This is a genomic window from Alteromonas sp. MTD1 (genome assembly GCF_042848195.1).
In the GTDB taxonomy this organism is placed as follows: Bacteria; Pseudomonadota; Gammaproteobacteria; order Enterobacterales; family Alteromonadaceae; genus Alteromonas.
The window spans coordinates 1-461,373 of the sequence record NZ_BTGG01000001.1 but is presented as its reverse complement, the minus strand read 5'-3'; the positions used below and the strand labels follow the sequence as shown (position 1 = coordinate 461,373).

General features: G+C 43.5%; 392 protein-coding genes, 9 tRNA genes and 1 pseudogene (1 of these 402 only partly in view). 209 read left to right on the top strand and 193 right to left on the bottom strand.

The window, feature by feature from the left end; genetic code table 11:
* Window positions 1–1,291 carry the 5' portion of a DUF3413 domain-containing protein gene (locus ACGHAV_RS02010; protein WP_390375713.1) on the bottom strand. 257 nt of this gene lie to the left of the window's left edge, so 1,291 of the gene's 1,548 nt are visible here — the first part of the coding sequence; its start codon is at window positions 1,289–1,291; the stop codon falls past the left edge of the window.
* Window positions 1,292–1,300: 9 nt separating this feature from the next.
* Entirely contained in the window at window positions 1,301–1,519 is a 219-nt protein-coding gene (locus tag ACGHAV_RS02005) for a DUF1414 domain-containing protein (RefSeq protein ID WP_390375710.1), read from the bottom strand.
* 159 nt (window positions 1,520–1,678) lie between these two features.
* On the opposite strand from ACGHAV_RS02005, the gene yejK reads away from it, so the two are divergent.
* The 3 genes from yejK (at window position 1,679) to ACGHAV_RS01990 (ending at window position 4,748) form a co-directional block, all read left to right on the top strand.
* A complete protein-coding gene (gene yejK, locus ACGHAV_RS02000) occupies window positions 1,679–2,785 on the top strand; it encodes a nucleoid-associated protein YejK (protein ID WP_390375707.1) in 1,107 nt (368 codons plus the stop codon).
* Window positions 2,786–2,851: 66 nt separating this feature from the next.
* Entirely contained in the window at window positions 2,852–3,727 is an 876-nt protein-coding gene (locus tag ACGHAV_RS01995; protein ID WP_390375704.1) for a 6-carboxytetrahydropterin synthase, read from the top strand.
* Window positions 3,728–3,932: 205 nt separating this feature from the next.
* Window positions 3,933–4,748: a M23 family metallopeptidase gene (locus ACGHAV_RS01990; protein ID WP_390376040.1), complete on the top strand. Its 816-nt coding sequence runs from the start codon at window positions 3,933–3,935 to the stop codon at window positions 4,746–4,748.
* Window positions 4,749–4,935: 187 nt separating this feature from the next.
* Here ACGHAV_RS01990 and ACGHAV_RS01985 read toward each other — a convergent pair whose 3' ends face one another.
* Entirely contained in the window at window positions 4,936–6,768 is a 1,833-nt protein-coding gene (locus tag ACGHAV_RS01985; RefSeq protein ID WP_390375701.1) for a M61 family metallopeptidase, read from the bottom strand.
* A gap of 227 nt (window positions 6,769–6,995) precedes the next feature.
* Between ACGHAV_RS01985 and ACGHAV_RS01980 the strand changes: the two genes are divergently transcribed.
* From ACGHAV_RS01980 to ACGHAV_RS01965, 4 genes are all read left to right on the top strand, one after another.
* Window positions 6,996–7,679: a PilZ domain-containing protein gene (locus ACGHAV_RS01980; protein ID WP_390375698.1), complete on the top strand. Its 684-nt coding sequence runs from the start codon at window positions 6,996–6,998 to the stop codon at window positions 7,677–7,679.
* Between the two features lie 60 nt (window positions 7,680–7,739).
* Entirely contained in the window at window positions 7,740–8,201 is a 462-nt protein-coding gene (locus tag ACGHAV_RS01975) for a DUF962 domain-containing protein (RefSeq protein ID WP_390375695.1), read from the top strand.
* A 143-nt stretch (window positions 8,202–8,344) separates the two neighbouring features.
* Complete coding sequence (locus ACGHAV_RS01970; RefSeq protein ID WP_390375692.1) at window positions 8,345–9,418, top strand: sensor histidine kinase; 1,074 nt, start codon at window positions 8,345–8,347, stop codon at window positions 9,416–9,418.
* On the top strand, window positions 9,419–10,246 hold the full coding sequence (locus tag ACGHAV_RS01965) for a LytTR family DNA-binding domain-containing protein (RefSeq protein ID WP_334014226.1): 828 nt from the start codon (window positions 9,419–9,421) through the stop codon (window positions 10,244–10,246). It abuts the gene before it with no gap.
* Window positions 10,247–10,324: 78 nt separating this feature from the next.
* Here the strand turns inward: ACGHAV_RS01965 and ACGHAV_RS01960 are convergent, their stop codons facing one another.
* Window positions 10,325–11,320, bottom strand: a complete 996-nt coding sequence (locus tag ACGHAV_RS01960) for an ATP-dependent 6-phosphofructokinase (protein WP_390375689.1) — start codon at window positions 11,318–11,320, stop codon at window positions 10,325–10,327.
* 214 nt (window positions 11,321–11,534) lie between these two features.
* Here ACGHAV_RS01960 and ACGHAV_RS01955 point away from each other — a divergent pair, with 214 nt between their 5' ends.
* Entirely contained in the window at window positions 11,535–12,377 is an 843-nt protein-coding gene (locus tag ACGHAV_RS01955) for a DUF6279 family lipoprotein (protein WP_390375686.1), read from the top strand.
* 208 nt (window positions 12,378–12,585) lie between these two features.
* Here ACGHAV_RS01955 and ACGHAV_RS01950 read toward each other — a convergent pair whose 3' ends face one another.
* On the bottom strand, window positions 12,586–14,226 hold the full coding sequence (locus ACGHAV_RS01950) for a response regulator (protein ID WP_390375683.1): 1,641 nt from the start codon (window positions 14,224–14,226) through the stop codon (window positions 12,586–12,588).
* Window positions 14,227–14,355: 129 nt separating this feature from the next.
* On the opposite strand from ACGHAV_RS01950, the gene ACGHAV_RS01945 reads away from it, so the two are divergent.
* From ACGHAV_RS01945 to ACGHAV_RS01935, 3 genes are all read left to right on the top strand, one after another.
* Window positions 14,356–14,886 carry a hypothetical protein gene (locus tag ACGHAV_RS01945; RefSeq protein ID WP_390375680.1) on the top strand — a complete coding sequence of 177 codons (531 nt, stop codon included), beginning with the start codon at window positions 14,356–14,358 and terminating at the stop codon, window positions 14,884–14,886.
* A gap of 136 nt (window positions 14,887–15,022) precedes the next feature.
* Complete coding sequence (locus ACGHAV_RS01940) at window positions 15,023–16,018, top strand: rhodanese-related sulfurtransferase (protein WP_390375677.1); 996 nt, start codon at window positions 15,023–15,025, stop codon at window positions 16,016–16,018.
* Window positions 16,019–16,077: 59 nt separating this feature from the next.
* Window positions 16,078–16,320 carry an EF-hand domain-containing protein gene (locus tag ACGHAV_RS01935; protein WP_390375673.1) on the top strand — a complete coding sequence of 81 codons (243 nt, stop codon included), beginning with the start codon at window positions 16,078–16,080 and terminating at the stop codon, window positions 16,318–16,320.
* A 103-nt stretch (window positions 16,321–16,423) separates the two neighbouring features.
* Here the strand turns inward: ACGHAV_RS01935 and ACGHAV_RS01930 are convergent, their stop codons facing one another.
* The 3 genes from ACGHAV_RS01930 to ACGHAV_RS01920 form a co-directional block, all read right to left on the bottom strand.
* A complete protein-coding gene (locus tag ACGHAV_RS01930) occupies window positions 16,424–17,755 on the bottom strand; it encodes a DEAD/DEAH box helicase (RefSeq protein WP_390375670.1) in 1,332 nt (443 codons plus the stop codon).
* A gap of 108 nt (window positions 17,756–17,863) precedes the next feature.
* Window positions 17,864–18,517, bottom strand: a complete 654-nt coding sequence (locus ACGHAV_RS01925; RefSeq protein ID WP_390375667.1) for a CoA transferase subunit B — start codon at window positions 18,515–18,517, stop codon at window positions 17,864–17,866.
* A complete protein-coding gene (locus tag ACGHAV_RS01920) occupies window positions 18,517–19,224 on the bottom strand; it encodes a CoA transferase subunit A (RefSeq protein ID WP_390375664.1) in 708 nt (235 codons plus the stop codon). Before ACGHAV_RS01920 ends, ACGHAV_RS01925 begins: the two co-directional genes overlap by 1 nt.
* A 103-nt stretch (window positions 19,225–19,327) precedes the next feature.
* Between ACGHAV_RS01920 and ACGHAV_RS01915 the strand changes: the two genes are divergently transcribed.
* Window positions 19,328–20,215, top strand: coding sequence for a LysR family transcriptional regulator (locus ACGHAV_RS01915; protein ID WP_390375661.1), 888 nt, complete (start codon window positions 19,328–19,330; stop codon window positions 20,213–20,215).
* Between the two features lie 154 nt (window positions 20,216–20,369).
* Here the strand turns inward: ACGHAV_RS01915 and ACGHAV_RS01910 are convergent, their stop codons facing one another.
* Entirely contained in the window at window positions 20,370–21,131 is a 762-nt protein-coding gene (locus ACGHAV_RS01910; protein WP_390375658.1) for a hypothetical protein, read from the bottom strand.
* Window positions 21,132–21,225: 94 nt separating this feature from the next.
* Window positions 21,226–21,927 (bottom strand): sensor histidine kinase, encoded by a 702-nt coding sequence (locus ACGHAV_RS01905; protein ID WP_390375655.1) that lies wholly within the window; start codon window positions 21,925–21,927, stop codon window positions 21,226–21,228.
* 205 nt (window positions 21,928–22,132) lie between these two features.
* On the opposite strand from ACGHAV_RS01905, the gene cysB reads away from it, so the two are divergent.
* On the top strand, window positions 22,133–23,107 hold the full coding sequence (gene cysB / locus ACGHAV_RS01900) for an HTH-type transcriptional regulator CysB (RefSeq protein WP_334014213.1): 975 nt from the start codon (window positions 22,133–22,135) through the stop codon (window positions 23,105–23,107).
* A gap of 74 nt (window positions 23,108–23,181) precedes the next feature.
* On the opposite strand, the gene ACGHAV_RS01895 is transcribed toward cysB, so the two are convergent.
* The 3 genes from ACGHAV_RS01895 to pabB all read right to left on the bottom strand — a co-directional run bounded on the left by ACGHAV_RS01895 (window position 23,182) and on the right by pabB (window position 26,804).
* Window positions 23,182–24,555, bottom strand: a complete 1,374-nt coding sequence (locus ACGHAV_RS01895) for an L-serine ammonia-lyase (RefSeq protein ID WP_390376037.1) — start codon at window positions 24,553–24,555, stop codon at window positions 23,182–23,184.
* A 222-nt stretch (window positions 24,556–24,777) separates the two neighbouring features.
* Window positions 24,778–25,350 carry a CoA pyrophosphatase gene (locus tag ACGHAV_RS01890; protein ID WP_390375652.1) on the bottom strand — a complete coding sequence of 191 codons (573 nt, stop codon included), beginning with the start codon at window positions 25,348–25,350 and terminating at the stop codon, window positions 24,778–24,780.
* 5 nt (window positions 25,351–25,355) lie between these two features.
* Window positions 25,356–26,804 carry an aminodeoxychorismate synthase component I gene (gene pabB / locus ACGHAV_RS01885; protein ID WP_390375648.1) on the bottom strand — a complete coding sequence of 483 codons (1,449 nt, stop codon included), beginning with the start codon at window positions 26,802–26,804 and terminating at the stop codon, window positions 25,356–25,358.
* A gap of 214 nt (window positions 26,805–27,018) precedes the next feature.
* Here pabB and ACGHAV_RS01880 point away from each other — a divergent pair, with 214 nt between their 5' ends.
* On the top strand, window positions 27,019–28,548 hold the full coding sequence (locus tag ACGHAV_RS01880; protein ID WP_390375645.1) for a fumarate hydratase: 1,530 nt from the start codon (window positions 27,019–27,021) through the stop codon (window positions 28,546–28,548).
* Between the two features lie 238 nt (window positions 28,549–28,786).
* On the top strand, window positions 28,787–30,079 hold the full coding sequence (rmuC, locus tag ACGHAV_RS01875; RefSeq protein WP_390376034.1) for a DNA recombination protein RmuC: 1,293 nt from the start codon (window positions 28,787–28,789) through the stop codon (window positions 30,077–30,079).
* A 103-nt stretch (window positions 30,080–30,182) separates the two neighbouring features.
* On the opposite strand, the gene ACGHAV_RS01870 is transcribed toward rmuC, so the two are convergent.
* Complete coding sequence (locus ACGHAV_RS01870) at window positions 30,183–33,599, bottom strand: S8 family serine peptidase (protein ID WP_390375642.1); 3,417 nt, start codon at window positions 33,597–33,599, stop codon at window positions 30,183–30,185.
* A 520-nt stretch (window positions 33,600–34,119) separates the two neighbouring features.
* Here ACGHAV_RS01870 and ACGHAV_RS01865 point away from each other — a divergent pair.
* The 28 genes from ACGHAV_RS01865 (at window position 34,120) to rmf (ending at window position 74,140) form a co-directional block, all read left to right on the top strand.
* Window positions 34,120–35,307, top strand: coding sequence for a thiamine pyrophosphate-dependent dehydrogenase E1 component subunit alpha (locus ACGHAV_RS01865; RefSeq protein ID WP_390375639.1), 1,188 nt, complete (start codon window positions 34,120–34,122; stop codon window positions 35,305–35,307).
* A complete protein-coding gene (locus ACGHAV_RS01860; RefSeq protein WP_334014205.1) occupies window positions 35,307–36,284 on the top strand; it encodes an alpha-ketoacid dehydrogenase subunit beta in 978 nt (325 codons plus the stop codon). Before ACGHAV_RS01865 ends, ACGHAV_RS01860 begins: the two co-directional genes overlap by 1 nt.
* Window positions 36,285–36,301: 17 nt before the next feature.
* On the top strand, window positions 36,302–37,990 hold the full coding sequence (locus ACGHAV_RS01855) for a dihydrolipoyllysine-residue acetyltransferase (protein ID WP_390375636.1): 1,689 nt from the start codon (window positions 36,302–36,304) through the stop codon (window positions 37,988–37,990).
* A gap of 130 nt (window positions 37,991–38,120) precedes the next feature.
* Window positions 38,121–38,972, top strand: coding sequence for a 23S rRNA (adenine(2030)-N(6))-methyltransferase RlmJ (locus ACGHAV_RS01850; protein ID WP_390375633.1), 852 nt, complete (start codon window positions 38,121–38,123; stop codon window positions 38,970–38,972).
* Between the two features lie 3 nt (window positions 38,973–38,975).
* A complete protein-coding gene (locus tag ACGHAV_RS01845) occupies window positions 38,976–40,826 on the top strand; it encodes a protein kinase (RefSeq protein WP_390375630.1) in 1,851 nt (616 codons plus the stop codon).
* A 4-nt stretch (window positions 40,827–40,830) separates the two neighbouring features.
* On the top strand, window positions 40,831–41,688 hold the full coding sequence (tesB, locus tag ACGHAV_RS01840; RefSeq protein ID WP_390375627.1) for an acyl-CoA thioesterase II: 858 nt from the start codon (window positions 40,831–40,833) through the stop codon (window positions 41,686–41,688).
* Window positions 41,689–41,768: 80 nt separating this feature from the next.
* Window positions 41,769–42,287, top strand: a complete 519-nt coding sequence (locus tag ACGHAV_RS01835; RefSeq protein ID WP_390375624.1) for a gamma carbonic anhydrase family protein — start codon at window positions 41,769–41,771, stop codon at window positions 42,285–42,287.
* Window positions 42,288–42,763: 476 nt separating this feature from the next.
* Window positions 42,764–43,885 carry an alanine--glyoxylate aminotransferase family protein gene (locus ACGHAV_RS01830; protein WP_334014199.1) on the top strand — a complete coding sequence of 374 codons (1,122 nt, stop codon included), beginning with the start codon at window positions 42,764–42,766 and terminating at the stop codon, window positions 43,883–43,885.
* Window positions 43,886–44,174: 289 nt separating this feature from the next.
* Window positions 44,175–44,885, top strand: a complete 711-nt coding sequence (locus ACGHAV_RS01825) for an SIMPL domain-containing protein (RefSeq protein ID WP_390375620.1) — start codon at window positions 44,175–44,177, stop codon at window positions 44,883–44,885.
* Window positions 44,886–44,898: 13 nt separating this feature from the next.
* Window positions 44,899–45,354 carry a GAF domain-containing protein gene (locus ACGHAV_RS01820; protein ID WP_390375617.1) on the top strand — a complete coding sequence of 152 codons (456 nt, stop codon included), beginning with the start codon at window positions 44,899–44,901 and terminating at the stop codon, window positions 45,352–45,354.
* 6 nt (window positions 45,355–45,360) lie between these two features.
* Complete coding sequence (locus ACGHAV_RS01815; protein WP_334014196.1) at window positions 45,361–45,651, top strand: hypothetical protein; 291 nt, start codon at window positions 45,361–45,363, stop codon at window positions 45,649–45,651.
* Between the two features lie 16 nt (window positions 45,652–45,667).
* The gene (gene proQ / locus ACGHAV_RS01810; protein WP_390375614.1) at window positions 45,668–46,336 is read left to right on the top strand and encodes an RNA chaperone ProQ; all 669 of its coding nucleotides are present in this window, start codon (window positions 45,668–45,670) and stop codon (window positions 46,334–46,336) included.
* Window positions 46,337–46,338: 2 nt separating this feature from the next.
* Window positions 46,339–48,381, top strand: a complete 2,043-nt coding sequence (gene prc / locus ACGHAV_RS01805) for a carboxy terminal-processing peptidase (RefSeq protein WP_390375611.1) — start codon at window positions 46,339–46,341, stop codon at window positions 48,379–48,381.
* Window positions 48,382–48,474: 93 nt separating this feature from the next.
* Window positions 48,475–49,809 (top strand): sodium-dependent transporter, encoded by a 1,335-nt coding sequence (locus tag ACGHAV_RS01800; RefSeq protein WP_390375608.1) that lies wholly within the window; start codon window positions 48,475–48,477, stop codon window positions 49,807–49,809.
* A 38-nt stretch (window positions 49,810–49,847) separates the two neighbouring features.
* Entirely contained in the window at window positions 49,848–51,323 is a 1,476-nt protein-coding gene (gene nhaC, locus ACGHAV_RS01795) for a Na+/H+ antiporter NhaC (protein ID WP_390375605.1), read from the top strand.
* A 60-nt stretch (window positions 51,324–51,383) separates the two neighbouring features.
* The gene (gene pepN / locus ACGHAV_RS01790) at window positions 51,384–54,002 is read left to right on the top strand and encodes an aminopeptidase N (protein WP_390375602.1); all 2,619 of its coding nucleotides are present in this window, start codon (window positions 51,384–51,386) and stop codon (window positions 54,000–54,002) included.
* Window positions 53,989–54,231 (top strand): DUF2835 family protein, encoded by a 243-nt coding sequence (locus ACGHAV_RS01785; RefSeq protein ID WP_334014190.1) that lies wholly within the window; start codon window positions 53,989–53,991, stop codon window positions 54,229–54,231. The genes pepN and ACGHAV_RS01785 overlap by 14 nt, the downstream gene beginning before the upstream one ends.
* Before the next feature lie 319 nt (window positions 54,232–54,550).
* Window positions 54,551–56,614, top strand: a complete 2,064-nt coding sequence (locus ACGHAV_RS01780) for a DUF1302 domain-containing protein (RefSeq protein WP_390375599.1) — start codon at window positions 54,551–54,553, stop codon at window positions 56,612–56,614.
* A 12-nt stretch (window positions 56,615–56,626) separates the two neighbouring features.
* On the top strand, window positions 56,627–57,994 hold the full coding sequence (locus tag ACGHAV_RS01775) for a DUF1329 domain-containing protein (RefSeq protein WP_390375596.1): 1,368 nt from the start codon (window positions 56,627–56,629) through the stop codon (window positions 57,992–57,994).
* Between the two features lie 78 nt (window positions 57,995–58,072).
* Entirely contained in the window at window positions 58,073–59,119 is a 1,047-nt protein-coding gene (locus ACGHAV_RS01770) for a WD40/YVTN/BNR-like repeat-containing protein (protein WP_390375593.1), read from the top strand.
* A 15-nt stretch (window positions 59,120–59,134) separates the two neighbouring features.
* Window positions 59,135–61,453, top strand: coding sequence for an RND family transporter (locus ACGHAV_RS01765; protein ID WP_390375590.1), 2,319 nt, complete (start codon window positions 59,135–59,137; stop codon window positions 61,451–61,453).
* A 176-nt stretch (window positions 61,454–61,629) separates the two neighbouring features.
* A complete protein-coding gene (locus ACGHAV_RS01760; protein WP_390375587.1) occupies window positions 61,630–66,468 on the top strand; it encodes an NAD-glutamate dehydrogenase in 4,839 nt (1,612 codons plus the stop codon).
* A gap of 72 nt (window positions 66,469–66,540) precedes the next feature.
* On the top strand, window positions 66,541–67,548 hold the full coding sequence (pyrD, locus tag ACGHAV_RS01755) for a quinone-dependent dihydroorotate dehydrogenase (protein ID WP_334014184.1): 1,008 nt from the start codon (window positions 66,541–66,543) through the stop codon (window positions 67,546–67,548).
* An 89-nt stretch (window positions 67,549–67,637) separates the two neighbouring features.
* Window positions 67,638–69,734 (top strand): bifunctional 23S rRNA (guanine(2069)-N(7))-methyltransferase RlmK/23S rRNA (guanine(2445)-N(2))-methyltransferase RlmL, encoded by a 2,097-nt coding sequence (rlmKL, locus tag ACGHAV_RS01750; RefSeq protein ID WP_390375584.1) that lies wholly within the window; start codon window positions 67,638–67,640, stop codon window positions 69,732–69,734.
* The gene (locus ACGHAV_RS01745) at window positions 69,731–69,964 is read left to right on the top strand and encodes a glutaredoxin family protein (protein ID WP_390375581.1); all 234 of its coding nucleotides are present in this window, start codon (window positions 69,731–69,733) and stop codon (window positions 69,962–69,964) included. The genes rlmKL and ACGHAV_RS01745 overlap by 4 nt, the downstream gene beginning before the upstream one ends.
* Window positions 69,961–71,901, top strand: coding sequence for an ABC transporter ATP-binding protein (locus tag ACGHAV_RS01740; RefSeq protein ID WP_390375578.1), 1,941 nt, complete (start codon window positions 69,961–69,963; stop codon window positions 71,899–71,901). Before ACGHAV_RS01745 ends, ACGHAV_RS01740 begins: the two co-directional genes overlap by 4 nt.
* A gap of 12 nt (window positions 71,902–71,913) precedes the next feature.
* Window positions 71,914–73,671 carry a DUF3466 family protein gene (locus ACGHAV_RS01735; RefSeq protein WP_390375575.1) on the top strand — a complete coding sequence of 586 codons (1,758 nt, stop codon included), beginning with the start codon at window positions 71,914–71,916 and terminating at the stop codon, window positions 73,669–73,671.
* A gap of 292 nt (window positions 73,672–73,963) precedes the next feature.
* Window positions 73,964–74,140, top strand: coding sequence for a ribosome modulation factor (gene rmf, locus ACGHAV_RS01730; protein ID WP_015067275.1), 177 nt, complete (start codon window positions 73,964–73,966; stop codon window positions 74,138–74,140).
* Window positions 74,141–74,220: 80 nt separating this feature from the next.
* On the opposite strand, the gene fabA is transcribed toward rmf, so the two are convergent.
* The gene (gene fabA, locus ACGHAV_RS01725) at window positions 74,221–74,739 is read right to left on the bottom strand and encodes a 3-hydroxyacyl-[acyl-carrier-protein] dehydratase FabA (protein WP_390375570.1); all 519 of its coding nucleotides are present in this window, start codon (window positions 74,737–74,739) and stop codon (window positions 74,221–74,223) included.
* 133 nt (window positions 74,740–74,872) lie between these two features.
* On the opposite strand from fabA, the gene ACGHAV_RS01720 reads away from it, so the two are divergent.
* The gene (locus ACGHAV_RS01720; protein ID WP_390375568.1) at window positions 74,873–75,160 is read left to right on the top strand and encodes a hypothetical protein; all 288 of its coding nucleotides are present in this window, start codon (window positions 74,873–74,875) and stop codon (window positions 75,158–75,160) included.
* A 55-nt stretch (window positions 75,161–75,215) separates the two neighbouring features.
* Here ACGHAV_RS01720 and ACGHAV_RS01715 read toward each other — a convergent pair whose 3' ends face one another.
* Window positions 75,216–76,826, bottom strand: a complete 1,611-nt coding sequence (locus ACGHAV_RS01715; protein WP_390375565.1) for a deoxyribodipyrimidine photo-lyase/cryptochrome family protein — start codon at window positions 76,824–76,826, stop codon at window positions 75,216–75,218.
* 12 nt (window positions 76,827–76,838) lie between these two features.
* Window positions 76,839–78,146, bottom strand: coding sequence for a DASH family cryptochrome (locus tag ACGHAV_RS01710; protein ID WP_390375562.1), 1,308 nt, complete (start codon window positions 78,144–78,146; stop codon window positions 76,839–76,841).
* Between the two features lie 110 nt (window positions 78,147–78,256).
* Between ACGHAV_RS01710 and ACGHAV_RS01705 the strand changes: the two genes are divergently transcribed.
* The 7 genes from ACGHAV_RS01705 to ACGHAV_RS01675 all read left to right on the top strand — a co-directional run bounded on the left by ACGHAV_RS01705 (window position 78,257) and on the right by ACGHAV_RS01675 (window position 87,659).
* Entirely contained in the window at window positions 78,257–79,687 is a 1,431-nt protein-coding gene (locus tag ACGHAV_RS01705) for a cryptochrome/photolyase family protein (RefSeq protein ID WP_390375559.1), read from the top strand.
* 3 nt (window positions 79,688–79,690) lie between these two features.
* A complete protein-coding gene (locus ACGHAV_RS01700; protein ID WP_390375556.1) occupies window positions 79,691–81,229 on the top strand; it encodes a cryptochrome/photolyase family protein in 1,539 nt (512 codons plus the stop codon).
* Complete coding sequence (locus ACGHAV_RS01695) at window positions 81,216–81,353, top strand: DUF2256 domain-containing protein (protein WP_390375553.1); 138 nt, start codon at window positions 81,216–81,218, stop codon at window positions 81,351–81,353. The genes ACGHAV_RS01700 and ACGHAV_RS01695 overlap by 14 nt, the downstream gene beginning before the upstream one ends.
* A 161-nt stretch (window positions 81,354–81,514) precedes the next feature.
* Window positions 81,515–82,522 carry a putative oxygenase MesX gene (locus ACGHAV_RS01690; RefSeq protein ID WP_390375550.1) on the top strand — a complete coding sequence of 336 codons (1,008 nt, stop codon included), beginning with the start codon at window positions 81,515–81,517 and terminating at the stop codon, window positions 82,520–82,522.
* 36 nt (window positions 82,523–82,558) lie between these two features.
* On the top strand, window positions 82,559–83,590 hold the full coding sequence (locus ACGHAV_RS01685) for a methionine synthase (RefSeq protein WP_390375547.1): 1,032 nt from the start codon (window positions 82,559–82,561) through the stop codon (window positions 83,588–83,590).
* Window positions 83,591–83,661: 71 nt separating this feature from the next.
* Window positions 83,662–84,999, top strand: coding sequence for a DUF2254 domain-containing protein (locus tag ACGHAV_RS01680; protein ID WP_390375544.1), 1,338 nt, complete (start codon window positions 83,662–83,664; stop codon window positions 84,997–84,999).
* 1,496 nt (window positions 85,000–86,495) lie between these two features.
* Entirely contained in the window at window positions 86,496–87,659 is a 1,164-nt protein-coding gene (locus tag ACGHAV_RS01675; protein WP_390375542.1) for a tyrosine-type recombinase/integrase, read from the top strand.
* Window positions 87,660–87,716: 57 nt separating this feature from the next.
* Here ACGHAV_RS01675 and ACGHAV_RS01670 read toward each other — a convergent pair whose 3' ends face one another.
* Window positions 87,717–88,076, bottom strand: a complete 360-nt coding sequence (locus ACGHAV_RS01670) for a diacylglycerol kinase (protein WP_334015839.1) — start codon at window positions 88,074–88,076, stop codon at window positions 87,717–87,719.
* Between the two features lie 135 nt (window positions 88,077–88,211).
* On the opposite strand from ACGHAV_RS01670, the gene ACGHAV_RS01665 reads away from it, so the two are divergent.
* The 4 genes from ACGHAV_RS01665 (at window position 88,212) to bfr (ACGHAV_RS01650) (ending at window position 91,608) form a co-directional block, all read left to right on the top strand.
* Window positions 88,212–88,682 (top strand): c-type cytochrome, encoded by a 471-nt coding sequence (locus tag ACGHAV_RS01665; protein WP_390375538.1) that lies wholly within the window; start codon window positions 88,212–88,214, stop codon window positions 88,680–88,682.
* A gap of 253 nt (window positions 88,683–88,935) precedes the next feature.
* Window positions 88,936–90,525 (top strand): cation:proton antiporter, encoded by a 1,590-nt coding sequence (locus ACGHAV_RS01660; RefSeq protein WP_390375535.1) that lies wholly within the window; start codon window positions 88,936–88,938, stop codon window positions 90,523–90,525.
* 139 nt (window positions 90,526–90,664) lie between these two features.
* Window positions 90,665–91,141: a bacterioferritin gene (gene bfr / locus ACGHAV_RS01655; protein ID WP_390375532.1), complete on the top strand. Its 477-nt coding sequence runs from the start codon at window positions 90,665–90,667 to the stop codon at window positions 91,139–91,141.
* On the top strand, window positions 91,141–91,608 hold the full coding sequence (bfr, locus tag ACGHAV_RS01650) for a bacterioferritin (protein ID WP_014979359.1): 468 nt from the start codon (window positions 91,141–91,143) through the stop codon (window positions 91,606–91,608). Before bfr (ACGHAV_RS01655) ends, bfr (ACGHAV_RS01650) begins: the two co-directional genes overlap by 1 nt.
* Window positions 91,609–91,690: 82 nt before the next feature.
* Here bfr (ACGHAV_RS01650) and ACGHAV_RS01645 read toward each other — a convergent pair whose 3' ends face one another.
* On the bottom strand, window positions 91,691–92,092 hold the full coding sequence (locus ACGHAV_RS01645; protein WP_390375529.1) for a hypothetical protein: 402 nt from the start codon (window positions 92,090–92,092) through the stop codon (window positions 91,691–91,693).
* 306 nt (window positions 92,093–92,398) lie between these two features.
* Here ACGHAV_RS01645 and ccoN point away from each other — a divergent pair, with 306 nt between their 5' ends.
* The 12 genes from ccoN to ACGHAV_RS01585 all read left to right on the top strand — a co-directional run bounded on the left by ccoN (window position 92,399) and on the right by ACGHAV_RS01585 (window position 103,555).
* The gene (gene ccoN / locus ACGHAV_RS01640) at window positions 92,399–93,832 is read left to right on the top strand and encodes a cytochrome-c oxidase, cbb3-type subunit I (RefSeq protein ID WP_334015844.1); all 1,434 of its coding nucleotides are present in this window, start codon (window positions 92,399–92,401) and stop codon (window positions 93,830–93,832) included.
* Window positions 93,833–93,847: 15 nt separating this feature from the next.
* Window positions 93,848–94,453 carry a cytochrome-c oxidase, cbb3-type subunit II gene (ccoO, locus tag ACGHAV_RS01635; RefSeq protein WP_334015845.1) on the top strand — a complete coding sequence of 202 codons (606 nt, stop codon included), beginning with the start codon at window positions 93,848–93,850 and terminating at the stop codon, window positions 94,451–94,453.
* 1 nt (window position 94,454) lies between these two features.
* Window positions 94,455–94,616: a cbb3-type cytochrome c oxidase subunit 3 gene (locus ACGHAV_RS01630; protein WP_334015846.1), complete on the top strand. Its 162-nt coding sequence runs from the start codon at window positions 94,455–94,457 to the stop codon at window positions 94,614–94,616.
* A 16-nt stretch (window positions 94,617–94,632) separates the two neighbouring features.
* Window positions 94,633–95,586: a cytochrome-c oxidase, cbb3-type subunit III gene (gene ccoP, locus ACGHAV_RS01625; RefSeq protein WP_334015847.1), complete on the top strand. Its 954-nt coding sequence runs from the start codon at window positions 94,633–94,635 to the stop codon at window positions 95,584–95,586.
* 175 nt (window positions 95,587–95,761) lie between these two features.
* Window positions 95,762–96,241 (top strand): FixH family protein, encoded by a 480-nt coding sequence (locus ACGHAV_RS01620; RefSeq protein WP_390375523.1) that lies wholly within the window; start codon window positions 95,762–95,764, stop codon window positions 96,239–96,241.
* Window positions 96,241–98,682, top strand: a complete 2,442-nt coding sequence (locus ACGHAV_RS01615) for a heavy metal translocating P-type ATPase (RefSeq protein WP_390375520.1) — start codon at window positions 96,241–96,243, stop codon at window positions 98,680–98,682. The genes ACGHAV_RS01620 and ACGHAV_RS01615 overlap by 1 nt, the downstream gene beginning before the upstream one ends.
* Window position 98,683: 1 nt before the next feature.
* Complete coding sequence (ccoS, locus tag ACGHAV_RS01610) at window positions 98,684–98,938, top strand: cbb3-type cytochrome oxidase assembly protein CcoS (RefSeq protein WP_390375517.1); 255 nt, start codon at window positions 98,684–98,686, stop codon at window positions 98,936–98,938.
* A 2-nt stretch (window positions 98,939–98,940) separates the two neighbouring features.
* Complete coding sequence (locus ACGHAV_RS01605) at window positions 98,941–99,600, top strand: sulfite exporter TauE/SafE family protein (protein WP_390375514.1); 660 nt, start codon at window positions 98,941–98,943, stop codon at window positions 99,598–99,600.
* A 49-nt stretch (window positions 99,601–99,649) separates the two neighbouring features.
* Window positions 99,650–100,390, top strand: a complete 741-nt coding sequence (gene fnr, locus ACGHAV_RS01600) for a fumarate/nitrate reduction transcriptional regulator Fnr (RefSeq protein WP_390375511.1) — start codon at window positions 99,650–99,652, stop codon at window positions 100,388–100,390.
* Window positions 100,391–100,527: 137 nt separating this feature from the next.
* Entirely contained in the window at window positions 100,528–101,451 is a 924-nt protein-coding gene (gene uspE, locus ACGHAV_RS01595) for a universal stress protein UspE (protein ID WP_390375508.1), read from the top strand.
* Window positions 101,452–101,566: 115 nt separating this feature from the next.
* Window positions 101,567–102,526: a tRNA 2-thiocytidine(32) synthetase TtcA gene (ttcA, locus tag ACGHAV_RS01590; protein ID WP_390375505.1), complete on the top strand. Its 960-nt coding sequence runs from the start codon at window positions 101,567–101,569 to the stop codon at window positions 102,524–102,526.
* A complete protein-coding gene (locus tag ACGHAV_RS01585; protein WP_390375502.1) occupies window positions 102,527–103,555 on the top strand; it encodes a patatin-like phospholipase family protein in 1,029 nt (342 codons plus the stop codon).
* Here ACGHAV_RS01585 and ACGHAV_RS01580 read toward each other — a convergent pair.
* From ACGHAV_RS01580 to ACGHAV_RS01550, 7 genes are all read right to left on the bottom strand, one after another.
* Window positions 103,547–104,191: a DUF2987 domain-containing protein gene (locus ACGHAV_RS01580; RefSeq protein WP_390375499.1), complete on the bottom strand. Its 645-nt coding sequence runs from the start codon at window positions 104,189–104,191 to the stop codon at window positions 103,547–103,549. The two genes, ACGHAV_RS01585 and ACGHAV_RS01580, sit on opposite strands and share 9 nt — an antisense overlap.
* On the bottom strand, window positions 104,188–104,979 hold the full coding sequence (locus tag ACGHAV_RS01575; RefSeq protein ID WP_390376031.1) for a glucosaminidase domain-containing protein: 792 nt from the start codon (window positions 104,977–104,979) through the stop codon (window positions 104,188–104,190). Before ACGHAV_RS01575 ends, ACGHAV_RS01580 begins: the two co-directional genes overlap by 4 nt.
* A complete protein-coding gene (locus ACGHAV_RS01570) occupies window positions 104,972–105,703 on the bottom strand; it encodes a stress protein (RefSeq protein WP_390375496.1) in 732 nt (243 codons plus the stop codon). Before ACGHAV_RS01570 ends, ACGHAV_RS01575 begins: the two co-directional genes overlap by 8 nt.
* 87 nt (window positions 105,704–105,790) lie before the next feature.
* Window positions 105,791–106,417 carry a LysE family translocator gene (locus tag ACGHAV_RS01565; RefSeq protein WP_390375493.1) on the bottom strand — a complete coding sequence of 209 codons (627 nt, stop codon included), beginning with the start codon at window positions 106,415–106,417 and terminating at the stop codon, window positions 105,791–105,793.
* Between the two features lie 9 nt (window positions 106,418–106,426).
* On the bottom strand, window positions 106,427–107,191 hold the full coding sequence (gene cobB / locus ACGHAV_RS01560; protein WP_390375490.1) for a Sir2 family NAD+-dependent deacetylase: 765 nt from the start codon (window positions 107,189–107,191) through the stop codon (window positions 106,427–106,429).
* 107 nt (window positions 107,192–107,298) lie between these two features.
* The gene (locus ACGHAV_RS01555; RefSeq protein ID WP_390375488.1) at window positions 107,299–108,132 is read right to left on the bottom strand and encodes a sulfurtransferase; all 834 of its coding nucleotides are present in this window, start codon (window positions 108,130–108,132) and stop codon (window positions 107,299–107,301) included.
* Window positions 108,133–108,240: 108 nt separating this feature from the next.
* Window positions 108,241–108,933 carry a tRNA-uridine aminocarboxypropyltransferase gene (locus tag ACGHAV_RS01550; RefSeq protein ID WP_390376028.1) on the bottom strand — a complete coding sequence of 231 codons (693 nt, stop codon included), beginning with the start codon at window positions 108,931–108,933 and terminating at the stop codon, window positions 108,241–108,243.
* 155 nt (window positions 108,934–109,088) lie between these two features.
* Here ACGHAV_RS01550 and ACGHAV_RS01545 point away from each other — a divergent pair, with 155 nt between their 5' ends.
* On the top strand, window positions 109,089–110,204 hold the full coding sequence (locus tag ACGHAV_RS01545) for an EAL domain-containing protein (RefSeq protein ID WP_390375485.1): 1,116 nt from the start codon (window positions 109,089–109,091) through the stop codon (window positions 110,202–110,204).
* 116 nt (window positions 110,205–110,320) lie between these two features.
* On the opposite strand, the gene ACGHAV_RS01540 is transcribed toward ACGHAV_RS01545, so the two are convergent.
* The 11 genes from ACGHAV_RS01540 to ACGHAV_RS01490 form a co-directional block, all read right to left on the bottom strand.
* Window positions 110,321–110,407 (bottom strand) — tRNA-Leu (locus tag ACGHAV_RS01540).
* A 60-nt stretch (window positions 110,408–110,467) separates the two neighbouring features.
* A tRNA-Cys gene (locus tag ACGHAV_RS01535) sits at window positions 110,468–110,541 on the bottom strand.
* Between the two features lie 39 nt (window positions 110,542–110,580).
* Window positions 110,581–110,656 (bottom strand) — tRNA-Gly (locus ACGHAV_RS01530).
* A gap of 163 nt (window positions 110,657–110,819) precedes the next feature.
* Complete coding sequence (gene pgsA, locus ACGHAV_RS01525) at window positions 110,820–111,398, bottom strand: CDP-diacylglycerol--glycerol-3-phosphate 3-phosphatidyltransferase (RefSeq protein WP_390375482.1); 579 nt, start codon at window positions 111,396–111,398, stop codon at window positions 110,820–110,822.
* Between the two features lie 112 nt (window positions 111,399–111,510).
* Window positions 111,511–113,328 (bottom strand): excinuclease ABC subunit UvrC, encoded by a 1,818-nt coding sequence (gene uvrC, locus ACGHAV_RS01520; protein ID WP_390375479.1) that lies wholly within the window; start codon window positions 113,326–113,328, stop codon window positions 111,511–111,513.
* A 17-nt stretch (window positions 113,329–113,345) separates the two neighbouring features.
* Entirely contained in the window at window positions 113,346–113,990 is a 645-nt protein-coding gene (gene uvrY, locus ACGHAV_RS01515) for a UvrY/SirA/GacA family response regulator transcription factor (RefSeq protein WP_390375476.1), read from the bottom strand.
* 190 nt (window positions 113,991–114,180) lie between these two features.
* Window positions 114,181–114,909 carry a pirin family protein gene (locus tag ACGHAV_RS01510; protein WP_390375473.1) on the bottom strand — a complete coding sequence of 243 codons (729 nt, stop codon included), beginning with the start codon at window positions 114,907–114,909 and terminating at the stop codon, window positions 114,181–114,183.
* 130 nt (window positions 114,910–115,039) lie between these two features.
* On the bottom strand, window positions 115,040–116,329 hold the full coding sequence (locus ACGHAV_RS01505) for an aminotransferase class I/II-fold pyridoxal phosphate-dependent enzyme (RefSeq protein ID WP_390375471.1): 1,290 nt from the start codon (window positions 116,327–116,329) through the stop codon (window positions 115,040–115,042).
* 5 nt (window positions 116,330–116,334) lie between these two features.
* Complete coding sequence (gene ovoA, locus ACGHAV_RS01500; protein WP_390375467.1) at window positions 116,335–118,455, bottom strand: 5-histidylcysteine sulfoxide synthase; 2,121 nt, start codon at window positions 118,453–118,455, stop codon at window positions 116,335–116,337.
* Between the two features lie 453 nt (window positions 118,456–118,908).
* Window positions 118,909–119,000 (bottom strand) — tRNA-Ser (locus ACGHAV_RS01495).
* A 206-nt stretch (window positions 119,001–119,206) separates the two neighbouring features.
* Complete coding sequence (locus ACGHAV_RS01490; protein WP_390375464.1) at window positions 119,207–119,653, bottom strand: DoxX family protein; 447 nt, start codon at window positions 119,651–119,653, stop codon at window positions 119,207–119,209.
* A gap of 154 nt (window positions 119,654–119,807) precedes the next feature.
* Here ACGHAV_RS01490 and ACGHAV_RS01485 point away from each other — a divergent pair, with 154 nt between their 5' ends.
* Window positions 119,808–120,710, top strand: a complete 903-nt coding sequence (locus ACGHAV_RS01485) for a LysR family transcriptional regulator (protein WP_390375461.1) — start codon at window positions 119,808–119,810, stop codon at window positions 120,708–120,710.
* Between the two features lie 9 nt (window positions 120,711–120,719).
* Here ACGHAV_RS01485 and ACGHAV_RS01480 read toward each other — a convergent pair whose 3' ends face one another.
* The 3 genes from ACGHAV_RS01480 to ACGHAV_RS01470 all read right to left on the bottom strand — a co-directional run bounded on the left by ACGHAV_RS01480 (window position 120,720) and on the right by ACGHAV_RS01470 (window position 122,817).
* Window positions 120,720–121,781, bottom strand: a complete 1,062-nt coding sequence (locus ACGHAV_RS01480; RefSeq protein ID WP_390375459.1) for a hypothetical protein — start codon at window positions 121,779–121,781, stop codon at window positions 120,720–120,722.
* Between the two features lie 128 nt (window positions 121,782–121,909).
* Complete coding sequence (locus ACGHAV_RS01475; protein WP_390375456.1) at window positions 121,910–122,359, bottom strand: hypothetical protein; 450 nt, start codon at window positions 122,357–122,359, stop codon at window positions 121,910–121,912.
* A gap of 366 nt (window positions 122,360–122,725) precedes the next feature.
* Window positions 122,726–122,817: transfer RNA gene (locus ACGHAV_RS01470), tRNA-Ser, on the bottom strand.
* A 236-nt stretch (window positions 122,818–123,053) separates the two neighbouring features.
* Here ACGHAV_RS01470 and ACGHAV_RS01465 point away from each other — a divergent pair.
* From ACGHAV_RS01465 to ACGHAV_RS01445, 5 genes are read left to right on the top strand one after another with little or no spacing between them, the layout of a single operon-like run.
* The gene (locus tag ACGHAV_RS01465) at window positions 123,054–123,719 is read left to right on the top strand and encodes a Bax inhibitor-1/YccA family protein (protein WP_334015879.1); all 666 of its coding nucleotides are present in this window, start codon (window positions 123,054–123,056) and stop codon (window positions 123,717–123,719) included.
* 54 nt (window positions 123,720–123,773) lie between these two features.
* The gene (tusD, locus tag ACGHAV_RS01460; RefSeq protein ID WP_390375454.1) at window positions 123,774–124,163 is read left to right on the top strand and encodes a sulfurtransferase complex subunit TusD; all 390 of its coding nucleotides are present in this window, start codon (window positions 123,774–123,776) and stop codon (window positions 124,161–124,163) included.
* A complete protein-coding gene (locus ACGHAV_RS01455; RefSeq protein WP_390375451.1) occupies window positions 124,163–124,531 on the top strand; it encodes a DsrE family protein in 369 nt (122 codons plus the stop codon). Before tusD ends, ACGHAV_RS01455 begins: the two co-directional genes overlap by 1 nt.
* On the top strand, window positions 124,531–124,845 hold the full coding sequence (locus ACGHAV_RS01450) for a DsrH/TusB family sulfur metabolism protein (protein WP_390375448.1): 315 nt from the start codon (window positions 124,531–124,533) through the stop codon (window positions 124,843–124,845). Before ACGHAV_RS01455 ends, ACGHAV_RS01450 begins: the two co-directional genes overlap by 1 nt.
* Complete coding sequence (locus ACGHAV_RS01445) at window positions 124,845–125,192, top strand: TusE/DsrC/DsvC family sulfur relay protein (RefSeq protein ID WP_390375445.1); 348 nt, start codon at window positions 124,845–124,847, stop codon at window positions 125,190–125,192. Before ACGHAV_RS01450 ends, ACGHAV_RS01445 begins: the two co-directional genes overlap by 1 nt.
* A gap of 56 nt (window positions 125,193–125,248) precedes the next feature.
* Here ACGHAV_RS01445 and ACGHAV_RS01440 read toward each other — a convergent pair whose 3' ends face one another.
* The 9 genes from ACGHAV_RS01440 to lrp form a co-directional block, all read right to left on the bottom strand.
* On the bottom strand, window positions 125,249–125,956 hold the full coding sequence (locus ACGHAV_RS01440; protein WP_390375442.1) for an SOS response-associated peptidase family protein: 708 nt from the start codon (window positions 125,954–125,956) through the stop codon (window positions 125,249–125,251).
* A 91-nt stretch (window positions 125,957–126,047) separates the two neighbouring features.
* Window positions 126,048–126,383 carry a hypothetical protein gene (locus tag ACGHAV_RS01435; protein WP_390375439.1) on the bottom strand — a complete coding sequence of 112 codons (336 nt, stop codon included), beginning with the start codon at window positions 126,381–126,383 and terminating at the stop codon, window positions 126,048–126,050.
* 204 nt (window positions 126,384–126,587) lie between these two features.
* Window positions 126,588–127,040: an energy transducer TonB gene (locus tag ACGHAV_RS01430; RefSeq protein WP_390375436.1), complete on the bottom strand. Its 453-nt coding sequence runs from the start codon at window positions 127,038–127,040 to the stop codon at window positions 126,588–126,590.
* Window positions 127,041–127,236: 196 nt separating this feature from the next.
* Window positions 127,237–128,532 carry a serine--tRNA ligase gene (gene serS / locus ACGHAV_RS01425; protein WP_390375433.1) on the bottom strand — a complete coding sequence of 432 codons (1,296 nt, stop codon included), beginning with the start codon at window positions 128,530–128,532 and terminating at the stop codon, window positions 127,237–127,239.
* Window positions 128,533–128,542: 10 nt separating this feature from the next.
* Entirely contained in the window at window positions 128,543–128,926 is a 384-nt protein-coding gene (gene crcB, locus ACGHAV_RS01420; protein ID WP_390375430.1) for a fluoride efflux transporter CrcB, read from the bottom strand.
* An 82-nt stretch (window positions 128,927–129,008) separates the two neighbouring features.
* Window positions 129,009–130,316, bottom strand: a complete 1,308-nt coding sequence (locus ACGHAV_RS01415) for a replication-associated recombination protein A (RefSeq protein ID WP_390375427.1) — start codon at window positions 130,314–130,316, stop codon at window positions 129,009–129,011.
* Entirely contained in the window at window positions 130,303–131,055 is a 753-nt protein-coding gene (gene lolA / locus ACGHAV_RS01410; protein WP_390375424.1) for an outer membrane lipoprotein chaperone LolA, read from the bottom strand. Before lolA ends, ACGHAV_RS01415 begins: the two co-directional genes overlap by 14 nt.
* A gap of 16 nt (window positions 131,056–131,071) precedes the next feature.
* Window positions 131,072–133,933 (bottom strand): DNA translocase FtsK 4TM domain-containing protein, encoded by a 2,862-nt coding sequence (locus ACGHAV_RS01405; RefSeq protein ID WP_390375421.1) that lies wholly within the window; start codon window positions 133,931–133,933, stop codon window positions 131,072–131,074.
* 245 nt (window positions 133,934–134,178) lie between these two features.
* On the bottom strand, window positions 134,179–134,664 hold the full coding sequence (gene lrp / locus ACGHAV_RS01400; RefSeq protein WP_131093305.1) for a leucine-responsive transcriptional regulator Lrp: 486 nt from the start codon (window positions 134,662–134,664) through the stop codon (window positions 134,179–134,181).
* 174 nt (window positions 134,665–134,838) lie between these two features.
* On the opposite strand from lrp, the gene ald reads away from it, so the two are divergent.
* Window positions 134,839–135,972 (top strand): alanine dehydrogenase, encoded by a 1,134-nt coding sequence (gene ald / locus ACGHAV_RS01395; protein WP_390375417.1) that lies wholly within the window; start codon window positions 134,839–134,841, stop codon window positions 135,970–135,972.
* 200 nt (window positions 135,973–136,172) lie between these two features.
* Here the strand turns inward: ald and pyrF are convergent, their stop codons facing one another.
* From pyrF to gyrA, 10 genes are all read right to left on the bottom strand, one after another.
* Window positions 136,173–136,865 (bottom strand): orotidine-5'-phosphate decarboxylase, encoded by a 693-nt coding sequence (pyrF, locus tag ACGHAV_RS01390; protein ID WP_390375414.1) that lies wholly within the window; start codon window positions 136,863–136,865, stop codon window positions 136,173–136,175.
* Between the two features lie 6 nt (window positions 136,866–136,871).
* Window positions 136,872–138,041: a lipopolysaccharide assembly protein LapB gene (gene lapB / locus ACGHAV_RS01385; RefSeq protein WP_390375411.1), complete on the bottom strand. Its 1,170-nt coding sequence runs from the start codon at window positions 138,039–138,041 to the stop codon at window positions 136,872–136,874.
* Window positions 138,041–138,298, bottom strand: coding sequence for a LapA family protein (locus ACGHAV_RS01380; RefSeq protein WP_334015897.1), 258 nt, complete (start codon window positions 138,296–138,298; stop codon window positions 138,041–138,043). Before ACGHAV_RS01380 ends, lapB begins: the two co-directional genes overlap by 1 nt.
* Before the next feature lie 141 nt (window positions 138,299–138,439).
* Complete coding sequence (locus ACGHAV_RS01375) at window positions 138,440–140,782, bottom strand: PilZ domain-containing protein (protein WP_390375408.1); 2,343 nt, start codon at window positions 140,780–140,782, stop codon at window positions 138,440–138,442.
* 210 nt (window positions 140,783–140,992) lie between these two features.
* On the bottom strand, window positions 140,993–141,280 hold the full coding sequence (gene ihfB / locus ACGHAV_RS01370) for an integration host factor subunit beta (RefSeq protein WP_131093311.1): 288 nt from the start codon (window positions 141,278–141,280) through the stop codon (window positions 140,993–140,995).
* 76 nt (window positions 141,281–141,356) lie between these two features.
* On the bottom strand, window positions 141,357–143,027 hold the full coding sequence (gene rpsA, locus ACGHAV_RS01365) for a 30S ribosomal protein S1 (RefSeq protein ID WP_159624680.1): 1,671 nt from the start codon (window positions 143,025–143,027) through the stop codon (window positions 141,357–141,359).
* A gap of 118 nt (window positions 143,028–143,145) precedes the next feature.
* A complete protein-coding gene (gene cmk / locus ACGHAV_RS01360) occupies window positions 143,146–143,817 on the bottom strand; it encodes a (d)CMP kinase (RefSeq protein WP_390375403.1) in 672 nt (223 codons plus the stop codon).
* 158 nt (window positions 143,818–143,975) lie between these two features.
* The gene (gene aroA / locus ACGHAV_RS01355; RefSeq protein ID WP_390375400.1) at window positions 143,976–145,259 is read right to left on the bottom strand and encodes a 3-phosphoshikimate 1-carboxyvinyltransferase; all 1,284 of its coding nucleotides are present in this window, start codon (window positions 145,257–145,259) and stop codon (window positions 143,976–143,978) included.
* 2 nt (window positions 145,260–145,261) lie between these two features.
* Window positions 145,262–146,347 (bottom strand): 3-phosphoserine/phosphohydroxythreonine transaminase, encoded by a 1,086-nt coding sequence (serC, locus tag ACGHAV_RS01350; RefSeq protein WP_390375397.1) that lies wholly within the window; start codon window positions 146,345–146,347, stop codon window positions 145,262–145,264.
* Window positions 146,348–146,443: 96 nt separating this feature from the next.
* Window positions 146,444–149,158: a DNA topoisomerase (ATP-hydrolyzing) subunit A gene (gene gyrA / locus ACGHAV_RS01345; protein WP_390375394.1), complete on the bottom strand. Its 2,715-nt coding sequence runs from the start codon at window positions 149,156–149,158 to the stop codon at window positions 146,444–146,446.
* A gap of 303 nt (window positions 149,159–149,461) precedes the next feature.
* Here gyrA and ubiG point away from each other — a divergent pair, with 303 nt between their 5' ends.
* From ubiG to yfaE, 4 genes are all read left to right on the top strand, one after another.
* Window positions 149,462–150,166: a bifunctional 2-polyprenyl-6-hydroxyphenol methylase/3-demethylubiquinol 3-O-methyltransferase UbiG gene (gene ubiG, locus ACGHAV_RS01340; RefSeq protein WP_390375391.1), complete on the top strand. Its 705-nt coding sequence runs from the start codon at window positions 149,462–149,464 to the stop codon at window positions 150,164–150,166.
* Window positions 150,167–150,770: 604 nt separating this feature from the next.
* Window positions 150,771–153,092 carry a class 1a ribonucleoside-diphosphate reductase subunit alpha gene (gene nrdA / locus ACGHAV_RS01335; protein ID WP_390375388.1) on the top strand — a complete coding sequence of 774 codons (2,322 nt, stop codon included), beginning with the start codon at window positions 150,771–150,773 and terminating at the stop codon, window positions 153,090–153,092.
* Window positions 153,093–153,215: 123 nt separating this feature from the next.
* The gene (gene nrdB / locus ACGHAV_RS01330; protein WP_390375385.1) at window positions 153,216–154,346 is read left to right on the top strand and encodes a class Ia ribonucleoside-diphosphate reductase subunit beta; all 1,131 of its coding nucleotides are present in this window, start codon (window positions 153,216–153,218) and stop codon (window positions 154,344–154,346) included.
* A 12-nt stretch (window positions 154,347–154,358) separates the two neighbouring features.
* Window positions 154,359–154,631 carry a class I ribonucleotide reductase maintenance protein YfaE gene (gene yfaE / locus ACGHAV_RS01325; RefSeq protein WP_334015906.1) on the top strand — a complete coding sequence of 91 codons (273 nt, stop codon included), beginning with the start codon at window positions 154,359–154,361 and terminating at the stop codon, window positions 154,629–154,631.
* A gap of 60 nt (window positions 154,632–154,691) precedes the next feature.
* Here the strand turns inward: yfaE and ACGHAV_RS01320 are convergent, their stop codons facing one another.
* Both ACGHAV_RS01320 and ACGHAV_RS01315 read right to left on the bottom strand, forming a co-directional pair.
* On the bottom strand, window positions 154,692–155,156 hold the full coding sequence (locus tag ACGHAV_RS01320; RefSeq protein ID WP_390375381.1) for a hypothetical protein: 465 nt from the start codon (window positions 155,154–155,156) through the stop codon (window positions 154,692–154,694).
* Window positions 155,157–155,382: 226 nt separating this feature from the next.
* Entirely contained in the window at window positions 155,383–156,414 is a 1,032-nt protein-coding gene (locus ACGHAV_RS01315; protein WP_390375379.1) for a helix-turn-helix domain-containing protein, read from the bottom strand.
* A gap of 120 nt (window positions 156,415–156,534) precedes the next feature.
* On the opposite strand from ACGHAV_RS01315, the gene ACGHAV_RS01310 reads away from it, so the two are divergent.
* Window positions 156,535–157,662 carry an alkane 1-monooxygenase gene (locus tag ACGHAV_RS01310; RefSeq protein WP_390375376.1) on the top strand — a complete coding sequence of 376 codons (1,128 nt, stop codon included), beginning with the start codon at window positions 156,535–156,537 and terminating at the stop codon, window positions 157,660–157,662.
* Window positions 157,663–157,769: 107 nt separating this feature from the next.
* Window positions 157,770–158,867 carry an NADH:flavin oxidoreductase gene (locus tag ACGHAV_RS01305; RefSeq protein WP_390375373.1) on the top strand — a complete coding sequence of 366 codons (1,098 nt, stop codon included), beginning with the start codon at window positions 157,770–157,772 and terminating at the stop codon, window positions 158,865–158,867.
* A 149-nt stretch (window positions 158,868–159,016) separates the two neighbouring features.
* On the opposite strand, the pseudogene ACGHAV_RS01300 reads toward ACGHAV_RS01305, so the two are convergent.
* From ACGHAV_RS01300 to dapA, 5 genes and pseudogenes are all read right to left on the bottom strand, one after another.
* A pseudogene (locus tag ACGHAV_RS01300) lies at window positions 159,017–159,309 on the bottom strand (EAL domain-containing protein); the annotation flags it as partial.
* An 84-nt stretch (window positions 159,310–159,393) separates the two neighbouring features.
* Complete coding sequence (locus tag ACGHAV_RS01295) at window positions 159,394–160,290, bottom strand: DMT family transporter (RefSeq protein ID WP_390375370.1); 897 nt, start codon at window positions 160,288–160,290, stop codon at window positions 159,394–159,396.
* 133 nt (window positions 160,291–160,423) lie between these two features.
* The gene (gene purC, locus ACGHAV_RS01290) at window positions 160,424–161,137 is read right to left on the bottom strand and encodes a phosphoribosylaminoimidazolesuccinocarboxamide synthase (RefSeq protein WP_334015912.1); all 714 of its coding nucleotides are present in this window, start codon (window positions 161,135–161,137) and stop codon (window positions 160,424–160,426) included.
* 12 nt (window positions 161,138–161,149) lie between these two features.
* Window positions 161,150–162,253, bottom strand: coding sequence for an outer membrane protein assembly factor BamC (bamC, locus tag ACGHAV_RS01285; protein WP_390375367.1), 1,104 nt, complete (start codon window positions 162,251–162,253; stop codon window positions 161,150–161,152).
* Between the two features lie 12 nt (window positions 162,254–162,265).
* Window positions 162,266–163,150 (bottom strand): 4-hydroxy-tetrahydrodipicolinate synthase, encoded by an 885-nt coding sequence (gene dapA, locus ACGHAV_RS01280; RefSeq protein ID WP_390375364.1) that lies wholly within the window; start codon window positions 163,148–163,150, stop codon window positions 162,266–162,268.
* A gap of 178 nt (window positions 163,151–163,328) precedes the next feature.
* On the opposite strand from dapA, the gene ACGHAV_RS01275 reads away from it, so the two are divergent.
* The 5 genes from ACGHAV_RS01275 (at window position 163,329) to ACGHAV_RS01255 (ending at window position 172,110) form a co-directional block, all read left to right on the top strand.
* Entirely contained in the window at window positions 163,329–163,892 is a 564-nt protein-coding gene (locus ACGHAV_RS01275; protein ID WP_390375361.1) for a glycine cleavage system protein R, read from the top strand.
* Window positions 163,870–164,337 carry a thioredoxin-dependent thiol peroxidase gene (gene bcp, locus ACGHAV_RS01270; protein WP_334015916.1) on the top strand — a complete coding sequence of 156 codons (468 nt, stop codon included), beginning with the start codon at window positions 163,870–163,872 and terminating at the stop codon, window positions 164,335–164,337. Before ACGHAV_RS01275 ends, bcp begins: the two co-directional genes overlap by 23 nt.
* 211 nt (window positions 164,338–164,548) lie before the next feature.
* Window positions 164,549–167,911 (top strand): family 16 glycosylhydrolase, encoded by a 3,363-nt coding sequence (locus tag ACGHAV_RS01265; protein WP_390375357.1) that lies wholly within the window; start codon window positions 164,549–164,551, stop codon window positions 167,909–167,911.
* An 11-nt stretch (window positions 167,912–167,922) separates the two neighbouring features.
* Window positions 167,923–170,664: a TonB-dependent receptor gene (locus ACGHAV_RS01260; RefSeq protein WP_390375354.1), complete on the top strand. Its 2,742-nt coding sequence runs from the start codon at window positions 167,923–167,925 to the stop codon at window positions 170,662–170,664.
* Between the two features lie 180 nt (window positions 170,665–170,844).
* Complete coding sequence (locus ACGHAV_RS01255; RefSeq protein WP_390375352.1) at window positions 170,845–172,110, top strand: hypothetical protein; 1,266 nt, start codon at window positions 170,845–170,847, stop codon at window positions 172,108–172,110.
* Between the two features lie 147 nt (window positions 172,111–172,257).
* Here the strand turns inward: ACGHAV_RS01255 and ACGHAV_RS01250 are convergent, their stop codons facing one another.
* A complete protein-coding gene (locus tag ACGHAV_RS01250) occupies window positions 172,258–173,331 on the bottom strand; it encodes an AI-2E family transporter (protein ID WP_390375349.1) in 1,074 nt (357 codons plus the stop codon).
* 304 nt (window positions 173,332–173,635) lie between these two features.
* On the opposite strand from ACGHAV_RS01250, the gene ACGHAV_RS01245 reads away from it, so the two are divergent.
* Window positions 173,636–175,099 (top strand): M48 family metalloprotease, encoded by a 1,464-nt coding sequence (locus ACGHAV_RS01245; protein WP_390375347.1) that lies wholly within the window; start codon window positions 173,636–173,638, stop codon window positions 175,097–175,099.
* A 103-nt stretch (window positions 175,100–175,202) separates the two neighbouring features.
* Here the strand turns inward: ACGHAV_RS01245 and ACGHAV_RS01240 are convergent, their stop codons facing one another.
* Window positions 175,203–175,688, bottom strand: coding sequence for a TlpA family protein disulfide reductase (locus tag ACGHAV_RS01240; protein ID WP_390375344.1), 486 nt, complete (start codon window positions 175,686–175,688; stop codon window positions 175,203–175,205).
* Between the two features lie 268 nt (window positions 175,689–175,956).
* Here ACGHAV_RS01240 and arsC point away from each other — a divergent pair, with 268 nt between their 5' ends.
* The 4 genes from arsC to ACGHAV_RS01220 are packed head-to-tail and all read left to right on the top strand — an operon-like array spanning window position 175,957 to window position 179,306.
* Window positions 175,957–176,310 (top strand): arsenate reductase (glutaredoxin), encoded by a 354-nt coding sequence (arsC, locus tag ACGHAV_RS01235; protein WP_390375341.1) that lies wholly within the window; start codon window positions 175,957–175,959, stop codon window positions 176,308–176,310.
* Window positions 176,310–176,936 carry an NAD(P)H:quinone oxidoreductase gene (gene wrbA / locus ACGHAV_RS01230; RefSeq protein WP_390375339.1) on the top strand — a complete coding sequence of 209 codons (627 nt, stop codon included), beginning with the start codon at window positions 176,310–176,312 and terminating at the stop codon, window positions 176,934–176,936. The genes arsC and wrbA overlap by 1 nt, the downstream gene beginning before the upstream one ends.
* A 10-nt stretch (window positions 176,937–176,946) precedes the next feature.
* Window positions 176,947–177,378, top strand: a complete 432-nt coding sequence (locus ACGHAV_RS01225) for a DUF2069 domain-containing protein (RefSeq protein WP_390375337.1) — start codon at window positions 176,947–176,949, stop codon at window positions 177,376–177,378.
* Window positions 177,379–177,380: 2 nt separating this feature from the next.
* The gene (locus ACGHAV_RS01220) at window positions 177,381–179,306 is read left to right on the top strand and encodes a hypothetical protein (protein ID WP_390375334.1); all 1,926 of its coding nucleotides are present in this window, start codon (window positions 177,381–177,383) and stop codon (window positions 179,304–179,306) included.
* 34 nt (window positions 179,307–179,340) lie between these two features.
* On the opposite strand, the gene hda is transcribed toward ACGHAV_RS01220, so the two are convergent.
* Both hda and ACGHAV_RS01210 read right to left on the bottom strand, forming a co-directional pair.
* Entirely contained in the window at window positions 179,341–180,078 is a 738-nt protein-coding gene (gene hda, locus ACGHAV_RS01215; RefSeq protein WP_390375331.1) for a DnaA regulatory inactivator Hda, read from the bottom strand.
* A gap of 6 nt (window positions 180,079–180,084) precedes the next feature.
* A complete protein-coding gene (locus ACGHAV_RS01210) occupies window positions 180,085–181,554 on the bottom strand; it encodes a DUF2066 domain-containing protein (protein ID WP_390375328.1) in 1,470 nt (489 codons plus the stop codon).
* Window positions 181,555–181,930: 376 nt separating this feature from the next.
* Between ACGHAV_RS01210 and purM the strand changes: the two genes are divergently transcribed.
* From purM to ACGHAV_RS01185, 5 genes are all read left to right on the top strand, one after another.
* A complete protein-coding gene (gene purM / locus ACGHAV_RS01205; RefSeq protein WP_390375325.1) occupies window positions 181,931–182,971 on the top strand; it encodes a phosphoribosylformylglycinamidine cyclo-ligase in 1,041 nt (346 codons plus the stop codon).
* The gene (purN, locus tag ACGHAV_RS01200; protein WP_390375322.1) at window positions 182,968–183,618 is read left to right on the top strand and encodes a phosphoribosylglycinamide formyltransferase; all 651 of its coding nucleotides are present in this window, start codon (window positions 182,968–182,970) and stop codon (window positions 183,616–183,618) included. Before purM ends, purN begins: the two co-directional genes overlap by 4 nt.
* Entirely contained in the window at window positions 183,578–184,321 is a 744-nt protein-coding gene (locus tag ACGHAV_RS01195) for a DUF3108 domain-containing protein (RefSeq protein WP_390375320.1), read from the top strand. Before purN ends, ACGHAV_RS01195 begins: the two co-directional genes overlap by 41 nt.
* 433 nt (window positions 184,322–184,754) lie before the next feature.
* Window positions 184,755–187,220, top strand: a complete 2,466-nt coding sequence (gene fadE, locus ACGHAV_RS01190; protein WP_390375317.1) for an acyl-CoA dehydrogenase FadE — start codon at window positions 184,755–184,757, stop codon at window positions 187,218–187,220.
* A 79-nt stretch (window positions 187,221–187,299) separates the two neighbouring features.
* A complete protein-coding gene (locus ACGHAV_RS01185) occupies window positions 187,300–187,911 on the top strand; it encodes a CAP domain-containing protein (protein ID WP_390375314.1) in 612 nt (203 codons plus the stop codon).
* A 35-nt stretch (window positions 187,912–187,946) separates the two neighbouring features.
* Here ACGHAV_RS01185 and ACGHAV_RS01180 read toward each other — a convergent pair whose 3' ends face one another.
* The gene (locus ACGHAV_RS01180) at window positions 187,947–188,582 is read right to left on the bottom strand and encodes a response regulator (protein ID WP_390375311.1); all 636 of its coding nucleotides are present in this window, start codon (window positions 188,580–188,582) and stop codon (window positions 187,947–187,949) included.
* 174 nt (window positions 188,583–188,756) lie between these two features.
* On the opposite strand from ACGHAV_RS01180, the gene cmoA reads away from it, so the two are divergent.
* The 10 genes from cmoA to ACGHAV_RS01130 all read left to right on the top strand — a co-directional run bounded on the left by cmoA (window position 188,757) and on the right by ACGHAV_RS01130 (window position 199,871).
* A complete protein-coding gene (gene cmoA, locus ACGHAV_RS01175; protein ID WP_390375308.1) occupies window positions 188,757–189,488 on the top strand; it encodes a carboxy-S-adenosyl-L-methionine synthase CmoA in 732 nt (243 codons plus the stop codon).
* A 74-nt stretch (window positions 189,489–189,562) separates the two neighbouring features.
* The gene (gene cmoB / locus ACGHAV_RS01170; RefSeq protein ID WP_390375305.1) at window positions 189,563–190,561 is read left to right on the top strand and encodes a tRNA 5-methoxyuridine(34)/uridine 5-oxyacetic acid(34) synthase CmoB; all 999 of its coding nucleotides are present in this window, start codon (window positions 189,563–189,565) and stop codon (window positions 190,559–190,561) included.
* A gap of 95 nt (window positions 190,562–190,656) precedes the next feature.
* Window positions 190,657–191,529, top strand: coding sequence for a kinase (locus ACGHAV_RS01165; RefSeq protein ID WP_390375302.1), 873 nt, complete (start codon window positions 190,657–190,659; stop codon window positions 191,527–191,529).
* Window positions 191,526–192,335, top strand: a complete 810-nt coding sequence (locus tag ACGHAV_RS01160; protein WP_390375299.1) for an HAD-IIB family hydrolase — start codon at window positions 191,526–191,528, stop codon at window positions 192,333–192,335. Before ACGHAV_RS01165 ends, ACGHAV_RS01160 begins: the two co-directional genes overlap by 4 nt.
* Window positions 192,336–192,347: 12 nt before the next feature.
* Window positions 192,348–193,571 carry a glycosyl transferase gene (locus tag ACGHAV_RS01155; RefSeq protein ID WP_334015942.1) on the top strand — a complete coding sequence of 408 codons (1,224 nt, stop codon included), beginning with the start codon at window positions 192,348–192,350 and terminating at the stop codon, window positions 193,569–193,571.
* A gap of 5 nt (window positions 193,572–193,576) precedes the next feature.
* A complete protein-coding gene (locus ACGHAV_RS01150) occupies window positions 193,577–195,334 on the top strand; it encodes a sugar phosphorylase (protein ID WP_390375296.1) in 1,758 nt (585 codons plus the stop codon).
* A 118-nt stretch (window positions 195,335–195,452) separates the two neighbouring features.
* A complete protein-coding gene (locus ACGHAV_RS01145) occupies window positions 195,453–196,136 on the top strand; it encodes a phosphoglycolate phosphatase (RefSeq protein ID WP_390375293.1) in 684 nt (227 codons plus the stop codon).
* 297 nt (window positions 196,137–196,433) lie between these two features.
* Window positions 196,434–196,940 carry an outer membrane beta-barrel protein gene (locus tag ACGHAV_RS01140; protein ID WP_390375290.1) on the top strand — a complete coding sequence of 169 codons (507 nt, stop codon included), beginning with the start codon at window positions 196,434–196,436 and terminating at the stop codon, window positions 196,938–196,940.
* Window positions 196,941–197,195: 255 nt separating this feature from the next.
* Window positions 197,196–198,407 carry a gephyrin-like molybdotransferase Glp gene (glp, locus tag ACGHAV_RS01135; RefSeq protein ID WP_390375287.1) on the top strand — a complete coding sequence of 404 codons (1,212 nt, stop codon included), beginning with the start codon at window positions 197,196–197,198 and terminating at the stop codon, window positions 198,405–198,407.
* A gap of 99 nt (window positions 198,408–198,506) precedes the next feature.
* Window positions 198,507–199,871 carry an MATE family efflux transporter gene (locus ACGHAV_RS01130; protein WP_390375280.1) on the top strand — a complete coding sequence of 455 codons (1,365 nt, stop codon included), beginning with the start codon at window positions 198,507–198,509 and terminating at the stop codon, window positions 199,869–199,871.
* 103 nt (window positions 199,872–199,974) lie between these two features.
* Here ACGHAV_RS01130 and ACGHAV_RS01125 read toward each other — a convergent pair whose 3' ends face one another.
* The 3 genes from ACGHAV_RS01125 to ACGHAV_RS01115 are packed head-to-tail and all read right to left on the bottom strand — an operon-like array spanning window position 199,975 to window position 202,689.
* Window positions 199,975–200,664, bottom strand: coding sequence for an NTP transferase domain-containing protein (locus ACGHAV_RS01125; protein WP_390375277.1), 690 nt, complete (start codon window positions 200,662–200,664; stop codon window positions 199,975–199,977).
* A gap of 7 nt (window positions 200,665–200,671) precedes the next feature.
* Window positions 200,672–201,853 carry a hypothetical protein gene (locus ACGHAV_RS01120; RefSeq protein WP_334015950.1) on the bottom strand — a complete coding sequence of 394 codons (1,182 nt, stop codon included), beginning with the start codon at window positions 201,851–201,853 and terminating at the stop codon, window positions 200,672–200,674.
* Complete coding sequence (locus ACGHAV_RS01115) at window positions 201,853–202,689, bottom strand: MoxR family ATPase (RefSeq protein WP_334015951.1); 837 nt, start codon at window positions 202,687–202,689, stop codon at window positions 201,853–201,855. The genes ACGHAV_RS01120 and ACGHAV_RS01115 overlap by 1 nt, the downstream gene beginning before the upstream one ends.
* Window positions 202,690–202,902: 213 nt before the next feature.
* Here ACGHAV_RS01115 and cysK point away from each other — a divergent pair, with 213 nt between their 5' ends.
* The 12 genes from cysK (at window position 202,903) to ACGHAV_RS01055 (ending at window position 211,292) form a co-directional block, all read left to right on the top strand.
* A complete protein-coding gene (cysK, locus tag ACGHAV_RS01110; RefSeq protein ID WP_390375274.1) occupies window positions 202,903–203,868 on the top strand; it encodes a cysteine synthase A in 966 nt (321 codons plus the stop codon).
* Window positions 203,869–204,159: 291 nt separating this feature from the next.
* The gene (locus ACGHAV_RS01105; protein ID WP_334015953.1) at window positions 204,160–204,612 is read left to right on the top strand and encodes a hypothetical protein; all 453 of its coding nucleotides are present in this window, start codon (window positions 204,160–204,162) and stop codon (window positions 204,610–204,612) included.
* A gap of 154 nt (window positions 204,613–204,766) precedes the next feature.
* On the top strand, window positions 204,767–205,075 hold the full coding sequence (locus tag ACGHAV_RS01100; protein ID WP_390375271.1) for a hypothetical protein: 309 nt from the start codon (window positions 204,767–204,769) through the stop codon (window positions 205,073–205,075).
* Window positions 205,076–205,725: 650 nt separating this feature from the next.
* Window positions 205,726–205,998 (top strand): hypothetical protein, encoded by a 273-nt coding sequence (locus ACGHAV_RS01095; protein ID WP_390375268.1) that lies wholly within the window; start codon window positions 205,726–205,728, stop codon window positions 205,996–205,998.
* Window positions 205,999–206,134: 136 nt separating this feature from the next.
* The gene (locus ACGHAV_RS01090) at window positions 206,135–206,503 is read left to right on the top strand and encodes a hypothetical protein (RefSeq protein WP_390375265.1); all 369 of its coding nucleotides are present in this window, start codon (window positions 206,135–206,137) and stop codon (window positions 206,501–206,503) included.
* A 161-nt stretch (window positions 206,504–206,664) separates the two neighbouring features.
* Window positions 206,665–207,978: a serine hydrolase domain-containing protein gene (locus tag ACGHAV_RS01085; RefSeq protein WP_390375262.1), complete on the top strand. Its 1,314-nt coding sequence runs from the start codon at window positions 206,665–206,667 to the stop codon at window positions 207,976–207,978.
* Between the two features lie 85 nt (window positions 207,979–208,063).
* Complete coding sequence (locus tag ACGHAV_RS01080; protein ID WP_390375259.1) at window positions 208,064–208,309, top strand: DUF2164 domain-containing protein; 246 nt, start codon at window positions 208,064–208,066, stop codon at window positions 208,307–208,309.
* A 206-nt stretch (window positions 208,310–208,515) separates the two neighbouring features.
* Entirely contained in the window at window positions 208,516–209,097 is a 582-nt protein-coding gene (locus ACGHAV_RS01075; RefSeq protein WP_390375258.1) for a hypothetical protein, read from the top strand.
* An 18-nt stretch (window positions 209,098–209,115) separates the two neighbouring features.
* Window positions 209,116–209,496 carry a VOC family protein gene (locus ACGHAV_RS01070; protein WP_334015259.1) on the top strand — a complete coding sequence of 127 codons (381 nt, stop codon included), beginning with the start codon at window positions 209,116–209,118 and terminating at the stop codon, window positions 209,494–209,496.
* Between the two features lie 131 nt (window positions 209,497–209,627).
* Window positions 209,628–210,107, top strand: coding sequence for a DUF6438 domain-containing protein (locus tag ACGHAV_RS01065; RefSeq protein WP_390375256.1), 480 nt, complete (start codon window positions 209,628–209,630; stop codon window positions 210,105–210,107).
* Between the two features lie 97 nt (window positions 210,108–210,204).
* Window positions 210,205–210,684 carry a hypothetical protein gene (locus ACGHAV_RS01060; RefSeq protein WP_390375253.1) on the top strand — a complete coding sequence of 160 codons (480 nt, stop codon included), beginning with the start codon at window positions 210,205–210,207 and terminating at the stop codon, window positions 210,682–210,684.
* A gap of 149 nt (window positions 210,685–210,833) precedes the next feature.
* Window positions 210,834–211,292, top strand: coding sequence for a hypothetical protein (locus tag ACGHAV_RS01055; RefSeq protein WP_390375250.1), 459 nt, complete (start codon window positions 210,834–210,836; stop codon window positions 211,290–211,292).
* Between the two features lie 82 nt (window positions 211,293–211,374).
* On the opposite strand, the gene ggt is transcribed toward ACGHAV_RS01055, so the two are convergent.
* Both ggt and ACGHAV_RS01045 read right to left on the bottom strand, forming a co-directional pair.
* Complete coding sequence (gene ggt / locus ACGHAV_RS01050; RefSeq protein ID WP_390376026.1) at window positions 211,375–213,135, bottom strand: gamma-glutamyltransferase; 1,761 nt, start codon at window positions 213,133–213,135, stop codon at window positions 211,375–211,377.
* A gap of 10 nt (window positions 213,136–213,145) precedes the next feature.
* Complete coding sequence (locus tag ACGHAV_RS01045) at window positions 213,146–213,910, bottom strand: enoyl-CoA hydratase (protein ID WP_390375247.1); 765 nt, start codon at window positions 213,908–213,910, stop codon at window positions 213,146–213,148.
* Window positions 213,911–214,020: 110 nt separating this feature from the next.
* Between ACGHAV_RS01045 and rrtA the strand changes: the two genes are divergently transcribed.
* Complete coding sequence (gene rrtA, locus ACGHAV_RS01040; protein WP_390375244.1) at window positions 214,021–214,605, top strand: rhombosortase; 585 nt, start codon at window positions 214,021–214,023, stop codon at window positions 214,603–214,605.
* A gap of 62 nt (window positions 214,606–214,667) precedes the next feature.
* Here the strand turns inward: rrtA and ACGHAV_RS01035 are convergent, their stop codons facing one another.
* Window positions 214,668–217,163 (bottom strand): prolyl oligopeptidase family serine peptidase, encoded by a 2,496-nt coding sequence (locus ACGHAV_RS01035; RefSeq protein ID WP_390375241.1) that lies wholly within the window; start codon window positions 217,161–217,163, stop codon window positions 214,668–214,670.
* Window positions 217,164–217,353: 190 nt separating this feature from the next.
* Here ACGHAV_RS01035 and ACGHAV_RS01030 point away from each other — a divergent pair, with 190 nt between their 5' ends.
* Window positions 217,354–217,908 carry a glutathione peroxidase gene (locus ACGHAV_RS01030; RefSeq protein WP_390375238.1) on the top strand — a complete coding sequence of 185 codons (555 nt, stop codon included), beginning with the start codon at window positions 217,354–217,356 and terminating at the stop codon, window positions 217,906–217,908.
* Window positions 217,909–218,031: 123 nt separating this feature from the next.
* Here ACGHAV_RS01030 and ACGHAV_RS01025 read toward each other — a convergent pair whose 3' ends face one another.
* Window positions 218,032–218,631, bottom strand: a complete 600-nt coding sequence (locus ACGHAV_RS01025) for an FMN-dependent NADH-azoreductase (protein WP_390375235.1) — start codon at window positions 218,629–218,631, stop codon at window positions 218,032–218,034.
* Between the two features lie 255 nt (window positions 218,632–218,886).
* Between ACGHAV_RS01025 and ACGHAV_RS01020 the strand changes: the two genes are divergently transcribed.
* Entirely contained in the window at window positions 218,887–221,358 is a 2,472-nt protein-coding gene (locus tag ACGHAV_RS01020; protein ID WP_390375232.1) for a CHRD domain-containing protein, read from the top strand.
* 143 nt (window positions 221,359–221,501) lie between these two features.
* Here the strand turns inward: ACGHAV_RS01020 and ACGHAV_RS01015 are convergent, their stop codons facing one another.
* Window positions 221,502–222,743, bottom strand: a complete 1,242-nt coding sequence (locus ACGHAV_RS01015; protein WP_334015249.1) for a cystathionine gamma-synthase family protein — start codon at window positions 222,741–222,743, stop codon at window positions 221,502–221,504.
* Between the two features lie 88 nt (window positions 222,744–222,831).
* Entirely contained in the window at window positions 222,832–223,479 is a 648-nt protein-coding gene (locus tag ACGHAV_RS01010) for a 1-acyl-sn-glycerol-3-phosphate acyltransferase (protein WP_390375230.1), read from the bottom strand.
* Window positions 223,480–223,744: 265 nt separating this feature from the next.
* On the opposite strand from ACGHAV_RS01010, the gene ACGHAV_RS01005 reads away from it, so the two are divergent.
* The 3 genes from ACGHAV_RS01005 (at window position 223,745) to ACGHAV_RS00995 (ending at window position 228,442) form a co-directional block, all read left to right on the top strand.
* Window positions 223,745–224,554, top strand: a complete 810-nt coding sequence (locus ACGHAV_RS01005) for an NRDE family protein (RefSeq protein ID WP_390375227.1) — start codon at window positions 223,745–223,747, stop codon at window positions 224,552–224,554.
* Window positions 224,555–224,838: 284 nt separating this feature from the next.
* Window positions 224,839–227,004: a S46 family peptidase gene (locus ACGHAV_RS01000; protein ID WP_390375224.1), complete on the top strand. Its 2,166-nt coding sequence runs from the start codon at window positions 224,839–224,841 to the stop codon at window positions 227,002–227,004.
* 247 nt (window positions 227,005–227,251) lie between these two features.
* Window positions 227,252–228,442 carry an amino acid aminotransferase gene (locus ACGHAV_RS00995; RefSeq protein WP_334015245.1) on the top strand — a complete coding sequence of 397 codons (1,191 nt, stop codon included), beginning with the start codon at window positions 227,252–227,254 and terminating at the stop codon, window positions 228,440–228,442.
* Between the two features lie 79 nt (window positions 228,443–228,521).
* Here the strand turns inward: ACGHAV_RS00995 and ACGHAV_RS00990 are convergent, their stop codons facing one another.
* The 5 genes from ACGHAV_RS00990 to ACGHAV_RS00970 all read right to left on the bottom strand — a co-directional run bounded on the left by ACGHAV_RS00990 (window position 228,522) and on the right by ACGHAV_RS00970 (window position 234,264).
* Window positions 228,522–230,084 (bottom strand): hypothetical protein, encoded by a 1,563-nt coding sequence (locus ACGHAV_RS00990; protein ID WP_390375221.1) that lies wholly within the window; start codon window positions 230,082–230,084, stop codon window positions 228,522–228,524.
* 236 nt (window positions 230,085–230,320) lie between these two features.
* Entirely contained in the window at window positions 230,321–230,785 is a 465-nt protein-coding gene (locus ACGHAV_RS00985; protein WP_390375218.1) for a YaiI/YqxD family protein, read from the bottom strand.
* Window positions 230,786–230,813: 28 nt separating this feature from the next.
* Window positions 230,814–231,575 (bottom strand): SDR family oxidoreductase, encoded by a 762-nt coding sequence (locus ACGHAV_RS00980; protein WP_334015242.1) that lies wholly within the window; start codon window positions 231,573–231,575, stop codon window positions 230,814–230,816.
* Between the two features lie 30 nt (window positions 231,576–231,605).
* On the bottom strand, window positions 231,606–232,373 hold the full coding sequence (locus tag ACGHAV_RS00975) for an SDR family NAD(P)-dependent oxidoreductase (protein WP_390375215.1): 768 nt from the start codon (window positions 232,371–232,373) through the stop codon (window positions 231,606–231,608).
* 88 nt (window positions 232,374–232,461) lie between these two features.
* The gene (locus ACGHAV_RS00970) at window positions 232,462–234,264 is read right to left on the bottom strand and encodes an acyl-CoA dehydrogenase (protein ID WP_390375212.1); all 1,803 of its coding nucleotides are present in this window, start codon (window positions 234,262–234,264) and stop codon (window positions 232,462–232,464) included.
* A gap of 137 nt (window positions 234,265–234,401) precedes the next feature.
* On the opposite strand from ACGHAV_RS00970, the gene ACGHAV_RS00965 reads away from it, so the two are divergent.
* Together ACGHAV_RS00965 and ACGHAV_RS00960 are read left to right on the top strand one after the other, a co-directional pair.
* Window positions 234,402–235,394: a GlxA family transcriptional regulator gene (locus ACGHAV_RS00965; protein WP_390375209.1), complete on the top strand. Its 993-nt coding sequence runs from the start codon at window positions 234,402–234,404 to the stop codon at window positions 235,392–235,394.
* A gap of 234 nt (window positions 235,395–235,628) precedes the next feature.
* A complete protein-coding gene (locus tag ACGHAV_RS00960) occupies window positions 235,629–237,905 on the top strand; it encodes a TonB-dependent receptor (RefSeq protein WP_390375206.1) in 2,277 nt (758 codons plus the stop codon).
* A gap of 77 nt (window positions 237,906–237,982) precedes the next feature.
* Here the strand turns inward: ACGHAV_RS00960 and ACGHAV_RS00955 are convergent, their stop codons facing one another.
* From ACGHAV_RS00955 to ACGHAV_RS00940, 4 genes are all read right to left on the bottom strand, one after another.
* Window positions 237,983–238,339 carry a hypothetical protein gene (locus ACGHAV_RS00955; RefSeq protein WP_390375203.1) on the bottom strand — a complete coding sequence of 119 codons (357 nt, stop codon included), beginning with the start codon at window positions 238,337–238,339 and terminating at the stop codon, window positions 237,983–237,985.
* A gap of 162 nt (window positions 238,340–238,501) precedes the next feature.
* The gene (locus tag ACGHAV_RS00950) at window positions 238,502–240,658 is read right to left on the bottom strand and encodes a prolyl oligopeptidase family protein (RefSeq protein ID WP_390375200.1); all 2,157 of its coding nucleotides are present in this window, start codon (window positions 240,656–240,658) and stop codon (window positions 238,502–238,504) included.
* Window positions 240,659–240,705: 47 nt separating this feature from the next.
* Window positions 240,706–243,840 (bottom strand): efflux RND transporter permease subunit, encoded by a 3,135-nt coding sequence (locus tag ACGHAV_RS00945; protein ID WP_390375198.1) that lies wholly within the window; start codon window positions 243,838–243,840, stop codon window positions 240,706–240,708.
* A complete protein-coding gene (locus ACGHAV_RS00940; RefSeq protein WP_390375195.1) occupies window positions 243,841–245,067 on the bottom strand; it encodes an efflux RND transporter periplasmic adaptor subunit in 1,227 nt (408 codons plus the stop codon).
* Window positions 245,068–245,525: 458 nt separating this feature from the next.
* On the opposite strand from ACGHAV_RS00940, the gene ACGHAV_RS00935 reads away from it, so the two are divergent.
* The gene (locus ACGHAV_RS00935) at window positions 245,526–245,834 is read left to right on the top strand and encodes an isoamylase early set domain-containing protein (RefSeq protein WP_390375192.1); all 309 of its coding nucleotides are present in this window, start codon (window positions 245,526–245,528) and stop codon (window positions 245,832–245,834) included.
* A gap of 152 nt (window positions 245,835–245,986) precedes the next feature.
* On the opposite strand, the gene ACGHAV_RS00930 is transcribed toward ACGHAV_RS00935, so the two are convergent.
* Both ACGHAV_RS00930 and ACGHAV_RS00925 read right to left on the bottom strand, forming a co-directional pair.
* Complete coding sequence (locus ACGHAV_RS00930) at window positions 245,987–246,913, bottom strand: electron transfer flavoprotein subunit alpha/FixB family protein (RefSeq protein WP_390375189.1); 927 nt, start codon at window positions 246,911–246,913, stop codon at window positions 245,987–245,989.
* The gene (locus ACGHAV_RS00925) at window positions 246,910–247,662 is read right to left on the bottom strand and encodes an electron transfer flavoprotein subunit beta/FixA family protein (RefSeq protein WP_390375186.1); all 753 of its coding nucleotides are present in this window, start codon (window positions 247,660–247,662) and stop codon (window positions 246,910–246,912) included. Before ACGHAV_RS00925 ends, ACGHAV_RS00930 begins: the two co-directional genes overlap by 4 nt.
* A 370-nt stretch (window positions 247,663–248,032) precedes the next feature.
* Here ACGHAV_RS00925 and ACGHAV_RS00920 point away from each other — a divergent pair, with 370 nt between their 5' ends.
* The 5 genes from ACGHAV_RS00920 (at window position 248,033) to fldA (ending at window position 251,976) form a co-directional block, all read left to right on the top strand.
* Window positions 248,033–249,682 carry an electron transfer flavoprotein-ubiquinone oxidoreductase gene (locus ACGHAV_RS00920; protein WP_390375183.1) on the top strand — a complete coding sequence of 550 codons (1,650 nt, stop codon included), beginning with the start codon at window positions 248,033–248,035 and terminating at the stop codon, window positions 249,680–249,682.
* Window positions 249,683–249,797: 115 nt separating this feature from the next.
* Complete coding sequence (locus ACGHAV_RS00915) at window positions 249,798–250,196, top strand: H-NS family nucleoid-associated regulatory protein (RefSeq protein ID WP_390375180.1); 399 nt, start codon at window positions 249,798–249,800, stop codon at window positions 250,194–250,196.
* A 76-nt stretch (window positions 250,197–250,272) separates the two neighbouring features.
* Window positions 250,273–251,046, top strand: coding sequence for an alpha/beta fold hydrolase (locus ACGHAV_RS00910; protein WP_390375177.1), 774 nt, complete (start codon window positions 250,273–250,275; stop codon window positions 251,044–251,046).
* A 160-nt stretch (window positions 251,047–251,206) separates the two neighbouring features.
* Complete coding sequence (locus ACGHAV_RS00905; RefSeq protein ID WP_334015225.1) at window positions 251,207–251,425, top strand: DUF2788 domain-containing protein; 219 nt, start codon at window positions 251,207–251,209, stop codon at window positions 251,423–251,425.
* A gap of 26 nt (window positions 251,426–251,451) precedes the next feature.
* Window positions 251,452–251,976 carry a flavodoxin FldA gene (gene fldA, locus ACGHAV_RS00900; RefSeq protein ID WP_334015224.1) on the top strand — a complete coding sequence of 175 codons (525 nt, stop codon included), beginning with the start codon at window positions 251,452–251,454 and terminating at the stop codon, window positions 251,974–251,976.
* Window positions 251,977–252,043: 67 nt separating this feature from the next.
* On the opposite strand, the gene ACGHAV_RS00895 is transcribed toward fldA, so the two are convergent.
* Complete coding sequence (locus ACGHAV_RS00895; RefSeq protein ID WP_390375174.1) at window positions 252,044–254,050, bottom strand: methyl-accepting chemotaxis protein; 2,007 nt, start codon at window positions 254,048–254,050, stop codon at window positions 252,044–252,046.
* Window positions 254,051–254,404: 354 nt separating this feature from the next.
* Here ACGHAV_RS00895 and fur point away from each other — a divergent pair, with 354 nt between their 5' ends.
* The gene (fur, locus tag ACGHAV_RS00890) at window positions 254,405–254,833 is read left to right on the top strand and encodes a ferric iron uptake transcriptional regulator (protein WP_334015222.1); all 429 of its coding nucleotides are present in this window, start codon (window positions 254,405–254,407) and stop codon (window positions 254,831–254,833) included.
* A gap of 136 nt (window positions 254,834–254,969) precedes the next feature.
* On the opposite strand, the gene ACGHAV_RS00885 is transcribed toward fur, so the two are convergent.
* The 4 genes from ACGHAV_RS00885 to ACGHAV_RS00870 all read right to left on the bottom strand — a co-directional run bounded on the left by ACGHAV_RS00885 (window position 254,970) and on the right by ACGHAV_RS00870 (window position 258,347).
* Window positions 254,970–255,836 (bottom strand): D-amino acid aminotransferase, encoded by an 867-nt coding sequence (locus ACGHAV_RS00885; RefSeq protein ID WP_390375171.1) that lies wholly within the window; start codon window positions 255,834–255,836, stop codon window positions 254,970–254,972.
* A complete protein-coding gene (locus ACGHAV_RS00880) occupies window positions 255,833–256,783 on the bottom strand; it encodes a biotin-dependent carboxyltransferase family protein (protein WP_390375168.1) in 951 nt (316 codons plus the stop codon). Before ACGHAV_RS00880 ends, ACGHAV_RS00885 begins: the two co-directional genes overlap by 4 nt.
* A complete protein-coding gene (locus ACGHAV_RS00875; RefSeq protein ID WP_390375165.1) occupies window positions 256,773–257,522 on the bottom strand; it encodes an allophanate hydrolase subunit 1 in 750 nt (249 codons plus the stop codon). Before ACGHAV_RS00875 ends, ACGHAV_RS00880 begins: the two co-directional genes overlap by 11 nt.
* Before the next feature lie 90 nt (window positions 257,523–257,612).
* On the bottom strand, window positions 257,613–258,347 hold the full coding sequence (locus ACGHAV_RS00870; RefSeq protein ID WP_390375162.1) for a 5-oxoprolinase subunit PxpA: 735 nt from the start codon (window positions 258,345–258,347) through the stop codon (window positions 257,613–257,615).
* 65 nt (window positions 258,348–258,412) lie between these two features.
* On the opposite strand from ACGHAV_RS00870, the gene ACGHAV_RS00865 reads away from it, so the two are divergent.
* The 5 genes from ACGHAV_RS00865 to ACGHAV_RS00845 all read left to right on the top strand — a co-directional run bounded on the left by ACGHAV_RS00865 (window position 258,413) and on the right by ACGHAV_RS00845 (window position 267,574).
* A complete protein-coding gene (locus ACGHAV_RS00865) occupies window positions 258,413–259,306 on the top strand; it encodes a S1 RNA-binding domain-containing protein (RefSeq protein WP_390375159.1) in 894 nt (297 codons plus the stop codon).
* Window positions 259,307–259,333: 27 nt separating this feature from the next.
* Window positions 259,334–259,726: an OsmC family protein gene (locus ACGHAV_RS00860; protein ID WP_390375156.1), complete on the top strand. Its 393-nt coding sequence runs from the start codon at window positions 259,334–259,336 to the stop codon at window positions 259,724–259,726.
* Between the two features lie 214 nt (window positions 259,727–259,940).
* Window positions 259,941–261,041 (top strand): efflux RND transporter periplasmic adaptor subunit, encoded by a 1,101-nt coding sequence (locus tag ACGHAV_RS00855; RefSeq protein WP_334015215.1) that lies wholly within the window; start codon window positions 259,941–259,943, stop codon window positions 261,039–261,041.
* A gap of 24 nt (window positions 261,042–261,065) precedes the next feature.
* Entirely contained in the window at window positions 261,066–264,479 is a 3,414-nt protein-coding gene (locus ACGHAV_RS00850) for an efflux RND transporter permease subunit (protein WP_390375153.1), read from the top strand.
* 29 nt (window positions 264,480–264,508) lie between these two features.
* Window positions 264,509–267,574, top strand: coding sequence for an efflux RND transporter permease subunit (locus ACGHAV_RS00845; RefSeq protein WP_390376023.1), 3,066 nt, complete (start codon window positions 264,509–264,511; stop codon window positions 267,572–267,574).
* A 97-nt stretch (window positions 267,575–267,671) separates the two neighbouring features.
* On the opposite strand, the gene ACGHAV_RS00840 is transcribed toward ACGHAV_RS00845, so the two are convergent.
* Window positions 267,672–268,001: a hypothetical protein gene (locus tag ACGHAV_RS00840; RefSeq protein ID WP_390375150.1), complete on the bottom strand. Its 330-nt coding sequence runs from the start codon at window positions 267,999–268,001 to the stop codon at window positions 267,672–267,674.
* Between the two features lie 420 nt (window positions 268,002–268,421).
* Window positions 268,422–269,216, bottom strand: coding sequence for a DUF2189 domain-containing protein (locus ACGHAV_RS00835; protein WP_334015211.1), 795 nt, complete (start codon window positions 269,214–269,216; stop codon window positions 268,422–268,424).
* Window positions 269,217–269,488: 272 nt separating this feature from the next.
* Here ACGHAV_RS00835 and ACGHAV_RS00830 point away from each other — a divergent pair, with 272 nt between their 5' ends.
* The 5 genes from ACGHAV_RS00830 (at window position 269,489) to ACGHAV_RS00810 (ending at window position 274,720) form a co-directional block, all read left to right on the top strand.
* Complete coding sequence (locus ACGHAV_RS00830) at window positions 269,489–270,709, top strand: pyridoxal phosphate-dependent aminotransferase (RefSeq protein WP_334015210.1); 1,221 nt, start codon at window positions 269,489–269,491, stop codon at window positions 270,707–270,709.
* A 1-nt stretch (window position 270,710) separates the two neighbouring features.
* Window positions 270,711–271,310: a 5'-deoxynucleotidase gene (gene yfbR, locus ACGHAV_RS00825; RefSeq protein WP_390375146.1), complete on the top strand. Its 600-nt coding sequence runs from the start codon at window positions 270,711–270,713 to the stop codon at window positions 271,308–271,310.
* Window positions 271,311–271,327: 17 nt separating this feature from the next.
* A complete protein-coding gene (locus ACGHAV_RS00820; RefSeq protein WP_390375143.1) occupies window positions 271,328–272,671 on the top strand; it encodes an anti-phage deoxyguanosine triphosphatase in 1,344 nt (447 codons plus the stop codon).
* Window positions 272,672–272,932: 261 nt separating this feature from the next.
* Window positions 272,933–273,940, top strand: a complete 1,008-nt coding sequence (msrP, locus tag ACGHAV_RS00815; protein ID WP_390375140.1) for a protein-methionine-sulfoxide reductase catalytic subunit MsrP — start codon at window positions 272,933–272,935, stop codon at window positions 273,938–273,940.
* A 108-nt stretch (window positions 273,941–274,048) separates the two neighbouring features.
* Window positions 274,049–274,720 (top strand): sulfite oxidase heme-binding subunit YedZ, encoded by a 672-nt coding sequence (locus ACGHAV_RS00810; RefSeq protein ID WP_390375137.1) that lies wholly within the window; start codon window positions 274,049–274,051, stop codon window positions 274,718–274,720.
* On the opposite strand, the gene ACGHAV_RS00805 is transcribed toward ACGHAV_RS00810, so the two are convergent.
* On the bottom strand, window positions 274,717–275,148 hold the full coding sequence (locus ACGHAV_RS00805; RefSeq protein WP_390375134.1) for a YqaA family protein: 432 nt from the start codon (window positions 275,146–275,148) through the stop codon (window positions 274,717–274,719). The genes ACGHAV_RS00810 and ACGHAV_RS00805 overlap by 4 nt on opposite strands.
* Before the next feature lie 285 nt (window positions 275,149–275,433).
* Between ACGHAV_RS00805 and ACGHAV_RS00800 the strand changes: the two genes are divergently transcribed.
* Complete coding sequence (locus ACGHAV_RS00800) at window positions 275,434–275,847, top strand: deoxyguanosinetriphosphate triphosphohydrolase (protein WP_390375131.1); 414 nt, start codon at window positions 275,434–275,436, stop codon at window positions 275,845–275,847.
* Window positions 275,848–276,072: 225 nt separating this feature from the next.
* Window positions 276,073–276,444, top strand: a complete 372-nt coding sequence (locus ACGHAV_RS00795) for a YchJ family protein (RefSeq protein WP_390375128.1) — start codon at window positions 276,073–276,075, stop codon at window positions 276,442–276,444.
* A gap of 130 nt (window positions 276,445–276,574) precedes the next feature.
* On the opposite strand, the gene ACGHAV_RS00790 is transcribed toward ACGHAV_RS00795, so the two are convergent.
* Entirely contained in the window at window positions 276,575–276,934 is a 360-nt protein-coding gene (locus tag ACGHAV_RS00790; RefSeq protein WP_334015202.1) for a DUF4870 domain-containing protein, read from the bottom strand.
* Window positions 276,935–277,515: 581 nt separating this feature from the next.
* Here ACGHAV_RS00790 and ACGHAV_RS00785 point away from each other — a divergent pair.
* Together ACGHAV_RS00785 and ACGHAV_RS00780 are read left to right on the top strand one after the other, a co-directional pair.
* The gene (locus ACGHAV_RS00785; RefSeq protein ID WP_390375125.1) at window positions 277,516–279,339 is read left to right on the top strand and encodes a M2 family metallopeptidase; all 1,824 of its coding nucleotides are present in this window, start codon (window positions 277,516–277,518) and stop codon (window positions 279,337–279,339) included.
* A gap of 225 nt (window positions 279,340–279,564) precedes the next feature.
* Entirely contained in the window at window positions 279,565–280,197 is a 633-nt protein-coding gene (locus tag ACGHAV_RS00780; protein WP_390375122.1) for an SDR family oxidoreductase, read from the top strand.
* 89 nt (window positions 280,198–280,286) lie between these two features.
* On the opposite strand, the gene ACGHAV_RS00775 is transcribed toward ACGHAV_RS00780, so the two are convergent.
* From ACGHAV_RS00775 to yceD, 14 genes are all read right to left on the bottom strand, one after another.
* Entirely contained in the window at window positions 280,287–280,844 is a 558-nt protein-coding gene (locus ACGHAV_RS00775) for a pyridoxamine 5'-phosphate oxidase family protein (protein ID WP_390375119.1), read from the bottom strand.
* Between the two features lie 26 nt (window positions 280,845–280,870).
* Window positions 280,871–281,650, bottom strand: a complete 780-nt coding sequence (locus ACGHAV_RS00770) for a TatD family hydrolase (RefSeq protein ID WP_390375116.1) — start codon at window positions 281,648–281,650, stop codon at window positions 280,871–280,873.
* 47 nt (window positions 281,651–281,697) lie between these two features.
* Window positions 281,698–282,597: a DNA polymerase III subunit delta' gene (gene holB / locus ACGHAV_RS00765; protein ID WP_390375113.1), complete on the bottom strand. Its 900-nt coding sequence runs from the start codon at window positions 282,595–282,597 to the stop codon at window positions 281,698–281,700.
* Complete coding sequence (tmk, locus tag ACGHAV_RS00760; protein WP_390375110.1) at window positions 282,581–283,219, bottom strand: dTMP kinase; 639 nt, start codon at window positions 283,217–283,219, stop codon at window positions 282,581–282,583. The genes holB and tmk overlap by 17 nt, the downstream gene beginning before the upstream one ends.
* Window positions 283,220–283,294: 75 nt before the next feature.
* Window positions 283,295–284,311, bottom strand: a complete 1,017-nt coding sequence (mltG, locus tag ACGHAV_RS00755) for an endolytic transglycosylase MltG (RefSeq protein WP_390375107.1) — start codon at window positions 284,309–284,311, stop codon at window positions 283,295–283,297.
* Window positions 284,311–285,228, bottom strand: coding sequence for an aminodeoxychorismate lyase (gene pabC / locus ACGHAV_RS00750; protein WP_390375104.1), 918 nt, complete (start codon window positions 285,226–285,228; stop codon window positions 284,311–284,313). The genes mltG and pabC overlap by 1 nt, the downstream gene beginning before the upstream one ends.
* 110 nt (window positions 285,229–285,338) lie before the next feature.
* The gene (gene fabF / locus ACGHAV_RS00745) at window positions 285,339–286,577 is read right to left on the bottom strand and encodes a beta-ketoacyl-ACP synthase II (protein WP_390375101.1); all 1,239 of its coding nucleotides are present in this window, start codon (window positions 286,575–286,577) and stop codon (window positions 285,339–285,341) included.
* 79 nt (window positions 286,578–286,656) lie between these two features.
* Complete coding sequence (gene acpP / locus ACGHAV_RS00740) at window positions 286,657–286,896, bottom strand: acyl carrier protein (RefSeq protein WP_334015192.1); 240 nt, start codon at window positions 286,894–286,896, stop codon at window positions 286,657–286,659.
* Window positions 286,897–287,095: 199 nt separating this feature from the next.
* The gene (gene fabG / locus ACGHAV_RS00735; RefSeq protein ID WP_390375097.1) at window positions 287,096–287,836 is read right to left on the bottom strand and encodes a 3-oxoacyl-ACP reductase FabG; all 741 of its coding nucleotides are present in this window, start codon (window positions 287,834–287,836) and stop codon (window positions 287,096–287,098) included.
* Between the two features lie 12 nt (window positions 287,837–287,848).
* Window positions 287,849–288,775 carry an ACP S-malonyltransferase gene (gene fabD / locus ACGHAV_RS00730; RefSeq protein WP_390375094.1) on the bottom strand — a complete coding sequence of 309 codons (927 nt, stop codon included), beginning with the start codon at window positions 288,773–288,775 and terminating at the stop codon, window positions 287,849–287,851.
* A 62-nt stretch (window positions 288,776–288,837) separates the two neighbouring features.
* The gene (locus tag ACGHAV_RS00725; protein WP_334015189.1) at window positions 288,838–289,803 is read right to left on the bottom strand and encodes a beta-ketoacyl-ACP synthase III; all 966 of its coding nucleotides are present in this window, start codon (window positions 289,801–289,803) and stop codon (window positions 288,838–288,840) included.
* The gene (plsX, locus tag ACGHAV_RS00720) at window positions 289,800–290,825 is read right to left on the bottom strand and encodes a phosphate acyltransferase PlsX (protein WP_390375090.1); all 1,026 of its coding nucleotides are present in this window, start codon (window positions 290,823–290,825) and stop codon (window positions 289,800–289,802) included. The genes ACGHAV_RS00725 and plsX overlap by 4 nt, the downstream gene beginning before the upstream one ends.
* A gap of 15 nt (window positions 290,826–290,840) precedes the next feature.
* Window positions 290,841–291,011 (bottom strand): 50S ribosomal protein L32, encoded by a 171-nt coding sequence (gene rpmF, locus ACGHAV_RS00715; RefSeq protein WP_012518206.1) that lies wholly within the window; start codon window positions 291,009–291,011, stop codon window positions 290,841–290,843.
* 3 nt (window positions 291,012–291,014) lie between these two features.
* The gene (yceD, locus tag ACGHAV_RS00710; protein WP_390375085.1) at window positions 291,015–291,548 is read right to left on the bottom strand and encodes a 23S rRNA accumulation protein YceD; all 534 of its coding nucleotides are present in this window, start codon (window positions 291,546–291,548) and stop codon (window positions 291,015–291,017) included.
* A gap of 153 nt (window positions 291,549–291,701) precedes the next feature.
* Here yceD and ACGHAV_RS00705 point away from each other — a divergent pair, with 153 nt between their 5' ends.
* Window positions 291,702–292,322 carry a Maf family protein gene (locus tag ACGHAV_RS00705; RefSeq protein WP_390375082.1) on the top strand — a complete coding sequence of 207 codons (621 nt, stop codon included), beginning with the start codon at window positions 291,702–291,704 and terminating at the stop codon, window positions 292,320–292,322.
* 91 nt (window positions 292,323–292,413) lie between these two features.
* Here ACGHAV_RS00705 and ACGHAV_RS00700 read toward each other — a convergent pair whose 3' ends face one another.
* Both ACGHAV_RS00700 and rluC read right to left on the bottom strand, forming a co-directional pair.
* A complete protein-coding gene (locus ACGHAV_RS00700) occupies window positions 292,414–293,103 on the bottom strand; it encodes an HAD family hydrolase (RefSeq protein WP_390375079.1) in 690 nt (229 codons plus the stop codon).
* A 2-nt stretch (window positions 293,104–293,105) separates the two neighbouring features.
* Entirely contained in the window at window positions 293,106–294,047 is a 942-nt protein-coding gene (rluC, locus tag ACGHAV_RS00695) for a 23S rRNA pseudouridine(955/2504/2580) synthase RluC (protein WP_390375076.1), read from the bottom strand.
* 804 nt (window positions 294,048–294,851) lie between these two features.
* On the opposite strand from rluC, the gene rne reads away from it, so the two are divergent.
* The 4 genes from rne (at window position 294,852) to ACGHAV_RS00675 (ending at window position 301,803) form a co-directional block, all read left to right on the top strand.
* Window positions 294,852–298,187 (top strand): ribonuclease E, encoded by a 3,336-nt coding sequence (gene rne, locus ACGHAV_RS00690; RefSeq protein WP_390375073.1) that lies wholly within the window; start codon window positions 294,852–294,854, stop codon window positions 298,185–298,187.
* Window positions 298,188–298,310: 123 nt separating this feature from the next.
* Entirely contained in the window at window positions 298,311–299,384 is a 1,074-nt protein-coding gene (locus ACGHAV_RS00685) for an oxidoreductase family protein (protein WP_390375070.1), read from the top strand.
* 111 nt (window positions 299,385–299,495) lie between these two features.
* Window positions 299,496–301,055: an ATP-binding protein gene (locus tag ACGHAV_RS00680; RefSeq protein WP_390375067.1), complete on the top strand. Its 1,560-nt coding sequence runs from the start codon at window positions 299,496–299,498 to the stop codon at window positions 301,053–301,055.
* A 58-nt stretch (window positions 301,056–301,113) separates the two neighbouring features.
* Entirely contained in the window at window positions 301,114–301,803 is a 690-nt protein-coding gene (locus ACGHAV_RS00675) for a response regulator transcription factor (RefSeq protein WP_390375064.1), read from the top strand.
* 203 nt (window positions 301,804–302,006) lie between these two features.
* Here the strand turns inward: ACGHAV_RS00675 and ACGHAV_RS00670 are convergent, their stop codons facing one another.
* Window positions 302,007–302,459, bottom strand: coding sequence for a GNAT family N-acetyltransferase (locus ACGHAV_RS00670; RefSeq protein ID WP_390375061.1), 453 nt, complete (start codon window positions 302,457–302,459; stop codon window positions 302,007–302,009).
* 573 nt (window positions 302,460–303,032) lie between these two features.
* Between ACGHAV_RS00670 and ACGHAV_RS00665 the strand changes: the two genes are divergently transcribed.
* Window positions 303,033–305,618, top strand: coding sequence for an ExeM/NucH family extracellular endonuclease (locus tag ACGHAV_RS00665; RefSeq protein ID WP_390375057.1), 2,586 nt, complete (start codon window positions 303,033–303,035; stop codon window positions 305,616–305,618).
* Window positions 305,619–305,802: 184 nt separating this feature from the next.
* Here the strand turns inward: ACGHAV_RS00665 and ACGHAV_RS00660 are convergent, their stop codons facing one another.
* From ACGHAV_RS00660 to ACGHAV_RS00640, 5 genes are all read right to left on the bottom strand, one after another.
* Window positions 305,803–308,040 carry an ATP-binding protein gene (locus tag ACGHAV_RS00660; protein ID WP_390375054.1) on the bottom strand — a complete coding sequence of 746 codons (2,238 nt, stop codon included), beginning with the start codon at window positions 308,038–308,040 and terminating at the stop codon, window positions 305,803–305,805.
* Window positions 308,041–308,050: 10 nt separating this feature from the next.
* Window positions 308,051–309,718 carry an aromatic amino acid ammonia-lyase gene (locus tag ACGHAV_RS00655; protein WP_390375051.1) on the bottom strand — a complete coding sequence of 556 codons (1,668 nt, stop codon included), beginning with the start codon at window positions 309,716–309,718 and terminating at the stop codon, window positions 308,051–308,053.
* A 26-nt stretch (window positions 309,719–309,744) separates the two neighbouring features.
* Window positions 309,745–311,031 (bottom strand): methyl-accepting chemotaxis protein, encoded by a 1,287-nt coding sequence (locus ACGHAV_RS00650; RefSeq protein ID WP_390375049.1) that lies wholly within the window; start codon window positions 311,029–311,031, stop codon window positions 309,745–309,747.
* Window positions 311,032–311,095: 64 nt separating this feature from the next.
* Window positions 311,096–311,443: a PAS domain-containing protein gene (locus ACGHAV_RS00645; RefSeq protein ID WP_390375046.1), complete on the bottom strand. Its 348-nt coding sequence runs from the start codon at window positions 311,441–311,443 to the stop codon at window positions 311,096–311,098.
* 17 nt (window positions 311,444–311,460) lie between these two features.
* Window positions 311,461–312,198 (bottom strand): hypothetical protein, encoded by a 738-nt coding sequence (locus tag ACGHAV_RS00640; protein ID WP_390375043.1) that lies wholly within the window; start codon window positions 312,196–312,198, stop codon window positions 311,461–311,463.
* A 164-nt stretch (window positions 312,199–312,362) separates the two neighbouring features.
* Here ACGHAV_RS00640 and ACGHAV_RS00635 point away from each other — a divergent pair, with 164 nt between their 5' ends.
* Window positions 312,363–313,535: an AMP-binding protein gene (locus ACGHAV_RS00635; protein ID WP_390375040.1), complete on the top strand. Its 1,173-nt coding sequence runs from the start codon at window positions 312,363–312,365 to the stop codon at window positions 313,533–313,535.
* On the opposite strand, the gene ACGHAV_RS00630 is transcribed toward ACGHAV_RS00635, so the two are convergent.
* From ACGHAV_RS00630 to ACGHAV_RS00620, 3 genes are all read right to left on the bottom strand, one after another.
* Entirely contained in the window at window positions 313,524–314,213 is a 690-nt protein-coding gene (locus ACGHAV_RS00630) for a response regulator transcription factor (RefSeq protein ID WP_390375037.1), read from the bottom strand. The two genes, ACGHAV_RS00635 and ACGHAV_RS00630, sit on opposite strands and share 12 nt — an antisense overlap.
* Window positions 314,214–314,433: 220 nt before the next feature.
* The gene (locus ACGHAV_RS00625; RefSeq protein ID WP_390375034.1) at window positions 314,434–315,051 is read right to left on the bottom strand and encodes a peptidoglycan DD-metalloendopeptidase family protein; all 618 of its coding nucleotides are present in this window, start codon (window positions 315,049–315,051) and stop codon (window positions 314,434–314,436) included.
* A 347-nt stretch (window positions 315,052–315,398) separates the two neighbouring features.
* On the bottom strand, window positions 315,399–316,700 hold the full coding sequence (locus ACGHAV_RS00620) for a GGDEF domain-containing protein (protein WP_390375031.1): 1,302 nt from the start codon (window positions 316,698–316,700) through the stop codon (window positions 315,399–315,401).
* A gap of 427 nt (window positions 316,701–317,127) precedes the next feature.
* On the opposite strand from ACGHAV_RS00620, the gene ACGHAV_RS00615 reads away from it, so the two are divergent.
* Window positions 317,128–317,592: a hypothetical protein gene (locus ACGHAV_RS00615; protein WP_334015176.1), complete on the top strand. Its 465-nt coding sequence runs from the start codon at window positions 317,128–317,130 to the stop codon at window positions 317,590–317,592.
* Window positions 317,593–317,666: 74 nt separating this feature from the next.
* On the opposite strand, the gene ACGHAV_RS00610 is transcribed toward ACGHAV_RS00615, so the two are convergent.
* From ACGHAV_RS00610 to topA, 3 genes are all read right to left on the bottom strand, one after another.
* On the bottom strand, window positions 317,667–318,224 hold the full coding sequence (locus ACGHAV_RS00610; RefSeq protein ID WP_390375028.1) for a GNAT family N-acetyltransferase: 558 nt from the start codon (window positions 318,222–318,224) through the stop codon (window positions 317,667–317,669).
* Between the two features lie 17 nt (window positions 318,225–318,241).
* Window positions 318,242–318,793, bottom strand: coding sequence for a DUF2058 domain-containing protein (locus ACGHAV_RS00605; RefSeq protein ID WP_390375025.1), 552 nt, complete (start codon window positions 318,791–318,793; stop codon window positions 318,242–318,244).
* Window positions 318,794–318,961: 168 nt separating this feature from the next.
* Window positions 318,962–321,622 (bottom strand): type I DNA topoisomerase, encoded by a 2,661-nt coding sequence (topA, locus tag ACGHAV_RS00600; protein WP_390375023.1) that lies wholly within the window; start codon window positions 321,620–321,622, stop codon window positions 318,962–318,964.
* 361 nt (window positions 321,623–321,983) lie between these two features.
* On the opposite strand from topA, the gene astB reads away from it, so the two are divergent.
* On the top strand, window positions 321,984–323,324 hold the full coding sequence (gene astB, locus ACGHAV_RS00595) for an N-succinylarginine dihydrolase (RefSeq protein ID WP_334015172.1): 1,341 nt from the start codon (window positions 321,984–321,986) through the stop codon (window positions 323,322–323,324).
* 107 nt (window positions 323,325–323,431) lie between these two features.
* Here the strand turns inward: astB and ACGHAV_RS00590 are convergent, their stop codons facing one another.
* The gene (locus ACGHAV_RS00590) at window positions 323,432–325,978 is read right to left on the bottom strand and encodes a beta strand repeat-containing protein (protein ID WP_390375019.1); all 2,547 of its coding nucleotides are present in this window, start codon (window positions 325,976–325,978) and stop codon (window positions 323,432–323,434) included.
* A 115-nt stretch (window positions 325,979–326,093) separates the two neighbouring features.
* On the opposite strand from ACGHAV_RS00590, the gene ACGHAV_RS00585 reads away from it, so the two are divergent.
* Window positions 326,094–327,440: a dicarboxylate/amino acid:cation symporter gene (locus ACGHAV_RS00585; RefSeq protein WP_390375016.1), complete on the top strand. Its 1,347-nt coding sequence runs from the start codon at window positions 326,094–326,096 to the stop codon at window positions 327,438–327,440.
* A gap of 135 nt (window positions 327,441–327,575) precedes the next feature.
* On the opposite strand, the gene ACGHAV_RS00580 is transcribed toward ACGHAV_RS00585, so the two are convergent.
* The 9 genes from ACGHAV_RS00580 to dnaQ form a co-directional block, all read right to left on the bottom strand.
* Window positions 327,576–328,802 (bottom strand): lipoprotein-releasing ABC transporter permease subunit, encoded by a 1,227-nt coding sequence (locus tag ACGHAV_RS00580; protein ID WP_390375013.1) that lies wholly within the window; start codon window positions 328,800–328,802, stop codon window positions 327,576–327,578.
* Window positions 328,802–329,527 carry a lipoprotein-releasing ABC transporter ATP-binding protein LolD gene (gene lolD, locus ACGHAV_RS00575; protein ID WP_390375010.1) on the bottom strand — a complete coding sequence of 242 codons (726 nt, stop codon included), beginning with the start codon at window positions 329,525–329,527 and terminating at the stop codon, window positions 328,802–328,804. Before lolD ends, ACGHAV_RS00580 begins: the two co-directional genes overlap by 1 nt.
* Window positions 329,528–329,613: 86 nt before the next feature.
* Window positions 329,614–331,176, bottom strand: a complete 1,563-nt coding sequence (locus tag ACGHAV_RS00570; RefSeq protein ID WP_390375007.1) for an EAL domain-containing protein — start codon at window positions 331,174–331,176, stop codon at window positions 329,614–329,616.
* Window positions 331,177–331,329: 153 nt separating this feature from the next.
* Window positions 331,330–331,406, bottom strand: a tRNA-Asp gene (locus ACGHAV_RS00565).
* 31 nt (window positions 331,407–331,437) lie between these two features.
* Window positions 331,438–331,514 (bottom strand) — tRNA-Asp (locus ACGHAV_RS00560).
* Between the two features lie 30 nt (window positions 331,515–331,544).
* Window positions 331,545–331,621 (bottom strand) — tRNA-Asp (locus ACGHAV_RS00555).
* Window positions 331,622–331,650: 29 nt separating this feature from the next.
* Window positions 331,651–331,727: transfer RNA gene (locus ACGHAV_RS00550), tRNA-Asp, on the bottom strand.
* 237 nt (window positions 331,728–331,964) lie between these two features.
* The gene (locus ACGHAV_RS00545; protein ID WP_390375004.1) at window positions 331,965–333,461 is read right to left on the bottom strand and encodes a TIGR03503 family protein; all 1,497 of its coding nucleotides are present in this window, start codon (window positions 333,459–333,461) and stop codon (window positions 331,965–331,967) included.
* Window positions 333,462–333,544: 83 nt separating this feature from the next.
* Window positions 333,545–334,264, bottom strand: coding sequence for a DNA polymerase III subunit epsilon (gene dnaQ / locus ACGHAV_RS00540; RefSeq protein ID WP_390375001.1), 720 nt, complete (start codon window positions 334,262–334,264; stop codon window positions 333,545–333,547).
* Between the two features lie 93 nt (window positions 334,265–334,357).
* On the opposite strand from dnaQ, the gene rnhA reads away from it, so the two are divergent.
* A complete protein-coding gene (gene rnhA / locus ACGHAV_RS00535; RefSeq protein WP_390374998.1) occupies window positions 334,358–334,825 on the top strand; it encodes a ribonuclease HI in 468 nt (155 codons plus the stop codon).
* A 67-nt stretch (window positions 334,826–334,892) separates the two neighbouring features.
* On the opposite strand, the gene ACGHAV_RS00530 is transcribed toward rnhA, so the two are convergent.
* Entirely contained in the window at window positions 334,893–335,870 is a 978-nt protein-coding gene (locus ACGHAV_RS00530) for an NAD(P)H-quinone oxidoreductase (RefSeq protein WP_390374995.1), read from the bottom strand.
* Window positions 335,871–336,105: 235 nt separating this feature from the next.
* On the opposite strand from ACGHAV_RS00530, the gene ACGHAV_RS00525 reads away from it, so the two are divergent.
* Window positions 336,106–337,299 (top strand): class I SAM-dependent rRNA methyltransferase, encoded by a 1,194-nt coding sequence (locus ACGHAV_RS00525; RefSeq protein ID WP_390374992.1) that lies wholly within the window; start codon window positions 336,106–336,108, stop codon window positions 337,297–337,299.
* A 74-nt stretch (window positions 337,300–337,373) separates the two neighbouring features.
* Here ACGHAV_RS00525 and ACGHAV_RS00520 read toward each other — a convergent pair whose 3' ends face one another.
* From ACGHAV_RS00520 to ACGHAV_RS00490, 7 genes are all read right to left on the bottom strand, one after another.
* A complete protein-coding gene (locus ACGHAV_RS00520) occupies window positions 337,374–337,610 on the bottom strand; it encodes a DUF2061 domain-containing protein (RefSeq protein ID WP_390374989.1) in 237 nt (78 codons plus the stop codon).
* A gap of 296 nt (window positions 337,611–337,906) precedes the next feature.
* Window positions 337,907–338,209, bottom strand: a complete 303-nt coding sequence (locus ACGHAV_RS00515; RefSeq protein ID WP_334015155.1) for a PilZ domain-containing protein — start codon at window positions 338,207–338,209, stop codon at window positions 337,907–337,909.
* 236 nt (window positions 338,210–338,445) lie between these two features.
* Window positions 338,446–342,441, bottom strand: a complete 3,996-nt coding sequence (hrpA, locus tag ACGHAV_RS00510; protein WP_390374986.1) for an ATP-dependent RNA helicase HrpA — start codon at window positions 342,439–342,441, stop codon at window positions 338,446–338,448.
* A gap of 122 nt (window positions 342,442–342,563) precedes the next feature.
* The gene (locus ACGHAV_RS00505; RefSeq protein WP_390374983.1) at window positions 342,564–343,895 is read right to left on the bottom strand and encodes a Na+/H+ antiporter NhaC family protein; all 1,332 of its coding nucleotides are present in this window, start codon (window positions 343,893–343,895) and stop codon (window positions 342,564–342,566) included.
* Window positions 343,896–344,132: 237 nt separating this feature from the next.
* A complete protein-coding gene (locus ACGHAV_RS00500) occupies window positions 344,133–344,552 on the bottom strand; it encodes a CBS domain-containing protein (RefSeq protein WP_334015151.1) in 420 nt (139 codons plus the stop codon).
* Between the two features lie 170 nt (window positions 344,553–344,722).
* A complete protein-coding gene (locus ACGHAV_RS00495) occupies window positions 344,723–345,715 on the bottom strand; it encodes an isoaspartyl peptidase/L-asparaginase family protein (protein ID WP_390376020.1) in 993 nt (330 codons plus the stop codon).
* Window positions 345,716–345,868: 153 nt separating this feature from the next.
* On the bottom strand, window positions 345,869–349,507 hold the full coding sequence (locus ACGHAV_RS00490; protein WP_390374980.1) for an ATP-binding protein: 3,639 nt from the start codon (window positions 349,505–349,507) through the stop codon (window positions 345,869–345,871).
* Between the two features lie 183 nt (window positions 349,508–349,690).
* On the opposite strand from ACGHAV_RS00490, the gene sbcB reads away from it, so the two are divergent.
* Window positions 349,691–351,121, top strand: coding sequence for an exodeoxyribonuclease I (sbcB, locus tag ACGHAV_RS00485; RefSeq protein ID WP_390374977.1), 1,431 nt, complete (start codon window positions 349,691–349,693; stop codon window positions 351,119–351,121).
* Window positions 351,122–351,265: 144 nt separating this feature from the next.
* The gene (locus tag ACGHAV_RS00480) at window positions 351,266–352,921 is read left to right on the top strand and encodes a DUF342 domain-containing protein (protein WP_390374974.1); all 1,656 of its coding nucleotides are present in this window, start codon (window positions 351,266–351,268) and stop codon (window positions 352,919–352,921) included.
* Between the two features lie 65 nt (window positions 352,922–352,986).
* Here ACGHAV_RS00480 and ACGHAV_RS00475 read toward each other — a convergent pair whose 3' ends face one another.
* From ACGHAV_RS00475 to ACGHAV_RS00460, 4 genes are all read right to left on the bottom strand, one after another.
* On the bottom strand, window positions 352,987–354,378 hold the full coding sequence (locus tag ACGHAV_RS00475; RefSeq protein ID WP_390374971.1) for a diguanylate cyclase: 1,392 nt from the start codon (window positions 354,376–354,378) through the stop codon (window positions 352,987–352,989).
* 153 nt (window positions 354,379–354,531) lie between these two features.
* Window positions 354,532–355,767, bottom strand: a complete 1,236-nt coding sequence (gene kynU, locus ACGHAV_RS00470; protein WP_390376017.1) for a kynureninase — start codon at window positions 355,765–355,767, stop codon at window positions 354,532–354,534.
* Window positions 355,757–356,677: an alpha/beta fold hydrolase gene (locus tag ACGHAV_RS00465; protein ID WP_390374968.1), complete on the bottom strand. Its 921-nt coding sequence runs from the start codon at window positions 356,675–356,677 to the stop codon at window positions 355,757–355,759. Before ACGHAV_RS00465 ends, kynU begins: the two co-directional genes overlap by 11 nt.
* Window positions 356,678–356,812: 135 nt before the next feature.
* Window positions 356,813–357,988, bottom strand: a complete 1,176-nt coding sequence (locus ACGHAV_RS00460; protein ID WP_390374965.1) for a thiolase family protein — start codon at window positions 357,986–357,988, stop codon at window positions 356,813–356,815.
* Window positions 357,989–358,394: 406 nt separating this feature from the next.
* Here ACGHAV_RS00460 and ACGHAV_RS00455 point away from each other — a divergent pair, with 406 nt between their 5' ends.
* From ACGHAV_RS00455 to ACGHAV_RS00430, 6 genes are all read left to right on the top strand, one after another.
* The gene (locus ACGHAV_RS00455; RefSeq protein WP_334015145.1) at window positions 358,395–358,802 is read left to right on the top strand and encodes a MerR family DNA-binding transcriptional regulator; all 408 of its coding nucleotides are present in this window, start codon (window positions 358,395–358,397) and stop codon (window positions 358,800–358,802) included.
* A complete protein-coding gene (locus ACGHAV_RS00450; protein ID WP_390374962.1) occupies window positions 358,799–359,968 on the top strand; it encodes an isovaleryl-CoA dehydrogenase in 1,170 nt (389 codons plus the stop codon). Before ACGHAV_RS00455 ends, ACGHAV_RS00450 begins: the two co-directional genes overlap by 4 nt.
* 147 nt (window positions 359,969–360,115) lie before the next feature.
* Window positions 360,116–361,723: a carboxyl transferase domain-containing protein gene (locus tag ACGHAV_RS00445; RefSeq protein ID WP_390374959.1), complete on the top strand. Its 1,608-nt coding sequence runs from the start codon at window positions 360,116–360,118 to the stop codon at window positions 361,721–361,723.
* A gap of 11 nt (window positions 361,724–361,734) precedes the next feature.
* Window positions 361,735–362,553 carry an enoyl-CoA hydratase/isomerase family protein gene (locus ACGHAV_RS00440; protein WP_390374956.1) on the top strand — a complete coding sequence of 273 codons (819 nt, stop codon included), beginning with the start codon at window positions 361,735–361,737 and terminating at the stop codon, window positions 362,551–362,553.
* 1 nt (window position 362,554) lies between these two features.
* On the top strand, window positions 362,555–364,600 hold the full coding sequence (locus ACGHAV_RS00435) for an acetyl/propionyl/methylcrotonyl-CoA carboxylase subunit alpha (protein ID WP_390374953.1): 2,046 nt from the start codon (window positions 362,555–362,557) through the stop codon (window positions 364,598–364,600).
* A 2-nt stretch (window positions 364,601–364,602) separates the two neighbouring features.
* Window positions 364,603–365,502 (top strand): hydroxymethylglutaryl-CoA lyase, encoded by a 900-nt coding sequence (locus ACGHAV_RS00430; protein WP_390374951.1) that lies wholly within the window; start codon window positions 364,603–364,605, stop codon window positions 365,500–365,502.
* A 105-nt stretch (window positions 365,503–365,607) separates the two neighbouring features.
* On the opposite strand, the gene ACGHAV_RS00425 is transcribed toward ACGHAV_RS00430, so the two are convergent.
* The 3 genes from ACGHAV_RS00425 to ACGHAV_RS00415 all read right to left on the bottom strand — a co-directional run bounded on the left by ACGHAV_RS00425 (window position 365,608) and on the right by ACGHAV_RS00415 (window position 368,498).
* Window positions 365,608–366,768 (bottom strand): MFS transporter, encoded by a 1,161-nt coding sequence (locus tag ACGHAV_RS00425; protein ID WP_390374948.1) that lies wholly within the window; start codon window positions 366,766–366,768, stop codon window positions 365,608–365,610.
* 122 nt (window positions 366,769–366,890) lie between these two features.
* Window positions 366,891–367,424, bottom strand: a complete 534-nt coding sequence (locus ACGHAV_RS00420; protein WP_390374945.1) for an SRPBCC family protein — start codon at window positions 367,422–367,424, stop codon at window positions 366,891–366,893.
* Window positions 367,425–367,463: 39 nt separating this feature from the next.
* Window positions 367,464–368,498, bottom strand: a complete 1,035-nt coding sequence (locus tag ACGHAV_RS00415; protein ID WP_390374942.1) for a nucleoside hydrolase — start codon at window positions 368,496–368,498, stop codon at window positions 367,464–367,466.
* Between the two features lie 251 nt (window positions 368,499–368,749).
* Between ACGHAV_RS00415 and glgC the strand changes: the two genes are divergently transcribed.
* Complete coding sequence (gene glgC / locus ACGHAV_RS00410; RefSeq protein ID WP_390374939.1) at window positions 368,750–370,030, top strand: glucose-1-phosphate adenylyltransferase; 1,281 nt, start codon at window positions 368,750–368,752, stop codon at window positions 370,028–370,030.
* 2 nt (window positions 370,031–370,032) lie between these two features.
* Here glgC and ACGHAV_RS00405 read toward each other — a convergent pair whose 3' ends face one another.
* On the bottom strand, window positions 370,033–370,839 hold the full coding sequence (locus ACGHAV_RS00405) for an alpha/beta fold hydrolase (RefSeq protein WP_390374936.1): 807 nt from the start codon (window positions 370,837–370,839) through the stop codon (window positions 370,033–370,035).
* A 77-nt stretch (window positions 370,840–370,916) separates the two neighbouring features.
* Window positions 370,917–372,242 (bottom strand): spinster family MFS transporter, encoded by a 1,326-nt coding sequence (locus ACGHAV_RS00400; protein WP_390374933.1) that lies wholly within the window; start codon window positions 372,240–372,242, stop codon window positions 370,917–370,919.
* Window positions 372,243–372,411: 169 nt separating this feature from the next.
* Here ACGHAV_RS00400 and ACGHAV_RS00395 point away from each other — a divergent pair, with 169 nt between their 5' ends.
* On the top strand, window positions 372,412–373,227 hold the full coding sequence (locus ACGHAV_RS00395) for an acyl-CoA thioesterase (protein ID WP_390374931.1): 816 nt from the start codon (window positions 372,412–372,414) through the stop codon (window positions 373,225–373,227).
* An 84-nt stretch (window positions 373,228–373,311) separates the two neighbouring features.
* Here ACGHAV_RS00395 and ACGHAV_RS00390 read toward each other — a convergent pair whose 3' ends face one another.
* Window positions 373,312–374,157 carry an HDOD domain-containing protein gene (locus ACGHAV_RS00390; RefSeq protein ID WP_390374928.1) on the bottom strand — a complete coding sequence of 282 codons (846 nt, stop codon included), beginning with the start codon at window positions 374,155–374,157 and terminating at the stop codon, window positions 373,312–373,314.
* Between the two features lie 595 nt (window positions 374,158–374,752).
* On the opposite strand from ACGHAV_RS00390, the gene ACGHAV_RS00385 reads away from it, so the two are divergent.
* Window positions 374,753–376,096, top strand: a complete 1,344-nt coding sequence (locus tag ACGHAV_RS00385) for a glycosyltransferase (protein WP_390374925.1) — start codon at window positions 374,753–374,755, stop codon at window positions 376,094–376,096.
* Window positions 376,097–376,112: 16 nt separating this feature from the next.
* On the opposite strand, the gene ACGHAV_RS00380 is transcribed toward ACGHAV_RS00385, so the two are convergent.
* Together ACGHAV_RS00380 and ACGHAV_RS00375 are read right to left on the bottom strand one after the other, a co-directional pair.
* Complete coding sequence (locus tag ACGHAV_RS00380; RefSeq protein WP_390374922.1) at window positions 376,113–376,511, bottom strand: SufE family protein; 399 nt, start codon at window positions 376,509–376,511, stop codon at window positions 376,113–376,115.
* 42 nt (window positions 376,512–376,553) lie between these two features.
* Entirely contained in the window at window positions 376,554–376,949 is a 396-nt protein-coding gene (locus tag ACGHAV_RS00375) for a DUF2750 domain-containing protein (protein WP_390374919.1), read from the bottom strand.
* A 247-nt stretch (window positions 376,950–377,196) separates the two neighbouring features.
* Here ACGHAV_RS00375 and ACGHAV_RS00370 point away from each other — a divergent pair, with 247 nt between their 5' ends.
* The 3 genes from ACGHAV_RS00370 (at window position 377,197) to ACGHAV_RS00360 (ending at window position 379,555) form a co-directional block, all read left to right on the top strand.
* The gene (locus ACGHAV_RS00370; protein WP_390374917.1) at window positions 377,197–377,829 is read left to right on the top strand and encodes a biliverdin-producing heme oxygenase; all 633 of its coding nucleotides are present in this window, start codon (window positions 377,197–377,199) and stop codon (window positions 377,827–377,829) included.
* A gap of 204 nt (window positions 377,830–378,033) precedes the next feature.
* Window positions 378,034–378,843, top strand: a complete 810-nt coding sequence (gene xthA, locus ACGHAV_RS00365) for an exodeoxyribonuclease III (protein WP_390374914.1) — start codon at window positions 378,034–378,036, stop codon at window positions 378,841–378,843.
* Window positions 378,844–378,913: 70 nt separating this feature from the next.
* The gene (locus tag ACGHAV_RS00360) at window positions 378,914–379,555 is read left to right on the top strand and encodes an energy-coupling factor ABC transporter permease (RefSeq protein WP_390374911.1); all 642 of its coding nucleotides are present in this window, start codon (window positions 378,914–378,916) and stop codon (window positions 379,553–379,555) included.
* A gap of 119 nt (window positions 379,556–379,674) precedes the next feature.
* Here ACGHAV_RS00360 and ACGHAV_RS00355 read toward each other — a convergent pair whose 3' ends face one another.
* Together ACGHAV_RS00355 and ACGHAV_RS00350 are read right to left on the bottom strand one after the other, a co-directional pair.
* Entirely contained in the window at window positions 379,675–380,238 is a 564-nt protein-coding gene (locus tag ACGHAV_RS00355; protein WP_334015125.1) for a phosphoribosyltransferase family protein, read from the bottom strand.
* 77 nt (window positions 380,239–380,315) lie between these two features.
* Window positions 380,316–381,551 (bottom strand): lipoprotein-releasing ABC transporter permease subunit, encoded by a 1,236-nt coding sequence (locus ACGHAV_RS00350; protein WP_390374907.1) that lies wholly within the window; start codon window positions 381,549–381,551, stop codon window positions 380,316–380,318.
* Window positions 381,552–381,704: 153 nt separating this feature from the next.
* On the opposite strand from ACGHAV_RS00350, the gene ACGHAV_RS00345 reads away from it, so the two are divergent.
* From ACGHAV_RS00345 to ACGHAV_RS00330, 4 genes are all read left to right on the top strand, one after another.
* Entirely contained in the window at window positions 381,705–382,304 is a 600-nt protein-coding gene (locus tag ACGHAV_RS00345) for a PilZ domain-containing protein (protein WP_390374904.1), read from the top strand.
* A 67-nt stretch (window positions 382,305–382,371) separates the two neighbouring features.
* Window positions 382,372–385,875, top strand: coding sequence for a transcription-repair coupling factor (gene mfd, locus ACGHAV_RS00340; protein ID WP_390374901.1), 3,504 nt, complete (start codon window positions 382,372–382,374; stop codon window positions 385,873–385,875).
* 1 nt (window position 385,876) lies between these two features.
* Window positions 385,877–387,745, top strand: a complete 1,869-nt coding sequence (locus tag ACGHAV_RS00335; protein ID WP_390374898.1) for a CsiV family protein — start codon at window positions 385,877–385,879, stop codon at window positions 387,743–387,745.
* Window positions 387,746–387,759: 14 nt separating this feature from the next.
* The gene (locus ACGHAV_RS00330) at window positions 387,760–388,275 is read left to right on the top strand and encodes a cob(I)yrinic acid a,c-diamide adenosyltransferase (RefSeq protein ID WP_334015120.1); all 516 of its coding nucleotides are present in this window, start codon (window positions 387,760–387,762) and stop codon (window positions 388,273–388,275) included.
* 103 nt (window positions 388,276–388,378) lie between these two features.
* On the opposite strand, the gene nagZ is transcribed toward ACGHAV_RS00330, so the two are convergent.
* Window positions 388,379–389,392 carry a beta-N-acetylhexosaminidase gene (gene nagZ / locus ACGHAV_RS00325; RefSeq protein ID WP_390376015.1) on the bottom strand — a complete coding sequence of 338 codons (1,014 nt, stop codon included), beginning with the start codon at window positions 389,390–389,392 and terminating at the stop codon, window positions 388,379–388,381.
* Window positions 389,393–389,490: 98 nt separating this feature from the next.
* Here nagZ and ACGHAV_RS00320 point away from each other — a divergent pair, with 98 nt between their 5' ends.
* Both ACGHAV_RS00320 and ybaK read left to right on the top strand, forming a co-directional pair.
* A complete protein-coding gene (locus ACGHAV_RS00320) occupies window positions 389,491–391,797 on the top strand; it encodes a penicillin acylase family protein (RefSeq protein ID WP_390374893.1) in 2,307 nt (768 codons plus the stop codon).
* Window positions 391,794–392,261 carry a Cys-tRNA(Pro) deacylase gene (gene ybaK, locus ACGHAV_RS00315; protein WP_390374890.1) on the top strand — a complete coding sequence of 156 codons (468 nt, stop codon included), beginning with the start codon at window positions 391,794–391,796 and terminating at the stop codon, window positions 392,259–392,261. Before ACGHAV_RS00320 ends, ybaK begins: the two co-directional genes overlap by 4 nt.
* Before the next feature lie 13 nt (window positions 392,262–392,274).
* Here ybaK and ACGHAV_RS00310 read toward each other — a convergent pair whose 3' ends face one another.
* The 8 genes from ACGHAV_RS00310 to thrS all read right to left on the bottom strand — a co-directional run bounded on the left by ACGHAV_RS00310 (window position 392,275) and on the right by thrS (window position 400,154).
* Window positions 392,275–392,823 (bottom strand): hypothetical protein, encoded by a 549-nt coding sequence (locus ACGHAV_RS00310; RefSeq protein ID WP_390374887.1) that lies wholly within the window; start codon window positions 392,821–392,823, stop codon window positions 392,275–392,277.
* A 108-nt stretch (window positions 392,824–392,931) separates the two neighbouring features.
* Window positions 392,932–393,231 carry an integration host factor subunit alpha gene (ihfA, locus tag ACGHAV_RS00305; RefSeq protein WP_131094149.1) on the bottom strand — a complete coding sequence of 100 codons (300 nt, stop codon included), beginning with the start codon at window positions 393,229–393,231 and terminating at the stop codon, window positions 392,932–392,934.
* A 3-nt stretch (window positions 393,232–393,234) separates the two neighbouring features.
* Window positions 393,235–395,622 carry a phenylalanine--tRNA ligase subunit beta gene (gene pheT / locus ACGHAV_RS00300; RefSeq protein ID WP_390374883.1) on the bottom strand — a complete coding sequence of 796 codons (2,388 nt, stop codon included), beginning with the start codon at window positions 395,620–395,622 and terminating at the stop codon, window positions 393,235–393,237.
* A 13-nt stretch (window positions 395,623–395,635) separates the two neighbouring features.
* Complete coding sequence (gene pheS, locus ACGHAV_RS00295) at window positions 395,636–396,616, bottom strand: phenylalanine--tRNA ligase subunit alpha (RefSeq protein WP_390376012.1); 981 nt, start codon at window positions 396,614–396,616, stop codon at window positions 395,636–395,638.
* Window positions 396,617–396,886: 270 nt separating this feature from the next.
* Window positions 396,887–397,243: a 50S ribosomal protein L20 gene (gene rplT, locus ACGHAV_RS00290; RefSeq protein ID WP_070174515.1), complete on the bottom strand. Its 357-nt coding sequence runs from the start codon at window positions 397,241–397,243 to the stop codon at window positions 396,887–396,889.
* 18 nt (window positions 397,244–397,261) lie between these two features.
* On the bottom strand, window positions 397,262–397,459 hold the full coding sequence (gene rpmI / locus ACGHAV_RS00285) for a 50S ribosomal protein L35 (RefSeq protein ID WP_012518091.1): 198 nt from the start codon (window positions 397,457–397,459) through the stop codon (window positions 397,262–397,264).
* Between the two features lie 118 nt (window positions 397,460–397,577).
* Entirely contained in the window at window positions 397,578–398,117 is a 540-nt protein-coding gene (gene infC / locus ACGHAV_RS00280) for a translation initiation factor IF-3 (protein WP_390376009.1), read from the bottom strand.
* Between the two features lie 120 nt (window positions 398,118–398,237).
* Window positions 398,238–400,154 carry a threonine--tRNA ligase gene (thrS, locus tag ACGHAV_RS00275; protein ID WP_390374875.1) on the bottom strand — a complete coding sequence of 639 codons (1,917 nt, stop codon included), beginning with the start codon at window positions 400,152–400,154 and terminating at the stop codon, window positions 398,238–398,240.
* A 490-nt stretch (window positions 400,155–400,644) separates the two neighbouring features.
* On the opposite strand from thrS, the gene ACGHAV_RS00270 reads away from it, so the two are divergent.
* The 3 genes from ACGHAV_RS00270 to ACGHAV_RS00260 are packed head-to-tail and all read left to right on the top strand — an operon-like array spanning window position 400,645 to window position 403,434.
* On the top strand, window positions 400,645–401,532 hold the full coding sequence (locus tag ACGHAV_RS00270) for a fructosamine kinase family protein (protein ID WP_390374872.1): 888 nt from the start codon (window positions 400,645–400,647) through the stop codon (window positions 401,530–401,532).
* 58 nt (window positions 401,533–401,590) lie between these two features.
* Window positions 401,591–402,340 carry a pteridine reductase gene (locus tag ACGHAV_RS00265; protein WP_390374869.1) on the top strand — a complete coding sequence of 250 codons (750 nt, stop codon included), beginning with the start codon at window positions 401,591–401,593 and terminating at the stop codon, window positions 402,338–402,340.
* Window positions 402,341–402,372: 32 nt separating this feature from the next.
* Window positions 402,373–403,434 (top strand): DUF3080 family protein, encoded by a 1,062-nt coding sequence (locus tag ACGHAV_RS00260; RefSeq protein ID WP_390374866.1) that lies wholly within the window; start codon window positions 402,373–402,375, stop codon window positions 403,432–403,434.
* Here ACGHAV_RS00260 and ACGHAV_RS00255 read toward each other — a convergent pair.
* Together ACGHAV_RS00255 and ACGHAV_RS00250 are read right to left on the bottom strand one after the other, a co-directional pair.
* The gene (locus ACGHAV_RS00255; RefSeq protein WP_390374863.1) at window positions 403,431–404,615 is read right to left on the bottom strand and encodes a mechanosensitive ion channel family protein; all 1,185 of its coding nucleotides are present in this window, start codon (window positions 404,613–404,615) and stop codon (window positions 403,431–403,433) included. The genes ACGHAV_RS00260 and ACGHAV_RS00255 overlap by 4 nt on opposite strands.
* Before the next feature lie 143 nt (window positions 404,616–404,758).
* On the bottom strand, window positions 404,759–405,385 hold the full coding sequence (locus tag ACGHAV_RS00250) for a CPBP family intramembrane glutamic endopeptidase (RefSeq protein ID WP_390374860.1): 627 nt from the start codon (window positions 405,383–405,385) through the stop codon (window positions 404,759–404,761).
* Window positions 405,386–405,735: 350 nt separating this feature from the next.
* On the opposite strand from ACGHAV_RS00250, the gene ACGHAV_RS00245 reads away from it, so the two are divergent.
* The 8 genes from ACGHAV_RS00245 (at window position 405,736) to ACGHAV_RS00210 (ending at window position 416,455) form a co-directional block, all read left to right on the top strand.
* Window positions 405,736–406,569 carry a MurR/RpiR family transcriptional regulator gene (locus ACGHAV_RS00245; RefSeq protein WP_390374857.1) on the top strand — a complete coding sequence of 278 codons (834 nt, stop codon included), beginning with the start codon at window positions 405,736–405,738 and terminating at the stop codon, window positions 406,567–406,569.
* A 163-nt stretch (window positions 406,570–406,732) separates the two neighbouring features.
* Complete coding sequence (locus ACGHAV_RS00240) at window positions 406,733–407,953, top strand: amidase (protein WP_390374854.1); 1,221 nt, start codon at window positions 406,733–406,735, stop codon at window positions 407,951–407,953.
* Between the two features lie 122 nt (window positions 407,954–408,075).
* Window positions 408,076–409,653 (top strand): gamma-glutamyltransferase family protein, encoded by a 1,578-nt coding sequence (locus ACGHAV_RS00235; RefSeq protein ID WP_390374851.1) that lies wholly within the window; start codon window positions 408,076–408,078, stop codon window positions 409,651–409,653.
* A gap of 36 nt (window positions 409,654–409,689) precedes the next feature.
* Window positions 409,690–410,508: a sulfite exporter TauE/SafE family protein gene (locus tag ACGHAV_RS00230; RefSeq protein WP_390374848.1), complete on the top strand. Its 819-nt coding sequence runs from the start codon at window positions 409,690–409,692 to the stop codon at window positions 410,506–410,508.
* A 9-nt stretch (window positions 410,509–410,517) separates the two neighbouring features.
* Complete coding sequence (locus ACGHAV_RS00225) at window positions 410,518–411,768, top strand: pyridoxal-phosphate-dependent aminotransferase family protein (RefSeq protein ID WP_390374846.1); 1,251 nt, start codon at window positions 410,518–410,520, stop codon at window positions 411,766–411,768.
* The gene (locus tag ACGHAV_RS00220; protein ID WP_390374843.1) at window positions 411,761–412,996 is read left to right on the top strand and encodes an allantoate amidohydrolase; all 1,236 of its coding nucleotides are present in this window, start codon (window positions 411,761–411,763) and stop codon (window positions 412,994–412,996) included. Before ACGHAV_RS00225 ends, ACGHAV_RS00220 begins: the two co-directional genes overlap by 8 nt.
* 114 nt (window positions 412,997–413,110) lie before the next feature.
* Window positions 413,111–413,476, top strand: coding sequence for a cupin domain-containing protein (locus ACGHAV_RS00215; RefSeq protein WP_390374840.1), 366 nt, complete (start codon window positions 413,111–413,113; stop codon window positions 413,474–413,476).
* Window positions 413,477–414,031: 555 nt separating this feature from the next.
* On the top strand, window positions 414,032–416,455 hold the full coding sequence (locus ACGHAV_RS00210) for a TonB-dependent siderophore receptor (RefSeq protein WP_390374837.1): 2,424 nt from the start codon (window positions 414,032–414,034) through the stop codon (window positions 416,453–416,455).
* 114 nt (window positions 416,456–416,569) lie between these two features.
* Here ACGHAV_RS00210 and ACGHAV_RS00205 read toward each other — a convergent pair whose 3' ends face one another.
* The 3 genes from ACGHAV_RS00205 to ACGHAV_RS00195 all read right to left on the bottom strand — a co-directional run bounded on the left by ACGHAV_RS00205 (window position 416,570) and on the right by ACGHAV_RS00195 (window position 421,648).
* Window positions 416,570–418,198 carry an ATP-binding protein gene (locus ACGHAV_RS00205; protein ID WP_390374835.1) on the bottom strand — a complete coding sequence of 543 codons (1,629 nt, stop codon included), beginning with the start codon at window positions 418,196–418,198 and terminating at the stop codon, window positions 416,570–416,572.
* A 122-nt stretch (window positions 418,199–418,320) separates the two neighbouring features.
* Window positions 418,321–419,241, bottom strand: a complete 921-nt coding sequence (locus tag ACGHAV_RS00200; protein ID WP_390374832.1) for a diguanylate cyclase — start codon at window positions 419,239–419,241, stop codon at window positions 418,321–418,323.
* A gap of 301 nt (window positions 419,242–419,542) precedes the next feature.
* Window positions 419,543–421,648, bottom strand: coding sequence for an EAL domain-containing protein (locus ACGHAV_RS00195; protein ID WP_390374830.1), 2,106 nt, complete (start codon window positions 421,646–421,648; stop codon window positions 419,543–419,545).
* A gap of 180 nt (window positions 421,649–421,828) precedes the next feature.
* Here ACGHAV_RS00195 and ACGHAV_RS00190 point away from each other — a divergent pair, with 180 nt between their 5' ends.
* On the top strand, window positions 421,829–422,206 hold the full coding sequence (locus tag ACGHAV_RS00190) for an Hpt domain-containing protein (RefSeq protein ID WP_390374827.1): 378 nt from the start codon (window positions 421,829–421,831) through the stop codon (window positions 422,204–422,206).
* Between the two features lie 49 nt (window positions 422,207–422,255).
* Here ACGHAV_RS00190 and ACGHAV_RS00185 read toward each other — a convergent pair whose 3' ends face one another.
* Window positions 422,256–423,254 (bottom strand): adenosine deaminase, encoded by a 999-nt coding sequence (locus ACGHAV_RS00185; RefSeq protein ID WP_390374824.1) that lies wholly within the window; start codon window positions 423,252–423,254, stop codon window positions 422,256–422,258.
* Between the two features lie 303 nt (window positions 423,255–423,557).
* Here ACGHAV_RS00185 and ACGHAV_RS00180 point away from each other — a divergent pair, with 303 nt between their 5' ends.
* Window positions 423,558–424,889 (top strand): NCS2 family permease, encoded by a 1,332-nt coding sequence (locus ACGHAV_RS00180; RefSeq protein ID WP_390374821.1) that lies wholly within the window; start codon window positions 423,558–423,560, stop codon window positions 424,887–424,889.
* Window positions 424,890–424,968: 79 nt separating this feature from the next.
* Here the strand turns inward: ACGHAV_RS00180 and bamE are convergent, their stop codons facing one another.
* From bamE to ACGHAV_RS00165, 3 genes are read right to left on the bottom strand one after another with little or no spacing between them, the layout of a single operon-like run.
* On the bottom strand, window positions 424,969–425,226 hold the full coding sequence (gene bamE, locus ACGHAV_RS00175) for an outer membrane protein assembly factor BamE (protein ID WP_390374818.1): 258 nt from the start codon (window positions 425,224–425,226) through the stop codon (window positions 424,969–424,971).
* 34 nt (window positions 425,227–425,260) lie between these two features.
* Entirely contained in the window at window positions 425,261–426,178 is a 918-nt protein-coding gene (puuE, locus tag ACGHAV_RS00170; RefSeq protein ID WP_390374815.1) for an allantoinase PuuE, read from the bottom strand.
* Entirely contained in the window at window positions 426,168–426,824 is a 657-nt protein-coding gene (locus ACGHAV_RS00165; RefSeq protein WP_334015087.1) for a TetR/AcrR family transcriptional regulator, read from the bottom strand. The genes puuE and ACGHAV_RS00165 overlap by 11 nt, the downstream gene beginning before the upstream one ends.
* 518 nt (window positions 426,825–427,342) lie before the next feature.
* On the opposite strand from ACGHAV_RS00165, the gene xdhA reads away from it, so the two are divergent.
* Genes xdhA through ACGHAV_RS00130 form a run of 7 tightly spaced genes read left to right on the top strand, consistent with a single transcriptional unit; the run spans window position 427,343 to window position 435,624 of the window.
* Window positions 427,343–428,824, top strand: a complete 1,482-nt coding sequence (gene xdhA / locus ACGHAV_RS00160) for a xanthine dehydrogenase small subunit (RefSeq protein WP_390374811.1) — start codon at window positions 427,343–427,345, stop codon at window positions 428,822–428,824.
* On the top strand, window positions 428,817–431,213 hold the full coding sequence (xdhB, locus tag ACGHAV_RS00155) for a xanthine dehydrogenase molybdopterin binding subunit (protein WP_390374808.1): 2,397 nt from the start codon (window positions 428,817–428,819) through the stop codon (window positions 431,211–431,213). The genes xdhA and xdhB overlap by 8 nt, the downstream gene beginning before the upstream one ends.
* Before the next feature lie 9 nt (window positions 431,214–431,222).
* Entirely contained in the window at window positions 431,223–432,176 is a 954-nt protein-coding gene (xdhC, locus tag ACGHAV_RS00150; RefSeq protein WP_390374805.1) for a xanthine dehydrogenase accessory protein XdhC, read from the top strand.
* A complete protein-coding gene (gene uraD, locus ACGHAV_RS00145) occupies window positions 432,163–432,672 on the top strand; it encodes a 2-oxo-4-hydroxy-4-carboxy-5-ureidoimidazoline decarboxylase (RefSeq protein ID WP_390374802.1) in 510 nt (169 codons plus the stop codon). The genes xdhC and uraD overlap by 14 nt, the downstream gene beginning before the upstream one ends.
* Window positions 432,673–432,710: 38 nt before the next feature.
* The gene (gene uraH / locus ACGHAV_RS00140) at window positions 432,711–433,043 is read left to right on the top strand and encodes a hydroxyisourate hydrolase (protein ID WP_390374799.1); all 333 of its coding nucleotides are present in this window, start codon (window positions 432,711–432,713) and stop codon (window positions 433,041–433,043) included.
* 5 nt (window positions 433,044–433,048) lie between these two features.
* Window positions 433,049–434,338, top strand: coding sequence for a guanine deaminase (gene guaD / locus ACGHAV_RS00135; RefSeq protein WP_390374796.1), 1,290 nt, complete (start codon window positions 433,049–433,051; stop codon window positions 434,336–434,338).
* A gap of 47 nt (window positions 434,339–434,385) precedes the next feature.
* Window positions 434,386–435,624 carry a urate hydroxylase PuuD gene (locus ACGHAV_RS00130; protein ID WP_390374793.1) on the top strand — a complete coding sequence of 413 codons (1,239 nt, stop codon included), beginning with the start codon at window positions 434,386–434,388 and terminating at the stop codon, window positions 435,622–435,624.
* A gap of 83 nt (window positions 435,625–435,707) precedes the next feature.
* Here the strand turns inward: ACGHAV_RS00130 and ACGHAV_RS00125 are convergent, their stop codons facing one another.
* The gene (locus ACGHAV_RS00125; RefSeq protein ID WP_390374790.1) at window positions 435,708–436,064 is read right to left on the bottom strand and encodes a winged helix-turn-helix transcriptional regulator; all 357 of its coding nucleotides are present in this window, start codon (window positions 436,062–436,064) and stop codon (window positions 435,708–435,710) included.
* A 169-nt stretch (window positions 436,065–436,233) separates the two neighbouring features.
* The gene (locus ACGHAV_RS00120; protein WP_390374787.1) at window positions 436,234–436,728 is read right to left on the bottom strand and encodes an acyloxyacyl hydrolase; all 495 of its coding nucleotides are present in this window, start codon (window positions 436,726–436,728) and stop codon (window positions 436,234–436,236) included.
* 190 nt (window positions 436,729–436,918) lie between these two features.
* Here ACGHAV_RS00120 and ACGHAV_RS00115 point away from each other — a divergent pair, with 190 nt between their 5' ends.
* The 4 genes from ACGHAV_RS00115 (at window position 436,919) to ACGHAV_RS00100 (ending at window position 443,862) form a co-directional block, all read left to right on the top strand.
* Window positions 436,919–437,545, top strand: a complete 627-nt coding sequence (locus ACGHAV_RS00115; protein WP_390374784.1) for an NAD(P)H-dependent oxidoreductase — start codon at window positions 436,919–436,921, stop codon at window positions 437,543–437,545.
* 1 nt (window position 437,546) lies between these two features.
* A complete protein-coding gene (locus tag ACGHAV_RS00110; protein ID WP_390374781.1) occupies window positions 437,547–439,484 on the top strand; it encodes a monovalent cation:proton antiporter-2 (CPA2) family protein in 1,938 nt (645 codons plus the stop codon).
* Between the two features lie 194 nt (window positions 439,485–439,678).
* Complete coding sequence (locus tag ACGHAV_RS00105; RefSeq protein WP_390374778.1) at window positions 439,679–440,806, top strand: efflux RND transporter periplasmic adaptor subunit; 1,128 nt, start codon at window positions 439,679–439,681, stop codon at window positions 440,804–440,806.
* Between the two features lie 2 nt (window positions 440,807–440,808).
* On the top strand, window positions 440,809–443,862 hold the full coding sequence (locus ACGHAV_RS00100) for an efflux RND transporter permease subunit (protein WP_390374775.1): 3,054 nt from the start codon (window positions 440,809–440,811) through the stop codon (window positions 443,860–443,862).
* An 88-nt stretch (window positions 443,863–443,950) separates the two neighbouring features.
* On the opposite strand, the gene ACGHAV_RS00095 is transcribed toward ACGHAV_RS00100, so the two are convergent.
* Complete coding sequence (locus ACGHAV_RS00095; protein WP_390374772.1) at window positions 443,951–444,484, bottom strand: peroxiredoxin family protein; 534 nt, start codon at window positions 444,482–444,484, stop codon at window positions 443,951–443,953.
* 366 nt (window positions 444,485–444,850) lie between these two features.
* Here ACGHAV_RS00095 and ACGHAV_RS00090 point away from each other — a divergent pair, with 366 nt between their 5' ends.
* The 4 genes from ACGHAV_RS00090 (at window position 444,851) to ACGHAV_RS00075 (ending at window position 452,030) form a co-directional block, all read left to right on the top strand.
* A complete protein-coding gene (locus tag ACGHAV_RS00090) occupies window positions 444,851–445,249 on the top strand; it encodes an MBL fold metallo-hydrolase (protein ID WP_390374769.1) in 399 nt (132 codons plus the stop codon).
* A 554-nt stretch (window positions 445,250–445,803) separates the two neighbouring features.
* Entirely contained in the window at window positions 445,804–446,385 is a 582-nt protein-coding gene (locus tag ACGHAV_RS00085) for a hypothetical protein (RefSeq protein WP_390374766.1), read from the top strand.
* 5 nt (window positions 446,386–446,390) lie between these two features.
* The gene (locus tag ACGHAV_RS00080; RefSeq protein ID WP_390374763.1) at window positions 446,391–448,877 is read left to right on the top strand and encodes a hypothetical protein; all 2,487 of its coding nucleotides are present in this window, start codon (window positions 446,391–446,393) and stop codon (window positions 448,875–448,877) included.
* A gap of 3 nt (window positions 448,878–448,880) precedes the next feature.
* Window positions 448,881–452,030 carry a tyrosine-type recombinase/integrase gene (locus tag ACGHAV_RS00075; RefSeq protein WP_390374761.1) on the top strand — a complete coding sequence of 1,050 codons (3,150 nt, stop codon included), beginning with the start codon at window positions 448,881–448,883 and terminating at the stop codon, window positions 452,028–452,030.
* Between the two features lie 21 nt (window positions 452,031–452,051).
* Here the strand turns inward: ACGHAV_RS00075 and ACGHAV_RS00070 are convergent, their stop codons facing one another.
* The 6 genes from ACGHAV_RS00070 to ACGHAV_RS00045 form a co-directional block, all read right to left on the bottom strand.
* Window positions 452,052–452,519, bottom strand: a complete 468-nt coding sequence (locus ACGHAV_RS00070) for a hypothetical protein (RefSeq protein WP_390374758.1) — start codon at window positions 452,517–452,519, stop codon at window positions 452,052–452,054.
* Between the two features lie 35 nt (window positions 452,520–452,554).
* Window positions 452,555–452,869, bottom strand: a complete 315-nt coding sequence (locus tag ACGHAV_RS00065; protein WP_390374755.1) for a hypothetical protein — start codon at window positions 452,867–452,869, stop codon at window positions 452,555–452,557.
* Window positions 452,870–453,255: 386 nt separating this feature from the next.
* On the bottom strand, window positions 453,256–453,423 hold the full coding sequence (locus tag ACGHAV_RS00060; RefSeq protein WP_390374752.1) for a hypothetical protein: 168 nt from the start codon (window positions 453,421–453,423) through the stop codon (window positions 453,256–453,258).
* An 86-nt stretch (window positions 453,424–453,509) separates the two neighbouring features.
* Window positions 453,510–454,361: an HD domain-containing protein gene (locus tag ACGHAV_RS00055; RefSeq protein ID WP_390374749.1), complete on the bottom strand. Its 852-nt coding sequence runs from the start codon at window positions 454,359–454,361 to the stop codon at window positions 453,510–453,512.
* A gap of 73 nt (window positions 454,362–454,434) precedes the next feature.
* Window positions 454,435–455,655 carry an Arm DNA-binding domain-containing protein gene (locus tag ACGHAV_RS00050; protein WP_390374746.1) on the bottom strand — a complete coding sequence of 407 codons (1,221 nt, stop codon included), beginning with the start codon at window positions 455,653–455,655 and terminating at the stop codon, window positions 454,435–454,437.
* Window positions 455,648–455,884 (bottom strand): hypothetical protein, encoded by a 237-nt coding sequence (locus ACGHAV_RS00045; RefSeq protein WP_390374743.1) that lies wholly within the window; start codon window positions 455,882–455,884, stop codon window positions 455,648–455,650. The genes ACGHAV_RS00050 and ACGHAV_RS00045 overlap by 8 nt, the downstream gene beginning before the upstream one ends.
* Before the next feature lie 99 nt (window positions 455,885–455,983).
* Here ACGHAV_RS00045 and ACGHAV_RS00040 point away from each other — a divergent pair, with 99 nt between their 5' ends.
* Window positions 455,984–456,205 carry a helix-turn-helix transcriptional regulator gene (locus ACGHAV_RS00040; RefSeq protein ID WP_014978923.1) on the top strand — a complete coding sequence of 74 codons (222 nt, stop codon included), beginning with the start codon at window positions 455,984–455,986 and terminating at the stop codon, window positions 456,203–456,205.
* Between the two features lie 438 nt (window positions 456,206–456,643).
* Window positions 456,644–457,897 (top strand): hypothetical protein, encoded by a 1,254-nt coding sequence (locus ACGHAV_RS00035; protein ID WP_390374740.1) that lies wholly within the window; start codon window positions 456,644–456,646, stop codon window positions 457,895–457,897.
* Between the two features lie 346 nt (window positions 457,898–458,243).
* Here ACGHAV_RS00035 and ACGHAV_RS00030 read toward each other — a convergent pair whose 3' ends face one another.
* The 6 genes from ACGHAV_RS00030 to ACGHAV_RS00005 form a co-directional block, all read right to left on the bottom strand.
* Window positions 458,244–458,555 (bottom strand): hypothetical protein, encoded by a 312-nt coding sequence (locus tag ACGHAV_RS00030; RefSeq protein WP_159495500.1) that lies wholly within the window; start codon window positions 458,553–458,555, stop codon window positions 458,244–458,246.
* 117 nt (window positions 458,556–458,672) lie between these two features.
* On the bottom strand, window positions 458,673–459,077 hold the full coding sequence (locus tag ACGHAV_RS00025) for a hypothetical protein (RefSeq protein ID WP_390374737.1): 405 nt from the start codon (window positions 459,075–459,077) through the stop codon (window positions 458,673–458,675).
* 122 nt (window positions 459,078–459,199) lie between these two features.
* Window positions 459,200–459,619, bottom strand: coding sequence for a hypothetical protein (locus ACGHAV_RS00020; RefSeq protein WP_390374734.1), 420 nt, complete (start codon window positions 459,617–459,619; stop codon window positions 459,200–459,202).
* 123 nt (window positions 459,620–459,742) lie between these two features.
* A complete protein-coding gene (locus tag ACGHAV_RS00015) occupies window positions 459,743–460,141 on the bottom strand; it encodes a hypothetical protein (protein ID WP_390374731.1) in 399 nt (132 codons plus the stop codon).
* A gap of 131 nt (window positions 460,142–460,272) precedes the next feature.
* The gene (locus tag ACGHAV_RS00010; RefSeq protein ID WP_390374728.1) at window positions 460,273–460,587 is read right to left on the bottom strand and encodes a hypothetical protein; all 315 of its coding nucleotides are present in this window, start codon (window positions 460,585–460,587) and stop codon (window positions 460,273–460,275) included.
* A gap of 174 nt (window positions 460,588–460,761) precedes the next feature.
* Window positions 460,762–461,373: hypothetical protein (locus ACGHAV_RS00005; RefSeq protein ID WP_390374725.1), on the bottom strand; the 612-nt coding region annotated here is incomplete at its 5' end.

Sequence of the window (461,373 nt, the reverse complement as noted above, 5' to 3'; positions counted from 1 at the left end):
TCAATATAGTAGGTGCAAGATCTTCACTGCTGGCTAAATTGCCTTTCAATGGCAAGGTGCTAAATAGCGCGCCTTTTCCGTTTGGTTCGCCAAATCCCGTGGCAACAATAACATCGTGCTTGCGCTCTAATGCGCTATCCAAGTAGTTGTTTACTTTGTTATGCGGCAAGAACGCGATGTGTAACCCTTGATGATTATTTGAAAGAGGCTGTTGATATCCTGAAAGCTGCGCAAGTGGCAGGGTATCTTCGCTATGAATAGACACCGGCATACCTGAACCGAGCGGAAGTGCAAGCATAACGGGGCGTTTATTGACTAGCGCTTCTTCATAAATTTCAGGTACCCCAAATAGGGTTGTTGTCATTAGACCGCGTAAACTACTTGCAGTGGAGTAGTAGTTGCCAACACGATTGAGGTTCTCCTTATCAAAAAGCGCTTCATTCTCAAGGGCGCCTTTCATTAGGCCAGAAGTGTCTGAACTTGTTTGAACAATAACCGTAACGTTTTTGCTTGTTTCAATTGAGCAATAAACAGGCTCAGCCGGATAAGTAATACTATGAATATCAGGGTTGAACTGAAGCTGTTTGCGTTCCTCATAAGCCGCTAGGTCAAGCAAACCGTAGCGCGACATAGTGGTTTTTGCTGTGGCCGGATATGACAGAGGAAACATGTTATCTTGTTTGATAATAGGTTGATATAACCCTGCATCAGCCCACACGTGAATAGCGTGGCTAGTTACAAAACAACTTACGAAAAACGTTGCTACAGGCACGCCAATTTTGTGTTTTGTGAACCGGTCTACCCGTTTCCATATTGCATTGGCCAGCACTAATTGGAAGCCAAGCCAAACAATGAACAGCAAAAGTAAGAACGCCCATTGCTGCCAGCCTTCTATAGCCATTTGCGATTGCGCTTCGTCTCGCAATAAATCCGCGGCGTGAAAACTAAAGTGAAACCCGGTTCGGTTGAAAAGCAGCGCATCGAATGCCAACAGTGCTAACCCAACGGCGGCAATCACTGATGCGCTGGCTTTAATTACGCTGGGATTATTTACTAAATAACACAGCGGAAGGATAAAAATAACAAAGCCGAAAAACGTCATAAAACTGATATGACCAAACCAGTTTGCTAGCAAATACAGTGTTCCCACACCTGTTCCCGGCAATGGGGAGGAGAAAACAAAAATTGACGCGATAACAATCGCGATAATAATGTTTGCCAGTGCAAACCAGTGGCCCCAGTTAACGAGTTTAGTAACGCGCTGACGTCGTGGAGATTCGGCTAGTATCATAACGACGACCTAGCTACTTTTTATGCTTTTCTTTAGCACATCGGCAAACTGAGTTGCCATTGCTTCGCGGTTTTCCGGACTTACTTGGGTATTAAGAATATGGGTGATAACGTTACCTAATACCATAAGAGAAAGGTCACGATTTGCGCCGCCTTCTTCAAGGGTTAGGATAACTTTATTCATTAGCGCTTCGAATTCGTCGTTGGTGTAACGGCTTTGTTGGGGCATTGCCACGCCTCTTTTTTATGATTTCTTTGATAAAAAGAATGGTTTTACTCGTAAAATGATTATAATCGTTGTTCGATTGAGTACAATCATTCATTCTAAAATCCCGCGATTCTTTGAATATTTCTGACATTTTTTAAGCAACAGGACACCCGATCATCTATGAGTGCACTGATTCATCACTTTGTTGTACATCGTTTAATCGTAAACAAAGACGAAAAAATAGAAGCCATTCCTCGTGAAAACTGCCTAGCGGTTACACCAGAGATAGAACTTCTTGCCCACCAAATTAATCACAGTTTCAATACAAAGCCAGGCAAGGGTGTAGGGCATTTTGTTAATGAAGTTGCACGCACAACTGAAGTTGAAAATGAAGACGGTGAAACATCAAAACAGGAAAGTATTCAAGATGTATCTGAATTTGCTGTTGGACTTAAACAGTATATGGAAGTGCAAAAAGCCGCTGGTGATAACGTAGAAGAAGCGTTTCACGCATTTTCTGTTTCTGCAGCAAATCGACTGGTAAAAACGCTTGCAGACACAGGTACGGTAGAGACCGGTTTTCTTATTTTTACTCAGTATGAATACCTCGCTACGCAGTATCTTATGATTACGTTATTAAACACGCGCTCGCATGTGGAGGTAACTAACTCACTAGACTTGTCTGCACGAGAGCATCTTGATTTAGCTAAAATGCAGTTGGCAGTACGTTTCGACTTAACACAGTGGGAAGTGCAGCCAGAACAGCAGCGCTACGTTAGCTTTATTAAGGGTAGAATGGGGCGAAAAGTGTCTGACTTCTTTATGCAGTTTGTTGGCTGCGAAGAATTAGTGGACGTCAAGCAACAAAATAAACAGCTTATATCTACTGTTGATGCGTATCTTGCAAGTGAGTCACTCGACCCGCAAGAGCAGCACCGGCATCGCGAACAAGTAAAAAGCTATTTCAAAGAACAAATTGATGCGGGCGAAAGTTTGTCGGTTGACGAATTAGCTAATCGTTTACCAAGCAACGAGGAAACCAGTGCAAACTTTACGGCGTTTACGCAAACGCTTGAGGTTCCATTAGAAAAAGAGATTCAGCCAGACCCAGCTGCGCTAAAACAGTTGGCTAAATTCACGGGACAAGGTGGTGGTGTGTCTATAAGTTTTGAGCGAAAACTTATGGGCGAACGCGTGTTTTACGATCCAGCAACAGACACGTTGACGATAAGAGGAATTCCACCCAACTTGAAAGATCAGTTAAATCGTCAATCTTCGATGGACTAATGACTGCGCGACCTCAATAAAAAACGTATACTAGCAAACAGAATAGAAACTCGATTCAAGGGTGTTATGCAATTATTTGTAAATGATTTGACAGTGATGGACTTCTCTTACCTGTGTCCGAAACGCGGCATGGTAGGTGAAAGCTGGATTGTCGATGTAATTTTGGACGGTGAGCTTAACGAAGAGAGCATGGTTCAAGACTTCGGTCACGTGAAGAAAAACCTGAAACGGTTAATTGACGAATACGTAGACCACAAGCTTCTGGTACCTGCCGATTATGCAGGCGCAGAAGTTTTACATGATGAACAAAGCGAACAAGTTGAAGTGCGTTTCAACTGTACAGATGGCAGAAGCATTATGCTGCACTGCCCGGCAGAGGCTTACGCCTTTGTCTATTCAGATACAATAGACATGAATTCTGTGGGCGTTTACTTAAAAGAAGTGTTAGCAACTCATTTGCCTGAAAATGTTGATAACCTTACCTTGTCACTTCGCGAAGAAGTTATAAACACGCCATTTTACCATTACACGCACGGGCTAAAGAAGCATGATGGTAATTGTCAGCGTATAGCGCACGGCCATCGCTCAAAAATCGATATTATTATTGATGGTAAACCCAACCTTGAAGAGCAGGCCTATTGGGCAAAGCGTTGGGAAGATATCTATATTGCGACAAAAGAAGACGAAATTGCATACAGCGATAGGCTGCTTAAAGGTGTGGTGGCGAACCCAGAAGAATACTTCTGCTTTGCGTATGAGTCGTCTCAGGGCTATTTTGAACTATTAATGCCAAAGTCTGACTGTGAAGTAATTGAAACAGACTCCACCGTGGAATGTTTAGCACAGTATCTTCTTGATGAGCAAAAGAAACGCACGCCAGATGGCATTTGCCAGGTTATTGCTTATGAAGGTGTAGGTAAAGGGGCGATGGTTTCTCGATAGGCTCGACAGTGCAAATACTTGCTTAAATGCTAACAGTTAGCGGTATACGGTTGCGGGTATTAAGGTAAGTGCGGCCATACAGGTAATAGTTTAAGTGTGGTTAAAAATGGATGTTGATATGCAGGTTACAAATACATTAGTTACTGGCAAAACGAACAAACGTGCTTACGTAACAATAGGCATTATTGTTTCATGCTTGTTCTGTATGCCTACTGCTGTTGCCAAAGACAATGCCTTTGCTAACACCCAGCAAAAAGCAGAAAGCCCGCTTACGCTTAATGGTGTGCTTACACAAGGTGCACTGGTTAGAGGGCAGGTACCTGTTGGCGCAAACGTTACACTTAACGAAAAGCCTGTGCTTGTGAATGCAGCAGGCAAATTTGTTATAGGTTTTGAACGCGAAGCACCACTCAACCATAAGTTGTCAGTCACGTTATCTTCTGGTGAAGTGTTTGTACGCGAAATTACCCTTAAAAAGCGTGATTATGACATACAACGCATAGACGGTCTTGAGCAAAAAATGGTTACTCCACCTGCTGAAGTAACTGCCCGAATTAAACAAGACAACATCAACGTTGCCAAAGCGCGTAGCGGCAATAGCAATTTAGATGCGCTGTTTACACGCTTTGAGTGGCCGGCTAAAGGCCCTATTACTGGTGTGTATGGAAGCCAGCGTATTTTAAATGGTGTGCCTAAATGGCCACATTATGGCGTTGATGTTGGCGCCCCAACGGGTACACCTGTGTTTGCTCCAGTGGATGGTGTGGTAACCCTCGCCGACGATTTATACTACTCGGGCAATACGCTGATACTCGATCACGGAATGCGCGTGTTTTCTACCTTCCTGCACTTAGATACGATTACCGTAAACGTGGGAGACGCAGTAAACCAAGGTGATCAAATTGGCACTATTGGGTCAACAGGGCGTTCCACTGGGCCGCATTTAGACTGGCGAATAAACTTAGGCAAGGTAAGGCTAGATCCGCAGACCGTGGTGTCAGGTACACCAGACGAAGGTTGATTTAAGCAGTGCAAGTACGGGGCGGCATACAGAGATAGCCGAATAAACATGGCGTCTGTGCGTATTATATAAAACGGATATTTGGATAGGTAAACATTAGTTAAGATAGCAAAGACCACTAGGCAAAGATCGCATGGATTAAAAAGGCAGACATGAGGCTGATATGCCTGCCTTCATGGTATATAACCTAGTTTACATTAAGCCATTCTTTCATTTTTGCCTCGTCAGTTATGGTGAAAAACGCCATATCTTTTCGTGCTTTAATTACTGGCAGCGCAAGCGAAAGTAATTTCCCATCTCTAATGACAGACAATGTCACTTCGTCACTTATTGCACTATCAAGTAGTCGCTGTAATTTTGCCTGATTTACTACGTTGCCATCCATGGCAATAATGACATCATTCAGCAGCAAACCTGACTGCATTGCTGCTAGACCTTCAAACACCTGAGCTACTGTTACACCCAAAGAAGCGGGTTTCACCGTCGCGCCCAGTTGATTTACAATTTGAGGCTTTGTCGAAAGCCCACCTTTATCTTCCGCAGTCGTTCGCGCACGGGTTTCATACTCAGCGCCAATGAGCGGCATCAGCGCTTCAAGTGCCACATCTTCTGTGCCGTAAACAACTGCGTTAAGGTATTCAGACACATCAATATTGAAGTGCGCTTTGCATAGCATTTGAATAACGTCGTCAGGGGTACCGCTTTCTGCGATACCATAATGTTGCCACAGCAGCTGCATAACGTTATCTAGGCTTACTTCGCCCGCGCTTTTTTGGCGAAGTAAAATATCTAAACCAAGCGCAACAATGCCGCCTTTTGTGTAGTAACTCACAATGTTGTTTGTCGCACTTGCATCTTGTTTATAAAACTTTGTCCACGCATTAAAACTACTTTCAGCCGCACTTTGTTTCATTCGACCTGCGTTTTGAAGCAGCCGTGAGACGTTTTGCGCAACAATGTCTAAATACTTTTGTGGTGCAATTACACCACTTCTCGCCAGCGTAACATCGTCATAAAAGCTGGTGAAACCTTCGTATATCCAGAGCTGATTGGTATAGGTTTCCTTCGACAAGTCAGGGTTAACCATCACCTCGGGTTTAATTCGCTTCACGTGCCATGTATGAAAGAATTCATGGCTGCAAAGGCTCAAGAATGTTATGTAACTGTCGGTCTTTTCATTGCTTTCGCCGATAAGTGGTAAATCATACCTAGGGTATAGCAATGCGGTTGAGTGTTTGTGCTCTAAGCCGCCAAATCCGTTATCCGCAAGCAATGTCATAAACAAATAACTATCAATAGGGTGCGGTGCGCCAAATAGGTCCAGATGATGCTTACAAATGGGGGCTAAATCGTCAGCAATTCTTGCGTAGTCAATATTATTATTACCAGAGAACAATAGTGTGAAAGACACGCCATTTACTTCAAAGGCGTAGGTATCAGCAATGCCAATAAATAGAGGGTGGTCGATAAAGTCGTCGTAGTTATCGCAACGGTAATGCCATGTTCGATTCTCTGACGCTTCCTTGTACTGGTTAGGCGTGTTTTGTGAGTCATCTCGCGCAATAGGCATTGACGTGTAGCTTTGCCATTCAGATAAATGCGCATCATCCTGAGGAACAGAAACGGCTAGCGAGTGAGGTAGCTGTTCAAATGACGACACTTGTAAAAACGCGCTAGTTCCATTGATAAACGCATATTCATGATTTATGAATGCACTGCGTATTGATAAGTCATTCGCATAAACGATGTAGGTAACAACGCAGGCTTCACCACTTGTATGCAATAGCCACGTTTGCTTGTCTTTCTGTTCGATAGTCAACGGTTGATGATTGTGCTCTGTAAAGGCAGAGATTGAGACAATACTTTTAGCAAAATCACGAACCATGTAACTGCCTGGGATCCAGCTTGGTAATGATAATAGCAACGTATCATTTTGGTGAGCAGGAATAGAAAGCGACACTGAAAATTCATGGGCGCGCCAGTTAGATAAACAAAGCGCATAATGAAGTGATAAAGACATGAGTACCCAAAGAAAAAACGGTTAAACAGATGTAGTTAATACTACAACACCGTAGACTTTAGCGCTTGCTTATTGGTGCTTTTTTTATATTTCACCGAAACTGTATTTTTGAAGGTTTTGTCAGGAAATAAAAAACAGGTTACATTGGCACTATAAGTATTCAGAACAAAAATAATACGCAGCAAACCTTGCTGCCGATAACAAATAGCTGCTGATAAAAAATAATAATGACTGAAAATATAGAAAGTAATGTGTTAAACGCACAGGGAATCGCTGCATTACGAACGCTTATTCCTGGCAATATTGTCGATTTACAAATTTCAATGCCAGCAGCGCCAAAACGCGTCAAAACAGAATATGTGGGCATGTTGATAGATGAGTGTCTTATGTTCCATATACCCACCAGTGCGAAGTGGATAACGGTGAGAGACGCACTAACGATAGGGAATGATGTGGTTGTTCGCTCTGTGCTTGAAGGTGATACTGGGCAGGTCATTGCTTTTCGAGTCAAAGTGCTAAAGCTTATTTCCAACCCTACAGGCATTCTTATCGCTAGCTTCCCTAAAAAAATAGAAAGCATTGGTCTTCGTTCAGTTAAAAGAAGTCAGTTAGGCGTGTCTATTGATATTACTTGTGAAGCGCTTCCCGACGAAGAGGGAGTAGCTGGCATCATTGTGGACTTGTCTGCTAAGGGATGTAAAGTTGCGCTACAAAGCAAAGCAGAACTACCCGTGTTGGAAGACGATACTGCGGTAGATATAGCGTACTCTTTAGATGGAAAAGAAGTAAAATTAGCAGCAGTAGTTAAAAATTACCGTATAGAAAAAGACTTTGCTTATTATGGTTTAGCGTTTAATTGTGATGAAAAGCTTATAAAAACATTGCTTTCAAGGCACACACTTTTAACGTGAATACGTTTGCAAAACAATAATAAAAGATAACGATAAAAATACCGGCAGGAGAAAAGTAAAATGAGAACAATCGACAAACTGCTTATTCAATATGGCGAAAGTCATCAAAACAAAACGAACGTTGTTATTCATGCTATCGCAGTGCCGAGCATTTATCTTGTTACGCTAGGGTTGATATGGTGTTTGCCGGTGCCTTCATTTCTGTCTCAGTTCGATGTAACGTGGGCTCACGTACTTGCTATTCCCGTGTTGTACTATTATTTCCTCTTGTCTGGCCCAGTGGGTGCGGCTATGACCCTGCTAACCATTGCATGTTTTGGCGTTATTAAACTGCTTGTAAATGCTGGCATAACGGTATGGGTATTTTGCTTAGCGCTTTTTGTTGTTATGTGGGTATTGCAGTTCATTGGTCATAAAATCGAAGGTAAGAAACCGTCTTTTTTTGACGATTTGAGGTTTTTATTAATTGGTCCTGTGTGGTGGTGGGCCCACTGGCTTAAACGAATGAAAATTAGTTACTAATTAACTGATTAACTACACACAAAACACGTGGTTTAAGATATAAATTTACTGCGACCAGACGCATAAGAGGCACGACCAAGGTGCTTGGGTTCACACATCGCTGGCGTATAATCAAACAATTAGTTTTTTAAATTGGTATTCATGTGAGTCGCTTTCAGCGCGTAATAGAAAGTAATGAGCGTTTATTCTGGACTCTGCACAGCGCAGGGTGGGCCGGTTTCGCAATTATTTATTATATCGGTTCTTTTCTACATGACGTGCGTCCTATTTGGGTGTTTATCATTCTTCTTAATGCGTACGCAGGTTGGCTCTTAACCATTCCTCTTAGGTATATTTACCGGTGGGCACGAAAGCAATCACCGCTCAATATGCTGATTATTGTTATCGTGTCTTGCTACCTTATTGCGCTTGTATGGGCAGTGGTTAAAAACATTAATTATTGGGAAATATATAAGCACGGCTACCGTCCAGACGAGTGGTACATGTATTTCACAAATACCATTAACTCACTCATTATGGTGGGTTGTTGGAGCGGTGTTTATTTTGGTATTAAAAACTTCCAAATGCTTCAGAAAGAGAAGCAAAATGCGCTCAAAGCAAGCACCATGGCGCACCAAGCGCATATCAAGATGCTGCGTTACCAGCTTAACCCTCATTTTCTGTTTAATACGCTAAATGCTATTTCAACGCTGATTTTGCTTAAAGAAAATGATACTGCCGAAGCAATGGTGTCGAGGCTAAGTGACTTTTTACGCTACTCTTTAGATAACGACCCAATTAAAAGGGTGCCACTTGGTCAGGAAATTAAAGCGCTAAGGCTTTACTTAGAAATTGAAAAGGTAAGGTTTGACGACAGGCTTGAGGTGTCTTGGGACATTGACGAGCAATGTGAAAGTGCGCTTGTGCCGAGCATGATTTTGCAACCTATCATTGAAAACGCAATTAAACACGCCATTTCAAAAATGGAGAACGGCGGTAAGATTAATATTACTGCGCGTACGTTCGGTAACGATTTATTGATGGATGTGGCTGACAATGGCCCAGGTGCTGATATAAAAGATGGGCAGCTTAGCCGTGAAAACGGCGTAGGCCTGGCAAACATCAAGGAGCGTTTGCAGTCGCTCTATCATCGTAACTTTGCATTTTCGATAGAACATAATGAGCCATCAGGGGTGCGAGTAAGAATTCGTATTCCTTATGACGTTAAGGACGCATAAATGAGTAAGCAAGTGATCAAAACCATCGTTGTTGACGATGAGCCTTTAGCGAGAAGAGGATTAAGAGCAAGACTTGAGCGTCATGAGGATGTGCAGGTTGTTACTGAATGTCAAAATGGACTTGAGGCGGTAAGTGCCATATCGCAACATCGCCCAGACCTCGTTTTTCTTGATATTCAAATGCCGGGTTTAAATGGCTTTCAAGTAATTCACAAACTCCGTGAGCTAAAACAGCCTATTCCAATGATAGTGTTTGTTACCGCGTACGATAGCTATGCGATAAAAGCATTCGACGTTCATGCGCTAGACTACTTATTAAAGCCTGCAGATGACGAAAGACTTAAAGCGGCGTTAGATAAGGTACGTGAATACTTCGCTACTCAGCATCAAGATGAGCAATCGCAAAAATTAGTAAGTTTAGTTGCGGAACTCACAGGTGATGACTGTGAAGAAATACTGCGAAAGTTAGCAAATGGTGAGCCTGTTGAGACAAACCCTTATCCAGACGTGCTTGCAATAAAAGACGGTTCAGAGGTTACTCGCGTAAATGTACAAGATATACAGTGGATTGACGCTGCAGGCGATTACATGTGTGTTCATGCACTAGATGGCATGCACATAATGCGCAAAACCATGAAAGAGCTAGAGCAAGAGCTCAACCCCCAGTTTTTTGTAAGGGTACACCGTTCTGCTATAGCGAATATTCGTTTTGTAAAAAAATTAGTGAGCCATATTAGCGGTGAGTATCATCTTATATTACAAAATGATACCGAGCTAAAGGTAAGCCGTAGTCACCGAGATAAAGTAAAAGCGGCGATGAAAATGTAGAAAGGGCGCCTGAGGCGCCTTTTTTATGCGTAGTGGTAAGCAATAAAGCTAGTCGTAAATACTATGAGTGTGAACCCGCTAATCATAACGAGCATTCATTAATGAGCGAATTATGTCTACTTGCGCTGGATTTAGCGGCTTGTTCTGCCAACAGGTATCTAAAGGCACTACAACGGGAAGCTTATTCACTTCACCAACCATAATATTGGTATTCTCGCTGCCAATTAACGATACCGCATAAGCGCCTAGATGTGTTGCAAGTAACCTGTCTTCGCTTACGGGTGAACCTCCACGCTGAACATGTCCCAAGGTAACAGGCCTTACATCCTCAATACCTTTTGCATTAAGGGCTGTCGATAACGCGTTCAGTCCGCCTGGCCATACATTTTCTGCTACAACCACAATAAAGCTGACAGTGCCTTTCAGCGCTCGCTGGGCCTTAATCTGACAAATAATATTGTTTAGCTCATGTTCACAGCCTTCGAATAGCTCAGGAAGCAATACGTAGTCTGCGGCAGAAGAGAGCGCTGCATTTAAAGCAAGAAAGCCTGCATGACGCCCCATTACTTCTACCAAAAAAACGCGTTCAAATGCGTCAGCGGTATCGCGCACCTTGTCGATAGAACTCATAGCAGTGTCTATAGCGGTGTAATAGCCAATGGTGGCATCGGTACCGTTGATATCGTTGTCAATTGTGCCCGGAATACCAATGGTTTGTCCGGACCAAAAAGTACTCAAATGCTTTAGCCCTCGAAAAGAGCCGTCCCCACCTATTACTATGAGTGTGTCTATAGCGAGTTTAGATAAGTTTTCTGCGCTTTTTTGTGCGCCATCGTCTGTTTCAAACGTTTTGCACCGTGCACTGTGTAAAATAGTGCCTCCCTGTTGAATGAGGTTGTGTGTTGTATCAAACGAAAGTGATATATATTCCTGATTTACTAGCCCGTTGTATCCGTGAAGATATCCATACAGTTTATGGCCCGCTTTTTGGCATGCGATGATGACAGCCCTTATACAAGCGTTCATACCCGGTGCATCACCACCAGATGTTAAAATAGCAATACGCTTCGACACAATGAATCCTTTTATGAAAGCCTAAAACACGCCCATCTGTTTAAAGTAGATTATCGGTAAAACTTGGTAAAGTGCTATTGTTAAAACTTTTTTTGCACTTTTCACTACTATGATGTCTATAAGAAGGTACCGCTACGTTTTTATTGTTTGATGGTGCAAGCCACCGTTATTTTATGTCCAATTACAATGGTCTTTTACTTTGGGAATACGTTCTATGCGAGTGATTTTTGCTTTAGCTGCTTTGTTGTTTCTGTCTTCGTGCAGCTCCAAATTTGCCTATGACAATATTAACTGGTGGGTATATTGGTATTTAGACGACTACATAGAACTTAATAGCGAGCAAGAGGCACAATTTGACGACTATTTAGATAGCTGGCTTCAATGGCACAAAACCTCGGAATTGGTGCGATATAAAGCGCAACTTGAACAGATGAAACAGCAAGTTACAAATGACGAACTGAACTACACACAAGTAACAACGCATTTCGAACAAGCTAAAGCACATTGGGCAAGAGTGAGGAATGAAGTTAGTCCCGAATTAATAAAAATGGCCAAAAATCTAAGCGATGAGCAAGTTGTCACGCTGTTCGCCGCGTTAGAAAAAGAGAATAAGGAAGAAGAGGAAGAGCTTGCTTCTATTAAAGAAGATTCCGCAGAAGCGCGTAATGAAAAACGAATTGAAAGGATGGAAGAGAACGTTAGTGCGCGTATTGGAAAGTTGTCTAATGAACAAAAGCAAATTATTGCGACTTACGCTGACCAATTCGTACCTACCATGGAAGAGTGGATTGCCTACAGGAGAAATATTCAAAATGCTGCCAGACGGCTTTTTGTGGCAAGGCATGTAGATCCCGATTTTGAAGATAAGCTACTCGAGTTGATGAGTAAGCCAGAGACCTATCGAAGTAAAGCATTTAATGAAGCAAGTGAGCATAACACCAAAACTATGGCAACCATGATTGCCGAAGTCGCTTCAACGTTATCGACTAAACAAAAGGAAACGTTGATTGAAAATATTGATGAGTTTATTGAGACTATAGAGAACTTCCAACAATAAATTGAGCATGAAAGGTCTTAAGCGCAATGTCATGTTTCAAAGCGTGGCTTCCAAAGCGTGGCTTCCAAAGCGTGGCTTCCAAAGCGTGGCTTCCAAAGCGTGGCTTCCAAAGCGCAGTTTTTATAGCGAGACCGTCAATATGGATTTAAAAAGCGGTACCTAGATAAAGGCCTTACTTCGTAGGACTTACGCTGGGATTAGAAATTAACTAGAAACCAATAAATTTTGATAGCTCGTCTCGCAGGCTATCGTACTTTTCTTTGTAAGGTGGTTTAAGCGTCATGTCATCGATAAGTTTGAATAGGCGCTTACACTCGGTTACCACTTCTGCATCGGCGGCATTTGCCTTTTTAGCCAGCTGTAATAAACATTGAAGTAAGTTAAGCGCCACGCCAGTATTTACAGGTGCAAAACCTTGCGCAAGTGCGAAAGACGCTTTTGCGCGCTCATAATCTTCATTTTGATAATGTTCAATACCTTCGCGGTTAAACTGCTGATAACTGGCAAGGTTTTTCTCTGTTAGCGCTTCGTGTTTTGCCAGCATTGATTCACTGTTTTGATCTAGCTTTTCGCCTCTAGACTTTAAGAGTTTGGCAAGTTCTACTGCATCATCAAACTCACCAAGGGTATACATTACATTAAGGCTGTCAGGTATATACGCGGTTGGAAGTTCAGCATATTTTTCGTCTAGATCACGCTGTGACGCATCAAGGTGGCGTTTTGCATCAATGAGCTTACCGTCAATCGCGCTTACCCTGGCATTGATGATTTTACCGAAAATGTCGACATCAAACTCTCTGTCCATTCTTTGAAGGTGGTCATCAAACTTTCCTCGTTGCAATGTAAGCAGTGCTTCTTGTTGGAATTTGTTCTTCTGTTTCTTATCTTCTGTATGCTCAGCAACGTCTAAAAGGCTTCTTATCATGCCGCACCAAAACAAACTGTTTTTGTAAACAGATCGTTTGGAAAGATTCCATATAGCCTGGCTAGACTCTGCGGCTAAATGAAAATCAGCGGTTTCACGCGCAATATTGCAAGCGTCTATATGTCGCTGCAACGAAAAAGGAGAAAGCCTTATCGCTTCTTTGATATCTTCTATGGCAGTTTGTTCCTGATGTTGCGCAAGGTGAGCGTGAGCAAGAATGTCATGTGCATCTGCATTGAATCGGTTTTGCTTTAAAATACGCTTTGCCACGTTTATTGCATTATCGAACTGCTTTAACTTCAAATAGGTTTTACCTAAGGCAACATAAGCCCACAGCACAGGTTTACCGTCTGTGTACCCTTCTAAGATGTCTAGTGCCGCTTTAGGGTTCTTCGTCTGCCAATAAAGCTCAACCAATAATTGCTCACAGTGACCTTTATAATGAGAAGGCTCGCTTAACTGAGTTTTCAGGTGTTCAATTGCCTCGGTTATTTCTTGCTTATCTATAAGTTTGTAGGCATAGAGCAAGAACTGGCGTTTTTTCCATGCTCTCGTAATACGGGTCTTAAGCTGTATTTGTGAGAAGGGTTTTATTAAAAAGTCGTCGGGTCGTTTATCAATGGAGCCAAGCACAATTGGTCTAGCGCTATCGGCGCTTATTAGAATAAACACGGTGGCAGGAGAGATTAATTTACTGACACGCAGTTCTTCAACAAGCTCATAGCCATTTTTATTATCAGCACCTAAATGCAGGTCAGAAATAACGATGTCGAACTTGTGCCGCTTACACAAAGAGATTGCCTGTTCGGCAGAAGATTTTGTGACGACATCGGTTGCTCCCATTGACTGCATGAGACCTTTGAGTAACAAAAGGAAAGGGCGCTGGTCTTCCACAATCAACACTTGTTTGTTACCTAATTGCATTTCCATTCCGTGAGCAAGCTGAACATCTGTGACTATGATTATAGATTAGTTCAAGAAGAGCAACGAGAAAGTTAAGAAATACATTATCTTGCCGATAAGAAATTATAGTAAACCGGTGTGAAGTTAGGCATGAGTACTGAAGCTACTCACAATATGAACAATAAACCTATAGACCCCAGTATTAATTGGGAGTCGAACGGTGTTCTTGCGAGAGCAGCCCATCAAGGGGCAGTATTTTCACTGTATCTTGCGATGCACGCTACCTCGGTAGCTGAACCAATTCGAATAAACACAAGCGCTTCAAAAGAGGAAGATGTTACAACGCGTGCGTTGCAATCCTTAAACTATTATCGCCGGCCGGGTATAGCCGCTCAGGAGGCCGATTGGACTGCCATGTCAACGCTCGGGAACCTAATGGCAACCGACATGGAAAATGCATTATTGTTTCAAGCCATGTACCCACAACCTTTGGCTCAGACCAATGATGCGCTTCGCCTTGATGACGATGTGGTAAACAATACTACGCTAGCGGCACAAAAGCGTTTACAGGCGAAATATCGTAGTACCATGGATGAAGACAACACGATGATTTATGACGTTATTAATTCTGTTGAAGAGCACACAGATCTATTTAAAGAAATTGAGCAGCAGTTTGCGTAAGATCAATTAATCATCTCGTTCGAACCCAATTCCCCCTAAAAGTTAAGTTCCCATTAGACCTTTTTTACATCATCTGGTATATTCGCGCCGCATTTTGCACTGGTCTTACGCTCCAATCAGCAAAGGTTAAAAAATTATGTCTAAATATATTGTTTGCGCAATGTACAAATTTGTTGCGCTTGAAAATTACAAAGAAATGCGTCAGCCGCTGTTAGAAGCTATGGAATCTAATGGCATTAAAGGCACGCTATTACTTGCCCACGAAGGTATTAACGGAACCGTTTCTGGTAGTCGCGAAGGCATTGATGCGCTGCTTACCTACCTTAACGATGATGTTCGCATCAATCCTATTTCTTACAAAGAATCACTTCACAACGAACAGCCGTTCTACCGCACCAAGGTAAAGCTTAAGAAAGAGATTGTAACCATGGGTGTAGAGGGAATAGACCCTCGAAAGACCGTTGGTACTTACGTTAAACCAAAAGACTGGAACGCATTAATTAGCGATCCAGACGTTACGGTTATCGATACTCGAAATGGTTATGAGATTGAAATTGGTACATTTAAAAACGCCATTGATCCTAAGACTGACACGTTCCGCGAATTTCCAGAATACGTGGCGAAAGAGCTAAATCCTGAGAAAAACAAAAAAGTGGCCATGTTTTGTACCGGTGGTATTCGCTGTGAAAAATCTACTGCTTACTTGAAGGAGCAGGGGTTTGAAGAGGTTTATCATTTAGAAGGCGGTATCCTGCAGTACTTAGAAGACGTACCAAAAGAGGAGTCGATGTGGGAAGGTGATTGCTTCGTTTTCGATAATCGCGTTGCGGTAAACCACGATTTGGAAAAAAGCCACTACGAACAGTGTTATGCCTGTCGCTTACCTATTACTGAAGAAGATAAGCAAAGCGACAAATACGAGCCTGGTGTCAGCTGCCCGCATTGTTTTGGAACACATACAGAAGCGCAGTTAGAGCGATTCAGAGAGCGTGAAAAGCAAGTAAATCTTGCTAAAGCAAGACAGCAAGAACACGTTGGAACTGAAGCGCGCTTAACCATGGAACAAAAACGCCAAGAAAAAGCGGAAGCTCAACGTTTACGCGCACTTAAGGCAAAAGAAAATCAGGCATAGACAGGCTGATTGAAGGGCGTTACACTCTTATTCATTGCAGTTGAATTTAAGGAATGAGAGTGAGCACTCAACTTTCAGAATCAAAAATCGAAGAGATTAAAAAAGATTTTAGTTTCTTTGACAAAGATGGAAATGGTCAAATCGATCTGCCTGAGTTTATTGAGCTATTAACCGTTATCGCTCCGAAGACGAAAGCAAGCCATGTACAGGAAGGCTTTAAACTTATCGACAGTAATGACGATGGTTTTATCGACTTCGAAGAGTTTCTTGCTTGGTGGCAAGAGTGCTGGTGGGAATATTAAATACATAGCGAATGTTGATAGACACATAAAGAAAAAGCGAGCATTTGCTCGCTTTTTTGTATCTGTTGCTTATACCAATTCAAATTAGCATTCGCTTAAAGAGCTATTCTTCATCATCAAGCGCATTGTTATCTTTTCTTGGCTTACGTTTAACCGGCACCATTCCTATATCCTCTCCCGTCATCGTATTTACACGTTTTTTAACGGGGGCTTTCACGGGCTTAGCAACACGCTTTTTACCAGACGCTTTGCCAGATTGTGTAGCTTTTTTCTTTTTAGGTGCAAAACCTTTGAATTCAGCCGGAATGTCTGGGTGTGCAGTGCACTCTAAAGCGTATTGCAGGTGGTTCTTTAAACCCTCAAAACTTTTCCAGTCACGCGGGCCTATTAACGAAAACGCTTCGCCTTTCTGTCCCGCGCGTCCAGTACGGCCAATGCGGTGTATATATTCATCCGCGTTCTTGGGTAAGTCGAAGTTAACTACTAACCCCACTTTTGATAAATCTAAACCGCGCGATGCAAGGTCAGTGGTAACAAGAATACTTTGCTGCCCACGGGCGAAACTGCTCATAATTGCTGCACGTTGGTTTTGAGGTAGGTCTCCACGAAGCGCAATTGCCTCAAGGTGCTCTTCGTTCAACATATCTGCAATACGGTTTGTGTCTTCACGGGTTGCCGTGAAAACAATCGCTTGGTTAAAGTCACGCTTTTTCAGTTCGGCGCGCAGAATGTTGTCTTTACTGTCTACGTTGTCAGCAAAATAACAACGCTGTTCAATATCACCATGCTCGGCAGTGGCATCGCCTACAGAAACGCGTACAGCGCTTTTTGTAAGCTGAGTAGTCATGTGCTTAAGCTCTATATTATCCAAAGTCGCTGAAAACAGCATTGTTTGACGCTTACGATGATCGGCGTAATCGTTAATCATCTTAAGCTGAGCAGCGAAGCCTAAATCAAGCATACGGTCGGCTTCATCAAAAATAAGAAGCTCTAGGCCATTTAGGTAGACACTTTTGTCCAGAAGATGGTCGGCCACTCGGCCAGCAGTGCCTACGATAATATGCGGGTTTCTTCTCAGGGCTTTCACCTGATCGTTATAGTTTTCACCACCAACAACCAACGAACACGTTAAGTTAAGGCCAGAGCAAAGCGATTTTGTTTCTAAAAATACCTGCTTTGCAAGTTCACGGGTTGGAGCCAAGATAAGTGCGCGAGGATCTTGACGGCTTAGCGCTTTTTGCGACATTAAGCGGTGTATGGCTGGCACTAGAAAAGCAAACGTCTTACCTGAGCCTGTTTTAGAAGACGCAATAATGTCTTTACCCTGAATAGCGGGCAGCATAGTGCGCTCTTGAATTTCTGTTAGCGTTGAAATGTTCTTGGTTTCAAGCTTCGAAATAATCTTATGATGAACAGGTAAATCGGTAACTAGCAAAGGGGTGCCTCACGGGAATCTAAAGTCGGCGCATTATCCCTTAATGATAGTCATAATGAAAGGAGAGGGCATGATATCGCCCTCTTTTTTATTGTTTAAAATGGCTTGTTAGAACTGCATTTCTGGTACGTCACCAGATACGATAAGTTTTCCCGCCGTTTTTTCCTGAATTTCTTCAACGCTAACGCCTGGCGCACGTTCTTGAAGTACGAAAGCACCATTCTCTACACTCAATACTGCCAAGTCGGTAATAATTCGCGTGATACAGTTTACGCCTGTCAGTGGTAATGTACATTCAGGTAAAAGCTTTGAATTACCGTGTTTGTCAGTGTGTGTCATGGTCACGATAATATTTTTCGCACCAGCTACTAAGTCCATTGCGCCGCCCATGCCTTTAACCAATTTACCTGGGATCATCCACGATGCGATATTTCCTGACACATCTACTTCAAAGGCGCCCAATACCGTGAAATCAACATGACCACCGCGGATCATTGCAAAACTTTCGGCACTGTTAAAAATAGATGCTCCAGTAATGGCAGTTACTGTTTCTTTGCCAGCATTAATCATATCAGCGTCAACTTCTTCTTCGGTTGGGTATCGCCCCATACCTAAAAGGCCATTTTCTGACTGCAGCATTACGCTTATGTCATCTGGCACATAGTTCGCAGCCAAGGTAGGGATACCAATACCTAGATTTACATAATCACCGTCTTTAAATTCTTGTGCAACGCGCATGGCAATTTGATCACGAGTTAACATTATACGGTCTCCTTACTAACTACACGTCTTTCAATACGCTTTTCAAAGTTACCTTTTATAACGCGATTAACATAAATTCCCGGCGTATGAATTTCACTTGGATTCAATGAGCCAGCTTCAACAATCTCTTCTGCTTCAACGACGGTTATCTTACCTGCAGTTGCCGCCATTGGGTTGAAGTTCTGCGCGGTGTGACGATAGATGCAGTTACCGTAAGTATCTGCCTTCCATGCTTTAACTATCGCAAAGTCGCCGGTAATAGCATGCTCTAAAATGTAGGGGCGTCCGTCGAACTCTTTTACTTCTTTGCCTTCACCAACAGGTGTGCCGTAACCTGTCGCTGTGTAGAAAGCTGGTATACCAGCACCACCTGCACGCATTTTTTCGGCAAGTGTACCTTGTGGAGTAAGTTCAACTTCAAGTTCTCCATCAAGCAGTTGCTTCTCAAACAAGGCGTTCTCGCCTACATAAGAAGACACCATTTTCTTGATTTGCTTATCTTCAAGCAATAAACCTAAACCGAAGCCGTCAACACCACAGTTATTAGACACAACGGTAAGTTCTCTTACTGCCATTGCTTTCACTTGGCTAATAAGTCCTTCTGGAATACCACACAGCCCAAAACCACCAGCAATTATCGTCATGCCGTCTGTTAAGCCAGCCATCGCTTCGTCGTAGTTTTGCACTACTTTGTTAAAACCCGCCATTAAAACGCTCCATACATGAATGTTAATAACAAGTATCAACATTGTTGCGTGTTATGTAAAATCGAATTAATCTAATTATTAATAAATATTTTTTATCAATCTTATGGAAGTATCCTACAAACAATTAAAGGCGTTCATAGAAGTCGCTACGTCATCCACTTTTGCAGAGGCGGCGAACAATCTTCACGTTACACAGCCTGCATTGTCTTCTGCAATAAAAAAACTTGAACAACAAGTGGGCGGCCGACTATTTAATAGAGATACACGAAATGTAGGTTTAACCCCAGAAGGGGAAGTGTTGTTTCCAAATGCGCTGCGGTTAGTGCGAGATTGGGATAATACATTTAATGACATTCAGAACTTATTTGCCCTTAAAAAAGGGCATTTAACCATTTGTGCCATGCCATCGTTTGCCGAGTCTCACCTGCCCGCGCTATTAAGCACATTCCATAATCAAGCGCCCAATATCAATCTAAGGGTTATTGATATTGTGATGGAGCAGGTGATAAACGAAGTGGCAACCGGGCGCTGTGAGCTTGGCATTTCGTTTGAGCCCGAGCGCACTGATGGACTCATATTTGAAAGTTTATTTGAAGATCAGTTCGTTTTAGTGGTTAACGACGAACACGAATTGGCTGAAAATGAAATATGTCATTGGCAAGACTGTCTTGCTTATCCATTGGTGATGATGAACAGAGGTTCTGCCGTGCGGCAATGGACAGAGACTAAATTGGCTTCTTATGGCGCGCTAAATATTGTGGCTGAAACTGGACAGTTAGCGACGCTGGGAAAACTTATAAAGCACGGAATGGGTATTTCAATAATGCCCTCGATATGTGGAGATCACATGAAAACATTGGGGTTAATTCCAATTGAAGTAAATAGCGACCCTTTAATTAAGCAGATTGGCCTAATAAGAAATGCCCGTAAGGGCCTTTCAGTACCGGCACAGACATTGTGGGACTTGATAGTAAAAAGATATACAGAATGAACTAACGGGATATTTGCTTTTCACACCCGCTTTCAATAGGAGCGGGGTTTGATGAACAATAATACGCAAAAGATGAAGGTCTGATAAAGATTATTACACCGATGTAGGGTTTCATAAATAACAGACCTCGATGTTAGCATTGGTCAGACCTATGCTACCACTTCTTCTTAGGCGCAAACAATTCGTCCAACTCGTCTCTTTCTTCTTCTTGTTTCTTAGCTCTGTCTTGAGCGTTAACGTTTTTCAAATTACTCTGAATTTCATTTAGCCACTCATTTAGTTGAGCAAGTTTGGTGGATGAGTAATCGTCTTGAGTGTTTTGGTTTTCCAACGCAATTTTAGCTTTTTCAAAATACTGTCTGGCAGAGCCCAGCATATTTGTTTGAAGCGCTGCACGACCGCGTTTGATAAGCGTTTCCACGTTAACTTTAACCTGTAAGCGTTCTAATTGTTTATCTTCATCTAGAAATACTTTTGAATCAATTTGACCTTTGCTGTGCTCAGAGCGAAGTATGATACGAAGCTTTTTCACTGCCTGAATGTATTGAATAATCATTTTGTCGTTGTCAGGTAATGTGAATTCAGAAGGCGCGCTAGAGTCATCTGAAAGTGCAGCTGCAGCAGCTTGTTCAGTATTATTGATACGATTTTTAAGTTCTGATGTACCTGCGTATTCGTTCATTACCCTAAGCGCGTTAAGCGCTCTATTATGAAGGACCCCAATTAAACGGGATGATACAGGCATGTTAACGGTAGCGGCTATAACGCTTTCAGTTTCATCAACCACACCACGCTGCTTTGCAAGTTCGGTTCGACGTTCAGCTTCCTGCTTCTGTCTATGTTGCTGAACAGCATTAATAAAAATGGCTGCAATCAGCAAAGCGACGATTAATATTATTATAATGGCGTAAGACATTCGTGTGTTTCCGTCAGTTCTTTGTAGCTTTTGTGTTGCAGTAAGCGCGAAGGTACTGCTTTATTTATAGAGTTCTTATAGTTATCGGTCAATATTACGGTATTTTTACTTGAAATACACTCCCGCCAAGTTCGCCACCATTAGACAATTCTATACTACCGTATCTTTCATGCTGTGAATGAGCGCTGGCTATTAGCTTGGCAAAGAACAGCCCAAGTCCGGTGCGTCCCTGACTTAATTCAAAATCCGCTAATTCATCATGGCTTTTATTGAGCATGCTGTCTGGGTAACCAGGACCGTCGTCTTCAATACTAAGTGCTAAATAGCCATCAACCGATTCAGCACTAATTTTTATTATAGAGGTGCCATAACGCATTGCGTTAATAATGACATCGTTCACCAAAATAAATACGAGCTCACTGTCTAAATACCAGCTTAAATCGTCGTCAATTTCAATGTCTAGGCGAATACCTTTTTGGTCCATGTACAACGCATTTGAACCAATAATGTCTTCAATTAAGTCCTTAATAAAACACTCGTCAACAGTAATGGGCAATCGTTCTAGTTCAGCGCGATAAAGCGATAGTATTTGTACTAAGTTGGTGTTTAAGCGCGTGGCTTCATAATGCACACTGGCTACCTGATTCCGTGCTTGTTCGTTCTCAGGATCGAGTGTTTGGCTTAAATTCTCAATCGACTGGATAAGCAGAAATAAAGAATTCTTCATATCGTGCACGGCAGCCGCAAGCACTGTGGAGAAATCGATGGTAGAAGTTGCGTGAGTATTATCGTCCATTTGCTCTTACTAATCGAATAAAATGTTGCCATATCATAATGAACAATAATTGTAGAAAAGGCGATGTAAACGAGTAAAAAATAGCAATAAATTGCTGTTTTTTCCGCAAAGTTTGTTTTTTCGTAATATACGAACGCAAAAAAGTGTAGTTTTGGTTATAAGAAACGATTACAGTATAACCACAGTGCAAGAATTGGTATTTACAATGAAACTACAGCAACTTCGTTATATCGTAGAAGTTCTAAATAATAATTTGAATGTCTCTGCAACCGCAGAAAGTCTTTATACATCTCAGCCAGGAATTAGCAAACAAGTAAGAATGCTTGAAGATGAGCTTGGCGTTCAAATTTTTGGTCGTAGTGGAAAACATCTAACGCATGTGACAGACGCGGGTAACGACGTTATAAATATTGCTCGCGAAATACTGGCTAAAGTAGAGAGCATTAAAGCCGTTGCTCGCGAGCATACCTTGCCAGACCAAGGCAAGCTGAATATTGCAACTACACATACGCAGGCGCGTTACGCGTTACCTGATGTTATACAGGGTTTTATGAATAAATACCCCAAAGTGTCTTTGCACATGCATCAAGGTACACCTTCTCAAATCAGTGACTTAGCCGCTAAAGGCGAGGCAGATTTTGCCATTGCCACAGAAGCGCTGCATCTGTACAACGACCTTGTAATGTTGCCGTGCTATCACTGGAATAGAAGCGTGATTGTTAATAAAGACCATCCGCTTTCCAAAAAGGGAACAATAGACATCAGCGATATCGCAAAATATCCATTGGTTACCTATGTATTTGGATTCACGGGTCGCTCTGAATTAGACCAAGCATTTGAGAGAGCGGGTTTAACACCTAAAATTGTGTTCACAGCAACCGACGCAGATGTGATCAAAACTTATGTTCGCTTAGGCGTGGGCATTGGCGTTATCGCTTCAATGGCGGTAAGTGAAGAACTGGACGACGATTTAGTTAAAATAGACGCCAGCCACTTGTTCGATTACAGCACTACGAAAATAGGATTCAGAAAAGGCTCGTTTTTACGTAGCTATATGTATGACTTTATCGAACGATTCGCGCCTCATTTAACCAAAGACAAAGTTGAAAAAGCCATGATGTTGAAAAACAACGATGAAGTTGAAAAGATGTTTAAGGGCGTTACATTACCAGTTAAATAGCGTTTTATTTGAGTGTGCTAAATGAAAAAAAGGGGCATTTGCCCCTTTTTTGTTGCCTCATTAACCTAATAGCATCAACATTCGATGATGTTAACTGCAAGACCGCCTCGTGCGGTTTCTTTGTATTTTGTTTTCATATCGTTACCTGTGTCGCGCATGGTTTTAATAACCTTGTCTAACGATACTTTTTGTTCACCCGTGCCACGTAACGCTAAACGAGATGCGTTAATAGCTTTAATTGCGCCCATGGCGTTTCGCTCGATACAAGGCACCTGCACCAAACCACCTACTGGATCGCAGGTTAAACCTAGGTTGTGCTCCATACCAATTTCAGCTGCATTTTCAACAGAGGCTGCGGTACCGCCCATAATTTCTGCTAAAGCGCCAGCGGCCATAGAGCAGGCAACTCCCACTTCACCTTGACAGCCCACTTCTGCACCAGAGATAGACGCGTTCTCTTTATACAGAATGCCAATTGCTCCCGCCGTTAACAAAAAGCGGCTAGCGACTTCTTCATCTACTGGACGAATGAATTTGTCAACGTATTGTAATACCGCAGGGATGATTCCTGCAGCACCGTTGGTAGGTGCGGTAACAACGCGACCGCCAGCTGCATTTTCTTCATTTACAGCCAATGCAAAAAGGTTAACCCAGTCCATGGTTTGCATGGGGTCTGTGGTGTGTTCGGTTTGCAAACGGCGATATAATCCAGGTGCTCTTCTAACAACTTTTAGTCCGCCAGGCAATATTCCTTCGCTTTCAATACCACGCTGAATACAGGCCTTCATAACCAGCCAAATATTGTGAAGCTCTTGCTTTACTTCATGTTTTGGGCGAAATGTAGATTCATTGCGCAGCATAAGTGAGCTAACACTTAAACCGTTAGTTTTACATAAGTTAAGAAGGTCACCAGCGGTTTTAAAAGGGTAAGGCACTGCAGCTTGAAGTGTAGCAGCGTGCGCCTTACTAGCATCGAAATCTTGGTCTTTAATAATAAAGCCACCACCAATGCTATAGTAGGTTTGCTCTGCTAATAGTTCGCCATTACCATAGGCAAAAAAGGTGAGGGCATTAGCATGCTTAGGCAAGGTTCTACGACGATGAAACACAATGGCATTTTTATTTGGGAAGCTGACTTCTTTCGTACCGTTAAGTGCAAGCGTCTCAGAATTTCTAATATTTTCTAAAACACTGTCGATACTATCCACATCTACTGTATCTGGCATTTCACCTAATAAACCTAGAATAACGGCTTTTCCTGTACCATGGCCGATACCAGTTTGACCAAGCGAGCCAAATAGCTCTACTTTCACACTATCAATTTTTTCGAACAACGCGTCTTGTTGTGCCAATTCACCGACAAACTCCGCACCGGCTTTCATAGGGCCCACAGTATGTGAGCTTGAGGGGCCAATGCCCACGCTGAACATATCAAATACGCTGATCATAAACTCTTCATTGTTAAACAAAGTTAATGGGATGATCATGCATCCACAAGGTAATAACTACAATAAAGAAAAGCTAATAGCGTGATTAGTTTTGCTAATAGCCTGTAAACAAATATTTATAGTCAACCTGATGCTTTATAGTTCTCTCGCTATAAACAGTCCAACACCAGCAATCACGAAAGGTAGTAGGAAAGGTAAAGGAAGACTAGTGCAAGGGATAGCTTATGGATGAATGTGATGAGATAAGTTGCGCAGCATGGCTGCAGTAGCGCCCCATATCATACGCTCTTTATAGGGGATGAAATATATTGGAAATGACTGATTTCCGCGATGGGTAGTGTGAATTAAATGATTTTTTCTATTCAAAAGATGATTAAGCGGCACTTCAAACGCACTTTCCACCTCATTTTTATCAATCACTGGCGTAAAATTAGGGTCAACAAAACCCACAACAGGCGCAATCTCGTAACCGCTTATTGTACGATAGCGGGGTAACATACCAACGATATCTACGTTTTGTGGCGGTAACCCTATTTCTTCATCAGCCTCGCGTAGCGCTGCATCAAAATAGCCTTTATCGGTCTCATCAACGGCGCCGCCAGGAAAGCTTATTTGCCCAGCATGGTGTTTGAGGTGATGTGCACGCTCGGTAAGTAGCACCTTAAGTTTATCTCCGTAATCAACCAGCGGAATTAATACCGCAGCAGGCCGGCCAGTTTTACGCAGAGGAAAATCTGGCTCTATCTTAGGCTGTCGTATATGTTGAAATTGAGAGATAAATTCAAATCTGGTCACGAAATCTACTTATTTAATGCAGTTAACACAGGCACTATCTTGGAGACTTTATCCAAGGTTTCTTGGTATTCGTCGTCAGCTCTTGAGTCTAACACAATGCCTCCACCGGCCCAGCAGTGAAGTGTATTGTTTTCAGCAAGTACGGTTCTTATACAAATGCTCGAGTCCATATCTTCTCTAAAACCCATATAGAAAATACTGCCGCAATAGATATTACGTCGGTGTGGCTCTAACTCGTCAATGACTTCCATTGCTCGAATTTTAGGAGCACCTGTTATAGAACCACCAGGAAAGGCCGATGCCAACAGCGTAAGCGGAGATGTTCCTTCTTCTAACTCGCCTACAACTGTGCTAACAAGGTGATGAACCGCTTTATAGCTTTCAAGCGCAAACAATGCAGGAACTTCAACGCTGTGTGCTTTACAGTGCTTCGAAATATCGTTTCTTAACAAATCCACAATCATTAGATTTTCAGCGCGATCTTTTTCAGCATTTAACAGACTCGACGCGCTTTGGGCGTCTTTAACGCTGTCTTTATAACGCGGTCGCGTACCCTTGATAGGTTTGGTTTCTACCTTACCATTTTTTACGCGCAAAAAGCGCTCCGGTGAAATGGATGCAACACAGCCTAGCGGGGTGCGGAAAAACGCAGAAAATGGTGCTGAGTTCTGGTTGCGTAATTCACAGTATGCTTCCCATACGTCACCTTCAAAACGCGCAGAAAAGCGTTGTGCCATGTTCACTTGATAGCAATCACCTGCCTTTAAATAATGGTGAATTTTGTCGATACATTCAGTGTATTGTGGCTTAGACAGGTTTGAAGAAAAAGGCGACGTTAACTTAAATTGAATGGAATCTTGCTCACCATTTGAGATGCCATCGGAACTATTTTCAATAAAGTGAGGGTACTTACTTCCATCACAAGAACAATAGTAGAAAGTGCCCGTTTGAGTATCTTCTATAATGGAATAGAGATAAAGCCCCACAGCAAAGTCGGGCGTTTCATAATCGTCTTTCGCCACGCTTGGCAAAGTTTCATAAAATCGACCAGCGTCATAACCTGCCATACCTGCGACACCGATTATAAACGGCAAACCATCTATGTTTTGTTCACTAATAATTCTTGTATTAGCTACTTTGCTGTGAAGATACTTTCTTGTCGCTTCAAAAGGCGTTTCTGGTACACATTTGGTGCCGTTTTCGTCGTTTAAATAAACATTACCTTTTGATGCTGTAACGGTCATTGAAGGCGCAAAAGCCATGATATTATATCGGCCATCACTTTGTTGAGAACCAGATGTATCTAGCAATAGTGACCAAGGGTGATGAGCAATGCGCTTAAAAATAGAGTTAAATACTAAAGAGCGCTCTAAGGATTCTGAATGTACAAGTTTACTCAGTGTGGCATCGGATAATGGGGTCACACGAACTTGTAAAGAAGCAGCTGTTGTCATAGGTCTGTTTTACTATACTTTTACTGTATATTACGTAAATTCTTGTCGTAAATTGCGTTGAATAAGTGTTTACATCGCCGCCGCGCCATAACGACTATAAGTTATTGTTGTGTATTACTTGTTAGTTTTTACATGGTGCGACGTTAAGAGATGCGCTAGTATACGCTTTTTTAGCGAGCTAAGACCACGAAAGCCAAATAAAAAAGAGGATGTCATGACCGTTATCCGTCAACAAGACTTCATTGACAGCATTGAAGATGCCCTGCAATTTATATCCTACTATCACCCACTAGACTACGTTAAAGCAGTTGAAGAGGCGTACAATAAAGAAGAAAGCCAAGCCGCAAAAGATGCGATGGCTCAAATCCTTATCAACTCTCGTATGTCAGCTGAGGGCAAACGTCCACTTTGCCAAGATACGGGCATTGTCACCTGCTTTGTTAAAGTAGGCATGGGCGTGACATGGGACAAAACAGATATGACTGTACAGGAGATGGTAGATGAAGGTACTCGTAGAGCCTATACCAATCCTGATAACCCGTTGCGTGCATCTATAGTTGCTGATCCAGCAGGCGCGCGCACCAATACAAAAGACAACACACCGTCTGTTGTGCATATTGACATGGTAGCGGGCGAGAAAATTGAAGTCATGATCGCGGCAAAAGGCGGCGGTTCAGAAAACAAATCTAAGATGGTAATGCTGAACCCTAGCGATGACATTGCTGATTGGGTGGTAAAAACACTCCCTACAATGGGCGCGGGTTGGTGTCCACCGGGTATGTTGGGTATAGGTATTGGCGGTACTGCGGAAAAAGCAGCAGTATTGGCAAAAGAGAGCCTAATGGACCCTGTAGATATTCAAGAACTTATTGAGCGTGGCCCGCAAACTACCGATGAAAAACTGCGTTTAGAAATTTTTGAGCGTGTAAACAAGCTAGGTATTGGCGCACAAGGCCTTGGCGGGTTAACTACCGTAGTTGACGTAAAAATAATGTCGCTACCTACTCACGCAGCTTCTAAACCTGTTGCGATGATCCCCAACTGTGCCGCAACGCGCCATGCACACTTCTACCTTGATGGTTCTGGCCCAGCAGAGCTAACGCCACCAAAATTAGAAGACTGGCCGGAAGTGACATGGGAAGTAAGTGAAAACACGCGCCGTGTGAATCTTGATGAAGTAACTAAAGAAGATATTCAAGAGTGGAAGGTGGGCGAGACTGTATTGCTATCTGGTAAGATGCTTACTGGTCGTGATGCTGCACACAAACGCATTCAAACTATGATGGATAACGGTGAAGGCCTTCCAGAGGGTGTAGACTTAACAAACCGCTTTATCTACTACGTAGGCCCAGTTGATGCTGTTGGCGATGAAGTTGTAGGCCCAGCAGGTCCAACAACAGCTACACGTATGGATAAGTTCACCGACTTGATGCTTGAGAAGACAGGCTTAATTGGCATGATTGGTAAAGCTGAGCGTGGACCGGCAACGGTAGATTCCATTGCTAAACACAAGGCAGTATACCTAATGGCTGTTGGTGGCGCCGCTTACCTTGTATCGAAAGCCATCAAAAAATCGCGCGTCGTTGCATTCGAAGACTTGGGTATGGAAGCCATTTATGAATTTGAAGTGGAAGATATGCCGGTTACGGTTGCTGTAGACAGTACTGGTGCAAACGCACATAAAACTGGCCCAGCTATTTGGAAGGCGAAGATTGAAGATTTAGACAAGTCACTTTCTAAATAATAGCCATATTGCTTTTTAAGGGCAGAGGCGTTTAGTTAATCGCTAACTGCTATTTAGCTAAATAACAAAAACAGGTACCAAGAGTACCTGTTTTTATTTGTGAATTTTGTTTATAGTGCTGTATAAAATAACAGTAAGATTCTGCGCTATGAATTTTGACGATATCCCCAGCTATTTCTCTTTAATTGCACTTGGCGGTGCAGCCTCACTCACAATAACGGCAGCAGTGTGCTGGCGAATGCGAAACTTACAAAAGGAAGTGTCAAACCTTCATCTGCAATACACTAATCTGCAAGCATCACACTCTGAATTAATGCAAGAAAACGCAGTATTACAAGTAAGCCATGAAACACTGCATTCAATGAAAAACGAGAATCAATCATTACAACAACAACTAAATGAACAACGAATCATTGTTGCACGCACGCAAGCACAAAACGATGCGCAGCAAAAGCGCATTGAAGCGCTTCATGAAGCGCATGAAGACAAATTGGCTACAATGGCGGCGTCAGAACAGCGTTTACAAACACAATTTGAAAACTTAGCGAATAAAATTTTCGAAGAAAAGCAGCAGCGCTATACCCAACAAACGAAAAACAATATCGAAGCGGTGTTGGCACCATTCAAAAACGAATTAGAAGGATTCAAAAAGCAAATATCAGATCAGCATATACGGGAAGGGCAAGAGCGCGCTTCACTTAAAACAGAAATATTGGGTTTAAAAGCACTCAATCAGAAGATTACAGAAGAGGCTGCAGCCCTCACTAATGCACTAAAAGGTGACAATAAAAAGCAAGGCAACTGGGGCGAAGTAGTTTTAGAACGTATTTTACAAGAATCTGGCCTTCGAAAGGGCCATGAATATGAAACCCAAGTTTCGGTTACCGCCGAACACGGTAAACGGCTACAACCTGATGTTGTTGTTCATTTACCTAATGAAAAAGACGTAATAATAGATTCAAAAGTAAGTTTGGCGGCTTACGAGCGATTTTATAACTGTGAAGATGAAGTAGAGCGCAGCCTGCATCTAGCACAACACGTAGCTTCGATTAAAGGCCATATAAAGGGGTTAGGCGCAAAAGACTATCAATCGTTGAAGGGGTTAAAGACGCTAGACTATGTGCTTTTATTTATTCCTATTGAGCCTGCATTTATGTTGGCTATTGAAGAAGAGCCTAACCTAGTATCGCTTGCGTTAAATCACAATATCATGCTTGTTAGCCCTACTAATTTGTTAGTGGCTCTTCGCACAATCAACAACATCTGGCAGTACGAATATCAAAATCAGAACGCGCAACACATTGCAGAACATGCCGCAAAACTTTACGACAAATTCGTCGGCTTCGTTAATGATATGGAGAGAGTAGGTAAGTCATTAGATAGTGCACAGGTTAGCTTCGATAGTGCAATGGGTAAGCTATCTTCAGGTCGAGGCAATATAGTGCGGCAGATTGAGCGATTTAGAGAATTAGGTGTACAGCCAAACAAGAAGCTTCCTGACAGTGTTAACGCAAATTTAAGTGATGAGTAGGCAGTTCCTCTAATAACACTAATAAATAACAGAAATTAGAAATCAAAAAAGGCCGCTTTCGCGGCCTTTTTAAATATTCTAAATTACTTTACTAACTACGTTATTAACGCTTAACACGTCTACGTAGGAATGCTACTGGAGCAAGAAGTAGTGCAATCCAACCCATAGAACCACCAGAGCTACGACGTGGCTCAACTGGCTCAGCTGGTGCAGGCTGTTCGCTTGCTTCATCAGCTAGGTTGTTTACAGATACTGTTACTTCAGCTGCTTCAGATACGTTACCAGTAGTATCGATAGCAACAACTTCCATTGTTACTGACTCGAAACCAGCGTCGAAATCTAGAAGTGCAGAGTTTGCAACAGTGATTTCACCAGCACGCGATACTGAGAACGCGTTTGAAGTAGAAGACTGTACAAAGATTTCAGATACTGGGCTAGTTACGCCATCAGCGTCTGTAGCAGTGATTGTACCAACTACGGTACCGTCTGCTGCGTTCTCGTCTACGTCAAATGCTTGCGCTTCAATTGTTGGAGCGTTTCCGCCGTCACGAGCAATGCTAGATACTACAGCGCCGCTTTCACCTAGGAATGCAAAGCCACCAGTACCTACACCATTCAGAACACCAACTTCACCTGGTGCAAGAGATGCTACAGGCTCGCCAGCAGCGTTTGTTACAGTAGGTGTAGAAAGTAGTGGGAACGAGTAGTTAGTTACTACTAGGTCTTCATCCCATGCTACTGAAGGGAAGAAGTCAAACGCGCTATTTTCAACACGGAACGCAACGTTTGCAGTCGCATTACCAAGGTCAGCAATAGTAAGACCTAAATCTTCAATACAGCTAACCATTGATAGAACGTTACTGCCTGGCTCGTGAATAGTTCCAAATAGTGAACCAGAAAGTGCGTCAAATGGACGGGTGAATGTTACTACCGCTGTAGAGTCACGGCCGAACGCAGACTCATTTAGTGTTTGCGCAGTAAAGTCAAATACACCATCGCCATCAGCATCTACGTCCATGAACCAACCTAACTGGTGAAGTGAGGCAATTGGGTCACGCATTGTGATATTTGTGAATACAATCGCACCTTCAGCACACGTTTCAGTTGGAACACTGATGTACTCTAGTGATGTGTTCACGATGTCGAAAGTTTTATCTTCGTCAACGCCGCTATCAACCATTAGAGGTACCATTGCTGTACCAAAGTCGGTTACACCAGTGTTTGTTACAGTACGAACAACGCCGTCTTCAGTAATTTCGCTACCGATAGTTACCGAGCCGTACGCTTTAGGTAGTACGTGGTATACCAGGTGCATTGAAACATCGTTGCTATCAGTAAGCATTAGAGCACCGTCAAACTCAACGTTTGTAAGTGCAGCAGTGCCGTCAGCAGCTGACTCGTCACCCGTTAGATTCCACTCAGGAAGTTTCGCTGGGTCGATAGTTGCTGTTACGTCGAATGTTACTGTCTGACCAGCTGGAACTGTTACTGAAGAAGGATAGTCCATAGTAAGCGCTTCAGTTGCAGCATCATCAGCAAAGCGCGCTACGTCTGAAAGCGTGTAGGTTTTCGCTTCGTTTGAGAAGTTTTTAACCGTTACTGTTTTAGTGATAGACGATTCTTCGCTTAGACCTAGAAGACCAAACGCAAGTGCTGCTTGCTTAGTTGCGCTATCCCAAGCTGCAGTTGTTGATTGTGACGCTTTTTCTACGTCAACAAGACCTGCACCGATGTAGCTGATTGGCGCAAGTTCTGCTTCAGGGTTAACTGAACGCGCTTCCATTGTTACATCAAGGTTAGCGTTGTTCATTAGCGTTGCTTTAAGTTCGAACGCGTTACGACCTGGGAATACTTCAGCAAGCATAGACATTGCACCAGCCGTGATTGGGCTAGAGAATGAAGTACCGCTAATTGGAGAAGTACCGTCACCTGTGCCAACAGCAGCAGTGTCAATCGCCGTACCTGGTGCAGTAATTTCCGGCTTAAGTAAACCGTCAACTGAAGGACCACGTGAAGTAAAGGTTGCAATTGCACCATCTTTCACGACTAGCTCAGAAGCGAATGCATACGTTGCCGTGTCAGCTTCGATAGCAGTTTTAAGAACCGCACCGTCTTCGTTTGAGATCATAACTGAGTTGATAGTGATCTCTGACGCTGGTGAGCCGCCCATAGTGATAACGCCTGCGCCTGGCTGGTTGTTAGCAACAACAACAAAGTCAGCGCCTGCTGCTTGTGCGTTAAGTACTTTAGTGGTGAAGGCACAACCACCGCGGTCGATTAACGCAATAGAATCAGTAAGGTCTGTGGTGTATGCAGCACAGCCCGTAGCGTTTGTGTCTGCTTCCGCATAGATGATTGGCGTAGTGCTATCTACAGAAAACTCCGGCTCAGGGTTAAAACCTGCTGCTGCAGCAATAATTGCTTGATCACCAAGGGTCGCTGATACTTCTGCAGATTCAACCGTGGGGTGCGTCATCGCACCTACAGAAAGTGCGTTAGTTGTGGTACTTGGACCACCAACGATGAAAGGAGTCGGGCCATCGTTACCTGCAGAGATTGCTACAACAACGCCTAGCTCAACAGCTTTGTCGATAAGCTCTGCCACAGCGCCACCACGATTTGTACCGAAATCGCCACCTAGTGACATGTTAATTACGTCTACACGGTCAGAAATGTCGCCGTCACCATTAGGATCCATTGAAGCTTCAAGACCTGCAAGCTGCGCAGCACCTGGGCAAGACTGGTCACATACTGTGTATGCATAAACTTCCGCGTCTGGAGCAACACCTAACACTGAGTGCGCAACGTGCGTACCGTGGTTATTATTGTCCATTGGATCAGGGTCGCCGTTAAAGAAGTCGAAACCACCAATAACCTGACCGATTGGCCATGCTGGCGTATCTGCTAAATCAGCAGTCGCTTCTGCATAGGCTTCAGCTGTACCTGGGCCGCCTACCGCAGCGTGCGTGTAGTCTAGGCCTGAATCTAGGATAGCTACGCGAGTACCCATACCGCTAGCAACGTTTGCTGTAACAAGGCCGCTTGCTTTGATGTATTCCGCGCTGTCTGCGATGTGAAGTTTAGAGTTGAACACTGGAAGAACGCTTTCAACACCGCTTAATTTTTGAATTTCAGCAACTGCAGTTGAAGAACCGTCAATTACTAAACCAGCAACAAGGTTTTTAGTTCTTGATGTAACTGTTACGTCAAGTCCTAGCGATTCAATTTGCTGTTGAAGAAGGTCAAGACCTGCGTCTGTATCTAGCGTAACATCTGAGTTTGAACCTACAGATGAAAGGCCTTGCTCTTTCATTAAGGCAACTTCTGCGCGAGAAAGTGCCGTGTCACCTTTCGCCTTCACTAACCAAGTTGTGCCTTGAGTCTCAAGCGCTGAGCTTTCAACCGTTGCATTTTTAACTTGTGATTGTAGAAGGGTATTTAGATTTACTCTGTCTGATGCAGCAACCGAAGTTGCAGATAGTGCCATCATTATAGAGGCGCTAAGAATTGTTTTTTTCATAATTATTCTCGTGTGAATAGTTCCCTGGAACCCAACGATTTTGATTCGTATACACAAAGGTCATTCGCCTTTTCTCTCGTGCACACTACCGTCGGTGTATCTATATCTAGCACACTTTGTTTCGATTTGTAACGGGTATTTCTGAAATAAACAATTTACACATTTTGTTACATTTATACATTCTGTTTAATTTGAAACAGCAGCAAAAAGCAGGGCGTATTTTGTTTAAAATGTAGTCTTTCAGTGTGAAAAGCGGTCAATTGTCACAAGGTTATCTACACTAATTTACCTGCATTTAAAGTTGTTAACGAAAACGCCCATCCTACTTCGTTATCATAAAATTTACATAAGTTTTACTTTATTAGGATGGATGTCCTCTTTATTGTCTCTTGTTGAAATTTTTACTCTCTTTGCCAATCAAAAAATTACACCAATAAAAAAGACGCTCCTTCTCAGAGTCTACTAGCATAGTAAATATTGTAACTGTCGATTTTTAACCCTCATTTTTAAGGGGAAGCGTGTGGAAAACAGAAACCATTTGGCCTCAGTAAAAACAACAAACAAGGTCGAAATCATTTCTAATGGCGTGGTTGATATACCAATGCTACAAGTGCTTACTGCTGAAGGTGGTGTTGCCGAAGACGCGGTAGAACCAGAACTAACGCAAGAAGAAGCATTAAAAATTTATAATACTATGGAGTACATCCGTGTACTCGACGAGCGTATGGTGGGTGCGCAGCGCCAAGGAAGAATCAGTTTTTATCTTGCAAGCACAGGCGAGGAGGCAGCGTCTGTTGCTAGCGCGGCGGCGTTGACTATGGACGATATGGTTATGTCGCAGTATCGCGAGCAAGGTGCATTGGCATACCGCGGATACACAACTGAACAGTTCATGAACCAAATGTTTAGTAATAAAGCCGACCCAAATAAAGGGCGCCAAATGCCCATTCACTATGGCGATAAACCATTAAACTTCATGACAATCTCGTCGCCACTGGGCACACAGATTCCACAGGCGTCAGGTTATGCCTACGGACAAAAGATGTCTGGCAAAGACGTCGTTACTATTTGCTATTTTGGTGAAGGTGCCGCATCTGAAGGCGATTTTCATGCTGGTCTGAATATGGCAGCTGTGCTGAAGTGTCCAGTAATATTTTTCTGTAGAAACAATGGTTATGCCATTTCGACACCTGCAGAGGAACAGTTTGCTGGTGACGGTATCGCTTCACGCGGTCTTGGATATGGTATTAAGACAATTCGCGTTGATGGTAATGATGCGTTAGCGATTTACGCAGCCACTAAAGAAGCCCGCCGTATAGCCATAGAAGAAAAATGCCCAGTGTTAATAGAGGCTATGACCTATCGATTAGCGGCTCATTCTACATCTGACGACCCTACAGGCTATCGTTCAAGAGAAGAGGAAGATAAATGGCGCGCAAAAGACCCTATTGCGAGAATGGCAAAATGGCTCGAAAGCAAAGGCTGGTTTGATGAAAAAGAAAACCAAGCTCGCGTTGAAAAGGCGCGTCAAGACGTTTTAGCCGCAATGAAAAGCTGCGAGAAAACCGACGTTTGTGATGTTGATGACATTGTTGAAGATGTTTACGACACGCCGCCTTGGCATTTAAAAGAGCAGCTTAATGAATTAAAAGCGCATATTAAAAAGTACCCTCAGATGTACCCTAAAACAGCAGGGAGAGTGAAGTAATGGCTAAAATGAATTTATTGCAGGCGATAAATAATGCGCTAATCACCGCTATGACCGAAGACGAAAAGGTAATGGTGTTTGGTGAAGACGTGGGGCATTTTGGCGGTGTATTCCGCGCGACTAGCCATTTACAAGAAAAGTTTGGTAAAGCGCGTTGCTTTAACACGCCGCTAACGGAGCAAGGCATTATAGGCTTTGCAAATGGTTTAGCGTCGCAAGGCTCAGTGCCGGTAGCTGAAATTCAGTTCGGTGACTATATCTTCCCTGCTTTCGATCAAATTGTGAATGAAACTGCAAAATGGCGCTACCGTTCGGGTGGGCAATTCGATGTAGGCACTCTTACTATAAGAACACCATACGGTGGTGGAATAGCGGGCGGACATTATCACAGTCAGTCGCCAGAAGCGTTTTTCGCTCATTGCCCTGGGCTTAAAATTGTTATGCCGCGCGACCCTTACCAAGCGAAAGGCCTACTTCTTGCGTCTATTCGTGACAAAAACCCCGTATTATTCATGGAACCCAAACGCTTGTATCGAGCGTCTGTTGCTGATGTACCAGAAGAAGATTATGAACTTCCACTTGGAAAAGCAGACGTTGTTCAAGAAGGTAGCGATATAACCTTGTTAGGTTGGGGCGCACAGATAGAAATCCTTCAAAAGGCAGCGGCTATGGCACTGGAAGATGGCGTATCGTGTGAAATCATCGATCTTCGCAGCATACTTCCTTGGGACGTTGAGGCCGTAATGGCATCTGTTATGAAAACAGGCCGTTTGCTTATTAACCACGAAGCGCCGTTAACAGGTGGCTTCGCGAGTGAAATTGCAGCATCAATACAGGAGCGTTGTTTCTTGTACTTAGAAGCGCCCATTGCCCGTGTTTGTGGCCTTGATACGCCTTACCCATTAGCGCATGAGAAAGAATACATGCCTGATGAAACAAAAACGTACGAAGCCATTAAACGTACACTGCACTACTAAAGTTGGGAGGAAGAATAATGACAATTGAATTTATTTTGCCCGACATCGGTGAAGGGATTGTTGAGTGCGAGTTATTGGAATGGTTGGTTGTAGAAGGCGAGCACATTGAAGAAGACCAGCCCGTAGCTGAGGTAATGACCGACAAGGCTACAGTGCAGATCCCGGCTATGCACGCCGGTATTGTAAAAAAGCTTCACTATGCTGTTGGAGAAATTGCTAAAGTTCACGAGCCACTATTTGCAATGCAACCTGATGATGCTGAAGGTGCGTCCGACAATCAGGACAGTGTTAACGAGCCAAGTGAAGACGCTTCAAATACGATTTCAGACTTAAACGCCAATCTTCCGCAAAGTGAATCTGCGCAAGGAGTTGTCGAAGACTTTATTTTGCCTGATATCGGTGAAGGCATTGTTGAATGCGAAATCGTTAAATGGAACGTGAGCGAAGGCGAACAAATAGAAGAAGATCAGGCGGTTGTTGAAGTAATGACCGATAAAGCGGTAGTTGAGATTCCTGCTAAAAATGCTGGTGTTGTACACAAGCTTTACCACGCACAAGGAGACATTGCTAAAGTACATACTCCGTTATTTGCACTTTTAGTTGCGGGTGAAGGCTCTGGTGCAGATTCGAATCAAGAAATACAAGGTGCTGCATCTAACGCTGAATCTACTCAAACTGGTGAATCGAAAGGCCAACAGAGTACCTCGTCTAAAGCCAACCCAACAGCAGACATTACGCCGTCTAAATTCAAAGAGGGTGACTACGAGCCACCCGTTGTTATTGAGGGCAAAGTGTTAGCTAGCCCTGCGGTACGACGTGTTGCGCGAGAGCATAATATTGATTTGTCAGGCGTAACTGGTTCGGGTAAAAAAGGGCGCATTCTTAAAGCCGATGTTATCTCGCTTAATGCTAATAATAGTAACGCCAAGGCTAAAGAACTTAACGAAACTTCTACTGCAACTGCACAGGGCAGTACGATAACGCCAACTAGCACATCTGGTGGTGTACGCGTTGAAAAAGTACGTGGTATTCAGGCTGCTATGGCTAAACAAATGTCGGCTTCTGTTTACACTATTCCTCACTTCACAGTAAGCGATGAAGTGGTTATGGATAACTTGATGACGCTAAGAAAAATGCTTAAGCCAGAGTTTGAAGCAAAAGCTATCAAACTCAGCTTTATGCCATTTTTCGTTAAAGCACTTTCATTAGCCTTAACAGAATTCCCTGTTATTAATAGTCAGCTAAATGATGATGCAAGCGAATTGACCTATTTTGATGATCACAATATAGGGTTCGCCGTTGACTCTAAAATCGGCCTGTTAGTGCCTAATATCAAAGGTGTTCAAAACCTGTCATTACTTGATATTGCCTTGCAGATGCAGGAAATCATCAATCAAGCGCGAGAAGGTCGCATTGCAGGCGAGCACCTTAAAGGCGGCACTATAAGTATTTCTAATATCGGTGCAATTGGCGGCATTACAGCCACGCCTGTCATCAATAAACCAGAAGCTGCAATAGTGGCGCTAGGTAAGACGCAGAAACTTCCTCGTTTTGACGAGCAGGGCAATGTGTTTGCACAGCATATTATGGCGGTTAACTGGTCTGGGGATCACCGTATTATCGACGGTGCTACAATGGTTAAGTTTAACAACCTATGGATGAGCTACTTAACCCAGCCTGAAAAAATGCTTATGCACTTAAAGTAATGCTTAACAGCTAAAAGCAAGAAAAAGGTTGATGTTAAAAGCATCAACCTTTTTTTGTTTAATGTACCTACGTTAAAGATAAGGTTATCATTAGTGTATTAAGGTGATATTCGACAAACATAGAGGCTTCGTGCTTAGCTATCAACATGCATTTCACGCTGGAAACCATGCAGATGTGGTAAAACATTTGTGCTGGATGGGCGTACTAAATTCTTTAAAAAAGAAAGATAAACCCTTCACACTCTACGACTCTCATGCAGGTGCAGGGACGTATAACTTAAAAGACGACATGTCGGCAAAAAACCAAGAATTTTTAACCGGTATCTCGGCGTTGGCCAATGTCACTCCTTCCGCTGATTTATTGCGTGAATATCTAGCGCTCTGCAACACCTTTATGTCAGAAAACTGTTACCCCGGTTCGCCTGCGATTAGTGCAGCTGAAAAGCGTTCTGATGATGTGCTTCACCTGATGGAATTACATCCAGCTGAGCACAGTAAGCTTGAGCAAAATATCAAGGCGTTACGCGTAAAAAATGTTTGCGTACATAAACGGGACGGGTATGAGGGACTTCGTGCACTGACGCCACCAAAGCCCAATAGGGGGGCTATTTTAATAGATCCACCCTATGAACGTGCTTCGGAATATAATGATGTGCTAAAAGGCGTTAAGGATGTGTTTAAGCGATGGCAACAGGCGCAAATAGTGGTGTGGTATCCACTTCTATCTGCGCGAGCCGGCGCAAAACACGGTGCCAGTGAAAAAATGCTTGAGCAGCTAACTGAACTAGGGCGTCCTTGCTTCAAAGCCGAAATTTGCATTGCTGAAAATGAACATGATGCGGGTATGTATGGTTCTGGAGTGCTGGTGATAAATCCGCCATGGCAATTAGACCAGCAATTATCTTGTGCGCTACTAGAAGCTGTTAAGCATATGGGACCAGTGGCTTCAACAAACCTTACATGGCTTAATAAAGACGCGTAACTTATGTCACAGCTTAAAGGCCTAAAGCACTTCTACATTCCAGATGAGCAATCAATTTATCTGCTATCACATGCTGATGCTAAAAAGCTTAAAGACTGGGTAAATTTGTGTAAATCACAGCTAGAGGGTCTGGGCTATACCGCTATTTCATTGTTAGGCAAGGGCGCTTTTGGCTTCGCGTTCGCTGGCACAGCACCTGACGGCCGTGAGCGGGTGTTTAAGTTTTCCAGAATAACGCTGCCACAACACGTCCAAGACCGCTTAGAAGAAGAAGCTTTCATGCTCTCTCATGTTGAGCACGAGCATGTTCCAATGTTTATTGAGTATCAGCAAATACGAAAGCAGTCTATTTTAGTAATGGAACGAGCGCCTGGGGATGACCTTGAGAAAGTAAGCCTAAGGCAAGGACCACTTCCGCCGCGCATCATTGTTAAAATAGCCGTGCAGGTTGGTGAGCTTTTATCTACATTCAGGCGTCATACGGACCACGGTGAAATTAAGCCAATAGTGCACGGCGACATTAAGCCATCTAATCTTGTGTGGGATGAGAGCAGCGAAACCATTAGTCTTATCGATTGGGGATCATCGGTATTCGCGCAAACCGATATCGATGGTCAGTACGTCGGCAACAATGTGATGGACTTGATGTCTGGCGAACTTCATCAAACCAATGCGCGTCTTGGCGATGTTTATTTTATTGGTGAGGAACAATTAAATGGTGCGTTATCAAGCCCTCGGTTTGATGAACAAGGTTTAGCGAGTACCTTATATGCATTGGCTTCTGGACAGTCTTGCCGTTATGGAAGTCGTGTGATTACACCATCTTCTCTGGGATTACCTAAAATGTTGGCGAATATTTTAGAGTATATGTTAAGTGAAGATCCTAAACAAAGGCGTCAAGGTGGAGATTACTTTTTCAACCACTTGCATGTGCTTAAGAACATGGTGTTTATCCAAGATACCGCTGTAACTTACACGCCATTAATTCCTACGTGGCTTTCAAAAAGTGACGAGCAAATTGAAACCGTAGTTTATAGTTCTCGTAAATCGTATTTACGCCAGCAGGCTATTTTGGGCCAGCAAGATGCTGACGAACTTCGTTATATCGATGATGCTCAATTTGACAGATACTATAAGAATTATCTGCAAGGCATGGGAGATACTGAAAAAGCATTTGTGTCTGCAATAAGTCGTTTGGGACGATACCCTGTTGTGGGCGGAATGGCTGTTCGATGGGAGCCGGAAGGTATCTATGTTGATTCATCACTGAACCTGTATGATGAAAGTGTAAAAGCAGCATTCGAACTTGCGGTCAATAATGTGATTAATTTAGCGAGGGCAATTCACAAGCCTGCCGTTTTTAAATGCTGTATGTTCAATGCTAAAAATACGCTGCATATAGAAAGAGAGAGTGAAGAGCACTCCTTTACACCCGATCAATCGCTATCAATTCGATACGAGCTTTCGAAGGTATCTGCCCAAAAAGATGACAGCAGAACGCACTCTTATTTTGAAGATGGTGATGATCCAGACGAATTGCTAAAACTACCGGATGAGATTATTGAAACCATTAAGCAACTCAATGCAATTCATCACACAGGTTGTATTATTTTCGAAGCGTTACCTAAACACCTAAAAATACATAACTATTATACTTTGCTAGATCATAGCCAAGAGCAACGTTTTACAAACTTACTAGCAAAACTGGTAAAACAGATTCCGCTAATTGATGGACTGGGGATTTCAGGTTTCATGAAACTGCCTTATAAAGACACTCGCTTTTTCGAGCATAAGGCAAAACTACCTGAGAAATATTATCCTAGAAACCCTAAAGCGGTTAAAGAAGAGAACTAAATTAATGTCTGAGATAAAACTATCATCACTATTTGAGCTAGAAACCGTTGAGGCTGGTATTTATCGTGGTCAAAGTTGGGATTTAGGCTTTAGGGCCTTATTTGGCGGACAGGTACTGGGACAAGCCCTCGCAGCCGCTTATGAAACCGTAGAAAAAGACCGCGTCGCACATTCATTTCACACATATTTTCTTCTACCGGGCGATGCAAAAAAGCCTGTTGTTTATGACGTTGAAATTGTTCGCGATGGACGAAGTTTCTCTGCACGACGTATAAAAGCGATACAGAACGGTCGTAATATTTTCTATATGACGGCGTCGTTTCAAGTTCCCGATGCAGGAATGGAACATCAGTCACCCACAATGCCAGATGTGCCACCGCCTGAAGAAGTGCAATCCGATATTGAGTTTTATCAAGCGCACTTTGATAAAATCGCGCGCCCTATGCGCGAAGCGCTTAGTTATCATGAACCTGTAGACATACGTACCGTAGATGCGGCTAACTCTTACCAGCCGGTAAAAAGAGAGCCAACACGGTATATATGGATGAAAGCGAGAGACACACTTGAAGGCGGCCTATCGGTGCACCAAGCAGCGCTAGCGTATGCATCAGATTATCATTTTTTGAGTACCTCTTTACAGCCGCACGGTGTGGCAGTAACCGATAAATCTCTGCGTATTGCGACCATTGACCATGCTATGTGGTTTCATCGCCCGGTAAATATGAACGAGTGGCTATTATACGCTATGGAAAGCCCATTTAGCGGTGGTTCAAGAGGGTTGGTAAGAGGGCAGATCTTTAATCAAAAAGGTGAGCTTGTTGCTTCAACTACGCAAGAAGGTTTAATGCGAAAAGTTGATTAAGTGTATGCTGTTGTCAGAGCACAGATAAGTATTAAATCCGTTGAGCAAAGAGATATAAAAACAAACTAAAAGGAACCCCCATGATTTATCAATTGGATGAGTTAAAACCAACTGTAGCCGATGATGTGTTTGTTGCTCCTGGCGCTCACATAATTGGAAATGTAGAGTTAAAGCAAGGTTCAAGTGTTTGGTTTAACAGCGTTCTTCGTGGCGATATGGATAAACTTACTATTGGCGAAAGCACCAATATTCAAGATGGTAGCGTGCTTCACACTGACGCTGGAATTCCTCTCACTATTGGTAAGGGCGTTACCGTGGGTCACAAAGTTATGTTACACGGATGTTCAATAGGCGATTATTCTTTAATAGGAATAAACGCTGTTGTACTTAACGGTGCAAAAATTGGAAGATTTTGCATTATCGGTGCTAACGCATTGATAACCGAAAACATGGAAGTACCAGATTACAGCGTAGTGATGGGTTCGCCAGGAAAAGTGGTAAAGACGTTAGACGAGAGCGTGGAACCGAAACTGAAGGGATCGGCAGCGCATTACGTTGAGAATGCAAAGCGTTATAAAAAGTCATTGAGCGCTATATAAAACGGCTTGAAAACACTTGGCGCTACATAAAAAATGCCCAGAACAAACGTTCCGGGCCTAGGGGAATGGCTCATTGCTGAGCCGTGCGCTAACTTTTACAGGGAGAGTTTAAATAAAATATTTCAAACGGACAATGAGTATAGATTACATTTGTACGTTTTATAAACAAATTGGCGCTTTATTTTAAAATATTTGTTTGTTTGTTAGCCCTCTGGATAAAATACACTCTATTTTTCAATGTAGTACGCCCTGGTCTTACCAGTTTCTTTTCCTATTTTCAAGCCACTTTTGCAGTGCACAAATTACGCACTGATTGTTCACAATTTATCCACTGTTATGCTGAAAATACATTCCTCACATTACATTCATAATGTTTATGTTCGCTACAAACGGTTGTACAACATGTTTAACAACGTACTATGTGGTCAATAACAAATACCTATCAATGAATTTTGTAAAACTGATGAGGATGGATTATGCAATCGCTTTCAACTTTTATTCCGCCTGAACGCACTTTAATGGGACCAGGGCCATCCGATGTAAATCCTCGCATTTTAAATGCCATGGCAAGACCAACACTTGGTCACTTAGATCCACTTTTCATTCAATTAATGGATGAAACAAAGTCGTTACTGCAATATGCCTTCAAAACAGAAAATGCCTTAACGATGCCTATTTCCGCGCCGGGTTCAGCGGGAATGGAAGCTTGTTTTGTAAACTTAGTAGAGCCAGGCGACAAAGTACTTGTTTGTATAAACGGTGTATTTGGTTTGCGTATGGTTGAAAACGTCGAGCGTTGTGGCGGTGAAGCCATTACTGTTTCAAACGAGTGGGGAACGCAAACCGACCTCAATGCCGTTGAAGATATATTGAAAGCGCATCCCGATATCAAGGTTTTAGCGTTCGTTCACGCTGAAACGTCAACCGGTGTGCGCAATGAAGCGAAGTTGCTTTGCCAACTTGCGAAGCAATACAACTGCTTAACCATTGTTGATGCCGTTACCTCGCTTGGCGGTATAGAACTTGACGTTGACGGTTGGGAAATTGACGCAATTTATTCGGGCTCTCAAAAATGTTTGAGTTGTGTTCCCGGCATCTCGCCCGTTTCGTTTAGCGACAAAGCAGTGAACGTAATACAAAACAGAAAAACTAAAGTACAAAGCTGGTTTCTAGACATGAACCTTATCGTGGGCTATTGGGGTAAGGGTGCAAAACGCGCTTATCACCACACTGCGCCGGTAAACAGTATGTATGCTATGTATGAGTCGCTACTTATTCTTAAAGAGGAAGGGCTTGAAAATGCATGGCAACGCCACGCAGATGGACATGCAAAACTTGCAGCGGGCCTTGAGGACCTTGGGTTGGAATTAACCGTTGATAGCGATTACCGACTTCCTCAATTGAACGTTGTAAAAATTCCAGATGGTGTGGATGACGCAAGCGTTAGAAAACAGTTGCTAGAAGACTTTAACTTAGAAATTGGCGCTGGCTTAGGTGAACATGCAGGAAAAGTTTGGAGGATAGGTCTTATGGGTTACGCATGTAAGCCTCGAAACATCGACCATTGTCTTGCCGCTCTTAGACAGGTTTTGCGTTGATACGGTAGCTCGTTAACGCGAATAACTGTGCTTAACGAGCGTTGATTTTATTTAAAAAAGACTAGTCTTGTTGGCTAGTCTTTTTTGATTGACCTTAAAATAAGACCACTCAACGTAAAAACCTTACGTTTGATTAGAAAAACATTACTCTCTTCCTACGTTGTAACGCTCTGTATTACGTCGCTGCTAACTCTTTTGTAAGGTAACCTTAAACTACATTGTTCACTTAATATTCATATTTCTTGTGCAAAATAAAACGGCAATTAAACGTCAAAAAAGGAATGAATTTATGGCTTCAATTTACACTCGTCAGCACGTTTTAGAACAGTTTAAACGCTGTATTTCTATAGTAATAATGACTTTTACATCGTTTGCTTCTTTTGCGAATGATGCGGTTATCAATGTTCAAGGTATTGGTAAAATACACTCAACCCCAAACGCTTATTCAGTAACCTTTATCGTTGAAGAACAAGGCGCAACGGTGTCTAAGCTTAATCAACAAGTCACCGCAGAACTGAACAGCATTGTGAATTTTTTATTATCACAGGGTATTGCAGAGCAAAACATACAAAGCATGCAGGTTCGGCTAAACCCTAGATACAACAATACGCCTAAAGGGCGCATACAGGAGGGGTTCGTGTTAACGAGAGAAATAGCCATCACATCCCTTGATATTGAAAACTATGATGCCGTAATAGACGGCGCGTTAAAACGTGGTGTAGATCGCATTCAACAATTTGAATTTATTTCAGTGAACGATGAAAACGCTTATCAGAAAGCATTAATACTGGCAGTGAAGGATGCAAAGCATCGTGCACAGCTACTTTCAAAAGAATTATCGGTGGAAATAGGCGAAGTGGTTGCAATATCTGAAACAGGTGGCAATATGCCCGTTCCAATCATGCGCGCCGAAGCTTTTGCCAGCGATACATCCGTATCGTTACCAGGACTTAAAACCACAGAAGCGCGTGTTAACGTAACTTTTAAGCTTGTTCAATAGCAGGAAAAAACGTTTGAAAGAACAACTCTACAACCAGTTGATTAGCCAAGCTGAAAGCTTGGTTTCTGGCGAGCGAGATCTCATCGCTAATATGGCGAACATTAGCGCTTTATTGTTCAATAATCTTGAATCGGTTAATTGGGCGGGTTTCTACTTGTTCAAAGAAGAGCAGCTGGTTCTTGGACCATTTCAAGGTCAGCCAGCCTGCATCCGAATACCAATAGGTAAAGGCGTATGCGGAACTAGTGCCGAAACACGCACAGTTCAGCGCATTGCTGACGTACACCAGTTTGCAGGTCATATCGCTTGTGACGCGGCGTCTAACTCGGAAATTGTTATTCCCCTTGTTCTTAATGACCAGTTAATCGGTGTGCTTGATATCGATAGCCCTGAATTTGATAGGTTTGATGAAGAAGATGAAAAGGGGCTAATTAAAATCGCACATGCCTTAGTTGAATCACAGCGGTAATAAGCCATGAAATCGAGTGTAGACATTCATGTTGTCCTATCAACGTTTGAAGATATGGAAGACTTTCACGATGACCCAGACGAGGCATCTGAACGTTTAAACTTTATTCTTCACGCAATATACGACACCGCAGATGAAGATATTGAAACGCAGCGATTAGAACAAATTTTGCACCATGCTTGGGAATCTTGGCAACAAGACAAGCATTTATTAGAAATAGATGACGACGAATTGCTTGATTGGGTTGACCACACGCTGGCAACTTGGGATGATGAAAGCAACGAAGAAATCTCCTAAATAATTTAGAAAGTTAATGGAATCACCAGAGAAGTTTACTAATAGTAAGGAAGTTATTGCTTTCCTTGCACATACCTTTCCTCAATGTTTTAGTGTTGAAGGCGAGGCCCGTCCACTCAAGATTGGAATTTTTCAAGATCTTGCAGAGCGCTTAGCTGATGACGAACGTGTAAGTAAAACGTTATTACGTTCTACGCTACGTCATTATACGAATAGCTGGCGTTATCTATACAGCGTTAAGGAAGGCGCCAACCGCGTCGATTTAGACGGTGTTGAAGGCGACGCTATCGAAAAAGAGCATGCAGACCACGCTCAGCAGCAGCTTGAAGAAAGTAAAGCTAAAGCAGCTGAAAAGCGAAAGGCAAAGCAAGCTCAACAGCCAAAGCGAAAAGAAAAACGTCAATTTAATCGCCCAAAAGGTGAAAAAGTCGGAAATTCGGACCAAGCTGATAGTAAGCGCGGAACTAAACCGAAAAATAACAGACCAAACAATATACCACCTGCGAAATTAACAGAGTGTGATTTACAGCAAGGCACGCAAGTTACCGTTAAGCTTGGTAAGGCGCCCATGCCAGCAGTAATAACAGAAGTTGCGAAAGACGGTATTCATGTTCAGCTAGATTCAGGCATGGTGGTTAAAGTAAACGCAGACGCTTTACGTTTGGCTCGCACCAAGAGGTCGTAAATATGAGAGACATCCTTCGAATTTCCATTGCTAGTGCATTTCTTTCTGTGGGTGTTGGCGCAGGGGCAGTAACTTCTGCACCTGACGTTGACGAATTACCTATATTACAACAAGAGTCGCAGCACAGTGTTGCTGCAAAGCGTGTTAGCGCGCTTTTTACTCGAGCGCACTATAAGGAAATATCGTTGGATGACGCACTCTCTGCACGTGTTTACCAACGTTTTATCGAATCTCTTGACCACAACAAGCAGATTTTACTTTTATCTGATGTCGTGAGCTTTGAGAAATACCGCACGCTATTTGATGATGCTTTGAGCAAAGGCAATTTGTCGGTGGCGTACGATATGTACAACGTAAGTGCCAAGCGCCGTATTGAGCGCTACGAATTCGCCTTAGGCGTGCTAGAAAAAGGCCCGTTTGATTTTGAAAAAGAGGGCGATAAGTTCTACTACGATCGCGAAGATGCTGAATGGCCTACTACGAAGGCTGAGCTTGATGAGATTTGGCGCCAGCGCGTCAAGTACGATGCGCTAAATTTGATTTTGGCGGATAAGACCTGGGAAGAAGCGAAAGAGCTTCTAACAAAGCGTTACATTCGCGCTATCAAACGTACCACTCAAGCTAAAAGCGAAGATGTGTTTCAAACGGCAATGAATGCGTTCGCACGTACTATTGAAGCGCACACTAGCTACTTATCACCTCGCAACGCTGAACGGTTTCAAATGGATATGAATTTGTCATTTGAAGGCATTGGCGCAGTTTTGCAAAGCGAAGATGATTTCACTATTATCAAAAGTGTTGTGCCGGGTGGCCCCGCCGATGAGTCTGGTGCTATAAAACCAGAAGATAAGATCATCGGTGTTGCACAAGACGACGAAGAATTTGTAGACGTTATTGGCTGGCGTTTAGACGAAGTTGTAGAGCTAATTAAAGGCCCTAAAGGAAGTACAGTTCGTCTTCAAGTTCAAAAAGGCGCATCTGACGCGAAAACAACATCGGTTGTAAGCCTAACAAGAGATAAAATTAAATTAGAAGACAGAGCTGCAAAGTCTGAAGTTTATACGCCAGAAACAGGCCCTAATGCTGGTGAGCCGCTAGGCGTTATTACCATTCCAAGCTTCTACAATAACTTAAGCGCAGATGTAGCAAAAGAAATAGAAAGTCTTAAAGCGCAAAATGTGAAAGGCGTAATTGTCGATTTGCGCGGTAATGGTGGTGGTTCGCTTACAGAGGCGACCTTGCTTACCGGCCTTTTCATTGAAAAGGGCCCAGTTGTTCAAATACGCTATGGGCAGACAAAGGTGAGTGTAAATCGCGATACCGACGGTGAAGTTGCTTATGATGGACCACTGACTGTATTAGTCGACAGATACAGCGCTTCGGCTTCAGAGATTTTTGCGGCTGCGATGCAGGACTATAATCGCGCTTTAATTATCGGAGAGCAAACCTTCGGTAAGGGTACTGTGCAGCAGCATCGTGGATTAGGAAAAATCTATGACTTGTACGACAACCCACTGGGCAGTGTTCAGTTCACGATTGCTAAATTCTATCGTATTAACGGTGGCAGTACCCAGCATAAAGGGGTTATCCCTGATATTTTATACCCGTCCGCGGTTGAACCGTCAGAGTGGGGCGAGAGCCAGGCAGAGAATGCTCTTCCTTGGGATAGCATAAACCGTGCGAACTATACGACATTTGCTGACGGTACTGCTGCGCTAGATGTTTTAACAGCAAAGCATAACAAGCGCATTATGCAAGATCCTGAGTTTTCTTATATCTATGAAGATATTGAAGAGTACAAAGAGAACAAAGATAAGAACTACATCTCGTTAGTTAAGTCCGAGCGAGAAGCAGACAAGAAAGAGGCTGAAGAGAGAGCGTTGATGCGTGCTAACGAACGTTTACAGCGAATGGGCCTTGAATCAGTTGCATCATTGGACGACCTACCAGAAGATATGGAAGAATTAGACCCATTCTTAGATGAAGCAGCCAATATTACATTCGATATGATTGGAACGGGCCGCTACGCTATCACGAGAAATTAAACGATATTAAAGAAGGGCTGGTCTGTGGCCAGCCCTTTTTTTGTGTCTACAAATAAAACAAAACGACTAAAAGAATAATAAAAGGGAAATAACATGGCTATCAGAGGCGAATTTTCCTCTCGAATAGGATTTGTACTGGCCGCAGCTGGTTCAGCAGTGGGTCTAGGCAACATTTGGGGCTTTCCAACGAAGGTAGCAAGTAACGGCGGCGCTGCTTTCGTACTTGTCTATTTACTCCTCGCTTTCGTTCTAGCTTACCCTGTACTAATGGCTGAGTTAATCATAGGCCGTAGCACGCGTTCTAATATGGTTGACGCACTAGGTAAAATATCAGGTAGCTTTATTGGAAGAGCAACCGGCCTATGGGGCTGCGTTACTGTGTCGCTAATTTTAGCTTTCTACGCCATTGTTGGTGGCTGGATGCTGGTTTATTTTGCTGACGCGGCGGTAAGCCTTGTCGGATTGGAATCTGCAAGCGATTGGCTGCTCACCTCGTCGGTTACGCGTAACGTAGTATTTTGTCTGTTATTCATGGGGTTAACCGCATTTATCGTTGTAGGCGGTGTGAAGTCGGGTATCGAAAAGTGGTCAGTTAGACTAATGCCTACGCTGGTCATTCTTATTCTTGCACTGATTGTTTATGTGAGCTTGCAACCAGGTGCGGTTGAAGGATGGAGCGCGTATCTTGTTCCAGATTTCTCAAGAGTATTAGATCCAGAGTTGCTTATTAACGCCATGGGTCAAGCGTTCTTTTCTATGTCGTTAGGTGTAGGCACCATGTTGGTGTATGGCTCTTACCTTAGTAAAAATGAAAACCTTCCAACAATCGGTGCATCCGTTGCGTTAGTCGATATAGGTGTTGCGGTTATCGCAGGCATGTTGATTATTCCTGCAATGTACGTGGCATTGAACAATGGCGTAGAAATTTTCACGCCAGAGGGGGCGCTGATCCAAGGTGACACGCTTATATTTAAAGTGCTTCCGGCGCTATTTGATACTATCGGAACCGTTGGCCTGTTCGTTGCCTTTACATTCTTTGCGCTTATGGCAATTGCAGCCGTAACATCTTCTATTTCTATGCTAGAAGTACCCGTGGCCTACATGGTAGAAAGCAAAGGATTAAAGCGTAAAAAAGCAGTAGTGTTAATGGCCTCTATCATTTTTGCGCTTAGTTGTATCATCATCTTCAACTTTGAAACCTTGTTCGGTTTTGTCATTGCGTTAACCACGGAATACAGCCAACCGTTACTTGGTTTAGTGCTATGTATTTTCGCCGGCTGGGTATGGCGTAGAGACGCGATACTCGATGAACTAAAAGAAGGTAATGAGTACGCTGAGCACAGTATTTTTTGGAAAATCTGGCCTTGGTACGTACGTTTTGTTTGCCCCGTCGTTATCGCAGTAATGTTTTATCGTTCAGTTTTTTAAGCACTCAAAGTCAAAGCTAAGGTTTTAAAATAATAATAATGTCGAATCAAGAATTAAAAACGCCATCGTTACTTGATGCAATGCTACCTATCGTCGCCCTTGTGATTATGATGGGTAGTGCGGTTTATTTGTTTGAAGACAACTCGTCTTACGGCCCTAATCAAATTGCGCTATTACTCGCAATGGGAATAGCCGCCATTGTCGGTATGAAAAACGGCTACCGTTGGAAAACGATTGAAAAGGGCATTGTAGACGGTATTTCAATGTCGTTAGGGGCATGTCTAATCCTTCTTGCAGTGGGCTCGCTTATTGGCACATGGATGCTAGCGGGTACAGTACCAACGCTAATCTACTTTGGTCTTGAATTATTAAATCCGTCATTTTTCTACGCCGCAGCGTGCTTAATATGTGCCGTAGTGGCAATGAGTATTGGTAGTTCGTGGACTACCGCCGCAACAGTTGGTGTTGCGTTAATGGGCGTAGCTGCGGGTATGGAAATGTCGGCTGCAATTACTGCCGGTGCGGTAGTCTCTGGTGCCTATTTTGGCGATAAAATATCACCATTGTCGGAGACCACAAACTTAGCACCTGCCGTTGCGGGTACTGACCTTTTCGAGCACATTCGTTACATGCTTTGGACTACAATACCAAGCTTCGTTATAGCGCTTGTTTTGTTTACTTTTCTTGGCTTCAGCGAAGTGGGCGATGCCAAAGCACAGCGTATTGAAGAAATGCAGGCGCTTTTAAATACCTCTTTTGATTTGGGGTGGCATCTACTTGTCCCACTTGTTGTTTTACTCACACTTGCTATTAAAAAAATGCCTGCGTTCCCTGCAGTGTTTATTGGTGCGCTGTTAGGTGGTGTTTGGGCTGTGGTTTTTCAGTGGGATGTGGTTGTCGCAATGGCAAGTACAGATGACGCTGAAAACATCGGTGCACTGAAGGTTGTGTGGACAGCGTTGTTTGACGGTGTAAGCTTTTCTACACCAGATGAGAACTTAAATAGCCTACTGTCACGTGGCGGTATGTCGTCAATGCTGAATACCATTTGGCTGATAATATGTGCTATGTCTTTCGGCGCAGTACTTGAACGTGTTGGGCTGTTAAAACGCGCTGTATCTGCAATCTTGCTAGGCGCGAAGTCTGCTGGTGATATGGTAAGCAGAACGATTTTAACGTGCTTTGGAACCAACTTAGTAACGGCAGATCAGTATATTTCTATTGTTATGCCAGGGCGTATGTACAAGGAAGAGTTTAAAAAACGCGGCCTTGATCAGCTAAATCTTTCTCGAAGCTTGGAAGATGGTGGTACGTTAACATCACCTCTTATTCCCTGGAATACCTGTGGCGCATACATGCACAGTGTTTTACTTGTTAATCCGTTTGATTACATATTTTATGCTTTCTTCAACGTTATCAATCCGATCCTTGCGATTATCTATGCGTATCTAGGTATTAAAATATTGCGTCTTACGCCGCCGAAAGTTACTACAACAGGTGAAGATAAAATCTAACACTTTCTAAGCTAGCAGTACTTTGGCTGCTAGCTCGTAGGCTTTCTTTTAGGAGATTCTATGTCACTTCAAGCAAAGCGCAGGGCGGATTATCAGCCGCCTGCTTTTTCAATTTCAACGGTTACACTTCACGTTACACTTCACCCTACAGAAACAAAAGTAGTCAGTGAACTCACCATTAAGCGCGAGGGTGAACATCAATTGCCCCTAGTCTTAGATGGTGACAGTCTTGTTCTAAATGCCGTAAGTATTGATGACAACGAGTTAGGTAAGAACCCAGCTTCAGATCAGTATTACGAACAAACTGCAATTAGCCTTATCGTAAATTCACCGCTAAATAGTTATAAATTAAAAATTGTTACCACTATCGCGCCAGAAAACAACAAAGCGCTAGAAGGCCTTTATCTCTCTGGCGGTGCTTACTGCACACAATGTGAGGCAGAAGGTTTTAGACGAATTACCTACTTTATGGACAGGCCAGATGTACTGTCTGTTTACACGGTCACTGTAGTCGCTCAAAATTCAATACCCATGTTGTTGTCTAACGGGAACCCTATAGACAAGGGCGCGACAGACAATGGCCAGCACTTTGTTACATGGCACGACCCTCATCCAAAGCCTTGTTATTTATTTGCGCTAGTAGCCGGCGATTTCGATCTACTTAGTGATACCTATAAAACAAAAAGCGGCAAAGACGTTGCCTTAGAGCTGTACGTAGATAAAGGTAAGGCATCCCAGGGGTACTTCGCCTTAGAGTCACTAAAGCGCGCAATGAAGTGGGACGAAGATGTATTTGGTTTAGAATACGACCTCGACATTTATATGATTGTTGCTGTCGACTTTTTCAATATGGGCGCCATGGAGAACAAAGGCCTAAACGTATTCAATAGCAAATTTGTTTTGGCCGACCAAGATAGTGCTACAGACGATGACTTTTTCAATGTTGAATCGGTTATTGCGCACGAGTACTTTCATAACTGGACAGGAAACAGGGTTACGTGCCGTGATTGGTTCCAGTTAAGCTTGAAAGAGGGGTTGACGGTATTCAGGGACCAGCAGTTCAGTGCAGATATGACGTCTGCGTTGAGTAACCGTATTAAGCATGTGCGCGTTATGCGAGAGCATCAGTTCGCTGAAGATGCGAGTGCGATGAGCCATCCTATTCGCCCTGAAGAAGTTATCGAGATGAATAACTTCTACACGGTTACCGTGTACGATAAAGGCGCTGAGGTTATCCGAATGTTTCATACTTTGCTTGGGCCTGAACGCTTTAGAGCTGGTATGGATGAATACTTTAAGCGTCACGATGGCCAAGCGGTTACTTGTGACGACTTTGTATCTGCGATGCAGTCTGCAACAGATTTGGATTTAACACAGTTTTCTCTATGGTATAGTCAGTCAGGAACGCCCGTAATTAGCGTTGAGCATTTAGATGATGGTAAGGGTAATCACACAATTACTCTTCGTCAGCATACGCCGAAAACGTCAGATCAAAACGACAAACAACCGCTTTATATGCCTATAAACATCGAGATAATTGATGAGCAAGGCAACAAGTATGAAGACGAGCAGGGCACAATTACTGATGGTATGGTTATTCTAGACTCGGAAACTTTATCACTTCAAGTGAAGGCAAAAACTGCAGAATCAAAAATCACCCCTGTTGTTTTAGGTAATTTCTCGGCGCCAGCCAAAGTTGAAAACACGCTAGATATTGACTCGTTACTAACAGTATTTAAGTATTCGAATGACGCGTTTAATCGCTGGGATGCTATGCAGGGCATTTATGATAAATGCATAGGTCAATTAGAGTTAGACCCTACCAGCGTTATAGACACTGCAGTGTGGGATGGTATTAAGCATGCGCTTACCTTGGAAAGCAAAAACCTTGAGCTTTTGGGTGAGTGTTTGGTAATACCTTCATTTGAAACACTTTGTCAAAGCCGTAATAATGTTGATGTTCACAGCTTACTTGAAGCAAGACGTGCGTTTTGCAGTCAGTTTGCCACTGTATTAGAGACTGAGTTGCTGGTTATTCTAGAACAGATACCACAAGGTACGTACCAATACGAACAGGCGGCAATACAAGGTCGTAGATGCAAAAACGTTGTATTAGGCCATTTGGCTAGACTGCCGCAACATGCAGATAAGCTAACAGCGCAGTTTGAAACCGCAGATAACATGACTGATACGCTAGGGGCATTGAGCGCCTCGCAATACAGCGATAAAAGTGTATTCGAAAAACTCATGGCAGCGTTTGAACAAAAATGGAACCACAATCCATTAGTACTAGATAAATGGTTTGCGCTGCACGCTACTCAGCCTTCAGAAAATATCTTCGCCACAATTACCATGTTGTGCGAACACCCTCAATTTACTATGAGCAACCCTAATAGGGTTCGGGCGGTAATGGGGAGTTTCGCATTTTATAATGCAGAGAAGTTCCATGCGCTAGACGGTAGTGGCTATAAGTTTATTACAGACTACTTACTAAAGCTCGATAGCGTGAACCCTCAGGTAGCAGCGCGCATAGTGACACCACTTACACAGTGGCAGGGGTATTCAGAAGCACATCAAGTGTTAATGAAAGAACAACTTGGAAGGCTGTTAAATCATAAAGGGCTTAGTAAAGACGTGTTCGAAAAAGTAAGTAAAAGTCTTGCTTATGATAAACATTAGTAGTTCTGACACTGTTTATTACTTTTCAATCAACGTGCCTTACAATGAATGTGAGGCACTATATTCTCCCGCAGTTCCTAGCGTGGTAATGCAGAGCGAATCTGGATTAAATATTCAGGTGCCTACCAGTCGTTTAAGACAGTTTGTGACATCTTTGGGAGTGAAAGGCCGTTATCGCATGATTGTTGATGCCAATAAGAAAATTAAAGCGTTCGAAAAGCTTCGGTAGGCTTTTCTGAAATGTGCAGCGAACATGCTTCTAAGTGTCGCCATTTGAGTAGATTTTTTGCGCAAATTAAGTGGTCCTTTTCCACTTTTACTATTGCTTGTTTTTTGGTCTTTTTGGGGCAATTTTTTACATAGCAATATAAATCGTTTTTATACTGACGATAAACCATTAACTATCTGATACCACTAATGTTGTAAAAATTGTTAACTGGTAGGATTAGTTCTTGCGGTTCTTGCAAAATGATGTAATGATTTTGTTAATCGTTATGGTTGGTCATGATGTCACGTATACAATCGCGTCGACTTGGGAGTATAAAAATATGAAAAACAGGCCTAGCGCTTTTAAATTGTCACCAGTTGCAGCGGGAATTATCTCGTTAGCAGGTGCTGCCGCAGTACCTGCACACGCTGCAAATTGGCAGGTTGGTGATGTAAGCATTACATTAGATTCAACGTTCACACTTGCAACCAGTATTCGTACCGAAGCAAGAGATTACGATCTTATCGGTAACAGTAACCATCCTCAATTTGACTGGACTGGTTATCACGCTGCTTTCAATCCAATCTATTCGAGCGCTGATGTATGGGCGCTGGCCGACGGTGGTTATTCGACCAACGGTGATTTAGGTAACCTAGCTCATGATCCAGGTGAAGCATTCGCAACACAAGTTTCAGGCACGCATGAACTAGACATCAATTTTGGTGACTATGGTTTCTTTGCACGTGGTTTTTGGTTCTACGATTTTGAACAAATGGATGGTGACCGCCCATACTCGAACCCAATCACAGGCAATCAGTACGACCTTTGTCAAGATCCTGAAGCAGAAGACCTTCTGTGTACTGACGTACGACTTTACGATGCATTCTTCTACGGCGACTGGTGGATTGGTGATAAACCTTTAACACTACGTGTAGGCCGTCAGGTGATCAGTTGGGGTGAAAGTACTTTTATCCAGCACGGTATTAACACTACAAACCCTGTAGACGTTACACGTGCCCGTGCACCGGGTGCAGAACTTCGTGAAGTATTCCTTCCTGTAGGTATGGTTTACGCGTCTTTAGGCTTAACTGACACAGTTAGCATTTCTGGCTACTACCAATATGAATGGCAAGAAAGCTGGCTACCAGTATCAGGCAGTTACTTTGCCGGTAATGACTTTGCAGGTGAGGGCGGTCAACGCCAGAACATCCAGTTAGGTTTTAGTGGTAACCCTGATATCGACCTAGAACACTTACTGTCTGCACTTAATGGCTACGGCGACGCACTTCGTGCGGGCGCTAACGCAGCAGATATCTCTCAAGCTTACCTTGCTTATCCAACAAAAGTTGCTGTTCGTGGATTCGCTGATGAAGTGCGCAACGACGCTGACGACCAAGGCCAGTATGGTCTTCGTCTTACGTGGTTTGCTGAAGATTTGAACGAAACTGAGTTTAGTTTCTATCACATTAACTATCATAGCCAACGTCCACTTATTTCAGGTATTACGTCAGATTTCACCCAAGCGGGTATTGGTGCAGACCTTGCATTTATGGCTGCTAATGAAATAACGCGTGATAACATCACAGACCTTCGTGCGTTTACTAAGTCTGAGTTTTTCTTCCCAGAAGATATCAAGCTTTACGGCATGAGCTTTAACACCAATATTGGTACAACGGCACTTGCAGGTGAATTTGCTTACCGTGTAGACGAGCCTCTTCAAATTGATGATGTTGAGCTGCTTTACATGGGTATGCCTGAGCAGCTTGCTAATGCTGGTCTTCGCCCTGACCTTGCAGGCATCTCTCAACTAAACAATATTGGTAGAGCTGTAGGTCCTGGTGAAACTGCTGAAGGTTTTATTTTCTCTGACACCTATCAAATCCAATTTACTGCTTCACACGTGTTCGGTCCTAAGTTTGGTGCCGATAACTTTGTGTTGTTAGGTGAAGCGGGTTATGTAAACATTGTGGATATGCCAGACCCTGAAATTCTGCGTCTAAATGCGCCAGGTACAGCACGTACTCCTTCACTAGAACCTACGCCTAGTGGTAATAACCGTGAAGGTCTACACATTGGTTTGTCTGACGGTCCAGAGACAAATCCATTTGCTACTGACGACGCATGGGGCTACCGTTTACTTGCAGTTGCAGATTACAACTCAATCTTTGCAGGTATGAACCTTCGTGTTCGCGGAACGTTCTCTCATGATGTTGAAGGTACAACACCAGATCCATTGTTCCTTTTCACTGAAGATGTTAAGTCTGCAGCACTGTCGTTCACGTTTGACTACTTAAGCAAGTGGTCTGCAACGGCTTCTTACAGTGCATTCTGGGGCGGCATTGGTACTACTAATGCACTGGCCGACAGAGACTTCGTTTCATTTAACATCAAATACGCAATCTAAAGAGTGGTAATCATGATTAGAAAAATAGGAATTATTGCCGCAGCACTTTCTCTTGCATTGTCAGGCACGAGTGCGCTAGCAAAAGTATCAGAAGCAGAGGCCAATAAGTTAGGTGGCGCTCTTACTCCTCTTGGTGCAGAAAAAGCAGGTAACGCTGACGGAAGTATTCCGGCTTGGACAGGGGGTATTACCTCTGCGCCAGCGGGGTACACTGTGGGCGACCACCACCAAGACCCTTACCCAGAAGACAAAGTGTTGTTTGAAATTACAGCGCAAAACTATAAAGAGTATGCTGATTATCTTTCAGAAGGTCAGATTAAGCTTTTTGAGGCTTACCCTGATACGTTCCGTATGCCTGTATACCCAACGCGTCGTTCTGCATCTAACCCACAATCTATTTACGATGCCACTAAAGTAAATGCAATGAATGCTGAACTTTTAGATGACGGTAACGGTATCAAAGGTGCGGTGTTGGGTATTCCATTCCCAATTCCACAGAATGGTCTTGAAGCTATTTGGAACCACATTTTGCGCTATCGCGGCGAAGCGGTACAGCGTAACGGTGGACAAGCTGCGGTTACTACCGGTGGCGACTACAACGTTATTGGTTTCGACGAGCAGCTGCTTATCAAATACGCAGAAGAAGGTGCAACACCAGAAAAGCTGACTGACGAAAACGTGTTATTCATGTTTAAGCAGAAAGTGACAAAGCCTGCACGTTTAGCAGGTACTGCACTGCTTGTTCATGAAACAGTAGACCAAGTAAAAGAGCCACGTAAAGCATGGACATATAACACCGGTCAGCGTCGTGTTCGTCTAGCACCAAACATTGCATACGATACTCCAGGAACTGCGGCTGATGGCCTGCGTACTACTGATGATTTCGATATGTTTAATGGTTCTCCAAACCGTTATAACTGGGAGCTGAAAGGCAAGAAAGAAATGTATGTTGCATACAATAACTATAAACTGCATTCAGATAATGCAAAGTATGCTGACATTCTTACGCCTAACCATGTTAACCCAGACCTGACGCGTTGGGAAAAACACCGTGTATGGGTAGTTGAGGCAACACTTAAGGAAGGTTTCCGTCATATTTATCAAAAACGCGTGTTCTTTATTGATGAGGACAGCTGGCAAATCCAAGTTGCTGATATGTATGATAACCGTGGCGAACTTTATCGAGTTGGTGTAGCTTACGGGGTGAACTACTATGAAGTTCCAACTCAGTGGTCTACGCTTGATACATACCACGACTTAAACTCTCGTCGTTATTTGGCAATTGGCCTTGATAACGAAGAGGAGATGTATGACTTCACTGTACGTCCAAGAGACGTTGAGTTTACGCCTCAGGCGTTGCGACGTGAAGGTATGCGCTAATCGCCTAAACAACAAACGGTTGGCAAATGCCAACCGTTTTTGTATACAGACCAATATTAATAGGGGGAATGGTTACTTATGAGAAAAACCATTGCAGCGTGCATTGCCGCTAGTTTTGCAGTGAATTGTTCAATTACTGCAACTGCCGAAGAAGCATTTATGGCACCTTTGGTTGAGCAATCTGTTCTGTTGGACATAGACGCTGATGAATTTGTTGTTATTGTTGGTGAGCGAGGCCATGTACTAGTTTCACAAGACGGAAAAGCTTTTACTCAAAAGCGTGTACCAACACAATCTACACTTACTGCGACTACCGTGGTTGGTGATAAAATTTGGGCGGTGGGTCACGATGCCGTCATTCTTCATTCTTCAGACAAGGGCGAAACCTGGACTATTCAAAATTTCCAGCCTGATCTTCAACGCCCATTTCTAGACGTTTTATTCTTTGATGACATGCACGGTGTTGCTACGGGTGCATATGGTTTGTTCTATAGAACTGTTGATGGCGGCGAAAATTGGACTGCAGAGCGTCATGCTAGCTTGTTAGATCCATACGACCGTGAGTACTTAGAAGATATTAGGGAAGAGAACGAAGAGTTCTATCAGCAAGAGCTTGAATCTATTTTGCCTCACTTGAATCGTATTACGTTAGAAGGTGATACGCTTTACCTAGCCGGTGAAGCTGGTTTGCTGGCACGAAGTGATAATTTAGGTGAGTCTTGGGAGCGATATTCTGTTGATTACACGGGCTCCTTCTTCGATATTAAGCCGTTAGACGATTCAACTGTTATGGCTGTTGGACTGCGCGGAAACATTTTTGTTAGCCGCGATGAAGGCGAATGGGAATACGTTAATACGTGTTCATCAAGTACGCTTAATTCTATTTTGATTGGTTCTGAGTCAAAGGTTTTTGCGCTTGGTAATAATGGAATGATGGTAAGTGCAACACGTCCATTGCCAACGAGTATGCGTGACCCATATGCCAACCCCGCAGATTGCGAGGCAGATGATGGTATTAAGGTAACTCAGGTTGCAGATAAAGCCGCGTTGCTCAATGCAACGATGTTCAATGGTTCAAGCATTGCCGTTACCGCTAATGGCATTAAAACGTTGACGCTTAAATAAGGCAGTATAAGAACAATGACACAGTTTCTAGAAAAACTTGTCTTCGGTAACCGAATATTGGTTGTGGCTATTTTTGCCCTTGCAACGGTGTTTTTAGGTTATCAAGCATCTCAAATGCGTCTTGACGCAGGTTTTGAAAAAAACATTCCACTTAATCACGAGTATATGAAAACGTATATTGAACATCGTCAGGACTTTGGTGGTGCGAATAATATACTTGTTTCGGTTTGTGATAAAAACGGCGATATTTACAACCAGAATTTCTTCGACACATTAAAAAATGTGCACGATCAACTTTTCTTTATTAACGGTGTAAACCGTTCTCTGGTTATCTCTTTATTCTCTCCGTCTACACGTTTCACTGAAATCGTAGAAGGTGGCTTTGCTGGCGGTCCAGTAATACCAGCCGATTTCAATTCTTCTAGCCCAAAGGCGCTAGAGCTTGTGGCGGCAAACGTTGAAAAAGCAAATATTGTTGGTCGTCAAGTTTCAAGTGACTACAGCTGTGCAATGGTTACAGCACAATTACTTGATATCGACCCGCAAACGGGCGAGCCATTAAACACTCTTAAGTTAGCGGCTGAGCTTGAAGAGCAGTTGCGCGGCCAATACGAAAACGACCAAACGTCTATTCACATTATTGGTTTCGCAAAAATGATTGGTGATGTGGCTGACGGTGCAAAAGACGTATTGGTGTTCTTTGCCATTGCTATCGCAATTACTGCAGTAATGGTGTACTTCTTCTCGCGTAGCATCATGCTTACCTTGCTACCGCTTCTGTGCTCAATCATTGCGGTTATCTGGCAGTTAGGCCTGCTTACGTCTATTGGCTTTGGCATGGACCCTATGTCTATCTTAGTACCATTTTTGGTATTTGCTATTGGTGTGAGCCACGGCGTACAGATGATCAATGCCGTTGAAAAACAAGCGGTGACAGGCATAGGTGCCAAGCGAGCTTCCATGGCTGCATTCAGAAACTTGCTTGTACCGGGCGGTATTGCACTACTTTCTGATACCGTAGGTTTTATGACGCTACTGGTTATCGATATCGGCATTATTCGCGAGCTTGCTATTACTGCGAGTATGGGGGTTGCAGTTATTATTTTAACAAACTTGCTATTGCTTCCCGTGCTTATGAGCTTCCTTAAGCTTGACCAAAAGTACGTAGAAAAATTTGCCGGTAAGGAAAACGCAAATGCAAAGTTCTGGGAACTTATTGCATCGTGTTCAAATAAAAAGCCTGCAGCGGTAATTCTTATCATCACGGCAGCGCTTTTTGTGTTTGGTCACTTCCAAGCGCAGAACATGAAAATTGGCGATTTGCATGCAGGTGCGCCGGCACTTCACGAAACTTCTCGATACAACCAAGACACTTTCTTGATTACAGATAAGTACGAGGTCACCGTTGATTATATTTCAATACTTGTTGAGACCACGTCTGAAGCATGTACGTCTCACCCTGTAATGAAAGCTATGGATGATTTCCAATGGAAAATGGAAAATGTTGACGGCGTACAGTCAGCAGTTTCGTTGGCTTCAGTAGCTAAAATTGTGAATGCGGGTTATAACGAAGGGAATGTTAAATGGCAGGTGTTACCTCGCAATCAGCAAACATTGGTTCAAGCTATTTCACGCATTCCAACATCATCAGGTTTGCTTAATGGTGATTGTTCAGTGATGCCTATCATCCTATTCATGGAAGATCACAAAGCAGAAACTATTTCTCGTGTTGTGGACGCGGTGAAAGAATATCGCAGTGAATACGAAACTGATGATATGAAGTTTAGCTTAGCATCTGGCCCTGTTGGCGTAATGGCCGCTACCAATGAAGCTGTAAGTGCAGCTCAACACCCAATGATGCTTTACGTATTCGGTGCAGTTATTGCGCTTTGCTTAATCAGCTTCCGCTCGGTACGCGCTACGTTAGTGGTTGTTATTCCGCTCTATGTGGTATCTGTACTTGCGCAGGCGCTAATGACTTATCTTCAAATTGGACTTACCGTATCAACGTTACCGGTTATCGCACTGGGCGTGGGTATAGGCGTAGACTATGGTATCTATATCCTATCTACTAAGAGCTCAATGTTGAAGCAGGGAGCAACAGTACAGGAAGCGTATTTTGCTGCATTGAAGGAACGTGGAAGCGCAGTGTTGTTTACCGGTATTACGCTAGCAATTGGCGTAAGTACATGGGTATTCTCATCGCTTAAGTTCCAGATGGACATGGGCATCTTGCTTACCTTTATGTTCGTTGTGAATATGCTTGGTGCAATAATTGTACTGCCTGCGTTGGCTAGACTGCTATGGTGGAATAGAAACGACCCTAGTGCGTAAATTATTTTTGCATAGCTAAGCACAAAAAAGGGCCCTTTGGCCCTTTTTTTTATGCGTTTTCTGCATACTTATCTATCCTGTTAAAATAAGGTTAAAATTAGGCTTTCAATAGTGCCATTTATTAGGGAAAATAATGTAGTACTCGGCACTTACGACATTTAATAAAAGGTTAACAAATGACAGTCACCTCACAGCGACACTCAGTACTGCTAGATAACGTATTTGCACTTATCGACAAAAAAGTAGATACCAAGCAGAAGTCTCTTGTGCAGCAATTCGGACGTCTGTTGTATAAAAACATTTCAAGCGACGATTTAGAAAATCGAAACGACAGCGACCTCTATGGTGCAACACTAAGTCTTTGGAATGGCTTAGCGAAATTCGATAATGCATCACCTTACATTCGCGTTTTTAACCCTGAAATCGCAAAGCATGGCTGGCATTCTAGCCACACAATTGTAGAAATCATTGTGACTGATATGCCGTTTTTGGTTGATTCAGTACGCATGCTTCTAAACCGTTTAAATATTACTGCGCATCTTTTCCTTCACAGCCCTATTGGCATTAAGCGTGACGATGCTAATAAAGTGCAAGCATTTGCTGAGCAAGGAAAAGCAGTTGATGGCGCCAAAAAAGAAACGGTTATCTTTATTGAAGTAGACCGACAAACTTCTAAAAAAGACATAGACGGTTTAACAAAAGAATTATTCTCTGTGGTGGATGAAGTATCACTTGCGGTTCAAGACTGGCAGGGCATGACCACAACACTGCAGGATGTCATAAAAAGTAGCAGTAAGTATAATTGGCCTGCATCTGCAGACATGAAAAAGCAGACTAAAGCATACTTAGAGTGGTTAAGCGATCATAACTTTACCATGATGGGGTATCGCTACTATGAAGTGAAAGCCGTTGAAGGTGATCACAGATGGATCCCGAAAAATGAAACCAGCTTAGGTTTGCTGAAAAACTCAGTGAATGACCGCGAACGCCTGTTGTCGAAGCTACCTGCATCGGCAAGAGCAGAAGCGTTAAGCAAAAACCCACTTATTCTAACTAAAACCAACACACGTGCTCGCGTGCACCGTCCAGCGTACATGGACTATGTTGGCGTTAAAGTGTTTAATAAAGAAGGCCAGGTAGTTGGCGAGCATCGCTTCTTGGGTTTGTACTCTGCCTCGTTCTATAACAACAGCGTGACTCAGCTTCCTATTTTGCGTGAAAAAATAAATCGTATTTGTGAGCTTTCAGGCTTTGAGAAGGGCACACATGCGCATAAAGCATTCGCTAATATCATTGAAACCTATCCGCGCGACGAGCTGCTGCAAACGCCTGCCGAAGAGTTAGCGCAAATTGTTATGGGTATTTTTCAAATGCAGGAGCGTGGTATTTCACGCTTGTTCATTCGTAAAGATACGTTTGGTCGCTTCTTCTCTTGTATGGTATTTGTGCCGAGAGAGCGCTATAACACACAGCTTCGTAAAGAAACCCAAGCACTTTTGAAAGCCTCACTAGGCGCGACAGAAGAAGTAGAGTTTACTACTTTCTTCTCAGAATCTGTGTATGCACGCACGCACTACATAGCTCGAGTTAACGATAACAACGCGGAATTCGATGTGAAGGAAATAGAACAAAATATTATCGAGCTTACCAAAACGTGGAATGACAGACTAGCTGCGTCAATCTCAGCTGCTCACGGTGAAGCATCAGGAAAGGCACTAGAACGCAAATACAACAATGCATTTTCACGCAGCTATATGGAGCACAACCTTCCGTCAGCGGCATTGGTGGACATCGACAAATTAGAAATGCTAGACGATAACCACACACTTGATATGCTGTTTTATCGTCCACAAGAAGAAGATGCTGACAGCCAAATTGTGAAGCTCAAGCTTTTCCATAGAGCAGAGCCAATTCACTTGTCTGATGTGCTGCCAATGCTTGAGAACTTTGGGTTACGCGTAATCGACGAGAGCCCTTATAAAATCACGTGTTCAGAGGGCGAGCGTAACTGGGTGATGGATTTCACTATGCTGCATAAAAGTGGCCAGCATTTTGACATGGAAAATGCCCAAATACTGTTCCAAGACGCGTTTGCTAAAGTGTGGTACAAAACGTTAGAGGACGACGCATTTAACCGCCTTATTCTTGGCGCTAATATGACAGGGCGTAAAGTTACTGTGCTTCGTGCTTATGCAAAATATATGCGTCAAACAGGTAGCTCTTTTAGCCGTGACTACATCGCTAACACGCTTTCTAACTACCCAGATATCGCGCGTTTATTGGTTGAGTTTTTCGACCAGCGTTTCAATCCTAAAAAGAAACGAAACGAGAAAAAAGAAGAAACGATTTTAGACACTATCAAAGCGCAGCTTGATAACGTAAGCAACTTGGATGATGACCGTATTATTCGTCGTTACTTAGACATGATGTCGGCTACGCTTCGCACTAACTTCTATCAACCAGACGACGCCGGTAATGAGAAGTCTTATGTATCGTTTAAAATGATGCCTGAACTTATTCCAGAGATGCCGTTGCCGCTGCCGAAATTTGAAATTTTCGTATACAGCCCGCGTGTGGAAGGTGTTCACCTTCGAGGTGGTAAAGTAGCGCGAGGTGGCTTACGTTGGTCTGATCGCCAAGAAGACTTCCGTACTGAAGTTTTAGGCTTGGTAAAAGCACAGCAAGTTAAAAATACCGTAATTGTACCCGTTGGTGCAAAAGGTGGTTTTGTATGTAAAAACTTGCCAGTAGGTCAAGGACGCGAGGCAATACAAGCAGAAGGTCAAGCGTGCTACCGTACCTTCATTACTAGCTTGTTAGATATTACCGACAATATCGTTAATGGCGAAATAGTACCGCCAAAAGACGTTGTGCGTCTTGACGATGATGACCCTTACTTGGTTGTAGCAGCAGATAAAGGAACGGCTACGTTCTCTGATATTGCTAATGGCATTGCCGAAGAATTCGGTTTCTGGCTTGGTGACGCATTCGCATCTGGCGGTAGTATTGGTTATGACCATAAGAAAATGGGAATTACAGCACGCGGTGGCTGGGAATCGGTTAAACGTCATTTCCGTGAAATTGGTATTAATTGTCAAACCACAGATTTTACTGCTGTTGGTGTAGGCGATATGGCCGGCGACGTATTTGGAAATGGTATGTTGCTTTCTGAGCACACGCGATTGATTTCTGCGTTTAACCATTTACATATATTCTTCGACCCAAGCCCAGATGCTGCGGCTAGCTACAAAGAACGTAAGCGTTTGTTTGAAAACCCAAGCCTAAGCTGGGAAGACTACGACGCTAAGTTAATTTCTAAGGGCGGTGGTATTTTCAGTCGTTCGGCTAAGTCAATTAAGCTTACGCCTGAAATGAAAAAATGGTTGGGTACGCGCCAGTTAACCATGACGCCAAATGAGCTAATTCACAACATTCTTAAAATGCCTGTAGACCTATTATGGAACGGCGGTATTGGAACGTACATTAAGAGTAAGAAAGAGTCTCATTCTGAAGTTGGCGATCGTGCAAACGACGATTTACGCGTAAATGGCCGTGATGTTCAGGCTAAAATTGTGGGCGAGGGCGGTAACCTAGGCCTTACTCAATTAGGCCGTATTGAATACGCTTCTAACGGCGGTCGCGTTAACACTGATTTTATTGATAACGTTGGCGGCGTTGATTGCTCTGATAACGAAGTAAATATTAAGATTCTACTTAATAGTCTTGTTAATGACGGCGAACTCACGCTTAAACAGCGCAATAAGCTTTTATACGATATGACTGACGATGTATCACGTATCGTATTGAAAGATTGCTATCGCCAAACGCAGTCTATTTCAATTACTGAGCTTGCGGGTGTTAAACAACTTAAAGAGCAACTGCGTTTTATTCACGGCTTAGAGCGTGAAGGCCAGTTAAACAGGGAATTAGAGTTCATCCCAAGTGACGATGAAATTTCAGACCGCGTTGCCAGCGATCAGGGCCTAACGCGTCCAGAATTAAGCGTTCTTATCGCCTATGGAAAGATGGTGCTAAAAGACGCGCTTAATATCCCTGAAATAACAGATAACCCTTACCACGGTAAGCTACTTGTAGAGGCATTCCCTGAAGTGCTTCGCACCAAGTTTAAAGATCACATGCAGCAGCACCCTCTGCGCAGTGAAATTATTGCTACAAAGTTAACCAATAACATGGTTAACGACATGGGCCTTAATTTCGTGTTCAGAATGCAGGAAGAAACTGGTGCAAGTGTGAGTGAAATTGCCGAAGCTTATGCCATCGTTCACGGCATCTTCAACATGAAAACACTGTGGGAGCGCATTGAAGAGCTAGATAACGTAATTCCGGCTAAACTTCAGCTTCGCATGCTAGACGAGGCTCGCCGAATTATGCGAAGAGCAGCTCGTTGGTACATTCGCCACGGCAACAAGGCGCAGTCTATTGAAGAAGCCATTGTGAGCTATCGTGGTACCTTTGATACGCTGTCTAAAAACTTGCAGCACTATTTAGTACAGAACGAATATGCGCAGCTTGAAGCCGCTACGCAGAAATACATTAACGAAGGCGTACCACAAGATATCGCTTATCAAGTGGCAAGCTTCTCGAACATGTTCTCAAGTTTCGACCTAGCGCAGATTGTTGAAACTGACAAGCATGATACTGACGTAGTAGCGAAGCTTTACTATCAATTGGGCTCTAAACTTGAGTTACACTGGTTCTTAGATCAAATTAATAACCAAGCAGTAAGCAACCATTGGCAAGCACTTGCACGTGCGTCATATCGTGAAGAGTTAGATTGGCAACAGCGTTCAATTACCGCTAATTTACTGCAATCGCGAAGCGATATTAACGATCCTAATCAGATTTTAGACGAGTGGATAGAGAGTAATCAGGTACTACTTAAGCGCTGGTATCATATGATGTCAGAGTTTAAAACCAGCACGACACACGAATTTGCGAAATTTTCTGTCGCTTTACGTGAATTGATGCTTTTAAGCGTGAAGTCTAACCATTAGAATACACGCACCTTAATGATTTAAGCCCTGTTCATCAGGGCTTTTTTATATTAGCGAGCGTAATTCAAAGCCATGCAATCACTAGTGCAAAAACTCTTACTTCAGTGTGAGCCCGAAAAAAGTCACGATTTCACCATTAATTGGTTAAATAAGACCCAACATACCCCGCTGAAATGGATGTACAGCACACCAACGTTGAAAAAACCGGTAACCGTAGCTGGAATGACATTTGATAATCCAGTAGGTCTAGCGGCAGGTTTAGACAAAAACGGTGATTGTATAGATGCGTTTGCAAGCATGGGCTTTGGCTTCGTAGAAATTGGTACTGTTACACCTAGACCACAGGCAGGAAACCCAAAGCCAAGGTTGTTCAGACTTCCAGAAAAGCAAGCTATCATTAATCGTATGGGCTTTAACAACAAAGGGGTAGACCACCTTGTTGAGCAAGTGAAGCGCGCGCAATTTAGAGGCCCTATCGGTATCAATATTGGCAAAAATAAAGATACCGAAGAAAGTAAGGCGCTGGAAGATTACCTTATTTGTTTGAACAAGGTATATCCGTACGCAAGCTATATTACAATAAACATTTCTTCTCCTAACACACCTGGGCTTCGCAATCTTCAATATGGTGAAGCATTAGATAAGCTGCTCGCTGGCCTTAAAGCTGCACAAGAGACACTTACACAAACGCACAGTAAATATGTGCCGTTGTTTATTAAGATTGCTCCTGATTTAAGTGATGTTGAAATTGAAAGCATTGCTCAATCTTTGATTAAGTCTGAAATGGACGGTGTTATTGCCACCAATACAACCTTGTCGAGAGACGCGGTACAAGGCCTTCAGCATGCTGAAGAAATGGGCGGTTTGAGTGGTTCAGTTATGACTCAAATGAGCCTAGATGTAACACGTAAGTTGGCAAATGCACTAGATAGAGCTATGCCGATTATTGGCGTAGGCGGCATTGATTCGCCAGAGGCAGCGCAAGCACGCCTAGACGCAGGAGCATCCTTAGTACAGGTTTATTCAGCGTTTATCTATCAAGGCCCATCTCTCGTTAAACGCATTGTAAACGCGTTATAATACAAACGAAGCACATTGTTGAGTGCACGGTTTAACCGCATATCTTTTACGCAATTGAAATCGTGCACTCAAGTCAAACAGGTAATTAAATGAATACAATTCTGGTAACTACCAGTCGCGGTCTTGATGAACTGCTAAAAAGCGAAGTACTTTCGCTATGCCCCCATGCCGACATTAAACAGGGTCCGGGAACACTTCAATTTGAGGGCACAAAAGAAGATGCTTATAAAATTTGCCTTTGGTCAAGACTGGCAAACCGCGTTATATGGGTGTTAGCTACAGGCAAAGCGGGTGACGCACAAGCACTGTATAACACAGCAATGAGCGTAGACTGGCAAATGCAGATGGATTCAAGACACACGTTGTCAGTGCAGTTTATCGGCACCAACTTTGCCATTAAAAACACGCAATTTGGCGCGGTTCGCGTGAAAGACGCTATTGTTGATTCATTTGTAGAACAGGGCTTAGCCAGACCATCGGTTGAGCGCAAGGCACCTGATATTTCTGTTTATGCAAGACTGCACAGAGATAACGTCATCATAGGTATCGATTTGGCTGGCGCCAGTTTGCACCAGCGTGCCTATCGTCAACAAACCGGTGACGCGCCATTAAAAGAACATATCGCCAGTGCCATGCTTATGCGAAGCGGTTGGACGGAAAATACAAGTGCGCCATTAGTCGACCTTATGTGTGGCTCGGGTACCATTGCTATTGAAGCGGCCTATATTGCGCGAAACATCGCACCGGGTATTAAGCGAAGCTATTGGGGCTTTACCAAATGGCTAGGCCATGAAAGCGGTATTTGGGATAACCTTATTGAACACGCTATTTCTGTGCAAAAGCCAGAATGTGGTGGCATTTATGCTGGCGACTTTAGTCGGAAAATGGTGGCAATAGCCAAAGCTAACGCCGATTTTGCTGGTGTGTTTAACGACATTTCATTTAGTCAACAAGACGCTACAAAGTCTTCACCGCCGGTATCTACCCCTGGCTATGTGGTATCAAACCCGCCCTATGGTGAACGCCTAGGTGAGCTTACGTCGCTTATCCCACTATTTAGCGACTGGGGTAAACGCTTTAAAGAAGCGTGGAAAGGCTGGCATGTATCGTTATTAAGCAGTAACCGTGATCTTTTGCGCGTATTAAAACTTCGCGCTACAAAAGACTACGCCATGAATAACGGTAAGCTGGAATGTCGTTTAGCAAACTATGTGCTAGACGAACAAAATACGATTCAGTTTAGCGAAGATGCTGGTAATCATGAGTTTGCCAATCGTTTGAAGAAAAACCTCAAACGAATGAAAGGCTGGATAAAGAAAGCCAATACAAACTGCTACCGTATTTATGATGCCGACCTACCAGACTACAATGTTGCTGTAGACCGCTACGGCGATTGGCTAGTGGTACAAGAATATGCGCCACCTAAAACGGTATCAGAAGATAAGGCGCGCAAACGTCTTCAAGAAGTGCTTTTGCATTTACCTGCTGTAACTGGCGTGTCTCCAAAGCACATTGCACTTAAAGTACGTAGTCAGCAAAAAGGCAGCAAGCAGTACGAGAAAATCAATCAGTCTGGCGACATGATGGAAGTGCATGAAAACGGAGCTCGCTTCCTTGTTAACCTTACTGACTACCTCGATACCGGCTTATTTTTAGACCACCGTAATACACGACAAAAAGTCATGGAAATGTCAGCAGGTAAAGACGTTCTGAACTTGTTTTCGTATACCGGCAGTGTGTCGGTATTTGCCGCAAAAGGTGGCGCAAAATCAGTGACAACGGTAGATATGTCAAATACCTATCTAGAATGGGCGAAAAAGAACGTTGCACTTAACAAACTAAGCGGTCCACACGCTTTCATACAAGCCGACTGCACTACGTGGATGAACACCCACAAAGGCGTGTATGACCTTATTTTTATAGACCCACCGTCGTTCTCTAATTCTAAGCGTATGCAAAACACGTGGGACGTTCAGCGGGATCACGTAAAAATGCTGACAGACGCTAAACGTTGTTTAAAAGACGGAGGGGTTATCATCTTCTCTAATAACAAACGCGGCTTTAAATTGGATGAAGACAATGTGTCTGCGCTAGGTCTATCTGTAGAGAATGTGACAAATGAGACCATTCCAGAAGATTTCGCACGTAAAGGCAAAATTCATCAGTGTTGGATATTGCGCGCATGAAGCTATTCTTTTATACCGGGCCGCAGTGCAGTTTATGTGACTTAGCCGATGAAGAGCTTAAGGCTACGACGCACTATGCAACGCTTCAGATAGAGAAAGTAAATATTAGGAACAGCACCGACCTATATCATCTATATGGTGCTCGTATACCTGTGCTGAAGCGCGAAGATAATAATAAAGAGATTGGTTGGCCATTTTCATCTGCCGACCTTGAGGAGTTTCTTCAGTGAGTATTTTGCAGTTAAAAAACATCACTGTTATTTATGGAAATCCGCCGCTTTTAGACGGCGTTGAGTTAGTCGTTCAGCCGAAAGAGCGAGTTTGCTTGGTAGGGCGTAACGGCAGTGGTAAAAGTACGTTAATGAAAGTCATTGCTGGCGACATTATTGCTGACGATGGCCAAAGAATCATTGAAAGCAACACCGTTGTTGCACGTTTAGAACAAGACCCGCCTCAAACCACTGACGTAACGTTATTCGATTACGTAGCGGAAGGTTTGTCAGACGTTGGTGAAACGCTAAAAGCTTACTTTCACCAAACACGTCTCGTTGGTGAAGATCCAAGCGAAGCGAATTTAAACAAACTGCAGCGTTTACAAGAAACACTGGAAGCGCGCGATGCGTGGCAGTTTGAACAGCAAATTGAGCAAACGCTTACCATGCTAAAACTTGACCCAGATATTTCGTTATCTACGTTGTCGGGTGGTTGGCGTCGAAAAGCCGCTTTAGCACGGGCACTGGTTCGCTCTCCAGACTTGTTGTTATTAGACGAACCAACAAACCACCTTGATATTGAAATGATTCGTTGGCTTGAATCTAGCCTAAGTAATTACAAAGGCGCCATTGTGTTTGTAAGCCACGACCGAGCATTTATTCGTGCAATGGCCACGCGTATTGTTGACTTAGATAGAGGCACAGTTACTAGCTATCCTGGAAACTACGAAACATACCTAGAGAAAAAGCAACACGACCTAGAAGTAGAAGCGAGTCAAAATGCAGAGTTTGATAAAAAGCTGGCTCAAGAAGAAGTATGGATACGTCAAGGCATTAAGGCACGTCGAACGCGTAACGAAGGACGCGTACGAGCACTCAAGAAACTTCGTGAAGAGCGTAAAGCAAGACGTGCCGTGCAAGGAAGTGCTGTAGTCAATCAGCATCAAGCTGCACGCTCTGGCAAAATGGTGTTCGAGGTTAAAGACTTAAGCTACAGCATTGAAGGGAAACCTATAGTTAAAGGCCTAAATCTAAACGTTCTGCGTGGAGATAAACTGGCATTAATTGGTCCTAACGGTAGTGGGAAAAGTACGCTAATTAAACTTCTTCTGGGTGAATTGACGCCAGACAACGGTAACTGTAAGCAGGGTACTAATCTTGAAGTAGCTTACTTTGACCAGCATCGTCACGGTTTAGACCTAGAAAAAACCGTTATTGATGCAGTGGGTGATGGCAAGCGTGATTTAATGGTTAACGGCCACCCAAGACACGTAATCAGTTACTTACAAGACTACCTTTTCACGCCCGAGCGTGTAAACGCGCCCGTAAAATCGTTATCTGGCGGTGAGAAAAACCGTTTAATGCTGGCCAAGCTTATGCTGAAGCCTAGTAACGTACTTGTACTCGATGAGCCAACAAACGACCTTGATGTAGAAACGCTTGAAATGCTTGAAACGTTACTAAATGAGTACACAGGCACCGTGTTATTGGTTAGCCACGATAGGGAATTTGTTGATAACGTGGCCAATAGTTCTGTTGTGTTCGAGGGCAATGGCTTACTGCGAGAGTTTATTGGGGGTTTCACAGACGTAGAAAACTGGTATAAAGAGCAAACTGAAAAGCGTCTACAAATTGAAAAAGAAGAAAAAGCCAAGGTAAAGAATGAAACTAATTTAGCTTCGAACAGTCCTAGTGCTAAGTCTTCTTCTCGTAAGACGAAAAAGCTATCATACAAAGATCAACGTGAACTAGAATCGCTGCCTCAAGAGTTAGAACGCCTTGAAGCTGAACTAGAGGCAATGCAAGAGCAGGTGAATGATCCTGACTTCTTCAAACAAGACAGCGAAACTACGGCCAAAGCGTTAAGTGACTTGGCTGACAAAGAAGAATTACTTTCCCAGAAATATGCGCGCTGGGATGAACTAGAAAGTATGCTGGAAGATAATCAGCAGTAAATAGGATTTTTAATGAAACGAACTCAGCTTGCCGCCGCCGTTCTGTTGGCAACAGGTAGTGTTTCGGCGTTTGCCGCGACCTATTCAGTAACACCTCTTCCGTTACAGGATACCGCTAGAAATAACTTTGGCCGTTCAATTGATGATGCAGGTCAAATGCTTTCGGTTGTTCAATTGGAATACAACCCGCCTATAGATGTTGAGCAGCTTGAAAACGACACAACGTTTTTTGCGGATATAGGTGAAAACCTAGAGAACGAAGATGATGTAAGAAACGGTATATTTAGTGACGTCGATTACACTGCGATTGTAAACTTTTTACTTTCTTCTCCAAACCGAATCACTGGTCAAAAAATCGCTGAGTTCCGCACGTTTAAGGCAGATACACAAGACGCATCTGTAGTACCGGGCCTTGACCAGGTATCAGAAGAGTTTGGTGAATTCACTCGTTCAGTAGAATCAATTGGTCGCGACAGTTTAAACGGTAATTTTGTTGTTGGTGATTCAACGGGTTTCGTTGTTTTAGACCCTTACGAAAATGAAAACGGCGACACGGTAAATTATACCTACCCTGAATCAGGACAGCAGGCGTTTGTTCAGGTGTCTGGTGAAACCAAAATCTTGCCACCTGTAGACGATACTGCAACTGGATTTGCTTCTGCGCGTGCCATCAATTCAAATTTACAAGTTGCTGGTTTTAGTACGGTATCGTTTCAAGATGACGTACCTAATGCCGTAGAGTCTTGCGGTGTTGAAGAAGAACGTGGTGATGTACCATTCGGGCGTTGTTTATTTACCGTTTATAATGGCGACTTCGCAGTTCCACGCATATCGCAAGCGTTTGCAAATACAAGCACGAATTTTCTTCCTGGCTATGTGCTTTTATCAGAAATAAATGCAACTGTTTGGCAACTAGATGCTACTGGCGACGTGATCAGTACTGAAACATACCCACTGTTATTCGAGCCTGAAGAAGAACAAACTGGGCACTTCTATACTTATGCGTATGATATAAATAACCAAGGCATTGCGGTTGGTGAAGGGCTTACGGGCGATGCGGTAAGAGTTGCAAGACCAAATGCGCAAGCCCTTTTAGAAAGTGAACGTGTAGCCACAGTATTTAGAGACGGTGAAACCGTAGAGCTTCTACCTCGTGATGAGAACCTGTTAAGCCAAGCCATTAGCATTAACGACAATAACTGGGTAACAGGTGCAGTGCTGCGTGAAACCAGTGGTGTAGCGCGTTCGCGTTTGTTTGCTTACAACTTAGATACGCAAGAGCAACGCTACCCAGATGGATTTTTTAGAAGTGCAGGCGTAACTGCTAACGCTATTAACAACAACAATATTGTTGTTGGTTTGGCTGATATTGATGCAACAAGTGATACTCAGCGCGAAACCGCAGCGTTTATGTATAACATCGATACTGAAGAGTTCCTTGATTTAAATGCACTTGTATCATGTGACAACACGTTCGAGTTGCTAGAAGCTGTCGATATTAACGATAACAACGAAATAATCGCTAATGCGCGCATCAGAACCACCAGTAAGTACGTAACAGGTAACGACATCATCAACGATGCGGGAGAAACTGAAGAAGTTAACACTATCGTAGCTGTGAAACTTTCTCCAATTCCTAACGGTGAAGTTGAAGAATGTGAAGTCCCTGAAGATGAATTGCCCTACGAGCGACAGGGTGCCTCTACGGGTTGGTATGCGCTACTAGGCATGTTTGGTGCAATGCTCTTTAGAAGACGCATTAAAAAGTAGAAACCCGCTACCCAACAAATAAAAAGCTGCATGCCCGTGCAGCTTTTTTTATGCCTAAACTTAGTAAAAATTGAAACATTTATGCATAAAAAATGTAACATTAATTTCATCGAAACTTCATTTATTTAAAGATTGTCAAGCTTTTTAATTCAAAATTTCTCTTGAACCAATTCAGCAATTGCACTATCAAAGAAAGGTACGCAATAACTTTTCCGGCACTATCGGCAAAAAAGATGTAGAGCGCTCGAGAAAATTATTTGTTGTACATTCAACAAACGAAAGAGGCTAATCAATGAAAAGACAAAAAAGAGATAAACTGACACGCGCACATGCTAAAGGCTATCAAGCTGGTATCAGCGGTCGTGCTAAGGAAAATTGTCCATTTCAGCAAAACGATGCACGTTCACAGTGGTTAGGTGGGTGGCGTGAGGCAGTAGAAGATAGGCACTTAGGTTTAAGTGTTAAATAATACTTTCTCTTTTAGAACTGATTATGCAAAAGGAAAAGCCCCTGAAAAGGGGCTTTTTTCATTGTTTCACACGTCTACAATTAAAAGTTTGAAGTGTCTTGGAATAAACCTACTTTTAGATCTTTAGCCACGTATATTTCTCTGCCGTCAACCTCAACGATGCCATCGGCCATGCCCATAAATAATTTTCGTTTAATTACGCGCTTCATGGTGATTTTGTACGTAACTTTCTTGGCAGTTGGAAGAATTTGACCAGTGAATTTCACTTCACCCACACCTAACGCTCTACCTTTGCCCGGACCTCCGCTCCAACCTAAGAAGAAGCCGACGAGTTGCCACATTGCGTCAAGGCCCAAGCAACCAGGCATTACTGGATCGCCGGGGAAGTGGCAATCAAAAAACCACAAATCAGGGGTTATATCTAACTCGGCAACAATTTCACCCTTACCGTGTTCACCACCGTCTTCGGTAATTGAAACCACGCGGTCCATCATTAACATGTTTGGTGCAGGTAACTGACTGTTCCCAGGACCAAACATTTCACCGCGGCTACACGCAAGTAAATCGTCTCTACTAAAACTATTTTTCTTCTCTGACATTCCCAACTCATTGTTGTATGTTAAACCTCGATGTTAATTTAGCGAACAGTTGTAAGCTAAACAACTCTGAACAGTCATTTTTCTGAAGAAAAACGCGTGTTAAACTAAAGTAATTCAAAAATGTGTGAAAACGATGACAGAAAAAACGGAAAACAAGCGCGCAGTCAAAAGCGTTGCAGAAAAAGCAAAAGCCAATGCTGATAAGCAAAAGCGGTTTAGGGAGCGTCAGAAAGAAGCTGGTAAAAAGCTGGTTCGCGGCTATGTCTCGCCAGAGGCGAAAGCCTGTTATGACGAAATAAGAGACAAAACCGGTTGGACTGACAGTGAAGCCATGTCTAACGCCATGCGCCTTATGTATGCGGCGTACAAGTGCGGACAAATCAAGCTGTTAAATGAATGGCTGAGAAAAAACAATCGCTAGGTAAGTAGCACGGGCATCGAAATTAAATATAAACGAATTAAATACCTGCCTGTAATTAGCCTGTTTTCTTCTTAAGCCATCCACGACTAGGACTGCTTTGCATTGTATGGCGTTTTATTATTCGCTTTGCTTCAGCAATAACGTCATCGCGGTCTCGGTAATCCCACAGTCGTTTTGCTGTTAGCTTACTGTTTGCCGCAATATCAACTATTGGCACAAAATAATCCCGCTCTAAATCAAAGTCTAGCATCATCGCTTCAAGGGGCGGCAGTGTATGCGGTGCGTGAACTGCATCGTCTGGAAGGTGCGCAAGTTCCGGCACCCACTTCTTTATAAATGTACCATTAGGATCTAGCTTCATTGACTGCGTTTGAGGGTTGTATAACCTAACCGTATGGATGCCAGTTACGCTTGCCTGCATCTGAATTTGCGGATAATGAATGCCGGGTTCAAAATCTAAAAACTGAGACGCCAAATAATGTGCAGCGCGAAGCCAGTGTACATTTAAATGATGACATAAAAAGCTGGTAACCATAGCGCGCATTCTGAAGTTTATATAACCCGTTTCTGCCAAAGCTCGCATGCATGCATCAACAAGCGGGTAGCCAGTTTTGCCTTTTTTCCAGTGGTAAAAACGCCTGGTAGCTTCAGGTCCATCAATAAATGGAAACCGAGAGTACGCTTCGTTCATTGCTCGCCATTCAATACTGTGTTCGCTTTCAAATTTTTGAATGAAATGACAGTGCCAATGAAGACGCGACGTAAGCGCCGATATAGCGCGCAACCACTGTGTTTTATCTTTACCGTTTTCGCGCTTAATAGTCGCTCGCTGTTTCTGTACTAAATGATATACCTGTTTAATCGACATATTGCCCCATGCTAGGTAAGGGCTAAGTCTAGTACAGGCCTGCCTTGCTGCGTGTGGTTTAGATATGTGTTTATGGTAGTGTTTGCCGCGTTCTTCAAAAAAGTGCTTTAGGGTATGCCACGCTCTGCGCTCACCACCAATTTGCATTGCAGGTTTTTTAATTAACTGTTTTGTAGGCTGTTCATCTGATGAGCGCTGGCTAGCTTCAATATTTGAAAGCTTAGTACTCCAATCATACTCAATAGCCACCGCTTCAAATGTAGACGCGCGTTTATTTAATGGCGTATTTTTCCAATTTACCCAATTTGCATCAGTAATAGGAATATCAAAGGTAGGAGCATTAAAGTGCGCTTCCCAATTGTTCTGCCAATGTCGACGAGAAGGAAGCCCTCTAAGCACGGCGCCGTGTTGGGCTTCTTCAAACACTATGCCTTTGTCTGCCAAATATTGTTTAACAGCCATATCTCGCTTGTATGTAACAAGTAGGCCTATTTCTTCATAACTTCTTATTGCACTAATAGAATACTGCTGCTCAATAGCGTTTAAAGCATCAAGCACTTCACAGTGAAGCTGCAGTATTTCTATATCTGTTGGTAGTTGGTTATTGATATCGTTTAAGCTTTCACCGACGAAGCGCCAATGGCGTTCGTCCATGTGAGGGTCTTCAATTACCGAGGGCTCCCAACAGTAAAGCAAAACAATGCGTTCATTGTTGTTATATGCGGTAAAAAGTGGTTCGTGATCACGAAGCCTAAGGTCTCGCTTTAACCAAATAACAGTAATGCTTTCTTTTTGCATAGGTGTATCGCGCTACAACCACTTATCTCGAAATTTACCTTTAGGGTCGTAGGTATCAGTCTGCTTTTGCAAATTGAACTGACGGTGACCTCTAGGGTCGCTACCAACACCAGCTAAATACAACCAATTTCCCCAATTGCTACCTACATCATAGTCTATCAATTGGTGCTCAAACCATGCTGCGCCATAGCGCCAATCCTGCTTAAGCTCGTGTACGAAACAACTTGCTACCAGCTGACGACCGCGGTTTGACATATAGCCAGTTTCGCGAAGTTGACGCATACATGCATCTACAATAGGGTAGCCGGTTTCACCATTACACCATTTAGTAAACGTACGTTGGTCGTGACGTGTGTTTGGTAAACGCTGCTGAATACCGTCAAATTTAAACCACTTCGCCCCGTACTTGCGTTGCAGCCAATGAAAGAACTCACGCCACAATAGTTCAAAATAAATCCAATAGGTGGAATCGTTCTTTTCAACGGTTTCCTCAAACTTATACACTTGCTGCATAACTTCACGAGGGGAAATATTTCCATGTGCCAACCAAGGAGAAAGCTTAGTGCTGTGACGCCATGTGTCTAACGCATTTCGTGTTTCCTTGTACGTTGCTGCGCTGCGCCATGAAAATAGATACGTATCAAGATGTGTGAGTGCAGCAGTTTCACCACCCACAAAACCGTCTTCTTTCGGTGTAGGCAGTGTACCTTTTAATTCGTAAATGAATTCTTCCGGTATCATCGGAGCAAAGTGTGGCTTAAGCTCAGTGTAAGTTGCGGCAGGGCTTTGCGGCTCAAGAAACTTTTCTACTTTGCGCCTAAACGGACTGAACACATCTGGCATGTCGTTTATTGAAAATGGAACGTCTTCTTCGTTAAACAACGTAAGGGCATCTTCTTCAATAAATGTAATATTAGGGTGGGCGTTTTTAACGGCGTTTACTTCGGCTATTTCGTCATAGCCTGCATGCTTGTTTACGGCCACGTGGGTAAAGTCATTATTTGCCAGTAGCGTTGTTAAACATTTAATGGTATCACCCTTAAGTACAACTAATTCTTGCCCTGAATCAGCTAGGCGCAATTTTAAATCATGCAAAGACTCAACAATAAACTGATGACGGTGCTCACCGGTTTTCTTAAAACCGAATGGCGTTGAAACATAATGTTTATCATTAAGTACGTAGACAAACGTGATTTCATCCACGCTGTCACAAAGCACGTTTATTGCACGTTGATCATGCAGGCGAAGGTCGTGTCTAAACCAGAATAGACCGCGGCTGTTGCTAATCTTGTCTGCCTGTTTAACCGTTTGTTTTGTCATAGTGTTTGCCAGATAACTTTTATTATAATTTCGTAATCCCGATCACGCGTTAATGCGTATTACACCGATACGTAAAGAATTAATAATTAGTGCAATTTTAAGGTAATAAAGTGACCGTACCCGTAAGCATAATGTGGTTCAGACAAGATCTGCGCGTTAAAGATAACCCTGCGCTTAATGCAGCGTGTGATATGGGCAAAATTATCCCAATTTACATTTATGATGATCAAGCACCCGACGGTCGAAAGTTAGGCGGAGCAAGTAAATGGTGGCTGCATCATTCACTTACATCATTGAATGAGCGTTTAAATGGCCATTTACAAATACTCAAAGGTGATCCAAAAGAAATTCTTCCTGCTTTAATGGAAGCGACAGGCGCAAAGTCTATTTTTTGGAATCGCTGCTACGAGCCATGGCAAATAAACCGCGACAAACACATTAAAAAGTCGCTGGTTCAGGAAGGTTTTGAAGCAACTAGCTGCAATGGCAGCCTGTTGTGGGAACCCATGAAGGTATTGAAAAAAGACGGAACGCCGTATCGCGTATTCACACCGTATTACCGCAAAGGCTGTCTACAAGTAGATGAGCCTCGTTACCCTAAGGCGCCGCCAGCACGCATAACCTATGCTGACGATATGTCGCAGTGTGACTCTATTGAGCTAGACGACTTGGCACTATTGCCCACCATTTCTTGGGATACCACTATTAGCGAAATGTGGAAGCCCGGAGAAGAAGGCGCTGCTGATAACTTGGCAACATTTATAGAAAATGCTGCTCGCAATTATAAAGAAGACAGAGATATACCGTCTGTTAAGGGCACATCGCGTCTATCGCCACATTTACACTTTGGCGAAGTGTCGCCTAATCAAGTGTGGTATGCCATAAAAGACAAGTTTGGTAATACTAAAGATAAAAGTATTGATACCTATTTAAGTGAACTTGGCTGGCGAGAATTCAGCTATTACTTGCTGTACCATTTTCCAACGCTACCGAATAAAAACTTTAACGATAAGTTTGATAAGTTCCCATGGCGCACCGACGCGAAGGCACTTAAAGCATGGCAACGCGGCAACACGGGTATTCCTATTGTTGATGCAGGCATGCGCGAGTTATGGCAAACGGGATATATGCACAATCGCGTTCGAATGATTGTGGGTTCATTTTTAGTGAAGAATTTGTTGCTCAGCTGGCATGAAGGTGAACGCTGGTTTTGGGACACTCTGTTAGATGCAGATTTGGCCAGTAATAGTGCTAGTTGGCAGTGGGTAGCTGGCTCGGGTGCAGATGCGTCGCCGTACTTCAGAATTTTCAATCCTATTCTACAGGGCGAAAAATTCGATAAGAAAGGCAACTATGTACGTAAATTTTGTCCAGAGCTTAAAAACCTTCCTGATAAGTACATCCACAAGCCGTGGGAAACCCCAGGTGTTATAGCTAAAGATGCTGGATTGGAGCTTGGTAAAACCTATCCCCAGCCAATTGTTGACCTTAAAAAATCAAGGCAACGAGCGTTAGACGCGTTTCAAGAGATAAAAGAGTAGGGTATGGCTGCACTTATTTTAGTTCTTGGCGATCAGTTAACCGCAACGCTACCAGCCATTTCTGACGCTAATAAATCGACAGACACGATATTAATGGCGGAAGTGCGTGAGGAAGCAACTTACGTAAAGCACCATAAGAAGAAAATTGCGTTTCTATTTAGTGCCATGCGCCATTTTGCCAAATCACTTCGCGACGATGGTTACCGCGTTGACTATATAAAATACGACGATGTAGATAACGCCGGTAGCCTATTTGATGAAGTAAAACGTGCCCTTGAAACAGGGCGCTTTGATGAGGTTGTATGCACAATGCCAGGTGAGCATCGCCTCCTTAAAAGCATGCAGCAGTGGCAAAGTGTGTTAAATACGCCTGTTTCGATAAAAGAAGACAATCGCTTTTTGTCGACTCCTGACGAGTTTAGTGAGTGGGCTAATGGTAAAAAACAGCTTCGAATGGAATTCTTTTACCGAGAAATGCGCCGCAAGCATAATGTGCTGATGGACGGGAAAAACCCTATTGGTGGTAAATGGAATTACGATGCTCAAAACCGTGAGTCTATGGATGCTACGCATCAAGTGCCTAAACACAGTAGTTTTGAAACCGATGAAATAACGAAGGAAGTGTTAGCGCTTGTTGAGGAAAACTTCAGCGATCACTTTGGTGAACTTGATGGTTTCTACTTTGCGGTAACTCGGGAAAATGCGCTTAAGGTTCTTGATACCTTTATCGATGAGCGACTCGAAAACTTTGGTCAGTATCAAGATGCTATGGTTGAAGGGAAGCCTTGGATGTATCACTCGCACATTGGCTTTTACTTAAACTGCGGGTTATTAACGCCTAAAGAGGCGATAGAAGCAGCAGAGCAGGCGTATCATGCCGGACAAGTACCGCTTAATTCTGCAGAAGGTTTTATTCGACAAATATTGGGCTGGCGTGAATACGTTAGAGGCTTTTACTGGCACTTTATGCCTAACTTAAAAACCGACAACTATTTCAATAATACACGCTCGCTTCCTTCGTTTTTCTGGGATGCGCAAACCAATATGAACTGTATGCGCCAGTGTATTAAGGAAACTCAGCAAAATGCCTATGCACACCACATACAGCGTTTAATGGTAATTGGTAACTTTAGCTTGTTAACAGAACTTAGCCCTGAAGAAGTACAGGCGTGGTATTTACTTGTGTATGCCGACGCTTATGAGTGGGTAGAGTTACCAAATGTAGCTGGCATGATCCTTTATAGCGATGGCGGTAACTTAGCCAGTAAACCCTATGTTGCTAGCGGTAGCTACATCAACAAGATGAGTAATTACTGCAAAAACTGCGGCTATCAAGTATCGAAAAAAACAGGGCCTAAAGCGTGTCCGTTTAACTACTTGTATTGGCATTTCATTGATAAGCAGCGAGATAAACTGAGTAATAATCACCGTATGGCGATGATCTACAAAACCTACGGCCGCATGAAAGAAGAAAACATTGATGCGATGAAACAGGATGCAGCCGCATTTTTAACTAAGCTGTCGAAAAATGAAGAAGTCTAATTTGCCGACAAAAGTCTGTCCGGTTTGCGACCGCCCGTTTACCTGGCGTAAAAAGTGGGAGCGTGACTGGGAGAACGTTAAGTACTGCTCGAAACGTTGTGCATCTAATAAAAATAATACCTAGCTTACGTTGATGTTAATCAGTGGCATGACACCTGTTGTGCCACTTAGCGTTGAACTTAGTAAAACCATGAATCCCACTCATAGTTTGATGAATTTATACCATTTATTTTCATAACCAAAGTTGCGTATAACTGATGCCATTGTCACTAATGAGTAACTGTTATGCACCAAGACATCTCGTTTAAGATTACACGGACTGCGTTTAACGAACACTATTGTGTTGCTCCAAATACACGAATCACTACCAATTTTGCTAATTTAGCGCGTGGTCCATACAAGGAAGAAAACATTCGAAATACCCTTGATATGATAAGTAACCGCTGTAATTCACTTGCGCACTGGGATAATTCAAATAAAAACCGTTACTCGGTAACGTTAGAGATTGTCAGTGTATTTATTAATAGCGGATTAGATTGCAGCCTTGACTCCCTAGGCGAAAACGATGACGGACTGCCAAACATTGAAATGCTACAAACTAAAATTGTAGATGCAGACACGGGTGATGTTATAGACGGTATTGTTGGGAATAATTTCTCGTCATACGTCAGGGATTACGATTTTAGTGTTGTTTTAAAACGCTTTAATGAAGGAAAAGAGACCTTCCAAGTTCCATCGAACTTTGGGGACTTTCACGGCACGCTGTTTAAACACTTTGTTGAATCATCGGCATATAAAGCTGAATTTTGTAAGACGCCGGTAATTTGTTTATCGGTTTCAGATAATAAAACGTACACCCGAATAAATAATTCACATCCCATATTGGGGGCTGAATATGCGCCCTGCGGTACTTCACTAACGGAGCAATACTTTGCAAAAATGGGGTTACGTATTCGGTACTTTATGCCAAACAATAGTGCAGCACCATTAGCATTCTACTTTTATGGTGACTTGTTAAACGATTACTCAAACATAGAGTTGATTGCCACAATTAGCACCATGGAGACCTTCCAGAAAATCTACCGTCCAGAGATTTATAACGCGAACTCTAGCGCTGGTACGTGCTTTAAACCAAGCCTTTTTAATAAAGATTACTCCTATACACATGTTAAATACGACCGAGAAGAGCGCGCTTCATTGGCCGTAGAGCAAGGCAAGTATATTGAGACCATGTTTATTAAGCCCTATAAGGCAATGCTTGAACAAACACTTACCCATCAAAATAATTACTAACGCTAATTTCTAACGAGAAAAATATAAGGCCCCTTAATGAATACGCTGATTCCTACTTGTATAGCGGGTAGCTTACCTAAACCTATTTGGCTGGCAGAACCGGAAACCTTATGGTCGCCGTGGAAGTTAGCTAACAAAGCCCTAGAACAAGGCAAGCAAGATGCCTTGAAATTGGCGCTTCACGATCAAAAAAACGCTGGTTTAGACATCATTTGTGACGGTGAACAAACAAGGCAACATTTTGTAACTACCTTTATTGAACAATTGAACGGTGTTGATTGTGAAAACAAGAAAACAATGAGAATTCGAAATCGCTATGATGCACAAGTGCCCGTGATTGTAGGCCCAATTAGCCTTTCACATTTTGTTTTTGAAAAAGATGCATTGTTTTTACGTAGTCAAACAGATGCCCCCATAAAGTGGGCGCTTCCAGGGCCACTCACTATGGTCGATACACTTTGTGACGAATACTATGGTTGTAAAAAGACGCTAGCAAACGAATTCGCAAAAATATTAAACAAAGAAGCCAGAGCACTCGAAGCTGCTGGCGTAGATGTTATTCAGTTTGACGAGCCTGCATTTAACGTTTTTCCAGATGAGGTAAACGAATGGGGCGTTGACGCGCTAGAAACCGCCATAGATGGATTAACCTGTAAAACGGCAGTTCATATTTGCTACGGCTACGGTATTAAGGCAAATAATGATTGGAAAAAATCATTAGGCACTCAATGGAGACAGTACGAATTAATCTTTCCGAAAATTAAAGCCTCTAACATAAGTGCGGTTTCGCTAGAGTGCCATAATTCCCACGTGCCCTTGTCGCTTATTTCTCTACTAGAAGGAAAAGAGATAATGGTAGGTGCAATAGATGTGGCGAACGACTCTATTGAATCGCCAGAAGAGGTTGCAGAAACACTAAGACAAGCACTAGCGTATGTGGCACCTGACAAACTCATAGCATGCACTAACTGCGGAATGGCACCAATGGCAGCCGACGTCGCACGTAAAAAACTTGCTGCTTTAACCGCGGGTGTACGCATTATTAGAGACGAGCTACATGCTACTTAAACAACTAGCAACATAAACAAAAAACGAGCATCGACCGTAGTAACCTTACCTTAAATGGAAAGAGTTATAGAATGGAAACGCCAATTACTGTCGATAAATTTCGTTTTTTACTGTATCGACTTAAAGAAAAGCTATGGATTAAACCACTTTTGCTCTGTGTGCTGTCTATTGCCTGTGTGTTTGCAGCCAAGGCTGCTGATAGCTTTATAGATTCGAAACACATACCCAATATTAACGCTAAATCGGTTGAAACACTTTTATCGATAATGGCGTCAACCATGATGGTTATCGCAACATTTTCAGCTGGCACTATGGTTAATGCCTATAGCTCTGCAGGCCATTCAACTACACCGAGAAGTTTAAGTCTGATCATCTCAGACGACGTGTCTCAGTATGCGCTATCAGTATTTGTTGGCGCATTCATCTACAGTGCGGTTGCTATTACAGCAATGCATCTCGCATTTTTTGATACTGCTGGCGTTTTTATTCTTTTTTGTCTTACATGCACGGTTTTTATCGTAGTTATATTAACCTTTATCAGATGGGTAGACAGCGTGGCGCGCTTAGGGCGTGTAGAGTCAACAGTGCTGAAAGTAGAACAAGCGACAAAACGCGCAATTGAACATCGCATTAATACGCCATACCTAGGCGCAATACCACAGCACGATGCAGCAGTGCAGGGCAGTCATGCCATTTATACCGACGAAGTAGGGTACATACAACTTGTCGACATCGCTAGACTCCAACAGCTATGTGAAAAAGAAGACTTATTCATTAACTTGAATATGTTACCTGGTGAGTTTGTAACACCAGAAAAGCCTGTTGGTTTCGCTACGGAAGCCGGTTTTGATAAGGAAATATTGTGCGCTATTAGCATTAATCCTATGCGTTCGTTCGAGGCAGACCCAAGATATGGGTTTATCGTTTTAGCAGAAATAGCGTCTAGAGCCTTGTCGCCCGCTGTAAATGACCACGGCACAGCCATTAAAATTATCACAAGCATTACCAGGCTATTGTTACTTTGGCATTCGACAAAACGTGTAAATAAAACTGATAGCCAAAATAATAGCCATAAGTTAAACAGTGCAACTGATTTTACAAATGAAAAGATGATTAAAAACAGTCACGAGCCTAAATATAATCGTGTGTCTGTACCTGAATTATTAATTAATGACATTTTTGATGACGCATTTACTAGTATTTCAAGAGACAGTAATAACAATATTGAAGTGGCAATAAGAATTCAAAAGTCTTTAATAACGCTATCTAAATGCTTTGAACATGTTAATAGAGATTTTTACAGGGCCGCGGTTAAGTTTCAAAAAGAAACATTTGATAGATGCTTTGAAAACTTAAATTTCGAGAAAGATAAAGAAAGGCTTAATTTAGTTTTCGAACAATCAAAGTAAATATAAAAACAAAACTTTAATAAAAGTTTTCAATTAACCAATACTTATAGTTGATAGAGATATTAATCAATTATTTTCAGTAATAAGAATTCTGAGTTAAGTCATGAACTCAATTTAACTCCTTAAAGTATTCTCAAATGCCAAAGAGCATCTTGATAACACCATTTCTCTATATTTAGCAGTTCGAGCGCTACGTAAAATCTGAATCGTTTTGCGAGGTCTAATACGTCAGATTTTACGTAGCGCGACATTTGAAAACTCCACTTAAAAATACTTTTTGGAAATATCGCAGCGATAATAAAGCTCAACTAGTCATAGAGATTGACTAAGTTAGTGCTGTAGTAAACTTGAGCGCAAGTTTTTTCACGCACTGTGCTGAGCCAACAAAAGGCGCTAGAGGCAAAATAGTCTGTAAGCAATCACAGTCAACAAGGTAAGCAAAAAGGCTGACATCTGCGCCCTAATATCACCAATACATAATTACTCATAATGTATATTATGTTAAATTAGATATGGGAAATGACTGGATAAGTGATGTGGTAACCACGATAGCACCCCGTTCTCCTGCTCTTATTAATAATGTTGTAGATTGTTAACGTAGTTCGTAAACACCACGTAAGCTTTTAAAGCGTGTCTGTATAGATGTTTAATGAAATTGAAAAGCCACCATGAAGGCATTGAGAGATTATGTGAGCACAAAACTCTTAAGTGTTGTAAGTGTTATTTATAAATTTATAAGCAGGCCTCTAAAAGTATTTTATACAAGATGCCCGTAACATTAAGTGATTGTTTCAAGCTAATTAGCAAAACGTTATTTGCTTTCAATTTCAGACTGAAATCTCTATCTTATTGCTTCATGGTCATAGTTTTGACCCATCCAGATATATAAAGAAGTACGATTAAGCGTTTTGCAATTAATATGAGGCTTTTAGGCATACGTTATTTTAAAGAGTGACTTTAAATCGAGATTGCTTACTTTCCCTTAAATGGAAGCTAATTAATTTAGCTCCAATAAAAATACGAATGTAAGTGGCTTAAAAGCCTCACCTTATAGATAGCAGTGTCTGTCGCAAATACGATGAATTTAATGATGTGAGATGCAATTACTGGTGGTTTTCAATGGGCTATGTAGGCTAAAAGAAGCGTAAATCTTATTATTTTATTTCGCGCTTCTACGTAAAATCTAGTGGGTAATGCCTGGTATTCTTTGTCAGATTTCACGTAGCGCACGATTTTCGAAACGCAAAAATATACGCCGTTTTTGGAATAAATTGGCATATAACGCTTATTGGTCGACATTACTCAAAATACATGTATTAATATACAGTAACTTCTGTCTAGGGTATTATTGGAAGGATAACGAACCTGTAGTCACCAGTTCTTGAGTTTACTGATGTTTTCAGTAAGTCATGCAAGCCTGTCGGCCAAAGTTCACGCATGATAATTACAGTTATCATGCGTGAATTGGTTAAATATACAGTAACTTATAGATTTAAATGGATTCGTTCCACTCAGTTAACGTAATGCCAAATAACACTAAAGTATCTCTCATTTACCAGCCCGGTGCTATAGAATCCGCTTCTATGAATGCAAATGTAACAACAACTCATCAGCAGACTGATGAAGAGTTTCTATCACTTAATACAGCTAAGGAACGCACCAACACATATTACAAAGACATATTCTCTAAACTGCCAAAGAACACACAGCGTGCATATTTAAGTGACTATAACGAATTTGGATTGTTTTGTGCGCAATATGGCTATCAGGGTTTTACTAACGACTTTGCGTCAAACGAGCAATGTATCAAGCATTATGTAGAAGTACTATGCCAATCTCCCCTAGCCTATCGCACTATTAAGCGTCGATTGTCAGCGTTAAGCAAATATCTTGGTATAGCGAGTTTACCGAACCCGATTATCCGCTCGGCTTATCTGCGAGACTTCATACGACTATCGCTGGTAGAAAATAAAAAATACAGTATCTCAAGTCATCAAGCGGTTCCATTAACCATTGAAATGCTAGACAGTATTAACAATGCGGTTATCCCAGACTCGCTATTGGAATTACGCGACCTTGCAATCATCAACATTATGTTTGATGCATTGCTGAGGGCGGATGAAGTGGTTCGAGTTTGCCTTGAACATCTGTCTAGGCGTAATAATACATTATTAGTCGTCTCGTCAAAAAGCGACCAAGCAGGCCAAGGACAATACCGTTTTGTATCTGACAGCACACTGTCGATGATTCAAGAGTTTATTGATGAAGCCAATTTAACCCCGTCTTCTAAACAACCAAGGGCTATTGATGATCCTCGCCGTATATCGAAAGGCATTTTGTTTCGTCGTGTGTCGAATCATAAAAACGCATTATTGCCCTTTGACGAATCTGTATCTGAATATTCTGCTAACGTTTTAGATTATTCTAGTATTTATCGAATATGGAAACGCATTGCTTTACGTGCAGGAATTTCTGAGAACATAACGCCGCATAGTGGCAGAGTTGGTGGTGCAGTATCGCTGGCCGAAGATGGAGCAACGTTGCCTGAACTTCAATTAGCTGGAGGCTGGAACTCGCCAGAAATGCCAGGCCACTATACCAAGCAAGCCAATGTAAAACGCGGTGGAATGGCTAAACTTTCACAAAGACACAAACGTTAAAGCGCGATTTGTAACGCATGCAGTTATGCGTAACTTCAATAGTTACTTATCGCATAACTAGAATAGTAAAATCGTTAGCCAAGTAACTGTTGCTAATACTAAACTTACGAAAACGGCTGCAGAGCCGATGTCTTTTGCTCTCCCAATTAAAACGTGTATGTCAGTAGATACGTGGTCGCAAAGTTTTTCAACTGCAGTGTTTAGTAACTCTGTAATTAATACTATAAACAACGTCATAATAAGTAGTATTCGTTCTACATTACTTACTTCAAGCCATAGCGCTAGTGGAATTAGTACAAGCATTGCAAAAAACTCTTGTCTTATCGCAGCCTCACTTTTAAATGCAGCGCGTAGTCCATTCAATGAATAATGAGTGGCGTATAAAATGCGTAGCAATCCTGTGCGTTTCTCTATCATTTGTTGTTTTGCCTTTCCCATATTTGTGAAAACAAGTGCATACAAGTTTGAAATTACCTATTTTGAAAATAGTAACTTGCCGTTACAGCGATATGACGATTAAATTAATTTGTATGTTTTTGTGTGGGAATTGAAATGAAAAACTGCATTGTTCTGTTATTGGTATTCTTTGTGTTTTCCTGTGACGTTGAAACTTCGTCATCGAAAGGCTTCAGTTTGCCAACGGGCAACACTGAAAATGGCAAAGCGGTTTTTCATAAATATAGATGTACAGACTGTCACTATATTGAAGGTGAAAAACTAAACGCTACCAACAACTATCTAACGGTTAAACCCATTATGTTAGGAGGTACGGAAGGAAACGTAAAAACATATGGCGAGTTAGTAACGAGCATTATTAACCCCTCGCATAAAATAGCACCACGTTACCCCGCTAGCTTTACAAGTAACGAAGGTGTATCTCAGATGCGAGTTATAAACGACGAACTCACTGTTGCAGAACTTATCGACCTAGTAGCCTATTTGCAAGCGCAGTATAGGGTAGAACCCTACAGAACCAGCGATTATCGTCTTTATAAATTGAGAGCAAGAAACGAGAAGAGTTAATCATATCATGTTGTTTTATATATGATTAGCACTTTAATCTTCGTTGTTTTCACATATGCTAAAGGGTTATGTGTAACCAACGTTCGCGGTAAGTATGTTCAACAAATCGCTAATAACGCACCTTTTGGCGCTATTCTCTATGTCCAATATCGTCTGTAGCGTGCTAATCTTCTAACATAATCAATAGTCTGCCCTGTACTACTTTATTTTTCACCCGCGTAGTTAATAGGGCTCATGCAATAAAAGGTTTTACATGGAGTATGCATTTCTTCTTTTCGCATTTGTTTGTGGATTAACAGTAAAGATAATTGGCATCCCGCCCCTTGTTGGTTATTTGATAGCAGGGTTTCTGCTAAATCTTTTTGGCTACAAATTAACCGATGACCTTACTGAAATAGCAAACTTGGGTATCACCATTATGCTATTCACTATTGGTTTAAAACTAAATATAAGAGATTTGAGTAAACGTGAAGTTTGGGCTGGAAGCGTTTCACATACGCTTATTTGGGTAGGCGTTATTACATGTGCTGTTTATGGTGTTGCTGCTATAGCTTCACAATACGTTGAAGGTCTTACTTGGGAAACCGCTGCGCTTATCGCCTTTGCCTTAAGCTTCAGCAGCACAGTGTGTGTTGTAAAGGTGTTGGAAGAAAGTGGTGAAAGTAAAACTCGTCACGGTCGTCTAGCTATTGGCATACTGGTAATGCAAGACGTGTTCGCGGTAGTGTTTTTGGTCGCAGCTACTGGAAAATTGCCTTCAGTTTGGGCGTTGGGTCTGCTTGGGCTTGTTCCTGCTATGCCGCTTATCAGCAAGATGATTAACAAATCTGGGCATGGCGAACTTCTTCCTCTTACAGGGTTTATTTTAGCGCTTGGCGGGTATCACCTATTTGAGTTGGTAAATGTAAAGGGCGATTTAGGTGCACTAATTTTCGGAATGATGTTGGCACAACATGAAAAAGCTTCTGAACTTGCAAAGTCCCTTTTGAGTTTTAAAGACCTATTCCTTATTGGTTTTTTCTTAACAATAGGGCTGACCGCCCTTCCCAACTTCACAATGATATTACTCTCAGTCGTCTTCTGTATTTTTATTCCAATAAAGGCCGCGCTATTTTTTGGTCTTTTTACGTCGCTTCGACTTCGTGGCAGGACCGCTTATTTAAGCAGCCTTGTTTTATCTAACTATAGCGAGTTTGGTCTAATCGTTGGTGCGCTTGCCGTTTCACTGGGGTTACTCGCGGACTCTTGGTTAGTGGTAATTGCACTTTCAGTGTCTATCTCTTTTGTTATAACCAGTGTTTTATATAGAACGTCTCATGCGCAATATCATCGTTACAACGATATCATTAAACGTTATGAAAAATCGGTACGTCTAAAAGAAGATGTTTACCCTACTCTACAAAATGCGGAGTTTTTAGTGCTTGGGATGGGCCGTGTTGGTAGAGGTGCTTTTAACGCGCTTTCTAATTTAAGTGACGTTAACGTTTGGGGTATGGATGCCGATCGTACAAAAGTAAAAGAACTCGCGTCTGAAGGCTTTAACGTTATCTGCGGAGACGGAGAGGATGTAGATTTATGGGAAAACCTAGATATAGACAATGTGCAAATGGTATTACTGGCGCTACCATCTATCCAAGACTCGGTGAATATTACGCGTCAACTCAAAAACGCGGGTTATAAAGGCAAGGTTGCCGCAATTGCTCGTTATGAAGATGAGGTGTCTTATTTATATGAAAATCATGTAGATAAAGTGTTCAATTTCTTTACCGAAGCTGGTTTAGGTTTTGCTGAAGAGAGTCTAGCCTATGCGCAGTCTCAAGAATTACATCAACAGCAAGCATAAGAGAAATGCAGTTCTAAATGCGAACAATGGTTGAATTGAGATTCGTTATCGTTTGTAAATGTATGTTTTATAAAGAATTTTTGACTTTTTGCGTGAGTGGGGCTACACTTCGCTGAAATACTAGAAAAGGGTTTTCACTATGCAAGGTGACAAACAAGTAATTGCAAAGTTAAACGAAGTACTAACATGTGAACTTACTTCGATAAATCAATACTTTCTGCATGCTCGTATGTTTAAAAATTGGGGCTTCTCTGAGTTAAACGAGAAAAACTACAAGAAGTCAATTAAAGACATGAAGCAAGCTGATGATTTGATTGAGCGCATTTTATTTCTAGAAGGGTTACCTAACCTACAAGCACTAGGCAAGCTTTACATCGGTGAAGACACGGTAGAGATGCTCGCTTGCGATGCTCGATTTGAAAAAGAGCAGCTACCACTTCTTCGCGAAGCCATTGCATTGTGTGAAGAAAAACAAGACTACGTGTCGAGAGATTTACTTGAGAATATTCTTGAGTACGAAGAAGAGCACTTAGACTGGATAGAAACGCAAGAATATCAAATTGACGCGATGGGTATTGAGAACTACCTGCAAGCACAAGTTATGGGAGACGACTAATGAAAGGCAATCAAGCTATCATTAATGGGTTGAACGAGCTACTTTCATATGAACTAGCAGCAATGGATCAGTATTTTATCCATTCACAAATGTACCTCGATTGGGGTCTCAACAAACTCTATGAGCGTATTGACCATGAATTTGATGACGAGCGCGGTCATGCCACCAAGCTTATTGAGCGTATGCTGTTCTTAGAGGGTACGCCTGATATGACAAAGCGCACTGGCTTTAAAGTAGGCAAAGACGTGCCTGAAATGCTTGAAAGCGATTTACGCGTTGAGTATGAGGTTGATGCAAAACTTCGTGAAGTTATTGCGCTGTGCGAAACAGAAAAAGACTATGTTACTCGCGATATGCTAATTGTCTTGTTAGACGATACAGAGATGGACCACGCTCACTGGCTTGAGCAACAATTGGGTCTTATCAAGCGTTTAGGGTTACAAAATTACCTTCAATCGCAAATGTAATAGTAATGATGTTGAGAAAAGGACCAGCGCTTTAGCTGGTCTTTTTTTATGTGTAATTTGTGTGCCTAACGCTATCAATGCTTTATTGTTGGGTAACGAAATAAAGATAAGCAGGTGATTCCTCTGAAGCAATGTTTAGCCGTAGCTGCCAGCGCATAACAGGTTCACTGCAACTTCCTAGCATAAACCAACCTGACCATTTACCCTGCGGCCCCTGCTCGAGTAGCACTGGAATTTTTCCCATATACATATTAACACCCTCTATCCAGGCACTTTCCACTACATGATTTGGCGGAATTGAAAATGTGACAGTGACCGACTCTTCAGCAACGGGCTTGTCAGAAAAGTGAGCAATGGCTATGTCATTACCGATTAAGAATTCGCAAGTTTCATTGACAAACGTGCAGCTATTACCTATTCCATTACTTACATTTGTCTCGTCAAACGCAGTTTGCTGAAATTTATGTGCAAGAAAAACGCACACTGTTACAACCACAATTGCTAACAGTGGAAGCTGAGAATGTAAAAATTTTGATCGTTTACTGTTATGGTTAATTAGCATTTCTTAAATTTTATGTATTTCTTCATTGACGGAGATCAAGCTTAAGTAGTTTATGGTATCTTTTTGTAACTAAAAACTTTATCATCCGCGTACCAACTGGCTTGGAGACAATAATTATTACTCTTTCCGGGCTCGGTGTGAAGCGTAATCTCTTGCTGATACACGTCTCGACCGCACTATTTTGGCAGTTGGATACCATAGTTCATTTGAAGTGGAAGATTCATTAAAATGAGTGAAATAAGCCAAGCACAACCTAACTACAATTATAAAGTGGTTAGGCAATTTACCATCATGACCATAGTCTGGGGTATCATTGGTATGGGCCTAGGGGTATTTATTGCTGCGCAATTATTTGCACCTATGCTTAACTTTGACACACCATGGCTAACATTTTCACGTTTGCGTCCGTTGCACACTAATGCCGTAATTTTTGCCTTCGGCGGCTGTGCGCTATTTGCAACGTCGTACTACATCGTTCAGCGTACCTGCCAGGTAAGACTGTTCAGTGACAAACTTGCCGCGTTTACCTTCTGGGGCTGGCAGGCCGTTATTGTTTTAGCTGTAATCACCCTTCCAATGGGTTTAACAAGCTCTAAAGAATACGCTGAATTAGAGTGGCCAATTGATATTCTTTTGGCACTGGTCTGGATCGCTTATATCATCAATTTCTTCGGAACCCTCGTTATCCGTAAGGTTTCGCACATCTATGTTGCGAACTGGTTCTTGGGCGCGTTTATGCTTACCGTTGCAGTTCTGCACATTGGTAACAGCATGGCTATTCCGGTATCTTTCACTAAGTCGTATTCATTGTATGCAGGCGCCGTAGACGCCATGATGCAGTGGTGGTATGGCCACAATGCGGTAGGTTTCTTCTTAACTGCAGGCTTCTTAGGCATGATGTACTACTTTGTACCTAAGCAAGCTGGTCGCCCAGTTTACTCTTACAGACTGTCTATTGTTCACTTCTGGGCACTTATCTCTCTGTATATTTGGGCTGGTCCTCACCACCTTCACTACACTGCCCTACCTGACTGGACTCAGTCACTTGGTATGGTGATGTCTATTATCTTATTCGTTCCATCTTGGGGCGGTATGATTAACGGTATTATGACGCTATCAGGTGCGTGGCATAAGCTTCGTACAGACCCTGTATTGCGCTTCCTTATTGTTTCATTGTCTTTCTATGGTATGTCTACCTTTGAAGGTCCAATGATGGCAATTAAAACCGTTAACGCACTATCTCACTACACAGACTGGACCATCGGTCACGTTCACTCTGGTGCACTAGGTTGGGTTGCAATGGTATCAATCGGGTCGATTTACCACCTAATCCCAATTCTGTTCGGTCAGCCGGCTATGTACAGCACTAGATTGGTTAACGTGCACTTCTGGTTTGCAACCATTGGCGTTGTGCTTTACATCGTTGCAATGTGGATGTCTGGTGTACTTCAAGGTCTAATGTGGCGCGCAGTTAACGCTGACGGTACGCTTACTTACAGCTTTGTAGAGTCACTGGAAGCGTCTAAACCGTTCTACGTAGTTCGTTTCATTGGTGGTTGTTTCGTTGTGGCTGGTATGCTTGTAATGGCATACAACACATGGAAGACCGTTCGTGCCCCTAAAGGTAGTATCGCTGCAGAGCCAGCGACTCAGCCAGCGTAGTTAAGGAGCAGAATAATGAAAAATGCACACGAGTTAATTGAAAAAAATGTCGGCCTACTTACCGTTCTTATCCTAGTAGCGATAAGCTTCGGCGCCATGGTTCAAATTACGCCGTTGATGTTTCAACAGCAAACGATGGAACCTGTAACTGGCCTACGTCCATACACTGCACTTGAGCTGGAAGGTCGTGACATCTACATCCGTGAAGGTTGCGTTGGTTGTCACAGCCAAATGATCCGTCCATTCCGCGCAGAAACTGAGCGTTATGGTCACTACAGCGTTGCTGGCGAATCAGTATGGGAGCACCCTTTCCTATGGGGTTCTAAGCGTACTGGTCCTGACCTAGCACGTGTTGGTGGTCGTTACAGTGACGAGTGGCACCGTGTTCACCTGCTAAATCCTCGTAACGTAGTACCTGAGTCGAACATGCCAGGTTTCCCTTGGCTTGCGGAAAACACGCTTAACGGCGAGTTAACAGGCGAAAAAATGGAAGTATTCCGTGGATTCGGCGTTCCGTACACCGACGAAGATATCGCGGGCGCGAAAGCCGCAGTACAGGGTAAAACAGAAATGCAAGCCCTTATTGCTTACCTTCAATCTCTTGGCACACATTTGAAATAATATGGACCAAGGAATAGTAGGCAGCATTTTTACTGTCATCGTCTTTGTTAGCTTCATCGGTATTGTGTGGTGGGCGTTTAGCAGCCGTAACAAGAAAAAATTCGATGAAGCTGCAAACCTAGTGTTTGCAGACGAAGAAAAAGAAAAATCAAAAGAAGATTAGCAGGAGTCTTAAACTCATGAGTATGTTTTGGACAATTTGGATTTCAGTGATAACTCTAGGGTTAATCATTGGTTGCTACTTCCTTCTACGCTGGTGCCTTTCTAATAAGACAGGTGTAGCTGAAGGCGAGTCAATGGGACACGAGTTTGATGGTATCGAGGAACTGAATAACCAGCTTCCCCGTTGGTGGACAATCATGTTCTACATTACCATCGTTTGGGGCTTCTTATACCTAGCTCTGTATCCTGGTTTAGGTGCTTACGAAGGTTTATTAGGTTGGAGAAGTTCAAACCAGAATATTCAGTCGTTAGAAGAGTCTCTTCAAGCGCGTATTGAAGCGAAAGAGCAAGGTAAATTGGTTGAGTATGACCGCGAGCTAGACTTTGCGGCAGAAAAATTTGACCCAATTTTCGAAGCTTATGCGGCAGTACCTGTAGAAGAACTGGCAAAAGACCCGGAAGCAAATAAAGTAGGACAGCGTTTATTCCTACAAAATTGCTCTCAGTGTCACGGCTCTGATGCACGTGGTCAAAACGGCGGCTTCCCTAACCTTACCGACGACGATTGGTTGTACGGTGGCTCAGGCGCGAAAATTGTTGAAACCCTTCAACTTGGTCGTAAAGCAGCCATGCCTGCGTGGTTAGATGCGATGGGTGAAGACGGCATCGACGAAGTAGTAAACTACGTACTAAGCCTAAGCGGTCGCGATGTAGACCCTCAGCTTGCAAAAGCGGGTAAAGCGCGTTTTGCAGCTTGTGCAGCATGTCACGGTATGGACGGTAAAGGTAACCAAATGCTTGGTGCGCCTAACCTAACAGATAACATCTGGCTATACGGCGGCAGCCACAGAGCGGTTACAGAAACGCTAACATACGGCAGAAACGGCGTAATGCCATCATTTAAGAAGACCTTAGGTGATGACAAGATTCACGTTGTAGCAGCTTATGTATACAGCCTTTCAAATGATTAATGATCTAAATCATTAAAATGACGCGAAAGCCCCGTTACCACGGGGCTTTTTTTATGAGAAAATACAAGCCAGTAAGTATCGTGTGTTAACCCTACTCTAGTGTATTTATGCTAAATCTTGTGAATCAAGATTTGCCATAAAAACGTTAATGCAGTAACTACGAGATTTCATATACATGAACAGACCTTGGTATAAAGAATTCTGGCCCTGGTTTTTAATTGCCGTTCCAGTAGCCACCCTTATTATGGGCGGCGTGCTTTTAAATTTGGCCATCTCTACTGAAGACAGCCTTGTGATAGACGACTATTACAAAGAAGGTAAAGCAATCAACGCGAGTCTAGACAAGGAAGCTGTGGCTAAGCGCCTTAATATAACAACAGACTTAACAATCAACGATGGCAGTATTGCGCTTGAGTTTCATTCTGGTATTCCAAAAGAAGGCAATGCGGTAAAGCTTAATTTCTATCATGTTACATTGGAAGAACGCGATGTAAGCGTATTGCTTTCACGCGATGCCAACGGAATTTATCGTGGGTTTGTTGAGCAAAACCTAGATGGAAAGTGGCGCGTTTCTCTAACGCCTTTTGACGAAAACTGGAAAATTCAAAACACGTTGGTGTTACCACAACCTGGTGCTATAAAGTTCAACCCATAATGTCACATAAAGATTGCTACCACTGCGGCCTGCCTGTTGCTAACAGTGACATAGGTCAGTTTCAAACCGTTGTACTAGGCCAACAAAGAGACATGTGCTGTCCCGGTTGCCTAGCCGTGTCTGAGGCTATCGTAAACAACGGGCTTGAAGACTATTACCAATTCAGAACAGAGCCGGCCAAAAAGTCAGATGATGGCATTTTAACCAAACTCGATAAGCTAGCGTTGTTCGACGACCCTGCTCTACAAGAAGAGTTCGTTTTTGATGAGGGCAAACACAAGCAAATTCAGCTGACGCTTGAAGGAATTACTTGTGCAGCATGTGGTTGGCTTATTGAGAAGCAGCTGTCTAAGGTTGGTGGCATCAAACAGGTTGCGGTAAATGTTCAAGAACGTCGAGCGTTAATTACGTGGTCTGAGCTTGAAATAAAGCTCAGTCAAATTCTTTCAACCTTAAAACGCATTGGCTACGAAGGAAGCCCGTTTCAACCTGATGAGCATGAGGCTAGCTATAAACGAGAGCAGAAAACCTTTTTAAAAAAATTAGGTTTGGCTGGCATCATGACCATGCAGGTGATGATGTTAATGACTGGTCTGTACTTTGACTGGTTTGGTGCCATCGAGCTAGAAACTAAGCAATATTTCCATTGGGTAGCGTTAACACTCACCACGCCTGTAGTATTGTATTCTGGAAGCACCTTTTATTTAGGTGCTGTAAAAGCGATAAGCGCTAGAACGGTGAATATGGATGTGCCGGTAACCATAGCGGTATTCGGTACCTATTTGGCAGGCATACGCTCTACCCTTTTAGAGCGCGGTGACGTGTATTTTGAAACTATTTGCATGTTTATATTCCTGTTGCTTCTTAGTCGCTTTTTAGAACACAGAAGTAGACATAGAGCCGCACAAATATCAGCAAATATGATGCAGCATGTGCCGGTATCAGCAAGTAAACTGCTTACCGATGGTACAATTACCGATGTGCTAGCAAAGCGCTTAGTTGTTGGCGATGTAGTGTTAGTAAAGCCGGGCGAGACCATCCCCATTGACGGTCAGGTTTTAGAAGGTCGCGCATCGGTTGACGAGTCTATGCTAACGGGCGAGTTTAATCCTGTATCGAAGTCACAAAACAGCGTTGTATACGGCGGTACTGTTTGCCAAGACGGTAGTTTAACAATATCAGTAACCAAAACACTAAAGCATGCGCTGGTTAATGAAATAGTTCGCCTTCAATCGAGCGCAATGGCCAGTAAACCTAAAGCGGCACAGCTTGCCGATAACTTTTCTCGATATTTTGTCGTCGCCGTACTCGTAATCTCAGCTTGCACCTATGGATACTGGTCCTTGCAAGGCAGTACAGAGGCTTTTTGGATTACGATATCTGTGTTGGTGGCTACATGCCCTTGTGCTTTAGGCCTTGCCACTCCTTCCGCATTGACCTGTGCAATGGCTAAACTTAATCGACAAGGTATTTTACTTAAACGTGCAGACGCGTTAGAGCAGGTAACCAGCATAACGACTATTGCTCTTGATAAAACAGGTACATTAACGAAGGGCAAGTTCACACTGGCTCAAACCTGGTTTGCTGAAGGTGTGGATGCACAAACTATGTTGGCCCTTGCCAAAGCGTTAGAATCTCGTTCAGAACACCCTATAGCAAGTGCCTTTTTAAAGTCCACTTCACCTAAAACTAGTAGTGAAAAGAACGCCAAGCAAGCACCTGATGATCAAGCTGAAGCATTTACAGTTAGCCAATTTGAAGTAACCCCTGGCGGCGGAATTGCTGGGGTGATTAATGAAGCAAAATGTTTAATGGGTACGGCTTTATTTTGCGATGTAGCGCCGCAAAATGTGAACATCGATGCTAATGTGTTTTTAACGGTAAACGGTCAACTGTTGGCTGCTTTTGTAGTGAATGACAGCCTTCGTGAAGATACGCAAGAAACACTTAACGTACTGTCACAATCTCATGAGCTAGTCGTGTTAAGCGGTGACACACAAGACAATGTAAATACACTCACGCATTCGTTACCCATTACTAAATCACTTGGCGGGCTTACGCCTGACAAAAAATACAATGCGGTAGTCGAAATGCAGCGTCAGGGTAAAAAAGTGATGATGATGGGTGACGGTATTAACGACGCTCCTGTACTTGCCAGTGCAGATGTTGCTATAGCTGTTGGCAACGCAACCGATGTAGCAAAAACTGCCGCCGACGTTATTTTGCTGGGCGATCAACTTTTGTCTGTGCCTCAGCTTATTGAAACCGCACACAAAGTGAAACAAAAGATTCGACAAAACATCGGCTGGGCTGTTGGCTACAACGTATTAGTTCTGCCGTTTGCAGTTACTGGGCTTTTATCACCCTGGATGGCCGTTGTGGGTATGTCGTTAAGCAGTATTATTGTTGTAACCAATTCAACGCGGCTTTTAGGCAAATAGAATGAGCATAATTTACGTCCTTATCCCCATTGCTATCATTATCGTTGCGTTGGCAATTGTTATTTTTTTCTGGGCTGTAAAATCTAATCAATTTGAAGATTTAGATCGTCAAGGTTACAGTATTTTGTTTGATGACGACCTTCCACCTGAAGAGAAAAAACTCGCTGAGCAGCGAAAAGCCTTGCAGCGTAAAGAAGAAAAACAAAACATGGGTAGCGCAAACCAAGAAACAGTAAATAAAGAATCGAAGCGCTAAATATGGAAGGTATTAACTATCTATCTGCGTTTCTCATTGGTCTTGCCGGCGGTGTGCACTGCGTTGGAATGTGTGGCGGTATCGTAGCCGCGCTAAGAATGGTTTCCCCAAAAGATGCTAACCCACTTCCCTATACACTTGCCTATAACTTGGGGCGCATATTTAGCTATACCGTTGCAGGTGCGCTTACCGGTGCAATTGGTCACATGGCGTCTGAATTTATTCCTTTGGCAAATTATGTTCTTACGCTGTTAAGCGGTATTATGCTGTTGTTATTAGCGTGCTATCTAGGAAAGTGGTGGACTGTTTTAACCGCACTAGAATCGTTTGGTAAAGGTTTGTTTTCTAAGCTTCAACCTGTTTCTAAAAAGTTTCTTCCTTTTAAATCACCAATGCATGCCATTCCTTACGGTATTATTTGGGGCTGGCTACCTTGTGGCCTTGTTTATTCTACACTTACGTGGTCTTTAGCCGCAGGTAATGCGTTGCAAGGTGCGGCGTTAATGCTGTTTTTTGGGTTGGGTACCTTACCAACATTGTTGGCCGCCAGCGCGGGTAGCCAGCTTCTGCTACGTGGTTCTCAACATACTGTTACCCGACAAGTCATTGCGGTGTTAATGGCTTTATATTCAGTGCTTTTGATTTATCGGGCAATCCTTTAAAGCTTGCGGTATTATTGGCAAATAACCATAACTATTGTGAGGTCTTGTCATGAGCGCAGGAAGCCAGTTTTCAATTCACTGTCAGAACTGTAGTTTTAGCCATTTGTGTTTACCTGTGGCACTGAATAAAACTGAAATTGAATCTTTAGATGACATTATCGAGCGTAAAAAGCCCCTTCACAAAGGTGATATATTAATTAGTACGGGCGATACATTTCGCTCTTTATTTGCTGTGCGCACGGGTTCTTTTAAGTCTTTTCTAACCAATAACGAAGGCGAGGAACAGATCACCGGCTTCCATTTTCCAGGCGATATCATAGGCTTTGATGCGCTGCGAGAGAATAAACACCAAAGCTATACACAAGCGCTGGAAACGGCAATGGTATGTGAACTCCCCTACGAAACTCTTGATGAAATGTCGGTGCAATTCCCGAAACTAAGACATCAAATATTAAGCTTTATGAGTGCTGAAATTAAACAAGATCACGACATGATCATGCTACTTAATAAGCGTACAGCAGAAGAGCGTTTGTTGTATTTTATCTCTCATCTATCACAACGTTTCGAAGAGCGTGGTTTCTCACATCGTGAATTCCATCTAACGATGACACGAAACGAAATTGGAAATTATTTAGGGCTTACCATAGAAACAATTAGTCGTTTACTTAGTCGTTTTCAGAAAGAAGATATTATTAAGGTAGACGGCAGACTTATTACTATCAAGAACTTTGACCGCTTAAACGAGAAACTAGAGGCTTTAAACGGTCCCAGTATTGTGTGCAACGGCTAGGCCTGCACTATATAACTTGTGCACAAGCTCGCTACCCACTAACTTTTGAATTAGCAAAATATTGATCTAGTTCAACTTTCGTTTTCGAGTTTGTCGTTTACACTAAACATATATGGTTCGTTTTAACGGGACATCACATGATTGAGTGTAGACATATTTTAGCGATTGTTGATACTGAACGAGACAGCCAGCCTGCGTTAAGCCGGGCGTTTGAACTAGCCGCAAAGACAGGCGCTTCGGTTACTGCTATGTTAGTGGTGTACGACCTTTCTTACGACATGACCACAATGTTAAGCGGCGATGAGCGTGAGTCAATGCGCGACGCGGTTACCAATGAACAAGCTAAGTGGTTAAAGAACCACTTGAATGCTTTAGGGTTCCAAGAAGCCGATATCGTGGTGGAGTGGAATAATCGCGCGTACGAATCAATTATTTCCTATACGCTAAACGACAAAGTTGACCTTGTTGTAAAAGCCACAAAGCGACATGACGACTTGGTGTCTGTGTTGTTTACGCCAACTGATTGGCATTTAATGCGTAAGTGCCCCTGCCCTGTGTTATTAGTAAAAGACCACGACTGGCCAGAAAACGGCGAGATAATCGCTGCAGTTAACGTGGGTAGTGAAGACAACGAACACGCTGCCTTAAATGATAAAATTACACTTATCGCAAACGATTACGCCACGTTACTCAAAGGCAATGTGAATTTAGTTAATAGCTATCCAACCACTCCGCTTAATGTTGCAATTGAAGTGCCAGAGTTCGACCCTGAGAACTATCACAATGCGGTTAAGGATCACCACAACAAAGAGATGCAGGCACACGCGCTTAAATATGGTGTTCCCGATGAAAAATGTATCGTGAAAGAGGGACTCCCTGAAAAAGTGATACCGCAAGTTGCCAAAGACATTGATGCAGAGCTTGTAATAATTGGTACTGTGGGGCGCGTAGGCATATCTGCGGCATTAATAGGAAACACTGCGGAACACGTTATTGATGAACTCAATTGTGACGTTTTAGCTATAAAGCCAGATGGTTTTGTTTCACCACTAGCAAAATAAAAAAGTAAGTAGCGTTTTACCACGCTATGTCCATAAATTAACGTCAGCAAACATGGTTTCGAAAACACGCTTTATTGTATAATGGCGTTTTTAGAACGAAACAAGCAAGTTAATTATGAGTTTAGGCACAAACAGTGCTAGTGCTAACGATGCGGTATCAAACGCAGCACAAAGCAAGCAAAAGTATAATTTCAACAAACTTCAGAAGCGACTTCGCCGTAACGTGGGTAAAGCCATTGGCGATTTTGGCATGATTGAAAACAACGATAAAGTAATGGTGTGTTTATCTGGCGGTAAAGACAGCTACACCATGCTTGATATTTTACTTTTCCTTAAGAAAATTGCGCCTATTCATTTTGACATCGTAGCGGTAAACCTTGACCAAAAACAGCCAGGTTTTCCAGAGCACATATTGCCAGAATACCTTGATAGCATTGGTGTGGACTACAAAATTGTAGAAGAAGACACGTACTCTATAGTTAAAGACAAAATTCCAGAGGGAAAGACAACGTGCTCTTTGTGTTCAAGGCTGCGCCGAGGCATTTTATATCGAACTGCGAAGGAATTAGGCGCAACTAAAATTGCCCTAGGTCATCACAGAGACGACATGCTAGAAACCTTCTTTTTGAACATGTTCCATGGTGGCAAGCTTAAATCAATGCCGCCTAAACTTGTGAGTGACAATGGCGAGCACATTGTAATTCGTCCCCTTGCCTACTGCAGCGAAAAGGACATCGAGAAGTACTCTCAGGCCGTCGAGTTTCCAATTATTCCATGTAACTTATGTGGAAGTCAGGAAAACTTGCAGCGTCAGAATATAAAAGCGATGCTACAAGATTGGAATCGACGCTTTCCTGGGAGAATTGAGTCAATGTTTAGAGCGCTTCAAAACGTAGCGCCCTCGCACTTAATCGACAGTAATCTTCATGACTTCAAATCAATTACTACTCAGGATGGCCCTGTAGAAGATGGCGACATTGGGTTTGATGAACCGTCTTTTACTGATATCAATAATGCCGAAATGGTTGATACCGATAACTCCATTGAAGTCGTCAACATCATGGAAACCAAATAGATGAAAATAGGACTTGCGTTAGGCGCAGGCGCAGCGCGCGGTTGGACCCACATAGGTATAATTGAAGCACTCGAAAAACTTGGCGTACGCATCGACGTTGTAGCCGGTTGTTCAATTGGTGCGTACGTAGGTGCTGCTTACGCAAGTGGTAGGCTTGAAGAGTTAAAAGAATGGGCGTGTTCACTAAGCGATTGGCAGGTACTTGCACTCATGGGTGTAGGCCTGCGTCGTGGTGGTATTGCTAGCGGCCAGAAAGTGTTTGATAAGCTTGCAGCAGATTTTTGTGTAGAGACTTATGAAGCAATGCAAAAGCCGTTTGCGTCTGTTGCTACAGACCTATACACCGGCCGAGAAGTTGTTTTCAACTCCGGCCCCATAGGCGACACTATTCAGGCATCCTGTGCTATTCCGGCGTTATTTAGCCCTGTAGCACATGGTGATAGATGGCTTGTGGACGGTGCAGTAGTTAACCCTGTACCTGTAAATTTATGTCGACAATTAGGCGCAGACTTTGTTATTGCCGTTAACTTAAACGCTGATTTTAGGCCCATGCGCTTAGAAAAACTACGCAACGATCATGAAGAAAATCAACGAAAAACGGAAGACTTCTTTACTAAAAGTCAAAACGTACTACGTCAATGGTTTTCCCCCGATTCGAAAGACGATAAGAATGAAGTCGATGACGATCAAAAACTTATCGAAAACGAAGTGGAAGGTGTAGAAAAAACAGAGGGCTCTGTGGCGTCTGATGTAATTGAAAAAATTGAAGAAGAAGTAAAAGAAGTGCCAGCAAAAGCCAGTAAGCGCAATCCACCTGGGATCATGAGCGTTATGAGTTCTTCGTTAGAAATATTGCAGGCACGAGTTACTCGCTCACGTTTGGCCGGTGACCCACCTGATATCCTTATCGAGCCCCAGCTTACTGATGTTGGAATAATGGAGTTTCATAGGGCTCAGGAGCTCTGCGCAAAAGGTGAAGAAACTATTTCACGATTGGCAGAGCAAATACGCTATCAGTTATCAACTTGATGCCATAGCCGTAATGCGAAGCGGCGCACGGGGTAATGTTAAACCCTTCGCTTCGCTTATCCACTGCTGCTCTAGCTGAAGTACACCATTATTTATTTGTACGCCCTGTGGCGTAATGAAATCTAAGTTTTTGTCGTCGAATTGAATCATTAGGCCTTTAACAGACGGCATAAGGAACGACAGGAAGCTACCCATTTCATTAAAGAACGCTGCGTATTGTTCATACAGAAAAGTTAGCTCTTCCTGTGAATAGTATTGCTTTAGATACTCGGCCTTCGTTTCAAGCTGGACTGACATATCACATACATTCGCCGCTTCTTTCAAATCTATTCGAACAAGTGCATTGGCTAGCTTAAGGGCTTTTTCAGTGGGCACGGTAAAACGCCCTTCATTGCTTACCTCTAGAGGTAACGTTTGTTTATCAGTCACTATTTCAGCGTTGTTTATACCACATAGACGCCCTTCTCCAACCCTTACAAAACCAAATGCAAATTGAAGCGCTTGTGTATCCTCGTTATCTAACTTTTTAACATGGCTATAGAAACGGCTGTACTCTACGTCGATAGTTTCAGCATGTGCGGTTAAGCTGGTTAGGCCAGTCAGCGATGACACTAGTAATAAAGCTGCACGTATCATTCGGTTAAAAACTCCTCGTTAAATCGAATCATGGTTTGAAGCTCTTCCACATAAGCGGCTCCTCGCTCTGAATAATTCATTAGCCCTTCAGCAAGCGCAACGCCCGTAATAGGTATTTGATTAGCGCGTAATCTGCCGCGAATTTCCCGTAAGTCTTCATAAGCATCGTGTCGGTTTATATTTCGCATATAGGTATACGTTGCGCGTGAAACATTTTCAAACTTCGCCACCTCGTGAGATGCACCATCGCTACGTCTACTCGGTACAAACCCACAACCTTTAGAAAAACACCATAGGCCAAAGAAGTTGTATCCTTTACGTGCGAACCGGCTAGTGCCCCATGCAGACTCATTTGCAGCCTGCACTAATACAAGTTCAACAGGAAGAATATCGACTTTCAGCATAAGTGCTTCTAACTTTTTTTGAAGCGGCTGCTTTGCTTTAACTCTATACTCGTTTTCCAACCACGTTAAGCGCTCGATATCGTCGTCGGTCAGTGACTCGTTTACCAGGACTTTTCGGTAAAGTGTTTGAATATAATGGCGGAGAGTGAGCAAATAGGCGTTTTGTTTTTCAACCTCTGGACGAAGATAATTGAAAAACGCTGCCTTCTTTTCTTTTACATTAGTGTAAACCGAAAAGTCAGGCACAGGTTTATGGGCCTCAACTGTTTTCGGTACCTCTAAAATATCGAGCTCTTGGTCGGTAAAAATAATGGCATTAATTACGATAACCGCTAAAACACCTAGCGTGATTAAAACGATTTTTGACGTTTCTCTTTTATGCATCAAATCGAGACTCATTGACATCATTAATTGGTGCTTCCTTGCCTCCCTCTTGCTCGCCAATAAGTTCTTGATATAGCAAACCCATAACACTGAAATAAAAAGGCAATACCCAGATCAATGAAAAACCAAGTGTAAGCGGCGCGGTAAGAAAAAGCAGGAACAGTACGCCGTAAACTGCTGCAATTTGCGTCCAGTAAGCATTAAAAACTCGGCAAGATAGAATAATAGCGCTTATTGGTGTGAGCTTTCTATCTGCTACCAGCATTAATGAAAATGACGATGCAAGATAAAAATACAGCCCTGGAATGATAAGTAACACCAGCCCTAACTGAACAAGGATACTGTTTACTAACTGCGTAAGGGCGAGTAAGAAAAGCAACGGAAAAAAGCTGAAAACAGTGAATACCGATGTTTTCTGCGCTCTCGCGTTCATTACCCCCATCATGTAGAGACCCGTTACAAGTGGAGATACAATACATATCGCGATGATTTCAATAATCGATTGATGCTGAAACACATACGTGCCGTCATTATTCACCGTAATATAAGGCTGTGCCAATAGCCCTATGACGACAAAGGTTAAAAACAATACGACGCTGCCTTGAAGTAATGCACTGTAATTTAGTTTCGTTAAGGATGCGGCGTTAGACAGTATTTGCTTAACATTAAAATTGTATTGTCTGTTAAGTGTTTGCTGCAGTTTATCTTTTTGTACGTCGTTCACTCGCTACTCTTTATGTTACTTTCCGCTAAATCGGCACAATTATAACAATTAACGTCATCGAATGCTTGCATGGCGGTAACTAGCAATCTAACCAATAATTAATTTAGACGCCAAGCCAACAAGAAGAACGCCCATTGCACGGTCAAGCCAATACCCCTTTCTACCCAACAACTCCGCAACTCTACTGGTGCTTAGCAAATACGAAAGAAAGCAAAACCATAATCCTGTTGCGAGCGCAAGGTAGATTCCATAGCCCAGTTTAACAGTAAACGGTGTATCGACGCTGATTATGGCGGTAAACAGTGTAAGAAAAAACAGTGTTGCTTTTGGGTTTAATCCGTTAGTAAGAAACCCCATCCACAATGCTTTTGTAGGTGAAATTTCCGGTAAAGCTTTAGCATCTACATCCACATCAGAACGCTTAGGAGGCCCGCTTCGAAGTGCACCAAAAGCTAGGTAAAGAAGATACGCGGCAGCGCAGTAACTAAAGGTTTGGAATAGCCATGGCGTAGTAGCAATTACAACGCTTAAACCAACAAGTGAATAGATAACGTGCAACAGTATTGCCGCTCCAATGCCTACACTGGTATACATGGCAATTTTTCGCCCATAAGACACACTATTTCGCACAACTATTGCAAAGTCGGGGCCCGGACTTGCTACAGCAACTAAGTGCACTATTGCGATAGTTAGAAATTCATTTAAATACGGCATATCAACCCTTTATAAACCAGCGGTGCTGTTTATTATTTTCTCTACAAGCGCTGGCACTTCAGCACTAGCTAACCCTGTTATAGATTCATCAAAAAGTGCATTGGTTGCACTTGGCGCTAAGTTCACTTCTATCGTGTATGCGCCAGCGTCTTGTGCTACCTGCACGAATCCAGCAGCCGGATATACGTTTCCAGACGTACCTATGGCAATAAAAATATCTGCGTTAGATAAAGCATCATATATATCATCCATGTAAAGCGGCATCTCACCAAACCAAACAATATCAGGGCGCAGCGTTTTACCACCACAGCATGGGCAAGGTGTGTTCTCATCAAATGAATCACACCAAATAAAGGTCTTTTCTGACCGTGAACAACGTGCAGAAAGCAGTTCACCATGCATATGCAGTACTCTGTTACTCCCGCCCTGCTCGTGCAGGTTATCAACATTTTGCGTAACGAGTAATAAGTTGTCTTGAAATGCTTGCTCTAGCTTTGCGAGTGCCTTGTGGGCCTCATTTGCTTTTACAGAAGCAGACTGAAGCTGTTCCCTTCTTGCATTGTAAAAACGGTAAACTAACGCAGGATTTTCAACGAACGCCTCTGGAGTGGCCACCTCTTCGACTCTGTGGTTTTCCCACAGGCCATCGTTGTCACGAAATGTCTTAATGCCAGATTCCGCTGAAATTCCTGCACCTGTAAGAACAACTATTTTAGGAAGTGTGTTGCGCAGTTGGTTTTTAAACGGGTTAATAAACGTAGCATTATCACTCATTTGCGCTTCTCGTTGACATACTTTCTTTGCGCAATAGTGTAACGCTATCAAGCGCTTCCACCTACCTTTTTAGCTGATGTTTTTACTCTGTAACTGCTACTGCGAAACTAATACTGGGTGGTTACAACGGGATATTGCAAGTCTGCTCCCCATTCTGACCATGAACCATCATAAACGGAAATCTGAGTAGCGCCGCACATTACAGCCGCAATACCTACGATACATGCTGTAACACCAGACCCGCAGGTGCAAATAATAGGTTTTGTTAAGTCGATACTGTGCTGCTTAAAAGTATCATAGAGTTTATCGACTTCTTTCAAATGGCCGTTATTAAGCAACTCCATAAAAGGCAGGTTGAGTGCACCAGGCATATGCCCGGAACGCACACCTTGGCGCGGCTCACTTACTTCACCATTAAATCGCGGGCGACTTCTTGCATCTACAAGCTGGGTATCTGTTTTAAGTACGTTTGAAACAGTTTGTGCGTTTACAAACCAGCCTGTTCGAGCATACCCATGATAAGTAAGCTTTCCATACTGTTGTTGTTCTGCTGTGGGAAGCCCAGCAGCCTCCCACGCCTTTTGCCCGCCATCAAGAATATAAATTTCCTGATGTCCGATAGCTTTAAGCATCCACCATACACGTGGTGCACTGAACATTCCCCTTGTATCGTAAACAACAACTGGAGTGTTTTCAGTTATGCCTTGCTTGCCTAAATACAGTGATAATGTTTCAACATCGGGCATGCTGTGAGGATAACCCGTTGCATGGTCGCTGCCTTCACCGTCTAAATCAAAATCGACAGATGCAGGCAGTACCATGGCATTCCTTGCATCTGGTGTGTTTGTTATAGGGTCATCCATTACCGCACGGAGTAATGTTACGGGGCGTTCCTGCATCATTCGTGCTACATCACTTACTTTGATCAACGGAGACGTCATTACTCACTCGCAATTTTATTGTTAACGTAATCAAAATAGTGGATGTAAATCAGGTGTTTCGCAAATAAAAGTGCGTTTAAATGCATATACCGCTGAAAAATAACTCAACTAACAGTCATTTTTTACTTGTGAGGCAGCAAAATCTAATTTGTCTCTTAAGTGCGGTTTACCTTTTAAATACTCACGTCGAAATATGCTGAAATATTGAGCTAAAGCCTGCGCACCGTCAGTCTCGCCAGCCATATCTAACACGCTTATCCCCACTTCGGCTGTGCAATGTTGAAAAGCATGGGTTGATTCACGCAGCAGGTAATCCGAAGACACTTCCGGACTTACTCCAAGTACAGGTAAGCGCTGAAGATAAGGACTTTTTACGAACATTTTTTTAGCTTCTCGCCATGTCCCATCCAGAAAAATAAACAAAGGCTTCTTGTTTGTCTTTCTTTCAACGTTGTTTATGCAGCGTTCAGGCTGTGCATATTCATGAGGGAATACGACAATAGGCTCATAATTGCTGTTGTTTAAAAGAGATAATACTTGTGGATGTGGTTGTGTCCGCTGCCATAAAAACGCGTAGTTCTCAGACACCACATCAGCAATAAGGCGGCCTGTATTAGTTGGCTTATAGTATTCGCCTTTGTACATCAAAAAAAGTACAGCAACATCGGTACTCGGCGTTGGTACATAACTGCAAATACAGTTGCTTAACGGTAGCAGACACGTTTCACAACGCTTTACTTTACTTCCCCTTGCATGAAAGGGTCTTTCTGCTTTATTTAACTCTTCCAAGCGAAGAGACATGACTGAATTCAAGGGCGTAAACTTTTGCTTCATTTAAAATGCGAAAAGTATCACAGTTTGAAGCTTAGCCCTAACTTTATAGGGTAACAGCCTGTGCTAATCCGAGTTTCAAGTAATAGCGTATAACCATTACCTTAAATAAGGAGTTGCCTGCCATGTATTGTGCCGATTGCGAATCTGTTGACGATTATTTTTTTGATACCACCTACTTTTGGATCTTTGTTCCTACAGTAGAAACATTTGGTAAAGTAGCTGGCCTTTGCGGCTCAATGCAACTCAACGCGCAGCAGGAATCGTCGCACTGCATATCTTGTTCAGTAAGTAGTTCGCAAATACAACATTTTTTAACATCATTAAATGGCGCTCTTGAGAGTAAAGAATTAGAAAACACCAAGGTAACAACTACCGAGACTAGCACGTCTCCTACCATAGATGAAATGGGGCGCATGACAACACTAGCAATATTGTTTAATCGATTTCAGGCGAAATGGTTAGTTGAAAGTGTTGAAGAAGAGCGCTATGAAAGCTGGTTTCAACCAATTGTGCGTGTAGAAGATAAATCAATTTTTGCTCACGAAGGGCTATTTAGAGTGCGCGACGACCACGGGTCTATAGTGCCTCCAGCGCTGGCGTTTAAACTAGCCGAGAAATCCGATTTATTGTTTTCTCTCGACCTTGTAGCTAGGCGCTCGGCGGTAGAATGTGCCGCTAAGGCAAAACTAGGCGGCAAACTGTTCATTAATTTTAATCCTTCAAGCATTTACGACCCTTCCTACTGTTTACGCGCTACAGCATCAAGCATTAACGAGATTGGTATAAAACCAGAAGACGTTGTGTTTGAAGTTACTGAAACGCACCGTGCAACAGACATAAACCACCTTAAGGGTATTCTCGCTTTCTACAGAAATGCGGGCTTTCAAGTAGCATTAGACGATATTGGTTCGGGTTGGTCAGGCTTAAACTTATTACAAACGTTGCGCCCTGATTACGTAAAAATTGATATGGAGTTAGTACGAAATGTACATATCGATGAATACAAACAAAATATTGTCACTAACTTAGTGCGTATCGCGAAGGCGAACGACATTGAAGTGATAGCCGAGGGCATAGAAGTTGAAGAAGAAGCACAGTGGTTAACAAACGCGAGGGCCGACTATCTACAAGGCTATCTATATGGCAAACCTAAAGCCTATGAAGCAGAATTATCTGGTGATGATCAACAAAAAATTGATGAGTCTTTGAAGCCGTTAGATAACGCTGCGAACGTTTGACGTAAACTTTCTGAGTAATCGCGTTAACCAGTACCAGTAATGATATTATCAAATAACAGGGAAAGTCATTTTCGATACGGAAAAACACTACATCTTTGTGTTCTGGAAAAAGTAAATGGTGCCCGGGGCCGGACTTGAACCGGCACGCTGTTACCAGCGAGGGATTTTAAATCCCTTGTGTCTACCAATTTCACCACCCGGGCATCGGGTTGCTTTTCAGCAAAGGTGTCAGGTGTAGAACCTGATGCTGCGTTGCAGCTTTATGGAGGCGGAACCCGGAGTCGAACCGAGATAGACGGATTTGCAATCCGCTGCATAGCCATTCTGCCATTCCGCCAGTGTGCGACTGGCGCGTGATTAAGCATCCTCTAAAGATTGGAGCGGGAAACGAGATTCGAACTCGCGACCCCGACCTTGGCAAGGTCGTGCTCTACCAACTGAGCTATTCCCGCATGCCTTAATCTTACATTTCGTTTCGGTGATGTCCTCTCGAAATGTGTGGTGCATTCTACCTACCCAATCAAAACTGTCAATACGAAAAAACGTTTAAATTGAGATAAATGCGGCTTTTCATGATCGTTTGCTAATTTTTTATTCACATTGATTAATGCGCGATCAATTAGTTGACGATACCCCGCCTTTTAAATGAGGCCATGCTGCTTTTGAATAAACAATCATTGACCAAATTGACAGCACCGCAGCGATATAAAGTAAAATATATCCAAGCGTTACCCAATAAATTGGAAAGCCCATAAAGGTTTCTAAACCCGACAACAACCCAATTAAGGCCAACATTTGAGCAGTTGTTTTTGCTTTACCGATAAATGAAACCTGAACGGCGTCTCTTACACCGTTTGAACCCATCCACTCTCGTAAAGCAGACACATAAATTTCACGAACAAGCAGCGCTATTGAAGGAAGCGTTATCCAAAGCGTTGCATAACTATGCGTAATCATTAAAAGCGCTGCACCAACGATAAGCTTGTCGGCTACTGGATCTAAAAATGCACCAAAGGGAGTTGATTGTTGAAGCTTTCTTGCTAAATAACCATCAAACCAATCTGTGATTGCTGCAAGCCAGAAAATAAAAGCACCCGCCTCGTGCGCCCACTTCCAATCTAGAAAATAAACAACTACAAAAACGGGAATAAGGATTACTCTGAATAAAGTAATACAATTTGGAACAGTCCACATAAAAAATACGTCTCAATATCTTGCCGCTTTGGGCGTTTAGCGCTGCTATACAGCTATTATTCTGGTAACACATTACCTTAAAACACAACGTAATGCTTGTAACAGCCAATATTTAGTTGTGAAGATGGTCGTAAATTGTTTCCGCTAAGTCTTGGCTAATGCCAGGTACGCTGGCAATTTCATCTTTGCTTGCCTTCTTAAGACCTTGTAGACCGCCCATGAATTTAAGAAGCTGCTGACGACGCTTAGCGCCAATACCCGGAATACTTTCAAGGCTTGATGTGGTTTTCACTTTCTGGCGTCTATTTCTGTGCCCAGTAATAGCAAAACGGTGTGACTCATCGCGAATGTGTTGCACTAGATGAAGACCAGGTGCATGGCTGTCCATCGACACCACGTCGTGGTTTCCAGCCAGAATCAGTGTTTCTAATCCCGCTTTTCTTGTTACCCCTTTTGCTACGCCAAGCAACATCGGCTTTTTATCGTGTGGCCAATCTTCAAAAAATGCTTCAGCCTGAGCAAGCTGCCCTTTACCGCCATCTATAATTAACAGGTCAGGAATTTTTTGTACTTCTTTAACGCTTTTGTATCTACGCTTCAATGCTTGCGCCATTGCAGCGTAGTCGTCACCAGGGGTTATTCCCTCAATATTGTAACGGCGATAATCGCTTTTAAGTGGCCCTTCTCTATTAAATACTACGCAAGATGCCACCGTTTGCTGACCCGACGTATGACTAATGTCGAAACATTCCATGCGTTGAAGTGGCTTATCGACTTCCAATGCTTCTTCTAGACTCAAATAGCGCGCAAAAACTGATTTTTGCTGGCTATACTGTGCATCAAGGGCATTAACTGCATTTGCCTGTGCCAGCTGCAGATACTTTCTTTTCTCTTCACGTGCACCTTTAAAAAAGGCAACTTTGTGGCCGGCTTCACTTGAAAGTAGTTCTATGATGGCGTCCTGATCGCTGAGATCATTAGCCAGCACAATTTGTTTAGGTATAACTTTATTGCCTGCTAAGTAAAACTGCAGGAAGAAAGACTCGAAAACTTCTTGTTCGTCAGCTGTGTTTGGGACCTTGGGGAAAAATGCCTTACTGCCTAATAGCTGGCCATCACGTATAAACATCACTTGAATACACGCCATATTGCCTTTAAATGCAAACCCAAACACATCCATTTCGTCTTGCGTACCGGCAACCCATTGACGCTCTTGTACTTTACGCAAGGCGTTAATCTGATCACGATAGCGGGCGGCGGCTTCGAAGTTGAGGGCTTCGCTTGCCTTCTCCATTTTTTCAACAAGGCTACCAATTACTTGCTGATTTTTGCCCTTTAAAAATAATCGGGCAAAATTTACCTGTTCTTTATATTCTTCGTCTGACACATAACCATCAACGCAAGGCGCACTGCATCGCTGCATTTGATATTGTAAACAAGGTCGACTGCGGGCACGGTAGTAGCTATCTTCGCATTGCCTTACTGGAAATATCCGCTGCATAGAGCGCAAACTCTCACGCACAGACCATGCACTAGGATACGGGCCAAAATATTCGCCCTTTTTCTTTTGCGGGCCTCGGTGAAAAGACAGTCTTGGGTGCTGGTGGTCTGATATAAAGATAAAGGGGTACGACTTGTCGTCGCGCATCACTACGTTATAACGCGGCTTGTACTTCTTTATAAAGTTGTTTTCTAGCAAAAACGCTTCTGTTTCGCTGTTAACCACAGTGACATCCATCTGATGTATTTGGCTAACCAAGGAGCGTGTCTTTGCGTTGTCTACGTTTGTGCGAAAATAACTAGAAACACGCTTCTTTAAATTTTTTGCCTTTCCTACATATATGACTTCATCCTGTAAGTTATACATTCGGTAAACACCAGGTTGTGAAGTAAGATTCTTTAGGAAAGCAGCTGAATCAAAGGCTGGCATAGTCGAATTGAATTTAACTACAGTAGATTGGGGTCAATAAGCTTATGGCGAAGCGCCAAATGCGTTAGTTCAACGTCAGAGGTTACTCCTAGCTTGTCGAACATTCTATAGCGATAGGTGTTTACCGTTTTCGCTGAAATACTAAGCTCATTGGCGATGTCTTTAACGTTTTGCCCTTTTGTAAGGCGTTGTGCTATGTTCAACTCGCGGCTTGATAAGTCATCAAACGGGTTGTCATTACTGGGTGACAGCTTACCTACCGCAATATTATTAGCGACTTCACTATCAATATACTTTTGGCCGCCAAATACTTTATGGATAGCCATAATGACTTCCTCTGGCTCAGCATCTTTCGTAAGAAATCCGAAGGCGCCAGCTTCCATTACCTGTAAAGGTATTGGGCTTTCCTTATGCATAGAGACACAAATAACCCGCGTATTTTCCGACATACGCACAATTTTCTTTGTTGCCTCTAAGCCACCAATGCCTGGCATGTTAACGTCCATGAGTACCACATCTGGTGCGTTTTTTCGGCACAACTGTACAGCGTCCTCACCATTCTTTGCCTCAGCAATAATGGTAAAGTCACTCACATCTTCCAGAATTCGGCGTATCCCTGTTCTGACCAAGTCATGATCATCTGCTAGGATTATTTTTATCACTCTAGTATCTCACTGACATCTATAAAAACCACAAGTAGTATTCCAGCGTTATTAGTTTTTTTAAGCTTTAAGCAAAAGTCCCTAATACGCAGCATAAATACCACGGTAAAGTTATAATAACACGTCAATTGATTTCGTGAAGTGAAGATACACATTTTGTAATAAATAATTGAATTTATGAACATTTAGCCTAACTTGGCAAATCAAACCACAATGCTACAAACGGTTCATTACCAACAACTTTTACCGTCTCGTGCTCGTAAATTCCAACACCATCACCTGGGTTTACTGAAATGGCTTCAATTTCACTGGTTAGCATTACGCTCGCAGTACCGCTTACTACGTGTAAATAGCCTTTTCTGCCCTCAGTAACCTGTTCAATGTGTTCATCTTTATTTAGCTGAATGCGGGTAATAGATGCATCTTGCTTTATGGTAAGCGATTCATTGCTGCCATCTTGACTCACAAGAAGCTCTTTAGCACCAGAAGCTTCGCCTGTTTGCGTACTATTTCCAAACGCACGCTGAGAGTACTGTGGCTCGCCTCCCTTCTCACTCGGTACTATCCAAATTTGCAGAAAGTTGACGGCCTCGTCTTTTGAAGGGTTGAACTCAGAGTGCATAATGCCTTTCCCTGCACTCATCACTTGAATGTCACCCGCTGGCACAATGTATTCATTGCCCGTACTGTCTTTATGCTTCAAAGCGCCGCTTACCACATAAGAAATAATCTCCATGTCACGGTGCCCATGGGTTTCAAAGCCCCTGCCTGGTGCAACAATGTCATCATTAATTACCCGCAACACAGAGAAACCCATGTGTTTCGGATCGTAGTAATGACCAAACGAAAAACTGTGTTTGCTGCGCAACCAGCCAAAATCAACGGCACCGCGTGAATTTGCTTGTCTTAAATATACCATTGCTAACTCCAAAAAAATGTTTGTCTCAGCGTTGCTGAAAACTTTAGTATGAAGTCATTATAAGACCTACAAAGCAGAACTAAATGCCAAAAATTTTGAAGATACGTTCGATTAATTAGAATTTATTTACTTAGCAGAAACAGATGCGATTCAATGCGCGCTCAATAGTTTCAGGTGAACATGCAAGATTAAGACGTATAAAGTCAGGGCTGCCGAAAGCACTGCCATCGCTACCTATAACGCCATTTTTTACGCAGTCGTTGAAGGTACCTACCGTCCTTGTAAACCCAGTACTACTTGTATCATTGCCTTTAAACTGTGGCGTTATTGACGAAATTGATAACCATAGAAAGTAGCCTGCTGCGCCCATGGTATAGGTGGCTTTTAGTTTGTGGTGGTAAAAAAAAGCATTAACAAAGTTTCGGTTAAACTCAATAGCTGCAAGTACTTGTTCTAACCATTTGCTAGATGCTTTATAAGCAAAAATAAGTGCCAATTTACTTAAATGACTCGCATAAAGATGCCTTCGATTTAAGGCTCGCTGTAAAGCTTCACGCTTTGCCTCATCTGAAACAATGGCATACGACGCCCCCGGTACGCTAGCCAAGTTAAAGGTTTTTGATGCGCTATTGATGTGAATTAAGATTGGAGAACATAGTAGCCCTCTAGCAGCGCCAAAAAGCGGCACGCATGATGGCGCCACATGGGGTAAGAACCCGAAGTCACTGTGAACTTCATCAACGATTAAAAGAATATTATGGCGTTCACAGAAGCGTATAATTTCAGCCTGATTTTCACTATCAAGCACAGTTCCCGTTGGGTTATTTGGGTGACATAGCAAAAAAGCTTTTGCATCAGTATCAAGTAAAGCAGTATCAATGGTCTCAATATGGCTCGAGTTAGCTGCTTTGTTTTCTGATAAAGGTAACTCTATCGATATTGGCTGTAGTTCGTTCGATTCAATAATATCTTGAAGAGGCGGATAGCCGGGCGACAAGTGCATAACCTTATCGCCCTTGCTACAAAAAGTGCGCAATACGGTGTCTATTGCGCCTATTGTGCTTACCGCATCAACAACATGTTCTGGTAACACAGCACTCGTTATCTGCGAAGGCAACTGCACATTTTGCTGTGAATGCCAATCGGCGACAGCCTGCCCTATATCACAGTCTTGGTAACCATATTCACTCACTATATGTTGCTGCAATAACGCCATAACCTCTTCTGGAGGGCGAATGTTCATATCGGCAATCCACATAGCAATGGCATCACTAGGTGCTTGGGGAAACCTTTTGCGTACGCCTGCGTATTTCAACCGTGAAGCACTTTGCTCGCCTAACTCATCACTGTCCCATAGCGATGAGTAACTATCAGCCTCTTTCTTGTATGCTTCTAAAACGGGTGTCGCGTTGATATCCATTAGCCTTACAATTGGTTTTTTCTAAACACGTTAAATTCAGAGAGTGTATGTTGGTATTTCCGTTTGGTCTCGCGAATGACAAAAGGTATTTCGACAGGCGCATTTACACGACTAAACTGGCCGCTTAAAGCGTTCTCTAGTGCCTGTGTGGAACTCAGTGTCTCCCCATTTTCATCTTTGTAACCGCCTAACCACTCGCTGCGTTCAGTGTAGTCTTCCAACCATGTGAATGGACTAGCTATAATCAACAGCCCTCCTTCATTAAGTCGTTCACTAATATCTGAAAGCACCTTCCTTGGGCTATAAACACGGTCTATTAAGTTACCCATAAAGATAAGATCGTAACCGGTAAATTGTGGCTTTAAGTTACATGCGTCACCTTGAGCGAAGTGCACCTTATCTGCAACATCCGCTAAACATAGCGAATTAAGTTTTCTCGACTTAAACGAGGTAAGCTCACCCTCTTCAATCAAGTGGTAGCGAATTTCACCACGTTCCTGCATATCAAAAGCGGTTTTAACAAACCGTGCCGAGAAATCGATACCATCAACGCTTTCAAAATACTTCGCCAACTCAAAAGTGGAACGCCCAACTGCACAGCCGAGATCTAACGCCTTATTTGTATTTATTCCGGCACGCGTTGCCATTTCAATGCAAAATGCAGCGCTTGCTTTGGCAAAATTTGGAACGCCATGGTACTCGTCGCCGTAATGGAATTCGCTATACTGCGATACTTGTGTGTCGCTTTCATAGTCGAAGTCATTCACTTTTACCATGCTGTCGCTTTGCACGTAACGAAATCCCGCGTGCTGAAAAAAATGTCTTCTGAAAGCATAGCGACTATTTTTCGTTGCTTCATTACCTGTAGATATCCAACTCCCACCCTTGATTAAGTTGTGCTTATTGTCAAAGGTGGGCGTGGTAAAGTCGTCGTATAAAGGGTGAACCTTAAACCCATCAAAAGGATAAATAGGCGTCTCTGTCCATTGCCACACATTTCCGACTACATCAAAGAATTCACCTGACTCGTTAATATTCACAGGTTCACTAGATGCATATTTACCCAGCCCAATATTAAAACCGTCGCTATAGACTTCTTCAATAACGCCCGCATGCTCTCGCATGGCAAACCATTCGTTCTCGGTGGGTAAGCGAATAGACAAGCCGCTCTCTTTACTCTTGTAGTTACAAAACGCTTTAGCTTCGTGATAATTTACGTCTACCGGCCAGTCTAATGGAAGAGCTATTTCCTGCAGCATGCTGCGGTATTTGTAACCCTCGTCGGTCTTAACCCAAAAAACAGGGTGACGAGCTTTTGTGTACTCTCGCCATTCGTTGCCTTCTTTCTCCCAGTATTCAGCGTTGGTATAACCTCCGTCTTTCACAAACGCGAGAAACTCACCATTGCTTACAAGAAAACGAGACGCCTTAAATGAAGCAACTTGCTGTTTAAGTTCTCCATACTCGTTATCCCAGCCGTAATAGCTATCTTCGGTTGTTTTATTGCTGGTTATTTCTGCAGCAGGCACCGTCATTAGCGCATTGATCGGTATGGCAGTCTCATCTGTTTCGAACTGTGTGCAAGCAGGCCAATCTTCATTGGGTTTAATTGATGAAAGCGGCAATTGTCTTATTAGTACTGACGACGTTTCTAGATGAATTCTCTCGTGCTCAATTCCCATAATGATTGGCCACATGGGGTTTTCCCAATCAATAGGCATTGAAAACGATAATGTATCAATTAAATCACACATTAACGTTCTAACTTGGTCACGGTAGCGTCTTACTTCATCAACTGTTGGCCAATCGTAATTTTCGTCATTCAAGTCGTCCCAGCTCATTTCGTCTACGCCAATTGCGAATAACGATTCGAACTTAGGGTTTATGCGTTCGTTGATAATTTTGGCTAAAACAAGTTTGTTGATGAAAAATGTCGCTGTGTGGCCGAAATAAAAGATGAGTGGATGACGCAGTTTTTCAGGTCTTTCGTAAAAAGCGCTATCAGATGCAAGGCAAGAAAATAACGATTCATAAGTATTAAACGAGTCTAAAAAGTAGGCTTTAATTTCCTTTCTTTTTTGCTCAACAGTGCCATTTCGAAGGTGAAGCGTGGACATTGATTGCATACTATCCTCTTATATTTTTATTACTGCAGAACACCACGCGCCGGAAAAATAGTGTATACGCGCTTTAGTAAAGCAAAAGTGTAACGACGAGCAGCAAATCTAATTTGTTGTATCAAGGTTTTATGACGAATGCGCGACAACAAATGATTTCTTATTGGAATGAACCATAGTTACCAGATAAAGAAAGGATGAGATCAGTTTTTATTTCATCAAAACGGAGACTTTTGAAAAGGCATAAAAAAACCCGCAACAATGTGCGGGTTTCTTGAATATGGCGGAGAGTGAGGGATTCACTCGCGCCTTCCTTGGCGCTCGCCCTTCGGGCAGCCTTCGGCTGTGCAAAACGGCTATCGTGCCGTTTTGTCGAACAACGGGGTTTCTCACCCTCACTCATAAACGTATTTTATTTAGTGCATAAAAAAAACCCGCAACAATGTGCGGGCTTCTTGAATATGGCGGAGAGTGAGGGATTCGAACCCCCGGTGGGTTTGACCCCACGTCTGATTTCAAGTCAGGTGCATTAAACCGGGCTCTGCCAACTCTCCGTAAGTTGCTGCGTATAATAATGATTTAATTATTTCTGTAAAGCACTAATTTCAATAAAATTAATCAACTGCTGAATCACTAACCAAAATGTTTAAATTTTAGCAAAATAAGACAAAAATCAATCTAATACTTAGCGTTACTTCCACTTGCAAAGAAAAAAGAGCAAAGGCTTCCGCCCTGCTCTTTTCCATTTTATTGTGTTTAATTAAGAAAGTTTATTTGCAATAGCACTGTCTACTGAATATTTACCACCACCTTGTATCGCCAATGCAACATTTACAGCAAGTAAAGTAAGGGCAAATTCGTAGCCGTTGTTACTCATGAACAAACCGTTACTAAAATGAACGCTGAAAATAGCAATAATCATGGTAAATGCGCTTACGATAGCAGCCGGTCTTGTTAGAAAACCCAACAGTAAAGCAATGCCGCCAAAAAACTCTGCGCTACCTGCAAGGAGGGCTATTAGAAAACCTGGTGCAAGGCCAATGCTTTCCATCCACTGCCCTGTTCCCTCAAGACCGTAACCACCAAACCATGCGAATAACTTTTGTGAACCATGTGCAGTAAGGATGATACCTACTGGAATACGAAGCATAATGTTGGCGATGCTGTTATTCGTAGTAAAAATATTTTTCAATAATTGCTTGTTCATTGTCATTTCCTCAATATAAATAAAGTGTTTGTCGTTTCAAATCTCGTCGTTGCTAGGTGTTAGTCAACGTTATGGGTACATAATAGACATCGCCTTAATTTTGATAAAGATGTGCTATATTGAATTATTAACAACAAATCATTGATAATAGAGAATGGATCGATTAGCACTTCTAAAAACATTTTGTATTGTGGTGCGTGAAGGTAGTTTCACACGCGCGGCTGAGCGTCTCGATACGTCGAATCAACTAGTGAGCAAATATGTTGCGCAACTAGAGAAAGAACTAGATGTGCGGTTGTTTAATAGGACAACACGGAAAATACACCTTACTGAGGCGGGGCAACAGTGCTTTGAGCATGCAAAGCATATCTTAGAAAGTGTAGAAGATATGGAGGGGCAACTAGGGCTTTTAAATACATCTGCCAAAGGTGTATTGCGTGTCAGTGCGCCCGTGTCGTTTTCAACGTTACACCTTTCCACTTGTCTTGGTGCATTTCAGCAAAAACATCCACATGTTTCAGTAAACTTGCAGCTAAACGATAGAAAAGTGGATGTTATAGATGAAGGGTTTGACGTAGCAATAAGAGCTGGACAATTGAATAGTTCTTCTTTCATAGCAAAGAGGATCGCAACAATTAAACTTGTGCTTTGTGCGTCACCGGAATATTTAGAGAAGAATGGCGTTCCAACGCATCCGAATGACCTAAATCCGGAACATTATTTGGAATATAGCTATATCAATTATGACGATGAAACATCAGAGTTAATTCCGGTACTTAAAACCAGCTCTCAGCGCTACAAACCACGCCTTACTGTCAATAATGGTGAAATACTTACCGACGTTGCAAAAATGGGACTAGGCTATGTGCTACAACCTACATTTATTGCCGGAAGAGCACTAAAGAATAAAGAGCTCATCAGTATTCTTAATGATCATACACCACCCTCTATTGGCCTATATGCCGTTTACCCACACCGAAAATTGATTTCTAACAAACTACGCGTTTTTATTGACTTCCTTTCTGAATATTTTGCTGATACACATTCTTGGGAATAGATTAAAATGTTACATGTTTTCTAAGGCATCAACACAGACTTTATCACTCACTGGGCACAATCCGCCTACCAGCTTCTTTTGAGACGGATGTACTGATCTATTGGTAATATGAGAGACATAATCTGCCAGTAGCTCTTCATCGAATAAAGCCACAAGTTCCTCATGTTCTAAATGATAATAAACGTTCAACGAAACATCATCGCGGTTAAACAATTTATCATTGTAAATCTGCGCAGCATTAACAACATCATCGCTCATAGAGGCATACATGAAAATAGGCATTGGTTTGCCAGTGTTCAGCTTATGCATTATGTCTAGGTCGTTTCGCGTAATACCACTTCGTTTGAGTACAATCTCTGCTGCATTATCAATATTATCTTGAGAGACAAATAAACGTATCAATCGGTTTGCGCTATATAATTTAAATATAGCATTTAAAGAATAATCGAAATTAATCATTGGAGCGATAAGGTGCAATGTCGCATTGTTCACTTGCGTAGAGAGTTCAGTTGCTGCAACAGCCCCCATAGAAACACCCACAATATGAGTGCGACGGGCGTTTCGTTTTTCAATTAATGCTTTCAACGGCTCTACGTAATTAAGACCAAACGAAAAGGAATCTTCTGCATCTGGATTTGGCGCAACAAATACCTGCGCTCCGGTTATTCTTTGTAACCACAGCGCTTTAAAAGTCAGTAATTTGGGGTCTAGCATGTAGCCTGGTAGAACAACAATAATATCGTCCTGTAGTACTTGCGTATGCAAAGGCTCGGTTTTGTTGTTTTTAAACTTCCAAACTTTTTGGGTGTCGGTTGTATTGAGTTTAAAGGAAAGCGAGAGTTTTTTTGCTTTTATAAAATCGTTTTTTGAATCGTCTGCTGCAAAAGAGGTAACCTGAATGCATCGGTTATCGTCGCTACACACTTGCTCAGAGGTGAGCACTTTGTTGAGGTCACTTTCAATTCGTTTTAAGCCAGGGTTCATTACCTGCTTTGCGATAAACGAGGCACAGCCGCCGCTTAAAAAGCAGATAACCAATACAACCACGTAAGAAAATACACGTGCTTTCACCAGAACCTTAACGATTATTTTTATTATAGGCTCATATTAAGCACGATTATACAAATTAGTAAACGATGCCGCACAGCTTTGTAGTTTTGAAAAACTGTTTTAAACGTAAACCAAAAGTCACGGAGAGTTTAAAAAGCGCCGTCATCGGTGGTTGCCCAAACGTTAAACAATTGCTGATATGTTGGATACTCGTTCAACATCTTCCGCGTTTTTTGAGCGTGAATAGGTGTTACTTGATTTAACCAAAACCTAGTCTCATCAACATAGTTTAACCCCTTGGCAATTTTCATAATTGTATTAGCCATTTCAAGCGCAAGACCGCCACATTCTTTCGTACCAAGGAATTTACTATCGAAAGTGCCTTTCTGTTCTGGGGGAAAGCGCGATAGCTCAGACATTAGCTTCGAATGAATGCTGGAAAACAGCGTTATCGGCCTAATAGGTTCTCCCAATGGATAACGGCAAGCCAAAAGGGATAATTCAGCTTCATTAAACGATTGGTCTACTGGGCACCAAAACCCAGTTTCAAAACCCTCGTGAAGAAATAAATTTCGGTCTGCATGTAGTGTTTTGTCCATGACAACCCTCGAAGAAAGAAGAATACAAGCGTTACGTTAAAAACGTTGATAAAAAAATATGTTATGAAAAGCCAAAACACAGGAATTGCGTGTTTTAGTTAAAATTAGCAGGAAATTGGGAGTCTTCAAATTATGCGGGGTAGAACAACAAAAAAAACCCGCAACAATGTGCGGGTTTCTTGAATGTGGCGGAGAGTGAGGGATTCACTCGCGCCTTCCATGGCGCTCTCCCTGCGGGCAGCCTTTGGCTGTGCAAAACGGCTATCGTGCCGTTTTGTCGAACAACGGGGCTTCTCACCCTCACTCAAAGTAGTATTTTGTTTAGTGCATAAAAAAACCCGCAACAGTGTGCGGGTTTCTTGAATGTGGCGGAGAGTGAGGGATTCGAACCCCCGGTGGGTTTGACCCCACGTCTGATTTCAAGTCAGGTGCATTAAACCGGGCTCTGCCAACTCTCCTCAAGTGCTGCGTATCTTAATGATATTTTTATGACTGTAAAGCATAAATTTAAAAAAGTTGTTTAAGTGCCGAGAATTCAAACAAATACGTTATTTATTGGTCAATCCGGGTCTAATTATGTGCAAGTAACACCATTTTCATCTGAAAGCACTTGAAAATGGGAACTAAAAGCCATACAACATACACTAAATAAAAGAACCATTTCGGTCATATATAAGTCCTATTGGAGGAAACAATGGATCAACGTTCGATGTATTCAAGTGCATCTCAACCATCGGTATTGCAAACAAACAAGGTTTTGCGCAATACCTACATGCTGCTTGCGATGACACTGGCGTTTAGTGCGGTTTGTGCTGGTATAGCTATGGCAGTAGGCATCTCTCCTATGATGTCACTAGGTATGACCATTGGCGCTTTCATCACTTTGTTTGTCGTACAGAAGAAAGCTGACTCAGCGTCAGGTATCTACTGGGTATTTGCATTTACTGGCTTAATGGGTGCTTCCTTAGGTTACACGCTTAACTTCTACCTTGGCGTAGCAGGCCCTGGTCTTATCATGGAAGCGCTTGGTGCCACAGCGTTGGTATTCTTTGCACTTTCTGGTTATGCACTAACTACGAAGAAAGATTTCTCTTTCATGGGCGGCTTTTTAGTTGTGGGTCTTGTGGTTGTGCTTGTGGCGGCTATAGCGAACATATTCTTCGCGGTACCTGCAGTAAGCCTAGCAATTAGCGCTGCTATTGTGTTCATCATGTCAGGTTTTATCCTGTTTGATACCAGCAGAATTATTCACGGCGGTGAAACTAACTACATTCGTGCTACAGTTTCGCTATACTTGAACATCTACAACTTGTTCACGTCAATCCTACACCTACTGGGTGCATTTGGTGGCGACGATTAATTCGCGATTAAGGTTTTAAAATAAACACCCCTTAACCGGGGTGTTTTTGTTTGTATGGCAGAATTTTCAATACTTATTACTTCGTCACCTTTTAATGGTGACAGCGCTGTGCGCGCACTAGCGTTTATTAATGGCGTAATTGCTAACGGCGATAAAGTAAACAACATATTCTTTTATGGTGATGGCGTATATCACGCAAATTCGCTCATGCTTGATACGGGTGACGCCTTTAGTGCATATCGAGCGTGGTCGAAGCTTTCTTCCGAACACAATGTAGCGCTTTTGGTATGTATTACAGCCGCTGTTAAAAGGGGCATTGTTAGTCAGCAAGAAGCTGATGACAATGGCATTGGCTTTGTCAATCTTAAAGCTCCTTTTGAGCAAGCTGGTTTAGGTGAATTTTTTACCTCGCTTCACAGTTGCACTAACTTGGTACAATTTTAATGGCTTTGATTTTGATAAGGTTAACGCAACCTCCCTACTCTAATGCGTTAACGCAAGATGGAGTAGACTTCGCTTTAGCTGCAACCAATTATGGCCATGACGTTAAAGTACTGTTTGAAGACCTTGCCTTACTTCAGTTAGTAAAAACAGCGTCGGTGAAAGGCCTAAAAAATAACAGTAAGCGTTTAGCATCAATGCCGCTTTTCGATATCGACGATTGCTATGCATGTAAAACCAGTGCTGAAGCCATTCGACTCCACGAATCACTTCAAAACACCAGTGTTATTGATGAGTTAGATTGCAAATGGTTAGCAGCATCCGAGAAACTTGCGCTTATTAAAAGTGCCGACCATGTAGTAACGTTCTAATGTTAATCTCAATTTCTCACGCAAGGCTTTCTGAATCTCACAAAGATGTACTCGCAGCATCATGCTCTGCAAATGAAGCTGTGGCAATTGTATTCAGTGGCGATGGCGTCTATTCATTGCAGCCAAACGAAAACATAATCGAAAAGTGTTTATCAATAAGCACAGAAGAAACAACAGAGTGCGATCTACGCTTTTACGCTGTTGCAGAGGACGTGTTTTCACGTGGCGTCAATGTAGACCAAAACTTAACTCAAATTACCAATCAAGAGCTTGCTGCGCTTGCGGCTGCGCATAAACAATGGGTAACGCTTTAATGACACAAGATACGTTTAGCTTCACGTATAACGGCCAAAATATCGCTACAGACAAGGCAGGCTACTTACTTGACCATACACAGTGGGAAGAGGGTATGGTGGAGTTACTTGCGCGCGAGGAAAATATAGAAATGACAGACGCACACTGGGAAGTGGTTCGCTTTGTACGTGCTTTCTATGAAGAGTATGAAACTAGCCCAGCAATACGCGCGCTAGTAAAAGCAATGGCCAACAAATACGGTCCTGAAAAAGGTAACAGCCGGTACCTTCAGCGACTGTTTAAGCGTGGACCAGCTAAACAAGCCACAAAACTAGCAGGGCTTCCAAAGCCTGCCAAGTGCCTATAGCCCTTCTATTTTAGCTTCCGTGCGAGTTAGGTAAACGAAATATCGTTACGCATAACTCATGCTTTATCCGTAGCGCTAAGTATTTCTGAACTACTCGTAGGCTCTGCACCTTTAAATGTTTTCACCTGTGTTATTCGCAGGTCTGTATACAGCTTTGGAGTCGCTAATAGTTGTTCAACCTCATAGTTCATGTCGTTTTGCAGCCAAGCATTAATCATGTCTTTGTTGTGCGGTAAAAAACATGGAATTGACTTCTCGTGATATTTGCTAAAGCCATCAATGGGCGGACGAGTAACCACTGCGCAAGAATACGCTCCATTGCTGAAAATTCGGTAAACTGCACCAAGTAAGAGCACGCCGCATTCGGGCTGCATCAAATAATGAGACTTTCCCTTGCCACTTCGCGAAGGGTTTGACTCACCTATTGCCGTTGCCACCACAATTCCCCTACGGTGATAAATGGCTTTTTTCCAATATGGGCTATCTATATTGCGTGCATTGAACGTGGTACGTTCACCTATTTCAAGGGTTTCGCCATTAGGCTTTGCGTCAAACCACCACGAGGCATCAATTCCTTTCGAATGGTTTACGATTAAATTGGTAATACGCTTGGTGGCAACTCTTCCAAAAGCCGGATAAAAGTTTATAACGTTGCTTTGATTCGCTTCGTCTTTAAAAAGGGGAATGGTGTGCTGCAGCCCTACTTCTTCTAGCAATGCGATAACAGCTGGCGAGTCAGTAACGCGCTGAATAAAGCCACACATGGCTCACTCCCTAAATACGCTATATACAAAGGAAACAATTCAAAAGGCTCAGTTCAAAAGACATGTTTCGTATTTTATGCTTCTATTGCTTTTATGCCCTTATCACTACTCGCCAGTTCTTGATGCTTGATCCGTGTTTGGCGGTTAAATCAGACACCCAATGAGTTGTGATAGCTAAATTCTTTTCAAACAAAAAGCTATTTACACGAAGCCTAACTACACACGCATTCTCGTTGGGCAAAGGTTTTACTAGTATATAGGTACCTGGTGCTACTTGTTCAATATCCGTCAAAAGCGCAGTAGTTCCAGATCCGCCTTTTAGTTCAATTTGATATTCAATCGTATGAAAACCGTGAATATCTATGCCAGAGCTGGACAACAGTGAGACCTTTGCCAACATATTCTCAGTATTTACGGTATCTTGCATTGGATTATAATGCCTATAAAAAAGACGTTTTCGTTGTGCCGATTCTGGGCTAGTTTGTGTTTGAGTATTTAATCACACATCATTACACACCAGTACAGAAATGAACCCAATCGCTACTAAAGAAGCGTGTCATTCTGCGTATCTGTTGTGCAATTCAACTTCAGCAAACATAGCTCATTACTAAAAGCGCATGAGGCGATGGTTCTAAAATTTACAATGCTCTTTGGCTTTCGCGGCGTTTCTTGAGCCCACCAATTTGAAGTTTAAAGGCACTGTAGTTAACACAGGCGTACGCTCTTTATTATCTGATGTTGGTGACCAACGCCACTTATGTAAGGCCAACACTGCTTTGTCATCGAATACCCCTTCAGGATAAGACATCGCTATTTTATAACCTGTCGCTCGACCATTGTTGTCTATTCTTACCTGAACATCTACACAACCGGACAGCGCTTTACGTCTTGCTGTAGCCGGAAATTGGGGTTGAGAGTGTTGCACAAGTTTCCAATAGTCACTTAAAGCCTGAGCGCTGTCCGCTTTGGTTAAATCAATATAGTCACTGCCCAGTGGCTCTTTGACCTGTGCCTCTTTGGCATTTGAGTAAATTGTTAACGTTGATAAAGCTATCGCAGTGGTTATTGAGATAAATGTTTTCATAGTTACATCCTAGTAGTAATAGCGAAGAGCAAAGGCGTTACTTATTGAATTCGCCGTCCTAATTTCTCTTTGAAAAAATATCAAAAGCTAATCTTTTTAAGTGTTTCGGGCTATATCTAGCTAACCAAATAAAAGATATGAACAAAAAGAAAAGCCCAACATATTCTGTTGGGCTTTAACAATAATGCATCTAACGTTACGACGCGCTGATAACTTCTTGACCGTTCATATACGGTACTAGCGCTTTCGGTACGGTAACACTTCCATCGGCTTGCTGGTTATTTTCTAGAATAGCAACAAGCGTTCGACCTACAGCAAGCCCTGAACCATTCAGTGTATGAAGAAGCTCTGGCTTATTCGTTTCAGGGTTACGGAAGCGTGCCTGCATACGACGCGCTTGGAAATCTAGCATGTTTGAACATGAAGAAATCTCGCGGTATGTATTTTGCGCAGGAAGCCATACTTCTAAATCGTAGGTTTTACATGCGCCGAAGCCCATATCACCGGTGCATAAAAGCACTTTACGATAAGGTAATTCTAGTTTTTGTAGAATAACCTCAGCGTGACCCGTTAACGCTTCTAATGCATCGAAGCTATCTTCAGGTTTCACTAATTGCACAAGTTCAACTTTATCAAACTGGTGCTGGCGTATAAGTCCTCGTGTGTCTCTGCCGTACGAACCCGCTTCAGAGCGGAAACAAGGCGTGTGTGCAGTCATTTTCACAGGTAGCGACTTTGCATCAAGAATTTCGTTTCGCGCAATGTTGGTTAAAGGTACTTCTGCAGTTGGAATTAGGCTTAGTCCCTGTCCTTCCTCGGTCGCAGGCTTAGTGTGGAATAGATCTTCTCCAAATTTCGGTAATTGACCAGTTCCATACAAGCTGTCTGCATTTACTAAATAAGGCACGTACATTTCTTGGTAGCCGTGCTCTTGTGTATGCGTGTCTAGCATAAATTGCGCAATGGCGCGGTTCAAACGTGCGATATCACCACGCATCACCACAAAGCGGCTGCCAGTTAGCTTGCTTGCCGTAGCGAAATCGAGTCCATTATTTAACCCTTCCGCAACGTCCACATGATCTTTTACTTCAAAGTCGAATGTGCGTGGCTCACCCCAGCGCGAAATCTCAACATTGTGATCTTCATTTTCACCTTCCGGCACAGACTCGTCTGGCAAATTGGGAATACCTTGTGTGAAAGCATTGATTTCTTCTAGCAGTTCGCTTAGCTCTGCTTTCGCTGCATCTAGTTCGTCGCCAAGCTTTCCAACTTCAGCTAATAAAGGTGCTATGTCTTCACCTTGCGCTTTAGCTTTACCTATGGACTTACTTCGTACATTACGTTCGTTTTGCAGATCCTGTGTTCTGGACTGAAGTGTTTTTCTTTTTTCTTCAAGCGAACTGAAAGCTGCTACGTCGAGGTTAAAACCACGGGCAGCCAATCGCTTGGCTGTTTGTTCTATATCGCTTCGCAAACACTTTGGATCTAACATGTGTTTCTAATTATCCTTTCACTAATTCAATCGCCAACCACCCAGCCAATAGGCAGGCGCCAACGTTAAGAAATACATTTGCAATGGCACGTTGCCAAAGCCCATTTTCTAATAAAGTTAACGTTTCAACTGAGAACGTTGAGAATGTTGTAAACGCACCTAACAAGCCAACACCCAATAAAGCACGGTAGGGAGAGTCAGATAAGTCATTTCGCTCTATAAATCCGTATAGTATGGCTAAAGCAAACGACCCTACAACGTTCACGGCTAGTGTACCAAACGGTAGATGTTTTCCAAATAAGGAATCCACTGAAGTCGTAACAAAATACCGTAAACAAGCCCCCGTTGCGCCGCCAATGGCAATAAAACAGTACAAAGCTAGTCCTTGAGGCAACGTGGCACTCCTATTATTGAATTATTATTCGTTGAATGAGGTGTTTTAAACGTTTTCAGCAAATACATGCTGAAACGTTACTTTAACGTTTATTAGTGCTTTGCGCATTAAGTGTGTCTAGGTAATCTCGTTTGGCTTTTAGTGCTTTTTCAAGACCACGCTCGTTTGGAAAGTAAAAGCGCGTTCCTGACAAACTTTCTGGAAAATACGTTTCGCCAGCAGCAAACGCGTTTGCTTCGTTATGCGCATAGCGGTAACCGTCGCCATGACCTAACTCTTTCATTAATTCAGTAGGTGCGTTGCGTAAATGTAACGGTACTGGTGCATCGGCAGTTTTTCTCGCCAATGCTTTAGCGTCGTTGAAAGCCATATAAACTGCGTTGCTCTTTGCAGCTAATGCACAATAAACCGCAGCCTGTGCAATAGCGCGCTCACCCTCTGCAGGCCCAACGCGGTGAAATGTATCCCATGCATTGATGCAAAGCTGCATTGCTCTTGGGTCGGCATTGCCAATATCTTCTGATGCGATGGCAAGTAAACGCCTTCCAACATACAGCGCATCACCGCCGCCATCTAAAATTCTGGCATACCAATACAATGCTGCATCGGGGTCGGAACCCCTAACCGATTTATGAAATGCCGATATCAAATCATAAAAGGTGTCGCCTTTATTATCGTAGCTAGCAACCTTTTGTCCCACAGCCTGCTCTATGTCACCCACTGAAATTTCGCTGTCGCTGGTAAAGTCTGCTGATAGCTCTAGGTAAGTAAGCAAACGTCGTGCGTCACCGCCACTAAGCTCAACCAACGCGCCTTTTGCATTCTCTGCAATACTTAGCTTGCGTTCGCCCAAGCCATTTTTATCATCAGTTAACGCCCTATCAACCAGTTCAAACAACGCTTGCTGTTCTAGCGGCTTTAGCACATAAACTCGCACTCTTGATAGCAGTGCATTGTTAAGCTCAAACGAAGGGTTTTCGGTGGTGGCGCCAATAAACGTTACTACGCCCGACTCAACAAATGGAAGAAACGCGTCCTGCTGACTTTTGTTAAAGCGGTGAACCTCATCAACAAATAATAAGGTTTGCTGATTATATCGTGCGTTATCTTCTGCTTTATCCATAGCAGCACGAATGTCTTTTACACCACTTGTCACCGCTGAAATTCGTATAACGTTGGCGTTAGTGTAATGGGCAATTAGTTCAGCTAACGTTGTTTTACCCGTGCCTGGCGGGCCCCACAAAATCATGGAGTGACAGTGCCCTGCCTCAAGCATTTTCCTTAATGGTTTGTCGCTGCCGAGTAAATGCGATTGACCGCTATATTGCTCAATTGTAGTAGGACGCATGCGCGCCGCTAAGGGCGCAAAGCTTTTATTAACGTTGGTCATCTACAATAAAGCTGTCAGGCACGTCTACTGCGAATGTATCAGCCGCTAACATAAAGCGCGTTTCAACATTGTCGAATACTAAGGTACTAATTTGCTGCTGAGTATCTAACATATTTAGTGCTGCTAAGTTACCCAGTGAATTAAACGTTAGCGTTAGTGTTTCAATTTGGCCGCCGGCCTCATTAGGAGTCACCTGAAAACTTCTCAACGCTTCGTTTTCTACAGAGACATTTAGCTCTGTTATAGAAAACTTTCTCCACGTTGCATCATCACTGGCAGTCAGCAAGACAATTGGGTTGTCTTTAATTGCACTTTTTTGCGAAAGCACGGTGACTTGTTCTACAAATGTGTCTACGTTCCACACCGCTTCGCCATCAGCAATTAGCAAGGTTTCATCAGGAAACGTCGTTTCCCATCTAAGTTTGTTAGGGCGCGTCATCGTTAAAACGCCCTGAGCTTCGTGCACTACGTTTTGTTGTGCGTCTACCACGGTTTGATTAAACGTAGCACGGTACTGCTTCATGTCAGCAAGCAGTGCTTTCAACGCATCCTTAGCAGAGACAAGTGCGCCACTGTGGTGATCTTCGTGAGATAAGTGTTTCTCTGTTTGTTGGCTGTCTTCCTTGGTAACCAAATGTTTGCTTTCCGTTAGCTCGATTTCGTTCGTTTGCGCATTCACGTAAGTGAGGCTAGAGTTTGAAATTAGGCTTACTAAAAAAATCGAAACTGCTTTTTTCATTTAATGCTTCCGGTGATTAATCCTTGTGAGGGGGCGGCGCAAGAACTTCTCTATTACCGTTATGTCCCTGTGCACTTACGACACCACTCATTTCCATTTGTTCAACTAGGCGAGCGGCTCTGTTGTAACCAATTCTAAATTTACGCTGAACACTACTTACGCTCGCGCGTCGAGTTTCGGTAACAAACGCAACGGCTTCATCATAAAACGCATCAAACTCTTGGTCTTCGCCTTCCGGTTGTTCGCCAGGCAGCAATACTTCGGCTGTCGCCTCACCGTTAAGAATTTCATCAATGTAATCGGGCTTACCGCGTTTCTGCCAATCGGCAACAACGGCATGCACTTCATGGTCGTCAACAAACGCACCATGAACCCTTGTAGGTACAGGGCTTCCTGGCGGAAGATATAGCATATCACCCATACCAAGTAGGGTTTCGGCACCCTGTTGATCTAATATCGTTCTTGAATCAATTTTACTTGAAACCTGGAACGCACAACGCGTTGGTATATTGGCTTTAATAAGGCCGGTAATAACGTCTACAGACGGACGCTGTGTAGCAAGAATAAGGTGAATGCCTGCTGCTCGTGCCTTCTGAGCGATACGGGCAATAAGCTCTTCAACCTTTTTACCAACAATCATCATCATGTCAGCAAATTCGTCTACTACAACAACAATAGCGGGTAGTTTTTCGAGATCTGGCGCCTCAGCGTCCATACTCTCTTCATTTTTCCATAAAGGGTCTTTTATAGGGGTGCCATTGGAAATAGCTTCAGTCACTTTCGCATTGTAGCCCTTTAAGTTACGCACACCTAAAGCACTCATAAGACGATAGCGGCGCTCCATTTCACCAACGCACCAGCGAAGCGCGTTGGCCGCTTCTTTCATGTCTGTTACAACTTCAGCAAGAAGATGAGGAATACCTTCGTATACCGACAGTTCAAGCATTTTAGGGTCAATCATAATCATGCGAACGTCTTCGGGCGTGCTTTTGTATAGCAAGCTCAAAATCATTACGTTCACACCAACAGATTTCCCCGAACCTGTTGTACCCGCCACAAGTAAATGAGGCATTTTGGCAAGGTCTACTACAACTGGTTTACCTGAAATATCAGCGCCAAGTACCATCGTAAGCGGTGATTTGTTTGACTGGAATGTATCGCAGCTAATAACTTCGCTTAAACGCACCATTTCACGTTTTTTGTTTGGAAGCTCAAGGCCGATAACAGATTTGCCAGGTATAACCTCAACCACGCGCACTGATATCGCCGACATTGCACGGGCCAAGTCTTTTGAAAGACCGGTGATTTTGCTTACCTTTACCCCTGGGGCTAAGTCTAATTCAAAACGCGTTATTACCGGGCCGGGGTAAACACCAACAACCGTGGCTTCTATATTAAAGTCGGCGAGCTTTTCTTCAACAAGGCGTGAAATACCCTCTATTTCTTCAGGTGTTAACGGGTTTTCATGCTTATCGGCACGCTCTAGCAAGTCAAAAGAAGGCATAGGCGGAAGATTCGGGTCGATCTCCCCTGCCCTCGCTGCCACCGGTTTAGCGCCTAGCGCCGCAGGTTCAAAACTTTGAGGCGTTGGAGTCTGCTGAGGCACAGCGTTGTCGCTCGAAGAGTGTGGCGCTAAAGTATTTGAGGCGTCTGCTACATCGTTTGCATTTTCAGTGGCTTGGCTATCAGAATGAATAGTCGGTTTATTGCCGGTTTCGTAAGGTAAATCTTCATCGAACGAATCGAGTTCATCAAAATTAATAGACGGGCCGTTATTAGATGAGTTTTGCATTGAAGATACGGTATCTTCCTCAACTTCATCATCACTGCGCTTCTCATCAGCACTTTTATTAAGGCCCACTTTATCTTTAATTGACTCACGCATGCCTGAGAATGAAAACGGCGCTTTCGATGCACTTGATTTCTCGGGTACTACATCCGCGTTGTCACTTGCAGGCTCTTCATATGAGTACAGCGCTGCTCCTGAGATGTTAGCTTCTGAGGTGCTAGCTCCTGACACGTTAGTATCGTCTAATCCAAATGTAGGTTCGCTCCTTTCCCTACTAGGCATGCTATAGCCATCAACATTCTCATTATGTATTGATGCGTGACTTTTAACAATTGAATCAAGTTCACTGTGATTGATGTTATCGTCACTCGACTGCTTTTTACTGTTCTCACTGTCACTCTCAAATCCGGGCTCTGCTCGCATAGTTGTGATATCAAGCTCGGACGGAGTTGGTTGTGTCGATTTGTCGCCTAAAGATAGCTTAGGCATGTCTAAGGCTAATAAGCGCTGTGGAGCAGTAATGGTTTTTTGTCCAAGCCATAGCGTAATCTCGCCTAGCCTGTCGATAATGGTAAGCCAACTTACGCCAGTAAGTAGCGTAAACCCTGTGCAAAAGAAACATAGCAGCAGTAAAATTGTGCCGGCAGTGTTGAAATATGGCACTAGCGCAGAGCTAATGACGTCACCAACAAAACCGCCTGCTGAAAAATTGAAAATATCGTCGAAATTAATGCTGGCGATACCGGTAGCACCCAGTGCCATGAGTAAACCACCAACTATGCGAAGTCCAATCGTTAAATAATCAAACTCGTCCAGTTCCTTTATATGTTGAAATAAAAACCAGCCAAGAAATGCAGCGCCAAAAGGCAGTAAATACGCTAGATAGCCAAAGGAAAAAAGTAATAAATCGGCACACCAGGCGCCAGTAGCCCCCACCCAGTTGTGTACGTCAAGTTGCAAGCCTGCCTGACTCCAGCCAGGGTCGCCAGGATGAAAAGATGCTAGTGCCAGCAATAAAAAGAAGGCGAAAACACAGGCCATAATCATGCCTGCTTCCCACACTCGCTGAACTCCTGTTAATCGCGCCATAACCCTAAAAAACCTTCAAAATGCGTCATTTTTCTATCTTGGTCTGACACTAACTGTAAAAGCCGCAAAAAACTTAGCGAATTTTTTGCATTATTTACGTGCTTAACCAAATGTACTTTTATAATTATTCTAAGCGGCTTTGTTGAAAGCCAAATGATTAGTAAACCCGGTATCCATGGGAAATAACTAAACACTGTATTTTTGCACAGCCTACCATAAAATTGCGTCTTTGAGCCATGCTTTCGTTACTTCAAATTAATCCTTAAAGACGACGTACTTTTTACTTCCTCCATCACTACATAAGTTCGAGATTCGCTTACACCGGGTAAGCGTAGCAAAGTATCACCGAGTAATTTTCGATAACTTCCCATATCTGCTACACGAGCCTTTAAAAGAAAATCAAAATCACCCGAAACCAGATGACATTCTTGTATATCGTCATGGAGTTTTACTGCAGCAGAAAATTCTGCAAATATATCTACTGAAGTTTTGGTTAGCGTTATCTCAACGAAAACAAGCATAGCAGCACCCAGTTTTTCAGGGTCTACTACCGCATGGTAGCCCTTTATATAACCTTGGCTTTCCAAACGCTTAACCCTCTCTAGACAAGGGCTGGGGCTTAACCCTACTTCTTTGGCAAGCTCAACGTTTGATATACGTCCGTTTTTCTGTAGTTGAACCAGTATATTTCTGTCTATTCGGTCAAGGTGTTTGGGGGTTTTTACTAGCATACAATATTTTTCCAATTCCTATTTAAACAAAATTATATTCTACAAATGCTTTTTCTTCAGCAGATAGTTCTATTTTTATTGTCGTATACTCGCCACACTTAAAAACCCTTGTTGTTATAAACATTATATCCATTCGAGCCATCAAGAAGCTCACGCAATAATAGAGGATCACGTATGTTAGTTGGTGTACCAAAAGAAATTAAGAACCATGAGTACCGTGTAGGCTTAACGCCGGCTGCGGTTAAAGAGTTTGTTACCCATGGTCACAATGTACTGGTAGAAACAAAAGCAGGCGATGCCATTGGTTTCACCGACGAGATGTATATCGAAGCAGGCGCATCGATAGCGCCAAACGCAGAGCAAGTATTTGCCGAAGCGGAAATGATTGTAAAAGTAAAAGAGCCTCAGCCTAATGAGTGCAAAATGCTTCGTAAAGGCCAAACACTTTATACTTACCTTCACCTTGCGCCAGATCCTACGCAAACAAAACTTCTTGTTGAGTCGGGTGCAACCTGTATTGCTTATGAAACCGTAACTGACGATCGCGGCGGCCTTCCTCTTTTAGCCCCTATGAGTGAAGTAGCAGGACGTATGTCTGTACAAGCTGGCGCACATTATCTTGAAAAAGCCCACGGCGGAAGCGGTACCTTACTTGGTGGTGTTCCAGGTGTTGCGCCAGGTAAAGTGTTGGTTGTCGGTGGTGGTGTTGTAGGTATTAACGCTGCAAAAATGGCACTAGGTTTAGGTGCTGACGTTACCATTCTTGACCGTTCACTACCTCGTTTACGTCAACTTGACGATATCTTCAACGGCCAAGTTAAAACCGTTTACTCTACAGTTGATGCTATTGAGCACTACTCTTCGAAAGCTGACCTTGTAGTTGGTGCTGTACTTATTCCAGGCGCTGCAGCTCCTAAGCTGTTAACGCGCGAGCACATTGCAGCAATGAAGCCAGGCTCTGTATTGGTTGACGTAGCCATCGACCAAGGCGGTTGTTTTGAAACATCAAAAGCAACAACACACCAAGACCCTGTGTACATGGTGGACGATGTTGTTCATTATTGCGTAGCCAACATGCCAGGCGGCGTTGCTCGCACATCAACAATGGCACTGAACAACGCTACACTTCCTTTTGGTCTGGCACTAGCTAACAAAGGCCCAGCAAAAGCAATGCTTGAAGACAAGCATTTATTGAACGGTCTTAACGTGCATGAAGGTAAAGTAACCTACAAAGCAGTTGTTGATGCGTTGGGCGAGGAATTAGGCCTAACCTACACGCCAGCAGAAGTTGCGCTTAAAGGCGAATAACTTTTATATAGCGGTGTAGTTTACACCGCGCTTGAGGGCCTGATATTTTTTCTTTCAGGTCTTTGAACAATATAAAGCTCGGCATGGATACCCATAGCCGAGCTTTTTTTTGCTATCTAGAGTGTATTTGTGGGCGAGATCTTATGTACAGAAGGCTGAGTATTACCCTATGCTGTTAAACCCCGCTCTAGCCGCTTTGGCTAGATAGATGCATTTACTGCTTTTAGCACCGCAATTGGATCATCAGCTTTTGTAATTGGACGGCCCATCACCAAATAGCTCACACCAGCACGCATAGCGTCTGGTGGCGTCATAACGCGTTTTTGGTCTCCGACGTCTGCACCTATTGGGCGAATTCCTGGCGTTACCAGTAAGAAGTCATCGTTGTATTTAGTGCGCAGCACCCCAGCTTCTTGTGCAGAACATACAATGCCATCAAGGCCTGCTTTGTGAGTTAATTCAGCTAGTCGTAATACCTGCTCTTGTGGCGTAACACCACTTATTACGCCTGATAACTGCTCTTCATCCATACTGGTAAGCACAGTAACTGCAATAAGCTTTGTTGAAGGGTTTGTGCTATTTGCTATCGCAGCTTTAGCTGCTTCCATCATGGGCACGCCGCCAGAGGCATGAACATTTACCATCCATACGCCTAATTCTGCAGCTGCTTTACACGCTTTAGCAACGGTATTTGGGATATCGTGAAACTTAAGGTCTAGGAAAACATCAAAACCTTTTTCAACGAGCACTCGAACAAAGTCAGGACCAAATAAGGTGAACATTTCCTTGCCCACTTTCAACCGACACAAAGTAGCGTCTAGTTTATCGACAAACGCTAGCGCAGTGTCTTTGTTGTCATAGTCTAGTGCAACAATCACTTTAGGGTCTTGCATGTAAAATTACTCTCCGTCTAGCCCTTTGATAGGTTTAACTGTGCCCCACTTTTTACAGCTAGGGCATAGCCAATATAATTTTCTTCCCGAGAAACCACAGCTGTGGCAGCGATATTTAGGACGCTGCAGCATTTGCTTTTCAACAAGTTCTTTCAATAAACGTAAGCTGTCTGCCGTCGTTTTGTCTTCCAACTGATCGATATACAAGCCCATTAAGGTTTTAAAACCTCGCATTGTAGGGCGTTTTCTTAGCTGCTCGAGTAGATATTCTGCCGCTTGTGCTGTGTCACCACGTTTAAGCAATACATCTACCATCGCTAAATATGAGGTAGCACATTCTTGCCAATGAGCATCTAAGTTCTTCTGAAATGCTTCCCAGTTACCGGTTTCTTCAGCAATCTTTTCAAGGCTTGGCACAGCTTCACTGAACCAGTTAATATCTCGTTCCGCCACTTGCGTAAAATACGCATCGGCATCGGTAAAGCGGCTCTGGTCTAGCGCTATCTCACCTAACATAAGCCACGGTCTCACCGCATGCTCGTCGGCATTTACCGCCTTTTGTAAAAGTGTTAGTGCAGCGCCTTGGCTGTCATTTTTAAGCTCAACCACAGCTTGCTCACAATAAAAGTGCGCTAGACGCTCACATACGTCATCGTTGTCGCCGTGGCACTGTACCATACGCTCGGCAAGTTCAATGGCGCGTTCCCACTCTTTAGTGGTTTGATAAATGCTAAATAATTGTTGCTGTGCCACTAAATAATGCTTTTCACTATTAAGTAGTTGCAGAAATGCATTTTCAGCGCGCTCTAGAAAGCCTGCTTGCGTGTAGTCGTGCCCAAGTTCGCGTAGTGCGTTTTCTCGTTGTGCAGGTTGCAATTCTTCCCTGCTTACTAAGTTTTGATGCACTTTGATAGCGCGGTCTATCTCGCCGCGATGTCGAAAGAAGCTGCCCATAGCGATGTGGGTTTCCACCGTATCACTATTTACATTGATCATTTTTATAAGGGTATCAACGGCTTTATCGGGCTGGTCTGATAATAGAAAATTAAGGCCTTTGTAATAGTGCTTGGAAAGAATACTCGACTGCTTTCTCTGTGCTTGTCTTACACTATTTCGGCCCATTATCCAGCCGTAACCTGCAGCAACAGGTAAAAGGAGAAACAGCAGTTCGAGCATTATCGATTATTTTCCAAGCTCTGTAATTTTGACTGTGCGGTAAGAAGCTGTACTCGTAGACGCAACCAACTTACCAGCATGAGAAGTACGCCTATTCCAACACCAATCGACAGGGTAATTGCTATTAGTGTAGACACACGCAAGTTTGCCTGCGCAATAAGATAGTTTACGGTAATGAGAGTTTCATTTTGAGAGCCAATGACAAATGCAAAAGTCAAAAGCACCAAAATAAGTAAAAATGCTAGGATCCCTTTCAACACTAACGCCTTCTTTATTTATTTAGCGTTAAGAATAGCAAAATGGTAAAAGAGTTAACACAAAAAGCGTGAGCCAAAATGTAACTTGTTTTGGCATAAAGAATTGATACTTAGCTAAAACACCGCGTTTTCTAGTAAAGATTACGCAACCACGCTTACATCGACAGTCGCTTCTGGCGCTTTTCCAATTAAATTGTCTATTACCAAGTCATGATGCAACGCAGACATATTGGTCAGAAAAATACAGTGAGTATAACCAGCTTGCATAGCTTCTAATTTTTCATACATCGCTTTGTTTAGCTTCGACAACTGCGCTAATCGTTTTTTAGTAAGTGGCGTAGCCGCACCATGACATCTAACAGCGCTAATGTCGGTGGCACTGAGTTGAATTTTGTCGTTAACAAGCTGGTCCCTAATTTGTAATCGTAATTTAGAGTACAGAAAGTCTTTTTCGTTGATAAACACAAGTCTACTGTCGCTTTTACGGACGCAGTGCACGACCAAACTGTTGTTGGTCGTTTCTTTGAACATTTCCTCTAGTAATCTAGATTTCGGTTTAGCTTGGCCTTTATCAGCAAAAAAACCGTGAAGTGGAATCACGCGTTGGGTCCGGGAAAACGGATATAAATCGTCAGATGTTTCGCTTTGGTAAACCGTTTTAAGTCTGTCTAACGTGTGTCGATTCATCACGCATAGCACCGATAAAGATGGCATATGTCGTACTGCTAATTCCCAAATATAACGGTGAGTTGCCCGCTGAAGCCGAGCAATATCTCGAGTTTTAAAATGAGCGCTTTGTTTTTCAATCATAGAGTCTACGCTTGCACTTACCTTACTAATCCGCGCTTCCTCTAAAAGGCAAAGTCGTACAACGCCGGTTTCTGCGTTAAAGTCTATCACCTTGTATTTTTCGTTTTTAAGTTTGAGCTCTGGCACTGAAACCCGCACATCTTTTTGTATGACACTGTGCGGCTTTACAATAATCTTCATTCCTTTGGCAGATAAGTCCGACACTTGCGCTTCTAGTGTCGATAACAAACCTGTACGAACTGTTGCGGGCTTATCGAGTAAGTAGCGTGTTTCAGAGCGTCTATCTAAAGCCTCTTCCATCACAAAATCTATATGCCACGCTTTGCCTGAGGCTCTAATTGAACGTGAAAGAGGCTTGAAATCGCATTTTGAAGACAACGTAAGGTTGGATAAATAACAGGTTACGTCTTTGCAGTACATTACATGAGAAATGTCTTTTAACGATTCGAAATCATTGGCGCTTATATCGTGGATAGCGAAAGCCCTACGTTTGTCCTCATTACTGATATTGTCTAAACGACAGTGTATACAAGTGAAGTTACCGCCCTTTACCAGTAAATAAACTAGCGCATTTAATTGTGCGAGCTTAAGTAATTGCCGGTGTGTCGCGACAACTTGAACTTCGCCCTGTTTGGTTTTTATTGTGCCGCAGAAAACAAACGCCTCTCTATACCGCTGAAGCTCTTTTGAAAGTACTTCAAACATTGGCTTTTCACGTAAACAACTAAGCAGATGTTTTGCATCGTTAAACCCCGTATTACCTTTTGTAAAAAGACCAATTACAGGTTTAAATAACGACTTATGAGGTGCTAGGAAAACAGGAAGCCATGGACTATTTTCTAGTATGCGATCGCGTTCTAAATCTTGCATAGCCCGCTCTATTTCTAAATCTAGCTGCAGCGGCTGTTTATAAGCAGTAAGAGAAATATAACGCTTTAAATTCGAAATAAAGGCTGAGTCTACATTATCCTCAAATTGGAAGTGCGATTCATACTTGCCTAACTCTTTATTGTATTTAATGCCAGATAACGTTAACGAAACTTCCGTTGCTTCCTTAGTCAGGCCAACTATTTCAGGAAGCATAAACGTAATAGTTTCACCCGTATTTACGTTTGGTGGACGTTTAGTTTCAAGGGCTAACCCTTTAAACGATAGTGCGCTGATTGCACAATTTCTACCATTTTCAAATTCTGCAGAAGACACTGAAAAATTGGGCCTAATGGCAATATCGTCGCCAAATTCAATGTCTGAAAACGATTGGCTTTCTACGTTAAACGCATCAACCACTTTTTGAAACTGCTCTTTTTTAATTTGCGTTTGATAAAACGATGAATTCATTACCGACTCGAACACACCAACAGTGTAACGGTCTCGGTAAAGGGCTGTTTCGTTTTTAAGAATTTGTGCGCCGACTTTGTCTAAGCGCATTTGCACACCGAAGTGCTTAAACTTCATTACGGGAAAACGTGCAAAAGCGGAATTATCAGCAGGCGCATCAGTCAAAGACGTTAATCTAATAACTTCTTCTCTTACAACTTTGCGCACGCTACTGGGTAATCGTTTTGAAAACTTGTTTATGCCTTCTAACAACTTGTTCTGTTGTTCGTAGGGTATTAACGCACGTATAAGCGGCTGATATTGTTTTATTATTGCTTTTTCGTCGCCGGAGGACATTATTGTTCTAGGTATTAATTCTTATTATCTGAATAATATATAACCGAATTTGAATGTGGGTCAACAACTTATCGCTACTAAAGTATAAGGAGAATGTAATATATAACAATTAGGTCGTTGCGTGGAATATTAGAACACAAGGCAACGATTACTTTGCGTTAACTACTAGCAAGTAAAAAAAAGCCGCTATAAAGCGGCTTTTCCAAATCTTTAAGCGATTGACGCGTCTACACGTTCGCGTAATTCTTTCCCTGGCTTGAAGTGCGGTACATATTTACCGTCTAACTTCACTGTTTCACCTGTCTTCGGATTTCTCCCAACACGCGGAGCGCGGTAGTGAAGAGAGAAACTACCAAAACCTCTAATTTCAATACGCTCACCCTTTTGAAGAGTTTGCGCCATTTGCTCTAGAAGCTCTTTGATTGCTAGTTCAAGTTCTTTCGCTGGAATGTGACGCGCTTCATCCGCGAGCCGTTCAATTAATTCAGACTTGGTCATGCTTAACCTCGTTGTCAATATTATTGTTCAAACAGCTATCGCGAATTGGGTGTACATATGCACACCCACAAAAGCATTATTCGCCTTTAGCAGCTTTAAATGCTTCTGCCATCGCGTTAGCGAAACCAACATCTTCTTGTTGGTTAACTTTATCGATAGCTTCTTTTTCGTCGGCCTGATCTTTCGCTTTAACAGATAGGTTAACAGTGCGGTTCTTACGGTCAACGCCCATGAACTTCGCTTCAATGCTATCACCAACGCTTGCTACTTCAGTTGCGTCTTCAACACGCTCTACAGCAAGATCTGCAACGCGGATGTAGCCGTCAACTTCTTCAGCTAGGTTGACAGTAACGCCTTTCGCATCAACTGCTGTTACTGTACCAGTAACGATAGCACCTTTCTTGTTATCTGTCAGATACTTGTTGAAAGGATCTTCTTCGATTTGCTTAACGCCTAGAGAGATACGCTCACGCTCTGGGTCGACTTGTAGTACAACTGCAGAGATTTCGTCGCCTTTCTTGTAGTCGCGAACCGCGTCTTCACCAGACTTGTTCCAGCTGATGTCAGAAAGGTGAACTAGACCGTCGATACCGCCGTCAAGACCGATGAAGATACCGAAGTCAGTGATTGACTTGATCTTACCAGACACTTTGTCACCTTTTTCGTGTGACTCAGCAAATGTTTCCCAAGGGTTAGCAATGCACTGCTTAAGACCTAGAGAAATACGACGACGCTCTTCGTCAATTTCAAGAACCATTACATCTACAGTGTCACCTAGGTTAACAACTTTAGATGGGTGGATGTTCTTGTTAGTCCAATCCATTTCAGAAACGTGTACAAGACCTTCAACGCCGTCTTCGATTTCAACGAAGCAACCGTAATCAGTAAGGTTAGTAACCTGACCGTTGATCTTAGTACCTTCTGGGTAACGAGACGCAATTTCTTGCCATGGATCGTTGCCCATTTGCTTCATACCAAGAGAAACACGCTGCTTCTCTTTGTCGAACTTAAGTACTTTAACGTTGATTTCGTCACCAACATTTACGATTTCGCTTGGGTGCTTAACGCGCTTCCAAGCCATATCAGTAATGTGTAGTAGACCGTCTACGCCACCAAGGTCAACGAACGCACCGTAGTCGGTAAGGTTCTTAACGATACCCTTGATTTCGTGACCTTCTTCAAGGTTAGCAAGAAGTGATTCACGCTCTTGGCTGCTTTCAGCTTCGATAACTGCACGACGAGAAACAACAACGTTGTTACGCTTAGCGTCAAGCTTGATAACTTTAAACTCAAGCTCTTTGCCTTCAAGGTGAGTAGTGTCACGTACTGGACGTACGTCAACAAGTGAACCAGGAAGGAACGCACGTACACTGTTAACTTCAACAGTGAAACCGCCTTTAACTTTACCGTTGATAACGCCCTTAATGGTAACTTTATCTTCGTAAGCTTTTTCCAGCTCAACCCACGCTTCGTGACGCTTCGCTTTTTCGCGAGATAGGATAGTTTCACCGAAACCATCTTCAACTGCATCTAGTGCTACGTCTACTTCGTCACCGATAGCGATTTCTAGTTCGCCTTCAGCGTTTTTAAATTGGTCTGCTGGGATAGCACTTTCTGATTTCAAGCCCGCATCAACAAGAACGATGTCTTTATCGATAGAAACAACAGTACCTTTTACAATTGAACCAGGACGTGTTTCTAGTTCTTGTAAGCTTTCTTCAAAAAGTTGTGCAAAATTTTCAGTCATAAGTCTCAAATAACTTTTAAGTTGATATCCACGCTTCTTATCCGGATAACGAGGGGTTATTAAAATTAGTCGCCACTTCCTGTAGCAACACTGCTTTGGATGCGATCAGCTCTCGTCTTTACAGGCGTGAGGAAATAATATCCATCGCTTTTTCAAAGACTTGGTCAATATCCAAGTCTGTCGAATCAATAATTACAGCATCTTCTGCCGGTACCAAAGGAGCAACCGCACGCTGTGTATCACGCTCATCTCTTGCTTTGATATCGGTTAAAAGGCACGCAATATTAACATCCATGCCCTTTGCTTTCAACTGGCTATAACGTCGCTCAGCACGCGCTTCAGCGCTAGCCGTAAGGAAAATTTTCACCGGTGCTTCTGGAAACACTACTGTGCCCATATCGCGACCGTCTGCAACAAGCCCTGGTTCTTGTTGAAATGCTCTTTGGCGACGAAGTAGCGCTTCGCGTACACGTGGTAGTGCAGCTACTTTAGACGCAACGGCACCCACCTCTTCAGTGCGAATATCGTCTGTAACATCTTCGCCTTCAAGAATAATGCGCGTAGTATCTTCATTCGTCTCGAAACTTACATCAAGACCGGTTGCCAGTGGAACAACACATTCTTCATCATCACACGGAAGGTCGTGGTGTAGCGCAGCTACTGCTAAAACGCGGTAAATTGCGCCGCTATCTAGAAAGTGCCACCCTAGTTTCTTCGCTAATAAGCTACTTAACGTACCTTTACCAGCACCACTAGGACCGTCAACCGTGACTACGGGTGTGGAATGCATACCTGCTCCATCAATTATTTACTTAAAAAAACGCGCGCAATTATACGCTTTAGTACAAGATAAGCAATGCCACCTAACTGAGGCGGCATTGATATGTTTAGGCAAGTAACGAATTTATTTTGCGCATATTGGCTCACGTCAGTGTACCAAAGCGTTTTTTATGCAGAATAAAGGGTTCTAAAACGCGTAAAATAATCTGGAAATGTTTTACGTGTGCAGCCTGGGTCATTAATAGTTACTGGCGTATCGCTTAATGCCACAAGCGAAAAGCACATAGCAATTCGATGATCGTTGTACGTATCTATCTCTGCATGATGTAGTTGGTCAGTGGGCCAAACTGTAATGTAGTCGTGCCCTTCTTCAACTTTCGCACCTAGCTTTTGAAGTTCTGTCGCCATGGCATTTAGTCGGTCTGTTTCTTTAACTCGCCAATTATAAATATTGGTCATTGTCGTTGGACCTTCGGCAAATAAGGCGGTAGTAGCAATGGTCATTGCAGCATCAGGAATGTGGTTCATATCCATATTCACGCCTTTAAGCGGAGCACCAGTCACTTCAACATATTCGTCATGCCACACCACTTTTGCGCCCATCGCTTCAAGCACATCAGCAAAACGAATATCACCTTGTATGCTGTTTTGGCCAATTCCGGTTACGCGTACCGTGCCACCTTTAATAGCGCCAGCTGCAAGGAAGTAAGAAGCAGATGACGCGTCGCCTTCTACCATAAATTTACCTGGCGCAACGTATTTCGACTCGCCTGATATCGTAAATGTTTGGTAGTTATCGTTATCAACCGATACACCAAATTTAGCCATGGTGTCTAACGTGATATCGATGTAGGGCTTAGAAACAAGTTCGCCTTTAATGCGAATAACAACATCACCTGTGAAAAGTGGTGCAGCCATTAGCAGTGCTGTCAAAAATTGACTTGAAACGCTACCGTCAACCGACATCTCGCCGCCGCTTAATGTTCTTCCTTTAATATGCAGAGGTGGATAACCATCGTTCTTCATATAGGTTACATCAGCATTTGCTTCTCGAAGTGCATCTACCAAATCGCCAATTGGGCGTTCTTCCATGCGCGGCTCACCAGTAAGCACTGCGTCCACATTACTTGCTGCTAATGCTGCACATAGCGGTCGCATCGCCGTTCCGGCGTTTCCAAGAAAAAGTTCAACAGGATTGGTTACTTCAAAAGCACCACCATTCCCCTGTACTTTACAACGTGTTTTATCGTCATTAAGCGTGTAAGCAATACCTAGCTTGGTTAGCGCGTTTAGCATGTGTGAAATGTCATCGCTGTCTAACAAGTTAGTTAGTTCTGTTTCACCTTCTGCAAGTGCTGCAAGCAATAAGGCACGGTTAGATAAACTTTTTGAACCAGGTACATTGACCTCGCCCGACACACTTGAAATCGGGTCTAATGTTAACTGCTCCATCTTTATCCATTCACTCTTTCAAATTCACGCATAAACTCAACTAGCGCAACAATGCCATCTACTGGCATTGCATTATAAATACTGGCACGCATGCCCCCTACCGAACGGTGCCCTTTTAATGCAAGTAAACCCGCTGCTTCAGACTCTTGTAGAAACAGTTTATCAAGCTCAGGGTTGGCTAAATGAAATGGCACATTCATTTTTGAACGGTTGTCAGGGTGCACCTTACTCGAATAAAAATCGGAACTATCGATAGCTGAATACAAGAGCGCTGCTTTTTCTTGATTACGCTTGGCCATTGCTTCTACACCGCCCATATCTTTGAGCCACTCAAAGACTAAGCCAGCTAGATACCAGGAAAACGTAGGAGGCGTGTTGTACATAGAATCTGACTTCGCTGCCAGCGCATAGTCGAATATTGATGGCGTTTCCTTGCGAGCCTTACCTACTAAGTCTTCACGCACAATAACGACCGACAAACCACTTGGGCCAATATTTTTTTGTGCGCCAGCGTAGATGACGCCGTGCTTAGCAACGTCAATAGGTTGTGACAGGATAGTTGAAGACATGTCTGACACAATAGGCACATTGCCAGCGTCTGGAAGCCAGTCAAACGCAATTCCATCAACTGTCTCGTTTGGACAGAAATGGTAATAGGCAGCAGATTGGTCAATGTCTTCTATTGAAGGATTAGCAACATATTGCAGCCCTCCTTTTTCAGACACATTTCCCACGACAACCGCGTTATTATATTTGTTGGCTTCTTCAACAGCGCCTTTCGACCATGAGCCACTTACAAGGTGTAAGCTTTTGTCGTTGCTGTTCGATAAATTAAGAGGAACAGCTGCGAATTGTCCTCGACCACCACCATGAGTAAATAAAACGTGGTAATTAGAGGGAACAGACAGTAAGTCTCGAAGGTCTTGCTCTGCCTTTGCTGCTATTTCAATGAAGTCTTTGCCGCGATGACTTACTTCCATTACAGAGCAGCCAAGGTCGCGCCAGTTTGTGAATTCAGATTGGGCCTTCAGCATGACTTCTTTTGGAAGCATTGCCGGGCCAGCACAAAAATTAAAAACCTCTTTCATTGCGTGTTTCAACACCTGTAAAAAATAACAAGCGGCAAAAGCCGCTTGTTTGAAAGAACACTGATAATGCGCATGGACTATGCCTGCGCGTCATCCCTACTCTTCTGTCGTTGAGCTATCACCGTCTTCTGCGGTGTTTTCTTGCTCTTGAACAGCAGTTTCTGCTTGTTCTGGCGCATCTTCAGAAATAATTGGGTTACCGTCTTCATCAAGCTCTTGTAACTCTTCTACTTCTTCAATACGTTGTAACCCTACAACGTGCTCACCTTCTACAGTACGTATTAAGCGAACACCCTGTGTGTTACGGCCTACAACTGACACTTCGCCTACACGGGTACGAACCAGTGTGCCTTGGTCACTAATAAGCATAATTTCGTTGGTTTCATCTACCTGAACAGCACCAACCACTTTGCCGTTTCGCTCAGATACCTTAATTGACACAACACCTTGAGTTGCGCGGCTCTTCGCTGGGTAATCTTCTAGTGGTGTACGCTTACCGAAACCGTTTTCGGTTGCGGTAAGAATAGGTCCATCGCCCTTCGGTACAATAAGCGAAACTACTTTTTGACCATCTTGCAGACGAATACCGCGAACACCTGTTGCTGTTCTGCCCATTGGACGCAGCGCAAGCAGTTCTTCACCTGTTTCTGGGTCGCGTTTTACTTCACCAGTTTCACTGTCGCGAAGCTTTTCGTTGAAACGAACCACTTTACCTGCGTCAGAGAACAACATGATGTCGTCATCACCATGGGTAATATCAACGCCAATTAACTCATCACCCTCGTTTAGGTTTACGGCAATAATACCGCTTGAACGAGGACGAGAGTATAGGCTTAGATCAGTCTTTTTCACTGTACCGTTTGCCGTTGCCATTAACACAAACTTACCTTCTTCAAATTCTTTGATTGGAAGAATGGCAGTAATACGTTCATTTTCTTCAAGCGGCAAAATGTTAACGATAGGACGTCCACGTGCATTTCTGCTTGCAAACGGCAATTGATACACTTTTAACCAATACAAACGACCGCGGGTAGAGAAACACAGAATGTGATCGTGAGTGTTTGCGACTAGCAGCTTTTCAATGAAATCTTCGTCTTTCATCTTCGTTGCTGACTTACCACGCCCACCACGGCGCTGTGCTTCATAATCGGTTAGTTTTTGATATTTAACATATCCTTCGCGAGAAAGCGTAACTACAACGTCTTCTTGCTCAATCAAATCTTCAATATCAATATCGTGACTTGCCGCAGTGATTTCAGTACGACGTCCGTCACCAAATTCATCGCGTACTTTTTCAAGTTCTTCTTGAATTACTTCCATCAAACGCTCAGGGCTGTTTAAGATATGAAGAAGTTCAGCGATGATTTCTAGAAGTTGTTTATATTCTTCTAGAATCTTTTCGTGCTCTAGACCCGTTAGTTTGTGAAGGCGTAGGTCAAGAATAGCCTGTGCTTGCTGCTCAGTAAGGTAATATTTGCCATCGCGAATACCAAACTCTGGCATTAACCAGTCTGGACGCGCGGCGTCATCACCTGCGCGCTCAAGCATTTGCGCTACGTCACCTAAGTCCCAACCCTGTGCAACAAGTGATTTCTTCGCATCAGCCGGGCTTTGCGATGCTTTTATCAACTCGATAATTGGGTCGATGTTTGCGAGTGCAATTGCCAAACCTTCAAGGATGTGAGCACGGTCGCGCGCTTTACGTAATTCAAATACGGTACGACGAGTAACCACTTCACGACGGTGAAGGATAAACGCTTCAAGCGTTTCTTTAAGGTTAAATACCTTTGGCTGACCGTTATCAAGCGCAACCATGTTAATACCGAATACCGTCTGAAGCTGGGTATTGGCATATAAGTGGTTAAGTAGAACCTCTGCAGACTCGTTTCGCTTAACTTCGATAACAATACGCATACCGTCTTTATCAGACTCGTCACGTAGTGCAGACACACCCTCGATACGCTTCTCTTTAACAAGTTCGGCGATCTTTTCGATAAGACGTGCTTTGTTTACCTGATAAGGGATCTCGTTAACGACAATAGTTTCTTTGCCGTTAGCATCTGTTTCAATCTCCGCTTTGGCGCGCAGATAAATTTTTCCACGACCCGTACGGTACGCATCTTCAATACCCTTGCGGCCACTTATCATTGCTGCGGTTGGGAAATCTGGGCCAGGAATGTGCGTCATCAAGTCGTCAATGGTAATTGAAGGGTCCTGAATAAGCGCAACACACCCATTAATGACTTCTGTAAGGTTATGCGGCGGTATATTGGTTGCCATACCTACCGCGATACCAGATGAACCATTAACAAGAAGGTTTGGAACTTTGGTAGGCAATACCTCAGGAATATGCTCTGTACCGTCATAGTTGGGCACAAAGTCGACTGTTTCTTTGTCTAAATCCGCAAGTAGCTCGTGCGCGATTTTTGCCATACGTACTTCGGTGTAACGCATTGCAGCTGCCGAGTCGCCATCGACTGATCCAAAGTTACCCTGGCCGTCAACTAGCATATAGCGAAGCGAGAATGGCTGCGCCATACGTACAATAGTGTCGTAAACTGCTGAATCACCATGAGGGTGATATTTACCGATTACATCGCCTACCACACGGGCAGACTTTTTGTATGGCTTGTTGAAGTCGTTTTTTAACTCGTTCATTGCAAACAGTACACGGCGGTGCACTGGTTTTAAACCATCTCTAACGTCGGGCAATGCTCGCCCGACAATAACGCTCATCGCGTAATCAAGGTATGAGTTCTTTAACTCTTCCTCAATATTAACGGGGAGGATTTCTTTAGCGTTATCAGACATAAACTGCTTAATCCCTTTATCTTGATTTGTTCTGCGTTTCCCTTGCAGCCACTTTACATGAACTGTTAAAGCGGCTCATAGGCGCGCACTGTTATTATTATGTGGGTCATAATCGTGTCTCGAGTGTACCACTTGATGACAGATTTATGTAGCGCTTAATTACGCATATTAATACACAAAAATGCAAGCGATTATTTTTCATTCAGACAGCGCGTAAAAAAGCATAGATTTGACCAAAAACAGTGAAATACATCCGCAAATTGCGATATGTTAAAAGGAGAAAAATTAAGGACTGTTTTATCCATGTCGAATGTAGATCAACAAGAAATTAGCAAATTCTCTGAACTGGCCTCGCGTTGGTGGGATCCAGAAGGTGAATTTAAGCCTCTGCACCTTATTAACCCACTGCGCTTAGATTTTATAAACCAACACAGCGGCGGCCTTTTCGAAAAGAAGGTATTAGATATTGGCTGTGGTGGCGGCATTCTTGCTGAATCGATGGCAAAGGCAGGCGCAAAGGTAACTGGGCTTGATATGGCCGAAGCATCGTTAGAAGTGGCCAAGCTACATGGTTTAGAGTCTGGCGTTAAAGTTGAGTACGTATGTGCTACTGCTGAAGAGTTTGCTGCGAAACATAAAGGGTCATTTGACGTAGTGACATGCATGGAGATGTTAGAGCACGTTCCAGATCCAGCGTCGGTAGTTCGCGCCTGTGCAGAATTAGTGAAGCCCGGCGGCCATGTATTCTTTTCTACCCTTAATAGAAATATTAAGTCTTACTTGATGGGGATCGTTGGCGCAGAATATGTATTAAAGCTTGTGCCAAAAGGAACACATGATCATTCAAAATTCATCAAGCCATCTGAGCTCATGTCGATGACGGATCAGGCAGGATTGCTTCCTCGCGATATGACGGGTTTACATATGGACCCTATCTCGCAAGGTTTTTACTTGTCATCAAGTAACGTTGATGTGAATTACCTACTATATACAGTATCGCAAGAATAATTTAACACTACATATTGGGTTGCGGCGATAATTTAAACACCATATATCGTGTTTTTATAAAAACTCGTTTCTAAGAATAAATTAATTTTTTTCTGAATCATGTAACGAAAAATGCTTGCATTCCCTTTGTTTTACGCTTTTAGAAAGCTAAAAAGTTAGTTGTTACTAACGTAAATTTCATGCCAATTTGAGTGCTTGAAATACCACCAGATATTGGGTTGCATTCGAGACGAAACCTCACTATCTTGTGTTTAATCCAGACAGCGATCCCACAGTTCAAATCAGCAATTTTCTGATACGTCTAACTTGGGATCACACAGATCGCGTAGTGATACGCCACTCTTTATCACTGGATAAAATTACGAAACGAATTTAAGTAGCAATACAAAAGTAGTCTTCACGCAAAGCCTCATTATCTAGAAGGTAAATAGGCAAAGGTAAGGCCGCTTCAGTGTGGGTTGTTTTCAGGCGCTTTACGCATGTTTTATCAAGGACTGCGCTTAGATTACTCTGAACAAAAACGCACACAAACGAACACAAATTAAAAAATTAAAATGGGCAAAAAGCCCACGCTTCAAGCGCTAACAGACAAACGGCCAGTAACATGAACAACAATCTATTCGTCACCAAACGCAACGGTGAAAAAGAGTCAATCGACTTGGAGAAAATCCATAAAGTCGTCACATGGGCAGCAAAAGGACTTAAAAACGTCTCAGTTTCTCAAGTTGAAATCAAAGCTCAAATCCAGTTTTTTGATGGCATTAACACTAGCGAAATTCATGAAACGCTAATTAAGTCAGCGGCAGACCTAATCTCTACCGACGCACCGGATTATCAATATTTGGCTGCACGTTTGGCTATTTTCCATCTTCGTAAGAAAGCCTACGGTCAGTTCGAGCCGCCAGCGCTTTTCGATCACGTCGCTAAGATGGTAGATGCTGGCAAATATGACAATCACCTTCTAGAAGACTACACACCTGAAGAATTCGCCGAAATGGACAGCTACATTGACCATTGGCGCGATATGAACTTCAGCTACGCGGCCGTTAAGCAGCTTGAAGGTAAGTACCTTGTTCAAAACCGCGTTACCGGTGAAATATATGAAAGTGCACAGTTCCTTTATATTCTTGTAGCGGCGTGCCTTTTCGCGAATTATGACAAAGCTGTGCGAATGGACTACATTCGTCGTTTTTACGATGCAGCATCTACGTTCAAGCTGTCTTTACCTACGCCTATTATGGCTGGCGTACGTACTCCAACACGTCAGTTTAGCTCTTGCGTACTTATCGAGACCGGTGACAGCCTAGACTCAATCAACGCGTCAGCGAGCGCGATTGTAAAATACGTAAGTCAGCGTGCTGGTATTGGTGTTAACGCGGGCCGCATTCGCGCGTTAGGTAGCCCTATTCGTGGCGGCGAAGCTTTCCACACCGGCTGTATACCTTTTTACAAGTATTTCCAAACTGCGGTTAAGAGCTGTTCACAAGGCGGTGTTCGTGGTGGCGCTGCTACCCTGTTCTATCCAATTTGGCACATGGAAGTTGAATCACTTCTGGTACTTAAAAACAACCGTGGTGTAGAAGAGAACCGCGTTCGTCACCTAGACTACGGTGTTCAGTTCAACAAGCTAATGTATCAGCGCATGATGAAGGATGGCTACATCTCATTGTTTAGCCCTTCTGACGTTCCTGGATTGTACGATGCGTTCTTCGCTGACCAAGATAAGTTCGAAGAACTGTACGTCAAGTATGAAAATGACGACAGCATTCGCAAAAAACAAATAAAAGCGATGGAGCTTTTCAGCTTGTTTATGCAGGAGCGTGCAAGTACAGGTCGTATTTATCTTCAAAACGTTGACCACTGTAATACGCACAGCCCGTTCAACCCAGAAGTTGCACCAGTTCGTCAAAGTAACCTTTGTCTTGAAATTGCGCTACCTACTAAGCCACTTCAACACGTAAACGACGAAAACGGTGAAATTGCATTATGTACCCTGTCTGCATTTAACTTAGGCGCTATCGAATCGTTAGACGAATTTGAAGAGCTTGCAGACCTAGCCGTACGTGCTCTTGATAACTTGTTAGATTACCAAGACTACCCTGTGCCAGCTGCATACAATGCAACGATGGGCAGACGTACATTAGGTGTAGGCGTAATTAACTTTGCTTACTACCTTGCGAAAAATGGCGTTAAATATTCTGACCACAGCGCGAACGGTCTTGTTCACCGCACGTTTGAAGCTATGCAGTATTATCTGCTGAAGGCGTCGAACAACTTAGCTAAAGAGAAAGGCGCATGTCCGAAGTTTAACGAAACTACGTATTCTCAAGGTATAATGCCAATCGACAGCTACAAGAAAGATCTTGATAGCGTGTGTAACGAGCCGCTACATTACGATTGGGATACACTTCGTGAAGAAGTGAAAACGCACGGATTGCGTAACTCTACACTGTCAGCGTTGATGCCGTCTGAAACGTCGTCACAAATTTCTAACGCAACAAACGGTATTGAGCCGCCTCGTGGCTTTATCAGTATCAAGTCAAGTAAAGACGGTGTACTTAAGCAAGTAGTACCTGAGTACGAAACGCTTAAAGACCAATACGAACTACTTTGGGACATTCCATCTAACGACGGGTACCTTCAGCTTGTTGGTATTATGCAGAAGTTTATTGACCAAACTATCTCTGCAAACACAAATTACGACCCAAGTCGTTACGAAGGTAATAAGGTACCTATGAAGCTTCTTCTTAAAGACCTTCTTACTACGTACAAACTTGGCGTTAAAACCCTTTATTACCATAACACTCGTGACGGTGCATCAGACACATCTGCGCTAGATGCCAAAGCGAATGTGCCTTTACCTCGCCAAGAAGAGGTGGTAGTAGAGGAAGATGATGATTGTGCAGGCGGTGCGTGTAAAATATAACAATAGCACGCACTACCCTGTCTGATAACAAGCGCATTACAATGCGTTTGTTATCAAAGAAGTATTGCAGCAAGAACACAAATAATAACACGCGTTAATCATTAAGTTTTTAGTTAGGCCATCATGAAATACACTACGTTTAATCAGCAAAGTACAAATCCATTGGTTGAGCCAATGTTTTTCGGTAATCCGGTAAACGTTGCCCGTTACGACCAACAAAAGCATGCCATTTTCGAAAAGCTTATTGAGAAACAAATAAGCTTCTTTTGGCGTCCAGAGGAAGTTGACGTGTCTCGTGACCGCGTGGACTTTCAAAAACTCACCGATCCTGAAAAGCATATTTTCATCTCAAACTTAAAATATCAAACCCTGCTTGATTCGGTCCAAGGCCGCAGCCCAAACATTGCGTTCTTACCAATCATCTCACTGCCAGAGCTTGAAACTTGGGTTGAGACTTGGTCGTTCTTCGAAACCATTCACTCGCGTTCATACACGCACATTTTGCGTAATCTCTTTTCAGATCCGAGTGAAATTTTTGAAGACATTGTAGTTAACGATGAAATTAAGCGCCGTGCAGCCGACATTTCGAAATACTACGACGACCTAATATTTGCTACACAGCTTTGGCAAACTCAAGGTGAAGGCGTTCACACTGTGAACGGCTCTACTTACACCGTGAACATGTACGAACTTAAGAAAAAGCTCTTCCTATGCATGAACTCGGTAAACGCGCTTGAAGCGATTCGTTTTTACGTTTCTTTCGCCTGCACATTCGCATTTGCAGAGCGCAAGTTGATGGAAGGTAACTCGAAAATTATTCGTCTAATTGCACGTGACGAAAACCTTCACCTTTCCTCAACACAGCACATTCTTAACCTGTGGGCAAAAAGCAAAGACGACCCAGATATGGCGCAAATCGCTGAAGAATGTAAAGACGAGGCACGTGATATCTTTTTGAACGCTGTTGAACAAGAAAAACAGTGGGCCGACTACTTGTTCCAAAGTGGTTCAATGATTGGACTTAATAAAGAGATCCTTTGCCAATATGTTGAATATATTGCTAATCAACGAATGACTGCAATTGGTCTAGACGCACCGTTCGATGTTAGCAGCAACCCACTTCCATGGATGAACAACTACCTTAACTCTGACAATGTACAAGTTGCACCGCAAGAGTCTGAGATTAGTTCATACTTAGTAGGTCAAATTGATTCTGCGGTGAGTGAAGACGATTTTGCTGACTTTGAACTGTAATTCTACAGTTCGATGAGCAACCCGCCAAACAGGCTTCGCATCGACATTGTCGATGTGGGGCCTATTGAAGCCCCTGCCGATAAAACAATTCTAACTGCACTTGAAGCAGCAGATGTCCATATTCACTACCATTGCCGTGAAGGCTTTTGTGGTGCGTGCAGGACCAAGCTAATTGAGGGCGAAGTAGAATACACTACCGATCCTCTGGCCTTTATCGATGACGATGAAATACTGCCTTGCTGTTGTGTAGCAAAGTGCCCATTGAAGATCAAAGTGCCGCTGTAAGCCAGTATTCTTTTTAATCGACTAAAAGGTTACGATTAACACTAGAAACCGCATACTGTGCTATTGATCAATCTCTTCAACAACGTCTTTGCTTTTGCGCATTTTAGTCTTTAATTCTCTCTCATATTCGCGCTTTTCTTTAGCCGCTTCACGCTTTTGCTTTTCCCACGCTCTTTTTTCTTCACGCTCGTTTTTTCGCGCTTCTTTTAACATCTCACGTTTTTCTTTTGCCGCTTCACGCTTCGATTCTCGTTCTTGTTTAGCGAATTCTCGCTGTAACTCTCTTTGCTCTTTAGCTGCATCGCGTTCAAGCTCAGCTTCTTTTTTTGACATGTCACGAAGCAAGTCGCGCTTCTCTTTTGCAAGTTCACGCTCTTTCTCTGCTAGAGCTTTTCGTTTCTCTTTGATAACTGTCTCTTTATCCTTGAGTCTTTCATTTACAACACTTTCATTTTCCTGAGAAAGTAACGGGTTAGAGAACGCTACGGCAATAATTAATAAACTTGCTGATGTTAAGCTTTTCATCTTCATTTTCCTTTTAACGTAGGTACTGTTTTGCCATGTTTTCTTAGGCAGAAAAACAGTGTCTAGTTGGTCAATGCCGCCATTGCTTCATGCAAACATTGCCACTCCCAGCTGAGCAAAAAACACACTCTACACTTACCTTAAAGCAACGGTAGATAACGTTCAACAATGGTAAATGCTTGTTACAGATTATGAATGGAGATAAAAGCCTTACACGCTTTGACTTTCACTGAAAAGAAGATGGTGTTGAACCAAACCATTTTATAAACGCACGCCTGAAGTTAGACGGGTCGGCGTACCCAAGGATATCGGCAGTTTGCTGTACGCTTAACCTTTTAATGTGCAGTAGTTCATAGGCTCGCAGCATTAGAAAGGTGTCTCGCTCCTTTTTAAAACTTGTGTGTTCTGCCTCCAGTTGACGATGTAATGTACGCTTACTCATATTCATGGCGCTCGCAGCGTCATCTAATATAGGCATACCATGACATTCATTTTCAAGGTAACGCTTAAGTTTGTGCGAAAGACTATTTCCTAAAATACGCTCTTTATCCGCCTCACATAACTGCACTGCATACTGATAACTTACTGGGTCGCTTCCTATTAACGGTCTGTTCGCGTTTTCTGCATCAACAATTACGCCGCATAAAGGCTGCTGAAACTTACAGTCAAAGTTTGCCGTGATGTCTCTGCTTGTTTCATCAGTGTGTTTTGAATAATCGAACAGTAAACCTTTAATAATAGGCGGGTTACCAGCCTGAGTGATACCGTTATGTAAATTGATGAAGGCAGCTGTTAATACATCGATAAAAAAACAATGAGTTTCATCTTTCCAAAAACGGTCGATAACGTTAACGGTAATAAGGTTGCCATGTTCAATGACATTAAGTGATACGTACGGAATTAGCACGTTAATAAAGCGCTGAACTAACCTAATAATGCCCATTCCTGAATCACAGTTCATAACGGCTAAGCCAAAAGAGCCATGGTGTATAGGCTGCAGCGCACTTCCCAGCAACATGCCTGGGGAGCAAACATTTTTTTGCGTTACAATATGCGTAATAAGTCTGCTAAAAACCGGCGCGGGAACCCTAACGTTTAACGACGTATAGTCAGGCATATTAAGCCCTAACTCAGTAAAACACTCGCTTAGACACACCCCCTGCTTAGCAAGCACATTACTAAACTGCATAATATAAAATGTTGGAACGTCGTGAGTAGTACTCTTCATTACTTCGCCAACTTCATAATTTCTTATCATGCCAGCCTAAATCAGTTACTCGCAATTGGCAATAAATGACCGCACTTTGTCAATTAATACGCTCTTATATCTTCTTGCTTTATTTCACACTAAAGAAAAACAAAAAATGAGGATAAAGCCATGTTGCATTATATAAAGTTCTTCAATTTTTATTTTACTGTCTCACTTGGGCTAGTGTCTATTTGGCTAGGAGGAATGTACATTGTTTACGGTTATGCATTGTATCTCGCCTTTTATATCATTGGTGATGCTGTACTTGGTGACGATGTGTCAGAGCCTCCATTGCTTAACGATACGCTGCTGCGCTATATGCTTTACAGTGCACTGCCCTTAAGTACTGTGATTTATCTGTCTGGATTATGGTTAGTATTGCCGAATGACAGTGCTTTATGGCATTGGCTGTCTCCTTACCTTCCTACCTTGTTGATTAAAGCGAAAAAGGTAACTACGTGGTGGCAAATAGCCGTAGCCGTTCCATTTTTAGGGCTCATGTTAGGCGGTGTTGCCACCGTTGTAGCGCATGAGTTAGTGCATAAGATAGGTAACCCAGTGTCGGTGACTTTTGGGCGCTGGCTACTTGCTTTTAGTTTTGATGCTAACTTTTCAGTGGAGCATGTTTACAACCATCATATTAAAGTTGCCACCGCTGATGACCCTGCTACCGCACCACGAGGAAGAGACGTTTACAGCCATTTTGTGAAGGCGTTTATTGGTACACAAAAAGCCGGCTGGCAAATAGAAAAGAAACGACTCAAAAGAAAAGCGTTACCGGTTTTGAGCTGGCGAAATGCCTGTATACGCGGATGGTTAATGAGCGTAACGCTACTAGGTAGTGCATATTTGTTAGCCGGTATTGCAGGTGTGCTAATGTTTGTTGCCCTAGGGCTTACTGCAAAATTCACATTGGAAATTGTTAACTATATGGAGCACTACGGCTTAGTTCGTCACCCAAAGCAGCCGGTTAGACCACGTCATTCTTGGAATTCTAATCGACGCGTAAGTTGCTGGACGATGTTTAATTTACCACGACATAGTCATCACCATGCACAAGGTGCTGTTCCGTTTGTGAAACTTAAAGCCCTACCCGATTCTCCTGAAATGATTGGTGGTTACATATCGACTATGGGCATAGCGTTAATCCCCCCGCTTTGGTTTCGTATTATGAAGAAGAAGCTTGCCCATTGGGATGAACATTATGCTAATGAAGAAGAGCGCAAAATAATTGCTCAGCTAAACAATAAAAATTAGCTGTATATCTGCGTTTGGTTATAACTCACTATTAGTAATTGAAAATTGACTGGCTGTAACCATAACTTACACTGATGAAAATTTGTTTAAACACTAGTGGAGTTTTTATGCCAAAGGCCAGTCTTTTCTCGCGCTTTGCCTGTAACAGCCTTGAATTAAGTAATCGTATTGTAATGGCGCCTATGACACGCCAATTTTCACCCAACGGCATACCAACAGCTGACGTTGCAGCGTATTACAAGCGCCGTGCACAAGGTGGTACGGGCCTAATTATCACTGAAGGCACTACAATAAACGATGCAGTAGCCACGATGGATGCAAATATTCCCCAGTTTCATGGCAAAGAAGCTCTTGCAGGTTGGGAGAAAGTTGTTGGCGAAGTGCATGCCGCTGGCGGGAAAATTATGCCACAGTTATGGCACGTAGGTATGGCTCGCGTTGCTGAAAAAGCCCCTCATCCAGAATTGCCCAGCGCAGGGCCTTCAGGGCTCTTCAAACCAGGCAAGCAAGGTGCCGAGCCTATGACACAGCAACATATAGAATCAGTCATTGCTGCCTTCGCGCAGGCTGCAGCAGACGCAAAAGCCATTGGTATGGATGGTGTAGAGATACATGGTGCTCATGGTTATCTTATCGACCAATTTTTCTGGGAAGGCACGAACCAGCGTACAGACAGTTGGGGCGGCAATATGGAAAACAGGGGTCGTTTTGCTGTTGAGATTGTTAAGGCAATTCGAAGTGCCACATCGCCTGATTTCCCCATCGTACTGCGTTACTCTCAGTGGAAACAGCAAGACTACACGGCAAGACTTGCATCAACGCCTAAAGAACTTGAAGCATTTTTGCAGCCGCTTAGTGATGCTGGCGTCGATATCTTCCATTGCTCGCAGCGTCGTTACTGGGAAAGTGAATTTGAAGATAGTAATTTAAACCTTGCTGGATGGACTAAGAAACTTACAGGCAAGCCTACAATTACCGTTGGTTCTGTGGGGTTAAACGATGACTTCTTTGGCGCCTTTAAGGGGCAAGATTCAAGCACACGCTCTATTGATGATTTACTTGAGCGACTAGACTCGCAAGAATTTGATCTTGTGGCCGTCGGACGAGCCCTGTTACAAGACCCTGAATGGGTAAACAAAATTAAAGAGGAACGTACAGATGAACTTCAAACGTATTCAGCAAGTTCACTTGCCACGTTGTCTTAATCCGCTTTTTGCGCCCTTGTTGAAGTTATTAGCAATTAAAATGTTTGAATAAATATTCTGCTGACAATGCTATCGCTCTTAAAATCTCAACTGCAGCGGCATTGTCGGCGTTATTTCAGCAAGCAAGTGCATGTTAAGACAATTTTTCACTACTTGTTGTAACGCTCTAAATACGTCTCAAAATTCGCTTTGCTTAACGGCTTGGAAAACAGATAGCCCTGTCCGTAGTCACACCCCATATATTTAGCTGCTCTTTGGTCTCAATGCCTTCGGCAACCACCTTGATTCCCAGCTCCTTAGCCATGACAATAATGGCCTCACTCAGCACCTTATCGTTGCTCGCTTCTGTCATGGAATGCACAAAGCTTCTATCTATTTTTAAAATATCGGTGGGAAATTTCTTGAGGTAAGAAATAGAAGAATGGGGTCGTCTAGCTTCATCCTTTATAGTCGCCTTTCACGTTGAAAATCAAAGCTAAAACCAGCAGTGAGTTATAAGTAAATGAGTTACCACATTTGGCTAATATTAACGAATGTGAAAGCTTTTCCGCTCCTTTTCTCTTGCTGTGTAAATTCCAAAAATTGTTAAAGCACATGACATTGTGACTAATAAGGTTAAAGGCTCGTTTAAAAACAGTATACCCATGGCAATAGCGATGACTGGGACTGAAAGCTGCACTAGCGCTGCGGTGGTAGCTCGAATATTGGGAAGACAGTGGTACCACAAAACATAACCACAAGCAGATGCAAACGCACCGGATAATAAGGCATACAAAATGCCTGCAGTATCAATATTAAGGTTAGAGCCTATCGTTCCGGTTTGTATCAACACTATGTTAACTAAAAGCGCAGCAAACGCCAGTAACGTACCGATAACGAAATTCCCGGTAGTAGATATAACGGGGGCATTACTCTTTTTACCATGTAACGTGTAAAAGCCCCATGCCATCCCTGAAAGCACCATTATTGTTGCAGCGCTAATGGAAGGTGTTGTTGCACTTGGCAGTAAAAGCATTAACACACCAGCGAAGGCCATGATAAAACCAAGAGACTGTCGCAAACTTAAGCGCTCTTTGTTCAGCAAACCAGCGCTTATCATGGTTAATTGCACCGTTCCAAAAAGAATAAGTGCACCAGTACCGGTGGATAGTGACACATAGGCAATGGAAAAGCATAACGCATATAGAAATAATGAAATGCCTCCTTTAACACTGGTGGTACTAAAGATGGAACGATACGTAATAGGTGTCTTAGAAACTCGCCTCAGACTGCTCAAGAGTAGAAGCGTGACCGCACCAAAACATAAGCGAAGCGTTGTAAAACTGACTGGATCGATACTTGTTGAAGACAGCGCCAGGCGGCAGAACAATGAATTTGCTGCAAATGCAACCATTGCTGTAGCTATCCAAAAAAAAAGCGCCATAGTTTGTGTTCCAACCTCGGTTCCGTTATTGATGTACCAGTAACAAAAAGAGGACCTCGAAGGTCCTCTTTTTATTTCATTTCATATGAAAATTTAATTAACGCGCCAGACTTTTTCAAAGCGCCAAGCTTGATTAAAGCGAGAGCCCCAAACGCTCTGCCACTTCAATATAGGTCTCAACAACAGAACCTAGCCCTTGTCTAAAACGGTCTTTATCCATTTTCTTGCGAGTTTCTTTATCCCATAAACGACAACCATCAGGGGTAAATTCATCACCAAGTACAATGTTGCCGTCTTTATCAACGCCAAATTCAAGCTTGTAATCAACTAGCAGCATACCTGCTTCGTCGAAAAGTGCTTTAAGTACCGCGTTAACTTTAAACGTCAGCGCTTTCATTTCGGCAATTTGTGCTTCTGTAGCCCAACCAAATGAAAGAATATGATAATCATTTACCATGGGGTCATGAAGCGCATCGTTTTTCAGGAAAAACTCGAAAATAGGCGGATTAAGCTCTTTGCCCTCTTCCACACCAAGTCTGCGAACTAAAGAGCCAGCAGATAGATTTCTCACTACGCACTCAACAGGGATCATGTCGAGTTTTTTAACTAAAGACTCAGTATCAGAAACAAGCGCTTCAACTTGCGTTGCAATGCCAGCTTCCTCAAGTTTTGTCATAATAAAGTGATTAAACTTATTGTTTACCTCACCCTTGCGCTCTAGCTGCTCAATTTTCTCTCCATCAAAGGCAGAAGTGTCGTTTCTGAAGTGAAGGATTAGCTTGTCGCTATCATCAGTGTAATAAACAGTTTTTGCTTTACCACGGTAAAGCTCGTCGCGTTTTTCCATTCTCAGTCTCAGTTATATATCAAGGTTATCTTCTGACATGACCTCAGCAAAGCTACTGTATAGGTCGGAAACCTGATTTGCTTCAAACGGCTTACTCTCGTTATTCATAAAAGTAATAGACGTGCGTTCAGCACCCGCTCTTGCAACTTTCAAACGATAGTCCCCTTTTTTCAGTAGTTCTTTATCGCTTGAGAATAAACCGCCCCACCAGCTGTCTTCGCCACCATTATAAGAAACAAACAGCAGGCCGTTCGATTTATCTAAATCTTTAACATCAAAACCAAGTTTTCTTAATACTAACAAGGTACGCGGCCATGCCACATCGTATTTAGCACCCACGATGTACGCGGCATCGCCATCGGCATTGAAGCCCAACTCAGTACTTAAGCCTTGACGAATCTGGGCAATTCTACGTGTTTTTTCTAGTTGAATTTGATATTCATAATGGCCGATAACCTGATTTAACACATCAACTTCTTCGCGACGCTCTTGAAGTTCATCTACCTCGGCAATTACGTCATTGCCAAGCGTCTGCATATAATCTTTTAAATCAACGGTTAATGCTGCACTTCGACCGTGAGGTTTTACATCAAGCTTGAATTCAAAACGGCGGCCAATTTCGCTCTCATCGTCAATAACGCTATACCAAGGCCCTTCAATCTCTTGCGTGATAATCATCCAGTCGGTAATTAGCACTTTATTTTCTGGACTAAAGCTGTCTACGCCAATGCCCTTTTCATCAAGGAAGCTTAGCAGCGAATTCCATATTGCTTGGCTGAGTGGCTGGCTGTCATCAACTTGGTCGAACCAAATTGTCGCTGAGCTCTTGCCCTCTTCCACGTGCGAACCTGTAACCAAAGGCAAAACCAGTGATGGAGACCTTACAGGAAGCGATTTTCCGACCAACTCTGGGTTTGCACCTTTACCTAATTCTGGAAGCGCAAACTCGCGAGACGTTTTTGGTGTATCTAACCCTTCGGGTACTTTTAGTTCTTGTTGTTGCTTAGTTTTAAGATATTCAAAACTACCCGATGCAGCTTTTCTATCTGCTTTGCTTGCACAACCTGCAAGAGCAACCATGGCCACTGAACCTGCTATAGCCAGCGTTCTTTTCATTTCGTTTCCTTCTTAGCCAGAAATCAATGCGTATTTTTTTAGTAGTTCTTCGATACGTTTTTGGCTTGTTAGTTCCGGTAAAACCATCGGTAATCGCATAACAGCGCTTTCCATCATGCCCATTTTATACAATGCCCATTTCGGCATTACTGGGTTTGGTTCAATAAATAGCTCACTGTGCAATAACGCTATGGTGGCATCGACATCACGACATCTCGTGAAGTCTTTATTCAACGCAGCTTCGCACATTTGAGCAATTGCTTTAGGCGTAATATTGGCGGTAACAGAAATAACCCCATGACCACCTTCACACATAAACTCGCAGCTTGAACCATCGTCTCCACTTAGCAGAACAAAGTCTTCTGGCACCAGTGGCTGCGTTTGTTTTAAACGAGCAATATCACCCGTTGCGTCTTTTAAACCAACGATGTTTTTATGAGTAGCAAGCTCAGCAACCGTTTCAGGGAGCATGTCTGCCACAGTACGTCCGGGTACATTGTATAGAATAACGGGAAGGTCACTGGCGTTAGCAATTGCGTTAAAGTGCGCAACCATGCCAGCTTGTTGAGGCTTATTGTAATAAGGTACAACACTTAGAAAACCGTCTACGCCCACCGCGCCAAGCTGTTCAGTAAGGAATATTGCTTCGGCAGTGGAATTTGCGCCACTTCCTGCAATGACTGGGATAGCGCCTGATGCCATTGCAACGGTTTCTCTAACCACGTCTACGTGCTCATCAAAAGGTAGTGTTGCAGATTCGCCAGTGGTACCGACAGAAACTATGCCGTGTGTACCCTGCTCAACATGAAATTTGACAAGTTTCTCTAGAGACTTGTAATCAATATCGCCGTTTTCGAACATCGGCGTGACGAGTGCTACGTAACTACCAGTAAACATAATCTCTCCGCAAAATGTGAGCGCACATGTTAATTATGTATATGGGTAAACACAAGCGATAGCGCCAGTAAAATGATAAGTATTTGACAATAACTTCTCCAATCACTCGAAAAAGGCGCTGACTTCTAAAAAAGCTCTGTGCTAACATCCTGTCATTATTAGCTTTGAAGTGAACCAAATGTCTAAACAACAACTGATTGTTACTATTCTTGGCACAGACAAAAGCGGCATTCTAAGCGAAATTGCCACCACGGTCTCTGAAGCCCAATGTAACATCCTAGACAGTAGGCAAGCCATTTACGGTAAAGAGTTCTCGCTTACTATGATTATTGAAGGTACACAAAGTGCTATCACAAAAGCAGAATGTATTCTTCCTGCTGTTTTTCAACGCTTAGACCTGCTGTCTATGATGAAACGAACCAGCCATCACGAGAAACAGAATTTAGAACACCTGTTTAGTGTGGAATTTAGTGGAGAAGATGCCGCCGGTCTTATAAAGGCAGTAACAGGTTTTTTTGCACAACGCCATGCCACGATAAGTGCATTTCGCCAACGCACTTTTAAAGACATAACTACCGGTAAAGACAGTATGCGCTGTAAATTCGTAGTGTCGCTGCCAGCCTCAGATAATTTAGATGCGCTTGAACCTGATCTCATTAACCTGTTTGACACGTTAAACGTGACAGGCAAAGTAATAGATAAACAAAAAAAGGATCCAAATGAAAACGCTACAAGCTGGTGATAAAGCACCACAATTCTCATTACAAAACCAAGATGATGAAACCGTATCGTTAGTTGACTTTGCTGGTAAGAAAGTACTTGTGTACTTTTATCCGAAAGCAATGACGCCAGGATGTACAGTTCAAGCCCAAGGGCTTCGCGACGTAAATAATGAGTTAGCAGCCAAGAACGTGGTTGTTTTGGGTATTAGCCCTGATGCAGTGAAGCGTCTGCCAAAGTTTATTGAAAAAGAGAACTTAAATTTTACCCTGCTATCAGATGAAGACCATTCAGTTGCCGACGCTTTCGGCGTTTGGGGTCCGAAAAAGTTTATGGGTAAAGAATACGACGGCATTCATCGCCTAACATTCCTTATTGATGAAGAAGGAAACATAGAGCACGTATTCAACAAGTTTAAGACCAAAGATCATCACATTGTTGTATTGGACTATTTAAACAACCAATAACACATCATGTTCCAGCGCCCCTTGTAAAAACGGGGCGTTTCACCTCATGCCCATTAATAACATTTAATTAACACTCAAGCGCTTTCTTTTTTACAGAATTTAGCTATACGTTAAGTCAGCGTATCCTAAAAACATCTTAATCATCAGTCTGTTTACTAGCTTCTGGATACTGCTGCAAACATCTACAATACTGTAAATATGAGAAAAGCGAATGAGCACACTTAAATCTCAGTTCAAAGCGGCTTGCATTGTAAGCGCTATCATTTCATTAACAGCTTGCCAAAACGATGACGAAGCCATTGGTGGCTCATTAGAAAATCCTCCCCCGCCAACATCTGCAAACTACGAGTTAGTATGGGCCGATGAGTTTGATGGCGATAGCATTGATGTTACTCGCTGGGAGATACAGGAGGGCGATGGGTCCTCGGAAGGCCTACCTCCGGGATGGGGAAACAATGAATTACAATATTATACGGCTGATAACCTTGCCGTAGAAAACGGCGCGTTGGTTATTGAAGCACGCGTTGGCGATTCACCAGATCCAAATTTTGACTTTACATCAGGAAGAATGCGAACCCAAGGTTTATTTGATTTCACCTATGGTCGAATAGAAGCAAGCATTCAAGTACCTGAAGGGCTGGGGCTATGGGCAGCTTTTTGGACGCTTGGTAGCGACCCGTCTCCGTTCGGAGAATGGGCTGCACGAGGCGAAATCGATGTGATGGAATCGTTCGGGCAGAGTACACCTTTTATTGCCGGTACGGCACACTTCGGTCAACGATTTCCACTAAATGTGAGCGCTAGCAAGACCGTTGACATCGACCCAACTGACGGCTTTCATCAATATGCCGTTGAATGGGACTCTCAACGAATAAGATGGTTCGTTGATGGTACACATTATTTTACCGTTAGCCGCGATACTTACTGGAACTACTACTATAAAAATATCACGGAAGGGTTTGTGAATGGCGCAGACGATGCCCCTTTTAACGAAAACCAACACCTTATTGTTAATTTAGCTGTCGGTGGAAATCCTGCTGGAACACCAAACCCGAACGATGCTGACGTTTTTCCTGGTCAAATGTTAGTCGACTATATTCGCGTCTATCAATGTCCACTGCCACCAACGACGGATGGACTTGGGTGTGAAAATAGTATCGATCAAGTCGACCCCTTCATCATCACTCAAGGAGGAGACGGTACACCTCCCCCTCAAGAAGTAGCAATAAACACATTTACCTTATACGACGATGCGCCGGGCATACTTTACCAAGGTACAAACAGCGAACGTCCGCTTGGTATTGGTGTGTTTGACAACGAAGGTGCGCTGACAGTAGCACAAGTAGAAGCGTCAGATACATCTCGTGGTACCGTTATTGAAATAACCACGACTGGTGGCGGGAACATTCAAATAAACGATCCAGAAGGTAATACTTTTTCATTATTTGGTATGGGACGGGCTGATGATGATGCCTTCTTTGGTGGTGAACTCTCTTTTGACGTCTATGTAGAAAGTGCGCAAACGCAGGCTACCGCACTACAAGTAGCCGTAGACAGTGGTTTTCCTGACGTTGGCTTTATCCAAGTGCCATTAGCCGATATAGCACAAGATGAATGGGTGTCCGTTTCGCTTCCTCTAAGCGATGTCATTCAAAGTAACATTGGTGCATTTGGTGGAGCGCCTCTGAATATCGAAGAAGTGGTTAACCTGATAGTGTTTGAGCCTGTGGGTGGCGCAGCCACCATGCGTTTCGATAATATTTCATTATCATGTGGATCACCACAATCTGAGCCTTGTGGCATCGTACAAATTACCACTGTTCCACAAAATGTATTCATTGACGAAGTAGATCCATTTTGGACATTTGGTATTGGTGCCGTAGACAGTGGTTCTAATTTTGAAACATACACAGACGGATCCAATCCGGATGGTGAGAACAAAATTGAATGGGAAATAGTGACCAGTGAGGACGCTGCACGTGATCAAGTAATCGATATTGTTTTCAACGGAGATGGAGAGTCAGGCGTCTGGTTTATCGCTACCGACCCACAAAACTTAGCGGGCTATAACAATGGTGCCGTTGTCTTTGATTTGTTCGTTTCAGATTTTGGTAGTGACACTAACACGATAACCATGCAAATTGACTGCGTGTTCCCCTGCACTAGCGGACCACAAGATTTGGGGCGTCCAGCTGACGGTGAGTGGCAAGAAATTGAAATACCTCTCGCACAGTTAATCAATTCAGGGCTCAATACTACGACGGTAAGCGCGGGGTTAGTTATGTCGGTTACCGACGTAAATGCCACAACAACGTTTACTATCGACAATGTCAGGTGGGAACCGTTCACTGACATAGTTGAAGAAGAAGTACTACCGCTTAATTTCTACGCTGATTTTGAAGGTGTTGACCCAAGTGCCAGTGCGCTCGGTAATAATTGGCTAAGTTTTGGTACCGTATTTACGGCAGATGGAAGCTTTGTGTATAACTACGGTGCGCCATTTGGTACGCCTCTTAATAGTAACAGTTTTGCTAACATAACCGTTGGACAAGGAAGTGCAGCACAAGGTGAGCAACAGCTTGTGCTATTCAACGACTATAACAACCCTGACCATGGTAACGGGCTGTTTATTGAGGCGGCAACATTCCAGCAAGTCACACTAACAACCGATGATGTAGGTACCTACACCTTCAGTTTCGATGCGCGTGTTCCAAACGAAAACGCCATAAGCGACCCTACTATCGCAACGGCGTATGTTCAGACACTTGACCCTAATAACGGCTTTTCAACTACAGCTCGCGTTGAGATTGATTTGTCGATGCTAAACAGCACTGATTGGCAAAACTACGCAATCGATTTCGAAGTTACCGAAGCGATGCAGGGTCAGTTGTTAGAATTTGGCTTCACAAATCGAACAACAAACTTTGCGCCTTCGGCAATTATTGTAGATAACGTTGGTTTCAGCCCTGCCCAAGTGGGTGTGTTTTATGAATCAGACTTTGAATCTGGAAACGCCGCAGGAACGGAAATTGGCGATGGCTGGTTAAGCTTTGCTGCCGTGTTTAATGCTGGCAATTTTGCTTATAGCTATGGACCCTTCCCTGCGCCAAACAATACAGGTGGCTTCACAAGCTACGCCACAGGGGAAGCAGGAGATGCGCAAGGTGCTCAGTATTTGAACGTTTTCAGCGACTACAATAATGGCGATCATGCAAATGGCCTTGTGATAGAAGCTGCGAGTTTTCAGGAAGTGGTATTTAGCGCGTCTGATGCAGGAAACTATGTATTTGCCTTCGATGCTAAGGCCCCCTCTGATGGCGGTATCGCGCCACCTACAACTGCATATGCTTATATTCGCGTACTTGACCCCAATAACGGTTTCGCCTCCAGCTTAGATGTGCGGGTTGATATGAGCTCGGTTAGCAATACGGAATGGGCGCGCTTTAGTGTAGAGGCGACACTGGATGAAAGCCTTGACGGCCAAATCCTTCAGTTTGGTTTTTCTAACTCAGCAACGAGTTATAACCCTAGCGGTGTCTTTTACGACAACGTGAATTTCTCCATTGTTGAGTAAGGAGCTTCTAAATGACACGTGTAAACAAAAATAACCATATACAAAATAAACAAAGATTCATGGCTTCTCGTTTAAACAATAAGCTAGGACGCTATGCATTGTTGTCGCTATTAGCTTTCGGTAACGTTTCAGCCTATGGCCAAGAGGCGAATGAAGAGACTGAAAAAGATGAGTCAGACGTAGAGCGCATAGTAGTCACCGTTGAACGTCGTTCTCAAGATATTCAAGATTTGGGCGGTACCGCTTTTGCGTTTTCAGGTGAAGAGCTTAAGTCGCAAGGTATTCAAGACATTACTGATATCGCTGAGTCAATTCCTGGACTGGAAATTGGGAACAATCAGGGAAATGTTGAGGTTTGGATCCGTGGTATCGGTAGCTCAAACAACACAGAATTAGGCGACCCAGCGGCAGCTACACACCTTGATGGCGTTTATATACCAAGGCCCTCTGGTATCGGCTCTGCGTTTTTCGATATTTCGCGGGTTGAAGTAAACGTAGGGCCGCAAGGTACGCTTCGCGGCCGTAATGCTACAGCGGGCTCTGTCAATATCATTCCGTGGCGTCCAGCCATTGGTCAGTGGAACGGTAGCGCGGAAATTGAGTTTGGTAATTACAACCATCGTACGGTTACCGGAGCGCTCAACATCCCTGTTAATGATGAACTGGCATTTCGCGTAGCGGGCATAAAGACAGACCATGATTCTTATTACAACGATGTAGGCCCTTTGGACCTTGAATTAGCGGAAGCGGCTGATAACTTGGGCCTTCGTTTTCAAGCGTTATATGAACCGAATAAGGATTTAAGTATTTACGTTTCTTATGACTTTGCTCGCGAACAAGGCACAGGTTATACAGGCACAAATTACGCACTGCCGCTGGGTTTAGGCATTGACCCTGATACTATCGATGACCCTCGCGATGTTGTTGGTCGTGGATTCAGCCCAATACAAGACACCATTCATGACGGGTTTAAAATTGAAATTACCTACGACCTTGGTGATGTAAAACTAGAGTACAACGGAAGTTATCGTGATTTAATTTATGATTATCAGGCCGCAACGCCTTTGTCACCTGATTTCCCGGGCGTATTTGATGCCCTTGCGCCATTAGATCAGGCTCTTGATGATTTCTCTCGCTTTCAGTTTTTGACAGACTCTGAGTCGGTGATACACGAATTGCGTTTGCTATCGGACGATGACGCAAGCCGATTAACCTATACCGCAGGCATCTTTCTTTTTGATGAGCGACAACAAACGTTTCTTGCATCAGCGGGAGATCGCGGAGGTTTCTTCCAAGGTGCAGAGTTTAATCAGCCAAATACAGACACCGACTCGTTTTCCATTTATGGCGATGCAACCTATGAGTTTAGTGCCGATACACGCTTAACAATGGGCTTACGTTTTACAAAAGACACTAAAACACGCCAAGGCGTGAACGCTAGATATGCATTTGCACTGGGTGGTTTTGACGTAAACACTGGTAACCCTTTTGGTTGTTGTATGGGCGCGCGCATCGGAACCGAAGGTTTCCAATTCGCAGGTTTCGGAAGGTCTATTTATGACCCTGACCAAGACGGCGATGGAAACGTGTCAGACGATGAGTTCTTGGCCTTCTATTTTGACGGTATTGCTCAGTTTGGTGACAGAGATACGCTTGACGATATCTTCGCCAACGGAATCACGCCTGGTGGTTCAGAAAATCGCCCCGAGTGCAGCGACAGCGACGTTACCGACAATCTAATTTGTAACCAAGATGGCACCCACTCTTTTGCTGTCCCCATTTCTCCTAATAATTCAATTACCGTTCAAGATGGTCGTATAGATAATGAGTTTGTTGATTGGCGTATCCGGTTAGAACACGACCTTAATAACGACCAACTAGTTTATGGTTTAATTGCAACAGGACACAAATCGGGTGGATTCAACGATACCTTCAGCGACCCAACTACAGGGCTCACACTAGCACCAACGTATGATGAAGAAAGCGTGACCTTATTTGAAATAGGTTCAAAAAACGAGTTCGATTTAGGCGAAGTACCAACTACGTTTAACGTCTCGGCTTTTTATAACGATTACCGGGATCAGGTTTTCACCAACCTGCTTTCGGTTGAACAAGCACTCGAGTTCAATTCAGGCGCACCCGTTGACCCATTGGACGCAACGCCTGGTGCATTGGTGGTATCATTTAGCTTCAACGCTGCTGACTCTGCTATTTACGGTATGCAGTTTGATGGTAAATTTGAACTGCCATACGATATCAACTTCAATTGGACAGCACTTTGGCTAGAAGCTGAAATTGAAAATAGCGACGAAATCCAAGATTCACGCTTTCAAGCCGACGTAGCGCCGGACGAAGCAGTATTCCAGTCGATTGATGGTAACCGCTTGCCGCGAACGCCGCGCTTTCAACTTAACGCGTCCTTAAGTCAAATTTTTGATGTGGGCAGCGGCACACTGGATTACGTTATTTCAACCGGTTGGCGAGATTCTCAATTTTTGACCATCTTTAACAGTATTGACTATCAGAACCCTGATAACCCTCGTAGAAGATTAGACGACTCGGTTGATCCTTACTGGACGGTTGATGCTGGTATGGGCTATACCCATGGAGACGGTGCATTACGTATAGAAGCATTTGCGAATAATCTATTCGATGAAGTCCGCACGGCGGCTACTATCATCACTCAATTTGATAATACTCGCTTCTTCACGCGCCCTAGAACTTTTGGGGTACGCTTACGTTACACCTACTAAAAATAAGTATCGCTACCGACATACGCATACGTTATTAGGCAAGTGTAAAATGACGAGTAAACACCGCAAAAGAATTCTGCTGCGGTGTTTTTTTAAGCTGCAAATTAAGGAGTTTTAGTGTTTGTTCTTATAATTTCGATTTTACGCAATGTAGCTTGGCTCCCAGCAGCAATATTACTAATGAGCTTTTTTGGTTTACACGTTTCGTATGCAACTGCGGCTCCTGTTCACGTTGAAATAAAAAAAGATGTGAGCGGCAATTACTCATTAGTGCGTGATGGCAAACCTTATGTAGTAAAAGGTGCAGGTGTAGATGGTGCAGATTTATCCGTTCTTGCTGCGCACGGTGCGAACTCTATTCGCACCTGGTCTATTGACGGTGGCGCAATACCGGCACAGGAGTTGCTCGACAAAGCACTTTCACTGGGGATGACCGTATCGTTAGGCATCGACTTTGCCAGAGAGCGACATGGTTTTGATTATAATGATGATAAAGCCATTGCAGCACAGTTAGAAAAAGTTAAAGCGGATGTACTTAAGTACAAAGACCACCCAGCACTGTTATCTTGGTTTATAGGCAACGAACTGAATTTCGATTTTACCAATCCGAAGGTTTACGATGCAGTGAACGACGCTGCAAAGCTTATCAAATCGATAGACCCCCACCACCCTACCACCACAACCATTGCAGGGTTTGACAAAAAAGCGCTAAAGGCAATTCAACAACGAGCACCAGATCTCGACTTCGTTAGCTTTCAACTGTATGCCGATGTTGTAAATTTACCCAAGTACATTAGAAAATTTGGTTACGAAGGGCCCTACATGATTACCGAGTGGGGTGCTGTTGGTCACTGGGAGGTATTTAAAACCAAATGGGGTGCACCTGTTGAAACAACGAGTTCAGAAAAAGCCAGTAATTACGCAAAAAGCTATGTAAAAGCCATTGAGCCTGAAGGTAAACAGCTTATCGGAAACTACGTGTTTCTATGGGGACAGAAGCAAGAGCGTACCGGTACATGGTACGGCATGTTTTTAGACTCTGGCGAGCGCACAGAAGCTATAGACGTTATGCATTATGTATGGCGAGGAAGTTGGCCGGCTAATCGTTCGCCCAGGGTTAGCCCTATTGCGCTTGATGAAAAGGTGGCTTTTGACAATGTCTATTTATTTTCAGGCGACAGCTATGAGGCAACAATTAACGCAGTAGATCCCGACAATGACGAACTGCAATTTCGCTGGGAAGTACGAAAAGAGTCCACTGCCACAGAAGTTGGAGGCGACCAAGAGGCGATTCCGCCTGTAGTCGAGGGATTAATTAAAAATGCGGGAAAGCAAACGATTACACTTACCGCGCCACAGGACGCTGGCGCTTACCGACTGTATGCCTATGTGTATGATGGAAAGGGAAACGCTGCGCATGCTAACTTCCCCTTTTTTGTGAAATAAACCTTTAGGTCTTTGTTAAATATCGCTATTAGCCTGCTATTAACGATTCAACAAATAGATTGTGCGTGTTCAGATGCAGATGAACCGGTTTTATAACGTTTCATCTGCAGCATGTATTTTAAGATTTGTTGATTACGCGCTCTTTTCTTACTCACTCTCTTCGGGCGCAGGTAACGGGTTAGAAGACCATGCGGTTATAACGGCCTTTACCAAGGTTGCAAGCGGAATTGCAAAGAACACGCCCCAAAAGCCCCACAGGCCGCCAAAAACCAATACTGCTATTATGATGTAAAGCGGATGCAAACTAACTGCTTCTGAAAACAATAATGGCACTAACAGGTTTCCGTCTAACGCCTGAATGATGCCGTAAGCTATCATTAGATACCAAAACTCTGGCGTTATTCCCCATTGGAACATGGCCACTACCGCCACAGGAATAGTGACCACAGCAGCACCAATGTAAGGAATAAGCACTGAAAACCCTACTAACACGCCAAGTAAAATGGCGTATCGTAAATCCATTAATACAAACGTTACGCAGCTTACGGCACCCACAATAACTATTTCGATGACCTTTCCACGTATGTAGTTAGCAATTTGGGCATTCATTTCATGCCCCACCTGCGTAATAAGGCGTCGTTCTTTCGGTAAAAGGCGCGATATGCTGTCTAAGAAAAACAGCTTGTCTTTGAGCATGAAGAACACCATAAGGGGAACCAAAATAACATACACTAGCAGCGCCGCCACGTTAGCAATATTGCTAAAAGAGGCAGATATAAGCGTCTCGCCTACTTCTACTAATTTGTCGTTAAGGCCTTCCATCATTTGGTGTATTTGGTATACCTGAACGTAGTCAGGGTATTTGTCTGGCAGCGTTAAAATCCACTCTTGTGCTTTCTGCCAAATAAGCGGCGTCTCTTGAATTAAATTAACGCTTTGCTTTGAAACAATGGGAACCAAGCCAATTAAGGTTAAAATAGTAACGGTAATAAAGCCTAGCAACACCACGCCGCAGGAAAGTGTGCGACTTACCCCGACGTTTACCAACCGCGTAACAGGCCAATCCAGTAGATAAGCGATAACTGCGGCAACTAATACCGGCATAATAAGCTCGCCCCACAGCAGTAGTACTGCAGTGGAAAGCAAAATAAGGATAAGCAGCATTGCTGCATCAGGATCGGAAAATTTGCGTCGGTACCAACGACCAAAAACGCTAATCATAAAAACGCCCAGAAATTACGAAGAATAGGACACGCATCATAGTTGATTGCCCTAGTGATTAGCAACATGCAGTGTGTAAGATTCTATTAAAATCAAACTGGTATGATGTTTTGAACGTAAGCTAAATACGAACGCTAAATACGATAAACTCGCTTGGTAGTACGACAATTCGATAGTGCCTCGCTGGTATAAGCGTTACATGTGGTGCATTATGCTGTAGTTCATTTGGAAGAAATTGAAACTGTTTAGTAACTTAATGCTCTAAGTAGTGAGAAAGTTAACAATATAAATAAATAGTAGGTACATGATAAAAACGCTTTCTGCATCTCTAGCCGCCTTTTCCTTTGCGCTCACTATGAGCTTGGCTGCCGTCGCACAAGATGCCAATTACAGCAATAAAAATGCATTACCCGAAATAGGTGTGGTAGCGTCTGATGCCATATCCCTTGATAAAGAAATGATTGTTGGTGATGCTGTCATGCGACAAATGCGCGGACAGAGCCCTGTTATTTCAGATCCTGTACTCGATGAATACCTACAAGATTTAGGTAACCGTTTGGTGCTGCATGCCGACAATGCAAAGTTCCCTTTCGAGTTTTTCTGGGTAAACAATGACGCCATTAACGCATTTGCGTTTTTCGGCGGTCACATCGGTGTACATACGGGCCTAATGCGCCGCGCCAATAATGAAAGTGAATTGGCTTCGGTGCTTGCTCACGAAGTATCACACGTTACCCAACGTCACATCGCAAGACGTATGCAGGCGCAACAACGTTCATCACCTCTAGCACTGGCATCGTTAATTGGCGGTATTTTAATTGCTATGGCAAACCCAGAAGCGGGTATCGCCGCTATGCAAGCGGGAAGCGCAGCTAATGCTCAAATGCAAATAGACTATACTCGCTCTAACGAGCAAGAGGCCGACCGTATTGGTATTGCCATGCTGGCACGCGCAGGTTTCGACCCTGCTGGTGCAGCGAGCTTCTTTTCCACAATGGCAGAAGAATACCGCATGGTATCAAGGCCTCCTGCAAGGCTGTTAACTCACCCTTTAACCGAGACCCGTATTGCCGATGCGCGAAGTCGAGCTGCTGATTACCCAAGAATGTTCCTTCCTGTCAATAAGCAGTTTGAACTTGCAAAGGCGCGCATTAAAGCACGCTATTCCTTTGAAGACGATTACGCCGTGGAATATTTCAAAGCATCCGTTGACCAAAGCGTACAGCGGAGTAAAGAAGCATCGATGTACGGTTTAGCGTTGGCGTATATGCGTGTAGATGAAATTGAAAAAGCAAAAGCAATAATGGACAAATTGTTGGCAAGCGACAAAAGCAACTTGTTTTATTTAGACGCCATGACCGACATTTATATTTCAATGGGCCAGCCACTTAATGCGGTGAAAATGCTGTCGCCTCATATCGCACACAATCCACGCAACCAAGTATTGGCACTTAATCACGCCAACGCGTTAATCAGTGCGCAAAAATATGACGATGCCATTTCGTTATTAAAAGACTTCTTGTTGGTTAAGAAAGACTATCAAATAGCGCATCAACTTATGAGTGAGGCATACCAAAAAGCACAGCGTTTCTCTCAGATGCATCAAAGTAAGGCTGAAGTTTATGCTCTTTACGGTGCTTACAACCGCGCTGTAGATGAACTTCAATATGCTTATAATTTTGCAGGTGACGACCACCTTCAAAAGCAGCGAATTCGAGCGCGAATAAAGCAGTTTAGAGATCAAGAAGAGCGACTAGAAAGGTTGTAGCGTCAGAACTGTAAATGAGAAGGTCGAAGTGAAAGAAAACCGACCTCGCTTCGCTAAAGCAGCAGATTGCTTTTGAAATTAACCAAACTCAAAAACGCCAGAATTAGCTGGCGTTTTTTAATTTAGCTAAACGTTCTTTTAGCATACCTGCAGAAACCTCACCTAAAACAGTATCTACCACCTTCCCTGATGGCCCAATAATAAACGTTGCGGGTAAATAAGGCGGCTTTTCCATCGGTAGCTGTGTATTAGGTTCAGATACAATCAATGGTAACTCGATGGAAAAACGCATTTTCATTTCCTGCATTTGTTCAAGGGTTTGTGCATCGTAATTAATCGCAAACAAATGGGTGTTAGCAGGCAATTGTTGGCTTAAGGCATTAAGTTCCGGCATCTCTCGTAAACACGGCGCACACCATGGCGCAAAGTAATTAACAATAACCCAACTATCGTCAAGGTCGGCCCAGCGGTATGTTGAATTGTCTAACGTTTTAAAATCGTACTGCGTACTTTTGTAGGCAAAAAAACCTGCAGCAGCTGAAACGACGAGAAGTAGAGCAACACTTATTCCCTTAACAAACGTGTTCATGATTTTTGGTCTCACTTTTTATATTGTTCTGACTATAGCTTTATTGTGCTTTGATTCTTTTTTATCGTTTTAACAACGATACTGCCAGATAGATACAAAGTTTCACAGCCGTTTTAACCTCAATTGTTTTAGGAACAATTAACATTGTATTTTTCTATCAGAAAATAAGCTAATAACACGGTATACTGTTTTTAAATCAAAGCCAAACCACCGTTTTTGCCTAAAAAATTGTGCGTAAAATAAAAGAATTACAAAACGAGAAAGCGATATGACAACCATCACAATTCTACACAACCCACGTTGCTCAAAAAGCCGTCAAACCTTAGCCTTACTTGAAGAGAACGGCGTTAAACCAGACGTTGTAGAGTACCTTAAAACGCCATTGGCCAAGCACGAGCTTCAGGATTTGTTTAAAAAACTTAACCTTGAAACGGTTCGTGACATGATGCGTATAAAAGAGGCGGAATATAAGGAAGCCAATTTAGGTGATAAAGACGTGACTAACGATATGCTGTTTGAGGCAATGGTAGAAACACCAAAGCTAATTGAACGCCCAGTTGTAATTAATGGAAACAAAGCCAAGATTGGCCGCCCACCAGAAGCCGTATTGGACATTATTTAGTGAAACCTGTTCTTATTGTTTATTACAGCCGCAACGGCAGTACCAAGCGACTGGCCGATGCCATAGCACAAGGCGTTACATCAGAAGATGTACCCGTCATTGTGCGCACTGTTCCTGCAATTTCATCAAACATAAATGAAGACACAAACGAAGAGTTCACTACACAAGCGCAGCCAAGCTCAAATGATGCACCTTTTGTAACACCTAAAGAGTTGGCAGATTGCTGCGCTTTGGCGCTAGGAAGCCCAACGCGTTTTGGAAACATGGCCGCGCCTGTAAAACATTTCTTAGACAGCACCAGCAATTTATGGCTTAAAGGCGCGTTAATAGACAAGCCTGCGTGTGTTTTTACGTCTTCGTCATCGATGCACGGCGGACAGGAATCGACGTTGCTTTCAATGATGCTACCGCTTATTCATCACGGCATGGTGTTTTGTGGTCTTCCCTACAGTGAACCTGAGTTACACAATACTACAACGGGTGGAAGCCCGTATGGCGTTACCCATGTAGCACACCAAAATATGACCACGCCTAACCAATTAAGCGATGACGAAAAAGCACTGTGTTTTGCCCAGGGCAAGCGCCTAGCAACACTTGCTAAAAAACTATCTTCAACCTCTTCCTAGGAGTTCTATTATGGCGTCTGATACGCGTTTTTTTCGTTATCTAGCACTTGCTAGCCACACTCTACTTATTGTTTGGGTCACATTGTGGCAATTCACATTTACTAAAGATCATACTTATTCGGTAACCTTCATTGCATTGTTTTACGTGTTACCACTATTGTTACCGTATTGGGGCGTACTGAAAGGTAAGCCTTATACCCATGCGTGGGCTAATTTTGTGGTGTTGTTTTACTTAATACATGGTTGTACAGTGGTATACGCTGTTCCAAATGAACGTTGGTACGCCGTTGTGGAAATACTACTGTGCACCGGCATGTTCGTTGGATGTAGCGCCTTCGCCCGTAAACGCGGACGTGAATTAGGCCTAGGCCTTAAAAAGCTCAAGGAAGAGATGAAAGAAGAGAAGGCTCTTTTTGAGGGTAAAAATAACTCTGAGGGATAATTATGAAGTACTGGCTATTACCTGTTTCTGTTTGTTTAGTGGCTGCTTGCGGCGGTTCTGGTTCTGATTCTGAAATACCGGCAACACCACCAGATCCCACCATTCCCGCAGGACTTACCATCTCAGGTAACACCAGTGCACAAGTCGGCGACGCCGTAGACTTCGCTGTCGCTGCCCCTCGTGGTCGAAGTATTACGTCTATTGATTGGCAAGTTACGGGGGTAAATCAACAGCCTTTAGGTGCGCATACGCAAGCCATAGGCTTTGATGTAACGGCCTCTGGTAATGCTACTATTGAAGTTCAAGCAACATTCGATAACGGCGAAACACTGTCAGACTCTCTCTCCCTTGCTATTTCAGAGAATTCTAGCCCTGTAGCTACCGTGCGCCTAGGGCACGAAGCCGTTGAAGGAGGCAGGGTTTCACTGCGTGTAGATACCGCTTATGCAGAAGGGCTTGAAATAAGTGACATTGATTGGCAACAAGTGGGTGGACCCAACGTAAGTAGTTTCGAATACAATGACGGTGACTATTCAAACAGCGTGTTCTTCCAAGCACCACTTGTAAGCGCAGACAGCATTATTACTATGCAAGCTACTGTTCGTTTTTCTAACGGAGAGTCTGCCGTTGATACCGCACAAGTCGTTGTAAAAGACACTGAAATAGACGAAGGCGGTTTTTTCGTCGATAACGACTCTGCTATACCGGAAACGGTAACCACACACATGCAGCCATATAATCCTAATAGCCCCTATGCTTCAGCATTGCGTAATTGTGTGTATAACAATGTGGTTAAAGACAGCTGTCAGTTTTCTACTTTGCCACTGATTGGCCAAGTAACTGAAAACCCTACCGTACAGGATGTCTTAGATAGAACATACGTTTCGCATCCTTGGATGGGTGACGCTTTCAAACATTTTTTGGAAACCTCAGCAACGCAAGACGATATGCTTAAGCTGCTAAGAGCAACTACTGCTGTGGTCATTTCTTATGACATACGCCCTTCATTCTATTGGGTTGCAACCGGCGCTATCTATCTTGATGCTGGTAGTTTGTGGCGCACACCTGAAGAGCGCGACACATTGAATACTCGCCCAGACTATCGAAGTGGTTTTGGCAACGACTTAAACTTCTCCACGTCATGGCGCTATGTTAAAAACGGCGAGTATTACTACCCTGTTATCACAACGGGTAATGCCAGCGAAAGGCTGTCTAGAACTGACAGTGAACTTGAGGCGTCGCTAGGCTATCTGCTTTATCATGAACTGGCCCATGCTAATGACTTTTTTGATCACACCGAATGGGGCGAGTTGGCGATGAATGAAAGCCCTTTATCGTCTTACAATGACTCAAATCCGCTAAGTACAGGTCTTGATAATGCAATGCCGCTTACATCGTCTGAATTGCACGCATTGGCCGATGTTAGATATAGTGGCGCGCAGTCTTCGGCGACACAGCGCAGTTATACCGCTTCACAAGTAGCCAACTGGTTTGAAGAAGACGGTGCAGTAACTTTCTATGCCTATTCAACCGAACGTGAAGACCTAGCCACCTTGTTCGAACGATTCATGATGCTTTACCGTTTAGGCGCAAGTGCCGATGTTGGGGTATTCTCAAGAGAAAATATCGATGACGAAAGCTTTGTTATTACATGGGGACAGCGTGACCGTATAAACGATAGCAACCTAACTATGCGCTTAGAGTACGTCGCCAGTAGAATTTTACCGAATTTGAATATACCGGCTATTCAAGCGCAGCTTCCAGAACCAGTCGAGTTACCGGCTGGTGTTAATTGGAGAGAATTGGCAAGCTTTAATGCCCAGAGCGGTTCTGATATTCAAATACCTCTACAGGCGCCTTCTTCTAATGCTATTGGCGTAATGACAATGGAAGATGAGCTTAGACAAGTTCAAGGTTTACGTCACTAATTTGTGGGGTTAGGCATCAGCTTAACCCACGGTCTCAGCTTAACCCGAGTTCTCGCTTAACCATTGCTACTGATAAACGTTTTTGTTCTTGTAACGAGCGCGTGTCTAACCTTGCTAGCAGTGACATAAGACTTTTTAAATCTCGCTCACTGTGATGAAACAGAAACTGCAAAGCTTGGTTTGACAACGTTAGGCCCCGTTCCTGGGCTCGCAGACTCACCGCCTCCTCTCTGCCTGCATCATCTAATTGGTTAACATGATAAATCACCCCCCACGCAAGCCTAGAACGCAAGTCGGGAAGCACAAAAGCAGGGTTAGATGGCCCCAAATGACTGGTGCACAGCACCAATGCACGTTGCGTTTCAATAACGCGATTAAGCAGGTCGAACAATGCCTCTTCCCATTGCGGTTCGCCCGCAATAGCGTGCACGTTATCCAATGCAATGACTGATAGCTCTTCAAGCCCTTCGAAAATATCTAACGACCAGGCTTTGTAATCGTTTAAGTTAAGATATAGGTGGCTAACGCCCTTTTGTGCTAATTGGTGACAGGTAGCAAACAACAAATGGCTTTTACCCGTGGCAGTGCTACCTAGTAGTGTTACCAATGGCAGTTTTAATGAAGCAAGCTGCCCAAGCGTTTTTGTATCACGCCAGTTAGGCAACGCCTGAACTACCAAATTAAGCACGGCTACCACCTCTTCGTTGCCTGTGGCAACAAAGCTGTCAAAGTTCTCATCAACGGGTAGCGTAACCGGCAAAGGTAGCTGCATTAGATTTTATTGGCTCCAGTAAAAATTTAAGGCTTCCACTTTTTGACCATAGGCATCGGTTACCTGCTTCATTGCAGACTCTAGACGCAATGCGTTCAAAAAGTCATCAACGGTACCTAAAAGTGTTACCGAAAATGTGGCAACAGTACCTTGCTGCTGAGTTAGCGTTGCACTTTCAACTACGCTTAAATTGTTAAGGTATTTATTTGCCTTAGCATAGCTATTAATGGTGCCTACATTGGCTACGGAAATACTAATAACTTCTCGGTCAGCGGCTTCAATTCCCACCACAGCGTATAGCGATGAAAGGTAATTTGAATAGGCATCTACTAATTCAGCGGCAAGCGCTTCAGACGAGTCACCATATATACTGCCATAGCTAACGTTACTTTTTCCTATAAACACCCAATCAAGTGCATAGTCTCCTTCCTCTGCACGTTTCGCATGAGCTTCGAATTCATCCATGGTAAAAGGCGCTGTAGCAGTTTCAACTTCATTGCTCTCAACATCATTTATCTCGTCAATTGATCCCGTCTCGTCTATACCACTTGTGTCGCCCATTACGTTTACTGACGTAACATCGTTCTCAGCGTTGACCTCTTCCTCTACATTAGCGTTATCAGAAAGTGCGCCAAACGCGCTCTCTTGATTTTTATCAGCAGCCATATTCGCGATATTCGCATCGGCGATACCTGTTTCTTGGTTACCCATAGCATCTTCAAGCGTTTCTATGGTTCCAGACGGCACAGGGTTTTCTGGTAACTCTGGAATGGCACTGGCATCGTTCTTATAAATACGAGCACCAATAATATTGTCGGTAGCGTAGCGAGAAGATGCCAACTTGAGCGGCTCAACAAAACGCCCCCACACATCAAACGAGGTAATATTTACGCTGTCTGTTAAATCCATTAGCGGCAAGCTAAGTGGAACACCACGCTCTTTTGCCGTTGCTTGCAACGTGTCTTTCAGCACACTGGGAGACGTTTCATCTAGAATTGTGCGCGATGCATTGCCCTGCTCTTCGGCAATCCAAACCAAAGTTTCAGGACGCACAGCCCCCCAAAGCGGCAGCATTTCTCTCTGCAGTAAACTTGAAAGCTTTGCTTGATCGAAGTCTGCTATATAAAACGTCTTACCGTCTTGAAAACCAAAGCGGTAAGACCGTAAATAAGATTGCGGAGAAGAAAGCGCAGCGCGAACACCGGGGTTTGTTAGTACGTCAGCGCTACCAGATAGCTTTACGATAACTTGTCGAAGTGCCTGCTTAAGCGCGCTCTGTTGAGTACGTTGGCTTTGGTCGTCCACCTGAATTTGTGCTTCATTAACAATGATACGCTGCGTAGCACTTACCAATGGCGCATAAATAACCGATGCACACATAACGGTAGCAATAGCGGCTTTAAAAAGCCTAATGCTTTTATTTAAAAGTACCGTATTGTTTAAGTAGCGATGTTCTTTTTTCGTTGCCTTAATCATTGCTTTAATTATTGCCTTTTGGCTTGCCTTTGTAAGTGACGACCCTGTAACACTCGATGTTCCATTCCTACTTAATATCAAATCCTTACTCTCTCTTGCTGTAAAGGCAGAAACCTTATGAATAAGCGTACGTTGCAGTGACGACTTTTCACTATTCTCTTTTATATTGACCCGAATTTCACCCATAAATTGCAAAAGATTAGCACGCTAGCCTTATCAAATTTCTAAACAGCACTGCGCGCATATTGGTGTGGTATTAAGCAAAAAAGCAAAATAGCGCTGTAAAAACCGAACAAAAAAACCGCTACAAATTGGACTTGTGGCAATGAACTGGTAGAATCCGCGTTTTTCTACCTCTTAGTGCCAGGGCCCAACCGTGAGCGAAAATAAAACCTCTTTAAGTTACAAAGATGCAGGCGTAGATATCGACGCTGGAAATCAACTTGTTGAACGTATTAAATCTGTGACCAAGAAAACTCACAGACCAGAAGTAAAAGGTAATTTAGGGGGCTTCGGTGCACTATGCGAGCTACCAACTAAATACAAAAAGCCGCTGTTAGTATCGGGTACTGATGGTGTAGGCACTAAACTTCGCGTTGCGATGGATGCTAACCGTCACGACGGCGTTGGTATTGACCTTGTTGCAATGTGCGTAAACGATTTGATAGTACAAGGCGCAGAGCCACTATTCTTCCTAGACTACTACGCAACTGGCAAGTTAGATGTTGACGTAGCCGCGTCGGTTGTCACAGGCATAGGCGCAGGCTGCGAACAAGCTGGTTGTGCACTGATTGGCGGTGAAACCGCTGAAATGCCAGGTATGTATCACGATGGCGACTACGACATCGCAGGCTTCTGTGTTGGTGTTGTAGAAGCTGATAAGGTTATCGACGGAACGAACGTAAAACCAGGACAAAAATTAATTGCGCTGGGTTCATCAGGTCCTCATTCAAATGGTTACTCGCTTGTTCGCAAAATTATCGAAGTTAGTGGCGCCGACGTAAACGCAGAACTTAACGGCCAACCTATTATTGACCAACTACTTGCACCAACACGCATTTACGTAAAGTCGGTTCTAGCATTGCTTGAAGAAGTTCAAGTTAGCGCGATTTCTCACATTACAGGCGGTGGTTTTTGGGAAAACATTCCTCGTGTACTTCCAGAAGACGCAAAAGTGGTTATTGATGAGTCTACTTGGGAGTGGCCAGCTATCTTTTCTTGGTTACAGGAAAACGGCAACGTAACACGCCATGAAATGTATCGCACATTTAACTGTGGTGTGGGCTTGGTTATTGTTGTTGATGACGCAGACGTAGACAACGCCCTTGGCATTCTTAAAGCGCATGGTGAAAATGCATGGGTAATAGGTGACATTGAGGCCAAAAACGGCGACGAACAAGTAGAGATTAACGCGTGAGTCACACTCCAACCAAAATATGTGTGCTAATTTCGGGCAATGGTAGCAATTTACAAGCTATCATTGACGAAGTTGCCGCCAAACGCCTAAATGCCACTATTACTGGGGTTATCAGTAATCGACCTGGTGCCTATGGTTTAGAACGTGCAAGTCAAGCTGGTATTGAATCGGTTTGCTTAGATCATACAACGTTTGAAGATCGCGATAGCTACGATAGTGCCTTGAAAGCACAAATTGAGGCTTTCGGTGCCGATTGTGTTGTACTTGCTGGCTTTATGCGAATTCTAACGCCAGAATTTGTAAACCATTTTTCTGGAAAATTAGTGAACATTCATCCATCTTTGTTGCCGAAGTATAAAGGATTGAATACGCATCAGCGCGCTATCGACAATGGTGACAAGGAACACGGCGTTAGCGTGCACTTTGTAACACCAGAACTGGATGGTGGCCCGGTTATTATTCAAAGTCGCGTACCGGTATTTGAAGATGATTCGGCCAGCGATCTTGCGGAGCGTGTTCAGGAACAAGAGCGTCGTATTTATCCGCTAGTGCTGTCTTGGTTTAGTGCCGGCAGACTTATGATGCGAAACAATAAGGCTGTTTTAGATGATCAAGAACTTCCAGAATCAGGTTATGCGAGCGAGTAAACTACTCGCCGCAGGTACTGTTTGCGCGCTGTGGTTTTCAACGGGCGCGCAGGCACAATCTGACAATTCATTTACCCTCACTCCCTACAAAGCATCTTACACTGCATATAAATGGGGTGATGATGTAGGTGAAGCGCATATAGAGCTATCAGAATTAAGCGACAATCAGTACTCGCTTCTCTACACCTCTAAAGTGTCTAAGTTTTTCCTCTCAGATAAGCGCAGTGAGCATTCAATATTCACGCTAAATGATTCTACAGTAGTGCCTTCACAGTACTTTTATAATCGCTCAGGTACAGGGCCAGACAAAGAGCTTATTGTTACCTTTGGTCAGCAAGGCGGCGAAAAAATTGTGGTTGAAAATGGCGACATCTATAATTGGAACGGCGAATTCGACAACCAAATTTACCGTTTAGATTTAGCCAAACAGTTAGCAAAGGGCGTTACTGAATTAGACTACAGCTTTGTGAACTACCGTGGCGAGCTCCGTAATTACGGCGTAAAGGTAATTGAAACGGAAACTCTTACCCTTCCCTATGGAAAGCTGGACGCGGTTAAAGTGAAGTTAATACGCGATTCAAAAAAGCGCGAAACCTATGCGTGGTTTGCCCCCTCACTTGACTATGCCCTAGTTCGGTTACAGCAGTTCAAGGATGGTGACGAACAAGGCGATATTAAGCTTAAGTCGTTTCAACCCGAATAAGCGAATAATAAACACTCTGTTTTAAAGCATATTCAAATACGCTCAAGGCCGATGCGAAGTCGGTCAAGTCGTTAGACCGCTCAGGGCTGTTGGCGCTGCGCAAGACAGTTAAACTCGCTAAAGGCTTTTGCTTTCAGCGAGTTTTTTTGTTGTGAAAACTTGCCATTTGTTATAGACAAAATTTGTATAACATTCAGCGTAGTATCGCTTTGGCTAATCTATATCTATCACTCATGACTATACTTAGAAGGCCTGCTTATTATTAACGCAATGATTAATGCATTATTCATGTAAAAATCTTGATCTTTGCGCTATTAAATAATAGGTTTACTGCATGCTGGTCAGACCATGATTTGAGCTTACAAGTGTTTGTTCAAACACACGAAATACAAGGCTATCAGCGTAATGTTCAACGCCTTTTCAGGAGTGAAGTATGGCAGATTTTATATGGTTTTTACTGGTTGTTGTTACGCTAGCTATCGCTAGTTATCAACGTACCAGTTTGGTAACAGCAGTTGCCATGGGCGCAGGTGTCATGATTCTAGGCACCCTTTTCGGCGACATCGGCCTTTTAGGCTGGGTTGTTTTCCTTGCTTTAACACTTCCATTTACCTTGTCGAACATCAGACAACAGCACATTTCTACCAAGCTGCTAGCGTTTTACCGCAGTGTAATGCCTGAAATGTCTAGCACCGAACAAGAAGCTATTGATGCAGGTACTGTTTGGTGGGATGGCGATATTTTTAGCGGTAAGCCAGACTGGGACAAGTTACACCGTATCCCTAAAGGAAGATTAACGGCAGAAGAACAAGCGTTTCTTGATGGTCCTTGTGAGGAAGTGTGCTCAATGGTTAACGAGTGGCAAGTTAACCACCAAGATGCCGACCTTTCACCTGAAGTGTGGCAATACCTCAAAGAACACAAGTTCTTTGCCATGATCATTAAGAAAGAATATGGCGGCCTAGAGTTTTCAGCTTATGCACAGTCTCGTGTATTGCAGAAACTAGCAGGCGTTAGTGCAGTACTTTCAAGCACCGTTGGTGTTCCTAACTCATTAGGCCCAGGTGAATTACTACAGCACTATGGTACTAAAGAGCAGCAAGATCATTACTTGCCGCGTTTGGCAGCTGGAGAAGAAATTCCGTGTTTTGCACTTACTGGTCCTGAAGCAGGCTCAGATGCTGGTGCAATCCCTGACGTGGGCGTTGTGTGTAAAGGCGAATGGAACGGCGAAGAAGTGCTAGGCATGCGCCTTACATTTAACAAGCGTTATATTACCCTTGCACCCGTTGCTACAGTTATTGGTCTTGCGTTTAAACTACAAGACCCAGAGGGCCTACTTGGCGATAATAAAGAGCCTGGTATTACCTGTGCACTGATTCCACGCGATACAAAAGGCCTTGAAATTGGTCGTCGCCACTTCCCGCTTAATACACCATTCCAAAATGGTCCTATTAATGGTAAAGACATTTTTGTTCCAATCGACTACATCATCGGTGGACCGAAAATGGCAGGACGTGGCTGGCGTATGCTGATGGAGTGCTTGTCAGTTGGTCGCTGCATTACTCTTCCATCTTCAGCTGCAGGTGGTGCAAAATCAGTATCACTTGCAACCGGTGCCTATGCACGTATTCGCCGTCAGTTCCGTATGCCTGTGGGCCATATGGAAGGTGTTGAAGAAATGCTAGCGCGTATTGGTGGTAACGCTTATCTAATGGATGGCGTAACACGCTTTTCAACTGTCGGTGTTGATTTGGGTGAGAAACCATCGGTTATCTCAGCCATCTGTAAATACCACCTTACCGAGAAAATGCGTCAAGTCATCAACGACTCGATGGACGTTCACGGTGGTAAAGGCGTAATGCTTGGGCCAAACAACTATTTGGGCCGCGGTTATCAAGGCGTACCAATTTCAATTACCGTTGAGGGTGCAAATATCCTAACGCGTAACATGATGATTTTTGGTCAAGGTGCAATGCGTTGCCACCCGTTCGTGCTTAAAGAAATCCAAGCGGCGTCTATTGAAGACAGAAAAGAAGCACTAAAAGCGTTTGATAAAGCGGTATTTGGCCACATTGGCTTTGCCGTATCGAACACAGTACGCAGCATTTGGTTCTCGTTAACTAACGGCGCGTTTAGTAATGCACCATTTACCGACGAAACATCGCGCTACTACAAGCTGTTACAAGGTTACAGTGCGAACCTAGCATTGCTAACCGATGTTTCTATGGGTGTGTTAGGTGGCGACCTTAAGCGTCGCGAGCGTTTGTCTGCACGTCTAGGTGATATCCTAAGTGGTCTATATCTAGGTAGTACTACATTGAAGCGTTTCGACGAAGAAGGCCGTTTGAAGGAAGATTTACCGTTGCTTCATTGGGCGATGCAAACTACCCTTCACGATATTGAAACCGCTATCGACGATTTCCTAGCGAACTTCCCGAATAAGGCAGTAGGCACAGCAATGCGCGTTATGGTAATGCCGTTTGGCCGTCGAATTGGCAAGCCATCTGACAAAATCGAGCATGCTATCGCACAAATGCTTCAAACGCCTTCTTCTGCGCGTAGTCGTTTAGGTTATGGTCAGTATCTAGCTCGCACAGAAGGCAGCTTGATGGGTGATTTAGAGCAGACGCTTGATGATGTAATCGCGTGCGAACCCATCTTCGAACGTATTTGCAGCCATAAGAAAGCTAAATTGCCATTTACACGTCTTGACGTGTTGGCCGATGAAGCACTTGCTGATGGCGTAATTAACGAAGAAGAAGCTAGCTTAATGCGCAAGACCGAAGCCGGTCGCCTGCGCACTATCAACGTGGATGATTTTGACCACGAGGAATTGGTAGCTCAAGTTAATTCAACCAGCAAAGCCACTAAAAAACGAGGTGGTAAAGCTGCGTAATTTAACTCACTCTATAAAGGGTCGCATTCGCGGCCCTTTATTTTTATATTCCTCGCTTTGCACTGTTTTATTCACTGCTATGTTTAGCAACTCGGCATTAGCTGAAGCGACAACATTCGACTGTGGAAACTCAGAACAAGCAAAAGCACTAGCTAACTTAATCGCAACCGATAAAAACCAACAGCGCCCAATTCTTGTTTGCCACCCTACTTTGGTAAAGCTTGCCGAAGAAAAAGCAAAAGATATGGCATCGCGCGGTTTGGTTTCACACTTTTTGGGCGGCAGTCCAAATAGCCGCATTCGTGATGCAGGCCTTGTGCTTCCAGATTACTACGGCGATGCTATGAGTAATCAGGTAGAAGCATTGGCAGGTGGTTATATCAATGCGGAAGATGTGTGGTATGCACTGCAAACGTCAACAAGCCACCGTCAACATTTATTGGCTGAAGTGCCTTTTTATCAGGAACAAGACCAAATTGGTGTAGGCTTTTACAAAGACTACAGTACTCCCCATGTGGAATACTGGGCAGTTTATTTAACTAAGCTTGAAAGCGATACTGATATAGCGCCAGAAGACAGCACTATAAAGTTGGTTCGTAAATCGAAGAAGTTTGATGAAATACCCGACAAAGGGCTTGGCATTGTGACAAAAGACGGCGAAGTTATCTTAAAAACAAAAAAACCGGATTAATATCCGGTTTTTTTAACGTAAAAAGGTGTTTATTTCTAGCTTAGCTGAAGCTTGTCCATTAACAGTACTGCTTGCGTACGCGTGTTAATTTCAAGTTTACGCAGAATAGCGCTTATGTGAGCCTTTATCGTTGCTTCAGTCACATTCATTTCGTGCGCTATTTGTTTATTCATTAAGCCTGCGCGAAGATATGACAACACTTGAATTTGCTTTGGCGTAAGCTCTTGGAAACGCTTGAGTAGCACCTTAAGTTCGTCGTCAACTTTTTCAAGTTCTTCTTCCATGCCTTCAGGTAGCCACTTTTTACCTGCAATAATATCAACAATGGCTTGTGCCATTTCACGCGTTGCAGATACTTTCGGGATAAAGCCTTGTGCACCTAGGCTCATTACCTGTGCAACAACTTCAACACTATCGCTACCCGATATCACGCCCACTGGGATATTTGGGAATTGCTCGCGCAGAGTAATTAAGCCGTTGAAATACTCACCACCCGGCATGTTTAGGTCAAGAAGCACTAATTCTACGCCGTCGAACTCATTAAGTATTGTGATTGCCGCGTCAAGACTACCCGCTTCAAGTATCTGCGCGTTCTCAAAATAGGGTTCTAAAGCGCCACTTAACGCTTCGCGAAACAATGGGTGATCGTCTGCTACTAGAATTCTTGTCATTAGCGTTACTGCTTCCTTTTCTTGTTCAATCTATAGGGTAATACTTTCGGCTAATTTCTAAAAGCCCTTATGCTACAAAAATAGCGTAAATATCAACAAAATTAGTGTTTTCGATTGGCATTTATATTTCAAACGGTAAAATTGCGCACCAATTAAGTAAATCTAAGGTTTATTGTGAAGAAACACGACAATATTTATGCAAACCCGCTCAATAAAGTAGCTGACTTTAAATTTGACGAGTCTGTGGTAGACGTGTTTCCGGATATGATTCAGCGTTCAGTACCGGGATATGAGTCTATCATCCATACTATTGGTGAAGTAGCTAAAACCGTTGTGACTAATAACTCAAAGGTATATGACTTGGGTTGTTCGTTAGGGGCCGCGAGTTTATCGGTAGCAAGAGCCACACAAGATAAACAATGTGAAATTATTGGCGTTGATAGCTCTGAAGCCATGGTTGAGCGTTGTAAACGCGTGGTTCAGGCCTTCACCCTCCCCAACCCAATAACCATCACTAAAGCTATGGCTCAGGATATCGCCATAGAAAATGCGTCGATGGTTATTATGAATTTCACCTTACAATTTATCCCACCAGCAGACAGAGAAGCGCTGCTTCATAAGATATACCAAGGTTTGAACCCAGGCGGTATTTTATTGTTGTCAGAAAAAATTAGGCACCCCACTATTGCGGGCAATGAGCTGTTAATTGACCTTCATCACCAGTTTAAACGTGACAATGGTTACAGTGAGCTTGAAGTTAGCCAAAAACGTGCTGCACTTGAAAAAGTCATGCTTACCGACACCTTTAGCGACCATGAAACGCGCTTGAAAAGTGCAGGTTTCGACGATGTGGTTATGTGGTTTAAGTGCTACAACTTCACATCTATGGTGGCAATTAAAGCCTAGCGCCTAATATTGCAGCGAAAATATCGCAGCGCAGATATTTCTGCGAACATGCGCAAAGCAAATACGAGATTAATATGAGTAAACTTGAACAAACGTGGCTAAACGACTGCTACAAGTCGTTGCTCGACAGCCCACTGTCACATTGGTTACAAACTTTACCCGCGCTAATGGATTCATGGCAGCGAACCGGCAAACACGGTGAGTTTGATAAGTGGTGCCGACTGCTAAATAAATTGCCGTCAACTACGCCTTCTAGTGTTGATTTATCGTCTTCTGTCACCGCTGGTTCAAGTGACGACATAGATGAATATACGTCTAAACAAATCGAGGGGCTACTGAAGCAATTCATGCCTTGGCGTAAAGGCCCATACCACATCCATGGCATTCATATCGATACAGAATGGCGTTCAGATTGGAAATGGGATCGCGTAGTACCACACATTTCTTCGCTTAAAGACAGAAGTGTTTTAGACGTTGGCTGTGGAAGCGGCTATCACATGTGGAGAATGCTGGGCGAAGGGGCTTCCAACGTTATCGGCATCGATCCAACACAGCTTTTCCTTATTCAATTCCATGCAGTTAAACACTTTATGCAGCACCAAGGCGTTAGGCGTGATGATATTCATTTCTTACCTTTGGGTATTGAAGACATGCAACCTTTAAAAGCCTTCGATACTGTATTTTCTATGGGTGTACTGTATCACCGTAAAGATCCGATGGCCTTTTTAACTCAGTTGAAAGACCAATTAAGAAAAGGCGGCGAACTCATTCTAGAAACATTGGTTGTTGATGGTGATGAAAATACCGTGCTAATGGCCGGTGAACGTTATGCTCAAATGCGCAATGTGTGGTTTTTGCCTAGCACTGCGGCGCTAACTGTATGGCTGTCTAGGTTAGGCTTCGAGAATATTCGCGTGGTAGATGTTAATCATACGACGCTTGATGAGCAACGTTCAACACAATGGATGGACACGCAGTCTTTGAAAGATTTTCTCATGCCGGAAGATATTACGCGCACCATAGAAGGTTACCCTGCACCACAACGAGCCGTAATAGTGGCCAACAAAAAGTAAAAACGGGCGTTTCTAACAAACCGTTTCTTATGGCACAAATGTTGTAACCCTAATCTGCTAGAGTGTAAGTATTCTGCATTGATTAGGGTGACAACATGGATATACATGGCTTTTTAGCCGTACAGCAATTGCCAAATAGCTACGCAGCAATTGCACAAAAATGGTTCACTCCACTTTGCGATAGGCTACTTAAGCACCAAGAAGGTGCAAAATCCCCGCTTATTGTTGGCATTAATGGATGCCAAGGTTCGGGTAAATCAACCCTTACCAGCTTTATCGACGCCTATCTTTCATCGGTTCATAATAAGAACGTTGTTTCTTTATCTATTGACGACTTCTATCTAGATCAGTCAGACCGTAATGAACTCGCCAATAAAGTGCATCCACTTTTAAAAACACGTGGTGTTCCCGGCACTCACGACATTACCCTTGCCCTAAACACGTTTAGACAGCTTAAAGCGGGCGAAACAACACAGTTGCCGCGCTTTAATAAAGCAACTGACAACCCTTTTCCTAAAGCCCAATGGCCTGTAATAGAGATAGTTCCAGATTTTATTATTCTTGAGGGGTGGTGTGTTGGTGTAAGCGCTGAAGACACTGCCTCGTTGAAAAGCCCTATTAACGAACTTGAAGAAATTGAAGACTCAGAAGCTACGTGGCGCACTTTCGTAAACGAAGCCATTAGCGATCAATATCAAGCGTTGTTTAATCAAATAGACTATCGCGTAATGCTAAAAGCCCCATCATTTGATTGCGTTTACAAGTGGCGTTTAGAACAAGAACACAAATTAGCAAAGTCGGCAGCGTCTGACAGCAAAGGCGTAATGAGTGATGATGAAGTGGCAAACTTTGTGCAGCATTATCAGCGTATTACCGAGTTTGCGTTGCGCACGATGCCCGATAAATGCGACACCGTATTCACGCTTGATTCAAGCAGAAGTATTATTGAACAGGACGTACGTAAATGAATAAAACGCTTGTTTTCACCGACATGGACGGCACGCTGCTAGACCACCATACCTACTCTTTTGAAGCTGCGAAACCTGCCTTAAATGCACTTGAGTCTGAGTCTATCCCCGTAATCCCTACCACCAGTAAAACGTTTGCTGAATTGCAGCCGCTACGAGAACGTATTGGCTTAGATGGCCCGTTCATTGTAGAGAACGGTGCAGCTATTTTCATTCCTCACGGCTTTTTTAAGCAAAAACCCAGTGGCACTGTGTGGGTAGACGGTTACTGGTGCAAAGCCTTTATTTCGAACAAAAACTATTGGATTAAGCTTCTAGAAAAAATAGGAAGTGAGTTCGACGGAAAGTTTACGCAATTCTCAAAGATGTCTCTTGAAGAAATTCAAGATAGCACTGGCTTAGATGAAAAGTCGGCATCATTGGCTGCCAAACGTCAATTTGGTGAGCCAGTGTTATGGCTTGGCACTGAAGACGAAAAAAAGCGCTTTTTAAACGCTATCACTGAACGCGGCGCATTCCCCTTAGAGGGTGGCCGCTTTATTCATATTTCTGGTAATTGCGACAAGGGTCAAGCACTTAAATGGTTGGCGAGCGAATACCAAAAGCAACACGTTACCAAGGTGAAAACAGTGGCCTTAGGTGACGGTAAAAACGATATTGCCATGCTAGAAGCGGCACATATCCCTATACGAATTCTTTCACCGGTAAATCCTCCACCAGCGGTTCAAAAAGAAGAGGTTTATACCAGCACCCTCACCGGCCCTGAAGGCTGGAACGAAATGCTTACTCAACTATTATCTCTATGATCAGGAGGACACATGGCTGATTTTTATCAAAATGGTGTGGTTACTACGTTACATAACTTGGCTCGACGTCCTACCGAGGAACTAGAAGCAGAACTTCTTCAATTTTCGAAAAAACGTCCAATGGCACTTATTCTGCCATCGCTTTTTTCTGAACTTGAAGGCGATGCTTTACCGCATATTGTGCAGGAGCTCACTGAAGTCCCCTACTTGTCTGAAATTGTGATTGGCCTAGATCGCGCGTCAAAAGACCAATACAAACACGCTCTGAAATTTTTTGGAAAATTGCCGCAGCACCACCGCGTGTTGTGGAATGACGGGCCGCGATTAAAAGCATTGGATGAAGAACTCCAAGCACAAGGCTTAGCGCCAAAAGAATTGGGTAAAGGCCGAAACGTCTGGTATTGCATGGGTTATGTGTTAGCGTCTAATCGCGCCGAATCGGTTGCGCTGCACGACTGCGACATTGTGACTTACGAAAAAGACTTACTTGCTAAGCTTATTTATCCAGTAGCAAACCCACAGTTTAACTATGAATTCTGTAAAGGGTATTACGCACGTGTTGCCAACGGAAAAATTAACGGTCGTGTGTCTCGTTTGCTTGTTACTCCTTTACTGCGCGCACTTAAACGCATCATGGGCGACAACGAGTATTTAGAATTTATGGACAGCTTCCGTTATCCGCTTGCGGGTGAGTTCTCGTTTAGACGTGACGTACTCAACGATATTCGCATTCCAAGTGACTGGGGCTTAGAAATTGGCGTACTGTCGGAAATGCACCGCAACTACTCACATAATCGCCTATGCCAGGCTGATATCTGCGATATTTATGATCACAAGCATCAGGACCTTTCGCTAAATAACGATCAGGGCGGTTTATCAAAGATGTCTATCGACATCACAAAAGCTATTTTTAGAAAACTCGCGACGCAAGGCTATACCTTTAGCAACGAAATGTTCCGCTCAATTAAAGCCACATACTTCCGTATTGCGCTAGACTTTATAGAAACCTATCACAACGACGCAGTAATGAACGGCTTGTCTTTGGACATTCACAGCGAAGAAAAAGCGGTAGAAATGTTTGCCAGCAACATTATGAAAGCGGGTCAAAACTTCTTAGAGAACCCGATGGAGACCCCGTTTATTCCTAGTTGGAACCGTGTAACAAGCGCTGTACCAGATATTCTTGAGCGCTTGGTTGAAGCGGTTGAAGCCGATACTGCTGAATTTATGGAGTAAGTTATATGGCGTGGACACTCCTCCATGACAAGGTAAAAAACCATTTAGAAAGTATTTATGCTGATGTAGCGTTAAGCGTGTCTTACGACGCGCTTGCTACTGAGTTAATGCACACCATTGGTTTAAAAGAAGAAAGTGATATCGCTTCTCCGCAGTCTCACCATAACTACTGGGATGAAGACGATATTGTCATGATCACCTATGGCGATAGCGTAATTTCAGAAGGCGAAAAGCCGTTAGTAACGCTAAATCGTTTTTTGCACCGTTATTGCAAAAACACCGTTAATAATGTGCATATTTTGCCGTTCTTCCCTTACAGTTCTGACGATGGTTTTTCCGTTATCGACTACTCTACCGTAAACGAAGCGTTAGGGTCGTGGGATGACATTGAAGCCATCTCGAAAGATTACGGCCTTATGGCAGATCTTGTTATTAACCACTGTTCTGCACGAAGCGTTTGGTTTGATAACTTTATTAAAGGAGAAGGTCCCGGCTCAGACTTTTTCTTCACAGCCTCACCTGATGACGATTTGTCGATGGTTACACGCCCACGCGTATCGCCATTACTGCGCGAGACCAAAACGGCTGATGGTACCAAGCATGTGTGGTGTACATTCAGCCATGACCAAGTAGATTTTGATTTTAGAAACCCCAAGGTACTGCTGGCCTTCGTTGATATCATTCGTCTCTACATTGATAAGGGCTCGAAGCTATTTCGTTTAGATGCGGTGGCGTTTCTATGGAAAATCATTGGAACGAATTGTATTAATTTAGCGCAAACCCACGAAGTTATTCGTTTACTGCGTACGCTTATAGAGCATGTTGACCCTAGTATTATCATCATTACTGAAACCAACATTCCTAACAGAGAAAACCTAACCTATTTTGGCAACGCAAACGAAGCGCATGCCATTTACAATTTCTCTTTGCCTCCGCTGTTGGTAAATACCTTGGTAACGGGCGACTGTACCTACCTTAAAAGTTGGATGATGAGCATGCCACCTGCACAAAACGGCACGGCTTATTTTAACTTTATTGCATCGCATGACGGTATAGGCTTGCGTCCAGCGGAAGGGTTACTAGATGATGATGAAATATCAGAGCTGGTACATACCATGCAAAGTTTTGGTGGCAAAATTTCTTGGCGAGCGTCGGATCATGGCCAGCAAAAACCATATGAAATAAACATTACCTTGTTTGATGCACTTCAAGGCACAACGAAAGGCCCAGACAAGTATCAGGTAGACCGCTTTATATGCGCTCATGCCATTATGTTAGGCATGGAAGGTATTCCTGGTTTATATATTCACAGCTTGTTGGGTACGTCGAACGATTATGAAAAAGTGGCTAATACAGGCCAAAACCGCTCGATAAACCGTCGTAGATGGGACTTAAGCGAGCTTGAAGCCTTGCTAGATTCGCCATATTCGCAGCACCATAAAGTGCTGACGCGTGTGTCGCAGTTAATTCGGATACGTAAAGCACAGCCAGCATTTCACCCTAATGCCACGCAGTTTACACTGCAGCTTGGCACTACGATATTTGGTTATTGGCGACAAAGCTTGGATAGAAAACAGAGCATTTTTTGTGTAAGCAACATTTCTGATGAAGAGCAAACCATTGCACTTACCGACATCAATTTGATTGGAACTGATAATTGGATAGATCTAATCACACGTGATGAACTTTGTTTGTCGGATAGCGCGTTAACGCTTAAGCCCTATCAAGTACTGTGGATCAGTAATCAGGACTTTGAGAAATAGAGCAAGTAGCAACGAAAGTAGCAACGAATATTAATAGCTCAATGCCGCGGTACTGATACCGCGGCATGTGTTACATTCATATCAATCAAAGTATTTTCTGATTTTAATTAATCGCTTTATGACAGCCATCACCACTCTACTTTTCGACTTAGACGGAACACTAATAGACTCAGTACCCGACCTTGCACTGGCGCTGAACAATACGCTTCAAGACAATGGGCTACCCACCTACTCTGAAAGCACCGTAAGGAACTGGGTTGGCAATGGTGCCCGCGTACTGCTGCAGCGAGGCTTAAGTGGCAGCACCAAAATCAGTGACAACATTGCGGCGCAAAACAGTTATGTCGATACCTTACTAGTCCAGTTTCTAGCCCATTACAATAAAACCGTTTGTAGCGCATCAACACTGTATGACGGCGTACACCAAACCTTAATCACATTAAAAGAGAGTGGTTATACCCTAGGCTTGGTAACCAACAAACCGCAAGACTTCATTCAACCAATATTAACCCACTACTTACTGGATAACGTGTTTGGTGTAACTGTTGGGGGCGATACTCTAAAACAGAAAAAGCCTGATGCCGCACCGCTATTGTATGCTTGTGAAAAGCTAAACGCAGAGCCACAAAATTGCGTGATGGTGGGCGATTCAAAAAATGACATATTGGCCGCAAAAGCTGCCAATATGAGAAGCATTGGCTTAACTTATGGCTACAACTACGGCGAAGATATAGGCCTGAGCGAGCCCCGATGGGTTTGCAACCACTTCAACGACATTTTAGACGTCTTAAAAACAAATTAACGCGGAAACAAGCTTCGAAAAATAGAGTGCGCCATAAGTAGAGAGTGCGTAAACAGCTAACGTTTTAATATGTAAAAACAATTAGTTACAAATTATAAGGATAACTCTACTGTTTTCAGCGCAATGTATATTGCGTACGCAATCGTTTTTTAAGTACTATCCTCGGCAGAAGATTGGATGCTACTGGCTCAAAGGATTGACGTCGCCTAACCCCTAGATACGCTGTCGTTCCCTCCTGAATTGCCTAAGCCAAACCTTCTAATGTAAAAAACAACATTGCATCAACAAGGATTTGAAATGTTCAAAAAAGCAATATTATCAGCTGCGCTTCTTACTGTTTCTATGTCAGCTTCTGCTAACTGGGAATTTGGCATTGGTTACACTAACGTTTCTGATGACGATGGTGACATTGATATTAGCCTAGGCGGTATCGTTGCCTCTGCTGGTTATCAATATCAAGTTAACGATAGCTTTCAACTAGTACCTGAAGTACGTATTGGTACTGGCGTAAGCGACGATACCGTATTTGGTGTTGACGTAGAGCTAGACTCTTTTTATGCGGTATCGCTTCGCGGTGAATACAGCCTTGCAGACAACATGTACGTTTACATTGTTCCGTCTTACGGCAAACTAGAGCTTACTGCAAGCGCTAATGGGTTCTCTGAATCTTCAGATAGCGACTGGGAATTCGGCCTTGGTGGCGGCTTTGGCTTCATGGTTACTGAAACGACTTCAGTAGAAGTGTCTTACGAAACATTCGATGACGCTGACGTACTAAGCATTGGCGCAAAATTCGCGTTCTAAGAAACGCATTTAGCATGCTTTAATAGTGAGGAGGCCCACACGCCTTCTCACTTATTCATTCATTAGCCTATTCCCTAGTTCTGCACTTTACACTTTGCATGGCACCCAGTTTCCATATTAGCACTTTCCATATTAGCCACCTGAAACGCTGTAGCCTTCCTTAATTAAGCATACAATTGTGCATATTAACCTTTGGTATAGCACCGACTTTTTCGGTAATATCCTGCTGAATTTTATTGCCTTTAGGGAGTTGGTATGACGTCAAAATGGCTTTCACTTGAAGAAGCATTAGCAAAAGCACTTAATGCAGCAACACCTATAGTTGAAACCGAAGAAGTAAGCCTATTTGAAGCTAATGGCCGAGTTTTAGCGCAAGATGCCATAGCCACGCTTGATGTACCTCCTTGGGATAACTCTGCTATGGATGGTTTTGCCGTTAACAGCAGTGACGTAGAAGATGGCACCACGCTTAACATACAAGGCGTTATTACCGCAGGAATGGAAGCGGCTACACCACTTGCGCCCCACAGTGCATTTAAAATAATGACTGGCGCCCCAGTACCGCCTAACGCCGATGCTGTAGTAATGATTGAAAACACTGCAACTGATGGTGACAGCGTAAAAATACAACAGCTGCCCAAATTAGGTGAAAACATACGCCGGAAAGCCAACGATATTGCTGTTAATGACGTGCTAATAAAACAAGGTACGAAACTGAAGGCCGAGCATCTAATGCTGCTTTCATCTCAGGGAACAAGCTCGGTTAAAGTATTTAGAAAATTGAAAGTGGGCATAGTGGCTACAGGTTCAGAATTAGCAGAGCCAGGACAGGAACGCTTAGCCACACAAATATTTGAGTCTAACCGTGTTGGCGTTAGCAGTATTTTACACAACGAAAACGTTGAAATTATCGATTTCGGCATTGTTGAAGATAACGAGGCATCTCTTCGAGCCCTATTTACCAAAGCTAGTGCTAGCGTTGATGTAATGGTAAGTAGCGGTGGTGTGTCGGTAGGTGATGCTGACTACGTGAAAGACATTATTAGTGAGCTAGGCAATATCGACTTTTGGAAGATAGCGGTTAAGCCCGGCAAACCTTTCGCGCTAGGCAGCATAAACAATACTCTTTTTTGTGGTTTACCTGGCAACCCAGTGTCTTCGTTTGTAACAGCAAAGCTATTAGTTGTGCCCATCATTAAAAAAATGCAGGGCCAGACAGGCGACGCAGCGCCACTTTTCGTTAATGCTAAAATTACTCGAGACATAAAACGCAGAGCCGGCCGACGCGACTTTCAGCGCGCAACTATGACCAAAGACGATAGTGGTGAATGGCATGTTACCCCCCTTAAAACACAAAGTTCTGGGGTTATGACATCCATTACTGCTGCGAATTGTTTAATGGTAATACACGAGTCGATAAGCACGCTTAATGAAGGTGACATAGTACCTGTAATGCCACTTTACTAACCAAAGAGGGTTACGCGTACCCCTGACAATGATTATATTGCCGTATTTTTAGCATATTCAATCGCTGTACTTTTTGCAGAATTTTAGAGAACACCAACAGTGAATAAAAAACGCTTCCTTTTGGAAGGTAGAGACATCATTAAACTAGCGTGGCCATTACTTGTAGCGCAAATAACCCAGATGCTAATGGGAGTAAGCGACACCATTATGGCTGGGCGTTACAGTGCCACCGACATGGCAGCAGTGGCGTTGGGCTTTAGCATTACTGTACCACTTTTATGTTTTATTCAAGGTATAGCGCTAGCATTACCGCCTATCATCTCTAGACTGCAAGGAAATAAAAACATTGCAGGTATCGCCGATGCCTCGCAACAGGCTGGCTACTTAGTGTTTTTTGTCGGCGTGGTAATTACAGCGCTGCTACCCTTTACTGAAAGCATTGTATCGCTGTTTCCAATGGCGCCTGAACTTTACAGTATTACCGTAGACTATGTGGTTTACGTGTTACTTGCTATGCCAGGCTTTGCTTTATACCAATGGCTGCGCAATTACTGCGAAGGCTTGGGTAAAACCAAGCCAACAATGATCATTACGGTTATAGGCTTGCTAGCAAACGTTGTAGGCAACTACCTGTTTATTTACGGTGCTGGCCCAATACCCGCAATGGGTGGCGCGGGTTGTGGTGTAGCCACAGCCATTGTTATTTACACTATGCTTATCGCCACGTTTGTATATGTACGTATGGCACCTTCCCTAAAACAATACAACTTGTTTGGAAAACGCTACACGCCAAACCTAAGCACCATTAACCGCACCTTCAAAATGGGCTTGCCCATAGCAATGACCATTTTGTTCGAAGTAACCCTGTTTTCTGTGGTGGCGTTGTTGCTGGCACCGTTTGGCGCAAATACTGTTGCCGCACATCAGGTAGCACTTAACTTTTCTGCGCTAATGTTTATGTTTCCAATGAGTATTGGTATGGCGGCGGCTATTCGTATTGGGTATCGCATTGGTCAAAATAATTCACGACAAGCCAAAATTGCAGCGCGCATGGCTATTCTTATCGGCTTTTGCACAGCAGCATGCACCGCCACATTCACTCTGTTAGCCAAGGCATTTATTATTGGCTTATATACGAGTGATGAAGCCGTGTATACGCTGGCGAATGCGTTGCTTATTTATGCGGCGCTATTCCAGCTGTCTGACGCAGTGCAAGTGATATCAGCCAATGCACTTCGCGGTTACAAAGACACTACAGCCATGTTTATTATTACCTTCATTTCGTATTGGCTTATTGGTTTACCTACAGGCGTTATTTTGGGAAGAACCAGTTGGGTTACCGCAGAACCTATGGCCGCAGCGGGTTTTTGGATTGGGTTTATTGTGGGGCTGAGTGCTGCTGCCGTAATGTTAGGCGCAAGGTTGCTTTATATTCAGCGCCCGGGCGCTGTTTTGCGCGCGTAGGCGATTAGAATAACGCTGGGAATGCTGTTTGGCGTAAAAAAGTGCCAAAGCTCTAATTGAGGCGCTGCTAGTACAACTGAGAGTACAGCTTTTAGTAAAGCTGTTAATACAACGAAACCCAGTCTTGTGGTGTGTCTATATCAAACTCTGCGTTTGGTATAGGCACTGCCGTTAACTTACCTGCCTTTTTGTACTCCATAATTACAGGTTTTGCGCCTATATCTCCTGAAATTGCCATTAAGTCGTCAAACGCATCTGCTGGAAATATGGCTGGCACCGTTAGCTTGGTTTTACCTTCATTTAGCCATTCACTGCAAACCACGTGAGATGGATTTGCTTTAGATGCTTCAATAAGCTCACGCAGATCGTAAGAACTTACTTTAGGTAAATCAGCAAGGGTAATAAGTATATGGCTTGGTACAGCTTCACTATGCGTAAGTGCCACGCTGTGCTTATCTTCAATATCCACTAGCGGCTTACCTGCAGCTAAATAGCTTACCCCTTCGCGAATACTCGCAGCAATGCCCTCTTGCCAATTGGTGTTGGTTATCACTGAAACAGGTAAATGGCTAAGCGCGTCGCGCACACTTTTATCCCACTTTCCGGTTATTACCAGCATTTCAATGTGGCTTTGCACACTTGCAGTATCGTCGCTTAACGCGTTCTTGAGTTGGTATGCGCTATAGGTTACAAGCGATGTGTTTGCAATTGGATGTTGTGATAGTAGCTTATTGCCAGCAAAACGAGCGCTTTGCCCGCCTGCTAGCAATAAACCAGCTAATTTATAATTCATCTGTAGCTCATCGGCTTCGGCTTAAGCCTTTAATGGCGTCGGTTAACCCTTCTAACGTTAGCCCATACATTCTGTCTTCCATAATCTCGCGAATAATTTTAATAGACGAATAATACGGCCAGTAGTTTTCAGGTTGCGGGTTAAGCCAAACGGCATTATTAAAGTGATTAAGCAAACGCTGCATCCACACACTGCCTGGCTCTTCATTCCAATGCTCTACGCTACCGCCCGGATAAGTAATTTCATATGGCCCCATAGTGGCGTCACCTACAAATATTACTTTATAGTCTTTTCCGTAGCGATGAATGATATCCCAAATAGGAATGCGCTCTTTGTTGCGACGCTGGTTGTCTTTCCACACCTCTTCGTACACACAGTTATGAAAGTAAAAATACTCTAAATATTTAAACTCCGACTGCACCGCTGAAAAAAGCTCTTGTGTGCTTTTCACGTGAGGATCCATAGACCCACCCACATCAAAAAACATCAACACCTTTACCGCATTATGACGTTCAGGTGCCATGTGAATATCCAGCAAACCGCCCTTCTTCGCCGTTTCACCAATGGTGGTAGGCACGTCAAGCTGCTCGCTGGCACCGGTGCGGGCAAACTTTCTTAGTTTACGCAGCGCCACCTTTATGTTTCGCGTACCAAGCTCTACATCAGAACTTAAGTTTTTAAATTCGCGTTTATCCCATACCTTGGCCGCTGAAAACTTGCGGTTTCCTTTTTGACCAATACGCACGCCTTCGGGGTTATCGCCATACGCTCCAAACGGTGAAGTGCCGCCAGTACCTATCCATTTATTTCCACCTTGATGACGCTTTTCTTGTTCTTCCAAGCGCTTTTTCAACGTTTCCATCAGCTCTTCAAGGCCGCCCGCTTTGCGTAGTGCTTCTCGCTCTTCAGGGCTTAGGTTTTTCTCTATTTCCTTACGCAGCCATTCTTCAGGAATATCTTTACCAAATAAATCAACCGACTCTACGCCTTCAAAATACTCGGCAAATGCCCTATCGAACTTGTCGTACTGGGTTTCGTCCTTAACCATAATGGTGCGCGCTAGGCTGTAGAAAGCCTCGATGTCGGCGTACACCACATGCTTTTCCAAAGCTCTGAGCAAATCAAGCAACTCGCGAAGCGTGGTTTTAACCTGATATTTTCGTAGCGTGAAAAAGAACTGAATAAGCATTAGCGACGCGCCATAAAGACCAGTTTCTCAAACAAGTGAATGTCTTGCTCGTTCTTAAGTAATGCGCCATACAGTGGAGGGATAGCTGCTTTACCGTCTTTTGAATGAAGAGCCTCTGGTGGAATGTCTTCTGCTACAAGAAGCTTCAGCCAGTCGATAAGCTCAGACGTAGACGGCTTTTTCTTTAACCCTGGTACATCGCGCAACTCGAAAAACGCTTTAAGCGCTTCATCAAGCAGCTTTTTCTTCAGATCTGGGAAATGCACGTTAACAATTTCCTGCATCTCTTCTGGGTTCGGGAACTGAATATAGTGGAAGAAACAGCGGCGCAAGAATGCATCTGGAAGTTCTTTTTCATTATTCGACGTAATAATAACGATAGGACGCTGCTTTGCGACAACACGCTCTTGTGTTTCGTACACAAAGAATTCCATCTTATCTAGCTCTAGAAGCAGGTCGTTTGGAAACTCAATGTCGGCTTTGTCTATTTCATCAATCAGCAGCACTGGACGTTTTTCTGCGCTAAATGCTTCCCACAGCTTCCCTTTAACAATGTAGTTGCCAATGTCGTGCACGCGATCATCGCCAAGCTGCGAGTCACGCAAACGCGATACCGCGTCATATTCGTACAAACCCTGCTGCGCTTTGGTAGTTGACTTAATGTGCCACTGAATAAGCTCGGTGCCTAAACTTTCTGCTAGCTCCTCGGCCAACATAGTTTTACCAGTGCCTGGCTCGCCCTTGATTAACAGCGGGCGCTCTAGCGTAATGGCGGCGTTTACCGCTAATTGTAAGTCTTTGGTTGCGATGTAATTAGACGTGCCACTAAAAGCCATTGATGTCGTACTCCGTATAATTCTTCGTCTTCATGTATTTTAACAATAACATATAGCTAAAAAACACTTTGCATTTTCACGATTGGGACCAATGATATAGGGGTATGACGAAATCCCCTAATTCACGCTATGAATTATTAATTTTATAAAGGTCGTACAGATCACGACAGAACGGGGTTTCCTAGAAATTCAGGAACGAGGTAAGGATTAAAAATGAACGTATTTGACGACAATTCCCTTGCTATTGGCCGCACGCCACTAGTAAAACTTAATCGCGTAACTTCAGGTAACGTGTACGCAAAAATTGAATCGCGCAACCCAAGTTTCAGCGTAAAGTGCCGTATTGGCGCAAACATGATTTGGGATGCTGAAAAGCGCGGTGTCCTTACCAAAGGTAAAGAAATTGTAGAGCCTACTAGCGGTAACACCGGTATTGCCCTTGCGTTTGTTGCAGCTTCACGCGGCTACAAGCTAACGCTAACCATGCCTAGCAGCATGAGTTTAGAGCGCCGTAAACTGCTTAAAGCGCTGGGTGCAAACTTAGTACTTACCGAAGCGCCTAAAGGCATGAAAGGTGCAGTAGCGGCGGCACAAGAAATTGTGAACTCTGACCCAGAAAAATACGTGCTGCTTCAGCAGTTCGACAACCCAGCAAACCCAGCTATTCACGAAAAAACTACTGGCCCAGAAATTTGGGAAGACACAGACGGCAAAGTAGACGCATTCGTAGCCGGTGTTGGTACGGGCGGTACAATTACTGGTGTTAGCCGTTACCTTAAGAACACTAAAGGTAAAGCTATTACGTCTATTGCAGTAGAGCCGACTGACTCGCCAGTAATTACGCAAGCATTAGCGGGTGAAGAACTAACGCCTGGCCCTCACAAAATTCAGGGTATTGGTGCAGGCTTTATTCCTGGCAACTTAGACCTAGACCTTATTGACGAAGTTGAGCAAGTTACCAACGAAGAATGTATGGAAATGGCACGCAAGCTAATGACCGACGAAGGTATTCTTGCGGGTATTTCATCTGGTGCAGCAGTAGTTGCAGCTAAGCGTTTTGCTGAGCGCCCAGAAAACAAAGACAAAATTGTTGTAGTACTTCTAGCAAGTGGTACAGAGCGTTACCTTAGTAGCCCACTGTTTGCTGGTGCGTTCGACGACCAAGAAGAAGTGCAGTAAGCATTTTTTAAAAGGATTGAAAGCGAGGCTTAGGCCTCGCTTTTTTGTTTCTGTAATCGAATAAATCGCACTGTTTATTTATACAAACCAGCGCTATTTTTCAAAGCGAAAAAATAAAAAAGATAATTTCCGTATTTTACTTTCCATGTTTGCCCAATTTCTTGTAAGGCGTTGATATGGATTTATTTACGTGAGAAAGTGAAAAGATTATTTTAGTGATATATGGAATTAGTCCGCGTTTTAAACAGGATTTTTTCCGTACAATAAATTGTTAGGTAACTAGGGAAGGTCATGCGTAAATATCTTGTGTTGATTTTAATGTTTCAATCATTTTGCTCATACGCCTTAGATGGTTGTTTCGATATGCAGGGCTTTGTAGTTAAGGCAGGTGAAAAAAACTCTCTTGGGATAGAAGCATTAGTGTCATGTGGTCGTTTGACCGATCTATGTGATTTATATATCAGAGTTCCTTCGCAATATGATACAGCAGCGATTATTTACGATCTTAAAGATACTGAAGATTCAGAGCTATATATTCCGACACCTGTCTACAACTGGGATGAAGAATATGCAAAGAAAGAGTATCGCTCACCTAGTGATATAGTTTCTTTTTTAAGCCCCAAATTTCACGGTGTCCATATTCAAATTAAAAAAGATTACGCAGTGCATTCTACTCTCTATTTAACTGAGGCAAATGGTTGTGAATTTATAGATGTTGAAAACTTGTCAGGTTGGTTTAAATAGTTACCTAACAAGTTAATCAATAAGGACATAAAATCATAGGCTTGCCGCGAGGCGGCAGTGTAGCCTATAATTTTCTGCCTATTATTAAAGCGTTATGGCTTCAAATCAGCTCGGGAGTCTAATGTAAAAGAGAGCTGCAATAATGGAGAATTAGATGTTTAAAAAAGGAATTTTGTTTGCAGTTAGTTTATGCGCTTTATCTGGGTGCAATCAGCAGAATATAGCAATAGATCAAGAAAGCCTCTGTGAGGTCAAGGGATGGCAAAAAGATGTTACAGCTGCTTCATGTGAAGTCGGCCAAAAGGTTGTATATCTTCCAAGCTCCTTCGGTAATGAACAGCTTCCTATTATATTTGCAGCTGTGAATTGTGATCACCGATTTAGCATTGCGCTCACAAAAGGCGGAGTATCCTGCATTTATTCTCCTCTTAAGTCAGACTCGCAGGAAAATACTGCAAACTAAGCCTTACAAACCAAGTAAGTGGGACAATAACACGTGGGCTCCCGTCACTTCGTTCCGTATTTTAGCCCACATATTATTGCCCCTTCTTGGGGGGGAGGCATTCAAAGGAAAAGTATGCGACGGAACGTGGTAGAAAAAATTGGACAATGGCAGATTTCCTTAACAAGAAATGCGCACATGTTTAGTCACGAGCTTAAACTTAAAAATAAGAACTTAGAGTTAACGCTCCCTTGTGAAGACCTCGCGATATCTCCGAAGACAATTGGTGTGTGGCTTAATTCAGTAGATACATCAGAAGAAATAAAGAACGAAATAACCAATCTTCTTTTAAAGTGGTCAAAAAAACTGAATGTTCCTTTTAGGATCTATGTTGAAAAAGACGACTTTCGCGCTAATTAGCATCATGCCTCACAACCAAATAAACTCGTTCCCGTTGGTTACTGGGACGCATACATGTGGGCTGCTTCAAATTTTAGCCCACACGCATGCTCCCTTATTTAAGGGTTAGCGATACAAGGAGTTCCATGAGCAATCCACAAAAAACTTGGTAAGAGTATTACGCTAAAATCAAAAATAAAAAAATAGATGGCGCGACTCAACTCTGGAATGCTGTTGTAGGCTCTGGAGCAAATGATAAGACGTTATTTGCGATGGATTTTTGTCATTTTGGTGATGTTCCATCAAAATTAAACGAGTTGGCTAAACAACTCAGTAAAAATTATGAAGTTGAGATTAGTGAAACTGACGAAAAGGGATATCAATTACTTACTGGTACAACTCGACCTTATGGTAATGAATTGAGTGGAGAAGATTTCATCAACTGGGTATCTTTTATGTGTGACGTTGCCCAGTCTTATAGTTGCGTATTTTCAGAGTTTTCATTGGAAAATACAGAAATTGGCTTGATTTGGTCTAACTCATAGTTTGAATCGGGCAAGTATAGCTAACGAAAATCTGTAGCCGTTAGCAAGCTCACTGGGACAATAACACTTGGGCTCAGTCGCTATGCTACACATTTTAGCCAAACATTATCAGCCACTTAACAGGGTGTTATACCCCATGAAAAAACTAACTTTTCTTGTTTTATTGTGCTCAGTATTTGAGGCGCTTGCCTGTCAGCAACCGCCAAATCAAACCGAGCAGGATTTTGTCAGCTGGAAATCTCAAGTATTTGATAACCGTAAAGACAATGGCACTTCTATAATATTGGATATAGCTTTCCCCATAGAGTTTAATGAGTATCAATTCACCAGTGTCAGGCTCTTCAAAGGAAATGGTGTCGGATCAAATGAATTTATACTCCCAATTAGTACCACCGATGAGGCAACCGTAAGCGCTATGGTTGGCAAAGAGCAAATAGAGGAATTGTCATTTGCTGTTACCTATTCAGACTGCGGTTACATTTTTCACTATAAAATTAGTCAGTAAGCTAGCAATGGGGTATAACAAAAAATAATTTAGTAGGCTTAAAGCGCATTAGGAAGCATATACGTAGGGCCGCTTCGCTTCTATGCCCTACACGCCTGCGCCTCTTCTTTAAAAGTTGTATGCAAGACTAGGCCGTCATCAGTAAAGAAATGGGGATAACTATGAGACTCAAGGCGTTATTTTTCACATTGCTGCTAGGCAACTTAAGCTACGCAAGCGGTCAATCATCAAATAGCTTAAATGCTGAAGACTCGAACCCAGTGAAAATGAATTGGATGGTCGGATTTCCACCGCCGGCAGATAAACTCATCATGCAGCCAGAGTCTGATTTTTTTAGTTTTCCTAAATTGAGGTGGACCGTTTGCCACATTAGAGAGCTGATGCCCACTAAACAAGTAAGCAGAGGCATCGGTTCTCCAAAGCTTTTTACCTACGCAAAAGACAAAAATATCGATTCAATTACGTTCACGCCGCTTAATAGTGGCGGTGAAATGACATGGGCTGAATCTTTATCTGAAAATTACACAGACGGTATTCTTATACTGCACAAGGGTCAGATTGTTTACGAAGAGTACTTTGGTTGCCTTAGTGAAACAGGTAAACACGCTGCTATGTCGATGACCAAGTCTCTTACAGGGCTATTGGCAGAAATACTCGTCGCTGAAGGAAGGCTTAAAAAAAACGCCAAGGTCTCCTCTATCATCCCTGAGCTCAAGAATAGTGCATTCGGAAGTGCGACAGTCCTCCAAGTTATGGATATGACAACAGCGCTTGATTACAGTGAAGATTATTCTGATCCTAATGCCGATATATGGCTTTATTCTAAAGCGGCAAATCCTCTACCGAAACCAAAAGATTACAAGGGCCCGAACGGCTATCTGGAGTACCTTCAAACTGTTGAAAAAAGTGGGGATCACGGAGAAGCATTTGGATACAAAACCATTAATACTGACGCACTTGGCTGGATTATTGCCAGAGTTACAGGTAAAGACGTAGCACAACTTCTGTCTGAACGTATCTGGAGAAAGATAGGAGCAGAGCAGGATGGTTATATGACCGTAGACGCTAAAGGAATGCCGTTCGCAGGCGGAGGACTCAGCGCAAGCCTGCGCGACCTTGGGCGTATTGGAGAATTAATGCTTAATAGAGGCAAGTTCAACGGGCAGCAACTTTTTTCTGAAAAGGTTGTTGAGAACATATTAGCCGGTGGTGACCAAGCTGCTTTCGCCAAAGCCGGATATAACACGCTTCCTGGTGGCAGCTATAAAAGCATGTGGTGGGTTTTTCACAATGATCATGGTGCCATAGCGGCTCGGGGTGTCCATGGCCAAACGATTTACATAGATCCAACCGCCGAAATGGTTATTGTTCGGTACTCGTCTTTTCCTACTGCGAAAAACGCAAAAATCGACCCTACGTCGTTGCCTGCATATCAAGCCGTAGCCGAATACCTAATAGAAAAGAAGCTAAAATAGCAAGGACCAACAAGTTGTTGCACGGGAACACATACTAGAAAATTACACAGCGCAAAACTATTCACCAAAAAGGAAATTGAACTCAATGTCTACAATCGACTTCACAAGCAAAGAAAAAGAAGCAATGGTTGAAAAGTTGCAAGCGTATTTTGAGAAAGAGTTAGATCAAGACCTAGGGCAGTTTGATGCTGAGTTTTTGCTAGATTTTGTTTCTAAAGAGTTGGGTGCATACTTTTACAATAGAGGGCTGCATGATGCCAGAGCAGTTCTTGAAAATAAGTTAAGCACAATTGACGAAGACCTATATGCAATTGAAAAAGAAACAAACTAACGCAGCACACATACGAATAGCATGTTGCAGGTGATGAAAAACTATTTTTGGCAGCAATAATTAGCGCTTTCCAAATAATGCCTTGGAAGTAATAACTTAATCAGACGTTCATAACTCATAAACCAAGCCCTCAATATCTTTTGGTTCCCCTTACCTTTTTAATCGTTTATGGTTACTAAGCTGCTATTACCTATAAGGAAATTTCAATGAAACACATGGCTGTTGTACCTTTATTTATTGCCCTTTTAACCGGTTGCAAAACTACCGAAAACCTCGCTCCTGTCTCTCAAATTGCGCCTGGTGTTGCGAAAGAAGGCTCTTTAGCGAACGAAACGCTAGCAGCAGACACAAAAGCCAGATTAGAAGAAGTTATTAACAGCGCTATAGATAGCAGCGAATTATTAAAATTTGTTATACAGCAACCGGTTGGCGAGGTAGGTTCTCGCGCTTGGCGTGAAATGTGGATTGTAAAATCGTCGAAAAGTACGTCTCAGTTTTTAATCACGTTTACAGAATCGGGCCTAGACGCCGCTAATTTTGAGATAAAACCAATGGGCAGCGATAGTAAAGATGCTCCCTGCCCTGCAAACAAAGCGCAGTTTCCCATTGGCATTACAACATCAGAGCAGGTTTTACGCTGCATGGGGAAACCACAGCATGAAAATTATAACCCTGACGGTCGCTTTGTTTACCTATACGAAAGCAAACAGAATTTAATTCTTACCTATCTTTTTAGCCCGGATAAAAAACTTCTAAAAATTGTGGGTTATGAAAAAACCGACCGCTAAAGTAGAGAAAACGCAATAATGGAAATGAATCAAGTAACACTTCCAGTAAAGAACATGGATACTGCTGTAAAGTTCTATTTAACACTGGGCTTTACGCAAATAGTAGATACTCCCCACTATGCAAGGTTTTCATGCCCAAAGGGCAACTCAACTTTTTCGCTTGCCCTTGATGAAGGTGATTACAGCAATGGCGCTGTAATTTACTTTGAAACTGAAAAGCTCGACTCACTGGTAGATGAACTTGTGCAAAAAGGCGTAGTGTTCGAACAACAGCCTACTGAACAACGTTATTTGTGGAAGGAAGCGATTTTAAAAGACCCATCTGGAAACAAAATAAAACTATTCTGGGCTGGTGAAAACAGATTGTCTCCACCGTGGAAAGTGAATAAGCGTGCATAACCTTTATTGGCAAAACGCGTAGCTGTACACGTTTACCTTTGATCATATAGTGCTGAATACAAGTGCATTTAACCCCTTTAATTTATAAGACGCGTTGTACTTACGAAACATATCAATTAAAGGAAAGCGCAGTGAAGGCATTAATAGCTACTTTTCTTCTTTTAGTTACAAGCACCACCACGCAAGTGAATTCGACCGACGTATTTACCTTTACCAAAACGTATTGTTTTGGCACCTGCCCTGCTTTTGAAGTAAATGTATTCGCAGACGGGGTTATAAGCTTTCATGGCCAAGCTTATACCCAAAAAGAAGGCGTTTATAGGCTTCCAAATAACCCAGAGCTGTTTAACCGTATTGTGCAGCAACTTGATGAACATAGCTTTACTCAATTTCTCGACCATTACGGATGGGGTGAAGACGAAGAGGAAAGCCCATGCAAAGAGTTATGGACTGACGCATCTAGCACTGTTATCACGCTGCAATTTGCTAATACAAAGAAGACGGTATATCACTATCATGGTTGTATTGGGTTTGAACGGGAGGATGAGCTTTTTCAGTTAGAAAAGTTATTGTTTGAAATGATTGGTTTAAAAGACTATGTGGGCACCTAGCAGTGTGCTTTAGCAGGCGTTTTTAGACTTAAGGTGTAGACTTAGTCTTTAAAAAACAGCACTATGGCATTTTCAGGCTAGTTATTTAAGGACAAATATGAAAACGCTCAGCTCACTTGCCCTTGCATTATTTATTGCGGGTTGCGCATCAACCGCGAAGAACGACACCACAAAATACAGCACTGCCACGGTATCTAACGTTCAGTCAGAAGAAATAGACAACTTAAGCAATTGCGAACACGAATTTAAAGTTACGTTCGACTATGCCATTGAAGATTACGAAGCCGGCGTAAACAAATACACATGCTCTGTTCAATTTGCGAATACTGACGGTACGTCAACCACCAAATTTGTTGGAGGCCGTTACCCATGCCGTTTAGACAGCGCACAAGGTACAGTAACGGTAGAATGGCCATCACCACTCGACAAAGACGTGATCCTTACTAAAAAAGAAGCATTAAAACTTAAGGTTCCTATCGAATACTTTGTAGCCGTGCACCAAAAGTCGGGGCGCTATAGTACGAAAATTATCGGCAAATCTGCGTCCATGCTAAGCCAAGCGAACGTTATGCGTTAATTTCACCCATGAACTTGCACCTACAAGTATAATTGTCCACTATTTAAGCACGCAGTTTTAGCTTGCGTTGAAAATGACGGAAGCTACAAAGTTTGGCTATACATTGCTTGTGGTGCATGGTTTCTATTTTTGTATAAAAGGTTATTACAATGACAACACGTATGAAGTGCGCTTTATTTGGCCTTCTCACCCTTTTCTTCCTTGGTGGGTGTCAGGAGAAAGAAGAAGGGCTTGGACGCTTTGGAATGCTAGACGACAGCACTCCCGAATACACCGCCGTTGCGTTTTTACGCGGTATATACGAAGACGACAATTTAGATTTTGCTAAAACCCTAGCAAGTAAAAAAATGAAGCGCATTCTTACTCGATATCACACCAACGGTAACGTACAACGTCATTTACTTAATTTGAAGTACGACACTGTTACAATTACTCCACAAAGCGCGGGCTCTGTAGGACGAAGTGAGTTCGCAGATAAATCGACTGTAACTATATTTTTAAGCGGTATGTATAACAATAATAAAGTAGAAGACCTTCGAAGCCTTAATTTGATAAAAGAGGGCGGCGATTGGAAGGTTAACGAAATTGAAGCTGATACTTACTTATAGAAAATAATAGTTTCTAAAAAGCAAATCGCCGCCATGTTAAACAACTAATCTTTGGCGGCGATTTAAACATTCATTTCTATTACTAACGCCCTACTGCAACACCTTCCCTTCTTGGGTCGGCGCCACCAACTAGCTTGCCAGATTTGAACTGAATACCGTGCAGCCCGCTGTTCAAGTCTACGACTTTCACACTGTGACCAAGTGCTTTAAGCGGCGCTTCTAAATCTGCAATAGGCGTGCCTCTTTCAAGTGCAGTATAATCATTTCTATTGGTAATTTTAGGCAGGTTTATTGCCTGCTGAATATCCAAGTTAAAGTCTAAAACGCCAATAAGTGTTTGCGCCACATAACTGACTATTCTAGAGCCGCCAGGCGAGCCTACTACTAGCTCTAAGTTACCGTTTTTGTCGAACACCATTGTTGGGCTCATTGCGCTGCGTGGGCGTTTACCAGGCTCAACTCGGTTTGGTACAGGAAAGCGGTTAGCCGTTGGCGTAAACGAAAAGTCGGTTAATTGGTTGTTTAGTAAGAAGCCCTCTACCATGATACCCGAGCCAAACATAAACTCGATACTGGTGGTCATAGAGATAGCGTTGCCTTCTTTGTCTACAATAGACACATGTGAAGTGTTAGGCAGCTCCATCGAACTACCTAAAGCAACATTTGCGTCAGCGTAAGGGTTACCGGCTCTTGCCCTGCGCCATGATTTATCAATGCCAATCTCTTGTGCGCGGCGCTCTAGATAGGCTTTGTTGATCATTGCCGCGAACGGCAGGTTAGTGAAATCACTGTCGGCAATATATTTTTCTCTATCCGCATAAGAACGTGCGCTGGCCTGCGTGTATAAATGCGCAAATTCAACAGAGTTAGGTTCATATTGACTTAGGTTAAACTCTTCCAACATTTTGAGTATTTGAAACACATTAACACCACCAGAGCTTGGCGGGGGCATGCCACAAATGCGTTTGTCGTGATACGTGCCACACACCGGGTCACGCTTTATGGGCTCGTAATTTGCCAGGTCTTCTAACGTTAGACTACCAGGGTTGATCTCGGCGGTATTTACGGCTTCAACAATTTTCTTTGCCACTTCGCCTTTTAATAAATAGTCACTGCCTTGCTCGGCTATACCTTTGAGGGTTTTTGCTAATTTTTTATTTTTCTTGTTTACACCTTCTTGCAAAGGTTGTCCTGCTGGAAAGAAGTATACCGAGCTTGATGTAAAGTTTTTAAGCCCTGGGTGATAGTCTAATGCCACCAGCTTGGCCAAGCGGGGGGATACGGTAAAGCCTTCCTCAGCCGTTTTAATTGCGTCGTCAAACAGCGTGTTCCAAGGCAGTTTTCCAAATTCGCTTTGCGCCATCTCCAAGGCTTTTACGGCACCCGGAACGCCTACAGACTTACCGCCCACTACCGCGTCAATCCAGCGCATGGGCTTGTTGCCCTGGATAAACCAATGCGCATTCACCGACGCAGGCGCCGTTTCTCGCCCGTCGAAGGTGTGAAGCACCTTATTTTTGTTATCCCAATACAAAATGAAAGCACCGCCACCAATACCTGACGACTGAGGCTCTACTAAAGAAAGCATAGCCTGAACGGCCACTGCGGCGTCTATTGCGCTACCGCCTTTCTCTATAACGTTTTTACCGGCCCACGATGCGTAAGGATTTGCCGCAACCACCATGTATTCTTTGGCTTCAAACGCTTTCTTCTCGTTATATCCCGTTGCGGCCTCTGGCTCCCCTACTTCTCGCGCTTGCTTTGCATTTACGTTAAACGCGAAACACGCTGAAAGTGCAAGAGATACAATTGAAGCTCGCAACAAAACACTGGGTCTCAAAATAGGTTTCCTTTTACTTAAATTTTTCTGGATTAATTGGGCGCTTTTTCAAAAACGCGTCAAACGCTTCCTGTGCCGCAGGCGCACTTAACGCCTCAAGAAATATGTCGAACTCTTCGCTCATTTGTTGATTAATGCGATCGTTTTCACCTTTCAACAAGGCTTTTGTTTGGCGAAGCGAAAATGCTGGCTTAGCCACTAGCTTAGCAACTGTTGTCGATACTACCGAATCGATTTCGGTCTCATCTACAATTTTAGTAAGCATGCCAAATTGATAAGCATCGTTTGCAGAAAACGGTTCACCTAACATTAACCATTCCGACGCTTTAATGTGCCCTACCATTCTAGGCAAAAGATAACTTGATGCATATTCGGGAACAAGCCCTAGGTTGATGAATGGTAGTACAAATCGGGTGTCTGATGTAGCGTAAACAAAATCACAGTGTAACAATAACGTGGTACCAATGCCTACAGCCATACCGTGTACTTGCGCTATAACAGGCAGTTCAGTTGCCGCTAGTGCGCGCATGAAAGCAGACGTTTCAGGCACGTTTGCGTATTCACTTTGCTTAGCGAAATCGCTAATGTCGTTGCCGGCAGTAAAACAATCGCCCTCACCTTTAATAACTATGGCTTTGGTGCTGCCATCGTTTTTAACACTTAAAATGGCGTGCGCCATATCTTGGTACATATCGCGGGTAAGTGCATTTTTCTTATCAGCGCGATTAATGGTAATAGTTAAACACTGATCTTCAATGTGAGCATTGATGTGAGACATAGTGAGTCCTTTTTTCAATCGTTATTCTATTAGGCTTACTTAAGTTTCCACCCCTGTGTCATTTCTGTATCATAGCGACCAAATTTGAAAATAAACAATAACTAACACTGATGATATCACTGCCGTTTTCGCTGAAGTACAGTGCTGGACCGTTAATAATTGCGCTGTGCGCAGTAATCGCTTTTTTCTTCGAACCGTTATCGGGTAATTATCTTGCATACGACCGCTATGCTATTCAAGGTCTTGAAACGTGGCGTGTAGTAACAGGTAACGTGGTGCACACCAATGGTTATCACCTACTGTTAAACTTAGCGGGGTTATTGCTGTTATGGGCGTTGCATGGTGACCACTACCGCATAGGTATGTTCTTAAAAGTGTTTGTTTGGTGCTGTATTGGAACCAGCGCAGGTCTTTATTTTTTCGCACCCGATTTAATTTGGTATGCAGGGCTTTCAGGTGCCTTACATGGCATTTTTTCTTGGGGCGCCTGCATGGATATAAAAGAAAAGATGAAGTCGGGCTGGTTACTGCTGATAGGGCTTGCCATTAAAGTAGGATACGAGCAAGTAGATGGAAGTAGCCAACAGGTAGCAAATTTAATTGATGCAAAAGTTGCAGTAGATGCGCATTTGTTTGGTGCACTAAGCGGCATTATTATTTTCTTGCTCATGTACGCAACGGCCAAGCGAGGCTAAGAAGAATGTAAAAAGCCCAAGCATTTGCTTGGGCTTTTTCGTTTTTATTTAATGCGTATTACTTACAGATTTTCTTCGAATAACTTGTAAATACGACGATATTCGTCAAGCCACGAACTTGGCTGAACAAAGCCGTGTGGTTCAACGGGATAGATTGCCGTTTCAAAGTTTTCTTTCTCAAGCTCAATCAAGCGCTGTACTAGGCGCACTGTATCGTGGAAGAAAACATTATCATCAACCATTGGCGCATTAATTAGCAGTGGTTTTTTTAGGCCTTCTGCAAAATAAATTGGCGAGCTTCGCTCGTAAGCAATCGGGTCGATACTTGGCGTATTCAAAATGTTCGCTGTGTAAGGCGTATTGTAATGTGCCCAATCGGTAACAGGACGAAGTGCCGCGCCAGCTGCAAATAAATCAGGTGCAGTAAACATAGACATGAAGGTTAGGAAACCACCGTAAGAACCCCCATAGGTACCTATACGATTGCGATCAACGTTGGCATTGTTTACTAAATAGTTAACGCCATCGCGCAGATCTTGTACTTCAGGCGTGCCCATCTGACGATAAATAGCGGTTCTCCAATCGCGGCCATAGCCTGCGCTTGCACGATAATCCATATCCATAACCACATAACCCTGCTGCACTAGCATGCTGTGGAACATGTACTCTCTGAAGTAACCCGACCACCCCATATGTGCATTTTGCAGATAACCAGCGCCGTGGTTGAATACTACGGCTTTGTTTGGCGTGCTGCTGTCATAGTTTTCCGGCAAATATACGCGTGCATATATAGGCGCATCGGTATGAGAAGATTCAATGGCAACAATTTGTGGTACAGCCCATGGTAATGCATTAAACGCCTCACTAGTGCTATTAGTAATTTGTTTCGCCGTTTCGTCTGGGGTTGCCGATTTAACAAATAACTCAGCTGGCTTATTTACTTTGCTGTGGCTAAGAAGCAGATGGTTCTCATCAGGGCTAAGCACATAATCGGTAATGCCGTTTAGATCGGTCATAGTGTCGATAGTGTTATCTGAAAGATCAGCTCGATAAATTTCGTACAGTCCCGGATGCTCCATATTCGCTTTGAAGTAAATATGGCTGTCATCAGACGTAAGCGTTAAATCGTCAACAATATAGTTACCGCTTGTTAGCGCCACAGGCGCCTCGCCAGGCTTTTGAATGTATAAATGCGCATAACCACTATGCTCAGACTGGTAATAAAGTGTTTCGCTGTTATTTAACCAATCAAACGCATTAAAACGGTAGTTTACCCACGCGTCATCATGCAAACGGTGCTGGTTTTCCAAGGTTTTAGACGCTAAATCTACTGTCGCTATCCATCGGTCTTTGTTGTCCCAGGCCTCTAGCATTATGGCAACCGCTTCGCCGTTTTTGTGCCAACGAATAGACGGCTTCGTCCAATACCAGCTTTGCAACAGCGTAATAGGTCGCGGAAGACGGTTAACCTCGTAGGTTTCGCCGTTTGCTTTCGCATTTTCAGTTTTCACGTTTGCCAAAACGTCGTCGTTATAGCCTGGCAAATTAAAGTATTTAAGTTCGCTTTTTTCGCCGGTTTCAAGGTTAAGCAGCCACAATTCATGATTCACTGGCTCGGCATCGGCTACACGCTGACGTACTGGCTTAGCCGCTATACGACTGTCTTCTTGAATATAATGCGGCATGATGTCGGAATCATCGCGCGTTGCCTTGTTCTCAGTTGTTGCAATAACGGCGAAATTACCTTTAGGCGACACGCTAATGCCCGCTAAACGGTGGCTTTTTTCGAAATAAAACGGTGTGGGTGCTACGCTGTTATTCGCCTTAGCTAGCTCATCGATTGCATTTTGGCGGTCTTGTCTGTTCTTACGCTGTAGCACAATGTACTGAATAAGCGTTTGCTGTTCTTCTGCTATGTAATCCTCAGCGGGTTTTACTGCTTCAGGCTTATCGGCAAACTCCCAGCGAAGTAACTCTTCTCTGCTGCCATTCTCCAAATTAATAGCAACAACTTTGCTGCCACTAAACGCCATAAGACGGCCATCGGTCATAAATGAAAGACTTGAAAGTGTATTACCGCCACGCGTTAACTGAACCGTGTCGCCATTGGTAAATTGCACATATACGCTGTCTTCAAATGAATAGGCTACCACACCGTCGTTGCGCACTACTCGCTCGTCAAAGCGGTATTTGTGAAGATCAGAAAGAGGCGCTTTAACAGCATTTTCTGGGCTGCTTACGTCGGCAATGTATACATCCGACAATGCGCTGTCTTCACGCTCACGCTCGAAAACGATTTTATCTGAATTAACTGACCACCCCATATTGGTAGGCAATGCACCAATCCACTGAGGATCTGCCATTATCTGTTTTAGTGTGATTTCACCTGTAGCTGTTAAAGAGTTTTCCGGTAAAGCAACAACAGGCATAACCGTTGATTGTTCTACTTGAGCGCTGGTGCTTTTTGTTTGTGTGTTTGTGTCACTGGCCGTGCTCGCACAGCCCCCTAGCGCAACCGTAACACTAGCGGCAATAAGTAAAGAAGCGTATTTTTTCATTATTTTCTATCGTTTTATATCTATCCCATCGACATTATACGCAGAGCGAAAGGGATTTAGCCAACGTTCGTCGATAGTGTTTGTGAACCAAACGTATTCAAAACGCGTTATTGCCTAATCAACATAAAAATGATGTCTCACATGTTGTAGCAAAACAATGATAAACAACACCATATAGAAGGTAACAATAATGAAAGTCAGAGGATTATTTGCGTTAACAGCGCTATCGTTTGCTTTGTTCAGTGCACCAAGCATGGCAAACGAATGCCCTAGCGTGCTGAAATTTATGAAACGAAAACTCAATTCACAAGAAACAGTGAATTTGTGTGATGAATATGCAGGAAAAACGCTTCTTATAGTTAATACGGCCAGCTACTGTGGGTTCACGCCTCAGTTTGAAGGCTTAGAAACACTGTATAGCGACTATAAAGACAAAGACTTTGTAGTGTTAGGCTTTCCGTCTCACGACTTTAACCAAGAAGATAACGATGAAGGTAAAACCGCAGAGCTTTGCGAGCTAACCTATGGCGTCAAATTCCCCATGTTCGAACCAACGTCGGTAAAAGGTGATGATGCTGACCCCATGTACCGCATGTTGAAGGCCGCTACAGGAAAAGCACCGTCTTGGAATTTCAATAAGTACCTAATTGATAGCACTGGTACCAAAATTACTCACTACCCAAGCTCGACAAAACCAACAGACGCAGCTTTTATTGCAGATGTTGAAGCTCTGCTGTACGAATAAAGCACACATAAAAAAGCCCCGCGTTTTTACGCGGGGCAATCAAGCACACTCAACTTGGAACACACTAATTAGCAAAAACGCATTTCCGAGGTTTTCACTAACCGTATTTATTTAGGGTATGTGTTATGCAGATAGTTCAATAATTTTTTCACTTGCTGCAGCAAATGCTGTTTTCGCTTGCTCTTCACCCATTGCCAACCCCTCTGCATAAACAAATTTTACGTCAGAGATACCTACGAAGCCCAAGAAATGCTGAAGAAACGGTGATTGCGTATCAAAGTCTGTTCCTGCATACACGCCGCCTCGCGCCGCAAATACTGTGGCAGATTTATTTTCTAGTAAGCCTACTGGGCCATTCTCTGTGTACTTAAACGTAATGCCAGCGCGAGCAATACGATCGAAATACGCTTTTAAGCTAGAGGGAACGCCAAAGTTGTACATTGGCACTGCAAGTACCAATTCATCGGCTTGCTTAACCGCTTCAACAATATCGTCAGAGCGTTTCGCCAACGCGTGTTGTGCGTCGGTTCTTTCGTCGGCCGGTGTCATCCAAGACTGCATTTCTTCACTAGATAAATGCGGAAGGTCAAGTTTAGACAGGTCGACGCGTTTTACGGTTACGTCATGATTCTTTTCAAGTGTTGCAAGGTATTCGTTTGCTAGTTTTGAAGAGTTACCTTGTTCGCCATTTAGGCTTGAGAAAATTGCTAGTACTGTTTTCATAATTCGCTCCGTAGTTTGACACGAGTAATTGTTATGACTCTATGTTAGTGCAACGGGCCAGAATAAAAATATCAAAAATGTACCGCAACCATTCTACTTAATAGAATGAAATACGAGTGAAAGACTTATTAGATGTTTATAAAGTGTTACTTATTTGGAAATATTACATTGAAGTAATGTTGCAAGGAGTTTGATCTCCTCATACTTAAGTCGCGTAATCGAGTTTGCCACAACACAATTATGAGGATAAAAGATATGAGAAGGACCAAGACGCTCCTTGCATGTTCCATATTACCATTATTTTTAATCGGCTGCTCGGATGACGACGATGATAACGTTGTACAGCCTACTCCAGAGCCAGATCCAACGTTCGCAAACGTTCGTGTTGTACACGCTTCATCTGACGCTCCCCTTGTTACAATTACAGCGAATGACGCAGTACTTAACGATTTAGAAAATGTTGACTACCAAACCGCTTCAGCGCGTTTTGAAGTGGTAACAGGTAGTTACGACATTGGCGTTACGGGAATACTTCCAGGCGATGATGCTGAAGTACTTCAGGCTGATTTAACGCTAGAAGAAGACATTAACTATGACATTTTCGCTGTAGGTAACGTGGGCGATGAATCGCTGGAGTTGCTAACGGTTACAAGTTCAGAAACAGCGGTTGACGCGGGCAATGCGCAGGTACAAATCGTTCACGCAGCGTCAATGGCGCCAACGGTAGACATTTACGTTACCGCGCCAGACACTGACATTACAGCAGAGCAGCCTCTGGTTACAGCAGAGTTTAAAGATTTCACAGACTTACTACAGGTACCTGCGGGTGACTACCAAATTCGTATAACGCCAGCCGGTGAGACAACAGTGGTATACGATTCGGGTACGGTAAACCTTGCGGATGGTGCTGACCTATTGATTGCGGCAACAAATAATGTAGGTACTGGTGACTCGCCAGTAACCTTACTTGCAGCCGATGGAACTGAGAGTTTCAAAGTATGGGATGCAGACGCTACTGCCGATATTCGTGTTGTGCACGGCATTAGTGATGCACCTGCAGTCGACGTTATAGCAAATAACGAAGTATTGTTGGTTGATGGAATTCAATTCCCTCGTACCACAGATTACTTGTCGGTAGCGCCAGGCGACTATTTAATCGATGTTGTGGCTGATGCCGACAACAGTGTTGTGGCAGTTGATGACGCCGAACTAACATTAGAAGTTGGTATGTCGTACACCGCTATTGCAAATAACACGTTGGCTATGGCAGAGTTAGATGCGTTAGCAGACAACACTCGCGCAGTTGCTACCGAAGCACGCGTTCGTATTGTTCACGCTTCACCTTCAGCAGGTAATGTAGACATTTACGTTACAGCAGATGGAGAGATTGATGCTGTGGACCCAGCGTTTGCAGACATTGCATACTCGACGGAAGATTTGGTAGAGACTGGCTACGTAAGCTTAGCTGAAGGCGACTATGTTGTAACCGTTACGCCTACAGGTACAAAAACTGCAGCCATTGAAACAGGTGTACTGTCGTTAGAAAACGGCGAAATCTACACTGCTATTGCGTTAGACGGCGCAATGGAAGGCGACCTACCACAACTAGCACTGCTTGACGGTCTTGCTCCACCACCACCAGCATTTAATGCAGACATGACTTACAACGTAAGCCTAAGCGGTTCGCAGGAAGTGCCTGCCGTTGACACCATGTCTACTGCTACTGCAGTGGTTGAAATTGACGAAGATCTACCGGCATTTAGCGTATCTGTTGATGTTTCAGGGTTAACTGACGTAACAGGCGTACACGTACACGATGGTGGTATTGGTATGAATGGCCCAGTTGCCTTCCCATTAACTGACGCAGGCAATGGTACATACGTACTGGCTGAAACAAATATTTCACCAAGTAATTTTGAGGCACTTACCAATGGTGAGTGGTACTTAAATGTACATACCGAAGCTAACCCAAGCGGTGAAGTACGCGGTCAAATTGTACCAGACACTACAGCAGTTGTAACATTTGGCTTAAGCGGAAGCCAGTCTGTACCAGCGGTAACGACTATGGCTTCAGGCTCGGGTTATGCATTGTTTGATACAACCAATAACTCTGTGTCGCTTGTTGCAGTAACCACTATTGAAAACGCCACGATGGCGCACATACATAGCGGCTTTGCCGGCGAAACAGGTGGTGTTGTTGTTACACTTACTGAAAGTATGATGACAGCAGGCACGTGGATGACAGATGGCTATGTTATGTTAGATGAAGCAACCGCAACGCAGCTTCTCTCTGGTGGTCATTACGTTAACATTCACACAGAAGCTAATCCAAGTGGTGAAATACGCGGCCAAATTACACCAGATAACATTCAGGTGTACGGCATTATTGCAAGTGGTGCACAAGAAGTACCAGCAGTAGCTACAGACGCAACTGGTGCGGGCGCATTTACATTGAATACCACAACAGGTGCGTTATCGGGCGCAGTAACCATTTCGGGAATGACTGCCACAATGGCGCATATTCACGAAGGTGCAGCAGGCGAAAATGGTCCTGTGTTGTTAGGCCTAGGTGAAGGTTCAACTAACGTTTGGTCAGTACCTATGAGCACAACACTTACCGCGGAACAAATGGCAACCATGGCGGCTGGTGGCCTCTACACCAACTTCCATTCAACGGCATTCCCAAGCGGTGAGATTAGAGGCCAAATTACTCTTGGCTTTGAATAACCGCTGACTATACATTCTAGTATTGAAGTGAATTAAAAAAGGGGCGAAAGCCCCTTTTTTGTTGTCTGATACGTTTAACACGTTCTGCAACTGCTTTTCACCATCACCTTTACGCTTTTAGCCTTAAATAAGCCGACAGTATTTTACAAGGTAGACAGTGCGTGCTCGAAATCAGCAATTAAGTCTTGTGTATCTTCTATCCCTACCGACAGCCTGATCATATTCTCAGAGATACCCATATTTTCGCGCTCTTCAGCAGTATTCTCGAAATAAATTGTGGGCGCAACAGGAAGTGCTAATGTTCTGTTATCGCCTAAATGAGTAGCACATATAACCAGTTTCATTTCGTTTAAAAATTTAACTGGGCACGCGCCTTCTATTAAATCGAAACTGAGAATGGCGCCATAACCACCTTGAAGGTGCTCACGCGCTGTAAAATGCTGTGGATGATCTGCCAAGCCCGGATAATAAACATTGGCAACCGCATTGTTATTATCTAGGAATGTGGCTAGCTGCATTGCGTTATATTGATTACGAGACATACGTAAATCGAGTGTTTCCATACCAAGCGCAATGGCTGTCGCTGCATTTGGCGACAGTGTTGCACCCAAGTCGCGTAATCCTTTCTTTTTAATTTGGGTAAGGCCCCACTGAGCCTTGTCTTCAACCTGATACACTGGCTTTATATTATCAAAGCCCTGCCAGTTGAAATTACCCGTATCAACTACTGCTCCACCCAGCACGTTGCCATGCCCTGCGATGTATTTAGTTAGCGAGCAAAATACTAGTGACGCCTTCACAGACTTAGCAAAAAACAGTGGCGGCGGTGTCATGGTGTTGTCTACCATAAACAGAATGTTCTTTTCTTCACAGAATTGACCAATGCCACGAAGGTCTGCAACTTGCGTAACTGGGTTTGCCACAGTTTCGGTGTAAACGCCTTTAGTGTTGGGCTGAAAAGCGTGTTTCACTTCTTCAATATCGGTTACGTCGGTAAATGTTACCTGAACGCCGAAGTCTTTTAAGGTTTCGAAAAAGCTGCGCGTATTACCGAACAAAAACTGACTCACCACAAGGTGATCGCCTGCTTTTACTAGCGCAAAAATGGCGCTGCTAATGGCAGCCATTCCGGTAGCAAAACAAAGTGCTCCTACACCACCTTCCAAATCGTTTAACATGTTTTGTAACGCAGATACAGACGGCGAAGAGGAACGCGAATAAACGTGCGCCGCTTTCTTTCCTTGAAACGCATCAATAATGCCTTGTGCATCTGAAAATTCGAAAAGCACTGAGTTTGAAGTACTGCTATGAACGCCACCATGCTCTGGGGCGTTAAGCATACGATCGGCATGTACTTGTCGGGTTGTGAATCCCATTTTTGTCACGGGTGAAGCTCCGATTAATAAGTAGGCAACACGCATTTACGAGAAGCGATTTAAAAGCCCTCTACATTAAAGGTGTGGGCAAACGCATCTAACGCTGTGTTATGCAGTTTTCTGGATATTTTGCGCAAACATTATCATAAAACCCATAAATAGTTTGCATTTGTTCGTCTATGTTAGTCACTTTATGAATAATTGGACCAAGCACAATGGCTTTCTTTTTATAATCTATGCCAATGGTTTGAATAGGTATTTCAGCCTCGCGAGCAATGTGCATAAAACCGGTTTTCCATGGATAAATAGGGCTGCGCGTGCCCTCTGGTGCTAACGCTAATATTAAGTCGTCGGCATGCTTAATTTGCGTGGCAATGGTAGTAACCACACCGTGTGCTTTGCTGCGCTCAATAGGTATACCACCTAGCCGGCGCACTATTGAACCTAACGGTGGCGTAAAAATGGTGTGTTTTCCAAAGAAATTTAGGTTTAGGCGAAAAGAAAACACCACAAATAGCCCAATGAAAAAATCCCAGTTAGACGTATGAGGCGCTACTGCCAAAATGGCTTTTCGGCTATTAATAAATTCACCTTCTACGCCCCACCCTCTTTTTTCCAAAAGCCATGACGCAAATCGCGATAACCACATTGGCCATTTACGAGACACATTATTGCCGATAGTTACCTGTGACAATGAGCGTCGTTGAACATTCTGATTCGCGCTGTAATTTGAAGGGGTTGTCATTGTTATTATTCTCTTACTACTAAAATGCGCGTATAGCACAGCTAAAAGAACTGCATTGACGCTAAAACTGAAAGAAATTCTACTTATGAATTTACGATGAAGTGATAATAATAAAACCGCGCCCACAAGGCCACCAATAACAAACCATTAACATATTTTTTGCCCAAGGATGCTATTCTACGAGAAAACCACGGCGTGCTGCTTTTAACAAAAGTCTTCCGCCGTTTGTCTTGTGCTTTTTATAACACCACCTTTAAGAGTGACTATGTGCATACTGTTTATTGCTAACAATATTCGAGAAGACTACTCCCTTATTATCGCAGCTAACAGAGATGAGTTTCACGCGCGTCCCACCGCACCATCACAGTTTTGGGATGAATACCCTAATTTATTAGCTGGCCGTGATTTGGAAGCAAAAGGCACTTGGATGGGAGTTACGCGTAACGGAAAAATAGCAGCTCTTACAAATGTGCGACAGCCAGACAACATCAAGCAAAACGCGGTCTCGCGAGGAGAGTTGGCAGTAAACTGGTTAGCAAGCACTTCTGATTACGGTGCATCGGCACACGCCACCAGGTTACACGCCACAACATTAGAGGCCACGCGCGAGCAATATAATGGTTACAACCTAGTTTTTGGCCAAGTTACCGAACAAGGCACGGGCAATTTGAGTGTGTATAACAACGCAAACAATACTCTGCATACTATTGAAGACGGCGTAATTGGTTTATCGAATGCCGACATCGTAACGCCATGGCCAAAAGTAACCCAGGGCGTTAATGCCCTAACAGATTACACTAGAAACTCGGCTACGATTCACACTGAAGCACTGTTTGCAATTTTACGCCAAGACAACAAGGCCGCGGATGAAGTGTTACCCAATACCGGCATTGGATATGAATGGGAAAAAGCACTTTCCTCAATTTTTATACAAACCCCTGAGTATGGAACCCGCACTTCTACCCTTTTACTGGTTGATAACAACAAGCAAGTAAGATGGTTAGAACGCCAATTCTCTGTATCTGGGGACACAGTGGATACACGCGAGTATGCATTTCGTATTGGTGATGTCTGATTTTCGCTGACACCACGCGCTTTTTTAGTAATTTAAAAGTGAAGTGTTTACATTTGCTAACACAGGTTAGTGTTGTTTTTGCAAGAAAGCTTAGATTCGTTTACGCATTAGTGTTACAAAATAACACTACATTTAGCAAATACCTTAAAAAATACCTTAAGGAAATATTTTGAGAGCACACGTTGAAAGCATACGCTACAAACAAACACGTATAGCTTCAACCAACGCTTTCAACAGCTAATAATAAAAACGTAAGAATAAACGACAGTTAAAAAGGATAATCAATGTCTAAGATAAGTATATTGTGTTTATCAGCGGCGCTTTTAGGTAGCGCGCTGCACGTTGAAGCAAAGGAAGGCATGTTCACGCCTGAACAGCTCCCCTCTATTGCTGGCGACTTAAAAAAGACAGGTCTTGCTATTCCAGCAAATAGCATTAACGACCTTACCGCATTTCCTATGGGCGCCATTGTCTCATTAGGCGGCTGCTCCGCTTCATTTGTTTCTGACAAAGGGCTAGCGGTAACCAATCACCACTGCGCTCGCGGTTCGGTACAGTACAACAGCACACCAGAAAATAATTATTTAAAAGATGGTTTTCTTGCCAAGAAAATTGGTGAAGAGCTGCCAGCAGCGCCGGGAACAAGAATGTTTGTTACCGTAGATTTTGCAGACGTAACCGACAAGGTGACAGGCACTATCGACAGCGCCATTCAAGGCCGTGAACGCTACGACCTAATAGAAGCAAACCGCAAAGCCTTAATTGCAGAGTGTGAGTCTGAAGCTGGCTTTCGTTGCTCTGTGCCGTCGTTTTTCCAAGGTCTTGAATACAAGCTTATAAAGCAAATGGAAATTCGCGATGTGCGTATTGCCTATGCACCTGCCGACTCAATTGGCAAATACGGTGGCGATATAGACAACTGGATGTGGCCAAGACACACTGGCGACTTCTCATTTTATCGCGCTTACGTAGGTCAAGACGGTAAACCTGCCGACTTCAGTGAAGACAACGTGCCTTATAAACCAGAGCATTTCTTGAAAGTCTCAGCAGCAGGTTTGAAAGACGGCGATTTCGTTATGGCTGCAGGCTACCCAGGCTCAACAAATCGTTATGCTCGCTTATCGCAAGTGGAATACACGTTTGATTGGCTTTACCCAACTTACCTAACGCTAGTTGACGAGTGGATTGACACTATTGAAAACGCCTCTGAAGAAGGCAGCGACGCTCGTATTAAGTATGAAGCGTTACTAGCCGGTTTGAATAACTTTCACAAGAATACGTTAGGTCAGTTGTCAGGTGCCAAGCGTGTAGGTCTAGTACCACGCCGTGCCCAGCGCGAAGAGCAACTATCAGCGTGGCTTGAAAAGAACGACAAACAAGCACTTAAAACGGCGCTTGCTGAGCTAGACGCGGTTAGCGTTGAGCAAATGCAAATGAACAAGCAAAACTTTTGGTACAACAACCTAAGTCGTGCTCAGCTTCTATCGTCTGCACAAACCCTTTATCGCAATGCAATTGAACGCGAAAAGCCTGATGCGAAAAGAGAATCGGGGTACCAAGAGCGCGATCAAATTCGATTAAAAGAAAGTGTAGAGCGTATTGAGCGCCGCTTCGAGCCTTCGGTAGACATGGCTGTGTGGCACAAAATGATTAGCATGTACCTTCAGCAGCCTGAAGAGAATCGCGTAGCCGCTTTTGACAAAGCAGTAGGCATTACCAGCGACACCAGCAGCGAAGAACTTAAATCACTGCTATCAGCGTTTTATGCTAATACCACACTGACCGACACAGAAACGCGACTAAAACTGCTTAGCGCAAGCCGTGAAGATTTTGAGAAGAGTGAAGACCCATTCATTCAGCTAGCGGTAGCGCTTTTTGATACTGAGATGGCCATTGAAGACAAACGCAAAGCACTAAGTGGCCAAGCCGCAGCGCTTCGACCTCAGTACATGCAGGCAATTATTGAATGGCAGAAGTCGATGGGAAGCCTAGCGTACCCTGACGCCAACAGTACGCTTCGCGTAACTTATGGCAATGTAATGGGTGGTTCGCCTAAAGACGGGCTTATTTACGAGCCGTTCACGCGCTTAGAAGGTATAACAGAAAAGGATACTGGCGAAACGCCATTCGATTCACCGAAAAAGCAACTAACGCTTATCAATGACAAACAATACGGCCCTTATAAACTAGATGCTATTAACAGCGTACCTGTAAATTTCCTTACCGATTTAGACTCGACCGGTGGCAATTCAGGATCGGCTACGCTAAATGCAAACGCTGAGCTTATTGGCCTACTGTTTGACGGTACGTTTGAAAGCGTAAACTCAGACTGGGATTTCGACCCTAAAACCACCCGCACAATTCATGTAGACAGTCGCTATATGCTTTGGGTGATGGAATACGTAGATGGCGCTAACAATCTTATTGAAGAAATGACGATTGTTAAATAACACCACGGCACTCAAAGTGTGATTAAGTTTGTATAACGTTTAAAAGGCCATGTTTTTACGTGGCCTTTTTTATACCTGAAGCTTACACATAAATTTCTAATTGACGGCATTTTTGAAATAGCGCTTTCGTTTACAGCTTTACAAACAGATTAATTGAAATATTTTCAACCATTAGGGGTCGTTTTTTCTACCATCAATGGCATAATGCCAGCCTGCTAATATTTGCATACCAACGTGAGGACATATCGTGTTTGAAGTATTACCCCATCTTGCCCCAGATCCAATTCTTGGCCTTTCAGCCTCTTATCGCGAAGACACCAACCCAAATAAGATTGATTTAGGTGTTGGCGTTTATAAGGATGAGCAAGGTAATACCCCTATTCTTACTAGTGTTGCAAAAGCACAAAAGGTGCTTTTAGATTCAGAGAAAAGCAAAACCTACATTACGCCACAGGGAAATCAAGGTTTCATCGACGGCATGCTTGCACTGCTTTTAGGTAAAAGCAGCCCAGTACTACTTGCCGATCGTGTTGCCGCTGTTCAAGCACCAGGTGGTTGCGGTGCCCTGCGTATACTTTCAGAATTACTTGCGCGTTGTAACGACAACGCAAAAGTGTGGGTGAGCGATCCTACATGGGCAAACCATATTCCACTTATCGGCTCTGCAGGCCTTACTATTGAAACCTACCCCTACTTCGATAAAGCGTCTGCCAGCATTCGCTTCGATGCGATGATGGACACGCTACGTAAAGTAGAGAAAGGCGATATAGTGTTACTTCACGGCTGCTGTCATAACCCAACGGGTGCTGATTTAACTAACGCACAATGGGATGAAGTGCTTGAAGTCGCGAAAGAGCGTGAGTTCTTACCTTTCATCGACGTTGCTTACCTAGGCTTCGGTGAAGGTTTAGATGAAGATGCTTACGGCATGCGTCTATTAGTTGAAAACCTACCAGAGGTTATCGTAGCGGCTTCATGTTCGAAAAACTTTGGCCTATATCGTGAACGTGTAGGACTGGCAGCTATTATTACAGCTGACTCTGAAACCCGTAAAATTGCACAAGGTCAAATTCAGTCTATTGCACGTGGTATCTATTCTATGCCACCAAGCTATGGCGGCGCATTGGTAGACATCATCTTAGCTGATGAAGCCTTGAACAACGAATGGGTAACGGAAGTAAACGATATGCGTAACCGCATGAAGTCTCTACGTGCCATGTTAGTTCAAAACCTTCATGACAATGGCTCGCCTAAAGACTTTAGCTTCGTAAACGAACAAAAAGGCATGTTCTCGTTCTTGTGCATTACACCAGAACAAGTACGTGAAGTACGTGAAAAACACAGCGTATACTTTGTCGATTCAAGCCGTGTAAACATTGCGGGTATCAATCAGCAGAACGTTGAGACGCTTGCAAAAGCACTAGTGTCGGTGCTGTAACACATCAACAGTTTCAACCGCCTGCCACCGTAGGCGGTTTATGAAAACGCACAAAAAAGCCGCTTTAACAGCGGCTTTTTTAATATGAGTCTGGATTATAAGCGCCGTTGTATCGGCGAATTTCATCTCGTTTCCAAAACTCTATAGACGGTACTTGAGTTTCCCAAACGTCTGTTGCGTTCCATGTATATTCTTTTCGATAACGCGCTTCCAGAAACTCTCTATCGAAATGGCTTTCTCGTCGACTTTCAGCAAAAAACAAATTACTTGCTTTCGATATAACCACTTCGGCGTGACTTAAAAACTGTATTTGTCTGCGCGTTATGATTTTACAAATAGGCTCGTCCACATTCTCTGGAAACAGCGAAGACACAATGGCTTTCTCTATTTCACCTGAATCTTTTTGAACAACATAAAGCCCTGACCCCAGTGGAAAACGCCCTACCATTTTACAAAAAGCATTGATGTAGTCGTTTCTGTAGCGATTGGCTGACGCTCCGTCGCTCAGTACATCGTAAGCTTGATAAATTTGCTGATAATCAAACTCTTCTTTAGTAGACAACACAAAAGATGCGTAAGTCATGGGAATACGCAGTAAGTCACCTAATTCGCTTCGCGGTGTATTCAGCATTCTCAAAAGCTTGAGCATAAAAGCAAGCTGCCGCTTTTCATGCTCTTCAAACGCCGCTTTTTGTTCTTTGTTGTTAAAGGGCATTGATGGAATGCCTATGCCTAATCGTAAATAGTCATTCGTTTTACGCTCAATTATCGACAGCAGTTTTATGCGATCATCGTTATCAAGCTTACGATAACGATCATCACCTAAAAGCGCGTTGGCTTCTGGGCTATTCATCCCAATTGACTGCAGTAGCGCAGCTTTAGCAATAGGCTTTAACACGTTTTCACGATACGCCATTTTCATATCAGCTGGCATTGACTTAACATCTCTTGCACTATTTGCGCTGCTGCTAACTTTGTCCGCCATCAGGCTGAAGGTTTCACCATCTGGAAAAATACGGGCAATCTCGTTGCTAAGAAATGGGTCGTCGAAGTGTTTGGTTTTACGCAACTCGTCAAAGAGCGCAATAACTAACGCAGTTACGTAAATAGGTTTGCATCGTTCGTTTCGTACATGACGTACTTTTTCTTGGGGCGATGGCGTTGAAAGCGCAATAGTGCCTAAAAACTGACTAAAAATACGCTCGCCATTTAGCAAATTAAGCATGTAGTCGGTTAAATTGTCGACGTGTTCGTAACGCCTGTTGCGCTCTCGCCGAATTTTTTCTTCTAAGGCCCTTAGTTCGTTATCGCTGGATGCTTGCTGAGCGACAAGGCGGGCAATATAACGCTGTGTTGAGGGTTGGCCCTTTATGCTGGGGTACTTCCCTTTTTCTTTTCGGTAGTTTTCAATGACTTCAATTTGATCTTGGTATGTTTTTACTTTGCGTTTTAGAACAGATAGCGTTCTATGATCGTTTTGATAGTCTTCAAAGAAGTGCGCAGCGTCTTTTACTAGTTCTTGATAGCTTTGGCGATAGTCCGTGATTTTCCGTGATATCTCGCTCACCATGACGGGAATTTGAGAAAGCTTCTCTTCAGCCCATCCATGCTTTTTAGGTTTTGTCTTGCTATCAATTAGCATTGTTCCCACACTTCTTTTTATCACTGACTTTTTAACGGGTCAGCTGTCATTATTTTTTAGCTAGTCGACGCAACGAAAGAGAAAACCTCTTTTTACCCAATCCTATTGGCGTAAATCTTTATCGGCGTAAATCTATATTGGCTTAGTTGCATTAATAGTTATATTGAGAATAAACAGAACACGCTTACTAATCAACTTAACAGACGCTGGTCGGTACACCTGTTAAAACGGTTGCGTCACTGCCGTTTTTTTGCATTAAGCCCCTGCGTTAATAATCTATCGAGCGCATTCGCAAAATTTTGCTTATCTCGCTGTGAAAATGCCTTTGGTCCACCAGTATGCTCACCACTAGAGCGCATGGTATCCATAAAATCTCTCATAGTGAGGGCTGCACGAATTGATGACTTGTCAAACTCATCGCCACGTGTGTTAAGTGCAAGCGCGTTTTTACCTAGCACATCAGATGCCAACGGAATATCAGAAGTAATAACAAGATCGCCAGCCTCACACTTCTCAACAATATAATCGTCGGCAGCATCGAAGCCTGATGGCACTAGAGTTAGTGTTATGTGTTTGTCTGGTGGTACAGACATAGAATGGTTAGCCACCAAAGACAAAGGCAACCCGGTACGTCGGGCTGCCTTAAACAAAATATCTTTGATAACGGCTGGGCATGCGTCAGCATCTACCCATATATGCATGTTGTGCTCTCGTAAACGTTATATCTATTTACGCAAGCATACCACCATCTACCACTACTGTCGTGCCAGTAGTGTAGCTTGAAGCATCTGAAACTAGGTACAGTACCGTTCCTGCCATCTCGTCAGGGTCGGCAACACGGCCCAGTGGAATAACCTTAAGTGCGTGTTTTAAAATCTGCTCGTTAGTGGTTAGTGCAGAAGCGAACTTTGTATCGGTTAGCCCAGGTAAAAGCGCATTGACGCGAATGTTTAACTTACCGCACTCTTTAGCAAACGATTTGGTCATGCTGATAACCGCTGCTTTTGTAATGGAGTAGATACCCTGCATATCGCCAGGTGTAACACCGTTTACCGACGCCGTATTTAAGATAACGCCACCGCCCTGCTCTTTCATTATTTTGCCAGCTTCAATAGACATAAAGAAGTAACCGCGAATATTCACATCTACTGTTTTGTTATAAGCACCTAAATCGGTATCAAGGATATGCCCAAAGAATGGGTTAGCCGCCGCGTTGTTTACTAGAATGTCTAGTTTTCCAAAATCGCGCTTGATGGTTTCAAACGTTGCCGTAATTTGCTCCATCTCTCCTACATGGCACGCAAGCGCAGTTGCCTTTCCACCTGCGTCGCGAATAGAAGAGGCAACCGCTTCACAACCATCAATCTTACGGCTCGATACAATTACGTGAGCGCCGTATTGTGCCAGTAGGCGCGCAATTGACTCACCAATTCCGCGGCTAGCGCCTGTTACTAAAGCCACTTTACCTGTTAAATCAAATAACTCTTTCATGTACGTTTCCTTTGCTTTTTGTTGTTGGCTTTAGGCCAGCATACCACCGTCAAGTACCACCGATTGACCCGTCATAAATGATGACTCGTCGCTACATAACCACGCAATGGCATTGGCAATTTCCTCTGGTTTTCCTAAGCGCTTCATTGGGTTTGCACCTACTAGGCCTTTTTGACCACGTTCGTCTAACTTTGAAAGTACGCCCTGTACCATTGGCGTATCGACAAAACTTGGACATACCGCATTAACACGTATGTTTGCTCGCGCATATTCCACTGCTGCCGATTTTGTTAAGCCAATAACACCATGCTTAGACGCACTGTAAGCACTAATCATGGGAGCTGAGCGTAAACCAGCCACTGAAGCTATATTGATAATATGGCCTCCGCCCGTTGCCGTCATGTGCTTTAGCGCATTTTTCATGCAATACCACACACCCGCTAGATTCACCTGAATGTTTTTCATAAACATAGCATCGTCTACTTCAGTGAGCGGTGCTGGGAAATGGTCTATGCCCGCGTTATTGATGATGACATCAATTTTTTCTGAGTGTGATAGCGCAGTGGTAAACATGGCTTTTACTTGTTCTGGGTCGGTTACATCTACACCAACAGAATAACCTTTACCGCCTGCTTGCTGGATATCAGCAACCACACGTTTTGCATTCTCTTCATTAAGGTCAGCCACACCAACAAGGGCACCGCGTTTTGCTAAAATGAGTGCAGATGCTGCCCCAATACCGGAACCACCGCCGGTGATCACAATATGTTTTCCATTTACGTTTGCTGCTTCGTTCATTGTTATTGCTCCGTTTTAAACAGCGTTGCGTTGTTGTTCGTTACTTATGTATCTGTAAAAAATAAGTGGCTCTGAAAACAGGTCGCACTTAAAAGTAACTTGCTTTAACGTCGTTGCAGGTCGCGTCGTTTGAAGTTAATACTTCAATATCACGAGAGACCAGCGGAAGTTCCCAATTTAAAAAGTATTCTGCTGCTGCAAGTTTACCCTCATAAAAATCAGCGTCCTGTGGGCTGTTATTAGTAACCAGCGCTTGCTCTGCCACATTGGCCTGGCGAAGCCATATCCAGCTCACGACACAACTTGAGAATATGTTTAAGAAGCAGCTTGCATTCGTTAACAAAACTGATTGATTACTAGAGCGTAAATCTCCCGCAGCTTGTTGAATAAGTGCGCCCAATTTGTCTAGGTAAGGCTTTAACTTTCCGGCCAGTGCTTGTGCGCGCGGGGTTTCTGCCCGTTTCATGTCAGCTGTAACGCGTGACAGCAATACCTGTAGGCCTTTACCGTCATGCTGCCATAGCTTACGGCCAAGTAAGTCCAGCGCTTGAATACCATTAGTACCTTCATGTATTGGGTTAAGGCGATTGTCGCGCCAGCACTGTTCAACCGGATATTCTCTTGTATATCCAGCACCACCTAAAATTTGAATAGCTAGGTCGTTGGCTTTAGGGCCAAATTCCGATGGCCAGGCTTTGAATACCGGCGTTAACAAATCAAGTAGTTGTGATAATTCAGTACGTTTGCTTTCGTCAGTCTCTGTTTCAAGCTCGTCAATTAACATGCTGCCATACAAACACAGCGACATACCGCCTTCACAATATGCTTTTTGTGCTAACAACATACGACGCACGTCACCATGATTAATAATAGGCGTTGGGTCGTCTTCCGGCGCTAAGTTAGGCGCTGCACGGCCTTGGGTGCGATCTTTAGCATAGTCTAACGAGTAGCGATAACCGCGGTAGCCTATCATTGCGGCACCGTATCCAACGCCAATGCGCGCTTCGTTCATCATCATAAACATATAGCGCAAACCTTGGTGAGGCTCGCCTATGAGATAACCATGACAATCGCCATTTTCACCAAACGTCAACGCAGTTGAAGTCGTACCGCGATAACCCATTTTGTGAATTAGACCTGCTAGCGTTACGTCGTTACGAGCGCCTGGGTTGCCTTCAGCATCTAATCGGTATTTAGGCACAGCAAAAAGGCTTATGCCTTTAACACCGGCTGGACCACCAGGAATTTTCGCTAAAACTAAATGAACGATATTGTCTGACAGTTCATGCTCACCGCCCGAAATATATATTTTACTGCCTTTTAAGCGATAAGTGCCGTCGTCTTGCAAGCGCGCAGATGTGCGAATATCGGCAAGCGATGAGCCAGCATGAGGCTCAGTAAGCGCCATGGTGCCGGTAAAATCACCCGTTAGCATTTTCGCTAGAAACGCATCTTTAATATCGCTTGAGGCAAAATGCTTAATAACGTTAGCGGCTGCCGCAGTGAGAAATGGATAAGCTGTTGTAGACGGGTTAGCTGCTAAAAAATAGCCCGCACAAGCATTCATAACGGTAACCGGAAGCTGCATACCACCGTCTTCAAAGTCAAAATGACCCGCAATAAAACCCGATTCACGATACGTGTCGAACGCTATTTTAACGTCGTCAATCATCGATACTTTTTGGCCATCAAAGGTAGGCTCGTTTTTATCGGCAACGGCATTGTGGGGAAGAAACAGTTCTTCAGCCATTTTTTCAGCCATATCAATGACGGCGTTAAAGGTTTCTGTATTGTGCTCTTCAAAGCGTGTCTTGTTGCATAATTCAGCTGTGTTCAATACTTCATAAAGCTGGAATTGCATTTCACGACGGGGAATGAGTTGATCTGCCATGGTGTCCTCCACGATTTCTTGTTAACACATTGTGGCATATCCGTTACACTCGCTTTATTGTCATTAATGACACAATAATGGTGAAAACCGACACCTATAACTTTTACTTATTTCAAAAAATAAATGTAATTACTTATATGAATGAAAATCCATTTGTCGTCACTGTGTTAGGGTTTGATCAAGCATTAGCATCAGCCATTACAGGCGCGCTAGATGTATTCGCTTTTGCCGGTGTAAGTTGGCAGCGAATTCACCAACAGCCCGCCGAACCAAAGTTTAAAGTGCAATTAGCCTCCCCCCATGGGCAGCCAATACGTTGTTCAAATCAGGTTTTACTAACACCGCATATAGCAATAGAGGATGTATCACACACAGATATACTGCTTATTCCAACCATTGGTGGTGACATAGATACTGTGTTGCATGAGATGGCCTCACATCTTGTGCACATTAAACGTCTACATAAAATGAATGCAGATATTGCTGCCAACTGTACGGGCACATTTTTGCTAGCTAAAACAGGGTTACTTGATGAAAAAGCGGCGACTACGCATTGGGGTTATGCCGATAAGTTTGAATCTCTGTTTCCTTCAGTGCACTTACAGCCTGACAAAATGGTAACCGAACAGAATGCGATTTACTGCGCAGGCGGCGGTATGGCGTGGATAGATCTCTCTATATTGCTTATAGAGCGTTATTGCGGTCATCAAGTGGCGAGTGACACGGCAAAGTCGCATGTCCTTGATGCATCAAGAACGAATCAGAATATTTACGCCAGCAGTCGCCAACGACACTTTCACTCAGACAATGAAATTAAAAATGTTCAAGCATTCTTAGAAGAAAAGGTAAGTGAAAAACTGCCGCTTTCGTTTATAGCGAAGCATCATAATATGACAGAGCGCACGTTACTTAGACGTTTTAAAAGTGCATGTGACATAACACCACGACAATATCTACAGAACCTTCGAATTGAAAAAGCTCGGAAACTGCTTGAGACCACTAACAGTTCAATTGAAAAGATTGTTGCTGCAGTTGGCTATGAAGATATGAGCTCTTTCACTCGACTATTTAAGAAACAAACTGGACTCTCTCCTTCTCAATATCGCGCCAAGTTTAACCGAGTTAAATAGCATTCAAACGTTAACTTAAGGTGAAAAATACATCAAAAACTTGTTCATATGGTCAAGACCATTGCGTACTTTTAAAGGGCTGGTGAGGAAAAGCGGTGAAAAGCGAGCAAAATGATCATAATTTTGCGGTATTTATCTTTTACATTGTGTAAAATCGCGGCCCAAGCATGTATCACGTTTTTATATGCGATAAACACTACAAAAGTAAAAACCTAAAAACATCTTGGTGGAAACATGAGAACACATAAAATCGCCACGCTAGCGCTTGCCGTTAGTGCTGCGTTCAGCTCATCAGTTCTTGCACAAGAGGCCGCAACAACAGAAAAAAAAGAAGCCTCACTAGAACAAATTACCGTAACTGCGCAAAAGCGTACTCAGTCAATTCAGGAAGTTCCTATTTCTGTTGCGACACTTAGCGGTGAAAAATTCGAAAGCCTTTTCTCTGGCGGTGAAGATATTCTAGCTTTAGCGGTACGTGTACCAGGCCTATATGCAGAATCATCAAACGGTCGTGTTGCTCCACGTTTCTACATTCGTGGTCTAGGTAACACCGACTTCGACCTTGCAGCTTCTCAGCCTGTTTCTATTATCATGGACGAAGTGGTTATGGAAAACGTTGTACTAAAAAGCTTCCCGCTTTTCGACGTACAACAAGTAGAAGTACTTCGTGGCCCACAAGGTACACTTTTCGGTCGTAACACCACAGCGGGTATCATTAAATTCGATACTGTTAAACCTACTCAAGATCTTGAAGGCTACGCGAAAGCTGGCTTCGGTTCATTCGGTACTATGAACTTCGAAGGCGCAATCAGCGGCGGTCTTACTGACGAGCTTTCTGCACGTTTATCTGTGCTTTCTCAAGAGCGTGACGACTACATCGACAACGCCTTCACTGGTGAAGACGATGCGATTGGTGGTTATGATGAAAAAGCATTCCGTTTACAGCTTCTTTGGGAGCCATCGGCAGATTTCTCTGCACTACTAAATGTTCATGGCCGTGATCTTGAAGGTACTGCTTCAATTTTCCGTGCTAACGTGTTCGATAAAGGTAGTAACGACCTAAACGCGAACTATGATCGTGAAACAGTATTCTATGATGGCGACCTTCAAGGCGACGGCATCGACAACAACCCTCAGGAATACGACGGTTTCGGTACTTCACTGAAACTAGAATACGACATGGATGAAGTAACGTTTACGTCAATCTCTGCGCTTGAAACTGCAGAAGGCTCGAGCTTAGGTGATATCGACGGTGGCTTTAACCGCCCTGACGGTACTTCTGGTCCAGGCTTCATTCCTTTCTCAGCGGTAACTCAAGATCGCCTAAACGACTTAGAGCAGTACACGCAGGAATTCCGCCTATCAAGCAACACGCGTGACGCAATGAACTGGCAGGTTGGTGCGTTTTACTACGATGCATCTTTCAACGTAACCAGTGTTGACGGTTTCTTCGGTGCGACCACTGTATTCCACGAAAACCAAACGTGGGCACTATTTGGTCAAAGCTCTTACCAAGTTAACGACAAGCTAAACATTACTGGTGGTATTCGCTATACACACGACTCTAAGAGCCTTGTGGTTGGCGAACAGAACGTTGATGGTTTTGCTCTAGTTATCGGCGCAGCGCAAGTCCAAGAATACGACGACATTGACGTTGATGACGGTCAAGCAAGCTACGAGCTAAGTGCAAATTATCGTTTAACTGACGATATGTCTTTATTCGCTCGTTACGCAAACGGTTTCCGTGCTCAAACTATTCAGGGCCGTGACGTAGCATTTGAAGGCGCGCCTTCAGTAGCTGACGCAGAAACTATTAACTCGTTTGAAGTTGGCTTTAAGTCTGACCTTCTTGACGACACGTTACGTTTAAACGCAGCGGCATTCTTCTACACAGTTGACGATATGCAGTTCTCTGCAATTGGTGGTGGCAACAACTTTACTGCGCTTGTAAACGCAGATAAAGGTGAAGCGTATGGTTTCGAAGTAGACGCGCAATGGCTTGCTACTGATGAACTTACGTTCACAGCAGGTTACAGCTACAACCACACTGAAATTAAAGACGATACGCTAACTGTATCTCCTTGTGGTACAAACCCTGGTTTCGATTTCACAGGTAACTGTACAGTAACCGACCCTCGTCCAGATGGCTTTAACGCGCTAATCGACGGTAACCCGTTCCCTCAAGCGCCTGAGTCAATTTTCAACTTCACCGCACGTTACACTGTTCCAATGGGTGATGACGGTGAGTTCTTCGTATTTACAGATTGGGCTTTCCAAGGCGAAACCAACATCTTCCTTTACGAAGCAGTTGAATTTACTACTGACAACAACTTTGAAGGTGGTCTACGTATTGGTTACGAAAACTTCGCGCACAACTACACTGTAGCGCTATTTGGTCGTAACATTACAAACGAAGACAACGTAAAAGGTGCAATCGACTTCAACAACCTAACAGGTATTGTAAACGAGCCTCGTGTTTGGGGTGTTGAGTTTAAGTACACATACTACTAAGCACAAAAATTACTTAGCCGTTTTAAAAGCGGCTAATGCATCTAAAAACGGTATCGCTTTTGGCGATGCCGTTTTTTTTATGCCGCTAAATGCATATCGTGCTGGGTTGCTTGCACTAATTGCTGAAGCTTTCGGCAAACCTGCACCCAACGGCTCACTTTCTGATAATACACCTGCTCAATCAACACCCCTTTTTCATCAAATAAGAAGCTTGCTAGCTTGCCCTTATTACCCGGCATATAAAAATGATGCACAGTAAAGTTTTGTGATAATGGCGCGTACGCCACTTTCTGATACATACAAAATGGCAGCATATTTGCCCGGCTATCACCACCGGTTAGCCGCGCCCTTTTTTGAAACTGGTCGTAGCCCTCCTCGCCCATAATTCCATGTTTAGCAAGAAGCTGGTCGACTGCTTTAATACCTGTTTGCATTGATAGTCTCCTACCTAAGAAATGAAGTCTGAAAATCAGACTCATCATTAGATTTAAAATAAACCATACTGATATTTATACAGTATATTGTTATTTGTTTAAAATGCAAACAAAAAAGCCGCTTTAATAAGCGGCTTCATTTTCAAGTACAGAATTACAACGTTATAAGGCTGTTTCTAAAAACGCCCATTGATCGGCGTAGCCTTCAATTCGCATCCATGTAGGTGTTCCTGCTCCGTGGCCTGCACGTGTTTCAACACGCAGCAACACGGGGTTGTTACAACCCTGATGAGCTTGCAACTGCGCCGCAAACTTGTAGCTATGCCAAGGCACTACTCTATCGTCGTGATCCCCAGTGGTAACTAATGTTGCTGGATAACAAGTGCCTTGCTTAGTATTGTGTAGCGGAGAATAAGCGTACAATGCTTCGAATTCTTCAGCATTTTCACTTAAGCCATAGTCAGAAGACCATGCTCTCGCGTTAGCGCTTGGCGTGTGATAGCGAAGCATATCAAGCACACCTACAGCAGGTAACGCTGCTGCAAAAAGGTCTGGTCGCTGTGTAAGTGCTGCACCTACTAACAAACCACCGTTAGAGCCCCCTTGTATGCCAAGCTTTTCAGGGGCAGTGTAACCTTGCTCAATTAGGTACTCAGCGCCAGCAATAAAATCGTCAAACACATTTTGCTTATCTAGCTTAGTGCCAGCCTTATGCCACTGCTGTCCATATTCACCACCACCACGTAAATTAGCAATGGCAAGTACGTTGCCCTGCTCTACCCACACCATTCTAGACACTGAATAATTTGGCAGTAGCGAAATATTAAAACCACCGTACCCATAAAGCAGCGTTTTATTGGTTCCGTCTAGCTTCAAACCTTTTTTGTGCACAATGAACATAGGCACTTTTGTGCCATCTTTACTGGTATAGAATACTTGCTTGGTTTCGTATTTGTCGTAATTAAGCCCAGTATTTATCGTTTTGAACAACGTTGACTCACCGGTTTCAACGTCGTATTTAAATACCTGACCAGGGTTTGTGAAGCCTGTTAGTTTGTAGAATGTGGTTGTTGCAGACTCGCCGCCTACAAAGCCACTCACGTTGCCGATATCTGAAAAAGCTATCTCGTCTACCTGCTTACCAGAAAGATCAAACACTCGGACTTGCGCCTTAACGTCTTCTAGGTATTGTGCAAATAACTTTTCACCCATCAGCGAAACACTGCGTAGCGTATTGGATGTACTGTCGATTATCAGTGTCTCACCTTTAACTTCACCATCAAATGCGACTTTTATAACTTTACCCGTAGGCGCGTTTGCAGTTGATGTGAAAAACAAGCTATCGCCACTCTCGCCAATAAGGTTGTATCTACCATCCCATTTATCGAAGATAGGGACTACCGTTGCAGTTTCATCTTCCAACGACTTTGCGTAAACCCCATTGGCTTGGTATCCCTCGAACACAGAAATTAGCAGTGTTTTTCCATCTTGAATAACCGATGCATAAGGGTTCCACGTTGGCTTATCGTCAAACGCAAAAACCATCTTGTCTTCGCTTTGCACTGTGCCTAGTTTATGAAAGTAAATAGAAACGGTTTGGCTATCGTCATATTCCCCTGATGCATTTAGCGGATATCGCGAATAGAAAAAACCACTTTCATCGGGAAGCCACGCTACATTAGTAAACTTAATGCCTTCTATCACATCTGAAAGATCATTTTTCGTTTTTGTATCTCGAATATGGATGGTTTTCCAGTCGGTACCACCGTCAGACAGAAGATAAGCTAAGTAAGACGCATTCGGGCTGACTTCTGATGATGCCATCGACACAGTGCCATCTTCACTTAGGGTGTTTGGGTCGATAAGTACCTCTGCTTCGCCGTTTACACCATTTGCCATATACAGCACATACTGATTTTGAAGACCGTTGTTATAGCTATAAAAAAGCGTGTTTTTCACCATATAGGGGGTTGAGTACTTCTCGTAGTCCCATAATGCTGTAAGCCTTTCTTTGTACATTTCTCTTGAAGGTAACGACGCTAAATAAGGGCGTGCTAGCGTATTTTGCGCTCCCACCCAGCTCTTTATTTCTTCGCCTTCGCCCTCTAACCAACGATAAGGGTCTGATACCGCTTTACCGTGGTAATCATCTACTTGGGAAACTGTTCTTGTCTGCGGATATTGTGAAACATTTGGCAGTGCTGTCTCGTTAGTTACACTCGCTTGGTTTGTCAGCGTATCATTTTGTGAAGCAGTACACGCCAACATTAGCGATACACTTACTCCAACAAACAGCCCCTGTAATAATCTCTTCTTCATCTGTCATCCTTAAAAGCAAAATGCCGGTATGAACCGGCATTTTCTATTTAGTTTTCCGTTGCTAATTGTGCTTTTTCTCTTCCTTTGAACACATTTTTCAAATCGTTCAAAATGAGATACAACGCAGGTACTAGCAGCAATGTAATAATAGTGGCAAACAAAATACCGAATGCCAACGATATTGCCATAGGTATTACAATTTGTGCTTGAAGGCTTTTTTCAAACACAATTGGCATTAGGCCCATAAAGGTTGTTAACGACGTTAGGATAATGGCTCTGAAGCGCTGAGTACCGGCGCTTATTGCAGCTTCCATTAACGAAAAACCTTCTTTTCGTGCACGGTTAACAAAATCGACCATTATCAGGCTGTCGTTAACTACAACACCAGACAATGCAATAATGCCGCAAATTGACAATACACTGACGGCCATGCCAAGTACTAGGTGCCCAATGATTGCACCAACAATACCAAATGGGATAACCGACATAATTATGAACGGTTGGCTGTAAGATTTAAGCGGAATGGCCAGTAGTGTATAAATGGCAAATAGCGCGAACAACAGCCCCTTCATTAGACTTAGCATGGCATCAGCTTGCTCTTTACTATTTCCTTGCAGTTGGAACGCAACGTTTGGATAGCGTTCAAGCAAATCTGGCATTAGTTTATCAATCACATCATTGGTGACTTCTGACGGATCCATAAGGGCTTTATCTACTGCAGCCGTAACAGTAACAGAACGTTTACCATCTACGCGAATGATTGAATCGAACCCTTGTCCTACTGTAAAAGTAGCAACCTGCTCGAAAGGTATTTCTTGTCCATTTGGCGCGCGCACTCGCATATTTTCTAAGTGCTCAATCGAGCTTCGCTCTGCACGTGGGTAACGAACCATTACCTTTATTTCTTCGTCGTCGCGCTGAATACGCTGAACTTCAGCACCATAAAAACCAAAGCGTACCTGTTGCCCTAACTGCTGCAGCGTAATGCCTAGTGCATCGGCTTGAGGTTTCAACGCTAGCTGAATTTCTTCACTGCCACCTGAGAAGGTATCGTTAATATCTGTAACACCTTCGTAAGCGTCTAGCGCTTCTTTAAGTTCGTCGCTTATCGCTCGTAGCGCCTTAATGTCGCTTGAGCTAAATTCAAAACTTAAGTCTGAGCCGCCACCGGGACCACCAGGAGAATTGATATTGAACGACTTAACACCTGGAATTTCAGGTAGCTCTTCACGCCACATATCTTGAATTTCAAAATCGGTAAGCGTACGCGTTTCTCCTTTGGTAAGCTCAGCAAAAATCTCGCCGCCAAGGTTGCCATTATCAAATGCGATAGCGTGCTTAATAACGCGCTCTCCGGTATCCTGGGCTACTTTTTCATCCATTCTGTGCATGGCTTCACGCAACGTGTTTAACACGCTATCGCGTTGTTCAAGTGAAGAGCCTGGCTCTAACTCAAAACTGGCAACCATAAAGTCGCTAGGAATGCTTGGGAAGAAAACGAAACGAACAATACCGCCACCAAATAAGCCAATAGTTATTATCAGCATAGCTAAGAACGTGGCCACTGTGGTGTAGCGATTACGGATAGCTTTCTCTAAAAATGGTGCGTATTTATTATGAATAAAGCTTTTTATGCCTTCACTGAAGAAGTCACGAAACTTTTGAAACCCGTTAGCTTTAGCCGGATCATATGGCTTCAAATTCATATGCACTAAGTGTGCAGGAAGAATAAGCTTCGACTCGATAAGCGAGAACACAAGACACACGATTACCACCATGCCGATGGTTTTCCATATGATACCAAATGGGCCAGACACCATTAGCATTGGCGAAAACGCGGCAATGGTGGTGAGTACACCAAACGTAGCTGGCATAGCCACCTTTTTTACGCCTGCAATTACGTTATCGGTACTGTGGCCTTTTTTATCAATCTCAGAATATGCCGACTCCCCCATAATGATGGCGTCATCTACCACAATACCCAGTACAAGGATAAACGCGAACAGAGAAAGCATGTTGATTGATACACCAATCATATCGAGGGGCATAACCAACAACGTACCGAGGAAACACACCGGTAGGCCCACAATTACCCAAAATGCCAGTTTAATTTTTAAGAACAACGACAGTACTAAAAATACCAGTAACGCACCGAAGAACATGTTTTCTAACATCATGTTCAGTCGGTCGGCTAGGTAGAATGAGCTATCGCCCCATGTGTCAGCGCTTATATGGGCTGGGAACTCGGCTTTTTTAGTATCAATGTAGTTGTTAACTTGTTCAGAGATTTCTAATGCGTTCTGATCGCCTACCGCCTGAACCCGTAGGCTAACAGCCGGCTTGTCATCGAAAAGTGCGTATTGATCGTTTTCAATAAAGCCGTCGTTAATGTATGCAACATCGCCTAACGTAACGCGCGTGCCGTTCGCATTAGTAAGCAATACAATTTGAGAAAAGTCCCACCCTGTATAAGCCTGCCCTTTGGTACGTAAAAGAATATCACCGTTCTCTGTGCGAATAGAGCCGCCCGGCAAGTCAACGCTGGTTTGGCTTAAGCGCATTACCACATCGGCAAACGTTAAGTTGTACTTTTGTAGGTCAACTTCCGAGAGTTCTACTGAAATTTCGTAGTCGCGAGCACCTACTACTTGAACACTCGATATGCCAGGCAAGTTGGCAATGTCGTCGCGTAAATCTTTGGCAAACTCTTTAAGTTCTCTTTCTGAAGCATCGCCATAGACAGAGAGCCAAATAACGTCTTGTTGTATTTTTTGTCTATAGACAACTGTTTTTTCGGTGTCAGCAGGAAAACTGGGAATGGCGTCAACCTGAACCTTTACCTCATCAAGAAGAGACTGTACATCGTAGTCTTCCTCTACTTGAATAGACACCGTTCCCATGCCTTCTACAGCGCGAGAACTTAACTGCTTTATGCCTTCAAGGTCTTTCACAGCCTCTTCAATTTTTAGCAGAACGCCTTCTTCCACCTCCTGAGGAGCCGCACCAAGGTATGGCACACGAACATTGATAACGTCGAATTCAAAATTCGGAAATACTTGCTTTTGAATGCTGAACGCACCAAACAAGCCACCTACAATGAGTAGCCACATTAACAAGTTTGCGGCAACATTATTGCGCGCAAACCACGCAATAAGGCCTTTTTGTGTGTCTATTTGACTCATTTAGCGGCCCCCGCCAGTAGCATTGCTTTCTATCGCTTCGTCATCACCTTCTGACGTTGTTTCTTCAGAAGCGACAGGCTCATCACCCGGTAAACGCACTTTCATGCCGTTATAGGGGTTAGGTACAGCACTTGTAACCACCAAGCTCCCTTCTTCAATACCACTGCGAATAAACACCTCTTTGGCCGTGGTGCGCGCAACTTCAACTGGCTTAATTTCAATTTCACGGTTTTCGTTAACCGTTAATACGGTATTGTCCAGACGCAAAATGCTGCGTGGTAACACCATTAGCGCTTCATTTTGGCGCGATGTAATTTCAGCTTCTACAAACTGACCGAAACGAATAGGTGCACTGTGGCTGCCTTTCATATTGTAAGGGTCTTTTACTTCAACAATGGCATAAACCACACGGCTTCCCGTATCTAATACACCTTCTGAACGGACTAACTTTCCTTCCCAGCGGCGCGTTAACCCACCTACGGACGCTTTGAGTGATACAGGCGCGCCATCAGTTGATTGGCTAGCAATATTGACAAACATTAAGTCGCTGTCGGTTATTGGAAGGCGTACTTCAGCAGTATCTGTTGAATAAACGGTACCTATAGCGGCTCCCATAGTAACGAATTGTCCTAAATCGATATTTCGTTCAACGACAATACCGTTATAAGGCGCAGTTATCTGAGTACGCGCTAAGTTTCTTTTTGCTCGCTCTAATTTGGCTTCTGCGGCTTTTACGTTGGCTTGCTCCTTTGCTAACTGAGGTTTACGAAGACCTAACTCAGGAGGGGCCACACTATTAACTGAACGCCATTCTTGTTCTGCTACTTTGCCGCGCGCTATCTCTTCTTGCAAAGCCGCTTGGGCTTGCGCCAGTTCCGCTTCTGCTAACTTTAAATCTGTTTTGTAGTCGTCCTGTTCTAAGGTGGCTAACACATCACCTTTTTTGAAGGTTCCGCCAGCAATGAAACTGTCTGACAAACTCACCACCTGGCCACTTACTTGTGCACTTAGCGCGGTTTTGTTACGCGGTACTACGTTGCCTTGAGACTTTACAATAAAACTCACTTGTTCAGATTGGATCTCTTTGGCATCAACAAGGAAGGCAGGTATTTCAACAGGCACTTGTTCTGGTGGCTTTCGGGAACTTACTAGTACAACTGCTATAGCAAGACCGACAAGGATTATGACGAGCGGAAGACCACTTTTCACCAAGATGGAGTTTTTCATTTACTATCCCTAGGAACACGCAGCGTACTAATGCCAAAAACTTCGCAAAGATATATTCTGCAAAGCTTTTAAGAAAATGAACTGCATGAGAATTAATTTATTATTGTTACAACACTAGTTTACTGACTTTATTGCTTAAGTGCTCACTGAAGTTTGTTAAATTTTGTGTATATTTTTCAAGTTCGCAAGCAATCGAACTTTACCATTTTTCTTTTATAACTATTGGTAAAGCCAACGGTATAAAGTGTACGACACTAATATAAAAAAATATCAAAAGAATAAAAAGTAAGATTGATAAATATGCGGTTATCGATGATTATTTGATCACTCATTGATGATGAGTTAACCACTGGTTGTTTTTTATTGTAAGCGGCAATGCAAATTCAGTATGCCCTTTACAGTATTAACGCAGTAGCCTGTGATTTTGAGAGTTTGTAAAAATGAAGGGAAAACACATTATGAGTCTTAAAAAGCAATACCTTAAATCGAAACCGTTATGCAAGGTTACATTCAAGTTAGATGCACAGGCAGCACAACATGCACAGAAGGCCGTTTTATGCGGCGATTTCACAGACTGGGATGCGCAGCCGCTTGATATGAAACGTCTAAAAAGCGGTGATTTCACGCTAACCGTTAACCTTGAGAAAGACAACGAATATCAATTTCGCTATTTACTTGACGATGAAAAATGGGAAAACGATTGGGAAGCAGATGCATACATTCCCTCGCCAGTCAGCGTTGAAGACAACTCTGTAGTGCGTGTTTAATAACGCATCACAACTAATTTTAAAGTACTTTAATAATAATTCTCATAACACTTCCCTACGCGCACATTGATGTAGCAATGCAATGTGCTAAGAAAGCTAAAAAAGCGCATAAAAAAGGCTGCCAATCGGCAGCCTTTTTAGTATAGAACTTGTTACAGTGTGCCTTCAAGCTCTGGTAACACGTCGAAAAGATCACCTACCAAGCCGTAATCGGCTACTTGGAAAATAGGTGCTTCTTCGTCTTTGTTAATAGCAACAATAACTTTTGAGTCTTTCATACCTGCAAGATGCTGAATAGCGCCTGAGATACCCACTGCAATGTAAAGCTGAGGTGCAACAATTTTACCTGTTTGCCCCACTTGCATATCGTTAGGTACGAAACCGGCATCAACCGCCGCACGCGATGCACCAATAGCAGCGCCTAACTTGTCGGCGATACCTTCAAGTAGTTTGAAGTTGTCGCCGTTTTGCATACCGCGACCACCGGAAATTACTACTTCTGCCGCAGTAAGTTCAGGACGCTCTGATTCTGTAAGCTCCGCTGATACAAAGTCAGACTTTTCACTGCCTTTAACCACGTCAATGGCAGTCACTTCTGCACTTCCACCTGTAGCAGCGGCGTCAAATGACGCTGCGCGAACGGTGATAACTTTCTTCATATCAGACGATTGAACTGTTGCAATCGCATTACCAGCATAGATTGGGCGAACAAAAGTATCTTCGCTTTCTACACCGATAATGTCAGAGATTTGCGCAACATCTAACAATGCCGCTACGCGAGGCATAAAGTTTTTACCTGTCGTTGTTGCCGCTGCAACAACATGGCTGTAATCACTAGCTAGTTCTACCACTAAGTCAGCCGTATTTTCAGCTAACTGGTGCTTATAAGCAGCGTTATCTGCAACGATAACTTTTGCTACGCCGTCAATTTGCGCTGCGGCTTCAGCAACTGCTTGGCAACCCTCACCAGCAACTAGTACATGAATGTCGCCACCCATTTTTTGTGCTGCGTTTACAAGCTTATGCGTTTCAGTTTTTAAGCTTGCGTTATCGTGTTCTGCATATACGAGTACGCTCATGAGATCACCTTTGCTTCATTTTTTAACTTGTCTACTAACTCAGCAACGTCTGCTACCTTAATACCACCCTCACGCTGTGGTGGAGGCGTTACTTTTAGTACTTTAACGTTTGACTCAAGCGCTACGCCAAAATCAGCAGCAGATTTAACATCAAGCGGCTTACGCTTCGCCTTCATAATGTTTGGCAAAGATGCATAACGTGGCTCGTTCAATCGAAGGTCTGTTGTTACTACTGCAGGAAGAGACAGAGCAACCGTTTGAAGACCGCCGTCGATTTCACGGGTCACGTTCACTTTTTCGCCATCAACTACAACTTCAGAAGCGAATGTGCCTTGAGGCATACCTGTAAGTGCAGCAAGCATTTGACCTGTTTGGTTATTGTCAGAGTCGATGCTCTGCTTACCAAGAATAACCAGCTGAGGTTGTTCTTCTTCAACTACTTTTGTTAAAAGCTTTGCCACTTGAAGTGAATCAAGGTTTTGGTCGGTATCAATTTGAATACCACGATCAGCACCTAGGGCTAGTGCTGTACGAATTTGTTCTTGGCAGCTTTTATCACCAATTGAAACAACAACGATTTCTGTGGCTACGCCTTTCTCTTTAAGTCGAACCGCTTCTTCAACTGCAATTTCGCAGAAAGGGTTAATTGCCATTTTCGCATTGGTAAGGTCGACGCCAGATTCATCGGCCTTCACTCTTACCTTCACGTTGTAGTCGATCGCGCGTTTGACCGGTACGAGTATTTTCATATTTACCTCAATTGTTGAGTTCGTCGGTGTCTATTACGTTTTACTAATAATTAACTATTAATAATTAAAAACGTTTTACTTCACCACGCTTTTTGAAACTTTAACAATGTACTTTACGTTAAAAAGGAACCGTGGAATGAACGTTTTATATAGGCTAGCTTTAAAACGGCATTAACACCACGTTCACGAGCATATATAATGCATCGACAGTTAACGTTAACGTAAACTGCTCTGCAATGTACTTACTGTTGACGTAAACGTCAACCTGCATTACCTTTCAGAGCGACAATTAATTTACATGTTTTTGACACATCGCATTATTTGTTTCATCAATAGTGCACTATAAAAATACGAACATAAGGAGCCTCCCGTGGAACGAGAATCGATGGAGTTTGACGTAGTCATCGTCGGTGCCGGCCCAGCTGGATTATCAACTGCTTGCAAGCTTATGCAGCTTGCTAATGAAAAAGACCAAGAACTCATGGTTTGCGTGGTCGAAAAAGGCTCCGAAGTAGGTGCACATATTCTTTCAGGCGCCGTGTTTGAACCACGTGCGTTGAACGAGCTGTTCCCAGACTGGAAAGAAAAAGGCGCACCGCTTAACACGCCAGTTACCGAAGATCATATATATCTTCTTAAAGATGAAACAAATGCTAAAAAGCTACCGAATGGCATAACGCCTAAAACCATGCATAACGATGGTAATTATATCGTGTCGATGGGCAACGTTACGCGTTGGTTAGCCGAGCAAGCCGAGCAACTGGGTGTAGAGGTATTCCCAGGTTTTGCTGCTTCTGAAGTTATTTACAACGAAGACGGTAGTGTGGGCGGTGTACTTACGGGTGATATGGGCGTTGGCGAAAACGGTGAGCCTAAAGATGGTTACATGCCTGGTATGGAACTTCGTGCCAAGTACACCGTGTTTGCAGAAGGTTGTCGCGGCCACCTTGGAAAAGAGCTTATTTCTCACTTCGAGTTAGACAAAGAAAGCTCTCCTCAACACTATGCAATTGGCTTTAAAGAGATTTGGGACATCGACCCAGCTAAACATCAGCCAGGCCTTGTTGTACACAGCGCTGGATGGCCATTAGATGATGCTACAGGCGGAAGCTACCTTTATCACGCCGAAGACAACCAAGTATTTGTGGGTTTAATTGTAGACCTTAACTACGACAACCCATACTTGAGCCCCTTCGATGAGTTCCAACGCTTAAAACATCACCCAGTGATGAAGCAGTATCTTGAAGGCGGTAAACGCGTTTCTTACGGTGCACGCGCAATTGCTAAAGGCGGCTTTAACTCTTTGCCTAAAATGACATTCCCGGGCGGCCTATTAGTAGGTTGCGACGCTGGTACGCTGAACTTTGCAAAGATAAAGGGTAACCACACCGCAATGAAGTCGGGCATGCTAGCGGCAGAGAGTATTTTTGAAGCCATCAGCGAAAACGCTGAAGCGCCAACGAAAGACCTTACAAGCTTTACAGAGAAGTTTAAATCTTCATGGCTTTACGATGAGCTTTTCCGCTCGCGTAATTTTGGCCCTGCTATTCATAAATTGGGTAATTTCTGGGGCGGTGCATTTAATACATTAGAGCAAAACTTCTTCAATGGTAATTTGTTCTTTACCATGAAAGATGAGCACAAAGACCACGCTCAACTTAAAGAAGCGAAAGATGTCACTGAAATTAACTACCCTAAACCAGATGGTATTCTGAGCTTTGACAAGCTTTCATCGGTATTTTTATCGAACACCAACCACGAAGAAGACCAGCCTTGTCACTTAAAGCTAAAGGACCCATCAATTCCGTTGCAGGTAAACTTGCCTAAGTATGCCGAACCTGCACAGCGCTACTGTCCTGCAGGCGTTTATGAGGTAATTGAGGAGGAAGGTGAAAAACGCTTCCAAATTAATGCACAAAACTGTGTGCATTGTAAAACCTGCGATATAAAAGATCCTAGCCAAAATATTCGATGGGTAGTACCTGAAGGTGCTGGCGGTCCTAATTATCCAAACATGTAATAGTTTATTTTGCTATTCAACTTATAAAATTTAAAAGCGGGCGTTGCCCGCTTTTTTTTTGTGCTACTTTTAATTACTATTATTTAAGATAAGTACAACGTATTAAGGTTAATGAATGAGTGACTTTACCGATATTTTAACCCATGGAAGACGTTTACAAGGTGCTGTTAAGGAATTAAGCCTTGAAGAACTTGAAGCTGTTCAAGAAAAACTAGGCAGTATTATTGAAAAAAGAAAGGAAAAAGCACTGGCGCTTGAAAAAGCAGAACAAGAAAAAAGAGAAATGCTTGCTTCTATTCAAAAGCAAATGGAAGAAGCTGGACTTAATGTTGAAGACCTTCAGGCGCTTACCAGTGAAAAAAGTAAGAAAACAGGCAAGAAACGCCCAGTGAAATACACGCTCACTGACACCGAAGGTAACACACATTCATGGACCGGTATTGGACGAATGCCTCGTGTTTATAAGGACGCACTTGATAGCGGTAAGGCATTAGAAGACTTCGCTGTAAATTAATACATTCTTTTCTTTTTTAATAAGGTCTGTCTTACAGGCCTTATTTTATTTATACGCCAATTAACGCGAGTAAATAGTGAATTTAAATTACAAACTTTCTAAAAGTGACGATACACACCCTTGGCTAATTTTAATTCATGGGCTTTTTGGAAATGCCGACAATTTAGCGGGTATAAAGCGTCATTTTGAATCTTCTTACAATATCGTATCGTTTGATTTGCCCGACCATGGTGAATCACCATGGACAGATGGTTTCAATGTTAAGGAAGCTGCTGAAGCCATTTCGAACATTTTAAAAACGCTCAATATAAGTAAAACCGCAGTTCTTGGGCATTCGTTAGGTGGAAAAGTGGCTATGGCATTAGCACTTAACCACCCTCACCTTGTGTCACATTTAATTGTTGCTGATATTGCCCCAGTATCTTACCAGCATAGCCATCAAGCGGTCTTTGACGGGCTAGATGCGGTGCCATTAGCAAATATAAGCAGTAGAAAAGATGCTGAAACCGCCATGCGAGAGCACATAAAAGAGCCTGGCGTTAGACAGTTCTTACTTAAAAGCCTTTACCAAAATGAAGAAGGAACATGGGCTTGGCGCTTTAATGTTGCGGGTTTAAAAAGTAGTTATGGGCATATTATTGATTGGGAACAAAGTTCTCAGCAGTTTGACGGTGTAACCTTGTTTATTAAGGGAGCATTATCTGATTACATTACATCAGCACACCGTGAAGACATTGCGCGTTATTTTCCGAAGGCGAAAGCACATGTTATTGAAGGTACCGGCCACTGGCTTCACGCTGAAAAGCCTGCAGCATTTAACGCGATTGTTGAACGCACTTTAGCCAAATAATGTGAACCGGCGTTGGTTAAGCAGTATTTTTAGTGTGAACCACGCAGTGTAGCTTGTAAAAATGAGAAACCGTTCTATTACATAATTTTGAACGTTTTGTTCTCTGACACCTGCGCATACTGTGATATAGTTGCGCCAGATTTTTTTAAGTAATAACACTATGCTTGCAGAAAACTACGAACTGATTGAGTCCATTATGTTGTACGGCGGTTTATTTACGCTGTTTTTATTAATGGGCTTTGCTGTTCACGATGTATTACGAAAGAATGATGTACCGCTTATCGGAAAAGTGGTGACTTATGGCGTGCTTGGACTAGGCGCACTAGGCTTTCTTGCGAAAGGCATCATCGAATGGTTCTGGCTAAGCACTGGCGTTTAATTAGTAACGATTAATAGAGGTTAGATATGGCAAGCGTTGGCCTATTTTTCGGAAGTGACACGGGTAACACCGAACATGTTGCGAAAATGATCCAGAAGGAATTGGGTAAACAGCTAATTGATGTGAAAGACATTGCCAAGAGCAGTAAAGAAGACATCGCAGATTTCGACTTACTTATTTTCGGCATTCCTACATGGTACTACGGTGAAGCACAATGTGACTGGGACGACTTTTTCCCAGAACTTGAGCAAATTGACTTTGAAGACAAGCTTGTAGCTATTTTCGGTTGTGGTGACCAAGAAGATTACGCAGAGTACTTCCTTGATGCTATGGGCATGGTACGTGACATTGTAGAAGCTAAAGGCGCTATTTTAGTGGGCCAGTGGTCTACTGAAGGTTACGACTTTGAAGCGTCAAAAGGCATGGCTGACGACAACCATTTTGTGGGTCTTGGTATCGATGAAGACCGCCAGCCAGAATTAACTGAATCACGCGTAAAAGCATGGTGTAAGCAAATTCACGACGAGCTTTGCCTTGCTGAATTAGCGTAAAGTAAACACGCATTAAAAAACCGCTCTAAGAGCGGTTTTTTTGTTTTTGTTAATTGGTGATTAGCGTTTATAGCTGAAAACGCTCAACCGCTTTTCGCAAACTTTCTGTTTGTGCATCCAGCATCATGGTTGATTCGTTAGATTGCCTTGTACTTTCAGCGCTCGCATCAGCTAAATCTACGATTCTGTTCAAACTTTCTGCTACATCACCTAACAGCACATCTTGTTGCTGTGTATCGGCAACAATGTGATCGTTAATGTCACTTAAACGTTGAATTATAGTGCGAACATTCTCTACCTGCTCAGATACGTTCTGTGTAAGTTGAACACCCTCTTGCGCTTGCTCCCTGCCCGCTTTAATGGCTTTTACTGCCTCTGCGGCATCTTTTTGCAAGTTGCCAATCATTTGTTCAATTTCTTCAGTAGAGTCGTGGGTTCTATTTGCTAACGTTCTTACTTCATCAGCTACCACAGCAAAACCTCTACCCTGCTCGCCAGCTCGCGCCGCTTCAATCGCTGCGTTAAGTGCTAGCAAATTAGTTTGTTCGGCAATGGTCTTAATAACATCTAGAATACTGCCTATGTTGCGTGAATTTTCATCTAAGCGACCAATAATTTGCGCAGAAGTGTCGGCCTGTTTTGCCTGCGCCTCAACCTGTTGGCGATTGCGTTCGACCAAATGCCCAATATCGGTGCTTTGCTGTGTAATGTCTTTGAGCGCATGCATGGCGTCATCTATTTGCGCCAAGTTACTACGGCTCTTATCCTGCACGTCCTTGGTGTTGCTTGACGTTATCGTTACCTGTTCGCGTTGCTTGTCAACTTCGGCAAGACTCTTATCACCTAACTCAACGCTTTCTTTTGTAATTTCAATAAGACGCTTTTCTTGTTCAAGTATGTTACCAACCAGCTCTCTCAAGCTCTCGGTTAGGCTGTTTACTTTAGCTGATAGCGCAGAGAACTCGTCTTTACCCTCTTCTGAAAGTCGTGTACTCAGGTCACCCTTACTTAATAATGACAGCCCCTTGTTAATTCTTCCAAGTGGTTTAGAGATACTGCGAGTTACAATAACTGCTAGCGCAATAGCAGCCACCAAGCCAACAACAGCCACAATTAGATTGCGTACAAGGTTTGCCTGTACCGATTCAAGTATGGCGTTTTGTCCGTCCAATGACTGTTTTTGCACCGTGTCGAACAAAGTGTTTATATCAGCAAGTGCAGTAGATAAAGCGGTTTTAGCGCTTTTCTGTGATTTCGCAGCACTCTCTATTTGTGCTAGCTTTTCTTTTTGCAGTGCCACCAGCCCTGCGCTGCCGTTTATGGCTTCTAATAACAAGTCGTACTGTTCGTTGAACGCACTCACTGTGCCGCCGTCATCAACACCTGACGCTAGACGATTAACGTAGTCTTTGTCTACTTGAAGGTTGCTTAGCTGATATGAAAGGTCTTCGATGATATTTGCACTTTGGTCTGCGCTACTCGACTCTGCAAGCTCTACAAACGAGTCGTTCATTGTCAGCAGTTTATTGTCGATGGCAGTACCAGCACCAATAAGGGTTTCAATACTTGGATTAGAACCCTCAAGATAAGACAGGTCGAGCATGAGCGCGCTGGCTTCATCAGCGAACATAAGCACTTTCTCAAGTTGCGCGGCAAGTTCTTGCTCTATTTGCATGCGCTTTGAAATAGCGTCGTACATATCGTTCGAGTGACTGACGTACGTCGAGCTTACCTCAATGGCTTTTGCAGCGGTGGCATTCGACGCCATCAACGATTTTAATTTGGCAAGGTCGTTTGAAAACACAGAAGACAATTCGTCAAAGGTGGTTTTATTCGACGTCAGCTCTTGACGGTTTTCTACGTGATACCCGTTTGCAGTAATAACCGACAGAGAGAGTATTTCTGTTTTTACTTTTACCATGCTGGTTTGCACAGGCATTTTTTGTTCAACAACATCAAGTGCGGAATCTTTAATACCACTGAGGCCAAAATAAGAAAGAATACTAGTGAGTAATAAGAGGCAACCAAAAAGGCCAAAACCTAATGTGATTTTATTTATTATTGTTAACTGCATGGGCATTCCACCGATAAAACATGCCAAAATATAAGGATCATAGTTCCCTTTTTAAGTTTAGTTTAACAGGATGTTAATTCAATGCACCAAAAGTTTAATTTCCACTGCATATTTGTTAGTCTAATCCAGCACTTACACACTGGTCAGGCCACGTAACACAAGGGCTTTGAAACAGTTAGTCAAATTTTTACCCAACTAGTAAGCATATCGGCATTCTGCGGATAATGTTGAGACAAAAAATTGGGATGCATAATTTTTCATCGCTAATCGAAAGATTCCACGGTTTTGCTTTTAAATTGTTTTAACTTACCTATAATAACCAAAAATATTTTCATGAGTTCTTAGTGGGTTGTAATGGATCAAAATAAAGAATTGAAAAAAGCAGGGCTTAAAGTCACTCTGCCTCGCCTAAAAATCTTACAAATTCTGCAAGAGCCAGAAAACCAGCATATTAGCGCGGAAGATGTTTACAAAATTCTTATCGAGCAAGGTGAAGAAATTGGTCTTGCGACAGTTTACCGCGTATTAAACCAATTTGATGATGCAGGTATTTTGAATCGCCATCACTTTGAAGGCGGTAAATCTGTTTTTGAAATAAGCCACAAAGATCATCACGACCATTTGGTATGCTTAAAGTGCGGAAAAGTGATTGAATTTGAAGATGAGATCATTGAAGAACGTCAAGAGTTGATGGCCAAAAAGCATAACATGAAGCTTACTCATCACAGCCTTTACTTATACGGCGAGTGCACTGACGATAACTGCGACAGCGCCGCAGACTAAGTACAGTAAAACGTAACATGCGCGAGTTAGCTTGTTAATGCTCAGGAAACGCTAGCTTCGCATAGAACAATGAGAACCTTAAAAATAAAAGCCTGCAATGTTAGCAGGCTTTTTTGTTTTTATAGATTGTGGCTAGTTATGCATCAAACTTATAAGCATGATAGGCGCGAATTGCTTTTTCCCATACTGGGCCAACAATGCCCTCTCCTATTTGCTTGCCATCTACTTCGGTAACCGCAGCGACCTCTTTACTTGATGATGTTAGCCATACCTCATCAGCATTAAGTAAATCCTCCTTCGAGAACCAGTCCTCTTCTACATCAAGCCCAGCGTTTTTAAATGCCGTAATGGCAATTGCCCGCGTTATACCGGGCAACAGTTGGTGGTTTAAGGGTGGTGTCGTAATAACATTGTCTTTTACCATAAACACGTTACAGGCACTGGCTTCAGTAATCATTCCATCACTGTTAAACAGGATTGTTTCATTAACACCTGCGTCGGCACCCGCTTGAAAATGCATTACGTTGCCAAGTAGAGATGTTGATTTGATATGGCAACGCTGCCATCGTTTGTCTTCTTCCAGCGCTACTTTTAACGCTTTTGCACTTTGTTTGTCTGTAGGTTGCGGTGGCGCAATTTCAAAAGCAAAACCAAATACGGTTGGCGTAACCCCTGTTGGATAAGCGTGATAACGCTTTACATCAGCGCCGCGGCTTACATGAAAGTAAATACCAATATTACCTGTTGAAAAATGTGTGCTGTTTTTCGAAACAAGCTTATCGAGTATTTCCCGCCATTGTCCTGGCGTATATGGGTTGTCTATATTTATCGCGCTAAGACCCTCTGACATTCGAGTCGTGTGGCCTTTAAAACCTACAGGGTTACCGTCGTATGTAGGTACAACTTCATAGATGCCGTCGCCAAACAAAAAACCTCTGTCCATGGGCGAAATTTTTGCCTCAGCTAACGGCATGAATTCACCATTTAAAAATGCGATTGTCATAACATCTCTCCTTGTAACTGACGCATTCTACTTGTCGCCAGTAAACATTGTGCTCGTGCTGCTTCATTGTTTTGAAACGCAAAATGTATTTTTTCACCCGGTACCGCTTGCGCTAACCTGTTTATATCTATCGGGTTCACACACCCAAGTTTAGGATATCCACCCAGCGTTTGGCGGTCGCGCATCATAACAATTGGTTGGCCATCTGGTGGTACTTGAACCGCACCTAAATGCACGGCTTCTGAACGCATTGTGTCAATTGATGAGCGAATATCTGGCCCATTCAAACGATACCCCATACGATCGATAGACGATGTAACCGTATATTCGCTACTAACAAATAATTGTTGAGCAACGTTGCTAAACCTATCTATTTGGTAACCAGGAATGACGTTTATAGGAATTTCTAGGTTGTATTTAGGCCTTAATGCGTGGTGTAGTTTTCGCAACCGTTTGCGCTCGATATTCAGCAATGAGTTTTGCTTTATTTCAAATACGTGGCCATGCTGCAATGGTTGCCCATTTCCATTTAAACCGCCAAGCCCTTCCCTCATCACCGTACTTGCACTGCCTACTATGTCCGGCACTTGCCATTTACCGCTTATCGCCAGATACGCTTTACAGCCAAGTGTAGCGCTGCCTACGCTTACTTCATCAAAAGCATTCAGTAAAACGGTGGTATAGTGTGGCCGATGCTCTCCGTTTACTGTTAATGTGACATCTCGCCCGGTCGCCGCTATGGCACATGCTTCAGTTACTTGCAGACTTATATTGCCCATAACCTCAAGACACGGCGTATTGTCCATGTTGAAGGCTAAAAAGTTAGCCCAATTATATGCCAATTCATCCATAGGTCCCGACTGACAAAAACCATCTTTTTGTCTACCTACTCGACCGCCGTCAATGATTAGGCTAAGTAAGCCCTTGTTGGTAATTTCAACCTTCATTGTACGCTTTAAATTCCTCTTCAGAGATGGCTACAAACCTTACCTTATCTCCCGATGTTAAACATGATGTGCTGCCATGTACGTCATGTGTCACCATATCTAGCGGCGTTAAACCCAATAAATTCCACCCACCAGGCGATTCGCTAGGGTACACCGCTGTTTGTCTATCGGCGATAGCTACAGCGCCTTTTGGTACGCGTTTTCTGGGCGTGCCTAACCGTGGGCACTGAAGCTTAGTTGGTATCTCGCCCATGTAAGCAAACCCAGGGGCAAAACCAACGGCGTACACTCTGTAAATAACACTCGTGTGTTGCTCGATAATGTCGTCGATGGACAACCCCGTTTGTTTGCTCACTACGCTAAGGTCACTGGCATTTGGTGCGCCATACCAGACGGGTATCAGCTTTGTGTCTGATGAATCTTCATTAGCAATGGTAGCCTGTGCACCTTTATCCAAACTTAAGTGCACACTTTCTATCTGCAAACCTTCAAGGGCTTTATAAACACCATGGCTGTCTATAAGCTCATAATTAAAAACAATCAATAAGCTGTCGTAAGACGGAACACACTCAATTAGCCATGACCATTGTGATGGAAACTGTTTATTGCCATTTTCAATTGCAGTCAACCACCTTATGCAAGCGTGGTTTGCCTCATCAAGCGTTGCACCATCGAAATACAGAATGAGTGCGTCAATTCCCGCATAGGCAATATGCTTTACATCGCCAAACGCTTTCATCTAGTTTCCTTGGTAATTATGTTTTTTATGTGGCAACGATATTGAAATGTGATTGATTTATTTGGTTTCAAAAACAACGTTCTGACACCCCTAGTCAATGAATTGTCTTATTTGTTTTGCTATTTCAACGGCACCTAATGTATCGCCATGTACACACAGCGAATGCGCATTTACGGAAAGCGTATTGCCCGACGCTGTGGTTACTGTGCCTGTTTCGATTAGCTGTTTCGCTTGATCAAGTGCTTGAGACTCAGTTAAAACCGCACCATCAACTAATCTAGATTGTAGTAAACCTTCATCGGTGTAACGTCTGTCAGCAAAAGCTTCAAAATATAGAGAAAGCCCCAAATCATTAGCCATGCGTTGGTATTGCTCGTTATTGGCAGTTGCTTGAATCATTAGCCCTAATGGCGACGCGGCTTTGCTCATTGCACTTACACTATTCATCACTGCTTCCATAACGTCGATGTTTTTCATCATATCGTTATATAGCGCGCCATGGGGTTTTACATAGGTTACCTGTGTATCGCAGATACCAGCCATTCCCTGAAGCGCAGATACTTGATATTGAATGATGGCGATAAGCTCATTTGCGGGTATCGACATACTGCGTCTACCAAACCCCTGTAAATCTGGGTACGCTGGGTGTGCACCAATGGTAACGTTGTTTGCTTTTGCTAGTGCAATTGCGCGCTTCATCACTAACGGGTCGCCAGCATGAAACCCACACGCAATATTGGCTTGGTCAATTTGTGCCATAATTGTATCTTCAACAGGCATTGACCACACGCCATAGCTTTCACCTAAATCGCAATTTAACTTCATAATGGTTTAGCTCTTAGCCCTGTTTTAGTATCATGTTACCTGTTCTTTTTAAAAAGTCAGTGATAATGATAAATATCGGAAAAATTAATACATTACGCGTAGTGGCCGAGTACCCATTTGGTTACGCTTTAGCGCCTTTACTTGATAGCGAAGCAAACGATGACGGCGTTTATGAGGCTATTGAAGATGCGGACCAGCAAACCGTAACACTTGCCATTGATGAAGTTGAAACGCCGCTTACAGAGGGCCAAGAGCTTAGCGTATTTGTTACCACTGACCAGCGCGGAGAACTTTACGCTACTTTCAAGAAGCCGCTTATTCAGGTTGGAGAAACAAAGGTACTGAAAGCAGTATCGGCAACCAATTTCGGCGCGTTTTTTGACTGGGGTTTAGAGACTGATCTCCTTATTCCTAACGACTACCAAGCACAGCCGGTGAACGCCGGAATGTACTATGTAGTGCACGCCTTTTTCGACGAGAAAACACAGCGCGTTCTGGGTGCTACCAAACTTCATTACTTCTTGAAAGAAAACAGTGCTTACTTGAATGAAGGTGATACCGTTGATTGCTTGGTATACGCGAAAACAGACTTGGGCTTTAAGGTGGTTATTAATGAAAAAAGCTTAGGTCTCATTTTTCATAGCGATGCATTTAAACCACTTAAAGTTGGTCACGCCACTGAAGGCGTTATTAAAACCATTCGCGAAGACGGCAAAGTAGATGTAGCACTTCAGCGTGTAGACAAAGGTGGCCGTGACGCACTACAGCAAGCAATATTAGAAGACTTAGAAGCACACGGTGGTATTTCAACGCTAACTGACAAAAGTGCCCCAGAGGCCATTTACACCCACTTTAATGTGAGTAAAGCCGCTTACAAAAAAGCCATTGGTGCGCTGTATAAACAAAAGAAAATAACGCTTAGCCCCGACGCTATTCGTTTGAACAAAGATAATGCTTAACAAGCCACGTAATTATTAGGATTTAAGATGAAAGCAAACGTTTCTTGGGATAAAGATCTGTCGTTTACTGGCACTACCGACAGCGGTTATAAAACGGTGATGGACGGTAACGGTAATGCGATATCACCCATGGAATCTGTACTTGTAGCAGCAGGCGCTTGCTCGAGCGTTGACGTTGTCGACATTTTGAAAAAAGGCCGTTTTGACATAACACACTGCGACTGTGAACTAGAAGCAAAACGTGCAGAAGAGCCACCAAGAGTTTTTACTGAAATTCACGCGCACTATAAAGTTACTGGTGAAGGCATTACCGAGAAAGCGCTAGCACGAGCGGTTCAACTGTCTGCCGAAAAATATTGTTCGGTAATGCTAATGCTAGAAGGCAAAGTAAAGATCACCACCAGCTACGAGCTAGTTTAACTACTACTTTGGTGTAATAAACCTTAGTTTAGTAATAATTGCTAATGAATAGTGAAAAAAGCCAACGCCTGACGTTGGCTTTTTTGCATTTACGCTTTGTTACACATGTAATCCATTGATAAATAACACTTTTAACATTGGTTAACATCTTTGGCATGTTAGCTGCTGTTTATGGTCAATAATATATAACGACGACAACGTTAGGGTTTTGACCATGGAAACAAACAACCGCTCTTCACTCGCTTTTTCTAAACCAACTTTGCGTTTACTACTTGGTAGTAGCATTGTTGCCCTTTCACTTTCAATAACGGCTTGTTCAGACGCAGATGCAGTAGATGCTGAAGCAAATAAACAAGAAGAAGTGGTTTTCGCCATACCGGTTGAAACACAAAGCATTACCACAGGCGATATAACGTCTACTTACGACACCACCGCTATTTTAGAAGCGCGTGAAGAAGCATTTGTTGTAGCGCGTGCCTCGGGCATTATTGAAGAGATCTTCGTTGAAGAAGGTGACTACGTTGAAAAAGGTCAAGCTCTTGCTCAGCTTGATAAACGTCGCTACGAATTAAACTTGTCGAAAGCGCTTGCTGATTTAACCGGCATAGAAAGTGAACTAGACAAAGTGAATAAAGTTTATTCGAAGAAACTCATTAGTGACGACACGTACGATAAATTAAAAGCCCAATACGAATCGGCGAAAGCATCTGTTCGCCTTGCTGAACTAGATTTAAAAGAAACGACTATTACCGCGCCTATTAGCGGTTATGTTGCCTCTCGTAATGCAAAGGTAGGTAACCTTACCGAGTCGTTCCAGCGTGAGAGAATGTTTCATATTGTTCAGCAGCGCAATTTACAAGGTGTGGTTTACTTACCTGAAAATGAATTACGCAATGTTTCCGTGGGTCAATCTGCTTCACTTACAGTTGCAGCACTTGGCGATTTAACAATTGCTGCTAACGTTGAGCGTATAAGCCCGGTTATTGATGCAACCACCGGTACCTTCAAAGTTACGCTTAAAGTACCTAATGAAAACAATTCGCTTAAAGCTGGCATGTTTACCGATGTATCACTTGAGTATGCCACGCATGCCAATGCCACACTGTTACCTAGAAGAGCCTTAGTGACTATAGACAACAGTCACAGCGTGTTTGTAGTAGACAACGGAAAAGTGCGAAAAGTAAACATTGATACCGGCTTTGAAAATAACGACGTAGTAGAAGTAGTAAATGGGCTTCAAGGAAACGAGGAAGTGGTTACTGCAGGACACCAAAACCTAAAAGACAGCGCCCCTGTTGAAGTAGTTAACAGCTAAGCACGCTTTAAAAGGAGTTTTATTATGCGCATTGTCGATATAGCAGTCAAACGACCTGTAGCAGTAAGCATGTTCACCTTTGCGGTACTGTTGTTCGGTATGGTGTCGTTAGGCAGATTGTCCGTAAACCTATTACCCGATTTGTCTTATCCCACGCTTACTATTCGTACCGATTACGATGGCGCGGCACCAGCTGAAATTGAACAGCTTGTATCTAAGCCCATTGAAGAAGCCATTGGTGTGGTAAAAGGCGTGCGAAAAGTTACGTCGACCTCACGAGCAGGCCAGTCTGATGTGGTACTGTCTTTCGCTTGGGGAACAGACATGGACTTCGCCAGCCTTGAAGTTCGAGAGAAGCTAGACGTACTTCAGCTTCCGCTTGATATTGAAAAGCCACGCTTACTTCGCTTTAACCCAAGTTTAGACCCCGTTATTAAACTTGGATTAACCGCACAAACTGAAAGCGCAACCTTGCCTGTTGCTGAAATGAAACGCCTTCGTTTGTATGCAGAGCAACAAGTTAAACGTGCGCTTGAATCGGTAGAGGGCGTTGCCGCAGTGCGTGTAGGTGGTGGCTTAGAAAACGAAATTCACATCCTTATCGACCAGCAAAAAGCCAGTCAGCTATCAATTCCTATTACCACCATTATCGACCGCGTCAGTGCTGAAAACATTAATGCTGCAGGTGGTCGTATTGATAACGCAGCTCAAGCGTTTTTGGTGCGTACACTCAACCAATTTGAAAGCCTAAGCGATATTGAAAATTTATACATCGGCCGATTTGAAGGACGTAACATTCAGCTGAAAGACGTAGCGAACGTTGAAAGTGCGTACAAAGACCGCGATGTTGTTACCCGCTTTAACGGGTTTGAAGGCGTTGAAATTGCTATCTATAAAGAAGGCGATGCTAACGCCGTTAGTGTGGCAGAAAAAGTAGCCAACCGTTTAAACGAAGTGCAAAACAACTTGCCCAGCAACTACACGCTTAGTGAAATTTATGACCAAAGTGTTTTCATAAAACAGGCCATTGATAATGTTAAGTCGGCTGCTGTAATGGGCGGAATACTCGCCATGCTGGTGCTGTATTTATTCCTAAAAGATTTTTGGGCTACGGTTATCATTTCAGTCTCTATCCCTGTCTCTGTTATTGCCACTTTCAACCTCATGTACGCTAACGACATCAGCTTGAATATGATGAGTCTTGGCGGCATTGCCCTAGCGGTTGGTTTGTTAGTAGATAACAGCATTGTGGTTTTAGAAAACATTGATAGACATAAAAAGCACAAGCAAGCACTTAACGTTGATGATGCTGACGCACTAGCGGCAAGCCAGGGAACTAAAGAAGTGTCAGGCGCCATTGTTGCCAGTACCCTTACGACTATGGCGGTATTTGTGCCACTTATATTCGTGGAAGGCATTGCGGGGCAGCTGTTTCGCGATCAGGCACTTACCGTATCATTTGCGCTAGCTGCATCACTCGTTGTCGCGCTAACCCTCATTCCTGCAATGGCACACAAAAAGAAAAAGCAGCAGCTTGATCATGAAGACGTTTTTACTACTGACGCACCACAGCCACCTACCTCAACACTGGGTAAAGTAGCTTATTACTTAACCTGGCCTGTAAGAATGGTATTCAAGTTTGTTTTTGTATTTCTTCCTGCGGCCTTGGTAACACTGGTTATTGGTGCATGGCATGTTGCCAGCAAATGTTTAAATGTAGTGTTTAAACCAGTACTTTGGCTGTTTAATAAAGCGTTTGATGTATTGGCAGTAGGTTATGAAAAGCTTCTAAAAATAAGCCTAATAGCGCGAGTTTTGGTAATCGGTGTTGCCGTTGCGTTATCGGCTGGTGCCGTTACCTTAATACCTAAATTAGGCATGGAGCTAATACCCACATTATCGCAAGGTGAGTTTACTGTAGAAGTTACTTTACCTGCTGGCTCACCGTTGTCTCGTACCGATGCCATCATAAACGAGTTAGCTGCGGTTGCAGTTATGCCCATTTCTATTGTTGCGCCTACAAATTCTTCATCAGTAGAAGGCAGTGCTAAAAGCGATGCAAATAGCAACAATACACAAGTGCTTCGCACGTACACTATGTCAGGTACAGGCAGCTTAATAAGTGCGGCGCCTAATCAAGGTGGCGATCATTGGGGCAAGCTTAATATTGTTATGAAGCCTGGCGCTTCAGAACAAGACATGAACAATGTTAAAACAGCGCTTCGCGATCACTTAGCACTTAAACCTCAGGTTCAGGCTACATTTTCAGAGCCTGAATTGTTCAGCTTTGCTTCACCAATTCAAGTTGAAGTGTCTGGATACGACTTAAATCAGCTTCAGCAATACGGCGACGCTATTGCTACAAAGCTAGCCAGCTATCCTAATTTCGCAGATGTAACCACCAGCATTCGCGATGGTAACCCAGAGCTTAAGATTGCGTTTCATCATGCCAAACTTGCGCGACTAGAATTAGACGCTGCTACCGTGTCTGAGCTTATTGCCGCCAAAGTTGGTGGTCGCGTGGCGACACAGTACAGCGTTGAAGATCGCAAAGTAGATGTTCTTGTCAGAACGTTTGAAAATCAGCGCAACAACATAGCCAGCGTACGTGCCATTGTTGTAAACCCAGGTTCAGCGCAGCCTATTCCACTAAGCGCCGTAGCTGATGTGTACATGAGCGTTGGGCCAAGTGAAATAACCCGTGTGGGTCAACAGCGTGTAGCACTTGTTTCTGCAAACCTTGCTCAAGGCAAGCTTGATGAGGCCGTGGCGGTAGCAAACAAAGTGTTAAATGAAACTCAGCTCCCTCTTTCACTAAATGCTTCAGTGACAGGGCAAAGCGAAGATATGCAAAACAGTTTCCGCTCTCTACAGTTTGCATTGGCACTGGCGGTATTTATGGTTTACTTGGTGATGGCATCTCAGTTCGAGTCATTGCTTCACCCGTTACTTATATTGTTTGCTGTGCCGCTTGCCGGAGCCGGCAGCGTATACGGATTGTGGCTTACAGGTACACCGTTAAACGTGGTGGTGTTTATTGGCTTAATCATGCTGTGCGGCATAGTAGTAAATAATGCCATTGTACTGGTAGACCGTATAAATCAACTGCGTCGTCAAGGCATGGAAAAACAGTTGGCGATTATCGATGCCGCTAAAACACGATTACGCCCTATTGTAATGACTACGCTCACCACTATTTTGGGTCTGCTTCCCATGGCATTTGGTTTGGGTGAAGGTGCTGAAATACGTACACCAATGGCCATAACGGTGATTTACGGCCTACTGTTTGCCAGTTTACTAACGCTTATCTTACTTCCTGTGTTGTACAGTTTGTTCGACACAAAAAACATGTCGCTAACTGCTGATGCGAAAAACCAAGTAAAAGATGATGCGCAGCTAAGCAATAACAAGTCACTTCAAGAAGGAGGCGCAGTATGAGCTCGCCTTCCTCAAACAACACGCAAAGCATGACAAAAATAGCAGGTATTGGGGCATCGCTAGCGCGCTTTGCCCTTAATAAACCGGTTACAGTAAGTATGCTGTTCCTTTCAATGCTGCTATTTGGCATTGTGTCAGGGCGCTTGTTACCGCTAGAGAAATTTCCAGGCATTGATATTCCGGAAATGGTGGTACAAATTCCCTACCCCGACGCCACACCAGTTGAAATAGAAACCATGATAACGCGCCCTGTTGAAGAGGCTGTGGCTACCATGTCGGGCATAAAAAGGCTTCGCGCACGCTCTTATGACAACATGGCCGAAGTGATTGTTGAGTTTGATTGGGACGAAAACCTAAAAGCCAAAAGCATTGAAGCGCGCGAGAAAATTGATGCAATACGCCATACACTGCCTGACGATATCGAGCGCATCATGGTGTATAAATTTAACACCAATGATATGCCTATTTTTCAGCTGCGCGTGTCAAGCGATAGAGATCTGTCCAATGCTTATGACCTGCTGGAGCGCAACTTAAAGCGCCCGCTTGAACGCGTTGCCGGGGTGTCGAAAGTAGAGCTATACGGCACCATGAAGCGCCAAATCACTATTCGTTTAGATCCGCAGAAAATGGCGGCCTATCAAATAGACGGCACGCGTCTTGAGCAACAGCTTCAAAGTGCTAACTTTTCGCTTACTGCGGGTTATATGTATAACAACGGTGAAAAGGTACTAGTGAACCCTACTGGTGAGTTTACTGACGTTAATGACTTTAAAAACATGTGGGTAACGCGCAGTGTAAGATTATCAGACATTGCATCGGTAACTTACGAATTACCAGAGCGTAACGAAGGAAGACATTTAGACCGTACTTTCGCCGTTGGATTTAATGTATTCCGTGAGTCTGGTAGCAACCTGGTAGAAGTCTCTAACGCTGTAATGAAGGTAATTGAAAAGGCAAAAGAAGACCCAGAGTTTAACGGTATTAGCTTATTTGTGATGGACGACACAGCAAAAAGCGTAACGTCTTCTTTAAGCGACTTGCTTAATGCTGGATTGCTTGGCGCACTGCTGTCGGTTATCGTGCTTTACTTATTCTTACGCCAGCTAACTACTACGCTTATTGTTGTGCTGTCGGTTCCTTTTTCTATCTGTATCACGCTGGGTATTATGTATTTGCTTGGCTATACGCTGAATATTTTATCACTTATGGGCTTAATGCTTGCCGTGGGCATGCTAGTTGATAATGCAGTGGTAATTACTGAAAGCGTGTTTCAAGAGCGCCAGCAAAATAGCAACGTTAAAAGCGCTACGCAAATTGGCGTAAACAAAGTAAGCCTAGCGGTAATTGCAGGTACAGCGACCACCGCTATTGTGTTCTTGCCCAACATTATTGGTGTAAAAATTGATGTCACCATTTTTCTTGAACATGTGGCTGTTGCTATCTGCATTTCGCTATTCGCTTCACTGTTTATTGCCAAAACGCTTATTCCATTGCTCACTACTAAAGTAGCTATCCCTGTGGTAAAAACACCAAAAGCACCCGGCTACATTCGTGGCTTTGGCAAAGCACTTGGTTGGATGTTAAAGCACCAAGGCAAAACCTGTTTTATTGCCCTATTAATCTTATTGTCTACAGCCATTCCTATGCAGGTTGTTACATCAAATGACGAGGGTAATAACAACCAAGAGCGTATTTGGCTTAATTATCACGTAACGCAGAATTTTACGTTGGATGAAGTAGAAAAAACGGTTGATAAGATGGAAGCCTATTTATATGAGAACCAGTCGCGCTTTCATATTAAACAGGTTTATACCTACTTTACGGCGGGACATGCAGTTAGTGGTATTACATTAAACGACGAACTTCCCGTACCAGTAAGTAAAATAAAAGAAGATATACGCGAAAACATGCCGTCGTTTGTGCGTGCTCGCCCTTCCTTTGAATGGGATAGCGGTAACGGTGGTGGCGTTCGTGTTACGTTACTTGGAGAGTCATCAGACACCCTTTTAGATATTTCTGAGCAAATTGTCCCCATTCTCGCCAGTATTGAAGGCTTAGAAGATGTAAAAGCTGATACGGGCTCGACACGTGATGAAGTTCAGATCCGAATAGACAGAGAGAAAGCGAATAGATTCGGCATTCAAGTAAATGACGTTGCCAAGTTAATAGCTACTGCGCTACGTGGCAGTAACCTTCGTACGTTTCGCTATGGCGATGCAGGAGAAGTCGATGTACAGCTTAAGTTTGGCAGCGATGTACAGGCATCTTTAAACGCACTTAAAAATATCAATATTGGTTTCTCTCAAGGTCAATCGGTTAGCTTGAGCATGATTGCTGACTTTTCGGTTAAGCCTCAACTTTCACAAATAAACCGTAATTACCGCCAAACTGCGTTGGCGATAGGCGCCAATCTAGAAGGTGAAACAACGACAGAACAAGCTCGTGAACGTATTGAAAAGGCACTAGAGAACATTGCGTTGCCAACAGGCTATAAGTGGACACTAGATGGCAGTTTCTCTCGTCAAAACGAAGCAAACGCCGTAATGCAAATGAATATGCTGCTAGCCATTTGTATGATTTACGTTGTTATGGCTGCCTTGTTTGAGTCTTTGGTACTGCCTACGTCGGTAATTACTTCACTGCTGTTTTCATTTACTGGCGTATTTTGGGCGTTTATGGTTACCGGCACACCAATGTCGATTATGGGCATGATAGGCATGCTAATACTCATGGGTATTGTGGTGAATAACGGTATTGTTCTAGTAGATAGAATTAACCAACTGGTAAACGAAGGTTTGTCGCTTTACGAAGCGGTATTAGAAGGCTGCATTACCCGTATTCGCCCCATTCTGATGACTGTTGCAACCACAGTGCTAGGCCTTATACCGCTAGCAATGGGCAGTACGCGCATTGGTGGAGATGGCCCTCCCTACTCGCCTATGGCTATTGCTATTATTGGTGGCCTTGTATTTTCAACACTCACAAGCCTGTTTTTAGTGCCATTGGCCTACGTGTTATTGCTTAAGCTTCGTTTTAAAACACAGCGTTTGTTTAAAACCAGTAAAGCACGGGTTAATCGCTGGGTAAAAGTTTAGTCATATCGTAAGTAACAGCTAAATATAAGCGGGAAGCGACGCAATACTAGTGTGTGTTCGCCTCCCGCTTTTTTTGTTGTTAACTTTGCACTAATCATTAACTGCGAGACGTCAGGTATTCAAGTACTGCTGTAGCATCACGCTCTACAGAGAACTCTATAAGACTACTTCCATTACAAGTTAGCCCTTCTTCGGCGGTAACCATTCGAAGCACTTCACGCTGACTTGCACCAATGCGACCAACATTTCTGGATAAACTTGAACGCAGTACTTTAATGTCATCATTAATTACAGCTTTACAAAAGCCTGCAAACTGGGTTTCACCTACAAAGCGCACGCCTTGCTCAGATACAGCTGCGAAAGCTTGGCTAGATGCAATAGAAACCGTTAGCACTGTTGCAGATAAAATTGTGGTTAATCGTTTCATGATATCTTCCTCGTTGTGTCTTCCTAATAACTAAGAAAAAATGGTTGTGGCAAACTCATTAGTGATGCACACAACTTTTTAAGTAGGTCTGAATAAGCCCTACGTAACTCGTTGGGTGCATATTAGTTATGGAACAAAACGCGGCGCTTTATTGTTTAATCTTTGTACAGAGGTGGTAAACAGTAGGTAAATCAGGATGTTACAAAACCTTTAACTAATTAAACGTCTGAATTAATTGAAGTTTTGTAAACTCTATATTGCAAAAGTAGATATAAAAACGGCTTTTTATATAAAACAAATATAATACTAAAGACTAAAAAGGCTCCCAAAGGAGCCTTAAAACTGTAATTTTAACAAAATAATTAACACACTAAGCTTGAAAAACGCGTATTCAAACCCTCAATATGTAATTAAACTTCCTTATTCGTACTTACGCTCACGCTTCGTTTCTATCGCATCAATGTAAGCATGCCATGACGCATAGCCAATAATGGGCATAAGAACGATAAAACCAACAAAGCCAGTGATAAAGCCAATAGCAACGGTAGTAAATATAATTGCGCCCCAAATAAGCATAGGCACCTTATTAACCCAAACCGCATTCACGCTGGTAAGCACAGCCGTTGCTAAATCTACTTTTCGTTCCATTAGTATAGGCTGAGTAAAAGCTGTAACGAACAGCATAGCAACCGTGAAGACAGCGCCAACAATAGTGCCAAGCGTTAGGAATGGAAGAAGACTTTCCAAATCTGTGTCGATATACGGTGGATAAAGTGCATGTATAATGGAAGCAACTCTTAACCAGAATATCATCATCACCATCAGCAATAGCGCAAAGCCCCATTCATTGGTAGCGTTGCGACGCATTGCGCGCAAAGAATGGCGAAGCGTGGGTTTATGCCCCTTTTCCATTTCCCAGCTTACATCATATAGACCCGCAGCCAAGAACGGACCAACAAGCATAAAGCAAACAATGGCGGGCAATATAACAAGGTGCCACCCTGTCATCGCAACAAGATACATCACAAACCAAGGTATTACAGCAAACAAAACGCCGTAGAAAACGGTTAACCCCGGTGCGCGCATGGCATCACGTAATGCAAGAGACAACCATTTTATAGGGTCTCCAATATCTAATTCTTTACATGGTATAACTCTAGCAATTCCGCTTTGCGTAATCGCGTTTTCAGGAGTTTCTTTAAAATGGTGCGACATATATTAATCACCTCTGCCTGTTAGCTAGCCTATTACTGGCGTATTTTTTGTACACGCCTTACTACTACGATAGGCGCAGAATGAAAAGTTCACAAGTCATTAACATTATTTTTATTCTTAAGGCCAAATCGAAAGCTTTATCACCTTTATCGTGCAAAAAACAAACATTCAACAAAAAATACGCACATATCTTCCCCTAAATGGCTAAATTGACATCGCATAGTGATGCGCTTTGCGATAATCTCAGGGTATGTAAATCAACCAGATAGACCATGAAACCAGTATCACGCTCACACAAGTTAGATAACGTTTGTTATGACATACGCGGTCCTATAGCTGAACAAGCTAGGAAAATGGAAGACGAAGGGCATAGGATCCTTAAACTGAATATTGGCAACCCTGCCCCATTTGGTTTTGAAGCCCCCGACGATATCGTTAAAGACGTCATACATAACCTTCCCACATCTCAAGGGTATTCTGACTCAACCGGTATTTACGCCGCCCGTGTGGCGGTAATGCAGTACTATCAACAGCGTAATATTAAAAATATCCGCGTAGACGATGTGTACATAGGAAATGGTGTGTCTGAACTCATTATGATGGCCATGCAGGCGCTGCTTAATCATGGTGATGAGGTGCTTATTCCAAGCCCTGACTATCCGTTGTGGACAGCTGCGGTAAGCCTTTCCTCAGGTTCACCAGTTCATTACCGCTGTGACGAGCAAGCGGGCTGGTTCCCAGATATCGACGATATTAAAAGTAAAATTACGAGTAAAACTCGCGCCATTGTGCTGATTAACCCTAATAACCCCACGGGCGCGGTTTACGATGAGGCATTGCTACAGGAAATAGTAGAAATTGCTCGCCAACACGGCTTGGTGGTTTTCAGTGACGAAATTTACGATAAAATTTTGTACGACGGTGCAAAACATACCAGCATTGCATCGTTAGCAGATGACGTGTTTTTTGTGACGTTCGGCGGGTTGAGCAAGAACTACCGTGTTGCAGGCTTTCGTTCGGGTTGGTTAGTTGTAAGCGGAAACAAGCGTTTAGCATCAGACTACATAGAAGGTTTAAATATTTTGTCGTCTATGCGTATGTGCGCCAACGTGCCCTGTCAAAGCGCAATTCAAACCGCGCTGGGTGGCTATCAAAGTATTGATGACTTGGTAAAAGAAAACGGACGATTACGTATTCAGCGAGACGTCACAACCGATATGCTTAATGGCATAGACGGCATACACTGCGTTAAACCTCAAGGGGCCATGTACTGCTTCGCCCGTGTAGATGAAAAGAAATTCAACATACATAACGACGAACAGATGGTGTTAGACCTGTTACGTTCTGAGAAAATACTGCTTGTTCACGGCCGTGCTTTTAATTTGAACGAAGGTATTTATTTTCGCTTAGTGTTTTTACCACACAGCGACATTTTAGTGCCCGCACTTCATCGTATAGGCAACTTCTTTAGACATTATAAGCAAGGGGCATAGTGTGTCTGATAGAAGTCATTTTTTTGCGCACTTAGCACGACTGAAGCTTATAAATCGTTGGCCGCTAATGCACAATGTGCGAACAGAGAACGTACAAGAGCATAGCCTTCAAGTAGCGATGGTAGCCCACGCTCTTGCCTTGATTAAAAACAAATTCTTTAATGGCACGTTAAACCCCGACCGTATTGCTACTATGGCCATGTTTCATGATGTATCAGAAGTATTAACGGGCGATTTGCCAACTCCCGTTAAGTACTTTAATCCAGCCATTAAAGAAGAATATAAAAAGATAGAAAAAATAGCGGAAAACAAGCTTATTGAAATGGCGCCAGAAGCGTTTCGCGAAGACTACGCCGCGTTAATCGATCACCACTACCACAGTGAAGAAGAAGCATTCATAGTAAAAGCCGCTGATGTGCTATGTGCTTACTTAAAAACCCTTGAAGAGCTTGCAGCTGGTAATCAGGAGTTTAAGCTTGCTAAAAAGCGTTTAGATAAAATTCTTAAAGACTACCATTCTGACGAGGTAGATTATTTCTTAACGCGCTACGTACCAAGCTTCTCGCTAAGCTTAGATGAAATAACCCTTGATGAGATGTAAAAGCGAAGGACTGAATTGTGACTGCATCAAAATGGGAACAAGCTCTACAGGAAAGACGTTTACCACGCAGTGAAAATCGCGATGGCGATCACCGCAACCCATATCAACGTGACAAAGCAAGGGTTTTGCACAGTGCAGCCTTTCGCCGGCTACAGGCAAAAACACAGGTGCTTGGTGTAGGGCTGAGTGATTTTTATAGAACCCGGCTAACTCACTCGTTGGAAGCAGCTCAAATAGGTACAGGTATAACCGCACAACTTTGTGGTAAGTTTCCGGATGTAGCTGAAACGCTCGCCCTAGATGCAACGCTTATTGAAACACTTTGCCTAGCCCACGACATTGGTCACCCTCCCTTTGGACATGGTGGCGAGATTGCACTGCATTATATGATGCACAGTCATGGAGGCTTTGAAGGCAACGGACAAACGTTTCGTATTATCTCGAAATTAGAGCCCTACACAGCAGAGCACGGCATGAATTTATGTCGTCGCAGTGTGCTAGGGCTTGTGAAATATCCTAATTTCTTAGACACATTACACGGCAATATGGCAATGCCAGCGCGCCCTGCCTCGCTTCGACAAGTCAAAGCTGATGAATGGCATCCTCCGAAGGGTATTTTTCGTTGTGATGAACCCTTGTTTGATTGGATTCTAGCGCCGTTTAGCCACAATGATAAACAGCGATTTATGCAGTTTAATGCAAAGCAAAACGGCCACAGTAAAACCCAGTTTAAATCGTTCGATTGCTCAATTATGGAATTGTCTGACGACATTGCCTACGGCATTCACGACCTAGAAGATGCTATTGTAATGGACATGGTTCACAAGCATCATTTTGTAGACGATGTAACGCTTCCAATTAAGGCCCTTGATGTACCATGGCTCTCGAAAAATATTGAAGCACTTACCAACAAACTTTTTAGTTCGCAACATCACGAAAGAAAAAACGCAATAGGCGCGTTGGTGAACAGTTTTATAACCGCTATTGAAATTCAAGGCGTAGATGGCTTCGAGCATCCATTGCTTGCGTTTAATGCCACCATGCCACACCACTTTGCAGAAGCTCTTGAGCTGTTCAAGCGATTTGTGTTTAGAAAAGTCATTCGTCGTCCAGACGTACAACTGCTTGAATACAAGGGCCAGTTAGTGGTTATGGAACTGTTTGAAGCGTTCGCCTCTGACCCCGCTCGATTGCTGCCAGAGAACACGCAAGTTCGCTGGCGTAATGAACAAGATGCTGGAAACGGCATGCGCGTACTCGCCGACTACATCTCAGGTATGACCGACGAGTTCGCAACACGACTGTATGCAAGTATCTTTTCACCTAAACAAGGCGGTATTCAAGACGGCTTTCATATGTAAAAGCAGGCGGTTTACCTTTCTAGACTAGTCAAAGACGCTCTTTTACTCTGACTACCCCACACTTTCTTGTGCTGTAAGTCAAAAACACTGATTTAATTGAAAGTAAAAACGTTTTTACAAGGTCTTATAACTCATAGAAGCAACATTAGCATCGACCCAATATGCCGTTATTTTCGTAATTAGCTTAAACGCTATAAATGAATGCACCTCGTAACGGCCTGCAGCAGGTTCGCAAGTGATGAGAAGTAAGGAAGGTAAAACATGCCCAAGCCCTATAAACCCTCGGTAAATCTGAATGAAAGCCACGTAACTGATGAAAACGTGTACATGAATAGACGCAAGTTACTTAAGTCTATGGGGTTTGTTGGGGCTTCAACGTTGCTTGCCAAGTCAGCGAATGCTGCTGGCTGGTTTTGGGAAGATGAAAAAGAAAAAGCCGCGTTTTCTGGTCAACCTTTATCGTTCTCAACGCCACCTGAATATCAGATAAACGAAACGCGAACACCTGAAAGCAAGGTTACTACTTACAACAACTTTTATGAGTTTGGCACGTCTAAAGATGCGCCAGCTAAAAATGCGTCCGACTTTCAAACCAAGCCTTGGCAGCTGAAAGTGGATGGATTGGTAAAAAAGCCCTTCGTTATCGATCACGATGCCCTACTTTCACGTTTTCCACTTGAAGAGCGCATCTATCGACTTCGCTGCGTAGAAGCCTGGTCAATGGTTGTACCTTGGGTTGGTTTTGAGCTTGCAGCACTTATAAAGCAAGCAGACCCGCTTATGTCAGCAAAATATGTGGCTTTTGAAACCTTATACGATCCAGAACAAATGCCAGGGCAACGCAGCCGATTTATGGGTGGCGGCATTGACTACCCCTATATTGAAGGGCTTCGCATTGACGAAGCAATGCATCCGCTTACGTTAATGTCTGTTGGCCTGTATGGTAAAACACTACCTCCACAGAACGGCGCACCAATACGTCTTGTAGTACCTTGGAAATACGGTTTTAAGAGTATTAAATCTGTTGTTCGCATTCGTCTTACAGACAAAGAGCCGCCAACAACATGGAGAAGGCTTGCAGCAAATGAATATGGTTTTTACGCCAATGTAAATCCAAACGTTGACCACCCTAGATGGAGCCAAGCAAGTGAACGTCGAATAACTACGGGTGGTCTTCTTGCACGTAATCGCATAGATACACAAATGTTCAACGGCTATAGCGAGGTAGCTAGCCTGTATGCAGGAATGGATTTGTCTCGATTCTATTAGTCTTTTAATAAATGTTGTTTAAATGACTAAGATATAAAATCTGTCTAACTTAATTGCATTAACGTTATGGATTATCCAATTCGTATTAATGCAATTTTCAGGAGCAGTATGCCTGTTTTCAAAAAACCTTTTAGAATGTCGGTATGGCAGAGACGTAGCACAAAAGCTGCCGTTCATTTTTTTGCCTTGGGCTATATTGTGTGGCTTTTCTTTGCCGGCATAACCGACAATCTTGGCCCCGACCCCGTAGACACATTAATAAATGAAACGGGAATATGGGCAATCTATTTTTTATTAGCCACACTAACGCTTAGCCCTCTAGCAAAATGGTTACCAAGTCCAGAGCCCATTCAGTTTAGGCGACTCATTGGCATTTACGCCTTCGTGTATGCCTGTGCACATTTGAGCACTTATTTATTGTTTGAACTTCAATTAGACATGTCGCTTATAGCAAGCGAGCTGGTAAGTCGCCCGTATATTATTGTAGGTATGTTTGCACTGCTGCTTTTACTTGCGCTAACGCTAACGTCATTTAAGTGCATACAGCGAAAAATGGGAAAGCAATGGCAAAAGCTGCACAATACCATTTACCTTATTCTTCCTCTCACGCTTCTGCACTTCAGCTGGTCTCAAAAAACCTTTTGGCAAGAGCCTATTTGGTATTGGCTTTTGGGTTTACAGGTTATGTGGCCTCGTTTGACGGCATATATTAAAAAGCGAAAACATCATAAAGAAAGAGCGAAAGAAAGAGAGCGAAAGAAGGAAGCAGCCGTAGTTTAAGAAAGAAAATAAACCAGCGCGGCATAACGCGCTGTTTTTCCAACGGCCACGCATAAAAGAAAAAACCAGAAGTTAGAGCGTAAAACGCTAGCAACCAACGTTATTGGATCGCCAATAACAGGTACCCAACAAAGCAGTAGGCTCCACTTACCCCATCGCGCAAAATAATGCTCAGCTTTGCTGAACGATGTATCGCTTATTCTTAACCATTTTGACGCAAGATGCTTTCCGTAACGAAAACCCAATAAATAATTTAAAAGCGCGCCCAGCACATTACCTATTGATGCAGATGTAAGAAGAAGAAATGGCGTTAGACCATTGCTTAATAATGTGACTAAAACAATTTCAGAACTAAACGGCAAAATGGTTGCTGCTAAAAAAGCAGCTAAGAACATGCCCACATACCCGAGCGTTACAAAACTAATCAATTAGCACTCTCTCATCATTAATAGCTACTTTCTCACATACCCATACTGTGCACGTATGTCAGTAATAGAACAAACGCAGTTAATTTTAAGATGTTTGAATATCTAAAGACAGCTAAGTACAAAATAAAAACGCAAATATATTAATAAGTTACCAAAAAAAACTTTGATGTGTTCAAAAAAAATGCAACGAAGTACTTGCAAAAACTACCATCCGGTAATACTGTATACCCATACACACTGTATAGATAAACAGTTAATAGAAAAACCTGTATAAAGAGTATTGCCATGAACACATCATCAGTTTCTCGATTTAATGCACTACGCACTTCGGTTTCAAATGTTGTACAGCTTCCTCTTCCTTTTGAAGGGTTCCCTAGAGATGGCCAAGGCCGAAACGGCAAAAGCCAAGAAGGAAGAGGTTGGAATTATTTGTTAGCAAACTCAGTGTCGTTCTCGAAGGATGTAAACCATGCAATCCGCATACAGAAACCTGAAAAAGAGAAAGTGCCTCAGTGGATCAGTAAGCTTATCACCGGTGGTCAGTGTAAAACGTTATATGTTGAGAATATCGATCTTGATTTACAGCCAACAGACAGCGAAATGATTAGAAAGCTATGTGAGCTTTACTCAGTAAGTTTAGTTAACGTTCGCGTTGATGCAGGCGAACAACAGCAAGATGTTGCTGTTGGGCCTTGGTAAGTAAAGCACCAACATTTTATAGCTTTACTTTTCGCTGTAATCTTTGGTTTAAGACGTTTTGAAAACAGTTGGGTAGCACCACATACCGCTTTATACTATTAGTCAGTTTATCTAAACCTAATGGTATAAAGTATGCGCTGTTATTGTTGCTCATCTCTCCCGTACGAGAAATGTTGTGAGCCATATTTAACTGGTAAGTCTCTCCCCTCTTCTGCCGAACAACTTATGCGTTCACGGTTTTCTGCTTATGCAACGGCAAACTTTGACTACATATTAAAAACCTATTCGAAAGACAAACAGCAGTCGTTAAGTACTGACGCATTAAAAAGCAGTGCCGAAGGCGCAACATGGTTTGCGCTTCAAATAAATGCAACACCCTCTGAAGATACAGTTGAATTTACTGCTTACTATTTTGAAAACAAAGCAATGTATCAACTCCATGAGTCTTCTCGTTTTATAAAAGAAGACGGCGCATGGCGTTACCATGATGGCGAATTATTTGATGACTGCGGAAAAGTGAAATACGGGCGTAATCTACCCTGTGTATGTGGCAGCACTAAGAAATTCAAACAGTGTTGCGCGACCAAAGCACGTTAGAGACTAAACACACTTACTAAATATTGAAGAAAACTCATTTAGCCGCCTGAATAAAGGGCGGCTAAATAATGACGGTATTAACACGTCTGGTTAGCAAGCTGCTAATGTTTATGGGTGTAGCGCGGGCAGTCTAAGACTTGAAAAACGTGATACTAAGTGGATAAACCCATAATTCATCGTTATTAGCTTTCATTGCCGCTACAATTGCGAATATCAAGTTAAGCAAACCTAAAATGGCAAAGCCGATAAAGCCAATAAGTACAAACGCCAGCACTGTGCAAATAATTGAATAAACAACAAGGCTTAATATCCAATTTGCTGTTACGCGCCCGTGCTGATTTATACGTTCACTTTGGTCTTTATTCACCACCCACATCACTATAGGTAGTATAAGCCCCAAACCAGGAGCAATGATGCTAGCAAGTTGGCTTAAGTGAATAACTGTACAGTATGTACGCTCGTTCATTCCCCAATACATGTTGTTTTCCATTTTTGTTAATCCTTTATAAGTGCAAAATGCACATTACTTGTGGAAGTTGTTTTATCCAAACTATTTTGTACCACTTTAAATATAAACATGCATTATTTAGCGCTCTCACTTCTTCGTTTAATTGGGAATAAACGCAGCCAAAATGCCGCTTCAAAAACAATACCCAAAAGCACAAATACAAAAGCACCAGATGCAAAGCCTCTGCTGTAACAGGCAATAGCTATAGCTAGAAAAACTAATGCTAAGAGACACCGAAGGAAGGTTTTCATTAAAATATCCTTTTCGAAAATTATTGGTGTGACGCGTTGCTAAAGCCCAACATTGTAAAAGTGCAATAACAAAGCGCTTAGTTGATATTTATATGAGCGCAATAATTCAATAACCAACCCATTGTTTCTACCTTCTTGCCCGCTTAGTTTGTAACACTTTGTTTATCATTTCTTCATTGCTTGTTCAGCTTTACGCCATTTAGCAGTAACAGCACGTGATTTTGTTTACAAATGTCCAATACCGTCTCACAATGAATCTGACATGTCTCTGTGTATACATCGCAGTAAAACCAGAATAACGAAGGACAAACAATGATTAAGCATAAACGCACGCTACTTGCTGCTCTTGTAAGCGTTTCACTTTTGGGTTGTAACGAAACCTCCAAAGAAGCGCCAGTTACTGCACCAACACTTACCGCAGCAGATGCTGAAGCATTCTTAGACAACGCACAGCGCGATATTGAAAAAATGCAGGTTCCTGCCGCTCATGCTGCTTGGAGCTATGCTACAAACATCAATTACGACACTGCAGCCGTAAGCGCCTACTTTAATGAAGTGCTATCAACCAAAGTAGCCAAACTGTCGAAAGAAGCGGCTAAATTTAATGACGTTGAAGTAGATGCAGATACGCGTCGTCAATTGGATCTATTAAAAAATGGCTTAACTATGCCACCGCCAGCAGACGCAGCTAAAGCCGAGCGTTTAGCAAAAATAGGTTCAGATTTAAGCGCAATGTATGGCTCGGGTGAGTATTGTCGAGAAGACGGCACCTGCAAAAGCTTAGTAGAGATGAGTGGCGAAATGGCCACAGTGCGTGATGCAGATTTGCTTCTAGAATATTGGAAAGGTTGGCGAGAGGTGTCTAAACCAATGGCGCCTCTATATGCAGAGCAAGTGTCACTTGCCAACGAAGGCGCTGCTGAGCTTGGGTTTGCTAATGTGAGCGAACTTTGGCGCGGTAAATACGACATGCCTGCGGAAGAATTCCCTAAAGAGCTTGATCGTTTATGGTCTCAAGTAGAGCCTTTTTACGAGTCACTACACTGTCATGTACGCGCAAAGCTTGGTGAGCACTATGGCGAAGATGTAGTTCCACAAGATAAGCCAATTCCTGCGCACTTGCTAGGCAATATGTGGGCGCAAACTTGGGGTAATGTTTACGACATTGTGAAGCCTCAGCAAGAAATGAAAGTACCAGATGTGACAGCTGCATTGAATGCACAGGGCTACGATGAAGTTGCTATGGTTAAACAGGCGGAATCATTTTTCTCTTCTCTAGGTTTTGAAGAACTACCTGAAACATTTTGGGAACGCTCAATGTTTCAAAAACCGGAAGGTAGAGACGTACAGTGTCATGCATCAGCGTGGGACCTAGATGACAAGGACGACCTTCGCATCAAAATGTGTATCCAAAAAACTGGCGAAGAGTTTAACGTTATTCACCACGAACTTGGTCACAACTACTATCAACGCGCATACAAAGACCAACCACTGCTGTACAGAGGCTCAGCGAATGACGGTTTCCACGAAGCCATTGGCGACACAATTGCCCTTTCAATTACGCCAAAATATTTGAAGCAAATTGGCTTGATTGACGAGATACCAGACGCATCAAACGATATCGGTATGTTGATGCAGGTAGCGCTTGATAAAATTGCCTTTATTCCATTTGGTCTAATGGTTGATCAGTGGCGCTGGAAAGTACTTGCAGGTGAAGTATCGCCAGAACAGTACAATGATTTATGGTGGGAACTACGAGAAAAGTATCAAGGTGTAATGGCGCCAGTAACACGCGATGCTGATGCTTTCGACCCAGGTGCAAAATACCACGTTCCTGCGAATGTACCGTATACGCGTTACTTCCTTGCGCATATTCTTCAATTCCAATTCCACAAAGCACTTTGTGATATTGCTGGTGATGAGGGCCCGCTTAACCGCTGCTCTATCTATGGTAGTGAAGAAGCGGGTAAAGCGCTGAACGACATGCTTGAAATGGGCATGAGCCAGCCATGGCAAAATGCACTAGAAACGCTTACAGGTTCACCTGAAATGGATGCAAGCACAATTGCAGCTTACTTTGCTCCGCTTAAATCTTGGTTAGACGAACAAAATGCTACACGTCAATGTGGCTGGTAGTTGGCTGAGGCTGGTAGACGGCTACAATAGCTAAAACAAAGATAAGTTTAAAAACCTCGCTCTGGCGAGGTTTTTTTATTTTGTATCCCTAGTTTTTCGTATTTGTTAGCGGCGTTGCAGGTTTATGTCATCGAGCGAGACAATCGACATTTCATCGCAAAGTTTGATCGAATTAGCTTGTGCGCCATAACAATGGGTACATACAAATACAAGGAGGATAGAATTATGGCCAACGTACTTGTCATTGGCGCATCAGGTCAAATTGGTAAACAGGCTACAGGTAAACTGCTAGAGGCAGGTCACCATGTAAAAGCACCTGTAAGATCACCAGATAAACTTAGTGATATCAATGATGCAAATCTCACCGTGATAGAACAAGACTTAGAAGAAGACTTTTCATCGCACTTCAACAATATCGATGTGGTTGTCTTTACTGCAGGTTCTGGCGGGAATACAGGCGCTGATAAAACCATTATGATAGACCTATGGGCTGCGCGAAATGCAATTAACTATGCGAAAGAAGCAAAGGTGCCAAAATTTGTAATGGTTAGCTCTATTGGGGCTGATGATCCAGATGCTATTGAATCACCCATTAAGCCTTATCTCGTTGCTAAGCATATGGCAGACGAGCACTTAATTAATAGTGGTTTACACCATATCATTCTGCGCCCCGGCACACTTTTAAACGAACCGGGTACTCACTTAGTCAGCACTGAAATGCCAACTAATAGAAGTGATGCGGTTATACCTCGTGAAGACGTGGCAACGGCCATTGTAGAAAGTGTTAATCATGCTGGTAGTGAAAACATTGTGACACACTTATTTAAAGGCGCTACACCAATATCAAATGCGTTCTAACGTTGCTCGTTTCACTTACTAAGAAAAAAGAAAGCCCCTCTTCAGGGGCTTTCTTTTAGCTATGCAACTGTTTTTTAGTGGCGTGAGCATTAGGGAATGAGTGCCTGACACACCCAATTACCTTCGCTATTTTTCTCATGCCATTCTCTATTTTGAGGGTTACCGCGCAAATACAAGTAATCGACGGTTTCTATGGCAAGTAAGATCACGCAGAAGTGTTCCGGCGCATGTTTGAAATCGCCTTCAACTTGAAGCGCTGCGGAATCATGTCTTGGTGTTCCAGGCTCACCCCAAAAGAACTGTTTTTTTCCAGCGTCTGACAATTTATTCCACTGTTCGCGAACAAGCGTTTCGTCCTGTTGCGCCGTTAACACTGTGGCATTACATGTAAAACGATACTGCTCTCGCGTTTTCGAAAAGTACCAACACACCTGTGCTTGAGGGCGTTTTAATAGTTGTTGATATTTCTCAGAACGTGTATCGGATATCACGACAAGCTCGTTATTGTCTGTCAAACCCCGAAAAACCACGGTACGGCAATGGGGAAACCCGCTTTCATCCACACTAGCTAACTGCACATAGCGGCTTTCAGGCATGCTGCGCGTTTGATGTAAACTTTTAGTCAGTCCTTGTCTCCACTGCGGCATAGCGCGTCCCCTTCAGTATGTTGCTTCTATGCCGCTTGCTTTTTAGCAAGCGAGAACAAGTCGTAAAAGTTTTTAGTGGTTATTTGAGCAAGCTCTTTTACCGATACACCTTTTAGCTCAGCAATAAATTCTGCTACTTCCACTACGTAACCAGGTTGATTCTGTTTGCCCCTATGCGGCACTGGTGCAAGCCACGGCGAATCAGTTTCAATAAGCAAACGTTCAAGAGGGATAGCTTTCACTACGTCGCGCAGTTCATCCGCCGAGTTGAACGTAACAATACCTGATATTGAAATGTAGAAGTCCATTTCAATAGCAGCTTGTGCCATTTCTAGTGACTCGGTAAAACAGTGAAGCACCCCTTTGGTATGCGGTGCCTTATGCTCTTTTAGTAAGTTAATAGTGTCGTCACGTGCATCACGCGTGTGTATTATTAACGGCTTATTTGTTTCATTTGCCACTTTAATATGGTCAACAAACGACGTCAGCTGAACAGCCTTGCTCTCTGGGCTGTAAAAATAGTCTAATCCGGTTTCACCTATTGCAACCACTTCGTCTTGCTGTGCTTTCTCTAACAGCTCTTCATATGAACATGCATCGTCTTGATGAAGAGGATGAACACCACACGACACAGACACATCAGGGAAGTGTTTAACGGTTTCCAGCATACTGTCGTAATCGTTTACTGAAACACAAACACATAGAAAGTGTTCAACGCCTCGTGTGCGGGCAAAATCTAATGTTTCTGCAAGCACCTCAGGGCCCTGCTTTAAGCGGTCTAAATGACAATGAGAATCTACGAACAAAATGTACCTTTACTAATAACTTGATGCTAGTGGGTGAAAATAAAACACTAGCGTTGGAATTGTTTTAATAACCCAAACAACACCATAGACTTGTTAACACCTGGGTGTTGAAGCGTTTTTACCGCCTCTATACACGCTGAATAACGCGTAAAGTCGCTGGGTTGTTGTTTTTGAATATAATCTTGTTGCGCAATTTGTTGGCACCATTGTGCAACTTGAATAGCGCTATCCTGCCACTTATTGGCTAACGTTTGTGCCTGAAAATCTGGCGAGCCGGCTAACAACGCTTGAAAACCGTCAGTGAAATCTCGGTAACTGAAGTCATCACCGCCCTTCAACGCTTCTTCAACTCTTAAAGGCGCACCACCATAAGCCTTTAATAAAGCTTCACTGGCATCTTCTACGCCCTTTGAGGCCAAGTAGTTCACACTTTCCTGTGTAGACGGTAACGCCAGAATGTGCTTTTCACAGCGGCTCAGAATGGTGGGCATAAGCTTATTCATACTGTCGGTAATAAGCACTAAATACGTATTGTCTGTAGGCTCTTCCAAGGTTTTGAGTAACGCGTTTGCCGCCGCTTCAGTCATGGTATGAGCGTCGGGAATTAGCAACACTTTGTTCCCGCTCATTTGCGCTGTACCGGAAAGTTTCGCTATGCCTTCACGAATTTTATCAACGCCTAGCTGCTTCTCGCTTTCTAAAATATGAAAATCAGGGTGATTTCCTGCCTGGCGCAAATGACAACTTTGGCAAGCTTCGCACGGTCCGTTAACACTTGGCTGTTTGCAAAGTAAAGTAAAACTGAGCGACTGCGCCAATTGGTATTTTCCTATTCCACGCGGACCGCTTAATAACAAGCCATGATGAAGCTTTGCGTCTAGGTATCGCTGCATAAGCCCCGTGTATATGTTAGAAAACCAAGGCAACATATTACGCAGTTGCCTCATTTTGGCTGCTTAAATACAACGTAATCTCATCTAAAACCGCTTTGTGTACGCTTTGCATATCTTGCATTGCACTTACTACTTTTATGCTGTCGTCTTGGCCTGCAAGTTCTAAATATCGCTCGCGGGTTCTCTCAAAAAATGCCAAACCAGCCTGCTCTATACGGTCTAACTCACCGCGGCCGCGCGCTCGCTCTAGCCCCACCGCGGGTTCAACATCAAGGTAAATCGTTAAATCGGGTTTGAACCCATTTAAGGCAATATCGCTTATGGCACGCATTGTTTGGGCACTTACTCCCCTGCCACCACCTTGGTAGGCTTGAGACGACAAGTCATGTCTATCGCCTACAACCCAAGCACCATTATCAAGCGCAGGTAAAATACGGTTGGTAAGCAGTTGAACACGGGCCGCATACATAAGAAGTAATTCGGTTTCTTCTGCCACATTTTCGTTCCAATCGTGTTTAACACAATCGCGAATGGCTTCTGCCATAGGTGTACCACCAGGCTCTCTGGTTTGCTCTACCTGCTTTCCTGCTGCTCGTAGTGTCTCTTTAATTAGGCCGATAACAGAACTTTTGCCTGCGCCTTCAAGACCTTCAACTACAATAAATTTTCCGCGCATAATAATTCTTTGTTCTCAATAATACGTAATAGTTCGCGATAACACGGTTTTGCCACAATATTATCGTGGTCTTCGCTAGCGTTTTAGCTGGTATTTTCTCACAGCTGCGTTGTGTGCTTCCAGTGTTGTCGAAAATTGGTGGCTGCCGTCGCCTTTGGCAACGAAATACACCTCATCTGTATCCAGCGGTTGTAAAGCTGCCTTTATCGCCGCTTTACCCGCCATAGCAATAGGCGTGGGCGGAAGACCTTTTATAACATAGGTATTGTAGGGCGTTGGCGTGCGTAGGTGCTTACGGGTAATATTACCATCGAAATTATCGCCAATACCGTAGATAACTGTAGGGTCGGTTTGTAGTCTCATATTGCTATTAAGCCGGTTTACAAACACCCCAGCTATGCGACTTCTTTCTTCAGGCACAGCGGTTTCTTTTTCAATAATACTGGCCAGAATAAGCGCTTCGTAAGGCGTGTTTATTGGTAAATCAAGGGCACGTTGCTGCCACTGCTCATCAACGAAAGCGATAAGCGCTTCATGCGCTCGAGCCAACACAGCGCTGGCTTTGGTATTGTTAGTGAAGAAATACGTATCGGCTAAATACAAACCTTCATTGTGCTTAATCGCTTGGCAACACCAATCGGCGTTTGTATTTGTGGTTTGGCGTAGTGTCTTGTCATCTATATCAAACTGGATGTTATTGTGTGCTTTTAACGTTTCTAACCACTGTTTGAGTGTGAGCCCCTCTACTAAACTAACACTGAACAAGTGTTCCTCGCCTTTGGTAAAGCGTGTAAACACGTCCACTAGGGAATCTCCTGGCGCAAGTGCATAGGTGCCTGACTTTACCGATGTGTCTGTGGCAAAAAACTTAAGCCACACTTTTGCAACCATTGGTGGTATGTCTGAATAAGCTTTGTTGCGCAATTGTTTTACCGTGCGATAGGCATTACTGCCTTGCTCAATAACAAACAAAGACTCAGATTGTATCGACAGCGGAGCGTTTACTATTTTAGACAAATAGATCACAGCACATGCTGTACCCAATGCACTGGTAAAGACAAAGCCTAAAACCAGAAATAGAAATCGTTTCATTAAAGCGTCCTTGCCTGTTTATTCGCGTGTAACAGTTTATTTAAATATTCTATTTCGGCGTGCTCTATAGCATAACTCACGGTGGTGCTATCGTGAAATGTCACCGAACTAACGGGCATAATACCCATTAATGCATTGGTAATAACTACAGCCTGAGCCGCTTTTAGGTGCTCTAGTGAATATTCGCCTACATTCAACGTTACATTGTCGTTTAACAAGCCTTGTACCAAGCATTGTCTTACCACACCGTTCACACCACTTCCTTTCAAAGACGGTGTGTACCATGCCCCATTTGCAAAAAAGAAAAGGTTTCCCGCGCTGGCCTCAATAAGGTTTTCGTTGGTATCACAAACAATAGCGTCGTCAGCGCCTGCTTCTTCAACTTCTCGCTTAATAAGCACTTGTTCAAGCCGGTTCATGTGTTTAATACCCGCAAGGACAGGCTGAATTGCTAACGCTGTATTTGCACTAATAGCGTTGATACCTCGCTGCCGCATAGCGTCATAATGTTTCGGGTAGGCATGCACCGACAAGCGTACTAAAGAAGGTTGGGATTGATCACGGGCATAGCCTCTACCCGCTTCGCCACCTGAAATATGCACTTTTAACACGTATTGACCATTATCTTGATGTTCATTTTTATCAGCATCATTTTCATGAACATCGTTTGTATGGTCATCGGCGTTTTGTCTAATCTTTTCGCGCTGTTCGGCAATAAAAGCAATTATTGCGCTTTGCAAGCGCTCTATGTCTATGTGGATACCTAGTGCAGAAGTGTCGTAAGACAGCCTTGAAAGATGCCAAGGCAAAAGCTCGGGAGTGTGGTTTAAAACTCGAATTGTAGTAAAAACGCCATCACCATAATTATATGCTCTGTCACTTTGCAAAATGGGCGCGTCGCTGCTGACTATTTTCACTACCTAATAAAAAACCATACTAATCACAATGATTTTGAGTATACCAAGTTGCACGATGCAAACAAGAAAGGCAGCGAATTCGCTGCCTTTCTAATCAATTTAATGGCTTTTTACAGACGCTTGAATATAAGCGACCCGTTAGTGCCACCAAAACCAAACGAATTACAAAGCGCGTATTCTTCGCTAAACGGTTTAGCTTTGTTTGCAACAAAGTCTAAGTCGCAGCCTTCGCCTGGCTCGTCTAAGTTAATTGTTGGCGGTGCCATTTTGTCTCGTAACGCCAAAATGGTAAATATTGCTTCAACAGAACCTGCAGCACCTAAAAGGTGACCTGTCATCGACTTAGTAGAGCTAACGAGTAGCTTGTAAGCGTGCTCGTTAAATACGCGTTTTACCGCAGCAACTTCAGCTACATCACCTGCTGGAGTGGAAGTGCCATGGGCGTTTACATAACCAATATCAGTGGCATTTAGCTGCGCGTCATTAATAGCATTTTGCATAGACGCTGCCGCACCTTCGCCATCTTCTGGTGGTGAAGTCATATGGTACGCGTCGCCACTCATGCCAAAACCAACAAGCTCAGCATAAATGGTAGCACCACGTGCTTTTGCAGCTTCATACTCTTCTAGCATTACCACGCCAGCGCCCTCGCCCATAACAAAACCATCACGGTCTTTGTCCCATGGACGGCTTGCTGCCTGCGGATCATCATTTCTTGATGACAACGCACGCGCAGCGGCAAAGCCTGCAATACCTAAAGGAGTAATTGATGCCTCTGCACCGCCAGCTAGCATGGCGTCTGCATCGCCATAAGCGATGGTACGCGCAGCAATACCAATATTGTGAACGCCAGTAGTACATGCTGTAACTACATTTAAGTTAGGGCCTTTCAAACCTTCCATGATAGAAAGAAAGCCTGAAATCATATTGGTAATGGTAGATGGTACGAAGAAAGGAGAAACCCTTTTGGGGCCACTGTTCATCAGTTTGGTGTGATTTTGTTCAATCTGTTCTAACCCACCAATACCCGAACCTATGGCCAGTCCAACGCGGTGTGCGTTGTCAGGGGTAACGGTTAAACCAGAATCGGCCAGCGCTTGCTTACCAGCGGCAATACCCAACTGGATAAAGCGATCCATTTTCTTGGTTTCTTTCTTTTCGATATATTCCTGCGGGTCAAAGTCGTTAATCTGACCTGCGAAACGGGTTGAATAGTTACTGCAATCGAAGTGAGTGATTTCACCAATGCCGCTCTCGCCTGCGAGCAATTTGCGCCATGTGTCTTCGCTATTAAGACCCAATGGTGAAAGCATTCCAAGACCAGTAACCACTACGCGACGTTTTGTCACAAAAAGCCCTCGCTTTGGAACTAAGGTAGGAGAAACAAAAACGGCTCTGTAGTAGAGCCGTTTTGTCGCTAATTAAGACTTATGCGTCTTTGTTAGCGTTGATGTAGTCAATTGCAGATTGAACTGTAGTAATTTTTTCTGCTTCTTCGTCAGGAATCTCAGTATCGAATTCTTCTTCCAAAGCCATTACTAGCTCAACTGTGTCAAGTGAATCAGCGCCTAAATCGTCAACGAATGAAGCTTCTGCTTTTACTTCTTCTTCTTTCACGCCAAGTTGTTCAATGATAATTTTCTTAACGCGATCTTCAATGTTACTCATAATTCTAGGTTTCCCTTAAACGTCACTAGATAATAAAGTTGCCGCTAGTTTATTTTGCAAGGTGAGCCCTTGCAAGCTCCAGTTTAAACAAATTTTCTGGTCAAACCAGCGACGTTCCAAATTCGTAAAATACTATTTTTACATCCAAGTTCGGGTAAATACCACCCCAAACTAAGGAAAATTCGCAATTTTTGCGAATTTAACCCATATACATTCCACCATTTACATGGATAGTTTCGCCTGTAATATAGGCAGCACCACTGCTCACTAAAAAGGCAACAGTGGCCGCAATTTCATCAGGTTCGCCCAAACGGTTAGCCGGGATATCTTTGAAAATGGCTTCGCGTTGGTCGTCTGACAGTGCTTTTGTCATGTCAGTATCGATAAAACCTGGTGCAACAACGTTAATGGTAATGCCGCGTGATGCTACTTCACGAGCCATAGATTTAGAAAAACCAATAACCCCTGCTTTTGCAGCAGCGTAATTAGCCTGACCAGCGTTACCGGCACTTCCTACAACTGAACCAATATTTACGATACGGCCAAAGCGCTTCTTCATCATTCCACGAAGTACTGCTTTTGAAAGGGTAAAAATTGATGTTAGGTTTGTGTCGATAATACTTTGCCACTCGTCATCTTTCATACGCATTAGCAAATTATCGCGGGTGATACCGGCATTATTTACCAAAATATCAATAGCACCAAATTCATCAGTGATAACTTTAACAGCGTTATCTACGCTGTCTTTGTCAGTAACGTTAAGCGCTAAGCCTTTTCCACCAAACTCGCTAAGATAGCTGCTAATTGCGTCTGCGCCATTTTCACTTGTTGCGGTACCAACGACTGTCGCACCTTGCTGTGCAAGCTGTGTCGCGATAGCTTTACCGATACCACGACTCGCGCCTGTGACAAGCGCAATTTTACCGTCTAATTGACTCATTGCGTTTCCTTATTATTTTAGTGCTTCCACACCCTCAGGTGTATTGACTGCAAGAGACTCTAAGCCCTTATTTATACGTTTATTAAGCCCCGTTAATACTTTGCCTGGGCCTATTTCAATAACACGTTCAACCCCAGCTGCCGCCAAGTACTCAACAGTGCGAGTCCATTGAACTGGACAATAAAGTTGTCTTACTAACGCATTCTTAATTGCGTCGCCTTGTGTCTCAATGGTCACATCGACATTATTAACGATGTTGATTGCAGGTTCGTGAACATTTAAAGAAGATAGCGCTTCTTCTAGCTTGTCTGCAGCAGGGCGCATTAATTCACAGTGCGACGGAACACTTACCGCTAGCGGCAATGCTCGCTTAGCACCAGCCTCTTTACATGCATTGGCAGCTTGCTCTGCAGCGTGTTTTTCACCGGCAATTACCACTTGTCCAGGTGAGTTAAAATTCACTGGAGCAACCACGTCGCCAGTTGCAATGGCTGTTTGTTGGCATATATCTGCTATAGCAGCATCGTCTAGGCCAATAATGGCGTACATGGCACCTGCTCCGGCTGGAACAGCTTCTTGCATGTATTTTCCGCGTGCTTCAACCAACTTAATTGCGTCGGCAAAGTCCATTGCGCCACCACATACCAAAGCAGAGTATTCACCCAAGCTATGGCCTGCTAAATAGCTTACTTCAATACCGTTTTCACGAATAACGCGCCAAATGGCCACACTTGCCGCAAGTAATGCAGGTTGCGTGATATGCGTTTCATTAATCTTACCCTCAGCATCGTTTTGAACGAGTTCCCAAAGGTCATAGCCCAATGCGTCTGACGCTTCTTTAAACGTCGCTTCTATAACAGGAGAGCTTTCTGCCAGCTCTTTTAGCATGCCCACACTTTGTGAGCCCTGCCCTGGAAATACACAGGCTGTCTTCGTCATGTAGATTCCTTATTATTTTTAATTGTTTTCTAGAAACAAAAGAACCAGTAGGTAAAGTTGTATCAGTAGCGCACCAGTGCTGATGCCCACGCAAATCCACCGCCAAAGGCTTCTAGTAATAAATGCTGTCCGCGTTGTATTCTGCCGTCGCGAATAGCCGTATCTAACGCAGTTGGCACGGTTGCGGCAGACGTATTGCCATACTGCTCTAGTGTCATTACCACTTGATCTAATGACATATTAAGCTTTTTCGCGGTAGCTTTAATAATTCTAAAGTTTGCTTGGTGTGGTACTAACCAGTCAAGATCAGATTTTTGCATTCCGTTAGCGGCCAAGGTTTCTTCAACCACTTCCGACAGCTTGGTAACAGCCACTTTGAACACTTCGTTGCCGCGCATTACGCCCCAGTTTTCGTGTACTGACTGTTCATCACCTCGGGTTGGATTACCTACGTATAACAAGTCGCCGTGCGACCCTGATGCATTGATATGCGTGGATAAAATTCCAGGCTCGTCACTGGCTTCTATGATGGTAGCGCCCGCGCCGTCACCGAATAAAATGACCATGGTACGATCTTCAGGGTTAACCAAGCGACTTAAGCAATCGGTACCAACAACAAGAATACGCTTTGCCATGCCAGACTTAATGTATTGGTCGGCCACGCTTAGCGCATAACAATAACCGGCACATGCCGCAGCAACATCAAATGCAGGGATGCCGTCTATATCTAAAATACGTTGAATTTCGCATGCTGTGCTGGGAAGCGCATAGCGACCACTCGTGGTTGCGCACACAATCATGTCGATAGATTTCGGGTCGATGCCAGCCATCTCGATGGCTTTTTTACTGGCTTCTGCACCCATGGTAGCAGCGGTTTCGTCTGCTCCAATAATGCGTCGTTCTTTAATCCCCGTACGATCAGTGATCCACTCATCACTGGTATCTACCATTACTTCTAAATCGGCGTTTGTACGTACTTCACTGGGATAATAGCTACCTGTTCCTATAAAGCGTGAATATTTGCTCAAAGCTGCTCCAACAATACCGTTTCTATCTTTGTTTTTATCTTTTCCGGTAAATGCATTTTCGCTTCTTTCATTGCTTGCACTATGGCGTAATAAAAGGCGTCTTTTTGTGCATTTCCATGACTCTTGATAACAATGCCGCGCAATCCTATCAGACTCGCACCGTTATACTGGTCGGGGTTCACGCTGTTATAGATAGATTTCAGTAATGGGAAAGCAATTTTCGCGAGTAATCGCGTGTAGAAATTTTTTTGTGACTGGCGTTTTACCTCGTTTATCACGAGTTTCGCTAAACCTTCACTAGACTTAAGCGCCACATTTCCAGTGAAGCCATCAGTAACAACCACATCGGCGTGGTCGGTGAAAATATCATCACCTTCAACATATCCAATGTAATTAATACCTGGCGCGTCTTTAAATAGCTGGTCGGCAGATTTTACCTGCGCATTTCCTTTTATGTCTTCTTCACCAACGTTAAGCAGTGCTACTCGTGGCGATGCAATGCCCGCAACTTCTTGTGCAAGTACCGAGCCCATCACGCCATATTGAAACAATATTTCAGGCGTACAGTTAACATTAGCACCAAGGTCGAGCAGGAAGACATTATGATGGCCTGTTGTTGGCATCATATTAATAAGCGCTGGTCTATCAATACCTGAAAGTGTTTTCAGTAAATAGAAAGACAGCGTAAGCAGCGCACCGGTATTCCCTGCGCTTACACATGCATTGGCATCGCCACTTTCAACAAGTTCGATAACCCGGCGCATGGAAGAATCTTTTTTGTGTCTTAATGCTGATGTAGGTGCTTCGCCCATTTCCACTACTTGCGAGCAATGGTTAACAATAACGCGGCTACGCTCTGTTTCGGTTAGGCATTGAATTCCAGCATTAATAATTTGTTCATCGCCACAAAGTGTAAAATTCACATCGGGATGAAGTTGGATAGCCTTGATGGCTGCAGATAGGATAACAGGGGGACCATGATCGCCCCCCATGATATCTAACGCGATGGTTAGTGTAGACAAAATGTAGTCGCCGACTTAAGCGCCGATTACCTTCTTGCCTTTGTAATAACCGTCAGCGGTCACGTGGTGACGACGGTGAGTTTCGCCCGACGTTGAATCGACAGACAAAGTCGCGCCTGTCAATGCATCGTGTGAGCGACGCATACCGCGCTTAGAACGCGTTTTACGATTTTGTTGTACTGCCATAACTTACTCCTGGTCTCGCTTAAGTTCTTTCAAAACCGCGAAAGGGTTTTGTCGCTCCTGTTCCGGTTCAATCTTTCCAAACGACATATCGTCTTGCTTCACTGTACACTCCGACTCTGCATGAAGGGGCACAATTGGCAATGATAATAGTAGCTCGTCTTCAAAAATTTGAAGCAGATTAACTTCTCCGTGGTCGTTGACCTCTACCGGCTCATAAGCCTCGGGAATGATGTCGTCGCTTTCCTGTTCTTCTCCCTGCACTGGAGTAAAACAGAATTCCGCTTCCACGGGGTATTCAAGTTCACCATTACACCTTTGACAGATAAGTGTTACCTGCGTGGCTAAGTGGCCGTGAAAGACAGTAAGACCCTGCGCGTCTTTTTCGAACTGTACTTCTGCGTCCACATAATCACTGCATCGGACAACTGCCTCGCTCAATCGTTCCATATCTTTAGACGCAATCACGCCCCGATAGTCGGAACGTTTCATGGCACTTTTAGTCGGTTCAACCGAATGAGGGAGTTTCACTTTCTGCATAGGGCGCGCATGATATAGCGTCAACCCCTTTGTGTCAAAGCAAAATTACGTTTAAACAGCGAATAAAACACTGTTCGTCAAAGGTAGTGATAATGTAACATTGCCCTATAAATGCAGAACCTGCAACATATTGATTTTCTAAAAGGAGTTCTCGTGACTACTCTTGTGCTTGCATCCTCTTCTCAATATCGAAAAAAGCTGTTAGCGAATATAGGCATAAACGTTGAGACTCACGCACCAGAAATTGATGAAACCCCCATGGTCAATGAGCAGCCTACCGCCCTTTCTTTGCGTCTTGCACAGCAAAAAGCTGAAAAAGTGGCACGTGAGCTAGGTGACGCCGCTAAGAACTGTATTATTATTGGCAGCGATCAGGTAGCACTTGTCGAAACTGAAAACGGCCCACGTTTACTGGGTAAACCAGGTTCTGAAGAAAACGCTGTCGCACAACTCAAAATGTGTCAGGGGAAGCAAGTCTCTTTTTATACCGCACTTTGCCTTCATCATGTCGCTAGTGGTAAAACAGTGAGCCAAGTTGATGAAACTCGTGTTTTCTTTCGTTATAACAGTGATGAAGCGCTGGGTGCCTATGTAAGGAAAGAAAAACCGCTAGATTGTGCAGGAAGTTTTAAAAGCGAAGGAATGGGTGTATTACTTTTCGATAAAATCGAAAGTCGTGATCCAAATAGTTTAGTTGGGTTACCCGTTATGTTGCTTAACGACCTTTTATCGACCCATTTCGATGTTGATTTACTGATGTTAGCTGTTAGCTAGTTGCTAAAAAACGAATAGCTTCAGGTGCGGTGCAATTAATATACTGAAACGGGCGTGATGGACTGGCATGGCAAGCGAAATACCTGCAGCACTAATCAAATAGAGCTGCTTGTAGTTCTTTAATCGAGTGGACCAGCGCAACTGGCTCTAGCGCTTCTAAGTGCACTTGAGCATGCACACCGTACGACACCCCTATTCTATCCATGCCAATAGTTTTGGCCATTTGCATGTCGTAGGTGGTGTCACCAATCATTACTGCATCGCTTGCTTCGAACCCCAGTTCATCGAGCAGTTGCAATAACATATCGGGCGATGGTTTCGATTGTGCTTCATCAGCGGTACGTGACGCACTAAAAAAGGCTCCGGTGTTTGTCTGTTTCCAAGCCCGATCTAGCCCTCTTCGTGCTTTGCCTGTCGCAACGGCTAGCGTGCAGCCAGCAGTTTTCAAACTACTAAGTAGTTTCTCAACATCAGGAAACAATGGGCAAGGTGTTACATCAACGCTAACAAATGCCTCTTTATAGGCTTGAACCAAACGGTCTCCAAGTTCAGAGTCAGTAATCGAGAAGAGCTGCATAATCGCCGGCTTTAGGCTAATACCAATAATATGCCCTACTTCTTCATAAGTGGGTATTGGCATATCACATTGCTTTGCTGCAAGTTGCATGCAGTTCACAATTTTATCGGCAGAATCCATCAACGTGCCGTCCCAATCAAATATAACCAGTTTGTATCGGGGTGATTTATTAGCCGCAAAAACGCTATTTTGACCTAACTGCATAATTATAATGCGCTCAAGGTTTTTGACAGCGCGTCATCAAGAGGTGCCGAAAAGGTAACACGCTCTTCAGTTGCAGGATGAAGTAATGAAATACTACGTGCATGCAGAAACAGCCTGTTTAACCCTTTGCCCTGCATTGCACTATCGAATTCAGTATCGCCATATTTTGGGTCGCAGGCTATCGGATGCCCTGCATGGAGGCAGTGTACTCGAATTTGATGCGTTCGGCCTGTAATCGGAGAAGCCTCCACAAGCGTTGCCCCATCGAATCGTTCGAGAATACGGTAGCGCGTTTCAGAGGGTTTGCCATCGTCACTTACACTCACCATTCGCTCGCCAGATTGCAAAACATTCTTGCGCAAAGGCGCTTTCACTTTAAAACGGTTTTCAGGCCAATCACCCGCTACCAGCGCATTATAACGCTTGTCCATTTTACCTGTGCGAAGCTGCTCGTGCATATGACGAAGCGCTGAGCGCTTTTTAGCGATAAGGATACAGCCAGAGGTGTCTCTATCTAGCCGGTGCACCAGTTCCATAAACTTAGCATCAGGACGAAGTGCACGAAGCCCTTCAATTAAGCCAAAACTTAAACCGCTACCACCGTGAACAGCCATACCAGAAGGTTTGTTAATAACCAGAATACGGTCGTCTTCGAACAAAATGTGCGACTCGAGCGCCGCAATTTTTGCTAGTTTCGGTGAAGGTGCTGGGGCGCCTTCCGACACTCTTACAGGCGGAATTCTTACGAGATCGTCAGCTTGTAACTTGTATTCAGGTTTTACCCTGCCTTTATTTACGCGTACTTCGCCTTTTCGCAAAATACGGTAAATCATACTTTTCGGTACACCTTTTAACTGAGTACGTAGAAAATTATCTATTCTTTGGCCTGCTAAGTCGGCCTCTATCGTTACAAAACGAACTTTTTGGGGAGCTTCATCTTTCATGCGCGCATTATACCCAATGCTAATTCCGCAATATACATAAAGTTTAAAAATGAGGAAAAATGATTGTTTAGCGGCATTTTTTAAACAAGCATTGTGTTTTTGCGTGGTTTAAAATAATTATTATTGAATATTTCCGTGACTCTCCTTGCTTAAATTCGGTATTTGATGCCATAATTATCGCCGTTTTTTACACGAAAATTTTCAGGTAGCAATAAGGGCCAAGAACGGTACAAAAACCAAAAGGCCAGTTACGTGAGTTGCATCGTGAAAAAACAGCAAGACCGATTAAACAACCCGCATGGTTATGCGCTAGTTGTAAGATGCTTGTAAATGAAAAAAGCGTGATTTAGATGTCGGTGGCATCAGCAATGAAAAACATTTTCATACCGACCGAGCTAGAGAGGCAACGACTACACTGCCGTAATAAAGCTGAATCACTGCTTGCGAACATAAAATAAGTTTGCCGTTTAGCTAACAGAATTAAATGACAATCAAGCGAAAGATAGTTTCGTTTGTAACAATGAATACAGTAACAAGGGCTTGTCGCTCCCGACATCCTAAACGCAGTGTGACATTGGCTTTTCGTATACTAGAGCGCAGCAGTAATTGCGCCAGCATACTCAGCCTAAGCGCTTACTAAGCAATCATCAGCAAAGCGCTGGTTTAAGTAGCAAAGTCACCCACCAAGGATAATGCGACGTTACAACAAGGTCCCCGTCCAGCCGTGAGGTTGCGCGGTGAGGGTTTGCACATGTCACTTTAATTTTGTGTCTTAACGGCTGTACTAAAACAGAGTTAGATACAATGAAAAGAATGTTAATTAATGCAACTCAGCAAGAAGAGTTGCGTGTTGCCCTTGTTGATGGGCAGCGACTGTACGATTTAGATATTGAAAGCCCAGGACACGAGCAAAAGAAAGCCAATATCTACAAAGGCAAAATAACCCGCGTAGAACCTAGTTTAGAAGCTGCTTTTGTTGACTACGGCGCAGAGCGTCATGGTTTCCTACCCCTCAAAGAAATTGCCCGCACCTACTTCCCCAAAGGTTACAAATTCGAAGGCCGCCCAAACATCAAAGATGTGATTAAAGAAGGCCAAGAAGTTATTGTTCAAATCGACAAAGAAGAACGTGGCCAGAAAGGCGCCGCACTTACTACGTTCTTATCGCTAGCAGGTAGTTACCTTGTATTGATGCCAAACAACCCTCGCGCAGGCGGAATCTCACGCAGAATCGAAGGCGATGAGCGCACAGAACTTAAAGAGTCACTAAGCAAATTAGACCTTCCTGACGGTATGGGTTTGATTGTTCGTACTGCGGGCGTTGGGAAGTCGTACGAAGAGTTAGAGTGGGATTTAAAAGTTCTACTTAAACATTGGGAAGCCATTTCTGAGGTTGCAGAACAGCGCGAAGCGCCGTTCTTAATTCACCAAGAAAGTAACGTCATTGTTCGTGCAATTCGTGACTATCTACGTCGTGATATTGGTGAAATCCTTATCGATAAAACGAGCATTTATGAGCAAGCACTTCAGCACATTCAGCTAGTGCGCCCAGACTTTGCTAACCGCGTAAAATTATACCGCGGTGAAGTGCCTTTGTTCAGCCATTATCAAATTGAAAGTCAGATTGAGTCTGCGTTCCAACGTGAAGTTCGTCTTCCATCGGGTGGATCAATTGTTATCGATCCTACAGAAGCACTTACCTCTATTGATATCAACTCTGCCCGTGCTACCAAAGGTGGCGATATTGAAGAGACTGCGCTCAACACCAACCTTGAAGCTGCTGACGAAATTGCACGTCAATTGCGTTTACGCGACTTAGGTGGCTTGGTAGTTATCGACTTTATTGACATGACGCCTGTTCGCCACCAGCGCGAAGTTGAAAACAGAATGAAAGACGCGGTAAGAAGCGACCGTGCACGCGTTCAGCTAGGCCGTATCTCTCGCTTTGGTCTTCTTGAGATGTCACGCCAGCGCTTGAGACCTTCTTTGGGTGAGTCTGCACACATTGTATGCCCTCGCTGTTCTGGTCATGGCACCATTCGCGGTACGGAGTCTTTAGCACTGTCTATTCTTCGTATTCTTGAAGAAGAGAGCATTAAAGAAAACACTGGGCAGATTGAAGCGCAGCTTCCAGTGCCAGTTGCAACTTATCTTCTCAACGAGAAGCGTAAATCAATTCAGCTTCTAGAAAAACGCCACGGTGTTGACTTACTATTAATTCCTAACGCAAACCTTGATACACCTCACTACCAAGTGCTTCGTCGTCGTCCAGATGACGTGGTATCAGAAGCAAGTTATGACGTTGAATTGATGCCAGCAGTTGAGGCAGAAACAGAAACCACAACTACAGCACCTGTTAAGCGTGAAGAGCCTGCACTAAAAGGTTTAGTGGCACCAACAGCAGCACCAGTGGTAGCGCCTAAAGAAGAAAAGGTACAGGCGGAAGATGGCCCTTCTCTGTTTGCGCGAATTGGCAAGTGGTTTAGCGACTTATTGAGCTCTGAAAGCGAAGAAGACAACAAGCAAAGCAAAAAGAAACAGTCTAATAACCGTGGCAAAAATGCACGCAATCGCAACAACGACGACCGTCGCCGTAAGCCTCGCAATAAGAACAATCGCCGTAATAATCAGTCTTCACAAGGTAAAGACGGTGAGCAGCAAGACAACCGTAAGTCACGCAACGAACAACGTTCTGAGCAAGATGACAAGCGTAATAACAGAGGCCGTAAGCAGCGTAACAAGCCTCAACAGCAACGCGATGAACAGCAAAAGCCAAAGCACGAAAGTAATGATAACGAACAGCAGGAAAACCAAACGCAGAAGAAACGCGAGGTTGCTGAGCGTAGAAAACGTCGTGACAAACGTCGCAGTGTTCGTGTTAAGAAAGACGAAAACGGTCAAACTGTAACCGAGCAGCCGCAGCAAAAGCCAAAGGCTTCGGAAGCGAAAAAAGAGGTTCAGAAAGGCCAAGCGCAAGAAGCGTCAAAGCCTGAAGATCAAAACAACGTAAAAACCGAAGTTGCAGTAGAAAAGGCAGCAGAAAACAAAGCTACTAAACCTGATGCTACAAATGTAGTTGAAGCAAACGAAGCACCTGCACAAACAGCTGATGTACAAAATGCTACAGAAGCTAATGTGAAAGAGGCAGACGTTACCTCAGTTGAGTCTTCTGCTATTAACACAACTAACGCAGACGTTGCTGATGCTACAGATGCTAACGATGACGCAGCGAAAGCTGATGACGAAAACGGTCAAAAGCGTGAAGGTCGCGGTCGCTCGCGTCGTTCTCCACGTCACGTAAGAGCTGCAGGCCAACGCCGTAAGAAAGAAGCACAACAGGGTGACAGCGCCGACGTTGCGCAAACTCAAGCAGAGCAACCAGGGCTACTTGAACCTGCGACAGGAGAAAGTAAAGAGGTAGACAATACAACGTCTAGCAACAATGCTCCTGTTGTTGAAGAAACTCAGGCAACTGAACCGGGCAAGCTTGAAGCAGCACCTGCTAAAGAAGCTGCTGAGAAAGAAGCCGAGCAAGTAGCTAAGAAGGTAGCGCCGAAAGCAGCTAACGTTGAAGTTGTTCAAGATGAGCTTCAATTTGATGCTCCTGAGAGCGATTCAAGCGAAAGCACCAGTGATGAAAGCTCAGATGACGTTACAGCTCAGCCAGATGTAGAAAGCGCTGCTGATGTACCTGCTAATGAAGATGTAAATACAGCACCTGAAGTGGAAACCGAGGCATCATCGCAAAACGATGTGAAGCCAGAGCAAGTTGAGATTAACTTATCTGAACAAGCATCGGAAGAAGCTGTAAAGGCAGAAGACACGGCAACACAGCAAGAAGTTAAAGAAGATGGCATTTCAGAAGCGCCTGCTACTGAAAAGACTTCTGCACAGACTTTTGCAACACCTGCTGGTGATATTAACTCAGCGCTTGCAGCAAGCGGTAAAGGCAAACGTCGCGCTTCACACCCTATGGCTCTGCCAGTTGAAGTTAACGATACGTTTGTTGATGTTGCGCTTACTGCCAAAAGCGATGAAGCTCGACCTGCTTTAGTAGTATCAGGTAAAACAGCTGCTATTGCTAAAGCTACGTCGAAAGCGTCGGCGCCAACTACACTTCCGACAAGTGTAGATAGCTAAAAGCCAAAGTAACGCTAAAAAAACGCCAAAACTTGAAAAGCCGCTTAACAGCGGCTTTTTTATTTGGGCATGATCCGTCAGTATATCCAGTGAACTGTACGGGGCGTAAGTAGGAGTTATTCAATGCGTGTTCAACAGCAGCATATAGACTGGCTTAAGAGGCTATGCAACGTAAACGTAACGTCTACAACGTTAATTCAAACGTTGTGGAGTGGTTACGGAGAATGTTTTAGAGCAACATTAGAACACTCTTCTGCACAAACATCACAGCTTAAGCTGCCTACCGCTGTGGTAGTAAAGTGTGCCAGCCCAGCCAATGCCACTAGCCATCCTAGAGGATGGAATAACAACACAGGTCACCAGCGTAAGTTGCAGTCTTTTATTATAGAGAAGGCATTTTATAAATACCTACAGCCACTTACTTCACCACAATGCTATGTGCCAAAGCATGTGGCTAGCGAATCTAAAAACGGAAACACAATGCTTGTTATGGAAGACCTAGCAACCATTGGTTTTTCTCATTGCGCATCGTCACTGTCTATTACGCAATCTGAAACCGTACTGCAATGGCTAGCTGCCTTTCATGCGCAATTTCTTGTTAAGCGTGATGCAATACACAAAAATGAGGTAGAAGTGTGGCAACAAGGCACCTATTGGCACTTAGCAACAAGAATGGATGAACTTGCTGCCATGCCCGACTGCGAACTAAAACATAAAGCGCACGAACTAGATAAAGCGTTGAATAATTGTAGTTATCAAACACTCGTGCATGGTGATGCAAAGGTTGCCAACTTCTGCTTTACCGAGAATTTTGAAAACTGCGCTGCCGTCGATTTTCAATATGTTGGTTATGGTGTAGGCATAAAAGATGTGGCTTACTTTTTGGGCAGCGCACTAACAACCGATGAACAAACAACCTATTTGACACACCTATTAACGATATACTTTGAAACATTGAAAAACGCACTTCGCACCCGTAACACGCAATTGGAAAACCAGTCCCCTTCAACGCCAACGCCCTACCCAGTTTCGGTATTCTCTGAAAACGAAATAGCGGAAATCGAAAGACAATGGCGTGGGTTATTTAGTTTTGCTTGCGCTGATTTTCACCGATTTTTATCGGGTTGGAGCCCCGGGCATTGGAAAATAGACCGCTTACTTCAAGAGCAAACTGCTACCGCACTTGCACAAATGTAATGCGACAGTGTAGAAACTTACACAATTCCAAGTACAAAGAGTTGCATAACGTGCACTTTTCGCCGGCATTACACGTATTTAATATATTCTTTATGCCGTTACGTAATGTTTATGTACAAACGCAAGTTATACCTATTTGGTCTGCTATCCACTTTTATTCTACTTATTGCTCTTGCCAGCGCAGCCGTTTCTGCTCATCTAACGCGGGCAAACCTTAAACAAAGTCAGCTTGCACAATCGCTTCTTTCAGAGCACCAGCAGCTCTCTAGTATCTCGTACCGCCTGTTTAAACAGTTAACCGATGAGCTTATTTTTGGCAAAAATGCTAATCAGGCCAAAGTTCGAAACAAGCAACAGCAAATACAACAATCTCTTGTGCGTATAAAACAGTTCGAACTTGCCCAACGCGAAGCGCTTGGTATTGAAGCTACACAAGGCAGCGTAGAAGATACTGACGAGCTTGAGGCATTAATTGCCGAGATTGTAAACGAGTTTAGAGCCATTGCGCAAAGTAACGATTCAGCACCACTGTATGAACAACAACGTTTGCAAACGTTGCTTGAATCGACGATTGATAATCAGTTTAGAGAAGCAATTAACTCGGCAGTAACTCGTCAAACCCGCGTGGTGTCGGGGATTAACGCAAGTATTGAAACCCTTAATACCAGTATTGTGTGGTTTACTATTTGCCTTGGCATTATCACCTGCCCGTTTATTTTGCTTGGCTGTTATTGGCTGTTTAACTCTCTTTATCAACCTTTAACGGTAATAAGAACAGGCACAGATGCCATTGCATCAGGCAATTATGACTACCGGCTTCCAGAGACCTTGGACGATGAGTTTACCGACTTAGTGAAGGCGTTAAATTCTATGATCACAAGGCTGGCTGAACACGAAGACAAAGCCGATGCCTACAGAAAACAACTTGAGTTTGAAGTAGAAACTAGAACACGAGCGCTCAAAGAGGCCAACAGTAAACTCACGCAAATTGATGCTAAACGACGCCAATTTATGGCAGACGTAAGTCACGAGCTAAGAACACCGCTAACCATTATACGCGGCGAAGCACAGGTAACGTTAAGACAGCGTTCAGCAACTAACGAAATTTACCAAGAGACGTTAGAAACGGTGCTAGAACAAGCCATTAACCTAAGCAAACTTGTTGATGACCTATTGCTTTTAGCGCGTGCAGAAATGCACGAGTTTACGCTCGACCTTTCAAAAACAAATCTGCAAAGCCTGTTAGAACAGCAAACCTCAACATGGCAAAAAGTCACTAAGCCCAGAGAATTTAAACTTGAATGGGCAGTGAATCGCAACGTGCATGTATTTATCGATGAAGGACGCCTTTTACAAACTCTCACTATTCTTATTGAAAATGCGCACAAGTATTCTCACGAAGGACAGCCTATTACGCTAAAAGTGAGTTCAAATAACGACTGGGTTACGCTTTCTGTTATCGATATTGGCGATGGTATTTCATCTGGCGACCTAGAGCACGTATTTGAACGCTTTGTACGACTTAAACGAAAAGGTGATGGAATGGGGCTTGGGCTATCCATTGCTAAAGCCATTGCTGAGGCCCATGGCGGAAAGCTTGAAGCACGCTCCACCTTAGGAAAAGGCTCTGAATTTATGCTTGCTATTAAAGCATCGCCAGACAGTGAATAAACAAAAAGAAATACCCTTTTATAGTTATTGAAAAAATTTTAAAGAAGAGACACAAGTAATGAAAATCCTGATTGCCGACGATGAAGCCCCTTTATTGCGATTTTTATCCAGAGGGTTAAGTGCAGAAGGCTATGAATGTGTGGAAGAAAGTGCGTTACATAACCTTGTTACTCGTATAAAACAAGAAGCACCGGCTATTGCTGTGCTCGACCGCATGTTTGGTGACGAGGATAGCGTAGAACTACTTTCGACAATTAAAGCTATGCCTAACGCACCTATGGTGCTTTTACTTACCGCCGTAGACGAAGTAAAAGAACGGGTTCACGGTTTAAAGTTAGGTGCTGACGACTATCTTTGTAAACCTTTTGATTTTGATGAATTATTGGCGCGTATAACTGCATTGAGCAGGCGTGCCAATGTAATGGTTGAAGCTCCGACGTTACAAATAGGCCCTTTGAAAATTGACGAGGAGTCTCGAATTGCCATGCTGAACAATGAAGAGCTTACACTGACCAAGCTTGAGTATGACATGCTTTATTATTTTGCAGAAAACGCTGAAAAAGTATTGTCACGCGAGCGTATTTTAAGCCGTGTTTGGCGCAGCCACAGCGATCCACTTACCAATGTTGTCGATGTCTATATTAGCCGACTCCGCCAAAAGCTGAGTAGCGCAGATGATATAGCCATTGAAACGTTGAGAGGTAATGGTTACCGACTAAGTACAAAAAAAGCCCAGACTAGCAATTAGCCTGGGCGTCGTGCGTTAGGTGCAAAATAATATATGCTAATTCAAAGTTGTTACAGTACATTAGCAAGGAGTGTCTGAAGCACTGTACCTTTGGACCCAACACGAAGGAACACACTGGGTAGCATCTCGGTAACCGCTTGAAATACTACGCACTTAAACTGGCTATGACTTGTCACCTACATTAAAGGAACATTAACACAGCATTAAACTGCGCGTTTCATATCGATATGAGGAATACCGTCCTCTAAGTACATCTGCGATTTACTCACAAAACCAAACCCTTCGTAAAACCGCTTTAGATACTCTTGTGCGCCTATTTCAATGGCATGTGTTGGCCAAATGCTTTCGCAATGAGAAATTGCCTCAGCCATTAATAGTTTTCCCATACCACTTCCGCGGTGGTCTTCTTTCGTGGCCACACGCCCTATGCTTGCAGAGGGGTAACTTACACCTGGGGCAAGTAAGCGCGCGCACGCCACAAGAGTGTCGCCTTTAAAACCCATAAGATGTCGAGATTCGGCGTGACGATCTTTCTCGTCCAATTCTGGGTATGCACAGTTTTGCTCCACAACAAACACGTCCACACGCAGCTTCAACAGCTCGAAAAGCTCATTTGTCGTTAACTCTTTAAATTGCTTTGCCTGCCAAGAAATCATGCTTGCCCACACTTAAAATATTAGTACTACAAAGAGTATGGGATATTGCCAAAGCTATTGCTTAATTCAAGTTTTGTTTTAGTTAAAACACAGCTGAACACTTCTACCCTTTTACACATGGACTAGTTCAAAAAATTTTTAAACCCCTTTAGAAGTAGTTAAACGTTATTGGGGAATAATAAAAAAGATTCAGGAAGACGATATAAGAAATTGCTGAAAAGCAATATAGAACAAGTAGTTGATAATTAACAATAGCTCATGACTGCGCCGAAAAAAACGAACAGATGCACGAACGTAGCCAATAACATTACTTAATACCTTTAATTGCTTCTATTAGGAGTTAAAGGTTTAAGTAAACTTACCTATCAAATGCAAGCGATTGAAATATAAAGCATATTCAAAAAACAGCTTGAATAAGGTTAAGGAATATCTATCCGTTAAAAACCCCTTTAATGTGATCATGGCAATGCGAAAAATTGCGCTTCACACTTACACACTGTTTTGCCATTAGTGCAAAGGCAGTAGTGATAATGATGTGAATGAAAATAATGAAAACTACAAAGGGAAAATGACGTGAAAACATCATTAACTGTATTATCTGCAGGAATTATCGCTGCACTTTCTTCAACTGCAATCCAAGCTAACGATTTAGTTATCAGTGGTGTTATTGATGGCCCGTTAAGTGGGGGTGTTCCAAAAGCGGTTGAACTTTTCGTGGTCAACGACATAGCAGATTTATCTACCTATGGTCTTGGTTCTGCAAACAACGGTGGCGGCACTGACGGTGAAGAGTTCACTTTCCCGGCTGGTACTTCTGCAACCGCTGGCACCTATATTTATGTGGCATCGGAAATTGATGGCTTTACTGCATTCTTCGGTTCAGCCCCAGATTACGATACATCATCAATGGGTATTAATGGCGATGACGCAGTTGAGCTATTTAAAGATGGCAACGTTATTGACACCTTTGGCGACATCAACACAGACGGAAGCGGTACCGCATGGGAATACCTCGACGGTTGGGCGTATCGCACGTCAGGTCAAACTGCAAATGGTGGCAGTTTCGATGCGTCTAACTGGACGTACAGTGGTGTTAACGCACTTGATGGTTCGAGCACAAACGCAGGCGCAACAACGCCCTTCCCAACAGGCACGTTTACCACCGAAGGTGGTGGTGAGGTAGTAGAAGTTCCTGAGGAGCCTGTTGTAGAGCTTGGCGTATGTGGTGATGACGCCACACTCATAAGCGCTATTCAAGGCAACGAAAGCAGCTCTGCTGAAGTTGGCAACAATGTTATTATCGAGGCTATCGTTACGGGCACTCGTGCAGGCGGCTTCTTCGTACAGGAAGAAACATCAGATTACGATGCAGACGACTCCACCTCTGAAGGCCTTTTCGTACAAGGTAGCGTTGAAGTTGAGACCGGTAATGCTGTGCGCCTTTATGGTGAAGTAGAAGAAAACTACGGTATGACAACTCTTGCTATGGACAGTGATGTAGCTGCACTTGATTGTGGCACCGCAGACGCCGTATCGGCAGTTGAGCTCTCTATGCCCTATCAGCTTGACCTAGAAACGGTTGAAGGCATGGTTGTGAGTGTTACAGATGCAACGGTAACAAGCACAAACAATCTGTGGCGTTTTGGTGAAGTAGTTGTTAGCGATACTATTAAACGTCAACCAAGCGACGTAGCAGCTCCACTTTCTGAGGCGTACGTGGCGGCTGAAGAAGCGAGCGAGACTAGCCTTCTGACAATTGAAGACAACAGCAGCTCTCAATACCCAGACGCACTAAATTATTTCCCTAATTTTAGCTATGCCAACGCTATCCGTATTGGTGATTCTGTTTCTGCATCTGGCCCGTTAAACTACAGTTTTGGTACTTTCAGAATTAACCCTAGCGACATTATTGAAGTAACCTCTACTCGTGAAGCTAACCCTGTTGTTACAGAGGGCAACCTATCAATTGCAACGTTCAACGTCCTTAACTACTTTAATGGCGAAGTAGATACAAATGGTGAGGTGACATTCGATTTTGATGGCAATCGTGGTGCACGTAATGCTGCAGCCTTCGATTTGCAACAAGGCCGTATTGTTGAAGCAATCGTTAACCTAAATGCCGATGTTGTCGGTTTAATGGAAATCGAAAACGATGGTTTCGGTGAAGATAGTGCAATTCAATCTCTTGTTAATGCTATCAATGCTGAACTTGGTGAAACAGAGCAGTACTCATTTATTGCAACCAGTGATAACAGTGAAATTGGAACAGATGCCATTACCGTTGGCTTGTTGTTCAAGGCTTCAGTAGTAACGCCAGAAAATGATGCTATAGTTGTGGCCATGCCAGAACAGCAGCTTGAAGAAGATAGATTGGCACGCATGCGTCCAAGCCTTCTTCAATCGTTTGTACACATTGAAAGCGGTAAATCGTTTCTTGTTGCGGTAAATCACTTTAAATCCAAGGGTGGTAAATGCGCTGAAGACGCTGCAGAGTCACCTTCAGAGATCACTACTATTCAAGGTAGCTGTAATGCCCTTCGTGTATCAGCTGCTATTACGCTTGGCAATGCGTTAAACGATGAAACGTTACCGGAGCGCAAGATTATCTTGGGCGACTTAAACGCTTACAGTGCTGAAGATCCTGTAGCTGTGCTTACTGACTACTCGCCAGAGTCTCGCGGCTACACCATCACAACAGCGATTAACACAGGTATGGACGAAGGTTCATCAGTGGAAATCGGTTCTGGTTTTGGCTATCACAACTTAGCTGAAGAATTCGATGCAGAAGGTTTTTCATATTGGTTCCATGGTACTCAGCAGGTAGGTAGTTTAGATCACGTATTGGCAAGTGACGCCATGCTTGCAGACGCCATTGACGGTACACACTGGAATATCAACTCAGTTGAAGCCTACCAGCTGCAATACGACCAAGCGCTTCGTTTTTACGCAGATGAAGACGGCTATGCCTTTACTGACGTGGGGCCGTTTAGAAGCTCAGACCACGACCCATTCATTGCTACCTTCGATTTACAAGCTGACGTTGTTGAAGAGGATGACGTGCCAAGTGACGATAGCTCGGGTGGAGCAATGGGAGGAATTCTTGCTCTGCTAGCTGCAGTGGTTGGCTTTCGTCGTCGCGCTAGTACTGCTAAAAAATAAGAAGTAAAAGTATCAAGCACACGAACACTTAGTGTGCTTATTCCACAAAAAAGCTGCCCTCGTAAGGGCAGCTTTTTTATTAATAGTCGAGAATCTAACTATGCGTTAATACCAGAAGCGCTTTATTTAGGAATCGGGTTAAGTCTGAGCTGTGCTCAATACTCAGCGAATAAGTTGTTCTTTGCTAATTAAAGGGTTTATCGATACCCGTGAATACCTGTGCAATATCTGCTCGAGTTAATGGCTTTTTTAAAATCCCTTTTGCTAGTGTAGAAATCCGATTCGCACTATCCTCGTTAATTGAAAATACATCACCTGTCATGATGTATTTTCTAGCACTAGGGGCGAGGTTTCGATGCTTTATAGACTGCAGTAGATGCAAGCCATCAAGAATAGGCATTTTAATATCTGTCAATATGACATCAAACTTATCGTCATCCTCTGATAAGATGCGCAGGGCGTCGGCGCCGTTATCTACAAACGTACAGTTCCCCCCCATTGCTTCAATCAAGTTAACGATACTAGTACCAACAGAATAATCATCTTCTACAAGTAAAACTTTCTCTGTAGTGCACGCTACTATGTGCTGTTTGTCTTGCTTATAGTCAATAGCGCTCCTGATAAAATGACACGTAAAGCACGTTCTTCCGGGTTGAGATGAAAAACTTATCGAACCGCCAAAACTTTCGATAAGGTTTTTAGAGATTGAAAGTCCTAATCCAGTGCCTTCCCCCACTATCTTGTTAGTAGTAAATGGCTCAAAGATTTTTTCCTTTAACTTTTCACTAATACCAATGCCGTTATCTTCAACGTCTAGCTGACAATATTGTGGCTTTGAAGTGAGAATAATATTTATGTCTTTTATGTGGTTATCGCTGTTTAGTACAGCATGTCTCGCGTTGGAAAGCAGGTTTACAATAATTTGCTGAATTCCGGACCAGTCTGCCAATATGCCATATTCCCTTTTTTCACCTTCAACGTGGAGTGATACATTAATGCCGTCTTTTGAATACAGCTTTGTCAGCATTTCGACTGTTTCTTGAATACAATCAACTAATCCAATAGTTTCAAGATTTATATGTTCACGGGTAACCGATGTTACGCTTCGCAAACCATCAACTATCTTCGCAATTCGCGTGCATGCATCTTTCATCCGAGTAGTAATATTTTCAAAATGCGCAGGCGTCGTTATTCCACGCATTAGGTCTAATTCGAGTAAATCAATTGATGTAGTGACTACAGACAAGGGGTTGTTAATTTCATGCCCAACACCAGCAGCGACCTCTCCCAACAGAGCGAGCTTTGCTTTTCTCTCTGCAACCTTCCTATGACTTTCAATTGCTTGCAATGATAATTTTTCGTCGGTTATGTCAAAGCAAATACCTGCGAGGGACTTGTGGACATCCCCCCCTACATTTGTTAACTCCGCTTTTACTCTCACCCAGCGATGTTTACCGTTCTCACTTTTTATTTCGTACTCATAATCCAGCGGGGCTTCACCAGAAATTGCCCTTATTACGTTTATATTGAATCGCTCTGCATGCTCTTCACAAATGAGTTCCATCCATTCATCAATTCCACTTACTGCATTATCGCCAGATTCAAAGTGGATATTGGCAGTTTTTTCATCCCAAAACAGGTAATCGTGATGAATATTGAAATACCAACATCCAATGTTTGAGGTTTGAAAGATCATATTGCTCTTATGAATATAATCTAGAACTTGTTTATGTCCTGATACGTCACGCTGCACGCTTATCCAGTGTGAGTACCAACCTGTTACATCTTTCACCGGTGAAATGTGTAATTCAACTTCAAACGGACTTCCCTGTTTTGTGTAATTGGTTAATGTTTTTTTAAAAGTGTCCCACTTTGACAGCGAGGAACGTATGCTTGAAGTAACGTCACGGTCTGGACTCCCTCCCTGTAGAAACCGAGGAGAACGACCAAGAACTTCATTTTTCTTATAACCGGTCATATTTAAGAAAGCTTGGTTACAAAAAACAATTCGAGGACCAGGGTTGTTAATAACGTCGGCTTCAGTAAGCACTACTGCGTCAGAAATACTATTAAACAGGGTATGTTCAAAATGACCAGTAATGACACGCTCTGAATAATCATAGAGGGAGGAGATGGCAAGCATTATGCCTTTATCATTTAAGGAAAACGCAAAATGTCGTGAGTGAATAAGCTCTGGCGCGTCTACTTCTCCAAAGAGTATTTGCTCGTACTGATGTCCGCTAAAATGCTTTATACACCAATAAACGGTATGTTTTATTCTGCGCATTAAACCGACTGAGTCATCAATCGCAAAAAGCTGGTCTCCCACTCTGATGTAGTCAAGAGAAGGATTTATAAAACACATCATTTGCCCTACATTCTCATTTGAAAGTAGCGCCGAGAACTTATCCGTTTCGTGCATTAATCGTTACCTATAGATTAATGTCTCCCCATCCAATGTCTTTTGCACACGGGAGCTTGTTTTGTTCTATGGCAGAAGTTAACGCCGTTAGCCAGTTGCTGTACTGCCCATTAGAAGTCGTTGATATTAGAGCAGTCTTTCCCGATAGATCACAGCCGAGTACGCTCCCTATTGACTGTAGTAGATTTTGAGAATGATGCGAATATAGTGCGTTTATCGACTTACCTTTTTGCTTTGCCCGTAATGTTGCAGCTTGTGCTGCTGCGATACACATCACTGCTAACTGTTTTTGAAATATCTGAATACTTTCACGTGTTAGTTGTGCTGAACCATAAGCTTGAGAATTCAAATTTTGATTAAACTGTTCTGCGTGAACAGGGAAATGTGTGCATAGCGGATTCGCTTTATGCTCGAGTAAAGGAGTAAGGGAATTGCTGAGTATTTGAAGCGGCTTTATGCCGACATGTCGTCCAATTCCAGTTTCATCAATCAGAGAAGGTGGTAGCCCTTTGCTAAACGACGACTCTACCAATAAGCATAGCTGCGCCTCATTATGCTTCGCTAGAAGCGCAACACAACTTCTTTGTTTATCCATCGACATCCCTACATGCTGACCAAGAAAGTTACCACCATGTAAATGGGTGCGGTAGTCTGCATTTATAAGCGGGTTATCAGTTGCACCGTTCATTTCTATTTTAATGGTACGCTCTATAACGAATAGCTCTTCAATTATTGCACCAAGATACTGCGGCATGCAGCGCAGCGAATATCTATCTTGAATAAGTTCATCATTAGAAAAACCTTTCTCAACCTGCTTCTGAGAGTGGATTAACGCAGAGCTTTCTAGCGCTTCGCGCAATATGGATGCGACTAAAACTTGGCCTGGATGTGGGCGATATTTGTGAATAAATGCATTAAACGGGTTTATGTCGCACTGCATAACCTCTGCAATCAGAATCTGAATATGCATATGAAGTGAGAAAGCGTGCGATATTCTTATACAATTATTGGCTGCAATAGAAGTAAGTACAGACGTACCATTAATTAATGCCAACCCCTCTTTGGGTTTAAGCGTAAAGGGGGTTAGGCCCAATGTCTTAAGTACGGCTTTTGCGTTCCTGTACTCGCCGTTATGTTTCAATTTAGTTGTTTCAGATATACCGCACGCTGCACCAGCCATGGCCGAAAGTGGGATGAGATCTCCACTGGCACCTATTGAGCCATACTCGTGTACAAGTGGAAGGCAATCGTTATTCGCGAGAAATAGATACCTGTCCACAATTGCTTTTCTTATCCCGGATACACCGTGACATAGTGAGTTGGCACGCAAAAGCATTGCCCCTTTTACATCTTCATCGGCTAGTGGCGCTCCCACGCCGCTCAAGTGGGATAAGATTAACTCTTCCTGAAGCAGCTCTTCACACACTGCTTCTTGATTTGCCATGCCGCCAAAAAGTGTGTTAACACCATAAATCTTGCGCCCTTCAGAGAGTAGTTCGTCCAACACACTTATACTTTTATTAAAGAAGTTGTCATCTAAGTGTGGCGATACTCTGGCGTGGACGTCACCTCCCACAAAACGTTCAAAACTAGTAAGTGACATCGAACTCCCATCTAGAAACAATGGTTCAGCCTGGTGCTCTTGGTTGATAAAATGGTCTTTCGCTAGATTTGACATAATCGTTACCTCTCAGCTCTTTATCTTCAGGCAGGGTTAGCCACGCTATCGAGCTCCGGCTCATCACTTGTTTCAACCACACCTAAATGCTCAGGCGTAATATCAGTTTCTTCATCATTAACGCCTACTTCACATTCGTTATTTGACTCCACCTCAACGTCACTTAATTGAGCATCAAGCCCAAGAATATCTCGCAAGTTTCTAACCGATGATGCACTTTCACGCGCGAAGTTATAAAGTCCATCGAGCATGATAAAATGTGACTCAAGTTCTGCTGAGGAGGCCTGTAAGATGCCTTTCAATCCACTTACAGTGCCTGCCGTCTGCCCCATTTGTCCAAGAAGCATTTGTACATCGCTCCACTGACTTTCAACAGTGTCGACCACTGAGAAAAGCGTACTACTGACGCTGTTAATTTTTTCATCTATCGACACCATCGACGTAGCAGAATCTGCGCTACTTTGTAGAATAGAAGCTGAGATTTCTGAAATTTTTACCGTAGCTAAATCGGTTTGCTCTGCTAATTTTTTTACCTCATCAGCAACCACCGCAAACCCTCTTCCTAATTCACCCGCACGAGCGGCCTCAATAGACGCGTTGAGAGCCAATAGTTGTGTCATTCGCGCAATGTCGGCTATAGAATTTGTGACTTCTGTTATCTCACTTGCCTTTTCAGCTAAATCGCTGATGCTTTCTCTTGTGTTTTCAACCAGAGCCACGCTTTCTGCTGTACTTTGTTTAAGTGCCGCTGAGTTGTCGTTAATACTGGTGTAACTTGCACCTAAGTTATTAATCGACATGTAAATTTGTTCAAACGTACTCGTGGCATAGTCTGCAGCATTTTCAGACTGTTCAAACGCCCCTCTTACAGCCTCTGGGTCGAAAGAATGCTCTTCATCTATGGCTACCACATGGTCGTTGTACATCACCATAGTTTCCATTTCTCTATTCACTTTTTCTACGATGCTGTGGTCTGCATTATAGGCTTGTAAGATCTCTGTTTTATCTCTGTTCGCCTCTCTAAGTAACTCCGTTATTCTCTCAATGACGCAATCATCATTGATGTTGAAGCCACGCTGCTTACAGATGGTATTAAAGCCGTCGATATTTTTTTCTATCAAGGTATTGAGGTGAGCAATAGGTTTCACTACTTGTGAATAATGTAGCCAACCTGAAATCGCCAATGATATGGCGCTCGTTCCACATAAGACAAAGCCAAAAAGGTCATTCCCTATAGCAAACAAGATACAACCTATTGTAAGTGCTACAAATGTAATAAACGACGAGATGAGAATTCTATAAATTTTTGACATTGCAACCTCCTGGTCCATCGCCTTCCGAATGGGTGGAGGGCGCTATTACAGCGCCCTTACAAACTTACCAGTCACACAATAAATACTGATTTTGATTATCTTTGAGCAACCTGAGTGTTACAGGCGTAGGTGCCATTTTGAGAGTAAACGTATACGGTATTTTGGTATCCAGACTATTTTCATTTTCAAATTTCTGCGCCACCATAAAGTTGTTGGTACAAGGGGCAACCTGTGTAAAAAAGTGTTTTCCCATTACTGCGCCTTTAGACATACCAGTATGCTGCTCTTGGTTGTCATTGTAGTCAGTCACCTTTCCATCGTGAGACATTTTCACGACACCAAAATTAGCCGCATTAAGGTTAGGTGTGCTGGCTGCGTTCAACTGATCAATTGTTACACTCGAGAAGTTCATAGTTATCTCCGTTTGCGTTAGTGAGGCTGTGAGCCAAAAGTCAATACCACAGAGAATCCGCGATGCGAGCCCCTTTGGTCTTGAATTGATGAAATGCAGATCTCTGCATCATGCGTTACATTTGATAAGTCTTTAAAAGATAGAGCGCTTGTTACCGTGCCTACCTCTTGCGCGGTACTAAGTAGTTCTGCATTTTTTGCAATAGAAATAGGAAGAAGTTGGGACAGCACTTTGCCGATAGCTGCGGCGCGCTTGGCAATGTATGTTTCACCTGTGGTGTTCCAGCTGTCGATAATACCCGACGACGTTATAGTAAAGATGACATGCTGCTTAACAGATTCAAAAACCTTGGAAAGTTTTTGCTCTGCTATAAAGCGCTCTGATTCAACTTTTACTTGGTTGGTTACATTGTTTAATGACGCAATAAAATCTTCCTTGTCCTGACGAACAACAGTGACATCCATCCACAATTCTTCATTTGCTTCGCCGTCATGACTGGCAGGTGCTTTCATGCAGAAACGCTGGTTCTCCATTATTTGACCGTGTTCCGCATCGTAGTTTGTTATTGCTTCCTTTAACGACGGAAGTTCATCATCTAAAAAATGGAAAAAATTGGCGAAGTAACCACCGGGCGCATAACGATTAAACAGTTGCGCTACTCTTGGGTTAGCCATTTTTACGTTTCCAGCATCATCAAACTTAATCAATGCCACCGGTGCAATGTATAAAAACTCTAAAAGCTGCTCTTCGTTCATCGTTATTTCCTTTGATAGAAAGCCAATAATGTTTTCAGCTATCACAGCATGGCTAACGGTTTTTTCAGACCGGTATCCGGAGTGTTTCAAAGTTGTTTCAGTGCAATTTGTGCGCAATTTTCTCCTCTATACTGTCATCAACTGGTTAACTAGAGGGCACTACCATGGAAGCAAATTATGTTTGGGGACAAAACGATAAAAATATTGAAGCACTAGTATTAGAGTTGATTGTAATTTCTTGTGAATATCGTCATATGGATAAGGCAGAAGTTATAAGCTTTGCCCAAAAAGTGGATGATAGAAATAAATGGCTGCTCGACTCATTGGCTACCTATCAGGCTCTAAGCTACATCTGCGAGTTTTTTAATATAAATGATGAAACAAAGATAAACGCCGTTCTGTCTCGCCCCAATTTAAAGGCTTGCATAAATCTGTGCATTGACGCTTTGAATTGCCCGGATGCGGCGATAACATTTTGCACATCAGGCAGCGAATCAAAACCAAAGAAAATTACTCATTCGCTTAAGTCGCTTCAGCAAGAAGTTGAAAGTTGGGTGCAAATAATTCCATTGGTAACTCATATCTATTGCACCGTGCCTTTGAAGCATATTTACGGTTTTATTTGGGGCGTACTGTTACCCAAAATGCTAAACCTCCCTTCATGTCGATTGGAAAGCGCGTTAGTTCACAAAACTAGAATTGAAAATGCGTCTCTTGTAATCGGCGTACCTGCATTACTGCCCTTGCTAGAACGTCTACCTAGTGAATCAAGAAAAAACAGCCATCTCATTTTGTCTACAGCCCCTCTTGATTTCATTACTTTAAGCACGCTGGATGGCTGGCATTTTAGATCTGCCATACAAATATACGGCTCAACTGAAACCGGAGGTATAGGCTATCGTTGTGGAAAACGAAAACACTATACATTTCGAAATGGACTTAGCTCTGATGACAAATCCATATTTAAAGGTGGCGAAAAAGTTGAGCTACAAGATAAGTTAACATTTCAATCTAACGAACACTTTCAGGTAGTAGGCCGCAAAGATGATAAAATTCAAGTAAACGGCTACAACGTTTGCCCCAATGAAATAACGCGTGAATTAGGAGAGCTTTCTGACGTTGAAGAAGCTGTAATCAGAGTCGTTGACGAAAAAAATAACAAAGCACTCAAACTCTTTATTGTACTGTCCAGCTCAGCAAATAAAGCTCGCGTACTTGAGTTTATTAATCAACGCTTTAATCGAATTATTTCAAGGCAATACGTGACATTTGGCGCCGGATTGCCGCTCAATGAGATGGGTAAGATATCTGACTGGGAACATACTTTAACAAGTTGAACGATTTTCCAAATAGTAACCAAAACCTACTGACGTTTTTATTAGTTTTGGTCGTTTGGGTTCACTTTCAATTTTTTTCCGAAGGCGGGATATACATATATCTACCGCCCTTGTGCTCTCGGGGCCGTTAACGCCCGTAATACTATCGATAATCTGTTCACGAGAATACACCTTGCCTGGATTTTTAGCTAAAAGAGCAAGTAACACATACTCGCCAATAGTAAGGCTGATATCGTCATCGTCAGAAATCAATGCTTTTCTATTAATATCTAGTGAATAACTTCCAACCTTAAGTATTTCTTGCTTGGGTTGTGAAAATGACCATCGTTCGATGAGTTTTTTTATCCTCAATAAAAGCTCTTTTGAAGAAAAAGGTTTTGGTAAGTAATCGTCAGCGCCGAACTCTAATCCAGAAACGCGATCTTCGACAGCCCCGCGTGCTGAGCACACGATAATCGGAATATCACTAAACCCTTTGATTTTCCTGAGCACGACCAGACCGTCTTCATCGGGAAGAGTAAGATCCAAAACGACGCAATGATACTCAGCACGTTTCACCTCCATAAGTGCAGTATTTGCATCTTTACAATGCATAACCCTATATCCATTCGCATCGAGATAGGCCTGCACAACATCGCCTAGTTGATAATCGTCTTCCACATATAAAATTGACTGCATGTATATTTATGTAACAACTGAAATTTAATGTTACTTATAGGTGTAGAATAAAAGATTATACTTTTCTAATAAACACCTGAAATTTGCATGAGTTTGTTCGCAGTGGCGCTATGTATTTATGCTTCAGCTACCACATGAAAAAAATAATGAAATCGCTTATAAGGTGGCGAGACACGTCGTTGTGGTTATATACAGTTGCTGTATGGAACTCTCTAACGGACTAGTAAAGATTACCTAAAACGAGCCTTGGATCAGGGTAGCGCTCTAACATTTTGGTAATGTCCTGTTGGCAAACAACACCCGGCATATCGCAAACATCAGGCTGCTCCGAACAAAGCTGTAAATGAAGATGTGGTGTCCACCCACCATTTTCATGCACATCACCCATCCAAGCAAACTCTTCACCTTTCGAAATTGCCTTACCCGGAGGATTATGTTCAAAGGAATCTTTACTTAAATGTCCGTAAAGCGCGTAGAATTTGTTCCCCTCGATCTGGTACTCGACGATGAGGGTGTAGCCATAGTCAAGCTCGAGGTGGTTATACTCGCGAGAAAAAACCACACCATCATCAAAACTATGAATGGGCGTATTTCTAGGCCCAAAAATATCAACACCAATGTGAATATTTCGTATTAATTCAGGGTTATCTGTATTTTTAAATTGTTCAGCGTTATATATATCAGGTCGTAATTCATTGTATTTACCTACGGCATATTCCTGTCCTTCAGGCATCACCATTGGCCCAGATGACAAGTCAAATACATGATAGTCAGAAGGTAGATGCACAACACGAGCAAACTCCCTTTTTTCAAAAAGTCGTTTATCTAAACTACTCATAATATTCCTAGTATATTTTCGTTTCTTAACTAATACCTATATTGAAGAAACGTTCGAAACGTCGAGGTTAAATCTTTGCGACGTCGACTCATCAAAACTTCAATAGCCCTGTAATTTCTATTCTAGCAATGTTACGGGTATGTGATTTTTATTGCACCTTAGCGTTAGTAAAATCAAATATCACTGAGTTGTAACTACAAGCTCTTACACCGCCGACGAAAAAAGAATTTATGATCTGTCATAAACTTGCCTGTGCAATCCAGAACTTCACGTGTGACAGCGTAAGCATAAGTGCTGATACTGACGCAAGAGTCAATCAGATAAGGTATTGTCAAGGTTGAACCTACCTAGAAACTCGAGAGTAACTCAATATCATTACAGCTGTTTGCTGACAAAACGGAAACACATGCAATACTATTTCTTCCGTTTCGTTTGACATGGTACAGCGCATCGTCAGCCTTTGCCAAAATGAAGCTCGGCACGTCGTCAATGCCAGTGTCATCAAATGTGGACAACACTTCCGCTACCCCAAAAGAGCAAGAAACTTGAAATTTTCTTCCTTTCACTTCGTACTCAGTATCGAGTATCTGTGCCCTTATACGCTCCATGAGCTTAGGCACATCGTTATGAGCATCGTGGTTATTAATCAAAATTACAAACTCATCTCCGCCTAACCGCGCAATGCAGTCTGAAGTCCTGATAGCTCCCTTTACAACCTTGGTGATGCCAGCGAGCACCGTGTCTCCTGTTTCGTGTCCATAAGTATCATTAACTTCCTTAAAATAGTCGATGTCGAATACGCATACTGCGACCGAAGAGAGCTGTCCACGAAGCAAGAGATTAAAACTTTCCGTCATGCGAACATCGAGATAGCTACGGGAACACGCGTTGGTAACATGGTCAAACATTAGTTGAGTATTCAAATTTCTTTTAGCTTCATAAAGGCCATCAATATCTTTAATCAACAACCAAGCAATACAACATATAACGAAAAAAGACCCAGCCCATGTCAGCGGTGGAATATCTATAAATTGTAGCCCGGTAAGCATGTCCAAAACACCGGTGATGAGCCATACGATATTTGCTATTAATAGCAACAATACGGTTCCGCTTCCAACCTTTCCACGCTGCCGCTGTCGTTGAAAAACCTTTATAATGACAAAGACACTGTACCCAGAAAGAATGAGAACCCATCCGCCCCACAGCTCAAAGAGAGGACCATAAACAAGTCCGGTGTAATATTTTGACGTACTAAAGAGGGCACTATCTAAAAAATAGGCGTTTGGGAAGAGAGCGAAAAATGAAAAAACTACACATATGCAGTAGCTCCACCTCAAAAAAATAGGAGCTCGGTAATTAAAGAAAGCAAGATAAAAATGCAGGCTTAACAAAAAGCTGAACATAGCTGATATAACCGTTATACGGTTGGTTATGTTTAGCACAATAGGAAATTCAGCGGAATTGAGAAATATTGCAAACGCCCCAAAGAATAAGGAATTGCTTAACGCTGATATTGCGAAGATGATGTAATTTTTTACTGCCTCTTGATGAAAACGCGTAATGCGGACATAAAGTAATGTAAAAAACGCAGCAAGGAGCAGACTCAGGCTTGACGTGATAAACAACGGAAGCGACAAAAGGCTCACCATAACTAAGCTTCCTGACGAATATCTAAATACATCAGAAAATATAGCTTAATATTATTAAATTAAATATTTAAACTTTCTTATTCATTGATATGTTGACTGAACGTTGAATATTTATCTCCATCTAAATCCCAGTGTTTTTTCGCACTAGCTAAGCTTGAATTGGCGTATTTATCATTTACACCACAAACCACTTTCCAGGTGCTCTTCATCGACAATTTCGCTTCTCTTCAAATATATCTTCAAGTGTCATATTGCAAAAATATATCCAACGAGTGACACAAAAATAAATTTATATTTCAACGGCCTATAGAAAAACTAAACTAAAGTTTACTCGCTCAAATTACGCACATTCCGCGAGACTACACTAACGTTTAGTTAGTGCTAGAACGTGTTCTAGGTTGTCACAACTAACAAAGTGGTCGATGTTATGCGTATTTGGTCTGTTGTTTTCATCGCATTATTCTCAGCAAACACTAGTTTCGCCAAGGACAAAGAAGAGCATCATTGGCAGGACACGCCTCATCATTTATCTGCGTTACTCGGTACAACCTATACAAGAACATGGGGGAATGCATTTACTGTAGGCATCGATTATGAATACAGAGTAAACGACTTTCTAGGTGTCGGTGTGGTTGCTGAATACGCAGGCGAAGACTTCGACGCCTATACGCTTATACTCGTTGCGGACCTGCATATTACTAACGCAGCCATCGTTCAGATTGGACCCGGCGTAGAATTCCATGGAAGCCATAAGATGGAAGTCGTACGCGTTGGTGCACTCTATGAAATGGAAATGTCTGGCTTTACGTTTTCACCACAATTGCATTACGATTATCATCGTAATCACAAAAGCGCTTTAGTCGCGGGGTTCGCTATTGGTTTTTCTTTCTAAGTGTAAATTGTAACTAGCAGCTCACACTTTCAATAGGAAAAGTGCCCCACAATTACGCTATGGCACTCAAATAGCTAATTGATGTTATAGCGAGATACGTCGTTCTGACCGCTTAAAGTGGTCGAATTAAGGACACCACCTGAAGACTCAATCATTCGCTTAGATGCTTCATTTTGAGAGTAACAATGCACGTGCAGTGTTTTATTGGGCGATTCTCCGATACCTTGTGTCTTTGCAATCTCACAGGTCCAACGTAGAAGCAAAGTACTAAGCCCCTTACCTCTAGCGCTTGGTCGAATGCCAAGCCCAACATGCCCGCCAACATGGGCTATCTGTTCATTTAATCGGTGGCGAAGGTTGCTCACACCAAGTAATGTGTTTTCGCAGACCAACCAAAACGTTGAGCTTTCAACATAGCCTTCGGGAATATCAATACCCTGTTTAAATTCGTTTAAGCGTTTTAAATAGGCAGTGAAATTACTAGCATCTAAATCTAAAACGAATGGGTAGCGCTCTTCATCTTTAAGTTCAGTGATATAGGTTCGAAAACTTTGCTCATAACGCAAAGAAGGCGTAACTAGTTTGTAAGTTACACCTTCTTTCTCCAATTCCTTCAGCGTAATACTTTCCATGCTTAATACTTAAAAGGTTACCAGGTTAAATCATCCGGAATTTCATAATCGGCGTACCAGTCTTCTTCGTTCTCATCCACGCCATCATTGCCGCTCTTATCTAAGTCGGCACGATACACAATTGACGACTCATCGCGTTGAGCAATTTTGTCGGCTACAGGGGTGGGAACAAGTTCGTATGCATCATCTAGCAACACAACTGTAAGGCGCCCTTTTGTAACTTGTTTGTGCATTTCTTCACTCACATACATACGTTTTACTACGTTGTCGTGTGTGAAGTTAAGTACGGTATCGCCCTTACGCTCTTGCTTATTAACTGTTATTAGCTGACGCACTTGTGCAGCTATTGAACGCTTCTCACGCTCTTGTTGCTGTAGTTGATTAAGCTCTCGAGAGCGGGCTTTCTTTTCTTCAGCCGCTTGCTGAGCCGCTAATGTTGCCTCGTCAACAACAGGCTGTTTTTGCTTGTTTTTTTGCTTTTGTTTTTTTCTTTTATCGGCACGCGCTTGCTTGGCAGACGACTTATCGGCCAAGCCAGCTTTTAGTAGTTGGTCCTGTAATGAGGCCATAGTTTTTATCTCTACTATCTGAATTACGTTTTCGCGTATTGTAACGTGTTTGCTAAAGGGAAAAAAAGGTTTGATTGAAAGCAAAAAGCCCGAAAAAAATCGGGCTTTAAGATTACTAACGTAAGCAGCTTATTTTGAAGCCAAAGTGCTCACGCCTACTCTATGCAGCTACTTTTTCTTCGCTTTCGACTTAGCAGCAGGCTTTTTAGCAGCTTGTTCCTGCCACTTGCCGTTGTCATACCATGCAGACCACCCCGTCGCTTTACCGCTGTCATTTTCCGACATTACGTATTGCTGTTTGGTTTTTCTGCTGTATCGAACAATAGCCGCATTGCCCTCTGGATCTTTCTGCGGCGCATCCGCTAGGTAGTAAAACTTGGGCGAAATACGGTCTCTAAAGCGTGCTAACTCTTCCACCTTAGGTGCACGAGTCTCGCGAGATTTAGGGAAATTGTGTGCCGCTAAGAAAATACCAGATGCACCATCACGTAACATAAAATGTGCGTCAGACTTTTCGCATGGAAGCTCTGGTAAATCTACCGGATCTTCTTTAGGTGGCGCAGCTTCACCGTTACGCAGCAGCTTACGTGTATTTTTACACTCTTCATTGGTGCAACCGAAATACTTACCAAAACGGCCGTTTTTCAGTTCCATATCGCTGCCGCATTTGTCGCATTCAATAATAGGACCGTCATAGCCTTTAATCTTAAAGGTACCCGTCTCTAAGAGTGTGCCGTCACAGGTTGGCGTATTGCCACATACATGAAGCTTGCGGGTTTCATCAACAAGATAACTGTCCATCGCCGTGCCACATTTAGCGCAACGTTTTTTGGAACGAAGCGCTTCGGTTTCTAGCTCTTCCTCGTCATCTACCTTAACCACTTCGTCACCTGGCGTCAGGTTCATGGTGTTGGTGCAGCGCTCTTTAGGCGGCAAATTATAGCCAGAACACCCTAAGAAGACGCCGGTTGACGCTGTGCGCACATTCATTTCACGGCCACATTTACCACATTCAACGCCAGCAGGTACTGCCTGATTTAGGCGCATTCCACCCTCTTCAGGATCTTTTTCAGCGTTCAGCAGCTTGCCGTAAAAACCGCTGTAAAATTCATTCAGAACGTCTTTCCAGTCTTTGTTACCTTCGGCGATATCATCAAGCTGTTGCTCCATGTTTGCCGTAAAGTCAAAGCTCATTAGGTCGTCAAAGTTTTCCATCAGACGGTCGTTAACAATTTCACCCATTTTTTCAGCGTAGAAACGTTTATTCTCTAAACGTACATAGCCGCGATCTTGAATGGTTGAAATGATGCTAGCGTAAGTTGACGGTCGGCCAATACCGCGCTTTTCAAGCTCTTTAACCAGCGACGCTTCGTTAAAGCGTGCAACAGGCTTAGTGAAATGTTGCTTAGGATCTAACGCTTTAAGACTAAGTACATCGCCTTGCTGCACGTCAGGAAGCATCAGCTCTTCGTCACCTTTCTTGCGCAGCTGTGGCTGAACGCGCGTCCAACCATCGAACTTAAGCACGCGACCTTTGGCTGTAAGCTCATAGTCGCCAGCTACTACTCTTATTGTAGTGGCATCGTATTTAGCGGCTGTCATCTGACATGCCACAAATTGACGCCAAATAAGCTCATACAAACGCTGTGCGTCGCGCTCCATATCACCAAGGCTTGCCGAGCTTACGTTAACATTCGATGGACGAATGGCTTCGTGAGCTTCTTGTGCGCCCTCTTTGCTACCATAGCGAAGCGGTGAATCAGGTAAATATTTGTTACCGAAGTTGTCAGCGATGTATGCGCGTGCACTATCCACAGCCTCTTGGCTTAAATTCGTAGAGTCGGTACGCATGTAGGTAATGTAGCCCGCCTCATAAAGGCGCTGGGCCATCATCATCGTCTTTTTAACGCCAAAACCTAAACGGGTACTTGCAGCCTGCTGCAATGTTGACGTAATAAACGGCGCAGACGGGCGGCTTTGTGTAGGCTTAGATTCGCGGCTCTCAACCGTATAGCTAGCGCCTTCTAAGTCGCTTAACGCTTTGTCGGTTTCAGCCTTGTTTTTCGGCTTAAACGCACTTCCCTGATGCTTGGCAACTAACATGCGCAACGCATCTTTTTGCTGGCTGGTTAAATCGGCATGTACGTCCCAAAACTCTTCTGGAACAAATGCCTTAATCTCGCGTTCACGCTCAACCACAAGGCGCACTGCTACCGACTGTACACGCCCTGCCGACAAACCTCTCGCAATTTTCTTCCACAGAAGTGGCGACACCATAAAGCCAACAACACGATCTAGGAATCGACGTGCTTGCTGCGCGTTTACACGAGAAATATTCAGCTCACCTGGGTCTGAAAACGCATCTTGAATCGCATTTTTAGTAATCTCGTTGAACACCACGCGTTGGTAAGTTTTACCTTTGGTGCCAAGCAGTTCTTGCAAGTGCCATGCGATAGCCTCTCCCTCGCGATCCAAATCGGTTGCGAGATAGATGGTGTCAGCATCTTTGGCTAACTTTTTAAGTTCGTTTACTACTTTTTCTTTGCCTTGTAGCACTTGGTAATGCGCTTTCCAGTCTTTTTCTGGATCAACACCCATTCGGTCTACAAGCTTTAAATATTCATGACGACGAAGGTACTCTTGCCTCTCATCATCACTTAATGTCTTGAGTTCTTTTGCCGATTTTTTAGGCTCTACTTTGCCTAAAGCCTTCGTTGGAAGATCCCGTACGTGGCCAACCGAACTTTTTACGATAAAATTTTTGCCAAGATATTTATTTATCGTTTTCGCTTTGGCTGGTGATTCGACTATGACCAGTGATTTTGCCATATAATTGAACTAAACCTATTGATTTTTAATGACTATTTACGTCAAATTCCTGAATATGGAGCCCCATTTCACTATATATAGGGTGCTCGCTCTTTTTTAACATATATCTACAAAGTGAATGGAAAACAAGATCTTCTTCATACTTATTCTTCACACTGCTTCAAACGCGAGCAAAAACCGTACAATTATTAACCACCTCGATTGGCATTGCCTTTAAAAGCCGTATAATGCCAGCCATTCCAACCTCATATTGTGTTTTCGTAGAAAGGCGATTTGGGGATTAAAAAGTGCAACGGTTGCCCCTGCTGCTAACTTTGTAGCGTAGCGGTCAATCGAAAAAACACCAACAATGAGGGAAAGTATGAAGCAGTTTGAAGTGAACTTTGATGGTCTAGTTGGCCCTACCCATAACTATGCTGGTTTGTCATTCGGCAATGTTGCTTCACTTAACAATGCCAACGCGATAAGCAGCCCAAAACAAGCTGCAAAACAAGGACTCGCAAAAGCTAAAGCGCTATCAGACATGGGAATGGTTCAAGGTGTACTTGCACCGCAAGAGCGCCCAGATATTGCTGCTTTGCGTCGTTTAGGGTTCACAGGCTCTGATGCGCGTGTTTTAGAAAGCGCTGCAAAGCAGTCTCGCGAGATTTTTTTGGCATGTTGTTCTGCTAGTAGCATGTGGACAGCAAATGCCGCTACCGTGTCTCCTAGCGCCGATACCGCAGACGGTAGAGTACACTTTACGCCAGCTAATCTTACGAACAAGTTCCATCGCTCTCTTGAACCTCGCGTAACCGGAAACATCTTGCGCGGCACGTTTTCCAACGAGAAACACTTTGCCCATCACATGCACCTTCCCGATAATGAACATTTTGGTGATGAAGGCGCAGCTAACCACACACGCTTGTGCAGCAATTACGGGCAAGCTGGCGTAGAACTGTTTGTTTATGGCCGTCATGCGTTCGATACCAGCAAACCTGCACCAAAGAAATTCCCTGCACGACAAACCCTTGAAGCCTGTCAGGCGGTTGCACGCTTACATGGGTTAGACGACGATGGCGTTGTTTACATGCAGCAGAACCCAGACGTTATTGACCAAGGTGTATTCCACAATGACGTTATTGCTGTTGGTAACCAAAACGTGCTGTTTTTCCACGAGCAAGCTTTCTACCAAAAAGAAGCTGGCTTGAAAGAGCTTCAAGCTAAATTTGGCGAAGAGCCACTTCACTTCATTGAAGTGCCTACCGATGAAGTGTCTGTGCTTGACGCGGTAAAAACCTACTTGTTTAACACGCAAATTATTACGCTACCTAGCGGTGATATGACAATTATTGCGCCAACAGAGTGCGAAGAGAACGATGCAGTTAAGCGCTACTTAGACAAACTAGTAACCCTTGGCACGCCAATAAAATCGGTAAACTACTTTGATGTAAAACAAAGCATGCGTAACGGTGGTGGCCCTGCGTGTTTGCGATTGCGCGTTGCAATGAATGACCAAGAACTAGCTGCCGTTAACCAGAATACATTGATTAACGATACACAGTTTGAGCGCCTAAATGCGTGGGTAGACAAGCATTACCGTGACCAGTTAAGCGAAGATGATTTGCGTGACCCGCAGCTTCTTATCGAGTCGCGCACGGCACTTGATGAACTTACGCAATTACTGAAACTTGGTTCGGTGTACCCGTTCCAGCAGGCATAGTTAACGCTTGTAAAACTTTGCATTTATGCACATGAAAAAGCCGGCTTATGCCGGCTTTTTGTTTTGCGTTTACTGCTAATGCAGCTATGCATTAGCAGTATGTAGCACTATGGAGTTACCAATGTACATTGATCAGTTACACCGAATGGGTTCGCAGGTGGTGCTGAGCCTTCATCATTCACATCATCTGCTAATATCCCTAAGCTGTAATCCATAGACGCTTGCGCTTCACTACCTGTAGACTGACCAAACACTGTAACAACGATGTCGTACCAAACCGCATAGCTTTTCGGATAGCGATACTCTAGTTCGGCATAACCATTTTCATCTGTTACTGAACCGTTCGCGAAAGTTAATGTACCAATCAGTCCTGGAGTAAGTTCACCATCTCCGTTAGTGTCCTCATCACGAGGAGTGGTGTCCAAAATACCGTTGTCGTTTACATCTTCGTTTTCACAGTTTTGATTCACTACAGGAACCCATAGGTCTGCAACATCATCAAAAGACCAGAACCCTGTACGATACTCACCGCCTCTATTGAATTTTACTGGCGCAATGGATGCAGTAAGATCAACGCCACTAACAGGCTGGCCGGCGGAATCAGAGACAAATACTCCGAAACGCTTGAGATAACTGGTAGAATTAAGGTTTTCTATTTCATTTCCAGTTCCGATCGAAATATCAAACGCTCTCGCGCCCACTGTCAGAATAACTTGATCATCAATTGCTGTGTCGTCAGCCACGAAAGCTGTAATCACGACAGATTCTGGTGTAGACACCGAACCAGACGTAAATACCGTTGTTGCTATACCTTTACTGTCGGTGGTAGCTTGTGATGGTGATACAAAGCCCGTTGATACATCTGATACGGTAAAGTTAACTACACTATTTTTAACAAGGTTACCGTCCTCGTCGCGCACCACAGCACTTATTGTGCTAGTCTGACCGTCTGGCCCTAGCAAATCAGGTGACGCGTCGGCAATCAAGGTGTGTGGTGTCGTAGCAATAAACTCTACCTGCGTTAGTGCTGAAACCAATACCGCACCACTGCCGTCAGAGGCTGTTGCGGTTATTGACGAAATGCCCGCATTCGTTGAGCTTAGATTTATGCTTGCCTGGCCGTTTGCATCGGTAGTCACCGTAGCATTGCCAGCAATTTCGCCCCGTGACACACTAAACGTTACGTCTTGGCCGACAACCGCAGCATTATTTTGTCGCCATTCAACCGTGATGGTTTGAGACTGATTTACCGGAATTTCTGCTGTTGGAAGATTAACGAAATTAAACTCGTCTTGCTGCACTTGAACCGTAAACGTCGACTCAGCGTTTAGCGCAGACGCGGTGATGGTATTTTCGCCTGACGCGGTTGCGGTATAAGTTACCGTCGCTTGACCGTTGGCACCTGTATTAACTGTATTTGCACTTAGCGTTCCATTTGAAGCAGAGAGCGTAACATCTTGGTTGAGAATAGAAGTACCGTCTGAGTCTTGAACCCTTACAGTGTAGTCAACGCTATCATTTAAAATAACCGACGATGCACCGTTAATAGTAACCTCTGTACCCACAATAGTAATTTGAACGGTTTCTGTCAGCGCGCCTGCTGATGATGTAATGGTTATTGTGCGGTTAGACGCATCATTACGAGACGTTAAAATGGCGCGAGCAGTGCCATCCGCTGCGGTTTGCGGCTGTGTAAGTTGAAGCTCTACACCGTCACCTGAAGCCGCTGAAAAGCTTACATCTACACCTTCCATAAGCACGCTTTGCTCGTTTTTAACAAGCGCTATGAGCTCTACTTCATCACTGCCACTTGAAGCCAGTTGGATGCTATTAGCAAAGAGTTCTAGTGATGCTGGCTGCGCACTCACCGCGGTGCTGCCCGCTGAGCTAAACGTTGTAGTAGCACTTTCGCCAGTGCCAAGGGTGGCTGTAACTTCGCCATCACCCGATAACGTGCCCACCGACATATTGATAGTAGCAATACCTTCGGCGTTAGTTGACGCAGTTCCGGTATCGTTCGAAAACACTGCCAATTCATCATTACTGAGTGTGAACGTAAGTAATATATTTGCTTGTGGATCACCTTGCGCATTCGTCACCGAAGCTACCGCAGTCAGCTCGTTATTCGCGGTTAAGTTAGTGTCTGCCTCGCCCGCTGAGTTCTGCAATTGTAACGACACACTAATGGTTTCATCTGTTGTGCTTGCCGCCGTAGCATTAAATGTTACACGCCCCGTTTCGCCTGTACCTAACGTTGCGGTAATTTCGCCGGCACCTGACGCAGTACTCGCATTTAGCCCAAGTCGTGCAATACCGTCGGCATTGGTACTCGCCGTTCCGGTGTCGTTAGCAAATTCAGCCAGTTCATCGTTACTTAGTGAGAATGTAAGCAGCGCATTAGCGTGCGCATCGCCATTTTGATCGGTAACGTTGGCAACAATCACTAGACTGTTGTCTTGCGTAAGGTTGTTGTCACTTGCACCACTGGCGTTTTCCAGTGTGAGGGAAATGGTATAGGTTGTCGTCGGATCAGGTGCCGGTGTGCCACCACCGCCATTATCGACTTCTTCCCTAGAGACAGATCCGCCTCCTCCGCATGCAGTTAGCATGAATAATGCACTAATTAGGCTTAGCGTTTTCGCGAATGTCGACATAATTCGTTCCTGAACCTCTTTTATTGACAATTGCGTCGTTTTTTATGTTTAAAAATCAACTGAATCTGGCAAACTACGGGAGATTAAAAAATATAATAATGCACAGGAAACATTCATGTCTTCATCTGCACATAAGTATAGCTTAACCGCTCGCATCTTTATCGGCATGGCAGCCGGTATCTTGACTGGTGTCTTTCTCCAATTCTTGTTTGATGATAGCGGAGATTTCACTTTTTCGGTATTCGGTTTAGAGCTATCAACGTATAACATTCTTGTTGAAGGTATATTTTCAACCCTCGGACAGATATTCATTGCCAGCTTGAAAATGCTTGTGGTGCCTTTAGTGTTCGTGTCGTTAATATGCGGTACAAGCACCCTTTCAGATCCAAGTAAGCTTGGACGCCTTGGCGCTAAGTCGGTTGGTTTGTATGTTGTCACAACGGCCATTGCTATTACACTGGCCATGAGTATAGCTTTAATAGTCTCTCCTGGTGACGGCTTAAATCTAGCCACCGAAACCACTTATCAGGCTAAAGAGGCGCCTAGTCTTTCTGACGTTATTGTTAATATGTTCCCAAGTAATCCCATCAATTCGATGGCTCAAGGCAACATGCTGCAAATTATTGTTTTTGCCGTATTGTTTGGTATTGCCATGGCAATGACAGGCGATGCTGGAAAGCGCCTAACCGCTATTTTCGAAGACATCAACACCGTTATTATGCGTCTAGTTACCATTATCATGAATTTAGCGCCATATGGCGTATTCGTGCTAATGGCGAAGCTATTCTCAACAATAGGTGGCGACACGATTCTCAGCTTGGCGAAGTATTTCTTCTTAGTATTTGGCGTATTGTTGCTTCATGGCTTAGTGACTTACTCGGTATTACTTAAAATTTTATCGGGCTTAAACCCCCTTATTTTGCTGAAGAAAATGCGCGACGCAGCACTGTTTGCGTTTAGTACATCAAGCAGTAGCGCTACCCTTCCCGTTACTATGGAAACCGCGAAAAATAAACTTGGTGTGGGCAACTCGGTGTCATCGTTCACGCTGCCTCTTGGTGCCACAATTAACATGGACGGTACGGCCATTATGCAGGGTGTGGCTACCGTATTTATTGCTCAGGTTTACGCTGTTGATTTAAGCCTTGGCGATTACATGATGGTTGTACTTACCGCAACGCTTGCCTCTATCGGAACTGCAGGCGTACCCGGTGTGGGCCTCATTATGCTCGCCATGGTACTGCAGCAAGTAAACCTTCCTGTTGAAGGCATTGCGCTTATTATAGGTGTAGACCGCTTGTTAGATATGACCCGCACAGCGGTGAACATTACTGGCGATTGCATGGTGTCTTGCGTTGTAGCAAAAAGTGAAGGTGCGCTTGATGAGAGCATCTTTAACGACCCCGATGCCGGTGAGAAACAAGAAGATGTCGACTTTAAACACTTCGATAGAAACAGCTAATACCTGAACGTCCAAGCACAAACGACAATAAAGGTAATAAAAAAGGTAGCGCAAGCTACCTTTTTTGTTCCGTGTTCATAACGTTTGTAGGAATGAAAAACTAGGCTTCCTTCGTGTCTAGAGAGAAAACTCTCATCAGTGCAACGCAGATGACGGTGCTACTTTTGCAGCTTTGTGCGCGGGATAAAGGGTTGCAGCCACGCTTAGTAACAAAGCAACAACAGCGGTTAACACCACGTCTTGTAGGTGAAGCTCAGACGGTAAGAAGTCGATAAAATAGATGTCTCCTGACAATACCTCTATACCGAGCAATTGCTCAATAAAGCGCACAATGTCTGACAAGTTAGGCGCTACTAGTAATGCAAGCGCAACGCCGGTTGATACGCCCACTACGCCGTTAATTAAGCCCTGATATACAAACGTTTTGCGAATTAGTCCATCGGTAGCACCCATCGTTTTTAAAATGGCAATAGCTGCTTGCTTTTCACGTACTGCCATAACCAAAGAAGAAACTATATTGAAACAGGCCACGGCAATAACCAAAGTAAGCGCAATATAAACGACTACCCTTACAAGCTGTATATCGTTGTATAGATGCCCCTGTGTTCTTGTCCAATCCGACATATATACTGCTTGCGGGGAGCTATACCCTATTTCACGCATTAAGGCGTTTGCCTGAAAAGGGTTATTGAAAGTAAATTGAATACCTTGCGCATCGCTTGCTAGTTTTAACGCCTCAGTTGCCTTTGCAAGGTGCATAACACCAAGCTGATTGTCCAGCTCGCCACCTACTGATAACACCCCTACTACGGTGAGTGAAATAGTACTAGGTGCTTTAAACGTTAAGTCGCTGGTTCGCTGTGGGATCAGTGCTTGTACTACATCGCCTTTTACTAGCCCGAGCTTTTCGGCAATACCTTCACCAATGAGTAAACCATCAGTCATGGTTTGCAATGCCTGCCAGTCTTCATCACTTACACTGTTTTCAAATACATTAGTTGTTGCTTCAATAGGAAGCCCTGTGATGCTAATGGCTTTAAGCGTGCCTTTGAATTGAAGCATGCCTGTAAGCTTTGTATAAGGCGTTACCTGCTTTATTCGTTCGTCTTGTCTAAACCGATAGAGCTGTGCGTCAAGATTATCAATACCACGCTGATCAACGCTAAATAGTTCACCGTGCGGTACTACACTTAGAATGCGCCCGGTAAGTTCGCGTTCAAAGCCGTTCATTACACTTAGCAGCACAATTAGTACAAAACAGCCCAAACCAATGCCAATAGTCGACGACATGGAAATAAACGAAATAAAGCGCTGCTGGGTTCTTGCCTTACGAAAACGATTAGCGAGTTCGAAAGCCAGCATTACACTTTTGCCTCTTTCGCAGACTGCTCAAATGCCGGCTGAGAAGAGTCAGACTGTACAAGCTGGCCGTCTTTAATCTTAAGCACGCGATCCATCTGATTTGCCAATGCAATATCGTGAGTTACCACAACAAACGCAGTATTCTTTTTCTCACTTAGCTGGGTAAGTAATTGATAAATTTGCTTGCCTGTGCTGTCATCTAAATTACCGGTTGGTTCATCAGCTAGAACTACCGAAGGCTCTGTTACCAATGCTCTTGCGATAGCAACTCTCTGCCTTTCCCCACCAGACATCGCCGATGGTAAATGAGATGCTCTATGCGATAAGCCCACCTCGTTCAGCATTTCTTTGGCTTTGTCCTCTGCTATTTTTTGCGACAAACCACGAATTCTTAGCGGCATGGCTACATTTTCAAGGGCGGTAAATTCACCGAGCAAATGATGGAATTGGTAAATAAACCCCATTTCGTCATTGCGAAGTTTGGCTAGCTTGGTGGCGTTTAATGAATGAATGGCGTTGCCGTTAAATTCGACTTCCCCAGATGTTGGAGCATCTAGCCCACCAAGAATATGAAGCAGCGTGCTTTTCCCAGAACCAGAACTTCCTAAAATAGCAACGTGCTCACCAGGCTTAATAGCGAGTGATACGTCGTGAAGAACCTGAGTTTTATTGGTGCCATCAAAGTATGTTTTGTGGATATTGCGGCAAAGTAGCACATCCTGCATGCGAATTTTCTTCTCTTTTATCCAAAGGGTGCATGGTAGCGTTAAACACTACCAACACCAAAAGAAAATTTACAGTTATTAACGGGTTATTTATGCTCTGAGGCTGTGCTTGAAACGCTATCTCCAAGCGACTCGATAGTTTGAGGTTTTCCATATAGCCAGCCTTGGCCAAAACCAATAGTAAGCCCCTGTAACTGTTTGCTTTGGTCTAGGTTTTCAACACCTTCAGCAATAAGGCTTACGTCAAGCCCTTCTGCAATACTTACAATATGTGGAATTAATGACGAGCGAATACTGTTATCTTCCATTTCCATTACAAAGCTGCGGTCAATTTTCAAATAATCACAGTTTAAACTTTTCAACTGGCTTAAATTTGAATAACCAACACCAAAATCGTCAATTGCAAACAAAAAACCTTTTCTTTTCAGCGTTTTGATATGCCTCACTGCACTTTGAGTGGCTATCTGCTCATCCTCGGTAATTTCCAGAACTAGTTTAAATTCTTTCTCGTTCATGTTTTGAACAAAGTCGAGATCCAAGCTTTCATCTTGCGTAAAATCTGAGGGGAACAAGTTGAACGACACTTTAAAGCCTTCAGGAATAGCGTCGTTTCCGTTAAGTTCATTCATTGCCGTTTTAATCATATCGACAGTGAACTCCCACGTTTTACCTTGCTTCTTAATTTGAGGAATAAACTGGTCTGGATAAATAGGGCCATACTCGTCTTCAAAGCGACTTAACACTTCACAACCAATGACTTCACCGGTTTTAAGGTCGACGAAGGGTTGATATAAACAGAAGAATTTGTTGTTTTTCAGACCATTAGAAATACGCGCATACATGGACCGGCGTCTTCTTAAATAATTAAATACCATCATGTGGGTAAGTACTGCGGTCATCACCATTACGCAGATAAACAAAATAAGCTTGCCCATGTGAAGGTCAATTACGCGAGTACTATCAGAGCGTACTTTTAAACACGTGTCAGAATAACGACCATCACACATTACGAATTCAAGCGAGAAAAATCCGTCGCTTTTTAACACGTCTTCTTTTGTTTTGCTTCGGTCGACCAAAGCTGGATTTCCTGCGATGTGATAAATCTGATCACCGTTGTAAAACAACTGCCAGTCTTGAGTAAAGCTGTAACCAATTACACCGTCCATATCAAGAACCGCGTTATATTTACCGCGTTTTGCAATGGTACCCGTTGCCTGTTTATCGAAAAGTTTTAAAGGTGTATTTATCCAAAATTCGTCGCCAAGTGAGGTATAAAAGTCGGGTTTTACGGTTTCAAAAGGAACGTCAAGCACGCCTAAATAGGTACTGCATTTCAAGCGCTCATTTTCATAAAAACCAATTTCTTTTACAAAACGCGAGCGAAACAGCGTTTTGCGCATTTCGGCAAGGTTTTCATCTGTACAGGTCTCGTAAGGAAGTGTATTAAGATAATCTAACGTTATTTCAGCATCTCTAAAAACCAAACGTACATTGTTGAGAATTTCTTCTGCCCGCGTTTCTTCTTGATTGCGCACTAGCGTAAACATGACTGAGGCTAATAGGGATGATAGCGTTAAAACGCAGACAATGGTGAACGCTATAGCTTTTGCACTATCTATTGTGACATGTTTTTGTTCTGTTTCTGGCATAGGTTGTTCTGTACCGCATATACTTCGTATAGCAAAAGCGTAGTACAAAACACAAAGAAAGCGACCAAACTTAAAGTAGATAATCGAAGTGTGCGCTTATGGCTGTTTTTCGAATTTATGCTGCCCGAAAGGGAGAATGACTAAAGCATGAAATGGCGGAGCGGACGGGACTCGAACCCGCGACCCCCGGCGTGACAGGCCGGTATTCTAACCAACTGAACTACCGCTCCGCAGAATGGGATGCGCGCTTTTTTCGATTAATGGCGGAGCGGACGGGACTCGAACCCGCGACCCCCGGCGTGACAGGCCGGTATTCTAACCAACTGAACTACCGCTCCACATAATCGAGATTGCGCTATATAACTAAATGGCGGAGCGGACGGGACTCGAACCCGCGACCCCCGGCGTGACAGGCCGGTATTCTAACCAACTGAACTACCGCTCCGAAGCCTTTTAGTTATAGCATTGAAAGAGTGGCGGAGCGGACGGGACTCGAACCCGCGACCCCCGGCGTGACAGGCCGGTATTCTAACCAACTGAACTACCGCTCCACATCTTCAATGTTATCAGTAAGTTGACTTGGCTTGTTGTTGCCCTGTCCCCTGACTGCGGCGCAGATAATACGTATTCCCCCATGTGGAGTCAACGCTTTTTATTAATAAAATTGTCATCTGCGGTTTGTTTGCCTGTAATTTAGGCATTGTGTCGAAATAAAATCCAATATGTGTGAATACACTGCGGTGTTAAGGGCTATATACAGTTATTGCGCTACGCTATTCATCGTTATTTTAGTCGTCACTATTTTTCTCTTCGGCCTTTTTCTTTTTAAACAAGCCTAATAGTTTCTTAATGCCCTTTGGCTCATTATCCATAGTGAGTTTATCTTCTGACGAATTAAATGAAGCAGATACAGCCGCTGTATTTGTGCTCTTTGCTTTTCGTTTTCTTAATACAATGATAACTAAAGCGGTCAAAACACCAATTAATACAATAGAGCCATTAATTGCAACAAGCAGCAACGTAAGGGTTTCATCATCAATGTCATCTTGGTTTGCCATTGCAACATCAGTGGGCGGTTCCATAGACGATGCTATGCTAGCTTCAAGATCATTCTCTGGCATAACCTCTGTTGCATTTGCAGCATCAATGGGTTCTTCCTGCTCAGCTTCAGGCGCTCGAGCTAAAAAAGTGTATTCAGGTACATCAAGAATGAAATCACGCCCATCAACTGTTGTACCATAAGCAGTAAGTTTTACTCGAAAAGTTCCCTCTTCATAAGACACAACTAAGTGCTCGCGAGCCTCACTACCACCTTCAGTAAGCGAGAAATTCTGAATATCGCTGTTAGGAAAGCGCACTTTACCATCGATAAGTAACGACTCGATATCAACTAACTCACGGTCGACATCAATAATTACCTTGTGATATCCCTCACCATCGTCGATGACAACATCTATCTTCACTGGGTTTTGGTGAAGAATGATGGGCTCACCCACTTGTTCACGGGTATACATTGGTGTGGTAACCCTAAAAATCGGCTTCCACTCTCCCGACGCAACTTTTAAATTAAATTGTCCGGTGAAAACACCGTCCCCCGGTCGTTCATCCATACCGCGGCCGTTGTCTTCAAATGTCGCTATTGCCTCAATCCCTGCGCCGAAGTTGTTGTAATTGGGATTGTTGGTACTAATGAGTTCAATGTCTAAATCGACAACGTCACGAAACTGCTTATTCTCAATGGGCTTTCCATCGTTAGTAAGATACGCAGTAGACTTTAAAATCTCGCCCGCAAAAACAAGGTTCGGTAAAGGTTCGGCATGTAGCTGAACATCTGACAACACCATTATTCTGCTTTCTGGCAGCACCTGACCAACAGCTTGCCACGGCCCGGGTACTGGGTTCTTAATGGTAATCATGTCGAACGTGTCAGCGTCGAACCACTTTATTTTTTCTTCATCTAGACGCCCTTGGAAGATTTTTGACCCGTCAGGTCTCACAAGAACAACTGGCGCAGAGCCATACTCCCTAAAGAAAACCATTGTGACTTCGTCAACGTTGTAATCTATGCGAAAGCGATTGCGAAGGAGTTCAATAGAATTAGTGTATTCATCGCCTAAACGTGAAAGGGGCGACGGTGAAGAGACTTCTTTTTGTTCATCAGCACTTGTTACCGCACTGTCGGTAACCTGGCGTGCTATATCTCGCTCTTCAAACTGTGATTGCGCAACAGCAGCCGTTTGTATCAGCGTAAAAAGTAATAGAAAGCCAAAAACCTTATTTATCACGCTAGATAGCTCCTGCCATTATCAAAAATTTAGTTATTTTAAAGATGCGAAATAGTGGCGATTATTTTGCCCAACAAATGTATTTATGACGCATCAACGTCCTGCGGGCGCCATAAACACTTACCACCCGCGTTTTGCACAATGTCTAAACGCGCTTCATGCTGTTCTAACTCATCGGCGCTTGCCTTGATAACCTTTAATTTATTTCCTGTGCGGTTGAGGCGTCTTATTGCCGTTGCATCTGCATCGCTACTACCACTTGAGGCCAATTTCAGCTTAGTCTGACCACCTGTCATTAACAGGTAAACATCGGCTAGAATCTCAGCATCCAGTAATGCGCCGTGAAGCGTACGGTGGCTATTATCAATACCATAGCGTTTACACAACGCATCAAGGTTATTTTTCTGACCCGGGTGCATTTGCCTTGCAAGTACTAGCGTGTCTAACACGTCACACATATTGCTAGTTACTACACCAGAGGTTTTAGGCTCCATATTGAACTCATGGTCCATAAAGCCCACATCGAACGGTGCATTATGAATGACGAGCTGTGCGCCTTTGATGAAGCTTACGAACTCTTGCGCGACTTGCGAAAACGTGGGTTTATCCGCAAGAAACTCATTGGTGATACCGTGAACTTCGATAGCTTCCTGTTCGATATGGCGGCCAGGATTAATATAAACATGAAAGTGATTACCCGTTAAACGACGGTTAATAACCTCTACACATCCAATCTCGATAATTCGATGACCTTTTTTCGGGTCGATACCCGTCGTTTCAGTATCAAGAACAATTTGACGCATGCTAGCCCTACTATTATTACGCTTTCTTTTTTTGGTAGTATATCAACCCCTTTGCAAGACGCTAAGGGAAAAAATACAGATTAAGGAAACAACGTGGCGCAAAAAACCATTCACATTTACACAGACGGTTCTTGTTTGGGCAATCCTGGCCCCGGCGGTTACGGTGCCATTTTAGTGTACAAAAAACACAGAAAAGAATTGAGCGACGGTTTTGCGCATACTACAAATAATCGGATGGAGCTTTTAGCCCCAATTGAAGCGCTCAATAGTTTGAATGAAACCTGCACTGTAGAACTCACTACTGACAGCCAATACGTGAAAAATGGAATTAATCAGTGGATCCACAACTGGCGTAAAAATGGCTGGCGCACCTCAGATAAAAAGCCAGTAAAAAACGCCGACCTTTGGAAGCGTTTAGACGAAGCCGTTAAAAAGCACACGGTGAATTGGCATTGGGTAAAAGGTCATTCAGGACATCCAGAAAACGAGCGATGTGATGAACTTGCTCGTAGCGCAGCAGAAGCAAAACCAACACAAGTTGATGAAGGGTTTTTAGGCTAGCTACTTTATTGTTTGTTCTAAGGCTTCGACACGAAGCCTTTGTCTTGCGGCTTTTACCACGAAGCTCTTACCAAGAGACTACCAGCTTACCCATTGTGTCATTTGCCTCCAGTCGCGTATGTGTCTTCGTGATATCGGCAATGTTGTAATGGGTATCTACATTTACGTTTAGATCTTTTGTTGAAAACGCAGGTAAGCATGTTGAAGTAAAGTCTTGAACTAGCTCAGCTTTGTACGCATCGCTTCTATTTCGAAGCGTTGTGCCGGTGATAGTAGCGCGCTTTGAAAGCAATAAGGCCATATCCAAATTATCAGCATAGCGACCTGCCAACATGGCTAAGTAAACAATTCGGCCGTCTTGGCTTAACACATTTAAATTTTTATTAAGATAATCACCGCCTACCATATCTAAAACCATTTGAACGCCGCTTGGCCATGCATTTCTGATTTCTTCATCGAAGGTTTGTGTATGGTAGTTAATTAATAGCTCAGCGCCATTTTCTTTACATTGAAGCAGTTTACTCTCACTTGATGCCGTTACTGCGCTGTGTACGCCCCAATGCCTACATAGCTGCAACGCTGCCAACCCTACACCACTTGCTCCACCATGAATCAATACCCGTTCTGCTGGTTTTACATGAGAGATTGTTCGAAGGCATTGGTAAGCGGTTAAGAACACTTCGGCTAGCCCGGCAGCCTCGAAAAAGGCCATATCATCAGGTATCGGCATAAGGTGCGAAGGTTCGGCGATAACTTCGGTTGCATAGCCGCCACCTGCCACTAAACCAAACACCTTATCACCCACAGCAAATTCAGTTACTCCGTCAGTTACCTCTACTACAGTACCTGCAACTTCTAACCCAAGTATGCTGCTTTCGCCTTTTGGCGCTGGATACTTCCCTTGACGCTGTAATGTATCGGCCCGATTGATACCAAAAGAAACAACGCTTACTTTTACTTTTCCAGCCGGTGTAGACAGTGGCGCATGTTCTTTTACCGATAGGCTTGAAGGTGCCCCACCCATTTCAAAGTCGACATACTGCATTCATTACTCCTCTACTGGTTGTAACTGACCTATTTTATCAGCCGCTTTCTATCAAGCAGTTCTTAATCCCAATAAGCACAAAGCCTCAAACCTCAAGCCCAAAGATAACTGCGCGCATTACTTGGTATACCGAAGATATGTACTGTAATTGCAAATATTCAGATTTAAGTGTTCGTAGTTTTCAGTATAATTCCGCCCCTTATTACCCACTAGCCAATTCATTACGAGAATTTTCATGTCAGCACACGTTATTTTGCAGCCCTCCAGAGACAAATCACTTCGTCGTAAGCACCCTTGGGTGTTTGAAAGTGCGGTGGCAGAGCTTAAAGGTCGTGCTCGCGTTGGCGATACTGTTGATGTGTTTGATTCAGAGGGCGACTGGCTTGGTCGTGGAGCGTACTCTCCGCATTCGAAAATACGCGTGCGAATGTGGACATTCAAAAAAGACGAAAGTATTGATAATGGCTTTTTTCTGCGAAAATTAGAGACAGCACTAGCGCTTCGCAAACGCTTATTTAATCCAGAAAAAACCAACTCGTTTCGCTGGATAGCGTCAGAAAGCGACGGCCTTCCAGGCGTAACCATTGATGTATATGACAATGTTGCTGTGGTGCAACTTTTGAGTGCTGGCGCGGAAAAACATAGAAATAAAATTGTGTGGGCCATTACGAAATTGCTTCCCGACATTCATGTGTATGAACGCAGTGATGTAGACGTTCGAAAGAAAGAAGGCCTTGAGCCGGTTACCGGTGTGCTTCATGGCACGCCGCCTATGCAGGTTACCGTTAAAGAGAATGGGCTTAATATTGTGGTAGATATTGAGCACGGACACAAAACCGGCTTTTATCTTGATCAGCGTGATAGTCGCGCAGCCGCAGCACATTACGCTAAAGATGCAGATGTACTAAATTGCTTTAGCTATACGGGCACATTTTCATGCTATGCCCTTAAAGGTGGCGCTAAATCAGTAACGAATGTTGATGTGTCTCAACCGGCATTAGATCTTGCAAAACAACACGTTGCATTAAATGCGCTTGATGAAGATAAAGCGCATTATGTAAATAAAGATGTATTTAAAGCGTTGCGAGAATACCACGATCAACAACAACAATTTGATATGGTCATTCTTGACCCGCCAAAGTTCGTAGAAAGCAAAGCCTCTTTAACACGCGCTGCACGTGGTTACAAAGACATAAACATGTACGGTATTCACGCAGTGAAATCAGGCGGATTACTGCTTACGTTTAGTTGTTCTGGTTTGATGCCAGCCGATCTATTTCAAAAAGTCGTTGCAGATGCTGCACTAGACGCTGGACGTACCATTAAAATTATTGCCCGTTTAAATCAAGCATCAGACCACCCCATTATCGGAAGTTATCCAGAAGGATACTACCTGAAAGGGCTAGTGTGTGAAGTGATAGACGAGTAACCCATTGCGCTAGAAATGCGCTAAACCTGCTGCTGAACCCTATAACGCAGCGCAGGTCATCGTGTGCTCGTCTACTACATGCTATGCATTGCTTGATGATTAGTAGTTTGGCGAGCATATGAATTGGAATAACGTTGCCCTTTCGATTCGATCTTTTTCCAAACAAGTTCGTGGAAATAGAACGCTATGGTATTGATTGCAGGCTCAACAAGCGCTACAGCACCACCAATTACCACGCTTCCCGTGAGTAAATAGGCAACAGCAAATGCAACACTAAAATGCATAACTGCAAAGGTCATTGTTTTTTTCACGCCGCCCTCTTTATTTGATGGTTTTGCGTAATTGAGTATGCTGATTATTATTGTTGACGAAATAAAGAGGGTAAAATGGATTATGTAGAACAGAATGTTCAACTTTTTTGATTGAGGACGATGTACTAACTCAGAGATGTAGTGATTGCCAGTCAGTATCAATAAAAGTGGGTCATAAGAAAAACTACAGTGGAAGCGATACCATACCTCGATTATCCTAGGTAAGGTTGATTTTTGCTTTCGTTGTAGCTTTCGCTAGTGAGAGAGCAATTTGACGCGCTCTCTCACTATCAACATCATTTCATTTGTGAAATTTCAACACCGATAACGCAACTAGACTCAGACTCTGCTTCGCATCTTACTACGGTTGCTAGTGCAGCAAGCGAAGGAATTTGCGAGCTTGAAGACTCAATGGCTACGCTCACCTGAGTACCCACTTCGATAGACGGCTCGTCAACCTCTAAAGACATGCCCGTTGCACTGATGTCTTTACACATAGCCTGCATTGTACGACTCGACTCATCGTCAGTAACTTGCAACTGACAAGGCGAATTAACCATCATCCTGAAAAAATTTCGCTTATCGTCGTATCCTAACATGTCTACTTCTCCTAGTGTTTAGCTTTACGCTTACGACTACTTTGTTGTTATAGGGCGTTCACGATTTGTTGTCAATTGAACTGGTTACTTTTTGTTCAATCAATATCATGTAAGCATTTTATTATATTATTTTCAACCGCAATACTGCGCTTGCTTCTGCCCAATCTTTTCAAATCCAACTATAGACTTTAACGTTTTACCTGTCACTCTGATATTGTAAATAGACTGCGCTATCGCTAAAAGTCGTTGAGATACAGTGTAATGCGTTTAGCCGAAATTGGATAAGCCGTTCCAAGTTGTTGAGCAAAAAGCGAAACCCTAAGTTCTTCTATCATCCAACGTACGTCATTTAGTGCATCAGGTACTTTCCCTTTGGGGTATTTACCGCAGACCTTTTCCCATTCTCTCATAGACTTCTCTACAGTAGCTTGGTGCATTCGGTCTTTGTTCGGATCGATGGGCAATTTCTCAAGCCTGCGCGCAAGCCCTTTAATATAGCGATTCCAATCATCTAACTTAGCTTCGCCAATATCTGACACAAAACCTGGAAATACCAATGAAGCTAAATGCGCTTTGCAATCGCCCAGAGCATTAATCATAGTAAGAGGCACGTTGCCTTTCATCTGCTTTTGGCATTGATGCGCAAGGGTTAGTCCCTGCTCAACGCGTTTGGCAATTTCAAGAACACGGTCATTTATTTCTGCCCTCGCAATGTCTAAACATGCCTCAAATTCGGCCTTATTTCGTACATCACTGTTATTTGTTTTACAGAAATCCGTGACTATTGCGTCAATGCCAGCAAATATACAGTCATCAATAAGCGCTTTAACTTGGCCGAATGGGTTGAAGTACAACCCGAGCTTTGCTTTGTTAGGCAATTTGTTTTGAAGGTAATTCAAAGGCGAAGGCATCGCATTCTTAATCAGCACATTAACACCTTGCCTGTGCAGCATCTGCGCTTTTTCAGCCTCATCGATAAGTGCAATATCAACGGTTTCGCCTTTCTGTACGAGCGCCGGAAATGCCTGCACTTCGAAGCCGCCTACTTTCTGTACAAAAGTTTCTGGCAGGCTTTCGAAATCCCATTGCTCTATGTTGCTTCTTTCTAATTCGGGAGTCGCAGCCTGTTCAAACGTTTGCTTCACCTGCCCTGCGCATTGCTGTTTAAGCGCATGAAGATCGTCGCCTTTAGCTATGTCACCACCGTTGTCGTCTACAACCGCGAAATGCATGGTAAGGTGCTTATCTAACTGTGCTAAATTCCAATCTTCAGGCTCTATCACTACGCCAGTCATTTTGCGAAGTTTGTCGCTTACCGCGTCTAATAAAAGTACTGGGCGGTTGTTTTTATCGGTTTCACTTATATCTGCAAGGCACGCATCGGCAAAATTAGGCGCTGGCACAAAATTACGTCTCAAACGCTTTGGCAGTGTTTTAATTAGCCCTACAACCAGATCGTGTCGCAATCCCGGCACCAACCAATCAAAACCCACGTTATCCACTTGGTTAAGCACTGGCAGTGGAATAACCACCGTAACACCGTCGTCCTCGGCATTTGGCTCAAAGTTATAGCGAAGTGGCATGGTAATGTTGCCCTGTCGCCACACATCAGGAAATGCGTTGGCAACCGACTGCCCGGGTTGCTGCCTATATACGTCTTCTTCGGTGAAGGTAAGCAGTTCATTGCTGCCGTGTTGTCTAAACCACTTTTTAAACGACGCATCGTTGTTCGCTTCTACAGGTATTTTCTCTGCGTAAAAACTCACAAGCTCGTCGTCATCAACAATAAGGTCGCGACGACGCGTCTTTTGCTCAAACTCATCGGCTTGTGCTAGCAGCGCCTGATTCTCTTGAAGAAATCCGTAATTTAGTTTTGAATTACCTTCAACCAACGCTTCTCTAATGAAAAGCTCATGGCAAATTGGCGGGTCTATCAGGCTGTACACTTTGGCGCGCTTCATCACTATCGGCAGCCCAAATAATGTCACTTTCTCGAACGCCATAACCGCACCGCGTTTCTTAGACCAGTGTGGTTCTGAGTAGCTTCGCTGTACAACGTGCTCAGCTAAAGGTTCAACCCATGTGGGGTCTATTCTGGCTACCATTCTTGCGAACAGCTTTGACGTTTCAACTAGCTCTGCAGCCATAACCCATTTAGGCTGTGACTTAGCAAGCCCTGAACCCGGAAAAATTAAAAACTTGGTGTTACGAGACCCCAAGTATTCTCGGTCTTTGTCTTTGAAACCAAGATGAGACAAAAGGCCACTTGCAATAGCTTGGTGTATTGCTTGATAGTCGGCCTCTTGTTTTGTGATACCAAAGCCTAACTCCGCAATAGACTTTTTAAGCTGGCTTACAATATCTTGCCACTCTCTCATACGAAGGTAGTTAATAAACTGCTGTTTACACCACTTACGAAGCTGATTTTGGCTTAGGGCGTTTTGCTGCTCTCTAAATGCTATCCAAAGATTGTATAAGCTAATAAAGTCTGAATCTTTATCGTGGTATTCGCTGTGCTTTTCGTCTGCCTGCTGACGCTTTTCTTGCGGGCGCTCTCTTGGATCTTGAATAGACAAGCCAGCCGCAATAACCATGACTTCATTAACTGCATTAGTGCGCTGTGCCTCTATCACCATACGTGCATAGCGAGGATCTATTGGCAGCCTTGCCACCTGCTTACCAAGCTGCGTAAGCTGCATTTTGCCTTTGCGCTTTACGATAGCCTGAATTTCTTCCAATAAACGAAAACCGTCATTGATGTTTCGATTATCGGGTGGCTGCACAAACGGAAACGCTGCGATATCACCTAAACCCAGCGCTAGCATTTGAAGAATAACCGACGCAAGGTTAGTGCGAAGAATTTCTGGGTCGGTAAATTCAGGGCGCCCTAAATAATCATCTTCACTGTACAGTCGAATACAAATACCGTCAGATACACGACCGCAGCGCCCCGCCCTTTGGTTCGCAGATGCTTGTGAAATTGGCTCAATCGGTAGACGTTGCACTTTACTGCGCGCACTGTAGCGAGAAATACGGGCGAAACCAGGGTCTATTACATATTTTATTCCTGGCACAGTAAGCGATGTTTCGGCTACGTTGGTAGCCAGCACAATACGTCTACCACTATGCGACTGAAAAATACGGTTCTGCTCTGCTGCAGACAAACGCGCGTAAAGCGGCACAATTTCAGTATTGCGGTAGTGCTGTTTGGTGAGTGCATCTTGCGTGTCCCGAATTTCGCGTTCACCGCTAAGAAACACCAAAATATCGCCAGGCGCCTCGCGCATTAATTCATCAACAGCATGAATAATAGCGTCGGTTTGCTCTACATCGTCTGCGCTGTCCTCAGGTGCGTGATAGCGAATTTCAACCGGATAGGTTCGGCCACTAACTTCAATAATAGGTGCATCATCAAAGTGTTTTGAAAAGCGTTCAGGATCGATAGTTGCCGATGTGATAATTAGCTTTAGATCGGGGCGCTTGTCGAGTAGCTGACGTACATAACCCAAAAGAAAATCAATGTTAAGACTTCTTTCGTGCGCTTCATCGATGATAATAGTGTCATATTGGTTTAAGTATCGGTCTTGCTGCATTTCAGCTAACAGCATACCGTCGGTCATCAGCTTTACGTAACTACGCTCGCTAACTTGATCGCTAAACCTAATTTTAAAACCTACTTTCTCACCCAGCGGCGTATTTAGCTCTTCTGCAATTCGGGTAGCTACACTTCTAGCGGCCAGTCGACGAGGCTGCGTATGCGCTATAAGGCCGTTTACGCCGCGTCCTAGCTCTAAACAAATCTTTGGCAGCTGCGTGGTTTTCCCCGAGCCTGTTTCACCGGCAACAATAACCACTTGATTATTGGCTATGGCGGCTTTGATATCTTCTTTTTTGTCACTTACTGGTAGCGGCGGGTATTCAACCTTAGGCAAATTTGACTGGCGCCACGCGCGCTTGGCAATAGACGCTTCTATGTCGTTTATAAGTTGCTGTGCTTGTTTTTCAATTTGCTCTTCAAATTGCCCTTCTCTTCGATTTAAAGCCTGCGCTGAATCATTGCTTTTTTCACCCACACCTTCGTCGTGGTTTTTATGTTTCGTGTTGTCTTTTGATGATCCCGCTTTTAGTTTTTGCGCTAGTTGAGTTATGCGGCGCTTTAGACGGAATTTATCTGCACTTAAACATTCATCGAGTTTGGCGTAAAGCGGCTTAATAGCAATGGCTGAAGACAAAATTGCAATCCTACGGAGTATATCGAAACGTCATTAAAATTCGGGCGGTGATCCTAGAAGATACCGCCCTAAAAAGCTAGCGTGTGAATTGTTAATTCAAACGTGAACCTCATTACGCAAAACTACACCGATTGGGTTAGTTCGTCGTCTTGAGGTGATGTAAAGCGTGGATAACCAAACCAAATTGCGGCAACGCCGAAAACAAAAATGAGCATGGGATACCAGCAGTAAGGCGTTATTGCCAAAGGCGATATGCCTACAACTGCTGCGGCGCTAAGCAATTGCGCACCATAGGGAACAAGGCCTTGGAAACTACACGAGAAAATATCAAGCAGCGATGCAGTACGACGCGGGTCAACACCATATTTTTCATTTAAGTCTTTAGCTATGGGTCCAGCGGTAACAATAGCAATAGTATTGTTAGCGGTTGTAATATCAAGAAAACTTACCAAACCTGCAATACTAAACTCGGCGCCCTTTTTTGACGTAACTTTGCGTGTTAAGCGCTGAATAAGCCACGTTATACCACCGTTTGCATGCATTAATGCAACAATACCGCCTATCGTAATGGCAATCATTGCAAGGTCTTGCATCCAACCCATGCCTTTTTGGATGCTTTGCATCATCGATAACGGTGTAAAGCTGCCCTGAACCAGTCCTACCGCGCACGCACTTGCAATACCTATTGCCAGAACGCTGATAACGTTAAAGCCAGTAAGAGCGAAAGCAATAATGCAAAGATAAGGTAAAATACGCCAGAAATCATAATCTTTACCGTCTACTATGCCAGAGGTATCTACATCGACCATAAGCAACAACGCCATAGTAACTGCGCATGCAGGTACTGCCACCATAAGGTTTGCGCGAAACTTATCTTTTAGCTGAACACCTTGCGTACGTGTAGCTGCAATGGTGGTATCGGAGACAAACGATAGATTGTCACCAAACATTGCGCCCCCTACAACAATACCTAGTGCCATTTCTACCGGTAACCCTAAACTGCTTGCAAGGCCTGCACCTATTGGAGAAAGCGCAGTTATCGTTCCCATTGATGTACCCATAGCAAACGAAATAAAACAGCAAATGAGAAACAGCCCAGGAAGAATAAGTGCCGATGGTACAAACTGAAGCGCCATATTTACAGTTGCGTCACGTGCCCCTATATCTATTGTTACAGCATAAAATGCGCCTGCGAGCAGAAAAATTAAAACAAGGAGAATGATGTTTTTGTCACCGCCACCTTTGCAAAACGTTTGCACTTTGTTTGAAAAACTCACCTTCTCGCCTTTTGGATTAAGGCAAAGTCCGTAGCCAGCACTAATAAAAAACGCTACTAGAATAGGCATTGAAGTAATATCGTTGGTGGTAATGCCAGTAACCACAACAAGAACTACGAACAATAGTATGGGGGTCAGACCTATTGGGTTGGGCACGATATCGTTTTTTAGGTGCACTGAATACCTCTGATGATAGGATTATTTTTTAGATTACTGTAGCGTAACGTTTTTTTGTCAACGCTCTCTAGTAATTGATTATGCGAAATAGTAGGAAAGGATATGCGTTTTTTAAACGAATGGAAAGACGATTAGCCATTGTAGCAAACTCACTTTACCTGAAATGGAGTGGTTGATTTTCTGCAAAAAAAGAGGAGCTGTTGCTCCTCTTACGTATTTTTATTAACAGACCTTTAATTAACCGGCCCGTTGATAACCGTCATGCAGCTGTACGTCGATAGCACGCAATACGGCGGTTCGGTTAATACAACCTTGCAAAACGCCGTCATCGTCAACAACGGGATAAACCCTCGGCTTTTCCTTGAGCAGTAATTGCGCGAGCTCAATAACAGACATGTAGGGTTTTATCGAAATAACGGGCGTTTTCATAATCTCGCCTACCTGACAAATCTGCTCTCGGTAATAACTTGATGCTATCATCTGAGCAATACAGTCTTGCTCTGATAAGAAACCTACTACTTTCCCTTTACTATCTACTACTGGGCCACCGCTTTGCCCACTCGATAGCAATGCTTCAACTGCCTGCGCAACGGGCATGTCTACTTTAAGCTTAACCGGATGAGTATTCATATAATCACTGACTTGCAACGATTCCATACATTTTCTCCAGCCGTGGCGCCTTGTGACCGATACTGCTACGGTGTTACTCCAATAATGGCGATACGGCACGTCAATTGTTAATTGTTATAAATCACTTGTGAAAGCTTTCCCCACACCTTAACTCTAGACGGTGAAGCAACAGCAAGCCAGTTTCTTACACATTAAAATTACAGTGCGTCTTTGTAGATGGCCACCGTAACATCGCCATCAGTTGAAATGCTGGCGCGATACATACCTTTTGAGTTAAATGGCATAGCAATATTGCCAGCGCTATCTATTGCAATAACACCACCATCACCTTTCGCTTCTACCAAAATGTCGTTAACGACTTTGCCGGCGGCTTCAGAAAGGCTTAAACCTTGGTATTTCATGCGTGCACAAATATCAGCGGCAACATGATATCGAATAAAAAATTCCCCATGCCCAGTGGCCGACACTGCACAGCTTTCATTATCTGCATAGGTACCCGCACCTATTATGGGTGAATCACCAATTCGGCCGTAGCGCTTCGCGGTCATTCCTCCGGTTGACGTGCCAGCGACTATGTTGCCTTGCTTGTCTAAAACTACTGCGCCAACGGTACCAAACCTTTCATTCCCCTGCTGAGAACCATAGCCAGCGCTTGCCTGCGCCATGCGAGCCTTGGCTTTATCTAATGCATGCTTTCTAAATTCGGTGTCAAACATAGTGTTGTCGACTTGCTCTAAACCATTCTCCGCTGCGTACTGTTCTGCACCTTTGCCAGAAAGCATTACATGCGGCGACGATTCCATCACCAACAGTGCAGCTTCAATTGGGCTTTTAATAGTGGTTACACCCGCCACCGCACCAGCATTTTTAGTACCACCGTGCATAATTGAGGCGTCTAGTTCATGCTTGCCATCAAACGTATATACCGCGCCTACACCTGCATTAAACAGCGGCGATTGTTCTAATAATTTAATGGTTTCAACAACGGCCTGTTCGCCAGGCACTCCTTGTTTGAGCAAGCTATAACCATGCTTTACAGCTTGCTCAAGCGTTGCTTTATACGCGGCCTCTTTTTCAGGTGTCATTGACGATTTTAAAATAGTACCCGCACCACCATGAATGGCTATAGCAACTGGCGCGTTTTCAGACTGATGTTCATGCGCGAAAGCAGAAATAGAAAAACTTAACAAGGTTACAGACAAGGCCAGTAAACATGATTTCTTTACTGAAATATAAAACCATTTAACGGCGTCAAATATGGTATTCGCTGTCGTGGAAGGTGTATTAAAGTTAAACAAGATAAGCTCTCCCTGTAAAAATATTAGTTGCCGCTTATCGTTTTATTACGCCACCTCTAATAACTCGATGAAAGTATTTAAGTCATCATTGATGGTGAGCATTAATTGTTCTGCGGCTGTCCAGTCTTCTACTTTAGACAATTCCCATAACTTTTCAAAGTCTCTCTTTAATTGCACTGCACCAATATCTGCAGACATAACCTTAAGCTTTAGTGAAACCACCTGTATCTGCTGAGAATCTTGTTTCTCAATGGCATGAGAAATCACTTTAAGCTTTTCTGGTGCACTTTTCGCGTAAGATTCGCACACGCGGGCAAACTTTGCTTTGTCACCCATAATTCGCGCTAATGCACTTTCTTTCTCCCATCTACATGTTTCTTCATCAGTGGCTTGTTTAGTTGCCTCATCACTACGATTAACTAGATTGTCGGGCGTTGGTTTATTTTCCTCGTTTCTCTCAAGTAACGACGCATTGCGAACAATACTGTCTACAAGAGGGATGGTGTTCTTTGGGGTCATTACGGCCAGTCTGTGAAGTAGCCACTGTTTCACTTTCGGTATAAGCACATCGGCCATAACAGGCTTTGTAGTAAAGTCGTCCATACCGGCTTCAAGGCACTTCTCTTTTTCTCCCAACATTGCATTAGCGGTCATCGCAATGATAGGTACACCTTGATGAGAAGCGCCCGCCAATCCATTTCGGATTGCACGTGTTGCCTCATATCCATTCATTTTTGGCATTTGGCAGTCCATTAAAATGCAGTGGATATGTTTTTGCTTTTTCTCGCATTTGAGCAGGAACGCAACAACCTCCTCACCGTCACAGCAGGTAAACAGCTTACATGGCAAATCTTCTAAAACACCTTTCGCAATTTCTCTATTAATCAGATTGTCATCGACAACAAGCAGGTTTGTATTATCAATAGACCGTGCTAAATCATTGTTGTCATCTTTATTTGCTTTCGCTTGAAACTCTTGCCCTCGTTCATTTTTATCTAAAAGCGCGGTGGTATAGTCGAAGCCTGACAATTTTGCCTCTAAGCGTTGGACGATATTGTCAAAACTTGCGCTTAACAATGGTTTTGAAAGGTGTACAGGCGCGAAGTGTTTGAACATTATCGGCACCGCTTCGATTTTTTGTAAAACACAAATAAGAGGTAAGTCGGCACTATCGTGCGTTTCAAGTAACGCTTCCCACGTCTCATCAATAGTCGACAATAGCGCGCTTGTTTCGTCAAGAATAACAACCGTAAATGCTGTCCAATCAATCTCGTCATCCTGCGTTGAAAGCACGCTACATTTCGCACCAAAGTGCATTACAAGAGAGCACAAGTTCTCCTGTAAAGGCGCATAGTTGGCCGATACACCAATACGTAAGCCATTAAAAATAGAACTGGATATATCTTCGCGTTCGTAAATATGCGAGGCCACATTTGCGCGTATATAAAATGAGAAAGTACTACCTGTGCCATGAGTAGAATGGAATTCTATGTCACCGCCCAAGAGTTTTGAGAGCTGTTTGCAAATAGAAAGCCCTAAACCCGTACCACCATACTGGGTTGCCACGGTAGCATCGGCTTGTGTAAATGCAGTGAAAAGCTTTGGCTGGTTTTCTTTGGCTATTCCAACGCCGGTATCAGACACAACAACATGGAATTCATATTCATCTTCATTCACTGCACACATATCGACTTTTAGTTGTATGTGACCTGTATGAGTAAATTTAATCGCGTTGTTGAGCAAGTTACTAATGATCTGATTAATTCTGTGAGGGTCAGAAATAAGTTCTGCTGGCAATACACCGGTGGTATCAACAATAAGCTCCAGCCCTTTTGACGCTGCTTTAACAGCAAATCCCCGTGCAATAGACTCAACAAGTTCGAGCGGAGAAAATTGTTGGTGGTTTATGTCTAATTTTCCTGCTTCGATTTTTGACAAATCCAACACGTCATTAATAAGCACATTTAGGTTATTACAGCTAATCTCCATCATAGACACAAGCTGCTCGGCTTTTTCATCTAACGGCTGACGCTTTAGTAAGGATAGCGAGCCAACTACTCCATTTAGGGGGGTGCGCATTTCGTGACTTATATTGGAGATAAATGAGCTTTTAATTTCGCTAGCCTTCTTAGCCTCTTCAGTTGCTTCCATGAGTTCTTTTGTTCTACTTGCCACTTTTTCTTCAAGCTTAGCGTTAACCCGCTCTATCGCGTCTTTTGCTTGTTGCTCATCTGTAATATCACGTATTACCACCGCAACGCCGGAAATATGCGATTGTTCTGTCCACACGGTAGATGCAGTAACAAGTAATTTGCGCTCGTCACCATGATTATCAAAAAAAGGTGTCGAATACGTGTTCTGCTTGCCAGTTTGCGTTAGCAGTTTATCAATGTCTAATTGCGAAAATTGTTCAAAGGCACTAATGGGGTGATTTATCACAAGTTGGCTAGGCAAATCGAACAATGACTCGGCAGACATGTTCCACGTTTTCACAATGCCCTTTGAATCAATACTAAAAATCGCGTCTTTCGAGCTGGCTATGATGGCAACTGATTCTCCGCGCACTTTCGCCAATTCAATATTTTTTCTATTACTCCGGTGAACAAAAGACAAAACAACGCAGAAAATAAGCGTTACAACCACTATAACGCTGTATACCGTAATGCGTTTTTCGTTGATGACGGACTGAACCACATTCGCAGGAAGCATAACGTGAATGAAAAATGGAGCATGCTGTTGATTGGCAGCAATTGAAAGTGCTTTTGTCGCGCTGTACAGCTTAATTGCGCTGTAAGGCGTATTTTCGCTTTTCATTTGATTTTCAAGAAGCGCAGTGCCTGTTTGCAGTTCGACATTGAACTCTGATTTCCAATTAACGTTGGGATTCAAATCTTTCGAAAAGCTTTTCTCTGATTGTGGGTGCGTGACAAAATACCCCAGATGGTCAGTGATATAGAGTTGCTGCTGTGCATTTAATGTAGATTCAATTTGGCTGACCAAATGTGAAGCATTGATGTTCATGATAATAAGACCAAAGCGCACGCCAGCCTCACCAAAAATAGGAAGGGAAATTCTAATAACGCTTTTGTATGGGTACTGAAGCGCTCCGTATTCACGGTTTAAATTGATATCTGAAATATAAAACTCGCCGCTATTACTTTTGAGACTTTCAGTAAAATAGCCCCTTCTCCCCTTAGCTTGCAATTCATGCTCGCTAGCAACGTGAATACTTCCCCCGTCTCGCACTACTCGAATGTATTCCATCCCTTCACCAGACGCTTCAATTATTCTTAGCTGGTCTATTTCTTCATTGTTTTCAATAAAGCCAACAAAAATGGTTTCTAAGCGCCGCTTCCATTGAATGGAGGTAGTGGTATCTACTGGGTCAACACCGTTGTTTTTCCTTGCTCTAACAATGCCTTGAATGGGCGGAGTAGCATGAAGAAACTTAAGTTCACTCATGTATTCACGCACTTGGGACTTAGCGGTCTGCTCGGCATCCACTACGGATTCTTCTAATACTTGATAAGTTTGCTTTTCTGCCACCGATGAAATGCTGTTTTCAAATAACAGCACAGTTACTATCAAGAACAGAGCAGATATTAAAAGCGCAAAACCAAGCGTACTCTTCGCTTCATGATTAGATAGCAACGTTTTTAAAGTGGGCAAGGAAGCAACATCCATTTAACTTAGAAACACTTAAAAATTAGACATCAATTAGTTTTTACGCAAGTTATCGCTTGCTAACAGCCCCCCGTAACAGCATTAGATATGACACATTTCGTACAAAAAGCAGGTGTGGTTTGGTATTAGAAAAAACGCAGTGTACACTGCTTTCAAATTTTGTTTACGTTACTAGAAGTAGTTATGCATTCTCCCAGTTTTTTTTGGCACGATTTCGAAACGTTTGGCACAAGCCCACAAAAGGACTTACCCTGCCAATTTGCAGCCGTAAGAACTGACTTAGACTTGAATGTTATTGGTAAGCCAATAAACATTATTAGTGCTATTGCTAACGACTACCTGCCGCACCCTGAAGCCTGCTTAGTAACAGGAATAACACCTCAGCAGACAATTAGAGATGGCTCAAATGAAGCCGACTTTGCTGCCAAAATATATCGAGAGATGTCAACGCCTAACACGTGTAGCGTAGGATTCAACAGCATTCGGTTTGACGATGAAGTATCGAGATACCTTTTCTATCGAAATTTCTATGATCCGTATTCACGGGAATGGCGCAATGGAAATAGTCGTTGGGATATTATTGATTTAGCGAGAGCCTGCTACGCGCTTCGCCCAGAGGGCATTGAATGGCCCTTACGCGAAGACGGTGCGCCAAGCTTCAAATTAGAAGCATTAACCGAAGCTAACGGGTTAAGTCATGAAAATGCCCATGATGCCCTTAGTGACGTATATGCCACTATCGCACTAGCAAAACTGATTAAGGAAAAGCAGCCACGATTATTCGATTACGCTTTCTCTTTAAGAAGCAAACATAAAGTACTAGAGCAAATTGACGTAAGTAAGCCTTCTGTTTTACTGCACATCTCGTCAAAACTCCCTGCTGCCCAAGGATGCTGCACATGGGTGATGCCTATTGCTAAACACCCAACTAACAACAACGCGTTTATTGTTGTCGACTTATCCCATGATGTGACTAGCTTATTAAACGATTCATCTGAAGATATCAAAAGTGCTTTGTATACCAGAGCAGAAGATTATGACGACCCGAAAGATAGGCCGGGAATTAAGTTAATCCATGTTAATCGGTCACCATTTATTACCACGGCGAAGGCAATGACTGAAGACAATGCAGCGCGTCTTGGGTTGGATCGCGATAAATGTTTGGATAACTATCGTCAACTTGCAAACGCACCAGAACTTGCTGAAAAACTTGTGCAAATTTATAACGATTCGTTCACTGATGACGACGTAGACATTGATCATGCACTATACAGCGGTGGCTTTTTAAATGACGATGATAGACGTTGGTGTGAACAGGTAATAGAAGCCAATCCAGAACAGCTTTCAGCACTAGAAGACAAGACACAACACGACGGTCTTAAACGTTTGTTGTTTAGGTATCGCGCCAGAAACTACCCCACTACACTTACCGCCGATGAAATGACGCGCTGGCAACATCATAGGCAAGCTCGACTTACCGACCCTGCATTCAACGGTTCGATTACCCTTGAAAGCTATATGATGAAATTAGAGCAACTCGCCCACGAGCATAGTGACAACCCTGAAAAACAGGCTATTTTGCGTGCGCTGTATCAATATGCGCAAAACCTTTGACCTTGTTCTTTTATCGGCATAAATTACCTGTAGATGTTTTATTCGCATGATGCGAACAACAGCACAAGAACAGTCACAAAAAAGTAATGGCTGCCGATAATAAGAAAGATAATAAGAAAAAAGTACTCAGGGGATGCATACAGTATGGATGGCGTAACAATCAGCTTCGACAATACGCGTACTTATATTAATTTAACGCTAGAGCCAAAGGCATTTTCAAAAGAAGTAGATGTTAAAGAAGTTAGAGAAGCGCTGTCACAGGGCGAAACTAAACAGCTTTATGTATCAGAAAGAGCGTTAAAATCGGCATGCGATACCGCCAATCACTATTTCAAAACAGACGATGACACTGTTGTTAGCGAACGTATTGGTGAGCGTAAAAATGCTGAAGTAGAATTTAGAGTGCCGGAAGATGGCATGCGAGCTAACCTTGTACTCACCACTCCCTATGGCGGCAAATTCCCCTCTCTTGATGCCGTACTATCGCTTGCGGCAAAAAAGAAAATTCAGCGCGGATTGAGCACAAAAATTATTAAGCAGATGCTTATAGAAGCAAAACAAGCGCCAGCCGGAACCATTATTGAAGAAACGGTAGCTAAAGGGCTGCCCGCACGCAACGGCAAGAATTCAAAGTTTGTACCGCTTGTACCTAATGCGCTAGAGCGCGTGTTGCGCCCTCAAACTGGAAGTGGTGAACGCGTTGACATGCGAAATCTAGGTGAAGTGATTTGCGTTAAAATTAACACGCCCGTTTTACGGCGCACAGCGCCAACACAGGGGCGATCAGGGTTTGATGTTAAAGGTAACAGAATAGATGCCGTTGCAGGTGAATGGGTTGATTTCAAAATGGGTGGTGGCACCGTCGTATCGGACGGCGACGCAAACCTATTAATGTCTGCCATCTCTGGTATGCCTAAATACAAAGATCAAACCATGACCGTAGATGACACCTTCATATGTAGCGGCGTAAACGTAGGCTCAGGCCATGTTAATTACGAAGGCGCAGTACTGGTAAATGGTGATGTCACCGAAAAAATGGAGATTAAAGCGTCAGGAGACGTAACCATTAATGGTTTTGTGGAATCGGCATATATAGAGTCTGGTGGCGATATCATCATTACTGAAGGCGCCATGGGCAAGGTCAACGATACTCAAGGAGACTTTCAGTGCAAGCTTGTTGCAGCAGGTAGCATTCACGTTCAGCATGGCCAAGGTATTGATGTGCATTGTAATGGCGATATTACTGTGGGACGACAATTAGCCTACAGTCGATTACGTTGTGCTGGTGCCGTTATTGTTGGTCAAATTGACAAGCCAATGGGTAATTTATTTGCTTGTGAAATAATAGGTCAAGCTCGTGTGGAAGCTGGTACATTGGGGGCAGTGTCTGGTAGCACCCTTAAGGTCGACTTTAGCCCTGGCTTTAATTTACTTTTGGAAAGAAAAGACTCTCTAGATGAGCTGCTTAAACAACTAAGAGAAAACAATTTAAAGCACAAAGAAAAAATTTCTTTAATTAAAAGTAAGAAGGTGCCTCGCGAACTGCAGAATAAGGTCGCAGAAGCATTGGAACTAGTTAATAATGAAAATGCGTTGTTGGAATGGCTTGAGAACAAGTCGAATATCGTAAAAATGGCGAAGGAGAGCTACCAAACCGATATAAAACTCATCGCTAACAAACGTCTATACCCCGGCGTTTCAGCAAAGCTGAATAATAGAAGTTGGCGATCTGAGCGAGAGTTCGAGAGAGTGAGAGTGCATTACGACTCACACGAATGGCACTACGACCCTATTGTTTAAAAAGGGTATTTAACGCCAGTGCTTTGCGCCGGTATTTATCTCTCTTCGAAACAAAATTGCCCAGATTAATCGGCTATAGCAACGTTGTTGTAACCCAACCTTTTAGACTGGTAGAGCGCCTTGGTTGTGCGCTCAAGCCAGTCATTAAAATCTTCCCTAGCCAATAGCTCTGCCATGCCCACTGCAACGCTAAAATGCTTTTGAACAACGTCATCATTGCTCAAGCTTGATAGTAGTCGCTCTGCCAGTATTTTTGATGGCTCTAACGGCGTTTGTGGGCAAAGGATTACAAATTGCTCGGTAGTAAATCGCGACACTACGTCAACTTCCCTCGCCGAGCTTAAACAGCTGTCAGCCACAACTTTAAAAGCTTCTTCTACTGCGCTTGTATCTATATTTTCGCTCGAGACTTGATAGCTTAGCTCCACAATAATAAGTGAAGCACTGGTATGAAAACGATGAAAACGAGAAATCTCTTCCTCTGCTCGCTGGATCATATGATTTCTATTATACAGCCCAGTAGCGGCGTCGTGCGCAGACAGTATCGCTACTGTTTTGTTTTTCTCTTGTAATGTTGCCTGAAGCGACGCTATTTCTGAATTTTTTTGCTTCACTACGCTTTTGAACAAACGTTTATAACGCTGTCGCACTATTAACACTAAAAAAACCAGCATAATAAGCGCAGTGCCCAAGGCCCACGTAAGGTAGTCTTTATTTTGACGAATTTTAACGCTATTCCACTGCTTATAAATTTGAACTTTACGCGCTTCTGGAATGCGCTCAATGGCATAATTGAGTCTATCGACCAAATGAGCAAATGATTTGTTAACACCATAGGCGAGTGAATCGAAAGGCTCAGCATATCCCACTATGACCAGTTCATTCAGGTTCAGATCATTGATATGCATGTTCACGCTCATAAGCGATCCAACTAATACATCAAAATCACCAGAAGCTAGCTTTGTAAGACCCTCTTTTTCCGATTCTACAAGCTTAATACGTAAACTAGGATAGTAGCGAGAAATATACTCAACCTGACGATAACCTTGAACAATCCCTATTGTGCGACTTCCAATGCCGCCGTAGCCTTGCAGCATTGGTGTACCCTGCTTGGCAACCAGCACATTAGGTGCTTCAAAATAGGGTTTGCTAAAAGCGAGGAATTGCTTGCGGTAATCTGACGTATTAAGCATTGGAACCACATGGCATTTACCCTGCTGAACAAATTCTAAACTTTGCTGCCAACTTTCAGTTGGCACTAAAGTAAAATTCAACCCCGAAAGTTCAGCGATAACCTGCAGATATTGTGCAGAGATACCCACATGAAAGCCATTTTTTATAGCTTCATATGGTTCCCAGTGGGGGTCGACGCAGTACAACACGTCTTCTTGTGATTTTGGGTTAATTTGATTGGTTTGCGCTACCGAGACAGCAGTGCCAAAGACACCGCTTAACATCAGAATACAACACAGCAAAATAGTTTTCGAAAAGCGCTTCAAAAAACACCAATAATAAAGGACAGCTAAAACGAACGACGGAGTATTAAACGTTAGGACGTAAAAAGCAATAACAATACATTCGTCTCATATAAACAGTAAGCACAATACGCTTTAGGTTACTCGCTGCTGTGCTTTATATTTAGGATTGTCGTATCGCTTCTCGCGCATGATAAGCGCTAACTTCTTCACGGCATATTCAATGTCGCTGAAAGTAAGATAAAGCGGTGCGAACCCTACACGCAATATATTGGGTGCACGGAAGTCTGCAATTACGCCTTCGTCAATCCATGCCTGACAAATCGCATAGGCATCATCGTGTGCGAACGCTACCTGGCTTCCTCTTTGCTGAATGGCTGGACTTACATTGACGAAATGTGAAGATAGCCCTTCTCGCTTCGCCTCAGCAATAAAAAATGCTTGAAGCTTTTTAGATTTTTCATCAATCGCTTTTAAAGAAATACCATCAAAAACAGACAGTGCAGCATCTAATACACTCATACCTATCACACCGGGTGTACCGCATAAATTTTGCTTGATGCTTGAATCTGGTGTGTAGTCGGGTGAAAAGGCGAATGGCGAACTGTGCCCCATCCAACCTGAGAGAGGTTGCTTGTAGGCTTGTTGATGACGCTCTGCAACATAAATAAAAGCAGGTGCACCTGGGCCACCATTTAGGTACTTGTACGTACAACCAACGGCAAAGTCCACATTACAATCATCCAGTTCAACAACAAACGCCCCTGCACTATGTGCAAGATCCCATAGTGTAAGAATGCCCTTTCTTTGGGCTTCAGCCGTTACCTGTTTCATATTCAGTTTATGGCCGCTGCGAAAATTCACTTGCGTAAGCATTAATACTGCAATGTCGTCAGTCAAAGCATTTTCTACATTATGCTCATCAATGTAACGAATACTGTACTCCTCACCCAGCAGGTCGATTAAGCCCTGCACCATATAAATATCAGTGGGGAAATTATCGCGCGTAGTGGCTATTACCTTTCTTGAAGGCTGCATTTTAATTGCCGCACTTAACACTTTAAAAAGGTTTATCGAAATGGAATCACAGCATACAACCTGACCTTGCTTCGCCCCCACAAGTGTGCCCACTTTATCGCCAACTATCTGCGGTAATGCAATCCAGTCGTTTTTGTTCCAACTGGTAATAAGGTCTTCTCCCCACTGGCGATTCACTACGTCGCTTGCTCTTTCTTTGGCAGCCTTGGGTAACGCCCCCAGTGAATTGCCGTCTAGATATACCGTATTTTTAGGAAGAGAAAATTCATGTACTTTCTCACGCAGCGGATCTTTTTCATCTAGCTGCTGTGCAGAAAAAACCTTATTCATTATGTTCACCAAAAACGCTAAGTAACGCATTAAACGAGGTCGATTGAGAATGTAGCCAGTCGAAGTGGCCGCCGTTTGCAATAATAACCGCTTTTGCACCGTCAAGAGAAGCATGCTTCTGAGGCACGATGCTATCAGCATCACCTTGAAGAAGCACTACCGGTACAGAAACGTTTGTTATCACTGGAGTGGCATCAAAGTACGCTGCAGGGGCTTGTTCTGGTGTTGCTGCCATAAATAAACTCGTGGCACTTTGACAGCTATTATCACCGTTTGCGTAAGAAGTAATATCGGTAATTGCAGCAAGTCCAACAACCGCGTTAATGTTTAGGCCATCATATTGTTTCTGCAGTACATCAGTGCTTAATAGCGCCAAATGTCCACCTGCTGAATGCCCCACCACAAATACAATGCTATGCTGGTTTTTTACAGCAATGTGTTTAAGCGCGGTTTCAATGCCCGATTTAACATCGTTAAGGCTTCCCGGCCAGCCGCCGCCATCATCGCCAGTTCTACGGTATTCAACGGCGTAAACGTTCATGCCTTTTTCTTGTAGTGCATGATAGAAACCACTGGCATGTGTATAGTCGTAAGCGTTTAACCAGCAACCGCCGTGAATATAAATGACGGCACTAGCTCTCGATGAAAGGCGTTCATTCACGCCTGCAGCTTGCCAATGATAAATTCGCTGGAGTGGATCGTCTCCATAAGTGATGACTGAAGAAGGGGGCGATGTGCTAAGCGTTGCTAAATCTTTGTAGGCAACTTGGGTTAAGCCTGAAGATACCTTTTCGACGGTATCTGCGAGCGTTTTTTTAATGCGAATCTTTTCATTACTGACGGTGCTACTCTTCAGAGCACTTTCAGCACTTGTACATCCTTGAAGGGCCCCTAGTGTAATTAGTGTTGTCATTGCAACACCAACACATTTAAGGGTTGCGTTCTTAATTTTCATTATTATTAGTTTTATTACTCTTCCTTAACACTATGACACCATATTACGATGCCATAGGTTAAGTTAAATATTGTTAAATGGTGTAACTAATACCTACAGCATTTCAACGGCAAGTGCTACGCCTTCGCCGCCACCGATGCACAACGAAGCAATACCTTTTTTACCATCTTGTTGCTTTAATGCATGCAACAAAGTTACAAGAATACGCGCACCTGATGCACCAATAGGATGACCTAGAGCACATGCACCGCCTTTTATGTTAACTTTGTGTTGGTCAAGTCCCAGCTTCTGAATAGCAAGCATGGTTACCATGGCAAACGCTTCGTTGATTTCAAATAAGTCTACGTCTTCTTTCGTCCAACCCGCTTTATCGAGCACTTTCTCCATGGCACCAACAGGAGCAACAGTAAAGTTTTCTGGCTCAATAGAATGCGTGGCATGGGCAACAATGCGTGCAAGTGGCGCTAAACCTAGTGCCTTTGCTTTTGATTCACTCATTACCACAAGTGCGGCTGCACCATCAGAAATTGAACTCGAGTTTGCTGCTGTAACCGTGCCATCCTTTTTAAAAGCAGGTCGAAGTGATGGTATTTTTTCTGGTCGCGCAGAGCCTGGACCTTCATCAGTATCTACCACTACTTCCCCTTTACGGGTAGCCATGGTCACGGGTACAATTTCGTCATCGAAAGTGCCGTTGCTGATAGCATCGTTTGCCTTTGATAGCGAGCTAAGAGCAAATTCATCCATGTCGCCGCGTGTGATGTTTTCTTCATCGGCAGTATCTTGAGCAAAACAGCCCATCGCTTTACCGTCGTAAGCATTTTCAAGGCCATCAAGCATCATATGATCAAGTACCTGACCATGCCCCATTCGGTAACCCGAGCGCGCCTTTGGCAGCATGTACGGCGCGTTGCTCATACTTTCCATGCCACCGGCGACAACTGTCTCAACACTGCCCGCTTTTATTAGGTCGTGGGCTAACATAACGGCTTTCAAGCCCGACCCACATACCTTATTAATAGTCGTAACACCGGCGCTTAACGGCAAGCCAGCCCCTAAAGATGCTTGACGCGCAGGAGATTGGCCTAGACCTGCAGGCAGTACACAGCCCATGATGACTTCATCAATGGCCGACATATCAATGTTTTCACATGCCGCTTCAATGGCAACTTTACCTAAGTCTGTCGCTGTCATAGACGACAGGCTGCCATTAAATCCACCCATTGGTGTGCGTTTTGCTGCAACGATTACTACTGATTCACCACTCATGATTGTGCCCTTAATTAAATAAATTGAGTAACTTAGCTAGCCATATGATGCGAGATGTATACAAAACTAAACACTTGTTTTTGTACCAACACCCACCTAGCACCATGAAAAATTGACGTTAGCAAAATGTTACTTTACCTTAACGTAAATTGTAATTAACGTTAACGTAAACCTGTACTAAAAATGTGTCAAGCAAACGCTACGCATAACATCACATAAGTGTAGCGTGCCAGTGTAAAGCTGCTACATAGCACATTCGTACTAGCCAACGTTTATATGCCCAGTGTTTTAAGTGCCCTGCGTTTTAATAGCACAACGCATTGAACGGAAGTTACAAGTATTCACTCATCAATACGCTTGTGTATTGCGCTGAGTGATAAGAACGCGAATAAAACAAGGTATATGTATGAACAAGCACGACGACGATACCACGTACGCAATTGGTGAGCTTGCTCGCGAATTCGATATAACGCCACGCTCAATAAGGTTTTACGAAGAGCAAGGGCTTATGTCTCCCTCAAGAACGGGACAAAACCGCGTCTATCTGAATAAAGATAGGGTGAGACTGAAACTTATATTACGTGGGAAACGCTTAGGCTTTTCACTTGCGGAAGTGAAAACACTGTTCGACATGTACGACAGCAACCCGAATTCGGCAGTTCAGTTAGAAGCCATGCTTGAAATGACTGAACAAAAACGTGCGGTACTTAATCAGCAACTTGAAGATATTCAAATGCTGATGACAGAACTTGATGACGTAGAAGCACGTTGCCGCGAAGAACTCGCAGAACTCAAACGAGGAAAAATTGCATGAATACCATTTACCCTACTCTTAACTTCGGACTTGGTGAAGACATTGATATGTTGCGTGACCAGGTTTACCAATTTGCACAGAACGAAATTGCACCGCTTGCTGAGAAAGCTGACGCTGATAACCAGTTTCCCAATGAGCTATGGACTAAACTTGGCGACATGGGATTGTTAGGTGTTACGGTTTCTGAGCAGTACGGTGGTTCAGATATGGGCTACCTTGCACACACAGTTGCGATGGAAGAAGTGAGTCGTGCATCTGCAGGCATCGGATTGAGCTATGGTGCTCACTCTAACCTTTGCGTGAATCAGATTTACAAAAATGGTAATGAAGCGCAAAAAGAAAAGTACTTGCCGAAGCTGGTTTCTGGTGAACACATTGGCGCGTTAGCAATGAGTGAGCCAAATGCGGGCTCAGATGTGGTAAGCATGAAACTACGTGCCGAAAAACGTGGTGATAAATACATTCTTAACGGCAACAAAATGTGGATCACAAACGGTCCAGACGCGCATACCTTCGTTATTTACGCAAAGACAGATCCAAACGCAGGTCCTCGCGGCATTACCGCGTTTATCGTAGAACGCGATTTCCCTGGTTTTAGTCGTGCGCAAAAACTCGACAAGCTGGGCATGCGCTCTTCAAATACCTGTGAGCTAGTATTTGAAGACTGTGAAGTACCTGCAGAAAACATCATCGGCAAGGAAGGTGAAGGTGTTCGCGTACTTATGAGCGGTCTTGATTACGAGCGCTTAGTATTGTCAGGTGGTCCGCTAGGCATTATGCAAGCATGCATGGATGTAGTAGTACCTTACATCCATGACCGCGAACAGTTTGGTCAATCTATTGGCCAGTTCCAACTTGTTCAAGGCAAAGTGGCTGACATGTACACTCAAATGAACGCCGCTCGAGCGTATGTGTATGCAGTGGCTAAGTCTTGCGACCGTGGTGAAACCACACGTAAAGATGCAGCAGGCGCTATTCTATATTCTGCTGAATTAGCCACCAAAATGGCGTTAGATGCAATTCAACTTCTAGGCGGCAACGGCTATATAAACGAATATTCAACGGGTCGACTTCTTCGTGATGCCAAGCTATATGAAATTGGCGCAGGAACATCAGAAATTCGCCGTATGCTTATTGGTCGCGAGTTATTCAACGAATCAAAATAAAAACCAATCGCGAGCAGCCCAACAACAGTATTAGATAAACACTATGCTGTATCGCGACGACAACCCTTAACAGTGCCATAGCGCAAATGTTAAGTACCGGACGACAACACAGCCCTATTTAATAGGGCTGTCACACAAGGAGGGGTTATGCCCGTTCTTCGCTCTACAATAAATGTAAAATCTGATACTTTCATTGCCAATACCAAGGCAATGCAAGCACAAGTAGACGACCTACTCGAAAAAATTCATCAAATTACCCAAGGCGGTGGCGAAAAAGCTGCAGAAAGACACGTGTCACGCGGAAAGCTGCTGCCTCGCGATCGCATTAATGCACTTATTGATGATGACACACCGTTTTTAGAAATTGGGCAGCTAGCTGCCTGGGAAGTGTACGACGATTATGTACCCTGCGCTGGTGTTGTAGCCGGTATTGGTGTGGTTAATGGCGTTGAGTGCATGATTGTTGCGAACGACGCTACCGTAAAAGGCGGTACGTATTACCCGCTTACTGTTAAAAAACACCTTCGCGCACAAACCATTGCTGAGCAAAACAACCTACCGTGCATATATTTAGTCGACTCGGGCGGTGCTAACCTACCCCGTCAAGACGATGTATTCCCCGACCGAGAGCACTTTGGGCGAATCTTCTTCAACCAAGCGAATATGTCGGCGAAAAACATTCCACAAATTGCAGTGGTAATGGGTTCGTGTACCGCAGGTGGCGCTTATGTGCCAGCAATGGCAGATGAAAGCATTATCGTTAAAGAACAAGCCACAATATTCTTGGGTGGTCCACCGCTTGTTAAAGCTGCTACCGGTGAAGTAGTGACAGCCGAAGAGCTTGGTGGTGGTGATGTTCACACTCGTATATCAGGCGTAGCCGATCACCTTGCTAACAACGACCAGCACGCGTTAACACTTGCGCGAAACGCTGTATCTCGACTTAACCGCAGAAAACCAGTATGTGTTGAAGTGGGTGAAGTAAAACCACCCCGTTACGACAGTAAAGAAATTTACGGTATTGTGCCTGCCGACAGTCGTCAAACCTTTGATGTACGCGAAATAATCGCGCGTGTCGTAGACGATTCTGATTTCGACGAGTTTAAACCTTTGTATGGCACAACACTAGTTTGTGGTTTTGCCCGCATTTTCGGTTACCCAGTCGGCATAGTAGCTAACAACGGTATTTTGTTCGGTGAAAGCGCACTTAAGGGTGCTCACTTTGTTGAGTTGTGTGCTAAGCGAAAAATTCCATTAGTGTTTTTACAAAATATTACCGGCTTTATGGTGGGTAAGCAGTATGAGCATGGCGGTATCGCAAAACACGGCGCCAAAATGGTAACGGCGGTAGCGTGTGCCAATGTACCTAAGCTTACTGTGTTAATTGGCGGTAGTTTCGGTGCAGGTAACTACGGTATGTGCGGACGAGCATACGACCCTCGATTCTTGTTTATGTGGCCCAATGCACGAATCTCGGTAATGGGTGGCGAACAGGCTGCCGGCGTATTAGCACAGGTTAAACGCGACCAAAAAGAGCGCGCCGGTGAAACGTGGAGCGAAGAGGAAGAAAAAGCCTTTAAGCAGCCTGTTATCGATACTTACGAAAAACAAGGCCACCCTTACTACGCCTCTGCACGTTTATGGGATGACGGTGTTATCGACCCTGCCGATACGCGCCTTGTGCTAGGGCTATCGCTTTCTGCTGCACTGAACAAGCCAATTGAAGATACCGAATTCGGTATTTTCAGAATGTAGGAGCAAAGATTATGGAACAAGCAGTAACCTACGAAATCGACGAACGCAATGTGGCAATCGTAACTCTTAATCGCGCCGAAAAGCACAATGCTTTCGATGACGAGATGATTGCCGAATTAACTCGCCTATTTAAAAAAGCAGGCAAAGACGACAGCGTTCGCGCCGTTATTCTTCAAGCAAAAGGAAAAAGTTTCAGTGCAGGCGCAGACCTGAACTGGATGAAAAAAATGGCGGGCTACACCCAAGAGCAAAACGAACAGGATGCGATGGGCTTAGCGACCATGCTTCAAACGCTTTACACGTTGCCTAAACCTACTATTGCACGTGTTCAAGGTGCCGCATTTGGCGGTGCTGTTGGCTTAATAGCTTGCTGCGACATTGCTGTTGGCAGCAAATTAAGCAAGTTTTGCTTAAGCGAAGTGAAAATTGGCCTTATTCCAGCCACTATAAGCCCTTACGTTGTTGAAGCAATGGGTGCACGTGTTTGTCGCCGTTACTTCCAAACGGCTGAAGTGTTCTCTGCTCGACGCGCTCGTCGTCTAGGTCTGCTAAGCGAGGCCGTAACCGAAGACGAACTAGACAGCACTATTGATGATTTGATCACAAACGTGATGAAAAATGGGCCACAGGCTGTTTCTCAATCTAAAGCCCTTGTTCAATGGGTTGCTTCTCAACCTATCAATAACGACCTACTTACCGCCACCAGCAAACTTATTGCACACGTGCGTACATCAGAAGAAGGTCAAGAAGGGCTTGGCGCGTTTTTAGAAAAGCGCAGTGCGAATTGGATTGAGCAAAAAACCAATCCAGAAGCAGGCATGGAGAAATAACATGATTAATAAACTACTCATTGCAAACCGTGGTGAAATTGCCTGCCGCGTAATTAAAACTGCAAAAGCGCTTGGTGTAAAAACGGTTGCCGTTTATTCAGATGCAGATACCCAAGCACGACACGTTAAAATGGCTGACGAGGCGGTTTATCTAGGCGCATCGCCGTCTAAAGAAAGCTACCTACGCGGTGAACTTATTATCGAAAAAGCGAAGCAGCTTGGCGTAGATGCTATTCACCCTGGCTATGGTTTCTTATCGGAAAATGCCGAATTCGCTAACCTTTGTGCCAAAAACAACATCATTTTTGTTGGCCCACCTGCTTCGGCAATAGAAGCGATGGGTTCAAAGTCAGCTGCAAAACACATCATGGAAAATGCAGGTGTACCGTTGGTACCTGGCTACCATGGTGATGATCAGAACGAAGCAGTATTAAAAGCGGCAGCTGATGACATGGGTTACCCAGTGCTGCTAAAAGCTGCTGCTGGTGGTGGCGGTAAAGGCATGCGTCAGGTGTGGAATGAAAAAGAGTTCTCCGCTGCACTGAATGCCGCTAAACGCGAGTCGATGGCAAGCTTTGGTGACGACCACATGTTGGTTGAAAAATATTTAACTCGCCCTCGTCACGTTGAAATTCAAGTATTCTGCGACACTCTAGGAAATGGTGTATACCTGTTTGAGCGAGATTGCTCGGTACAACGTCGTCACCAAAAGATTATTGAAGAAGCCCCAGCGCCTAACATGTCTCAAGATATCCGTGAGAAAATGGGTGAAGCCGCAATTCTTGCAGCGAAGGCCATTAATTATGTTGGTGCTGGTACTGTAGAATTTCTTCTTGATGAAGACGGCTCGTTCTACTTTATGGAGATGAATACGCGTCTTCAGGTTGAACACCCTGTTACCGAAATGATCACGAATGAAGACTTGGTTCAGTGGCAGTTGACCATTGCTGAAGGAAAGCCTATTCCGAAGCAACAAGATGAACTTACCCTGACAGGTCATGCTTTTGAAGCACGTATTTATGCTGAAGATCCAAACAATGAGTTCTTACCTTCAACGGGCACGCTTCATCTACTTAAAACCCCAGAAGAAAGCGACGTTGTTCGCGTAGACACAGGTGTTGAGCAAGGCGACGAAGTAAGCGTATTTTACGACCCAATGATTGCCAAGCTGGTGGTCAAGGGTGAAACACGTGAAGTCGCCCTTAAGCGCTTGCTACATGCGTTGGGCAACTATCATATCGAAGGTGTTTCTACCAACATTGACTTTCTGAAGCGCGTGGCAAGCAACGAAGCATTTGTTAATGCAGAGCTTACAACCACCTTTGTCGAGAAGCATCACGATGCACTATTCGCAAAAGCAGAAGTTGGCGACCATCACAAGCGTATTACCCTGCCTACTATGGCGTTACTGGCTTTGCTGCACCGCGAAGACACTATGAAAGCGACACAAAACGAAGCTGCACGTAGTCTTCTTGTTTGGCGTTCTGCTGGAGCATGGCGTGCCAACATGGCGCACAGCGAAACGCTGATACTTGATTTTGGCGGTGAGGCTGACACGCAGGAATTCAACATCACACATTCCAAAACCACTTACCCATTAGCGTGGCAGGTGTCTTTCGATGATGTAAATGTTGAAGTTATGGGAAGCCTAAGCGCATCACCTGACGGTGACCTAATACTTAACGCAGACGTGGACGGGTATAAAACGCAGTATCACTTTGCTGAAAAAGACGGACGCTTTACTTTATTCAACAATGAAACTCACAGCAGCTTTAGCGTTGTGTTGCCTTCATTGGGCGATGACAGTGATGCCAACCAAGACGCTAATTTTAACGCGCCTATGAACGGTACCATTGTTGCTCTGCTTGTAGAGCCTGGCCAAAAAGTAGAAAAAGGCGAGCCTATCCTGATTATGGAAGCAATGAAAATGGAGCACAGTATTGTTGCACCTGAAGACGGCATGGTTGAAAGCTTCTACTTTAAAGCCGGCGAACTTGTTGATGGCGGCGCTACTTTGTTGTCGTTCGCCGGTAGCGAAAAGGAGTAACTATGAGCTTCCCAAGCCAGGTCAGCATTGTTGAAGTTGGCCCTCGCGACGGCCTGCAAAACGAAAAGCAAGTTGTAAGCGCTGACGATAAAGTCACGCTGGTTAATATGCTGTCGAAAACAGGCCTCAAGCGCATTGAAGCTGGTAGCTTTGTTTCGCCTAAATGGGTGCCACAAATGGCTGACTCAGGTGCAGTATTCGAAAATATATCGCGTGCACCGTCTATTCAATATTCGGCGCTTACGCCGAACTTGAAAGGCTTAGAGGCCGCCCTTGAAGCTGGTGTTAACGAAGTGGCGGTATTCGGCGCTGCGTCTGAATCGTTCTCACAGAAAAACATTAACTGCAGTATTGCTGAAAGTTTACATCGTTTCGAGCCGGTTATCGAACTGGCAAAAGAGCGCAACATTCCGGTACGTGGTTATGTGTCTTGTGTCATGGGGTGCCCGTATGAAGGCGAGATAAGCCCTAGCGCCGTAGCGAATGTGTCTAAAACCCTGTTAGACATGGGGTGTTATGAAATTTCCCTTGGCGATACGATAGGAACAGGCACTCCGGGTGCAACTAAGCTTTTATTAGATGAAGTACTAAAGCATATTCCGGTTTCAGTCACAGCAGCCCACTTTCATGATACTTACGGACAGGCGCTTGTGAATTTGTATACTGCGTTGGAGTACGGCGTAGCAACTATCGATTCGGCAGTGTCAGGTTTAGGTGGTTGCCCATATGCAAAAGGTGCAAGCGGTAACGTTGCTACAGAAGATGTAGTTTACATGCTTAACGGAATGGGAATATCAAGTGGCGTAGATATGCAACAACTGCTTGCTACATCACAGTTTGTTGAAAAACTGCTTAACAGACCACCAATATCAAAAGTTGCAAGTGCGCTTTTAGGTAAATAGATGTATTACCCAAGTAAACACCCTTAAAAAGCAGCTCATAGGTGAAAACAGCAAAAAGCCAGCAATGTCGTTTTACGCATGCTGGCTTTTTTATGTCTACTTTGATCATTTTTCTTTAGGTAAAATGACTGTGGAGACCAGAGCAACAAGCAACAGTCCAGACATAAGATACACTACAGAAAAAGAGATGAGCGGTGTTATTGCTGCATAAAGGCTACCAAACGCCAACAGAATTAAACCAATTGCGGTATTTGAAAAGCCCACTAACTCTGTACGCTCTTGACCTTCTTTCACATCTAAACTGTAGGTTTTTCTTCCCGTTCTTACACCAGCATGAGCAATAGAAAGTACAAAAAACAAAATAGCAGACACGATCAGCGAGTTGTTCGTTATAAGTAATAACCCCACGCAAGCTGTTAACGCCAGTCCACCAGCTATCTGAAGAGTTAGCTTTGCGCTTTTATCAGCCACTTTTCCCCATATAAATGACGAAAGCAATGCTGCTAACGCCTCTGCAGCGATATAAATGGGAAGCAACTCACTGGCGTTATCGCCCTTTTGCACCATAAAATACGGCGCTACTAACGCTGAATGTACAAACAAGCCTCTCACGAATATGAACTTGTACACCGTGCTATCAAAGTTAACACTAATGATGTTGCCAGTTTCTTCATTAGATTGAACTGACGTTTTTACAGGCCACATACAAAAAAGCGTAGCTATAAATATCATTGCACTAAATCCGATTAGCGCCGCCAGAGCAACAGTGCCTAACGAGTTGTTGAACATAAACAAAGGAACGGCGACTGCCAATGTTGCAAAGCCCGACACTGTTGACGCAATACCTATCAAGCTACCGCGCTCTCCTTTTTGGGCAACATCAGCTTCCATGTCTTTTACTGTAAGTGAGCACGCAGAGCGCCCAATACTTAAAAGGGCCAGAGAAAACAACACTGCGCCCCCCGCCATCGCGCCATCAAAAAACAGCGCAGCCAAAAAAATACCTACAACACTGCAAGCTTGTATTGTTATTCCCAACCGCCATACAACATGGCGCTGTTTGTGCTGTCTAAGGTAATAGCTGATAAATGCCTGAGGTAATAACGCGCCTGACTCTCTAATGGGTACAAGCCACCCTATCATCCATGTGGGCGCCCCGAATGCAAGCATCAGAGCGGTTAGCGTTGTCTTTGTCGACATAAGAAGGTCAGCAAGCTTGTTGAGCGACAAGCCTGCTATTAAACGTTGCTTTTTATTAATAGCCAATGGCAAAAGCTCGCTTATTTGTTGAGTGATATTACCCCATTTACTTGAATCGTAAACTAGCGGGGTCGTAAACTACCTGTAATAAGAATTATACTGTTAAAATGTTGGAGCAGATCAATTACCTACCCTTTGTTCTCCACCAACGTTTTGAGGTTTTCTAAACCCATTTCGAAGTCTGGGCCAATCAAGCTATCAATAAACAAAACGAAGAATCGATTCACTGGGTTATTGTCTACACTGCCAGCATCAGTCCAGGTAACTTGCGTTCCATTGTCTACCTGCTTTATATCCACTACACCTGTAGAGCCCATATCAAACTCGGGAAAATATAAACTGTATAAAACCCGTTTATTGTGCTCTAACTGGGTAATCTCCATTTCACCATTGCCTTCGGTTTCACTCTTCCACTCAGAGCGCATGCCGATAGCACGGTCGGGGCCAGAATAATTTAACTCCATGTTGGGGTCGCGCTGAAACCATACCCCCCACTTCTGCCATTCCCTCAAATCGACAACGTACGGATATACTTCACTAGGATCAGCATCAATCGTGATAGAACGCTCTACTGTGTAGTCTTTAGGAATAAGAAAACTACTTGCAACGAATACAACTATAACCACGCCAACAAAGACCAACAGCTTTTTTAATGCGCCCATTCGCACCTCCGAATTTGTTCATTGCGTCAAATATAACATTTAATTAACAAATGTCACTGGCGGCTGAGTAAATTCACCACTTAGGAAATGAATTACCATCTGCCTTACAAAATCAGCATTAACCTCTGATACCCAAGATATTTCTCTGCCCTTAGATTCGCTACCGTGGGACGTTCCGTCTTCTTCGCAGCGTCCACTGTCTGAATTTCTATCTACACGGTAAATTTGACCCGCATTAGGCGTGTTAGTCCCTACTGCAAGCATTGCGGTATCGACCTTAAAATGCTCGTTTGGTAGCGCAACAATGCAAGTAGAAAGCACGTCCCACAAGAAGTAAGTGAACTCATACGACGGAATTGCCGTTACTGTTGCTGCCCAAAACTGCCCAGCTAAATCAGATACTGGGCTTTGTACTTTCGCTAGTGATGTTAGAAAAGGCCAACTTACCGGCAAGGCATTAGTGGCGTCTAAAGGTACAAGCAACACCGGCAGTGAACTATTAATTAATGTTGCTGTGGCGTTAGGGTGCCAGTAAGCATTCCACTCCGCCGTGCCGTTATGGTCGTGCATTGCAACATTGCCCTTAACATCGATAGCACCACCCATCCATATTACACGTTCAACATTAGCAACAAACGCAGACTCAACACCCGCAAGCTCAATGGCACCAGCAATATTTGTAGCAGGACCCGTCATAAGCACCGTCACTTTCGACGAATGTTGCTCTATCATTTCTTTCATCCAGATGTGAGCAGGTTGATCAATCACCTTTATACCGTCACTAGATGTTCTTAACATGATGGGCACTGCATGGCACATTTTTGGTTGTGCACGCCACTCTGGTGGAAACGGATTTGGCCCAACGCACTTGCCAACACAAACCGGAATATGCGAATTATTGGTTAAGTTGAGAATTTTTTTTGTACTCAGCAATGCATCATCAGGGTAACAATCTGCAGGTGTAATACTTACACCAATTACTTCTATATTCGGCAAACGAAGGAGTAAAAGCAGCGAAAGTAGATCATCTATTCCACCATCATGGTCGAAAATAACGGCTTGTTTGGAAGACATAAAGAAACATTCCCTTAAAATAATTAACGATTAAATTACAAAGGCGAAAAATCACGCTGTTAATCTAAAATTTCTTGTGTAATATGGATTTAGGTTATCACGAAACCCACTACGCTGTTGTTATTTGTGACTCGCAATAACAGGTGGTACAAGGAAATTTCATGTACTGCGCCAATTATCGCATACCTTCATTTTCCTATTACAAAACTATCCCTACATCGTTGTCACTTTATTACAGGAGTTATTAGAGCATGGCAGACCAAAGCTCTCGTTACATTAGTAATTTAACTCGCGATACCTATGCGCTTATTCTCGCAGGTGGAAAAGGCTCAAGATTGCACGAGCTTACCAACTGGCGAGCAAAACCTGCTTTGTATTTTGGAGGAAAGTTTCGAATCATCGACTTCCCGCTTTCTAATTGTGTAAACAGCGGCATTAGACGCATAGGCGTAGTTACACAGTATAAGTCGCACTCGCTAATACGCCATTTAGTGCGTGGTTGGGGGCACTTTAAAAAAGAGCTTGGTGAATCGGTAGAAATACTACCTGCCTCACAGCGCTTTTCAGACAGCTGGTATGAAGGCACAGCCGACGCTGTGTTTCAAAACATCGACATCATTCGCGATGAACTTCCCAAATACGTGATGATTTTGTCTGGCGACCATATTTACCGAATGGACTATGGTGATATGTTGGCGAAGCACAAGGAGTCTGGTGCCAAAATGACGGTTTCATGTATGTCTGTGCCGGTAGAAGAAGCCGCAGGGGCATTTGGCGTGATGTCGGTAGATGAGAACTATCGAATTAACGGGTTTGAAGAAAAACCCGCCTCTCCCACGCCACTTCCCCACGATAGCAGTCGCTGCTTAGCGTCTATGGGAAATTATGTTTTCGACACTGAATTTCTATTCGAGCAGTTAAGAAAAGACGCCGAAAATATGGGCTCTCAGCGAGATTTTGGTAAAGATATCATACCGTCAATTATTAAAGATCACCCAGTATACGCCTTCCCTTTCGAGAAAAGTGGTGGTGACAACGCGTATTGGCGCGATGTTGGTACCATTGACTCTTTTTGGGAAGCTAACATGGAAATGGTCGCTCCCGTACCGCAGCTAAATTTGTATGACAGAAAGTGGCCTATTTGGACATATCAAGAGCAATTACCCCCCGCCAAGTTTGTGTGGGAAGATCACGATAGACGTGGTGAAGCGATTAACTCTGTGGTGTCAGGAGGCTGTATTATTTCGGGGTCGACCCTGCGTTCATCGATATGTTTTTCAAACGTGCGAGTTCACTCATACGGCCTAATCGAAGATGCAGTAATACTGCCCGACGTTGAGATAAAGCGCCACTGTAAGCTTAAGCGCGTTATTATTGATAGAGGCTGCGTGGTACCTGAAGGTACAACGATTGGTTACGACCACGATGAAGACCGTGCTCGTGGTTTTCGCGTGTCAGAAAAAGGGGTGGTATTAGTCACCCGAGAGATGTTAGGACAACCAGTAGGCGGTCTTAAAAAGACCACGGGTTAACGCTAACTTTCATTCCATTCTTTTAAGGTAGCAGAAACAAGTTCTGCTACCGCCTCTGGGTGCTCAAGTGGAAACATGTGCCCACCAGCCATGACTTTGTGATTTATTTTGTTGTGCTGCATCAGTCGGCTATACATCTGGGGTTTACACACATTACTTTTTTCTCCTGTGACCAGTAATGCTGGACACTTCAGCTTACCCTTATACTTGCCTAGGTTGTGAGGTACGTTTCTAAATAACTCAGCCTCTACATCGGCACGAAATGTAAGGGATATAGCATCACCTGTCTGTGCAGTTACGGCCTTTACGTAATCGCGCACGCAGCGCTTATCCATGTCTCTGAATAAAGCTTTTCCGTGAAAGTACGCTTCCATGTCGGTATTCAGTGGCCATTTGGCGTTTCGCGTTTGTGCCAGCTTTGCCGGCGTTAGCTTGTTAATTAAGGGAGTGTGCTTAGCAAACTTGAAAAAGTAACTAAGTGGGCCAACAACCAACGGTGGGTCGAACAATATTATACCGCGAAAAAGCTCGGGGGCTTCGCACGCTGCCATATAAGTGATGACCGCACCAAACGAATGCCCAACACCAAAGACGCCACGTTTATCGGTGTTCTCCTTTTTTACATGGCGTATAAGCTCTGTAACTTGGTTTCGCCAGTTGCCGTTAACAGGAAGTAAGGGGTCGTGTCCAAAGCGCTCTAAATGCAAGCGATTGTACGTATCAGGCAAGCTTGAAAACATGGTGTTATAGCATGACGCTGGAAAACCGTTAGCGTGAGCAAAATGAAAGCTTAATTCAGAAGACGGCACAAAAAACCTCGGAAAATTAAAAAGAAAGGAGCAAATGCTCCTCTCTATAAATCGGCTGACAGACTGTGGTCATGTTACTACAAGCCTCTTGCCTCTGCCATTTCCCAGTCTTTCACTATTTTTGTACTGGTCCACAAAAATACGGCAATAGACAAAGCATAAGGTACAACAAGGTAGAGCAACGATTGACGAAGTGCTTCTGTCTCCCCAAGAGAAGGCACAAGCGCCTGGCTTATGATTCCCGTCAATGTTGGGCCGCCGCCTAAAGCAATGATGTTAAGCACAAAAAAGAACAATGCTGTAGACATAGCGCGGACATTTAATGGTGCTAACGTTTGCGCCATTGCGAAACTTGGTCCAAGGTAAGAGCCGCTGGTAAATAGTAGTAGCGCCATTAAACCAACTGAAAGCCAGAGATCTTGAACTTGCAGTGAAACATAAAAGGCCGGCACACCAATAATAAGTGCTATTGCGGGTAACAGCGCGTACGCCTTTTTATTGGTTTTTCCCCATCTGTCAGCAACATAGCCACCCAACCACACGCCAAGGGCGTATGCGGTGCCGTTGATGATGCCAAATACAATAAGTAACTGCGTGATATCGAGCCCTGCAAAGGCACGCACATAGTAGTCAATGATCCATGTTGAAATAGCGTAGTTCCCAAACGAACCAAATGAAATACCTAATGCCATTCCCCACCATGTGGGAATTTTGAGCAAGGTTTTAAGTGATGACTTTACGCTAGGTTTAGCGACTTGCGCCTCATCGACCGCTAATGTAGCCGTGCGCTTGGGCTCTTTAACTGTAAGTTTGAGCAAGACAGCAAGCAGAATACCCGGAATACCCACGCTGTACATTACCGTACGCCAGTCAGCCGACCCACCTTGCAGGAAAAACGCAGAGGCAAAAAACGCCAGCATCACGCCGAACGGAATGCCCAACGAATAAATAGCTAGCGCGCCGGCCCGTTTTTCTTTAGGAAATAGATCAGAAATAATACTGTGAGACGGTGGACTTCCACCTGCTTCACCAATTCCTACACCAATGCGCGCAAAGGCCAGCTGCATGTAGTTTGCCGCTAAACCGGAGGCCGCAGTAAAACCGCTCCACAGCGTGAGAGAGATGGCAATAATGTTTACTCGACTGTAGCGGTCTGCAAGCCAGGCAATTGGAATACCCATAACGGTGTATAGCAGCGCAAAGTAAATGCCTTTTAACCAACCTAGCTGCGCGTCATCAAGCCCTAAATCAGCTTTTATAAATGGAGACAGGATCCCTATTATTTGTCTATCTATAAAGTTAAAGGCGTACACTAGAGTGAGAATGAACAGCACGTAGTTACGATAGCTTCTAGATGCGCCGGCTTCGCCAACAGGAATACGTTCAACGTGAGATTGTGCCATAACAGTCCTTAATGGTAATGATTTCCCAGTCTACGCATCAGCAGAAAAAATGCACAACTAAATGTTACTTATTTGTTAACATAACGAAAATTTCTAACAGAGACTTTCTGTTGCTCAGCGCTTAAGGTACGATGTCGACTCATCAACTCATCAGACCAGATAGGCAATTATGACGGTAGACGAACTGTTAAATATTCCCGCTTTAACACCAACTTCTGACAACACGTGGAAAGTCGACGGACTTGTTATACCGAAAACGTGGGGGCAAGGACGAACTGCCTTTGGTGGTATTTCCGCAGGTATGCTGTATTGTGCAGTGAAGCAGCAGGTACATGACGAAAGAGTATTGCGCTCGTTCACAACCAACTTTGTTGGTCCGCTTAACTTAGAGACCCCCTTTTCAATTGAAGTTACGTTATTGCGCACCGGTAAAAATGTGTCGCAATTCACTGCTCATGCTATTCAAGACGGCAAAAGCTGCGTATTTTCTCAGGCCTGTTTTGGCAATGCGCGCAAGTCATCTATATTGGTTGAAAACAATGAAGTGCACGACATGGCGCAGCCAGTTAAAGCCAAGTTTATTCCCCAAATTCCAAAAGTTACGCCTAAATTTTTGCGTTACTTCGACCTAGCCATCGACGCTGGTGGCATTCCTTTTACGCGTAAAAAAACCAGCCATTACCACGGCTTCATGCGTTTTAAGCAGCCACCAGCTGAAATTACTGATGCCCACATTATTACAATGATAGATGCGTGGCCCCCAACGCTGTTGCAGATGATGAAATTGCCGGCCCCAGCGAGCACGGTAAGCTGGAACCTAGAGTTTATTCACCCACACAAACCTGTAAGCCCCACAGACTGGTTTGCATATAAAGCGCATACGCGACAAGCCGCCGATGGCTACGGACACACTGAAGCGACTATTTGGGATAAGGATAATGAAGTCATTGCGATAAGCCGACAAACTGTTGCTGTTTTCGACTAAGTACGTGTCTAATAGCCTATTTGTGAGTACGCCATTCACTCTAGAGCATTGGCCTACCAAGAAGGGCTTATTTGAGAATAAGCCCTAATAAAGCATGAACGCATTAGGGTTAAATAAAGATATCACAGAGATACACTGAAGATTAGTAACGTCAAGAGCGTCTTCAAGATCTTCTTTTGCTAGTGATAATGAGTCATGTAATTCAGGCTTGAGGTTATGGTAGCTTGGATAAATTTCAGGGTTCACATTGTCCAAAGCCAATACATAGGATAGCTGCAATATGCGTTGCTCAACGCTGAGCGATGTATTTTCTGTATCATGAATCGAGGTAATAGGTGACACAATGGATTCCGGAATTCCCCATTTATCGATAAGTCTTGCTGACAAGCTAGAATAGGTGTATCCCAGAACACCAAATTGTAATTCCGCTGGCGTTACACGCGCGTTAAATGCCTGACAGCGTTGCGCCGACTCAGGCATTGTAGTTACCACTACCAGTTCGCCAATATTGTGAAGAAGCCCCGCCACAAAAAAACGCTCAGGCTCGCGGATGTTACGCATGTCGGCAAAGTATTTTGCCAATAAGCCACAAGAAACGCTTTGTTCCCAGAACTTGTCTAAATCTATGTTTTGACCGTCAACATCGCTAAACGCTTGGCTTACACCATAGGCAAGAGCGAGGTCGTAGGTAGAGCGGGTACCCACGACTTGGATGGCTTTGGTAATAGTGTCGATTTTGTTTGGAAATCGGTATAAGGCCGAGTTGGCAACCCGCAAGAGCTGTGTGGCCAGCGAAGGGTCGAAAGCTATAACATCACCGATATCGTCAATGCTTGAGGCCTCGTCATCCATGCATGCCTTTAAACGTGTTACCGAATCGGGTAAAACAAAAAGGTCTTCTGCTTTTGCAACTAGCTCGTCTAAATTCATCTGTGCACGCTCTCCAACGCAACAATAGTTTTGGTGCTAGGTACCTCCATTTACCCTCGCTGCCCTATAAAGGTATAGGCTTATTTACCCATTAGGTCAATGACCGATAACTAGTAAAAAAGTATGATGTTTGTTCTTCTAATCTTTCTTCCAAAAGGAATAGGAACATCATTCATCGTACAACAACGTTATAAGGTATTAGCTTAACCAGAAATAGTATGTTCGATGCAAAGTTATCAAATAAAATAACAATTCGCAGAATTGAATCGAGTTGACTTGAGTTACCGGTGGTGTTCACGATGCACTTTTTCAACACTCGCTATAGCGCATAATTAGAACTTAACAAAGACAAAACTAGGCAATACTACGACAAAACCTACATGAAAGCAGAGGGTGAAGCGCTGAAACAGCCCAATGACCTTCTGTTGTATATTACGTTTTCTTTTGCATACGTAACAGTATACCCCGCTGACCATGTATGTTCACCTAATTAGTTTGTAAAAATGGTATTATGGCGTAATGTTCAAGTAACACGTGCAACAGTGCGACAATACGTAATCGTTATCAGCTTCTAACTTAAACAACGTTTAATTCAATGCCTTCACTTACTACTCTCAAAATTGTCATTATTGGCTATGTTTGGCCTGAGCCAAATTCATCCGCTGCCGGGCAAAATATGCTGTCGATCATTAAACAATGTAAAGACGCGGGGCACTGCATATCTTTTCTGACCGCTGCCACAGACAGTGATCACAAGGCTGATTTAGATGAATTGGGCATCGATAATCACACAATCGAATTGAATAGCAGCAGTTTCGACAATGTGATTGCATCGATGGCACCTGACGTGGTGATTTTCGACCGTTACATGACTGAAGAGCAGTTTTCATGGCGTGTGAAAGAGGCATGCCCTAATGCACTACGAGTGCTAAATACCGAAGATTTGCATAGCTTAAGACAAGCGAGGCTAGACGCTGTTAAAACACACTGTGATGCAGCAAAAGCAAACCTTAACAGTGAACTGGCACAGCGCGAAATAGCCTCAATTCTTCGCAGCGACATAACGCTAGTAATTTCAAAGCACGAACTCAACTTGTTAACAATACATTATGGTATACCCGCTTCACAGCTTCGCTATCACCCACTTGAAGTAGGAAATATATTAGAAGATGCCCCTACCTTTGAAGAAAGAGCGCACTTTGTGCACATTGGAAACTTTAGACATGCGCCGAACTGGGATGCGGTACTTCAGTTAAAGCAAACCATTTGGCCTGCGATCCGAAAACAGATTCCACAGGCTGAACTTCATATTTACGGAGCCTACCCGCCCAAAAAAGCCACACAACTGCATAACAAACAACAAGGTTTTCTAGTAAAAGGTTGGGCCGATAGCGCGGAGAATGTAATCAAGCAGGCTCGCGTATTAATTACCCCGATCCGATTTGGTGCAGGCATAAAAGGTAAATTATTAGACGCAGCACGCTGCGCGACGCCTAGCATTACAACTTGGCTCGGTACAGAGGGCATTCTTTTTGATGAAGATATTACGAACTGGCCTGGTGAAGTATGTCCGGCGGTGTATACAGAACAGCAAAAAAACAAGGAAGGTAGCGCAAAAGTTGTTGCAATAAATGATGCAGTTAGCGACTACGTGAGTAGTGCGGTGTCGTTGTATAATGAAAAAGATGAATGGCAACAGGCAAGCAGAAAAACTATACCTTTGCTTAGCAACTATGCTGCATCAAAGCTCCAACAAACGTTGGTAGACAGCTTTGTGCACCTCAGTAACAACATTCAGACGCACCGAGATGGACTATTTTTGCAAAGCCTCGTTTGGCATCAATCGTTGACTGCAAGCAAATATATGTCGCAGTGGATTGAGGCTAAAAACGCGAACCTTGAAACGCTGCGTAATGATAAAAATGATGAATCACATTAGACAGCACTAAAACGTGCTATTGTCTTTTAAGCGCGTTGATAACAGCCGTAATACCGTTGCCTCTAGACTGACTGAGATAACGTGATAGTTGGCACTGTTCTAGGTATGCAGCATAATCAAAAGTGCTGCGCTGCTCTGCAGTTAGCGAATTAGCTCGCTCGAGTAAAACTGCCAGCACACCTCTGATGATTTTACTGGGTGAATAGGCCATAATTTCACCGTCACTTACACACAGCCATACTGGACTTTCACAACCCTCGACGCTGTTGTCATGTGTGCGTTGTTGTTCAGGCAAAGCGGGCAACGCCTTGCCTGCTAACATCAATACGCGTGTGAACGTGTCCCACCCCTTTGCTGAGGCCAACTCAAGTGCTAGCGGCGGCAAACAGTCTTTTTCACTATTTTGAATGTACACGTTTCAGTATCCACGTCTTTGCTTTTCGATAGAAGCAGCTTGTTATACAGCCACAAGTTCCGCAGCTAAGTCTTCCGCAGTCATTACAAGGTTTTCAACGTTGCTTTGCGTTGGAAACATAACCAACTCAACACCGTTTTTTTGCAAGCCAGGCAACCACGTTGCTGTAAACTCTTGTAACTCTATGCTTACCGCTTGACCTGTAATGCCATTGGTTGCCACAAAGTTACTTGCTAAGTCTTTGTGAGGGAATACGGGAAGCTGCACATTGTCCCCATCTTCAAACATCACAAACCCTTCTTCGCCTTGAACTAGCCAAATTGCCTTTGCTTTGTTTACATAGCTAACTACTAGCTCTTGACGCTCCTCGGCATTCAGCTTCATTGCTTGTTCAATTACCGCATCGCTTAACGTTTCTGCAACTGTTTCTGGAAACACAACATTCTCGCTTATAGAAATTTTGCCGCAAGTATACCCTTACCAAGCTGATGTGCAATAAACATGGGCGCAACAAACACGGAAGCTACAAACATGGGTGCAACACACATACACAACACACAATAAAGCGATTCCTATTCTTGATAGATTTTCATATGATAAATAAACGCTTAGCAATATTCTGCGTACCTACTTACAAATACAACCTAGTTGTTTAATAAGAATTCGAATTTAAGTGAGCGACACCATGCAATCTGTTTTCACAGCACTAAAACAAGGTACGCATTCTCAACATGTAGCCCTTGAGAACACCTACCCTTTTTCGCTCTACCAAACGAATAGCGCACCAGACAAAGCGGTTTATCTGGATATTCTTAATGTCATGCTCCACTTTCATAAACAGGTAGGTGTAGTTATTGAAGTGTTAAATACGCACAGTGATATTGTGTCTCTTGCTCAGTTGCTAAACCAAACAAGCGTAGTTGCTGCACTTGAAGCTGATATAAAACATTTGGAAGCTGAACTTGATGCAGGTGTAGGCAAAAAAGAATTACACAGTGTTTTCAATCAAGAATTTATTAATGTAGAAAACACACCATCTGTTGCGCTATCGGCTATGTACGTTTGGCTTGGTTCTTCAATGGGCGCCAATGTATTACTTCGAAGGCTGAAAAGTACGAGCGAACTTCCCGTTAACTATTACAGTGCAATGGCAGAATGCGCGCGAGCATGGGTTGAATTTAAACAGCAGGTTGACTCGCTACTGCCCTCTTTTGCCGCTCAAGAAGACAACATTCATTCAAACATGCTAGAAAACGCAAACCGTTGGTTTGCGTTTCTTATTTGTTTAGGTGAACAAGTTACTCCTGCTGAAGCATAGAAAGAGCAATATATAAAGCAGCAAATCGTCTGGCCGTTACTCAAAGCACGCCAGCTTTGTGCATTCTTTAAACAAGCCACGCCGCACCATAAAAAAGTCTTAATCAAATCGCCTGCTCAAATGCTCTAAGATCGTATCTGGGCATTAAGCGCAACCACACATTCTGATAGACTTGTCGTATTCAAAAATCAGCAAAGAACAAACATGAAAGTAATCTCATTCAACATAAACGGTATAAGAGCACGACTTCACCAATTACAAGCGCTTATTGACGCTCACAGCCCTGACGTTATCGGACTTCAAGAAATTAAAGTACACAACGAACAATTCCCAGTCGACGCTGTAAAGGAAATGGGGTATCACGTTTATTTTCACGGTCAGAAGAGTCACTATGGCGTGGCGTTTCTAACCAAAAAGGAGCCTCTGTCAGTGACTATGGGTTTTCCTAGTGACGAGGAAGACGCACAGCGTCGAATGATTATGCTTAAAACAACCAATGACGCCGGCGAAGAAGTCACCATTTTAAATGGGTACTTTCCTCAAGGTGAAAATGAAAAGCATGAAACAAAATACCCCGCCAAGCGCAAATTCTATAAAGACCTCATGGGCTATCTTGATGATAACCACACGCCAGATGACAACATCATCGTGATGGGCGACGTTAATATCTCGCATACTGACCTTGATATCGGCATTGGTGAAGACAACCGAAAACGCTGGTTAAAAACGGGGAAATGCAGCTTCTTACCAGAAGAGAGAGAATGGCTTAATACTGTGGTGAACTGGGGCTTCGAAGACAGCTTCCGTTCTCTTTACCCTGACACAAACGATAAATTCTCTTGGTTTGATTATCGCTCAAAAGGGTTTGCCGATAACCGTGGTCTTAGAATTGATTTAATCCTAGCTACTAAGCCTCTGCACACTTCATTAACTGAAGCGGGAATAGATTACGAGTTGCGAGGTATTGAGAAACCTTCAGACCATGCGCCTATTTGGGCTGTGTACAAGGGATAGCATTGATGCATGGCGGCCTAAATATCAAGTTGGGTGTGACGTTTGTTAGCACCTGTAGAGAGTTGACACTGTGAGTACGCTTCAACTAATAGGACTGTTTCTATACGGCACCATTGTAGTAATGTCGTTTAAGAAAGTAGACATCGCACAGTTTGTAAAAGACCGCCATCAACAGCACCTTGTATTTGGTACCGCTGCCTCGCTATTTGTGTTGTGGTTATTGAAAGCGGGCATATTTGAAGGCCTTGATGTACATTTCCTCGGTCTTTCAGTGCTTATGTTAATGCTCGGGTTCCGCTATGCCGTTTTATCATCATTTTTAGCGCTTATTGGTGCAAACTTTATTGGGTATGGTAGCTGGGTAAACACAGGTATAAACGGACTGTTTGGAAACGTGCTTCCCATTGTTATTACCTATCTGTTTTATATGCTGTCATTTCACCGTATTCCAAGACAGTTATTTGTGTACATCTTCGTCTGTGCCTTTTTTCCCGCAGCGCTATCTATCGCGTTTAAAACATTAGCGTTGGGTGGGTATTACGTAGTTGAAGGCGTATATTCATGGGATATCGTCTTTGATAACTATATCTTGCTCACTCCACTACTGGTTTTCCCCGAGGCCCTTTTAAACGGCATGGCTATTACCATTTTAGTTATTTATAAGCCGTCTTGGGTATATACGTTTCACGACAAGTTCTATCTTCAAAAATGAGGTTCTTTGTCGAAAAGTAGTAAAGAGCACTATAAAAAGGACAATAAAAAACCGCACATATGCGCGGTTTTTTATTTGAGGTACATTAGCTCAAGAAAGCTTAATTGATAATTTGAACATTATTTTTGAAATAGTATGTCCATAACATCAGAAAGCTCACCTTTGCCTTCACGAATCTCTTCTTCAGACAAACCTGCAATTTCATGAGGGAACACTAGCCACTCGTCACTTTCGTTAACGTAGTAGTCTGGCACGATATCAGTCGTGTTGTTCTGCGGCTTATACCAAGGGCACGCAATGCGAATATCTGTTGGCATGTTAAGACGCATAAGCTTGTTAATTTGCTTAATAAGCGCTTCAACACTTCGTCCAGAATCAAACACGTCGTCTACAATTAGGAGCTTGTCGCCTGCGTTTGCATTTTCTACAAGGTAGTGCAAACCGTGTACGCGGATCTCTTTAGACTGTTTGTTGATGCCGTAATACGATGAAGTACGAACGGCAATGTGGTCGGTCGATGTATTTTTGAACTCAAAGAATTCTTGTACTGCGATACCTATAGGTGCACCACCACGCCAAATACCGATAATAAAATCTGGACGGAAGCCATCTTCATACACCTTTGACGCTAGGCGAAAGGAGTCCTGTAACAGCGATTGCGAGGTGATAAAATTCTTATTCATGACGTCTCACTGGGCAAACTTTAAAAGACCGCGAGTATAGTGAATTTCAATGCATTTTGCACGGCTAATTCAATGAATTATTCATTCTGTAGCGCTTGAGATGGTTGAATTTTCATGGCTTTACGTGCTGGGTATACGCTAGCTAATACACATAGCAAAAGCGACAGCAAGGTTATGCCGATTATTTGTGCGGCCTGCATTTCAATGGGTAGCCCGCTACCGTCAGCAGCCAGCGCAATGGGTACGCCTAAAATTGCCAGTACGTCATTTATCACTAGCGTGGTAAATACGCCTAGCAATAAACCTACTCCAGCACCTTTCACACCATTAAACAGGCCATTTAATATAAACACCCACATAATGGTATTGGGCAACATGCCTTGTGTTTGCAGTACCGCAATGTCGCCCTTTTTCTCTGAAACCACCATAACCAATGCTGACACAATGTTGAATGCTGCTACGGCAATAATTAGCAGCAGCATTAACATCATCATGTTCTTTTCCATTTTAACCGCATCAAAAAGTGGCCCTTGTCGCTCACGCCATGTTTTTATAGCGCTATCGTCTACATTCACCTTACCTTTTAGCGCAGTCACAACCGCTTGGTAATTAAACGCATCATCGAGAAACAGCCGTGTAGAGACACCGCTTCCTTTTGGATCGCGAAGTAGTCTGTTGACGTCATCAAGGTGCATATATATCACTTTATCGTCTACCTGCGACCCCATATCAAATATGCCGGACACGGTAACCAGTCGTTGGCTGGGCATGCGGCCAAAGGGCGTATATACGCTAGCACCCGTTACCATTACGCGCAGTTTGTCGCCTACTCGTGCATCAAGCTGTATGGCCAGCGAACGCCCAATAATGGCAAAGTAGCTACCACTAGCTAAATCACTAAACCTTCCTTGTTCAAGGTTCTCAGCTACCATCGTGTGCTTTACCATCACCTCGGGTGAAACGCCGTGTATTTGAACACCACGAAGATCAGAGCGACTTTGCACTACAGCTTCTGCCTCTCTGTACTGCATAGTGGTGATAACGCCATCGATTGCTTGTACCGCTTCGATATGACTAGCATCAATTGCTTCTGTTTCGATATGCGGCACTACGCCAAGAATGCGTTGTTTCAATTGACCTTCCAGCCCATTCATCACTGAAACGACTATAATTAGTGCCATAAGTCCTAAAGCGATTCCCGCTACCGAAAATCGATTTATAAATGCGACAAAGCTGGTTTGACTGGCTTTATTCGACTTCGCATAGCGATAAGCGATAAATGCTGACAGTGAGTAAGATGAAGAAGAAAACATAACGCCTTGTTTATATGAAACCTTATTAGTGCTTTGCCTGCACAACAGTACAATACGATATAAAATGCTGTAGGGGTTTCAACCTGAAATAGTAAAGTGGCTATAGTACGTGTAAGCTACTGGCTGTACAAGAATAAGTGGCAGAGGAAAACGGTGAGCAATCAAAGTCTAAACGACAAACAAGCCCAATTCGATGAATACTTTTCAATAACGCACAGTATTAATGCGAACATGCGCGCATTGGATGCAGATGAAGCCGTGCCAGATATTGAAAACATCGAAGATGCAATGCCCTATGCATTTCGTATTGCCAGTGAAATGGCAGCCATTGAAGCACAAGCTATCCGCCCTCTTCGCAATTTAAGCGATCACGCTGAATCACTTGCTGATTATTTAAATCATCAATCACGTAAAATCGACTTAATGATGTCTTTCGTTCTTCACCAACAAGACGAACCAGAATACCGCTTTAAAACCGTAAGATTTGGTGGTGGCGGTGTAATCATAGATGCGCCGTCGGCCCTTGAAATTGGAACTAATGCCGAATTAAAGCTTTTTTTGGACGCAGAAGCTGCTGCCATTTTTTGTTTTGGTGAAGTGATTAGCTGTGAGCAGGTAGAAGACCGATATCATATTGCTTTTATTTTTAATACAATTCGCGAACAAGATCAGGAGCTGTTGGTAAGAGCAAGTTTACATATTCAAACCCTACAGCTCAGAAAACGCGCACAAGAGAAAAAAGCCGGATCCTAAACGGCAACTAAGTCAGTATATATCGCCTAACAATTTGGTATTACCTGCATAACGTAAATAGGAAGTCATGACAGCCACCTTACTATCGCTGCCTTTACCAGCGCAGAAGAAAGACGCATCAACACAAGATCATAAACAATGGGGACAGCTTCAAGGCAGCAGTGCTGCGCTGTGTATTAGCGAAACCTTGAAGCAGTACAAGGGCCCTGTTGTGTTAATTACGGCAGACACGCCATCTGCTATGAAGCTTGAAAAAGAAATAGCGTTCTTTTTACAAGGTGACAACGCACTAGCCACCCCCCCCATTACACTTTTCCCAGATTGGGAAACGCTTCCGTACGATTCCTTTTCGCCACACCAAGACATTGTTTCGCAACGCTTGGAAACGCTGTTCAGGTTTACGCAACAAGGCGAAGGCATCTTTATCGTGCCGGTCAATACGCTTATGCAGCGCCTTGCACCAACCGACTATTTAGCAAAATATTTGCTGATGCTTAACAAAGGCGACACATTAGACAGAGACCAGTTTCGCCGCAATTTAGAGCAGGCGGGCTATTTACATGTTAGCCAAGTAATGAGTCACAGCGAGTTTTCTGTACGCGGAAGTATTATCGATTTGTTTCCCATGGGTAGCGAGCAACCGTTTCGTATCGATTTGTTCGACGATGAGATTGACTCTATTCGCTATTTCGATACCGAAACACAGCGCTCTGGTGAGGCCGTTAATGAAATTCGACTGCTACCCGCACGAGAGTTCCCCACCGATAAAGAGGCAATAACGCTATTTCGTCAGCAATTTCTTTCAAAGTTTGACGCTAATAATGCGTCTGAGAGCGTATTTTCACAGGTAAGCAAGGGTACGATGCCCAGCGGCGTAGAGTATTACTTACCACTTTTCTTTGAAAAAACCGCAACGCTGTTTGACTACCTTCACCCGAAAAGTTTGTTGTTGCTTCACGGCGACGTACAAGATGCCAGTGAGTTCTTTTGGGCCGATGTACAAGAACGTTATGAACAGTATCGCTACAATCTTGCGCGACCTTTACTTGCACCTGACGAACTCTTTCTTCCCATTAACGAACTGTTCGGCGCCATAAAACAATGGCCGCGCGCTACACTTACAGGCCGTGTTTTAGAAGATAAAGCCGGCTCGGTTAATTTACAGTGCGCCCTGCTTGATGACATTGCTATTAACGCGCAAAAGAAAGTCCCTGCCGAACGTCTTATTGCAACGGTCAAAGAAGCCACTGACAGAGGTGCGAAAGTCCTGTTTTGCTCAGAAACACAAGGGCGCAGAGAAGGCCTACTTACTGTTTTAGCCAAAGCGGGAATTAAGCCGACGTTAGCAGATTCCTTTAACGGGTTTCTTTCAAGCCATGACAGCATTGGTATTACCGTGGGTATGGTGGAACACAGCTTCCGCTGGCACACAGATGAAGGCGAACTGCTGTTTATTACTGAAACTGAGTTACTTGGTCATAAGGTAAGTCAGCGACGCCTGCGAGATAAACGCAGTGCAACAGACGAAAGCGCGATAATTCGCAACCTTGCCGAACTGTCTATTGGACAGCCTGTTGTACATCTTGACCACGGTGTAGGTCGCTATTTAGGGCTGCAAACCTTAGACGCTGGCGGCGTAGCAACTGAATACCTTTGTATTGAATATGCAAAACAGTCGAAGCTGTATGTTCCGGTGGCGTCACTGCATCTTATATCACGCTATACTGGCGGCGATGCTGACAATGCGCCGGTTAATGCCCTTGGCTCTGATGCGTGGAGCAGAGCAAAACAGAAAGCTGCGGAAAAAGTACGCGATGTTGCCGCTGAATTATTAGACGTTTATGCACGACGTGCGGCAAAACCCGGTTTTGCTTACAAAATTAATTGGGACGACTACCAGTCATTCTCAGACAGTTTCCCTTTCGAGGAAACCCCCGATCAAGCACAGGCTATTGCTGCCGTTATGCATGATATGGGCAATCCATCTGCAATGGATCGCCTGGTATGCGGTGACGTTGGTTTTGGTAAAACTGAAGTAGCAATGCGAGCCGCATTTTTGGCGGCGAATGCAGGTAAACAAGTGGCCATATTAGTGCCCACTACCCTGCTGGCGCAGCAGCACTACGAAAACTTTAAAGACCGCTTTGCCGCATGGCCATTTGAAATAGAAGTAATGAGCCGTTTTGTTAGCGGAAAAGCGCAAAAAGCGGTTATTGAACGTATTGGTGAAGGAAAAGTAGATATTGTAGTGGGTACCCACAAGTTGCTTTCCAGCGATATTAAATACAAAGACTTAGGGCTTGTGATTATTGACGAAGAACACCGCTTTGGTGTGCGTCAAAAAGAAAAGCTTAAATCGTTACGTGCAGATGTAGACATTCTAACGCTTACCGCTACGCCAATTCCTAGAACGCTGAACATGGCACTATCAGGCATGCGCGATTTATCAATTATTGCAACCGCACCGGCCAGACGTTTATCAATAAAAACGTTTGTACAACAGCGCAACAAAGCCATTATTCGGGAAGCTATAATGCGTGAGATACTGCGTGGCGGCCAAGTGTACTTCCTGCATAACGAAGTAGACAGCATTGCGCGCACCGCAGAAGAAATAGCCGAAATTGTGCCTGAGGCACGCATTGCAGTGGGACACGGCCAAATGCGTGAGCGTGAACTTGAAGGCGTAATGAGCGACTTCTACCATCAGCGCTACAACGTGCTGGTATGTACCACCATTATTGAAACCGGTATTGATGTTCCAAGTGCAAATACCATTATTATGGACCGCGCCGACCATCTAGGTTTGGCGCAGTTACACCAGCTTCGTGGCCGTGTTGGACGTTCGCACCATCAAGCCTATGCCTATTTGCTAACGCCGCATCCCAAGCGTATGACAAAAGATGCGGTTAAACGCCTTGACGCTATTTCACAATTAGAAGACTTAGGGGCAGGCTTTGCACTTGCTACTCACGACTTAGAAATTCGCGGTGCGGGTGAACTATTGGGCGACGACCAATCGGGCCAAATTGCGAGTATTGGCTTTAGCCTTTACATGGATATGCTTGATAAAGCGGTGAACGCTTTGAAAGAAGGTAGAGAGCCGTCACTCGATGATGCCATGTCGGGTCATACCGAAGTTGAGCTGCGTATACCTGCACTTCTTCCTGAAGATTACATTGCCGACGTAAACACACGGCTTTCGCTTTATAAGCGATTAGCAAGTTGTACTACCCAAGACGATATTGACGAGTTCCAAGTAGAATGTATCGACCGCTTCGGACTATTACCAGAGCCGGCTAAAAACTTAGTAGAAGTTGCTGAAATAAAAATAAAAGCCCAAGAAATAGGCGTGCTAAAAGTAGACTTGTCTGCACAAGGCGGTACCATAGAATTTAAAGAAACAACCAAGGTCGACCCTGGCTATATTATTAAGCTAGTTCAAACCAAGCCGAATACCTTCAAGTTTGAAGGTAGCCAGAAGCTGCGTTTAGTTAAGAAGACCGACACCGCTAAAGAGCGCATTGCGTTTATTAGCGATATCATTGCCGATTTTGCAAAGGAGTCGCGGTAGCATGAAGTTTTTTCGCTGGTGTTTTTTGCTTGCACCAATTTGTGCAGTGTTTACCAGCCACACTTACGCCAACGAGGACTGGTGGTTTGACGTTGAGGTTATTGCGTTTAAACGCAATGTATCGTTAAGCGAGCTTGAAGAGCAGTTTACGCTTGCTTCAACACTAGAAGCACCAAGAGCGCAAGCTAATCTTATTGGCGCTATTATTACGCCCGATATTAGCTATTTAAAGCAAGGTTTGCCAGTTTGTGACATTGATACCACTATTCCACTTCCCTCAAGTGAACTGCTTTATGTTCCCTCTAGCGACGTTGATTTTCTTGCTTTGCCTCCTCTTGAAGAGGCCAACAGCGAAGATTCGGCGCTATTTACAGATGGGCATAATGCAATAGCGACTGGTGAAACTGGGTCATTCGGCGCTACTGAAGTCGAAACTACAGAAGTCGAATCTGATGCTGATATCGCTGTGTCTCTTGCAGACGAGGCAGAAGAAAATGTACCTGACGGTGAAGCCCTTAGCGACGAAAGAGCCCTTAGCGACGAAAGAGCCCTTAGCGACGAAAGAGCCTTTAGCGATGATGAAGCCCTTAACGGTGGTGAAGCCCTTAGCGAGCTAGAAACCCTGTCACTTGCGGATACCGAATTGGCGACACCGAATGACGTTATACAGGGTCCTTCGGCAACTGAAATAGCAAAATTATGGTTATCTTTCTTTGGTGTATCGAAGCCGTCAGATGAATTCTCAGATAGTGTTGGAAGTAATAGTCATTCATCACAAAACGCCAATATCACTGTGCCAGAATTCCGCTATTGCGAACAGGTTAAGCCATGGATGGAAATCTCGGTTTTGAACGGGCAAAAGATAGTAAAAGTAAATACGCCGGACAACCGCTTACCCTCACCTTCTCAACTTCCAATTATTATAGAGGGGCACGACTGGCCGCGCGCATCCAAAGCACATTTACTGACGAGTAATGAACACGCCCTTACTTCAATTTCTAAACAAATCCGCAGTAATAGAGAGCTAGAACGCCTATTTCATGTTGCTTGGCGACAACCTGTTATGTTTGGTAAAGACAATGCGTTTGACGTGCGTTTATTTGGCGGTAAAAATTATGCTTCCTCATTTGCAATGTCAGGACAGCCCATTAAGCGCCCAGCTCACGAAAGTGCTGATGATACCGATACCAGCGTAATAGAGACGAATCCCCTGCTTGTAACACAAGGTGAAGACACCACTTCAGCGATGGCGCCAAATAAAGGCGAGCAAACGACGTCTGATTCAACAGGCGAATACGCAAGTAACGAATATGCAACTGGCGAAAACGATATCGGCGCATTAAATGATGGTGACGATACGAGCATTACTGCTGTTCGCGATATATTTGCCGATTTGGAAGACAAGCTAGCAACGCCAACGCCCATTGCGTTAAGTGCGTTTTCAGACCTTGATGCCTTGACTATGATCGACGCAGACAACGAGGAAAACGCAAACGCGCTTCGTAAGCCTATTTGGGAAATTGACGGCACAATGAAGGTATTTTTGAAGTACATTAATCGCGTGCCTTACCTTCATATTGATAGCGAGCTTTTGTATAGGCAGCCTGTTTCAGAGCGCTACTTTGTTGTAGAGCCATCCATACTAAACGCTGATGATTCGGTTAATGCCGCCATAGCAGAATCTGACTTTGTAAATAACAATAGTGACACATTAGCGTACACACCAATGCGACTGGTCGCCGTGCCACTTAAAGAGCAACGACGGGTAATTAGTACACAGTTGCACTATTTCGACCATCCATTATTTGGATTTGTTGTACAGATTCGCCGCTACAACAGGCCTGCCGTTGAAGTAAGTGAAGAAAATTAGCAAAGGGCTTTTCTATGAAAATTTACACGCGTACCGGCGATAAAGGCAGTACACAGATTTATGCCGATAAGGCAGTAAGGGTAGAAAAAGACGACTTGGTGGTAAAGAGCTACGGTGATATTGATGAGCTAAACAGCCATATCGGTTTATTAGCTGCCACAGTGGCAACACAGCATCGCCCCATGTTGCACGATATTCAACGAAATTTATTTCAGGCTGGTTTTGCTATTTCAGCAAGCTCTACCTTGACTGAAAAAAATATCGATGATTTAGAGTCGCTGATAGATAGCTTTACGGCAAAAATGCCGCCTAACACGTCTTTTGTTTTACCTGGCGGAAGCAAAGCGGCGGCGCAAGCCCATGTTTGCCGTGCAGTGTGCCGCAGAGCAGAACGTGCGGTCATCAGCTTGTCAAAACACTATGACGTGCCTGAAGTGGTACACGCCTATTTGAATAGACTCAGCGATTTTCTATTTACGCTTGCGCGTTTTCTTAATGTTGAAGCAGGTTTTGAAGAGGTACCGGTATAACCGGCGCCTCCTTCTCACTTTTGTTCACAACACCAAGCCGACCTCACTGTTACACCTTTTTGTATTCAGTATCACTATTAACCCGTAGGGTTATAGATTAATGTTAGGCAGAAACATTTAGGCGCTGGATAAGTGCTACTGCGTCTTTGTACTGCTGTTGTAGCCCCAACGGCATGTTGCGACCATATAGCGCCATTACTCGCGCTTGCTTTTGCTTATCTTCTTCAGAGTGCATCGCTACGCGAGACTCAAGCCCATCGAGAATAGACTCTGCACCTTTAACATTATTACACGCCAATACCATGTCACAGCCTGCGTTCAGCGCTAGTGTTGCGCGGTCAATATAATCTCCCGCCACGCTGGCGCCGTGCATCGACAAATCATCTGAAAAAACTGCGCCTTTGAAAGACAAGTTTTTTCTAAGTATTTGTTGTAACCAGTGTTCAGAGAAACCAGCGGGTTGAGAACATACTTGTTTATAAATTACGTGAGCTGGCATTACACCGTCTAACAAGCTTTGCCCAATCATCTTTTCAAAGGCCACCATATCGGTGTGTTTAATATCACTGAAATCTCGTTCATCCACAGGAAGTGCAATATGTGAATCAGGGGCCACGCTGCCGTGTCCAGGGAAATGCTTACCAATTGCTGGCATATTCACTAGCTTGAGGCCAGAAATGAGCGCGCTGGCAAGTTTAGCAACCTGAACAGCAGACTCTGAAAAAGCACGATCACCAATAACTTGCGACACGCCGTTGATATCAAGTACTGGCGCAAAGCTAAAATCGATATCGAGCGTTTTAAGCTCATAAGCAAGTGCTAGCCCACATGCTTTTGCATACATTTCACTTTGCGCTGTGGTTGCAGACTGTTTCACTATCTTGCCCATAGCAGGAATGGCCGTAAAACCGTCCCTAAAGCGCTGTACTCTGCCGCCTTCGTGATCCACTGCAATCAGTAAGGGTTTATGTGCAAAACGTCGAATATCTTCAACCAACGCCTTTAGTTGGCGTTTATCGTAATAGTTTCGAGAAAATAAAATCACACCGCCAGTAACCGGATGTGCAAGTTTTTCCTTTTCTTCCGCTGTGAGCATCTCGGCTTCACAATCTAACATTAACGGGCCCACAGCACCGCCTTTGCAACTGTCATAAATCATCACTTCTCATTTACAAATTCTGTGGTTAGGATAGAGAAAAAAAAGGAGTATTACACGTGATAAATTGGATAAAGTGGCTACTTGTTGGCGTCGCTGTGCTTGCGGCAATTATTGCCTCAGGTTTATATTTAACACTCTACTTAAGCCTACCGTCATTGGACGGAAACAACTCAACTTATCATGTGAACTCACCTACCGAGTTGCAGCGCGATGCCCTAGGGCACGCAGTAATCCAAGCTGACGATATTTTTGATGCTGCTTATGCGCTTGGTTTCGCACATGCACAGGACCGCTTTTTTCAAATGGATCTACAGCGTAGAAGCGCATCAGGCAACCTTTCACAGTGGGTGGGCAGCATTGCCATTGAGCGCGATAAATCCGCGCGATTCCATCAATTTAGTAAGCGGGCACAAGCCGTATTTGACGCCCTGCCCCAAAATCAAAAAACGCTACTTGTACAGTATTCACACGGCGTAAATGAGGCATTAAAAGAATCAACGGTTGCGCCTTTTGAATACCTTGCTGCGGGTGTAGATATTCAACAGTGGAAGCCAACCGACAGTATTCTTGTTGTATATAGCATGTATTTAGATTTGCAGAGCAGTCAGGTTGATTTTGATCTGGCGCGTACAGCATTGCTAAATACGTTTGGTGATGATCTTTACCAGTTTATTACTCAGCCAAGTACCTTTCAGGCTGCCCTAGATGGCAGTGAAATTCCCTTGCTAGATGCAGATATTCCACCATTCCCTAAAGAGCAAACGGAAATCGACAACGTTGCCTACACGGGCGTTGAGCTTCCAGACATCGGCAGTAACAACTGGGCTGTTACCGGTAATCTAACCGCAACAGGCGCAGGAATGTTAGCTAACGACATGCACCTAGGCCTTCGCGTACCGGTTATTTGGTACAGAGCGCAGCTTAACTATATGGTATCTGGTGAAGAAGTTTCGGTAACAGGCGTGTCACTACCAGGCCTTCCTGGCATTGTGGTTGGCACAAACAATCACGTTGCTTGGGGTTTTACCAATTCCAATTTAGACAATGTGGACTGGGTAGAATTACAGCCCGGTACGCCAACCACCATGGTTACACAGTCAATTCCCTTACCAGATGGCAAGCATGAGTTTGAACTAGAGGTAAGTGAATTCGGCCCAGTTAAACACATTAACGGTAAAAAGTTTGCGCTGAATTGGGTTGCCCATCATCCGTTTGCAGTTAACTTAAACATTGTTGACCTTGGCCCTACTAAAACGCTTAACCAAGCAATGAGCGTAATAAAGCAAATTGCTATTCCCACGCAAAATGTGGTGTTAGTAGATGAAAATGGCGGCGCAGCGTGGCTTCCTGGTGGTGCAGTATTAGAACGAGAGAAAGCGTCTTTCACGGCTATTTCCGAAGCACAATATCAAAACAACCCGCCTAAGCGCATGGCATCCTTACCCAGCGTAGTTAATCCTGACTCGAATAGAATATGGACAGCCAATGCTCGAGTTATTGGCGCTTCAGATTTTGAACAGCTTGGCGATGGCGGCTACGCCCTAGGCGCACGTGGCCAGCAAATTCGAGATAGAATGTTTGAAAAAGACCGCTTTAATGAAACAGATTTTTACGCCATTCAGCTTGATAATCACGCCCGATTCTTAATGCCATGGCACGATTTATTGTATGGTCTACTGGCTACGCAAGACGTTGAATTTAAGCCTGACCTTTCATACCTAAATACGTGGGGCGCTTGTGCATGTGAAGACTCTGTTGGTTACACGTTAGTAAAGCACTTCAGACAAGAGGTGGTGCAAACATTGTTTGGCCGTATTTTAACGCAGCTTGATGCTCAAGACGTGAATAGTCGCACGCTACTACGCGGTATTGAGCCTGCCACATGGCAACTAATTCACCAACAACCCGATAGCTGGCTTACACAGGATGCCAGTTCCTATGATGAGTTACTGGTAGATGCGTATCGACGTGCTAAACACAAGCTTCTCGATAAATTCTCACCGGTAGAAGCTGATATGGAGCAATTACGCTGGGGTAACGTAAACATGCTTGCCGTCAATCACCCTTTTGCCTCGCAAATTCCAATTGTAGGTAGCCTACTTAATATGGACGCCGTTGAAGGGTTTGGCGACACGTACATGCCTGCTGTGCAAGCCCCCCGCTTTGGCGCGTCAGAACGTTTCTTCGTTAGTCCAGGTCATCTAGAAGATGCTATATTAACGTTACCTGGCGGTCAGTCTGGCCACCCACTTTCAGACTTCTTTGATGCTGGCTTTGAAGACTACGCAACCCATGCAGCAACACCTTTGTTGCCAGGTGAAATTGTCCACAGCCGCACGTTTTACAAAAAAGACGAGCAATGACGCCAGCAATAACACTGCTTAAAAAGAAAAAAGTTCATCATGAGGTGCTGAAGTATGCGCATGACGCAGACTCAGCATCTTATGGTCTTGAAGCTGTAGAAAAATTAGGACTAGACGCCCAATGCGTGTTTAAAACGCTTGTTGTAAGCACAGATTCAGACAAGCTAGCTGTGGCCATTGTTCCAGTGGCTACAAAGCTAAGTGAAAAGAAAATGGCTAAAGCACTTCGGGCAAAAAAAGTAACAATGGCGGCTAGCCAGCTTGTTGAGGCATCAACCGGCTATGTACTTGGTGGTGTTAGCCCTCTGGGTCAGCGAAAAAGCTTGCCCACGGTTATACATGCGTCGGCGCAGCACTTCGAAACGGTTTATGTGAGTGCGGGAAAACGTGGTTTAGAAGTAGCACTTTCCCCTAAAGACCTAGCGACACTAACCCGGGCACACTATGAAGACATAGCGGTGTAACCACCACTTTTACTTACGGTTTCTGCGCCTGCATTAACCACTGTTGACGAGCTTCTTCAAGCGCGTCTTCGCTTGGCGAGTCCTCGTTAGAAAGCGCAATAGCAATCTGCTTGATAATAGCATCTCGCTTTTCAATCAAGGCATTGGTTCGCGGGAACAAGTCCTTTGCTTCTGGGTATTGTGCTTTCAAGCTTTCAACTTCTTTAAGCGAATAATAGCGCGCTTCAAACGCATCGTTATACAACTGGCGCTTTGCGTTGAACACTACATAATCTCGGGCGGCATCAGACACTAGATAATCCAAATCTTCTTTCGCTAAATTGGCTGCATTTCCAACTTGAAGTGCTTGATTAAGCCAATTATCAATAGCATCAGCGTCGTCGACTTTTACCGCAGCCTTAACGCCCTTCTGTAAATCGCTGGCGTGCAGTATTTCCATAACGGTAACAAGAGGAACTTTTGAAGCTTCCACATCACGTTGGTCGGCGTCATAAGACAAATAACCAAGCCATAATGCGACAACTACAATTATTGAAACTAAGGCAACGAGTGCTTTTTTCACACTGTCCTCCAACAACTCAAATAAAGAAACTTATGCGAATGCACAAAGACAAAGAAATACAAAAGAGCGAGTAAACTCGCTCTTTTTAGTATTGTAACGACCTAATGATTATTGGTCGATAGGTGCAGAGTTTTCAACTCGGCTTTTTAGTTTTTGACCTGGGCGGAATGTTACCACTCGGCGTGCTTTAATCGGAATGTCCTCGCCCGTTTTAGGGTTACGACCAGGACGTTCATTTTTGTCACGCAGGTCAAAGTTGCCAAAACCTGACAGTTTTACTTGCTCACCAGATTCCAGAGCACTTTTAATTTCTTCAAAAAAAAGTTCTACCAGATCTTTAGCATCACGCTTGTTGATGCCCAATTTCTCGAATAGGTGTTCAGCCATCTCGGCTTTGGTCAATGCCATAGTTTACTCTCTTAACGCGGCCCCAAACTCAGATTCCAGACCTTTAACCACAGTATCTACAGCTTGCTGAATCTCAGCTTCTTCCAAGGTTTTATCTGGATCTTGCAAATGAAGTGACAAAGCAAGGCTCTTGTAACCAGGTTCAATTCCCTTGCCTTTGTACTCATCGAACAAGTTTAGAGCAACTAGTTGATTTACGCCAATTTTTTCTATGTAAGAAAGTACATTTCCTACACGCACTTCATCTTTAACCGTAATTGCGATGTCGCGACGGTTAGACGGGAAGCGCGATACCGGTACAGCCGACGGTAATTTGCGTTGAATAATTGCATCTACAATTAATTCGAAAACAAATACGCGACCGTTAACACCAAGCAACTTTGTAAATTGCGGGTGTATAGCACCAATATAGCCAACTTCTTCATCATTAAGCAAAATTTTTGCAGTCATACCAGGGTGCAGTGCACTATGCTCGGCAGTAACGAACTGAAATTCTCCTGTACGCCCTGTTAATGCAAGCAATGCTTCTACATCTGCTTTAGCATCGAAGAAATCTACTGGGCTGTCGCCCAAGTCCCAATGTTCTTCGTTACGACGTCCTGCTACTACACCACCAATTACTTGCTGTTGCAATACACCATTTGGCGCATCTTGTTGAGGAATAAAGCGTAATCCGGTTTCAAACATGCGGACGCGCTGCTGCTGACGCTTCTGATTGTACGCAGTAGCACCCACTAAACCTGGCCATAAGCTAACACGCATCACCGACATATCAGATGAGATTGGGTGTGGTAACACCATACCTTTTACGTCTGGGAATAACGCATTTTGAATTTTAGGGTCGACAAACGAATAAGTAATCGCTTCGTTATAGCCACGACTTAACAACAATGACTTCATTGTATTAAGCGGAAGCATCGCCTCTTGTGAAGGTAGCATTGCCAACGTTGCTTTCGGTGCAACATTTGGAATGTTGTTATAGCCGTAAACACGAGCAATTTCTTCAATCAAATCTTCTTCAATTGAGATATCGAAACGATAGCTTGGTGCAACCGCTTCCCAGCCAGCTTCAGTTTGCGTAACGTCTAAACCTAAGCGGTTAAGCATTTCTGTTACTTTTGCATCGTCGATGCTAATGCCCAATACGCGTGTTAAACGCTCGCGACGAAGTGTAACAGTGGCCTGCTTTGGAAGCTTGTTTTCAGCAACGGCTTCTACAACAGGGCCAGCCTCACCGCCGCATATTTCAAGCACAAGTGCAGTAGCGCGCTCCATGGCTTTTCGCTGAAGCTGCGGGTCTACGCCACGCTCGTAACGGTGCGATGCATCGGTATGCAAACCATACTGACGTGCACGGCCCATAATCGCATCACGGCTAAAGAAAGCACTCTCAAGTAAGATATCTTGAGTTTCAGTAGTAACGCCTGAATGAAGGCCACCAAAGATACCCGCCATTGCCAGCGCTTTGTTGTCATCGGCAATGACTAGCGTGTTGCTTTGTAGTTTAGCTTCGGTCTCATCAAGTAACGTTAGCGTTTCGCCTTCGTTTGCCATACGCACGTTAATATTGCCTTCAATGCTGGCAAGGTTGAACGCGTGCATTGGCTGACCAAGCTCTAGCAATACAAAGTTTGTTACATCAACAATAGGGTCGATGCTGCGAATGCCGCAGCGACGTAGCTTTTCAACTAACCACAATGGCGATACCGCTTTAACGTTAACACCCTTCACTACACGCCCCAAATAACGTGGGCATGCGTCGTCAGCGCTTAACGTAATTGATAATTTGTCATCAATGGTAGCGTCTATTGCTGCAACTTCAGGTTCGCAAACGTCAAGGTTATTTAGCACACCAACTTCACGGGCGATACCGCGAATGCTCAAGCAGTCTGCACGGTTGGGCGTTAAGTCTACTTCAATGGCGTTGTCATCAAGGCCAAGGTAATCGCGAATATCCGCGCCGATAGGTGCATCAGCTGGAAGCTCGATAATACCGTCGTGATCATCGCTAATGCCTAGCTCAGAAAAACTACAAAGCATGCCGAATGACGGCTCGCCGCGAAGTTTTGCTTTCTTAATTTTAAAATCGCCTGGCAGAACGGCACCAACAACAGCCACCGCTACCTTAATGCCCTGACGGCAGTTAGGCGCACCACAAACTATGTCTAATAGTTCGTCTTCACCCACATTAATTTTCGTTACGCGCAGTTTGTCGGCATTAGGATGCTGACCGCACTCAACCACTTCCCCTACTAACACGCCTTTGAAATCGCCTGCTACGGGTTCTACGCCATCTACTTCCAGGCCAGCCATGCTCAACTGTTCAGACAACTCATGTGCCGACAGCGACGGGTTAACCCACTCTCTTAACCATTTTTCACTGAATTTCATGTGTATATCTGCCTTAGTTGAACTGCTTTAGGAAACGAAGATCGTTTTCAAAGAATGCGCGTAAATCGTTCACACCATAACGAAGCATGGTTAAGCGCTCTACGCCCATACCAAAGGCAAAGCCGGTATATTCTTCAGGATCGATACCTACTGCTTTGAGTACATTTGGGTGCACCATACCGCAGCCCAACACTTCCAGCCACTGGCCGTTTTTACCCATCACGTCAACTTCAGCAGAAGGCTCTGTAAATGGGAAATAAGATGGACGGAAACGTACCTCTAAAGACTCTTCAAAGAAATGGTGTAAGAAGTCGTGCAAAATACCTTTTAGGTCGGTAAAGCTAACGTCTTTATCTACCATCAAACCTTCCACTTGGTGGAACATTGGCGTGTGCGTTTGGTCGTAATCGTTACGGTATACACGACCTGGAGAGATAATACGCAATGGTGGTTTCTCTGCTTCCATGGTACGAATTTGAACGCCAGAGGTTTGTGTGCGAAGCATCATATCTGGGTTGAAATAAAACGTATCGTGGTCTGCTCGTGCTGGGTGATTTGCCGGAATATTCAGCGCATCAAAATTGTGGAAACCATCTTCAATTTCAGGGCCTGTTTTAACCGAAAACCCAAGTTCACCAAAGAACGATTCTATGCGCGCAATAGTGCGGCTAACCGGGTGCAAATTACCCGGCTTTTCAGTACGTCCAGGCAACGTTACATCAACTGCTTCTTCAGCTAGCTTTTTATTAAGCTCGGCAGTGCGTAAAAGCTCGCCTTTTGCTGAGATAGCTTGTTGAATAACCTGCTTGGCCTGATTAATTTTTTGGCCTGCAGCTGGACGTTCTTCGTTAGATAACTTTCCAAGCCCTTTAAGTAAGTCGGTAAGTTTACCTTTCTTACCCATGAATTCGACCCTAACTTGGTCAAGTGTGGCTGCATCTTCAGCAGCGTCAATCTGGCTTTGTGCCTGATTGATAATAGCGTCAAGCTCCATGTTTTCCTCAATATACATGATGACTGCATGGCCAAAGCATTATCAGAGTTATTCTATGCGCAATGGCTTGCCTGAAATAAAAGCGATAGTTTACACGAGTGACAGATATAAGGGCTAGCCTAGATGGCTGATATTGACAAATTTTCTAGTAAAAATTGCGTTTTTGAGGTGAGTTTGTGTTTGCAATCTGGTTTTGAAGAAATAGAAAAGAAAAAGGCGAGCATCCTGCTCGCCTTTTCCCGAAAGAACTTAAACTTAATTAGTTAATAATTAAGCTAATGCGCCTTTAGCCGCGTCGACTAATGCGCTGAAAGCTGCTTTGTCATGTACTGCGATGTCGGCAAGGATCTTACGATCGATTTCAACAGACGCTTTCTTCAAACCGTTAATGAAACGGCTGTATGACATACCATTTTGACGTGCAGCAGCGTTGATACGTGCAATCCATAGTTGACGGAATTGACGCTTGCGCTGACGACGGTCACGGTAAGCATATTGACCAGCTTTAGTTACAGCTTGTACCGCTACGCGATATACACGTGAACGTGCGCCGTAATAACCTTTTGCCTGCTTGAGGACTTTTTTGTGACGAGCACGTGCGATAGTGCCGCGTTTTACTCTAGCCATTTATCAGTCTCCTAAGTCTTATACGTAAGGCAGCATGCGCTGAACCAATTTGGTATCAGAGTCATGAACCAGTTTTTTGCCACGAAGGTGACGTTTACGCTTAGAGCTCTTCTTAGTCAAAATGTGACGTAAGTGAGACTGTTTGCTTTTAAAGCGGCCAGAACCCGTTTTCTTAAAACGCTTGGCGGCACCGCTTACAGTTTTCATTTTAGGCATTGCTAAAACTCCGCATTGTTTAATATCGGTATTTATTGTGTTGCAGTCACGTCATACCGGTTAATGTTTAGCAGCAAGGTGTTTAAGGGTGCAGATTCCTTAAAACTTTAGACCGTTACTACTTCTTATTTGGGGCTAGCACCATGATCATCTGACGGCCTTCCACACGACGTGGGAAAGACTCGCATGTAGCGATATCTTCTAAATCGGTTTTAACACGGTTTAGTAGATCGATACCGATTTCTTGGTGCGCCATTTCACGACCGCGGAAGCGGATCGTAACTTTGGCTTTATCACCACCTTCAAGAAAGCGACGCAGGTTGCGCAGTTTGACCTGGTAATCGCCTTCATCAGTGCCAGGGCGAAATTTAATCTCCTTGACCTGAATTTGCTTCTGTTTTTTCTTCTGCTCTTTCTGAGCTTTACTTTTTTCGAAGAGGAATTTGCCATAGTCCATAACTTTACAGACTGGCGGCTCGGCATTCGGACTGATTTCTACAAGATCTAGGCCCGCTTCTTCCGCGTTACGAGTAGCCTCTGCTAGAGAAACCACACCAACCTGTTCACCGTCTTTGCCAATTAATCTTACTTCTCTGGCTTTAATCTCATCGTTAATGCGGGCTTTGTCGCCCTGAGCCTTGTTGTTAGCGCCTTTAATGTGCTATTCCTCCAAACATTTAATTCTTTTGTCTGCTTTTGGGGAGCAACCTATGTTAGTTGCCAGAAAGTAAAACCAAAAGCAGACACCTTAATTGTGCATTATACACAATTTGCTCAACTACTTAATTGTCTTTTCAGAAACTTCTTGTTGAGCCATGGCAATAAAGTCTTCCAGGCGCATTTTGCCTAGGTCGTCACCGCGTCGAGAGCGCACTGCTACTTCGCCGGCTTCCATTTCTTTATCGCCCACCACCAGCATATATGGAATACGCTTTAATGTGTGCTCGCGGATTTTAAAGCCGATCTTCTCATTTCGCAAGTCAGACTTTGCTCTAAACCCTAAATTTTGCAGTTTTTTTACACAATCAGATGCGTAATCGGCTTGTTTGTCTGTAATGTTCATTACAACAACCTGCTGAGGTGCCAACCAAAGTGGGAAGAAACCTGCAAATTCCTCAGTCAATATACCAATAAAGCGTTCAAGCGACCCCAAAATCGCACGGTGGATCATAACCGGTACTTTGCGCTCACCATCTTCCCCTACATACGTAGAACCCAAACGGCCAGGCATTGAGAAGTCTAGCTGAACGGTACCGCACTGCCACGCTCGGTCTAAGCAATCGTGAAGCGTAAATTCAATTTTAGGTCCGTAGAACGCGCCTTCACCAGGCTGATAATCGAATTCGATGTTATTTGCTTTAAGGGCTTCTGCAAGCGCAGCTTCTGATTTGTCCCAAATCTCATCGGCTCCAACACGCTTTTCAGGGCGTGTAGACAGCTTCACTTTGATATCTTCAAAGCCAAACGCAGCGTATGTCTCGTACACCATCTTAATACAGTTGCTCACCTCTTCTAGGATCTGTTCTTCTGTACAGAAAATATGAGCATCGTCCTGCGTAAAGCCACGAACGCGCATAAGGCCGTGCAGTGCACCTGATGGTTCGTTACGGTGACAACAACCAAACTCCGCCATTTTTAGCGGTAGGTCGCGGTATGACTTCAAACCTTGGTTGAAAATTTGAACGTGACCTGGACAGTTCATTGGCTTAACCGCGTACTCACGCTTTTCAGATTCCGTGGTAAACATGTTGTCAGCATACTTGTCCCAGTGGCCTGACTTTTCCCACAAAGTGCGGTCCATCATTAATGGACCTTTTACCTCATCGTAGCCGTATTCACGCAGCTTCTTACGAACAAAGCTTTCAAGCTCGGTGTATATTGACCAACCATCGTTGTGCCAAAACACCATGCCCGGCGCTTCTTCTTGCCAATGGAATAAGTTTAGCGCTTTACCAATTTTACGGTGATCGCGTTTTTCTGCTTCTTCTAAGCGCTGTAGGTAAGACTTAAGCTGTTTTTTGTCGGCCCAAGCAGTACCGTAAATACGTTGAAGCATTTTATTGTCGCTGTCACCGCGCCAGTAAGCACCTGCTACTTTCATTAGTTTGAAGTGGTGACAGAACTTCATGTTTGGCACGTGAGGTCCACGACACATATCTGTGTATTCTTCATGGTGATAAAGTGCTGGGCGGTCGTCCTTGCTGATATTCTCATCAAGGATTTTTATTTTGTAGCTTTCACCACGTGCTTCAAAGGCATCACGGGCTTCTTGCCAGCTAACTTTGTTTTTAACCACGTTGTAATTCGTTTTCGCTAACTCAAGCATGCGCTTTTCTAGCTTGGCTAAATCTTCCTGAGTCAGGCTTTCTTCCATATCAACGTCGTAGTAAAAACCGTTATCGATAACGGGGCCGATAGCCATTTTAGTGTTAGGCCAAAGTTGTTTGATAGCGTGGCCTAGTAAGTGCGCGCAGCTGTGACGAAGAATTTCTAAACCGTCATCATCTTTTGCGGTGATGATTTGAAGTTGCGCGTCCGCGTCAATCATATCAACGGCATCAACTAACTCACCGTTTACTTTTCCTGCAATGGTTGCTTTGGCTAAACCAGGGCCAATGTCGTTTGCAACGTCTAGTACAGAAACAGGATTATCGAAAGCGCGCTGGCTTCCATCAGGAAGGGTAATAACTGGCATTTTATGTCCTTTACAGTGGTGACGCCTACTCTGCGCCACTTGCATATTAAAAAATTAGCGTACGTTTTAAGAATAACTTAAAAGAACACGCGGTGTGTAACCTTCAACATGCACAAAACCGAATGCCGATGAATGCGTTACACGGCTAAATAAGTCAAGAATTATAACTACTCGAAGTACAACTGCAATGGGCAAAACATGATTGTTTACTTATTCCTTTACCTCATTGGTGTTTGGGGCCACTCAAACGCTAAATGTGACTATAAAATAAGCAGTTATATATGAGTTGCCCATGAAGTGTGCAAAACGCCGAATTTGCTCCATAATTTTATAGATAAACTTTTTAACCAAAAGCCAGCCTTTAGCGAGGTGTAAGAATTCGCGTCATGCTTTGCTAATTGAGGGAATGCGGTTTTATTTGGTTCTGTATATACAACTATTTCGTTAGTTTTGCTTTCATTAAATGTGATGCAACAACGGAGCACGTATTATGTGGCACTTTATAAGCGAACATATCTCCGATACCACAAACACGCTCTTTATTTGTCAGCGCGCTGATCCTGTAAGCGGCGGCGATACGCATGAGAGTTTTATCATTCGTGATAGCCAAAAGCGTTACTTTGTGAAAACGCGTTTGTACGACGACACACAACAATTGTCGTTAGAAGCGGAAGGCCTTCAGGCTATCATTGATACGAAAACCGTTATGACACCCAGCGTTATTTGTCATGGTATAACTCGTAACGAAAGTCCCAACACCGAATATTTAGTGCTCTCTCACATTCGTTTTAAAGAACCAACCACAAACGACTATTTTACCTTAGGGGAACAGCTTGCAGCGCTTCACGCTAGCGGTGAACATACAAGCTATGGCTGGCCTCACGATAACTACATAGGTGCAAACGTACAAACTAATGGTAGGTTAGCGTCGTGGGCTGACTTTTTCGCAGAGAAACGCATAGGAAGTATGCTTGAGCGTCTTTCAGCTCAAGGCCAGTGGCACAAAAGCGACGGCGATATAGACCACATTATTATGCTAACTCGGCAAATACTGAGCCTTCACCAACCTGCGCCGTCTTTACTGCATGGCGACCTGTGGGCTGGTAATGCAGGATTTAATTCAAAGGGCCCTATATTATTCGACCCAGCAGTTTATATTGGCGATCGCGAGACTGATTTAGCGATGGCTGAATTGTTCGGTGGATTTCCAAATACTTTCTATGAAGGTTATCAGAGCGCTTACCCCATAGATAAAAATTACGTTCAAAGAAAACCAATCTATCAGCTTTACCATATTTTAAATCACGGGTTATTATTCGGCGCTCATTACATTGCACAAGCAAAAGCGATTATCGACGACATTGAAGTGGCAGTGTAACGCCTTAAAAACAATGTGACGCATTAAAAACTAAAATTAAAAAGAGATTGGCAAAACTATGGGAACAGCAGCTCCTGTTGCACTAATTACCGGTGCACCAAAGCGTATTGGCGCGACAATCGCAACACAGTTACATCTTCAAGGGTATCGAGTAATAGTGCATTACGGCAGTTCAGCCGACGAGGCACAAGCGTTGGTAGATAAATTAAATAGCCAACGCCCCTCTTCAGCGCAGTGTTTACAAGCCAACCTTTGCGAACCTGAAGACATCGAAGCACTTGCCAAGAACGCAGCTGACATTTGGGGCCGCGTGGACGTTTTGGTAAATAATGCATCGAGTTTTTATCCAACGCCATTTGGAGAAATAAAAGAAAGTGACTGGTTATCGCTTGTAGGCAGCAATGTAAAAGGCCCTTTATTTCTCACTCAAGCTTTAGCGCCTGAGCTTGCAAAAACGAAGGGGGTTGTCATCAATATGGTTGATATGCATATCGATAGACCGCTCCCACAGCACAGCGTTTATATCCTCGCAAAGTCTGGGCTTGCTTCATTAACGCGCAGTTTGGCCACTGAACTTGCACCTAATGTACGAGTAAATGGTATTGGTCCTGGGGCAATACTGTGGCCAGAACGCGCCATGGAAACAGCAGAAAAACAAAAGCTCATCGACACCATTCCACTTGGTTCGCTCGGCAGTCCACAAGACATCGCTAACGCGGTATTATTTTTAATTGACGCTTCTTACATCACTGGGCAGATCCTTTACGTAGATGGTGGCCGTAGTTTATATACAAGCGCTTCGGTATAGCGTTTATATCAACAAGGCTTAAAGGATAATTGATGCTGCAACCAACGCTCTATGCATATCGAACTCTCATTCTGTTGATGTTAAGTGCGTTAGTACTCGCAGGGTGTTTCAGCGAGCGTACAGTACAAAACAGTCTAGAAGACTACAGCGAACGGTTAGCTTACGTGCTCGATACCGAGCTACCAGAGACATTACCACCGTCGCTGCCTCCTTTGGCGGCATCATCAGTGATTAAAAATGACATTCAAGAGCTCAATATTAACCTACGAGACTTTTATGCCTTGCAAGATTGCGAACTTGGGCGCGTAGTGGCAGAGCGCAATACCTCACTAGGAAAGAGCCAACTCCCCTCTCAACGCTTGATATATGAAAGCAAGCTTTTATCGGTATTGGAAACATGCAAAAAAGCGCTTCAAGAGAGCAATGAAAACTTGGCAGCGATGATGGATGAATGGCAACACCAAAAGCGCATCGACTTTGTGAAAAGTTGGGCAAACTTAATCCAAACAAGTAAAGAAATTAGATTAGCACTCAATAACCCCGAACAGCTGCTATCAATGTCATCTGCCACTAATGCAAACACCAGTATCAACAGCTTTTTCTTTATCGACAGCGTTAAAGACACAGCGGGAGTTAGTGAAGTACGCCCTATCGACAGCGCCGAATTTGAAGCGCAACTGCAAATGATAACCTCAGTGCGACTTCCCGCATCTATGTGGCGCACGCAACTGCTATTAGCCGAACACTTAGATGCGCTGACCTTGTCACTAACGCCGAAGCTCCAGGCCATTTCATGTCCTGATGGACGCCCAACTGAACAAGCGAAAATATTGAGAAATGTGTTTTATCTTTTCTTTATTGAAGAGGTTCAGCCTGTAGGAAGCCTTATCAATCAATACCACTACAAGCTTCAGCCCCTTTGGCAGGCATGGTTAGCCCACCCTGCCTTTCACGATGATTTTAAGCACTACATAGCTACCCAAAGCAACACCAACTTTGAGCGTTACAGTACAGCAATACAAAATCATGTAAGCCTTTGGCAAGGTTTTTTGAAACGCTGCAATCTGTCGCCGGTTGCGCCAACACAAGCTTAAAGAATATTCGTTCCAGCTTCAGGGTCGCGTGAGCGACGTGCCTGCTCTCGAATTTCATCCGCATCGGTGGCAACATCATCGTCGCTGTGTCTAATTGTTCTAATTACGTGAGTTTGACGGCGGTTGCTTGTACCTTCACCGGTTTCTGGCCTATCGCTTTTTTGCGTATGACCACTTTGCCCATTACTATCTGGTGTAGCTGCCAAGCTAGCGTCTTGCATTGTAAGCGCAAGTCCTTGAGGAAAAATACGTTCTCTTGCGTCATCAGGCATGCTTATTTCTGCGGCTTCAAATGCGTTTATGATGTTTTTCATCAGCAACGACGCCATTTTTATTACACTGGTTTGCTCTACGTTTACCCAAAAGTACACTTTAACGTTATAAGTTGACGCCCCCAAGTTATCAATAAGCACTTGAGGCTCTGGGTCATCTAATACCTGTTTTTGTTGTGCAATAACGTTTCTGGCTACTTGCTGTGCGTTGTGAATATCAGCGTCATATCCAACGCCTACAACAAAGCTTCCACGCATTAATGGGTTAGCTGTTAAGTTTTTAATCACGCTCTTGTAAATTGTCGCATTAGGTATTTGGATGTGGTTCCCGTCAAAATCGACAAGTGTTGTTGCCCTTGCCGTCACCTTTTGAATTATGCCGGTGAATTCATTAACTTGCACAATATCGCCTATCCGAAAAGGTCGCTGCACCGTAAGTAATAAGCTGGATATGAAGTTTTCAGCAATATCTCTAAAAGCGAAACCTAGAATGAGCCCTACTACGCCCGTTCCGCTAACCACTGCAATAGCAAAGCCCGTTAACCCTGCGAGAAAAAGAAACAGATAAATACCGAAAACAATGAATACAAGGCTAATACTTCGTTGGATAACAGAGCGAATTAACGGTGATGTTGATGTTCTTAAAAGCGGCTTCACGAGTAAACTCGATAACGGCTTTGCTAGAAATATAAATACCGCCATAGCTGCAATGCCCACAGCTATTCCTGGCAGTCTATACATAAATGATTGCCACAACTCAAAGAGAAGTGAGTGGGCCTGATTAAAGCTACCTAACTCCGCTGCGCTATTCTCTGTTTGAACAAAAACGTCAAATGGAATTGTTGAAACCGCATTAACATCGGCGTTATCCGTAAAAAGCCGCCAAACAGGGTGGATATAATGGTGCATGCTCTCATTCCTTCAAGATAGCTAAGCTATCATTCCTTTAAATTAGCCAAGCTAGTATCAAAAACGCTTGGCAGAGTATTTACGTAGTAACCGCTTGCTCATCACTGGTGTTGGATACCTGTAAAACGGTAATGGGTTGATGGTTATTGAGTAACGACCAGATACGAGCCAAGCCCAATGGTAAATAGAAAACTGCCCCAAATCGCATGTTCGATGACCACTACCGGAGTTGAGTTTGTTTGCATATAGCGGTAGCCGAAAATCGCTCCACCGAACCACGAGATAACGACAGCAATCCAGTTTCCGTATACAAGGTGAGCAAGCCCAAAAACGAAAGTGCTAAGTGCCCAACGGGCATATTTAGATGGCAATATCTTTTTATATCGATGGAAGAAATATGTGCGGAATATTATTTCTTGAGGTATGACCGAAACCACAGGATAGATGAGCAGTGTGGCAACCCACATCCATGGTTCATTCAATGGCCAGTGTAAAAAAAGGTCAGGTTTTATCAAATACACAACAAGTGCTAATAAACTTGCCCATGGCAAAAAGAACCTTAGGGTACTTTTTAAATGTACTTTGTAGTCTGCCCAATGCCACAACTTAATGCGTTTAAATTGCTTATCTGCTAACAAGATGGCTAAACAGCACAAACCTGTTACACCCAATATCGGCATAAGATAGTCTGCAAAGTGTTTGATCCAGTAAAGCACTGCTATGGGAAGTGCAACAAAAAGTACGATCAGTTCAGACCATAACTTTGCCACGGCACACCTCATTTTTACTCATTAATGACACTTTTATGAAAGTGTAGTGCCATTACTAAAAATTTGAGAACTTGTACGCATGCTACTTTCGCCTACTTTTTCAAAGTATCTTAAATTTCTAAAAAGCGTCGTAACCAAAAGTCACTTACAACATTGAATTAGCTTGCATTTTTCTTTTCACGCCTACGTTTGTGTAAACTATCAGTTGAAACACGCGGCATTCAAATTAGCGTACTTCCGTACATTTTCACTCTTTGTAAAACATCAAGGCTTGCTGTAAAAATTGTCGCGATTTGTATAATCAACAAAAGTCGTGAAATAATTGCACTACAACAACATAGGCAGTGTGTATGTCAGAAAATACTCCGAACGACGTTATCCAGCAGATTGAAAAGCATTATGATCACCTTTCGCCGTCAAGCAAAAGTATTGCCCACTACCTTCAAAAAAACCCCATTGCAGTAATTAGCCAATCTACGTCTACCATTGCAGAGAAAACGAATACATCTAAGGCCACGGTCAGTCGATTTTTCAGACAGTTGGGGTTTGAATCTCACCAACAAGCTAAAGATGCAATTATTACACTTCGCGAACAAGGCGTACCTGTGGTACCGCCTTCAAGTAATGTTCAACAAGTTGAGAGCGAAATTAGTAACTTACGCCATACGTTTGATGGTACGTCACTTGAAAGTCTTAATGCAGTAGCCAAATTGCTTGCTAGCGCGAAACAGGTAACGCTAATTGGCTTTAGGAATGCGTATCCCATCGCTCTCCATTTTAGACAACAGCTAAAACAAATAAGGTCGTCTGTAAGAGTACTTCCACAACCTGGACAAACATTAAGCGAAGACATCATTGATTTCACAGAAGACGATGTAGTGGTGTTGTTTGGTTTTCGAAGACGCACGCGACAATTTAAGTACATATTAGAAAATATTAAACACTGCAAAATTGTATTAATTACCGATCCCACAGGCCAAATATATCGGCAGCAGGTGGCGCATTTGCTGGTATCACATATTGGCAGTGACGCCCCCTTTGACAGTTATGCTGCCCCCATGAGCCTAGTAGCAACGCTATGTAATCTTACCTACAACGAATTAGGTAACATTGCCGCACAGCGAGTAGACGCCATTACCGATATTTACCTGAAAATGGACGAGTTAGAAAACAGTAATAAGTGAATCTTGCCTGCTGTAACACCAGTTACGCCTCTAAAACGCAAGCGGCAGAATCGGCGCGCAAGAGCAACTCAGCAGAACGCAACAAACGTTTCCACTTGACTTTATCATGAAACAGTTGTTTCATGATAAGACATATAGGGAAAATACAAGTCAATAACGCGCTTTGAGTAATCCATTTACACTACTTGCCAACAATGAAACACCGGCTGATACACATTTAAGCAGTAAATTTAACAGCAATCAGGTTTTAAATGGCTTACGACTTGCGGTGAAAGATTTGTTTCATGTGCGGGGCTTACCAACGTCTGCAGGAAATCCTGATTGGTTACGCACGCATAAAGTGCCCGACGACACCAACAGTACAGTAGAGGCTTTACTTAATGCTGGTGCAATGTTCGTAGGTAAAACCATTACCGATGAACTTGCCTACAGCTTACATGGGCAAAATAAGCACTATGACGCCCTTTTAAATCCTGCAGCGCCAGAACATATTCCAGGGGGGTCGTCTTCAGGTTCAGCGGTTGCAGTAACCGCAAACCTTGCGGATATTGGTTTAGGTACTGATACAGGTGGCTCAATTCGCGTTCCGGCAAGTTACCAAGGGCTCTGGGGGCTTCGCACCAGCCATGGGGCAGTACATTGCGACAGTATGGTATCGCTTGCACCGTCGTTCGATACAGTGGGCTGGATGACCCGCGATATCGATACCATGATAGCAGTGAGTGATATTGTCTTGGCAGCTACGGTAAATAGCAATGAAGAGTACGCTGCACAGAGAACGTTAGAAAACACAACTTTTGGTATAGCAAGTCAGTTATTTTGCAATGTTGCTCATAACGAGCAGTGTGAAGCATGGCTTTCAAAACTTCGCACTACATTTCAGTGTAACGATATTGCTAATAACCAGCTTAGCGTAGAAGCAGTAGATAACGCTTCGGTTTTTCGCATATTGCAGGGTAGCGAAATTTGGCAAACACACGGCGCGTGGATTGAAGAAACATCACCTGACATTGCCAATGACATAATGCTTCGTCTTAATTGGTGTAAAAGCATTACACAGCAAGATGTGATTGACGCAAAGACGAAACAACAGCAGGTAACACAACACATAAACGCATTATTTAACAGTAATGATGTGCTTGTTATCCCTACTACACCTGGCATTGCCCCACGGATTGACGCCAGTGAAACAACATTGGCAAATGATAGAAACAGCCTGCTTACGCTTACATCCCTAGCTGGGTTAACGGGCTTACCGCAGCTACATTTGCCATTATTTACTCTACACAATGCCCCATGCGGTTTATCGCTAGTGGGCAAAAAAGGCAGCGATTTGGCCCTGCTTTCCATAGCGAAAGCACTTGTTACAACGCTCAACGAATAATCGTTTATTAATAAAGCGCGTTTTTCAACAAAAGGCTTTAATTGGCAATCTTGCAAAAGCGTAACGGCCGTGAATTTACAATGGCCTGCCAGCATTGCTGCTAAAAACTATAAGGATTAAACATGACCGACAAACCTAATATCGCTTTTACCGCGCCGCACTTTGCGGCATCTCAAGTGGGCTTGAACATACTTGAGAAAGGCGGTACCGCTATAGAAGCTATGGTAGCAGCGGCTGCATCTATTGCAGTTGAATACCCACATATGAACGGTCTAGGTGGCGATGGATTTTGGCTTATCAGTGAACCAGGAAAAGCTCCTGTAGGTATTGATGCCTCTGGTGTTGCGGCCAATGGCGCAACACCAGATTTCTATAAAAATGCCGATGTAATTCCAAGTCGTGGGGGCAAGTCGGCGTTAACTATGGCGGGCGCCGTAGCAGGCTGGCAAAAAGCACTTGATATCAGCCATACATGGCAGCAAGGGCTTCCACTTCAAACCTTACTTGATACCGCAATCAGTCAAGCCAATTGGGGTATAGAAGTAACGCAAAGCCTAGTTGATGCAAGTAATAAAACGTTTGAGGAGCTTTCAAAAGACGAGAATTTTTCGCAGTTCTTAATCAAAGGTAACGCGCTTAAAAAAGGTAAAATATTAAAACTCACCACGTTATCGAAAACGCTACAGCATTTAGCAGATAAAGGGCTAAACGACTTTTACAACGGCGAACTGGCTGAAATGCTTGCTGCAGATTTAGAAGCAGCAGGCTCTCCAATACGTATTCAAGACTTTCACAATTATGAAGCAAAAACGGTTGAGCCGTTAACGGTAACCACCAGCAAAGGAAAGTTATACAACTTACCTGCCCCTACACAAGGTGTGGCTTCGCTACTTATTCTTGCGCTGTACGACAAGGTTCAACACCTTAGCAAAACTGATGCGGATATGGTTCACCTGCTTATAGAGTGTACCAAGCAAGCATTTATTGCGCGTAACAAAAACGTGACTGATCCGTCTCGCACGCCCGTGAACCTGCAAGCCCTGCTTAGTGATGAAGTGCTTGACAAAATGGTGTCGCACATCAAAGTTGAGTCGGCACAACCTTGGCCTCATGTCGCTAAACCTGGCGACACAATCTGGATGGGCTGCTGTGACAGCGAAGGCCGTATGGTGAGCTACATTCAATCGCTTTATTGGGAGTTTGGCTCTGGCGTAGTAAGTCCACAAACCGGCATTGTGTGGAACAACCGCGGTACGTCATTCTCTCTCGATCCACAGAGTAATCAATTCCTCGCTCCGGGGTTAAAACCGTTTCATACCCTTAACCCAGCGTTTGCCGAACTTAGTGATGGTAGAAGAATGAGTTATGGCACCATGGGCGGCGAGGGGCAGCCACAAACACAAGCCGCTTTATTTGCGCGTCATGTTTACCATCAACAACCCATAGCAAAAGCTATTTCACTAGGTCGCTGGTTACTAGGTCGAACCTGGGGAGATGAAAGTCATAATTTAAAGGCAGAACGTGACCTTGTTGATTACGTTGGTGACAGCTTATTGGCGCGAGGACACGATATGGTAACCGTGACACCGTGCAATGAATTATTGGGCCATGCAGGCGCTATTATTCGTGATACCGACGGTGTAGTGAGTGGCGCAAGCGACCCTAGAAGCGACGGCAAAGCCTTCACTGGTCGTATTTAACGGCTCATTTGCTTTCTTAATATTAAGAGATAAAACATGCAGTTTTTATTAGATAACATTTCAACAATTGCTTCCTTAGTAGGTACCGGTATTTTCGCTGGACTACTGGCTGGAATGCTAGGAGTGGGTGGCGGCATAGTCATTGTGCCTGTACTTTTCTTTTTGTTTCAAGCACTCGGCGTAAGTGCAGAGAGCGCAATGGTAATTGCTACCGCAACGTCACTTGCCACAATAGTGCCTACATCGGTCAGCTCTATCCGCGCTCACCATGCAAAAGGAAACGTAGATTTCGCACTTTTAAAAGCATGGGCAGTGTTTATTCTTGCTGGCGTGCTACTCGGCAGCTATGCGGTGACTATTGTGAACCCCACCTACCTCACACTGTTGTTTGGGGCTATCGCAACGCTTTCTGCACTAAACATGTTGATTGGCCGCAAAGAAGCCTTGTTCAATGGACTACCTGGAAAAGGTGGTCAATCGGTTATGGCAACATGCATTGGCCTTTTCAGCTCAATGGTAGGTATAGGCGGAGGAACTTTGACGGTACCTACCCTCACCTTCTGTAATTACCCCGCACACAAAGCGGTGGGAACAGCAGCTGCCGTTGGACTCATCATATCTTTACCGGCAGCTATCACATTACTTACGGTAGGTGACACACCAGCAGATGCACCGTTTGCCACTTATGGCTATGTAAATTTACTCGGCTTTGCGTGCATCGTACCGTTAACCGTTTTGTTCGCGCCAGTGGGTGCCAATATCGCAAACAAACTCGATGCCGGTTTACTAAAGAAAATCTTCGCCATCGTTCTTATCATCACCGGCGTGCGCATGCTTGCACAAGTCATGCTTTAGGAGGTCAATATGCAATACTTTTCAGAGCTTTCTCCCCCACCTCGTTTGCTAATGGGCCCTGGCCCGATTAACTGCTACCCACGCGTGTTATCCGCTATGGCTACGCAGTTGGTGGGCCAGTACGACCCTGTAATGACCACCTACATGAATGAAACCATGGCGCTGTACCGCGATGTTTTTAATACAAAAAATAAACAAACATTTTTGGTAAATGGTACTTCTCGCGCGGGTATTGAGGCCGTACTAGTTTCAGCCATAGAGCCTGGCGATAAAGTACTTGTACCTATTTTTGGCCGCTTTGGTCATTTGCTAGCAGAAATAGCCGAACGCGCAGATGCTGAAGTACATACCATAGAGGTACCATGGGGCGAAGTATTTACACCCGAGCAAATTGAAAGTGCGGTTGAAAAAATCAAACCCAAACTGCTTGCAATAGTACAAGGTGATACCTCGACTACCATGCTTCAACCACTTGCTGGTATTGGTGAGATTTGCGAAAGGCATAACGTACTTTTTTATTGCGATGCTACTGCATCTATTTGCGGTAACCCGCTTGAAGTAGATGCATGGAAACTGGATGCTGTATCAGTAGGGTTGCAGAAGTGTCTAGGTGGTCCCTCTGGCAGTGCACCAGTTACCTTAAGCGATAAATTTGTTAGCGTAGTGCGACAGCGGCAGCACGTAGAAGCAGGTATTCGCGATGCGCATCACGAAAATGCGCAAGGCCCAAGAATACGCTCAAACTACTTTGATCTTCCTATGATCATGAATTATTGGGGCGAAGAGCGTCTAAATCATCACACTGAAGCTGCCAGTATGCTTTACTGCGCCAGAGAATGCGCTCGAGTGCACCTTGAAGAAGGTCAAAAGCAGGTTATTGCTCGTCACAAAGCTGCAGGTGACGCTATGCTCGCAGGAATACAAGCCATGGGCCTAGAGCCATTTGGTAACCTTAAGCACAAAATGTATAACGTCGTTGGGGTACATATTCCTGATGGTGTTGAGGGAGAGGTGGTTCGCGAAACCCTGCTCCATCGCTTCAATATTGAAATTGGTACCAGCTTCGGGCCGCTGAAGGGAAAGATTTGGCGAATAGGTACCATGGGGTATAACGCCCGTGAGGATGCCGTTTTACATACGCTTCAGTCACTTGAAACTGTGCTAAGAATGCAAGGCTTTTCGGTGCCCGCAGGCAGTGGCGTTGATGCAGCAATTTCTGTTTACGATAAAGTAAGAAACACAGGCAGAGTTAATGAGTGAGTTCAAAGAGCTTGCTACGCAAGTGATGGCGCGCTGTGAAACGTTAGGGACATTAAGTCAGGACAAACATTGTTTAGATAGAAGATACCTTACCGAGCAACATAAGCTAGCAAATCAATTAGCCTCTGGCTGGATGATAGAAGCAGGCATGACAACATGGCAAGATGCCGTGGGTAATGTATGGGGGCGCTACACGTCTAGTGTACCAAACGCGCCACGTCTCATTTTAGGGAGCCATTTAGACACAGTTCCAAATGGCGGAAAATATGATGGAATGTTGGGCGTGGTAAGTGCCATTTCCATTGTTACCATGTTTGACGGGCTAAACATTAAGTTTCCATTTCATATAGATATTGTTGGATTCTGTGATGAGGAAGGTACACGATTTGGCACCACACTGCTTGGCAGTCGCGCACTAACAGGTAAATGGCAAGAAAATTGGCGATATCTGAAAGACGAAAGAGGCATTAGCCTTGAACAAGCTTTGCAAAACTTCGGTTTGAATTTTGATGCCATAGCAAGTGCCAGTATTTCTCGTACAGATATTTTAGGCTACCTTGAACTTCACATAGAGCAAGGTCCAGTGCTTGAACAACACAACCTTCCAGTGGGAGTGGTTAGTGCAATTGCAGGCGCCCGGCGCTTCAATTTTACCGTGGAAGGTATGGCCGGCCACGCAGGCACGGTGCCAATGTCTATGCGTCACGACGCACTATGCGCTGCCGCCGAAATGATTTTAGCAGTTGAGTCTGTTAGCGCACAAGACCACGGCGTGGTAGCTACCGTAGGTAAAATCGACAATGCACCGAACGGTGTGAATGTAATTTCAGGTAGAACCCACTTCTCGCTTGATATTCGTAGTGAAGACGATGATTTAAGAGACAACGCGCTACACGTAATAATTACACACCTAAACAACATCGCTAGTAATAGAAATGTGAAGTTAAGTATGGAGCAAACGCATATTGCGCCTGCTGTACACTGTGATAAACAGCTAAAAGCTGCGTTAATTAAAGGCGTGGAAGAAAGCGGTTTACACACGCACATCCTTGCATCTGGTGCAGGACATGATGCCATGGCAATGGCAGAAATATGCCCTGTTGGCATGCTTTTCACACGCTGTAAAGGCGGCATTAGCCATCACCCTGCCGAGTCTGTTACTGAGTATGACGTTGAAGCTAGTCTGTCAGTGCTATTCAACACTATTAAGCATTTAACCCATAGCTAATACGCCATAGCCTTGCACTTGCACTTGCACTTGCACTTGCACTTGCACTTGCACTTGCACTAGGCAAAAGCTTGAAATATTCAGATGCCTAGTACTAAACAATATGGACCAATAATGAACATAACCCGAATTTACAACGACGAGTATGGAAAAAGCCACTTTGGTGAAATTACCATTCCACTTAAAGACGGCGGCCCTATTGGTTTATTGTCTGAAAAGTTTGACGCAGATAAGATTATTTTTCGCGAAACCCCTGCCGATTATGATTTCAAATGGCATACCGCTCCGGCCAGGCAGTTTTTGTTTATTATAAAAGGTCGCGCGGAATTTACCGTATCAAACGGTGAACAGCGTGAGTTTGGTGCAGGAGATGTTCTGCTACTTGAAGATACTGAAGGCCAAGGCCATTGCTCGAAAGCGCTAAATAATGAAGTACGCCATTCTATTTTTGTTACCCTACCTGACGAGACAATTTTTTAGTGCTTTCACTTTGTGTTAGCACGTCCTGATAGCATCACACATACACTCCCCCCTTTTCTGTTTGCCGCTATTTCCCCGCGATATCTACCAGCTATTCCTAGCCAGCCATACCAAAAGAAGAACTCACCTCCTTCACATGGTGTTTTCACTTTTAATTTTGCATTGTGTTTACGTTTTTCAATAACTACAAACAATCTTGCACGTGGTTGATATTCTTAAGCACCTGAGGGGCTCTTCGTTTACCAATAAAAGTTATTCACCAGTAAAAGTTGTTCACCAATAACTATTGCACAAGCCGTTTTAACATCACCAAAGTAGTGCATTGTTGTCTTTAAAAATAACGTAAAAGCAGCAAACAAAAGCCGTTCACACAAAAATAACAATATTAGAACAACATAATATTTTTAAATCCATATAATTCAGCCACTTAGAAGCAGGTTAAAAGTTGACCAGCTGGACAAGAAGTTGGCATCCATTCTGCTTCTAGCAAGGCGTAAGCGCGTATTGCACAAAAAAAGCTCACACATAATGAGCACTAAAAATAACGAGGAAACAATGAAAAACACTACATTCACACTTTCTCCCTTGGCTAAAGCTATAGCTATTAGCTCAGCATTTGCACTGTCGGCAAACGTTTTAGCACAAGAGGAAAAATCAAAAGACGCTGACGTTGAGAAAATTGAAGTTAAAGGCTCTTTAGGAAGCCTACCTGGCCAAGACGTCGAGTCTGTATTTGGTTTTGGTAAATCAATTCTTGAAACACCGCGTTCAGCATCAACCATTTCACAAGCACAGATGGAACGTTTTAATGTTACTGACATCGACGAGCTAGTTGCGTTTGCACCGGGTACGTTTACGCAGTCTTTCTTTGGCGTAGCGGGCTCGCTAGATGTGCGTGGTACGCCTGGCGAAACCTACTTTAGAGGTGTAAGACGACTAGATAACCCGGGTAACTACCCTACTCCTATCGGCGCTTCAAGCCGAATTGACATTGTACGTGGTCCAGCATCTCCTATTTATGGCCCTTCAAAAATTGGCGGCTATCTAAACTTTAACCCTAAATCGGCACGTGCTTCATCGGGTCAATATTTAGAGACAGCAACCGGTGCCCTTTCTTATACGGCAGGCTCGTGGGACAAAAGTATCCTTACCGCGGAAGTTGGTGGTCCGGCTGAAGTGGGTGGTAAAGAAATGGGTTACTACTTGTACGGTGAACTAGAGAACTCTGATAGCTATTACGAAAACACACAAACCGACCAAACGGTTTTACAAGCATCTTTCAACATTGATATTACCGATAACCTACGCTTCGAGTTTGGCGGTATGTATCATGACTACGATGGAAACCAGGTTGCAGGTTGGAACCGCTTAACACAGGATCTTGTTGACAACGGTACCTATATTACAGGTACAGCACTACCTTTAGATACCGACGGTGACGGACAGATCAGCCATGAAGAATATGGTGCAGTAAACATAGCGGGTAATAGCTTCTTTTACGTACCTGCATCTGCATTCACCGACGATGAAGCCACTGAGCTAATGCAGCTTCAGAATGTGGGTACAACTACACTTCGAGGAGACCAAGTATTGGTTGCGCCAGACGACCAGCTTGGCAATGAAGCCATTACATTGTACTTCGACACTATCTACTATTCTGATAATTGGGAAATTCGTAACCAATTCTTCTACGACGCTTATGAAAACATTAATGAAAACGCCTATGGTTTTTCACAGTTTCACGATAGCTGGGTAATAGAAGATAAAGTTGTTTTTGCTACGGAATATGAGAACGATAGCTTGCTAGCGCAATTTCAATTCTCGCCTTCTGTACGTTATACCGACTTTAAACACGGCGATGATTTCACTTACGAATATTTTAACCGCCGTGACCTAACTATGCCTTCATCAGCATTAGACCGTCGTTTGCTATCTACTCGTTCAGGAAAGAACTTCGACAACTACGACGTGGGTAATTATTTGAATTTAGGTGTGGCAGCAATGACTGACCTAACGTGGGACTGGGGCCTAAACCTAGTATTGGGTCTTCGCTACGACACCATTGATATAGAAAGTACTTCTCGCACAGATTTATTGCTTGGCGCAACCGGTGACGAAACACCAGAATATGCAGAAGAAACCGTTAACGGCTGGTCTTGGAATACCAGTATTTCCTACGAGTTTGAAAATGGTCTTATTCCTTACATCACACTTGCCGAACAAGCTACATTGGTTGCCGGTCAAGGTGCTGAAATTGGTGTTGGCCAGCTAAATCAAGAAGGCGGGTCTGGTGCTTTTGATACGTCGGATCTTATTGAATACGGTATTAAAGGCTCTTTGTTAGATGACACGCTATATTTTGCGCTATCGTCATTTGAACAAGAACGAACCGACTTTAACACGCAAAATACAGTAACAAACAATACAACCAACAACAAAGGTACTGAGTTTGAGCTTCGCTGGGTTGTGAACGACAACCTTGTTATGTCGGCCGGTTACACCAACATAAAGGTTATCAACTTAACAGCCAGAGAAAACGGCAATCAGTTCGGCTTCCTAGGTGCTGAAGACCTTGTTAACCTTACTGATCCATCATTGGTATTCGGCGGAAACGTTATTGGGCTCAACCTAATTGGTGAAGGTTTCGCGAACACTGATGGTAGAAAGGCAGGGATACCTGAAAACATTTACACGCTAACTGCAACCTATGACTTCCAAAATGGTTATGCGGCGAACGTTAGCGTAATTGATGTAGAAGAAGTAGCATCAGGCTTCTCAGCGTCGGTGATGCTGCCTGCTTACACCTTGGTAAATGCTGGTGTGTCATATCAAGCAGAAGACTGGACATTTAACTTAACCGTTAAGAACTTAACTGATGAACGTTATTTCCGTTCAAACTTCCCTGACCTGTTTGGTAGTCAAATTGTACTGCCTGAACTTCCTCGTCACTGGAACGCAAGGTTCACATACAAGTTCTAATTTAGCTTGTGGTTAACGCTCTTTACTATAAAGAGCGTTAACGCTTTATTGTACTTTATTTGTTTTTTAACTTGGGGGGTTAGTGCGCAGCATCTGTCCTTTTGCTGCCAAGTACTAGGCTATTGTCGACTTCTTAAGCAACATATTTTTGAGTTGTTGCGCCACATCTTTACCGGTAATAGGTTTTGCAAGAAAATCTAACATACCAGCATTCAAACAGATTGCTTTGTCGTCTTCACTTGTATTCGCGGTAACCGCAATTATGGCGCCATTACGCCCTAGAAGCTGCTCTTGCAGTATTACGTGCGTTGCGCCAACACCATCAAGTAGAGGCATGGCATAGTCCATAAACACTAGGTCATACTGTTTTTCCCTTGCCCGTTGCACCGCAACCTCGCCATTTTCTGCCTCATCAGGTACATAACCATATTTTTCAAGCATCGACCCAAGCACTAAGCGATTAATGTCATTGTCGTCTACTACTAAAATATTTAACGGTAGACCAAGTAAATCAGAAGAGATAGAAACAGCGTTATCTTGCTCTACTTCAGCGTCAGCAACCTCTACCGGCAAAGTAACATCAAAGCAGCTTCCTTTCCCAGGCGTTGAGCGTACGTCTAATTCACCGTCCATTCGCTCAACCAACTGATTAATAATAGAAAGGCCTAAACCATTACCGTTTAAGTCTTCAGACGCATTTAGCCTGTCATTCTCAAACGGTCTAAACATATTTGTTAATTCTGATTCACCCATTCCAACACCGGAGTCTTCAACCGATACTAACAGTACATGGTTACCGCTTCGCTGCTTAAGTGATACATGTATCGACACAAACCCTGTGTCGGTAAATTTGACAGCATTCGATAACAAATGAGTAATAACCTGGCTTATGCGCGCAGCATCACCGTGGATGTAGGTAAGGTCGTCAAAAGAGAGCGCTGCGAATAAACGAATACCTTTGTCTTTACACGTACTTTTGTGTGCGTCAACGATATCTTCAACGAGCGAGCGAATACAAAAATCACTGTACTTCAACGTAAGTTCACCGTTGATAATAGCGGTATAGTCCAGTACGTCATTTATAAGCGAGAGCAAACGGTCGGCACTGTGCAGCGCGAGGTCTGCTTTTTTTTGCCTTATTCCATCTCGAGCTTCAAATTTAATGGCTTGAAGCATGCCAGTTATCCCGTTTAGAGGCGTTTTAAGTTCATGGCTAATGCGAGAAAGCAACATACCACGCTGGCGTGAAGCCCGTTGTGCTTCCCTTTTTTCATGCTCTAGTTCAAGGCGCAGTTTTACCGAGTTGTCTACATTTTGAAATGTACCAAACAACCTAACGCACTTGCCATTACGCATCTCCACCATGCCATGGGTTTCAATCCAAACCGAATTTCCCTTGGCAGTTACCAGTTGAAGTGTGGCATTCCAGGGCTCTCCCGTTTTTATTGCATGTGAAACTATACGAGTGATCTCGTCGCGATCGTAACCTTCTTTGTAAAAACCGATAGCAGTTTCCAAGGATGGCACGTAATTAGAGGGAACTTCGTGAATTGCTTTTGTTTGTGAGGACCAGCTAATTTCACTGTTTTCGAGGTCTACTGCCCAAGTACCAATATTGGCAACGCTCTGTAGTTTCTCATACAGCGTATTATGCGAGCAGTCTTTTGTTATACCCTCTAAATCCTCGGAAATCGAACGCTCAGACGTATTATGTCTACTCGACTGTTCATCAAAATTATCCATATTTGACGTCCACACGCTTAAAGAGGTTGAAGGAAAAAGAGTACGATGCTACTTTCGTAACTATAAGCCTCTAGGTGGCGTGAGGATATTAAACAATAGGCTAGTTTTTATAACTGTTACCACTAACCTCGAGCTTGATTTCGACCACATTCCTTTGCCTCGAACAGCAAAACGTCAGCCTTTTCAAGCAATGGCGCTATGTTGCCGTTTTCAAGGTCTTTAGCAGCTGCAACACTATAACCTATACTTATTGACACAGTACCTTCAACACCTTTTTCGTGCGTAATCACGGCAGCTCTTACCGCGTCAACAAGTTGCTCGGCAACATACTTTACGCCGCATCTATCAGTGTATGGCAGTAACACAAGAAACTCCTCACCACCAAAACGAACAATTGTATCTTTAGGGCGCTTGACTGTTTGTCGAATGATATTAGCAACCCGTTTTAGACAGGTGTCACCTTCGAGATGCCCATAAGTGTCGTTAAAGCGTTTGAAATAATCGATATCGATCATTAATGCACCAATTTCAGCGTCGTCTCTGGCAATTTGCTTCACCGTTAACGGTACTTCATTGGTGAGGTACATTCTGTTGTAAAGACCCGTTAACTGATCGTGAAATGTCATTCTTTCCAGGAAATCAGTGCGAAGCTTATTTTGAACATGGGTTTTTATTCTGTGAATAAGCGTTGTCGCATTCACTGGCTTTACAACGAAGTCAGACGCCCCTACTTCCCAACATGTGTTTTCGCTACTTTCATCTAATGTCGCTGTCACAAAAATAACGGGAATGTGTTGAGTTCTCGAGTCGTTGCGCAGTGCTGTGCACACTGCGGGGCCATCGAAATCAGGCATATTCATGTCAAGCAACACCAAATCCACATCGTGCTGTTGGCAATGCGCTAGTGCCTCGTAGCCAGAAGTCACAGAATCACACAGAAAACAGGGCTCAAGGATGGTTTCCAACACGGCACAACTCATTGGCTCATCATCAACAATAAGCACGTTGCACTGTGAAAAAGGCGTTATTTCATTTTGATTCATGTAAAGAAAAACTTCGATGGCTAAGAAATGAACAACTACCATCGACGCCTAATAAAGCGCAGGGGCTCTACTGAGGCGACTAGGCTCTGGTGTTATGATGAGGCTTTTATGAAGCCATAAGGCGAAAATACAGCGTCTTGACTTTCGGTATACATTACAAGCGTAATCACGCTGTGTCTACAACTTTAGTCTAATAAGCAGCAAGTTTCAGAAGAAGTAGTGTAAATGTTTATTAAACCCTACATTGAGGTGTGTGATGCTGTGATAAATACAGAACGTATGTTAGAGGCTAAATATAAGTTCAAGCTACTGCGCTTTTTACTATATATTTTTCGAAAAAAGAATCTAACGTAATGGGTTTACACATATAGTACCCTTGCCCATAATGACAACCCAACTCTTGCAGTGAGTCATAGTGAGCCTTCGTTTCTATCCCTTCAGCAACAATTGTAAGGTCTAAGCTCAACGCCAGTTGTACAATAGCGGTTACGATATCATACGCTTGCTGCTCTTTATCCATATCAATAACAAACGAGCGGTCAATTTTCAGAACATTGAGTGGAAATTGTCTGAGGTATGAAAGACTAGAGTAGCCTGTACCAAAATCGTCCAGCGCTATTGTAACTCCCAACGATGCAAGTGAATTTAAAATAGTACGTGTTTGTTCAAAGTCGTGCATTAAAGCCGATTCTGTTACTTCTAACTCTATCGACGACGGCAAAATACCTGCCTCATCAATTATTTGCTTAACTTCTGTTGCAAAACCAGGGTCGGCTAGTTGCTTAGCAGCTACATTTACCGCCACCTTCAAATCGACACCTTTTGTATTGCATTTAGCAACAAACTCACAACTTTTCCGTAATACTTGTTTACCCAACAAATGAATTAAGCCGGTTTCCTCAGCAAGAGGTATAAATGCATCTGGCCCAATTACATTTCCGTTTTCATCAAATAACCTTACTAAAGCTTCAGCGCTTATTACGTCGCTACAACTAAACTTGTATTTTGGCTGCAAATACACCGCTAGCAAGTCATTGTCGAGCGCATTACGCAAACAAATCTCTGTCTCAACTCTATGGTGCATGGCGTGCTGTAAGTCGTGTGAAAAAAAGCTAAATGTATCTTTACCCTTCGACTTCGAACGATACATCGCGGTGTCTGCATGACGCATCATTTCTTCAGCATTAGCAGCATCTTGTGGGTACAGGCTTATGCCAATACTAAGACTCAGTTGATGTGACTTACCGTCAATTTCAATGGGTTCACGACCTTTTTGCAGACACTTCATCGCAATACTGTCCGCACTAAAACCCATACCGTTATCTGTTAAGAGGCAGGCAAACTCGTCACCACCTACTCTGGCAAGGGTAGCATTCTCTCCCATCGCTGCACTTAAACGCTTCGCCACGGAAGCTATAATAAAGTCGCCTATTTGATGCCCAAGGCTATCATTTAAATACTTAAAATTATCGATATCAATCAGCATCAGCGCTACGCTTTGTTTAGCATTGAAACTACGTGTAATAGCCTGCATCACACGATCGTGAAGCAACACGCGATTCGGTAAACCGGTTAACTGATCGTGATTGGTAAGGTGGGTCATTTTGACAGCCATCTCTACCGCCTCAGACACATCTTGGAAAACAATAACAGCACCCAGCAAGTTGCCATGATCATCTATTATTGGTGAGGCGGTATCTTCTACTCGAAATATCTGATTATGCCTGCTTACTAGGGTAGCGTTATATGCCATTGCTACAGGCCGACGTACCTCAAGTGCATAAATTGCTGGGTTCAGCATTACGTTATTCGTTGTCGCGTCCCTCAGGTTCATAACGACGTTGATAGGTTGTCCTAGTGCTTCGGCCTCAGAATAGCCGGTAAGGCGCTGTGCAACTGGGTTTATAAAAGTGATATCACCAGATGCATCGGTTGAAATTACGCCATCAGCAATCGACCGAAGCGTAACATCAAGCTGCTTTTTTTCCGCCTCTAACTGTCCATTCATCGCCGATAGCATGTCGCTTTGCGCCTGTATAGTTAGGTGATTTTTAACCCGCATACGGCAAAGCGTGACATCAATTGGTTTTGAAATGAAATCTATGGCACCTAATGAAAGAGCTGTTGTTTCGTGCTCAGAGTCACTGTGCGAGGTGATAAAAATGACGGGGATTGACGCAGTGTTGGCATAGGACTTTAGCTGTTCGCATACATCGAAACCTGATAGTCCAGGCATACTGACATCTAAAAGAACAAGTGCAGGCTGCGTTTTCGCTACTACAGAGAATGCTTCAGCACTATCTGAAACAGTAATAACATGCGCTAGCGCTTCAATAGCACTTTCTAACATAAGTAGCGTTGTTGGCTCGTCATCAATGACGACGACAGTTTGTTTCTCAAAATCCATGAGCGCTATCTTAAAACCAAAACGTCGTTTAAGTATTAGCGATGATCTTCGAAAGCGAATTATACTTTAGTATAAAAATAATTTATAAATTCTTAAAGAAGGCTAAACTTATGGTGTTCAAAGTACCTATCGTGTTTACTAAGAAAAATGAACGACTAATTTCAGTAAGGGAAGCGTTGAATGAGTTTAAGCGAACTGACAGAAGAATATAGTAAAGACAAGCTATGGAACAAAAAAGCAGCTCTCGCAAGACTGGCGGGAAACGAAACGCTACTAAATCGTATCGTGGGTATGTTTTTAGAACAAATAAACAGTAAGCAGGATGCACTCAACGACGCTATCACGAGCAAAGATATTGAAGCTATTCGATTTACTAGCCACGCGATGAAGGGCGTATCGGGCGATGTTGGGGCAGACTTAGTAAGAGAACAAGCGGCGTTTATCGAACAGAAAGCAAAGCAAGGCGACATTGATAACGCAACCGAAGACAACAAAAAACTCGCTGAACTCATAGATGAAACCACGTCACTGATGCGCGCTGAAACCAACATCAGCTAAATCAAACACCTGACTTGAAAACCACGTAGCTAGTGGTTTTCTTTAGACTTCACATATTGTCTATCTGCTCAATAAACGTTTGTTTCACTTCTTCGGGTAAAAAGCTTGCCGTAAAGCTGTTTTTCGCTAATGTTTTAATGTCGTCGCCCGTGATTGGCAGTGCCTCACAAAGCGCGTGATAATTGTCATTTAAGAAACCTCCGAAATAAGTGGGGTCATCTGAATTTACTGTTACCAGCAGCCCATAGCGCAAAAGCTTTAGGATATTATGCTTTTTCATGTTATCAATAACGCATAGCTTAAGGTTACTTAGCGGGCATACGGTAAGTGGAATTTGCCTTTCTTTCAAATAACGCATTAGCAATTCGTCTTCCTGACATCTCACGCCATGGTCAATGCGGTCCACTTCAAGTAGTTTTATTGCTTCCCAGATGTACTCGGCAGGCCCCTCTTCTCCAGCGTGCGCAACAATTTTAAAGCCCATCGATTTCGCTTTTTTAAAGACGCGCTCGAATTTAGAAGGAGGATGACCTAGTTCAGAGCTGTCCAAGCCCACCGCTTGAATGTGTGCATAATATGGCGCCGCAGCTTCAAGCGTTTCAAAGGCGCTTTCTTCAGAAAGATGACGCAGAAATGACATGATTAAATAGCTTGATATACCAAACTCATCCTGTGCCTTTTGCATTGCACGTAAAAAACCGGGCATAAAAATATCGAAACCAATGCCTCGCTCTGTATGCGTTTGCGGGTCGAACATAATTTCAGTATGAACTATGTTTTCCTCGTGGCATTTAACCAAGTACGCCCACATTAGCGAGAAAAAATCATCTTCGTCTTTAAGTACGCCCGCACCCGCGTAGTAAAGGTCAAGAAAACTTTGTAAGTCTTTGAAGTTATACGCTGCGGCTATTTCTTCCACGCTAGCGTAAGGTAATGTTACACTGTGCTTTTCTGCTAGGCGCCACATTAATTCAGGCGTTAAGCTGCCTTCAATATGTAGGTGCAGTTCGGTCTTCGGTATGTTTTTAATTATTGAAGAAAGTGACATGGTCCCTCGCATTTTTATGCACCACGTTAATGCACGTGTTCGTTCTTGGTGCTAAGTAGTTTATCTGTATTGCGCGCCGTTGACGAGTATTCAACGTTTGTTGACAGTATTTACTGCGTTACTGACGCATCTTGTCATATCGCACACATTATTGTGTGTCGTCTAGCTAAGTAAAGTTAGCACAAAGCAAGCCATAAAGCTGACTACATGGTCAATTTCTTGCTACGAAAATATAACCAACTAAAAAGCTAGAAAACTAGCTAAAAACAAAACGCACATAACCATTACAAAAGAGACCTTTCGATGTCCACAACTATTCTTGAACGAGTTTTCAAGCTCGAACGGCACGGCACAACAATAAAAACAGAAGTGTTGGCAGGCCTTACTACCTTTGCTGCAATGTCTTACATTCTTGTTGTTAACCCCGGCATTCTTGGGCTTAGCGGCATGCCAACTGAAGGCCTTATAACCGTTACTGCCATTGCCGCTTGTTTGGGTACTTTGGTTATGGCGCTTATGACTAATTACCCCGTTGCACTTGCCCCAGGTATGGGTTTAAACGCATTCTTTGCTTTCACCATATGTTTAGGAAGAGAAGTACCTTGGGAGGCTGCCCTAGGCATTGTATTTTGGAATGGCATTTTATTTTTAATTCTTTCATTAACGGGTGTAAGAACCAAAATTGCTGAAACTATCCCTGCATCACTCAAAATTGGCGTGCAATGTGGTATAGGGTTGTTTATTGCTTTTATTGGCCTAAAAAATGCTGAACTCATTGTTGATAACCCGGCTACATTTGTTCAATTAGGCGACCTATCGAACCCTGCCGTATTACTCGCGCTTGCCGGAATTATTTTCACTGTAGTGCTTATGGTTAAACAGGTTGCGGGGGCAATTCTAATTTCCATTGTAGCGCTGACGGTGATTGGCGCTTTTATTCCAACAGAAACCGGCATGCTGACTGCTGCGCCAAACGCCGTTGTAGGAATGCCTGAATCAATCTCCAATACATTTATGGCCATGGACTTTTGGTATCCAATCGATCACTTCGCTGAAACCTGGGATTTAATTTTCGCACTTATGTTCGTAAACATGTTCGACACTATCGGTACGCTAATTGGGGTTTCTAGAAAGGCAAACCTTTTAGACGAAAAAGGAAAGCTACCTAAAATGGGCGCCGCTATGACTGCAGATGCATCTGCAAGTGTTGTAGGTGCTGTAGTAGGCACATCACCTGTTACAAGTTATGTCGAATCGGCAACGGGTGTCTCTACCGGCGGGCGCACAGGCTTAACCGCGCTTGTTGTTTCGGCCTGCTTTTTACTGTCGTTGTTTCTTACTCCGCTTATGAAAGTTATTCCGCTTATGGCAACCACGCCTGCGCTGGTAATGGTGGGCATTTTAATGATGGAATCGATTAGGCAAGTAGACTTTGATGACTTGGGCGCGCTTGCCACTGCATCCGTTGCACTTCTTGTTATGCCACTTACGTTCAGTATCAGCGAGGGCATTGCACTTGGTTTTATTACTTACGTAGGTGTAAAGGTAGGTACAGGTAAATTTAAAGAGGTTACGCCATTAACTTATATTCTTGCCGCCGTGTTCTTGGCACGCTATATACTTGATTTGAAGTAACACGTATATCGCTGTTAAAATGAGAAAGGTGGCCTGTATGGACCACCTTTTTTGTATTTAAATTTATGCACTATAGCGATTATTTTAACCCGTCGTAGGTGAAGGTAACCGCCTTATCAGCCATGAAAACGACTTTCACGTGCTTTGCTTCTTCATTACCCCATACACAGGCCAATGTGCCAAGGGTTTTGCCGCAGTTGTCAGCTGAACCCAATATCGATTCCACCTGTTCCTGAGTCATACCCATTTCAAGCATGTCGTAGTTTTCTTTAGTTAGCTTTGAACAGCCTGTAAGTGCAAGAGCACCTAATAAAACCATTGCCAAATTACGTTTCATAACTATTTCCTTTATTGCAATGCCTACTAAAAGGCTACGTATTTTTATTAATTGGATGGTGCGCCAGCCAATGTTTTGCAATGTCTTCGCGCGTTGCAATCCATACTTTGTCGTGTGATTTAATATACTCAATAAAACGCTTTAACGCAGCTATACGTGCGGGTCGACCGATAATGCGGTTATGCAGTCCAATAGACAGCATTTTAGGTGCATTTTCGCCTTCTTCATAAAGCACATCGAAAGCGTCTTTAAGATAAGTAAAAAACTGTTCACCACTGTTAAACCCTTGCGCAGTAGCAAAGCGCATATCATTGGTATCAAGCGTATACGGCACCATTAAAAGTGGTTTAGCATAATGACAATCGTAATAAGGCAAATCGTCGGCGTAGGAATCGGCACAATATAAAATATCGTCTCGCTCCGCTATTAGCTTCAACGTGTTAGGGCTTGTTCTACCCGTGTACCAACCGCGCGGCTTTTGCCCTGTAAGTTGTTCGTGCAAAAGAATTGCATCGTCAATTTGTTTGCGCTCTTCATCCTCTTGCATGTCTTGATAGTGTATCCAGCGCATGGCATGGCTAGCAATTTCCCAGTTGGCATCAAGCATTGCCTTCACCGCCTCAGGGTGACGCTGCATTGCCATTGTCACGCCAAATACCGTAACAGGAATTTCATAGTCACACAGCAACCTATGAAGACGCCAAAAGCCTGCTCGGCTGCCGTATTCGTAAATTGACTCCATACTTAAATGGCGGTCTTTATAAGCTTGTGCACCTATTATTTCTGACAAAAACACTTCGGAGGTGTCATCGCCATGCAAAACGCAGTTTTCTCCACCCTCTTCGTAATTTACCACGAACTGCACGGCGATTTGCGCGTTATTAGGCCATTTTGCATGAGGAACGTGCTGCCCATAGCCCTTTAGATCTCTTGGATAAATTTTATCCACCATGTTTGCCACGGTACGCTTCTGGCACAGTAAGGCCGCAGCCGCCTAGTATAATTTGTACGACTTGGTTGGTCGCTTGTTCAAAGTCGGCCTTTGTCATCTTTTTGCCTCGAAGGCGCGTGATTTGAGCTGAGAAATCAGCGTAGTGCTGAGTACTAGCCCAAATGGTATACAGCAGGTACTCCCCTTCCACTGAAGGCAGTTTACCGGCGCGAACCCAAGCATCGATTACGGCTAAACGGCCTTTCATCCATAAGCCATGCTCTTCATCGAAATAACCACTTAAATTCTGTGCGCCATTGATAATTTCCATCGCAAAAATCTTCGATGCCAACGGATGAGTTCGCGACACTTCCATTTTCTCAGCAATGTAGGTAGCAAGTACCTCTGCTGGGTCGTCATCTACCGTTGCTTTATCGAAATGTGAATTCCATAGCGACAGTGTCTCTTCAAGTACTGCTACGTATAACTCCTGTTTGGTTTTGAAATAGTACAATACATTGGTTTTAGGTAAGCCCGCTTCATCTGCAATTTTTTGCACAGCAGTGCCTTTAAACCCAAATTGAGCAAAACATTTTTCAGCAGCTTGCAGTATTTTTCTTCTATTCATAGCGCCGACGCCAGCGTCGGTACTCTTTACCTTTATCATTCTGTTTTTAATTCCTTTGCAACGCTTTTAGTACCCAAGCAAGGCATCTTAATGTTATATCAATAACTCATCATTTAAAAAAGTATACATGTCTTGTAGGTTCAAGCCTATTGCTCGATAGTTTGAAAGTTACTAGAGTGTTTTGGCCTTCCAGGTACGTTTTTTGTTCATTCCAAGCGAGTTTCAGGCAGCAATAGTACTTTTAGCAACATGCAAGTTTGCATATTCCTTTTCTAGCTCCGTGTTTCCGATTTCCCTCTGCGCCAATTTCTCTGCGCTAACCTTTTTGTGTTATTGCGACGCTGTCTGTACGACAAGGCTACATGTACTTTTTTAAGATAAGCCAATAAGTAGCACGATAATTGCTTGACCAAATGGTCAATAAAGCTAATTACCAAAGTTGGACATCACCATGCTAACTTTTTTAAAGCAATTATTTGACCACATGGTCTACTTTTATGGTAAAAATACCGCTATATTTATGAGAATACAAATTACAATAACAGGAAGGTGTGAGCATGATTCGCTTTCTTATTAATCAAGACATTGTTGAAATTGATGAAGCAAGAGCCGATCTCACTCTTCTACAGTTTATCAGAGAACATCGCAGTCAAACCGGTACAAAAGAAGGATGTGCTGCAGGAGACTGCGGTGCATGCACAGTGGTACTTGCAGAACCAGCAGCAAACAAAAATGGAGCACTGCACTATCGAACGGTGAATAGCTGTATTACGTTATTGAGCGCCGTTCATGGCAAGCAGCTTTTGTTCGTTGAACATCTCAGTGACAAGAGCGCTAAAGGAGAAAAAGGCCAGCTTCACCCTGTACAGCAAGTACTCGTCGACCATCATGGGTCCCAATGCGGGTTTTGCACGCCAGGTTTTATCATGTCTATGTTTGCACTTTACCACAACGGTGCGCAGCCCGATTCAGATGAGCATAGAGCGCCTAACAGAGACGATGTGTTAAATGCATTGTCGGGTAATTTGTGCAGGTGCACAGGCTACAGACCTATTATCGATGCAGCACTTTCTGCATGCCAGCAGCCACCAGACGATAAGTTCTCTAAAGCGGCAGCACAAACCCTCGCTATGCTTACGTCTTTGAAATCTACTGCGCTGGGCACAGGCAATATTCTTATGCCCACCTGCAGGGAAACGCTACGAAACGCTATAGAAACCCACCCCACAGCACAGCTTGTTGCTGGCAGCACCGATTTAAGTCTTCAGTTTACGCAACAACTTAAAAACGTTGAAACTCTGATCAGTGTGTCGAACGTTGATTCATTGCTCCATTGCACCAAAACAGATCATTCTTTGCTTATTGGTGCAGCCATGCCCATAAATGATGTTGTGTCGCCGTTACTTAACCATTTTCCACAAGCCGCAGAACTTATTACCCGTTTTGCCTCGCTGCCAATACGAAATCAGGCCACCATAGGCGGGAATGTGGCGAATGCGTCACCTATTGGTGATTTACCGCCACTGCTTTTGGCATTGGGTGCGGTAATACACATAGATAATGGAGAAAACGAAAGAACCGTGCCCATTTCTGCGTTTTTTACTGGCTACCGCCAGACAACACTTCAGCACGGAGAGTGGATAAGCGCCATTGAGCTGCCTTTGCCAAACCATATTCAGCATTTAGCAGCATATAAAATATCGAAGCGATTCGAAGATGATATCTCAGCAGTATGCGCCGTTTTTAATGTGACATTAGACAACGACATTATTGTTGCGTTAGAAGCCGGTTTTGGCGGTGTAGCAGCAACACCAATGCAGTGTGAAGCACTGTCGAATACGTTAAAAGGAAGACGCTTTTCAAGTAGCGAATGCTTGAGTCTAGGAAAACAGATCCTTGAAACTGCGTTTGCTCCAATAGACGACGTGCGCGCTAGTGCCAATTATCGCAAAACCGTACTATCCAACTTATGGCATCGTTTTTGGCTAGAAAACCAGACAAACAATGAGATAGCAACTCGGGTGGTGCAGCATGCGTAAATTAATTGAAACCACCACTTCTGAACAATCATCAACAAACGTGGTTCACGTAACAAAGAAGCATGAAAGTGCAGTTAGGCAGGTGCAAGGCACGGCGAATTATGTGGATGATTTAACCGAGCCTCAGGGTACGCTATATGCTGCCGTTGGGCTTAGTCAAGTTGCCAAAGGCACTCTTGTTTCAGTAGCACTTGATGATGTGCGTAACAGTGAAGGTGTTGTTGATGTCATCACCATAGATGACGTGCCAGGCCACAAAGACATTGGCCCTGTTTTTGAAGGCGACCCTTTGCTGGCTAACAAAGAAATTAAGTTCTACGGGCAACCTATTTTTGCCGTTTTAGCAACTTCTGTACAACTAGCGCGCAAAGCCGCGATGAAAGGCAAGGTTGAAGTACAAGAAGCAACACCTAACCTTACAGCGCACCAAGCGCACCAAGCTAAAACCTTTGTGCGCCCCATGCACCGTTTCGGACTAAATGCTGACAAAGTAAAGCAAACGCTAGCATCTTGCAGCAATGCGGTTTTTGGTTCGCTTAGTATTGGCGGTCAAGAACATATGTATCTTGAAGGACAAGTTAGCTTAGCAGTGCCAGATGAAGAAGACAGGATGAAAATTTATACGTCTAGCCAACATCCCAGCGAAGTACAAAAACTGGTTGCTGAAGTGCTAGATGTAAAGCTTCACCGTGTAATGGTTGATATGCGTCGCATGGGCGGCGGTTTTGGCGGAAAAGAAACACAGGCAGCACAATGGGCCTGTATTGCCGCTCTGCTTGCACAAAGAAATCGACGTGCTGTAAAGCTGCGACTCCCCCGCTTCACTGATATGCACGTTACCGGCAAACGCCATCCTTTCGAAAACGCGTTCAATGTTGCGTTTGATAACACGGGTAAAATAGAAGCCGCTCAAATAGATATTAACGGTATATGTGGTCATAGCCCTGATTTATCAGATGCAATCGTCGATAGAGCGATGTTCCATGCTGATAACGCCTACTTTTATGGCTGCAGCGATATTGTGGGTCATCGCTTGCAAACCAATATGGTTTCTCATACCGCCTATCGAGGATTTGGCGGACCGCAAGGCATGATCATGGCCGAGGCAATAGTAGATAAAATAGCGCGCAAACTTGGCGTCGACCCACTATCGGTTAGAAAACGTAATTTGTATGGCACTTCCACAGGTACCACCACACCCTACGGTATGGATGTAGGTGCACAAAGCAATCTGTTGCCTGAAATGATGGCGAAATTAGAACATGATGGTGAGTACTGGGCGCGTAGAGAGTCAATAAACGAATTTAATAGAACTAGCCCTGTTATTAAAAAAGGGTTAGCGCTTACGCCAGTTAAATTCGGCATATCCTTTACTGCTAAGCATCTTAACCAAGCTGGTGCACTTGTGCACATATACACTGACGGCAGCATTCAGGTTAATCACGGCGGCACCGAAATGGGCCAAGGTCTACATACCAAGATAGCGCAAATTGCGGCAAACGAATTTGGTGTAGGTTTGGATATGATTGAGGTTACCTCTACACGCACCGACAAAGTGCCAAATACGTCGCCTACAGCCGCCTCAAGTGGCACCGATTTGAATGGTAAAGCAGTACAAAATGCCTGCCAAACGATAAAAACGCGCTTAGCGGATTGTTACGCTTCGTCTTTAGGATGTCCCGATGAAGCAGCCAATGTCTGTTTTGAAAATGGTGATGTGACATTAAACGGGCAATCTTTGGCGTTTTCAGACCTTGTACAGAAAGCTTATTTTGAGCGCGTTTCATTATCATCAAGTGGCTTCTATCAAACGCCAAAATTGCAATATAACCGAGAAAAAGGTGAAGGACGTCCGTTCTTTTATTTCGCCTACGGCGTTTCCATGAGCGAAGTTTCAATTGATACCTTAACTGGTGAGTATTGTGTTGACCGTGTAGACGTTATTCACGATGTTGGAAACAGCTTAAACCCTGCTATAGATATTGGCCAAATAGAGGGCGCTTTTATTCAAGGAATGGGCTGGCTAACAACAGAAGACCTTAAGTGGAATAAGGACGGTAAGTTGATAAGCGAAAACATGGCAACCTATAAAATCCCTGCCATTGGAGACACGCCTAAGATTTTTAACGTATCGCTGTTTGGTAAAGAAAACACTGAGGATAGCATTTACCATTCTAAAGCGGTGGGTGAACCACCGTTTATGCTGGCTATCTCAGTATGGTGTGCCATTAAAGACGCCATTTCAAGCTTATCGGGCTACACCTGCGATCCGCAGCTAGACACACCTGCCACACCTGAACGGGTGCTTGATGCTGTACTTAAAACGCAATTAGCCATGTCTGCCACGGCCGCTGTTGGTCAGACAGATACATGTGAGGAAAGCGAGTGAGTGCTTCATATGAGTAAGAATAACATGCGCCCTCAACGTTGGTATGAGGGCATTGAGCAATGTCAGCAGTGTAATGAAGCGTACGTGCTAGTTACGGTGGTAGGTGCTGCAGGCTCCACGCCAAGAGAAACCGGAAGCAAAATGGTGGTTACGGCTGGCGACTGCATTGATACCATTGGCGGTGGGCATTTAGAATTCGACGCGATAAAACGCGCACGAGCGCTTCTTGCTGAAGGAAAACCTTGTACATTACTTCACAGCTACCCGCTAAGTAGCTCACTGGGTCAGTGTTGTGGCGGCGCCATGAAAGTACTTTTCGACGTGTGTAATGTTCATCAACAACATATTGCTATTTTTGGCGCAGGTCACGTAGCCCAAGCACTCGTCCCTATCTTAGCCCAGTTGCCGTTGCGGATATCTTGGATTGATAACCGCGAAGCTATGTTTCCCGAAAATGTACCAAGCAATGTTACGGTTATTGTCGAAGATGAACCAGAGAGCGAAGTGCCTCACCTTGATGACAATAGCTGGCTGATAATTCTTACTCACGATCATCAGCTTGATTATCGCATTGTCGAAAAGGCGCTATCTTACGCTTCCCTTCCCTTTGTAGGCCTTATTGGCTCTCAAACCAAAGCAAAGCGATTTCTAACTAAGCTGCAACACCGCGGGTTTGATGCTAAAGCACTTTCTCGGCTGCATTCTCCTATTGGAGATACAAACATTCCGGGGAAGCGCCCTATTGAGGTGGCAGTATCAATCTCTGCCCAGATTATTGCTCGACTACACAGTTCGGCTGAAGGTACGACTGAAAATACCATTGAAAGTACGGTTGGAAATACGATAGAGAGCACGATAAAGAGTGTGGTACGAGCCACGGCTGAGAGTAAGAGCATAAACACCAACGTAACAAATCAGCTACCCGCAGCCGCAAATAAGGATGAATCTGTTGACACTAAATGAGTTAAACACATTGGATAATACAAGTGCTTACACGTGGTTTGAACAATGCTGCGCAGCGCCACAATGGATACAACAAATGGTAGCAGCGAGACCCTATTATACGCTTGTTGAACTTCGTGCTGCGGCAGAACTTGCATGGAGCAAGTGTTCTGAAAGTGACTTCATAGAAGCGTTTAAAGCACACCCAATGATTGGAGATGTAGACTCATTGCGAAAAAAATTCGCAAACACTAAAACCATTGCAGCAGGTGAACAATCGGGTACGGCCGCAGCCTCAGAACAAGTATTACAGCAATTAAAAAGCGCTAATCACGCGTATTTAAATACGCACGGATTCATTTTTATTATCTGTGCTACTGGACTAAGCGCTGAACAAATGCTTACTGAGCTGGAAAAGCGACTGCCTAACACTACTGAGCAAGAGATCCAAAATGCTGGTGCAGAACAAATAAAAATTACGCTTTTGCGCCTGAATAAGGCTCTGGCAATTAACTAATGCGAACTATTAACTAATTAGGGCGTTAAGAGATAATCATGAATACACTTTCAAGCCATGTACTAGATACTACCTTGGGCAAGCCTGCACAAGGTATTGCACTTACACTTACTTGTCCCGACGGTAATCAATTAAAAGGCATTACCGATGCAGATGGCCGTTTTAACGACTGGTTTTCAGGCGAAAAAGCAACATTCCCTGCCGGTGTTTATACGCTGCGCTTCCACTGTACCCCCTATTTAGAAGCGCGACATGGAAAGTGTTTTTACCCGCATATCGATATTACTTTTGAGTTAGAAGAAAACGGTGGTCACTATCACGTGCCATTGCTTATTTCACCATTTGGCTTTAGTAGCTACAGAGGCAGCTAACAAACATGCAGCTATTTCGCGCAAGCATTGCGCACTTTCCTACACAAACCAGCAATTTTGAAAAAGACATTGTTACCTTCAAAGACGGCGGGTTATTAGTAGACAATAAACATATTGTGGATATTGGCGAATTCAGCCAACTTTCATCGCGTTATCCAGCCGTAGAGGTTGTTGATTTTTCTGGTAAGTGGATTTTACCGGGACTGATCGACAGTCATTTGCATTATCCACAAACACAAAGCATTGCACATTATGGTGAGCAGCTTCTAAGTTGGCTAGAGAATTATACTTTTCCCACTGAAATGCAGTTTGCCGATAAGGCTCACGCTAATACCATTGCAGGCATATTCTTAAACCAGCTTCTTAAAAACGGTACGACAACAGGTTTGGTATTTACCACCGTACATAAAGAAAGCTGCACTGCTTTGTTCAACGCCGCAAGTAAGTTAGACATGGCAATGATTGCTGGCAAAGTGTGCATGGACAGAAATTGTCCTTCTCCTTTACAAGACACTGCACAAAGCGCTCAGCAAGACTGTGCAAACCTTATTGAAACCTGGCATAACAAAGGCAGAAACCGATATGCCCTAACACCGCGGTTTGCACCAACCAGTACCCCAGAACAGTTGGCAGCGATTGGTGAGCTTGCACAACAATATAAAGATGTCTTTATTCAAACGCACTTGTCAGAAAACCTTGATGAAATAGCCTGGGTTAAACAGTTGTTTCCCAACGCTGCCGGCTATCTTGATGTATATGACAAGTTTAACCTTGTGCGCGAGCGAGCGGTTTTTGGCCACGGTATTCATTTAAATGCAGATGAATGGGCCCGCTTGGGTGAATCTAATGCAAGTATTGCCTTTTGTCCTACTTCAAATTTGTTTCTAGGCAGTGGCCTATTCGATATGGCATCGGCTAAAGCTAATGATGTTCATGTTGCACTGGCGACCGATGTTGGTGCAGGTACTACGTTTAATATGTTTAAAACCTATGGTGACGCATACAAAGTAAGTCAACTTCGTCACGCGCCTATTTGCCCATTAGAAGGCTTCTATTTAATGACGCAAGGCGCGGCCAAGGCTCACGTGCTCGACCACGAAATTGGGAACTTAAATGCGGGCACCGTTGCCGATTTCATCGTTGTTGAACCGCGATTTGACGAGCTTACAGCGCTTCGTATAGACCAGAACGCTGCGTTTGATGACGTATTTTTTGCACTTAGTATTTTGGGTGATGACCGCGCAATTGCACAAACATGGGTAAGTGGACGATGCTGTTATAAGAAACCGGTGTAACAACTGCGTTTAAGGTTAGACTGCTACTGTGAATAAGGAGAATAATAATGCCGTGGCTAGATTGGTTGAATTTGTTTGTTCGTTGGTTCCATGTAATAGCGGGCGTAGCATGGATTGGGGCGTCTTTTTATTTTATTTGGTTAGACAATAATTTACGTACTCCCCCCAAATGGAAGCAAGACAAAGGCATTAAAGGCGATTTGTGGGCCATTCACGGCGGCGGTTTTTACGAAGTAGCCAAATATGCATACGGCCCAGAAAAAATGCCTGAAACCCTTCACTGGTTTAAATGGGAAGCTTACACAACATGGCTGTCGGGCTTTGCACTACTTATTATTGTGTACTACTTTGGCGCATCGGCGTATTTAATAGACCCATCAGTGAACGCAATATCGCCATCTACAGCCATTACCCTAGGACTTGGTCTTATTTTTGGTGGCTTAGCGCTATATGAGGCAGCCTGTCGCAGTCCTCTAGCGAAGTTTCCTGTGGCATTTGGAATAGGTTTAGTCGCGCTAATTTGTGCTGCAAGTTACTTATCAACACAGTGGTTTAGCGGCAGAGGAGCCTATATTCACGTTGGTGCACTTATCGGCACTATTATGGCTGGGAATGTATTTTTCAACATCATGCCAAATCAACGTAAAATGGTGGCTGCTGTAGCGCAAAAGAAAGATATCGATCCTTCTTGGGGAGCCAGCGCAAAGTTGCGCTCTGTGCACAATAACTATTTCACCCTTCCACTGCTGTTCATCATGATTTCTAATCATTACCCAATGACGTATCAGCATGAGCAAAGCTGGCTTGTACTTATTGCCCTAATGGCCGCAGCGGCATGGATTAGGCACTTTTTTAACCTGAAGCACGCTGGTACATCTAAGCCCAGCATCTTAGTGTCTGGTGCAGTTGCTATGCTAGCTATTACGTTTTGGGTTTCGATGCCTCAAGGTGAAAACATCACTGAACCCATGCAGACAGATGCGTTGCCAAACGGAGGCACTTCACAAACTACTAGCCTACAACAAACAGTCTCTCAAGAAATCATAACAAGTACTATTAACACGCATTGCGTTAGTTGCCACTCTAGAACGCCTACCGATGATATTTTCAAAGTAGCCCCAATGGGCGTTGTGTTAGATTCTTGGGGCGACATTGAGCGTTTTGCACCACAGATTATGCGCAGAACGGCAGTTACCAAAGATATGCCGTTTATGAATAAAACCAAGATGACAGAAGAAGAAAGACAGCTTATCGCACTTTGGTTTAAGCAGAACTATCAGCAGTAAACGAACTAAACGGCATGTAACGTAAAAAAGTGGGGCAAAAATGCCCCACTTCTTTTACATCATTAAAAACTGACCCATTCACATTAGCCACTGTGGCTTTCAGACCAGATCCTTAATCGCTCAAGTATATCAAGTGCAGAGCGGCCAAATTCAGTTAAGCTATACTCAACCGCAATGGGGCGAGTATCGATGACTTCTCGGTGCACCATGCCATTGTTCTCAAGCTCTTTCAGTCGTTGGTCGACCATTTTTCGACTAGCTCCGCCAAGCATGCGGCACAAATCGTTGAATCGTACCGGATCATCTTTCAAATGATAGATAATAGAACCCGTCCATTTACCGCCAATTAAGCGCATGCCGCGTTCAATAGCACATGGCTCAGTACACGTATTTAGTACTGTTTTTCTGCCACTTGCGTCGGTATTTATTTCACTGTTCATTTTGACCTCATGGAACGCTGCGAGTTATTTAAAAGAAACTAGTCACTAAAAGTATACTAATTGCTTTGTTAAACAAGGTAACTAAAATATATCACACATTGAAATGCAGCTAAAAGCCTGTCGCATCTTATGCAGCTATATTATACGGCTATACTCCATTGGTGTTTGATTAAAAGTGATAATGAATACTGGTAACAAAAGATTCTGAACCAGGGTTAATATCACCTAAGCCGCCGTTGGAAATGTGCCCTATTTCGGCTTCTAGAGACACCTGTTGGTTCAGTCGATACATTGCAGACAGTGAAGAATAAAACTCAATGGAATCACCTAAGTCTTCAGACTCATCAACGATACCAGCGTGAAACGCCACGCGTACGGAGAAATCGCCATACGCATAAACATCTTTTGCTGCACCAACAGCAAAATAGTGCTGGCTTTCATCGGCAGTAATTAACATTACGGTTGGACGTATGCCGTAGTAATCTTCTAAAGGTTTATGAATGTAAGCGGTATGTAAGGCATGGCGGTCTGCATTGTCAAAGAGATTCCACACGGCTGCACCTACTTTAAGTTCACTGTCACTAGGTAAAGCGAAGGCTGAAAAAGAGAGAAGCGAAGAAAGAGCAATAAATACAGTAGCAAGTGTTTTAAGGTATGTTTTCATGGTAATAGTATTCTTAATAAAAGCGTTAAATAACGGTCCATTTAATCCGTGTTTTTTGTCCTTGAGTTGAAAATGGTTATTAAGTTACCTTTTTCAACCTGATAAACTTTAGTAACCTTATAACGATGAAGAAATAGAAATTCGAAATTGATTTAAATGGCTGTAAGTGAAGCAAGGAATAAAAGTAGCTATGACGATTGAAGAAAGTAAAAATGCGGCAAAAGTGCTGGTTCTGTTTGCTCATCCAGCACAAGCGCGCTCAGAAGTTAATATTCCTCTATTTGCTGACGCAAAGAAAAACAAACACGTTACTGCTGTAGATTTGTATGCAGAATATCCCGACTTCAATATCGATATTGAGCAAGAACAACAACGGCTAATAGACCACGACGTTATCGTTTTTTTATATCCTCTGTACTGGTATTCAACGCCGTCTATTTTGAAAGAATGGCAAGATTTAGTGCTTGAATATGGTTTCGCCTACGGACATGGCGGCACAGCATTAAAAAACAAAGTTTTTTTATGTGCCATAACAGCGGGGGGCAAAGAAGAGGCGTATCAGTCAGATGGCTTTAATCACTTCACCATTCGCCAGTTATTGCAACCCCTTGAGCAAATGGCCAGCATAACCAACATGACCTATCTTGCCCCCTTTGCCCTGTTTGGCTCTCGCACCGCACAGGAAGAGCATCGCATTAATACGCATCGCCAGAAGTGGAGAACACTTCTAGAAAAACTGGTCACTAACTCGCTCGATATGGAAAAGGCAACAACCATCGAAAACCTTGCCGATTTGTGCACACAAAAAGGAGAATAGAATGACCGGCTACTTTTTATATGCATTTATCTATTTAGTGGCAGCGGTCATCGCCGTGCCTGTGGCTAAGCGTTTGGGTCTTGGCTCTGTATTGGGTTACTTAATTGCGGGCCTAATAATTGGCCCTGTTTTCGGACTTGTTGGCGATGAAACTACCACCATTCAGCATTTTGCTGAATTTGGTGTAGTGATGATGTTGTTTTTAGTTGGGCTTGAGTTAGAGCCTAGGTCGCTATGGGCTATGAAATCGAAATTACTGGGCCTTGGTGGTTTGCAGTTGGGCTTAACCACTGCCCTTATCACCGGTGCCGCCATTGCGCTTGGTCAACCATTTGGCATATCACTTACCATTGGATTAATATTCGCATTATCGTCCACCGCTATTGTGCTTCAAACATTTCAAGAAAAGGGATTACAACAAACTGAAGGGGGCAAAAGCGCGTTTTCTGTTTTGCTTTTTCAAGACATTGCCGTTATCCCAATGCTTGCGCTCATCCCGCTTCTTGCTATTCCCGAGCTTGCATCAAGTGTTGCTGAGCACGGTGGACAGGAGCATGGTGGAGGGCACGACAGTTTAAGCCTAGTAGATGGTTTACCACCCTGGGCATATGCCTTAGTCATTATTGCATCTGTTGCGTTTGTTACGGTTGGTGGTCATTTCTTGAGCCGCCCTTTATTTAAATTTGTTGCCGCATCCAACTTAAGGGAAATCTTCACCGCTACTGCGCTTATGCTTATTATCGGTATAGCTGCACTTATGGGGTTGGTTGGGCTATCACCAGCACTTGGCGCCTTTTTGGCCGGCGTCGTACTTGCTAACAGTGAATTCAGGCACGAGCTCGAAGCGAATATAGAACCGTTTAAAGGGTTATTGCTAGGGCTGTTTTTCATTACCGTAGGCGCGGGCATTAATTTTAGCGTTCTGTCAGAAAATGTTGGTCTGATTACTGGGCTCACCTTAGCCGTTATGCTGGTAAAGGCAATAGTGCTTTACGTGATTGCTGTAGTTTTCAAAATACGTAATAGCAATAAATGGCTATTTACACTCAGCCTCGCGCAAGCCGGCGAATTCGGTTTCGTTTTACTAAGTTTTGCTTCACAAAACAATGTATTACCCAGCGATATTATTGCTGTACTGTCTTTGGTTGTCGCTATTTCTATGTTCTTAACACCAGGGCTGTTTATTCTATTTGATAAAGCCATAATGCCGCGCTACCGGGGCGGTCAGAACCAGCGTGAAGAAGATACAATTGAAGAGCAAGGTTCTGTGGTTATTGCAGGTATTGGCCGTTTTGGGCAAATTATCAACCGTTTACTGGTTGCCAATGACGTAAAAACCGTGGTGCTTGATATTCGTTCTGAGCAAATTGACTTAATTAGACGAATTGGTACGAAAGCGTACTTTGGTGACGCGTCCAAGCCTGATATTTTGCATACCGCGGGGGCTCATGAGGCTTCGCTACTTATCATTGCAATAGATGATAGAGACACCGCCGCAGAAATGGTGAAATACACAAAGCATGCCTACCCCAATGTTAAAGTGTTAGCGCGGGCTTTTGACCGTGGTCATGGCTATCGCCTTCGACAGCTTGGCGCCGATTATGTGGTGTCAGAGACCTACCATTCAGCACTCGAGATGGGAGCTGAAGCCTTAAGGTCGCTGAACACGCATCCATTTTATGTTGAGCGCCAAAAAATGGCCTACAAGAACATTGAAGATCAGCAAAACGACGTGCTTTATCACGCATGGGTTGACGATGCCAGCGGCGAACGCGTAGACAATAACTATTTAAAACTGTTTGTTGAGCTGGAGTCACTTATTGAAAAAGCGCTTAAAGCCGATTTACATGATAAACACTCAAAAATGCGCGGATGGACGCCACCGCCTAAGGGCTACGCTGAAAAGCTGGCGCACGATGAAAAACCTGATGAAGAGTAAACTTATCTTTTAATTACTGTTTTATCGCTAAAAAGCTGATCGAAACCTACAATAATCGCTATAACAGATAACACAGCTCGTTTTTTGCAACGTTATGGACACTTTTTGCGACGTTATGGACATTTTTTACCGCGTCATAGACATCACGTTTACCTGTAGCAAAAAACACCTACGCATTAATACGGAGAGTTACCATGTTCTTTTTAAAGGGTATTCGTAAAAACAACGCCATAGTTGTTGTGATTGTCGCGCTTCTCGGTTTATCCGCTTGTGAAGACAAGCCTAATGCCCCCAAAGCCGCAGACTACACGCCCGTTACCCTTTACGAAGTGCAGCACTCAGACGAGACCATTGCTAAGTTTCCAGGCCAAGTAGAAGCCGCCGAGTACTCTAACTTATCGTTTCGTATGGGCGGGAAGTTACAAGAATTGTTAGTTAAAGCCGGTGAAGAGGTGTCTGAAAACCAGTTGATTGCGCGCCTTGACGACAGAGATGCAAAAGCACAGCTTGCCAATGCCCAGTCACAATTCGACGTTACTTCCGCCATGTTTGAACGTATGCAGGCATCTGTGGAAAAAGGCGCTGTAAGTCGTTCAGCGTTTGATGAAGCAAAAGCCAACTTCCTATCGGCAAAGGCAAGTTTAACCAACGCGCAGGATCAGCTTAGTTACACCGAACTACGAGCCCCTTTTGCGGGTTTAATTGCGTCTGTTCCCGTTGAAAATTATCAAGTCATTGTTCCTCAGCAAACTATCGCTGAGCTTCATTTGCCGGGCGCTATAGACGTTACCTTTCAATTACCAGAACAAAAAATGCGTATGATCGACCGCTCACGCGCAAGAGAAAATCGTAGTTCAGATATTGCATGGGTTACCTTTTCGGGCATGCCTGAAAAGCGCTACTCGGCCATGTACAAAGACCACGAGAGTACGACTCGTCAGGGCGAACTAAGTTATGACGTCACTATCACCCTACCCGACCCGAGCGACGTCAACATACTGGCGGGCATGAGTGCAACGGTTTTGTTAGATATGTCTAAGTTAATCGAATCAGACGCGAAATTATGGCTTGTGCCTTTTGGAGCAGTCGTTACCGATAATGCAGAGCCTAACAAGGCCATTGTATGGCGCTTTAAAGCCGACACCAATGACAATAAAAAAGGCACTGTTGAGCCTGTTAACGTGTTTATTGCGCGCGGTATTTCTAACGGCTTATTGGTTGAAGGGCCTCTTAGTGACGACGACAGGATTGTTGCAGCGGGGGCGCACTTAGTAAAAGAAGGCCAACGAGTAACGGAGTGGACGAAAGAAGGAGGCCTATAATTATGGTCGAGTATTTCTTTCGCCAGAAAGTCGTTAGCTGGATGGTTGCGATTATCTTGGGCGTTGGTGGCATAGTGACATTTCTTGGGCTAGGGCAACTAGAGTTTCCCGAGTTCACCATTCGAAATGCGCTAGTCATAACCCAATACCCAGGCGCCACGCCAGAGCAAGTAGAAGAGGAAGTTAGCCTACAGCTTGAAAAAGCCATACAGCGCATTCCCAATGTAAAACGAATAAGCTCGGTAAACATGGTAGGTTTATCGCAGATAACCGTAGAGCTTAAAAGTAGTGTTCAATCTAAAGACCTAGAACAATATTGGGACAACTTGCGGCGTAAAATTGGCGATACGCAAGGAAAGCTCCCCCCTGGCACCAGTACATCTATCGTTAACGATGATTTTGGTGATGTGTTTGGGTTATTAATGACCCTTAAAAGCGAAAGCTACACATTAAAGCAGCTTGAAGATTTCGCCGACTTGATGCAGCGGGAAATTCAGCTTGTTGAGGGTGTAAAAAAGGTGTCCATTGCTGGTACTGTGAAAGAACAAATTATCGTGTCGCTCGACCACGATAAAATGAAAACACTGAATGTATCAACAGAAGCCATCGCGGGGCTTCTTACTGCGCAAAATGTGGTGGGTAATGCAGGCGCCATTAAGGTGCAAGGTAAACGTTTATCTATTCAACCCACCGGCGAATTTAATAATATAGACGCGTTGGGCCAAGTGGTAATTGGCTCTCCAGCAAGCGGCCTTATTCGCTTAAACGACATTGCCAATATTGAACGAACCCTTAACGACACCCCGTCAATTTTGTACCACAGTACGGGAACCCCTGCACTTTCCATAGGTGTATCGTTTGCGTCTTCGGTAAATGTGGTAGACGTGGGTAAACGACTTGATGAGAAAATAGCTGAACTTGAGTCTCGCATGCCTTTGGGAATGCAGCTTAATACCGTGTATAACCAGCCTACTGTAGTAGACAGCTCGGTATCGGGATTTTTAATCAACCTTGTTGAAGCCGTTGCCATCGTGATTTTTGTGCTGCTACTTTTCATGGGCTGGCGCAGCGGCGTGCTAATGGGGCTTGTATTAGTACTCACTATTCTCGGCACCTTCATCATGATGTCGATAAAAGGCATTCAGCTACAAAAAATATCACTAGGCGCGTTAATCATCGCCCTGGGTATGTTGGTAGACAATGCCATTGTAGTTACAGAGGGTATGCTTATTGGCGTGCGCAAAGGTCAATCTAAGCTACAAGCAGCAAAAGATGTGGTAGCGCAAAACGGACTTCCTTTGTTGGGCGCTACGGTAATTGCAATAACTGCTTTTGCACCTATTGGACTGTCGCCAGATGCCACCGGTGAATTCGTCGGCTCATTATTTTGGGTTTTGTGTTTTTCATTATTTCTAAGCTGGCTCACCGCGCTAACCATCACCCCCTTCTTTTTTGATTTATTATTTAAAACCGAAAAAGAACAAAGCAAAGACGATAACGAAGACCCTTACAAAGGCATTATTTTTACGGTATACAAGCGTTTTTTAACCGCTGCCATTAACGGCCGATACGTGACCATTATCGTGGTTTTACTTGCCCTTGTGGGTGGTGTTAGCTCAAGCAAATTTGTTAAAAACGCGTTTTTCCCAGACTCTTCTACGCCCCTATTCTTTGTTGATTTATGGCTTCCTGAGGGCAGTGATGTGCTTACCACAGAGCAAGCCATTCGACGATTGGAAGACCGAGTAATGGCGATGGACGATATTGCCAATGTGACGAGTGTTATTGGCGGTGGTGCTCAGCGATTAACGCTCACCTATGCGCCTGAAGACCGGTACGCAAGCTATGGCCAACTTATTGTAGAAACAAACACCGTTGATTCTCGAAACGCCAGAATGCGAGAAATCATAGAGTTAGTGAGGCAAGACTTTCCTAACGTGCAATATAAAGTGAAAGCCCTGCAGGTTGGCCCCTCTGCAAAAGCAGCCATAGAAGCGCGAATTTATGGGCCAGACCCAGAGGTATTACGAGAAATAAGTAGCGATATTGAAGCTATATTCCATGCAGAACAAACTATGGACAGCGTGCGACTTTCGTGGAGTAACAAAGTGCCTTTCATTCAGCCTGTTTTTCTAGAAGAACAGGCGCGCAGAATTGGCGTAACACGAGATGCTGTGCATACCGCGTTTTTATTGAATAACGAAGGGCAAACAGTAGGGCTATACCGCGAGGGAAGTAACCTTATTCCAATTGTAATGCGTAACGCCCCTAATCAGCGATACGATATCGATAACCTTGCTTCGTTAAATGTATGGAGCCAGGAACAAGGCAAGTATATCAGCATGGCTGATGTAACCAGTAACGTAGACGTCACACTTGACAACCCCATCATCAAGCGTAGAAACCGTGTAAGAATGCTAGCCGTTTATGCCGAACCACTGCCATTATCAGGTGAAACTGCGGCCAGCGTTCAGGCTAAAGTACAGCCACAAGTTGAAGCGCTAACCTTACCGGAAGGCTATCGCATTGAATGGGGTGGCGAATATGAAACGTCACGAGATGCACAAAAAGCGTTGTTTGCAAGTATGCCAATGGGTATTCTGGGCATGTTTATTATAGCGGTATTATTGTTTGGCAAATTGCGCCAAGCATTGGCTATTTGGGGCGTCATTCCGCTTACAACAATAGGCATCATCGGCGGCTTAGTGCTAGTGGGAGCGCCATTTACCTTTATGGCCCTTCTGGGAAGTTTAAGTCTAATTGGTATGGTGCTTAAAAATGGCATTGTATTGATGGAAGAGATAAACGTGCAGTCACGTGACAATAGTGATGAATTCACTGCGGTGATCAATGCATCTGTATCTCGTGTAAGGCCCGTCTCAATGGCAGCTATAACCACGATTTTAGGCATGATCCCACTCTTTTCAGATGCCTTCTTCTCTTCGATGGCGGTGGTGATTGTGTTCGGCTTAACCGTAGCAACGGTGCTTACTTTGCTAATTCTACCTGTGCTGCATTGTACATTTCACGATATTAGGCAAGAACAGAAGCAATAGCGTAAATACATTGATTCGCCAGTTTAGAAACCAACGCCATTAACTTGTAGCGGCGCTGGTTTGTTTATTCTGTTAGCACCAAGCCGTTTTAATAGGCAAGCGTACCGCGTATAGGATAGTTATTCTTAGGGTCGCGGATCCAATTAAGACCATTTGCTAGCGCACCAAGCTCTGGTCGTACAAACGGATTGTTTGATATATCCACAACGTGAAGCTTACCTTCTTCATTCACTACAAACAGGCCTGGTTCAGCAAAGTTATGATCGGTCTCCTGTTCAGAACGAGGGGTGGATACATAAACACCCAATGTTTTCATTTGCTCTTCTGTTAACCCGTAGGCGATTGGGAAATTAATTGAGATTTCTTGTAGCTGCTCTTGCATTTGTGACTTTGAATCTGCCGAGACCGCTATGATGTCAACGCCCGCTTTCTCAAACTGCTCTTTGTAATTAGCAAGGTCGTTCAAATAACGTGTGCACAGAGGGCAATGACGCCCGCGATATACAAAAACCGCTTGCCAAGAAAAACATTCTCTTGGCTGACCGAGTGTTACTGTGTCTCCATCACTTTTGGTAACGTTAATGGTTGGAAATGTATCACCTGCATTTAGTTTAACTGACATTACTTTCTCCATTTAATTGAGCTGTAAGTGTGTTTATGTGAATAACTACAATCAGGTTCATTAACACTAAAAACAATCAGTATATTTTTGGTTACCCCTACCCTAACGATCCTAAGTCACTGTATTAAATTGCATTTTAATTCTACTTTTCTTTCTTGTTAATCTTAAAACGCCACAACTCGTTCGCATTTTTATAAGCGTTAGATAATTTAAAGTGCATAAAAAAGTCCACATTAAAAGCGTTATTTTTCAATGTAATGGCTTACTTTGAGGCTTATACAGCGACAAACTACACTTAACAGTTTACTTTCTTCAATCAATGCTCCACAACAAAAGTACACTACACAGTGTACTTTCAAACAAACTATGGTGACCACATTACTAAAAATGGATGGTAAATACGTTCTCATAGACCCCGTATTCAGTGAACGCGCCTCTCCTGTTCAATGGATGGGTCCTAAGCGCTTTCATGCAACGCCCATCTCTATTGAAGCGCTACCGAAGCTTTCTGTGCTGATAATCAGCCACGATCATTATGACCATTTAGACAAAGCCAGTGTAGAGATGCTCGAGTCAAAAACTGGGCAATTCATTGTGCCTTTAAAAGTAGGTAATCACCTTCGCGACTGGGGTATTGCGCAGGATAAAATTACATCGCTAGCCGACGAGAATAATGTGCCAATTTGCGTGCCCATATTCGGCGAAATACTGCCCATCAAGCAGGCTTCTGCTGCACCCAATAAACGTTGGTGGGTAGAAGGGTAATTTAACGTGTAAAACTGCCACTTTATGAAAAAGTAAATGAAGTAGACTTACGCAATAGACAATATGGAAATTGAAAAAAGAATAAAAATAGATGGTGCGTCTACCCTGATTCGAACAGGGGACCTCTACCATGTCAAGACATGTATCTTTATAACGTATCCTTTGATTTTACTAAAATATGTAGTAAAAACAGATATGTGACCCTTATCGTCGACTATATTAGCACATTTTACCTTGCTTTTGGTCACAAATTAGCCACAATCTAAAAGTATCTATATCGCATAAAAAACAACCTTCTTCGCATGGCAAAAAGCACAATTTTTTTCATCTATTATTTAAAAATTAGGTTTAAGCGCTGCAAAAATTGGAGCAGATAACTCCAATATTCAGTACTTTTTACGTTGAATTTTGACATCGAATTAGCATCAAACAGGTACGTATATGGGTATGATTTGAGCACTAAACAGTGCACATATGAACATCATTTAAGCACTAAACAGTGCGTTATTTGGTGCACGTTGACGCACTAGTTTGAGCACTTTAAGGACCACGGATTGGATATTGAATTAGCAACCTTTGACAAGAAAATTTTGGACGTAACGACGTTCGAAAAAATTTCTCTCTCCGACATAGTATTTGATGATGTCATTGCGTCATTATTTTCTTCAGCAAATCCCATTGCAGGAATGCGTTCAACATCTCAAAGCCTAGAAAACGGAACACGGTTGTACAACTTACTAGCCTTACAATCACCAATAATTTGTTATCGGTTTAGAAAAGGTTATCGAGCATTAACTGGAGCTTTTACTCTAACAACATTACATCATGGGCAAGCTACGCTTCTACTTGAGTCTGACGCTCAGATACCTGTGTTCGTTCTACAGAAAAAACCAACTGAATCACAAAAGAAGGCCATAGCACTATTTTCACTGACAAACGATTTGCTATCAAAGTGCTTCATAAGTGATGCAAAGAAAATTGGATTTTATATTCGAGCGTGGTTTCAAAAAGACGAAGGGAAGAAAAGCCTGTTTCAGTCTGCTGAGTGGAGCGCACTCTTTCCAAATATAGATACCGCAGAAAAGTTAGCGAGCCACTTGTCCATTAGCAAAACAGAGTTATTTCGGCGTGGATAAAGTTTATGAATGACATATCCGAACAAACCCTCTCCACAATTTTTGAGGGTATTAGTGACGAGCTCCTTACCACGATAGCTAAACTTCTCGAAATGATCGATTGCCCGTCAGATTTTAGAGGCTTACGTAGAGCACTAGCAACTGTTGAGTATCTTCTTTCTCTCTATCCTTCTCGAATAACACTTTTGTTTGGTATCGACATCGATGTACTAAAAAAGTCTATTTCCACCATTCACTATTGTGAATACAAGTATTCGGCTGAATTCTCTAGGGATTCACACGGTCGGGGCTGGAAAAGTGAGCGACCTATTTACTCCTTACTATTCATATTTAGTAATAATAGAACGTCTCACGCTGCCGCAGCGCTTCTTCTATTTCTCGAACACTACTTGAATAACGAAACTAAAATTGTCGGTCAGAATAGAGCGGAAGAATCCGTTCGTGCTTTTAGAATGTTGTTTTTCGATGAATCAACAAGAGATGAATGCTTTAGAGAGGGCAGTCTCGGTAGAACAATTAATAATATCTTTGCTATGAAAGAGCGCTTAAAGAACGAAGGTAATGAAAATCTTTTACCTCGCTCTCAGTTAGGCTACCTCTATCAACTTGAACACTTTTACAGATTGGATTGGGCACCTCGAGGTAGCCATGAGAGAAAATCGGCCAAACATATACGCGGGCATTATTCTAGAAAAAGATACGAACGAATAACAGGCTCAGATAATTTAGTTACTCCTTCGCTCAATACGCAAAGACTTCCACGCTTTTACGAAGACGCTGGTGTGACGAAAAGCGAAGACTTGCCAGATGTCACTATCATTAAATCGTTGTCCCTCCCTCCTCCACTCGAACCGTACGAAGAAGCATCAACATCTGTTGTAAAAGATAATGCTGTCCACTGGTTTAAAACCAAAAAAGTGAATATAGACATAAGACGCTGCCATAACTTACTTCCTACCAGCCGCACTATTCTTCAACCTCATGAACTTAAAATTCTATTGCATTCATTAACGAATACGTCAACTGGCGCTATCGGAGGAATTAATAAAAACCTAATCAAAGCAGTATTGTTAATAGTATTGATAACAGCGCGAGACTTATTTTCAGTGCTCAGCATCAAACGCGCATCAACACAAAAGGACATAGGTTTTTATTTTGATGGTAGTAAAATATTATTGAATGTTGCGCCAGAGCCAACAACGCTATCCCCTATCAATAATGAATTATTGCTGCCTGTTTCGAGCGTTGTTTCTATCGCGCTGCCAAACCTCTTAGTTAAGCACATATCCCCTTTCTTTTCTGATACGTTTATTGAGCATGTACAGCAAAAGAAACCTGTCGAGTGGCAGAATGCAATCCAACGCTATTTAAAAAATCTGAATCGAAAATCCAATATTCAAATAAGTCTCACCAGGATTGAGCACCACTTAATAAATTGGATATCCGCGAATGAAAGTTGCGACCCAGTCTTACTTGACATACTTGCAGAGAAAATACGCTATCAAAGTCGCTCCGCAAGGCATTATGCTTACTACACAGAAAACGAGATAAACGACGAACTACATTCACTGTGGGACATGATATTCACTGCGATACCACGTAACCAAACGAAGGCTAATGCACCTTCATCATTAAATACTCATGGAGACTTAAAAACGAAATCAGGAGTTGGCTCTGCTTTCACACCGAAGCTCGATGCTCTATCAGCCTGGATCAAAGAAGTGGCAGCGAATCTTCTTTCAAGTTCACCTTTTCAAGTGTCGTCTAGTTTGGAAGAGTTAGTGAATTATCACAACACTTACACGCTCTATACAATAATTATGCTTAAGAGCGGTACGGGCTATCGGGCAGTATACAATCCTTTACCCAGCTTAGATTTAGCGCTTATACGATATCAGAGTATTTGTATATCTGACAAAGACTCCAAAACACTTTTTAATCACACTAGAGTTGTTGCCTGTCCCGATATCGTAAAATCTCAGATTATGCATTACCAGGCACACATTAAAGCCTTTGCTAATCTAATTGCTGTTAATTTTTCACATTTTGCGCAACAGTATTTTACTCATTCATCTCACATACAACATCTTAATCTCACATCTAAAACTGAGCGGCTCGAGCAATTCTTATCTATTAAGAATTCTAGCGGTACTGACGGCATGTTCTTATTTTTTACAGAACGTGATGAGCATGCCAATAATATCAACAAAGAAGTAAAGAACAGCTCACCCGCATTTTTGAACACGCGCTTTCCATTTCCCCTAAATTTCGGCCGACACTACATGCGGCGTTACCTACAAAAGAACAACATTCACCAAGAGCTCGTTAAGTTCCAGTTGGGGCACTGGATGACAGGTGAGACCGCGTTAGAAAAGTACTCCGAACTTAATCATATGGACGCTATTCATGCACTGTTACCAACACTGAATAGCATGATGGATGAACTTGGTTGGCGTGATATTCCTTCACTGCTAACGCGAAAAAGGGCGTAAAAATTGACAGCAATTAAATCTAAATTGACATCTGAATTTCAAAACCAATACAAAAATAAAGCGTTTGAAGAGTCTGATGCCTATTTGGCTATTGCTGAAAACCTAAAACTCCAAGCCAAAGACATCAAAAATAATATTGATAAGGTTTTAAAACTTACTCAACAGTTTGTCACTTCCGAAAGTGAACATATCAATTCGCAAAGTGTTTCGACTGTCATAAAAAAATTGAGCAAGGATTTTCAGTTACAGAACTTTCAGCTTATGCTGCTTCACTTGCTGTTGAGAATGATACAACAGAGCTTTGGGATTAAATCGGTACAAATAGACCGAAGCTATCAAATAAAGCAGGACGCCCCTCTTCTTAAACCTGATGACTTCTTAACATCACGGTTGCAATCAGATTTATATGATCTACTAGAAAGCGAAGCAAAGCAGCTAAGCTATCTAGGCTCACCGGAAACACAGCCTGGCTTTCTCCTTCTATGGCTATACCTTAAAGAAGGCATTGATAGTACCGCCGCATTGACGGCTATTTTATATAACCCCAACAGAGTCAAAGCCCTATCGCGACATTGGTTCTATCAGGGAAAAGAAAGAGTATGGTTATCTTCAACTGCAGAACTGCTTTTACGGGCTTTTTGGAGAAACCACGCTGCCAAACCTAAAAATTGCCTTACGGAAATAAACAATACCCTAATCGCTGAACGCATCATTCCTTCATCCACTCGCGTTCAAATAGGTGCATTGCGCGCCATGCTTCGCACCGAATATATATTTAAAACTAGCGCCTCTAATTACGCTCAAAAAAAACGATTAATGCCGTCAACGCCTCTGTCTAGTCAAACACTATATCGGATCATGACGGGGATGTGCGTAAGCCATGAGTCAACGGCTCACCAGATAACATCTATAACTCAGAACCAGCGTAAACTTTGGTTATCCAGCCTTCGGAGCGACTATACTGAGATTACAGAGATAAGACATATCAAGGACGGCTTGACCACCATACAGCAAGTTGAAGTCGTTAAGCAGTTTTCCGATCAAATAAAAATACAGGCTCAACAAGGAAGTGCCCAAAACTATGCAAAGGTAAAAGAAAATCTTAGGCAGTGGCTTCATAAAAGAAAAAATGCAACCGCAACACCGTATTGTTGGCTGCTATTGTCTTGGCTGTACCACCTATTAGCGCACGGAGGCATGAGAAAAAAACGCTTAAGGCCGAGAACGATAAAAAAATATATAAACAGCGTGGCGGCACCTGTGCTTCAAGAGTTTATTGATTGCAAAGCTGGCAAAATGGATGGGCACACATGGGCTGAAAAACTAAACTTCGCGGCAGAAAATATAAACTCAAAAAGCCGGAGCCATATTTTATATTTTGCTGACTTCGTTGTAATGAACGATTTAGTACCCGACCTGTGTTTATCTGATCTTGATATCTCGTCTTCCCGTGGCAGTGTAAATGCCAACATTCTTACGCATCAAGAAGCAGAGTGCGTCATTAGTGTGTTAGGCAAGTTAAACAGTGAACTCTCTGAATTGGCTCAGTTATGTTTCTGCTTTGGTTTTTATAGCGGTTTACGAAGAGGTGAAATAGCTGGTTTACAATATGCCGACTTTAACTTACTTGATGATGGTTATATCAATTTGCATGTAAGGGCGAACAAATACCGTGAATTAAAATCCCCAGAAAGCGCCAGAAACATGCCACTGGATGTACTTTGGCCAGAAGAAGCACTAGTAAAGCTTAAGAAGTATATACGCACTTCAAAAACCAAGTTTAAGAAAAATAAGTCGAAAATATTTAGCGATGAAACGCGCTTAAATGAAGCATTTTCTATCGCTACCGAAGCGATGAAGTTAATCACGGCTGAACCCACAATACGCTTTCATCATTGCCGTCACTCATTTGCTAACTGGCTCTACTTGCTACTTTCACTACCAGAGAAACGCCAAGCAAACTTCTACCCGTTTACTCGTCACGCTTATTTCGATTTAGCCAATAAAGAAAAAATAATGAAGCGCTTAGCACTCGTAGAGTACTCGCGAAAAAAACTATGGGCGGTGTCTATTCTTCTGGGTCATAGTTCTCCTTCAGTTACCATGGCATCTTACATCCATACCAGTGAGTTTTTACACCCTCTAAAATTTGCAAACCACTCGCCCTCGCCTCGTTTACTTCGTAAGTTTTGGGGGCAGAATATCTCGATAGATGATTACGGTAGAATAGACAATTATCCCCCATCCAAAGCCCACCTTTTAACGGCGTTTCCCAAATCGATAACGCATAAAGTAATAAGCGAAAAGCAACAGGAAAGTAATATAACGCAGTGGCTTGAGAGCAAGCTTGTTAAAAAAGAAGAGACGAGCGAAATTACACTCTCAATGATACGCACATGCTTTGAGATGTACATTCAGGGCCACTCTCCTGAAGAAATTGCACGCCGGTTACACATATCAGAACAACAAGTGATAAGGATAGTGGATTCAGATCCTACATCCAGCCACAGTCCCCGTACCAAAATGAGCAACCGAAGTCATATACTCAACCTCTACAAAAACATGACTGCTCATCAACATGAAATTGTTAGCGAGTTAACAGAAAAATACGCTGCCCTCGGCACATTTGATGAAATCGATAACCGGGTGGACTTACAGAACATCGCAAAGCTAGAAAAACACCTCGTCAAAGCAAAAGACTTTTTAATCCGCTCATATGATTGTGAAGCCATACTTTCTCTGCTGGTATTCTTAAAACTACTCGGGTTTACAGAAGAACATTTGCGCCTTCGATGGTATTTCCCCTCACCTTCACAATTTGATAGCAGTTCAAGGCAACAGTATCGAGCGGACCTTCGTTTTTGGATACAAAACGCAGTTAAGAAACTTTTTCCTGAACTCATAATAGAAGTGATAGTACCTCACAACTACGCACAAAATATTAGACACGTACCCGGCGTTAGAACAATAACAAGTGATGAGGGCCGTTTTCTCAGTTATAAGAAGCATGGCACCGTTAGTGTACATTTGCTTGAAAGCTCTTTAGTAGCTGATAAGTCTGAATCAAGTACTCCACCCCTATCAAGACGAAGTAGAGCTTATGTGTGCTTTCTAAGACTGTTGTTTACTTGGGTGACCTTCCACCATGATTGATGAATAAAAACGCAGGAACTTTCAGCGAGGCATTAGCACTTCGCGAGCACAGTCAATGCAAGTATTGCTAGAGGGGTAATTAAAAACGATGCAGACAGTACTTTGAAAGTAAAGCGATCCGCAAGTTTTATATTCAATATGTATAATTATAAATTCAGGATATAAAAGCTTATAAAGTCGGAAGTTTTGCCGGTCCGTTTCTCCGGAAATTAAAACCGGAACTTCACGTTCCGCCAATATCTGAGCTTGTGCTTTCAACTTCAACATTCTGGGGTGATTAGTCACAATGTGATCAAAAGCGGCATCTACTGGTACATTGTAATCTGATAATTTTTCAAGCTGGTCGTTATTTATCTTTACTGCTGCAAGCAGATACTCAGCAGACAATTCAAAAGGAATATCAACTTCTTGGACACCCTGCTCTAAAGAGGACTGCAAAAAAGTACATGGGAAACGAGTTTTGCCTAGTAGAATCCATACCGCCTGCATTGCTGGTGTCCCAGGACTTATCAGGATAGATGGTGCTATTGTGTTGAATATTTTTCTAGGTGAATGTTTGCATGAACGTATATTTCGCCAAAGTTTACAGGCGAAGACAGTGCAATATGATGGGCATGAATATTGGCATTTGTTAACTGCTTTAGGCATTCAATATAAGGAGCAACACGCTCTTGCAGATAGTTGTACAGCAATTCTATTGAATCAAAGGCATGCTTGTTCAGAACTGACACGATGGGTCCAGAAATGTTCTTGATATCAGTGTCACCTTTTAACGAATCAAGGTCATTTCCTCCAATCCAACTGGTGAGTACCCGTTCCTTTTTACCACTACTGCTCATCCTTGACCCTCAACTTTAGCAAAGCAACAAAAACAAATATCCCGATAAATTTCTGCGTAGATATAAGATTCGCCTATATAAAGATACCATCAGCCACAGATTTCGGGAATCTTAATATTAGCCGAAAGTATAACGAAAAATTCACAATTCCGATCCCAGCCTTTGCAGAGACCAGCAAAACTAATCCTCATCACCAGAGTCTTTTTTGAATAAAAAGCCAATACCAAAAATGATTACCGCGGTAAGGAAGGCGAAAGGCACTGCCAATCCAGATTCAAGAATTTGAGTTAGATAGTCCATAATAAAACCTCAGATATTAAGTTTTGATTGAGCTACAAGCTTCATCGATATTCTCGCCCCCGGTGGATTGAGTTTTGCTGACGACGCTATTTCTTGTTTTTGGGCACCGTGGGCTTGATGTCTTTAAACTGCTGCATAGATTTCCACAACGCCCTCTGGGTTTCTTTTCGGTGCAGAGCTAGTCGCACAATGCCGTCTTTATCAAACTCAATATGCTGCAAGTCAACAGTATGCTCTTTATCTTTGTTTGTCATAAAATATTACCCCTGATGGAAGTGGACAGAAGACCCCATGGTTCTCTTCAAAACCTACAATAATGCAATCTTATAATCGCGCTACTTTATGTCTGTTCCTTTGAATCTTCTCTATCAAATCGTTGTATCTGAGTCGCTATGTTAAGCTTCGCGGAATACTTCAGATGTTCTTTCTCACAAGTCCAGATGTGACGCAAAATATCGGCATACCTAGGGTTTGTTTTGGAAAGTAGTTTGAGCGCTGAAGCACAAAGCTCTAACGTTAACGAATCATGGTTTACCATTGTTCCCGTAGCTGTGTAGATCATAGATTCAGATAATGTGACGGATTTGCCTAAATCGTGAAGAAGCGCCCCAACAATTCCTAAAGCCTTTTCTTCTTTTCTACCAACCATGTTTTCAGCAAATAACTCAGCGACTCGTATGCTGTGTCTTAACAAGCCACCAATATAGTTATGATGATAATGTAAGCTCGCTGGGTTTCGAAGAAATGGCACCATTATTCGGCTTTGGATCAAAGTGTGCGCAACGAAGCGTCTGAGCGCTTCATACTCAACGCACTCTACTATTTTAACCAGGCGCGCTACATCTTCATGATTCGCCGAAGCATCTCTAGGAATTAAGCGTATATGTCTGTACTTTTCAGGAATTTCATCAACAGCATAGATAAAGTCAGCAACATATATCTCGCCAACGGTTGTTTTAACTTTCGCTGCTTCAACGTGAACAAAGCCAAAGTGAGAAAAGTGTTTTGTATCGCAATCAATCTGCGTGGCTACTATCTCAAACTGAGTAAATGCATCCATTAATGTAATCACCCAGTACGGTTTACCATGCCGGTTAAACCTAACCACGAAACCAGCCATGCAGTAAAAACCTTTAAAACGAGTAAGTTTTTTCGCTTTTAAAAGCTCCGGCTGTAATGAATCAATTTTCATCGTTCTGCCCTCTTTGTTGATACCAGTATAAGTCCCGAACTAATTCATCTTTACAGTGTATTAAGTGCTAAAACTATAAGTGTTGGCTGTTCTCAGATAGAACGTTTGAAAGCAGTTGCTCGAATGCAGAACCATCTCTTCTAGTGAGGTTTGGTACGTAGCGGCTGTAAATCTCAAATAGCATTTTTGTATTTGCGTGACCCATTTGACGCGCTATCCATTCGGGCGCTTCGCCTGATGCTAACCACAAGGTTGCAGCGGTATGACGAGTTTCGTATGGCCTACGGTATTCCATTCCGATTTTTTTTAATGTAGGTTTCCAAATTCGGTCTCTTACATTGCCATGATCTAGGGGATTACCTTGGGAATTCGGAAAAACAAATTTCCCATCTCCAGAAACGTCGAACTGATTCAGAAGCGCTTCTTTCACTAAAGTCGACATGTGAATGTCGCGCATGGAGCCGCGAGTTTTAGTTGAATCCATTCGCCCTTGGACAAATGTCTCTCTGATACTTATTGTGCCCAAATCAAAATCAACGTATTTCCACATCAGGCCATCAATTTCAGCTGTTCTCATGCCAGTAAAAAAGCGTACTGTGTAGTAATTCCGAAAGTCGACACGCACTGTTTTTAAGAACGTGAGCACTTGTTCTAGTGAGAATGGATTAACATCTCGCCGGTCTACGCGAAGCGGCGCAATATTTTCAAATTGGCAACGAAAACCAAACCTGTCAGCCGCCTCGCGTAAAATCATTCGAAGTGGTGTCATAATATGATTTACAAAGTCGGTTGAAAGTTGAGTACCATCAGCCTTTGGCTGCATCAGTTTGGCTCGGTATTTCAAAATAGTCGGGCGATCTATTTCGCTAACATCAAAACCCGCAAACTCTTTAGTGAGATACGAAAACACATAAATTCTCATGCTGTTAACGTAGCTCTGTTTCCAACGCACTTCATTTTCAGAAAACCATTCTTGAGCAAAGTCTTCAAAGGCCCTATTATTGTGCCCTTGAAGCGCGTTAGACGCTTTTTGGTAAGTAGCCTGCATCGCTCGCTTAATGCGGCTTGCCTGTTCGTCTTCTTTAACAAAGTTCGAAGCCTTTTTAGAGTCAGGAAAATAATCGCTGTACACAAAGCATTTTAAACGGATATCTGACTCAATTTGCTTAAGTAGCTTTTCAAGCTTCTTCCTGTTGGCCCGTGTATCAGGCAATGCAGTTTGCTCTCTACATCGTGTATTTAAATACCTGAAATCAAGATAAAGCTTAGATTCACGAACATTTAAACTACCCATAACACACTCTCCCCGAGGCCATTGGAATGTATGTAGCGTTGCGAACTGCACTTTCATACAAATACGCTTCTACCTCTTCCCAAATGTATAGAATTTTTCTACCATTGAATGGTCGGATGTAATGCTTACCTTCGATGAAGATAGAGTCTCGCAGCTCCGCATTGATATAGTTGGCGCTAAACTTAATTCGGGCTGAGAGCTCTTTTGCTGTGAGTAACGTTTGTTTCATAAAGGCCTCCTTTGACCTGTTTTCGTCTTCACAAGACAAATATACAAGTCAATTTTCGTCTTATCAAGACAATTTTGTGTATTTTTTGGTAAACGTATTTTGATCAAGTACAAGATAAGAGAGCTGGTAAAACAGAAATCCGAGCAAGAAGGCAGAAAAATAACGCTGTCGTTTTTGGCTAATGAGGTAGGTATTCAAAGCTCAGCAATGAGTAAAATAGCCAATAATACTGGCTATCACACCAGCATCACCACGCTAGAAGCTTTGTGCAAATTCTTTGATTGTAAAATTGAGGATGTTGTTGAGTATGTGCCGGATTAACTCTACGATTTAGAAATATCTTTTCCGGCTTTTTACAAAAAAAAGCAACCAAGAGCAGTTGCTTTCAGCAATTCTAAACCTTGAATTTCACGATACAATTGTGCACTTTTACTTCTCTTATTGACCTTTTCAGCGCCCCTAAGGTGCACTTTCCTCAGTAGTATTTTCTCTAGGGGCAATCGCGAACGTTCCGTATATAAAACAAATTGATAAGTAATCCAGCGTTGAAACCTTCGTTCAGTATTGGACGCTAACTTACTCTCCATTTTTCTTTCCATTCCTAAAAAAATACCACCCCAAAAAAATCATTAAACTTCCCAAAGTAAACAAAACGAACACACGAATGACTCACTACAACCATTTAAGCTTGCACCAGAAACTAAAATGATGCTGTTTTGCTATTATAGTTTTCAATAAGACCTTTTGAGAGATTTAATTATGTTAGGCAGAAATAAATTTGAAATAGAAAGAGAGCAGTTTTTAGAAGCTTTCTGTGAAAAAATCACGTCCATACTTGGATTAGAAATGAACGAAAAATTCAATGAGACACGATTTTACAGATTTACGGATATAGCGTTTGAACTAGCAAACTTCGGAACTATGGATAATTTTCTAGGGTTTGATGAATTCGATTTAGTGGCGTTCGTTGAAACAATGGAAACTATGTTACCAACCGTCGCAAACAACATGAACATTGAGGAAGAGTACCCTACTCTCACTACGGCGGTTAGTTGCTTAGGACTATATTCATCGCTCTACATTGTTGAGGACGAAGACGTTGCGAACTACTGCGAAATTTCCCATGAAGCCGTGGCTGCTGTTCTAGGTATTAAGGTCAGCACGCTCAAAAACATGGTTTCTCTTAAATCGTTGGCAGCAATGAATAATCATGAACTACGTCAATACTTGGAGTCGCAGGAGCGTTTTAAACCTTTTAAACAGTACGATAGTGTGTCTCTTGATGCCCCATTGGATTTATCTAGCGTAACAACCTGCAATGCGCTCATTTATGCGATAGAGCAACGCGCTATCAAGTATAACGTCGTTGATGCCTTGGAAACGGTTTATTCGGAAGCAGGTGTCAATGCTGACTCTGATAGCAATATTAAGATTATCGCTCTGTTCTCACTTTACGGTGACACTGCTCGTAAAATTGGAAGTTTTTTGGAGAAATTGAATCTTGATTTGCCGTCTCTCAACGTGGCTGTGGAGAACGTAGCGCATGAAATGACTTCAGCATTGGCAAATAGCTTTTCATTGTTAAACCATATCCGTCCCCCAGAAAAGTCTGGGGCACAAGCTACCCCAGAAGCCACTAACAATCCATATGTATTCCAAAGACCGAATATTCCTTTCACCGCTGATAATCTCGGCGACTACCTTAAAGTAGAGCATGATTTTTCTACTCACCCCGATGACAGGAGCAAAAATAAAAAACTTTTTGCAGTAAAAAAAGGCAATCTGTCGCTCGCTATTGAACGAACGAAAACACCGAGTATTTGGATAACTCATAATATGGCAAAGCGACTCAATTCGAGCGACTTTGAAATAACTTGGTACGAATCTTCTGAAGGTGGTGTCGGGAGGCATAGCGGTCTTCATACTTATAAAGAGTTTCATACGGCAGCCATTGCGAAAGTAAAAGTAAAATCATTTGATCATGCAGAACGCCTAATTAGCCAACTTCTGTAAAAAACATTGTTACATAAGGATTTTTCAATGCATTCATCAATAGCGAAAGCACAAGTCAAGGGCACATTTAGAGTAGCAAATGATGTGCTCGACAAATACAACGCTGAAGCCGAAAAAAGGGTTAGCCAAAATAAACCCTTTTCCAGAAAAAGTATGACCGCTTACGGGTGACAGCAGACATCCCAGACGTTGTTATTGGATTTCCGCTTTGCGGCCAGAAGCGTACGGTGGGAGCTTTTCATTAATTTGTACAGATGCGGAGGGCATAATGGCGAGGTCGCCCTGCGTGTGTTCGTTCCAACGAAGGAAGTGTGTGTTAATTGAGTTGTTAGGCCGTACTGATAAGTTATTCATGGCTATTAATAAAACGTTGTAACTCATCTGAAAAGCCATTTACTTGCGTAGAGTCAAGAAGACCATCTGATTTCATTAATGCAAGTTGAAGCATAGCTTTGGATCTTGCATTGTAATCGAATATGTTGGCTATACGTTTATCGCTATTTTCCATCAACTTATACAAATAAAGATATTTTGCATGATTTGAAAGTTCGGGATTATCGATACCTTCACGCAATTCGTCCAAAATTTGCTGGCAACATTTATCTAATGCATCTGCCTTAACTTGTTTGAAGTGTTTCCAATCTGACTCTGAAATCATTTTTACCTCTATAGGACTAACGCTAAGTTTTCGGGCGATAGCACTCAGGGCATTACAGCGAAGCGGCCCTGCGTGTTAGCGTCCCAGTGGGCGCTAGCCCACGACTTAATTTTTTTGTTATGTGCCATTGCGCCGCTGCCTCTTATTCGCTAATTGCCAGCCGTACCAACATGCAGGCAGCATGATGATAGAGCTAAACACTGCCTTGATGTTTAACTCTAAAATACCGAACAACAAAAAAACTGTCGAGGATAGCCCGAAAACGACACACCAAAACTTTAGTGCTAATGGGGATATTAAACCACCATACTTTTTAGGTTTATGAAAAAGCAACCTATACGAAAGCAACGCAAACCATAGACCTAGAAAGCTTAAAGCTAAAACACCCACTGCTGCGGCAAAAGAAGTTTTACCATTGTCAAAAAGGATGAAAACTAACCCAAAGAAGATAAGTGAGATAAATGTTGTCACGATGCCAATTAATACTTCACTTAAACGTCCTGTATTTGCTTGATAGTCCATTAATTTTTCCTTGGCACATAACACCCCACTAAGGGGCGATAACACATGGGCTAAAATTAGGAACGAAGTGACGCAGCCCATGTGTTAGCGTCCCGCGAGCGAGTTTATGCGTTTGTTAGCTTTCATGCTTTTTCAAACCAGAAGTGCATGCTTTTCAGAGCCGCCGATTCACGTTCAGATAGTGGAAAGGATTTAAGTCTCTCTAGTACTATTCCGATTTCTTCTTTTCCGCACTTTTCTACGAAGTAGAATACTAACTCCTCTACGCTTACGTCCCAAGTCGGGAGACAAACTCTAAGCATTTCCAATGGTTCTAGTTTAACTTTAGGTTTGATTTTAAAAAGCATTAAACCAGCATTATTTTGACGCGCAAATGATTCCGGACATGACTCCATGAGGAATATTGAGAATAGCCCGTCAAAAAGAGCTTTAGACTTCGCTTTTCTGAGTTTGTTTTGCAGCTCTCTTCTCTCTGGTTTGTTGGTTGAACCATATTTGTCAGAGTAGGAAATAACTAGTTCTGAAACTTCCGTTTTGTTCAATATTACTCCTGAAAGCTAACACCCCACTAAGGGGCGATAACACATGGGCTAAAATTAGGAACGAAGTGACGCAGCCCATGTGTTAGCGTCCCAGCGAGCGAAGCGAGAGCCTTTAGTGGTTTGTTAGGTACGTTTTGCATTCTTCCTACGCCCCAAATAGATCATTACAACCATGACAATGCTTAAACCTATGTAGAGTAAAATATGGCCATAAAACATAATAGGATTATCGGTAGGGTTATAGTAGTTATTTCCTCTAGAGTATGTCTCACCTTCTAATAAATCGGTTACTCCGTTGTATAAAAAGAATACTGACAAAAGGGCAAGAAACAGTTGAGAGCCGGCGCCGAATTTTGTTTCACTTTTCACTGCGCTTTGTTCTTTAGCCGCACTATTTACTTCACTTCTTTTTGCGAATTCCAATTCTATTTTTTTGGCTCTCTGTGGATAAGCAGCTTTGTCTATATTTACTAATGCGTCATTCAATTCTTCAATAGAGTAGCTTGAATAATCTGGCTCCACCTTTTTTACTCCAAGTACATAACGGCCAAAAATACGTAGGCTATAATACTGAGCAAAGCGAAGGGAGCCTACGTGTTTTTGTCCCTAGCGAGCTTGCGAGCGAGTTTATGCGATTGTTAGGTGCTTCTGACTTAGTTTGAAACATCATTGCCAAGCAAAGTAAATTCGTCGGAATAACCTATGAAATAACCGCCATCTTCAAAAGTATAGGCACCGTAATACTCATAATTGTCCGCTTTTTCCGCTTGAATCAAAACAACATTGGTTTTTACACCTGATTCTTCGTCATAGTGAGTAGCGTACTGAGGAAGTTCAATATCCATCGGAGTGCCGATGTTTACACCTTCCGATTGGAGTAGGAAAACGGCTGCACCGCGATTAATGTCGTCTTCTGTCGCGACTCTGCCAGATACGAATGGAATTTCCTTTAGGGAAGGCCACTGCACGTCATCTGCTCCTTTTACATAAAACGGTAATACCGCAAGAATAATCAACAGTAATTTCACTTGGCACCTAACGCTAAGCTTTGGGGCGCTAGCACGTGGGCTAAAATCCGAGCGAAGCGAGCCAGCCCACGTGTTAGCGTCCCAGCGACCGAAGGGAGTGCCAACAGCGTTTTGTTAGTTTTCATTGATACGACCTTTTTCGTTTAGAGTCTTGATTAATTCTTTAAAAGTGTTTGCACACCTTACATGAGATGAGGCGTTGTATTGGTTTTCATACTCATGCACATCGAGTAGAAATAGGTGCATATTATTCCTAATATCCCAAACCCAATTTAAATCGTCGTGCAATGATTGGGAGATAATCCCTTGACTTAAAAGATACTCAGAACGCTTTTTAAATGAGCGTTGTTTACCAACTATACCTGCTAAATAATCCGAAAGAATTCCTTCAACGAGAGCGCCCCCAAGAAAAATAAACATTTTTATTAGCATGTCTTTAGCAGTCGCAGATATATCTGTTCTTACCAAAAGCCACAGAACGCTATCTGTTAGAATTAATGTGTAAGAGAGGTTTGCCTTAAGTTCCTTCGACTTTACAAAGCTGAGTCTGTTCCGTTGTTCGCTTGCAGTTCTCAGGTAACCGCGGGGAAACCGGACTTTAGCATCTGGGCGATTTTCTCGGCCACAATAATCTTGAATTTCCTGAAGTAAAATGCCTGCTTTATTTACAGCAATTGCTAATTCTTCATCCGTTTCTATAGCCATCCTTGTTCCCTGAAAACTAAC

Excerpts from the sequence above, each read along its gene's own strand:
- xdhA (WP_390374811.1), top strand. The coding sequence starts at position 427,343 with ATGATTCGCTTTCTTATTAATCAAGACATTGTTGAAATTGATGAAGCA.
- glgC (WP_390374939.1), top strand. The coding sequence starts at position 368,750 with ATGGCAGACCAAAGCTCTCGTTACATTAGTAATTTAACTCGCGATACC.
- ACGHAV_RS01140 (WP_390375290.1), top strand. The coding sequence starts at position 196,434 with ATGTTCAAAAAAGCAATATTATCAGCTGCGCTTCTTACTGTTTCTATG.
- uraH (WP_390374799.1), top strand. The coding sequence starts at position 432,711 with ATGAATACACTTTCAAGCCATGTACTAGATACTACCTTGGGCAAGCCT.
- ACGHAV_RS00330 (WP_334015120.1), top strand. The coding sequence starts at position 387,760 with ATGAAAATTTACACGCGTACCGGCGATAAAGGCAGTACACAGATTTAT.
- ACGHAV_RS01225 (WP_390375337.1), top strand. The coding sequence starts at position 176,947 with ATGGCGTCTGATACGCGTTTTTTTCGTTATCTAGCACTTGCTAGCCAC.
- ACGHAV_RS00610 (WP_390375028.1), bottom strand. The coding sequence starts at position 318,224 with ATGGAAAGTATTACGCTGAAGGAATTGGAGAAAGAAGGTGTAACTTAC.
- ACGHAV_RS00940 (WP_390375195.1), bottom strand. The coding sequence starts at position 245,067 with ATGAAAAACTCCATCTTGGTGAAAAGTGGTCTTCCGCTCGTCATAATC.
- ACGHAV_RS01485 (WP_390375461.1), top strand. The coding sequence starts at position 119,808 with ATGGATCGATTAGCACTTCTAAAAACATTTTGTATTGTGGTGCGTGAA.
- ACGHAV_RS01685 (WP_390375547.1), top strand. The coding sequence starts at position 82,559 with ATGAATACGCTGATTCCTACTTGTATAGCGGGTAGCTTACCTAAACCT.
- ACGHAV_RS01375 (WP_390375408.1), bottom strand. The coding sequence starts at position 140,782 with ATGTCCTCCGGCGACGAAAAAGCAATAATAAAACAATATCAGCCGCTT.
- ACGHAV_RS01765 (WP_390375590.1), top strand. The coding sequence starts at position 59,135 with ATGACACAGTTTCTAGAAAAACTTGTCTTCGGTAACCGAATATTGGTT.
- ACGHAV_RS01660 (WP_390375535.1), top strand. The coding sequence starts at position 88,936 with ATGGAGTATGCATTTCTTCTTTTCGCATTTGTTTGTGGATTAACAGTA.
- ACGHAV_RS00645 (WP_390375046.1), bottom strand. The coding sequence starts at position 311,443 with ATGAACTTCTCGAGTGTAACAATTGATCAGTTGAACGCAGCCAGCACA.
- ACGHAV_RS00775 (WP_390375119.1), bottom strand. The coding sequence starts at position 280,844 with ATGCCGCAGTGGAGACAAGGACTGACTAAAAGTTTACATCAAACGCGC.
- thrS (WP_390374875.1), bottom strand. The coding sequence starts at position 400,154 with ATGCCAGTTATTACCCTTCCTGATGGAAGCCAGCGCGCTTTCGATAAT.
- rluC (WP_390375076.1), bottom strand. The coding sequence starts at position 294,047 with ATGAAAGATGAAGCTCCCCAAAAAGTTCGTTTTGTAACGATAGAGGCC.
- xthA (WP_390374914.1), top strand. The coding sequence starts at position 378,034 with ATGAAAGTAATCTCATTCAACATAAACGGTATAAGAGCACGACTTCAC.
- ACGHAV_RS01445 (WP_390375445.1), top strand. The coding sequence starts at position 124,845 with ATGACACAAGATACGTTTAGCTTCACGTATAACGGCCAAAATATCGCT.
- ACGHAV_RS00100 (WP_390374775.1), top strand. The coding sequence starts at position 440,809 with ATGGTCGAGTATTTCTTTCGCCAGAAAGTCGTTAGCTGGATGGTTGCG.
- ACGHAV_RS01895 (WP_390376037.1), bottom strand. The coding sequence starts at position 24,555 with ATGATCAGCGTATTTGATATGTTCAGCGTGGGCATTGGCCCCTCAAGC.
- bamE (WP_390374818.1), bottom strand. The coding sequence starts at position 425,226 with ATGAAACGTAATTTGGCAATGGTTTTATTAGGTGCTCTTGCACTTACA.
- dnaQ (WP_390375001.1), bottom strand. The coding sequence starts at position 334,264 with ATGCGTCAAATTGTTCTTGATACTGAAACGACGGGTATCGACCCGAAA.
- ACGHAV_RS00680 (WP_390375067.1), top strand. The coding sequence starts at position 299,496 with ATGTACAAACGCAAGTTATACCTATTTGGTCTGCTATCCACTTTTATT.
- ACGHAV_RS00620 (WP_390375031.1), bottom strand. The coding sequence starts at position 316,700 with ATGGTGAGCCTTTTGTCGCTTCCGTTGTTTATCACGTCAAGCCTGAGT.
- nrdA (WP_390375388.1), top strand. The coding sequence starts at position 150,771 with ATGAACAACAATCTATTCGTCACCAAACGCAACGGTGAAAAAGAGTCA.
- ACGHAV_RS01700 (WP_390375556.1), top strand. The coding sequence starts at position 79,691 with ATGGCTGCACTTATTTTAGTTCTTGGCGATCAGTTAACCGCAACGCTA.
- ACGHAV_RS02005 (WP_390375710.1), bottom strand. The coding sequence starts at position 1,519 with ATGCCCCAACAAAGCCGTTACACCAACGACGAATTCGAAGCGCTAATG.
- ACGHAV_RS01675 (WP_390375542.1), top strand. The coding sequence starts at position 86,496 with ATGGATTCGTTCCACTCAGTTAACGTAATGCCAAATAACACTAAAGTA.
- cobB (WP_390375490.1), bottom strand. The coding sequence starts at position 107,191 with ATGAGTGATAATGCTACGTTTATTAACCCGTTTAAAAACCAACTGCGC.
- ACGHAV_RS00035 (WP_390374740.1), top strand. The coding sequence starts at position 456,644 with ATGTTAGGCAGAAATAAATTTGAAATAGAAAGAGAGCAGTTTTTAGAA.
- nhaC (WP_390375605.1), top strand. The coding sequence starts at position 49,848 with ATGTCGAATCAAGAATTAAAAACGCCATCGTTACTTGATGCAATGCTA.
- ACGHAV_RS00165 (WP_334015087.1), bottom strand. The coding sequence starts at position 426,824 with ATGATAAAGGTAAAGAGTACCGACGCTGGCGTCGGCGCTATGAATAGA.
- ACGHAV_RS00875 (WP_390375165.1), bottom strand. The coding sequence starts at position 257,522 with ATGAAAGCGTTTGGCGATGTAAAGCATATTGCCTATGCGGGAATTGAC.
- ACGHAV_RS00190 (WP_390374827.1), top strand. The coding sequence starts at position 421,829 with ATGAGTTTAAGCGAACTGACAGAAGAATATAGTAAAGACAAGCTATGG.
- ACGHAV_RS00515 (WP_334015155.1), bottom strand. The coding sequence starts at position 338,209 with ATGTTAGGATACGACGATAAGCGAAATTTTTTCAGGATGATGGTTAAT.
- bcp (WP_334015916.1), top strand. The coding sequence starts at position 163,870 with ATGAAAACGCTACAAGCTGGTGATAAAGCACCACAATTCTCATTACAA.
- ACGHAV_RS01085 (WP_390375262.1), top strand. The coding sequence starts at position 206,665 with ATGAGACTCAAGGCGTTATTTTTCACATTGCTGCTAGGCAACTTAAGC.
- ACGHAV_RS00480 (WP_390374974.1), top strand. The coding sequence starts at position 351,266 with ATGGATGGCGTAACAATCAGCTTCGACAATACGCGTACTTATATTAAT.
- rplT (WP_070174515.1), bottom strand. The coding sequence starts at position 397,243 with ATGGCTAGAGTAAAACGCGGCACTATCGCACGTGCTCGTCACAAAAAA.
- pabB (WP_390375648.1), bottom strand. The coding sequence starts at position 26,804 with ATGACAACAGCTGCTTCTTTACAAGTTCGTGTGACCCCATTATCCGAT.
- ACGHAV_RS01100 (WP_390375271.1), top strand. The coding sequence starts at position 204,767 with ATGTTTAAAAAAGGAATTTTGTTTGCAGTTAGTTTATGCGCTTTATCT.
- arsC (WP_390375341.1), top strand. The coding sequence starts at position 175,957 with ATGACAACCATCACAATTCTACACAACCCACGTTGCTCAAAAAGCCGT.
- ACGHAV_RS00450 (WP_390374962.1), top strand. The coding sequence starts at position 358,799 with ATGAATACCATTTACCCTACTCTTAACTTCGGACTTGGTGAAGACATT.
- ACGHAV_RS01505 (WP_390375471.1), bottom strand. The coding sequence starts at position 116,329 with ATGGATATCAACGCGACACCCGTTTTAGAAGCATACAAGAAAGAGGCT.
- ccoS (WP_390375517.1), top strand. The coding sequence starts at position 98,684 with ATGAGCATAATTTACGTCCTTATCCCCATTGCTATCATTATCGTTGCG.
- ACGHAV_RS00985 (WP_390375218.1), bottom strand. The coding sequence starts at position 230,785 with ATGCATATATGGGTAGATGCTGACGCATGCCCAGCCGTTATCAAAGAT.
- lapB (WP_390375411.1), bottom strand. The coding sequence starts at position 138,041 with ATGCTCGAACTGCTGTTTCTCCTTTTACCTGTTGCTGCAGGTTACGGC.
- ACGHAV_RS01490 (WP_390375464.1), bottom strand. The coding sequence starts at position 119,653 with ATGAACAAGCAATTATTGAAAAATATTTTTACTACGAATAACAGCATC.
- ACGHAV_RS00055 (WP_390374749.1), bottom strand. The coding sequence starts at position 454,361 with ATGAAAATTGATTCATTACAGCCGGAGCTTTTAAAAGCGAAAAAACTT.
- ccoN (WP_334015844.1), top strand. The coding sequence starts at position 92,399 with ATGAGTGAAATAAGCCAAGCACAACCTAACTACAATTATAAAGTGGTT.
- pyrD (WP_334014184.1), top strand. The coding sequence starts at position 66,541 with ATGCAATCACTAGTGCAAAAACTCTTACTTCAGTGTGAGCCCGAAAAA.
- ACGHAV_RS01925 (WP_390375667.1), bottom strand. The coding sequence starts at position 18,517 with ATGTTAACTCGTGATCAAATTGCCATGCGCGTTGCACAAGAATTTAAA.
- ACGHAV_RS01025 (WP_390375235.1), bottom strand. The coding sequence starts at position 218,631 with ATGAAAACAGTACTAGCAATTTTCTCAAGCCTAAATGGCGAACAAGGT.
- yceD (WP_390375085.1), bottom strand. The coding sequence starts at position 291,548 with ATGCAGAAAGTGAAACTCCCTCATTCGGTTGAACCGACTAAAAGTGCC.
- fabD (WP_390375094.1), bottom strand. The coding sequence starts at position 288,775 with ATGACGAAGACAGCCTGTGTATTTCCAGGGCAGGGCTCACAAAGTGTG.
- ACGHAV_RS01855 (WP_390375636.1), top strand. The coding sequence starts at position 36,302 with ATGACAATTGAATTTATTTTGCCCGACATCGGTGAAGGGATTGTTGAG.
- ACGHAV_RS01975 (WP_390375695.1), top strand. The coding sequence starts at position 7,740 with ATGAGAACAATCGACAAACTGCTTATTCAATATGGCGAAAGTCATCAA.
- ttcA (WP_390375505.1), top strand. The coding sequence starts at position 101,567 with ATGAGTTTAGGCACAAACAGTGCTAGTGCTAACGATGCGGTATCAAAC.
- bamC (WP_390375367.1), bottom strand. The coding sequence starts at position 162,253 with ATGAAAAGAACGCTGGCTATAGCAGGTTCAGTGGCCATGGTTGCTCTT.
- ACGHAV_RS00675 (WP_390375064.1), top strand. The coding sequence starts at position 301,114 with ATGAAAATCCTGATTGCCGACGATGAAGCCCCTTTATTGCGATTTTTA.
- ACGHAV_RS00780 (WP_390375122.1), top strand. The coding sequence starts at position 279,565 with ATGGCCAACGTACTTGTCATTGGCGCATCAGGTCAAATTGGTAAACAG.
- ACGHAV_RS01575 (WP_390376031.1), bottom strand. The coding sequence starts at position 104,979 with ATGCATAAAAGAGAAACGTCAAAAATCGTTTTAATCACGCTAGGTGTT.
- ACGHAV_RS00895 (WP_390375174.1), bottom strand. The coding sequence starts at position 254,050 with ATGCAGTTAACAATAATAAATAAAATCACATTAGGTTTTGGCCTTTTT.
- ACGHAV_RS00060 (WP_390374752.1), bottom strand. The coding sequence starts at position 453,423 with ATGACAAACAAAGATAAAGAGCATACTGTTGACTTGCAGCATATTGAG.
- pgsA (WP_390375482.1), bottom strand. The coding sequence starts at position 111,398 with ATGTGGACTGTTCCAAATTGTATTACTTTATTCAGAGTAATCCTTATT.
- ACGHAV_RS00105 (WP_390374778.1), top strand. The coding sequence starts at position 439,679 with ATGTTCTTTTTAAAGGGTATTCGTAAAAACAACGCCATAGTTGTTGTG.
- mfd (WP_390374901.1), top strand. The coding sequence starts at position 382,372 with ATGACAGCCACCTTACTATCGCTGCCTTTACCAGCGCAGAAGAAAGAC.
- fadE (WP_390375317.1), top strand. The coding sequence starts at position 184,755 with ATGGCAGATTTTATATGGTTTTTACTGGTTGTTGTTACGCTAGCTATC.
- ACGHAV_RS00445 (WP_390374959.1), top strand. The coding sequence starts at position 360,116 with ATGCCCGTTCTTCGCTCTACAATAAATGTAAAATCTGATACTTTCATT.
- fabA (WP_390375570.1), bottom strand. The coding sequence starts at position 74,739 with ATGTCAGAGAAGAAAAATAGTTTTAGTAGAGACGATTTACTTGCGTGT.
- ACGHAV_RS00685 (WP_390375070.1), top strand. The coding sequence starts at position 298,311 with ATGCGTGTTCAACAGCAGCATATAGACTGGCTTAAGAGGCTATGCAAC.
- hda (WP_390375331.1), bottom strand. The coding sequence starts at position 180,078 with ATGCAGCTACCTTTGCCGGTTACGCTACCCGTTGATGAGAACTTTGAC.
- ccoP (WP_334015847.1), top strand. The coding sequence starts at position 94,633 with ATGAGTATGTTTTGGACAATTTGGATTTCAGTGATAACTCTAGGGTTA.
- ACGHAV_RS00845 (WP_390376023.1), top strand. The coding sequence starts at position 264,509 with ATGACAAAAATAGCAGGTATTGGGGCATCGCTAGCGCGCTTTGCCCTT.
- ACGHAV_RS00390 (WP_390374928.1), bottom strand. The coding sequence starts at position 374,157 with ATGAATTTAGACGAGCTAGTTGCAAAAGCAGAAGACCTTTTTGTTTTA.
- ACGHAV_RS01585 (WP_390375502.1), top strand. The coding sequence starts at position 102,527 with ATGAAAATAGGACTTGCGTTAGGCGCAGGCGCAGCGCGCGGTTGGACC.
- ACGHAV_RS00195 (WP_390374830.1), bottom strand. The coding sequence starts at position 421,648 with ATGGATTTTGAGAAACAAACTGTCGTCGTCATTGATGACGAGCCAACA.
- ACGHAV_RS01160 (WP_390375299.1), top strand. The coding sequence starts at position 191,526 with ATGAATAAAACGCTTGTTTTCACCGACATGGACGGCACGCTGCTAGAC.
- ACGHAV_RS01185 (WP_390375314.1), top strand. The coding sequence starts at position 187,300 with ATGTTTAGCAACTCGGCATTAGCTGAAGCGACAACATTCGACTGTGGA.
- ACGHAV_RS00670 (WP_390375061.1), bottom strand. The coding sequence starts at position 302,459 with ATGATTTCTTGGCAGGCAAAGCAATTTAAAGAGTTAACGACAAATGAG.
- ACGHAV_RS01030 (WP_390375238.1), top strand. The coding sequence starts at position 217,354 with ATGAAAGTCAGAGGATTATTTGCGTTAACAGCGCTATCGTTTGCTTTG.
- ACGHAV_RS01405 (WP_390375421.1), bottom strand. The coding sequence starts at position 133,933 with ATGGCGCGATTAACAGGAGTTCAGCGAGTGTGGGAAGCAGGCATGATT.
- ACGHAV_RS00355 (WP_334015125.1), bottom strand. The coding sequence starts at position 380,238 with ATGAATAAGAATTTTATCACCTCGCAATCGCTGTTACAGGACTCCTTT.
- fnr (WP_390375511.1), top strand. The coding sequence starts at position 99,650 with ATGAGCGCAGGAAGCCAGTTTTCAATTCACTGTCAGAACTGTAGTTTT.
- ACGHAV_RS01695 (WP_390375553.1), top strand. The coding sequence starts at position 81,216 with ATGAAGAAGTCTAATTTGCCGACAAAAGTCTGTCCGGTTTGCGACCGC.
- ACGHAV_RS00120 (WP_390374787.1), bottom strand. The coding sequence starts at position 436,728 with ATGAAAACATACCTTAAAACACTTGCTACTGTATTTATTGCTCTTTCT.
- ACGHAV_RS00435 (WP_390374953.1), top strand. The coding sequence starts at position 362,555 with ATGATTAATAAACTACTCATTGCAAACCGTGGTGAAATTGCCTGCCGC.
- ACGHAV_RS00090 (WP_390374769.1), top strand. The coding sequence starts at position 444,851 with ATGGTGACCACATTACTAAAAATGGATGGTAAATACGTTCTCATAGAC.
- ACGHAV_RS00570 (WP_390375007.1), bottom strand. The coding sequence starts at position 331,176 with ATGCCAGAAACAGAACAAAAACATGTCACAATAGATAGTGCAAAAGCT.
- ACGHAV_RS00255 (WP_390374863.1), bottom strand. The coding sequence starts at position 404,615 with ATGCACCATTATATCCACCCTGTTTGGCGGCTTTTTACGGATAACGCC.
- ACGHAV_RS00830 (WP_334015210.1), top strand. The coding sequence starts at position 269,489 with ATGAAACCAGTATCACGCTCACACAAGTTAGATAACGTTTGTTATGAC.
- prc (WP_390375611.1), top strand. The coding sequence starts at position 46,339 with ATGAGAGACATCCTTCGAATTTCCATTGCTAGTGCATTTCTTTCTGTG.
- nrdB (WP_390375385.1), top strand. The coding sequence starts at position 153,216 with ATGAAATACACTACGTTTAATCAGCAAAGTACAAATCCATTGGTTGAG.
- ACGHAV_RS00230 (WP_390374848.1), top strand. The coding sequence starts at position 409,690 with ATGCAGTTTTTATTAGATAACATTTCAACAATTGCTTCCTTAGTAGGT.
- ACGHAV_RS00915 (WP_390375180.1), top strand. The coding sequence starts at position 249,798 with ATGAGTGACTTTACCGATATTTTAACCCATGGAAGACGTTTACAAGGT.
- ACGHAV_RS00115 (WP_390374784.1), top strand. The coding sequence starts at position 436,919 with ATGACGATTGAAGAAAGTAAAAATGCGGCAAAAGTGCTGGTTCTGTTT.
- ACGHAV_RS01090 (WP_390375265.1), top strand. The coding sequence starts at position 206,135 with ATGAAAAAACTAACTTTTCTTGTTTTATTGTGCTCAGTATTTGAGGCG.
- acpP (WP_334015192.1), bottom strand. The coding sequence starts at position 286,896 with ATGAGTAACATTGAAGATCGCGTTAAGAAAATTATCATTGAACAACTT.
- ACGHAV_RS01020 (WP_390375232.1), top strand. The coding sequence starts at position 218,887 with ATGAGAAGGACCAAGACGCTCCTTGCATGTTCCATATTACCATTATTT.
- ACGHAV_RS00395 (WP_390374931.1), top strand. The coding sequence starts at position 372,412 with ATGACGGTAGACGAACTGTTAAATATTCCCGCTTTAACACCAACTTCT.
- ACGHAV_RS00925 (WP_390375186.1), bottom strand. The coding sequence starts at position 247,662 with ATGAAAATACTCGTACCGGTCAAACGCGCGATCGACTACAACGTGAAG.
- fldA (WP_334015224.1), top strand. The coding sequence starts at position 251,452 with ATGGCAAGCGTTGGCCTATTTTTCGGAAGTGACACGGGTAACACCGAA.
- ACGHAV_RS00465 (WP_390374968.1), bottom strand. The coding sequence starts at position 356,677 with ATGACAACACTAATTACACTAGGGGCCCTTCAAGGATGTACAAGTGCT.
- purC (WP_334015912.1), bottom strand. The coding sequence starts at position 161,137 with ATGGAAAAACGCGACGAGCTTTACCGTGGTAAAGCAAAAACTGTTTAT.
- ACGHAV_RS00960 (WP_390375206.1), top strand. The coding sequence starts at position 235,629 with ATGAGAACACATAAAATCGCCACGCTAGCGCTTGCCGTTAGTGCTGCG.
- ybaK (WP_390374890.1), top strand. The coding sequence starts at position 391,794 with ATGACGCCAGCAATAACACTGCTTAAAAAGAAAAAAGTTCATCATGAG.
- ACGHAV_RS00835 (WP_334015211.1), bottom strand. The coding sequence starts at position 269,216 with ATGTCGCACCATTTTAAAGAAACTCCTGAAAACGCGATTACGCAAAGC.
- ACGHAV_RS00080 (WP_390374763.1), top strand. The coding sequence starts at position 446,391 with ATGAATGACATATCCGAACAAACCCTCTCCACAATTTTTGAGGGTATT.
- ACGHAV_RS01715 (WP_390375565.1), bottom strand. The coding sequence starts at position 76,826 with ATGCAAAAAGAAAGCATTACTGTTATTTGGTTAAAGCGAGACCTTAGG.
- ACGHAV_RS00615 (WP_334015176.1), top strand. The coding sequence starts at position 317,128 with ATGCGTATTTGGTCTGTTGTTTTCATCGCATTATTCTCAGCAAACACT.
- ACGHAV_RS00945 (WP_390375198.1), bottom strand. The coding sequence starts at position 243,840 with ATGAGTCAAATAGACACACAAAAAGGCCTTATTGCGTGGTTTGCGCGC.
- ACGHAV_RS01035 (WP_390375241.1), bottom strand. The coding sequence starts at position 217,163 with ATGAAAAAATACGCTTCTTTACTTATTGCCGCTAGTGTTACGGTTGCG.
- ubiG (WP_390375391.1), top strand. The coding sequence starts at position 149,462 with ATGTCGAATGTAGATCAACAAGAAATTAGCAAATTCTCTGAACTGGCC.
- lolD (WP_390375010.1), bottom strand. The coding sequence starts at position 329,527 with ATGCAGGATGTGCTACTTTGCCGCAATATCCACAAAACATACTTTGAT.
- holB (WP_390375113.1), bottom strand. The coding sequence starts at position 282,597 with ATGAGGCAACTGCGTAATATGTTGCCTTGGTTTTCTAACATATACACG.
- ACGHAV_RS01210 (WP_390375328.1), bottom strand. The coding sequence starts at position 181,554 with ATGATTAAGGCAACGAAAAAAGAACATCGCTACTTAAACAATACGGTA.
- ACGHAV_RS01670 (WP_334015839.1), bottom strand. The coding sequence starts at position 88,076 with ATGATAGAGAAACGCACAGGATTGCTACGCATTTTATACGCCACTCAT.
- lrp (WP_131093305.1), bottom strand. The coding sequence starts at position 134,664 with ATGCTAGTAAAAACCCCCAAACACCTTGACCGAATAGACAGAAATATA.
- ACGHAV_RS00400 (WP_390374933.1), bottom strand. The coding sequence starts at position 372,242 with ATGGCACAATCTCACGTTGAACGTATTCCTGTTGGCGAAGCCGGCGCA.
- ACGHAV_RS00420 (WP_390374945.1), bottom strand. The coding sequence starts at position 367,424 with ATGGGCGCATTAAAAAAGCTGTTGGTCTTTGTTGGCGTGGTTATAGTT.
- gyrA (WP_390375394.1), bottom strand. The coding sequence starts at position 149,158 with ATGTCTGATAACGCTAAAGAAATCCTCCCCGTTAATATTGAGGAAGAG.
- ACGHAV_RS00245 (WP_390374857.1), top strand. The coding sequence starts at position 405,736 with ATGTCAGAAAATACTCCGAACGACGTTATCCAGCAGATTGAAAAGCAT.
- rne (WP_390375073.1), top strand. The coding sequence starts at position 294,852 with ATGAAAAGAATGTTAATTAATGCAACTCAGCAAGAAGAGTTGCGTGTT.
- rpmI (WP_012518091.1), bottom strand. The coding sequence starts at position 397,459 with ATGCCTAAAATGAAAACTGTAAGCGGTGCCGCCAAGCGTTTTAAGAAA.
- ACGHAV_RS00235 (WP_390374851.1), top strand. The coding sequence starts at position 408,076 with ATGACCGACAAACCTAATATCGCTTTTACCGCGCCGCACTTTGCGGCA.
- ACGHAV_RS00110 (WP_390374781.1), top strand. The coding sequence starts at position 437,547 with ATGACCGGCTACTTTTTATATGCATTTATCTATTTAGTGGCAGCGGTC.
- tusD (WP_390375454.1), top strand. The coding sequence starts at position 123,774 with ATGGCAGAATTTTCAATACTTATTACTTCGTCACCTTTTAATGGTGAC.
- ACGHAV_RS00455 (WP_334015145.1), top strand. The coding sequence starts at position 358,395 with ATGAACAAGCACGACGACGATACCACGTACGCAATTGGTGAGCTTGCT.
- ACGHAV_RS00905 (WP_334015225.1), top strand. The coding sequence starts at position 251,207 with ATGCTTGCAGAAAACTACGAACTGATTGAGTCCATTATGTTGTACGGC.
- ACGHAV_RS00810 (WP_390375137.1), top strand. The coding sequence starts at position 274,049 with ATGCCTGTTTTCAAAAAACCTTTTAGAATGTCGGTATGGCAGAGACGT.
- rlmKL (WP_390375584.1), top strand. The coding sequence starts at position 67,638 with ATGAATACAATTCTGGTAACTACCAGTCGCGGTCTTGATGAACTGCTA.
- ACGHAV_RS01430 (WP_390375436.1), bottom strand. The coding sequence starts at position 127,040 with ATGAAAACATTTATCTCAATAACCACTGCGATAGCTTTATCAACGTTA.
- ACGHAV_RS00795 (WP_390375128.1), top strand. The coding sequence starts at position 276,073 with ATGCGTTCACGGTTTTCTGCTTATGCAACGGCAAACTTTGACTACATA.
- sbcB (WP_390374977.1), top strand. The coding sequence starts at position 349,691 with ATGCATTCTCCCAGTTTTTTTTGGCACGATTTCGAAACGTTTGGCACA.
- ACGHAV_RS00650 (WP_390375049.1), bottom strand. The coding sequence starts at position 311,031 with ATGTCAAAAATTTATAGAATTCTCATCTCGTCGTTTATTACATTTGTA.
- msrP (WP_390375140.1), top strand. The coding sequence starts at position 272,933 with ATGCCCAAGCCCTATAAACCCTCGGTAAATCTGAATGAAAGCCACGTA.
- ACGHAV_RS01630 (WP_334015846.1), top strand. The coding sequence starts at position 94,455 with ATGGACCAAGGAATAGTAGGCAGCATTTTTACTGTCATCGTCTTTGTT.
- ACGHAV_RS00655 (WP_390375051.1), bottom strand. The coding sequence starts at position 309,718 with ATGTCAAATCTAGCGAAAGACCATTTTATCAACCAAGAGCACCAGGCT.
- ACGHAV_RS01910 (WP_390375658.1), bottom strand. The coding sequence starts at position 21,131 with ATGTCTTACGCCATTATAATAATATTAATCGTCGCTTTGCTGATTGCA.
- ACGHAV_RS01415 (WP_390375427.1), bottom strand. The coding sequence starts at position 130,316 with ATGACCAACGTTAATAAAAGCTTTGCGCCCTTAGCGGCGCGCATGCGT.
- ACGHAV_RS00975 (WP_390375215.1), bottom strand. The coding sequence starts at position 232,373 with ATGAACGAAGCAGCAAACGTAAATGGAAAACATATTGTGATCACCGGC.
- ACGHAV_RS01920 (WP_390375664.1), bottom strand. The coding sequence starts at position 19,224 with ATGGCGGGTTTTAACAAAGTAGTGCAAAACTACGACGAAGCGATGGCT.
- ACGHAV_RS00430 (WP_390374951.1), top strand. The coding sequence starts at position 364,603 with ATGAGCTTCCCAAGCCAGGTCAGCATTGTTGAAGTTGGCCCTCGCGAC.
- ACGHAV_RS01835 (WP_390375624.1), top strand. The coding sequence starts at position 41,769 with ATGATTTATCAATTGGATGAGTTAAAACCAACTGTAGCCGATGATGTG.
- ACGHAV_RS01980 (WP_390375698.1), top strand. The coding sequence starts at position 6,996 with ATGACTGAAAATATAGAAAGTAATGTGTTAAACGCACAGGGAATCGCT.
- ACGHAV_RS00415 (WP_390374942.1), bottom strand. The coding sequence starts at position 368,498 with ATGTCTTCCAAACAAGCCGTTATTTTCGACCATGATGGTGGAATAGAT.
- serC (WP_390375397.1), bottom strand. The coding sequence starts at position 146,347 with ATGAAAGAGGTTTTTAATTTTTGTGCTGGCCCGGCAATGCTTCCAAAA.
- ACGHAV_RS01870 (WP_390375642.1), bottom strand. The coding sequence starts at position 33,599 with ATGAAAAAAACAATTCTTAGCGCCTCTATAATGATGGCACTATCTGCA.
- ACGHAV_RS00860 (WP_390375156.1), top strand. The coding sequence starts at position 259,334 with ATGAAAGCAAACGTTTCTTGGGATAAAGATCTGTCGTTTACTGGCACT.
- astB (WP_334015172.1), top strand. The coding sequence starts at position 321,984 with ATGAAGCAGTTTGAAGTGAACTTTGATGGTCTAGTTGGCCCTACCCAT.
- ACGHAV_RS01275 (WP_390375361.1), top strand. The coding sequence starts at position 163,329 with ATGTCTAAACAACAACTGATTGTTACTATTCTTGGCACAGACAAAAGC.
- ACGHAV_RS00635 (WP_390375040.1), top strand. The coding sequence starts at position 312,363 with ATGGAAGCAAATTATGTTTGGGGACAAAACGATAAAAATATTGAAGCA.
- glp (WP_390375287.1), top strand. The coding sequence starts at position 197,196 with ATGACGTCAAAATGGCTTTCACTTGAAGAAGCATTAGCAAAAGCACTT.
- ACGHAV_RS00125 (WP_390374790.1), bottom strand. The coding sequence starts at position 436,064 with ATGAACAGTGAAATAAATACCGACGCAAGTGGCAGAAAAACAGTACTA.
- ACGHAV_RS00785 (WP_390375125.1), top strand. The coding sequence starts at position 277,516 with ATGATTAAGCATAAACGCACGCTACTTGCTGCTCTTGTAAGCGTTTCA.
- ACGHAV_RS01165 (WP_390375302.1), top strand. The coding sequence starts at position 190,657 with ATGGATATACATGGCTTTTTAGCCGTACAGCAATTGCCAAATAGCTAC.
- ACGHAV_RS00990 (WP_390375221.1), bottom strand. The coding sequence starts at position 230,084 with ATGCTAATTGATAGCAAGACAAAACCTAAAAAGCATGGATGGGCTGAA.
- lolA (WP_390375424.1), bottom strand. The coding sequence starts at position 131,055 with ATGAAAAAAGCAGTTTCGATTTTTTTAGTAAGCCTAATTTCAAACTCT.
- ACGHAV_RS01435 (WP_390375439.1), bottom strand. The coding sequence starts at position 126,383 with ATGCAAGATACCGTAAATACTGAGAATATGTTGGCAAAGGTCTCACTG.
- rmuC (WP_390376034.1), top strand. The coding sequence starts at position 28,787 with ATGCGAAACTTACAAAAGGAAGTGTCAAACCTTCATCTGCAATACACT.
- ACGHAV_RS01580 (WP_390375499.1), bottom strand. The coding sequence starts at position 104,191 with ATGATACGTGCAGCTTTATTACTAGTGTCATCGCTGACTGGCCTAACC.
- ACGHAV_RS00630 (WP_390375037.1), bottom strand. The coding sequence starts at position 314,213 with ATGCAGTCAATTTTATATGTGGAAGACGATTATCAACTAGGCGATGTT.
- tesB (WP_390375627.1), top strand. The coding sequence starts at position 40,831 with ATGTCTGAGATAAAACTATCATCACTATTTGAGCTAGAAACCGTTGAG.
- ACGHAV_RS00855 (WP_334015215.1), top strand. The coding sequence starts at position 259,941 with ATGGAAACAAACAACCGCTCTTCACTCGCTTTTTCTAAACCAACTTTG.
- ACGHAV_RS01475 (WP_390375456.1), bottom strand. The coding sequence starts at position 122,359 with ATGGACAAAACACTACATGCAGACCGAAATTTATTTCTTCACGAGGGT.
- ACGHAV_RS01720 (WP_390375568.1), top strand. The coding sequence starts at position 74,873 with ATGACAGAAAAAACGGAAAACAAGCGCGCAGTCAAAAGCGTTGCAGAA.
- ACGHAV_RS01220 (WP_390375334.1), top strand. The coding sequence starts at position 177,381 with ATGAAGTACTGGCTATTACCTGTTTCTGTTTGTTTAGTGGCTGCTTGC.
- ACGHAV_RS00215 (WP_390374840.1), top strand. The coding sequence starts at position 413,111 with ATGAACATAACCCGAATTTACAACGACGAGTATGGAAAAAGCCACTTT.
- ACGHAV_RS00500 (WP_334015151.1), bottom strand. The coding sequence starts at position 344,552 with ATGGAATCGTTGCAAGTCAGTGATTATATGAATACTCATCCGGTTAAG.
- ACGHAV_RS00460 (WP_390374965.1), bottom strand. The coding sequence starts at position 357,988 with ATGAGTGGTGAATCAGTAGTAATCGTTGCAGCAAAACGCACACCAATG.
- guaD (WP_390374796.1), top strand. The coding sequence starts at position 433,049 with ATGCAGCTATTTCGCGCAAGCATTGCGCACTTTCCTACACAAACCAGC.
- ACGHAV_RS01780 (WP_390375599.1), top strand. The coding sequence starts at position 54,551 with ATGAAAAACAGGCCTAGCGCTTTTAAATTGTCACCAGTTGCAGCGGGA.
- ACGHAV_RS00865 (WP_390375159.1), top strand. The coding sequence starts at position 258,413 with ATGATAAATATCGGAAAAATTAATACATTACGCGTAGTGGCCGAGTAC.
- ACGHAV_RS01010 (WP_390375230.1), bottom strand. The coding sequence starts at position 223,479 with ATGACAACCCCTTCAAATTACAGCGCGAATCAGAATGTTCAACGACGC.
- ACGHAV_RS01775 (WP_390375596.1), top strand. The coding sequence starts at position 56,627 with ATGATTAGAAAAATAGGAATTATTGCCGCAGCACTTTCTCTTGCATTG.
- ACGHAV_RS01095 (WP_390375268.1), top strand. The coding sequence starts at position 205,726 with ATGGATTTTTGTCATTTTGGTGATGTTCCATCAAAATTAAACGAGTTG.
- ACGHAV_RS00800 (WP_390375131.1), top strand. The coding sequence starts at position 275,434 with ATGAACACATCATCAGTTTCTCGATTTAATGCACTACGCACTTCGGTT.
- ACGHAV_RS01145 (WP_390375293.1), top strand. The coding sequence starts at position 195,453 with ATGACAGCCATCACCACTCTACTTTTCGACTTAGACGGAACACTAATA.
- ACGHAV_RS01265 (WP_390375357.1), top strand. The coding sequence starts at position 164,549 with ATGAGCACACTTAAATCTCAGTTCAAAGCGGCTTGCATTGTAAGCGCT.
- ACGHAV_RS01770 (WP_390375593.1), top strand. The coding sequence starts at position 58,073 with ATGAGAAAAACCATTGCAGCGTGCATTGCCGCTAGTTTTGCAGTGAAT.
- uspE (WP_390375508.1), top strand. The coding sequence starts at position 100,528 with ATGATTGAGTGTAGACATATTTTAGCGATTGTTGATACTGAACGAGAC.
- rmf (WP_015067275.1), top strand. The coding sequence starts at position 73,964 with ATGAAAAGACAAAAAAGAGATAAACTGACACGCGCACATGCTAAAGGC.
- ACGHAV_RS00625 (WP_390375034.1), bottom strand. The coding sequence starts at position 315,051 with ATGAGTAGTTTAGATAAACGACTTTTTGAAAAAAGGGAGTTTGCTCGT.
- rrtA (WP_390375244.1), top strand. The coding sequence starts at position 214,021 with ATGATATCACTGCCGTTTTCGCTGAAGTACAGTGCTGGACCGTTAATA.
- ACGHAV_RS01815 (WP_334014196.1), top strand. The coding sequence starts at position 45,361 with ATGAAATCGAGTGTAGACATTCATGTTGTCCTATCAACGTTTGAAGAT.
- ACGHAV_RS01550 (WP_390376028.1), bottom strand. The coding sequence starts at position 108,933 with ATGTCTCTTCGCTTGGAAGAGTTAAATAAAGCAGAAAGACCCTTTCAT.
- ACGHAV_RS01260 (WP_390375354.1), top strand. The coding sequence starts at position 167,923 with ATGACACGTGTAAACAAAAATAACCATATACAAAATAAACAAAGATTC.
- ACGHAV_RS01880 (WP_390375645.1), top strand. The coding sequence starts at position 27,019 with ATGACCGTTATCCGTCAACAAGACTTCATTGACAGCATTGAAGATGCC.
- ACGHAV_RS00640 (WP_390375043.1), bottom strand. The coding sequence starts at position 312,198 with ATGAACGAAGAGCAGCTTTTAGAGTTTTTATACATTGCACCGGTGGCA.
- ACGHAV_RS01940 (WP_390375677.1), top strand. The coding sequence starts at position 15,023 with ATGTCTAAATATATTGTTTGCGCAATGTACAAATTTGTTGCGCTTGAA.
- pheS (WP_390376012.1), bottom strand. The coding sequence starts at position 396,616 with ATGGAGCTTGACGCTATTATCAATCAGGCACAAAGCCAGATTGACGCT.
- ACGHAV_RS00930 (WP_390375189.1), bottom strand. The coding sequence starts at position 246,913 with ATGAGCGTACTCGTATATGCAGAACACGATAACGCAAGCTTAAAAACT.
- ACGHAV_RS00370 (WP_390374917.1), top strand. The coding sequence starts at position 377,197 with ATGCAATCTGTTTTCACAGCACTAAAACAAGGTACGCATTCTCAACAT.
- ACGHAV_RS00475 (WP_390374971.1), bottom strand. The coding sequence starts at position 354,378 with ATGTTAAGCGGTGTCTTTGGCACTGCTGTCTCGGTAGCGCAAACCAAT.
- ACGHAV_RS01005 (WP_390375227.1), top strand. The coding sequence starts at position 223,745 with ATGTGCATACTGTTTATTGCTAACAATATTCGAGAAGACTACTCCCTT.
- ACGHAV_RS00700 (WP_390375079.1), bottom strand. The coding sequence starts at position 293,103 with ATGCAGTTAGGTCAAAATAGCGTTTTTGCGGCTAATAAATCACCCCGA.
- ACGHAV_RS00870 (WP_390375162.1), bottom strand. The coding sequence starts at position 258,347 with ATGAAGTTAAATTGCGATTTAGGTGAAAGCTATGGCGTGTGGTCAATG.
- proQ (WP_390375614.1), top strand. The coding sequence starts at position 45,668 with ATGGAATCACCAGAGAAGTTTACTAATAGTAAGGAAGTTATTGCTTTC.
- ACGHAV_RS01665 (WP_390375538.1), top strand. The coding sequence starts at position 88,212 with ATGAAAAACTGCATTGTTCTGTTATTGGTATTCTTTGTGTTTTCCTGT.
- ACGHAV_RS00580 (WP_390375013.1), bottom strand. The coding sequence starts at position 328,802 with ATGCTGGCTTTCGAACTCGCTAATCGTTTTCGTAAGGCAAGAACCCAG.
- ACGHAV_RS01080 (WP_390375259.1), top strand. The coding sequence starts at position 208,064 with ATGTCTACAATCGACTTCACAAGCAAAGAAAAAGAAGCAATGGTTGAA.
- ACGHAV_RS00025 (WP_390374737.1), bottom strand. The coding sequence starts at position 459,077 with ATGGACTATCAAGCAAATACAGGACGTTTAAGTGAAGTATTAATTGGC.
- bfr (WP_014979359.1), top strand. The coding sequence starts at position 91,141 with ATGAAAGGCAATCAAGCTATCATTAATGGGTTGAACGAGCTACTTTCA.
- ACGHAV_RS00265 (WP_390374869.1), top strand. The coding sequence starts at position 401,591 with ATGGGAACAGCAGCTCCTGTTGCACTAATTACCGGTGCACCAAAGCGT.
- ACGHAV_RS01860 (WP_334014205.1), top strand. The coding sequence starts at position 35,307 with ATGGCTAAAATGAATTTATTGCAGGCGATAAATAATGCGCTAATCACC.
- ACGHAV_RS00970 (WP_390375212.1), bottom strand. The coding sequence starts at position 234,264 with ATGGCAGATCAACTCATTCCCCGTCGTGAAATGCAATTCCAGCTTTAT.
- ACGHAV_RS01455 (WP_390375451.1), top strand. The coding sequence starts at position 124,163 with ATGGCTTTGATTTTGATAAGGTTAACGCAACCTCCCTACTCTAATGCG.
- puuE (WP_390374815.1), bottom strand. The coding sequence starts at position 426,178 with ATGGTGGATAAAATTTATCCAAGAGATCTAAAGGGCTATGGGCAGCAC.
- ACGHAV_RS01180 (WP_390375311.1), bottom strand. The coding sequence starts at position 188,582 with ATGACAAGAATTCTAGTAGCAGACGATCACCCATTGTTTCGCGAAGCG.
- ACGHAV_RS00180 (WP_390374821.1), top strand. The coding sequence starts at position 423,558 with ATGTCCACAACTATTCTTGAACGAGTTTTCAAGCTCGAACGGCACGGC.
- ACGHAV_RS01450 (WP_390375448.1), top strand. The coding sequence starts at position 124,531 with ATGTTAATCTCAATTTCTCACGCAAGGCTTTCTGAATCTCACAAAGAT.
- ACGHAV_RS00840 (WP_390375150.1), bottom strand. The coding sequence starts at position 268,001 with ATGAAACGATTAACCACAATTTTATCTGCAACAGTGCTAACGGTTTCT.
- ACGHAV_RS01735 (WP_390375575.1), top strand. The coding sequence starts at position 71,914 with ATGAAACGAACTCAGCTTGCCGCCGCCGTTCTGTTGGCAACAGGTAGT.
- ACGHAV_RS01465 (WP_334015879.1), top strand. The coding sequence starts at position 123,054 with ATGGATCAACGTTCGATGTATTCAAGTGCATCTCAACCATCGGTATTG.
- rpsA (WP_159624680.1), bottom strand. The coding sequence starts at position 143,027 with ATGACTGAAAATTTTGCACAACTTTTTGAAGAAAGCTTACAAGAACTA.
- cysB (WP_334014213.1), top strand. The coding sequence starts at position 22,133 with ATGAAACTACAGCAACTTCGTTATATCGTAGAAGTTCTAAATAATAAT.
- aroA (WP_390375400.1), bottom strand. The coding sequence starts at position 145,259 with ATGGAGCAGTTAACATTAGACCCGATTTCAAGTGTGTCGGGCGAGGTC.
- mltG (WP_390375107.1), bottom strand. The coding sequence starts at position 284,311 with ATGAAACGATTTCTATTTCTGGTTTTAGGCTTTGTCTTTACCAGTGCA.
- ACGHAV_RS01255 (WP_390375352.1), top strand. The coding sequence starts at position 170,845 with ATGAGCTTTTTTGGTTTACACGTTTCGTATGCAACTGCGGCTCCTGTT.
- ACGHAV_RS00225 (WP_390374846.1), top strand. The coding sequence starts at position 410,518 with ATGCAATACTTTTCAGAGCTTTCTCCCCCACCTCGTTTGCTAATGGGC.
- ACGHAV_RS00095 (WP_390374772.1), bottom strand. The coding sequence starts at position 444,484 with ATGTCAGTTAAACTAAATGCAGGTGATACATTTCCAACCATTAACGTT.
- ACGHAV_RS01995 (WP_390375704.1), top strand. The coding sequence starts at position 2,852 with ATGCAATTATTTGTAAATGATTTGACAGTGATGGACTTCTCTTACCTG.
- ACGHAV_RS01320 (WP_390375381.1), bottom strand. The coding sequence starts at position 155,156 with ATGAAAAGCTTAACATCAGCAAGTTTATTAATTATTGCCGTAGCGTTC.
- xdhC (WP_390374805.1), top strand. The coding sequence starts at position 431,223 with ATGAGTAAGAATAACATGCGCCCTCAACGTTGGTATGAGGGCATTGAG.
- ACGHAV_RS01965 (WP_334014226.1), top strand. The coding sequence starts at position 9,419 with ATGAGTAAGCAAGTGATCAAAACCATCGTTGTTGACGATGAGCCTTTA.
- ACGHAV_RS00590 (WP_390375019.1), bottom strand. The coding sequence starts at position 325,978 with ATGTCGACATTCGCGAAAACGCTAAGCCTAATTAGTGCATTATTCATG.
- ACGHAV_RS00525 (WP_390374992.1), top strand. The coding sequence starts at position 336,106 with ATGTCAGCACACGTTATTTTGCAGCCCTCCAGAGACAAATCACTTCGT.
- xdhB (WP_390374808.1), top strand. The coding sequence starts at position 428,817 with ATGCGTAAATTAATTGAAACCACCACTTCTGAACAATCATCAACAAAC.
- ACGHAV_RS00200 (WP_390374832.1), bottom strand. The coding sequence starts at position 419,241 with ATGAATCAAAATGAAATAACGCCTTTTTCACAGTGCAACGTGCTTATT.
- ACGHAV_RS01555 (WP_390375488.1), bottom strand. The coding sequence starts at position 108,132 with ATGACGTCTCCGTTGATCAAAGTAAGTGATGTAGCACGAATGATGCAG.
- ACGHAV_RS00185 (WP_390374824.1), bottom strand. The coding sequence starts at position 423,254 with ATGTCACTTTCTTCAATAATTAAAAACATACCGAAGACCGAACTGCAC.
- ACGHAV_RS00385 (WP_390374925.1), top strand. The coding sequence starts at position 374,753 with ATGCCTTCACTTACTACTCTCAAAATTGTCATTATTGGCTATGTTTGG.
- ACGHAV_RS00045 (WP_390374743.1), bottom strand. The coding sequence starts at position 455,884 with ATGAAACAAACGTTACTCACAGCAAAAGAGCTCTCAGCCCGAATTAAG.
- ACGHAV_RS01000 (WP_390375224.1), top strand. The coding sequence starts at position 224,839 with ATGTCTAAGATAAGTATATTGTGTTTATCAGCGGCGCTTTTAGGTAGC.
- nagZ (WP_390376015.1), bottom strand. The coding sequence starts at position 389,392 with ATGTTAGATTGTGAAGCCGAGATGCTCACAGCGGAAGAAAAGGAAAAA.
- ACGHAV_RS00790 (WP_334015202.1), bottom strand. The coding sequence starts at position 276,934 with ATGGAAAACAACATGTATTGGGGAATGAACGAGCGTACATACTGTACA.
- ccoO (WP_334015845.1), top strand. The coding sequence starts at position 93,848 with ATGAAAAATGCACACGAGTTAATTGAAAAAAATGTCGGCCTACTTACC.
- ACGHAV_RS00050 (WP_390374746.1), bottom strand. The coding sequence starts at position 455,655 with ATGGGTAGTTTAAATGTTCGTGAATCTAAGCTTTATCTTGATTTCAGG.
- ACGHAV_RS01310 (WP_390375376.1), top strand. The coding sequence starts at position 156,535 with ATGTTGCATTATATAAAGTTCTTCAATTTTTATTTTACTGTCTCACTT.
- ACGHAV_RS01510 (WP_390375473.1), bottom strand. The coding sequence starts at position 114,909 with ATGGTATATTTAAGACAAGCAAATTCACGCGGTGCCGTTGATTTTGGC.
- ACGHAV_RS00880 (WP_390375168.1), bottom strand. The coding sequence starts at position 256,783 with ATGAAGGTTGAAATTACCAACAAGGGCTTACTTAGCCTAATCATTGAC.
- ACGHAV_RS01075 (WP_390375258.1), top strand. The coding sequence starts at position 208,516 with ATGAAACACATGGCTGTTGTACCTTTATTTATTGCCCTTTTAACCGGT.
- ihfB (WP_131093311.1), bottom strand. The coding sequence starts at position 141,280 with ATGACCAAGTCTGAATTAATTGAACGGCTCGCGGATGAAGCGCGTCAC.
- rpmF (WP_012518206.1), bottom strand. The coding sequence starts at position 291,011 with ATGGCAGTACAACAAAATCGTAAAACGCGTTCTAAGCGCGGTATGCGT.
- ACGHAV_RS01240 (WP_390375344.1), bottom strand. The coding sequence starts at position 175,688 with ATGAACACGTTTGTTAAGGGAATAAGTGTTGCTCTACTTCTCGTCGTT.
- ACGHAV_RS00950 (WP_390375200.1), bottom strand. The coding sequence starts at position 240,658 with ATGAAGAAGAGATTATTACAGGGGCTGTTTGTTGGAGTAAGTGTATCG.
- ACGHAV_RS01070 (WP_334015259.1), top strand. The coding sequence starts at position 209,116 with ATGGAAATGAATCAAGTAACACTTCCAGTAAAGAACATGGATACTGCT.
- pepN (WP_390375602.1), top strand. The coding sequence starts at position 51,384 with ATGTCACTTCAAGCAAAGCGCAGGGCGGATTATCAGCCGCCTGCTTTT.
- ACGHAV_RS01045 (WP_390375247.1), bottom strand. The coding sequence starts at position 213,910 with ATGTCTCACATCAATGCTCACATTGAAGATCAGTGTTTAACTATTACC.
- ACGHAV_RS00270 (WP_390374872.1), top strand. The coding sequence starts at position 400,645 with ATGTGGCACTTTATAAGCGAACATATCTCCGATACCACAAACACGCTC.
- ACGHAV_RS01915 (WP_390375661.1), top strand. The coding sequence starts at position 19,328 with ATGGAAGTATCCTACAAACAATTAAAGGCGTTCATAGAAGTCGCTACG.
- ACGHAV_RS00070 (WP_390374758.1), bottom strand. The coding sequence starts at position 452,519 with ATGCAGGCGGTATGGATTCTACTAGGCAAAACTCGTTTCCCATGTACT.
- ACGHAV_RS01745 (WP_390375581.1), top strand. The coding sequence starts at position 69,731 with ATGAAGCTATTCTTTTATACCGGGCCGCAGTGCAGTTTATGTGACTTA.
- ACGHAV_RS00980 (WP_334015242.1), bottom strand. The coding sequence starts at position 231,575 with ATGAAAGAGTTATTTGATTTAACAGGTAAAGTGGCTTTAGTAACAGGC.
- ACGHAV_RS01760 (WP_390375587.1), top strand. The coding sequence starts at position 61,630 with ATGACAGTCACCTCACAGCGACACTCAGTACTGCTAGATAACGTATTT.
- uvrC (WP_390375479.1), bottom strand. The coding sequence starts at position 113,328 with ATGCCAGCCTTTGATTCAGCTGCTTTCCTAAAGAATCTTACTTCACAA.
- ACGHAV_RS01115 (WP_334015951.1), bottom strand. The coding sequence starts at position 202,689 with ATGGCTTTTAGTGGCACGTCTAATTACATCGCAACCAAAGACTTACAA.
- ACGHAV_RS00530 (WP_390374995.1), bottom strand. The coding sequence starts at position 335,870 with ATGCAGTATGTCGACTTTGAAATGGGTGGGGCACCTTCAAGCCTATCG.
- ACGHAV_RS01620 (WP_390375523.1), top strand. The coding sequence starts at position 95,762 with ATGAACAGACCTTGGTATAAAGAATTCTGGCCCTGGTTTTTAATTGCC.
- ACGHAV_RS01615 (WP_390375520.1), top strand. The coding sequence starts at position 96,241 with ATGTCACATAAAGATTGCTACCACTGCGGCCTGCCTGTTGCTAACAGT.
- ald (WP_390375417.1), top strand. The coding sequence starts at position 134,839 with ATGTTAGTTGGTGTACCAAAAGAAATTAAGAACCATGAGTACCGTGTA.
- topA (WP_390375023.1), bottom strand. The coding sequence starts at position 321,622 with ATGGCAAAATCACTGGTCATAGTCGAATCACCAGCCAAAGCGAAAACG.
- ACGHAV_RS00965 (WP_390375209.1), top strand. The coding sequence starts at position 234,402 with ATGAATGAAAATCCATTTGTCGTCACTGTGTTAGGGTTTGATCAAGCA.
- ACGHAV_RS01440 (WP_390375442.1), bottom strand. The coding sequence starts at position 125,956 with ATGTGTGGCTTTATTCAGCGCGTTACTGACTCGCCAGCTGTTATCGCA.
- ACGHAV_RS00935 (WP_390375192.1), top strand. The coding sequence starts at position 245,526 with ATGAGTCTTAAAAAGCAATACCTTAAATCGAAACCGTTATGCAAGGTT.
- ACGHAV_RS01690 (WP_390375550.1), top strand. The coding sequence starts at position 81,515 with ATGCACCAAGACATCTCGTTTAAGATTACACGGACTGCGTTTAACGAA.
- ovoA (WP_390375467.1), bottom strand. The coding sequence starts at position 118,455 with ATGCAATCAATGTCCACGCTTCACCTTCGAAATGGCACTGTTGAGCAA.
- ACGHAV_RS01985 (WP_390375701.1), bottom strand. The coding sequence starts at position 6,768 with ATGTCTTTATCACTTCATTATGCGCTTTGTTTATCTAACTGGCGCGCC.
- ACGHAV_RS00955 (WP_390375203.1), bottom strand. The coding sequence starts at position 238,339 with ATGCAAACAGGTATTAAAGCAGTCGACCAGCTTCTTGCTAAACATGGA.
- ACGHAV_RS01305 (WP_390375373.1), top strand. The coding sequence starts at position 157,770 with ATGCCAAAGGCCAGTCTTTTCTCGCGCTTTGCCTGTAACAGCCTTGAA.
- ACGHAV_RS01250 (WP_390375349.1), bottom strand. The coding sequence starts at position 173,331 with ATGATTAGCGTTTTTGGTCGTTGGTACCGACGCAAATTTTCCGATCCT.
- ACGHAV_RS00350 (WP_390374907.1), bottom strand. The coding sequence starts at position 381,551 with ATGTTTTCTTCTTCATCTTACTCACTGTCAGCATTTATCGCTTATCGC.
- yfaE (WP_334015906.1), top strand. The coding sequence starts at position 154,359 with ATGAGCAACCCGCCAAACAGGCTTCGCATCGACATTGTCGATGTGGGG.
- ACGHAV_RS01155 (WP_334015942.1), top strand. The coding sequence starts at position 192,348 with ATGGCTGATTTTTATCAAAATGGTGTGGTTACTACGTTACATAACTTG.
- ACGHAV_RS01245 (WP_390375347.1), top strand. The coding sequence starts at position 173,636 with ATGATAAAAACGCTTTCTGCATCTCTAGCCGCCTTTTCCTTTGCGCTC.
- ACGHAV_RS00585 (WP_390375016.1), top strand. The coding sequence starts at position 326,094 with ATGTCTTCATCTGCACATAAGTATAGCTTAACCGCTCGCATCTTTATC.
- ACGHAV_RS00490 (WP_390374980.1), bottom strand. The coding sequence starts at position 349,507 with ATGGATGTTGCTTCCTTGCCCACTTTAAAAACGTTGCTATCTAATCAT.
- ACGHAV_RS01680 (WP_390375544.1), top strand. The coding sequence starts at position 83,662 with ATGGAAACGCCAATTACTGTCGATAAATTTCGTTTTTTACTGTATCGA.
- ACGHAV_RS01905 (WP_390375655.1), bottom strand. The coding sequence starts at position 21,927 with ATGGACGATAATACTCACGCAACTTCTACCATCGATTTCTCCACAGTG.
- serS (WP_390375433.1), bottom strand. The coding sequence starts at position 128,532 with ATGTTAGATCCAAAGTGTTTGCGAAGCGATATAGAACAAACAGCCAAG.
- ACGHAV_RS01120 (WP_334015950.1), bottom strand. The coding sequence starts at position 201,853 with ATGCTTATTCAGTTCTTTTTCACGCTACGAAAATATCAGGTTAAAACC.
- ACGHAV_RS01055 (WP_390375250.1), top strand. The coding sequence starts at position 210,834 with ATGACAACACGTATGAAGTGCGCTTTATTTGGCCTTCTCACCCTTTTC.
- fur (WP_334015222.1), top strand. The coding sequence starts at position 254,405 with ATGGATCAAAATAAAGAATTGAAAAAAGCAGGGCTTAAAGTCACTCTG.
- ACGHAV_RS01845 (WP_390375630.1), top strand. The coding sequence starts at position 38,976 with ATGTCACAGCTTAAAGGCCTAAAGCACTTCTACATTCCAGATGAGCAA.
- ACGHAV_RS01785 (WP_334014190.1), top strand. The coding sequence starts at position 53,989 with ATGATAAACATTAGTAGTTCTGACACTGTTTATTACTTTTCAATCAAC.
- ACGHAV_RS00440 (WP_390374956.1), top strand. The coding sequence starts at position 361,735 with ATGGAACAAGCAGTAACCTACGAAATCGACGAACGCAATGTGGCAATC.
- dapA (WP_390375364.1), bottom strand. The coding sequence starts at position 163,150 with ATGTTTACTGGTAGTTACGTAGCACTCGTCACGCCGATGTTCGAAAAC.
- ACGHAV_RS00130 (WP_390374793.1), top strand. The coding sequence starts at position 434,386 with ATGCCGTGGCTAGATTGGTTGAATTTGTTTGTTCGTTGGTTCCATGTA.
- ACGHAV_RS01710 (WP_390375562.1), bottom strand. The coding sequence starts at position 78,146 with ATGACAAAACAAACGGTTAAACAGGCAGACAAGATTAGCAACAGCCGC.
- ihfA (WP_131094149.1), bottom strand. The coding sequence starts at position 393,231 with ATGGCATTGACCAAAGCCGAGATGGCTGAACACCTATTCGAGAAATTG.
- ACGHAV_RS01605 (WP_390375514.1), top strand. The coding sequence starts at position 98,941 with ATGGAAGGTATTAACTATCTATCTGCGTTTCTCATTGGTCTTGCCGGC.
- ACGHAV_RS01195 (WP_390375320.1), top strand. The coding sequence starts at position 183,578 with ATGATCAAGAACTTCCAGAATCAGGTTATGCGAGCGAGTAAACTACTC.
- ACGHAV_RS00335 (WP_390374898.1), top strand. The coding sequence starts at position 385,877 with ATGAAGTTTTTTCGCTGGTGTTTTTTGCTTGCACCAATTTGTGCAGTG.
- ACGHAV_RS01060 (WP_390375253.1), top strand. The coding sequence starts at position 210,205 with ATGAAAACGCTCAGCTCACTTGCCCTTGCATTATTTATTGCGGGTTGC.
- ACGHAV_RS00205 (WP_390374835.1), bottom strand. The coding sequence starts at position 418,198 with ATGGATAATTTTGATGAACAGTCGAGTAGACATAATACGTCTGAGCGT.
- ACGHAV_RS01990 (WP_390376040.1), top strand. The coding sequence starts at position 3,933 with ATGCCTACTGCTGTTGCCAAAGACAATGCCTTTGCTAACACCCAGCAA.
- tmk (WP_390375110.1), bottom strand. The coding sequence starts at position 283,219 with ATGCGCGGAAAATTTATTGTAGTTGAAGGTCTTGAAGGCGCAGGCAAA.
- ACGHAV_RS01825 (WP_390375620.1), top strand. The coding sequence starts at position 44,175 with ATGGCTTCAATTTACACTCGTCAGCACGTTTTAGAACAGTTTAAACGC.
- cmoB (WP_390375305.1), top strand. The coding sequence starts at position 189,563 with ATGAGTAAACTTGAACAAACGTGGCTAAACGACTGCTACAAGTCGTTG.
- ACGHAV_RS00605 (WP_390375025.1), bottom strand. The coding sequence starts at position 318,793 with ATGGCCTCATTACAGGACCAACTACTAAAAGCTGGCTTGGCCGATAAG.
- ACGHAV_RS01830 (WP_334014199.1), top strand. The coding sequence starts at position 42,764 with ATGCAATCGCTTTCAACTTTTATTCCGCCTGAACGCACTTTAATGGGA.
- cysK (WP_390375274.1), top strand. The coding sequence starts at position 202,903 with ATGAACGTATTTGACGACAATTCCCTTGCTATTGGCCGCACGCCACTA.
- ACGHAV_RS00660 (WP_390375054.1), bottom strand. The coding sequence starts at position 308,040 with ATGCACGAAACGGATAAGTTCTCGGCGCTACTTTCAAATGAGAATGTA.
- fabG (WP_390375097.1), bottom strand. The coding sequence starts at position 287,836 with ATGAGTCAATTAGACGGTAAAATTGCGCTTGTCACAGGCGCGAGTCGT.
- ACGHAV_RS01125 (WP_390375277.1), bottom strand. The coding sequence starts at position 200,664 with ATGAATTATAAATTAGCTGGTTTATTGCTAGCAGGCGGGCAAAGCGCT.
- ACGHAV_RS00210 (WP_390374837.1), top strand. The coding sequence starts at position 414,032 with ATGAAAAACACTACATTCACACTTTCTCCCTTGGCTAAAGCTATAGCT.
- yejK (WP_390375707.1), top strand. The coding sequence starts at position 1,679 with ATGAGTGCACTGATTCATCACTTTGTTGTACATCGTTTAATCGTAAAC.
- ACGHAV_RS00260 (WP_390374866.1), top strand. The coding sequence starts at position 402,373 with ATGCTGCAACCAACGCTCTATGCATATCGAACTCTCATTCTGTTGATG.
- pheT (WP_390374883.1), bottom strand. The coding sequence starts at position 395,622 with ATGAAATTCAGTGAAAAATGGTTAAGAGAGTGGGTTAACCCGTCGCTG.
- ACGHAV_RS01295 (WP_390375370.1), bottom strand. The coding sequence starts at position 160,290 with ATGGCGCTTTTTTTTTGGATAGCTACAGCAATGGTTGCATTTGCAGCA.
- ACGHAV_RS01800 (WP_390375608.1), top strand. The coding sequence starts at position 48,475 with ATGGCTATCAGAGGCGAATTTTCCTCTCGAATAGGATTTGTACTGGCC.
- ACGHAV_RS00850 (WP_390375153.1), top strand. The coding sequence starts at position 261,066 with ATGCGCATTGTCGATATAGCAGTCAAACGACCTGTAGCAGTAAGCATG.
- bfr (WP_390375532.1), top strand. The coding sequence starts at position 90,665 with ATGCAAGGTGACAAACAAGTAATTGCAAAGTTAAACGAAGTACTAACA.
- ACGHAV_RS00030 (WP_159495500.1), bottom strand. The coding sequence starts at position 458,555 with ATGATTTCAGAGTCAGATTGGAAACACTTCAAACAAGTTAAGGCAGAT.
- ACGHAV_RS01150 (WP_390375296.1), top strand. The coding sequence starts at position 193,577 with ATGGCGTGGACACTCCTCCATGACAAGGTAAAAAACCATTTAGAAAGT.
- ACGHAV_RS00220 (WP_390374843.1), top strand. The coding sequence starts at position 411,761 with ATGAGTGAGTTCAAAGAGCTTGCTACGCAAGTGATGGCGCGCTGTGAA.
- ACGHAV_RS00065 (WP_390374755.1), bottom strand. The coding sequence starts at position 452,869 with ATGAGCAGTAGTGGTAAAAAGGAACGGGTACTCACCAGTTGGATTGGA.
- ACGHAV_RS01955 (WP_390375686.1), top strand. The coding sequence starts at position 11,535 with ATGCGAGTGATTTTTGCTTTAGCTGCTTTGTTGTTTCTGTCTTCGTGC.
- pyrF (WP_390375414.1), bottom strand. The coding sequence starts at position 136,865 with ATGCAAGACCCTAAAGTGATTGTTGCACTAGACTATGACAACAAAGAC.
- ACGHAV_RS01545 (WP_390375485.1), top strand. The coding sequence starts at position 109,089 with ATGTATTGTGCCGATTGCGAATCTGTTGACGATTATTTTTTTGATACC.
- ACGHAV_RS01565 (WP_390375493.1), bottom strand. The coding sequence starts at position 106,417 with ATGCCGTATTTAAATGAATTTCTAACTATCGCAATAGTGCACTTAGTT.
- ACGHAV_RS01315 (WP_390375379.1), bottom strand. The coding sequence starts at position 156,414 with ATGATAAGAAATTATGAAGTTGGCGAAGTAATGAAGAGTACTACTCAC.
- cmk (WP_390375403.1), bottom strand. The coding sequence starts at position 143,817 with ATGCATTCCACACCCGTAGTCACGGTTGACGGTCCTAGTGGTGCTGGT.
- ACGHAV_RS00885 (WP_390375171.1), bottom strand. The coding sequence starts at position 255,836 with ATGACAATCGCATTTTTAAATGGTGAATTCATGCCGTTAGCTGAGGCA.
- ACGHAV_RS01950 (WP_390375683.1), bottom strand. The coding sequence starts at position 14,226 with ATGCAATTAGGTAACAAACAAGTGTTGATTGTGGAAGACCAGCGCCCT.
- ACGHAV_RS01105 (WP_334015953.1), top strand. The coding sequence starts at position 204,160 with ATGCGTAAATATCTTGTGTTGATTTTAATGTTTCAATCATTTTGCTCA.
- ACGHAV_RS01945 (WP_390375680.1), top strand. The coding sequence starts at position 14,356 with ATGAGTACTGAAGCTACTCACAATATGAACAATAAACCTATAGACCCC.